Origin of the sequence: Halomonas sp. 3H, assembly GCF_024206005.1 — a bacterium.
GTDB classification, from domain to species: domain Bacteria; phylum Pseudomonadota; class Gammaproteobacteria; order Pseudomonadales; family Halomonadaceae; genus Halomonas; species Halomonas campaniensis.
Genome location: NZ_CP100360.1, coordinates 1966250 through 2414930 on the forward strand (window position 1 = coordinate 1966250; position 448681 = coordinate 2414930).

General features: G+C 68.5%; 413 protein-coding genes, 5 tRNA genes and 1 pseudogene (2 of these 419 cut by a window edge). 182 read left to right on the plus strand and 237 right to left on the minus strand.

The features are described 5' to 3' along the window. The 3 genes from pdxH to NFC98_RS09160 all read right to left on the minus strand — a co-directional run. Positions 1 to 208, minus strand: the 5' portion of a protein-coding gene (pdxH, locus tag NFC98_RS09150; RefSeq protein ID WP_254274699.1) for a pyridoxamine 5'-phosphate oxidase. 434 nt of this gene lie to the left of the window's left edge; only the first 208 of its 642 coding nucleotides appear in the window; its start codon is at positions 206 to 208; its stop codon lies beyond the left edge, outside the window. Positions 209 to 327: 119 nt separating this feature from the next. Continuing rightward, positions 328 to 675, minus strand: a complete 348-nt coding sequence (locus NFC98_RS09155) for a branched-chain amino acid transporter permease (protein ID WP_254274700.1) — start codon at positions 673 to 675, stop codon at positions 328 to 330. Then, positions 672 to 1373 carry an AzlC family ABC transporter permease gene (locus tag NFC98_RS09160; protein ID WP_254274701.1) on the minus strand — a complete coding sequence of 234 codons (702 nt, stop codon included), beginning with the start codon at positions 1371 to 1373 and terminating at the stop codon, positions 672 to 674. The genes NFC98_RS09155 and NFC98_RS09160 overlap by 4 nt, the downstream gene beginning before the upstream one ends. A gap of 123 nt (positions 1374 to 1496) precedes the next feature. Between NFC98_RS09160 and NFC98_RS09165 the strand changes: the two genes are divergently transcribed. Further along, entirely contained in the window at positions 1497 to 2180 is a 684-nt protein-coding gene (locus NFC98_RS09165; protein WP_254274702.1) for a cytochrome b/b6 domain-containing protein, read from the plus strand. A 69-nt stretch (positions 2181 to 2249) separates the two neighbouring features. Here the strand turns inward: NFC98_RS09165 and NFC98_RS09170 are convergent, their stop codons facing one another. From NFC98_RS09170 to NFC98_RS09190, 5 genes are all read right to left on the minus strand, one after another. Then, positions 2250 to 2723, minus strand: coding sequence for a cytochrome c (locus tag NFC98_RS09170; protein ID WP_254274703.1), 474 nt, complete (start codon positions 2721 to 2723; stop codon positions 2250 to 2252). A gap of 78 nt (positions 2724 to 2801) precedes the next feature. Further along, positions 2802 to 3209, minus strand: coding sequence for a DUF2069 domain-containing protein (locus NFC98_RS09175; RefSeq protein WP_254274704.1), 408 nt, complete (start codon positions 3207 to 3209; stop codon positions 2802 to 2804). Beyond that, complete coding sequence (gene wrbA, locus NFC98_RS09180) at positions 3206 to 3829, minus strand: NAD(P)H:quinone oxidoreductase (protein WP_254274705.1); 624 nt, start codon at positions 3827 to 3829, stop codon at positions 3206 to 3208. The genes NFC98_RS09175 and wrbA overlap by 4 nt, the downstream gene beginning before the upstream one ends. Positions 3830 to 3890: 61 nt before the next feature. Continuing rightward, a complete protein-coding gene (gene arsC / locus NFC98_RS09185; protein WP_254274706.1) occupies positions 3891 to 4244 on the minus strand; it encodes an arsenate reductase (glutaredoxin) in 354 nt (117 codons plus the stop codon). A gap of 73 nt (positions 4245 to 4317) precedes the next feature. Further along, on the minus strand, positions 4318 to 4761 hold the full coding sequence (locus NFC98_RS09190) for a gamma-glutamylcyclotransferase family protein (protein ID WP_254274707.1): 444 nt from the start codon (positions 4759 to 4761) through the stop codon (positions 4318 to 4320). Positions 4762 to 4906: 145 nt separating this feature from the next. Here NFC98_RS09190 and smrA point away from each other — a divergent pair, with 145 nt between their 5' ends. Beyond that, positions 4907 to 5500, plus strand: coding sequence for a DNA endonuclease SmrA (gene smrA / locus NFC98_RS09195; protein ID WP_254274708.1), 594 nt, complete (start codon positions 4907 to 4909; stop codon positions 5498 to 5500). A 169-nt stretch (positions 5501 to 5669) separates the two neighbouring features. On the opposite strand, the gene NFC98_RS09200 is transcribed toward smrA, so the two are convergent. The 4 genes from NFC98_RS09200 to metH form a co-directional block, all read right to left on the minus strand. Next, positions 5670 to 6212, minus strand: a complete 543-nt coding sequence (locus tag NFC98_RS09200; RefSeq protein WP_254274709.1) for a DUF934 domain-containing protein — start codon at positions 6210 to 6212, stop codon at positions 5670 to 5672. After that, positions 6205 to 7857, minus strand: coding sequence for a nitrite/sulfite reductase (locus tag NFC98_RS09205; protein ID WP_254274710.1), 1653 nt, complete (start codon positions 7855 to 7857; stop codon positions 6205 to 6207). The genes NFC98_RS09200 and NFC98_RS09205 overlap by 8 nt, the downstream gene beginning before the upstream one ends. Positions 7858 to 7995: 138 nt before the next feature. Then, entirely contained in the window at positions 7996 to 9324 is a 1329-nt protein-coding gene (locus tag NFC98_RS09210; protein WP_254274711.1) for an MATE family efflux transporter, read from the minus strand. Positions 9325 to 9378: 54 nt separating this feature from the next. Beyond that, positions 9379 to 13086 (minus strand): methionine synthase, encoded by a 3708-nt coding sequence (gene metH, locus NFC98_RS09215; RefSeq protein WP_254274712.1) that lies wholly within the window; start codon positions 13084 to 13086, stop codon positions 9379 to 9381. 339 nt (positions 13087 to 13425) lie between these two features. On the opposite strand from metH, the gene nfuA reads away from it, so the two are divergent. Further along, positions 13426 to 14016: a Fe-S biogenesis protein NfuA gene (gene nfuA / locus NFC98_RS09220; RefSeq protein ID WP_183330575.1), complete on the plus strand. Its 591-nt coding sequence runs from the start codon at positions 13426 to 13428 to the stop codon at positions 14014 to 14016. 39 nt (positions 14017 to 14055) lie between these two features. Here nfuA and NFC98_RS09225 read toward each other — a convergent pair whose 3' ends face one another. Further along, a complete protein-coding gene (locus NFC98_RS09225) occupies positions 14056 to 15087 on the minus strand; it encodes a DNA-binding protein (protein ID WP_254274713.1) in 1032 nt (343 codons plus the stop codon). Positions 15088 to 15371: 284 nt separating this feature from the next. Here NFC98_RS09225 and NFC98_RS09230 point away from each other — a divergent pair, with 284 nt between their 5' ends. The 4 genes from NFC98_RS09230 to NFC98_RS09245 are packed head-to-tail and all read left to right on the plus strand — an operon-like array spanning position 15372 to position 17659. After that, positions 15372 to 16499 (plus strand): site-specific integrase, encoded by a 1128-nt coding sequence (locus NFC98_RS09230; RefSeq protein ID WP_254277817.1) that lies wholly within the window; start codon positions 15372 to 15374, stop codon positions 16497 to 16499. Positions 16500 to 16523: 24 nt separating this feature from the next. After that, positions 16524 to 16820: a type II toxin-antitoxin system HigB family toxin gene (locus tag NFC98_RS09235; RefSeq protein ID WP_254274714.1), complete on the plus strand. Its 297-nt coding sequence runs from the start codon at positions 16524 to 16526 to the stop codon at positions 16818 to 16820. Beyond that, positions 16820 to 17197, plus strand: a complete 378-nt coding sequence (locus tag NFC98_RS09240) for a type II toxin-antitoxin system HigA family antitoxin (RefSeq protein WP_254274715.1) — start codon at positions 16820 to 16822, stop codon at positions 17195 to 17197. The genes NFC98_RS09235 and NFC98_RS09240 overlap by 1 nt, the downstream gene beginning before the upstream one ends. A 36-nt stretch (positions 17198 to 17233) precedes the next feature. Beyond that, positions 17234 to 17659: a SufE family protein gene (locus tag NFC98_RS09245; protein WP_254274716.1), complete on the plus strand. Its 426-nt coding sequence runs from the start codon at positions 17234 to 17236 to the stop codon at positions 17657 to 17659. Here NFC98_RS09245 and NFC98_RS09250 read toward each other — a convergent pair. The 8 genes from NFC98_RS09250 to NFC98_RS09285 form a co-directional block, all read right to left on the minus strand. Then, positions 17656 to 18036: a ribbon-helix-helix domain-containing protein gene (locus tag NFC98_RS09250; protein WP_254274717.1), complete on the minus strand. Its 381-nt coding sequence runs from the start codon at positions 18034 to 18036 to the stop codon at positions 17656 to 17658. The two genes, NFC98_RS09245 and NFC98_RS09250, sit on opposite strands and share 4 nt — an antisense overlap. Before the next feature lie 79 nt (positions 18037 to 18115). Continuing rightward, positions 18116 to 18700 carry a DJ-1/PfpI family protein gene (locus tag NFC98_RS09255; RefSeq protein ID WP_254274718.1) on the minus strand — a complete coding sequence of 195 codons (585 nt, stop codon included), beginning with the start codon at positions 18698 to 18700 and terminating at the stop codon, positions 18116 to 18118. Between the two features lie 116 nt (positions 18701 to 18816). Next, complete coding sequence (gene yidD / locus NFC98_RS09260) at positions 18817 to 19182, minus strand: membrane protein insertion efficiency factor YidD (RefSeq protein WP_254274719.1); 366 nt, start codon at positions 19180 to 19182, stop codon at positions 18817 to 18819. A 1-nt stretch (position 19183) separates the two neighbouring features. Further along, complete coding sequence (gene hisI, locus NFC98_RS09265) at positions 19184 to 19624, minus strand: phosphoribosyl-AMP cyclohydrolase (protein ID WP_254274720.1); 441 nt, start codon at positions 19622 to 19624, stop codon at positions 19184 to 19186. A gap of 45 nt (positions 19625 to 19669) precedes the next feature. Further along, entirely contained in the window at positions 19670 to 20122 is a 453-nt protein-coding gene (locus NFC98_RS09270) for a transcriptional repressor (RefSeq protein WP_254274721.1), read from the minus strand. Between the two features lie 79 nt (positions 20123 to 20201). Then, positions 20202 to 21191, minus strand: a complete 990-nt coding sequence (locus NFC98_RS09275) for an alpha-L-glutamate ligase-like protein (protein WP_254274722.1) — start codon at positions 21189 to 21191, stop codon at positions 20202 to 20204. A gap of 5 nt (positions 21192 to 21196) precedes the next feature. Beyond that, complete coding sequence (locus NFC98_RS09280) at positions 21197 to 22702, minus strand: UUP1 family membrane protein (RefSeq protein WP_254274723.1); 1506 nt, start codon at positions 22700 to 22702, stop codon at positions 21197 to 21199. Positions 22703 to 22745: 43 nt separating this feature from the next. Then, on the minus strand, positions 22746 to 23594 hold the full coding sequence (locus tag NFC98_RS09285; protein WP_254274724.1) for an ATP-dependent zinc protease: 849 nt from the start codon (positions 23592 to 23594) through the stop codon (positions 22746 to 22748). Positions 23595 to 23958: 364 nt separating this feature from the next. Here NFC98_RS09285 and NFC98_RS09290 point away from each other — a divergent pair, with 364 nt between their 5' ends. The 4 genes from NFC98_RS09290 (at position 23959) to NFC98_RS09305 (ending at position 29022) form a co-directional block, all read left to right on the plus strand. After that, on the plus strand, positions 23959 to 26385 hold the full coding sequence (locus tag NFC98_RS09290; RefSeq protein WP_254274725.1) for an outer membrane beta-barrel protein: 2427 nt from the start codon (positions 23959 to 23961) through the stop codon (positions 26383 to 26385). 201 nt (positions 26386 to 26586) lie between these two features. Further along, complete coding sequence (locus NFC98_RS09295) at positions 26587 to 27771, plus strand: hypothetical protein (protein ID WP_254274726.1); 1185 nt, start codon at positions 26587 to 26589, stop codon at positions 27769 to 27771. 73 nt (positions 27772 to 27844) lie between these two features. Continuing rightward, positions 27845 to 28309 (plus strand): hypothetical protein, encoded by a 465-nt coding sequence (locus tag NFC98_RS09300; RefSeq protein ID WP_254274727.1) that lies wholly within the window; start codon positions 27845 to 27847, stop codon positions 28307 to 28309. 119 nt (positions 28310 to 28428) lie between these two features. Then, positions 28429 to 29022 carry a DUF3833 domain-containing protein gene (locus tag NFC98_RS09305; RefSeq protein ID WP_254274728.1) on the plus strand — a complete coding sequence of 198 codons (594 nt, stop codon included), beginning with the start codon at positions 28429 to 28431 and terminating at the stop codon, positions 29020 to 29022. Between the two features lie 43 nt (positions 29023 to 29065). Here NFC98_RS09305 and NFC98_RS09310 read toward each other — a convergent pair whose 3' ends face one another. The 4 genes from NFC98_RS09310 to gorA all read right to left on the minus strand — a co-directional run bounded on the left by NFC98_RS09310 (position 29066) and on the right by gorA (position 33133). Further along, on the minus strand, positions 29066 to 29461 hold the full coding sequence (locus NFC98_RS09310; RefSeq protein WP_183330590.1) for an ectoine synthase: 396 nt from the start codon (positions 29459 to 29461) through the stop codon (positions 29066 to 29068). A gap of 90 nt (positions 29462 to 29551) precedes the next feature. Beyond that, positions 29552 to 30817 (minus strand): diaminobutyrate--2-oxoglutarate transaminase, encoded by a 1266-nt coding sequence (gene ectB, locus NFC98_RS09315; protein ID WP_254274729.1) that lies wholly within the window; start codon positions 30815 to 30817, stop codon positions 29552 to 29554. A gap of 84 nt (positions 30818 to 30901) precedes the next feature. Then, a complete protein-coding gene (gene ectA, locus NFC98_RS09320; protein ID WP_254274730.1) occupies positions 30902 to 31477 on the minus strand; it encodes a diaminobutyrate acetyltransferase in 576 nt (191 codons plus the stop codon). 276 nt (positions 31478 to 31753) lie between these two features. Further along, positions 31754 to 33133 carry a glutathione-disulfide reductase gene (gene gorA / locus NFC98_RS09325; protein ID WP_254274731.1) on the minus strand — a complete coding sequence of 460 codons (1380 nt, stop codon included), beginning with the start codon at positions 33131 to 33133 and terminating at the stop codon, positions 31754 to 31756. A 170-nt stretch (positions 33134 to 33303) separates the two neighbouring features. On the opposite strand from gorA, the gene can reads away from it, so the two are divergent. Continuing rightward, the gene (gene can, locus NFC98_RS09330) at positions 33304 to 33951 is read left to right on the plus strand and encodes a carbonate dehydratase (protein WP_254274732.1); all 648 of its coding nucleotides are present in this window, start codon (positions 33304 to 33306) and stop codon (positions 33949 to 33951) included. 3 nt (positions 33952 to 33954) lie between these two features. Here the strand turns inward: can and NFC98_RS09335 are convergent, their stop codons facing one another. Continuing rightward, positions 33955 to 34443 (minus strand): cytochrome c, encoded by a 489-nt coding sequence (locus NFC98_RS09335; RefSeq protein ID WP_254274733.1) that lies wholly within the window; start codon positions 34441 to 34443, stop codon positions 33955 to 33957. A 156-nt stretch (positions 34444 to 34599) separates the two neighbouring features. Between NFC98_RS09335 and pepQ the strand changes: the two genes are divergently transcribed. Further along, positions 34600 to 35895 (plus strand): Xaa-Pro dipeptidase, encoded by a 1296-nt coding sequence (pepQ, locus tag NFC98_RS09340; RefSeq protein ID WP_254274734.1) that lies wholly within the window; start codon positions 34600 to 34602, stop codon positions 35893 to 35895. Between the two features lie 7 nt (positions 35896 to 35902). Then, on the plus strand, positions 35903 to 36937 hold the full coding sequence (locus tag NFC98_RS09345) for a hydrolase (protein WP_254274735.1): 1035 nt from the start codon (positions 35903 to 35905) through the stop codon (positions 36935 to 36937). Here the strand turns inward: NFC98_RS09345 and msrA are convergent. From msrA to NFC98_RS09365, 4 genes are read right to left on the minus strand one after another with little or no spacing between them, the layout of a single operon-like run. Next, entirely contained in the window at positions 36918 to 37532 is a 615-nt protein-coding gene (msrA, locus tag NFC98_RS09350) for a peptide-methionine (S)-S-oxide reductase MsrA (protein ID WP_254274736.1), read from the minus strand. The two genes, NFC98_RS09345 and msrA, sit on opposite strands and share 20 nt — an antisense overlap. Positions 37533 to 37571: 39 nt before the next feature. Beyond that, a complete protein-coding gene (locus NFC98_RS09355) occupies positions 37572 to 41594 on the minus strand; it encodes a translocation/assembly module TamB domain-containing protein (protein WP_254274737.1) in 4023 nt (1340 codons plus the stop codon). Beyond that, positions 41558 to 43435, minus strand: a complete 1878-nt coding sequence (locus NFC98_RS09360; protein ID WP_302055048.1) for an autotransporter assembly complex family protein — start codon at positions 43433 to 43435, stop codon at positions 41558 to 41560. Before NFC98_RS09360 ends, NFC98_RS09355 begins: the two co-directional genes overlap by 37 nt. A 59-nt stretch (positions 43436 to 43494) precedes the next feature. Further along, a complete protein-coding gene (locus tag NFC98_RS09365; protein ID WP_254274738.1) occupies positions 43495 to 44385 on the minus strand; it encodes a hypothetical protein in 891 nt (296 codons plus the stop codon). A 248-nt stretch (positions 44386 to 44633) separates the two neighbouring features. Between NFC98_RS09365 and NFC98_RS09370 the strand changes: the two genes are divergently transcribed. Next, entirely contained in the window at positions 44634 to 45212 is a 579-nt protein-coding gene (locus NFC98_RS09370; protein ID WP_254274739.1) for a superoxide dismutase, read from the plus strand. Positions 45213 to 45319: 107 nt separating this feature from the next. Here the strand turns inward: NFC98_RS09370 and NFC98_RS09375 are convergent, their stop codons facing one another. Next, on the minus strand, positions 45320 to 46624 hold the full coding sequence (locus NFC98_RS09375) for a UDP binding domain-containing protein (RefSeq protein ID WP_254274740.1): 1305 nt from the start codon (positions 46622 to 46624) through the stop codon (positions 45320 to 45322). Positions 46625 to 46629: 5 nt separating this feature from the next. Then, on the minus strand, positions 46630 to 47520 hold the full coding sequence (gene galU, locus NFC98_RS09380; protein WP_254274741.1) for a UTP--glucose-1-phosphate uridylyltransferase GalU: 891 nt from the start codon (positions 47518 to 47520) through the stop codon (positions 46630 to 46632). A 203-nt stretch (positions 47521 to 47723) separates the two neighbouring features. Here galU and ubiG point away from each other — a divergent pair, with 203 nt between their 5' ends. The 3 genes from ubiG to NFC98_RS09395 all read left to right on the plus strand — a co-directional run bounded on the left by ubiG (position 47724) and on the right by NFC98_RS09395 (position 50061). Beyond that, the gene (ubiG, locus tag NFC98_RS09385; protein WP_254274742.1) at positions 47724 to 48449 is read left to right on the plus strand and encodes a bifunctional 2-polyprenyl-6-hydroxyphenol methylase/3-demethylubiquinol 3-O-methyltransferase UbiG; all 726 of its coding nucleotides are present in this window, start codon (positions 47724 to 47726) and stop codon (positions 48447 to 48449) included. Between the two features lie 5 nt (positions 48450 to 48454). Then, positions 48455 to 49132 carry an HAD-IA family hydrolase gene (locus tag NFC98_RS09390; RefSeq protein ID WP_254277819.1) on the plus strand — a complete coding sequence of 226 codons (678 nt, stop codon included), beginning with the start codon at positions 48455 to 48457 and terminating at the stop codon, positions 49130 to 49132. A 104-nt stretch (positions 49133 to 49236) separates the two neighbouring features. Further along, positions 49237 to 50061, plus strand: coding sequence for a hypothetical protein (locus NFC98_RS09395; RefSeq protein ID WP_254274743.1), 825 nt, complete (start codon positions 49237 to 49239; stop codon positions 50059 to 50061). On the opposite strand, the gene NFC98_RS09400 is transcribed toward NFC98_RS09395, so the two are convergent. The 14 genes from NFC98_RS09400 to NFC98_RS09465 form a co-directional block, all read right to left on the minus strand. After that, on the minus strand, positions 50056 to 50820 hold the full coding sequence (locus NFC98_RS09400; protein WP_254274744.1) for a YciK family oxidoreductase: 765 nt from the start codon (positions 50818 to 50820) through the stop codon (positions 50056 to 50058). The genes NFC98_RS09395 and NFC98_RS09400 overlap by 6 nt on opposite strands. A gap of 17 nt (positions 50821 to 50837) precedes the next feature. Continuing rightward, complete coding sequence (gene ybgF, locus NFC98_RS09405) at positions 50838 to 51614, minus strand: tol-pal system protein YbgF (RefSeq protein ID WP_254274745.1); 777 nt, start codon at positions 51612 to 51614, stop codon at positions 50838 to 50840. Positions 51615 to 51652: 38 nt separating this feature from the next. Further along, on the minus strand, positions 51653 to 52189 hold the full coding sequence (pal, locus tag NFC98_RS09410) for a peptidoglycan-associated lipoprotein Pal (protein ID WP_254274746.1): 537 nt from the start codon (positions 52187 to 52189) through the stop codon (positions 51653 to 51655). A gap of 47 nt (positions 52190 to 52236) precedes the next feature. Then, the gene (gene tolB, locus NFC98_RS09415; RefSeq protein WP_254274747.1) at positions 52237 to 53523 is read right to left on the minus strand and encodes a Tol-Pal system beta propeller repeat protein TolB; all 1287 of its coding nucleotides are present in this window, start codon (positions 53521 to 53523) and stop codon (positions 52237 to 52239) included. Further along, the gene (tolA, locus tag NFC98_RS09420; RefSeq protein WP_254274748.1) at positions 53523 to 54725 is read right to left on the minus strand and encodes a cell envelope integrity protein TolA; all 1203 of its coding nucleotides are present in this window, start codon (positions 54723 to 54725) and stop codon (positions 53523 to 53525) included. The genes tolB and tolA overlap by 1 nt, the downstream gene beginning before the upstream one ends. 9 nt (positions 54726 to 54734) lie before the next feature. After that, complete coding sequence (gene tolR / locus NFC98_RS09425) at positions 54735 to 55178, minus strand: protein TolR (protein ID WP_254274749.1); 444 nt, start codon at positions 55176 to 55178, stop codon at positions 54735 to 54737. A gap of 12 nt (positions 55179 to 55190) precedes the next feature. Next, the gene (gene tolQ / locus NFC98_RS09430) at positions 55191 to 55880 is read right to left on the minus strand and encodes a protein TolQ (RefSeq protein WP_254274750.1); all 690 of its coding nucleotides are present in this window, start codon (positions 55878 to 55880) and stop codon (positions 55191 to 55193) included. An 11-nt stretch (positions 55881 to 55891) separates the two neighbouring features. Next, positions 55892 to 56311: a tol-pal system-associated acyl-CoA thioesterase gene (gene ybgC / locus NFC98_RS09435; RefSeq protein ID WP_302055049.1), complete on the minus strand. Its 420-nt coding sequence runs from the start codon at positions 56309 to 56311 to the stop codon at positions 55892 to 55894. After that, positions 56308 to 57345, minus strand: a complete 1038-nt coding sequence (gene ruvB / locus NFC98_RS09440) for a Holliday junction branch migration DNA helicase RuvB (protein ID WP_254274751.1) — start codon at positions 57343 to 57345, stop codon at positions 56308 to 56310. Before ruvB ends, ybgC begins: the two co-directional genes overlap by 4 nt. A 48-nt stretch (positions 57346 to 57393) precedes the next feature. Continuing rightward, entirely contained in the window at positions 57394 to 58002 is a 609-nt protein-coding gene (gene ruvA, locus NFC98_RS09445; protein WP_254274752.1) for a Holliday junction branch migration protein RuvA, read from the minus strand. A gap of 143 nt (positions 58003 to 58145) precedes the next feature. Beyond that, positions 58146 to 58685 (minus strand): crossover junction endodeoxyribonuclease RuvC, encoded by a 540-nt coding sequence (gene ruvC / locus NFC98_RS09450; RefSeq protein WP_254274753.1) that lies wholly within the window; start codon positions 58683 to 58685, stop codon positions 58146 to 58148. Between the two features lie 9 nt (positions 58686 to 58694). Further along, a complete protein-coding gene (locus tag NFC98_RS09455) occupies positions 58695 to 59444 on the minus strand; it encodes a YebC/PmpR family DNA-binding transcriptional regulator (RefSeq protein ID WP_254274754.1) in 750 nt (249 codons plus the stop codon). Between the two features lie 79 nt (positions 59445 to 59523). Further along, positions 59524 to 61302 carry an aspartate--tRNA ligase gene (gene aspS, locus NFC98_RS09460; RefSeq protein WP_254274755.1) on the minus strand — a complete coding sequence of 593 codons (1779 nt, stop codon included), beginning with the start codon at positions 61300 to 61302 and terminating at the stop codon, positions 59524 to 59526. 49 nt (positions 61303 to 61351) lie between these two features. Next, entirely contained in the window at positions 61352 to 61618 is a 267-nt protein-coding gene (locus NFC98_RS09465; RefSeq protein ID WP_254274756.1) for a zinc ribbon domain-containing protein, read from the minus strand. Between the two features lie 181 nt (positions 61619 to 61799). Here NFC98_RS09465 and NFC98_RS09470 point away from each other — a divergent pair, with 181 nt between their 5' ends. Genes NFC98_RS09470 through NFC98_RS09480 form a run of 3 tightly spaced genes read left to right on the plus strand, consistent with a single transcriptional unit; the run spans position 61800 to position 64629 of the window. Further along, the gene (locus NFC98_RS09470) at positions 61800 to 62732 is read left to right on the plus strand and encodes a D-2-hydroxyacid dehydrogenase (RefSeq protein WP_254274757.1); all 933 of its coding nucleotides are present in this window, start codon (positions 61800 to 61802) and stop codon (positions 62730 to 62732) included. A gap of 14 nt (positions 62733 to 62746) precedes the next feature. Beyond that, positions 62747 to 63649 (plus strand): ribokinase, encoded by a 903-nt coding sequence (locus NFC98_RS09475; protein WP_254274758.1) that lies wholly within the window; start codon positions 62747 to 62749, stop codon positions 63647 to 63649. Between the two features lie 35 nt (positions 63650 to 63684). Continuing rightward, complete coding sequence (locus tag NFC98_RS09480) at positions 63685 to 64629, plus strand: nucleoside hydrolase (protein WP_254274759.1); 945 nt, start codon at positions 63685 to 63687, stop codon at positions 64627 to 64629. A gap of 12 nt (positions 64630 to 64641) precedes the next feature. Here NFC98_RS09480 and NFC98_RS09485 read toward each other — a convergent pair whose 3' ends face one another. Next, positions 64642 to 64914, minus strand: coding sequence for an acylphosphatase (locus NFC98_RS09485; protein ID WP_183330622.1), 273 nt, complete (start codon positions 64912 to 64914; stop codon positions 64642 to 64644). Between the two features lie 240 nt (positions 64915 to 65154). On the opposite strand from NFC98_RS09485, the gene NFC98_RS09490 reads away from it, so the two are divergent. Continuing rightward, complete coding sequence (locus NFC98_RS09490) at positions 65155 to 66198, plus strand: Glu/Leu/Phe/Val dehydrogenase (protein WP_254274760.1); 1044 nt, start codon at positions 65155 to 65157, stop codon at positions 66196 to 66198. A gap of 70 nt (positions 66199 to 66268) precedes the next feature. Here NFC98_RS09490 and NFC98_RS09495 read toward each other — a convergent pair whose 3' ends face one another. Further along, positions 66269 to 67219 carry a YihY/virulence factor BrkB family protein gene (locus NFC98_RS09495; RefSeq protein WP_254274761.1) on the minus strand — a complete coding sequence of 317 codons (951 nt, stop codon included), beginning with the start codon at positions 67217 to 67219 and terminating at the stop codon, positions 66269 to 66271. A gap of 134 nt (positions 67220 to 67353) precedes the next feature. Between NFC98_RS09495 and NFC98_RS09500 the strand changes: the two genes are divergently transcribed. Next, positions 67354 to 68448 carry a bifunctional nicotinamide-nucleotide adenylyltransferase/Nudix hydroxylase gene (locus NFC98_RS09500; RefSeq protein ID WP_254274762.1) on the plus strand — a complete coding sequence of 365 codons (1095 nt, stop codon included), beginning with the start codon at positions 67354 to 67356 and terminating at the stop codon, positions 68446 to 68448. Positions 68449 to 68462: 14 nt separating this feature from the next. Here NFC98_RS09500 and NFC98_RS09505 read toward each other — a convergent pair whose 3' ends face one another. The 7 genes from NFC98_RS09505 to NFC98_RS09535 form a co-directional block, all read right to left on the minus strand. Next, positions 68463 to 69380, minus strand: a complete 918-nt coding sequence (locus tag NFC98_RS09505; RefSeq protein WP_254274763.1) for a LysR substrate-binding domain-containing protein — start codon at positions 69378 to 69380, stop codon at positions 68463 to 68465. 65 nt (positions 69381 to 69445) lie between these two features. After that, positions 69446 to 70861 carry a cardiolipin synthase gene (gene cls / locus NFC98_RS09510; RefSeq protein WP_254274764.1) on the minus strand — a complete coding sequence of 472 codons (1416 nt, stop codon included), beginning with the start codon at positions 70859 to 70861 and terminating at the stop codon, positions 69446 to 69448. 94 nt (positions 70862 to 70955) lie between these two features. Next, a complete protein-coding gene (locus NFC98_RS09515; protein WP_183330628.1) occupies positions 70956 to 72461 on the minus strand; it encodes a fumarate hydratase in 1506 nt (501 codons plus the stop codon). Positions 72462 to 72646: 185 nt separating this feature from the next. After that, positions 72647 to 73471 carry an endonuclease VIII gene (gene nei / locus NFC98_RS09520; protein ID WP_254274765.1) on the minus strand — a complete coding sequence of 275 codons (825 nt, stop codon included), beginning with the start codon at positions 73469 to 73471 and terminating at the stop codon, positions 72647 to 72649. 179 nt (positions 73472 to 73650) lie between these two features. After that, positions 73651 to 75672 (minus strand): excinuclease ABC subunit UvrB, encoded by a 2022-nt coding sequence (gene uvrB / locus NFC98_RS09525; protein ID WP_254274766.1) that lies wholly within the window; start codon positions 75670 to 75672, stop codon positions 73651 to 73653. A 58-nt stretch (positions 75673 to 75730) separates the two neighbouring features. After that, positions 75731 to 76153 (minus strand): OsmC family protein, encoded by a 423-nt coding sequence (locus NFC98_RS09530; protein WP_254277820.1) that lies wholly within the window; start codon positions 76151 to 76153, stop codon positions 75731 to 75733. Beyond that, positions 76153 to 76350, minus strand: coding sequence for a hypothetical protein (locus tag NFC98_RS09535; RefSeq protein WP_254274767.1), 198 nt, complete (start codon positions 76348 to 76350; stop codon positions 76153 to 76155). The genes NFC98_RS09530 and NFC98_RS09535 overlap by 1 nt, the downstream gene beginning before the upstream one ends. 166 nt (positions 76351 to 76516) lie before the next feature. On the opposite strand from NFC98_RS09535, the gene NFC98_RS09540 reads away from it, so the two are divergent. After that, on the plus strand, positions 76517 to 77554 hold the full coding sequence (locus NFC98_RS09540; RefSeq protein ID WP_254274768.1) for a folate-binding protein YgfZ: 1038 nt from the start codon (positions 76517 to 76519) through the stop codon (positions 77552 to 77554). Here the strand turns inward: NFC98_RS09540 and NFC98_RS09545 are convergent, their stop codons facing one another. From NFC98_RS09545 to NFC98_RS09570, 6 genes are all read right to left on the minus strand, one after another. Then, positions 77555 to 78313: a TatD family hydrolase gene (locus NFC98_RS09545; protein ID WP_254274769.1), complete on the minus strand. Its 759-nt coding sequence runs from the start codon at positions 78311 to 78313 to the stop codon at positions 77555 to 77557. Between the two features lie 7 nt (positions 78314 to 78320). Next, entirely contained in the window at positions 78321 to 79910 is a 1590-nt protein-coding gene (locus NFC98_RS09550) for a peptide chain release factor 3 (protein ID WP_254274770.1), read from the minus strand. Positions 79911 to 80024: 114 nt separating this feature from the next. After that, positions 80025 to 80666 carry a hypothetical protein gene (locus NFC98_RS09555; RefSeq protein WP_254274771.1) on the minus strand — a complete coding sequence of 214 codons (642 nt, stop codon included), beginning with the start codon at positions 80664 to 80666 and terminating at the stop codon, positions 80025 to 80027. Further along, on the minus strand, positions 80663 to 82063 hold the full coding sequence (locus NFC98_RS09560; RefSeq protein ID WP_254274772.1) for a hypothetical protein: 1401 nt from the start codon (positions 82061 to 82063) through the stop codon (positions 80663 to 80665). The genes NFC98_RS09555 and NFC98_RS09560 overlap by 4 nt, the downstream gene beginning before the upstream one ends. After that, on the minus strand, positions 82056 to 84983 hold the full coding sequence (locus NFC98_RS09565) for a hypothetical protein (RefSeq protein WP_254274773.1): 2928 nt from the start codon (positions 84981 to 84983) through the stop codon (positions 82056 to 82058). Before NFC98_RS09565 ends, NFC98_RS09560 begins: the two co-directional genes overlap by 8 nt. Beyond that, a complete protein-coding gene (locus tag NFC98_RS09570; RefSeq protein WP_254274774.1) occupies positions 84976 to 85773 on the minus strand; it encodes a DUF2220 domain-containing protein in 798 nt (265 codons plus the stop codon). The genes NFC98_RS09565 and NFC98_RS09570 overlap by 8 nt, the downstream gene beginning before the upstream one ends. Before the next feature lie 127 nt (positions 85774 to 85900). On the opposite strand from NFC98_RS09570, the gene NFC98_RS09575 reads away from it, so the two are divergent. Continuing rightward, positions 85901 to 87175, plus strand: a complete 1275-nt coding sequence (locus NFC98_RS09575; protein WP_254274775.1) for an ATP-binding protein — start codon at positions 85901 to 85903, stop codon at positions 87173 to 87175. Positions 87176 to 87212: 37 nt separating this feature from the next. Then, positions 87213 to 87758, plus strand: a complete 546-nt coding sequence (locus NFC98_RS09580; RefSeq protein WP_254274776.1) for a response regulator transcription factor — start codon at positions 87213 to 87215, stop codon at positions 87756 to 87758. Between the two features lie 85 nt (positions 87759 to 87843). On the opposite strand, the gene NFC98_RS09585 is transcribed toward NFC98_RS09580, so the two are convergent. After that, the gene (locus tag NFC98_RS09585; RefSeq protein WP_254274777.1) at positions 87844 to 88617 is read right to left on the minus strand and encodes a 3-hydroxybutyrate dehydrogenase; all 774 of its coding nucleotides are present in this window, start codon (positions 88615 to 88617) and stop codon (positions 87844 to 87846) included. 95 nt (positions 88618 to 88712) lie between these two features. Then, positions 88713 to 89147, minus strand: a complete 435-nt coding sequence (gene hybE / locus NFC98_RS09590) for a [NiFe]-hydrogenase assembly chaperone HybE (RefSeq protein ID WP_254274778.1) — start codon at positions 89145 to 89147, stop codon at positions 88713 to 88715. A gap of 113 nt (positions 89148 to 89260) precedes the next feature. On the opposite strand from hybE, the gene NFC98_RS09595 reads away from it, so the two are divergent. The 5 genes from NFC98_RS09595 to NFC98_RS09615 all read left to right on the plus strand — a co-directional run bounded on the left by NFC98_RS09595 (position 89261) and on the right by NFC98_RS09615 (position 93735). After that, complete coding sequence (locus NFC98_RS09595) at positions 89261 to 90094, plus strand: inositol monophosphatase family protein (protein WP_254274779.1); 834 nt, start codon at positions 89261 to 89263, stop codon at positions 90092 to 90094. Positions 90095 to 90385: 291 nt separating this feature from the next. Continuing rightward, on the plus strand, positions 90386 to 90661 hold the full coding sequence (locus tag NFC98_RS09600; RefSeq protein ID WP_254274780.1) for a GrxA family glutaredoxin: 276 nt from the start codon (positions 90386 to 90388) through the stop codon (positions 90659 to 90661). 110 nt (positions 90662 to 90771) lie between these two features. Next, positions 90772 to 91746 (plus strand): bifunctional enoyl-CoA hydratase/phosphate acetyltransferase, encoded by a 975-nt coding sequence (locus NFC98_RS09605; protein ID WP_254274781.1) that lies wholly within the window; start codon positions 90772 to 90774, stop codon positions 91744 to 91746. After that, entirely contained in the window at positions 91743 to 92906 is a 1164-nt protein-coding gene (locus tag NFC98_RS09610; RefSeq protein WP_254274782.1) for an acetate/propionate family kinase, read from the plus strand. Before NFC98_RS09605 ends, NFC98_RS09610 begins: the two co-directional genes overlap by 4 nt. A 61-nt stretch (positions 92907 to 92967) precedes the next feature. Next, a complete protein-coding gene (locus tag NFC98_RS09615; RefSeq protein ID WP_254274783.1) occupies positions 92968 to 93735 on the plus strand; it encodes a DUF1338 domain-containing protein in 768 nt (255 codons plus the stop codon). A gap of 213 nt (positions 93736 to 93948) precedes the next feature. Here NFC98_RS09615 and NFC98_RS09620 read toward each other — a convergent pair whose 3' ends face one another. Further along, entirely contained in the window at positions 93949 to 94611 is a 663-nt protein-coding gene (locus NFC98_RS09620; protein ID WP_254274784.1) for a CoA transferase subunit B, read from the minus strand. A gap of 56 nt (positions 94612 to 94667) precedes the next feature. Further along, positions 94668 to 95369, minus strand: a complete 702-nt coding sequence (locus NFC98_RS09625) for a CoA transferase subunit A (RefSeq protein WP_254274785.1) — start codon at positions 95367 to 95369, stop codon at positions 94668 to 94670. A 164-nt stretch (positions 95370 to 95533) separates the two neighbouring features. Between NFC98_RS09625 and NFC98_RS09630 the strand changes: the two genes are divergently transcribed. From NFC98_RS09630 to NFC98_RS09655, 6 genes are all read left to right on the plus strand, one after another. Next, positions 95534 to 96433, plus strand: coding sequence for a LysR family transcriptional regulator (locus NFC98_RS09630; protein ID WP_254277821.1), 900 nt, complete (start codon positions 95534 to 95536; stop codon positions 96431 to 96433). Between the two features lie 92 nt (positions 96434 to 96525). Further along, positions 96526 to 97395 (plus strand): acyltransferase, encoded by an 870-nt coding sequence (locus tag NFC98_RS09635; RefSeq protein WP_254274786.1) that lies wholly within the window; start codon positions 96526 to 96528, stop codon positions 97393 to 97395. Further along, positions 97341 to 98267, plus strand: coding sequence for a LysM peptidoglycan-binding domain-containing protein (locus NFC98_RS09640; protein WP_254274787.1), 927 nt, complete (start codon positions 97341 to 97343; stop codon positions 98265 to 98267). Before NFC98_RS09635 ends, NFC98_RS09640 begins: the two co-directional genes overlap by 55 nt. 115 nt (positions 98268 to 98382) lie before the next feature. After that, positions 98383 to 99543 carry a glycosyltransferase family 1 protein gene (locus tag NFC98_RS09645; RefSeq protein ID WP_254274788.1) on the plus strand — a complete coding sequence of 387 codons (1161 nt, stop codon included), beginning with the start codon at positions 98383 to 98385 and terminating at the stop codon, positions 99541 to 99543. Continuing rightward, positions 99515 to 100057: a phosphatase PAP2 family protein gene (locus tag NFC98_RS09650; RefSeq protein WP_254274789.1), complete on the plus strand. Its 543-nt coding sequence runs from the start codon at positions 99515 to 99517 to the stop codon at positions 100055 to 100057. The genes NFC98_RS09645 and NFC98_RS09650 overlap by 29 nt, the downstream gene beginning before the upstream one ends. Before the next feature lie 38 nt (positions 100058 to 100095). Then, entirely contained in the window at positions 100096 to 100716 is a 621-nt protein-coding gene (locus NFC98_RS09655; RefSeq protein WP_254274790.1) for an alpha-ketoglutarate-dependent dioxygenase AlkB, read from the plus strand. A gap of 132 nt (positions 100717 to 100848) precedes the next feature. Here NFC98_RS09655 and gcvT read toward each other — a convergent pair whose 3' ends face one another. Both gcvT and NFC98_RS09665 read right to left on the minus strand, forming a co-directional pair. Further along, entirely contained in the window at positions 100849 to 101961 is a 1113-nt protein-coding gene (gene gcvT / locus NFC98_RS09660; protein ID WP_254274791.1) for a glycine cleavage system aminomethyltransferase GcvT, read from the minus strand. Positions 101962 to 102048: 87 nt separating this feature from the next. After that, a complete protein-coding gene (locus tag NFC98_RS09665) occupies positions 102049 to 103455 on the minus strand; it encodes a sodium:alanine symporter family protein (protein WP_254274792.1) in 1407 nt (468 codons plus the stop codon). Positions 103456 to 103975: 520 nt separating this feature from the next. On the opposite strand from NFC98_RS09665, the gene gcvH reads away from it, so the two are divergent. From gcvH to NFC98_RS09685, 4 genes are all read left to right on the plus strand, one after another. Beyond that, on the plus strand, positions 103976 to 104368 hold the full coding sequence (gcvH, locus tag NFC98_RS09670) for a glycine cleavage system protein GcvH (RefSeq protein ID WP_183330658.1): 393 nt from the start codon (positions 103976 to 103978) through the stop codon (positions 104366 to 104368). A gap of 101 nt (positions 104369 to 104469) precedes the next feature. After that, complete coding sequence (gene gcvP / locus NFC98_RS09675) at positions 104470 to 107364, plus strand: aminomethyl-transferring glycine dehydrogenase (RefSeq protein ID WP_254274793.1); 2895 nt, start codon at positions 104470 to 104472, stop codon at positions 107362 to 107364. A 197-nt stretch (positions 107365 to 107561) separates the two neighbouring features. Continuing rightward, entirely contained in the window at positions 107562 to 108785 is a 1224-nt protein-coding gene (locus NFC98_RS09680; protein ID WP_254274794.1) for a sulfite oxidase, read from the plus strand. 78 nt (positions 108786 to 108863) lie between these two features. Next, positions 108864 to 109187 (plus strand): cytochrome c, encoded by a 324-nt coding sequence (locus tag NFC98_RS09685; protein ID WP_254274795.1) that lies wholly within the window; start codon positions 108864 to 108866, stop codon positions 109185 to 109187. Between the two features lie 50 nt (positions 109188 to 109237). On the opposite strand, the gene NFC98_RS09690 is transcribed toward NFC98_RS09685, so the two are convergent. After that, a complete protein-coding gene (locus NFC98_RS09690) occupies positions 109238 to 110152 on the minus strand; it encodes a LysR family transcriptional regulator (protein ID WP_254274796.1) in 915 nt (304 codons plus the stop codon). Between the two features lie 98 nt (positions 110153 to 110250). Between NFC98_RS09690 and ppnN the strand changes: the two genes are divergently transcribed. Further along, positions 110251 to 111612, plus strand: a complete 1362-nt coding sequence (gene ppnN / locus NFC98_RS09695; protein WP_302055051.1) for a nucleotide 5'-monophosphate nucleosidase PpnN — start codon at positions 110251 to 110253, stop codon at positions 111610 to 111612. A 125-nt stretch (positions 111613 to 111737) separates the two neighbouring features. On the opposite strand, the gene NFC98_RS09700 is transcribed toward ppnN, so the two are convergent. Beyond that, positions 111738 to 112103, minus strand: coding sequence for a hypothetical protein (locus tag NFC98_RS09700; protein ID WP_254274797.1), 366 nt, complete (start codon positions 112101 to 112103; stop codon positions 111738 to 111740). A gap of 1 nt (position 112104) precedes the next feature. Further along, positions 112105 to 112569, minus strand: coding sequence for a flavodoxin (locus NFC98_RS09705; protein ID WP_254274798.1), 465 nt, complete (start codon positions 112567 to 112569; stop codon positions 112105 to 112107). 167 nt (positions 112570 to 112736) lie between these two features. On the opposite strand from NFC98_RS09705, the gene NFC98_RS09710 reads away from it, so the two are divergent. Next, positions 112737 to 112946, plus strand: coding sequence for a DUF2788 domain-containing protein (locus NFC98_RS09710; protein ID WP_183330663.1), 210 nt, complete (start codon positions 112737 to 112739; stop codon positions 112944 to 112946). An 87-nt stretch (positions 112947 to 113033) separates the two neighbouring features. Here NFC98_RS09710 and ihfA read toward each other — a convergent pair whose 3' ends face one another. The 10 genes from ihfA to cysQ all read right to left on the minus strand — a co-directional run bounded on the left by ihfA (position 113034) and on the right by cysQ (position 122624). Beyond that, the gene (gene ihfA / locus NFC98_RS09715) at positions 113034 to 113336 is read right to left on the minus strand and encodes an integration host factor subunit alpha (protein ID WP_183330664.1); all 303 of its coding nucleotides are present in this window, start codon (positions 113334 to 113336) and stop codon (positions 113034 to 113036) included. Positions 113337 to 113408: 72 nt separating this feature from the next. After that, entirely contained in the window at positions 113409 to 115790 is a 2382-nt protein-coding gene (gene pheT, locus NFC98_RS09720) for a phenylalanine--tRNA ligase subunit beta (RefSeq protein WP_254274799.1), read from the minus strand. Positions 115791 to 115824: 34 nt separating this feature from the next. Next, positions 115825 to 116844: a phenylalanine--tRNA ligase subunit alpha gene (gene pheS / locus NFC98_RS09725; RefSeq protein WP_254274800.1), complete on the minus strand. Its 1020-nt coding sequence runs from the start codon at positions 116842 to 116844 to the stop codon at positions 115825 to 115827. 121 nt (positions 116845 to 116965) lie between these two features. After that, on the minus strand, positions 116966 to 117319 hold the full coding sequence (gene rplT / locus NFC98_RS09730; protein WP_183330667.1) for a 50S ribosomal protein L20: 354 nt from the start codon (positions 117317 to 117319) through the stop codon (positions 116966 to 116968). A gap of 35 nt (positions 117320 to 117354) precedes the next feature. Beyond that, a complete protein-coding gene (rpmI, locus tag NFC98_RS09735) occupies positions 117355 to 117549 on the minus strand; it encodes a 50S ribosomal protein L35 (RefSeq protein ID WP_023006837.1) in 195 nt (64 codons plus the stop codon). Between the two features lie 87 nt (positions 117550 to 117636). After that, positions 117637 to 118176, minus strand: coding sequence for a translation initiation factor IF-3 (gene infC / locus NFC98_RS09740; RefSeq protein WP_302055108.1), 540 nt, complete (start codon positions 118174 to 118176; stop codon positions 117637 to 117639). A 33-nt stretch (positions 118177 to 118209) separates the two neighbouring features. After that, positions 118210 to 120108, minus strand: coding sequence for a threonine--tRNA ligase (gene thrS, locus NFC98_RS09745; RefSeq protein WP_254274802.1), 1899 nt, complete (start codon positions 120106 to 120108; stop codon positions 118210 to 118212). Between the two features lie 268 nt (positions 120109 to 120376). Beyond that, positions 120377 to 121033, minus strand: coding sequence for an OmpA family protein (locus NFC98_RS09750; protein WP_254274803.1), 657 nt, complete (start codon positions 121031 to 121033; stop codon positions 120377 to 120379). 253 nt (positions 121034 to 121286) lie between these two features. Beyond that, positions 121287 to 121754, minus strand: coding sequence for a DUF2489 domain-containing protein (locus NFC98_RS09755; protein WP_254274804.1), 468 nt, complete (start codon positions 121752 to 121754; stop codon positions 121287 to 121289). 81 nt (positions 121755 to 121835) lie between these two features. Next, the gene (gene cysQ, locus NFC98_RS09760; RefSeq protein WP_254274805.1) at positions 121836 to 122624 is read right to left on the minus strand and encodes a 3'(2'),5'-bisphosphate nucleotidase CysQ; all 789 of its coding nucleotides are present in this window, start codon (positions 122622 to 122624) and stop codon (positions 121836 to 121838) included. 218 nt (positions 122625 to 122842) lie between these two features. Between cysQ and NFC98_RS09765 the strand changes: the two genes are divergently transcribed. Continuing rightward, positions 122843 to 124300: a DASS family sodium-coupled anion symporter gene (locus NFC98_RS09765; RefSeq protein ID WP_254274806.1), complete on the plus strand. Its 1458-nt coding sequence runs from the start codon at positions 122843 to 122845 to the stop codon at positions 124298 to 124300. A gap of 72 nt (positions 124301 to 124372) precedes the next feature. Here NFC98_RS09765 and cyoE read toward each other — a convergent pair whose 3' ends face one another. Genes cyoE through NFC98_RS09785 form a run of 4 tightly spaced genes read right to left on the minus strand, consistent with a single transcriptional unit; the run spans position 124373 to position 127664 of the window. Next, positions 124373 to 125305 carry a heme o synthase gene (cyoE, locus tag NFC98_RS09770; protein ID WP_254274807.1) on the minus strand — a complete coding sequence of 311 codons (933 nt, stop codon included), beginning with the start codon at positions 125303 to 125305 and terminating at the stop codon, positions 124373 to 124375. Continuing rightward, on the minus strand, positions 125298 to 126356 hold the full coding sequence (locus NFC98_RS09775; protein WP_254277823.1) for a heme A synthase: 1059 nt from the start codon (positions 126354 to 126356) through the stop codon (positions 125298 to 125300). Before NFC98_RS09775 ends, cyoE begins: the two co-directional genes overlap by 8 nt. Before the next feature lie 25 nt (positions 126357 to 126381). Beyond that, positions 126382 to 126930, minus strand: coding sequence for a hypothetical protein (locus NFC98_RS09780; protein WP_254274808.1), 549 nt, complete (start codon positions 126928 to 126930; stop codon positions 126382 to 126384). Further along, positions 126927 to 127664, minus strand: coding sequence for an SURF1 family protein (locus NFC98_RS09785; protein WP_254274809.1), 738 nt, complete (start codon positions 127662 to 127664; stop codon positions 126927 to 126929). Before NFC98_RS09785 ends, NFC98_RS09780 begins: the two co-directional genes overlap by 4 nt. Before the next feature lie 10 nt (positions 127665 to 127674). Between NFC98_RS09785 and NFC98_RS09790 the strand changes: the two genes are divergently transcribed. Next, positions 127675 to 127869, plus strand: a complete 195-nt coding sequence (locus NFC98_RS09790; protein WP_254274810.1) for a DUF2909 family protein — start codon at positions 127675 to 127677, stop codon at positions 127867 to 127869. A gap of 28 nt (positions 127870 to 127897) precedes the next feature. On the opposite strand, the gene NFC98_RS09795 is transcribed toward NFC98_RS09790, so the two are convergent. The 5 genes from NFC98_RS09795 to NFC98_RS09815 form a co-directional block, all read right to left on the minus strand. Further along, positions 127898 to 128758: a cytochrome c oxidase subunit 3 gene (locus tag NFC98_RS09795; protein WP_254274811.1), complete on the minus strand. Its 861-nt coding sequence runs from the start codon at positions 128756 to 128758 to the stop codon at positions 127898 to 127900. Next, positions 128755 to 129357, minus strand: coding sequence for a cytochrome c oxidase assembly protein (locus tag NFC98_RS09800; protein WP_254274812.1), 603 nt, complete (start codon positions 129355 to 129357; stop codon positions 128755 to 128757). Before NFC98_RS09800 ends, NFC98_RS09795 begins: the two co-directional genes overlap by 4 nt. Positions 129358 to 129359: 2 nt before the next feature. Continuing rightward, positions 129360 to 130994, minus strand: coding sequence for a cytochrome c oxidase subunit I (gene ctaD, locus NFC98_RS09805; protein ID WP_183330680.1), 1635 nt, complete (start codon positions 130992 to 130994; stop codon positions 129360 to 129362). 69 nt (positions 130995 to 131063) lie between these two features. After that, entirely contained in the window at positions 131064 to 132182 is a 1119-nt protein-coding gene (gene coxB, locus NFC98_RS09810; protein WP_254274813.1) for a cytochrome c oxidase subunit II, read from the minus strand. A 192-nt stretch (positions 132183 to 132374) separates the two neighbouring features. Then, the gene (locus NFC98_RS09815) at positions 132375 to 132548 is read right to left on the minus strand and encodes a DUF2970 domain-containing protein (protein ID WP_254274814.1); all 174 of its coding nucleotides are present in this window, start codon (positions 132546 to 132548) and stop codon (positions 132375 to 132377) included. Between the two features lie 166 nt (positions 132549 to 132714). Here NFC98_RS09815 and NFC98_RS09820 point away from each other — a divergent pair, with 166 nt between their 5' ends. After that, positions 132715 to 133062, plus strand: a complete 348-nt coding sequence (locus tag NFC98_RS09820) for a hypothetical protein (protein WP_254274815.1) — start codon at positions 132715 to 132717, stop codon at positions 133060 to 133062. A gap of 68 nt (positions 133063 to 133130) precedes the next feature. Here the strand turns inward: NFC98_RS09820 and NFC98_RS09825 are convergent, their stop codons facing one another. The 3 genes from NFC98_RS09825 to NFC98_RS09835 form a co-directional block, all read right to left on the minus strand. Further along, a complete protein-coding gene (locus NFC98_RS09825) occupies positions 133131 to 133862 on the minus strand; it encodes an LrgB family protein (protein WP_254274816.1) in 732 nt (243 codons plus the stop codon). Further along, positions 133859 to 134218, minus strand: coding sequence for a CidA/LrgA family protein (locus tag NFC98_RS09830; protein ID WP_254274817.1), 360 nt, complete (start codon positions 134216 to 134218; stop codon positions 133859 to 133861). Before NFC98_RS09830 ends, NFC98_RS09825 begins: the two co-directional genes overlap by 4 nt. 68 nt (positions 134219 to 134286) lie before the next feature. After that, complete coding sequence (locus NFC98_RS09835) at positions 134287 to 135915, minus strand: BCCT family transporter (RefSeq protein ID WP_254274818.1); 1629 nt, start codon at positions 135913 to 135915, stop codon at positions 134287 to 134289. A gap of 208 nt (positions 135916 to 136123) precedes the next feature. Here NFC98_RS09835 and NFC98_RS09840 point away from each other — a divergent pair. Next, positions 136124 to 136200, plus strand: a tRNA-Pro gene (locus tag NFC98_RS09840). 434 nt (positions 136201 to 136634) lie between these two features. Here NFC98_RS09840 and NFC98_RS09845 read toward each other — a convergent pair. From NFC98_RS09845 to NFC98_RS09930, 18 genes are all read right to left on the minus strand, one after another. Then, positions 136635 to 137405 carry a hypothetical protein gene (locus NFC98_RS09845; protein ID WP_254274819.1) on the minus strand — a complete coding sequence of 257 codons (771 nt, stop codon included), beginning with the start codon at positions 137403 to 137405 and terminating at the stop codon, positions 136635 to 136637. Beyond that, positions 137405 to 138487 (minus strand): hypothetical protein, encoded by a 1083-nt coding sequence (locus tag NFC98_RS09850; RefSeq protein WP_254274820.1) that lies wholly within the window; start codon positions 138485 to 138487, stop codon positions 137405 to 137407. Before NFC98_RS09850 ends, NFC98_RS09845 begins: the two co-directional genes overlap by 1 nt. 389 nt (positions 138488 to 138876) lie before the next feature. Then, positions 138877 to 139209 (minus strand): hypothetical protein, encoded by a 333-nt coding sequence (locus NFC98_RS09855; protein WP_254274821.1) that lies wholly within the window; start codon positions 139207 to 139209, stop codon positions 138877 to 138879. A gap of 32 nt (positions 139210 to 139241) precedes the next feature. After that, positions 139242 to 141365, minus strand: coding sequence for a UvrD-helicase domain-containing protein (locus NFC98_RS09860; RefSeq protein ID WP_254274822.1), 2124 nt, complete (start codon positions 141363 to 141365; stop codon positions 139242 to 139244). A 1-nt stretch (position 141366) separates the two neighbouring features. Further along, the gene (locus NFC98_RS09865; RefSeq protein WP_254274823.1) at positions 141367 to 147903 is read right to left on the minus strand and encodes a DEAD/DEAH box helicase; all 6537 of its coding nucleotides are present in this window, start codon (positions 147901 to 147903) and stop codon (positions 141367 to 141369) included. 30 nt (positions 147904 to 147933) lie between these two features. Further along, positions 147934 to 148320 carry a type II toxin-antitoxin system VapC family toxin gene (locus NFC98_RS09870; protein ID WP_254274824.1) on the minus strand — a complete coding sequence of 129 codons (387 nt, stop codon included), beginning with the start codon at positions 148318 to 148320 and terminating at the stop codon, positions 147934 to 147936. Position 148321: 1 nt separating this feature from the next. Then, a complete protein-coding gene (locus NFC98_RS09875) occupies positions 148322 to 148561 on the minus strand; it encodes a type II toxin-antitoxin system Phd/YefM family antitoxin (protein ID WP_254274825.1) in 240 nt (79 codons plus the stop codon). Between the two features lie 354 nt (positions 148562 to 148915). Continuing rightward, positions 148916 to 151954, minus strand: a complete 3039-nt coding sequence (locus NFC98_RS09880; protein ID WP_254274826.1) for a DEAD/DEAH box helicase — start codon at positions 151952 to 151954, stop codon at positions 148916 to 148918. Next, positions 151944 to 153782 (minus strand): EH signature domain-containing protein, encoded by a 1839-nt coding sequence (locus NFC98_RS09885; RefSeq protein ID WP_254274827.1) that lies wholly within the window; start codon positions 153780 to 153782, stop codon positions 151944 to 151946. Before NFC98_RS09885 ends, NFC98_RS09880 begins: the two co-directional genes overlap by 11 nt. After that, positions 153779 to 154543: an OmpA family protein gene (locus NFC98_RS09890; RefSeq protein ID WP_254274828.1), complete on the minus strand. Its 765-nt coding sequence runs from the start codon at positions 154541 to 154543 to the stop codon at positions 153779 to 153781. Before NFC98_RS09890 ends, NFC98_RS09885 begins: the two co-directional genes overlap by 4 nt. Beyond that, positions 154543 to 156513 (minus strand): anti-phage ZorAB system protein ZorA, encoded by a 1971-nt coding sequence (zorA, locus tag NFC98_RS09895; protein ID WP_254274829.1) that lies wholly within the window; start codon positions 156511 to 156513, stop codon positions 154543 to 154545. Before zorA ends, NFC98_RS09890 begins: the two co-directional genes overlap by 1 nt. Before the next feature lie 105 nt (positions 156514 to 156618). Beyond that, on the minus strand, positions 156619 to 156987 hold the full coding sequence (locus NFC98_RS09900) for a hypothetical protein (RefSeq protein WP_254274830.1): 369 nt from the start codon (positions 156985 to 156987) through the stop codon (positions 156619 to 156621). A 16-nt stretch (positions 156988 to 157003) separates the two neighbouring features. Then, positions 157004 to 159244, minus strand: coding sequence for a DUF262 domain-containing protein (locus NFC98_RS09905; RefSeq protein WP_254274831.1), 2241 nt, complete (start codon positions 159242 to 159244; stop codon positions 157004 to 157006). A gap of 37 nt (positions 159245 to 159281) precedes the next feature. Beyond that, the gene (locus NFC98_RS09910) at positions 159282 to 159641 is read right to left on the minus strand and encodes a DUF2628 domain-containing protein (protein ID WP_254274832.1); all 360 of its coding nucleotides are present in this window, start codon (positions 159639 to 159641) and stop codon (positions 159282 to 159284) included. Positions 159642 to 159730: 89 nt separating this feature from the next. Continuing rightward, the gene (locus NFC98_RS09915) at positions 159731 to 160213 is read right to left on the minus strand and encodes a hypothetical protein (protein WP_254274833.1); all 483 of its coding nucleotides are present in this window, start codon (positions 160211 to 160213) and stop codon (positions 159731 to 159733) included. Between the two features lie 19 nt (positions 160214 to 160232). Then, complete coding sequence (locus NFC98_RS09920; protein ID WP_254274834.1) at positions 160233 to 160835, minus strand: hypothetical protein; 603 nt, start codon at positions 160833 to 160835, stop codon at positions 160233 to 160235. 1 nt (position 160836) lies between these two features. Beyond that, complete coding sequence (locus NFC98_RS09925; protein WP_254274835.1) at positions 160837 to 165846, minus strand: hypothetical protein; 5010 nt, start codon at positions 165844 to 165846, stop codon at positions 160837 to 160839. Positions 165847 to 165904: 58 nt separating this feature from the next. After that, positions 165905 to 168841: a DEAD/DEAH box helicase gene (locus tag NFC98_RS09930; protein WP_254274836.1), complete on the minus strand. Its 2937-nt coding sequence runs from the start codon at positions 168839 to 168841 to the stop codon at positions 165905 to 165907. A gap of 390 nt (positions 168842 to 169231) precedes the next feature. Here NFC98_RS09930 and NFC98_RS09935 point away from each other — a divergent pair, with 390 nt between their 5' ends. Then, complete coding sequence (locus NFC98_RS09935) at positions 169232 to 169906, plus strand: murein L,D-transpeptidase family protein (protein ID WP_254274837.1); 675 nt, start codon at positions 169232 to 169234, stop codon at positions 169904 to 169906. Between the two features lie 10 nt (positions 169907 to 169916). Here NFC98_RS09935 and NFC98_RS09940 read toward each other — a convergent pair whose 3' ends face one another. Beyond that, positions 169917 to 170384, minus strand: a complete 468-nt coding sequence (locus NFC98_RS09940) for a hypothetical protein (RefSeq protein ID WP_254274838.1) — start codon at positions 170382 to 170384, stop codon at positions 169917 to 169919. Between the two features lie 622 nt (positions 170385 to 171006). Between NFC98_RS09940 and NFC98_RS09945 the strand changes: the two genes are divergently transcribed. Continuing rightward, the gene (locus NFC98_RS09945; RefSeq protein ID WP_254274839.1) at positions 171007 to 171261 is read left to right on the plus strand and encodes a hypothetical protein; all 255 of its coding nucleotides are present in this window, start codon (positions 171007 to 171009) and stop codon (positions 171259 to 171261) included. Positions 171262 to 171264: 3 nt separating this feature from the next. Beyond that, entirely contained in the window at positions 171265 to 172224 is a 960-nt protein-coding gene (locus NFC98_RS09950) for a zinc metalloprotease HtpX (RefSeq protein ID WP_254274840.1), read from the plus strand. Between the two features lie 22 nt (positions 172225 to 172246). Here the strand turns inward: NFC98_RS09950 and NFC98_RS09955 are convergent, their stop codons facing one another. Both NFC98_RS09955 and NFC98_RS09960 read right to left on the minus strand, forming a co-directional pair. Further along, positions 172247 to 173473, minus strand: a complete 1227-nt coding sequence (locus NFC98_RS09955; RefSeq protein ID WP_254274841.1) for a DUF4236 domain-containing protein — start codon at positions 173471 to 173473, stop codon at positions 172247 to 172249. 161 nt (positions 173474 to 173634) lie between these two features. Then, complete coding sequence (locus NFC98_RS09960; protein WP_254274842.1) at positions 173635 to 174102, minus strand: hypothetical protein; 468 nt, start codon at positions 174100 to 174102, stop codon at positions 173635 to 173637. Between the two features lie 136 nt (positions 174103 to 174238). On the opposite strand from NFC98_RS09960, the gene nfo reads away from it, so the two are divergent. The 6 genes from nfo (at position 174239) to NFC98_RS09990 (ending at position 178756) form a co-directional block, all read left to right on the plus strand. After that, complete coding sequence (nfo, locus tag NFC98_RS09965) at positions 174239 to 175090, plus strand: deoxyribonuclease IV (RefSeq protein ID WP_254274843.1); 852 nt, start codon at positions 174239 to 174241, stop codon at positions 175088 to 175090. Next, positions 175087 to 175575 (plus strand): GNAT family N-acetyltransferase, encoded by a 489-nt coding sequence (locus tag NFC98_RS09970; RefSeq protein ID WP_254274844.1) that lies wholly within the window; start codon positions 175087 to 175089, stop codon positions 175573 to 175575. The genes nfo and NFC98_RS09970 overlap by 4 nt, the downstream gene beginning before the upstream one ends. A 99-nt stretch (positions 175576 to 175674) precedes the next feature. Then, entirely contained in the window at positions 175675 to 176670 is a 996-nt protein-coding gene (locus NFC98_RS09975) for a TRAP transporter substrate-binding protein (protein ID WP_254274845.1), read from the plus strand. Further along, positions 176671 to 177213 carry a TRAP transporter small permease gene (locus tag NFC98_RS09980; protein WP_254274846.1) on the plus strand — a complete coding sequence of 181 codons (543 nt, stop codon included), beginning with the start codon at positions 176671 to 176673 and terminating at the stop codon, positions 177211 to 177213. Next, entirely contained in the window at positions 177210 to 178469 is a 1260-nt protein-coding gene (locus NFC98_RS09985) for a TRAP transporter large permease (RefSeq protein WP_254274847.1), read from the plus strand. The genes NFC98_RS09980 and NFC98_RS09985 overlap by 4 nt, the downstream gene beginning before the upstream one ends. A gap of 89 nt (positions 178470 to 178558) precedes the next feature. Further along, positions 178559 to 178756 carry a hypothetical protein gene (locus NFC98_RS09990; protein ID WP_254274848.1) on the plus strand — a complete coding sequence of 66 codons (198 nt, stop codon included), beginning with the start codon at positions 178559 to 178561 and terminating at the stop codon, positions 178754 to 178756. 30 nt (positions 178757 to 178786) lie between these two features. Here NFC98_RS09990 and NFC98_RS09995 read toward each other — a convergent pair whose 3' ends face one another. The 4 genes from NFC98_RS09995 to NFC98_RS10010 all read right to left on the minus strand — a co-directional run bounded on the left by NFC98_RS09995 (position 178787) and on the right by NFC98_RS10010 (position 181567). After that, entirely contained in the window at positions 178787 to 179416 is a 630-nt protein-coding gene (locus tag NFC98_RS09995) for a DUF938 domain-containing protein (RefSeq protein ID WP_254274849.1), read from the minus strand. Between the two features lie 34 nt (positions 179417 to 179450). Further along, positions 179451 to 180512 (minus strand): 23S rRNA pseudouridine(2604) synthase RluF, encoded by a 1062-nt coding sequence (gene rluF / locus NFC98_RS10000; protein ID WP_254274850.1) that lies wholly within the window; start codon positions 180510 to 180512, stop codon positions 179451 to 179453. A gap of 151 nt (positions 180513 to 180663) precedes the next feature. Further along, complete coding sequence (locus tag NFC98_RS10005; RefSeq protein WP_254274851.1) at positions 180664 to 181080, minus strand: DUF2703 domain-containing protein; 417 nt, start codon at positions 181078 to 181080, stop codon at positions 180664 to 180666. 25 nt (positions 181081 to 181105) lie between these two features. After that, on the minus strand, positions 181106 to 181567 hold the full coding sequence (locus NFC98_RS10010) for a YchJ family protein (RefSeq protein ID WP_254274852.1): 462 nt from the start codon (positions 181565 to 181567) through the stop codon (positions 181106 to 181108). 59 nt (positions 181568 to 181626) lie between these two features. On the opposite strand from NFC98_RS10010, the gene NFC98_RS10015 reads away from it, so the two are divergent. Both NFC98_RS10015 and NFC98_RS10020 read left to right on the plus strand, forming a co-directional pair. Continuing rightward, on the plus strand, positions 181627 to 181986 hold the full coding sequence (locus NFC98_RS10015; RefSeq protein ID WP_254274853.1) for a DUF6482 family protein: 360 nt from the start codon (positions 181627 to 181629) through the stop codon (positions 181984 to 181986). 102 nt (positions 181987 to 182088) lie between these two features. Continuing rightward, positions 182089 to 184863, plus strand: coding sequence for an HAD-IC family P-type ATPase (locus tag NFC98_RS10020; RefSeq protein ID WP_254274854.1), 2775 nt, complete (start codon positions 182089 to 182091; stop codon positions 184861 to 184863). A 36-nt stretch (positions 184864 to 184899) separates the two neighbouring features. Here NFC98_RS10020 and NFC98_RS10025 read toward each other — a convergent pair whose 3' ends face one another. Both NFC98_RS10025 and hrpB read right to left on the minus strand, forming a co-directional pair. Beyond that, entirely contained in the window at positions 184900 to 186075 is a 1176-nt protein-coding gene (locus NFC98_RS10025) for a transposase (RefSeq protein ID WP_254274855.1), read from the minus strand. A gap of 135 nt (positions 186076 to 186210) precedes the next feature. Further along, positions 186211 to 188658, minus strand: a complete 2448-nt coding sequence (gene hrpB / locus NFC98_RS10030; protein ID WP_254274856.1) for an ATP-dependent helicase HrpB — start codon at positions 188656 to 188658, stop codon at positions 186211 to 186213. 86 nt (positions 188659 to 188744) lie between these two features. Here hrpB and NFC98_RS10035 point away from each other — a divergent pair, with 86 nt between their 5' ends. Both NFC98_RS10035 and arsJ read left to right on the plus strand, forming a co-directional pair. Then, complete coding sequence (locus NFC98_RS10035) at positions 188745 to 189758, plus strand: ArsJ-associated glyceraldehyde-3-phosphate dehydrogenase (protein WP_254274857.1); 1014 nt, start codon at positions 188745 to 188747, stop codon at positions 189756 to 189758. Then, a complete protein-coding gene (arsJ, locus tag NFC98_RS10040) occupies positions 189755 to 190957 on the plus strand; it encodes an organoarsenical effux MFS transporter ArsJ (RefSeq protein ID WP_254274858.1) in 1203 nt (400 codons plus the stop codon). The genes NFC98_RS10035 and arsJ overlap by 4 nt, the downstream gene beginning before the upstream one ends. 77 nt (positions 190958 to 191034) lie before the next feature. Here the strand turns inward: arsJ and NFC98_RS10045 are convergent, their stop codons facing one another. Together NFC98_RS10045 and NFC98_RS10050 are read right to left on the minus strand one after the other, a co-directional pair. Beyond that, positions 191035 to 191223, minus strand: a complete 189-nt coding sequence (locus tag NFC98_RS10045) for a hypothetical protein (protein WP_254274859.1) — start codon at positions 191221 to 191223, stop codon at positions 191035 to 191037. Between the two features lie 37 nt (positions 191224 to 191260). Continuing rightward, the gene (locus tag NFC98_RS10050) at positions 191261 to 191938 is read right to left on the minus strand and encodes a TetR/AcrR family transcriptional regulator (RefSeq protein ID WP_254274860.1); all 678 of its coding nucleotides are present in this window, start codon (positions 191936 to 191938) and stop codon (positions 191261 to 191263) included. A gap of 194 nt (positions 191939 to 192132) precedes the next feature. Between NFC98_RS10050 and xdhA the strand changes: the two genes are divergently transcribed. The 5 genes from xdhA to NFC98_RS10075 all read left to right on the plus strand — a co-directional run bounded on the left by xdhA (position 192133) and on the right by NFC98_RS10075 (position 199822). Then, on the plus strand, positions 192133 to 193620 hold the full coding sequence (xdhA, locus tag NFC98_RS10055) for a xanthine dehydrogenase small subunit (protein WP_254274861.1): 1488 nt from the start codon (positions 192133 to 192135) through the stop codon (positions 193618 to 193620). Then, entirely contained in the window at positions 193604 to 196120 is a 2517-nt protein-coding gene (gene xdhB / locus NFC98_RS10060; RefSeq protein ID WP_254274862.1) for a xanthine dehydrogenase molybdopterin binding subunit, read from the plus strand. Before xdhA ends, xdhB begins: the two co-directional genes overlap by 17 nt. After that, positions 196117 to 196992: a xanthine dehydrogenase accessory protein XdhC gene (gene xdhC, locus NFC98_RS10065; protein WP_254274863.1), complete on the plus strand. Its 876-nt coding sequence runs from the start codon at positions 196117 to 196119 to the stop codon at positions 196990 to 196992. The genes xdhB and xdhC overlap by 4 nt, the downstream gene beginning before the upstream one ends. A 13-nt stretch (positions 196993 to 197005) precedes the next feature. Then, positions 197006 to 198328 carry a guanine deaminase gene (gene guaD, locus NFC98_RS10070; RefSeq protein ID WP_254274864.1) on the plus strand — a complete coding sequence of 441 codons (1323 nt, stop codon included), beginning with the start codon at positions 197006 to 197008 and terminating at the stop codon, positions 198326 to 198328. A gap of 123 nt (positions 198329 to 198451) precedes the next feature. Then, positions 198452 to 199822, plus strand: coding sequence for an NCS2 family permease (locus tag NFC98_RS10075; RefSeq protein ID WP_254274865.1), 1371 nt, complete (start codon positions 198452 to 198454; stop codon positions 199820 to 199822). A gap of 45 nt (positions 199823 to 199867) precedes the next feature. On the opposite strand, the gene NFC98_RS10080 is transcribed toward NFC98_RS10075, so the two are convergent. Genes NFC98_RS10080 through msrP form a run of 3 tightly spaced genes read right to left on the minus strand, consistent with a single transcriptional unit; the run spans position 199868 to position 201813 of the window. Beyond that, complete coding sequence (locus NFC98_RS10080; RefSeq protein ID WP_254274866.1) at positions 199868 to 200230, minus strand: c-type cytochrome; 363 nt, start codon at positions 200228 to 200230, stop codon at positions 199868 to 199870. Further along, positions 200223 to 200831, minus strand: coding sequence for a sulfite oxidase heme-binding subunit YedZ (locus NFC98_RS10085; RefSeq protein ID WP_254274867.1), 609 nt, complete (start codon positions 200829 to 200831; stop codon positions 200223 to 200225). The genes NFC98_RS10080 and NFC98_RS10085 overlap by 8 nt, the downstream gene beginning before the upstream one ends. A gap of 16 nt (positions 200832 to 200847) precedes the next feature. Next, a complete protein-coding gene (msrP, locus tag NFC98_RS10090) occupies positions 200848 to 201813 on the minus strand; it encodes a protein-methionine-sulfoxide reductase catalytic subunit MsrP (RefSeq protein WP_254274868.1) in 966 nt (321 codons plus the stop codon). A 234-nt stretch (positions 201814 to 202047) separates the two neighbouring features. On the opposite strand from msrP, the gene NFC98_RS10095 reads away from it, so the two are divergent. Further along, entirely contained in the window at positions 202048 to 203037 is a 990-nt protein-coding gene (locus tag NFC98_RS10095) for a cytochrome-c peroxidase (protein WP_254274869.1), read from the plus strand. Positions 203038 to 203144: 107 nt separating this feature from the next. On the opposite strand, the gene NFC98_RS10100 is transcribed toward NFC98_RS10095, so the two are convergent. The 7 genes from NFC98_RS10100 to NFC98_RS10130 form a co-directional block, all read right to left on the minus strand. After that, on the minus strand, positions 203145 to 204140 hold the full coding sequence (locus NFC98_RS10100; protein WP_254274870.1) for an adenosine deaminase: 996 nt from the start codon (positions 204138 to 204140) through the stop codon (positions 203145 to 203147). Between the two features lie 66 nt (positions 204141 to 204206). Then, on the minus strand, positions 204207 to 206183 hold the full coding sequence (locus NFC98_RS10105) for a DUF4139 domain-containing protein (RefSeq protein WP_254274871.1): 1977 nt from the start codon (positions 206181 to 206183) through the stop codon (positions 204207 to 204209). A 75-nt stretch (positions 206184 to 206258) separates the two neighbouring features. After that, the gene (cydC, locus tag NFC98_RS10110; RefSeq protein ID WP_254274872.1) at positions 206259 to 208001 is read right to left on the minus strand and encodes a thiol reductant ABC exporter subunit CydC; all 1743 of its coding nucleotides are present in this window, start codon (positions 207999 to 208001) and stop codon (positions 206259 to 206261) included. Next, the gene (gene cydD, locus NFC98_RS10115) at positions 207994 to 209676 is read right to left on the minus strand and encodes a thiol reductant ABC exporter subunit CydD (protein ID WP_254274873.1); all 1683 of its coding nucleotides are present in this window, start codon (positions 209674 to 209676) and stop codon (positions 207994 to 207996) included. Before cydD ends, cydC begins: the two co-directional genes overlap by 8 nt. Positions 209677 to 209680: 4 nt before the next feature. Beyond that, complete coding sequence (cydB, locus tag NFC98_RS10120; RefSeq protein ID WP_254274874.1) at positions 209681 to 210682, minus strand: cytochrome d ubiquinol oxidase subunit II; 1002 nt, start codon at positions 210680 to 210682, stop codon at positions 209681 to 209683. A 3-nt stretch (positions 210683 to 210685) separates the two neighbouring features. Beyond that, positions 210686 to 212104 (minus strand): cytochrome ubiquinol oxidase subunit I, encoded by a 1419-nt coding sequence (locus NFC98_RS10125; RefSeq protein ID WP_254274875.1) that lies wholly within the window; start codon positions 212102 to 212104, stop codon positions 210686 to 210688. Between the two features lie 298 nt (positions 212105 to 212402). Then, positions 212403 to 213386, minus strand: a complete 984-nt coding sequence (locus NFC98_RS10130) for a calcium/sodium antiporter (RefSeq protein ID WP_254274876.1) — start codon at positions 213384 to 213386, stop codon at positions 212403 to 212405. A gap of 193 nt (positions 213387 to 213579) precedes the next feature. On the opposite strand from NFC98_RS10130, the gene NFC98_RS10135 reads away from it, so the two are divergent. The 7 genes from NFC98_RS10135 to NFC98_RS10165 all read left to right on the plus strand — a co-directional run bounded on the left by NFC98_RS10135 (position 213580) and on the right by NFC98_RS10165 (position 221167). Further along, positions 213580 to 214935, plus strand: a complete 1356-nt coding sequence (locus tag NFC98_RS10135; protein WP_254277824.1) for a paraquat-inducible protein A — start codon at positions 213580 to 213582, stop codon at positions 214933 to 214935. Further along, the gene (gene pqiB / locus NFC98_RS10140) at positions 214932 to 216611 is read left to right on the plus strand and encodes an intermembrane transport protein PqiB (protein WP_254274877.1); all 1680 of its coding nucleotides are present in this window, start codon (positions 214932 to 214934) and stop codon (positions 216609 to 216611) included. The genes NFC98_RS10135 and pqiB overlap by 4 nt, the downstream gene beginning before the upstream one ends. 33 nt (positions 216612 to 216644) lie before the next feature. Then, positions 216645 to 217247 carry a membrane integrity-associated transporter subunit PqiC gene (locus tag NFC98_RS10145; RefSeq protein WP_254274878.1) on the plus strand — a complete coding sequence of 201 codons (603 nt, stop codon included), beginning with the start codon at positions 216645 to 216647 and terminating at the stop codon, positions 217245 to 217247. A gap of 81 nt (positions 217248 to 217328) precedes the next feature. Beyond that, positions 217329 to 217856, plus strand: a complete 528-nt coding sequence (locus tag NFC98_RS10150) for a helix-hairpin-helix domain-containing protein (RefSeq protein ID WP_254274879.1) — start codon at positions 217329 to 217331, stop codon at positions 217854 to 217856. Between the two features lie 151 nt (positions 217857 to 218007). Beyond that, the gene (locus tag NFC98_RS10155) at positions 218008 to 219342 is read left to right on the plus strand and encodes a DEAD/DEAH box helicase (protein ID WP_254274880.1); all 1335 of its coding nucleotides are present in this window, start codon (positions 218008 to 218010) and stop codon (positions 219340 to 219342) included. 69 nt (positions 219343 to 219411) lie between these two features. Further along, the gene (locus NFC98_RS10160; RefSeq protein ID WP_254274881.1) at positions 219412 to 219960 is read left to right on the plus strand and encodes a hypothetical protein; all 549 of its coding nucleotides are present in this window, start codon (positions 219412 to 219414) and stop codon (positions 219958 to 219960) included. A 46-nt stretch (positions 219961 to 220006) separates the two neighbouring features. Further along, positions 220007 to 221167: an MFS transporter gene (locus tag NFC98_RS10165; protein ID WP_254277825.1), complete on the plus strand. Its 1161-nt coding sequence runs from the start codon at positions 220007 to 220009 to the stop codon at positions 221165 to 221167. A gap of 3 nt (positions 221168 to 221170) precedes the next feature. Here NFC98_RS10165 and NFC98_RS10170 read toward each other — a convergent pair whose 3' ends face one another. Then, the gene (locus tag NFC98_RS10170; protein WP_254274882.1) at positions 221171 to 221590 is read right to left on the minus strand and encodes a thioesterase family protein; all 420 of its coding nucleotides are present in this window, start codon (positions 221588 to 221590) and stop codon (positions 221171 to 221173) included. A gap of 194 nt (positions 221591 to 221784) precedes the next feature. Here NFC98_RS10170 and NFC98_RS10175 point away from each other — a divergent pair, with 194 nt between their 5' ends. The 5 genes from NFC98_RS10175 to NFC98_RS10195 all read left to right on the plus strand — a co-directional run bounded on the left by NFC98_RS10175 (position 221785) and on the right by NFC98_RS10195 (position 227828). Continuing rightward, on the plus strand, positions 221785 to 222708 hold the full coding sequence (locus NFC98_RS10175) for a recombination-associated protein RdgC (protein ID WP_254274883.1): 924 nt from the start codon (positions 221785 to 221787) through the stop codon (positions 222706 to 222708). Positions 222709 to 222713: 5 nt separating this feature from the next. Beyond that, positions 222714 to 223886, plus strand: a complete 1173-nt coding sequence (locus tag NFC98_RS10180; protein WP_254274884.1) for a 1-acyl-sn-glycerol-3-phosphate acyltransferase — start codon at positions 222714 to 222716, stop codon at positions 223884 to 223886. 18 nt (positions 223887 to 223904) lie between these two features. Next, positions 223905 to 225089, plus strand: a complete 1185-nt coding sequence (locus tag NFC98_RS10185; RefSeq protein ID WP_254274885.1) for a cation diffusion facilitator family transporter — start codon at positions 223905 to 223907, stop codon at positions 225087 to 225089. A 102-nt stretch (positions 225090 to 225191) separates the two neighbouring features. Then, positions 225192 to 225899: a transglutaminase-like cysteine peptidase gene (locus tag NFC98_RS10190; RefSeq protein WP_254274886.1), complete on the plus strand. Its 708-nt coding sequence runs from the start codon at positions 225192 to 225194 to the stop codon at positions 225897 to 225899. A gap of 9 nt (positions 225900 to 225908) precedes the next feature. Beyond that, the gene (locus NFC98_RS10195; protein WP_254274887.1) at positions 225909 to 227828 is read left to right on the plus strand and encodes an EAL domain-containing protein; all 1920 of its coding nucleotides are present in this window, start codon (positions 225909 to 225911) and stop codon (positions 227826 to 227828) included. A gap of 253 nt (positions 227829 to 228081) precedes the next feature. Here the strand turns inward: NFC98_RS10195 and NFC98_RS10200 are convergent, their stop codons facing one another. From NFC98_RS10200 to NFC98_RS10230, 7 genes are all read right to left on the minus strand, one after another. Then, positions 228082 to 228420 carry a tryptophan synthase subunit beta like protein gene (locus tag NFC98_RS10200; RefSeq protein WP_254274888.1) on the minus strand — a complete coding sequence of 113 codons (339 nt, stop codon included), beginning with the start codon at positions 228418 to 228420 and terminating at the stop codon, positions 228082 to 228084. A gap of 124 nt (positions 228421 to 228544) precedes the next feature. Further along, a complete protein-coding gene (locus NFC98_RS10205; RefSeq protein ID WP_254274889.1) occupies positions 228545 to 234235 on the minus strand; it encodes a retention module-containing protein in 5691 nt (1896 codons plus the stop codon). A gap of 202 nt (positions 234236 to 234437) precedes the next feature. After that, positions 234438 to 235922 (minus strand): retention module-containing protein, encoded by a 1485-nt coding sequence (locus NFC98_RS10210; RefSeq protein WP_254274890.1) that lies wholly within the window; start codon positions 235920 to 235922, stop codon positions 234438 to 234440. A 116-nt stretch (positions 235923 to 236038) separates the two neighbouring features. Then, positions 236039 to 236662 carry a response regulator transcription factor gene (locus NFC98_RS10215; RefSeq protein ID WP_254274891.1) on the minus strand — a complete coding sequence of 208 codons (624 nt, stop codon included), beginning with the start codon at positions 236660 to 236662 and terminating at the stop codon, positions 236039 to 236041. Next, positions 236662 to 238092, minus strand: a complete 1431-nt coding sequence (locus NFC98_RS10220) for an HlyD family type I secretion periplasmic adaptor subunit (protein ID WP_254274892.1) — start codon at positions 238090 to 238092, stop codon at positions 236662 to 236664. The genes NFC98_RS10215 and NFC98_RS10220 overlap by 1 nt, the downstream gene beginning before the upstream one ends. Continuing rightward, positions 238092 to 240263 carry a type I secretion system permease/ATPase gene (locus NFC98_RS10225; protein WP_254274893.1) on the minus strand — a complete coding sequence of 724 codons (2172 nt, stop codon included), beginning with the start codon at positions 240261 to 240263 and terminating at the stop codon, positions 238092 to 238094. Before NFC98_RS10225 ends, NFC98_RS10220 begins: the two co-directional genes overlap by 1 nt. An 80-nt stretch (positions 240264 to 240343) precedes the next feature. Then, positions 240344 to 242338 (minus strand): TolC family outer membrane protein, encoded by a 1995-nt coding sequence (locus tag NFC98_RS10230; protein ID WP_254274894.1) that lies wholly within the window; start codon positions 242336 to 242338, stop codon positions 240344 to 240346. Positions 242339 to 242743: 405 nt separating this feature from the next. Here NFC98_RS10230 and NFC98_RS10235 point away from each other — a divergent pair, with 405 nt between their 5' ends. The 4 genes from NFC98_RS10235 (at position 242744) to NFC98_RS10250 (ending at position 248596) form a co-directional block, all read left to right on the plus strand. Then, entirely contained in the window at positions 242744 to 243025 is a 282-nt protein-coding gene (locus NFC98_RS10235) for a hypothetical protein (protein WP_254274895.1), read from the plus strand. A gap of 132 nt (positions 243026 to 243157) precedes the next feature. Beyond that, positions 243158 to 244654, plus strand: coding sequence for a tRNA uracil 4-sulfurtransferase ThiI (gene thiI / locus NFC98_RS10240; protein WP_254274896.1), 1497 nt, complete (start codon positions 243158 to 243160; stop codon positions 244652 to 244654). A gap of 87 nt (positions 244655 to 244741) precedes the next feature. Next, the gene (locus NFC98_RS10245) at positions 244742 to 247912 is read left to right on the plus strand and encodes a transglycosylase domain-containing protein (protein ID WP_254274897.1); all 3171 of its coding nucleotides are present in this window, start codon (positions 244742 to 244744) and stop codon (positions 247910 to 247912) included. A gap of 54 nt (positions 247913 to 247966) precedes the next feature. Next, positions 247967 to 248596 carry a glutathione S-transferase family protein gene (locus tag NFC98_RS10250; RefSeq protein ID WP_254274898.1) on the plus strand — a complete coding sequence of 210 codons (630 nt, stop codon included), beginning with the start codon at positions 247967 to 247969 and terminating at the stop codon, positions 248594 to 248596. A gap of 110 nt (positions 248597 to 248706) precedes the next feature. On the opposite strand, the gene NFC98_RS10255 is transcribed toward NFC98_RS10250, so the two are convergent. Beyond that, the gene (locus NFC98_RS10255; RefSeq protein ID WP_183329317.1) at positions 248707 to 248976 is read right to left on the minus strand and encodes a hypothetical protein; all 270 of its coding nucleotides are present in this window, start codon (positions 248974 to 248976) and stop codon (positions 248707 to 248709) included. Positions 248977 to 249194: 218 nt separating this feature from the next. Here NFC98_RS10255 and metG point away from each other — a divergent pair, with 218 nt between their 5' ends. From metG to NFC98_RS10285, 6 genes are all read left to right on the plus strand, one after another. After that, positions 249195 to 251237 (plus strand): methionine--tRNA ligase, encoded by a 2043-nt coding sequence (gene metG / locus NFC98_RS10260; RefSeq protein ID WP_254274899.1) that lies wholly within the window; start codon positions 249195 to 249197, stop codon positions 251235 to 251237. Positions 251238 to 251244: 7 nt separating this feature from the next. Continuing rightward, complete coding sequence (locus NFC98_RS10265; protein ID WP_254274900.1) at positions 251245 to 252006, plus strand: RnfABCDGE type electron transport complex subunit B; 762 nt, start codon at positions 251245 to 251247, stop codon at positions 252004 to 252006. 234 nt (positions 252007 to 252240) lie between these two features. Beyond that, positions 252241 to 252876: an endonuclease III gene (gene nth, locus NFC98_RS10270; protein WP_254274901.1), complete on the plus strand. Its 636-nt coding sequence runs from the start codon at positions 252241 to 252243 to the stop codon at positions 252874 to 252876. Positions 252877 to 252930: 54 nt separating this feature from the next. Next, positions 252931 to 253578, plus strand: a complete 648-nt coding sequence (locus NFC98_RS10275) for an RnfABCDGE type electron transport complex subunit G (RefSeq protein ID WP_254274902.1) — start codon at positions 252931 to 252933, stop codon at positions 253576 to 253578. A 97-nt stretch (positions 253579 to 253675) separates the two neighbouring features. Beyond that, a complete protein-coding gene (locus NFC98_RS10280) occupies positions 253676 to 254752 on the plus strand; it encodes a carboxysome shell carbonic anhydrase (protein ID WP_254274903.1) in 1077 nt (358 codons plus the stop codon). After that, complete coding sequence (locus NFC98_RS10285; RefSeq protein WP_254274904.1) at positions 254752 to 255528, plus strand: YdcF family protein; 777 nt, start codon at positions 254752 to 254754, stop codon at positions 255526 to 255528. Before NFC98_RS10280 ends, NFC98_RS10285 begins: the two co-directional genes overlap by 1 nt. Before the next feature lie 37 nt (positions 255529 to 255565). On the opposite strand, the gene NFC98_RS10290 is transcribed toward NFC98_RS10285, so the two are convergent. The 3 genes from NFC98_RS10290 to NFC98_RS10300 all read right to left on the minus strand — a co-directional run bounded on the left by NFC98_RS10290 (position 255566) and on the right by NFC98_RS10300 (position 258684). Then, positions 255566 to 256573 carry an ArsA family ATPase gene (locus NFC98_RS10290; RefSeq protein ID WP_254274905.1) on the minus strand — a complete coding sequence of 336 codons (1008 nt, stop codon included), beginning with the start codon at positions 256571 to 256573 and terminating at the stop codon, positions 255566 to 255568. A gap of 114 nt (positions 256574 to 256687) precedes the next feature. Beyond that, positions 256688 to 256990, minus strand: coding sequence for a cory-CC-star protein (locus tag NFC98_RS10295; protein ID WP_254274906.1), 303 nt, complete (start codon positions 256988 to 256990; stop codon positions 256688 to 256690). 17 nt (positions 256991 to 257007) lie between these two features. Further along, complete coding sequence (locus NFC98_RS10300) at positions 257008 to 258684, minus strand: carbon starvation protein A (RefSeq protein ID WP_254274907.1); 1677 nt, start codon at positions 258682 to 258684, stop codon at positions 257008 to 257010. 217 nt (positions 258685 to 258901) lie between these two features. Here NFC98_RS10300 and NFC98_RS10305 point away from each other — a divergent pair, with 217 nt between their 5' ends. After that, on the plus strand, positions 258902 to 259186 hold the full coding sequence (locus NFC98_RS10305; RefSeq protein WP_254274908.1) for a hypothetical protein: 285 nt from the start codon (positions 258902 to 258904) through the stop codon (positions 259184 to 259186). A 3-nt stretch (positions 259187 to 259189) separates the two neighbouring features. On the opposite strand, the gene NFC98_RS10310 is transcribed toward NFC98_RS10305, so the two are convergent. Next, positions 259190 to 259867 (minus strand): glutathione S-transferase, encoded by a 678-nt coding sequence (locus NFC98_RS10310; RefSeq protein WP_254274909.1) that lies wholly within the window; start codon positions 259865 to 259867, stop codon positions 259190 to 259192. A 134-nt stretch (positions 259868 to 260001) separates the two neighbouring features. Here NFC98_RS10310 and NFC98_RS10315 point away from each other — a divergent pair, with 134 nt between their 5' ends. The 4 genes from NFC98_RS10315 to NFC98_RS10330 are packed head-to-tail and all read left to right on the plus strand — an operon-like array spanning position 260002 to position 265426. Beyond that, entirely contained in the window at positions 260002 to 260373 is a 372-nt protein-coding gene (locus NFC98_RS10315; RefSeq protein WP_254274910.1) for a response regulator transcription factor, read from the plus strand. After that, positions 260373 to 262436 carry a 3'-5' exonuclease gene (locus NFC98_RS10320; RefSeq protein WP_254274911.1) on the plus strand — a complete coding sequence of 688 codons (2064 nt, stop codon included), beginning with the start codon at positions 260373 to 260375 and terminating at the stop codon, positions 262434 to 262436. Before NFC98_RS10315 ends, NFC98_RS10320 begins: the two co-directional genes overlap by 1 nt. A 34-nt stretch (positions 262437 to 262470) precedes the next feature. After that, positions 262471 to 262668 (plus strand): hypothetical protein, encoded by a 198-nt coding sequence (locus tag NFC98_RS10325; RefSeq protein WP_183329329.1) that lies wholly within the window; start codon positions 262471 to 262473, stop codon positions 262666 to 262668. 19 nt (positions 262669 to 262687) lie between these two features. Then, positions 262688 to 265426, plus strand: a complete 2739-nt coding sequence (locus NFC98_RS10330) for a sensor histidine kinase (RefSeq protein WP_254274912.1) — start codon at positions 262688 to 262690, stop codon at positions 265424 to 265426. Between the two features lie 45 nt (positions 265427 to 265471). Here NFC98_RS10330 and NFC98_RS10335 read toward each other — a convergent pair whose 3' ends face one another. The 3 genes from NFC98_RS10335 to NFC98_RS10345 form a co-directional block, all read right to left on the minus strand. Beyond that, a complete protein-coding gene (locus tag NFC98_RS10335; RefSeq protein WP_254274913.1) occupies positions 265472 to 266599 on the minus strand; it encodes a DUF294 nucleotidyltransferase-like domain-containing protein in 1128 nt (375 codons plus the stop codon). Positions 266600 to 266750: 151 nt separating this feature from the next. Further along, positions 266751 to 267050: an HlyU family transcriptional regulator gene (locus NFC98_RS10340; protein ID WP_254274914.1), complete on the minus strand. Its 300-nt coding sequence runs from the start codon at positions 267048 to 267050 to the stop codon at positions 266751 to 266753. 78 nt (positions 267051 to 267128) lie between these two features. Further along, on the minus strand, positions 267129 to 268349 hold the full coding sequence (locus tag NFC98_RS10345) for an argininosuccinate synthase (RefSeq protein WP_254274915.1): 1221 nt from the start codon (positions 268347 to 268349) through the stop codon (positions 267129 to 267131). Positions 268350 to 268517: 168 nt separating this feature from the next. Between NFC98_RS10345 and rnt the strand changes: the two genes are divergently transcribed. Beyond that, positions 268518 to 269186 carry a ribonuclease T gene (gene rnt / locus NFC98_RS10350; RefSeq protein ID WP_183329334.1) on the plus strand — a complete coding sequence of 223 codons (669 nt, stop codon included), beginning with the start codon at positions 268518 to 268520 and terminating at the stop codon, positions 269184 to 269186. A gap of 244 nt (positions 269187 to 269430) precedes the next feature. Here the strand turns inward: rnt and NFC98_RS10355 are convergent, their stop codons facing one another. Further along, the gene (locus tag NFC98_RS10355) at positions 269431 to 269766 is read right to left on the minus strand and encodes a Grx4 family monothiol glutaredoxin (protein ID WP_183329335.1); all 336 of its coding nucleotides are present in this window, start codon (positions 269764 to 269766) and stop codon (positions 269431 to 269433) included. 152 nt (positions 269767 to 269918) lie between these two features. Here NFC98_RS10355 and argF point away from each other — a divergent pair, with 152 nt between their 5' ends. Then, entirely contained in the window at positions 269919 to 270839 is a 921-nt protein-coding gene (argF, locus tag NFC98_RS10360) for an ornithine carbamoyltransferase (RefSeq protein WP_254274916.1), read from the plus strand. A gap of 115 nt (positions 270840 to 270954) precedes the next feature. After that, the gene (locus NFC98_RS10365; RefSeq protein WP_254274917.1) at positions 270955 to 271260 is read left to right on the plus strand and encodes a hypothetical protein; all 306 of its coding nucleotides are present in this window, start codon (positions 270955 to 270957) and stop codon (positions 271258 to 271260) included. A gap of 167 nt (positions 271261 to 271427) precedes the next feature. Here NFC98_RS10365 and NFC98_RS10370 read toward each other — a convergent pair. Next, a tRNA-Ala gene (locus tag NFC98_RS10370) sits at positions 271428 to 271503 on the minus strand. A gap of 194 nt (positions 271504 to 271697) precedes the next feature. Here NFC98_RS10370 and NFC98_RS10375 point away from each other — a divergent pair. The 8 genes from NFC98_RS10375 (at position 271698) to nadB (ending at position 277919) form a co-directional block, all read left to right on the plus strand. Then, positions 271698 to 272345 carry a response regulator gene (locus NFC98_RS10375; protein ID WP_254274918.1) on the plus strand — a complete coding sequence of 216 codons (648 nt, stop codon included), beginning with the start codon at positions 271698 to 271700 and terminating at the stop codon, positions 272343 to 272345. A 10-nt stretch (positions 272346 to 272355) separates the two neighbouring features. After that, a complete protein-coding gene (uvrC, locus tag NFC98_RS10380) occupies positions 272356 to 274170 on the plus strand; it encodes an excinuclease ABC subunit UvrC (protein ID WP_254274919.1) in 1815 nt (604 codons plus the stop codon). 73 nt (positions 274171 to 274243) lie between these two features. Continuing rightward, entirely contained in the window at positions 274244 to 274792 is a 549-nt protein-coding gene (pgsA, locus tag NFC98_RS10385) for a CDP-diacylglycerol--glycerol-3-phosphate 3-phosphatidyltransferase (protein ID WP_183329340.1), read from the plus strand. A gap of 61 nt (positions 274793 to 274853) precedes the next feature. Continuing rightward, positions 274854 to 274928 (plus strand) — tRNA-Gly (locus NFC98_RS10390). Between the two features lie 35 nt (positions 274929 to 274963). After that, a tRNA-Cys gene (locus tag NFC98_RS10395) sits at positions 274964 to 275037 on the plus strand. A gap of 29 nt (positions 275038 to 275066) precedes the next feature. Further along, a tRNA-Leu gene (locus NFC98_RS10400) sits at positions 275067 to 275153 on the plus strand. A gap of 59 nt (positions 275154 to 275212) precedes the next feature. Beyond that, entirely contained in the window at positions 275213 to 276358 is a 1146-nt protein-coding gene (locus tag NFC98_RS10405; RefSeq protein WP_254274920.1) for an FUSC family protein, read from the plus strand. Continuing rightward, on the plus strand, positions 276339 to 277919 hold the full coding sequence (nadB, locus tag NFC98_RS10410; protein WP_254274921.1) for an L-aspartate oxidase: 1581 nt from the start codon (positions 276339 to 276341) through the stop codon (positions 277917 to 277919). Before NFC98_RS10405 ends, nadB begins: the two co-directional genes overlap by 20 nt. Positions 277920 to 277981: 62 nt before the next feature. Here the strand turns inward: nadB and NFC98_RS10415 are convergent, their stop codons facing one another. Both NFC98_RS10415 and NFC98_RS10420 read right to left on the minus strand, forming a co-directional pair. After that, the gene (locus tag NFC98_RS10415; protein ID WP_254274922.1) at positions 277982 to 278362 is read right to left on the minus strand and encodes a protein YgfX; all 381 of its coding nucleotides are present in this window, start codon (positions 278360 to 278362) and stop codon (positions 277982 to 277984) included. Beyond that, complete coding sequence (locus NFC98_RS10420) at positions 278343 to 278636, minus strand: succinate dehydrogenase assembly factor 2 (RefSeq protein ID WP_183329343.1); 294 nt, start codon at positions 278634 to 278636, stop codon at positions 278343 to 278345. Before NFC98_RS10420 ends, NFC98_RS10415 begins: the two co-directional genes overlap by 20 nt. 186 nt (positions 278637 to 278822) lie before the next feature. Between NFC98_RS10420 and NFC98_RS10425 the strand changes: the two genes are divergently transcribed. The 3 genes from NFC98_RS10425 to lapB are packed head-to-tail and all read left to right on the plus strand — an operon-like array spanning position 278823 to position 280668. Then, a complete protein-coding gene (locus tag NFC98_RS10425; protein ID WP_302055109.1) occupies positions 278823 to 279134 on the plus strand; it encodes an integration host factor subunit beta in 312 nt (103 codons plus the stop codon). A gap of 45 nt (positions 279135 to 279179) precedes the next feature. Then, positions 279180 to 279485 (plus strand): lipopolysaccharide assembly protein LapA domain-containing protein, encoded by a 306-nt coding sequence (locus NFC98_RS10430; RefSeq protein WP_183329345.1) that lies wholly within the window; start codon positions 279180 to 279182, stop codon positions 279483 to 279485. Between the two features lies 1 nt (position 279486). Beyond that, entirely contained in the window at positions 279487 to 280668 is a 1182-nt protein-coding gene (gene lapB / locus NFC98_RS10435) for a lipopolysaccharide assembly protein LapB (protein ID WP_254274923.1), read from the plus strand. 7 nt (positions 280669 to 280675) lie between these two features. On the opposite strand, the gene pyrF is transcribed toward lapB, so the two are convergent. Beyond that, entirely contained in the window at positions 280676 to 281371 is a 696-nt protein-coding gene (gene pyrF / locus NFC98_RS10440; protein ID WP_254274924.1) for an orotidine-5'-phosphate decarboxylase, read from the minus strand. Between the two features lie 254 nt (positions 281372 to 281625). Between pyrF and NFC98_RS10445 the strand changes: the two genes are divergently transcribed. Beyond that, positions 281626 to 281907, plus strand: coding sequence for a ComEA family DNA-binding protein (locus NFC98_RS10445; RefSeq protein WP_254274925.1), 282 nt, complete (start codon positions 281626 to 281628; stop codon positions 281905 to 281907). 66 nt (positions 281908 to 281973) lie between these two features. On the opposite strand, the gene NFC98_RS10450 is transcribed toward NFC98_RS10445, so the two are convergent. Then, on the minus strand, positions 281974 to 282735 hold the full coding sequence (locus NFC98_RS10450; RefSeq protein ID WP_254274926.1) for an SDR family oxidoreductase: 762 nt from the start codon (positions 282733 to 282735) through the stop codon (positions 281974 to 281976). A 234-nt stretch (positions 282736 to 282969) separates the two neighbouring features. Between NFC98_RS10450 and NFC98_RS10455 the strand changes: the two genes are divergently transcribed. The 4 genes from NFC98_RS10455 (at position 282970) to NFC98_RS10470 (ending at position 286612) form a co-directional block, all read left to right on the plus strand. Continuing rightward, positions 282970 to 283506 carry an FxsA family protein gene (locus tag NFC98_RS10455; RefSeq protein ID WP_254274927.1) on the plus strand — a complete coding sequence of 179 codons (537 nt, stop codon included), beginning with the start codon at positions 282970 to 282972 and terminating at the stop codon, positions 283504 to 283506. A gap of 221 nt (positions 283507 to 283727) precedes the next feature. Next, entirely contained in the window at positions 283728 to 284021 is a 294-nt protein-coding gene (locus NFC98_RS10460) for a co-chaperone GroES (RefSeq protein ID WP_183329351.1), read from the plus strand. A gap of 92 nt (positions 284022 to 284113) precedes the next feature. Beyond that, a complete protein-coding gene (groL, locus tag NFC98_RS10465; RefSeq protein ID WP_254274928.1) occupies positions 284114 to 285757 on the plus strand; it encodes a chaperonin GroEL in 1644 nt (547 codons plus the stop codon). A gap of 114 nt (positions 285758 to 285871) precedes the next feature. After that, a complete protein-coding gene (locus NFC98_RS10470) occupies positions 285872 to 286612 on the plus strand; it encodes an RNA methyltransferase (protein WP_254274929.1) in 741 nt (246 codons plus the stop codon). 51 nt (positions 286613 to 286663) lie between these two features. Here the strand turns inward: NFC98_RS10470 and NFC98_RS10475 are convergent, their stop codons facing one another. The 14 genes from NFC98_RS10475 to NFC98_RS10540 form a co-directional block, all read right to left on the minus strand. Then, entirely contained in the window at positions 286664 to 288013 is a 1350-nt protein-coding gene (locus NFC98_RS10475) for a Na+/H+ antiporter family protein (protein ID WP_254274930.1), read from the minus strand. A gap of 385 nt (positions 288014 to 288398) precedes the next feature. Then, positions 288399 to 289415: a DUF4105 domain-containing protein gene (locus NFC98_RS10480; RefSeq protein WP_302055055.1), complete on the minus strand. Its 1017-nt coding sequence runs from the start codon at positions 289413 to 289415 to the stop codon at positions 288399 to 288401. 66 nt (positions 289416 to 289481) lie between these two features. Next, the gene (locus NFC98_RS10485; protein WP_254274931.1) at positions 289482 to 290456 is read right to left on the minus strand and encodes a branched-chain amino acid transaminase; all 975 of its coding nucleotides are present in this window, start codon (positions 290454 to 290456) and stop codon (positions 289482 to 289484) included. Beyond that, a complete protein-coding gene (locus NFC98_RS10490; protein WP_254274932.1) occupies positions 290453 to 291682 on the minus strand; it encodes a class II histone deacetylase in 1230 nt (409 codons plus the stop codon). Before NFC98_RS10490 ends, NFC98_RS10485 begins: the two co-directional genes overlap by 4 nt. Next, a complete protein-coding gene (locus NFC98_RS10495; RefSeq protein ID WP_254274933.1) occupies positions 291679 to 292620 on the minus strand; it encodes an ornithine cyclodeaminase family protein in 942 nt (313 codons plus the stop codon). The genes NFC98_RS10490 and NFC98_RS10495 overlap by 4 nt, the downstream gene beginning before the upstream one ends. 1 nt (position 292621) lies before the next feature. Further along, the gene (locus tag NFC98_RS10500) at positions 292622 to 292978 is read right to left on the minus strand and encodes a RidA family protein (RefSeq protein WP_254274934.1); all 357 of its coding nucleotides are present in this window, start codon (positions 292976 to 292978) and stop codon (positions 292622 to 292624) included. Between the two features lie 51 nt (positions 292979 to 293029). Beyond that, on the minus strand, positions 293030 to 294064 hold the full coding sequence (locus tag NFC98_RS10505) for a histone deacetylase family protein (protein WP_254274935.1): 1035 nt from the start codon (positions 294062 to 294064) through the stop codon (positions 293030 to 293032). 11 nt (positions 294065 to 294075) lie between these two features. Then, complete coding sequence (locus tag NFC98_RS10510) at positions 294076 to 295353, minus strand: TRAP transporter large permease (protein ID WP_254274936.1); 1278 nt, start codon at positions 295351 to 295353, stop codon at positions 294076 to 294078. Beyond that, the gene (locus NFC98_RS10515; RefSeq protein ID WP_254274937.1) at positions 295350 to 295895 is read right to left on the minus strand and encodes a TRAP transporter small permease; all 546 of its coding nucleotides are present in this window, start codon (positions 295893 to 295895) and stop codon (positions 295350 to 295352) included. Before NFC98_RS10515 ends, NFC98_RS10510 begins: the two co-directional genes overlap by 4 nt. A gap of 66 nt (positions 295896 to 295961) precedes the next feature. Then, positions 295962 to 297029, minus strand: coding sequence for a TRAP transporter substrate-binding protein DctP (gene dctP / locus NFC98_RS10520; RefSeq protein ID WP_254274938.1), 1068 nt, complete (start codon positions 297027 to 297029; stop codon positions 295962 to 295964). Positions 297030 to 297176: 147 nt separating this feature from the next. Beyond that, a complete protein-coding gene (locus NFC98_RS10525) occupies positions 297177 to 297956 on the minus strand; it encodes an AraC family transcriptional regulator (RefSeq protein WP_254274939.1) in 780 nt (259 codons plus the stop codon). Between the two features lie 75 nt (positions 297957 to 298031). Then, the gene (locus NFC98_RS10530; protein ID WP_254274940.1) at positions 298032 to 299327 is read right to left on the minus strand and encodes a TRAP transporter large permease; all 1296 of its coding nucleotides are present in this window, start codon (positions 299325 to 299327) and stop codon (positions 298032 to 298034) included. Continuing rightward, positions 299327 to 299869, minus strand: a complete 543-nt coding sequence (locus tag NFC98_RS10535) for a TRAP transporter small permease (RefSeq protein WP_254274941.1) — start codon at positions 299867 to 299869, stop codon at positions 299327 to 299329. The genes NFC98_RS10530 and NFC98_RS10535 overlap by 1 nt, the downstream gene beginning before the upstream one ends. Positions 299870 to 299953: 84 nt before the next feature. Then, positions 299954 to 300928, minus strand: coding sequence for a TRAP transporter substrate-binding protein (locus NFC98_RS10540; RefSeq protein WP_254274942.1), 975 nt, complete (start codon positions 300926 to 300928; stop codon positions 299954 to 299956). Positions 300929 to 301207: 279 nt separating this feature from the next. On the opposite strand from NFC98_RS10540, the gene NFC98_RS10545 reads away from it, so the two are divergent. After that, positions 301208 to 301981: an SDR family NAD(P)-dependent oxidoreductase gene (locus NFC98_RS10545; RefSeq protein ID WP_254274943.1), complete on the plus strand. Its 774-nt coding sequence runs from the start codon at positions 301208 to 301210 to the stop codon at positions 301979 to 301981. Here the strand turns inward: NFC98_RS10545 and NFC98_RS10550 are convergent. Continuing rightward, positions 301956 to 302855: a LysR family transcriptional regulator gene (locus NFC98_RS10550; RefSeq protein WP_254274944.1), complete on the minus strand. Its 900-nt coding sequence runs from the start codon at positions 302853 to 302855 to the stop codon at positions 301956 to 301958. The two genes, NFC98_RS10545 and NFC98_RS10550, sit on opposite strands and share 26 nt — an antisense overlap. A 151-nt stretch (positions 302856 to 303006) precedes the next feature. On the opposite strand from NFC98_RS10550, the gene NFC98_RS10555 reads away from it, so the two are divergent. Together NFC98_RS10555 and NFC98_RS10560 are read left to right on the plus strand one after the other, a co-directional pair. Further along, positions 303007 to 304212 carry a CaiB/BaiF CoA-transferase family protein gene (locus tag NFC98_RS10555; protein WP_254274945.1) on the plus strand — a complete coding sequence of 402 codons (1206 nt, stop codon included), beginning with the start codon at positions 303007 to 303009 and terminating at the stop codon, positions 304210 to 304212. Positions 304213 to 304239: 27 nt separating this feature from the next. Next, on the plus strand, positions 304240 to 305166 hold the full coding sequence (locus NFC98_RS10560; protein ID WP_254274946.1) for a hydroxymethylglutaryl-CoA lyase: 927 nt from the start codon (positions 304240 to 304242) through the stop codon (positions 305164 to 305166). A gap of 91 nt (positions 305167 to 305257) precedes the next feature. Here NFC98_RS10560 and NFC98_RS10565 read toward each other — a convergent pair whose 3' ends face one another. Continuing rightward, a complete protein-coding gene (locus NFC98_RS10565; RefSeq protein ID WP_254274947.1) occupies positions 305258 to 305956 on the minus strand; it encodes a GntR family transcriptional regulator in 699 nt (232 codons plus the stop codon). A 168-nt stretch (positions 305957 to 306124) separates the two neighbouring features. Here NFC98_RS10565 and NFC98_RS10570 point away from each other — a divergent pair, with 168 nt between their 5' ends. From NFC98_RS10570 to NFC98_RS10605, 8 genes are all read left to right on the plus strand, one after another. Further along, positions 306125 to 307690, plus strand: coding sequence for an ABC transporter substrate-binding protein (locus NFC98_RS10570; protein WP_254274948.1), 1566 nt, complete (start codon positions 306125 to 306127; stop codon positions 307688 to 307690). A 108-nt stretch (positions 307691 to 307798) separates the two neighbouring features. Next, on the plus strand, positions 307799 to 308776 hold the full coding sequence (locus NFC98_RS10575; protein ID WP_254274949.1) for an ABC transporter permease: 978 nt from the start codon (positions 307799 to 307801) through the stop codon (positions 308774 to 308776). Further along, positions 308773 to 309609 carry an ABC transporter permease gene (locus NFC98_RS10580; RefSeq protein WP_254274950.1) on the plus strand — a complete coding sequence of 279 codons (837 nt, stop codon included), beginning with the start codon at positions 308773 to 308775 and terminating at the stop codon, positions 309607 to 309609. Before NFC98_RS10575 ends, NFC98_RS10580 begins: the two co-directional genes overlap by 4 nt. 3 nt (positions 309610 to 309612) lie before the next feature. After that, positions 309613 to 311253, plus strand: a complete 1641-nt coding sequence (locus NFC98_RS10585; protein ID WP_254274951.1) for an ABC transporter ATP-binding protein — start codon at positions 309613 to 309615, stop codon at positions 311251 to 311253. Between the two features lie 46 nt (positions 311254 to 311299). Beyond that, complete coding sequence (locus NFC98_RS10590) at positions 311300 to 312694, plus strand: FAD-binding oxidoreductase (protein ID WP_254274952.1); 1395 nt, start codon at positions 311300 to 311302, stop codon at positions 312692 to 312694. A gap of 9 nt (positions 312695 to 312703) precedes the next feature. Continuing rightward, on the plus strand, positions 312704 to 313633 hold the full coding sequence (locus tag NFC98_RS10595; RefSeq protein ID WP_254274953.1) for a DMT family transporter: 930 nt from the start codon (positions 312704 to 312706) through the stop codon (positions 313631 to 313633). After that, complete coding sequence (locus tag NFC98_RS10600; protein WP_254274954.1) at positions 313630 to 314076, plus strand: GNAT family N-acetyltransferase; 447 nt, start codon at positions 313630 to 313632, stop codon at positions 314074 to 314076. Before NFC98_RS10595 ends, NFC98_RS10600 begins: the two co-directional genes overlap by 4 nt. A gap of 33 nt (positions 314077 to 314109) precedes the next feature. Continuing rightward, positions 314110 to 315216, plus strand: coding sequence for a histidinol-phosphate transaminase (locus tag NFC98_RS10605; RefSeq protein WP_254274955.1), 1107 nt, complete (start codon positions 314110 to 314112; stop codon positions 315214 to 315216). A gap of 57 nt (positions 315217 to 315273) precedes the next feature. Here the strand turns inward: NFC98_RS10605 and NFC98_RS10610 are convergent, their stop codons facing one another. Continuing rightward, positions 315274 to 315456, minus strand: coding sequence for a hypothetical protein (locus tag NFC98_RS10610; protein ID WP_254274956.1), 183 nt, complete (start codon positions 315454 to 315456; stop codon positions 315274 to 315276). A gap of 167 nt (positions 315457 to 315623) precedes the next feature. Here NFC98_RS10610 and NFC98_RS10615 point away from each other — a divergent pair, with 167 nt between their 5' ends. From NFC98_RS10615 to NFC98_RS10620, 3 genes are all read left to right on the plus strand, one after another. After that, positions 315624 to 316832, plus strand: coding sequence for an MFS transporter (locus NFC98_RS10615; protein WP_254274957.1), 1209 nt, complete (start codon positions 315624 to 315626; stop codon positions 316830 to 316832). Next, complete coding sequence (locus tag NFC98_RS17980) at positions 316829 to 316954, plus strand: hypothetical protein (RefSeq protein ID WP_302055056.1); 126 nt, start codon at positions 316829 to 316831, stop codon at positions 316952 to 316954. Before NFC98_RS10615 ends, NFC98_RS17980 begins: the two co-directional genes overlap by 4 nt. Before the next feature lie 184 nt (positions 316955 to 317138). Then, positions 317139 to 318587: a GntP family permease gene (locus NFC98_RS10620; RefSeq protein ID WP_254274958.1), complete on the plus strand. Its 1449-nt coding sequence runs from the start codon at positions 317139 to 317141 to the stop codon at positions 318585 to 318587. Between the two features lie 47 nt (positions 318588 to 318634). Here NFC98_RS10620 and NFC98_RS10625 read toward each other — a convergent pair whose 3' ends face one another. Together NFC98_RS10625 and cysK are read right to left on the minus strand one after the other, a co-directional pair. Next, positions 318635 to 319237, minus strand: coding sequence for a carboxymuconolactone decarboxylase family protein (locus tag NFC98_RS10625; RefSeq protein ID WP_254274959.1), 603 nt, complete (start codon positions 319235 to 319237; stop codon positions 318635 to 318637). A 65-nt stretch (positions 319238 to 319302) separates the two neighbouring features. Then, positions 319303 to 320793: a cysteine synthase A gene (gene cysK / locus NFC98_RS10630; RefSeq protein WP_254274960.1), complete on the minus strand. Its 1491-nt coding sequence runs from the start codon at positions 320791 to 320793 to the stop codon at positions 319303 to 319305. Positions 320794 to 321003: 210 nt separating this feature from the next. On the opposite strand from cysK, the gene NFC98_RS10635 reads away from it, so the two are divergent. From NFC98_RS10635 to NFC98_RS10655, 5 genes are all read left to right on the plus strand, one after another. Continuing rightward, complete coding sequence (locus NFC98_RS10635; protein ID WP_254274961.1) at positions 321004 to 323304, plus strand: hypothetical protein; 2301 nt, start codon at positions 321004 to 321006, stop codon at positions 323302 to 323304. Next, complete coding sequence (locus NFC98_RS10640) at positions 323301 to 323846, plus strand: nickel-binding protein (RefSeq protein WP_254274962.1); 546 nt, start codon at positions 323301 to 323303, stop codon at positions 323844 to 323846. The genes NFC98_RS10635 and NFC98_RS10640 overlap by 4 nt, the downstream gene beginning before the upstream one ends. Positions 323847 to 323960: 114 nt before the next feature. Next, the gene (locus tag NFC98_RS10645; RefSeq protein WP_254274963.1) at positions 323961 to 324521 is read left to right on the plus strand and encodes an OsmC family protein; all 561 of its coding nucleotides are present in this window, start codon (positions 323961 to 323963) and stop codon (positions 324519 to 324521) included. Next, complete coding sequence (locus tag NFC98_RS10650; RefSeq protein ID WP_254274964.1) at positions 324518 to 325837, plus strand: NAD(P)-binding domain-containing protein; 1320 nt, start codon at positions 324518 to 324520, stop codon at positions 325835 to 325837. Before NFC98_RS10645 ends, NFC98_RS10650 begins: the two co-directional genes overlap by 4 nt. 155 nt (positions 325838 to 325992) lie before the next feature. Next, positions 325993 to 327153, plus strand: a complete 1161-nt coding sequence (locus tag NFC98_RS10655; protein WP_254274965.1) for a hypothetical protein — start codon at positions 325993 to 325995, stop codon at positions 327151 to 327153. 48 nt (positions 327154 to 327201) lie between these two features. On the opposite strand, the gene NFC98_RS10660 is transcribed toward NFC98_RS10655, so the two are convergent. After that, positions 327202 to 327579, minus strand: a complete 378-nt coding sequence (locus NFC98_RS10660; RefSeq protein WP_254274966.1) for a group 1 truncated hemoglobin — start codon at positions 327577 to 327579, stop codon at positions 327202 to 327204. Positions 327580 to 327682: 103 nt separating this feature from the next. After that, positions 327683 to 328261 (minus strand): TetR/AcrR family transcriptional regulator, encoded by a 579-nt coding sequence (locus NFC98_RS10665; RefSeq protein ID WP_254274967.1) that lies wholly within the window; start codon positions 328259 to 328261, stop codon positions 327683 to 327685. A gap of 220 nt (positions 328262 to 328481) precedes the next feature. On the opposite strand from NFC98_RS10665, the gene NFC98_RS10670 reads away from it, so the two are divergent. Continuing rightward, a complete protein-coding gene (locus tag NFC98_RS10670) occupies positions 328482 to 329042 on the plus strand; it encodes a flavin reductase family protein (RefSeq protein ID WP_254274968.1) in 561 nt (186 codons plus the stop codon). A gap of 81 nt (positions 329043 to 329123) precedes the next feature. Here NFC98_RS10670 and NFC98_RS10675 read toward each other — a convergent pair whose 3' ends face one another. Further along, positions 329124 to 330017, minus strand: a complete 894-nt coding sequence (locus NFC98_RS10675) for a helix-turn-helix transcriptional regulator (protein WP_254274969.1) — start codon at positions 330015 to 330017, stop codon at positions 329124 to 329126. Positions 330018 to 330139: 122 nt separating this feature from the next. Between NFC98_RS10675 and NFC98_RS10680 the strand changes: the two genes are divergently transcribed. From NFC98_RS10680 to NFC98_RS10690, 3 genes are read left to right on the plus strand one after another with little or no spacing between them, the layout of a single operon-like run. Continuing rightward, complete coding sequence (locus NFC98_RS10680; protein WP_254274970.1) at positions 330140 to 330844, plus strand: ABC transporter permease; 705 nt, start codon at positions 330140 to 330142, stop codon at positions 330842 to 330844. Then, entirely contained in the window at positions 330841 to 331572 is a 732-nt protein-coding gene (locus NFC98_RS10685; RefSeq protein ID WP_254274971.1) for an ATP-binding cassette domain-containing protein, read from the plus strand. The genes NFC98_RS10680 and NFC98_RS10685 overlap by 4 nt, the downstream gene beginning before the upstream one ends. Positions 331573 to 331595: 23 nt before the next feature. Next, positions 331596 to 332414, plus strand: coding sequence for a substrate-binding domain-containing protein (locus NFC98_RS10690; protein WP_254274972.1), 819 nt, complete (start codon positions 331596 to 331598; stop codon positions 332412 to 332414). Positions 332415 to 332518: 104 nt separating this feature from the next. On the opposite strand, the gene idi is transcribed toward NFC98_RS10690, so the two are convergent. The 3 genes from idi to NFC98_RS10705 all read right to left on the minus strand — a co-directional run bounded on the left by idi (position 332519) and on the right by NFC98_RS10705 (position 335460). After that, positions 332519 to 333103 (minus strand): isopentenyl-diphosphate Delta-isomerase, encoded by a 585-nt coding sequence (gene idi, locus NFC98_RS10695; RefSeq protein ID WP_254274973.1) that lies wholly within the window; start codon positions 333101 to 333103, stop codon positions 332519 to 332521. A gap of 28 nt (positions 333104 to 333131) precedes the next feature. Further along, complete coding sequence (locus NFC98_RS10700; RefSeq protein ID WP_254274974.1) at positions 333132 to 334280, minus strand: phytoene/squalene synthase family protein; 1149 nt, start codon at positions 334278 to 334280, stop codon at positions 333132 to 333134. Positions 334281 to 334473: 193 nt separating this feature from the next. Next, positions 334474 to 335460, minus strand: a complete 987-nt coding sequence (locus NFC98_RS10705; RefSeq protein ID WP_254274975.1) for a LysR family transcriptional regulator — start codon at positions 335458 to 335460, stop codon at positions 334474 to 334476. 118 nt (positions 335461 to 335578) lie between these two features. On the opposite strand from NFC98_RS10705, the gene NFC98_RS10710 reads away from it, so the two are divergent. The 6 genes from NFC98_RS10710 to NFC98_RS10735 all read left to right on the plus strand — a co-directional run bounded on the left by NFC98_RS10710 (position 335579) and on the right by NFC98_RS10735 (position 343740). Further along, positions 335579 to 336520 (plus strand): sodium-dependent bicarbonate transport family permease, encoded by a 942-nt coding sequence (locus tag NFC98_RS10710; RefSeq protein WP_254274976.1) that lies wholly within the window; start codon positions 335579 to 335581, stop codon positions 336518 to 336520. Positions 336521 to 336780: 260 nt separating this feature from the next. Then, the gene (locus NFC98_RS10715; RefSeq protein WP_254274977.1) at positions 336781 to 337950 is read left to right on the plus strand and encodes an isovaleryl-CoA dehydrogenase; all 1170 of its coding nucleotides are present in this window, start codon (positions 336781 to 336783) and stop codon (positions 337948 to 337950) included. A 124-nt stretch (positions 337951 to 338074) separates the two neighbouring features. Continuing rightward, positions 338075 to 339682 (plus strand): carboxyl transferase domain-containing protein, encoded by a 1608-nt coding sequence (locus NFC98_RS10720; RefSeq protein WP_254274978.1) that lies wholly within the window; start codon positions 338075 to 338077, stop codon positions 339680 to 339682. 15 nt (positions 339683 to 339697) lie between these two features. Further along, entirely contained in the window at positions 339698 to 340534 is an 837-nt protein-coding gene (locus tag NFC98_RS10725) for an enoyl-CoA hydratase-related protein (RefSeq protein ID WP_254274979.1), read from the plus strand. Positions 340535 to 340542: 8 nt separating this feature from the next. Next, positions 340543 to 342582 carry an acetyl/propionyl/methylcrotonyl-CoA carboxylase subunit alpha gene (locus NFC98_RS10730; protein ID WP_254274980.1) on the plus strand — a complete coding sequence of 680 codons (2040 nt, stop codon included), beginning with the start codon at positions 340543 to 340545 and terminating at the stop codon, positions 342580 to 342582. Positions 342583 to 342840: 258 nt separating this feature from the next. Further along, positions 342841 to 343740 (plus strand): hydroxymethylglutaryl-CoA lyase, encoded by a 900-nt coding sequence (locus tag NFC98_RS10735; RefSeq protein ID WP_254274981.1) that lies wholly within the window; start codon positions 342841 to 342843, stop codon positions 343738 to 343740. Between the two features lie 117 nt (positions 343741 to 343857). Here NFC98_RS10735 and NFC98_RS10740 read toward each other — a convergent pair whose 3' ends face one another. Together NFC98_RS10740 and NFC98_RS10745 are read right to left on the minus strand one after the other, a co-directional pair. Then, on the minus strand, positions 343858 to 344283 hold the full coding sequence (locus NFC98_RS10740; protein ID WP_254274982.1) for a hypothetical protein: 426 nt from the start codon (positions 344281 to 344283) through the stop codon (positions 343858 to 343860). A 163-nt stretch (positions 344284 to 344446) separates the two neighbouring features. Beyond that, a complete protein-coding gene (locus NFC98_RS10745; RefSeq protein WP_254274983.1) occupies positions 344447 to 344956 on the minus strand; it encodes a hypothetical protein in 510 nt (169 codons plus the stop codon). Between the two features lie 570 nt (positions 344957 to 345526). Between NFC98_RS10745 and NFC98_RS10750 the strand changes: the two are divergent. Further along, positions 345527 to 346580 (plus strand): annotated as a pseudogene (locus NFC98_RS10750) (IS481 family transposase). Positions 346581 to 346714: 134 nt separating this feature from the next. On the opposite strand, the gene NFC98_RS10755 reads toward NFC98_RS10750, so the two are convergent. From NFC98_RS10755 to NFC98_RS10770, 4 genes are all read right to left on the minus strand, one after another. Beyond that, entirely contained in the window at positions 346715 to 349189 is a 2475-nt protein-coding gene (locus tag NFC98_RS10755) for a P-loop NTPase fold protein (RefSeq protein WP_254274984.1), read from the minus strand. Between the two features lie 540 nt (positions 349190 to 349729). Next, on the minus strand, positions 349730 to 350230 hold the full coding sequence (locus NFC98_RS10760) for a VOC family protein (protein WP_254274985.1): 501 nt from the start codon (positions 350228 to 350230) through the stop codon (positions 349730 to 349732). Positions 350231 to 350432: 202 nt separating this feature from the next. Further along, positions 350433 to 351134 (minus strand): aspartate/glutamate racemase family protein, encoded by a 702-nt coding sequence (locus NFC98_RS10765; protein ID WP_254274986.1) that lies wholly within the window; start codon positions 351132 to 351134, stop codon positions 350433 to 350435. Between the two features lie 11 nt (positions 351135 to 351145). Further along, on the minus strand, positions 351146 to 351751 hold the full coding sequence (locus NFC98_RS10770; protein WP_254274987.1) for a LysE family translocator: 606 nt from the start codon (positions 351749 to 351751) through the stop codon (positions 351146 to 351148). A 95-nt stretch (positions 351752 to 351846) separates the two neighbouring features. On the opposite strand from NFC98_RS10770, the gene NFC98_RS10775 reads away from it, so the two are divergent. Beyond that, positions 351847 to 353244 (plus strand): PLP-dependent aminotransferase family protein, encoded by a 1398-nt coding sequence (locus NFC98_RS10775; protein WP_254274988.1) that lies wholly within the window; start codon positions 351847 to 351849, stop codon positions 353242 to 353244. A 185-nt stretch (positions 353245 to 353429) separates the two neighbouring features. Next, on the plus strand, positions 353430 to 353774 hold the full coding sequence (locus NFC98_RS10780; protein ID WP_254274989.1) for an antibiotic biosynthesis monooxygenase: 345 nt from the start codon (positions 353430 to 353432) through the stop codon (positions 353772 to 353774). Between the two features lie 70 nt (positions 353775 to 353844). On the opposite strand, the gene NFC98_RS10785 is transcribed toward NFC98_RS10780, so the two are convergent. From NFC98_RS10785 to NFC98_RS10795, 3 genes are all read right to left on the minus strand, one after another. Then, positions 353845 to 354132 (minus strand): HigA family addiction module antitoxin, encoded by a 288-nt coding sequence (locus tag NFC98_RS10785; protein ID WP_026596149.1) that lies wholly within the window; start codon positions 354130 to 354132, stop codon positions 353845 to 353847. Positions 354133 to 354196: 64 nt separating this feature from the next. Next, complete coding sequence (locus NFC98_RS10790; protein WP_254274990.1) at positions 354197 to 356419, minus strand: OsmC domain/YcaO domain-containing protein; 2223 nt, start codon at positions 356417 to 356419, stop codon at positions 354197 to 354199. Between the two features lie 100 nt (positions 356420 to 356519). Continuing rightward, entirely contained in the window at positions 356520 to 357536 is a 1017-nt protein-coding gene (locus NFC98_RS10795; protein ID WP_254274991.1) for a Tat pathway signal protein, read from the minus strand. A gap of 286 nt (positions 357537 to 357822) precedes the next feature. Here NFC98_RS10795 and NFC98_RS10800 point away from each other — a divergent pair, with 286 nt between their 5' ends. Further along, a complete protein-coding gene (locus NFC98_RS10800) occupies positions 357823 to 358314 on the plus strand; it encodes a CIA30 family protein (RefSeq protein WP_254274992.1) in 492 nt (163 codons plus the stop codon). 11 nt (positions 358315 to 358325) lie between these two features. On the opposite strand, the gene NFC98_RS10805 is transcribed toward NFC98_RS10800, so the two are convergent. From NFC98_RS10805 to NFC98_RS10820, 4 genes are all read right to left on the minus strand, one after another. After that, on the minus strand, positions 358326 to 359204 hold the full coding sequence (locus NFC98_RS10805; RefSeq protein ID WP_254274993.1) for a PhzF family phenazine biosynthesis protein: 879 nt from the start codon (positions 359202 to 359204) through the stop codon (positions 358326 to 358328). After that, complete coding sequence (locus NFC98_RS10810; RefSeq protein ID WP_254274994.1) at positions 359201 to 359449, minus strand: hypothetical protein; 249 nt, start codon at positions 359447 to 359449, stop codon at positions 359201 to 359203. The genes NFC98_RS10805 and NFC98_RS10810 overlap by 4 nt, the downstream gene beginning before the upstream one ends. A 3-nt stretch (positions 359450 to 359452) precedes the next feature. Continuing rightward, positions 359453 to 360271: a class I SAM-dependent methyltransferase gene (locus tag NFC98_RS10815; RefSeq protein WP_254274995.1), complete on the minus strand. Its 819-nt coding sequence runs from the start codon at positions 360269 to 360271 to the stop codon at positions 359453 to 359455. A 186-nt stretch (positions 360272 to 360457) separates the two neighbouring features. Next, a complete protein-coding gene (locus tag NFC98_RS10820) occupies positions 360458 to 361147 on the minus strand; it encodes a VIT family protein (protein WP_254274996.1) in 690 nt (229 codons plus the stop codon). A 122-nt stretch (positions 361148 to 361269) separates the two neighbouring features. Between NFC98_RS10820 and NFC98_RS10825 the strand changes: the two genes are divergently transcribed. Beyond that, positions 361270 to 361440: a hypothetical protein gene (locus tag NFC98_RS10825; RefSeq protein WP_254274997.1), complete on the plus strand. Its 171-nt coding sequence runs from the start codon at positions 361270 to 361272 to the stop codon at positions 361438 to 361440. On the opposite strand, the gene NFC98_RS10830 is transcribed toward NFC98_RS10825, so the two are convergent. Beyond that, a complete protein-coding gene (locus NFC98_RS10830) occupies positions 361437 to 362816 on the minus strand; it encodes a DUF2254 domain-containing protein (RefSeq protein ID WP_254274998.1) in 1380 nt (459 codons plus the stop codon). The two genes, NFC98_RS10825 and NFC98_RS10830, sit on opposite strands and share 4 nt — an antisense overlap. Before the next feature lie 544 nt (positions 362817 to 363360). Between NFC98_RS10830 and NFC98_RS10835 the strand changes: the two genes are divergently transcribed. Further along, entirely contained in the window at positions 363361 to 363513 is a 153-nt protein-coding gene (locus tag NFC98_RS10835) for a DUF3309 family protein (RefSeq protein WP_302055110.1), read from the plus strand. A gap of 508 nt (positions 363514 to 364021) precedes the next feature. Further along, entirely contained in the window at positions 364022 to 365605 is a 1584-nt protein-coding gene (locus tag NFC98_RS10840; protein WP_254274999.1) for a BCCT family transporter, read from the plus strand. A 24-nt stretch (positions 365606 to 365629) separates the two neighbouring features. Here NFC98_RS10840 and NFC98_RS10845 read toward each other — a convergent pair whose 3' ends face one another. Next, complete coding sequence (locus tag NFC98_RS10845) at positions 365630 to 367183, minus strand: glutamate synthase-related protein (RefSeq protein WP_254275000.1); 1554 nt, start codon at positions 367181 to 367183, stop codon at positions 365630 to 365632. Between the two features lie 144 nt (positions 367184 to 367327). Next, a complete protein-coding gene (locus NFC98_RS10850; protein ID WP_254275001.1) occupies positions 367328 to 368347 on the minus strand; it encodes a GlxA family transcriptional regulator in 1020 nt (339 codons plus the stop codon). A gap of 101 nt (positions 368348 to 368448) precedes the next feature. On the opposite strand from NFC98_RS10850, the gene NFC98_RS10855 reads away from it, so the two are divergent. Together NFC98_RS10855 and NFC98_RS10860 are read left to right on the plus strand one after the other, a co-directional pair. Continuing rightward, positions 368449 to 369534, plus strand: coding sequence for a class I SAM-dependent methyltransferase (locus NFC98_RS10855; protein ID WP_254275002.1), 1086 nt, complete (start codon positions 368449 to 368451; stop codon positions 369532 to 369534). Positions 369535 to 369638: 104 nt separating this feature from the next. Beyond that, positions 369639 to 370544 carry a cation diffusion facilitator family transporter gene (locus NFC98_RS10860; protein WP_254275003.1) on the plus strand — a complete coding sequence of 302 codons (906 nt, stop codon included), beginning with the start codon at positions 369639 to 369641 and terminating at the stop codon, positions 370542 to 370544. A 7-nt stretch (positions 370545 to 370551) separates the two neighbouring features. Here the strand turns inward: NFC98_RS10860 and NFC98_RS10865 are convergent, their stop codons facing one another. The 4 genes from NFC98_RS10865 to NFC98_RS10880 form a co-directional block, all read right to left on the minus strand. Next, entirely contained in the window at positions 370552 to 372195 is a 1644-nt protein-coding gene (locus NFC98_RS10865; RefSeq protein WP_254275004.1) for an MBL fold metallo-hydrolase, read from the minus strand. A gap of 222 nt (positions 372196 to 372417) precedes the next feature. Beyond that, on the minus strand, positions 372418 to 372828 hold the full coding sequence (locus NFC98_RS10870; protein WP_254275005.1) for a YciI family protein: 411 nt from the start codon (positions 372826 to 372828) through the stop codon (positions 372418 to 372420). Beyond that, a complete protein-coding gene (locus tag NFC98_RS10875; protein ID WP_254275006.1) occupies positions 372825 to 373670 on the minus strand; it encodes a YciI family protein in 846 nt (281 codons plus the stop codon). The genes NFC98_RS10870 and NFC98_RS10875 overlap by 4 nt, the downstream gene beginning before the upstream one ends. Positions 373671 to 373762: 92 nt before the next feature. After that, on the minus strand, positions 373763 to 375001 hold the full coding sequence (locus NFC98_RS10880) for an RNA polymerase sigma factor (protein ID WP_254275007.1): 1239 nt from the start codon (positions 374999 to 375001) through the stop codon (positions 373763 to 373765). A gap of 121 nt (positions 375002 to 375122) precedes the next feature. Here NFC98_RS10880 and NFC98_RS10885 point away from each other — a divergent pair, with 121 nt between their 5' ends. Further along, positions 375123 to 375557, plus strand: coding sequence for a RidA family protein (locus NFC98_RS10885; RefSeq protein WP_183329436.1), 435 nt, complete (start codon positions 375123 to 375125; stop codon positions 375555 to 375557). A 15-nt stretch (positions 375558 to 375572) separates the two neighbouring features. Here the strand turns inward: NFC98_RS10885 and NFC98_RS10890 are convergent, their stop codons facing one another. From NFC98_RS10890 to NFC98_RS10905, 4 genes are all read right to left on the minus strand, one after another. Continuing rightward, positions 375573 to 376367, minus strand: coding sequence for a DUF2182 domain-containing protein (locus NFC98_RS10890; RefSeq protein WP_254275008.1), 795 nt, complete (start codon positions 376365 to 376367; stop codon positions 375573 to 375575). Beyond that, positions 376364 to 377008 carry a DUF1326 domain-containing protein gene (locus NFC98_RS10895; RefSeq protein WP_254275009.1) on the minus strand — a complete coding sequence of 215 codons (645 nt, stop codon included), beginning with the start codon at positions 377006 to 377008 and terminating at the stop codon, positions 376364 to 376366. Before NFC98_RS10895 ends, NFC98_RS10890 begins: the two co-directional genes overlap by 4 nt. Before the next feature lie 141 nt (positions 377009 to 377149). Next, entirely contained in the window at positions 377150 to 377731 is a 582-nt protein-coding gene (locus NFC98_RS10900; RefSeq protein WP_254275010.1) for a TetR/AcrR family transcriptional regulator, read from the minus strand. Positions 377732 to 377869: 138 nt separating this feature from the next. Further along, positions 377870 to 379591, minus strand: coding sequence for a mechanosensitive ion channel family protein (locus tag NFC98_RS10905; RefSeq protein WP_254275011.1), 1722 nt, complete (start codon positions 379589 to 379591; stop codon positions 377870 to 377872). A 213-nt stretch (positions 379592 to 379804) separates the two neighbouring features. Here NFC98_RS10905 and NFC98_RS10910 point away from each other — a divergent pair, with 213 nt between their 5' ends. Continuing rightward, the gene (locus NFC98_RS10910) at positions 379805 to 380416 is read left to right on the plus strand and encodes an exopolysaccharide biosynthesis protein (RefSeq protein WP_254275012.1); all 612 of its coding nucleotides are present in this window, start codon (positions 379805 to 379807) and stop codon (positions 380414 to 380416) included. 10 nt (positions 380417 to 380426) lie between these two features. Here NFC98_RS10910 and NFC98_RS10915 read toward each other — a convergent pair whose 3' ends face one another. From NFC98_RS10915 to NFC98_RS10975, 13 genes are all read right to left on the minus strand, one after another. Then, positions 380427 to 381359 (minus strand): metal ABC transporter permease, encoded by a 933-nt coding sequence (locus tag NFC98_RS10915; RefSeq protein ID WP_254275013.1) that lies wholly within the window; start codon positions 381357 to 381359, stop codon positions 380427 to 380429. Next, positions 381356 to 382567: a metal ABC transporter permease gene (locus NFC98_RS10920; RefSeq protein WP_254275014.1), complete on the minus strand. Its 1212-nt coding sequence runs from the start codon at positions 382565 to 382567 to the stop codon at positions 381356 to 381358. Before NFC98_RS10920 ends, NFC98_RS10915 begins: the two co-directional genes overlap by 4 nt. Continuing rightward, positions 382567 to 383367, minus strand: coding sequence for a metal ABC transporter ATP-binding protein (locus NFC98_RS10925; RefSeq protein ID WP_254275015.1), 801 nt, complete (start codon positions 383365 to 383367; stop codon positions 382567 to 382569). The genes NFC98_RS10920 and NFC98_RS10925 overlap by 1 nt, the downstream gene beginning before the upstream one ends. Then, a complete protein-coding gene (locus NFC98_RS10930) occupies positions 383367 to 384374 on the minus strand; it encodes a metal ABC transporter solute-binding protein, Zn/Mn family (protein ID WP_254275016.1) in 1008 nt (335 codons plus the stop codon). Before NFC98_RS10930 ends, NFC98_RS10925 begins: the two co-directional genes overlap by 1 nt. A 136-nt stretch (positions 384375 to 384510) precedes the next feature. Next, on the minus strand, positions 384511 to 385506 hold the full coding sequence (gene gntR, locus NFC98_RS10935) for a gluconate operon transcriptional repressor GntR (RefSeq protein ID WP_254275017.1): 996 nt from the start codon (positions 385504 to 385506) through the stop codon (positions 384511 to 384513). 52 nt (positions 385507 to 385558) lie between these two features. Next, positions 385559 to 386050: a gluconokinase gene (locus tag NFC98_RS10940; protein WP_254277827.1), complete on the minus strand. Its 492-nt coding sequence runs from the start codon at positions 386048 to 386050 to the stop codon at positions 385559 to 385561. Positions 386051 to 386091: 41 nt separating this feature from the next. Continuing rightward, positions 386092 to 387375, minus strand: a complete 1284-nt coding sequence (locus tag NFC98_RS10945) for a TRAP transporter large permease (RefSeq protein WP_254275018.1) — start codon at positions 387373 to 387375, stop codon at positions 386092 to 386094. 3 nt (positions 387376 to 387378) lie between these two features. Next, on the minus strand, positions 387379 to 388008 hold the full coding sequence (locus NFC98_RS10950) for a TRAP transporter small permease (RefSeq protein ID WP_254275019.1): 630 nt from the start codon (positions 388006 to 388008) through the stop codon (positions 387379 to 387381). Positions 388009 to 388109: 101 nt separating this feature from the next. Continuing rightward, the gene (locus tag NFC98_RS10955) at positions 388110 to 389195 is read right to left on the minus strand and encodes a TRAP transporter substrate-binding protein (RefSeq protein ID WP_254275020.1); all 1086 of its coding nucleotides are present in this window, start codon (positions 389193 to 389195) and stop codon (positions 388110 to 388112) included. A 233-nt stretch (positions 389196 to 389428) separates the two neighbouring features. Next, positions 389429 to 390481, minus strand: a complete 1053-nt coding sequence (locus tag NFC98_RS10960; RefSeq protein WP_254275021.1) for a serine hydrolase — start codon at positions 390479 to 390481, stop codon at positions 389429 to 389431. Further along, positions 390481 to 391614, minus strand: a complete 1134-nt coding sequence (locus tag NFC98_RS10965) for an acyltransferase family protein (RefSeq protein ID WP_254275022.1) — start codon at positions 391612 to 391614, stop codon at positions 390481 to 390483. Before NFC98_RS10965 ends, NFC98_RS10960 begins: the two co-directional genes overlap by 1 nt. 29 nt (positions 391615 to 391643) lie before the next feature. Further along, positions 391644 to 391994 carry a hypothetical protein gene (locus NFC98_RS10970; RefSeq protein ID WP_254275023.1) on the minus strand — a complete coding sequence of 117 codons (351 nt, stop codon included), beginning with the start codon at positions 391992 to 391994 and terminating at the stop codon, positions 391644 to 391646. Between the two features lie 72 nt (positions 391995 to 392066). Further along, positions 392067 to 392495, minus strand: coding sequence for a GFA family protein (locus NFC98_RS10975; RefSeq protein WP_254275024.1), 429 nt, complete (start codon positions 392493 to 392495; stop codon positions 392067 to 392069). A 194-nt stretch (positions 392496 to 392689) separates the two neighbouring features. On the opposite strand from NFC98_RS10975, the gene NFC98_RS10980 reads away from it, so the two are divergent. From NFC98_RS10980 to NFC98_RS11010, 7 genes are all read left to right on the plus strand, one after another. Next, a complete protein-coding gene (locus NFC98_RS10980; protein ID WP_254275025.1) occupies positions 392690 to 393163 on the plus strand; it encodes an aminoacyl-tRNA deacylase in 474 nt (157 codons plus the stop codon). A 122-nt stretch (positions 393164 to 393285) separates the two neighbouring features. Further along, the gene (locus NFC98_RS10985) at positions 393286 to 394431 is read left to right on the plus strand and encodes a ChaN family lipoprotein (protein WP_254275026.1); all 1146 of its coding nucleotides are present in this window, start codon (positions 393286 to 393288) and stop codon (positions 394429 to 394431) included. After that, positions 394428 to 396479, plus strand: a complete 2052-nt coding sequence (locus tag NFC98_RS10990) for a M1 family metallopeptidase (RefSeq protein WP_254275027.1) — start codon at positions 394428 to 394430, stop codon at positions 396477 to 396479. The genes NFC98_RS10985 and NFC98_RS10990 overlap by 4 nt, the downstream gene beginning before the upstream one ends. Next, a complete protein-coding gene (locus NFC98_RS10995; RefSeq protein WP_254275028.1) occupies positions 396476 to 396868 on the plus strand; it encodes a glutaredoxin in 393 nt (130 codons plus the stop codon). The genes NFC98_RS10990 and NFC98_RS10995 overlap by 4 nt, the downstream gene beginning before the upstream one ends. A 93-nt stretch (positions 396869 to 396961) precedes the next feature. Then, positions 396962 to 398710 (plus strand): chloride channel protein, encoded by a 1749-nt coding sequence (locus NFC98_RS11000; protein WP_254277828.1) that lies wholly within the window; start codon positions 396962 to 396964, stop codon positions 398708 to 398710. Continuing rightward, entirely contained in the window at positions 398703 to 399836 is a 1134-nt protein-coding gene (locus NFC98_RS11005; protein ID WP_254275029.1) for an extracellular solute-binding protein, read from the plus strand. The genes NFC98_RS11000 and NFC98_RS11005 overlap by 8 nt, the downstream gene beginning before the upstream one ends. 107 nt (positions 399837 to 399943) lie before the next feature. Next, on the plus strand, positions 399944 to 400420 hold the full coding sequence (locus tag NFC98_RS11010) for a phosphate-starvation-inducible PsiE family protein (RefSeq protein WP_254275030.1): 477 nt from the start codon (positions 399944 to 399946) through the stop codon (positions 400418 to 400420). On the opposite strand, the gene NFC98_RS11015 is transcribed toward NFC98_RS11010, so the two are convergent. Then, positions 400389 to 401657, minus strand: a complete 1269-nt coding sequence (locus NFC98_RS11015; RefSeq protein WP_254275031.1) for a methyltransferase — start codon at positions 401655 to 401657, stop codon at positions 400389 to 400391. The genes NFC98_RS11010 and NFC98_RS11015 overlap by 32 nt on opposite strands. 140 nt (positions 401658 to 401797) lie before the next feature. Here NFC98_RS11015 and NFC98_RS11020 point away from each other — a divergent pair, with 140 nt between their 5' ends. After that, positions 401798 to 402664 carry an SDR family oxidoreductase gene (locus NFC98_RS11020; protein ID WP_254275032.1) on the plus strand — a complete coding sequence of 289 codons (867 nt, stop codon included), beginning with the start codon at positions 401798 to 401800 and terminating at the stop codon, positions 402662 to 402664. Positions 402665 to 402677: 13 nt separating this feature from the next. Here the strand turns inward: NFC98_RS11020 and NFC98_RS11025 are convergent, their stop codons facing one another. Then, entirely contained in the window at positions 402678 to 403646 is a 969-nt protein-coding gene (locus NFC98_RS11025) for a DUF523 and DUF1722 domain-containing protein (RefSeq protein ID WP_254275033.1), read from the minus strand. A 299-nt stretch (positions 403647 to 403945) separates the two neighbouring features. Here NFC98_RS11025 and NFC98_RS11030 point away from each other — a divergent pair, with 299 nt between their 5' ends. The 6 genes from NFC98_RS11030 to NFC98_RS11055 all read left to right on the plus strand — a co-directional run bounded on the left by NFC98_RS11030 (position 403946) and on the right by NFC98_RS11055 (position 410299). Further along, entirely contained in the window at positions 403946 to 407443 is a 3498-nt protein-coding gene (locus tag NFC98_RS11030; protein WP_254275034.1) for a bifunctional diguanylate cyclase/phosphodiesterase, read from the plus strand. Between the two features lie 146 nt (positions 407444 to 407589). Then, complete coding sequence (locus NFC98_RS11035) at positions 407590 to 407907, plus strand: hypothetical protein (RefSeq protein ID WP_254275035.1); 318 nt, start codon at positions 407590 to 407592, stop codon at positions 407905 to 407907. 85 nt (positions 407908 to 407992) lie between these two features. Next, a complete protein-coding gene (locus NFC98_RS11040; RefSeq protein ID WP_254275036.1) occupies positions 407993 to 408271 on the plus strand; it encodes a peptidylprolyl isomerase in 279 nt (92 codons plus the stop codon). Between the two features lie 129 nt (positions 408272 to 408400). Beyond that, a complete protein-coding gene (locus tag NFC98_RS11045) occupies positions 408401 to 408607 on the plus strand; it encodes a DUF6494 family protein (protein WP_183333356.1) in 207 nt (68 codons plus the stop codon). Further along, a complete protein-coding gene (locus NFC98_RS11050; RefSeq protein ID WP_254275037.1) occupies positions 408600 to 409541 on the plus strand; it encodes an ABC transporter ATP-binding protein in 942 nt (313 codons plus the stop codon). Before NFC98_RS11045 ends, NFC98_RS11050 begins: the two co-directional genes overlap by 8 nt. Then, positions 409538 to 410299 (plus strand): ABC transporter permease, encoded by a 762-nt coding sequence (locus NFC98_RS11055; protein WP_254275038.1) that lies wholly within the window; start codon positions 409538 to 409540, stop codon positions 410297 to 410299. The genes NFC98_RS11050 and NFC98_RS11055 overlap by 4 nt, the downstream gene beginning before the upstream one ends. A 51-nt stretch (positions 410300 to 410350) precedes the next feature. Here the strand turns inward: NFC98_RS11055 and NFC98_RS11060 are convergent, their stop codons facing one another. Beyond that, positions 410351 to 410860 (minus strand): hypothetical protein, encoded by a 510-nt coding sequence (locus NFC98_RS11060; protein ID WP_254275039.1) that lies wholly within the window; start codon positions 410858 to 410860, stop codon positions 410351 to 410353. Positions 410861 to 411025: 165 nt separating this feature from the next. Between NFC98_RS11060 and NFC98_RS11065 the strand changes: the two genes are divergently transcribed. Both NFC98_RS11065 and NFC98_RS11070 read left to right on the plus strand, forming a co-directional pair. Next, positions 411026 to 412051: a nucleoid-associated protein gene (locus NFC98_RS11065; protein ID WP_254275040.1), complete on the plus strand. Its 1026-nt coding sequence runs from the start codon at positions 411026 to 411028 to the stop codon at positions 412049 to 412051. A 265-nt stretch (positions 412052 to 412316) separates the two neighbouring features. Continuing rightward, positions 412317 to 413648: a GGDEF domain-containing protein gene (locus NFC98_RS11070; RefSeq protein WP_254275041.1), complete on the plus strand. Its 1332-nt coding sequence runs from the start codon at positions 412317 to 412319 to the stop codon at positions 413646 to 413648. Here the strand turns inward: NFC98_RS11070 and trxC are convergent. After that, on the minus strand, positions 413563 to 414000 hold the full coding sequence (trxC, locus tag NFC98_RS11075; RefSeq protein ID WP_254275042.1) for a thioredoxin TrxC: 438 nt from the start codon (positions 413998 to 414000) through the stop codon (positions 413563 to 413565). The genes NFC98_RS11070 and trxC overlap by 86 nt on opposite strands. Before the next feature lie 155 nt (positions 414001 to 414155). Here trxC and NFC98_RS11080 point away from each other — a divergent pair, with 155 nt between their 5' ends. The 3 genes from NFC98_RS11080 (at position 414156) to NFC98_RS11090 (ending at position 417557) form a co-directional block, all read left to right on the plus strand. Continuing rightward, the gene (locus NFC98_RS11080) at positions 414156 to 415949 is read left to right on the plus strand and encodes an ABC transporter transmembrane domain-containing protein (protein ID WP_254275043.1); all 1794 of its coding nucleotides are present in this window, start codon (positions 414156 to 414158) and stop codon (positions 415947 to 415949) included. An 88-nt stretch (positions 415950 to 416037) separates the two neighbouring features. After that, complete coding sequence (locus NFC98_RS11085; RefSeq protein ID WP_254275044.1) at positions 416038 to 416328, plus strand: DsrE/DsrF/TusD sulfur relay family protein; 291 nt, start codon at positions 416038 to 416040, stop codon at positions 416326 to 416328. Between the two features lie 29 nt (positions 416329 to 416357). Further along, a complete protein-coding gene (locus tag NFC98_RS11090) occupies positions 416358 to 417557 on the plus strand; it encodes an MFS transporter (RefSeq protein WP_254275045.1) in 1200 nt (399 codons plus the stop codon). Positions 417558 to 417564: 7 nt separating this feature from the next. Here NFC98_RS11090 and NFC98_RS11095 read toward each other — a convergent pair whose 3' ends face one another. Then, positions 417565 to 418224, minus strand: coding sequence for a class I SAM-dependent methyltransferase (locus tag NFC98_RS11095; protein ID WP_254275046.1), 660 nt, complete (start codon positions 418222 to 418224; stop codon positions 417565 to 417567). A 74-nt stretch (positions 418225 to 418298) separates the two neighbouring features. Between NFC98_RS11095 and NFC98_RS11100 the strand changes: the two genes are divergently transcribed. Then, positions 418299 to 419285, plus strand: a complete 987-nt coding sequence (locus tag NFC98_RS11100) for an MFS transporter (RefSeq protein ID WP_254275047.1) — start codon at positions 418299 to 418301, stop codon at positions 419283 to 419285. Then, positions 419243 to 419623 carry an MFS transporter gene (locus NFC98_RS11105; RefSeq protein WP_254277829.1) on the plus strand — a complete coding sequence of 127 codons (381 nt, stop codon included), beginning with the start codon at positions 419243 to 419245 and terminating at the stop codon, positions 419621 to 419623. The genes NFC98_RS11100 and NFC98_RS11105 overlap by 43 nt, the downstream gene beginning before the upstream one ends. Positions 419624 to 419675: 52 nt before the next feature. On the opposite strand, the gene NFC98_RS11110 is transcribed toward NFC98_RS11105, so the two are convergent. From NFC98_RS11110 to NFC98_RS11150, 9 genes are all read right to left on the minus strand, one after another. Beyond that, positions 419676 to 422060 carry a DNA polymerase II gene (locus NFC98_RS11110; RefSeq protein WP_254275048.1) on the minus strand — a complete coding sequence of 795 codons (2385 nt, stop codon included), beginning with the start codon at positions 422058 to 422060 and terminating at the stop codon, positions 419676 to 419678. 8 nt (positions 422061 to 422068) lie between these two features. Then, positions 422069 to 422371 carry a DUF1294 domain-containing protein gene (locus NFC98_RS11115; protein ID WP_254275049.1) on the minus strand — a complete coding sequence of 101 codons (303 nt, stop codon included), beginning with the start codon at positions 422369 to 422371 and terminating at the stop codon, positions 422069 to 422071. 155 nt (positions 422372 to 422526) lie between these two features. After that, positions 422527 to 422934, minus strand: coding sequence for a hypothetical protein (locus NFC98_RS11120; RefSeq protein WP_254275050.1), 408 nt, complete (start codon positions 422932 to 422934; stop codon positions 422527 to 422529). Between the two features lie 21 nt (positions 422935 to 422955). Continuing rightward, entirely contained in the window at positions 422956 to 423270 is a 315-nt protein-coding gene (locus tag NFC98_RS11125) for a cupin domain-containing protein (RefSeq protein WP_254275051.1), read from the minus strand. Then, positions 423270 to 424220 (minus strand): aldo/keto reductase, encoded by a 951-nt coding sequence (locus tag NFC98_RS11130; protein WP_254275052.1) that lies wholly within the window; start codon positions 424218 to 424220, stop codon positions 423270 to 423272. The genes NFC98_RS11125 and NFC98_RS11130 overlap by 1 nt, the downstream gene beginning before the upstream one ends. Continuing rightward, positions 424217 to 425548 (minus strand): NTP/NDP exchange transporter, encoded by a 1332-nt coding sequence (locus NFC98_RS11135; RefSeq protein ID WP_254275053.1) that lies wholly within the window; start codon positions 425546 to 425548, stop codon positions 424217 to 424219. The genes NFC98_RS11130 and NFC98_RS11135 overlap by 4 nt, the downstream gene beginning before the upstream one ends. Before the next feature lie 305 nt (positions 425549 to 425853). Then, a complete protein-coding gene (locus tag NFC98_RS11140) occupies positions 425854 to 426612 on the minus strand; it encodes a hypothetical protein (protein ID WP_254275054.1) in 759 nt (252 codons plus the stop codon). Continuing rightward, positions 426609 to 428093 carry an amidohydrolase family protein gene (locus tag NFC98_RS11145; protein WP_254275055.1) on the minus strand — a complete coding sequence of 495 codons (1485 nt, stop codon included), beginning with the start codon at positions 428091 to 428093 and terminating at the stop codon, positions 426609 to 426611. The genes NFC98_RS11140 and NFC98_RS11145 overlap by 4 nt, the downstream gene beginning before the upstream one ends. Before the next feature lie 205 nt (positions 428094 to 428298). Next, a complete protein-coding gene (locus NFC98_RS11150; protein ID WP_254275056.1) occupies positions 428299 to 431016 on the minus strand; it encodes a cation-transporting P-type ATPase in 2718 nt (905 codons plus the stop codon). Positions 431017 to 431238: 222 nt separating this feature from the next. Between NFC98_RS11150 and NFC98_RS11155 the strand changes: the two genes are divergently transcribed. The 5 genes from NFC98_RS11155 to NFC98_RS11175 all read left to right on the plus strand — a co-directional run bounded on the left by NFC98_RS11155 (position 431239) and on the right by NFC98_RS11175 (position 435903). Then, positions 431239 to 432126 (plus strand): NAD(P)-dependent oxidoreductase, encoded by an 888-nt coding sequence (locus NFC98_RS11155; RefSeq protein WP_254275057.1) that lies wholly within the window; start codon positions 431239 to 431241, stop codon positions 432124 to 432126. A gap of 76 nt (positions 432127 to 432202) precedes the next feature. Then, positions 432203 to 433057 carry a MoxR family ATPase gene (locus tag NFC98_RS11160; RefSeq protein WP_254275058.1) on the plus strand — a complete coding sequence of 285 codons (855 nt, stop codon included), beginning with the start codon at positions 432203 to 432205 and terminating at the stop codon, positions 433055 to 433057. Between the two features lie 3 nt (positions 433058 to 433060). Further along, positions 433061 to 434251: a VWA domain-containing protein gene (locus NFC98_RS11165; protein ID WP_254275059.1), complete on the plus strand. Its 1191-nt coding sequence runs from the start codon at positions 433061 to 433063 to the stop codon at positions 434249 to 434251. A gap of 255 nt (positions 434252 to 434506) precedes the next feature. Continuing rightward, the gene (locus tag NFC98_RS11170) at positions 434507 to 435148 is read left to right on the plus strand and encodes a hypothetical protein (protein ID WP_254275060.1); all 642 of its coding nucleotides are present in this window, start codon (positions 434507 to 434509) and stop codon (positions 435146 to 435148) included. Then, the gene (locus NFC98_RS11175) at positions 435145 to 435903 is read left to right on the plus strand and encodes a DUF3307 domain-containing protein (protein ID WP_254275061.1); all 759 of its coding nucleotides are present in this window, start codon (positions 435145 to 435147) and stop codon (positions 435901 to 435903) included. The genes NFC98_RS11170 and NFC98_RS11175 overlap by 4 nt, the downstream gene beginning before the upstream one ends. 22 nt (positions 435904 to 435925) lie before the next feature. Here the strand turns inward: NFC98_RS11175 and NFC98_RS11180 are convergent, their stop codons facing one another. Then, positions 435926 to 436378, minus strand: coding sequence for a hypothetical protein (locus NFC98_RS11180; protein ID WP_254275062.1), 453 nt, complete (start codon positions 436376 to 436378; stop codon positions 435926 to 435928). A gap of 245 nt (positions 436379 to 436623) precedes the next feature. On the opposite strand from NFC98_RS11180, the gene NFC98_RS11185 reads away from it, so the two are divergent. Beyond that, positions 436624 to 438345, plus strand: coding sequence for a proline--tRNA ligase (locus NFC98_RS11185; RefSeq protein ID WP_254275063.1), 1722 nt, complete (start codon positions 436624 to 436626; stop codon positions 438343 to 438345). A 13-nt stretch (positions 438346 to 438358) separates the two neighbouring features. Next, positions 438359 to 439012, plus strand: coding sequence for a transglycosylase SLT domain-containing protein (locus NFC98_RS11190; protein ID WP_367948950.1), 654 nt, complete (start codon positions 438359 to 438361; stop codon positions 439010 to 439012). Positions 439013 to 439014: 2 nt separating this feature from the next. Here NFC98_RS11190 and NFC98_RS11195 read toward each other — a convergent pair whose 3' ends face one another. From NFC98_RS11195 to rfaH, 5 genes are all read right to left on the minus strand, one after another. Beyond that, positions 439015 to 440202, minus strand: a complete 1188-nt coding sequence (locus NFC98_RS11195; protein ID WP_254275064.1) for a PqqD family protein — start codon at positions 440200 to 440202, stop codon at positions 439015 to 439017. An 8-nt stretch (positions 440203 to 440210) separates the two neighbouring features. After that, entirely contained in the window at positions 440211 to 440534 is a 324-nt protein-coding gene (locus NFC98_RS11200) for a hypothetical protein (RefSeq protein ID WP_254275065.1), read from the minus strand. Positions 440535 to 440771: 237 nt separating this feature from the next. After that, the gene (gene ccoM, locus NFC98_RS18015; RefSeq protein ID WP_367948951.1) at positions 440772 to 440885 is read right to left on the minus strand and encodes a cytochrome c oxidase subunit CcoM; all 114 of its coding nucleotides are present in this window, start codon (positions 440883 to 440885) and stop codon (positions 440772 to 440774) included. Positions 440886 to 441014: 129 nt separating this feature from the next. Further along, entirely contained in the window at positions 441015 to 441521 is a 507-nt protein-coding gene (locus NFC98_RS11205; RefSeq protein WP_254275066.1) for a peptidylprolyl isomerase, read from the minus strand. A 59-nt stretch (positions 441522 to 441580) separates the two neighbouring features. Beyond that, positions 441581 to 442117 (minus strand): transcription/translation regulatory transformer protein RfaH, encoded by a 537-nt coding sequence (gene rfaH / locus NFC98_RS11210; RefSeq protein ID WP_254275067.1) that lies wholly within the window; start codon positions 442115 to 442117, stop codon positions 441581 to 441583. 190 nt (positions 442118 to 442307) lie between these two features. Between rfaH and NFC98_RS11215 the strand changes: the two genes are divergently transcribed. Beyond that, positions 442308 to 443675 carry an MFS transporter gene (locus tag NFC98_RS11215; protein WP_254275068.1) on the plus strand — a complete coding sequence of 456 codons (1368 nt, stop codon included), beginning with the start codon at positions 442308 to 442310 and terminating at the stop codon, positions 443673 to 443675. A gap of 163 nt (positions 443676 to 443838) precedes the next feature. On the opposite strand, the gene NFC98_RS11220 is transcribed toward NFC98_RS11215, so the two are convergent. Both NFC98_RS11220 and NFC98_RS11225 read right to left on the minus strand, forming a co-directional pair. Then, positions 443839 to 445668, minus strand: coding sequence for an SEC-C metal-binding domain-containing protein (locus NFC98_RS11220; protein ID WP_254275069.1), 1830 nt, complete (start codon positions 445666 to 445668; stop codon positions 443839 to 443841). 63 nt (positions 445669 to 445731) lie between these two features. Next, positions 445732 to 446976 (minus strand): AarF/ABC1/UbiB kinase family protein, encoded by a 1245-nt coding sequence (locus NFC98_RS11225; RefSeq protein WP_254275070.1) that lies wholly within the window; start codon positions 446974 to 446976, stop codon positions 445732 to 445734. Between the two features lie 131 nt (positions 446977 to 447107). Here NFC98_RS11225 and NFC98_RS11230 point away from each other — a divergent pair, with 131 nt between their 5' ends. Then, positions 447108 to 448681, plus strand: the 5' portion of a protein-coding gene (locus NFC98_RS11230) for a DNA topoisomerase III (RefSeq protein ID WP_254275071.1). 367 nt of this gene lie beyond the right edge of the window; the window shows 1574 of its 1941 coding nt (coding positions 1-1574); it begins with the start codon at positions 447108 to 447110; its stop codon lies beyond the right edge, outside the window.

Here is a 448681-nt window from a genome sequence, read left to right on the forward strand (position 1 = left end):
CGATGCCCTTGAGCAGGACGATGCGGGCGTGGGGCCGGCCCTGGCTGTCCACCGTGGCCAGGGTCATGGCATTGCCGTCGTCGCCCTCGCTCTCCAGGCCCAGGGCAAGCCACTCGTCGAACAGCTCCATGGGGTCCTCGGTGGCCTGGGCCTCGTCCAGCTGCCCGCCCTCGTAGTCGCGTCGGATATCGGCGATATTGCGTGTCATGATGTTCTCCTCGAAGTTTGTTGCATGGTCGCCGGTCCGGGCGGCGAGCTCAACACCAGAATCGTCGTGGGCCATGGATTTGTGCGAATAAGCCGATGCCGGTCAAGCACCTCGCTTCGTCAGGGCGTCCAGCCGATCTGCACCATGGCCATGTAGGCCCCGGTGCCGGCGACGATCGAGAGCAGTGCGTGCCGACGCCAGAGGTGGAGGAGGGCCACGACCAGGGCCGCCACGACCATGGGCCAGCCGTTCGCGGCGGCGTTGAGCTGCCCCTCGGCGAGGGGGCGGAAGTCCCGCAGGGCGTAGATCACCAGGATCATCATCACCGTGGGGGGCAGGTAGCGGCCCAGGTGGAGGATCAGCGGGTGGTCGGCCTGGCGGGCCAGGGCCATGAAGGGCAGCACCCGGGTGGCGAAGGTGGCCAGGGCGCAGACCGCGATGAACAGCAGCAGGGTCGGGGTGCTCATGAGGCCATCTCCCCGTGCCGGACCTGCTGCCGACGGTAGTGGATCAGCAGGATCAGGCTGGCGGCGCCGATGGCCCCCAGCAGCAGGTGGCGATCGGGCAGCAGCAGCAGGGCGCCAAGGCCCGTGGCCAGGGCGATCACGAAGGGCAGGGCGCGGCGCAGGCGCCTGGCCTGCTCCAGGGTCAGCACGATGAACAGCGCGGTCAGGGCAAACTCGATGCCGCGGCTGTCGAATTCCAGGGTGGTGCCGATCAGCGCGCCGGCCAGCGACCCCAGCACCCACCAGGCCTGGTTGAGCAAGCTGATCCGGAACGCCAGGCCATGGTCCTGGGCGCGGTCGGCGGGCAGGGTGGTGAGCAGGGAGTAGGTCTCGTCGGTGAGCGAGAAGATCAGGTAGGGTTTGCGCCAGCCGGCACCGCGGAACCGCTTGAGCAGCGAGAGGCCGTAAAAGAGATGGCGCGAATTCAGCATCAGGGTCGCCACCGCGACCTCGACCAGCCCGGCACCGGCAGCGAGCAGCGCCACGGCCAGGAACTGGCCGGCGCCGGCATAGATCACCAGGGACATCAGCAGGGCGGCCCACCAGGCGATGCCCACCTCCACGGCGAGGATGCCGAAGGCCGCCCCGAGGGGCAGGTAGCCGAACATGACCGGCAGGGTAAGCAGGCTGGCGTCGCGCCAGGGGTGAGACGATGACAAGGGGGAGCTCCTTCTGCAGGCCATCGGCATGGGAGGGTGTCATGGAATGGGCTATGGTAAGCCAAATGTTCGGGACTGGCAGCCCGGCTCCGCAGAATCGACTGTAAATAGCAAGGAGGCGAGATGACACGACTGAAGGTCTGGGAGTTGCCGGTGCGACTCTTCCACTGGGGACTGGTCGGAGGGGTGGCGCTGGCGTTCTACACCATGAAGACCGAAGGGGCGCCCTTCGTGTTTCCGATGGATATCCATGCCCGGGCGGGCTATGTACTGCTGGGGCTGCTGCTGTTCCGCTGGCTGTGGGGGCTCGTCGGCGGGGCCCACGCGCGCTTCTCGAACTTCCTTCGCTCGCCGGCCACCCTGGTCGGCTACGCCCGCCAGCTGCTGACCGGGCGGCCTCCCGCCTACGCGGGACACAACCCGCTGGGCGGTATCATGGTGGTGGTGATGCTGCTGTCGCTCTCCTTCCAGGCGGCCAGCGGGCTCTTCCTCACCGATGACATCTTCTTCAGCGGGCCCCTCCACGGCCTGGTGGAGCGCGACACGGCCCGCACGCTGAAGAGCCTCCACCACCTCAACGCCAACCTGCTGGTGGCGCTGATCGCCGCGCACCTGCTGGCCCTGGTGGTGCATCGGCTCAAGGGGGAACGGCTGGTCGGGGCCATGATCACCGGCCGCAAGACGCTTCACGCCGTCCCCGAGGACGAGCCGGCCGAGGCGCCGGTGCCGCGCCGGGTCAGCCCCTGGGTGGCGCTGGGCGTGATCGCCCTGTCCGCGCTGCCGGTGCTCTGGCTGTGGAACGCCTAGACCCGACCGGCCAGACGCAGCAAGGCGGCCATTCGGCCGCCTTGCTGTCGGGCTGGTGAGTGCGCTGCCTCACTCGGCCCGGTAGTTGTCGTGGCAGCCCTTGCAGCTGTTGGCCACGGCACCCACCTGGCGACGCAGGGCGCCGAACTCCTCGCCATCGTCGACCATCTGCGCCAGGGTGGCGGCCTCCTGCTGGAAGGTCTCCCGGCGCTCGTGGAACCCGTCCCAGTCATCGCCGATACCGGCCAGAGCATCGGTCTCGGCGCCATGGCCGTCGCCCTGCAGGGTGCCGTCCATGAACCCCTCCCAGGGCAGGTTGGCCGCTGCCGCCAGGTTGGCGGCCTTGGTGGCGAAGACCTCCTCGTCGTAGTCGATGTTGCCCTGGGCCATGTCGCCCATCGGCCCCAGTTGCCAGGCCAGGACGCGCAGTGCCGACTGGCGATACTCGATGGCGTCCTCGGGTTCGGCAGCCTGGGCCATGACCGGCAGCATCAGCGCGGTGGAGAGGCCCAGGGCCAGGAGGGGGCGGAAGGTCACGGTCATCACGAACTCCTTTCGTTGGCTTGTCGGTTACGCGGCTTGATGTAGGTCAAGCCCCATCAAGCCTAGCACGCCACCGACTCAGTCGCCGCCGGACCGGGCGCGCAGCTGTCGGCTGCGGAAACGCGCATAGCCGGTACAGCCGGCAAACAGCGCCAGGGAGGCGAAGGCGATCAGCAGCCCCAGCAGGCCCAGGCCGGGGAGGATCGCCACGTTCACCCCGATCATGAAGTAGAGCAGGCTGACGAAGGCCAGCCAGGCGTGGCCGCGGGGGCGGCGGCCGATCAGCGACGGCAGGAAGAGCAGCAGCGGCAGCAGGAAGGCCAGTATCGGTCGCAGGTTGCCTCCCTCGACGCGCAGCAGCAGCACGCCCCAGGTCAGCATGGCGAGGGTCAGCACCAGAAAGCTGCCGAGCACCAGGCGCCGCATCCGGTCGGTGAGAGCATCGAGCCCCTGCTCGTCCTCGAGGCGTTCGAGCCAGGCCTTCATGAGTGCGACTCCTGCAGGGTGGCCAGGGCCATCGCGAGCCGGGCCAGGCGCTTGCCCTGGGCCCGCGCCAACTGGCGCTCGTGGTCATCCAGTGTCCGGTCACTGCGCTTGCCGGCGAGATGGCTGGCCCCGTAGGGGGTGCCGCCGGTGGTCGTCTCCATCAGCTCGGTCTCGCTGTAGGGCAGGCCGGCATAGACCATGCCGTGGTGCAGCAGGGGCACCAGCATGGTCAGCAGGGTGCTCTCCTGGCCGCCATGCAGGCTGGAGGTGGAGGTGAAGGCGGTGGCGGGCTTGTCAATCAGCGCCCCGCCCAGCCACAGCTCGCTGGTGGTGTCGAGGAAGTGCTTGAGAGGGGCTGCCATGTTGCCGAAGCGGGTGGGGCTGCCGATGGCCAGTCCCGCGCAGTGGCGCAGGTCATCCAGGCTGGCGTAGACCGCACCCTCGTCGGGGATCTCGGGATCGACCGCCTCGCAGGTAGGCGAGACCGGGGGCACGGTGCGCAGCCTCGCCTCGATGCCGCGGCAGGATTCGACGCCGGCGGCAAGCTGTTCGGCCATGGCACGGGTCGCGCCGTGGCGGGAATAGTAGAGGACCAGCACATAGGGAAGAGGGGCGCTCATCGGGGCTCCAGCGGCAAGGGTGAGGGCGGGTGATGGGAGGCCGGGTGATCCAGGTCGTCGATCAGCGGGAGACGACCAGGGCCAGCACCTCCTCGGGGGGCCGACCAATCACGGCACGCCGGCCGTCATCGGCGATGGGGCGTTCCATGATCCGGGGATGGGCGACGAGCGCCCTGACCACCTGCTCGGGGTCAGCGGCATCGGCGGCGAGCGCCTTCCACTCGGGCTCCTGGCGACGCACCAGGGCGGCGGTGTCGCCGTCGAGCCGGGCCATCAACACCCGCAGTTCCGGTTCGGAGAGGGGGTCGTCCAGGTAGCGCCGCACCTCGACCGCCACGCCGTGTTCCTCCAGCAGCGCCAGGGCCTGGCGGGACTTCGAGCAGCGCGGGTTGTGGTAGAGGGTGATGGCGGTCATGGGGAACTCCTGGGTCACGGCGGGGCGTCCACGGGACGGGTCGGCGGCTATTGTAGAAGGCCGCGACGCTCGCTCACAACCGCGCGCCGGCGGCGGCCTCCTCGGGCAGCCGTCGATAGACCCAGGCCTCCCGCCCGTCCGCGAGCTCGAGCCGGACCCGCTCGTAGCGGATGCCCAGGCGCTCGTAGCGATCCAGTCGGGCGAGCTCCTCGGCGCTGACCGTGATCACCTCGCCCTCGACCCGCTCGCCGGGCGCCTCCTCGAGATCCAGGCCGGTGCGTCGGAAATCCTCCAGCACCGCCGATCGCGACTCGCCGGCGCGGCCGGTGACCACCCAGCGCACCACGCCCGAGCGCAGGGTACCGTAGACGAACACCTCATGGGGGCCCTCGCCGATGGGGGCCAGCCCGTCCGGCGGGTCGTAGGTGAAGGGGCTGAGCATGGTCAGCCAGAGCCAGCCGGCCACGGCGAGCGGCAGGCCGAGCAGGGTGGTAAGCAGCAGGCGACGTCGGGTCATCGGGCCTCCGTGAGGGACGGCAGCCGCCCTATCGTGACATCCGCGGGAATCGCTGTCTGCCGTCGGCGAAGCACCCTGCCCGGTGGTGAAGTGCGCTGGGCGGCTCTGCTAGGATGGAACTCCCCTTGACGACGGGAGGTGCCCCATGACCCAGCCTGCACGCGATGATCTGGACTTCCGGGCCCTGATGGGCGATGTGGCGCCGCTATCGAGGGCCCGCAACCGGGCCGACCCCGGCCGCCGGCAGGGTGGCCCCAGCGAGGCGCAGCTGGCTCGTCGCGAGAGCGCCGCCGCCGAACAGGCGGGCCGCAACTTCCTCTCCGATGACTTCGTCGATCTCGTGCCGCCCTTCGATCCCCTGGCGTATCGCCGCGACGGCATCCAGCAGGGCGTGGTGGACCGCCTGCGCCACGGTGGCTATGCCGCCCAGGCCAGGTTGCACCTGCTGCGTCGGCCGCTGGAGGAGTGTCGTCGCGCACTGCCTCCGTTCATCCAGGAGGCCCACTCCCATGACCTGCGCTCGGTGCTGATCGTCCACGGTCGCGGCCAGGCAATCGACAGCCCGGCCAACGTGCTGCGCTCCTACCTCGCCAAGTGGCTGGCCCAGTTCGAGGAGGTGCAGGCCTTCGTCTCTGCCCAGCCCTCCGACGGCGGCCTCGGCGCCACCTGGGTGATGCTGCGCAAGAGCGACCGCGCCCGCGCGGCCAACCGCGAGCGGCAGCAGAAGCGGCGGGGATGAGCGGTCGATAGCACACGGAGGCAAGGGCGCCGGGGACAGGTCTGGAGGGGGTCTTTTTCCAGGGAAGGAAAAAGTAGCTTACAGCGAGGTATTCACAGCGCCCACGAACAGGCCTGTCGCCGGGAGAGCCCTTGCCGGGCAAGCTGACGTGCGACAGGCCTGATGATGGTCAAGCGTAGGCGGGGGCCTTCTCGCGGGCCTGCGCCCACTCCCGTTCGCGGCGCCGGAACAGCGGCTCGGGCTGGTCCACCGCCGGCTGGTAGGCGCGGCTGAAGGCGCCGAGGGCCTTCAGGGCATCCTCGACCCACTGGTCCTCGCGCAGCGACAGGGCATCGAAACCGCAGCGGGTCATGAAGTAGAGCTGGTCCACCAGCACGTCGCCGATGGCGCGGATCTCGCCGACATAGCCGTAGCGCTCCCGGAGCAGCCGGGCCAGGCTGTAGCCGCGGCCGTCGGTGAACTTCGGAAAGTCGATGGCGATCAGCGGGGCGTCGGCCAGCTCGGCGGCCAGGGTATCGGTGAGCTCGGTGTCGCTGGATAGCCAGGGGGCCTGGCCGGCACCCGCCTGCCAGGTGGCCAGCGGCACGATGGCCCGCTCCCCGCTCGTTGCGGCGTCGGCGTCGGCGTCGGCGTCGCGGACCAGGATCCAGGCGTCCGCGGCCGGCTGGCCGGCGCGGATCAGGGGGCGTGGGGTGGTGGCTTGATCAGGCATAGACCCGCTCCTTGAAGGGTTTGAGACCGATGCGGCGATAGGTGTCGAGAAAGGTCTCGCCGTCGCTGCGTTCGCCGACGTAGACCTGGAGCAGCCTGTCGATCACATCCGGGACCTTCTCGCGGCTGAACGAGGGGCCCAGAATCTTGCCCAGCGAGGCACCGTTGCCCTGGGCGCCACCCAGCGAGATCTGGTACCACTCCTCGCCCTTCTTGTCGACGCCGAGGATGCCGATCTGGCCCACGTGGTGGTGGCCGCAGGCGTTCATGCAGCCGGAGATGTTGAGCTCCAGCGGACCCAGGTCGTAGAGGAAGTCGAGGTCCTCGAAGCGCTCCTGGATGGCATGGGCCACCGGAATCGACTTGGCATTGGCCAGGCCGCAGTAGTCGCCGCCGGGGCAGCAGATCAGGTCGGCCAGGGTGCCCACGGTGGGATTGGCCAGGCCGAGGGCGTCGAGCTCCTGCCACAGCGCCTCGAGGCGATCCACGGGCACGTCCGACAGCACCAGGTTCTGCTCGTGGGTGACCCGCAGCTCGCCGAAGCTGTATTCGTCGGCCAGGTCGGCGATCTGGTGCATATGCTCCCAGGTGACGTCGCCGGGGGATTGGCCGCGCCGCTTGAGCGACAGGGTGACCGCCTTGTAGCCGGACACCTTGTGACCCTGGACATTGTTGGTCACGAAGCGGGCGAAGGCACGGTTCTCGGCCCGCAGGCGCTCGAACTCGGCAATGGCGGCCTCGGCGACCGGGCGGCGCTCGGGGTCGACGAAGTGCGCCTGCATCGCGGTGACGGTGTCGCGCGTGAGGGTCTGGGGGCCATCCTTGAGATGGGCCCACTCGGCCTCCACGCGGCGGGCGAACTCCTCGGCCCCCAGCGCCTTGACCAGGATCTTGATGCGCGCCTTGAACTTGTTGTCGCGGCGGCCGAACTGGTTGTAGACGCGCACCAGCGCCTCGAGGTAGGTCAGCAGGTGCTGCCAGGGGAGGTCCTCGCGCACCACCTCGCCGATCATCGGCGTGCGCCCCAGGCCACCGCCGGCCAGCACCGTGGCCCGGACCTCGCCGCGGTCGTTGCGCCACAGCCGCAGCCCCACATCGTGCACCTGGATCGCCGCCCGGTCCTCGGCCGCGCCGGTCACGGCGATCTTGAACTTGCGCGGCAGGTAGGCGAACTCCGGATGGAAGGTCGACCACTGGCGAATCAGCTCGCACCAGGGGCGCGGATCGACCTCCTCATCCTCGGCCACCCCGGCGAACTGGTCGGTGGTGGTGTTGCGGATGTCGTTGCCGCTGGTCTGGATGGCGTGCATCTGCACGCTGGCCAGCTCCGCGAGCATGTCCGGCACGGTCTCGAGCTTCGGCCAGTTGAGCTGCAGGTTGGTGCGGGTGGTGAAGTGGCCATAGCCGCGGTCGTAGTCGCGGGCCAGGTCGCCGAGCTTGCGCAGCTGGTAGGCGGCGAGCATGCCGTAGGGGATGGCGATGCGCAGCATGGGGGCGTGTCGCTGGACATAGAGGCCGTTCTGCACGCGCAGCGGCAGAAACTCCTCCTCGCTGAGTCGGCCGGCCAGATAGCGTTCCATCTGGCCCCGGAACTGGGCGACGCGTTCATTGACCAGGGTCTGATCGTGAGAGTCGTAGCGATACATTCAGCCGATCCTGCTGCAGTGAAAGTGGCATGGCGTAACCGCCACCATACCGACCGGCTTTTATTCTTGGAAAGAATAAATACTTATAGTTTTTATGCAAAAAGTAATTACCGGCTGGGTGCTGGGCCCGGGCCGCCGTCAGATTTTCAGCTGCTGCCAGCGGCGGCGCTGCCAGATGGCGGCGAACCAGGCCGAATTCAGGCAGCGGTAGCCGAGCTGGGCCCACCAGATGCCGAGCAGCCCCTGCTCCAGGCCCACCCCCACCCACCAGGCGAGCGGCAGGAACACCAGCCACTGCAGGCTCAGGGTGGTGGTCATTACGGTGCGGTTGGCGCCCGCACCCAGCAGGGCCTGGGCCAGCACCAGGGCCGCGGCATCGAGCACGATCATCAGCGCGGTGAGCTGCAGCGGTAGCCGGCCGAGCGCGATCAGTGCCGGGTCGTGGAGGAACAGGCCGAGCACCCGGTCCGGGAAGAGTGCCATGGGCAGGGCCAGGGCCGCGAGGCAGAGCCAGGCGAGGTGCACCACCTCCCAGCCCCAGCGGTGGGCGTCGCCGTGGGCCTCGCGCCCCAGCGCCTGGCCGACCAGACTCATGGCGGCCATGCCGAGTCCCACGCCGGGCAGGATCAGCAGCAGCGACAGGTTCACCAGCACATGGCCCACGGCCACGCTGGCGGTGCCGATCTGGCCGAGGATCCAGAACAGCACCGCGTAGCCGGCGGCGAACCACAGCTGCTGGAAGGAGTGAGGCATGGCCAGGCGCAGGGTGGTGAAGAAGGTGAGTCGCCGCGGCAGCCCGGCGAGGAAGCCGCTGGCGGAGGCGTGCCGGGCGCTGAGCGCCGCCCAGATCACCAGGCCGGCGAACAGCGACAGGCTGGTTCCCGCGCCGGCCCCGGCGGCCCCCATGGCCGGCAGCCCGAGGTGGCCGAAGATCAGGCCGATGCTGGCCAGCACGTTGATGAGGTGCATGACCAGGATGATGCGCAGGTAGATACCGGTCTGCTGGATGCCGTTCCAGTAGCCGCGGAAGCAGAAGATCATCGCCACGGCGGAGAGCGACAGCACCCGCCAGCGGAAGTACTCCACCGCCACCGCGTTCACTGCCGGGTCCTGGTTGAGCAGGGCGAGCAGGCGGGGCGCCTGCCACAGGCAGAGCAGGGTGATCGGCAGGGCGGCGATCACGGCGATCACCAGGCCCGCATTGAGCGGCATGGCACGTCGTTCCCAGTCCTCCTCACCGTGACGGCGCGCGGTCTGGGCCTGCACGCCGGAGGAGAGGCCGAACACCAGGGCGGTGATCATGAACATGGCATAGCCGCCGATGCCCACGCCGGCCAGCGGCACCTCGCCCAGCGAGCCCACCAGCGCGGCGTCGATCAGGTTGATCAGGCTCTGCGACAGCATCCCCGCGATGATCGGCAGGGCGAGGCGCAGGATCCTCTTGCGTCGGGTAAGCTCGGGCAGCATGGGCATCCGCTGGGTCGGAAATCACAGCCGCCGGCGTGTGTCGGCGGCCTGGGCTCAGGCCGGGTCGTAGGAGAGTACCGGCGACAGCCAGCGTTCCAGCTCCTCCAGGGACATCTGCTTGCGCTCGGCCATCGCTTCCACCTGATCCCGGGTGATCCTGCCCGTGGAGAAGTACTTCGACTGCGGATGGGAGAAGTACCAGCCGGCCACCGCCGCCGCCGGCCACATGGCGAAGCTCTCGGTAAGCGTCAGGCCGCTGTTGGCCTCGGCATCGAGCAGGCGGAACAGGGTGGCCTTCTCGGTATGGTCCGGGCAGGCCGGGTAGCCCGGCGCCGGACGGATGCCCTGGTACTTCTCGGCGATCAGCGCCTCGTTGTCCAGCGACTCCTCGGGCACGTACCCCCAGAACTCCTTGCGCACCCGCTCGTGCATGCGTTCGGCGAAGGCCTCGGCCAGGCGGTCGGTCAGCGCCTGTACCAGAATGGCGTTGTAGTCGTCGCCCGCCGCCTTGTACTGCTCGGCCAGTGCCTCGACCCCGTGGCCGGTGGTCACCGCGAAGCCGCCGATCCAGTCAGGCTTGCCGCTCTCCTTCGGGGCGATGAAGTCGGCCAGGCTGTAGCAGACGCCATCGCGGTTCTTGGCGGTCTGCTGGCGGATATGGTGCAGCCGTTCGACCACCTCGGTACGTGACTCGTCGGCATACACCTCGATCACGTCGTCGTCGACGCTGTTGGCCGGCCAGATGCCGATCACGCCGCGGGCCTGGACGCGCTTCTCGTCGATCAGCTTGCGCAGCATGGCCCGGGCGTCGTCGAACAGGTGGCGCGCGGCCTCGCCGACCACCTCGTCATCGAGGATCTTCGGGTACTTGCCCGAGAGCTGCCAGCTCATGAAGAAGGGGGTCCAGTCGATGCGCTCGATCAGCTCCTCGAGGTCGTAGTCGTCGAATGCCTTGAGGCCCGTGAAGGCCGGCCGCGGCGGGGTGTAGTGGGTCCAGTCGACGGTGAACTTGCGCGCCCGGGCCTCGGCGTAGCTGAGCTCGGCAGCCTTGGGGCGCCGCCGGGCGTTGCGCTCGCGCACCTTCTCGTACTCGGCACGGATCTCGGCCACGTAGGCCTCCTTGAGGCCCGGCGAGAGCAGCTTGCCGGCCACGCCCACGGCCCGAGAGGCGTCGGTGACATAGATCACCGGGTGCTCGTAGCCGGGCTCGATCTTCACCGCGGTGTGCGCCTTGGAGGTGGTGGCGCCGCCGATCATCAGCGGCAGGCTGAAGCCCTGGCGCTGCATCTCCTTGGCGACGTGGACCATCTCGTCGAGCGACGGAGTGATCAGGCCGGAGAGGCCGATGATGTCGGCATTCACCTCCCGTGCCGTCTGCAGGATCTTCTCCGCGGGCACCATGACGCCGAGGTCGATGACCTCGTAGTTGTTGCACTGCAGGACCACGCCGACGATGTTCTTGCCGATGTCGTGGACGTCGCCTTTCACCGTGGCCATGACGATCCGGCCCTTGGCCTGCTGGTTTTCCTGTTCGCTCTTCTCGGCCTCGATGTAGGGAATGAGATAGGCCACCGCCTGCTTCATCACCCGCGCCGACTTGACCACCTGGGGGAGGAACATCTTGCCGGCACCGAACAGGTCGCCGACCACGTTCATGCCATCCATCAGCGGCCCCTCGATCACCTCGATGGGTCGCTCGGCACGGCTTCGGGCTTGCTCGGTGTCCTCCTCGATGTAGGCGGTGATGCCCTTGACCAGGGCGTGCTCGATGCGCTTCTCGACCTCCCAGGAGCGCCACTCGAGGTCCTCCTTCTTCGCCGCGCCGCTGCCGTCGCCCTTGTACTTCTCGGCCAGGTCCACCAGGCGCTCGGTGCCGTCGGAGCGGCGGTTGAGCACCACGTCCTCCACCGCCTCGCGCAGCTCCTCCGGCAGGTCGTCGTAGACCGCCAGCTGGCCGGCGTTGACGATGCCCATCGACAGGCCGGCGCGGATGGCGTGGTAGAGGAACACCGAGTGGATCGCCTCGCGCACCGGGTTGTTGCCGCGGAAGGAGAACGACACGTTGGAGACCCCGCCGGAGACCATGGCGTGGGGGAGGTGCTCGCGGATCCAGCGGGTGGCCTCGATGAAGTCCACGGCGTAGTTGTCGTGCTCCTCGATACCGGTGGCGATGGCGAAGATGTTGGGGTCGAAGATGATGTCTTCCGGCGGAAAGTCCAGCTCGTCCACCAGGATCCGGTAGGCGCGCTGGCAGATTTCGGTCTTGCGGGCGAAGGTGTCGGCCTGACCCACCTCGTCGAAGGCCATGACCACCACGGCGGCACCATGGCGACGACAGATGGTGGCCTGCTCGCGGAAGGCCTCCTCACCCTCCTTCATCGAGATGGAATTGACCACTGCCTTGCCCTGCACGCACTTCAGGCCCGCCTCGATGATCTCCCACTTGGAGGAGTCGATCATGATCGGCACCCGGGCGATGTCCGGCTCGCCGGCGACCAGGTTGAGGAAGCGCACCATCGCCTCCTCGGACTCGAGCATCCCCTCGTCCATGTTGATGTCGATGATCTGGGCGCCGTTCTCCACCTGCTCCAGGGCCACCTCCAGGGCGGTGGTGTAGTCCTCCTCGACGATCAGGCGCTTGAAGCGCGCCGACCCGGTGACGTTGGTGCGCTCGCCGACGTTGACGAACAGCGAGTCGGCCCCGATGTTGAACGGCTCGAGCCCCGAGAGCCGGCAGGCCCGCGGGCGTTCGGGCACCGCGCGCGGCGCAAGGCCCTGGATGGCCCGGTGGATAGCGGCGATATGCTCGGGGGTGGAGCCGCAGCAGCCGCCGATGACGTTCACCAGGCCGCTCGCGGCGAACTCGCCGACGATGGCGGCCATCTCCTCGGGGGTCTGGTCATACTCGCCGAACTCGTTGGGCAGGCCGGCATTGGGGTGGGCGGAGACGAATGTGTCCGCCTTGGTCGCCAGCTCCTCGAGGTAGGGACGCAGCTCCTCGGCCCCCAGGGCACAGTTGAGGCCGACGGTGAGGGGGCGGGCATGGCGCACCGAGTTCCAGAACGCCTCGGTGGTCTGGCCAGAGAGGGTGCGGCCGGAGGCGTCGGTGATGGTGCCGGAGATCATCACCGGCAGGCGCTCGCCACGGGCCTCGAACAGCTCCTCCAGGGCGTAGATCGCCGCCTTGGCGTTGAGGGTGTCGAAGATGGTCTCGATGAGGATCAGGTCCGCCCCCCCCTCGATCAGCGCCTCGGCGGCCTCGAGATAGTTCTCGCGCAGCGCATCGAAGGTGACGTTGCGCCTGGCAGGGTCGTTGACGTCCGGGGAGAGCGATGCGGTGCGCGAGGTCGGCCCCAGCACGCCGGCCACGTAACGCGGCACGCCGGTCTCCTCGGCCACTGCATCGCAGACCTCGCGGGCCAGGCGTGCCGCCTCGCGGTTGAGCTCGGGGACCAGCGACTCCATGCCGTAGTCCGCCTGGGAGAGCCGGGTGCTGTTGAAGGTATTGGTCTCGACGATATCGGCCCCGGCCTCCAGGTACTCGCGGTGGATCCGCGTCACCAGGTCCGGGCAGGTCAGCACCAGCAGGTCGTTGTTGCCCTTGAGGTCGCTCGGCCAGTCGGCGAACCGCTCGCCGCGGAAGTCGTCCTCGGAGAGGCCGGCATTCTGCAGCATGGTCCCCATGCCGCCGTCGAGCATCAGGATGCGTCGGGACAGGCTGTCGGTCAGGGTGGCGGTCTGGGCGGTAGGAACGGCGGCCATGGGTCGGGTCAATCTCCAGGGTGTTCAGCGTCGGGGACTCGGCTGGCGGCGGGCTTCTTCGCGCCCTTCGGCCCCCATGCTCGGAGGGCGTGCCACCAGTGGCAGGCGGCCGCGTCACGGGAGGGCATCGGCGGCCGGATAAGCCCACCATGGTAGCAAAAGGCGACGCCTCAGGGCAGTAGGGAGCAGGGCCCGCGGCCCCTCCGCTCAAAAACCGAGCAATTCACTCGGGATTGTCTCATCGCGTCGCCTCGCTTACCATTGGGGCATGACATTCCCGGCACGCGGCCTCGAGACGTACCCCCGTTACCGCGCCGCGGCCCGACCAGCGAGAATCCCATGAGCGAACCGATCCAGATCACCGACAGTGCCCAGGACTACCTTGCCGAGCTGCTCGAGAAGCAGAACGTCGAGGGCATCGCCGTGCGCATCTTCATCACCCAGCCGGGCACTCCCTACGCGGAAACCTGCCTGGCCTACTGTCGCCCCGGCGAGGAAGAGCCCACCGACGAGCCGCTGGAACTGCCCAAGCTGCGGGTCTACCTGGACAAGAACAGCCTGCCGTTCCTCGAGGAGGCAGTGGTGGACTTCAATGCCGACCGCATGGGCGGACAGCTGACCATCAAGGCCCCCAACGCCAAGATGCCCAAGGTCAATGCCGACAGCCCGCTGGAGGATCGCGTCAACTACATCCTCTACAGCGAGATCAATCCCGGCCTCGCAGCCCACGGCGGGGAGATCAAGCTGGTCGAGCTGACCGAGGAGCAGGTAGCCGTGCTGGCCTTCGGCGGCGGCTGCCAGGGCTGCGCGGCGGTGGACCTGACCCTCAAGGAGGGCGTCGAGAAGACGCTGATGGAGCGCATCCCGGAGCTCGCCGGCATCCGCGACGTGACCGACCATACCGACACCACCAACGCCTACTACCGCTAGGGCGCGACCGGGAGGCGCCCACCTCGCGGACGCCTCCCGCTACTCCCCGACTCTCCCTGAAGGCTCCGCTGCGGCGGGGCCTTCGTCGTCTTCGTCGCGCGCCTCCCGGGCCGGCGGGGTCTGCCACAGGCAGCGGTGGAGCTGCGACTCCAGGTCACGCAGCCGCCTCGCCTGCTCCTCCAGCAGGCGCTTCTGCTCGTCGATGCGCGCCTGGAGCAGTTCCTGCTCGTGCTGGCGGGTGCGCAGCTGCTCCTCCGCCTGGCGCCGGGCCCAGTCGACCTCCCGGTGTCGCTTCTCCTCGTCGGCGAGCCGTCCCCGGGCCTCCTGGAGCTGTGCCTCGAGGCGCTCCAGCCGCCGGTCCTGCTGGGCCTCCCGGGTCGCGGCGGCCTTCTCCGCCGCCTGGCGCTCCTGTCGCGCCTCGTCGAGCAGCCCCATCAGCCGCGCTTCGGCGCTCTCGTGGCGCTGCTCCTCCTGGGCCAGGCGCTCACCGTGCCGGGTGTCGCGCTCGGCCAGCGCCTGCTGGTGCTCGCCGGCCTGCTGCTCCATCTGCTGCTGCTGCCGCGCCAGCGCCTCCTCGAGCTGCGCCTGGCGCGATGCCATCCGGCCCTCCTGCTCGAGCAGGGCTTCGCGCTCCGCTTCGCTGCGGGCGAGGGCGGCGCTGCGCTCCTCCAGGCGCTGCTCGGTACCAGCCAGGTGGGCGGCCAGCGCGGACTCCCGCTGTTCGGCATCCTCGACGCGCCGCTGCGCCTCGGCCATCTGCTCGCGCGCTTCCTCGGCGCGCCGGTCGGCCTCCTCGCGATAGTGGGCCAGCGCCTCGTTGGCGGCCTCCTGGGCCTTGTGCCACAGCGCCTCGGCCAACTCCTGCAGGGCGGCGGGCATGCCGCGCGGCGGGGGAACGTCACGGTTCGCCTCGCGACGGACGCGCCATTCCCGCATGTGGTCGCTGATGGTGGTGAAGCTGCCGGTGCCCAGCACCTCGCGCACCTTCTGCACGCTGGGCGACTCCCCGCGAGCCAGCAGGTCGTCGATCGCCCGCTGTACATCCTCGTACTGCACTCCGCTGCGCGCCATCTCGCTCTCCTTGTCCGGTCATGGCCCAGGGGCCCCATGGATGCCGGCAGCATAGCGCGGCATGCCCGGCAAGGGAAGGTTATTACATGATACGTTTTATGTAATTTACATTACGATAAATGATATAAATTCAAGATTACGCGGCTTATCTTGCTTTTCCATGGGAGTGGCAGGGATACTGGCACGCAGGAAGCAAGGAGCAAGGCGCTATGGGCAGGATGAAAGAGGAGCCAGGAGTGCACAGTGCAGGCCGTGAGCCGGTGCCGGCGGACGCCGTACCCGGCCTGGTGGAGCTTCCGACCGCCGGGCAGGGCGCCCATATCGCCGCGCGCAGTGACGCCGAGGCGGTGGCCCGGTGGCTGGTGGAGTATCGGGCCAGCCCGCGCACCCTGAGCGCCTATCGCCGCGAGGCGGAGCGCCTGCTGCTGTGGCTGGGCGAGCAGGGCCTCGGCCTTGCCGAGGTGAGGCGCGAGCACCTAGATGCCTTCGAGTCCTTCCTGGCCGACCCGATGCCGCGCCACCGCTGGGTGGGGCCGCCCCGGCCGCGTCAGGCCGCCGACTGGAAGCCGTTCCGGGGCCCGCTGTCGCCGGCCAGCCGGCGACAGAGCCTGGTGATCCTTCAGGGCCTCTTCGCCTGGCTCGTCGAGGCGGGCTGGGTGGCCCACAACCCCTTCCGTCTGATGCGGGACAAGCGTCGGCGACTGGACAACCGCCAGCCGGGCATCGAACGCTACCTGGAGCGACCGCTCTGGGTCTGGTTCTGGGCCTGGCTCAACCGGCCGGTGGAGGAGGGCGCGTCACCCCGGGTGCGCTACGAGTGGCAGCGCCGCCGCCTCATCTTCGGCTTCGCCTACCTGCTGGCCCCGCGGATCAGCGAGATGAGCGCAGCGCGCATGGGGGATTTCCATCGGCGTGAAGGCCGCTGGTGGTGGCGGGTGACGGGCAAGGGCAGCAAGGTCGCGCGGGTGCCGGTACCGCCCGACATGGCGGCCCTGCTGACGGAGTGGCGGCTCTTCCTGGGGCTCGCTGCGATGCCGCAGCCCGACGACGCCACGCCGTTGCTGCGCGCGCTGGACGGTCGGCGCAGCATCGGCGACAACCGCCTCTACCGGCTGATCCGCGAGACCTTCCGCGAGGCCGCCGAGACGCTGGAAACGGAGCAGGGGGAGGGCGGCCGCCCCGCGGCCATGCGCCTGGCTGCCGCCACTCCTCACTGGCTGCGCCATACCGCCCTGACCCACCAGGCCCAGGCCGGGGTGGAGCTGCGCTACCTGGCTGCCACCGCCCGCCACTCACGGCTGGACACCACCTCCCGCTACCTCCACGCCGAGGACGAGGCCTGGCATCGCCAGCAGTCCCGGCACGGGCTTTCCGTATCGAAGCCCCTTGACTCCCAGAATGGGAGCTCATAATGTTCTCCCAAAAAGGGAGGTCGCGTGAGAGTCATCGCGAAGCGCACGCTGCGAGAGTTCTGGGAACAGGGATTCGAGGATGCCAGGACGCCACTTACCGAGTGGCACAACATGATGTTGAAGGCGTCCTGGGCGACGCCCCAGGAGCTGAAAGCCGAGGTTCGCACGGCAAGCATCCCCAAGGCAGGGCGTGTCGTCTTCAACATCGGGGGCAACAAGTACCGAGTGATCGTCGCGATACGCTATACCCAGCAGATTGCCTGGGTGCGCTTTGTGGGTATCCATGCCCAGTACGATCAGGTTGATGCGGAGACCGTGTGATGAATATCCAGCCTATCCATGACGATGCCGATCTCGCGCGGGCCTTTGCCCGCATGGAGGAGCTCTGGGCCGCAGAGGATGGCACCCCGGAGGCCGATGAACTCGAAGTGCTCTCCATCCTTATCGAGAAGTACGAGGATGCGCACTATCCCGTAGGTCCCTCGGATCCCGTCGAGGCAATCAAGTTTCGCATGGAGCAGCAGGGCCTGACTCAGCGAGACCTCGAGCCCTATATCGGTTCGAGCGGGCGCGTGTCCGAGGTGCTTAATCGCAAGCGCAAGCTGAGTCTCAACATGATCAGGCGACTTCATGAGGGGCTGAAGATACCCTACGAGAGCCTGCTGACCGAACCCCGAGCGGACGCACACGGCACCTGACCGATATAATCGCCTCGTTCACCACAAGGAGCTCCCATGACGACCGAGACCACCGCCGAACAGGCCCAGCAGGCGCTGATCGACGAGTTCGCGATGTTCGACAACTGGATGGATCGCTACCAGTACATCATCGACATGGGCAAGGCGCTGCCCGCCTTCCCGGAGGAGTGGAAGACCGACGAGCTCAAGATCCAGGGCTGCCAGTCCAACGTCTGGATGCACCACCGCCGGGACGGCGAGGTGATCCACTTCGACGCCGTCTCCGATGCCGCCATCGTCTCCGGCCTGATCGCCGTGCTGATGCGGATCTACAACGATCGGCCCGCCGACGAGATCCGTGACACCAGCCCGCACTTCCTCGAGGACCTGGGTCTCGACAAGCACCTCTCTCCCACCCGCAGTAACGGCCTGCATGCCATGCTTAAGCGCATCCACGAGGTGGCGGAGAGCGAGGCCGCCTAGGCCTGACCCCGTGCCGCCGCCCGGGCGGCCATGCGTCTCCCGCGCTCGCGATCCAGGATCGCCTCCGCATCCAGGGCGGCGATGGGGGAGTCGGGCTCCCGCGGGACCTCGCCGGCCAGCTGCAGGGCCAGATAGCGGCCGCAGCAGACCCGCAGGAAGGAGGCGAAATTGGCGGGATCGTGACCCGCCTCGGCGCTCTCCCGGGACAGCCGGGCCACCAGCCGGCTCAGGCTGAGCCCGTCCCGCTGTCCGATCTCCTCGAGCACCTCCCAGAAGAAACGCTCCAGTCTCACGCTGGTGGAGAGACCGTCGAGTCGCATGGAGCGAGTCTGCGCCTCCCATTGGTCGGGATCGGCGCCGATGAAGAGTCTGCACATGATGCCGTCTCCTGCCTGGCGGGCCCATCGCCCGCGCGCTCATCATGAGGGCGGACGACAGGCGCCGCAAGACGGGGCCTCAGGCGTGGGCGATGCGCGTTCCCAGCACGGCCAGGAACTGGGCGATCCAGTCGGGATGGGCGGGCCAGGCGGGGGCGGTGACCAGCTTGCCATCGGTGACCGCGGCATCCACGGCGATGTCCGCGTAGCGGCCACCGGCCAGTTCCACTTCCGGGCGGCAGGCGGGGTAGGCGGAACAGGTGCGCCCCTCGAGCACTCGGGCGGCGGCCAGCAGCTGGGCACCGTGACAGATCGCCGCCACCGGCTTGTCGGCCTCGAAGAAGTGGCGCACCAGGGCGATCACCGACTCGTTCAGGCGCAGATACTCGGGGGCGCGGCCGCCGGGAATGACCAGCCCCTGGTAGGCGGCCGGGTCGACGGTGGCGAAGTCGGCATTGAGCGTGAAGCGATGACCCGGTTTTTCGGTGTAGGTCTGGTCACCCTCGAAATCATGGATGGCGGTGGCAATGCTCTCGCCCGCCTTCCTGTCGGGGCAGACGGCATCGACCCGGTGGCCCACCGCCTGCAGGGCCTGGAAGGGCACCATGATCTCATAATCCTCGACGAAGTCACCGCACAGCATCAGCAGCCGTTGACCGGACATGGCGTATCTCCTTTGTAGGGTTGTCATATAAAGGGGAGCTTACGCTGTCAGTCTGGCACAGGCATGCGACGCCAGGGTGTTAGCCGGCTACTACAGGCCGTGGGTCCTGGGGGGGCTCAGCGCCGCTCGGCGCGATCCCCGGGCTCACGCGGCCTGAACTGCTCGTCGAGCTCCGGGTCCTCGCGACACAGCGCCTCGCTGGGACCCCCGGGCACCGGGTCGATGCCGCCCTCGCAGCCCGGGTGGCAGCGCGCGATGCGCCGCGCCGCCAGCAGGCCGCCCCGGAAGGGCCCATGCACCTGGATCGCCTCCACCGTGTAGCTCGAGCAGCTCGGCCAGTAGCGACAGCGCGGCCCCAGCAGGGGGCTCAGCGTGACCTGGTAGACCTTGACCAGGGCGATCATCAGCCACCCCAGGCCGCGGCGCAGGCCGCGGCGCAGGGCGCGCAGCAGCCGGGCCAGCCAGGCGGCGAGGCAGGGCATCTCAGGTCTTGCCGTAGAGGGTGTCGGGATCGATCAGCGGGGCCGAGGTGACCCGCGCCGCGTCGCCCTCCAGGGCCACGTAGAAGCAGCTGCGCCGCCCGCTGTGACAGGCGGGGCCGGTCTGGTCCACCTGCAGCAGCAGGGTGTCGCCGTCACAGTCCAGGGACGCACCCTTCAGGTGCTGCTGCTGGCCGGAGCTCTCGCCCTTGCGCCACAGCTTGCCGCGCGAGCGCGACCAGTAGCAGACCCGCCCGGTGCGCAGGGTCTCTTCCAGCGCCTCGCGGTTCATCCAGGCCATCATCAGCACCTCGCCGCTGTCGTGCTGCTGGGCGATGGCGGGAATCAGCCCGTCATGGTTGAAGCGGATCGCCTCGAGGATCTCGCCGATCGGGCGGCGGCTGTCGCATTCGGCCCGCTCCAGGGCCTTGAAGAGTTCTTGCATGGCGGGTGTCCGGGGTTGGTCGATATCGGTGGCGCGGCGTGACGATCAGGACGCCGGCGCGGCGCCGTGGCAGGCCTCGCAGTGGCCCAGCAGCTCGATGGTCTGGCGCTCGACGCAGAAGCCCAGCTCGCGGGCGCGCCGGAACAGCTGGGCGTTCACCTCATCGAGGTGCAGCTCCTCGACCCGGCCGCAGAGCCGGCAGATCAACAGCTGGAAGCCATGGGCGTGCTCGGGGCAGGGACAGGCCACATAGGCGTTGAGCGACTCGATGCGGTGCACCAGTCCCTGATCGATGAGGAACTCCAGGGCACGGTAGACCGTCGGCGGCCGGGCGGAGGCGTGTTCCGCGGCCAGGCGGTCGAGCAGGTCATAGGCCTTCAGGCTGCCCGGCGTGTCGGCGATCATCTCCAGCACGCGGCGGCGGATCGGCGTGAAACGCACGCCGCGCTGCTGGCACTGCCGTTCGGCCTGGTGCAGCAGGGCATGGGAGTCGGTCATGGCAGCCTGCGGTGGCGAAGTGGAAGGCAACATTCTACGCACCGCCCGCGTGCCGGGCCAGTCGGCCCGTCACGCGGGCTCAGCCGGGCTCGAACGCGGTGGCGACCTCGGCACTGGTCTCGAGCTCGCTGTGTCGGGCAAAGTGCTGCTGGGCAAAGGCCACCCGCGCCTCGGGTGCCACGCCCTCCGGCTGCCGCTCGATCAGGTCGAGCCGATTGCGCAGCCCCTCGCCGTTGGCCATCTGGATCGCCAGGCCGGGACGGGCGTTGAGTTCCAGCAGCATCGGCCCCTGGTCGCGATCGAGCACCATGTCGGTGCCCAGGTAGCCGAGCCCGGTCATCTCGTAGCAGCCGGCGGCCAGCAGCAGCAGGGTGCGCCAGTCCGGAATATGCAGGCTGGCGAGCTCGTGCCCGGTATCGGGGTGGTCGTGACGGGTGCGGTCGAACTGGACGCCGCGGATGGCCGTGCCGGTGGCGATATCCAGCCCGACCCCCACGGCGCCCTGGTGGAGGTTGGCCTTGCCGTCCGATGCCGCCGTGGAGAGGCGCATCATCGCCATCACCGGGTAGCCCTTGAAGACGATGACCCGGATATCGGGCACCCCCTCGTAGGTGTACTCGGAGAGCCGTTCGTCGAAGTTGATCAGCGCCTCGATCACCGCCACGTCGGGCGAGCCGCCCAGCGAGTAGAGGCCGGAGAGGATGTTGGAGACATGGCGCTCCAGGTCGCCCAGGCCCAGGCGAGCCCCGCTGGGCTTGACGAAGGCGCCATCCTCGACGTGCTCGATGACCAGTATCCCCTTGCCGCCGCTGCCCTTGGCAGGCTTGATCACGAAGCCGTGGTGGCCGTGCAGCATGCCGCTGAGCTGCTTGACGCCGAACTGGGTGGTGACCGTACCGATCAGCGCCGGCGTGGTGATGCCGTACTCCTGGGCCAGCAGTTTGGTCTTGAGCTTGTCATCCACCAGCGGATAGAGCCGCCGGTTGTTGTAGCGGCCGATGTAGCGGATGTTGCGCCGGTTCATGCCGATGATGCCCTTGGCGCGCAGCTTGCCGGGGGAGGTCCACATGGCGCTCAATCCTCAGTGACCGGCTTGAAGCGACGCAGCTCGAGCAGCCGGTAGCCGGTGTAGTTGCCGAGCAGCAGGATCAGCGCCATCAGGATCATCTGCACCCCCAGGAAGTTGAAGGTGATGTGGCGCACCCAGGGGTTGTTCATGGCCAGGTAGGCGACCACCGCGGTGAGCAGGCTGCCACCGCCCTGGATCAGCACCTGCTTGGGCCCTTCTTCCTCCCATAGGATCGACATCCGCTCGATGGTCCAGGAGAGGATGATCATCGGGAAGAAGGTGATGGTCAGCCCCGCATTGAGGCCGAAGCGGTACGAGAGCACCGAGAAGAGCGAGATGATGGCGATGACCGTGATGATCACCGCCGTGACTCTCGCCACCAGCAGCAGGTTCAGGTAGGAGAGATAGTTGCGGATCACCAGGCCCACCGCGACGATCAGCAGGAAGCCGACCAGGCCGGTGATCAGGGTGGTCTGGATGAAGGCCAGGGCGATCAGCACGGGCATGAAGGTACCCGAGGTCTTGATGCCCACCAGCACGCGCAGGATGACCACCACCAGAGCGCCGATGGGGATCAGCAGGATGGTCTGGAACAGCGCCTGTTCCTCCAGCGGCAGGCTATGGATCGAGAAGTTGAGCAGGGTGTCCTCGGCCAGCTGGTTGCGCACCGCGGCCGCGGCGGGCTGGTTGTGGGTCAGCATCGAGAAGGTGACCCGCGAGTTGGTCCCGCCCTGGACCTCCAGCACGGCCTGGCCGGAGGACTCCCAGAGCAGCAGGTTGTCGGGCCGACCCTGCTCGCCGGTGGCCGGGTCGAACAGCGCCCAGCGCTCGCCGTCGAAGACCTGGACCCAGTTGGCCAGGGTCTGACGCCGGCGCCCGTCCTCCAGCAGCAGGCCGCTGACCTCCCGTGCGGGCACGCCGGCCTGGTTGAGCAGGCGCACCAGCAGCGGGCCACGCTCGAACTGGGTCAGCAGCAGGCGCGTGTTCTCGCCCTGGCGCTCATCGCCGAAGTCGCGGATCAGCTCCCGGGCGAAGGTGAAGGAGTCGGCGCTGCGGCTCCAGGCGCGCTCGATCACCTGGGCGGCGGCGGTGTCGTAGGGACGCTCCCAGACGATATCGCGGCGCAGCGGCGGGGGCGTGACCTCGGGCGGCCGCGAGTCCGGGGCGACCAGCAGCTGGGTGGTGTAGTAGAGCTGCTGGCTGCCGGAGGCCTCGCGGATCGACCACTGGGCGCGGCGCGCGCCGCCTTCCTCCAGGAAGGAGAGCCCGAAGCCGGGCGAGGCAGTATGTTCGGTGAGCAGCCGGAAGCCCTGCTGGTTGGACGGCAGCGCCATGTCCACCAGCACCGGTCCACCCTGGGCATTGAAGTTCACCAGCGCCTCGACCTCCCACACCTGGCGCTGTTCACCCGGCGTCCAGGGAACCTCGAGGGCGACGTGGCGATGGACGCTCAGGCCGATCCCGGCCACCAGCAGCAGGCCGACGAGCAGATAGAAGGGCAGTCGTGACATGGGTCATCCTTGCAGGGAGAGGGGGCCCGGGTGGGTCTGACACTCAGGCCTCTTCGTCATCGTCATCTCGATCATCTTCCTCGTCGAGCTCGGCTTCCTCTGCCGGGCGCCCGCCGGGGAATTCGGGGCGGTCGTGAAGGTAGGCCTCGGCCACATCGATCACGGCGATATCCATCAGGAAGCGCCTGCCGAGCAGCACCGGGTAGTTGAGGTGGCTGCGGTCGTTGAGGGTGAACTCGACCGGCTCGCGGATCGGCCCGAGGGTCATCATCAGGCTGACCACCGGCCGGGACTCCTGGCCCGCGGCCTGCAGGATGCGCACCCGGCGCTCGATGGGCGCCTCGATCCACTCGTCGCGCACCCCCTCGACCACGGAGTCGTCCTCGGCCAGGCCGAGCTTGAAGCGGACCCAGTTCTCGCCGTCGCGCTCGAAGCGGGTGATCTCGCTGGCCGATAGGGACGAGGTCTGGGCGCCGGAATCGACGCGGGCCTTCAGGTAGGTCCCGACGTCGGGCAGCCCGATCCACTCGCTGCGGCCAACCACGGCCTTGTTGGCCAACCCGAGCTCGTCGGCGGCGCACTCGCGCGTGATCACCATGGGGTCGCCGTCGGCGCGCTCCAGGCGCTCGATATCGGCCCGCAGGTGGCGCAGAAGGCTACCGACCTCGCGGACGTCGGCGCTGAGCGAGTCCTGGCCGCGGGTCTGGGCTTCGACGCTCTGGCGCGTCAGGTCACAGCGGGCCGCCAGGTCGGCCTCGAGGCGGTCGATGCGAAAATGGAAGGCATCGGGGCCGAGCACGGGTTCCGGCTCCGAGGGCTCGATGGGCAGGGCACAGCCGGCCAGCAGCAAGGCAAGGGACAGGGCTCCGGTGGGCAGCAGGCGTAGGGGCATTAGGCAAGGGCATTCCTTGAATGGGTGGCATGATGATAAGGAGTCGCCGGCAGGGTTGTCCAACGGGGGATGGCGCAAAGCGTGTCAAGAATCGCGCTTGTCGCGTAAGGGAATGTCACCGAGGCACACCCGGGCATTCCTTATTTAACATAATATACATTATGCGAACTTATGGAGTGGTCAGCTTTATCATGGGATCGCGTGAAAGCATCCCCCGCGGCATCAGGTCAATTATTGATGGATCTCACATCGGAAGTCCTGAAAGCGTGCCATGCTGCGGAATGAGTCCTGGCGTCAGCTGCCCAGCTCGTGCTGCCGGGAACTCGAGGGAACCCCCAATGACTGGACCGGCAAGGACACCCCCATGAGGCATTCAAGGCACCCCGTTCCGGCGTCGCGTTTCGCCATCCTGCCGCTGTCCCTGGCCATCGCGCTGGCCAGTGACGCCATGGCCCAGGAGTCGACCAACTGGACTCACAACGTCGGCGTCACCGTCGCCAACGAATACAACGATAACGTCTTCTACGAGCGCGAGAACCGCCGCTCCGACACCGTGACCCTCGTCTCGCCCTTTGCCGAACTGGTCGGCAGCGGCGAGCGTCACGAGGTACGCCTGCGCGGCGATGCCCAGCGCGGCAAGTACCACGAGTTCGGCAGCGAGAACTATACCGACTGGCGCCTGGCCAGCGAAGGCCGCTTCGCCTACAGCCTGGCCGGCAGCGTGTTCGGCGGCGTGTCGCTGGCGCGCGGCCACGAGGAGCGCTCCTCGCCGGATGACGTCAATGGCGAGGAGCCGACCCGCTATGACCGTGTCGGCGCCTTTGCCGGAGTCAACCACACCTTCGGCCGCATCACCGCTCGCGTAGGCGGCACCTGGGAGTCGCTGGACTTCGATAACGTGCCGGCCGCCGGCGGCACCAGCATCCTCCAGGACGACCGGGATCGCCAGATGAGCACCTTCGGCGGGCGCTTCGGCTACCGCCTCTCCGACCGCCTGGAGCCTTTCGTCCAGGCGGCAATGGATGTGCGCGACTACGACGACCCGGGCACCATCGATCGCGATTCCGAGGGCTACAATGCTGGCGCAGGGCTGATCTACCGCCCCCGCGCCGACCTCCACGCCGAGCTGATGGGCGGCTGGATGGAGCAGGACTACGACGACCCGGGCCTCGATGACATCAGCACCTTCGACGCCGGTGCCGAGCTGCGCTGGCAGCCGGAGGGCTCTCCCAACCGCCTCACCGCCCGGCTGGACCGCACTATCGAGGAGACCACCATCGAGGGGGCCTCGGGGAGCGTGCGCACCGGCATCAGCGCCCAGGCTACCACCGCCATCCGCCCTGACCTGACGCTCAGCGCCCGGGCCAGCTACAGCGACCACGACTACCGGGGCACCTCCCGCAACGACAACCTGCTGGGGCTGGGGATGGGCCTGCGCCACTACCTGAATCCGCACCTCTTCGTCGGCGTGGACTACGACTTCCTGCAGCGCGACTCCAGCGAGCCGGCCGAGGATTTCGACAACAACCGCCTGATGGTCAGCCTGGGGACCCAACTGGAGCGCGGCTACGAGGATGCCGCACTGCTGGCCGCGGCGCGCCATACCGACACCCTGGGCGGCTTCTATCTCGGCCTGCAGGGCGGGCTCGGCGAGGTGGGCACCGCCCAGGCCGGCCCTAGGGCCACCGGCCAGAACGGCACCCTGCGGGCCGATTTCCGCGATACCGGCGAGACGCTGGGGCTGTTCGGCGGCTACGCGCTGACCTTCGATGACTGGCGGCTGGCCCTGGAGCTCGAATCGGACCACGCCGGTCCCGGCTGGGAGCATGTGCGCAGCGGCGATGGCCGGGCCTTCTCGGTGGAGAAGCAGCGCGACATCGGGCTGGGCCTGCGCGTCGACCGGTTGCTGGCCGGCGGCAATGCCGTCTACGGTCGCTTCGGCCTGGTGCGGGGCCGCTTCGACGCACGCTACGCCGAAGGCGGCGAGAAGCTTCAGGACGAGGCGTGGCACGACGGTCGGCGGATCGGCGGCGGCCTCGAGGTGCCGCTGGCCACCACCCTGGGCCTGCGCATGGACTACAGCTACACCAACTACGATGACATCGACATCGGCACGGGAGACGCCCGCGACGACTTCACCTTCGAGGAGAGCCTGATGCGCCTCGGGCTGGCCTGGCACCCCTGGCGACAGGCCAGCGCACGGGCCCCGGTCGCACCGACCGCCCATGATGGCTTCTATCTCGGTGCCCATACGGGTTACGGCAGCCTGGTCACCGACCTGCGCGGCCCACGCACCGCGCCCACCGAGCTGGCCGCCGAGTTCGGCGACAGCGGCGGCCTGACCGGCCTGCATGCCGGCTACGGCAGGACCTTCGGCCGGATCTACCTGGGGGCCGAAGTCGATGCCGAGGTAAGCGACATCACCTGGAACCACGAGCGCCTCCCCAACGGCCGCACCTACTCGGTGGATCGGGAGTCGAGCCTGGGCCTGGCGCTGCGTGCCGGCTACGTCATCGACAGCGGCGCCCTCCTCTACCTGCTGGCCGGATCGGCCTGGACCGACTTCGAGACCCGCTACGCCCGTGGCCGGCAGCGGGTCCACCTGGACGAGACCGAACAGGGCTGGCGCTTCGGCGGCGGCCTCGAGGTGCCCCTCAGCGATGACCTGCACCTGCGCATGGAGCTGACCCAGACCCGCTATGACGACGTCGAGGTCGACTACGGCACCGGGGTGGATCGGCTGGAGAGCGAGGAGCGACTGATGCGCCTGGGGCTTAGCTACCGGTTCTGACAGGGCCTGGACAGCGGGCGCCTGTGACCCGGCACTGCCGACCAGGCGCCTGCGGTCAAATGCCGCATGACATATTGATATGCATCAACGCGTGGGTTCAGGGAGCGGACTATCTTCAGAATGCAGGCGCATAAACGACGATGGCTCTGCTCGTTTCAACATGACCAAGCATGTGACCATGGCGTCACTCAGGGGGTTATCATGAGCACCTTCTACAAGAAGCTTTCCCACTCCCGTCTCGCCGCACTCACGGGGGGAGCCATCCTGCCGCTGGTCGGGGCCGCCTTCATCGGCGCCGCCACCCCGGCCGAGGCGTTTCTCGTCGACCGCGCCGAGGCGCAGCAGGGGCAGGGGCAAGGCCAGGGAGCCGGACGCGACGCCCTGAACGTCGGCCGCGGCATGGGCCCGGGGGGTGCCGGCCGGGGCCAGGGCCGCTCGGTCGAATCCGACATCTTCCGCGACGCTGGCGGTCGCCCCACCGACCGTGGCGGCCGTCCGGATGATACCGGGGGCGGCGGTCCCGACAGCGGCAAGGGCGGTGACTACGGCGATATCGTGATCATCCTGCGGGCCGATGACGGCACCCCCATTCTCGACGACAACGACAATATCCAGCCCTGTCTGACGGTGGACTGCTCCGAGTACACTCAGCTGGTGGAGGCCGAGGATGGCAAGTATGAGCTACCGGAGGGGGCCATCGCCGTGGAGTTCGGCCGCCTCAACGTGGCCCGCTCGCCCTCCAGCGTGACCGATCGCGCCCTGACCGAGCTTCTCACCGCCTTCGACGGCCAGACCATCGACTCTCTGGAGTGGACCGATGAGTCCGGGCGCCTGATCACCCCCTCCGGGGCCACCATCGACTCGCCGATCGAGAACCTGGCGCTCTACGTCGCCCTGCTCGAGGCCTCCCGTGAGGACCCGGTGGATGGCGTCTACACCCTGTCCATGACCACCAATCCCCGCGGCCACGATCCCTCCGAGACCTTCAGCATGGACGTCTCCGCCGACCTGGTGATGCCGCTGCTGGCCTCCTCCTTCGCGGCGGCCTCGGACAAGTTCGGCGACCTGACCATCGACAAGGTAATGGGCATCACCGGCTTCCTGGGCCTGGAGAGCGAGCTCTCTGCCCTGGTCAGCAACCCGGACTACACCTACGACCGCCAGGACACCTATGACGGGGTAATGGTGGATATCCTCCAAGCGGTGGAGATCGAGGGCCAGACCTACTACCAGGTGGTATCGGTCAACCTCTATGATGTCGTGCCCTTCAGCGATCCGGTGATCATCGAGGACAACGGCTACGGCATCGATACCTTCACCATGCAGGCGGACGACGCGGTCAAGGTGCTGCTCTACGTGCACGACTACGCCATCGACGCTGAATAGGACGGAAAGCCACTCGGCCAACGCATATGGCGGCCCCCTTGCGGGGCCGCTCTTGTCTCGACAGGAGGCATCCATGAAAGCGCGACACTCCCCTGCCCTGCGACGGCTGCTGGTGGCCGGCCTGCTGCCACTGGCCCTGGCGGTGGGCAGTGCCCAGGGCGAAGTCTTCAGCGCCTCGCCCTCCCTCCTCGACCCTGGCCTGCTGTTGGCCAGCAGCGACCATGCCGATGGCCACGACAGCCATGGCGGCGGCCACGACCGCGGTCAGCGCGGCGGCCAGGGCCAGGGCAAGCGTCTCGGCAAGGGCGCCGGCACCGGTGAGGCCCGGGGCGGCCACTCGGTGACCGATGACATCTTCCGCGACGAGGGCTTCACCCGGGCCAACCCGGACCGCGGCGGCGGCCCGCCCGAGGGGCGCGGCGACCACGAGGACGGCGACGACCACGACCATGAGGAGGGGGATGACCACGATGGCGGCCCGCCCGAAGGACGTGGCGGTGGCCATGAGCCGGGAGAGGAGCACGACCACGAGAGCTGAGGCCGCATCTGGCCGGCACCCCTGCCCGAGCGGGAACCGGGAGCCGGCCATGTCAGGCATGGCGGCAGCGATCATGATCGCCTAGTATTCCTGTACCTTTATTTGACAAGGATACAGAAATGTACAGGAAAATGGCATGGTGGCTGGCCCTGGTGCTGCTCCTGGCGGGCTGCAGCAGCGTCGACATCGATCGCTACGCGGACACCACCCCGAGGCTCGATATCGGCGAGTACTTCGCCGGCCAGACCCGCGCCTGGGGCATGGTCCAGGACTACCGTGGCGAGGTCCAGCGGCGCTTCACCGTGGAGATCGACGGCGACTACGACGGCGACACCCTGACCCTGGACGAGCACTTCGTCTACGACGATGGCGAGACCGACCGCCGGGTCTGGACCTTCCAGCGTCAGGACGACGGCCGCTGGATGGGCCGCGCCAACGACGTCGAGGGGCCGGTGGAGGCTCGCCAGTCGGGGCACGCCTTCAACATGACCTATCGACTGCCCGTGGAGGTCTCGGGTCGCGAGATCACCTTCACCCTGGACGACTGGATGTTCCTGCAGCCCGACGACCGCCTGATCAACCGTACCGCCATGAAGAAGTTCGGCATCACCCTGGCCGAGGTCACCATCGTCTTCGAACGCCTCGGCGGAGACGCCGACTCCCACAACGCAGACACCTTCTCGGACACCAACGCAGACGCCCCCGGCACCTGAGGTGCCGGGGGCGTCATCATGCCTTGGCGTGGACCGCCGGGGCTCAGCCCTCGTCGGCCGGGGCGTAGGAGCCATCCTCGCGATGCACTTCCTTGCCGGTCAGGCCGGGCGTGAAGACGCAGGCCAGGTGCATGGTCTTGCGGGCGCGCAGCAGGTGCTCGTCATGCTGGTCGAGGATATAGATATCGCCCGGCTTGATCGGCCAGATCTTGCCGTCGGCCAGGGTCTCGACCTCACCCTCACCCTCGATGCAGTAGACCGCCTCGAAGTGGTGCTTGTAGTGGATGTGGGTCTCGGTCCCCTCGTAGATACGGGTGATGTGGAAGGAGCAGTTGCCGCCATCATCGGCCAGGCTCAGGCGGGTGCTGTCCCAGTTGCCGTTCTCGGCCTTGACCAGGCGATCGGTCTTGCGGCATTCCTCGAGATTGCGAACGATCATGGATGATCTCCAGTGGTGTCCAGGAAGGACCGGCCGCTGACGCCGGCCGGTCGGTGACCGGGGCCGCCCGGGGGCGGTCCCCTCAGACTATCAGCTCAGCGCCTGCTTGGCGCTGGCCTCGAGGATGTCCAGACCCTTGTGCAGGTCGGCATCGGGGATGGTCAGCGGGCAGAGGCACTTCACCACCTCGCCGTCCTGGCCGCTGGTCTCGATGACCAGGCCGTTCTCGAAGGCCTGGTGGGTGATCTTGTCGGCGACCTCGCCGGTGCCCACGTCGATGCCGCGCATCAGCCCGCGACCCCGCACGGAGGCCTCGATGCCCTGCTCGCGGATCCAGGCGGCGATGCCGGCGAAGCGCTCGGCAACGATCTCGCCCTTGCGCTGCACGTCGCGCTCGAACTCGTCGTTGCCCCAGTAGTGGCGCAGGGCCGCCGCGGCGGTGGTGAAGGCCAGAGCGAAGCCGCGGAAGGTGCCGTTGTACTGGCCGGGCTTCCAGGCGTCGAGTTCCGGGCGCATCAGCACCTGGGCGAAGGGCAGACCGAGGCCGGAGAGCGACTTCGAGTTCGTGACGATGTCGGGCACCACGTCGGCATGCTCGAAGCTGAAGAACTTGCCGGTGCGGCCGCAGCCGGCCTGGATGTCATCGACGATCAGCAGGATGTCATGGGCGCGGCAGATCTGCTCAAGGCGCTTGAGCCAGTCGGTGCTGCAGGCATTGATACCGCCCTCCCCCTGCACCGTCTCGACGATCACGCCGGCCGGCACGTCGAGGCCGCCGGACTTGTCGGTGAGCAGCTTCTCGAAGTAGTCCAGGGTGTCGGTACCGTCGCCCAGGTAGCCGTCATAGGGCAGGAAGGTGCCGCCCACGGTGGGCACGCCGCCGGTGGCCTCGCGGAACTTGCGGTTGCCGGTGGTGGCCAGCGCCCCCATGGTCACGCCGTGGAAGCCGTTGGTGAAGGTCACGATGTTGTGGCGACCCTTGGCATTGCGCGCCAGGCGAATCGCCGCCTCCACGGCATTGGTGCCGGTCGGTCCGGGAAACTGCACCTTGTAGTCCAGGCCGCGCGGCTTGAGGATCAGCTCCTCAAGGGTGGCCAGGTAGTCCCGCTTGGCGGCGGTCCAGAAGTCCAGGCCGTGGATGATGTTGTCCTCGGCCAGGTAGTCCAGCAGCGCCTGCTTGATCTTCGGGTTGTTGTGGCCGTAGTTCAGGGTGCCGGCGCCGGCCAGGAAGTCGATGTACTCGCGACCATTCTCATCGGTGAGGCGGGCGTTGGTGGCCTTGGTGAAGACCACCGGGAAGGAGCGGGAATAGGTGCGAACGTCGGATTCCATGCGTTCGAGGATCTGGGTCTGCATGAGCGACCTCCTGTCGGTAGGAAGTGAAGGACGAGAGGAACCGGCGGCCGGCATGACGCCGGCCGTCGACAAGACGGGAAGGAATCAGATGCGGTCGGTCTGGAAGGGACCAATGCGCACCAGGTTCTCGGGGTCGTGCTCGCCACCGAGCTGGTCGGTGGAGAAGTACTCGCGGCTGTTGAGCGGCGCCTGCCAGCGATCGGCGAGACGACGGAACAGCCCCCAGGAGGCCTGGTTGTCAGGGGTGATGGTGGTCTCGAGGTGGTGGACCTCGACCAGTTCCGGGCGAGACATCACGGCCTCGACGAGGCGCCGGGCCAGGCCGGTGCCGCGGGCCTTCTCGCCCACGGCGACCTGCCAGAGGAAGTAGGTGTCCGGGGCATTGCTCTTCACGTAGCCCGACACGAAGCCGACGATCTCCCCCTCTTCGTTGGTGGCCACCGCGCAGGTGTCGCGGAACTGGGTCGCCAGCAGCAGGTAGGCATAGGCGGAGTTCACGTCCAGCGGCGGACAGGACTTGACCAGTTCGTAGATGCCCCAGCCGTCGTCCGGGTTCGGCTTGCGGATGAACAGCGGCATGGCATCGAAGCCGACAACGGCATCGGCCACGGTCGGGCGGGCCAGGTCGGCGGAAGGCGTGAAGGGTTCGGTTGTTGTCATCTCGGCTGGTTCGCTGTAGCGAATTTGGAAGGCATTATAACAGTGGCATCCCGCATTTCAAAGCTGGGATTATTCTGCACACGCAGATCCATAACAGGAGATTATGCCAGTGCCGTGAACGGTCGCCGGAACTCTGCCTGTTGCCTGGGTGGCGCCACGAGACGCGCCCTGCCCTTCCAGAATAGCCCACTTCCGGCGTCCCGGGAGGGCGAGGCGAAAAGCCGACGGGCCGCCCCGAGGGGCGGCCCGTGATGCCGACGACAGACCCTCAGGCGCTCAGCGCCGCGTCGGAGAGCGCATGGTGACGAACTCCTCGGCCCCGGTGGGATGGATCCCCACCGTGGCGTCGAAGGCGGCCTTGGTCAGGCCGGCACGCACCGCGATGGCAATGCCCTGGATCACCTCGCCGGCCTCCTCGCCCACCATGTGGGCACCGACCACCACGTCGCTGGCATCGTCGACGATCAGCTTCATCAGGCAGCGCTCGCTGCTGCCCGACAGCGTGTGCTTCATGGGACGGAAGTCGGCGGTGTAGACGCGGATCTCACCGCACTGTTCGCGGGCCGCCTCCTCGGAGAGCCCCACGGTGCCGATGTTGGGATGGCAGAAGACGGCCGTGGCGATATTGCGGTAGTCCAGCGGTGCCGCGGGCGGGGTCTCGCCGAAGTGGTGCTGGACCATGTGCATGGCCTCAGCCAGGGCCACCGGGGTGAGCTCCGGCCCGCCGGTGACGTCGCCCAGCGCGAGGATCGAGGGCAGCGAGGTCTCGAAGCGGTCGTTGACCCGCAGGTAGCCGCCGTCGTCAAGTTCCAGGCCCAGCGCCTCCAGGCCCAGCCCCGCCAGGTGCGGCCGGCGGCCGGTGGCGGCCAGCACCGCGTCCACCTCGAGTCGCTCGCCGCTGGTCAGGGCCACCGCCAGGCCACCCTCGACTCGCTCGATGGCGGCGATGTTCTCCTCGAAGTGCAGGTTGACCCCCTTGACCGCCATCTGGTCCCGGGTGAACTCGCGCACCTCGCGATCGAAGCCGCGCAGGAACAGCTCCCCGCGGTAGACCAGGTGCGTCTCGCTGCCCAGGCCGTTGAAGATGCTGGCGAACTCCACGGCGATGTAGCCGCCGCCCAGCACCAGGAAGCGCTTGGGGAAGGTGTCGAGGTCGAACACCTCGTTGGAGGTCAGGGCCAGCTCGCTGCCGGGGAAGTCGGGCACCCAGGGCCAGCCCCCTACGGCCACCAGGATCTTCGCGGCGGTGTGTGTCTCGCCGGCCACCTCCACGGTGTGGGGGTCCACCACCCGGGCGCGACCATGAATCAGCTGGACCCCGGCCCCCTCGAGCAGGCGTCCGTAGATGCCGTTGAGACGCTTGATCTCGCCGATCTTGTTGTCGCGCAGCGTGGCCCAGTCGAACTCGGGCGCCCCCGGGAGCTGCCAGCCGAAGCCGGCGGCGTCCTCGAAGGCGTCATGGAAATGGGCGGCATAGGAGTAGAGCTTCTTGGGCACGCAGCCCACGTTGACACAGGTGCCGCCGAGGTAGCGATCCTCGGCCACGGCGACCCGGGCACCGCTGGCCGCCGCGGTGCGGGCCGCACGCACACCGCCTGAGCCGGCGCCGATGACGAAGAGGTCCCAATCATGCTGGGGGGCGAGGTTCTCGGACACGGGGGGGTCTCCTTCTGCTGTGGCCACAAGGGCCGACACGTCGTGGCCGCATCATACCAGCCGGGCCGGGGCCTCGGCAGGCGTCGATTTGACCCACCGTCGGTCAGGCGGTAAAAGGAGCCACCGGTCGCAAGACCAACTCCGTCATACCACCGGATACGCTCTCCCCGATGAACCAGGAAATCGAAGGCCTGCTGGACAACAACCGTGCCTGGGCCGCGCGGGTCAGCCAGGATGACCCCGACTTCTTTGCCCGCCTGTCGCGGCAGCAGAACCCCGCCTACCTGTGGATCGGCTGTTCCGACAGCCGGGTGCCGGCCAACCAGATCATCTCCCTGCCACCCGGCGAGGTGTTCGTGCACCGCAACGTGGCCAACCTGGTACATCCCAACGACCTCAACGCGCTGTCGGTGCTGCAGTACGCCGTCGAGGTGCTCGGCGTCCGCCACATCATGGTGGTGGGCCATTACGGCTGCGGTGGGGTGCGCGCGGCGGTCAGCGGCGGAGACAACGGCATGGTCGACATCTGGCTGCACTCGGTCCGGGAGCTCTACAGCCGCCATCGCGCCTCGCTGTCGACACTGCCCCTGGACGAGCAGGTGGACCGCATGTGCGAGCTCAATGCCCGGGACCAGGTGATGAACCTGTGCCGAACCAAGATCGTCCAGCACGCCTGGCAGCGCGGCCAGGAGCTGGCCGTCCACGGCTGGGTGTACGGACTGGCGGACGGGCGGGTGAAGGACCTGGACTGCACGGTGTCGGGCCTGGATCAGGTGGATACCCTCTACCGCATCGATCGGCTGACACCGGCCGGCTGAGGGTCAGTACCGGTAGCGACGGTGACAGCTGCGGCAGGTCAGGCTCAGGTCCGACAGCTCGCGGGTCGCCGCCGCGTAGTCCTCCGCCTCAGCGGCGGCCCGCAGCGCCTCGACGCGGGTCTCCAGGGCGTCGAATCCCTCGCTGAAGGCCTCCCACTCCTCCCAGATGCGGGCACGGGCCTCGGAGCCGCGCCCGTGGCTGCCCTCGATGAAGGCCGGACGGAGATGGTCGCCGCTGGCCCGCTCGGCCAGTTCCTCCAGCCGGGGCGCCGCCCCGCGGGCGTCGCGGTTGTTCACCAGGTCGAAGCGCAGCTGGCGCACCAGCCGCTCGATCTCCTTGAGCTCTTCCCGCCGCCAGGTCACCGCCTGGCGCGGCTCCTCGAAGGCCGGGGCGCTGCCGTTGGCCGTGGCGGCGTCCGCGGCCGGTTCGGCCAGCAGCTGCGTCATCGGCAGGCCGGCGAGCAGCAGGACGAATAAGGGACGGGTGAGCATGTCGTCGACTCCCAGGTGGTCCGGAACGCGGGGGCTCCTGCATCGCGCAGGAGGAGCGCATGATGCCAGGCCGCAAGCGGGCTGTCTTCCCCGCCCACAGGCGCGGCCGCAGGCGTTACACTCAACAAGACTCCCCATCGCATCACAGGACCCCCGATGACCGAGCTCGACCAGCAGCAGCGTGACCATCTCCGGGCGCTCGATGATGCCTATGCCCGGGTGCTGGAGGCGCAGGGGCTGGATGGCGTGCTGCTCTACAGCGGCCATCCCGCCCGGCACTTCGGCGATGACCAGCACGCCAGCTTCGCCGCCTACGGCCACTTCATCCACTGGACCGGCCAGGCCGAGCTGGCCCACTGCTGGCTGCTGATTCGGCCGGGCCAGGTGCCGGTGCTCTACCTGCATGCCCCGGCGGACTTCTGGCACCTGCCGGCGCGTCTGCCCGAGGCGCCCTGGGTCGACCACTTCCGGGTCGTGCCCCGCGACCGGCTCGACCCGCCCGCCCTGCCCCCCGGTCGCCATGCGGTACTGGGCGATGTCGCACCTGCCGACGCCAGCGCCCTGGGGGCCGAGCTCAACCCGGCGGCACTGGTCACCGCCCTGGACGAGCTGCGCGTGCGCAAGAGCGACTACGAGGCGAGCTGCCTGCGCGAGGCCAACCGTTGCGCCATGCAGGGCCACCGGGCGGCCCGCGAGGCCTTCCTGGCCGGCGGTGCCGAGCTCGATATCCAGCTCGCCTACCTGGGGGCCTCCCGCCAGCGGGAGTCCGCCCTGCCCTACGGCAATATCGTCGGGGTCAACGCCCATGGCGGCGTGCTGCACTATCAGCACTACGCCCTGGAGGCGCCGCCGCGCCGACACAGCCTGCTGGTCGACGGCGGCCACCGCCATCGCGGCTACTGCGCCGACATCACCCGCAGCTGGGTCGGCCCCGACGCCGACCCGCTGTTCGCGCCGCTGGTCGCCGGCGTCACCGCCCTGCAGCGGCGACTGATCGACTTGCTCACCCCCGGGGTGAGCTTCGTGGCACTGCATCGGCGGATGCACGAGGGCCTGGCGGAGCTGCTGGTGGCACACGGCCTGGTGACGGCCTCCCCCGAGGCGGCCCTGGCCAGCGGCATCACCCGCGCCTTCTGCCCCCATGGCCTGGGCCACCTGCTCGGCGTGCAGGTCCACGACGTGGCGGGCCGCCTCGACGGCGAGGGCCAGCCCCTGCCGCCGCCCGCCGAGCATCCGGCGCTGCGCCTGACCCGGGAACTGGAGGCGGGCATGGTGGTCACCATGGAGCCGGGGTTCTATGTCATCCCGATGCTGCTCGCGGCCCACCGCGGGCGCTCGGAGCTCGACTGGGAGCGGGTCGACCGCCTGGCCAGCCACGGCGGGATCCGCATCGAGGACAACGTCCGGGTCACCGACCGGGGCCCCGACAACCTGACGCCCCAGGACGAGTGACGCCGCCATGACCGGTCAGCTCCATCCCGCCGACTTCCGCCCGCCCCGCGGTCTGGCCAACCGCCACGTGCAGACCCTGCTGCCACGCCTGCTCCCGCGCCGCCGCCTCCCCCACCGCGTGGAGATCCTCGAGCTGCCCGACGGCGACTTCGTGGAGCTGGCCTGGGCGGACCCCGCCCCCGCCGACCCGGCGGCCCCGGTCTTCGTGCTGTTCCACGGCCTGGAGGGCTCCCTGCACTCGCCCTATGCTCGGGAGCTGCTCGCCACCGCCGCGGGCCTCGGCTGGCGGGCCGTGCTGATGCACTTCCGCGGCTGCGGCCGCCTGCCCAACCGGCTGCCCCGCGCCTACCACAGCGGCGATACCGCCGACGCCTACTGGCTGATCGGCCAGCTCGGCCATCGCTATCCTCGGGCCCTCAAGGTCGCCGCCGGCGTGTCGCTGGGCGCCAACATGCTGGTCAAGCTGGTGGCCGAACAGGGCGGCGACGGCCTCGACCTGGCCGGCGCCATCGCCATCAGCGCCCCCCTCGACCTGGCGGCCTGCGCCGAGACCCTGCACCGGGGCTTCGCGCGGGTCTACGAGCGCCACCTGCTGGCGTCCCTCAAGGCCAGGACCGCGGCCCGCCTCGACGCGCTGCCCCTGGCCCTGGACCGGGCGGCGCTGACCGCACTGGACAGCCTGCGCGACTACGACGACGCGGTGACGGCCCCGCTGCACGGCTTCGCCGGCGCCGAGGACTACTATCGACGCGCCTCGGCCGGACGGCTGATCGGCGAGCTGGAGCTGCCCACCCTGCTGCTCCACGCCGACGATGATCCCTTCATGCCCCCGGGACTCTTCGCGCGGCTGCCGTCGCCGGGTGACGCGGTGCGGGTGGAGGTGGCCCGGCACGGCGGGCACGTGGGGTTCATGGAACGCCGTGGCGGCCGCCTGCGTTCCTGGCTGGCGCGCCGAGTGGCCCGCCAGTTGGAGGACTGGTCCCGCCCGGCCGGCGGCCAGGCGTGGCCCGACCGGCGGCGGGTCAGCCGATCGGGCAGCTGACGCCGGTGCCACGCAGGCCGCAGTAGCCGCCCGGGTTCCGGTCCAGGTACTGCTGGTGGTACTCCTCGGCGTAGTAGAAGGCCGTGAGTGGCGCGATCTCGGTCGTGATGGTGCCGCCGCCGGCACGCGCCAGGGCCTGCTGGTAGGCCTCGCGGGTCCGCCGGGCCGCCTCGAGCTGGTCGTCGCCGGTGGTGAAGATCGCCGAGCGGTACTGGGAGCCCACGTCGTTGCCCTGACGGTCGCCCTGGGTGGGGTCGTGGGCCTCCCAGAACACCTGCAGCAGCCGCTCGAGGTCGATGCGCTGAGGGTCGTAGACCACCCTGACCACCTCGGCATGGCCGGTGCGCCCGGTGCAGGTCTCCTCGTAGGTGGGATGAGGGGTCACCCCGCCGGCATAGCCCACCGCCGTGACGACCACCCCGGGGAGTTGCCAGAACAGCCGTTCGGCCCCCCAGAAGCAGCCCAGGCCCAGCACGATCTCCCGCAGCCCCGCCTCGAAGGGGGGCAGCATGGAGCGGCCGTTGACCCGGTGCACGCCGCTGACGGTGATGGGGGTATCGCGCCCCGGCAGGGCGCGGGCAGGATCGAGGGTCATGGTCGTCTCCTGGTTAACGGGTTGAATATGTTAACGGGTTCATTCGTCGAGCCTGGGCGGCTTGCCCGGCCGGCTGAAGGCATAGACGAGATCCACGGCCTGGGCCGCCCCTGAGATCGCCTCCAGGTAGAGGTTCCGCCACAGGGTATAGCGTAGGGTCAGCTCGGCGATGGGCGAGAAGACCCCGACACCATAGCTGATCTTCAGGTCGTCGGTGAGCTGGCCGCTGACCACCACCTGGCTCTCCTCGCCGGTCCCCGCGGTCTCCAGGGCCAGCTCGGAGATGCCGAAGGCCTCGCCGATGGCGCCCACCGCCCCGCCGGTCTGGCCGAGGGTCAGGCCCAGCAGGGCCTGGGTCAGGGCCCCATCGGTATCGCTGTCGTCCGGGGCTCGGCCGCGCAGCAGGTAGGAGAGCGCCCGCGCCTCGTCCATGGCCGGCTCGGAGAAGACCCGCAGCTGCGGGGACTCGGCGGTGCCGGTGACGCGCAGGCCGGCGATCACCCCGTCCTGGGTCACGTTGGGGTTGCGGATCGCCTCGAAGCTCAGCAGCGGCTGGTCGGGGGGGCCGCTGAACAGCAGCTGGCCCTCGCGGATCAGCAGGTCCTGGCCGTAGGCCCGGAAGCGTCCGTCCACCAGGTTGACGTCGCCGAACAGCTGAACCGGCCCGCTCTGCTGGCGCACCTCGAGCACGCCGGACAGGCCCGACTCCAGCCCGTAGGCGGAGAGCTGCATGTCCGGGCCGAGGCGCAGCTCGATCTGGACGTCCACCGCCATGCCCGCCTCGGCCAGGGCCTGGGCGGCGCTCTCGCCGGGCTCCCCGTCCGCCACCTCGTCGGCGCGCTCGGCCTGGCGCTGCGCTCGCTCCTCGTCACGGCGGGTGATGATGATCTCGTCGGGGCTGGGCGATACCGCCGACGCCGGCAGCTCGCCGACCTCCAGGCGCGCCCAGGGAACCTGCACATTGCCGCGCACCTGCAGCCGGTCGGGACGCACGCGGATCTGCAGGTCGGGGGCCATGCGCAGTTGGCCGAAGGCCGGCAGCACGGCCAGCAGTGGCTGGTCGCGACCGTCGATGTCGACGGCGACGCGCCACTCGTCGGGGCTCGGCCAGGCGGCATCGCCGCTCAGGTCGAGACGGCCCTCCTCCGCGGCGATGAAGCCGCTGATCTGGCCCCGGTCACCGTCCAGCCGGACCTCCAGCTCGCCATCGCGCACCTCGAGGGGGACATCGGCCCCCTGCACGCGCAGGCCAGCGAGGCCGATGCGCCCCGCCAGGCCCGGCGTCTCGCGGGTCCCGGTGATCCGCACGTCGCCGGCGAGGCCACCCTCCAGAGTCTCCATGCCGGCCACCAGGGTACGGAACCGGGAGAGCTGCAGGTCGGACAGCACCAGACGACCGTCCAGGCGACCCTCGCCGGCGGGGTCGTCGATGCGCATCTCCAGGCCGACCTCCCCGGCCTCGGCCAGAACCAGCGACAGATCCACCGCGGCACTGCCCGGGTCGGCCCGGCCCGCCACCGTCAGGCGCGTGGCCGGCAGCTCCCAGGGCTGGCCGTAGGCATCGAGCCCCGCCACCTCGAGCTCGCTCTCCAGGCGCAGGTCGGCCTGCCAGACCGTTCCGCCCTGGCGCCATTCGGCTACCAGCTCGGCGTCGGTGGCCCCGTCCAGGCGCCAGTCGTCGGGTACGACCTCCGCGAGCAGCGACATCGGCAGCGCGCGAAGCGACAGCCGCGCCTGGCCGCTGTCGGCCGAGGCGTCCAGCGCCTGGTCGAGGCACAGGGCCCCGCCCTGCTCGCGGCGCAGGCAGAAGGGCTGGACCCGGGCGCTGCCGGCGACCAGGTCGGCCTCGAAGGCGAGCGCCTCGTCGAGGCGGATATCGCCGAACTCGGTATCGACCTCCAGCGGCATCAGGCGCCCGGTATAGCGCTCTCGGGCCGGGTCGAGGCCGCCCTCCAGAGCCAGCCCGGCGCGGGAGAGCGGCATGCCCCGGCCGGCCTCGGCCGACAGGGTCAGGCGGTGGTCGGAGAGGCGGCCCGCCAGGGCCAGGTCGATCTCGCTGAAGCGCTGACCGGCGGCATTCAGGCGCTCGATCTGCAGGCCCAGGTCGAGCGCCGGATCCTCCAGGCCGCTGACCCGACCGGCCAGTCGCAGCCGATCGAGGCGATGCTCGGCAAAGCGCAGGGCGTCGGCGGTGAACTCCAGGTCGAGCTGGGGCGCCTCGAGGGTGCCGGTGGCCGCGAAGTCGCCGGCCAGGGTGCCGGAGAGGTCATCGTGCAGGCTCGCCAGGGCCGGCATGTCGATCTCGCCGGCCAGGTCGAGCGCCTGCTCGCTGATCCGCCCCGCGGCCGACAGTCGGTTGTCGCCCTGCCGGAAGTCCAGGGTGTCGACCCGCCACTGCATCGCGCTGTTGCCGGCGAGGCGGGCGCGCAGGGAGAGCGGCAGCTCCTGGAGCTCGCCGTCGATGGCCAGGCGCGGCACCTCGACGGCCCAGCCCTCCCCGGACTGGGTGAAGGCGGCCTCCAGGTCACCGTCGAGGCGCCCGCTGATGCCGTCGACAAAGCGGCCCGGGTCGACGCGGTCCAGCCGCACCCGCGCCTCCACGGCCAGCTCCTCGGCCCAGTCGACCCGACCGCGGGTGGTCACCGATGCCCCGCCCAGGGTCAACGACAGCGGCGTCCAGGCGAAGTGCTCGAGGTCGCCGGTGCCGGTCAGGGCCACCCGGGTATAGGGAACCTCGGGGCCCTCCACCATCAGCGAGGCGGCGACCCGGTAGTCCAGCAGGCTGCCCTCGAGGCGCAGGGTGAGGGCCTCCACCAGCCAGGGCGCCACGGGGTCGGTCGGCTCGTCGTCAGCGTCCGGCATGGCACCGGGCAGCGGCCACTGGATCAGCTCGCTGGTGAGCGAGGCGGTGAAGGGCAGCGTCGGGTCCAGGACATCCAGGCGGGCGTCGAGGTCGGCATTGACGGGCCCGGAGAGCCCGAGGCGCACCACCAGGTCGGCGAGGCTGCCGTCCAGGGCCAGGTCGATCCGTTGCCCGGCCAGCTCGGGCAGTCGATCGGGCAGCCAGAGCGCCGCCTCGAGGCGCGCCTCGAGCGGATAGTCCTCGCGCAGCGTGACGCTGGCCGCTAGTCGCGCGTCGGCGTCGCGGTTGCTCACCGTGAGCGGCCGGATCATGATCTCGTGCCCCTGGCCCGAGAGGGTGAGCGCCAGGCGCTCGACACCGTACTCCATGGCCCCCTCGATGCGGGTGTCCTCGACCAGCAGTTCCGGCACCTCGAGGCGCAGCGGCAGCGAGATCTCGGGAAGCTCGCGGCGGGGCTGGTCGACCAGGGGAGCGGCGGCCAGGCCCTCCAGCTCGGCGGCAACTTCCGCCGGCAGCGGGGAGCGCACGGCGATCGCCGCGTCGATCGCCTCGGCGACGACCCGGGGGCCCTCGTGCTCGCCCTCGCTGAGGGCCAGCTGCGCACCCGGGGAGAGCGGTAGCAACAGCCGGGTGCCGGCCAGGCGCGTCGGCAGCAGGGTCAGGGTATCGTTCTCGGCAACGGCCCCGCTGGTGAAACTCTCCCAGCGCACCCGGGTGCCGTCGGCGAGGCTGATCTCCACGTCGATCAGGGCCAGCGCGCGGATCTCCACCGGGAACGGCAGGTGGATCTCACCAGGCGGCTCCCCCGGCTCGGCGGGCGCGTCGTCCGGCTCCCCCTCGCCCAGGCGGATCCTCGCCCCCTCCACCGCCAGGGTATCGAGGCAGAGGCGGCCGGCGAGCACACAGTCCTCCGCCCAGGCCAGTTCGAGGCGCCGCACGGCGACCCGGGCGGGGCCCGCCTCGAGGCGCAAGCCATGCAGCACCAGGCGGTCGAGGGGGGCCCCCTCGGAGGCCTCGAGGGCATAGAACCCGCGCTTGTCCCCCTGCTCCAGCAGCAGGCCGGTGCCCCAGGGGGACAGGGCCAGGCCGAGTACCAGGATGACCAGCCCCAGGAGCCAGAGCGGGAGCAGGATCAGCAGGCGAAAGAGGGCCCAGAGGAAGGTCAGAACTCTGGACCGATGGCGAAGTGAAGGCGCCACGCATTGTCCTCGTCGTCGAAGGGGTGAGCGATATCGAAGCGGATCGGCCCCACCGGGGAGATCCAGCGCACGCCGAGGCCGGCGCCGGTGTTGAGGTCGTCGGGGCCCCACTCGTCGAAGGCATCGCCGGTGTCGATGAAGGCCGCCCCCCACCAGTCGCCGGTCACCCGCCGCTGCAGCTCGGCGGTGGCGGTGAACAGCTGCTGGCCGCCGGTCAGCCGCCCCTCCTCGTTGCGCGGCGCGAGGCTTTCGTAGGCGTAGCCGCGCACGCTGCGGTCGCCGCCGGCGAAGAAGCGCAACGACGGCGGGATCTTGCCGAAGTCATCGGTCTCGATGGCGCCGAAGCCGGTGCCGGCCACCAGGCGCGTGTTCTCGCCGAACATGCGGATCCACTGGCTCTCGCCGGTGACGCGCACGAAGTCGGCATCGGAGCCCCACAGGCCGTCGGAGACCTCGAAGGCGATGCGCTGGCGGTCTCCCCAGCTCGGGAAGGTGGGATTGCGGGTGCGCGTCCGGGACCAGCGGATACCGGGATAGAGCAGCAGCACCTGCTCGGACTCACCGCCCTGGGTGAAGTCCTCGAAGGTGCTGCGCACGTAGAGGGTCTGCACCCAGCGGTTCTCGAACTCCCAGCGCCGAGCCGCCTCCAGGGTGGCCTCCAGGGAGCGGGTGTCCTCGTTGTCGCGATGGCGGAAGCCGTACTGGAACTGGTAGCGGTCGCGCAGCGGGTCCTCCAGCGGCAGGGTATAGACCCCGCTGAAGCGCTGCTCGGGCGCGGCAAGGTAGAGGTCATGATCCAGGCTGTGGCCGAAGCGGTTGATCCACGGCTGGTGCCAGGCCAAGCGGGTGCGCGGGCCCACGTCGGTGGCGTAGCCCACGCCGACCTCGAACTGGTGGCGGTCGGCCGGGGTGACGGCAATGTCGATGGGGACCACCGGCGGCCCGGTCCGCACCACCCCCGTGGCGCTGCCGATCGCGGCCGCGCTCAGCCGCGGGCCGTCTGCCTCGGTGGCCGGCGCCTGCCGGTCGGGAACATCGAGTTCCTGCCACCAGTCGAGCGGCGCCTCGTCCAGGGCGAGGCCGCGGCCCTCGACGAGCCGGGGACGCACGGTGATCGAGCCGAACCATTCGGTCTGGCCCAGGCGCTGGTTGTAGCGGGCCAGCTCGCCGGCCAGATAGGGGTCGCCCGGCGCGAATGGCAGCAGGTTGAGCAGGCGCTCCCTTTCGATATGGCTGCCGCTGATGGTGACGTCCCCGAACCGATAGCGGGGCCCGCTGTCCAGCGCCAGGTAGAGGCGCGCGCTCTCGGCGAAGGGTCGGACCTCCATGCGCCGGTCCACGAAGCGCCAGTCGAAGTAGCCACGCTCCAGGGAAAGGTTGGCCAGGCGGCCACGCAGGCGGTCATAGGGGGCATGCACGAGCGGGTCCCCCTCGGCCAGGGGAAAGGCGTCGATCGCCTCCTGGAACGGCGGGTCGCCCTCGGCATCGCCCTCGAGCCGGAACGAGAGCGTCTCGATGCGCACCCGCGGCCCGGGCTCGATGGCGAGCTCGACGTACCGGGGCGGTTCTTGCTCGTCGAGGGTCAGCTCGAGCACCGGCTCGTAGTAGCCGTAGACCCGCATCGCCTCCCGGGTCCGGCGCTGCACCTCGCCCTCCACCCGGGTCCGGCTGTACTGGGTGGCATCCAGGCCATCCAGGTAGAACGCGACGTTCTCGGCCACGTCCCCCGACACCCCCTCGAGACGCGCTTCGAGGGCCCAGGCCATGGGCGGCATGCCCAGCAGCGTCATGCCGGCACAGAGCGTCGCGGCGCCCAGGCGAGTGACCCTGTGATTGTCCATATCTCGACGCCTTCCTGTCTGCGACCCAACGGTACGACTCGGTGCGCGGCAGAGACGCCTCAAGGCCGCAGGGCCTCGAGGCGCGCGCTCAGGGCCAGCTGGGAACGGCGCAGCTCGCCGATCTCGGCCTCCAGCGCACCCAGCCGGCCGGCCAACGCCTCGAGGCGTTGGGCCTCATCATCCCGTGAGCCGCCGGCCGCTTCAACCTCTGCGGCCACCCCGGCCAGACGCGCGGCGAGTGCCTCGACGCGCTCCTCGCGGGTCCTCGCCTCCTCGGTCAGGCGCTCCTCGAGGGAGGCCTGGGCCTGCTCCAGGCGGGCCAGCGCCTCACCGCGACCGGTATCGGCCTCCAGCTCGGCCAGGCCCTCGTCGAACTCGGCGAGGCGCCGGGCATCGCGTTCACGCGCCTCCGCCAGGGCCGCGATGCGCTCCTCCAGCGCGGCACGCCCCTCCTCGCCGGCCCGCTCCAGAGCATCCAGCGAGGCGCCGGTCGCCGCCAGCATGGCCTCGCGGGTGGCGGCGGCCTCGCCGATGCGGGTGAGGCGCTCTCGCAGTCCCTCCAGGCGCTCGTCCAGATCGTCGTTCCGTTCCTCGAGCCGCTCCTCCAGGACGCCGAGATGGCCGTCAAGGGCCTCGTCGCGGCGCTCCAGCGAGGCCAGGCGGCCCTCGATCTCGTCGAGGGCCTCCCCTTCGCCCAGGGCGGTGTCGAAGCGGGCATGCACGTTGGAGAGTTCGCCACTCAGCCGGGCCAGGTCCGCCGTAAGCCGGTTGCGCTCCTGCCAGCCGTACCAACCCAGGGCACCGCCGGCGGCGACCAGTCCCAGGATCAGCAGCCACAGCGGCCAGACGCGGGGAGGCGGCGGGTGACGCAGGCGGTAGGCCGACAGGCTGCTGTCCGGATCCGGCACGATCGGTCTGGCATACCGGCGGTCATCCGGGCGCTCTGCCATGGCGAACTCCTTCTCTCGAGCGGGGGAATGGCGGCCACCGTGGTCCCGCGGGGGGCGGGAGGCGGAATTGGCGGCCCTTGAGCCGGGTGCTATGATGCCGCGGCACCCTGCACGGCGTGGCAACAGTGTAAGGTTTTTTTACCCCGGAACGCACGAAGCGGCGGCCAACGCAGCGGCGCCCTCGAGATTCGGGGAAAGGATTCCGCACTGTCACGCCGTGACTATCGTGAAGACCGAGGAGAACCTGAATGGCATTTGAACTGCCCGCCCTGCCGTATGACAAGAACGCACTCGAGCCGCACATCTCCGCCGAGACCCTCGAGTATCACTACGGCAAGCATCATCAGGCCTATGTGACCAAGCTCAACGAGCTGGTCAACGGCACCGATGACGCCAGCAAGTCCCTGGAAGAGATCATCAAATCCTCCTCCGGCGGCCTGTTCAACCAGGCGGCCCAGGTCTGGAACCACACCTTCTACTGGCACTGCCTGTCGCCCAACGGCGGCGGCGAGCCTTCCGGCTCCCTGGCTGACGCCATCAATGCCAAGTTCGGTTCCTTCGACAAGTTCAAGGAAACCTTCAATGCCAATGCCGTGGCCAACTTCGGCTCCGGCTGGACCTGGCTGATCAAGACCGATGACGGCGGCGTCGACATCGTCAACACCAGCAATGCCGACACCCCCATCGCCCATGGCCAGACCCCGCTGATGACCATCGACGTCTGGGAGCACGCCTACTACATCGACTATCGCAACGCGCGTCCCAAGTACCTCGAGAACGTCTGGAGCGTGCTGAACTGGGACTTCGTCGCCCAGAACTTCGGCTGAGTTCGCAGCGCGACAGGCGCTCAGCGACGCCCCGAGACGAGACGGCCCCGCATTGGCGGGGCCGTCTTCGTTCGCGGGGCACTGGACAGCTGGAGGTCCTGCCCGGATCAGGCAGGCAGCGGGTCGGCCCGGCGGCCGATACCGCGGTAGTGCAGCCCCTGGGCGGCCACCCACGCCGGGTCGTAGATATTGCGCCCGTCGAGCAGCAGCTTCTCGTCGAGCCTCGCCGAGAGCCTTGCCCAGTCGGGGTTCCAGTAGGCCTTCCACTCGGTCACCAGCATCAGCGCGCAGGCCCCCTCGCAGGCGACGTAGGGGTCGCCATCGAACACCTCGAGCAGCGGATGTTCGCCGACCTCGGCCAGCAGCGCCGGGATCGCCGAGGGGTCGTGCAGGCGAACCCTGACCCCCTGAGCCCACAGGGAGCGCAGCAGGGTCAGCACCGGGGCATGGTCGATGCGCGCGGTACCGGGCTTGAAGGCGGCCCCCCAGATCGCCACCGTGCGCCCCTCGAGGCGGCCGTGAAAATGCGACCAGAGCTTGCGGAACAGCGTCTCCTTCTTGTGCTCGTTGATGTCGAGCACCTGCTCCAGCAGGGCCGAACGGCGCCCGCTGGCCGACTGCACGTCCGCCAGGCGCATCAGGTCGCGGGAGAAGTTGGGGCCGCCGAAGCCGCAGCCGGGATAGAGGTACTCGTAGCCGATCCGCGAATCGGAGCCCATCCCCTGGCGCACGAACTCCACGTCGACGCCCAGGCTGTCGGCGAGGCCGGCGATCTCGTTCATGTAGCTGATGCGGGTAGCCAGCATGCCGTTGATGGCCAGCTTGGTGAGCTCGGCGGCGCGACGCGGCATGCGCTGGAACACCTCGCTGCGTCGGTTGAAGGCACGCAGCAGCTCCCTGACCCGGGCCTCGGCGCCGGCATCGTCGCAGCCCAGCAGCCAGCGCCCGGGGCGGGTGAAGGTATCCCAGGCCCGCCCCTCCTCGATCAGGTCGGGCAGGGCCACGGCGTGGCCCTGCCCCTCGAGCAGGGCCTCCAGCCGCTCGGTCTCGCCCACCGGAAAGGTGGAGTTGTTGACCAGCACCAGGTCGCCCGGCGACGCCTTCGCCAGCCGTGCGAGCAGGGGCGCGACCTCGCCGCGCTGCTCGGGGGACAGCGAGAGCCACACCACTTCCTGGTCCGCCAGGCACTCGGCCGCGGTGGCGCCCTCCTCGACCAGCCGCAGACTGCCGCTGGCCTGTGCCTCCTCCAGCTGGAGCAGCAGGCGCGGCTCGCGACGCAACCAGTCGGCCCGGGCGAGCGTGGCCCAGGGGGCGGCCGCATGGGGCAGCCAGGTGACCCGGTGCCCGACCCAGGAGAGGGCCGCCGCGGCGGTGGCGGCGGCGAGTTCACTGCCGTGGATCAGCACACGCATGACGCTCACTCCTCGCCGGCGTAGCGGGCCAGCAGTTCCCGGAAGCCTTCGCCGTAGCGGGCATGGCGGCGCCCATAGGCGAGGATCGCCTCGAGGTAGCCGAGCTGGTGTCCACAGTCATAGGTCTTGCCGCGCATCCGCCAGGCGTCCACGCCCTGCTGGCGACGCAGGGTCTCGATGGCATCGGTGAGCTGGATCTCGTTGCCGGCCCCCGGCGGCGTCTCCGCCAGCAGCGGGAAGATGCTGCCCGGCAGCGCGTAGCGGCCGATCACCGCCAGGTTGGAGGGCGCCTGCTCCACCGGCGGCTTCTCGACGACGCCGGCCAGCGGCCGTGACTCGCCGGGCCCCGGGACCTCGCCGCCGGTGTCGACGATACCGTACTTGTAGACCAGCTCGCGGGGCACTTCCTCGACCATCAGCTGGGCCCGGCCGGTCCGCTCGAAGGCGTCCAGCATGCCGGCGAGGTCGTTGCGCTCGAGGCCATCGTCATCCACCAGCACGTCGGGCAGCAGCACCGCGAAGGGCTGATCATCGCCGATCACCGGCCGCGCGCAGAGCACGGCATGGCCGAGGCCGAGGGGCTCGGACTGGCGCACGCTGATGATATTGACGTCGCCGGGCACGATGGAGCGGAGCTCCTCGAGCAGCTCGTGCTTGCCCTTCGCCTCGAGGCTCGCCTCGAGCTCGAAGTGCTTGTCGAAATGGTTCTCGATGGCGCCCTTGCTGCCATGGGTCACCAGCACGATGTCGCGGATGCCCGCCGCCACCGCCTCCTGCACCACATACTGGATCACCGGGCGGTCGACGATGGTGATCATTTCCTTGGGGATCGCCTTGGAGGCCGGCAGGCAGCGGGTGCCGAAGCCGGCCACGGGAAGCACGGCCTTGTTGATCATGGTGAAGTCCTTGTCCGGGATGTGATCGTCATCCCGCTCTCGCCCTCACTGCGATGGCGTGGGTCATGGGAAAGCCTCCCCGAGAGCGGGTAGAATGGCCATGATACCGGACGATCCTCGACCTGCCACTGTGTCGACTCGGCGACAAATCAGGTTGGGACAGCAAGTTGATTCCACGATTCCACAACGGACGGAGAGCTCAGATGGGCGCAAGTCACACGCAAGCGGGCAACGTCGATCCCGGCGAGATCGCCAAGTTCGAGGCCCTGGCCAGTCGCTGGTGGGACCCCGACAGCGAGTTCAAGCCGCTGCATGACATCAACCCCCTGCGCCTCGACTTCATCGACGCCCGTGCCGGCCTGGCCGGCAAGCGGGTGGTGGACGTGGGGTGCGGTGGTGGCCTGCTGGCCGAGGCCATGGCCCACCGTGGCGCCGAGGTCACCGGCATCGACCTCGGCGAGGCGCCGCTGGCGGTGGCCCGGCTGCATGCCGAGGAGAGCGGGGTCGAGGTCGACTATCGCCATGTCAGCGTGGAGGCGCTGGCCGAGGAAGCACCGGGCCGCTTCGATGTGGTGACCTGCCTGGAGATGCTCGAGCACGTGCCCGACCCGGCCTCGGTGGTGCGCGCCTGCGCGGCCCTGGCCAAGCCCGGCGGCCAGGTGTTCTTCTCGACCCTGAACCGCAACCCCAAGGCCTACGCCCTGGCGATCCTGGGCGCCGAATACCTGCTGCGCATGCTGCCCCGAGGCACCCATGACTACGCAAAGTTCATCCGTCCCGCCGAGCTTGCCGCCTGGTGCCGGGGGGCCGGCCTGGAGGTGCGCGAGCAGAACGGCCTGGTCTACCACCCCGTCACTCGCCGCTACCGCCTGTCGGAGCGCGACGTCTCGGTAAACTACCTGATGCACTGCCGCCGGGAGGCCCCGTGAGCGAGATCGCCGTGCGGCCCGAGGCGCTGCTCTTCGACCTCGACGGCACCCTGGTGGATACCGCCCCGGACCTGGCCCGGGCCACCAATGCGCTGCGCGCCCACCACGGCCTCGCCCCCCTGCCCTATGCGACGATCCGCGCCCAGGTCTCCAACGGCGGCAGCGCCCTGGTGACCCTGGCGCTGGACATCGCCCGGGAGGCCGAGGGCCACGACGAGGCCCGCGCCTTCCTGCTGGCGGCCTATGGCCAGGCGGTCGCCGAGGAGAGCCGGGTCTTCGCTCCCCTGGAGCAGCTGCTCGAGCGCTGGGAAGGCGCCGGCCGCCCCTGGGGCATCGTCACCAACAAGCCCCGCGCCTATGCCGAGCCGCTGGTGGCCGCCCTCGCACTCAGGCCCGGGGCGCTGATCTGCGCCGACGACCTGCCGGTGAAGAAGCCCGCGCCGGACCCGCTCTGGGAGGCCGCCCGTCGCCTGGGGGCGACACCGGCCGCCTGCTGGTATATCGGCGACCACCTGCGGGACATGCAGGCGGCGCGCGCCGCCGGCATGGCGGCCGTGGCGGTGGGTTACGGATACATCGAGGAGGGTGACGACTATCGGCGCTGGCCCGCGGACCTCTGGTTCGAGACCAGCGAGGCGCTGGTGGCCGCCATCGCCCCTGCTGAGACAGCTCCCACCCGCTGACCAGGGATTTGATCTGGTCACCCCTCCCGCCGGCCACGATACTGGTGTGGGCGGTCGCCGCTGATGGCGGTCGGCGGCATGCCCCTGGCGGAGGGGGCCAGACGATGAAGCGTTGTCCTCACTGCGCGAGCCATGGCATCTACAAGAACCGACGGTCACTTTGGCGGCGCCTGGTCAGGCTGCCCCACTCCTACCGCTGCATCGACTGCGGCACCAGCTTCTCGCGACGGGCACTCCTGGCGGCAGAATCGGCACGAGAGGGGGGGCACGCCGAGCCGGATCCGGAGAGTGCCGAGAAGGCGAGGAGGAAGTCGCTACCGGTGCCCGCCGGCCTGAAACGCCTCAGGCCTTTCGGCCTTGCCCTCGCACATCATGCCCATGACGTCGCCGGCCTGCCCGGCCGATGCGCCCTCGCGGTCAAGGGTTGCCTGCAGCGTGCCGGGCTGATGCCCATCCCCGTCTGGGTGGTCAAGCAGGTGGATGGCGACATCCTGCATCTGTGCGGCAGCGGCACCCTCTATCATCCCCGCCAGCGGTCATGGCGCGTCCTGAACGCGCTGAGGCAACACCGCTACCAGGGCGGCGTGCGCCTGGGCAGCACCGGCATCGTGCTGAACAGCCGACTCTTCGCGGCCCTGATCCCGCTCGATGAGCTGACCCTGAAGGGGCCGACACGGGGCCGCTGGCAGGGGCGCGAGTGGCGCATCGCCCGAGTTCCACAGCACCGCTGGCAGTACGAGGGGCGTCTCATGGTCCAGGCAGGGGCGAACGATGAAGGCGAACCACTGATCAGCAGCGAAGACGTCTCGCGAATCCGGGACCAGGTCGATCCGCAGGCCACACCGCCCGGCATGGCCATCTTCCAGCCGGGCAGCGGCCGCACCGGCAGCCACTCGATCCGAGGGCCGATCCGGCGGCGCGATTCATGACCGAGGCGGCTGGGCGTCGAACTTCTCGCCATTGTGGCCGCGGCTGTCGGGGCCCATCAGCCACAGGTAGGTGGGCATGATCTCCTCGGGGGTCCGCAGGGTCGCCGGATCCTCGCCGGGGTAGGCGCTCTTGCGCATCTGGGTCCGCGTGGCGCCGGGGTTGAGGCTGTTGACGCGGACATTGCCCAGGTGCTCCAGCTCGTCGGCCAGCACCTCGACGAAGCCCTCGGTGGCGAACTTGGAGACCGCATAGGCCCCCCAGTAGGCACGTCCCCTGCGCCCCACGCTGGAGGAGGTGAAGACGATCGAGGCATCGGCCGAATACTTGAGTGCCGGCAGCAGCGCCTGGGTCATCCAGATCGGGCCGTTGAGGTTGACCTGCATCACCTGCTCCCACAGCTCCGGGTTGTACTGCTCGAAGGGCGTGATGCGCCCCAGCAGACCGGCATTGTGGAGCAGCCCATCGAGGCGGCCGAACTCCCGGTCGATGGTCTCGGCCATGTCGTGGTAGTCCTTGAGGGTGGCCCCCTCGAAGTTCAGCGGGAAGATCGCCGGCTGCGGCCCCCCCGCGGCCTCGATCTCGTCGTAGACCTTCTCCAGCTTCGCGATGGTACGGCCCAGCAGGATGACCGTGGCACCATGGCGCGCGAAGGTCAGGGCCGCGGCCCTGCCGATCCCGTCGCCGGCGCCGGTGACCAGGATGTTGCGCCCCTGGAGAAGGTCGGCGGGCGCCTGGTAGTCGATCTTGCAGGTCGTCATGGATGCTCCTTGGTGGATCAGTTGCTCGACTGGCGCAGGAAGTCGTTGGCCAGGCCGGCCGCGGTGCTCTCCGGATACTCTTCGCGGACGCGCTCGAGTAGCTCGCGGCTCGCCTGAGGGTCACCCTGGCGCGCCTTCAGCAGGCCCAGCTTGTAGAGGGAGTCGGGCACCTTGCCGCTCTGGGGGAAGTCGTCGAGCACGGTACGGAAGGCCGTCTCGGCGGGCTCCAGATTGCCCTCGGCGGCGTGCAACTCGCCCAGCCAGTAGTGGGCATTGGCGGTGAGGGTATTGTCGGGGTGGTCACCCACGAAGCGCTCGAAGGCGGCAATCGCCTCGCCGAACTCGCGCGCCTGCACCCGGGCGAAGGCCTGCTGGTAGGCCGCCTGGGCGTCTGGATCGGCGCCGCTGGGCGACGGCGCCTGGACGACCTCTTGCGCGGCCTGCTCGTCGACCTGGGCGCTGCTGTCGACGCCGACGCCGGCAGGACCCGACGCCAGGCGATCCTCGAGGTCCATGTACTGCTGCCGCGTCTGGCGGCGCAGCTGTTCGAGCTGGTGGCGGAGCTCCTCGACCTGGCCACGCAGCTGGCGAATCTCCTCGTCATGCTGCTGCACCTGGTTGAAGATCACCAGGCTGCCACCCGCTTCCTCGCGGGTTTCCGTCTGCTGGTAGAAGGAGCGCGGCTGGGCAGTGAGGTCCTCGACCACCGGCTGCTGGGCAAGGGCAGGGAGCCATACGGACAGCGGGAGCACCAGGGCTCCCGCGCCGCACAGTCCTTTCAGACCGTGTTTCATGCGTGTCTCCATCGACGCGGGGGGCGTGCGACCAGGTCTCAGTAGGCGAAGACGACCCGACGGTTCTGGGCGTAGGCCTCCTCGTTCTGGCCACGCGCCGCCGGACGCTCCTCACCGTAGCTCACCACCTCGACCTGGGAGGGCGAGACGCCCTGCACGGAGAGGAAGCGCTCCACGGAACGGGCGCGACGCTCGCCGAGGGCCATGTTGTACTCGCGGGTACCGCGCTCGTCGGTGTGACCCTGCAGCACCACGCGGGCGCTGCCGTTTGAGCGCAGGTAGCGGGCATGGGCGGACAGCACCGGCTCGAACTCGCTGCGGATGCGATCGCTGTCGAACTCGAAGTAGATCGTGCGCTGCTCGGGGATCCGCCCGTCGGCCTGCTGGCCCGCGGTGCCGCCGGCACCGAGGCCCGTACCGCTGACCTGGCCGCTGCCGGCCGCGCCGCTACCCGCGGCACCACCGCTTGTGCCATCCAGGGACCCGTCCTGGGTTCCACCACTGCTGGAACAACCGGCCACGAAGGCCAGGGACAGGGCGACCGCCAGGGTCCTGGCGTAGGGCTTGAGTTGCATCGTGAGACTCCTTGCTGGGATCGAATGACACCATCATTCGTCAATGGTCAGTTCAGAAAGGGCGACCACGCGGGTTCGCGGACGTCACCCTGAGCCGAGGGCAGCCGGAAGGACGCGCGTCCATCGGCGGTAACTGCCCCCAACACCCCGCTGTTTCCCTGCTGGGTGGCGAAGATTACCATGGTCCCATTGGGTGCAACACTGGGAGATTCATCCCAGCGCGACTCGCTCAGGACCACCAGGCGACCGCTGTCGAGGTCCTGCCTGGCCACCTGGTAACCGTTGTTGCTGCGGTGGATCAGGAAGATCGACTCGCCGTCCGGCGCGAAGCGTCCGCGGGCGTTGTAGTTGCCCGTGAAGGTGAGCCGCTCCTGCTGGCCGCTGCCGAAGTCATGGCGATAGAGCTGGGGGCCGCCGCTGCGATCGGAGGTGAACAGCAGGCTGCGACCGTCCGGCGACCAGGACGGCTCGGTGTCGATGCTGGAGTTGTTGGTGAGGCGCTGGAAATCGCGTGAACCGATGTCCATCACATAGATCTCGGGCTGACCGTCCTTGGAGAGGGACATGGCCAGGCGACGACCGTCCGGCGACCAGGCCGGCGCCCCGTTGATCCCCTCGAAGGAGGTGGCGCGGGCGCGCTGGCCGGTGGCGAGGTCCTGGATATAGATGGCCGGGCGCTCGGTCTCGAAGGAGACATAGGCCAGCTTGCCCCCGTCGGGCGACCAGGCCGGCGAGAGGATCGGCTCGCGGGAGCTGAGCACCTGCTGGCTGTTGCGGCCATCGGCATCCGCCACGTAGAGGGCGAACTGCATGTCGTCGCCGACCCCCTGGGCGGTGACGTAGGCGATTCGCGTGGCGAAGGCGCCGCGGATGCCGGTCACCGCCTCGAAGATCTGGTCGCTGATGTAGTGGGCCGCGCCGCGCAGCTCTCCCTCGCTCGAGGTCACCACCTCCCCCAGCATGCGGCGCTCGCCGCTGACGTCCATCAGCTCGTACTGCAGGCGGTAGCCGTTGCCGTCCCGGCTGGCTCGCCCCACCACCAGGTAGCGCACGTCCAGCCCCCGCCAGTCGCCGTAGCGCACCTCGCCGCTCTCGCTGGGGCGGTCAAGCATCTGGCGGCGCGGCAGCGGGTCGAAGTAGCCGCTGCGCTCGAGGTTGTCATGGATCACCTGGGCGACATCTTCGGGCAGGTCGTCGCCACCGGCGAAGGGAACCACCGCAACCGGCGTGGCCCGATCGCTGCCGCGGGTGATCTCGATGGTCAGGTTGGCCTGGGCCAGGGTGCTGAAGATCAGCAGCATGGCGGTCAGCCAGGATGTCATCAGGGCTTTCATCAGCGTACATCTCCCGGTCTGAAGCGCAGATTGAATTGACGGTAGTCCCGTTGTACGGCGGCTGGCAACTGTCGCAGTTCGGCGAAGGGCGCGGCCGCCTCCACCGCCTGGATCGCCGAACGGTCGAAGGCGCTGTCGCCGCTGCTCTGGGAGATCGAGGCGGCGAAGAGCTCGCCGGAGGGGCCGAGACGCACCGCGACCTCGGCGCTGGCACCGGACGGCACGTTGGGCGGTATCACCCAGGCCTGCTCCACCGCCCGGCGCACCAGGTTGATGAAGCTGTTGGCGGCTTCTTGCCCCTGGCGGGCATTGGCCGCGGCCTCCTGCTCGCCCTCGATGGCCCGCTGCAGGGCTGCCTCGGCCTCCTCGGCGGCCCGGCGTGCGGCCTCCTCCTCGCGGCGGCGCTGCTCCTCGGCCTGGCGCTGACGCTCGGCCTCCGCCTCGGCCTGGCGCTGACGCTCGGCCTCCGCCTCGGCCTGGCGCTGACGCTCGGCCTCCGCCTCGGCCTGGCGCTGGCGTTCGGCCTCCGCCTCGGCCTGGCGCTGGCGTTCGGCCTCCGCCTCGGCCTGGCGCTGGCGTTCGGCCTCCGCCTCGGCCTGGCGCTGGCGTTCGGCTTCCGCCTCGGCCTGGCGCTGGCGTTCGGCCTCCGCTTCAGCCTGGCGCTGGCGTTCGGCCTCCGCTTCGGCCTGGCGCTGGCGTTCGGCCTCCTCCTCGCGGCGCTGGGCCTCGAGCTGCTGCTGACGTTCGGCCTCCTGCTGTTGGGCGCGACGCTCCTCGGCCTGCTGCTCGCGCAGCCGGGCCTGCTGTTCGGCCTCCTCGGCACGCCGTGCCGCCTCGGCCTCGGCGGCCTGGCGCGCCTCCTCGCGGTCTCGGGCCTCGGCCTCGCGCTGGGCCTGCTGTTCGGCCTGGCGCTGCGCTTCACTGGCCTCGGCCTCCTGTTCGGCCTGCCGTGCGGCCTCCTCCGCCTGGCGCTGCTCCTCGGCCTCCCGGGCCTGGGCACGCGCTCGCGCCTCCTCGGCCCGCTGGGCCTGGTCGGTCACCGTCTCGGTGCTGACCAGCGTCGCCTGGACGATGGAAGACGAGGTCGGTTCTGGCTCCTTGGCCGGCAGGCTGATCACGCTGAACACCACCACCCCGAGATGCAGGGCGACGGCAAGGATCGTCGGCACGCCATAGCCCACGCGCTGGTCGTGTCTGGCCATCTCGACTCCTCAGCCTTCCCCGCTGGGCGGCGGTTCCGAGATCAGGCCGACGTTGCTCACGCCAGCGATCTGCAGGGTGCTCATCAGGGTGACCACCTGGCCATAGGGGACATTGCGGTCCCCGCGCACCATGACCGGCGTGCCGGGGCGCCGCTCGAGCAGGATGATCACCCGGTCGGCGATGTCATCGAGGCTGACCGACGTCTCGTCGCCGCCGACCGACAGGAAGTACTGCCCCTCGCGATCCACCGAAACGATGATCGGCTCGCTGTCCTCCATATCGTCGATGGGCTCGGAGGTGACCTGGGGCAGGTCGACCTGCACGCCCTGGGTCAGCATGGGAGCGGTGATCATGAAGATCACCAGCAGCACCAGCATGACGTCGATGAAGGGCACGACGTTGATCTCGCCCATGGGCTTACGCCCGCCGCCGCGATTGAATGGTCCATGCATGGCAAGACTCCCTCAGGCGGCGCCGGATTCGGTCCGGCCCTGCAGGTTGCGGTGCAGGATGGAGTGGAACTCCTCGGCGAAGTCCTCGTACTTGCCCAGCAGGCGGCCGGACTCGGAAGAGAGCCGGTTGTAGAAGATTACCGCGGGGATGGCGGCAAACAGGCCCATGGCGGTGGCGATCAGCGCCTCGGCGATCCACGGCGCCACGGTGGCCAGGGTCGCCTGCTGGGCCATGGACAGGGACTGGAAGGAGCCCATGATGCCCCACACGGTGCCGAACAGGCCGATGTAGGGACTGGCCGAGGCCACGGTGGCCAGGAACACCAGGTGCAGGTTGAGTCGCTCCTCCTCCCGGGACCAGGCCACCCGCATGCTGCGCTGCACGCCGTCGAGGATCGCCTGGGGGCTGCGGGTCTTGGGCAGCAGGCGGTTGAATTCGCGGAAGCCGGCGCGGAAGACGTGTTCGGCGCCCTGGGTCTCCTGCTCGGCGGGGGTCTCGCGGTAGAGTTCGTTGAGGTCGACCCCGGACCAGAAGCGCTCCTCGAAGACCTGGTGGGCCTTGCGGGCACGCCGCATCACGAAGGTCCGCTGGAAGATCACGATCCAGGAGAGGATCGAGCCCACCGTGAGCAGCAGCATCACCAGCTGCACCACGGTGCTGGCGCTCATGATCAGGTGGGGAATGGACATGGAGTCGTTCACGGGCATCCTCGTCAGGCTTGCGGTTGGGCTGAGGGGTGTCGGGCCAGGACCTCGGCGAGCGCCGGCGGCCAGGCAACGGGTCTGAGACGCGCGGCATCGACACAGGCGATGTCGACCCTCGCCTCGCAGAGGGGTTCCCCGCGACGGGTCACCGCCTGGCCGAACTGCAGCCGGGCGCGACCGTGGGACAGGATGGCGGCGCTGACCTCGAGGCCGTCATCCAGTCGGGCGGGCTTGGCGTAGCGGCACTCCAGGCGGTGGACCACCAGCTGGATGCCGGCCTCGAACAGCTCGCGCTGGGTGATCCCCTGCGCGCGGAGCCATTCGCTGCGTGCCCGCTCCATGTACTTGAGATAGTTCACGTAGTAGACGATGCCACCGGCATCGGTGTCCTCGATGTAGACACGCACGGGCAGCTGGAAGGCGCTCACGGGCGGGTCTCCCCCGCCGCGTCGGCGACATCGTCGGTCGGGGTCAGGTCGAAGTGCCGCCACGCCTGGCGGGTCACCACCCGTCCCCGGGCCGTGCGCATCATGAGCCCCTGCTGGATCAGGTAGGGCTCGATGACGTCCTCGATGGTGTCGCGCTCCTCGCCGATCGCCGCGGCGAGGGAGTCGACCCCCACCGGGCCGCCGTCGAACTTCTCGATCATCGCCAGCAGCAGGCGGCGGTCCATGTGGTCCAGGCCGTGGTGGTCCACGTGGAGCATGTCCAGGGCCCGGTCGGCGATCTCGGCATCGATCCTCCCCGAGCCGCGCACCTCGGCGAAGTCCCGTACGCGACGCAGCAGGCGGTTGGCGATGCGCGGTGTGCCCCGGGAGCGGCGCGCCACCTCCAGCGCACCCTCGCGCTCGGCCTCGACGCCCATCAGCCGGGCGGAGCGCGCGACGATCTCGGTGAGCTCGTCGATGGCGTAGAACTCCAGGCGCTGGACGATGCCGAAGCGGTCACGCAGCGGCGAGGTCAGCAGGCCCGCCCGGGTCGTGGCACCGACCAGGGTGAAGGGCGGCAGGTCGAGCTTGATGGAGCGCGCCGCCGGCCCCTCGCCGATGACGATATCGAGCTGGAAGTCCTCCATGGCGGGGTAGAGGATCTCCTCCACCACCGGCGAGAGGCGATGGATCTCGTCGATGAACAGCACGTCGCCGGGCTGCAGGTTGGTGAGCATGGCGGCCAGGTCGCCGGCCCGCTCCAGCACCGGGCCGGAGGTGGACTTGAGCCCCACCCCCATCTCCGCGGCGATGATGTGGGCGAGCGTCGTCTTGCCGAGCCCCGGCGGCCCGAACACCAGGGTGTGGTCGAGACTCTCGTCGCGTCCGCGGGCGGCGCCGATGAAGATCTCCAGCTGCTCGCGCACCCGCGGCTGGCCGATGTAGTCGGCCAGCCGCTTCGGGCGGATCGCGCGATCGATGGGCTCCTCCCCGTCGCGCAGGTCGGCGGCGATCAGGCGATCACTTTCCAGCATGGATGTGCCTCCTGCAGGGCCGGTGCTCGGCTCGGGTCCGCATGGCCATCACCCGGCCATCCGCCGGCTCAGGGCGGCCTTGATCATCGCCTCGGTGCTGCCCTCGCCCTCCAGGCCGACGAGCATCCTGGCGGCCTCGGCGGGCTTGTACCCCAGGCTGACCAGCGCCGCCTCGGCATCCGCCAGCGGGTCCTGCTGGCCAGGCTCGGGGGCGGCGCCGGCCAGGCCCGCCAGGGCATCGCCGGACGGCTCCCAGTGGGGGAAGCGGTCGCGCATCTCGATGATCAGCCGCTCGGCGGTCTTCTTGCCGACCCCGGGCAGGCGTGTCAGCGCCTTGGCATCGTCGTCCATCACGCAGCGCATGAAGGCGGCCTCGTCCATGCCGGAGAGGATGGCGAGGGCCAGCTTGGGGCCGACCCCGTTGACCTTGATCAGGGCTCGGAACAGCGCCCGCTCCTGTTCACGCAGGAAGCCGTAGAGCAGATGGGCATCCTCGCGCACGGTGAGGTGGGTATAGAGGGCGACGGGCTCGCCGGAGCCGGGCAGAGCCACCAGAGTGTTCATCGAGGCTTCGAGCTCGTAGCCCACCCCGGCGACATCCACCACCAGCCAGGGCGGCTGCTTCTCGAGCAGGGTGCCACGCAGGCGTCCGATCATGGCGCAGTCATGTCCTTGGCATCAGTTCCATCGCGGCCTCGGCGGCCGCTGCTGACGCCACTATACTGGTCGCCCGCGCGGCTGGCCAGCCTGGGATCAAACAGCGTTCGACAATCTTGCGGCGTCGCTGTCGGGCGACAGCGTCAGGGACGAAAGTCGCGCCAGGTCCCGCCCTTGCGGCGGCTGCGATGGCCCCCGAAGCTGCCGGCGGTGACCAGGCCGCGCCGAGCATGGGCGTGGGTCAGGGCGATGGCCAGGGCATCGGCGGCATCGGCCTGGGGCGTCGCCGAGAGTCCCAGAATGGCGGTGACCATGTGCTGGACCTGGGCCTTGTCGGCACGCCCGCTGCCGGTCACCGCCTGCTTGATCTGGCGGGGGCCGTACTCGCTCACCGGCATGCCATGGTTGGCGGCACAGACGATGGCGGTGCCGCGGGCCTGGCCGAGCTTGAGGGCCGAGTCGGCGTTCTTCGACATGAACACCTGCTCGATGGCGAACTCCGCCGGGCGGTGCACGGCGATCAGCTCGCTGACCCCGGCGTAGACCTGGGCCAGCTTCTGGGCCAGGTCGTCGGCCTGGATGCGGATGCAGCCGCTGGCCACGTAGCGCGGCGTGGCGGTGGACACGTCCAGCACCCCATAGCCGGTGATCCGCGAGCCGGGATCGATGCCGAGGATCAGCATCCGGCCGGCTCACTCCATGGCATCGAGCACATCGTCGTCGAACTCCGCATTGGTGGTCACGTTCTGGACGTCGTCCAGGTCCTCGAGCATATCGATCAGGCGGATCACCTTGCGGGCCAGCTCCTCGTCCGCGATGGGGGTGGTGGTCTCGGGAAACCGGCCCAGCTCGCTGCGCTCGGGTTCGATCCCCGCCGCGATCAACGCCTCCTTGACGTCATGGTAGGCGTCGGGGGCGGTGACCACCTCCAGGGTACCGTCATCGAGGGTGACGATGTCCTCGGGCTCGGCCTCCAGGGTCGCCTCGATGACGGCTTCCTCGGTGACCCCCCCGGGCAACGCCAGGCGCCCCTGCTGGTGGAACAGGAAGGCCACCGAGCCGCTGGTGCCCAGGTTGCCCCCACACTTGTTGAAGGCATGCCGCACCTCAGAGACGGTACGGTTGCGGTTGTCGGTCAGGCACTCGACCAGGATCGCCACCCCCTCGGGCCCGTAGCCCTCGTAGACGCACTCCTCCATGGCGTCACCGTCGGCATTGCCGGCCCCGCGGTCGATGGCTCGCTGGATGGTGTCCTTGGTCATGTTGCTGCCCAGCGCCTTGTCGACGGCGGTGCGCAGCCGCGGGTTGTCGGCCGGCTCCGGCCCGCCCTGCCGGGCGGCCACGGTCAGCTCACGAATGAGCTTGGTGAAGATCTTGCCGCGCCGGGCGTCCTGGGCCGCCTTGCGGTGCTTGATATTGGCCCACTTGCTGTGGCCTGCCATCGCGTCCTCCTTGCCGAATCGGGAAGTCGAGACAGGACCGGCGCCCTGGGGCGCCGGTCTGCTGCTGCGGGGAAGCGGCTTACTCCTGCCCTTCCGCCTTGGCCTTCTGGCGCAGGCGGATATTGAGCTCGCGCAGCTGCTCCGGCCCCACCTCGCCAGGCGCATCGGTCATCAGGCAGCCGGCGCTCTGGGTCTTCGGGAAGGCGATCACCTCGCGAATGGTGCGGGCGCCGGCCATCAGCATCACCAGGCGGTCGAGGCCGAAGGCCAGGCCACCATGGGGCGGTGCGCCGTACTGCAGGGCGTCGAGCAGGAAGCCGAACTTCTCGCGGGCCTCCTCCTCGCCGATCCCGAGGATCTCGAACACGGTGGTCTGCATCGCCTGGTCGTGGATACGGATGGAGCCGCCGCCCAGCTCGGTGCCGTTGAGCACCATGTCGTAGGCCCGGGAGAGCGCCGACGCCGGGTCGGCCTTGAGCGCCTCGGGGGTGCACGACGGCGAGGTGAAGGGGTGGTGCAGCGGGCTCAGGCGGCCGTTGTCGTCGGCCTCGAACATCGGGAAGTCTACCACCCAGAGCGGCGCCCAGGGGCGGGTATAGAGGTCGAGGTCCTCGCCGAGCCTGACACGCAGCGCACCGATCGCCTCGTTGACGATGCGCGCCTTGTCGGCACCGAAGAAGATGATGTCGCCATCCTCGGCGCCCACCCGGTCGAGCAGTGCCTCGACCACGTTCTCCATGAACTTGACGATCGGCGACTGCAGCCCCTCGAGGCCGGCGGCGCGGTCGTTGACCTTGATCCAGGCCAGCCCCTTGGCGCCGTAGATGCCGACGAACTTGGTGTACTCGTCGATCTCCTTGCGCGAGAGCTTCGCCCCGCCCGGCACGCGCAGCGCGGCGACACGGCCGTCCGCGGCACTGGCCGGCCCGGAGAAGACCTTGAAGTCCACCTGCTGCATCAGATCGTCGACGTCGGTGAGCTCCAGCGGGATGCGCAGGTCCGGCTTGTCGGAGCCGTAGCGGGTCATCGCCTCGGTCCAGGTCATGCGCGGGAACTCGGGCAGTTCGACCTCGAGCACCTCCTGGAACAGCTGGCGGATCATCGCCTCGGTGATGCCCATGATGTCGTCCTCGGAGACGAAGGAGGCCTCGAGGTCGATCTGGGTGAACTCCGGCTGGCGGTCGGCGCGCAGGTCCTCGTCGCGGAAGCACTTGGCGATCTGGTAGTAGCGGTCGAAGCCGGCCACCATCAGCAGCTGCTTGAACAGCTGCGGCGACTGGGGCAGTGCGAAGAAGCTGCCCGGATGGGTGCGGCTCGGCACCAGGTAGTCCCGGGCCCCTTCCGGCGTGGCGCGGGTCAGGATCGGCGTCTCGATGTCGAGGAAGCCCTGGCCCTCCAGGAAGGCGCGCACGCTGTGGGAGATCCGCGAGCGCAGACGCAGCTTCTCGATCATCTCCGGGCGGCGCAGGTCGATGTAGCGGTGCTTGAGGCGCACCTCCTCGCCCACCTTGCCGTGCTCGTCGAGCTGGAAGGGCGGCGTGGCGGCGGTGTTGAGGACCTCCACCTCCCTGGCCAGCACCTCGATCATGCCGGTAGGCATGTTGGGGTTCTGGGTGCCTTCCGGGCGCAGCCGCACGCGGCCCTGGATGCGCAGCACGTATTCGCTGCGAGCGCGGTCGGCATTGGCGAAGGCCTCGGCGGTGTCGGGGTCGACCACGACCTGGGCGATGCCGTCGCGGTCGCGCATGTCGAGGAAGATCACGCCCCCGTGGTCACGGCGGCGGTGTACCCAGCCGCACAGGGTGACCGTCTGGTCCACCAGGGTCTCGTTCAGCTGGCCGCAATAATGGCTGCGCATGTCGTATCCTGTTCTGTTGCGTGATGAATAAACGGGCGATGGGCGGCCCTCAGGCCGCCGCGCCATCCTTCTTTGTCGATGTCTTGGCGTCGCCGGCCGGAGCGGCGGCGTCACCGGCCAGGTTCTTCCTGTCGCCGGCCTTGAAGTCGGTCTCGTACCAGCCGCCGCCGGCGAGTCGGAAGCCGGCCGCGGAGATCAGGCGGGAGAGTTCGGAGGCCTCGCAGGCGGGGCAGTCGGTCAGCGGGGCGGCGCTGAGCTTCTGCAGCTTCTCGAGACGGTGGCCGCAGGCCTTGCACTCGTATTCGTAGATGGGCATGGTTTGATCACTCCGGAAAATGACAGACCCCGGGTCTGGATGCCGCCGGCACACGCCGGCAGCCACGAAATATGCGGCCGGCCCGCAGCGATTCCAAGCCTGCCAAAGCCCGACATTATAGCGTGCCCGGCACCCTTGCGGGCAAGGCGCACCGCCCGGGCACCACAAGGAAGCCAACACGATGAAAGCCGTCATCCTCGATGCCGCCAGCCTCGGCCCCGATATCGACCTCGCCCCGATCCGTGCCCAGGTCGACACCCTCGAGGTACATCCCCAGAGCAGCACCGCCGAGGCCCGCGAGCGGCTGGCCGGCGCCCGCGTCGCCATCGTCAACAAGGTGGTACTGGACGGCGCCACCCTGGAGGCCCTTCCGGACCTGGAGCTGATCTGCGTGCTGGCCACCGGCACCAACAACATCGACATGGCCGTCGCCGAGCGCCTGGGCATCGCGGTCAGGAACGTCACCGCCTACGGCACGGCCAGCGTCGCCCAGCACACCCTGATGCTGATGCTGACCCTGGCCAACCGCCTGCCGCTCTACCAGCGCGACGTGGCCGGCGGGCGCTGGGGCGAGAGCCCCTTCTTCTGCCGCATGGACCACGGCACCCTGCAGCTGGAGGGCAAGCACCTGGTCATCGTCGGCCAGGGGGTGCTGGGCAGCCGGGTCGCCCAGCTGGCCGAGGCCTTCGGGATGCGCGTCACCTTCGCGGCTCGCCCCGGCAAGGCGGATGACCGCCGCCCCTCCCTCGCCGAGCTGGCCCCCGAGGCCGACGTCATCAGCCTGCACTGTCCGCTGAGCGACGCCACCCGCCACCTGGTCGATGCCGCGCTGCTGGCCACCCTCAGGCCCGGCGCCCTGCTCGTCAACTGTGCCCGCGGGGGCATCATCGACGAGGAGGCCGCGCTGGCCGCCCTGCGCGAGGGCCGCCTGGGCGGGCTCGGCGTCGATGTACTTCCGGTGGAGCCACCCCGTGACGGCCATCCGCTGATCGATGCCCTGGCCGAACCGCTGAACCTGATCGTCACCCCCCACAACGCCTGGATCACCCCGGAGGCACGCCAGAACGTGGTGACGCTGACCGCGGAGAACCTGCGCACCTGGCTGGCCGAGTGAGGGAGGGACAGGCCATGCTCTATAACCTCGGCTCGATCAACCTCGACCACTTCTATCGCGTCCCGCACCTGGTCGGCCCCGGCGAGACCCTCGCCAGCCATGACTACCGGGTCGGTCTCGGCGGCAAGGGGGCCAACCAGTCCCTGGCCATGGCGCGGGCCGGCGGCACCCTCTGCCACTGGGGACGACTGAGTCGCCAGGATGCCTGGGCTCGGGACACCCTGGCCCGGGCCGGCGTGGACGTCACCGGGGTGGAACTGGTGGACGAACCCAGCGGCCACGCGGTCATCCAGGTGGATGACCGGGGGGAGAACGCCATCATCCTGTTCCCCGGCGCCAACCACGGCTTCCGCGCTCCCGGCCTGGCGGCGCTCCTTGCCGGCACCGCCCCCGGCGACTGGCTGCTGCTTCAGAACGAGTGCAACGGCCTGGACCAGCTGATCCCCCTGGCGGCAGACCACGGCCTGCGCATCGCCTTCAACCCGGCACCGATGACCGAGGCGGTACTGGACCTGCGGCTGTCGCACTGCCAGCTGCTGTTCGTCAACCGTCCCGAGGCGGCCCAGCTCACCGGACAGGCCGTCACCAGCGAGGCAGAGGCGCTGCTGGATGGCCTGGCGCGCACGCTGCCGACCTGCGAGACCGTGCTGACCCTGGGCGGCGAAGGCGCCTGGTACCAGCATGGCAACCAGCGCCGCCACCAGCCGGCACTGCCGATCAGGCCGGTGGACACCACCGCCGCGGGGGACACCTTCATCGGCTACTACCTGGCGGCCCTGCAGGCCGGCCACCCGGTGGCGGAGTGCCTGCGGCGCGCCGCCACCGCGGCGGCGCTGGGCGTGCAGCGCCCCGGTGCCGCCGAGAGCATTCCCGACGGCGACGAGGTCGAGCGCGCCCTGCGCGACGGCCTCGCCTGACGCTCCCTTCCTACACCGCTTCGCGAGGAAACTTCGTGGCACACTCGATCATCTTCGATACCGACCCCGGCGTGGACGACGCCCAGGCCATCGCCATCGCCCTGCGCCACCCCGAGATCGACCTGCTGGGGATGACCACCACCTACGGCAACGTGGACGTGGAGGTCGCGACCCACAACGCCCTGCTGCTCGCCCAGCTGGCCGGCCGCGACGATGTCCCCGTCGCTCAGGGGGCCGCCGCGCCGCTGGTCAAGGAGCGCCATCCGCCCCCCGCCCATATCCATGGCGCCAACGGCCTGGGCGACATCGAGCTCCCGGCCGTCCGCGGCAAGGCCGATCCGCGCAGCGCGGCCCGGTTTATTATCGACACGGTCAACGCCCGGCCCGGCGAGGTGACCCTTGTGGCCGTGGGGCCGCTGGGCAACCTGGCCGCGGCGCTGCAGCTCGACCCGTCCATCATCGGCCGGGTCAGGCAGGTCGTCATCATGGGGGGCTCGATCCGCGAGGGGGGCAACGTGACCCCGGTGGCCGAGGCCAACATGTTCAACGACCCGGATGCCGCCGCCCGGGTCCTCACCGCCGGCTGGCCGCTGGTGCTGGTGGGGCTGGATGTCACCCACCGGTGCGTGCTGAACCCGGCCCACATGGCGCGCATCGAGGCCGGCCAGGGCGAGCTCGGGCGAGTGCTGGCGGGGAGCTACGCCTTCTACCGCGACTTCTACCGTGAGTTCCTGGGCATCGACGGCTGCTGCCCCCACGACAGCTGTGCCCTGGCCTGGCTGCTGCGTCCGGAGCTGTTCACCACGGCGCGCGGCCACCTGACGGTGGCGACCGACGGCGATGCCGAGGGGCAGACGATCTTCGCGCCGCAGGGGCGTGCCTTCATCGAGGAGCGCTGGTCGCGCACCCCGCCGGTAGAGGTCTGCCTCGAGGTCGACGGCCAGGCCGTCAGCGACTGGATCGCCGACACCCTGGCCTGACGCGCCGCAGAGCTAGACGGTGCGGAAGTCGTCCGGGTCGTGGGTCTCGATCACCTCGAGTTCCACATGGGTGACCCGGGCGTTTTCGGGCCCCTTCCAGAGCCACTCACTGACCGCCTTCACCGCGTCGGGGCCGCCACACAGCAGCACCTCCACCCGCCCGTCGGGCAGGTTCCGGGCATGGCCGGTGACGCCATGCTGCAGCGCCTTCTCCTGGGTCGCCCGGCGATACCAGACCCCCTGCACCTTGCCCGTAACCAGGGCCTTCACGCAGCACTTCTCCATGGGCTTCTCTCCCGTCTCCGTTGGCGGCCGGCAGTCGCCGGGCCGCTCGAGCTGACTTGCCACCTTTCTACCAGCCGGGCCCGGCTTCAGGCCAGCCTTCGGGGCTTCCCGTCCCCGGGGTGATGCCCTAGTCTTGTCACTATCCCCGGACGTTTCACGGCCAAAAGCCTTACGCGGCCGAGGATCGCCCTACCCGGGCACCCCAACCACAATGACAATCCTCACGAGGGAGTCTTCGCCATGCCGGTCTTCAACCACCCGGAATTCGACCATCACCAGCAGATCGTCTTCGGCAGCGACGCCGCCAGCGGCCTGCGCGCGATCATCGCCATCCACGACACCACCCGCGGCCCCGCCCTGGGCGGCCTGCGGATCTACCCCTACGCCAGCGAGGAAGCGGCGCTAACCGACGTGCTGCGGCTCTCCCGCGGCATGTCCTACAAGTCGGCGCTGGCCGACCTGCCCCTCGGCGGCGGCAAGGCGGTGATCATCGCCGACCCCCGCCGCGACAAGACGCCGGAGCTGCTGCGCGCCATGGGACGCCTGGTGGACTCCCTGGGCGGCGCCTACATCACCGCCGAGGACTCGGGTTCCAGCGAGGCGGACATGCAGGTGATCGCCGAGGTCACCGACCACGTGGGCGGGCTGCGCCGCGAGGGCGGCGAGTCCGGCGACCCCTCGCCCTTCACCGCCTGGGGCGTGTTCTGCGCGCTGAAGAGCGCCGTGCGCCACGGCCTGGGCCGCTCCGACCTGGAGGGAGTGCGCGTGGCCATCCAGGGCATCGGCCATGTCGGCGAGCACCTGGCGCGACACCTGCTTGATGCGGGGGCCCAACTGGTGCTGACCGATGTCAACCGCGAGGCGCTGGCCCACCTCGCCGAGGAGCTCGGCGCCGAGGCCGTCGATCCCGAGGCGATCTTCGACGCCGACGTGGACCTCTTCACGCCCTGTGCCCTGGGGGCTGCGCTGGATGCCGACGTCGTCGAGCGGCTCAGGGCCAGGGTGGTGTGCGGAGCGGCCAATAACCAGCTGGCGACCCCGCAGGTCGCCGAGCGCCTGCGCGAGCGCGGCATCCTCTACACGCCCGACTACGTGGCCAATGCCGGCGGTGTCATCGAGATCGCCTGGCAGCGGCGTGACGACTACGATCGCGCTGCGGTCATGGCCCATATCGAGGGCATCGAGGCGACCCTGGACGAGATCTTCGCCCGGGCGAGTCGCGAGCAGCGAAGCCCGGCGGCGGTCGCCGACGCCCTGGCGAGGGAGCGGTTCGGCCGGGGCTGAACCTTCGGCCCTTCGTCCGCGACACCCCCAGGCCGGCACCTGCCGGCCTGGGGCCTTGGCGGCGGCGCCCTCAGGAGTGGCCGCCGTCGGCATCCATCAGCTCACGCCTGACCACCACGGCGGTATTGCGCGGCACCAGCGGCCGCCCCCGCTCTTCCAGGTGGCAGCGGGTGAAGGCCGCGCCGAAGAGCAGGATCAGCGAGCTGTAGTAGACCCACAACAGGATCATCACCACCGAGCCCGCGGCCCCGTAAGTGGAGGCGGTGGCGGTGTGGGAGAGGTAGATGGCGATACCCGAGCGCCCCACGGCAAACAGCAGCGCGGTGACCACGGCGCCCACCAGCACGTCCTGCCAGCGCAGCACCACGTCGGGCAGCACCTTGAAGATGGTCGCGAAGAGCGCGGCGATCACCGCCAGCGACACCAGGAACTCGGCGCCGGTGGTCAACAGCCCCACGTAGGGCAGCAGGTTGTCGGCGGCCTGGAGCATGGCCCGGAGCATCACCCCCAGCACCAGCGACACCAGCAGGATGAAGCCGATGGAGAGCACCACGGTCAGCGACAGCAGCCGGTTCTTCACGAAGATCAGCAGGCTGTTGCTGGTGGGCCGGGCGGTGACCCCCCAGATGGTGTTGAGGGAGAACTGCATCTGGGCAAACACCGTGGTGGCACCCACCAGCAGGGCCCCGATGCCCAGCAGGCTGGGCAGCAGCCCCGACTCCTCGATGCGCGAGCTGGCCACCGCCTGCTCGATGGCCGCCGCCGCCTCGTGCCCCATGGTGTCCTGCAGCTGGGCGACGATCTGGCCCTGGGCGGCATCCTCCCCCATCACCAGGCCGATCACCGTCACCGCGATGATCACCGTCGGCGCCAGGGAGAAGAGCGTGTAGAAGGCCAGCGATCCGGCATAGCTGAAGGCGTTGCGTTCCAGCCAGAGCCGGATGGCCCCGTGGATCACGTTCCACCAGAATCGCAGCGCTTCCCTGAGCCTGGTCGGCGTGATCTCTCTGAGGTTGAGCATGAGTGTCCCCGCATCCCTGTGTGACCATCAGCATACCCGACTGTAACCGAGTGTGCCGCTTCCGGGCGCATTGCACCGGCCTGCGGCGCTGACCATAATGGGCGGCGCCTTCCCACCGCCCGCCAGGAGTGCCCATGACCGACTGCCCGGACAACGCCTCCGACGCCTGCGACTTCGACTGCCTGGTGTTCATCGGCCGCTTCCAGCCGCCCCACCTGGGCCACCTGGCGGTGATCCACGAGGCCCTCAAGCGCGCCCGCCAGGTGATCGTGATGGTCGGGTCGGCGTGGCAGGCACGTTCGCTGCGCAACCCGTGGCGCTTCGAGGAGCGCCTGCAGATGCTGCGCGGCGCCTTCGACGACGAGGACAATGCCCGGCTGGCGATCGTGCCGCTGCTCGATGCCCTCTACAACAACGACGTCTGGGTGCGCGACGTGCAGCGCAAGGTGCGCGACATCGCCAGCCCCCAGCACGCCCGCCTGCCGCGCATCGGCCTGATCGGCGCGAGCCGTGGCCAGTCGAGCTACTACCTGTCGCTGTTTCCCCAGTGGGAGTCGGTGAGCGTTCCGCTGGTGGAGGGGATCTCGGCGAGCCAGATCCGCGAGCGCCTGTTTCGCTCCGCCTCCTCCGCCGACGACTACCTGAGCACCGGCGCGTCCCACGACCTGCCCCCCGGCGTGGTGGCCGACGTGCGGGCCTTCTGCGCCGGAGACAACTATCGCCAGCTGATCGAGGAGCAGCACCTGCTCGACCAGTACCGCAGCGCCTGGGCCCAGGCGCCCTACCCGCCCATCTTCGTGACGGTGAATGCGGTGGTGGTGCAGTCGGGTCACGTGCTGCTGGTGCGCCGCACGTCCGCGCCGGGCAAGGGGCTCTTCGCCCTGCCTGGCGGCTTCATCAATCCCCATGAGCGGCTGCTGGACGCCTGCCTGCGCGAGCTCCGCGAACGGGTGCGCCTCAAGGTACCGGAGCCGGTGCTGAAGGGGTCGCTGCGCGGCCAGCGGCTGTTCGATGAGCCCCACCGCAGCTGGCGGGGCCGCACCCTGGCCGAGGCCTTCTACTTCGCGCTTCGACCGGAGCAGCAGCTGCCCCAGCTCAAGCCGGTGAAGGGGGGTGACCATGCCCGCTGGGTGGCCCTGGCCGACCTGGAGCCGGATGCCCTGTTCGAGGACCACTTCTTCATCATCCAGAACTTCCTGGGGCTGCCCGCCGACTTCGGCGGCCCCTGACGCGGCAGTGAGCGTCAGGCCTGGAGGAAGTCGCGAGGCAACTTCTGCATCTGCCGCCAGAGCTTCTCGACCCCGGGCTTGTGGACCAGCGAGCAGCGGTAGAGGCGGATCTCCAGCGGCACATCCCACTGCTCGCCGCCGGCGCGCACCAGCCGGCCCGCGTTGAGCTCCTCGCGGATGCAGAAGTCGGGAATCCACGCCATCCCCATGCCCTGCAGCACCATCCCCTTGAGCCCCTCGGCCATGGCCGTCTCGTAGACGGTCCGCAGGCGCATGCGCAGCGGATCGTTCTTGAGCAGCATGCGCACGCTGCGCCCCAGGAAGGCGCCCTGGGTATAGGCCAGGTAGGGAATCGACTCGTTGCCCTCCAGCGGGAAGCGCGGTGCACCGCCCTCGTCGGGCAGGCTGACCGGCACCATCTTGACCTGGCCGATGGAGAAGGAGGGAAACACCTCGGGGTCAAGCTGCATGCTGGCGTAGGGATCGTAGTAGGCCAGCATCAGGTCGCAGTTGCCCTCGCGGAGCACGTGGATCGCCTCCCCGACGTTCATCGCCACCAGCCGGGTCGGCAGCTCGCCGAGCCCCTGCTGCAGGCGCGAGATCCACGGGGGGTAGAAGCTGAGCGCCAGGGAGTGGGCTGCGACGATATCCAGCGCCTCGTTGGCCATGGCCAGGCCGCGCAGGTGGCCCAGGCTCTCGTTGAGCTGCTCCACCAGGTTGCGCGCCGTGACCAGGAACAGCTGCCCCTCGGGCGTCAGGTCCACCGGCGTGGTGGAGCGATCCACCAGGGTCACCCCGATGGCCTGCTCCAGGGAGCGGATCCGGCGGCTGAAGGCCGGCTGGGTGACATGGCGCTGGCGGGCCGAGGCGGAAAAGCTGCGGGTGTTGGACAGGGCGACGAAGTCTTCCAGCCACTTGGTCTCGAGGTTCACCATGACTCCCGAACGCTGAAGGGTGGGTGGCCGCCGTGGGACGGCCATCGAGGAACACTAATCTATCACTGGATGGGGGACAGCAGGTAGGCGGCACGCGAGACCAGCTTGCGCCACAGCGGCCGCGAGGTCAGCTCGTCAAGGCTGATGCGGCGGCAATTGGCGAAATCCTTCTCGAGCATCAGCCGCACCTCGGCGGCGAAACGCCGGTCCGGCAGGAAGGCAGTGATCTCGAAGTTGAGCCGGAAGGAGCGATTGTCCAGGTTCACCGTGCCGACGCTGGCCGCGGCATCGTCGATCAGCATCACCTTCTGGTGCAGGAAGCCGGGCTGGTAGCGGTACACCTTGACCCCGGCCCGCAGCATGTCGGGCAGGAAGGAGAAGGCCGACAGGAACACCAGCAGGTGGTCGGGCCGCTCGGGGATCATGATCCGCACGTCGACGCCGCGCATGGCGGCCAGGCGCAGCGCGTCCTGCACGCCCTGGTCGGGCACGAAGTAGGGGCTGGTGACCCAGAAGCGCTCCCGGGCGCTGTGGATGGCGTGCTGCACCAGCAGGCCGGCGGTATCCTGACGGTCCGCCGGCCCCGAGGGCACGATCACCACCTGATGGCACTCGTGACAGCTCACCTGGGGCGTCCAGGCGAGGTTGATCACCTCCCCGGTGGCCCAGTGCCAGTCTTCCCAGAAGGCCTCCTGCAGGCCCAGGACGCTGGGACCGGTGAGCTTCAGATGGGTATCCCGCCAGGCCCCGTGACGCCCCTGCCCGAGATACTCCACGCCCACGTTGAAGCCACCGACCCACCCCTCGCGACCATCCACCACCAGCACCTTGCGATGATTGCGGAAGTTGAGCTGGAAGCGATGCCGAAAGCCCCGCGAGGAGCGAAAGGCGCTCACCTCCATCCCGCTGCTGGCCAGTTCGCGCAGATAGCCTTCGTTGAGCTTGTGGCTGCCCACCTCGTCATAGAGGAAATAGACCCGCACACCGCGATCGGCGGCTCGCTGCAGGCGCTGCTTGAGCTCGACGCCCAGCGCATCGTTTCGCACGATGAAGAACTGGATCAGGATGTACTCCCCGGCGCGTTCGATGCCGTCGAAGAGGCTCTCGAAGGTGGCCTTGCCGTCGACCAGCAGCTCGGCACGATTGCCGCTGGTCATCGGCATCTGGGCAAGCTGCTCCACGGCCCGCACATCGGGGTCGCGGGTCTCGGCCACGAAGGGCTCCAGGGGCTCGCGATAGCGGGCCAGCACCCGACGCAGCACGGTGTCGCGCTCGCCGCGGGCCGACACATAGCCGTAGAAGCGCGGCTGGCCGAAGATCCAGTAGGCGGGCACCGCCAGGTAGGGCAGCGTGATCAGGGAGAGGATCCAGGCGACCGCGCCCTGGGAGGTCCGGCTGGAGAGCAGCGCCAGAACCGCCGACAGGATACCCAGCAGATGCACCATAAAGATCGCCAGACCGAACAGCCAGGATGTCATGGGCTCTCCCTGAAAAAACAGTGTTCTACAGCATACCCAAACGGCAGCGGCCCCGCCAGATGGCGGGGCCGCGGTAGCGCCAGAAGCGACGGGGTCATGCCCTTTCGGCGATGATCTCCTTCCACTTGGCGGGGCCTGTCTGGTGCACCGAGGTGCCCTGGCTGTCGACCGCCACGGTCACCGGCATGTCCTCCACCTCGAACTCGTAGATGGCCTCCATGCCCAGGTCCTCGAAACCCACCACCCGGGATTTCTTGATCGCCTGGGCGACCAGGTAGGCGGAGCCGCCCACGGCCATCAGGTAGACCGCCTTGTTGTCACGGATGGCCTCGATGGCGGCCGGGCCGCGCTCGGCCTTGCCGACCATCCCCAGCAGGCCGGTCTCCTCCAGCATGGTGCGGGTGAACTTGTCCATGCGGGTGGCGGTGGTGGGACCGGCCGGGCCGACCACCTCGTCACCCACCGGATCCACCGGGCCCACGTAGTAGATGAAGCGCCCCTTCATGTCCACGGGCAGCGGCTCACCCTTGGCGAGCATGTCCACCATGCGCTTGTGGGCGGCGTCGCGGCCGGTGAGCAGCTTGCCGTTGAGCAGCAGGGTGTCGCCGGGCTGCCAGGTCTGCACCTCTTCCGGCGTCACGCTGTCGAGGTTGACGCGCTTGACGTTGTCGCCCGCCTCGCGGGTGATCTCCGGCCAGTCCTCCAGCTTCGGCGCCGGCAGCGCGGCGGGGCCGGAGCCGTCCAGGGTGAAGTGGGCGTGGCGGGTGGCGGCACAGTTGGGGATGATCGCCACCGGCTTGTTGGCGGCGTGGGTCGGATAGTCCCTGACCTTGATGTCGAGCACCGTGGTCAGGCCGCCCAGGCCCTGGGCGCCGATGCCGCTCCGGTTCACCTTGTCGAACAGCTCCAGGCGCAGCTCCTCGGCGCGGTTGGCGGGGCCACGGGCCTGGAGCTCCTGGATGTCGATGGGGTCGAGCAGCGCCTCCTTGGCGATCTCCATGGCCTTCTCGGCGGTGCCGCCGATGCCGATGCCCAGCATGCCCGGCGGGCACCAGCCGGCGCCCATCTTGGGCAGCTGCTCCATCACCCAGTCGACGACATTGTCGGAGGGGTTGAGCATGGCGAACTTGGACTTGGCCTCGCTGCCGCCGCCCTTGGCCGCCACGTGTACCTCGACGGTATCGCCGGGCACGATCTTGTGGTGGATGACCGCCGGGGTGTTATCGCCGGTGTTCTTGCGGGCGCCGTCCGGATCCGCCAGCACCGAGGCACGCAGCACGTTGTCGGGCAGCTGATAGGCGCGGCGCACGCCCTCGTTGATCATGTCGTCCAGGCTCATCTCGGCGTCCCAGCGCACGTTCATGCCCACGTGCACGAAGACGGTGACGATGCCGGTGTCCTGGCAGATCGGCCGCTTGCCGAAGGCGCACATGCGTGAGTTGATCAGGATCTGGGCGATGGCGTCCTTGGCCGCGGGGTTCTCCTCGCGCTCGTAGGCCGCCGCCATGGCGTCGATGAAGTCCTTCGGGTGGTAGTAGGAGATGTACTGCAGGGCATCGGCGACGCTCTGGATCAGGTCGTCCTGGCGAATCACGGTCATCAGCAAGGGGCTCCTTGGCGTTGTCGGCTTGCCCGCTCGCGTGCCGGCTCCCTGGCCGGTGTGGCGGGCTCGAACGGCGAGCATTATACCCCACCCCGCCGGCTGTCGACATTGGTGCCGCCGAAGGTCGCAGATGGTGTCATGCAGCAAGAGAGATAACGGTATAAAGCAGAAAAGGAGGATCCTCAGGCCGGCGGCTGGCACCGGGGACAGGCGTAGAGGCGCCGGGAGGCGACCATGCCCCGCTCGATGGTCGTGCCGCAGGCGTGGCACGGCAGGCCGTCGCGCTCGAAGACGGCAAAGCGCCAGCGGCGGCGGGAGGCACCACTCCGCCGCTCGGCCGCCGCCCACTCGGGGCGGTTGGTCACCCCGGCCTGGTCGTAGGCCTGGCGGGTCACCTCGAGGATACGGCGAGCCAGCCGCTCGAGGGCCGCCTCGTCCAGGTCCATGGGCCTCACCTTGTGGTGGAGGCCGGCGAAGTAGAGGATCTCGGAGCGCAGGTAGTTGCCGATGCCGGCGAACAGCGCCTGGTCCAGCAGCAGCCCGCCCAGCCCTCGCCGCCGGAAGCGCGGCTCGACGAGTCTCGCCATGCCCTGCTCGACGCTCACGCCATGGGTCAGCAGGTCGGGGCCGAGCCGCGCCAGGAAGGGGTGCTCGCCTAGCCTGTCGCCGGGCCAGAGCGAGACGTCCGAGGCACTGTAGAGGCTCGCCGCTCTCCCCCTCGCCACCAGCCGAACCCGCAGCGAGCGGCCGGTATCCGGCTCGCGCTCGGCGTCGTGGAGCTTCCAGACGCCGTAGAGCTGGTTATGGGAATAGAGCACCCGGCCATCGTCGAAGCGGGTCAGGAGCGCCTTGCCCCAGCTGTCCACGGCGGTGACGCGCCGCCCCACCAGCGAATCCGCCTCCCGCGCCAGCTCGGGAAAGGCGAACCAGGCGTGTTCCAGCCGCCGGCCGGCCAGCTGCTCATGGACGCGGTCGGCGGCGCGGCGTATCTCGGGACCTTCAGGCATGGTGATTCCTTATCGATCTCTATACCCCCACACATCTCGATCGGGGCTTTCCCGGGGGCAAGCCTGCGGAGAGGCGCTGTAACCCCCCTCCCTGGGCGCTACCGATGTCATCCCTGGCATAGGACCTCCCCTTCGGCTTGCCCCCGGCGCCCCTCATCCTGGCGAAGCCACAAGGCTACCTACCCCAGCGCCAGCTGACGCTCCCTGAGTTCATGCAGGCGGTCGCGCAGCCGGGCGGCTTCCTCGAACTCCAGGTTCTGTGCTGCCTCGTGCATCCCGTCCTCGGTTCGCGAGATCTCCTTGAGCAGGTCCGCCGGAGACAGCTCGGCGGGGTCGTAGAGCGCCTCGCGCTCGGCCACCTTGCGCTCGCCGCGCCGCCCCTTGCCCTTCTTGCCGGGGGCCTGGGCGGCCTCGAGGATATCGGCCACCGAACGGGTCACGGTGGTCGGGGTGATGCCGTGGGCCTCGTTGTGGGCGATCTGCTTGGCGCGGCGCCGCTCGGTCTCCTCCATGGCGCGGCGCATGGAGTCGGTGACCCGGTCGCCGTAGAGGATGGCCTTGCCGTGGGCGTTGCGCGCCGCGCGGCCGATGGTCTGGATCAGCGAGCGCTCGTTGCGCAGGAAGCCCTCCTTGTCGGCGTCGAGGATCGCCACCAGCGACACCTCGGGGATATCGAGCCCCTCGCGCAGCAGGTTGATGCCCACCAGCACGTCGAACTTGCCCAGGCGCAGGTCGCGGATGATCTCCACCCGCTCCACGGTGTCGATGTCCGAGTGCAGGTAGCGCACCCGCACGTCGTGCTCGTCGAGGTACTCGGTGAGATCCTCGGCCATGCGCTTGGTCAGGGTGGTCACCAGCACCCGTTCGCCCACGTCGGCGCGCAGGCGGATCTCCGAGAGCAGGTCGTCCACCTGGGTGGTCGCCGGCCGCACCTCGAGCTCGGGGTCCAGCAGGCCGGTGGGGCGCACCACCTGCTCCACCACCTGGCCGGCGTGGTCGGCCTCGTAGGGGCCCGGGGTCGCCGAGACGAAGATCGTCTGGGGGCAGATCGCCTCCCACTCCTCGAACTTCATCGGGCGGTTGTCCAGGGCCGAGGGCAGCCGGAAACCGTACTCCACCAGGGTCTCCTTGCGGGAACGGTCGCCCTTGTACATGCCCCCCACCTGGGGAACGCTGACGTGGGATTCGTCGATGAACAGCAGCGCATCCGCCGGCAGGTAGTCGAAGAAGGTGGGCGGCGGCTCACCCGGCTGGCGCCCGGAGAGGTAGCGGGAGTAGTTCTCGATGCCGTTGCAGTAGCCCAGCTCCAGCATCATCTCGATGTCATAGAGGGTGCGCTGCTCGAGCCGCTGCGCCTCCACCAGCCGGTCGTGCTTGCGCAGCCAGTCCAGCCGCTCCACCAGTTCCGCCTTGATCGCATCGATGGCCCCCAGGATCGTCTCCCGGGGCGTGACGTAGTGGGACTTGGGGTAGATGGTCATGCGCGGCAGCTTGCCCCTGACCTCGCCGGTGAGCGGGTCGAACAGGCTGATACTGTCGATCTCGTCGTCGAACAGCTCGACGCGGACCGCCTCGTCCTCGGCGTCGGCCGGGAAGATATCGATGACGTCGCCACGCACTCGGTAGGTGCCGCGCTTGAAGTCCATGTCGTTGCGCGTGTACTGCAGCTCCGCCAGGCGGCGCAGGAACTTGCGCTGGTCGATCAGCTCCCCGCGGGTGAAGTGCAGGCGCATCTTCAGGTACTGGTCGGGGTCGCCGAGGCCGTAGATCGCCGACACCGAGACCACGATCAGCGCATCGCGCCGCTCCAGAAGCGCCTTGGTGGCCGAGAGACGCATCTGCTCGATATGGTCGTTGATGGAGGCATCCTTCTCGATGAAGGTGTCCGACGACGGCACGTAGGCCTCGGGCTGGTAGTAGTCGTAGTAGGAGACGAAGTACTCGATGGCGTTGTCGGGAAAGAACGCCTTGAACTCGCCATACAGCTGGGCCGCCAGGGTCTTGTTGGGCGCCATGACGATGGTCGGGCGCTGCAGGCGCTCGACCACATTGGCCATGGTGAAGGTCTTGCCCGACCCCGTCACCCCGAGCAGCGTCTGGTGGGCCAGCCCCGCCTCCAGCCCCTTGACCAGGCTGTCGATGGCCGTGGGCTGGTCACCGGCGGGCTGGAACTTCGAGGCGAGGCGAAAGGGCTTGCTCATGGTGACTCCGCGCTGGAGCGGACGCCACCGGGGCGTCCGCGAATCGGGCCGGCCGGGTTCAGGCCCCGGCGGCGCTGGTGGTCCGGGTGGTCACCTCCACGGTGGAGGCGGTCATCAGGCGATGGATCGGGCACTTGTGGCTGATCTCCTCCAGCCTGGCCAGCTGCTCCGGGTCCTCGATGCCGTGGAAGGTCATGACCACTTCGAGTCGGTAGGTGCCCCGGCGTTCCTCGCTGTCGTCACGGTTCACCTTGACGCTCACCCCCTCCAGGGGCCATTTCTTGCGCCGGGCGTACATCTGCGAGGTGATCGCCTTGCAGGCGCCCAGGGAGAGGTCGAAATAGTCGTGGGGGTCGGGCGCGCTGCCCTCGCCGCCATAGGCCTCGGGCACGTCCACGAAGAGGTCCTCGAAGCCGTCGAGTTCGACCCGCTGGCGGTAGATGCGGTTGCGTTCGCTGATGACCTCTATGGTCTTCTTCATCATGTGACCTCGATACCAAGTTTGAGGGATTCCACGGCCCGGATCAGGGCCTCGCGCTTCACCCTTCCCTCCACGTCGGCGCCATGCCGCCCCACCTCGACACTGTCGACGCCGTCGAGCATCATCAGCGCCGTGGTAATGCGGTTGATCTGGTCGGCGTTCTCGACGCCCTTGAAGCTCAGCGACTGGTGCGCCATGGCGATCTCCCCGGTGGCCGGCCCCTGCCGGGGCCGCTGGAACGGACAAGCGACAGCCGCCGAGTCTAGCATGGCCTCGGGGCGCCGACAGCGGTTGCAATGTCGCACGGACGCCCGCATTACGTCAGGATACCTTCATCGCACACGACGCTTGAGGAGCCCGCAGATGAATGCATGGACCACCGCCCTGGGCGGCCGGCAGGAGGCCGGGGATCGGGTCGTCTTCGACACGCCGGCACAGGCTCGCCTGGCCCTGGACAGCACCGTGATCGCCCCGCTGGCCCACCTGGGCGTACTCGACATCACCGGCTCGGGCGCCGAGGCCTTCCTCCAGGGCCAGACCAGTGCGGAGGTCGGCCTGGCCGATGGCCGCTTCGCGCCGCTGACCGCCTTCTGCACCCCCAAGGGACGCATGCTGGCCAACGCCCAACTGCTGCGCCTCGCCCCCGAGCACTACCGCCTGATCATGCATCGGGAGCTGGTGGTGCCCCTGGCCGATCACCTGAAGAAGTTTGCCGCCTTCTACAAGGTCGACTTGAGGACGCGCGACGACCTGGCGCTGATCGGCCTGATCGGCCAGGGGGCAACCGCCACCGCCGAGGTGCGTTTCGACATCGTGGCGCCCACGGTCTGGCACCATGCCGGCCAGGACGACACCCAGCTGCTCACCCACCCCGGGCCGCGCCCCCGGGTGCTGGCCTGCCTGCCCGCCGAGCAGGCACCCGCCTGCTGGGAGCGGCTCGCCGAATCGGCCAGCCCGGTGGGCAACGCCGTGTGGTGCCTGCACGACATCCAGGCCGGGATCGCCTGGCTCACCCCGGCACATCGCGACGCCCTGCTGCCGCAGATGATCAACTGGGAGGCGCTGGGCGGCATCAGCTTCAAGAAGGGCTGCTACACGGGGCAGGAGGTGGTGGCGCGGGCGCACTTCCGCGGTCAGGTGAAGAAGCGCCTGGTGCGGGCCCAGCTGGACGGGAGCGAGCTGCCCGCCCTGGCAAGCCCGGTGGAGACCGCCGACGGCAAGGCCGTGGGCGAGGTGCTGGCCGCGGAGCTCGACGCCTACGACCAGGCGGAGATCCTGGCGGTGCTGAGCACCAAGGAGGACCTGGGCCCCCTGAGCGTGGCGGGCCAGGCGCTCAAGCTGCTGAAGCTGCCCTACCCCATCGAACGGCTGGACCCGGAGAGCCTGGCGGCCAGGCGCTGATCAGAGGCCGAAGAGCCGCCTGGCGGTGGCGGTGCTCGATGCCGCCACCGCCTCCAGGGATTGGCCGCGCAACTCGGCGACCACCCGGCACACCTCCGCCACCCGCGCCGGCTCGTTGCGCTCGCCGCGGTGCCCGACCAGCGGCATATCGGGGCTGTCGGTCTCCAGCACATAGCCCTCGTCGGGCAGCGCCGCCACCGCCCGCCGCAGGCGCTGCGCCCGATCGAAGGTGACCGCTCCCCCCAGGCCGACGGCGAAGCCGAGCTCGAGAAAGGCCGTCGCCTGCTCGGGAGAGCCCGCGAAGGCGTGGATCAGCCCGCCGCCGGGCAGCGCCAGCTGGCGCAGCCGCTTGGCGACCCGGTCGTTGGCCCGCACGCAGTGGATCACCACCGGCAGGCGGCGATCCCTGGCCAGGCGCAGCTGGGCATCGAACAGCCGCCACTGGGCCTCCAGGGTGTCGGCGAAGCGGGCATCGATGCCACACTCGCCGATCGCCACCACCTCGGGATGCTCATCCAGCGCCGTCTCCAGAGCCGCCAGGTCCTGCTCGCCATGCTCGCCCATGAAGTAGGGATGCAGCCCCAGGCAGACGCTGACGTCGTCGCGCCTCCCCAGCGCCAGCACGTCGGGCCAGCGCTTGCGCGTCGTGCCCGGCACCACGACATGCGTGACGCCCACTGCCCTGGCCCTCTCGAACACCGCCTCGCGGTCGGCGTCGAAATCGGGGAAGTCCAGATGGCAGTGGGCGTCGATCAGCATGGGGGCGTCAGTGCTCCCGGGTGGGCTGGAAGCGGATCTCCGGCCAGCGCTCCTGGGTCATCTGCAGGTTGACCCGGGTGGGTGCGATGTAGGTCAGGTAGCCGCCGCCGTCGATGGCCAGGTTGGCGCTGGCCTTGCGCTTGAACTCCTCGAGCTTCTTGGCGTCGTCGCAGTAGATCCAGCGGGCGGTATTGACGTTCACCCCCTCGTAGACCGCCTCCACCTTGTACTCCTCCTTGAGGCGGTGGGCGACCACGTCGAACTGCAGGGTACCCACGGCGCCGAGGATCAGGTCGTTGTTGTCCAGCGGCATGAACACCTGGGTGGCGCCCTCCTCGGAGAGCTGCTGCAGGCCCTTCTGCAGCGCCTTCATCTTGAGCGGGTCCTTGAGGCGCACTCGCTTGAACAGCTCAGGGGCAAAGTGCGGGATGCCGGTGAAGCGCATCTCCTCGCCCTGGGTGAAGGTGTCGCCGATCTGGATGGTGCCGTGGTTGTGCAGGCCGATGATGTCGCCGGGCCAGGCCTCCTCGACCTGGGAGCGGTCCGAGGCCATGAAGGTCAACGCATCCGCGATCTTTACATCCTTCCCGATGCGCACATGGCGCATCTTCATGTTCTTCTCGTACTTGCCCGAGCAGACCCGCAGGAAGGCGATGCGGTCGCGGTGGTTGGGGTCCATGTTGGCCTGGATCTTGAACACGAAGCCGGTGAAGCGGCCGTCATCGGCCTCCACGGTGCGGGTGTCGGTCTCGCGAGGCTGGGGGGGCGGCGCATACTCGACGAAGCCGTCCATCATCTCGCGCACGCCGAAGTTGCCCATGGCGGTACCGAAGTAGACCGGGGTGAGCTCGCCGCGCAGGTAGGCGTCATGGTCGAAGGCGTGGGAGGCCCCGCGCACCAGTTCCACTTCCATGCGCAGCTCCTCGGCCTGCTCTTCGCCCAGGACCTCGTCCACCTCGGGGCTGTCGAGCCCCTCGATGCGCCGGTCGTCGGGAATGCGGCTGCCCTGTCCCTGGGTGTAGAGGTGGATGGTGTCGTTGTAGAGGTGGTAGACGCCCCGGAAGTGGCGGCCCATGCCGATCGGCCAGGTCATCGGTGCACACTGGATGTTCAGCACCGTTTCCACCTCGTCCATCACCTCGATGGGATCGCGGATGTCGCGGTCCATCTTGTTGACGAAGGTGAGGATCGGCGTGGTACGCAGGCGACACACCTCCATCAGCTTGATGGTACGCGCCTCGACGCCCTTGGCGCCGTCGATCACCATCAGCGCCGAGTCCACCGCGGTGAGGGTGCGGTAGGTGTCCTCGGAGAAGTCCTCGTGGCCCGGGGTATCGAGCAGGTTGACGATGCGTCCGCCATAGGGGAACTGCATCACCGAGGTAGTCACCGAGATGCCTCGCTCCTGCTCCATCTTCATCCAGTCGGAGGTGGCGTGGCGGTCGGCGCGCTTGCTCTTCACGGAACCGGCCATCTGGATGGCGTTCCCGAACAGCAGCATCTTCTCGGTGATGGTGGTCTTGCCCGCGTCGGGGTGCGAGATGATCGCGAAGGTGCGTCTCAGCCCGACTTCACGGGCCAGGGTAGGGTCTGACATCGATGATGGATTCGTCTTCGAGGCACCGGAAGGTGCGTGAGTGGTAGCCAATTCGGCGATGGGCGCATTCTACGCCGCTCGCGCGATGAAATGTAGGGCGCCGCCGGCGCCCGCTCAGCCCGCTTCGTCGCCCTCGCCTTGCGCCGCCTCGCGCCAGCCCTGTTCGCTGGCCTGGTATTCGCGCACCAGCTGGTGCAGGAAGGCCATCCCGGCGGAGCTCAGGAAGTAGCGCTCGGCGCCGCTGCGGAACAGGAAGTGGCGTCGGGCCAGGTACTCCATGGCCTCGGGCCATCCCTTGTCGATACGCGCCGTACGCAGGATATCCAGGTACTCCTCCTCGGCGCCCATGGCCTCGAGGTCGGCCTCGCGCAGCCCGGCATCGGGGCGACCGAGGAACTCCAGGTCGCGGCCGCTGCGGGCGAAGTAGCGGCCGATCAGCAGCAGGATCACCTGCACCCGGAGCGCGTGCTCGTCGTGCTCGTCATCCTCCTCGTCGACCAGCTCGCGCAGGTAGAAGAAGCCGCCCGACTCGTGGAAGGCGAGTTCGTAGCCCAGATGCTCGTAGAGCCGCCGGAAATGCCCCAGGTGGTTGTAGACCACGTTGTAGAGCGGATTGTCGACCAGTTCGGCGCGGTTCAGGTCCCACACCTGGCGCAGCAGCACCCGCCCCTGGGAGAACTCGCGGTAGATGGCCGCGCTGTGGGCCGGCAGCACCTCGTCGAAGCTGTCGGCAGTGCGAGCGGTGGCATCGGTCATGGGGAAGGCTCCTCTTCCAGCCGGCGACGGCGGTAGACGTAGACGTCGCCGGCCTCGCCCTCGAGCAGGCGAAAGCGGTTGGTGGTGCGGATGGCCAGTCCCTCGGGGCCGGCGTGGGCCAGGCGGTTGAGCACCGCCAGCAGGTCCGGGAAGCGATAGCCGTCGATGAAGGCATCCAGGCGACCATGCAGCTCGCGCACCAGGTCCTCGGTGGGCCGCAACTCCAGGCCGTCGATCCAGCGGAACAGCGTCTCGATGCGCCGGGCGTCGGTGCGGGCCTCGCCCAGCGAGGCCGTCAGGTCGGGTAGTGCCGGCGCCTCGGCACGGCGGCGCAGGTCGGCCAGGCGCAGCTCGATCTCCGAGAAGAGCAGCCGGTGGTAGCTGGCGGACGCCCCGAAGGCATAGGCGCGCGGCCGCAGGAAGCCCTTGAGCCCGGGGACGAAGGCGTTGCCCCGCACGAAGTCCCGGCCGCTGAGCCGGGTGACCCGCAGGTCGCGGCCGCGGGTGCGCTCGTGGAGCGCCTGCAGCCGCGCGAAGTGGTGCTCCATGGCGTTGTACTGGAGCATGCCGCGGCGGGTCTTGCGCAAGAAGTTGTCGACCTCCCGAGCCACGACCTGGATCGGCTTGTGCATGGCGTTGAGGCTCAGCGCCACGCGGAATACCTGATCGGCCCGGGACTGCTTGCCGTGGCGCTCGAAGAGACGGGTGAGCCCCTCCAGGGTGGCGAAGAGGTTGGCCCCGTCGGCCAGGCGGGTATCCGGGTTGAGGAACGCCAGGGTCGGCTTGATATGGCGCTCGTAGAGGTGCGCGATGCGCTCGAGCATCGAGCGACGATAGGCGGCGAAGCGCTCCGGCGCCCGGCTCGCCTCGCCGGAGATGTCGGCAAGGTCGCTACTGACCCCCTGCATGCGCACCACGTTCTGGCGCAGCAGGCCGATCAGCTGGCTGAGCTGGGCATTGAGCTCGTCGGCGAGCTCCGTGAAGTCCGGGTCGGCCTCACTGAAGCTCGCCCCCTCGAGGCGCCCGTGCAGGTCGCGCAGGGAGACCAGGCGAGTGCGCAGCCGGGCATCGGTGAGCTCGCGGTAGAGCGACAGGTCGCAGAGGCGGAGCAGCTCCAGCAGCGACTCGTCGAAGACCAGCCGCTTCTCCCCCTCGACCTTGTCGATGTCGCTGACCAGGTTGGCATGGAAGAGGTTGTCGCTGCTGAAGGCGCGCTGCAGGCGACGCCGCTCCTGGGCGCTGAGGTGGCGACCGTGATCCATTACCGCCTGCTGCAGGTCCAGCTCGCGCACGTGGCGCACCCCCTCGCTATCCATGCGCTGGACCAGCCCCAGCAGGATGCCGGCATGCTCCAGCAGGATCCGGGTGGTCTCGAGGGTGTTGAACCGCTTACTCATCGTCCACCTCGAGTAGCGAGGCCTGCTCCTGCCCCAGCCAGGCGGTCACCTCCCCCTCCCCGGCGAAGCCCTCCGGCCCGCCCCAGTAGACCAGGCTGCGGCGCGGCGAATAGGGGCGGGCGGTGCGCATCTGGCCCACCTCCAGGTGGCGGCCGACCTGGTAGATCAGCTCGGGGCTGGCGCTGTGGGTGGCCGCGGCGAACAGGTTGAACCCCTGCCGACCGAGGCGCTCCAGCAGCGACGGCACCTGGCTGACGTCCACGCTGGCCAGTTCGTCCAGCACCATCGGGAAGGCCAGGCCCACGCCGGGATAGAGGATGCGCCGCAGCAGGCGCTGGACCAGCTCCAGGTTGATCAGCGCGGTGGTCGAGGTGGACTGCCCCTTGGCATCGAGGCGGGTCTCGCTCTGCTTGCGGGTGCGGTAGCTGATGCCGGTGATCACCCGGTCCATGGTCAGCCGGTGGCCGCCCTGCCCCGGCGTCTCGCCGAAGAACTCGGCCACGAAGCCCTGCAGCCGCTCGTAGAAGGCGTCGGAGAGCAGCTGCCCCGAGTAGGGATCGATTGCCTCGGACTCCTCGACCAGGTTGCGGAACTTGGGGTGGCAGTGGATCTCCACCCGGATCTCGGCCAGGTCATTGATGGTGACGCCCTCGAGCTCGTCGTTGAGCCGCCGCTCGAAGCGCTGGATATGCTCGGCGTTGGCGCGCAGCGCCTGGCGGTAGCTGGCCACCGTCTCGTTGTGGCTGGCGACCTGCTCCTGGAGCAGTTCGCGATGGCGGGGCAACTCCCGGTAGAGCAGCCCGAGCTGCTCGCAGGCACCACGGATCACCGCGGCACCGGGACTCTCGTGCTGCAGCTGCCCCTCCTCGTCGGGCAGTACCCCGGCGCGCACGAAGTCCTTGAGCAGGTCGAGCACCTTGAGGCGCTGCAGGTCCAGCTCGTGGAGCGCCGCCTCGATGGCCTGCCAGCGGGTCTCGGTCAGCGACTCGGCGGCGAGGGCCTCGGCCGCCTCGATGCCGGCCAGCTGGGGACTGCGCGCCTGCAGGGCGGTGACCGACGCGCGCAGCCGCTGCAGCTCGGCCTGGCGTTCATCGATCCTGGCCAGGGCATCGCGGGCCCGCGCCAGGGAGCCCTGCAGCGCCTCGGCATCGCGACCGGCCTCGGCCAACTTGTCGCGGTGCCCCTCCAGCAGGCTTTCCTGCTCGGCGATGTCCCGGTCGGCATCCTCGAGCCGCGTCTCCGCCCCGGCGAAACGCTTGAGGGCCCGGGCCTCCTCGCGGGCGGCCTCGAGCTCGCGCCGGGCCTCCTCGATGCGCCGCGGCCGGTCGATCCCGGCATCGTCATCGGCCAGCTCGGCCAGCTGGCGTTCACAGCGGCGGCGCTCCTCCTGCAGGTGACGGCGACTCTCCAGCAGGTCCTCGGGGCTCGAGTGGCGGGCGGAAAAGCGGGTATCGAACCAGCGAAACGCCTCCGGTTCGGCCTCGAACAGCCCGGCGAAGGCGACGATCGCCGCCCGCGTGGCCTCGTCCAGCGCCTCCCCAGGGCTGGCCTGGACCAGCCGCGGCTCGACGGCCATCAGCGGAGCCACCACCGCCTCCGGCAGCTGGCGCGCCAGCTGCCACTGCTCCCCGGCGATACGCCGCGCCAGGGTCTCGAGCCGGGCATCGAGATCCTGGAGCTGGGCGGCGAGGCGGGCCCGCTGCCCCTCGGCCTGGGCGGCGTCCTGCAGCGCCGCCAGCTGCTGCGCCTGCCCCTCGATCGCCTCCTCGAGCATGGCGCGAATCTCCGCCTGGGAGCAGCCCGGGTAGCGCGACACCAGCAGCTCGCCGCGACGCCGATCCTCGTCGGCCTGTTCGCGCTGCCGCCGGGCCGCCTTGAGGGCGCCCCGGGCCTCGCCGCTGGCCTGCTCGAGCTCCTTGACGCGCTGACGAACGCCTTTCAGCGCGCCGTCCTCCCGGGCCAACGCCTCGGCGGCGTCGGCACGCTCCCGCGCCAGGCTGGCCAGGCAGCCCTCGACGCCCTCGCGGAAGGCGGCGAATTCGCCGCGCACCTCGCCGCCATGGCGGTAGGCCTCATAGGCCCGGGTCAGGCGGTCGAAGCGCGGCTGCTCGCGTTCGACGCGTTTCAGCTCGAGGTCGCGGGCCTTCAGCTCCTCGTGGCGGCGCAGGAACTGGTCGATGTCGAAGTCGAGCTCGTCGCTGGCGAACTTCTTGTCTGCCTCGACGATGCTGGCCACCGCCGCCGCCATGGCGCGATCGTCGGTGCTCATCTCGAACAGCAGCAGGATGAGGGTACGCAGCGACTCCACCTTGCGGGCATCGGCATCGGCCAGCGGGAAGACGCTGTAGCGCGAGGCGTCGGGCGACATCAGGTCGCTGGCGTAGAGCAGCCGCCTGAGCCGCGCCGGGTCGCTGGTCACGAGACTGTCCCGGGAGGCCCGCCGGGCGGCATCGATCACCCGCTCGGCGGAGAGCTCCGGCACGCGCCCGCCGATGCCGTCCGGGTCGTCGTCGACCCGCCAGAACAGCCCGCGCAGGGCCTCGTAGGGCAGGGGCACGAAGAGCCGGTCATACTCCAGGTCCCCGCGGCCGCGATAGAGCACCTGGCAGTGCACCCCGTGGGGGTTGCTGACCTCCATCACCAGGAAGCTGAAGCGGCTGGGGAAGTAGTGCTGGAAGCTCTCCTCGTTGGCGTAGAAGCCCCCCGCCCGGGCATTGCGGAAGGCGAACTTGAGCCGGCTCTTGCGAAAGTTGTTCTCCGGCAGCAGGAAGAGGCGCAGCGCGTTGAGCAGGCTGGACTTGCCCAGGTTGCCGGGTCCCAGCAGCAGCGCATGGCGATCCACCGGGATCTCCACGTAGCCGAAGCCGGCGGAGTCGACCAGCACCAGGCGGCGGATCTCGAATCGAAAGGCGTCAGTCATCCATCGGCTCCAGCAGAATCTCCTGTTCCATGAAGTGCCCCGTCTCCCGGAGGGCCCGGGCCAGACCGTGAAGCCCCAGCCGCTCGGCCAGCGCCACCGCCGCCAGGGCCCGCTCGGTATCGCCGGGGTGTCGCCGGAAGCGGTCATGCCATGCCGGCCACGCGGGCGGCTGCAGCAGGTCGGCGCGATCGCCCAGGGCGTCGCGCAGCGAAGCGAACATCCGCAGCCCGCCGAGATCGTAGTCGAAGGCGCAGAGCACCCGCTCGTAGCCGGAGAGCCAGTCGACGACCGGCCGGCGGTTGATGCGGCTGCCGCCACCCAGGATCACGTCGGCCTCCTCCGGCCCCAGCGCCAGGCCCGACCACCGGGAGGCCAGCTGGCGCATGGCCAGGGGGCGGGCAAAGTTCTGCTCGTTCTCGACGATCAGCGCGGTGCGCCTTGGCGTGAAGCCCTGCAGGACGTGCTGGCCCTGCAGCACCACCACTCCGGGCCGCGCGTCACGGAGGCCGAGATGGTGCACCAGCAGGTAGGCGGTGTCACCCGCGACGCGGTGGGAGTCCCCCTGCCGGGTCGCCTCCAGACGATCCCGCGGGCGGCGCACGCGGGCCTCGAGCACCTCCAGCTGCGCGGGCTCCCGGCAGGTCACAATCCAGCGGTCGATGGCGACCCGCTCGGTGGCAAACAGCTCCCGGTGCCGGGCCTGCCAGGGCGCCGGCAGGCGGCGCACGAAGGCCGCATAGTTGATCGGCTCGCCGCGGCGGATCGCGGCGAGATAGCGCTCGAGGCTCATGGGGGCTCCCTCCCGGCCGGCACACCGCCCTAGCCTACCAGAGCCCCGCCCGTGCGTGACCGGGGAGGCCGGCGCCTGCAGGCGCCGGATCGGTTATCATCGGGGCAGAGATCCCGACGGAGTCGCCATGCCCATCACCCAGCCCCTGCCGCTCTCCACGCCGAATCGCAACCTGGTGCGGCTGACCATCGTGCGCGGGATCACCTGGACCGGCTTCCTGGCCGCCATCATCGTCGGCGTGGAGCTGCTCGGCTTCCAGCTGGAGGTGAGCGCGGTGATCTCGGTGGTGCTGGCCATGGCGCTGATCAACCTGGCCACCTGGTGGCGCCTGGGTCGCCACTGGGCCGTCACCCATGGCGAGTACCTGGCCCACCTGCTGGCCGACGTGGCGGGCCTGACCCTGCTCTTCTACTTCACCGGCGGCTCGAGCAACCCCTTCATCACCTACTACCTGGTGCCGGTGACCATCGCCGCGGCGACCCTGCCCTGGCGCTTCGCCTGGATCATCGCCGTCACTGCCATGCTCGCCTACACCTTCCTGATGGGCTTCCACCAGCCGGTACCGCAGCTGACCCACGGCCACCGCGCGGCCCAGGCCCTCGACCTGCACGTGCTGGGCATGTGGCTGAACTTCGCCCTCTCCGCCGGCCTGGTGACCTTCTTCATCTACAAGATGGCCCATGCGCTGCGCAGCCGGGAACAGGCGCTGTCGCGCACCCGCGAGTCGGCGCTGCGCAACGAGCAGGTGCTCGCCGTGGCCACCCAGGCGGCGGGCACCGCCCATGAGCTGGGGACGCCGCTCTCGACCATGGCGGTGCTGCTCGCCGAGATGCGCGACGAGGCCGGGAACAACCCGCTGCTGCAGAAGGACCTGGAACTGCTGCGCCAGCAGGTCGACACCTGCAAGACACGCCTGCGCCAGCTGGTCGAGAGCGCCGACCGACGGCGCATGGCAGAGCCGGAGAGCTGCGACGCCGAGCTGTGGCTGGCCGGCGTGGTGCAGCGCTGGCTGGTGCTGCGCCCCGACGTCAGCCATCGCATGGAGGTGGCCGAGCGGCGCGGCCGCCCCTGGCTGTCGGTGGATACCACCCTGGACCAGGCGTTGACCAACCTGCTCAACAACGCCGCCGATGCCAACCCCGACGACATCCTCATCAGCCTCGACTGGAACGACGACGAAGTGGTGATCGACATCCGCGACCATGGCCCCGGGGTCGCGCTGGCCATCGCCGACCAGCTCGGCGAGACCTTCGTCTCCACCAAGAGCAAGGGCATGGGCATCGGCCTGTTCCTCACCCATGCCACCATCAACCGCTTCGGCGGTGGCGTCAGCCTCTACAATCACCCCGAGGGCGGGACCCTCACCGAGGTGGTGCTGCCCCGCCACCATCCCGGCAGCTGACCCGGCGTCGCCACCGCCCCGAACCCGCGAGGACACCATGCAAGAGCAAGAGACCCCTGAACGGCTACTGATCGTCGACGACGACGAGATGTTCTGCCATGTGCTGGATCGCGCCCTGAGCCGCCGCGGCTATCGGGTGCTGGTCGCCCACGATGCCGAGCAGGCCCTCACCCTGGCCCACCAGCATCGCCCCGAGCTCGCCACCCTCGACCTTAAGCTGGAGCACGAGTCCGGGCTCAAGCTGCTGCCGGAGCTGCTGGAGATCGTGCCGGAGTGCCGGGTGGTGGTGCTGACGGGCTACTCGAGCATCGCCACGGCGGTGGAGGCAATCAAGCTCGGCGCGGTGAACTACCTGTGCAAGCCGGCGGATGCCGAGGAGGTGCTGGCGGCCTTCAGCAAGGAGGGAGGCGACCCGGAGACCGAGGTGGCCGAGCAGCCGCCGTCGATCAACCGCATCGCCTGGGAGCATATCCAGAAGGTGCTCCAGGAGCACGACGGCAATATCTCGGCCACCGCCCGCGCCCTGGGGATGCACCGCCGCACCCTGCAGCGCAAGCTGCAGAAGCGGCCGGTGAGACGATAAGGAACAAGAAACAAGGAACAAGGAGCGAAGAATCAAGGGGTTCCTTGTCGCTTGCTCCTTGTGGCTTGCCGCTGGCCGAAGGCCCTTACTGCGCCGTCCAGCCCAGGTCGATGTTCCAGCTCGCGCCGGTGACCGCGCCGGCGGCGTCTGAGGCCAGGTAGGCGACCAGCTCGGCCACCTCCGAGGGTTCGATCAGGCGCTTGACGGCGGCATTCTTGAGCATGATCTTCTCGATCACCTCCTGCTCCTCCATGCCGTGCAGCTTGGCCTGGTCGGCGATCTGGTTGTCCACCAGCGGCGTCTTCACGTAGGCGGGGCAGATGGCGTTGGCGGTGATGCCCTGATCGCCGCCCTCCAGGGCTGCGGTCTTGGTGAGGCCGATCATGCCGTGCTTGGCGCTGATATAGGCCGACTTGCCCGGCGAGGCCACCTGGGCATGCACCGAGGCGATATTGATGATCCGCCCCCAGCCGTTCTCGCGCATGGAGGGCCAGACGGCCTGGCTGAGCAGGAAGGGCGCGGTCAGCATCAGGTCGATGATCTGCCGCCACTTGGCCTCGGGGAACGTCTCGATGGGCGAGACGTGCTGGATGCCGGCGTTGTTGACCAGGATATCCACCCGACCGAAGCGCTTGATCGCATCGGCCACCGCCGCCTTGCAGGCCTCGCCGTCGGTGAGGTCGGCCTGGAAGAAGGCCGCCCCGGCCCGCTCGGCGACCTCCTGGCCGGCGGGATTGAAGTCCACCGCCAGTACCTGGTGGCCCTGTTCGCGGAAGTGACGCACCACGGCCTCGCCGATGCCGCTGCTGGTACCGGTGACCAGGGCGACGCGGGGAGTGGAAGTGGCAGACGCTGTCATGGACGACTCCTTGTGGGATGGCAGAGTGGGATGGCTGAACGTAGCGATGGATGGCAACCCGTCCAGCATAAGGGCCCGGCCCGCCGGGCGCTACCTCACCGCGCCTCGTCCGGCGCCATGACACGCTCCATCAGCTGCTGGGCCAGGCGGCTGGCCGCCTCGCGGCCCGGGAGGTCGGAGAGGTCGTCGAGCAGCACGCGACGCCAGCACCAGTGGTCCGCATCGACGTGGAAGGCCTCCAGGTCATAGTGCCCGGAGGGCAGCGCGATCCGGAGACGGCTCCCGGCGGCCGGGGCCGGCAGCCCCGCAGACGCTGGCAGCCCCGCCAGCGCCAGCGACAGCGGGGTGACCAGGGCGCCGAGCAGCAGGTCGCCGTGCTCGGCGTCCCGCAGGGGCTGGAAGCAGAGGGCATCGGCCACCAGGCGGGGATTGAACTGCGGCAGCGCCTTGGCCGCCTTCAGGTGGTGGTGGGTCCACGCCTCGGCCAGCGCGCGCAGCCGGGCATACTGTTCGGGGTTCAGGGCCTGCATGGGCATCTCCCGTGGGTGGGGGCGGGCAGTATAGCGGAGCGGCACGGCCCGGGCAGCGCCTGGCCCGCCACGCTGCTAAGCTGAGGGCCTGCCCATGCCATCGAGGGAGCCCCATGACCGACGCCGAACGCCTCGAACTGGCCATCGAGATCGCCCGCGAGGCCGGCGAGATGATCGCCGACGCCCGCCGCAGCCAGACCTTCGGCCAGCGCTACAAGTCGGGCCAAGAGCTGGTCACCGACGTGGACGTGGCCGTCGACACCCATATCAGCGCGCGACTCCGCTCGACCTGTCCCGACGAGTCGCGGCTCAGCGAGGAGCTCGCGCCGGATCGCAGCGAGCTCGCCAGTGGCCAGCCGCTGTGGGTCGTCGACCCCGTCGACGGCACCGTCAACTTCGCCCACGGCCTGCGCCACGTGGCGGTCTCCATTGCCTGGGCGGTCGAGGGGCGGGTCAGGGTGGGGGTGGTGCACGCCCCCTTCCTGAGCGAGACCTTCACCGCGGTGGCCGGCCAGGGTGCCCACTGCAACGGCACGCCGATCCGCGCCAGCCGCTGCCACGACCTGTCCCACGCCCTGGTGGGCACCGGCTTCCCCTATCGCCGGGACAGCCGCCCGCCGCTGATGCGCCGCCTGGCAGGCGTCCTCGAGCGCTGCCAGGACGTGCGACGCAACGGCTCCGCCGCCCTGGACCTGTGCGACGTGGCCTGCGGCCGCCTGGATGCCTACTACGAGAGCGTCTCCCCCTGGGACTTCGCCGCGGGCTGGCTGATCGCCCGGGAGGCGGGGGCCACCACCGGGCACCTCTACCCATGTCCCGAGGGGATCCCGGAAGACCTCTATGGCGAAAACCTGCTGGTCTCGAGCCCGGCCCTGCATCGCGAACTCGGGGAGCTGCTGCGTCGTGCCGACGCCGGCGAGCTGGATGGCTCCTGGGCATCGCCGTGACGCCAGGCATCTACCCCGCCTGGCGTCCCCGACTAGGCGTCCCCGACTAGGCGTCCCCGACTAGGCGTCCCCGACTAGGCGTCCCCGACTAGGCGTCCCCGACTAGGCGTCCCCGACTAGGCGTCCCCGACGATAGGCGCCGCCAATGGCGGGACTCGAGGGCCGCTATTGGCCTTCGCCGTCGCCATCGGTCACAATGCCCCTCGTTCTGATAACCACCCCTGATTCCGAACTGGCACCCGCCTGCCGCGGCGCCATTACCCGTTCCCACCAGCGCCCAGGAGCCCGTCCATGCACGTCACTATCTTCGGTCGTCCCGGCTGCCCCTTCTGCGTCTTCGCCAACGAGCTCGCCCAGCAGCTTGAGAGCGCAGGCGCCATCGAAGGCTTCCGCTACGTCGACATCCAGGCCGAGGGCATCACCAAGGCCGACCTCGAGAAGACCATTGGCAAGCCCGTCCATACGGTGCCGCAGATCTTCGTCGACCAGACCCCGATCGGCGGCTTCACCGAATTCGACCGTTACGTGCGGGACCGGTCGCTGCTGGACACCGTCGCCGCTCGCTGACCCCCTGACGCCGCCCCGGGCGGCGGTTCGTGGTGATGCCGTCGTGGGGCGCCCCCCGACCGGGTGCGGATGCTACGCTGGGGAGGTTCCCCCACGTCACGGAGTCGCCCATGGCGCATCCCCCCACGTCACCGGCCGCCGAGGCCCACTGGCACCAGACCGGCGAGCAGCATCGTCGCCTGATCGACAGCACCCGTTCCCTCGAGGCGCTCACCACCGCGGTGGTCCACCCCTGTGACGAGCCTTCCCTGGCCGGAGCCCTGGCGGCCTGGCGGGAGGGAATCATCGTCCCTCTGCTGATCGGCCCCCGCCACCGCATCGAGGCCGCCGCCGAGGCCCTGGGGGAGTCCCTGGACGGCCTGACGCTGATCGACACCCCCCACAGCCACGCCTCCGCCGAGCGAGCGGTCGAACTGGCCGCCCAGGGCGAGGTCGAGGCGCTGATGAAGGGCTCCCTGCATACCGACGAGCTGATGTCCGCCGCGGTGGATCGCCGCACCGGGCTGCGTACCGAACGGCTGATGAGCCATGTCTATGCCCTGGACGTGCCCAGCTACCCCCGGCCCCTGCTGATCTCCGACGCCGCCCTGCATATCACCCCCGACCTGGCGGCCAAGCGCGACATCATCCAGAACGCCATCGACCTTGCCCGGGCGCTGGGCATCTCTAGACCTCGGGTAGCGCTGCTCTCGGCGGTAGAAACGGTGCGCTCCACCCTGCCCTCCACCATCGAGGCCGCGGCGCTGTGCAAGATGAGCGAGCGCGGCCAGATCCACGGCGGGGTGCTGGATGGTCCCCTGGCCATCGACAATGCCGTCTCCCTGGCGGCCGCACGGCAGAAGGGGCTGGGCTCCGAGGTGGCCGGACAGGCCGACATCCTCATCGCCCCCAACCTGGAGTCGGCCAACATGATCGCCAAGCTGCTGATCCACCTGGCCCGTGCCCAGGCCGCGGGGCTGGTGGTGGGTGCCCGGGTGCCCATCATGCTGACCAGCCGGGCCGACGACGCGGAGACACGCCTCGCCTCGGCGGCCCTGGCGATGCACCTGGCCCGGGTGACCCCGGCCCCGGACGACGCCCAGTGAGCCGCCTGCTGGTGATCAACGGCGGCTCGGCCACGCTCAAGTTCGGCCTCTATGACGACGGGCGCTGCTCCCTGCGCGGCCTGGTGGAACGGCTCGACGAGGCCCCGCGGCTCCGGCTGCTGCAGGGGAGCCTCGACGATGACGACTTCCCCGCCAGCGAGGGCGGCCACGCGGCGGTGGCCGAGGCGCTGCTGGCCTGGCTCGACCGCCGCGTCGGGCTGGCCACCCTCGACGGGATCGGCCACCGGGTGGTTCATGGCGGCACCGCGCTCGACGCGCCGGTCATGCTGGACGATGACCACCTGACATACCTGGCCGGCCTGGAACCCCTCGCACCGCTGCACCAGCCCCCCGCCCTGGCCATCATCCGTGCGCTGCGCGAGCGCCTGCCGGCCATGCCCCAGGTAGCCTGCTTCGACACCGCCTTCCACCGCACCCAGCCGCGGGTGCACCAGCTGTTTGCCCTGCCCCGCCGCCTGGCCGACGAGGGGGTGCTGCGCTACGGCTTCCACGGGCTCTCCTATGCCCATGTGGCACGGCGGCTGCCCGAGCTGGTGGGCGAGCGAGCCCGCGGGCGGGTAGTGATCGCCCATCTGGGCCAGGGCTGCAGCCTGTGTGCCCTGCAGGACGGGCGCAGCCTGACCACATCGATGGGCTTCACCGCCCTGGACGGCATGATGATGGGCAGCCGCTGCGGCAGCCTGGACCCCGGGGTGGTGCTGCACCTTCAGCAGCAGCGGGGCATGTCCGCCGAGGAGGTCGAGCGGCTACTCTACCGGGAAAGCGGTCTGCTGGGCGTCTCGGGGCTCTCCGCCGACATGCGCGACCTGCTGGCCAGCGACCACCCCCATGCCGAGGAGGCGGTGGCGCTGTTCATCGAGCGGCTGCTGCGCGAGATCGGCGCCCTGGTGGCCCTGCTCGGCGGCCTGGATGCACTGGTCTTCACCGCCGGCATCGGCGAGCACGCCGCCGAGATCCGCGCCCGCACCGCGCGGCGCCTGGCATGGCTCGGGGCAAGCCTGGACGAGGGTGCCAACCGGGAGCATGCGCCACGCTTCGACGACGGCAGCGGGCCCGCCCTGGTCGTGTTGCCCACCGACGAGGAGGCCGAGATCGCCGCCGCCACGCGTCGCTGCCTGGAAACGTCTTCCCCTCGTTGAAAGCCCCCCGGGGTGCTGTGCCTATACTTCCCGCCAGCATCATGACAAGGGAAGCGTAACGATGCAGAGGGAAGAGTTCGTCCAGCAGCTCTGGCTGGACTATGTCCACCAGCACCCCGAGGTCGGCGGGCTACGTCTGTGGCCGGTCGATGCCCCGGTCGAGTACCTGGCGCTGCTCACCCTGAACCACGGCCCGTTCGGCATGGATGCCCTGCTGCCGACCCTTGCCCACCTGGGCTATCGTCCGCGCCACCGCCACGCCATGGCCGACCGCGGGCTGCTGGTCAGCCTGCTCTCACCCCCCGACGACGGCCCCTGGCTGGTCCTCGGCGAACTGCAGCTGGGCACCCTCTCCCGGCGCCCCAGGGAGCGGCTCGAGGCGCTGGTCGCCCAGGCCCCGCGGGAGGACCAGCGCGGCCAGAACCTGCTGTGCCGCGGCCGCCCCTGGCCCATGCCCGACTGGGAGACCTACCTCGCGCTGTGCCAGGCGCATCCGCTGGCCGGCCTGCTGTCGATCAACGGGCCGCGGATGCACCACGCCGGCTTCGACTGCGGGCGTCTGGGCCAGCCCATCGCGGTGCTCGACGACCAGCTGCGGCAGGCCGGGCTCAGCGGCAGCACCGATCGCCACCACGGGATCTTCCCGGTCTCGCCCCTCCTCGACTACCGCTTCTACCCCACCTGCTCCCGGCGCCTCGCCTTCGCCCAGGGTGACGAGCATCGCGTGGAGCTCGGCGGCCTGGCACTGGTGCAGAAGGAGGTCTCGGCCAACCAGGAGCGTGCCGTGGAGCTGCTGCTGCCCCACCACACCCGCTGCGAGGTCTCCTGACCCGCCGCCCCTGTCGCTGCAGCGCCGCAGAGTCATCCACAGAATCTGTGGATAACGCTGTGCAAGAGCTCCCGTCATCCCGCCGGACCCCGCGCCCCGGCGGCGCCCGAGGCGAAACGATCAGTTTTTCGACAGCCCGAACGGCCGCGGCCCGGACACAGGGTCCGGGCCGCGGGGGTCATGCCCTGCTCGTCAAGGAGCAGGCGTCAAGGATCAGGCGTCGAAGGTCATCTCCGGGACATGGTCCGGCACGACGAGCTTGCCGGCCGTCTTCTCGACGATCTCCTCCACCGAGACACCCGGGGCGCGCTCCTTGAGGTGGAAGGCGCCGTCCTTGATCTCCAGGTAGGCCAGGTCGGTCAGCACCCGGTTGATGCAGCCGGCGCCGGTCAGCGGCAGGGTGCACTTCTCGAGCAGCTTGGATTCGCCGTGCTTGGAGGCATGGGTCATGGTGCAGATGATGTTCTCGGCGCCGGCCACCAGGTCCATGGCGCCGCCCATGCCCTTGATCAGCTTGCCGGGCACCATCCAGGAGGCGATGTTGCCCTCCTGGTCCACCTCGAAGGCGCCCAGCACCGTGAGGTCGACGTGGCCGCCGCGGATCATGGCAAAGGATTCCGCCGAGTCGAAGATCGCCGCGCCCGGGCGGGCCGTGACGGTCTGCTTGCCGGCATTGATCATGTCCGGGTCGACCTCTTCCTCGGTGGGGAAGCGACCCATGCCCAGCAGCCCGTTCTCGGACTGGAGCATGACGTCGATGCCCTCGGGGACATAGTTGGCCACCAGGGTCGGGATGCCGATGCCCAGGTTGACGTAGAAGCCGTCTTCGAGTTCGCGCGCCACGCGCTGCGCCATCTGTTCGCGAGTCAGTGCCATCTTGTTGCCTCTTGCGTTCGGGTGAGAAGCCTAGGGGTTCGTGCAGCGTCGCGCCTTCAGCCTTCGCGGACGGTGCGCTTCTCGATGCGCTTCTCGAAGGTGCCCTGGATGATGCGGTCGACGTAGATGCCGGGGGTGTGGATCTGGTCCGGTGCCAGTTCGCCCGGCTCGACGATCTCCTCGACCTCGACCACGGTGATCTTGCCGCAGGTGGCGGCCAGGGGATTGAAGTTCTGGGCGGTGTCGCGGTAGACGACGTTGCCGTAGCGATCCGCCTTCCAGCCCTTGACGATGGCGAAGTCGGCGTGGAACGCCTCCTCGAGGATGTAGTGGCGGCCGTTGAACTCGCGCACCTCCTTGCCCTCGCCGATCGGCGTGCCGTAGCCGGTGGCGGTATAGAAGGCGGGGATGCCGGCGCCACCGGCGCGCATCTTCTCGGCCAGGGTGCCCTGGGGCGTCAGGATCACATCGATCTCGCCATCCAGCATCTGGCGCTCGAACAGGGCGTTCTCGCCCACGTAGGAGGCATAGATGCGCGAAATCTGCTTGTCCTCCAGCAGCAGGCCCAGGCCGAAGCCGTCGACGCCGCAGTTGTTGGAGAGCACGGTGAGGTCCTTGACGCCGAGGCGCTTGATCTCGGCGATCAGGTTCTCCGGGATGCCGCACAGGCCGAAGCCGCCGGCGGCCACGGTCATGCCGCTCTCGATGCCGGCCATAGCCTCTTCGTAGGAGTACACGCGTTTGTCGAATCCGGACATAGTGGCGCCTCGTGTTGTTGTCGATGGATCTTGCGGGGTGAAGGATAGCGGGTCACGGGTGACACGATGGGACCTAGTGTTGTGCTTGGCCATATATTTGTTAAGTTTGTTTTTCTTATCGATTGATTTGATCAGTCTATTAATTGGACCTTGGTAGTATGTCGATGACCGTCAAGCAGCTCCGTGCCTTCCTCGCCGTGGCCCAGACACTGAGCTTCACCCAGGCCTGCGAGCGGCTGCACCTCTCCCAGCCGGCGCTGAGCCTGGCGATCAAGGGCCTCGAGGAGACCCTCGGGGGGCGGCTGCTGATCCGCAGCACGCGCAGCGTGCGCCTCACCCCCGAGGGGGAATCCCTGGTACCGCTGGCCAAGCGGCTGCTGGCCGAGTGGGACAACACCGAGGAGCTGCTGCGCCAGCGCTTCACCCTGCAGCTCGGCCGGCTGGCGGTGGCCGCCATGCCCTCCTTCGCCAGCAACCTGCTGCCCCCGGCGCTGATGGCCTTCCGGCGCCGCCACCCGCGGGTCAACGTCACGGTCCACGACGTGATCAACGAGCAGGTGATCGACATGGTCCGCAATCGCCAGGTGGAGCTGGGTATCGTCTTCGAGCCCGAGGCGACCGGCAGCCTCGGCTTCACGCCGCTGTTCATCGACCGCTTCGTCGCCGTGGTACCGGCCGACTCCCTGCTGGCCGGCCACGAGCGACTCGACTGGGCGACCCTGCTGACCCACGACTTCATCGCCCTGCAGCGCCCCTCCATGGTCAGGCGGCTGCTGGAGCAGCAGCTGCGCCGCCGCGGCATCACCCTGCCCTGCGCCTTCGAGAGCCACCAGCTGGCCACGGTGGGGCGCATGGTGGCCAGCGGTCTGGGCGTCAGCGCCGTGCCCTCGCTGTGCCGCCGCCAGATGGAGGCGCTGGGGGCGCGCTGCCTGCCCCTGGAGGCGCCGGTGATCGAGCGGGCGGTGGGCATGATCACCCACGGCGAGCTGTCGGCGGCGGCGCTGGCCCTGCGCCAGGTGCTGGTCGAGACCATCGCCCCCCCCGAGGGGAGCCGCCCGGCCTGAGCCGCGGCGCTGGGCAGCCGTGCGACGATCCTTTAGCATTGCCGCAACCACCCGACCGCGCCACCCCCGGCCCACCCCACAGGGAGAGACGCATGCCGATCCTCAAGGGGCTCGTCAGCCTCCTGCTGCTTGTCCTGACCACCGCCTTCTGGGGCATTCCGCTGATCCTGCTGACCCTGGTCAAGCTGGTCACCCCGGGGCGTCGCCTGCGCCGCCGGGTGCTCCAGGGCCTCAACTGGGTGGCGCTCAACTGGGTCGGCAGCAACCTCTGGTGGATGCGCCGCTGGCTCAAGCCCCGCCTGGCGATGACACTGCCCGAGGGGCTGTCACGGGACCAGTGGTGGCTGGTGCTCTCCAACCACCGCAGCTGGACCGACATCTTCCTGCTGTTCCTGGCGCTGCACCGGCGCATCCCCATGCCGCACTTCTTCGTCAAGCGCCAGCTGATCTGGGTGCCCATCGTCGGCCTGGCCTTCTGGGCCATGGAGTTCCCCATGCTGCGCCGCCTCAGCCGCGAGCAGCGCGAGCGCAACCCCCAGCTGGCACGCCGCGACCGGGAGGCCACCGAGCGCATGTGCCGCCACGCCCGGGAGCGCCCCATCGCCATCTACAACTTCGTCGAGGGCACCCGCTTCACCCCGGCCAAGCACGCCGCACAGGACTCCCCCTACACCCACCTGCTGCGCCCCCGGGCCGGCGGCATCGCCCAGGTGCTGAACCTGCTCGGCGACCGGCTCGGTGGTATCCTCGACGTGACGCTCCACTACGAGAATCCCGACCCCACCTTCTGGGGCTTCCTGTGCGGCCGGGAGGGGCGCGTGGCCCTCGTGGCCAGGCGCCTCGAGATTCCCGCCTGGATGCTCGACGGCGACTACGACGACCCGGACTACAAGGAACGCTTCCACTCATGGCTCAACGCCCTGTGGCAGGACAAGGACGACGCACTCTCGCACTCCTCCTGATCGCGCTGCTGCTTGCCGGCTGCGCCTCGCGCCCCGACGGAACCACCACCCGCGACACGGCCAGCGCCGCCAGCGGCTGGGTCACCGTCCAGCGTGGCGACACCCTCGGCGAGATCGCCCGGCGCGGCGAGGTCCCGCTGGAGCGCCTGCAGCGCTTCAACCCGGGGGTCGACGCCCGCCGACTGGCGGTGGGCCAGAGACTGCTGATGCCCACCCAGCAGGAGCGCGCTCCCTCCGGCGGCCCCTACCGCTACCAGGTGCGGCCCGGCGACACCTACTCCAGCATCGCCCGGCGCTTCGACACCCGGGCCTCGCGGATCCAGGCCGCCAACCCCGGCATCGAACCCACCGCCCTGAGGGTCGGCCAGGTCATCCAGGTACCCCTCTCGGGCGGCGGCGCCACGGCGAGCCGCGGAACGTCCGGGAGCGGTTCGGGCGGGAGCAGCGGAGGCTCGCCCCCTCGCGCCAGCCTGCCGGACCCCGGCGACCTGCCCGCCTCGGCCCGCAACTGGCCCTGGCCGCTGGCGGACTACCGCATCGTGCGCCGCTTCGGCAGCGACGGGCGGGGGACCCTGCAGCCGATGCTGCTGGCCACCAGCCGGGGCGCCCAGGCACGGGCGGTGGCCGACGGCGACGTGCGCTTCGCCGACAGCATGCGCCAGCTCGGCCAGGTGGTGATCGTCCACCATGCCGACAACCTGCAGAGCGTCTACGCCCTGTGCGAGCGGACGCTGGTGGCCGACGGCGACCGGGTCAGCCGCGGCACCCCGCTCTGCGAGGTGGGCTACAGCAACACCACCGAGCGCCACGACCTGCTCTTCGACCTGCGCCACGGCGGCAAGCCCATCGACCCGCGCCGCGTCCTGCGCTGATTCCGGCGCACTGTCACCGACGGGTCACGGGGGCGTCGCCGAGGCGTCATGCCGGCATGACATCCTCGACACCTGACGGGGCCCCTTCCGGGCCCGCGACAGGACGAGGAACGTCATGCGCATCTGTCTGGTGAGCGAGACATGGACGCCCGACATCAACGGGGTCGCCCACACCCTGGGCCAGCTGAGCGGCGAGCTCCACTCGCGCGGCCTTCGGCTGCAGCTGATCCGCCCCCGCCCCCTGACCCCGGCCCCGCCACGCAGCGCCGGCATGGAAGCCGAGCTCAGGGTGCGCGGGGTCTCCGTGCCCGGCTACCGGGAAGTCCGCCTGGGCCTGCCCGCCAGCCGCGCGATCCTGCAGCTGTGGCGCGAGCAGCGCCCCGACGTGGTCTACCTGGCCACCCAGGGGCCGCTGGGCTGGTCCGCCCAGCGGGTGGCGAGGCGCCTGGCCATACCGACGGTCGCCGGCTGGCACACCAACTTCGACCACTACTGCCGCGACTACGGCTTCCCCTGGCTCGCCCCGCTGGTCATCCGTCGCCTGCGCGCCTTCCACAACCGCTGTGCGGCCACCCTGGTCCCGACCCGCGACCAGGCTCGAGCCCTGGCGGCCCAGGGCTTCGACAACCTGCGCCTCATGGCGCGCGGCATCGACGGCGAACGCTTCTCCCCGGCCCATCGCGACCCCGAGCTGCGCCGCCGCTGGGGCGCCGGCGAGCATCGCCCGGTCGCCCTCCACGTGGGGCGCCTGGCCCCCGAGAAGAACCTCGACCTGCTGCGCGACACCTTCCTGGCGATGCAGGACACCCGGCCGGACCTGCGCCAGGTGATCGTCGGCGACGGGCCCGGAAGGCGCCTGCTGGAACGGGCCCTGCCCGAGGCCCACTTCACCGGCTTCATCGACCCGGAGGCGCTGGTACGCCACTACGCCAGCGCCGACCTCTTCATCTTCCCATCGCTCTCCGAGACCTGGGGCAACGTCGTGCTCGAGGCCATGGCCAGCGGGCTCGGCGTGGTGGCCTTTCGCCACGCCGCCGGCGCCGAGCTGATCGACGACGATGTCAACGGCGTTACCGCGCCCGCCGACGACCCGACGGCGTTCCGCGAGGCGGCGGTGACCCTCTGCCAGCAGCCGGCACGCACCGCCCGGCTGGGGCGTGCCGCGCGCCAGCGGGCCCTGGCCTACACCTGGCCGGCCATCACCGACGACTTTCTCGCCACCCTCGACCTCGCCCGGGAGACACCTCATGGAACCTCGCGCCCACGCCCTGCTTGAACGGCTCGACCTGGTGGAGTGGCGGCTCTGCCAGCGCATCGGCCGGCTCAACCTCTACCGCCCCTGGCTGATCCTGCTGCGCCTGGCCAGCCGGCTCGGCGACTGGCCGGCCTGGGTCGCGCTGATCCTGGCTCAGCCACTGCTGCACGTGTCCGGCGGCTGGCGAGCCCTGCTGCAGTACACCCTGACGGCCCTGGTGGCCATCGCCGTCTACCGGCTGATCAAGACCCGCCTGTGCCGGGAGCGTCCCTTCATCACCTTCGTCGGCAACGTGCGCTCCCACGAACCGGCTCGGGACCGCTACAGCTTCCCCAGCGGGCATACCATGCACGCGGTGCTGTTCCTGGCGCTGACCGCGAGCCATCTGCCCTGGCTGGCGCCCTGGCTGGTGCCGCTGGTGGTCCTGATCGCCGTCTCGCGGGTCGGCCTCGGCCTGCACTACCTGAGCGACGTGGCCGCCGGAGCCGCGCTCGGGCTGCTCTTTGCCCTGGCGAGCCTGGCCCTGGTCGGCTGAGCCTCGTGGGATCGCCCCCGCCATGGCATCCTTGGGTGATGCCGACCGACATCCTGCTGCCCGACCCGCCCCTGTGGCTCACGACTCCCCTGCTGGGAGAGCCTGCCGCTTCGGCACTGCTGCACACTCTCGATGCCGAGCTGGCCTGGCAATGCCCGACGCTGCGCCTCTATGGCCGGGAGCACCCCATCCCCCGCCGCCAGGTCTGGATGGGCGACCCCGAGGCGCGCTACCGCTACTCCGCTCGGGACTTCCATCCCGATCCCTGGCACCCCACCGTGGCCGCCCTTCGCGACCGGGTGACCGATGCCCTGGCGGCCTCCGGCACACCGGCCCGCTTCAACAGCGTGCTGCTCAACCGCTACGCCGATGGCGAGGAGCGCATGGGCTGGCACAGCGACGACGAGCCCGAGCTCGGGCACGACCCGCTGATCGCCGCCGTGTCGCTGGGGGCCGAGCGCCCGCTGCGCTTCCGCGGCAAGCCGGGCGTGGTCCGTCCCGGCGACGCGGGCCCCATATCACCCTTCAACGTCTGGCTGCCCCACGACAGCCTGCTGGTGATGGGCCCCGGCGTGCAGGGCGCCCTGCAGCACGCGCTGCTGCCGCGCAAGATCCCCGGGCTGCGCATCAGCCTGACCTTTCGCTGGGTGGGTGGCTGATCGGCTCGCTTCCAGGCCAGTGGCGGGCTAACATGCCTGCAAGGATGATAACGGTATAAAAAACCACACCCCACAACGCACAGCGGCCACCCTCGGGTGGCCGCTGTGCGTTGCCATGGTCGCCGGGCCGGCTCAGCCCCGATAGTAGCCCGGCGTCACGAAGGGCATCCGGCTCACCGTCATCGGCAGGCGCTTGCCGCGCACCTCGGCGTAGACGGTGGCCTCCACCTCGGCGTGCTCGATGGCCAGGTAGCCCATGGCCACCGGCCTGCCCACGCTGGGGCCGAAGCCGCCGGAGGTGACCACGCCGATGCCCTTGCCCTCGGCGTCAAACAGCGCGGCGCCCTCGCGCACCGGGGCGCGCCCCTCGCCCAGCAGGCCGACGCGCTTGCGCCGGTGGTCCTTCGCCTCCACCTGGTGCAGGATCAGGTCAGCGCCCGGGAAGCCGGCGGCCCGCTCGCCGCCGCGCCGCCGCGGCTTGCCGATGGCCCAGACCAGGCCGGCCTCCACCGGGGTGGTTTCGGTGTCGATGTCGTGGCCATAGAGGCAGAGCCCCGCCTCGAGGCGCAGGGAGTCCCGCGCGCCCAGGCCGACCGCCTCCACCTCGGGCTCGGCCAGCAGGCGGCGCGCCAGGGTCTCGGCCTGCCCGGCCGGCACCGAGATCTCGAAGCCATCCTCGCCGGTATAGCCGCTGCGGCTGATCCACACCGGGATGCCGTCGACCTCGAAATGGCCGTGCTGCATGAAGACCATCTCGCAGGCCGCCGGGCAGAGCCGGGCCATCACGTCACTGGCCCGGGGTCCCTGCAGCGCCAGCAGGCCACGGTCGAGCCCCTCGACCTCATGCCCCTCGGGCAGCCCCCGCCGCAGATGGGCGATGTCCTGCTCCTGGCAGGCCGCGTTGACCACCAGGTAGAGGTAGTCACCGGCGTTGACTACCATCAGGTCGTCGAGGATGCCGCCCTCCTCGCCGGTGAACAGCGCATAGCGCTGCATGCCTTCGGGAAGGCCGACGATATCCGCCGGCACCAGGGTCTCCAGCGCCTCGGCCGGGGACGGCCCCCGCAGCAGCAGCTGCCCCATGTGGGAGACATCGAACAGGCCGCAGGCGGCGCGGGTATGCTCGTGCTCCTTCTTCACGCCGAGCGGGTACTGGACCGGCATCTCGTAGCCGGCAAAGGGCACCATTCTGGCGCCCAGTTCCACGTGCAGGTCATACAGGGGCGTTCGCTTGAGTTCGCTCATCTCGTCTCCCTCGGGGGTAGCCGGGTGATGGGGCCCGACGCTCGAGAGGTGCCCCGGGGGGCACCTCTCGAGCGCGTCGGACTTGGATCAGCGCTTGTCGTGGTCGAGCTCCTCGCCCGGTAGGATCTCCTTGCCGTCGAAGTAGTCACGGGTGAGCTTGAAGACCACCGGCGACAGCAGCGCCAGGGCGATCAGGTTGGGAATCGCCATCATGGCGTTGAAGGTGTCGGCCATCAGCCAGATGAACCCCAGCTGGGCGATGGCCCCCAGCGGGATGGCCAGCACGAACAGCACCCGGTAGAGCATGATCGAGCGGGTGCCGAACAGGAACTGGAAGCACTTCTCGCCATAGAAGGACCAGCCCAGGATGGTGGTGAAGGCGAACACCGCCAGGGCCAGCGAGACGATCTGGTTGCCGAAGCCGGGCAGCGCCGCATCGAAGGAGAGCGCCGTCAGCGAGGCGCCGGCCTCGCCCTCGACCCATACCGTGGAGGTCAGGATCACCAGGGCGGTGATGGTGCAGATGACGATGGTATCGATGAAGGTCCCCAGCATGGCGATCAGGCCCTGGCGCACGGGGTTCTTGGTCCTGGCCGCGGCGTGGGCGATAGGCGCACTGCCCAGGCCCGCCTCGTTGGAGAAGATGCCGCGGGCCACGCCGAAGCGGATAGCCGCCATCACCGCGGCACCGGCGAAGCCGCCCATGGCCGCATGGGGATTGAAGGCATAGTAGAAGATCATGCTGAAGGCCTCGCCGATCTGGCCGGCATTGACGATCAGCACCAGGATGCCGGCGATCACGTAGAGGATGCCCATCACCGGGACCAGCTTGCCGGCCACCTTGGCGATGCGCTTGATCCCGCCGAGGATCACCGCGCCGGCCAGCACCATGATCACCACGCCGGTGAGCCAGTGCGGGATGCCGAAGGTGGAGTCCAGGGCGTCCGCCACGGAGTTGGACTGCACGGTGTTGCCGATGCCGAAGGCGGCCACGGCACCGAAGAAGGCGAAGGCGCCGCCCAGCCACAGCCACTTCCTGCCCAGGCCGTTCTTGATGTAGAACATCGGGCCGCCGACGTGATAGCCGGTGCTGTCGGTCTCGCGATAGCGCACGGCCAGCACCGCCTCGGCGAACTTGGTGGCCATGCCCACCAGGGCGGTAATCCACATCCAGAACACCGCCCCCGGGCCGCCCAGCGCGATGGCCGTGGCCACGCCGGCGATGTTGCCGGTACCGATGGTGGCGGAGAGCGCCGTCATCAGGGCGTTGAAGGGCGAGATCTCGCCATCGTCATCGCCCTTGGGCTTGCCGTCCGGCGCCTTCTTCGGGTCGCGGCCCTGCCACATCAGCCTGAAGCCCATGCCGAGCTTGCGGATCGGCATGAGCTTGAGGCCGATCTGCAGGTAGAGGCCCACCCCCAGCAGCAGGATGAGCATCAGCGGCCCCCAGACCACGCCGTTGATGGCACCGAATATACTGTTCAAGGTTTCCACGAGAATCTCCCTAATTCGCTTGTTGTTGTGAACTGCCGTCTCGCGGCGGACTGGACCAGACGAATCTCTCGCCACAGCCGGCACCGATCGAAGGATCAGCAGAACGAACCCGCGTAACATAGCGGATCATGCCGTCTCAGCACCAGCCTCGAGTGCGCCATACCAATCAAGCAGGGCAGAGTCATGTTTCCTATCGGAAACCGGCGGCGCCCCGGTGACGCCATCGCCTACGCCTCTGAGCGCAGAAGTCGCGGCGCGTAAGCCGGCCCCGCCCGGGCCAGCCTCCAGAAAGCGTAGTGAGCGCATCGCAACGCGTCGACTCGCCGCGCACTGCCCGGCCGACGGCAGCCTGAGGGCGCCCCCTCTCCCGCCGCGACTGGACGTCGGCCCCGCCGCGGGCCACCCTGAGGGGGCCGGCGACGCCCCGGGCACGGGGCGCCGACACCCGGAGACTCGCCAAACGCCGTCAATGGCGTTAGCATTCGCGACACCAGAAACCTTTTTCGTATAGGAAAACGTGATGAGCTCAATCCCCGCCAACCTGCGCTACGCCGAAAGTCATGAATGGGTGCTGGACAACGGTGACGGCACCGTGACCATCGGCATCACCGACCACGCCCAGGAGGCCCTCGGCGACGTGGTGTTCGTCGAGCTGCCCGAGGTGGGCCGCAGCCTCGACACGAAGGAGGAGTTCGGCGTCATCGAGTCGGTCAAGGCCGCCTCCGACCTCTATGCCCCGGTGGCCGGCGAGGTGATCGCCGTCAACGAGGCCCTCGAAGATGCGCCCGAGACCGTCAACGAGGCGCCCTACGAGGGGGGCTGGATCATGAAGGTGCGCCTCGCCGACGCCGCGCAGCTCGACGACCTGCTGGATGCCGACGGCTACCAGGCCGTGGCCCAGTCCGACGACTGAACCCGGCTCCCGCCACCGCTTCTCCCCCGGCCCCCGGCCGGGGTTCCGTCTATCGACCCGCGCCGCTGCCGATCGGCGCATCCACACGCACAGGGTGTCCCATGGCTCTCGACAATCGCCGCCTGGCCGAACTGGCCGCTCATGACGACTTCATCCAACGCCACAACGGCCCCAGCCGCGACGACGTCGCCACCATGCTGGCGCGCCTGGACATGGAGAGCCTGGACACCCTGATCGCGCGCACCGTGCCCGCGGACATTCGCCTGGGCCGCGAACTGGAGCTGGACCCGCCGCGGAGCGAGGCCGAGGCACTGGACTACCTCAAGCGCCTGGCGCGCCAGAACCGGGTCTTCAAGAGCTACATCGGCCAGGGCTACCACGGCACCCACCTACCACCGGTGATCCAGCGCAACGTGCTGGAGAACCCGGGCTGGTACACCGCCTATACCCCCTACCAGCCGGAGATCGCCCAGGGCCGCCTGGAGGGGCTGCTCAACTTCCAGCAGATGGTCATGGACCTCACCGGCATGGAGCTCGCCAACGCCTCCCTGCTGGACGAGGCGACCGCCGCCGCCGAGGCCATGGCGCTGTGCAAGCGAGCCAACAAGAAGGCGAAGAGCGACGCCTTCTTCGTCGCCGATGACGTGCTGCCCCAGACCCTCGACGTGGTGCGCACCCGCGCGGCCTACTTCGGCTTCGAGCTGATCGTCGCCCCGGCAGAGGAGCTGGCCGAGGCCGACGTCTTCGGCGCCCTGCTGCAGTACCCCGGCGAGAGCGGCCGCGTCCACGACCTGGCGCCGCTGCTCGAGACCGCCCGAGAGCGCAATATCATGACCTGCGTGGCCGCCGACATCATGGCGCTGGTGCTGCTCAAGGAGCCCGGGGCGCTGGGCGCCGACATCGTGGTCGGCAGCAGCCAGCGCTTCGGCGTGCCGATGGGCTTCGGCGGCCCCCATGCCGCCTTCTTCGCCACCACCGACAAGCTCAAGCGCTCGATCCCCGGACGCATCATCGGCGTCTCCCGGGATGTCCGCGGCGGCCAGGCGCTGCGCATGGCGATGCAGACCCGCGAGCAGCACATCCGCCGCGAGAAGGCCACCTCCAACATCTGTACCGCCCAGGCGCTGCTGGCCAATATCGCCGGCTTCTATGCCGTCTACCATGGCGCCGAGGGGCTGCGCACCATCGCCTCGCGCATCCACCGTCTGACGACCCTGCTGGCCCGGGGCCTGCAGGAGAAGGGAGTGGCCCTGGCCCATGAGAGCTGGTTCGACACCCTGCGCCTGACCGGCGTGGACGCCGGCAAGCTCCACGGCCGCGCCCTCACCCACGAAATCAACCTGCGCTACTTCGCCAACGGCGACGTGGGCGTCACCCTGGACGAGACCACCACCGCCCACGACCTGGACGTGCTGTTCGACGTGCTGCTGGGCGAGGAGCATGGCCTGTCGGTCAGCGCCCTGGACGAAGGCGCCGTGGCGGACGGGCTCGGCGGCATCCCCGCCGCCTGCCGCCGCGAGAGCGACTTCCTGACCCACCCGACCTTCACGCGCTACCGCAGCGAGACCGAGATGCTGCGCTACCTCAAGCGCCTGGAGAACAAGGACCTGTCGCTGACCCACGCGATGATCCCGCTGGGCTCCTGCACCATGAAGCTCAACGCCACCAGCGAGATGATCCCCATCACCTGGCCGGAGTTCGCCAACGTCCACCCCTTCGTGCCCCGCGATCAGGTGGCCGGCTACAAGCAGATGATCGACGAGCTGGCCGCCTTCCTGGTGGAGGTGACCGGCTATGACCACATCTCCATGCAGCCCAACTCCGGCGCCCAGGGCGAGTATGCCGGGCTGGTGGCGATCCGCCGCTACCAGGCGTCCATCGGCGAGGGGCACCGCGACGTCTGCCTGATCCCAAGCTCCGCCCACGGGACCAATCCCGCCTCTGCGGCGATGGTCTCCATGAAGGTGGTGGTGGTGGAGTGCGACGAGCACGGCAACGTGGACCTCGACGACCTGAGGGCCAAGGCCGAGCAGCACAGCGAGCGGCTCTCCGCGATCATGATCACCTACCCCTCTACCCACGGGGTCTTCGAGGAGAGCGTGCGCGAGGTGTGCGAGATCGTGCACGCCCACGGCGGCCAGGTATACGTGGACGGCGCCAACATGAACGCCCAGGTGGGCCTGACCCGCCCCGGCGATTTCGGCGGTGACGTCAGCCACCTCAACCTGCACAAGACCTTCTGCATTCCCCACGGCGGCGGCGGCCCGGGCATGGGCCCGATCGGCGTCAAGGCGCACCTGGCGCCCTTCGTCTCCAACCACGTGGTCACCCCCATCGAAGGCGTCAACGCCGACTGTGGCGCGGTCTCGGCGGCGGCCTTCGGCAGCGCCCTGATCCTGCCGATCTCCTGGGCCTACATCAAGATGATGGGGGCCCGGGGGCTGCGCGAGGCCACCGAGCTCGCCATCCTCAACGCCAACTACGTCGCCGCCCGTCTCGGCGAGCACTACCCCGTGCTCTACAAGGGGCGCAACGGCACCGTGGCCCACGAGTGCATCATCGACATCCGCCCGCTCAAGGCCGCCTCCGGCATCAGCGAGGAGGACATCGCCAAGCGCCTGATGGACTACGGCTTCCACGCCCCGACCATGTCCTTCCCGGTACCGGGCACGCTGATGATCGAGCCCACCGAGTCGGAGTCCCGCTACGAGATCGATCGCTTCTGCGACGCCATGATCGCGATCCGTGAGGAGATCAAGCGCGTCGAGGCCGGCGACTGGCCGGCCGACGACAACCCGCTGGTCCACGCCCCGCATACCATGGCCGACCTGATGGACGAGGCCTGGGCGCGCCCCTACTCCCGCGAGCTCGGCGCCTTCCCCTCCGAGGCGGTCAAGGCGGCCAAGGTCTGGCCGTCGGTGAACCGGGTCGACAACGTCTTCGGCGACCGTCAGCTGATCTGCTCCTGCCCGAGTATCGACGAGTATCGCCACTGATCGAGGCGACTGACCCGAGCGCCGGTCGCTCGACGCAAGTCCTTCAACACAGCAGGCCCCGCCATCGGCGGGGCCTGCTGCGTTGGAGGACCGGTTTGACCAATTCAGAAATGAAACTTATATAGATATGACAGGCTCGGGCGTCCCACCCGTGCCTCATCTCCGTACGACACCACAACAATCACAGGAGAGACCCCATGACCTCCCCGTCATCCTCCATGCCCCCGGAACCGACCCATACCCTGGACAACCCGGCACGCCGCACCCTGCTCAAGGGCAGCGCCGGCGCCCTGGCGGCGCTGGGCCTGATGCAGCTGACCCCGGTCGCCCGGGCGGAACAGGCCACCTCGCTGCCCGACTACGTGGCCTGGAAGCGCCAGCAGGACCTGATCGTCCACGGCCGCGAGACCATCGAGACCGAGCGCGCCGCGATCCGCAGCGGCGTGGTCACCCCCAGCCGCACGCTGTTCGTGCGCAACAACCTTCCCGCCCCGGACGCAAGCATCACCGATGACCCCGATGCCTGGGAAGTCAGCATCGAGGGCGTCCAGGAGCCACGCACCCTGACGGTCGGCGAGCTCAAGCGCATGGACGTCACCACCGTGGCCTCGGTGTTGCAGTGCTCCGGCAACGGCCGCGCCTTCTTCCCCCACGGGGCCAGCGGGACCCAGTGGTCCGTCGGCGCGGCGGGCTGCGTGGTCTGGACCGGCGTCCCTCTCAAGAGCGTGGTGGACGCCCTGGGCGGGCCGGTCGACGGCGCCCGCTACATCACCGGCACCGGTGGCGAGGAGATTCCCGAGGGGCTCGATCCCAAGGACATCATGGTCGAGCGCTCGGTGCCCATGGAGGCCATGGAGAGCGCGATCCTGGCCTGGGAGATGAACGACGAGCCCCTGGACCGCGCCCATGGCGGGCCGCTGCGGCTGGTGGTCCCGGGCTACTATGGGGTCAACAACGTCAAGTACGTCAAGCGCCTGGCCATGACCGAGGAACAGACGGATGCCAAGATCCAGGCCTCCGGCTACCGGGTGCGCGACGTCGGCGTGGGCGGCTCGCCGGACCAGCCCTCCATGTGGGACATGAACGTCAAGTCCTGGGTGACCCTGCCCCTGGACACCACCCACGAGGGCGAGAACCTGATCTACGGGGTCGCCTTCGGCGGCACCACGGCGATCGAGCGGGTCGAGGTCTCGGTGGACGGGGGCGACAGCTGGCAGGAGGCGGAGATCATCGGCCCTGACCTGGGGCCCTACGCCTGGCGCCCCTTCGTCATCAAGGCCAGTCTCTCCCCCGGCGAGCACCGCATCGTCTCACGGGCCACCGACGTGGCGGGCAACAGCCAGCCCCGTGAACGCACCGAAAACGAACGGGGCTATGGCCATAACGGCTGGGAGGATCATGGCGTCACCGTGACGGTCTGATCCCCCTCCCCATCGGGCAGCGGCCACCCGGCCGCTGCCTTCCGCATGACGCAAGTCCCTTCTGCAAGAGGAACGTCCATGGCGAAGTCCTTCGCGCCCCTGCTCGGCGTGACCGCCCTGCTCTGCCTGCCCGCCCTGGCCGACCAGGACCCGACGGCACGCGGCCAGGCCCTGTTCACCGGCGAGGCCACCCCCGCCTGCGCGATCTGTCACACCCTGGCCGCGGCCGGTACCAGCGGCCAGATCGGCCCCAACCTCGACGAGCTGGGCCCCACCGCCGACATGGTCAGGAACGCGGTCAGCCGCGGGGTCGGGGTCATGCCGGCCTACGCGGACGCCCTGTCCAGCGACGACATCGAGGCCCTGGTGACCTTCGTCACCGACGCTACCGGAGGCGACTGACCACCCCCGTCCGGGCCGCCCGTGGCGGCCCGGACACCCTCCTCCTGCCCTCATACGAACCCCGGCTGCTCGCTGTAGCCGAAAAGCGCCTGGCGGCGCTGCTCGCGGAAGTCCTCGAGCAGGCGGACATAGCGACGCGGGATCTCCATGCCGCGGCGCCTCACCAGATGCAGCGTCTCGTGGACCGCCACCGGCAGGTCCAGCTCCTTCACCTGGCGCTGCCACGGCGAGGTCTCCAGCACCAGCCGCGACACCACGGTGAACCCCAGCCCCCGGGCCACCGCGTCCAGCACCATCCCCACCTCGTTGGTGAAGCCCTGGCGGCGGAAGTGACTGATCGAGCGGAACTCCTCCGGGAAGTTGCTGCGCAGCAGGGCGCCGGCGTGGTTGAGGCCGTCGGAGTAGTTGATGAAGCCGATGCCCATGAGGTCGGCCAGGCCACTGCCCGCGAAGTCCGCGGGCACCACCAGGCAGAGCGGCTCGCGGTGCCAGGGCTCGACCTCGAGGTCCGGATGGCGGACCTGGTCGGTGACGATGCCCAGGTCGTAGCGTCCGGCCTGCACGTCCTGAGTGATCTCGTGGTTGAAGGCGAAGCTGTAGCTCACCGTGAGGCCGGGATGCATCTGCTGCTGGCCCAGCAGGAAGGGATAGAGCATCACCCCGACGCTGCCCGGCGAGGCCAGGCGGCAGTCCCCGGAGTAGAGGGAATCGGCATCCAGCGAATGGCGGAACTGCTCGTGCTCGGCGAACAGCTTCAGGGCATAGTCGTAGGCCCGTCGACCCGCCTCGGTCAGCGTGAAGCGGCGACCATGACGCTCGAGCAGCGGCTTGTCGAGGTACTGCTCGAGCTTGCGCACGTGCTGGCTCACGCCCGGCTGGGTCATCTCGAGGCGACGGGCCGTCAGCGTGAAGCTGCCGGTCTCGACCAGGGTGATGAAGGTGCGGAAGTAGAGGGCGTTGAACATGGCGTGGCACGTCGCTGGCGGTGCCCCATTCTAGCACTCCCCCCGCCCCGGGCGTGATAGCATCCCCGTAGCTATCCCCGAACGACAAGGACGCCTGAATGCCCGACACCATTTCCAGCATCATTTCGCCGGAAGGCAGCCTGGAGATCCTCTCCCAGCATGAGGTGGCGCGCCTGCACGACACCTCGAAGCGCGGCCTGCACGACCTGCTGCGCCGCTGTGCCCTGGCCGTGCTCAACTGCGGCTCGCCCACCGATGACAGCGTGGCGCTGATGGAGACCTACGCGGACTTCGACATCGAGGTGGTCCCCCAGGATCGCGGCGTGCGCCTCAAGCTCACCAATGCCCCGGCCGAGGCCTTCGTCGACGGCAAGATGATCCGCGGCATCCGCGAGCACCTCTCGGCCGTGCTGCGCGACATCGTCTACGTCTACAACGAGATCCAGGGACACCAGCGCTTCGACCTCTCCACCGCCGAGGGGACCACCAACGCGGTGTTCCACATCCTGCGCAAGGCCGGCACCCTGAAGCCGGGGCGGGATCCTAGCCTGGTGGTCTGCTGGGGGGGCCACTCGATCTCGCGGGAGGAGTACGAGTACAGCAAGGACGTGGGCTACCACCTCGGCCTGCGCGAGATGGACATCTGCACCGGCTGTGGCCCCGGGGCCATGAAGGGCCCGATGAAGGGCGCCAATGTGGCTCATGCCAAGCAGCGCCGGCGCGAGGGCCGCTACCTGGGAGTCTCGGAGCCCGGCATCATCGCCGCCGAGGCCCCCAACCCCATCGTCAACGAGCTGGTGGTGATGCCGGACATCGAGAAGCGCCTGGAGGCCTTCGTGCGCCTGGGCCACGGCATCATCGTCTTCCCCGGCGGCGTAGGCACCGCCGAGGAGATCCTCTACCTGCTCGGCATCCTGCTGCATCCCGACAATGCCGACATGGCGCTGCCGGTGATCTTCAGCGGGCCTGCCGACAGCGCCGACTACTTCCAGCGCATCGACGAGTTCCTGGCCTACACCCTGGGCGAGGAGGTCCGCCACCTCTACCGCATCATCATCGACGACCCCACCGAGGTGGCGCGCACCATGCGCAAGGGCATCGACCAGGTCGGCGACTACCGCCGCGCCCGCCAGGACGCCTTCTACTACAACTGGCGACTGACCATCGACCGCCACTTCCAGGAGCCCTTCGAGGCCACCCACGAGGCCATGGCCGGCCTGGCCCTGCATCGCCAGCAGCCGGTCCACGAGCTGGCTGCCAACCTGCGCCGCGCCTTCTCGGGCATCGTGGCCGGCAACGTCAAGGAGCAGGGCATCCGCGCCATCAAGGCCCACGGCCCCTTCCGGCTCAGCGCCGAACCGGAGCTGATGCGCCGCCTTGATGCGCTGCTGGACTCCTTCGTGGCCCAGGGTCGCATGAAGCTCTCGGGCGACTACGTGCCCTGCTATACGCTGGGGTAAAGCGCCAAGCTGCAAGCTGCAAGCTGCAAGCTGCAAGCTGCAAGCTGCAAGAAATCAGGGTTTACCAACGCAAGGAGCAAGCCAAGGGAGGCCTTGAAGCTTGCTCCTTGCGGCTTGTGGCTGGCTCAGCCAGGCACCCTGACCCACAGCCACAGCGCGTGGAGCAGCAGCCCCAGGGTGGCGCCGTGGGCGAGCAGCAGCTCCCAGCCGATGAAGTCGGTGAACAACGCGTGGTAGAGACCCATGCCCGCCAGGCCGGCCACCAGGCTCACGCCCAGGCGGCCCAGCAGCGAGGGCAGGCGTCGCCGGGCCTCGCCATCCAGCATCCGCCAGTGGACCAGCGCGACAGCCGCCACCACGGCCAGGGCCATCAGGATCAGCGAGAGCCGGGTCTCGTGGCCCCCCGCCAGGTAACGCGGCACCGTGGCCAGCATCAGCAGCACCAGCCCCAGCATCAGGCTGACGCGCTCGGGGGTCGGCTGCGCCCCCACCTCAGGCCACCTTCAGCTGCTGGGTCTCGATCCACTCCTCGACCCAGGGCAGCGCGGCATCATCGGCCATGAAGGTCTCCATGGCGTCGATCTCCAGCCGTTCGCCGAGGCGCTGGGCGCCCTGCCCCTCGAGCAGCGCGTCGAGCTGGCGGCCGGCGCCGCAGAAGGTCTCGCCGTAGGAGCTGTCGCCCAGGGCGATCAGCCCGTAGCGCAGCGAGGGCAGGCCGGGGCTCTGCTCGTCCAGGGCGCGGGCGAAGGGCAGCAGGTTGCCGGGGATGTCGCCGCTGCCGGTGGTGGAGACGCAGAACAGCGCCAGGTCGGTGCGCGACCCGGTGAGGTCCTCGAGGGCAGGGTTCTCGAAGATGGCGACCTCGTAGCCGGCCTCCTCGAACAGCGGCTTGACCTGCTCGGCAACGTCGAGGGCGCCGCCATACATGGTTCCAACGAAGATCTTCAGCATGGGCATGTCTTGGATTTACCTGAGAATAATACTCGGATACTAACACGACGCATTGCCGGACCGCATCCTTGCCAGGAGCGAGGCGGGGCATTTCGTCGCACCCGTTGCCCTGCTGGTCGCGGCAAAGACCCAGTATAATGGTCGGTCATTTCCTTCCCCTGCACGGAGGCGGCATGCAGCAGACCTTCGAGGCCTGGATCACCCCGATCATGATCGGCGGCCTGATCCTGTTCATGGCCTTCATCATCTGGGACCTGGCGAAGAAGTCCAACGCCGGTCGGTTCGGCACCATCATGCTCTTCGTGGTGCTGGGGGCCGGGATGCTGGGCTACGTCTTCAAGGTGGTGATCACCTGGCTACTGGAGAACGGCGGCGGCGTCTGACCTGGCCCCCTGATCACGCGAAACGCCACCCCGAGGGGTGGCGTTTCGCGTTGACGGGCTCATGCCGGCACAGGGTCACGGTTCCCGTCAGGGCGCCTCCCCGCGGTAGCCCTCGACCTGGCTCTTGAGCTTCTGGCCGGGACGAAAGGTGACCACCCGCCGCGCCGAGATCGGGATCTCCTCGCCGGTCTTGGGGTTACGACCAGGCCGCTCGCGCTTGTCGCGCAGGTCGAAGTTGCCGAAGCCCGACAGCTTGACCTGCTCGTTCTCGCGCAGGCAGGCGCGGATCTCCTCGAAGAAGGCCTCCACCATGGACTTGGCCTCGCGCTTGGAGAGGCCAAGTTCGGCATGCAGGTGTTCGGCCAGCTCCGCCTTGGTCAGTGCACCCATGTTCACTCCCTCGTGGTGGGGTCCGCCATGCCGACCGACCTCCACCCAGCGGAGAGCCTGGGCGTCCGGCGATCATCCGCGCAGTTCCGCCCCCAGATGCTGACGGGACTCGGCGACGATGGCATCGACCAACTGATTGATTTCCTCGTCATTCAGCGTGCGCGAAGGATGCTGCCAGGTCAAGCCCAGCGCCACGCTCTTGCGCCCCTCCGGCACGCCCTTGCCCTGGTAGACGTCGAACAGGCGACACTCGGTCAGCCATTCACCGGCCTGCCCGCGCAGCGTATCCAGCAGCGCCTGAACCGGCAGCTCCTCGTCCACCAGGAACGCCAGGTCGCGACGCACCTCGGGGTAGCGGGAAAGCGGCGTGAAGGCCGGCACGCGGCCATGGGTCAGGGCATCGAGACGCACCTCGAACAGCACGGCATCCACCTTCAGCCCCAGCTCGGCGCGCACGGCCGGGTGCAGGGTGCCGATCCAGCCGGCTTCCTCGCCGCGATGCAGCACCCTGGCGCACTGGCCGGGGTGCAGCGCCGAGTGTTCGGCCGGCTCGAAGCGCCACGCCTCGGGCTCGCCGCCCATGGCCAGCAGGCTCTCCAGGTCGCCCTTGAGGTCGAAGAAGTCGACCGGCGACTTCGCGCCGGCCCAGCCCTCGGGCTCCCGCGAGCCGCATACCAGGGCCCCGAGCATGGGCGTCTGGTGCAGGGCATCGAGATCGCCGCGGAAGGTCAGGCCGGTCTCAAACAGCCTTACCCGGGTCTGCTGGCGGTTGAGGTTGTGCTGCAGGGCACGCACCAGCCCCGGGAAGAGGCTGGCCCGCATCACCGACAGGTCGCTGGAGATCGGGTTGGCCAGCACCGGCGAGACGGCCTCGGGCAGCAGGGCCCGCTGCATCTCCGGGGCCACGAAGCTGTAGGTCACCGCCTCCTGGTAGCCCCGGGCGACCATCTGGCGACGCAGCAGCGCCAGGGGCGTGCGTGCCTCCTGATCGGGGCGCAGCGCCAGGCGGGCCGCCGGGCGACGCACCGGAAGCCGGTTGTAGCCGTGGATACGCGCCACTTCCTCGATCAGGTCTTCCTCGATGGCGATGTCGAAGCGCCAGCTCGGCGCCTGGGCCTGCCACCCCTGGTCGGTGGTCTCGACGGCCATGCCCAGCCGCTCGAGGATCTCGGCCACCTCGTCGACGGGCAACGACTTGCCCAGCGCCTGCTCGAGGCGGGCGGCCCGCAGGCGCACCTCGCGCTCCCCCGGCAGGTGCTCGGCACTGGCCACCTCGACCAGCGGCCCCGGCTCGCCGCCGGTGATCTCGAGCAGCAGCGCCGTGGCGCGCTCGGCCGCCTCGCGGGCCAGCCGCGGGTCCACCCCGCGCTCGAAGCGGTGGGAGGCGTCGGTGTGCAGGCCGTAGGAGCGCGCCTGGCCGGCCACCGCCAGCGGCGAGAAGTAGGCCGACTCCAGGAAGATGTCGCGGGTCTCACTGTTCACCCCGGAGTGCTCGCCACCCATCACGCCGGCGATGGCCAGCGGGCCGCGCTCGTCGGCGATCACCAGGGTCGCGTCGTCCAGGGTGATCTCCTTGCCGTCGAGCAGCACCAGCCGCTCGCCCTCGCGGGCCAGGCGAACCACCACGGCCCCGTGCAGGTTGGCGCGATCGAAGGCGTGCAGGGGCTGGCCGAGCTCGAGCATCACATAGTTGGTGACATCAACGACCGAGTCGATGGCGCGAATGCCGCTGCGACGCAGCCGCTCCACCATCCACAGCGGGGTCTCGGCGCCGACGTCGACGCCCTTGATCAGCCGGCCCAGATAGCGCGGACAGCGCTCGGCGTCCTCGACGCGCACCGGGAGGGTCTCGTCGTGGCTGGCCGCCACCGGGGCGATGGCCGGACCCTGTACCGGCAGCCGGTTGAGCACCCCGACCTCGCGGGCCATGCCCTTGAGGCTCAGGCAGTCACCGCGGTTGGGCGTCAGGTCCACCTCGATGGTGTGGTCGTCCAGCCCCAGCCAGTCACGGAACCCCTCGCCCACCGGCGCGGCGGCCGGCAGCTCGAGGATCCCCGGCGAGGTCTCCTCCTCCAGGCCCAGCTCGGAGGCGGAGCAGATCATCCCGCGGGACTCCTGGCCGCGCAGCTTGGCCTTCCTGATCTTGAAGTCGCCGGGCAGCACGGCGCCGACCCGCGCGAAGGGCACCTTCTGCCCCACCGCGACGTTCGGCGCGCCGCAGACCACCTGAACCGGCTCGCCCGAGCCATCGTCGACCCGGCAGACGTTCAGCTTGTCGGCGTCGGGATGGGGGACCTTCTCCACGACCTCGGCCACCACCACGCCCTCGAAGGCCGCTGCCACGGGCTCCACCGCGTCCACCTCGAGGCCGGCCATGGTGATCTGGTCGGCCAGCGCCTGGGTCGCGAGCTGCGGCGAGACCCATTCGCGCAGCCACTGTTCGGAAAATTTCATGACAAATCCTGTGTTGTGCGGGTGCGATGGACGATCAGGCGAACTGCCTGAGGAAGCGCAGGTCGTTCTCGAAGAACAGCCGCAGGTCGTTGACCCCGTAGCGCAGCATCGCCAGGCGCTCGGCGCCCATGCCGAAGGCGAACCCCTTGTAGCGCTCGGCATCGATGCCGGAGTGGCGGAACACCTCCGGGTGCACCATGCCGCAGCCCATCACCTCCAGCCAGCCGCTGTGGGAGCAGACCCGGCAGCCTTCGCCCGAGCACATCACGCACTGGATATCGACCTCGGCGGAGGGCTCGGTGAAGGGGAAATAGGACGGGCGAAAGCGGACCGAGAGGTCGTCGCGCTCGAAGAAGGCGTGCAGGAAATCCTCGATGGTGCCCTTGAGGTCGGCGAAGCTGACGTCCTCGTCGACCAGCAGCCCCTCCACCTGGTGGAACATGGGGGTGTGGGTCAGGTCGGAGTCGCTGCGATAGACCCGCCCCGGGCAGACCACGCGGATCGGCAGCTTGCCCTCCTTCATGGTCCGCACCTGCACCGGCGAGGTGTGGGTGCGCAGCAGTCGGGTGGCATCGAAGTAGAAGGTGTCCGCCATGCCCCGCGCCGGATGGTGGGCGGGGATATTGAGCGCCTCGAAGTTGTGGTAGTCGTCCTCGATCTCCGGGCCCACCGCCACGTCGTAGCCGATACGGGTGAAGAGCCCCTCGATGCGCTCGAGGGTACGGGTCACCGGGTGCAGGCCACCACTCGGCTGGCCGCGGCCCGGCAGGGTCACATCGAGGCGTTCGGCGGCGAGTCGTGACTCCAGCGCGGCCTTCTCCAGCCCCTGGCGACGGGCCTCGAGCTCCTCGAAGAGCGCCTGCTTGGCCTCGTTGATCCGTTCGCCGGCCGCCGGGCGCTCGACGGCCGGCAGCTTGCCGAGGCCCTTGAGCAGTGCGGTGATCTCGCCCTTCTTGCCGAGGTAGCGCACGCGCAGCTCGTCCAGGGCCGGGATGGTGTCGGCGGCCTGGATGGCCCGGCGGGCCTCGGTGACCAGAGTGGGAAGATGGTCCATCCGTTGCGCTCCGAATTCGATGGTCTTGAGCATAAAAAAACAGGGGAAGAGCGGCTGCTCTTCCCCTGCGACGTCAACCACCGTCCGGCCGCGGCCGGACGGTACTGCCTGACGATGTCACTTACTGGGCAGCCTTGGCCTTCTCGACGATGGCAGCGAAGGCCGCCTTCTCGTTCACGGCCAGGTCCGCCAGGACCTTGCGGTCGATCTCGATACCGGCCTTCTTGAGGCCGCCGACGAAGCGGCTGTAGGAGAGACCGTGCAGACGGGCACCGGCGTTGATGCGCTGGATCCACAGGGCGCGGAACTGACGCTTGCGCTGGCGGCGGTCGCGGTACGCATACTGGCCGGCCTTGATGACGGCCTGCTTGGCGACGCGGAACACGCGGCTGCGGGCACCGTAGTAGCCCTTGGCCTGCTTGAGAATCTTCTTGTGACGGCGACGTGCAACGACGCCACGCTTGACACGAGTCATAGCTTACTCCTGACGATGAATGGGTCTACCAAGGGTTACAGGTTGGGCAGCATCCGCTGGATGAGCGCCTTGTCGGCGTCGTGGATCTGCTTCATGCCGCGCAGATGACGCTTCCGCTTGGTGGACTTCTTGGTCAGGATGTGGCTACGGAACGACTGCTTGTGCTTGAAGCCGTTGGCCGTCTTCTTGAAGCGCTTGGCAGCGCCGCTGTTGCTCTTGATTTTCGGCATGAGTTTAACTCCGCTCGAGGTTTCTTGAGAAAACCCGGGGCCGACGGAAGGCGAGGACGCCTTCCGCCCGTTGGACTGGCCGTCGGATCACTTCTTCTTGGGGGCAATGATCATGATCATCTGGCGCCCTTCCATCTTCGGGAAGGACTCCACGGTCCCGATCTCCTCGAGATCGGCGGCGATCCGCTCCATCAGCTTGCGGCCGAGATCCTGGTGCGCCATCTCACGACCGCGGAAGCGCAGCGTGACCTTGCCCTTGTCGCCACCTTCGAGGAAGCGGATCAGGTTTTTCAGCTTGACCTGATAGTCGCCCTCGTCGGTGCCAGGCCGGAACTTGACTTCCTTGACCTGAATCTGCTTCGTCTTCTTCTTCTGCGCAGACTTCTGCTTCTTCTGCTCGAAGACGAACTTGCCGTAATCCATGATCTTGCAGACGATCGGATCGGCGTTGGAAATCTGCACGAGGTCCATTCCCGCGGCTTCGGCACGCTCCAGTGCATCACTGGTGGGCACGACGCCCAGCTGTTCGCCGTCGCTGTCGATCAGGCGAACCTGATCCTCGGTAATGCGCTCGTTCATCGGGGGGCGCTTATCCTGGACGCGCCCTCTTGGGTTGCTTCGCTTGATCGCTCAGTCTCCTTAAGACGATTGACGATGTCGTCAGCCGAGTTCGGCGTTCAGACGCTCGATGAGGTCATCGACCCGCATGGTGCCAAGATCCTCGCCGCTGCGTGTCCGCACGGCCACCGAGTCGGCCTCGACTTCCTTATCCCCTACCACGAGGAGATAGGGAACTTTCTGCAACGTATGCTCGCGGATTTTAAAGCCGATCTTCTCGTTCCTCAAGTCCGCCTTGACGCGAAGGCCGATTTTCTGCAGCCGCTGCTCGAGATCGAGGACATAGTCGCGCTGCGCATCGGTGATGTTGAGGATCACCGCCTGCTGGGGCGCCAGCCACAGCGGCATGGCCCCGGCGTAGTGCTCGATCAGAATGCCGAGGAAGCGCTCGAAGGAGCCCAGGATCGCCCGGTGCAGCATGACCGGGGTCTTGCGGGCCCCATCCTCGTCGACGAACTGGGCGCCGAGGCGACCCGGCAGGTTGAAGTCGAGCTGCAGGGTACCACACTGCCAGACCCGATTGAGACAGTCGCGCAGGGAGAACTCGATCTTGGGCCCGTAGAAGGCGCCCTCGCCCGGCTGCAGCTCCCATTCGAGCCCGGTGGCGTTCAGCGCCGCCTCGAGGCCCGCCTCGGCCCGATCCCACATCTCGGGCTCGCCGAGGAAGTCATCGGGACGGGTGGAGAGCTTGAGCTCCACGTCGTCGAAGCCGAGTTCCTTGTAGACCTTGAGGGTCAGGGCGATGAAGGCCTCGGCCTCGGCCTGGATCTGCTTCTCGGTGCAGAAGATATGGGCGTCGTCCTGGGTGAAGGCGCGCACCCGCATCAGGCCGTGCAGCGAGCCGGACGGCTCGTTGCGGTGGCAGCTGCCGAACTCGGCCAGGCGCAGCGGCAGGTCCCGGTAGCTCTTAAGCCCCTGGTTGAACACCTGCACGTGGCAGGGGCAGTTCATGGGCTTGACGGCGTACTCGCGCTTCTCGGACTCGGTGGTGAACATCAGGTCGCTGTAGTGGCCCCAGTGGCCGGACTTCTTCCACAGCGAGAGGTCCACCACCTGGGGCGTCCGGATCTCCTGGTAGCCGTTCTCGACCTGCACCCGGCGCATGTACTGCTCCAGGGCCTGGTACATGGTCCAGCCGTTGGGATGCCAGAACACCATGCCCGGCGCCTCCTCCTGGAGGTGGAAGAGGTCCATCTTCCTGGCCAGCTTGCGGTGGTCGCGCTTCTCCGCCTCCTCGAGGCGCTTGAGGTAGGCCTTGAGCTGCTTCTTGTCCGGCCAGGCGGTGCCGTAGATGCGGGTCAGCATCGGCTTGGTGGCGTCGCCGCGCCAGTAGGCGCCGGCCAGCTTGGTGAGCTTGAAGGCCTTCAGGTGCCGGGTGTTGGGCACATGGGGCCCCCGGCACATGTCGGTGTACTCTTCGTGATGATAGAGGCGGATGGTCTCGCCTTCCGGGATCTCGCGGACGATCTCCTGCTTGTAGGGCTCGTCGCGATGCAGGAAGGTGAGCATCGCCTTGTCGCGATCGACATATTCGCGGACCACATCGTAGTCCTGGTCGATCAGCTGCTTCATGCGCTTCTCGATGGCCTCGAGGTCCTCCGGGGTGACGGAGCGGCCGAAATCGATGTCGTAGTAGAAGCCGTCGTCGATGACCGGGCCGATGGCCATCTTGGCCTCGGGGTAGAGCTGCTTGACCGCATGGCCGATGAGGTGGGCGCAGGAGTGGCGAATGACTTCCAGGCCCTCGGGGTCACGGGCCGTGAGGATCGCCACCTCGGCGTCACGGTCGATGACATCGGCGGCATCCACCGGCACGCCATCGATCTTGCCGGCCACGCAGGCCTTGGCGAGGCCGGGGCCGATGCTCTCGGCGAGCTGCATCACGGTGATCGGTTCGTCGAAGGGTCTCTGGCTGCCGTCGGGCAGGGTCACGATGGGCATGAAGGAGTCCTTGTGCGCAGTGGTGGCCCATACGAAAGACCACATGTCGCGTTGAACGAGAATGAAGGGTGAAGCGCCGCCCGCTGCCGGCCTTCACGGCCCGGCGCATCGTGGCGGCGGGGGTGAGACGGCGCCGGCCTGGCACGGCGAGGCGGTACCTTACCAGAAGCGCGCGCCCTGGTGCCATCCTGCCAGCACGCAGCAGGGGCGCCCGAAGGCGCCCCTGTGCGCGAGCCGTCAGGCTCGATCGGACATCTCAGCGGCCGGCTTACTGGCTGCTGATCTCCACCCGACGGTTCATGGCACGGCCTTCGTCGGTGTCGTTGGTGGCGACCGGACGCTCCTCGCCGTAGCCCACGGTACGCATGCGACCGTTGGCGACGCCCTGGGAGACCAGGTAGTCACGCACGGACTCTGCACGACGCTCGGACAGCCCCAGGTTGTACTCGTTGGAGCCAACGGAGTCGGTGTGACCAGCGATGGTCACGCGAACCTCGGGATTGTTGTTGAGGGTGTTGGCCACCTGGTTCAGCTCGGAGGCGGCACCGGGGCGCAGCTCCGCGGAGTCGAAGGCGAAGGTGACGTCGCTCTGCAGGGTCACCGGCTCGAACTCCGGCACCGGCTCGGGCTCGGGCTCCGGCATCGGCTCGGGCTCGGCCACCGGCTCCGGAGAGCGGTCGGCACACAGCATCGCACCCAGGGCGGCACCGGCGACAGTACCGGTGGCGGCACCTTCCTCTTCATCGGAGCTGCCGCTGGTGGCGTAGCCGATGCTGCCGCCGATCAGGCCGCCAGCGATGCCGCACACCACGGGCTGCTGGTACCAGGGACGGTCCGAGGAGGGATCGGTATTGGGGGTGGCACAGCCGGCGAGGCCGACCACGAGGGCAGAACCGAGCAGCAGGCCAGTCGTAGATTTTTTCATTTTTTCAAACTCCTTGTTTGACACTGTTCCCGAGGGCGGCATCTTTCCCACCGCCCTGGTGATCCCGAACGATCGGCCGGCGCGGGTCGGCAATCCATGGCCCACGACGACGTGCGGTGGCGACACGACAAAGGCGTCCGAGTGCCCGCCACACATGGCACGCTGCCAAGCTTGCAGCACCACGCCATATCTTTCAATCGTCATCTGTTGAAGTTAGCAGAAAGGGGCCGCGGCGCCACAGCCCATCGCGATACTAGTGCAGGCTGCCCGGCCAGCCGCGGCGAAACTCCAGCGCGGCCCTGGCCGCCTCGAGTACCGCGCCACGCAGTTCATCCTCGACGACCAGACGCTCACGGTCCTCCTTGAAGCGCTCCTTTGGCGAGAGCGCCATGCGTGCGTCATGGGTATGCAGGTGGCGGGTCCGGGCATGCACCTCGCCGAAGGGGCGGAAGGCGTCGCGCTCGAGCAGGCGCGGATCGAGAATCTCCAGCAGCACCTTGCAGCGCCAGGAACCCTCCGTCACGTCGACCTGCTCCTGCAGCAGGGCCGAGGCCACCAGCTCCAGATTCTCGAGACAGTTCTCGTGGGCCCGCTGCTCCTCCTCGGCACGGAAGGCGCGGCGGCGGCGCACCTCCCGCCACAGGGTGAAGGCATAGGCGGCAAGGCCGGCGATGATCGCCAGGGCCACGCCGGACAGGATCAGTACAGTGGTCGTCGTCATCGGAGTGTCCGCGGGAAGGGAAGTGGATATCAACTGAGAACCATTCTACCCTCGCGGCGCGCTGCACCCAAACCGCGTCCCTCACGCGGGCGGCAGCCGCGAGACCCACCGACCGTCCGCGCAGGCAATGAAGTGGCCATTGACCAGGCTGGCGCCCTGGTCACAGCGCAGCGGGGCGAGCCCCTCGACCGCCAGCACCACCCCGCCGGCGCCCTCCAGCACCGCCTGCCCGGCAGCGGTGTCCCACTGGCAGGTCGGCGCGAAGCGCGGGTAGAGGTCGGCCGCCCCCTCGGCGATGCGGCAGAACTTGACCGAGCTGCCGCAGCGCACCACCTGCGCCCCGGGGATCGCCGCCACCCACTGGCGGGTCCGGGGGTCGAGGTGGGCTCGGCTGGCCAGCACGCGGGGCGGCCAGCGGGCCGCCACCCGGATGGGCTCGCAGCGCCCCCCCGACCAGCGCCAGGCCCCTCGCCCGGCACCGCCCGCCCAGCTGATCCCGACGGCCGGGGCATGCACCACCCCCAGCACGGGCCGACCCGATTCGATGAGCGCCACGTTGACCGTGAAGTCATCGAAACCGTCGACGAACTCGCGTGTGCCGTCCAGCGGGTCGATCAGCCAGAAACGCGTCCATCGGCGGCGCTCCTGCCAGGGAGTCGCCTCCCCCTCCTCGGAGAGCAGCGGCAGCTCGGAGAGCGTCCGCAGCCCCTCGACCAGGCAGCGATGGGCGGCCAGGTCCGCCGCCGTGACCGGGCTCTGGTCGGCCTTGAGTTCGACCCGAAAGGTACGCTCGCGGACGGCCAGGATCGCGCGACCGGCCTCCACGCAGAGGGCCACCAGGCTGTCGAGGCTGGGAACGGACGGGGTCATGGGCGCGGCTTCCATGGCGACAGGAGGACATTGGACGACTCTGACAAAAGATCGGGCCGACCGCCAGCCCGCCCACGAGCGGGGGCCTCGGCGTCACGAACCGGGCGCAAGCATTAGACGAAAGGCTAACTCGACGACGCTTTCCACCGGCTACAACTTAAGTAGAATGCGCCGCTTCCCCGCGTCGCCTGCGACGCCAACCTGCTGAAGGAGTCACCATGCAGACCCGCGACGACGCTCCCGACAAGGTACCGGGCCCCTCCACCGCCGGACGCATCGGCCTCTGGCTGGGGCCCCTGCTGCTGCTGGCCACCCTGCTGCTGCCCGCCCCCGAGGGGATGAGCGACACCGCCTGGGCCTGCGTGGGCATGGCGCTGCTGATGGCCAGCTGGTGGTCCACCGAGGCCATCCCGATCCCGGTCACCTCGCTGCTCCCGCTGGTGCTGGTGCCGGCGCTGGGCCTCGGCAGCATGGGCGAGGCGGCGGGCAGCTACGCCAACCCGATCATCTACCTGTTCCTGGGCGGCTTCCTGCTGGGGATCGCCATGCAGCGCTGGAACCTGCACCGCCGCCTCGCTCTGCACGTGCTGAAGCTGGTCGGTCACCAGCCGCGGCGCCAGATCGGCGGCTTCATGATCGCCACCGGCTTTCTCAGCATGTGGGTCTCCAACACCGCCACGGCGATCATGATGCTGCCCATCGGCATGTCGGTGATCGCCCTGCTGGGCGACACAGACCCCGTCGAGCTGAAGCGCTACGCGACCGCCCTGCTGCTAGCCATCGCCTACTCGGCCAGCATCGGTGGCGTCGCCACCCTGATCGGCACGCCGCCCAACGCCCTGCTGGCCGGCTACCTGGCCGAGGACCGCGGCATCGACATCGGCTTCGCCCAGTGGATGGTCATCGGCCTGCCGATCAGCGTCGCCATGATGGCCGCCGCCTGGTGGTGGCTGACCCGCCGTGGCTTCCAGCTGGAAAGCGGGGGCAGCAGCGCCGGCATGGTCCACGACGAGCTCGAGCGGATCGGCCCCATGAGCGCTGCCGAGACGCGGGTCGGCGCGATCTTCTCGCTCGCCGCCCTGGCCTGGGTGGTACGCCCGCTGCTCAACGACCTCGGGCTTGGCTGGCTCTCCGATACCGGCATCGCCATCGCCGCCGGCATCGCGCTGTTCCTGGTGCCCAGCGGGCGAGGGGACGGCGAACGCCTGATGGTCTGGGAGGAGGCACAGAAGCTGCCCTGGGGCATCCTGCTGCTGTTCGGCGGCGGCCTGGCCCTGGCCGGCACCATCACCCGCACCGGCCTCGCCGAATGGATTGCCGCCCAGCTGGGGGTGTTCGGGACCTTCCCGCTGCTGGTGATGATCGGCATCGTGGTGCTGGTGATCATCTTCCTCACCGAGGTGACCTCCAACACCGCCACCGCGGCCGCCTTCCTGCCGCTGCTGGGTGCCCTGGCCCTGTCGCTGGACATCTCGCCGCTGCTGATCACCGTGCCGGCCGCCATCGCCGCCAGCTGCGCCTTCATGATGCCCGTCGCCACACCGCCCAATGCCATCGTGTTCGGCACCGGTCACATGAAGATCCAGTCGATGATCCGTGCCGGCTTCGCCCTCAACCTGATCAGCACCGTGCTGGTGACCCTGATGGCCTACTTCCTGATCATCACCCTCTGGTGACCGGCGCCACCCCACCCGGAAGCAGGAAGCCCGGCAGTGCCGGGCTTCCTGCGTCATGGGGCACGTCGCGCGTCACAGCGTCCAGGCCACCGCGTAGTGGTCGAGCAGCAGCACCCCGAAGACGCCGAGGATGTAGCGGATCGAGAACCAGAAGGCGGCCAGCGGCGCGCGGGGATCCTGGCCGCGCCAGACCTTCCAGTTCCAGAACATGAAGCGGGCATTGAGCACCGCGACCCCCACCAGGTAGACGGCGCCGCTCATGCCGATGACGAAGGGCATCAGGGTCACCGCCACGGTGAGCCAGCCGTAGAGCCACACCTGCAGCCGGGTGAAGGCCTCGCCGTGGGTCACCGGCAGCATGGGCACGCCGGCCCGCGCGTACTCGTCACGCTTGTGCAGCGCCAGGGCCCAGAAGTGCGGTGGCGTCCAGGCGAACACGATCAGCATCAGCAACAGCGGCTCCGGGCCGAGCTGCCCGGTCACCGCCGTCCAGCCCAGCAGCGGTGGCGCCGCGCCCGCCACCCCGCCGATCACGATGTTCTGCGGCGTGGCATGCTTGAGGAAGGCGGTGTAGACCAGCGCATAGCCGATCAGCGAGCCCAGGGTCAGCCAGGCGGTCAGCGCATTGACCTGCCAGACCAGCAGCCCGATGCCCGCCACCGAGAGCAGCGTGGCCCAGGCCAGCGCCACCGAGCTCGGCATCCGCCGGGCCGCCAGCGGCCGTCGCGAGGTCCTGAGCATCATGGCATCCAGGCGACGATCCACCACGTGGTTGAAGGCCGCCGCCCCACCCGCGGCCAGGCCGATGCCGGCCAGTCCGAAGAACACCACCGCCATCGAGGGCAGCACCGGCCGCGCCAGCGCCATGCCCACCAAGGCACAGACCAGCATGACCACCACCACCCGCGGCTTGCACAGCGTCATCAGGTCACGCCACCCCCAATCCGCCGATACCAGCAGGTCGGCCCGCTCCAGTTCCGCTCGAGATGTCACAGCCTCAGACATGGGCCCACTCCTTCTCTACCGATTGTTGTTTGGTGGCCTGCGGGGCCGACTCGCGCCAGCCCCAGACGGCCAGTGCCATCATCACCACCAGGGCCACCGCGCCGGCGGTGTGCAACAGGGCCAGCCAGAGCGGCAGCCACAGCAGCACGTTGGCGATGCCGAGCCCCAGCTGCAGGGCGAACACGCCAACCAGGCCCCCCAGCCAGGGCCGCAGCCGGGCCTCGTGCCAGTGGCGAAGGGCCAGCACCAGCAGGGCCAGGCCCAGGGCCAGGGCCCCCAGCCGATGGGCGAACTGGATGGCCGCGCGGGCATCGGCATGCAGCTGGCCGTGCAGGTAGTTGGGCCCCACGCTCTGGGTCAGGTGGAACCCCTCGCTCCAGTCCATGGCGGGCCACCACTGGCCGTTGCAGGTGGGAAACCCCTGGCAGGCGATCCCCGCATAGTTGCTGGAGACCCAGCCGCCCAGCGCCAGCTGCCCCACCAGCAGCAGCATGGCCAGGGCCCACAGCGGGGTCAGCGGACGGCACGGCGCCGCCACCCCACCCAGGGTCAGCCTGCCGGCGGCGAAGCGCCGCAGCCGCAGGTGCAGCCAGAGGAACAGCAGCATCACCGAGAGTCCGCCCAGCAGGTGCAGGGTAACCACCTGGGGCCACAGCTTGAGGGTCACGGTGAAGGCCCCGAAGGCGCCCTGCAGCAGGATCACCCCGAGCAGCGCCAGGCTGACCCCCCAGGGATAGTCGGCACGCCGCCGCAGCGGCGCCCCCAGCACGACCAGGGCGATCACCAGCAGCCCCAGGGTCGAGGCCACATAGCGGTGGACCATCTCGACCCAGGCCTTGAAGCTCTCCAGCGGCGCATCCGGGGTATGCGCCAGGGCGCGGGTCTCGTCGGGCACCACCAGCCGCCCGTAGCAGCCCGGCCAGTCGGGACAGCCCAGGCCCGCGTCGACCAGGCGAGTCCAGACGCCCACCAGGATCACCCCGATGGTGAACAGCACCCCGATCAGGCTCAGGGTCAACAGCTGGCGCACCCGGCGCCGCGAATCGTTCATCGTCACCTCGCTCTCTCCCTGCAGGTCAACGCCGCGCCAGCTCGCGCTCATCCCGTCTCGTCACCTCGGGATTCATGCGCAGCAGGCGATTGATATCATCCAACACGTCGCGGGCGTCGGCATCGGCGCCATAGCCCAGCACCGGCAGTCCCTGGGGGTCGAGCACCCAGAGTCGGTCGGCCTCCCGCCAGCCGGGCGCCACCGCCCAGTGAGCCACGGCTTCGCCGGGCAGTGCCGCGGTGTCACCGCCGATGCGCAGACGGCTGACCCGCGGCGCCTCGCGGCCCAGGGCCCGGTGCAGGCGCCACCACTGGTCGGCCAGGGCCTCGCAGCGCTCGGCGCAGTCGAAGGCCAGCACCCAGTCGCCGTGAACGTGGTCGGGGACGGTCTCGGTCAGCGGCCACTCGGCCAGGGTCGGGATATCGGGCACCAGGTCGCCATGGGCGGTGCGCTCGTCGGGAATACCGATGCGCCACGACACCATGATCCAGGCCACCAGCAGCGGCAGGGCGAACAGGGCCATCAGCGCCAGCAGCTTGAGGCGCGGATGGCGGATGGAATGGGGGCGGCTCATGGGCGCGTCTCCTCGGCAGGGGCAGACAGGGAAAGGGAAGAGGATGAACGGTCGCGCCCCAGGCGCCGGCCGCCGATCAGCATCACCAGAAAGGCCGCCAGGGCCAGGCCCCACCACTGCACGGCATAGCCCAGGTGGCGGCTCGGCGGCATCACGCTGGGGGTCCACCAGGGCTCAAGGCGACCGGGGCCGCGTTCCAGGTGCAGCCAGCCCGCGTGGGCGAAGGGCAGCGACCAGGCCGCCAGCTCGATGCGCTGAAGGCGCTGCCCCTCGCGGTTGGGGCCGAACAGCGGCGCCCCCTCGCCGGCCACCTGCCAGCGCCCCTCGAGAGTGACGCGCCCGGATGGGGTCTCCACCGTCGGGGTCTCGCGTCCGGCGCCGCTGGCCAGGAAGCCACGCTGAACCAGCCAGAGCCGCCCGTCATCGCCGCGCAGCGGGGTCAGCGGGGCGACGCCATGGCGCCCTTCGAGGGTGCGGTTGTCGAGGAACAGGGTCTCATCGGCGAGGTACTCGCCGGACAGGGTCAGGCGGCTGCCGTCGGGGGGCGTCTGGCGGGGGGCCTCCAGGTGCGGGGCCGCCTCGAGCGCCGCGAGGTAGTCGCGCTTCTCATCGGCGCGCTCCCACTGCCAGCCCCCCAGGAACAGCCCCAGCGCCACGAGGGGCAACCAGAGCCCCCACCAGAGGCGTTGCCGCCACCGCCCGGGGCGGGCATGCTGGACATCATCTTGCTTCAAGGAGTTTCCCATGTTGCTGAAGGTCCTGATCGCCCTGGTCTTCCTGGGCATGGTGGCCAGCCTGGCCGCCGGTGCAGGCTTCCTGCTGCGCGACGGCAGCGCCTCCCGTCGGCTGCTCATCTCGCTCAAGGTCAGGGTCGCCCTCGCGGCCACCCTGCTCGCCCTGCTCTTCTACGGCTTCCACCTCGGCAGCCTCGGCGGCTGAGCCGGTGCGACCGGCGCCCCTCGCCGGTTCAGAACACATAGACGAAGATGAACAGCCCGATCCACACCACATCCACGAAGTGCCAGTACCAGCAGGCCGCCTCGAAGCCGAAGTGGTCATCGCCCGAGAAGTGGCCGCGCTGGATGCGAGCGAACATCACCGCCAGGATGGTGGCGCCGATGATCACGTGCAGGCCGTGGAAGCCGGTCAGCAGGAAGAAGGTCGCCCCGTAGATCCCCGCCTGAAGGGTGATGCCGTAGTGGGTGTAGGCCTCGTAGTACTCCACGCCCTGGATGACGATGAAGGTGACGCCGAGCAGCAGCGTGCCGAACAGCCAGTTGCGGGTGGTCTCGCGATGCCCCTCCTTGAGCCCCTCGTGGGCCACGGTGAGGGTGATGCTCGAGGCCACCAGGATCAGGGTGTTGACCAGCGGCAGGTGCCAGGGGCTGAGCACCTCGCGCGGCCCCTCGACCCCCTCGCCGGGCGGGTTCATCAGCGGCCAGCTGGCGGTGAAGTCGGGCCACAGCAACGCCGCCACCCCCTTGGCCCCCTCGCCGTCCAGCCAGGGCAGCGCGAAGGTGCGCACGTAGAAGAGCGCCCCGAAGAAGGCCGCGAAGAACATCACCTCAGAGAAGATGAACCAGCCCATCCCCTGGCGGAAGGAGCGGTCCATCTGGGCATCGTAGAGGCCGGCCCGCGACTCCTTCACCACGTCGCGGAACCACAGCGCCATGACCGTGAGCACCGCGGCGAGCCCGATGGCCATCACCAGGCTGCCGCGGCCATGCACCAGTACCAGGCCGGTGCCCACCATCATCACGCCGAGGGCGAGGGAGCCGAGGATCGGCCACTTGCTGGTCGCGGGTACGTAATAGCTGCCACCACTCATGCCTCATCTCCTTTGCCGGCAGTCGCCCGGGCCTGAAGCGGCGCCTTGTCGCGGGTGACCGGATACAGGGTATAGACCAGGGTCAGGGTATTGACGTCGCTCGGCAGGTCCCGGGCGACCTGGAACACCAGCGGCAGCTCCAGGCGCTCGCCGGCCGTCAGGTGCTGCTCCTCGAAGCAGAAGCAGGTCATCTTGCGCAGGTGCGGGGCGGCACTCGAGGGCGAGACACTGGGCACCGCCCTGCCCCAGCTGCCGCTGTCGCTGCGGTTGTGGAAGGCGAAGTTGACCTCGGCGCTCTGCCCGGGGTGCACGCGGATCTGGCGGGTCTCCACGTCGAGGTTCCAGGGCAGGCCGGAACCGCTGCGGGTAATGAACTGCACGGTCACCATGCGCGACTCGTCGACCTCCTCGTGGATGAGCGCCTGGGCCGAGCCGCGGGTCTTGCCGTTGATGCCCGTCACCTCGCAGAAGACGTCATAGAGCGGCACCAGCGCGAAGGCGAAGGCGAACATCCCCACCAGCGCGGCCACCGTCCTCACCACGGTGCGCCGCACGCCGGGATAGCGCTGTGAGTCATCGCGGGAAGAGAAAATGGCCATGCTCAGTGCTCATGCCGCTGGAAGGTCGGCGGCGTCTCGAAGGTGTGCAGCGGGGCCGGGCTCGGCACGCTCCACTCGAGGTCCTCGGCCCCCTCCCAGGCCTTGGCCGGCGCCTTCTCGCCGCCGCGCACGCAGAGGATCACCACCGCCACGAACACCAGCTGGGAGGCGCCGAACATGAAGGCGCCCAGGCTCGACACCAGGTTGAAGTCGGCGAACTGCAGGGCGTAGTCGGGGATGCGCCGCGGCATCCCGGCGAGCCCGGAGAAGTGCATGGGGAAGAAGGTCAGGTTGACCCCGATCACCGACAGCCAGAAGTGCCACTGGGCCAGCTTCACGTTGGGGTAGTGGCCGGTCCACTTGGGCAGCCAGTAGTAGACGCCGGCCATGATCGCGAAGACCGCCCCCGGCACCAGCACGTAGTGGAAGTGCGCCACCACGAAGTAGGTGTCGTGGTACTGGAAGTCGGCGGGGGCGATGGCCAGCATCAGGCCGGAGAAGCCGCCGATGGTGAACAGCACCACGAAGGCCAGGGCGAAGAGCATCGGCGGCTCGAAGGTGATAGAGCCGCGAAACAGGGTGGTGATCCAGTTGAATACCTTCACCCCGGTGGGCACCGCGATCAGCATGGTCGTGTACATGAAGAACAGCTCGGCCACCAGCGGCAGCCCTACCACGAACATATGGTGCGCCCAGACGAGGAACGAGAGGATGGCAATGGAGGCCGTGGCGTAGACCATGGAGGCGTAGCCGAACAGCCGCTTGCGGGCGAAGGTCGGGATGATCGCCGAGACGATACCGAACGCCGGCAGGATCATGATGTAGACCTCGGGGTGCCCGAAGAACCAGAACAGGTGCTGGAAGAGCACCGGGTCGCCGCCGCCGGCGGCATTGAAGAAGCTGGTGCCGAAGTTGATGTCCATCAGCATCATGGTGATCACCCCGGCCAGCACGGGCATCACCGCGATCAGCAGGAAGGCAGTGATCAGCCAGGTCCAGACGAACAGCGGCATGTCCATCATCCGCATCCCGGGCGCCCGCATGTTGAGGATGGTGGCGACGATGTTGATGGCACCGAGGATCGAGCTGATGCCGGCGATATGCAGAGACAGGATGAAGAAGGTGGTGGACGGCGGCGCATAGGTGGTAGAGAGCGGCGCGTAGAAGGTCCAGCCGAAGTTGGGGCCGCCGCCCGGCATCAGCAGGGTCGAGAGCAGCAGCAGGAAGGCCACCGGCAGCAGCCAGAAGCTGAAGTTGTTGAGCCGCGGCAGGGCCATGTCCGGCGCGCCGATCTGCAGCGGGATCATCCAGTTGGCCAGCCCAGTGAAGGCCGGCATGACCGCCGCGAAGACCATGATCAGGCCGTGCATGGTGGTCATCTGGTTGAAGAACTCGGGATTGACCAGCTGCAGGCCCGGCTGGAAGAGCTCGGCGCGTACCACCAGCGCGAAGATCCCGCCGATGAAGAACATGATCAGCGAGAAGATCAGGTAGAGGCTGCCGATCTCCTTGTGGTTGGTGGTGAGCAGCCAGCGCAGCAGGCCGCGGGGCGGCGCGTGGTGCGCCGATGCCTGACCGCCGGCAGCGGACGCGGTGCTCTGCTCGACGGGGTGATGCGGAGGCAGCTTGGGCGCCATCGTGAATCTCCCTGATCTGTCGTTGTTCTTGGAGAAAGGGTCGTAGGGGTGTCGAAGCCGGCGGCGGCGCTACTGCGCCAGCCGCTCGGCGACATCCGCGGGTTGGACCGCCTCTCCGGTATCGTTGCCCCAGGCATTGCGGGTCCAGGTCACCACGGCGGCGATCTCGACCGGGTTCAGGGTGCTGCGGAAGGCCGGCATCGCCGTTCCCGACACCCCGTTGATCACGGTGTCGAGATGCCACTCCAGATCGTCGATCAGCTGCTGATTGCCGGCCAGGGCCGGGAAGGCCGGCGGACTGCCCTGGCCCTCGGCCTGGTGGCAGGAGGCGCAGATGCTGCCGTAGACCCCCTCGCCGCGCTCCATCAGCTCGGCCAGCTCCCACTCGCGGTCGACCCCCATGGCCTCCTGCTCGGCGGCCTCCTTGCGCTCGGCGAGCCAGGCGTCGAAGTCATCCTCTTCCATGGCCTCCACCACGATGGGCATGAAGCCGTGGTCCATGCCGCACAGCTCGGCGCACTGGCCGCGATAGATCCCGGGCTCGTTGATGCGCACCCAGTTCTCGTTGACGAAGCCGGGAATGGTGTCCTGCTTGACGGCCAGATCCGGCACCCACCAGGAGTGGATGACATCGTCGGAGGTCATCAGGAAACGCACCTTGCGGTTGATCGGGAGTACCAGCGGCTCATCGACCTCCAGCAGATAGTGCTCGCCACGAGCCTCCGCCCCGCGGATCTGGTCGCGCGGCGTGCCCAGGTTGGAGGTGAAGGCGACATCCTCACCGAGGTACTCGTAGCGCCAGCGCCACTGCTGGCCGATGATCATGACGTCCAGCTCGGCATCCGAGGCGTCGTACATCTTCTTGAGGGTGGCGGTGGCGGGCACCGCCATGCCGACCAGGATCAGCAGCGGCACCGCGGTCCAGATCACCTCGACGGTGGTGTTCTCGTGGAAGTGGGCGGACTTGGCGCCCTTGGAACGGCGGAAGCGGAACAGGGAGTAGAACATCACCCCGAAGACCACCACGCCGATGATCACGCAGATCCAGAAGATGGTCATGTGCAGGGAGTGGATCTCGCGACTGACGTCGGTGACCCCCACCGGCATGTTCCAGCCATTGGCCATGGCCAGGGGAACCCCCAGGGCGAGCCCCAGGCTACCCGCCATCCACACGAGCAACGTGCGCATCGGCGCCTCCTCTTCACTTGTTGTTGTCGTATCGCGCCACCCGGTGAGGGCCAGGGGAAGACTGCTGCCATCATCACCGGCGAGGTGTCTTGCGCTGTGCGATTAACGCAATATTAGCCACGTCTGACATGGAGTATAGAAGGCACTGGCTGCGACACCCTGCCACACCGCGCTCCGCTGCCAACGCGGGTTTCAACGGGCGGCCTGGATGGCCACCAGCGCCACCACCCCCACCAGCAGCATCGCCATCACAATCCCCACCAGGATGAAGGCCCCGGGGCGTCCCTTCTCGAAATCCTCGCGACGCCGCTCCTCCCTCTGCACCCCGAAGAAGGCGGCCAGTACGGACTTCACCACGCTCCACATCCGGTTCTCTCCTGCTGCGGTCGAGTCGTCGCCTGTGGCTTGACCCCCATCAACCCTGGCACGAATAGAGGGGGGCAGCGGCCCATGGCTCTCCTATACTCTAGACGGTTTACAGCGATTTCCTGCAACTCGCCTCACCCCTCTCGGGGCAGCGAAGGAGCCGATCATGACGAAGAAACCGTTCGGGATGGACATGGCCAGCGCCAATCCGATGCTGGAGTGGTGGCAGCAGCAGTGGATGAAGGGCGGCAACCCCATGGCCCGCATGCAGCTGGCGTGGATGGAGAGCATGGCCGAGGCCATGCAGTTCGAGGCGCAGTTCCTCAAGGCGATCGCCGAGAGCGGGGAGCGCCTGTCGAAGTGCTTCGACGGCGAGGGTCCCACCAGCCCGGAGGAGCTGCAGGAGTGCTACCAGAAGCTGGTCAAGGAGGTCAGCGACGCCCAGATGAAGCGCATGGAACATGCCAGCCAGCTCACCCACGACTTCCGCAAGCGGATCTGGGAAGAGATCTGACGACGATCCAGGCACTGACGTGAAGCACTACCGGGCGCCCCCTTCACGGGGGCGCCTGCCGTTGCGGCTCAGCTCAACCCGAACAGGCGCGTCAGCAGCGGCAGCAGGAAGGCGGTAAGCAGGCCGGTCAGGCCCATGGCGAGGCCCGAGAAGGCCCCGGCCACCGCCCCGATGCGGGCGAACGCCTGGGCCGTGCCGAAGCCATGGGCCGACAGCCCCAGGGCGAAGCCCTGCACGGCGGGGTCGCTGACCCGCAGCAGGCGAAAGACCCAGGGAGCCAGGGCACAGCCGATGGAGCCGGTCAGCAGTACCAGCCCCGCCGCCAGGGAAGGAATGCCGCCGATCTGCTCGGCGATCCCCATGGCGATGGGCGAGGTCACCGAACGCGGCGCGAGCGACAGAAGGGTGGCCGGCTGGGCGCCCATCGCCAGGGCCACGCCCAGGGTGGTCACCACCGCGGTGACGATACCCACCAGGCAGGCGATGAGCAGCGGGCCCAGCAGGCGGCGCACCCGTTCGCGGTGGTCATAGAGGGGAATCGCCAGCGCCACGGTGGCCGGACCCAGCATGAAATGGATGAACTGCGCTCCCTCGAAGTAGGTGGCGTACTCCATGTCCACCAGCAGCAGCAGGCCGATCAGCATGGCGATGGAGAGGGTCACCGGGTGCAGCAGCGCGGTGCCGCCCAGCGCCCGGTTGATCCACACGGCCAGCGCGAAGACCACCAGCGTCGCCAGCAGCGAGAGCAGCGGGTTGCCGGAGAGGTAGACCCAGAGCTGGTCGAGGTCGGCGACATTCATGCCCGCCCCCTCCCCCGTCGCCGGTTCAGGCGGTCCAGCACCCAGACCGTCGCCACCAGGGTCAGCGCCGTGGAGACCACCAGGGTCACCAGGATCGCCCAGACGTCCATGCCGATCAGCCGGAAGTGGGCCATCAGCCCCACCCCCGCCGGCACGAACAGCAGGGTCAGGTAGCGCAGCAGGCCCTCGCCGGTCAGCCGCAGGCTGTCGGGCACCTTGCCGCGGATCATCAGCCCCACCAGCAGGATCACCATGCCGATCACCGGGCCGGGAATCGGCAGGGTCAGGCCACGCGCCAGCAGCTCACCCAGGAACTGGCAGGCCAGCAGGATACTCATCCCCATGATCAGCGGCATGTGCGCCCTCCTCTCGTCGTGTCAGGTCAGGCGGCCGCGACCCGGCTACGCCCGACCGTCGGCCGGCCTCAGTGCAGCTTGTGGACCTCGTCGTCCGACACCGGCACCGGCTCGGCACCGGCATCCTCCAGGTCGGCCCAGGGCTCGCGCGGCGCCTCGGTGCGTTCACCGGTCCGCGCGGCATAGCGCTCGCGGTGCAGCGCCTTGAGCAGGCCGGCGATCATCAGCATGATCACCACCGAGAACGGCAGCGCCGCCATGATCACCGCCGCCTGCAGGGTCTCCAGGCCACCGGCCATCAGCAGCACGGCGGTGAGCAGCCCCAGCACCACCCCCCACAAGATGCGGTGGAAGGTGGGCGGCTCGGGATCGCCCCCCGACAGGATGGTATTGATCACCAGGGTCCCGGCATTGGCGGAGGTGATCAGGTAGGTGGCGATCAGCACCACCAGCGCCAGCGACACCAGCCCGCCGGCCGGCCCGAGCTCCATCGCCTCGATGGTGGCAAACAGCGCCGTGGCCACGTCACGATCCACCGCCGCGACGATGCCGCCGACCCCGAACAGCTCATGGTAGAGCGCGGTGCCTCCGAACAGGCCGATCCACACCACGGTGATTACCGTGGGCACCAGCAGCACCCCCATGACGAACTCGCGAAAGGTGCGCCCCCGCGAGACCCGTGCGATGAACATGCCCACGAAGGGCGACCAGGCGAGCCACCAGCCCCAGAAGAACACCGTCCACTCCGCCTGCCAGCCGTCGTCCCGGGTGGCATTGGTGTGGAACGCCATGCTCATCAGGTTCTGGATGTAGTCCCCGGCGGACTCGATGGTGATGGCGATCAGGTACTGGGTCGGCCCGAACAGCAGCAGGAACACCACCACCGCGATGCTCAGCCAGAAGTTGGCCTCCGAGAGCAGCCGCACCCCGCGCTTCACCCCGGAGACCACCGAGAAGGTGGCCACCGTCATGATCACCGCGGTTACCGCCAGCTGCAGCCACACCGAGCTCTCCCACCCGAACAGCGCCCCCAGGCCGGCATTCATCTGCTGCACGCCGAGCCCCAGGGTGGTGGCGATGCCGAACACCGTGCCGAACACGGCCAGCACGTCCACCGCATCGCCCAGCCCGCCCTCCACGCGCTTGCCGAATATCGGCTGCAGCGCCGAGCGGATGGTCAGCGGCAGTTTCCAGCGATAGGCGAAGTAGGCCAGCACCAGCGCCACGAAAGAGAAGATCGCCCAGCCGTTGAGCCCCCAGTGGAAGTAGGTCAGCCGCATCGCCACCCGCGCCGCATCCGGGGTCATGCCCTCGGCGATGAAGGGGTTCTCCTGGAACTGCAGGATCGGCTGGGCCACCGCCCAGAACAGGATGCCCACCCCGGTGCCGGCGGCGAACAGCATCGACACCCAGGAGAAGAAGGTGAATTCCGGTTGCTCGAAGTCGCCGCCCAGGCGCACATTCTTGTAGCGCCCCATGCCCAGCCACACCATGAACAGCAGCAGGAAGGCCACCAGCAGGACGTAGTACCACTCGAGGAAGGGATCCAGCACCCCGCGTGCCATGGCCAGTCCCGTGGCCAGTCGCTCGGTGAAGAAGGCCCCGTAGACCAACGCCACCGCCACGATGACCACCGCCACCAGCGTGATACGCGGATTCATCCCCTTGAAGAGGCCTCGCTCTGCCTGCCCGTACATGCCGTGATCCTTCTCGCCTGGGTAAATGGGGCGGCGGCACCGCCGGAAGCCACATGATAGAGCATAGGCAGGCGGAGTTCAGGACGGACATCTTCCCAAGCAATTGAATCGAAAGTGCAAAAGGGGCTTTTCATTTGCCCGCGAACGCGCTAGTATACGCCTCGTTCTCGGGGGACAGGCCAGACGGCCAGGAAGCCGAAAACAGAGTCGGAGCGTGGCGCAGCTTGGTAGCGCGTTGCAATGGGGTTGCAAAGGTCGCAGGTTCGAATCCTGTCGCTCCGACCACTAGACACTTGACAGAACAGCCGCTTACGGATCATGCCGCGCGGCTGTTTTGCTGTGCATGGTAATAACCTTGCGAACTGTGGTAAGAAAAGTCGGCCACTGGTCACCCGCCCAACGATCCCGTGCCCGTGATCAGCCAGATGAGACAGGAGAACCTGATGAACTTCTTTTTTGGTTTTCTGCGGGTCTGTGAGGTGATCAACTGGCTGATAAGCCGGATCGCTTGCCTCTTCTTGAAAGCCTTGTTACTGACTCCACTTTGGATCATCGGATTCGTTCTTTATCAGCTGCTCTACTAGGTACTACCCCGCTTGAGAAGATCGGTACAGGCCATCTCTTCCACAAATGAAGACTCAGTGTTGTTACCTGAGTCTTCACAAGAGTGACCAGCTCGAACAGTGGCTATCGGCGATCCAAAGAGCACTTCCAAACAGTCAGCTAGCGTATGCGGCAATTTTATCCATGAGTGTTCGTCTTGCCCGATCAAGGGCATCCGGGTTCACCTTGTTGGAAAGGGCTTCTCGGGGCTTACGCTCTAGAAAATAGGCGATGCGCTCAGCGTTTGCACCCGATGGATGAGGCATTCCATCCAGCACCTGATCCTGGCTCAGCGCACCTTGATTGACAAGCAACTGGAAAACTTCAGAAACCCTTGGGCCAAGAGGCAGGAAAAGGTTATCTGGCAAGGCACGGATCTCCTCAAGGAGTGAGCTTTCGATCTGCTCACGTAATGTCGACTGTTTCAACATCGCTGGGGTGCCGTTATAGTTCTGCCCATTCACGAACACCGGATAACGAAGCACTGAGGTATAGTGAACCAAGTGCGAGTGACTCCCGAATAACTGTTCGCTATCGTGGATTCCGAGCCATGATGGAATCCCCAGATAATCCAGCATCGTTACAAGGTTGCTCCGCATGGGCCCGCTGAAACTTGCAGTCTGTTTGGCCTGAGAAAGCGCCTCTTCATGGGCGAGCCCTTCTCGCAGGCACCGGCGTGCGGCATTGAGAGCATTACGGGCCTGCTGAAGCCCGGGCGTGATACCACTGATAGTGATCCGAGCCTGACGGTTGACATACTCAAATGGAGCATAGTAGATTTCAATGTTGCCGCTACGTACAAGCCTTAGAGACTCCGGCAAATGATCCTGGCTACCTAGCGGCTGCATATGCTGAATTATATCGGCAAATTGGGAAAAATGGTTCATTATCTGACTTCCTCTACAGGACTTGGGTGAATGATGGCCAATGAGAGGTGAGCAAGGTGCTCGACCACGGCTTTTAGTACTCGGAGTGACGGCACAGTCACTTGCCAGAGCTTGGCAGGTCGCCCTCCAGGAAAACCTCGGTCATGGAAGTGGCTAGTAGATTCGTAGGTGCGGTCAGCGGGATCGACCACCCCAAGTGACAACAATCCCCTGTCCGGCTCGAAAGGCAGGGTCAGGATACACTTTCTCAGCCCCCCTGAATTGATCATTACACAGCGATTCGAACGGGGTATACGCCAGGTCGTCACACTGCCCTGAGGTTCGACATAGATCTGCTCCCAGTCGGTCATGACATCAAGCCAGACATCAGCCGTCTGCCCATTGATCGGGAGGCGATCATCGAGAAAGTGACAGGTCACAGCCCATGGGAACTGTTCTTTTCTAGACACCCATGCGATAGCGGGAAGAGCAGGGATACGCTTCAAACGATCTCGAGGAATTTCTCTTCTTGACAGAGCATTCTTAACGGTCTCCAACTTCAGGCCGGAAGCAATAGCAATTTCTTCAATGGAAAAATATTGCTCCACCTCTGGGTGGGCTGAACTGAGATCATACTCGCCCAGGAATACTCCCCTGTGACTGCCATCCTTTTCACCGCAAAGAATCCACTCGATCTTGTAGCGCAGCAGGAACACTGCCAGAAGGTGTGTCAGTGATTTATAGGATGCAGCCGCATAAAGCTCAGCGGCAATAGCACCAAACCCCACGAAAGCCCGGAAATCCAGGACGTCATCGTCGAGTAGCTCAGGGTTTTCAGGCAGAGCGACATAATCCAACACAGCGAATCGATAAAGCCTCTCCGCAATGGACGCAAATCTCTCCTCGACAATGGTACTATTAGCCCTGATATTGCTGTCTTCACGGGGGTGCCTGCCAGTATAAAGAACCGCCGGGAGATTTGAGGTCGAAAAGTTTGCAACATCCTTGATATCTTGCCGTATTTCCTGGGGGTTCAGGACCTGGCTAATGGCCTCTCCGAATGGATAGTTAATCAGCAGATCGTGGAAGTGAAAGGTTGCCATCGCAAAACTCCGTTGCCTAGTGCAGATGGCGCAATCATCTGACAAAGCGAAACAAACAGCAACAGTGATTTTCAATATCACAGGTTTCGTTTTAAGCATCCCCACGTGGATTCTGGCCAGGGGCCAAGAAAAAAATTTCCAGGGGGCTGAAGCGCCACAGCTCGCGTTTTGGCAAGGGGGATCATCGGCCCGGAGGTCGCTCTAGATCAGAGGGCAGTTGCCACAACAGGTAGGCCTGGAGCCAAAAAGTTGCGGACAATAGAGAGAAACTTTCTGTTCTGCAGCCGATCATCTTGCTCAGGATAGTTTAAAATTAAAACATAATCATAACCATTCGCCACTCACCCAACCAAGATTTGACCGCAGCACTTCATAATGAAACTAGTCATTTATTCATGTTCGGAAGCCGATGCTGTTTGATAAGGAAGCTCACGCCTAACTTCCTTCACCGACCGATGCCCAATTTTATATAAGCCGCGAACCTGCCTATCCAGTGACTGGCAGCGAACAGCATAACCCTCGTCAAAAACCTTTCTGACCATTTCTTTCTCATTAACCTCCTCACACACTTCAAGCACATTACCACCCGTACCACCCGGAGAAACTCTAAAAGCGATATTCCCGGTTCCTCTCCTCTTCATCTTAACAGGAAAGACTTCTCTCCCATTATAGAGAATAAAGGTGAAAACTTTGGAAATTCGATCCTGATGATTATTCATCATTCATTCTCCAGAATCTAAAGTGTCAATAAACGTCAAAACCACTCGCTCATCTGTCCGTAGCCGAAGACGAACGCCAGTTTGCGGGCGCGGGTCAGGCTGACGTAGAGCAGCGCGCGTTCCTCGTTCTCGCGTTGGCGGCGGGTCACGGCGTCGGCGGCGGCGTTGACCACCGGCGCCAGCGGCACCAGGCCACGGTTCGCCGAGGCCACGAAGACCGCATCGAACTCCAGACCCTTCACCCGGTGCATGGTAGCCAGGTTGAGCTCACCGTCAGGCGTGGCGGCGCTGCGGCCATCTAGCTGGTGGCAGGGCTGCCCGCGGCTCCCCAGGGCGGCCTTCAGCTCCCCCAGCTCCCGGTGGGTGCGGGCGATCACGCAGCACGCCTCGGGGGCCAGGCCGTGGTCACGGATGGCGGCCAGGATCGCCTCGGCCTGTTCGTCCATGGAATCGAAGGCGCGCACCTCCGGGGCGGGGCCATGCATCAGGGAGTGATAGAACTGCTGGGAGTCCTGGCCTCCATCCAGGTCATCCACCTCGACGCCTTCCAGGATGCTCACCGCCAGCTTGCGAGTCTCGTCGGTGGTGCGGTAGTTCACCTTGAGGCGTGCGCTGCGGCCGCGGATATCGATGCCGCACTGCCCCAGCACCACCTTGTTCTTGCCGTAGATGCGCTGATGGCCGTCCCCGACGATGAACAGATCGTTGGGGGCCGGCGGCACCAGAGCCCGCAGCAGCATGAAGGCCTGGGAACCCATGTCCTGGGCCTCGTCCACGATCACCGAGCAGAGATTCGGGCGCAGGTCCGGGTTGGCCTCCAGTAGCTCCCGGGCGTCACGGTAGACGTCGTCGGTCTCCTTCAGGTGGTTGCTGGCCAGCAGGTGGCGAAAGCGCTCGAACACCGGCCAGATCTCCACCCGCTGCTGGCGGTTGAGGCGTGTGCCCCGGCCGATACGCGAGGCGTGCTTGTAGCCGTCCAGGCTCTGGATCGACTGGGGCTGGATCACCCTCGCCCACTCCTCCTGGAAGAAGGCGAGCCCCAGATCGCTAGTGGCCGGCTTCTCCGCATAGGCCTCTTCCCAGAGGCGCTTCTGCTGCTGGGCATCCAGCAGCAGGCCGTAGTCGTAGCCCTGCTTCTTGAGGAAGCTGACCACCCAGGCGTCCAGGTTGAGCACCTCGATGCGCTCCAGCGCCTGGCGGGAGCAGATCTTGTTGAGGTTCTGGCGGATATCCGCCGCCAGATTGCGCGTAAAGGTGGTAAAGAGCACCTTGCCCTGTTCTTCACCGGACTGTGGGGCGCTGGCCACGTTCTCGGCCAGCCACTTGGCCCGGTGCATGGCCACCACCGTCTTGCCGGTGCCGGCGCCTCCCAGCACGCGCACCGGCCCGTTCTTCTTCCCTTCGGCCAGGCGCCGCTGGGCCGGGTGCAGGAAGACCCGCCACTTCTCGATGGACTGGTTGAGCACCTCCTGCAGCGCCTGCTCGTTGTCGGCCACGGTAAAGCGCGCCTGGGACTCCGGCCGCGCCAGGGCGGTCGCGTAGTCCTCGGTATCCACCGCCTCGGGGGCGGCGGGCACCACCTCGGCATAGGCCTCCTCGAAGCTGGCCCCCGCCATCAGCATGAAGAGCCCCTCGTAAGCGTCGGCGGGGATCTGCTCGCTGTGGTGGGCGCTTTCCAGGTCCGCCTCGATGGTCATGCTGCGCACCAGGGGCAGCGCCTCCTCGGGAACGCCCAGCTGCAGCAGCTGGCGGTCGCGAATGGCATCGAAGAGTCCAGGCAGCACCGGCGCAGCAGGCTGGGTGGGAGCGGCCTCCTCCCGGCGCTCCTCTACCGTGAACACCTGCAGGCTGCCGGTATTGGGGTTGATCTCCACCTTGCGCTTGGCGGCCCAGGCGTAGGCCGCCTCGTGGTGGTCCACGTAGAGCATCAGGTAGAGCTCTTCCTTCTCGGCGGCGGCGAGGATGATGCGCACATCCTGATTGGCACGGATCGAGCGCAGCTTGCCGTCCTTGAAGGCGGTCAGCTTCTCGTAGTGCAGGCCGCCGTGCTGCGGGTCCTGCTGAAAGAGCATCACCGCTTTGTTGGCCTGGCTCTGCTCGTTGGGGGTGAGCTTGAGTAGGCTGTCGAAATACTTTTCCGAGAACGCCACGCTGACCATATTAGGCTCCTTGTTCTGACTCGCTCGCAGAGTCCAATCCGTTGATAACCGCCACCAGCTCTTCCGGGTCCGTGATCACCCGCCAGCCCTTGGCCTCCAGGTGCGGCCGGATGGCCAGCTGCTCGTCGTCATCCTCAAGCAGGAAGGCAATACGCGGCGTCTCGAAGAGGAGCTCCGCCAGGCCGATGACCTCCTCGTCGTCATTGACCACGTCCTCCCCCACCTGGGGCGCCTCCGGCCAATCGACCTGCCGCCCCCGTAGCGCCTCGGCCAGCTCTGCGTCCAGATGAGCGTACCAGGCAGGCTCCGGAGACACTGCCGGCTGCTCGGCAGCCGCGGCGCGGCGCTCGGGCCAGAGCAGTCCGGCGGCGATGCCGCTGTTGCGGGACTCGAGGGTCCAGGCATACATCAGCGGGAGGAACTGCAGCAGGTTCACCGCCGCCCAGAAGCGCTGCCAGGAATAACGCGCGGCCTCCTCATTGCCACGGCGAAGCTCATAGGAGACCGACACCATGGCGCTGTCGAGATCGAAGCGTTTGACCAGCCCCTCCCCGGCCAGCAGCCGCAGCACCATGGCCGCCGCACCCTGGTCACCGGTCAGTTCCACGGCACCGGCCAGCACCACCGGCTGCGGGGTGCGGTCGGTAAAGGCCGCAGGCAGGCCGTGGAGCGAATCGATCACCTGCTGCTTCATGGCCGGATCGGCCAGGGCCCTGGCCGGCAGGCACTGCAGCACGAAGAGCAGCGCGTGCCGGGCCAGCGTCTCGGGCTGCTGATCCGCCAGGAAGCCCATCAGCAGCTCGAAGGTCACCTGGCCGAGGTGCTGGGCCGGGTTGGACACTCCGCCGAGCTTCGCCAACCCGGCGATGGCAGCATGGTGCTGCTCCGGCGAGGTCATGCCCGCCGGCAGCGGCACATCCATGGCCTTGTCGCCCATCACCTGGTTGACGTCGTACCAGTTGAGGCTCCACACCACGTAGCCCGCGTGATGCAGCGCCTGGCGCTTGAGCAGGTCATCGCTGGCCTTGTCGGCATGGAACCGGTAGCCATCCAGGAAGATCGCCACCGGGGACAGGCCGCTGCGTACCGGCCACAGCACGAAGTCAGGACGGCTGGCGAACTGCACCCCCTGGGCCAGACCCAGGTCCACCTGGGGCTCCATCTCGTAGGCCAGCTCGCCGATGGTCAGCCGGTAGCCGTGCTTGCCGCGGATCACATCCTGGGAGACCCGCACCCGCTGCTGGCCCACGCATTCATGGCCGGAGAAGCGCGCCAGCGCCTCGGGGAAGCGCGCCTCCAGCTCGCTGTCGATCCAGGGGTTGCCGGAGAGCGCGCTCAGCCCCTGCTCGTCCTGCACCCACTGGTGGCCGCCCTCCACGATCTCCTTGAGCATCTCCAGGGCCAGCGCCTTGCTGGTGCTCTCCATGCCGTAGGCGTTGCGGTACTCCAGCAGGCAGCGGTAGCAGCCGTCCATCGGTTGTGAGTCGGGAGAGCTGTTGGCGTAGCAGTCGCAGGCCTGCATCACCGCATAGGCCAGGCGGAACACCTCCTGCATATGCTCCGCCCGGCTGAGCAGCTCGTGCAGGTAGCCGGTACCGCCGGGCACCGAATCGTAGAGCACGATGAAGTGGCGCCGCTCGTCGGTCTCGCCGATGGGCTCGCTCTGGTAGGCCACCCGCAGGTGGTCCACCTTGCCGCCGAAGCGCCGCTTCAGGCCCAGCTGCAGCGCCGCCACGAAGGAGTTCACCTGCTCGTCGGTGCCGCCGCTGGAGAGCCTGGGCAGCAGGATGCGCAGCGCCTCGGAGGCGAACCGCCGATAGAGATAGAGGCAGTTCTCGATGCCGTTGTCCTGATGTAAATCGCCCTGTTTCCCATTGGGGAGCGTCTTCGTCCCCTTGGCGTAACGGCAGGACTTCAGGTGGACGGGCTCCTGCTTGCCGGCGGCGGCCGCCCGGGTCTGCACCGAGCCGCACTCCCGGCAGATCGGGAAGCCGGCGCGCTGAAGCTCCTCGCCGGCCACCTCGAAGGCCATCTCCTCCCCCTCCCGGCGGCCGAAGTTCACCTCCAGGAAGCGGGCGCTGCGGATGAACTCGAAGCCGAAGGGGCGCTCCCTGTCATCCAGCACCCAGGTGATGGTGATGTCCGAAGGGTCGAAGTCGATCAGCATCTGCTTGTTGAAGAAGACCGGCTCGCGGTCGTCGGTGCGGTCATCCAGCTGGGCGTCCCGGGCGTTGGTGAAGGCGTAGACCTGGGTCATCTTGAGCATGCTGGTGCGCGCGCTCTCGTCGCCCCAGCGGTTGGTATGGCAGCGCGGGCAGGTGCGGTCGTTGAAGCCCGCGGTGGGGTCGTCGGCCGGCGCCGAGTAGTGGCAGCGCGGGCAGAAGCGCCACTGCTGGATGTTGCGCCCCTTCGCGGTCTCCACCCGGGAGACCCTCACCTTGCGATTGCCGGCATAGAAGACCGCCTCCGGCGCCAGCTCGGTAAGTGCCGCCTGGGCCGGGCGCTGGTACTCGTACTCCCGCTTGACCAGCTCGCGCTTGATATCGCCCTGGGCACCGCCCGCCTCGGCCCCCTCACCGCCCGGCCTCTCGGTGCGGAAGATCACCGAGTGCAGGGTCGCCCCCTCCTCCGGGAAGGCGTAGTTAGGCAAGAGCCCCTCGTCGGTGAAGAAGTTGAGCGTCTCGCGCTTGTTGAGCCGGATGCGCAGGCTGCGGTAGCCCGCCACCTCCCGCTCCAGCTCGGCGATCTCCGCCTGGGTATGCTCATCCTGGGGCCGCTGGCGCAGCTTCTCCAGCTGGCGGTCCAGCTCCTTGATGGTGGTTGCCATGCGGCTGCGCTCGTCGGCCACCAGCTTGAGCCGGCCCAGCAGGTAGAGTTCCAGGCGGTCATCGATGTGCTGGGGTCCGCCGAACAGGTATTGGCGCAGCAGCTCCAGGTCGTCGCCGCCGAGCTCGGTGGCCACGTGGCCGGCGAAGCCGTCCCAGATCTCCTGCATGTTCTGCTTCATGAAGGCCAGCAGCGTATAAGGAAAGCGCTCCTCCTGGGCCTTCTCCACCGCATCCAGCACCGGCTGCATGGTCTGGGGAATCTGGTTGTCACCCCGGGCGCTGCGGGTCCAGCAGTCCATGGCGTAGGCCAGCAGCTGGCGGCGCAGCACGTGGCGCGCCTTCAGGAACACCGCCGGCGGCTCCACCGGGGTATCCAGCATGCGCCCCGGGTCGGCGTAGAAGACCAGGTCGTGGGGGCGGCCGTTGGCCACCGTCAGCACGAAGGCGTTGCCGTCGCGGCGCCCGCCCCGGCCCACCCGCTGCAGGTAGTTGGCCTGGGCCGGCGGTACCGAGCAGAGCAGCACGCTGGAGAGGTCGCCGATATCGATGCCCATCTCCAGGGTCGGAGTGGCCGAGAGCAGGTTGTACTCCCAGGGCTTCTCGCCATGGATAAAGCTGTCCTCCACGCGAATACGCTCGCTGGCGGCCAGCAGCCCGGTGTGCTCGTGGGCGATCACCCGATGGATCTCGCCATCGCGGTAGAGCCCGGCGTAGAGGGAGTCCCGCACTGGCACCGGGGTCTCGTAGGCCAGCTCCGGGCGGGCGGCGCTGAGCAGGGGCAGCCCCAGCCAGGCCTCGGCGTGGGATGCCGGCACATGCATGGGGCGGTAGCCCGGGCACTCCACCCCCTGCACCGCCGTGGTGATGCTCAGCGCCTCCGGCCGCAGGGACCACAGCCGCACGCCGCGCTCGTTGGCCTCCTCGTTCAGAAGGCCGCTGTCGCGCAAAGCCGAGAGCGCCGCCGCCAGCACCTGCTCAAGCTGCTTGCGATCCACCAGGGTCTCCGGGTTCAGGCAGGCCAGCCAGCGCTCGTACCAGGATTGCGCCGCACTGGCCTGACAGAGCACCTCGTAGCCCTCCCCCTTGGCGGTGGCCGGGTAGCGCGGCCGCGGGGAACCCGGGCCGATGGGCGGCGCATAGCTCAGAAAGCTCAGCAGGTAGGCCTTGCCGAACTTCTGGCGATAGCCGGCCAGGTCCTCAAGCCCAAGCGCCCCCTGGCCAATCAGGTGCTGCATCACCCCCAGCATGAAGCCCTCGGCCGGCCGGGCCTCGATGCGGTAGCCGAGGGTGTTGTCCACCGTCTCCGCCCAGGCGACGGCCGCCTGGCGCACCGGCTCAAGGGGCCAGGCGAGCGCCGCGATCCCCAGGCGATTGAGCGAGCGCCCCACCTGGGAGCGCCAACCCAGATCCTCCAGGGCCTGCCACAGCATCCGCTCGCGGATCAGCCTGAGCAGCGGCGCCGGCTCCTTCACCTCGCCGGACTGCTCGAAGAACTCGAAGTCGCCCCGGTAGCGCTTGTCCGGCGGCATGAATTCACGCAGGTAGTCTGACAGCGCCAGGCGCCCCTGCCCGCCTCTCTCTCGCTCCCCCTCGGCCGAGGCCAGCCACCAGGCCTCGAAGCGCGCCGGCAGTTCCAGCAGCGGAATCGGTTCGCTGCTGCCCTCCAGCAGCTGGGTCAGCGCCATGCGCACGTTGTTCTGCCAGGTGCGGGCGGCAAAGAAACCGGCACGATGGGTGGCATCCTGGACCGAGTCGCTGAAGGTGAGCAGCTTGCGGTCGTCGTTGTCGCGACTGCTGAAAAGCCGGTGGATCGCCACCGCGCTGAGGCTTGCCGCCCGGGCACCGAACACCACCAGGGCGGAGCGCGCCGAACACCAGGGGCAGTCGTGCTCGTGGATCACCTTGTTGATGCTGCCCCGCTTCACCTCCTTGAGCTGCTGGGGCTTGCTGACCCGCACCAGCGCATCGGCACCGGCCTGGCACCCCCGGCACTCGGCCGTGCTCTCCACCGGCGCGGTGGTGCCGCACTCGCGGCACACCTTGAAGTGCTCCAGCCGCATGCCCGCCGGCGACTGCGCCTCGCCCCGCTGCCAGGGCAGCAGCAACGCGGTTTCCGGCTGCTGACCGAAGAAGGCGGAATAGATCGACTGAAGCTCCGTCTCCACCACCTGATCGGTGGGGTGGCTCATCTCCATGCGGGTCAGCCAGGCGGTACCGTGGCACTCGCGGCACTGCACAAGGGGCAGGCGCACCTGGCGCTGGTCCCGGGGCGGCTTGTCGTCACCGAAGGAGAGCAGCGGCGGCAGACGGTTGGCGGCGGCATTCTCTTCCGGCACCTCAGGAGAGCCGGCAGGCACTCCGGGCTCACGCAGGGTACCCACGATGCGGCGCAGCTCCCGGGACCAGAGCTGCAGGCGCAGCTGCACGAAGGGGCGGCCCACCGCGTCTCGCGCATGGGCCATCAGCGAGAGCAGCGCGATCAGGGCGAGCTCCGGCTGGCGCTGGAAGCGACCGGGGATCTGCCCCGCCAGGCGCTCGGCCAGCTCACGAAAGGTGGGCGTACCCGGACTCAGCTTGATCTGGCGCAGCAGGTTGGCCAGCTGGCCGTGCTGCTTGAGCTCCCGGCCCAGGGCGATGCGGCCGGCATCATCCATCAGATCGCCTTCCGGTGCCTTGCTGAAGTAGAGCTCGTAGGCCTTGTGCAGGTACGCCGAGAGCCCCTGGCGCAGCGACTCTCGAAGCGCCTCCGGGCCGACCTCGGGGTTGGGCGAGAGAAAGGCGATGTTGTCGAGGAAATCAGAGTCGCCCTGGCGCCGCTCGCTGATCACCGCCTCGCGGCCGAAGGGGCTGGAGAAGATATCCGAGGCGTAGTGCAGCAGCCCCTCGACGCTCTCCTCGCCCCCCAGGGTCGCGGAGGTGCCCACACAGATCAGCTGCTCAGGCGTCATCTCGAAGCGGGCGCGCAGGCGGCGAATCAACAGCGAGAGATCGGTGCCCTGAGCGCCATCGAAGGTGTGCAGCTCGTCCACCACCAGGTAGCGCAGGGTCTCCGGCCCGTTGTGGGCCCAGAGTGGCTGGTCCTTAGGGCGCATCAGCAGGTAGTCGAGCATCTTGTAGTTGGTGAGCAGCACATCCGGCGGGTTCTGGCGCAGTACCGCCTTGTCGGTGATCACCTGCTGCGGCCCCATGGCCTGGGTACCGCGGGCATCGCCACCCACGAAGAGGCCCACGCGCAGCCCCTTGAGCGCCGGCTGGCCATGAATCACCTCGGCAAAGCGCTTGGCCTGGTCCGTGGCCAGGGCGTTCATGGGGTAGATCACGATCGCCTTGATGCCCGGCCCCGCCGCACGCTGGCAGTGGTCCAGCACCGGATAGAGGAAACACTCCGTCTTGCCCGAGCCGGTGCCGGTGGCCACCAGGGCGTTGCCCGCCGCTCCGCTGGAGACCAGCCGCCGCCACGCCTGCTCCTGGTGGGCATAGGGCGGGTGCTCGGTCTCGAAGCCAGGGAAGAAGTCCTTCGCGGCGCTGCCGGTAAGGAACGGCAGCCCCACCGAGATATAGGGCCCCTTGAGGAAGGCCTCCCCCTCCTGCTGCTCCTCCACCAGGCGGCGGAACTCGCCCTTGAACGGCGCGGTTTCGGTTTCATAGCCGGTGACGATGAATTCGCGCAGCGCCGCGGCGACTTCGCTGGCTAGCAGGCCGGGGATCATAGAGGTCCATCTCCAGTCGGTGGCGTGACATCAAACGCGACGAATCGGCCCGGGGTACCGGGCGACGAGTTCGTCGGCGGTAAGCAGCAGGAGGCCTTCCGCCTCCGCCTGAGCGACAAGGATCCTGTCGAAAGGATCCTTGTGAAGGGGTGGCAGGTGGGCAACCCCCAGGGTGTGCTGGGCGCTGATGCTCAGCTCGCTGTAGCCGTTGTCGACCAGGCCGCGCCTCAGCAGGTGGGGGTCCACGTGAAAGTCGGGGCGTTGCAGGCTGTTCTTGATCACCACTTCCCAGAGGCTCGCCGCACTGAAATAGAGGCGATTGGCATCATCGACGATCAGCTCCACCGCCTCGGGCGAGAGCTTCTCCGGCTCGGCGGCAGCCCACAGCAGTACATGGGTATCCAGCAACAGGTTCATCTCATACCCCGAACATGCTGGCGATTTCCTGCTCAGCCATGCGGTCGAAATCATCGGGCACGCGGAACTCGCCCGCCAGGAAGCCCAGCCGCCTCTGCTGCTCGGGCGCCGGGCTGTCGATGGGCGTGACGCGCACCATGGGCTTGCCAGCCTTGGCAATGATGAAGCCTTCGCCCTGCTGGGCGCGAGCAATCAGCTGCGAGAGTCGCGTCTTGGCCTCATGGATGTTGACGGATTCCACGGCACACCTCCGATCTAGTTCAACTAACTTAGCTTAGTCGAGTGGCGCTCGGTTGGCCATTTACCTCGCAGACACCCGACCAACCCCAACTGGCTGGTACCCAGCTCCCCCGGCCAGGGCCAGGGCCAGGGCCAGCAGAGCCATGGCGATACACTCCTGGACCAGCCCCCCTTCATCACCGCCCCCTCCACGGTCTACCGGCACAGCTGGAACATCGTCATGAACCCGGTGACGGCGGAGGGGCTTTACGAAGAAGTGATCGAGGAGCCCTTTGCTCTGGATACAAGGCTTGACCCACCTCCCCTGTGAGCATCGCTGCATCGTTAACGAGCTGCTTGTTGAATTGAAGCAAAATCAATCCAGGCCAAGAGATTTCATCACCTCACTCTCACTGACCACGTCTGTAGTGACAACTGCATCCTTCAACAGCAGTTTTCCACTGAGCAGCCTGTCGAGGTGGACGTCGAATGAATCAAATTCAGGATGCAAGGCGGTTGGAATATGGATGTAGACGTCTCTCTTCTGCCCAATACGGTAAACCCTGTCAGTAGCCTGTGCCTCCTTGGCAGGGTTCCAATGACGCTCCAGATGAATGACATGGTTGGCACCCACGACTGTCAGGCCAACACCAGCCGCTACCGGAGACATGATGATGATGTTAAAGCCATCAACGGATTCGAACTGCTCTATCAGCCCCTTCCTTGTCAGGCTGTCACCTTTTCTTTCTACCGCAGATGTATCCCCATTGATAATACTGACATCAAGGCCGTAAATCTTGTCTAGCCACACCTTCATGAAGCGCTGCACATTTTTAGAAAGTATAAATATAATAACTTTCTCTTGCGCTGATCTTATCTCATCAAGGACATCAAGGGTCACTTTCATCTTTGCCGACTCTGACATGATCATACGATATGAGCCAGGCTTGGAAACAAGAGATTGCAACGGTTCATTAGCTCGCGGATGAAGAGATATTGCCCTCAGCTTCTGAAGCGTCGAAAGAGCAAAGCCACGAACATCGTCTTCTTCTGCGCGACGCTTTCGATACGACTCAATCGTCTCATTGTAGGCCGAGAGCTGGGAACCATTCATGGAGCAAGACAGCTTAGGATTATAGGAAGCCCCATGGGAGGCAGTAGGCACGCCACTAAGAATGCTCTTCGAAGGCAGGGCTGATAGCTGATCCTCCTTGATACGACGCAACATGAAATCACCGGCAGCCTTGCGCAGGTCGCTCCCAACCGAACCACGAACGAAATCCTTTTCGTCCTCTTGGGCACGAAGTATCGGGGTTACCCAGCGATCCCTGAAATAGGTCCAATCCCCCAGAAGCCCTGGCTGAGCGGTATCCATCAGGCACCAGAAGTCACCCAGCGAATTTTCAACAGGTGTGCCCGTCGCTAATATCTTGATATCACTATTAAGCCCTTTTGCCGCATGGGTCTGCAGGGTGTTGGGGTTCTTGAGGTTTTGCGCCTCATCAAAGATCACCATCCCCCAGTCAACGAGGCAGAGAGAGAACTGGTAGTCACGAAGCGTTTGATAGGTGGTAATAACGAGACGCCTGTTGACATCAAGCCTCTTCACACCTGCATCAGGGCCTACGTGAAGAGCAAAGCGTATCTTGTCGGGCTCCATCTGACCCTCCTCGTCCAGGAGCTCAGATGCCTGAACGGACTCTCGCCTCTCCCCTTTCTTCTTGAATTCAGAAAGATCTCTTCCGGATTGCAATACCTTGACATCTTTAAAGGGAATGCTCTTGTAAGTCAGCGAAACCTCCTGCTCCCAATTCTCGAGTAGGCTTAGAGGAGCAACGATCAGGACAGGTTTCTCCGGAAGACCTTGCAGTTTCCTGTGAGACAGATACTCATTGATGGCAACAAGTGACATGTATGTCTTACCGAGGCCCATGTCGTCGGCCAGAAGTCCGCCTTGAATGCGCTCAAAGCTTTCAGAGTCGTCGAGAGCACTTAGCTCAATCAACCGCAACATCCAGTTAACACCCTCTTCCTGATGAGGGAAGGGTTGTCTAGCATAAGCCTCCCAGTCAGCCTGATGCTGATGGCTATGATGCTTGAGCTTTTCTAATAGTTTCTCGCCGACATCTTCGGCATCTTTTACAATGACACCGACCTGGGTTTCACTTTTCTCGGCAGAGTCTTCTGGGGCAGCTGCTGACTCCTCAGGCTTATCAAGTGAAGCCGCCACCTTGCCAAGAATACTTTCCACTTTTTCATGGTCAGATACATCAATGCTCTCTCCTTGGAAGTCAATCGTCTGTGCTCCCTGAGAGTATGCTGCATCAATCTTATCCTGAAGTTCCGAAAGCTCCTCATGGCTTTTGACAAGTTTATTGATAATCTCAGGAGGTGAAGCCGAGCTTTCGACACCGAACCAGTCGCTTTCACCTTGCCCCAGACCTCCGAAGTCCATGTGCTTGATCTTACCTACACCAAGCACCCGCACCGAGAATCCAAGGTCCAGATTAACAAGAGAGGCATCAAGAAACGCAGAAGGAGATTTGATAAAATCGGCAACACTCTCTGCAGGAATTCGGCGATTACTCATCACCTCCCTGATACCACCCATCTTCTCCTCGTCAAGTATAACAACATTGTTTTTTATTCTAATTACGCCGCCACGCTCATCCAGATCAAGCTGACCTAACCTCCCCTCTATCTCATCAAGGCCATACCCCTCACCTATACTGGGAAAAAGCTCCAGGCTGCCATCGGGCAACTGCTTTGCAATAACGCCAACATCTTCAGCCGTTTCCACATTGATTCGTTCAAAGTGGCTAAGATCAATATTCATGCCACTGCGCTTGGCTAATTGCAATGTTGCCAGAAGCAACAGATTCTCACTGCTCGTCTTTAAATTTTCGGGAAGCAGTGAATGCCTGTCAAGGGCCTGAAAGGCTTGCATCTGCGGCTGGTCGAGAAGATAGCGGTGACCAGACCCTACTTCCATCAGAGCGCCCTTGATACGACAAGGCGCCTTACTTCCACCAAGCTCTGGAAGTATCTTTACAGAGAAAGCCTTGCTGCTTGAGTGCCCATCAATGGAAACCTTGAACTCACCAGAAAAACGTGGCGGGAGCCCCAGAATTTCTGCCTGCTCATTATCAAGAGAGGCGGCAACACTAGCGTCGAGACTGAATCCATTAGGAAATCGCGAGGCAAGCTCCTGCTCCTCAAGCATACGGAGGACAACGCCCTGAAGATTAATGTTGGGCGCACCCCCACCGGAAAGAAACCTTTCAAACTCGACTTTCTCAAGGTACAGCTTGACACCATCAGCATCAAACCTAATCTCAAAGCTTTCCGGCCCGTCTTGGCGATCCGTAGTGTCAGGAAGAATCCTCCTGATGACTTGAGCAAGCTTATTCTTCATCACCCAGCACCCCGCTGTTTTTCAGCACTCTCTCGCCTTCGCCCGAGTTGATCCAGTTGAAGTTTGAGACTTGTATGCAGTACCCCTTCAGGTCCAAATGCAGCACATGATTGATAGCTTTTAATGGAAGACCCAAATGCCTGGAGATATCCCTTGCCTTGCTGTCAGGGTGCCTGTGGAGATAAAGCAATATCTGAATGGCCAGAGGTGAGAGAACACTCTGATCACGATCAGCATTTGATTGGCTTTCTTTATGATCAGTACCAACATTATTGGCAGATTCACTAGATACTCTAGATACAAACCTTTTCGCCGGCCTCACAACGGGAAGCCCAAACCTCTCCACATACCTTCTATAATCCTGCTTGCTGAGGAGGGCTTCAACATCCAGGCTAATACCGTTTTCTGACAGAAACTCAAACACCTTGTTCTGCCAAGTCGAAGGGCTATGAACAACGGCGGTATACTCGAGGCTGGGATAGTCTTTCTTGTAGGTCTTAGGCACCATTTGTGTTAATTCAAAGTGGGAAAGACTCGTCACTTCATAGCCCACATACTTACGGCTTGGCGGAGCCAGATACACCCAAAGCTTGAAGCTATGCGAGCCTTCAATCAAGTGAAAATCACCACAATCCAGATAAATAATTGCCTTGTCGGAAAGCTGCCCGTCTAGCTTTATGTAGTTTACCTTCAACTCATTCTTCAAAATCTTCCTGACTGAATACTCAGCCTTGCTGCCAAGCATCAACCTGGTACTCTTGATCATCCTGAGCCGAAACAACCCTTCCAGAAAGGTTCTTCGGGCGGGAAACATCCTCTTAAGCTCAGAATTACCAGTGGATTCACCATATTGCTCAAGGGCCTGAAGAAAGAGACGGAGATCCTGTTTGGAAAACCAGCCACGCACCTTTTCTACCCTTTGTTCACCAAGGGGGGCCCACCACTCCCGATAGCTCTTGACCCTGCTCGAGACACGCGGATCGCCGGCCAGGCTCAGCATGAAATCCTGCCAGGCTTCACTGGCCTCGGTAACACGGTCAATCAGAACCTCCAGGGCGGCGTGCCCTATACGCTTCCCTTCTCTTCCATATGGCGCTTTGGAGACGTCGTGATGCAATAGCTCATCGAAGACAGGAGACCATTCCTTTTCATCTATCTCATGAAGCTTTTCTATATAGTAATGGGCGCGACAGATATCAGCATATCGACCGCGGTCAAACTCTTTCAATCCAAACTTCGAGAATGCATCCTCTAATGCTATACCATTCTTGATGGCAAGCTTGACAAGATGCGCCGGCCCATCAATCTTTAGAATCCAGTCGCCTTGTTGCTTTACAGCCGAGATCAGGTCATCTGCAGTCATCTCTTCGCCCAGATTTTCAACCTTTTTTATCTGGTCAACAAGGAGATCCTCAAATACTTCCCTCAAGGAATCATCATTTTCCGAGGAATAGCGATCTAGTCTGTCAAATTCCTGAAAGTATAGCTGAAGCATATTGAGAAGCGGCACTCTACCTAGCCGGGGTTGCTGAGCGTCAACCATGATTTCAAGCAGCCTGGGGCTCATCAATCTCTTGAGCACGTCAGAATCATCGAGCCACAGCTGGGTGAGGGCCCGAACGGCTACCCTTTTCTTGAGCAGAGCTGGTAACACCCCGAAGTTTCGGCTCCTTACCACATCCAGTAGCTTCTCTTCAGCCTTGAGGTAGGCATCACCGCGGCCGACGTCGTCTTCAATCTTCCTTGTCGATTCGACAAGCTCAATCCACGGTTCAAGAGACGAGGACTTCCAAGTTATCTTGACAAGCTCGAGAGGTGGCAAAATCACTGCGAATCACCTACAAATGCATCCTGCACCGCTCTATAATCTTCCACGGTGGGGCGACGGATGGTAAATCGTATATCAATTCGCCGATTAGCCCTGAGCTCTTCTTCTGTCTCTTGAAACTCTGTAACAGGCCGAGTATCAGCATAGCCACTAACAGAAAATATCGGATGGCCATCCTTGTTTATCAAAGTATCCAGCCGTCGCCCATCCGGAAGAACCTCCAGCCAGTGCTGCCAGAGGGAAATGGCACGAAAAGCCGAGAGCCCCCAATTGCCCTTGCCCATCATTCCTTGGTAGGGCCGATTATCTGTATGACCTTCAACGAACACAGTGTCTAGATAATCCACCCGGTCATCTTGAAGGATTACATCAGCAAGAACATTACCAATCTGAGTTGCGGTATCCTGATACTGAGGGCCGAGATCAAATTGAGCTGTATCAAAGCCGAGAATGTCGTTCGGTATACTCAGTACCGTATCGTTCTCGCTGACCGAAACGCGTATGCCTCTCCGCTGCAGCTCCTCGGCTGCTTCATGCAATATCGTTCTTCGAACTTCTTCAGCCTGGCGCAGCATCTGAATTTCTTCGGTAAACTCCTGCTGCTGCTCCTCCAACTGCTCCCTGATTTCCATCAGCTGGACAATAAGAACGACCGACGCCAGAATAAATATTATCAGCAGTACCGACATGATGTCCGAAAAAGACATCCAGTATGGATTCTCTTCGTCTACTGGAGACTTCCCACGTCTATTAAAACTCATCAGCGACGCTCCAGATCATCCACAATACCGCTGATTGCCGTGACAGTTCTCTTCATCTGATCGGCAAACGACAGCGTATTGGTATTCCAGGCTTCCATCCTCTCGGAAACTTGCTCGCGAACCTCCTGGCTATATGTCTTAAGCCACTCTTCGGCTTGCTTCTCAATGTTTTCCACCTGCTCACTCAGTGAATCACCAAGCTGCGTAAACTCATCACGCAGCTTACGGATAAACTCGTCATTACGGCTGCCAAGCTCGCTGAAACCTTCATTGGCGAATTTCGCAGCAGAATCAAGCTGACGGGCAGCATCGCTGATGGCTTCCTGCATGCTCGCAAGTGTACGCGCGTGCTCGGAGATGCCAGAAAGCACTTCACTATTTCTGGTTGACACTTTCTCCAGGCTTTCTGTGACGGCACTGACCCTTTCATCAAGAAGCACTGTGGCCTTGTGAAGATTAGCCGACAAGGTGCCTAGCTGGGCAGAGCTATTTGTCATGTTCTGACTACTACGTTCAGCAGAACTTGCCACCTCGCTTAGCGCGGAAGATAGCTTTTCGTATTGGGACGATATACCTGTCAAGTGCTGATTTGCAGTTCTGGATGCCTCTCCAACCTGTCTCATCAACTCTTGCTGCGCATTGACAAGCTTTTCTACCAGACCACCGAACCGTTCTTCGATAGCCTTTTGCTGCTCATCAAACTGAGCTGCGCGCACCTGATCCCGTTCCTCTGCCAAGGCAACCTGGCGCTCAATCGCCGCAGCCTGATCTTCAGAAATCTTCTGAAGACTTTCTTCATGTGCTCGCTTCCGTTGCTCATCCCGCTCAGATGCCTGATGGAACTGGGTATCCATCGACTCTGTCATGCGTTCCATGAAGGATTCAAACTTCTCCGCCAGCGCAGACTGTTGCTCCATGGCTGTCTCGCGTTGCCTGTCAAGCTGCTCGGACAGCTCGCGAGATGTGGTCTCGACGTGCTCACCGCTTTTCTGTTGCTGCTCAGTTAGCTTCGTGAAGAGTTCATCCATCCTTGTACTCATTGAGCTTACTGCCTGATTCACCTCTTCAGCAGCAGTTCCAAGTGCCTTGGTTTGCTCACTCCCTGCTGTCTTCATACCCTCCATGAAGTTCGAAACAAGCTTTTCAAGGACCTCGTTTGATTGATTGCTTGCATTATCAACCAGAGCCTGTATGGCTGGTGCCATGACATTGTTAAGAGAGTCTGAGATAGCCTGCTGCATGGCCTCGCTCATTCCTGACACGGTTTCCTGAAGCCTGTCTCCAATGCGCTCGTGAAGCTCCTGAAGTGCTTCCTTGCTTGCCTGACTGGACTCAGCAATATGCATCAGAGAGTGCTCAGCTGGCATTCTTTGATAGAGAAAATCAATAGTATGCTGAAGCTTGTTGATACGCCTCAGCGCACTTCTTTCCACAAGCTTTTCGATAACATTAAGTAGCAGGCTCAGCCCAATACCCCATACTGATGTCAAAAAGGCAATAGCGGCGCCATTTATCATGCTCGCGATACCCACCCTGAGGGTATCGACATCATCAGCATCGACCTGAAGGCCTCTCAAACCAATTGTCAGGCCAATAAAGGTACCCAGCACACCGATCGCAGTCAGAAAGGTCGGTGTGGCTGCCAGCAGACGGCTTGACGTCAAGCCGTAGGCTAATGTTCTTCCATTGAAGAAATGGTCGGCGTCAAGAGTATTATAAAGCTTATCCCTATCAGGAGAGTACACCAGGCTTTCGTCAAACTCTTCCCACAGCTTTCCAGCCTTGACGCGTGAGCTTTGCGCCTTCTCCAGGATTTCCTGCCGCTTCCAGGCCAGCTCTTCCCGCGTCTGGCCTTTTATCAAACTCTCAACCAGCCTGACACTTCTACGATACTTAATATAATAGTGAGAAAGTGAAATAATGGCGATAATCATGATCGCCATCATTCCCAGCCAGAACCAGTCGCTCACCACAAGCTCCTGATACCGGGAAATATTCATGGCATGAAAATTGGGAAGAAGATGCGAAACCGAATCAATCATTCTTTACACTACCCGATAACTTTAAAAGAGAAATCACCCAATATTGATGTACAGTATCGGATTACTGCTACCCTTCTCGAACCACCCTGACACATCCATGCCCTTGTATCTATGCCTCTCGTCTTCACCAGCCACCTCCTCCACGAATTCCCAGCGACCGTCGATGTAGACGTCTTCGAGAGGCCTCGTATGGTAGGAAGTGGAACCTGCCGGGTGCCATGACAGCACCCGGTAAACCTCGCGCACGACACCGCCTGCAACTGCCAAGGCCAGCTCGACCCGCTCGCGTCGCTTGCCAATCCTCCACACCCCACGCGTCACTTCATAGAGCTCCTCATCGGAGATCCCTTCATGCCAGCTGCGGGAAATCCGTATCAGGACTGAAGGTTGGGTAATCTTCATACTGGCGAGCCCTCCTTCATGCAGTGGCTTGCTGAACCAGCTGGTGTGACAGCAGGTAGGGTGCCTGGCGTACTTCTTCCAGGTGGTAGAGGTGCCAGCCTGCCAGGGTTGGCGGAATTGGGGACGCCTTACCATGTTCGTTCCAGATGCCCACTCGGTGCTCCGGCCAGGCAAGCTCGAAGTTCCCCACGACCTCCCCTTTGGCATCCTCCACGTCCTGCCCGATGACCGGCTCGGGCAGATCCTGGTCGATGATCCACTCAACGATGGGCACGGCTTCCATATCATCCAGGTGCTGCGCCCAGGCTGGAAGCACCGCCAGGGGGTCATCGAGGACCTGCTCCGCCACATGACGCTTCAACTGGTCAACATCTTCAAAGACCTGGTAGCCGGAACGATTGGCGATCTTGATCACGTCGCCATCCTCGTTCAGCAACAGCACTGCTGGGGCGCTCAGGCCAGGCTGGATTCCATCGGGCCAGGCCAGGTCCAGAATTGCCAGGGCTTCACTGCTCTTGGAATCATCCAGCTCGAACTCGAGCTCACCGGTCGGCAGCTTGTGGCTTTCCATCCACGCCTGCAGCTCACGCAGCTGTAGCTCCTCCTCCTCGCTTTCGATACCGCCCGGGACGACACGTACCGACTCCGCGATAACCGTGGCGTCCTGGCTGTCATCGAAATGGTAGAGCTCTTCCAGAAGTCGATTGGTCGCCTCGGCGAGGAGCTCACGCCGCGCCTTCAGGAAATCGGGGTAGTGCTCGATCGCCCACAGCTCACGCTGCATCGGCACCCATTGACTTTGTAACGCATCCGGGTAGCTCTTGAGCACTTCCTCGAAATACTCCACGGGAAGGCGATTGGAGATGCTGAGATTCGAGCCCTTGGTCAGGAAGCAGAAGTTGGCGAGTGAGTTGACCTGCTTGTGGTCGTAGCCAAACTCGCGAAGCCGATGCTTGGGGAAGATGTGATGCAGCTCCAGGGATGAGTTGCTTCCCAGCATGTTCTTCTTGAGCGCAATCCCGAGCCCCCAATCCTGCGCCTCACCGGTACGGGTAAGAAGGTAGAGCAGCGAATAGAAGCGGTTACCACGGGTATGGCCGGCAAAATGGTCGGCGCGAACCTTGAGGCTGCCACGCCAGAGATGCAGCTCCTTGATCAGCGCCTGGATCCCATGTGGCTGGTTGTCGAGCAGGATGTCGAGGTCACGCGAGAGCACGCTCTCGGTCGAGCCAGAGTAGCGCCCCCAGATGGCCGAATGGATGAACCAGAAGAGCATCGCATCCAGGGTGACCTTGTCGGTGATCTTGCCGCCCTGCTCCTCGACAAAGCGCACGAGCACCGGGAAGCTGTAGTGCCCTGTGAGGACCTGTTGATGGTCCAGGCCAAGGCGGTCGCCGATCACATCCAGCAGATAGCTGATGTGCTTGATCGCCTTGTTCAGCCCGACCACGAACTGCTGGCCGTCCAGGTCGTGGATGAAGGAGAACTTGGCCTCGTTGGTGGTCAGGGTGGTGATACAGCGAAGCAGCCAGTCAAGGGAGAAGTGGAAACCCTGAGCCCGCCAGTCATCCAGGGCCTTGCGCATCCTGGCCCGTGCATCCGGCTGAGTGGAGCAGATACGTGCCAGCGCAAGGTCACCCTTGGAGAGCTTGGTCCCGCCACTGTTGACCTTGTTGAAGATCTCCACGACTACGTCCAGAGTCTTGTCCTGACCGGAGATCTGCTCCACATGGACCTCGATATCACGGACATCGCGAAGCCGGTTGAGCCGGTTATTGTACCGACTGCCCTCCTTGAAACTCAGCTCCAGGGACTCAGCCAGTCGTTCGGTCACCGACTCTGCACCGTCGATCATCAGCTGTGTCACGCTGATCCACTTTGGGTCGTTGGCCATCTTGCTGGGCATGTAGAAAGAGAACTCTTCGTTCTCCACATTGAAATAGAGGTCCATGAAGGCACGCTCGTCGCCATCGAAGAAGGCGGGTGGCCTGCCGCGCACGATGCCGTAGAGCGACGTGATGCGCTGTTGGCCATCCAGCAGCAGGTTGACCGTGCCGGCATTGAGCTGCTGGTCGCCCCTGTGCCCTACCGTCGTGGCATCGGTCGCCCAGGAGAGCAGGCTACCCACGGGATAGCGCTTGTAGAGGGAGGTCATCAGGCCGCGAACCTGGTCGCGGTTCCACACGTAGCCGCGCTGAAACTCGGGTAGCGCCGTCTGACCGTTATCGATCTGGTCGAGCAGCGTCGAAATCTTCATGGTTGTACAACTCCCTGCGTATCACTGCTTTCCATGGCTATTCATCTGCATGCCGACCCTTGAGGTACAGCGCCACGGCACCCTCGGGATTCGAGGCAGAGACGGTATCCACATGATCATAGCCACGGCTTGAAAGGTGTTTCTCGCGCCAGCGATTGCCGTTGATGCCACAGGCGACATAGATCCCGAGCGAGATCAGGGTGGCCAGGCCGCCGATAGCGGTGTCGACGGGGAACATGGCGAGCACGATCACGGCGACCAGCAGGCCGGCGCCGAGCCCCCACATCTTCTTGACGAGGGCCCAGATGGGACCGAAGAAGAAGCCTGGCCAGGACCAGCCCTGCTTGACGGCTTCGTGGCGCCCTTCAGGGTATTCAAATATTTTGAATTGCTTCATACAATCCTTGCCATTTATTTCAGGAAGAGAAAAACTCCCTGAAGAATAAAAAGCGGTCAACATTTGATCAAATATTGACCGCGGTATATTTAATTCATCCTTACGAAGCTTTCATATCCTGACTCCAGGGATCCAGTGGAAACACACCTGACGTTAGCACTGCTAACAACGCCATAGGCATTCCTTACAACCACCAAAGCGTTACCAAAAACATTCACTGTCGCTCTTGTCTCTTGGGGGCCGACTTCCCTGACAATGATGTTGATATTTCCAGACATATCTTCAAACCGCGCTCTGTAAAGACCAATATTACCGGTAGGCTCTCCACAGTCCACAACACCCATGCCGGGGTTCAATCCATAATTTGAGGAAATCAACCCCGACGCCTTGTCAACATTGTCAATAGGTATATTATTGCTTGCAAACCACTCGACCGTACTGCTCCAAACTTCATCGTAACTCTGATCAAAAACAAAGTTGTTATCAATATTTCCTTGCTGCATGTTTGAAACGCCAGCAGCTGCACAACCTGTCAGCGAAGCAATAGCAGCCAATGCGATCATTTTTTTCATTTTACCCTCTCCCTTATTATCAAAAGAAGTTTTCTGGTGAACTACTTGAGGAACCACTATCATCAAAGAACCTACCCGGACCCTGAGACACCTCATAACACTTTGAAGCCGCTCTAGACATTGCAGCCATTGAGCCACGCAAGCTGAACTCTAAAAACATTGTCTCAGCATCCTCTCTTGTTATTCTAATCCTAAGCACTTGGCCATTACGCATATCACGAGACAAAGCCTGCTTGTCAGGGATTACATAGTTCAAATACAGACCTGAATCACCTCGCTCGACCTCCATTTTCACAAGCCCATTCTGGATATCCCTGGTATCAACCCGAAAATCAGCTTGCGAATAACCAAAATCCCCCGTGGAAGAATACCTCTCCTCCATCTCAACTCGCGAGGTAAAAACAGGGGAATCGCATAGCCCCGGATAATAGTCAACAGTGAAGTTAGTATCCGAATAACTTGTTGAGTTTGCAGCTCTGAAGGTGCGCTCGTTGCCGAGGTAAAGTTCCAGCGACGCCCAATCACCATGATTGCGGTAGTCGCGCGTATTGTACGTCGCCGACCAAGCGTTGGCTGAAAAAGCGATAGTCAACAAAAAAGCTGAAATAATGTGAAATCTCATATCATGCCTCCTCCTCAAAAATCTCCCATGCCACCCGATAATCCTCTTCCCGATCCGGGCGGAAGAACGGGGCCTTGTACTCCACGGTGGTTTCCCAGGGGCCGTCGGGGAGTGTGTCGTCTTCATAGGTCTTGCGGACGACGCCTTCCTGCATCTCCTTGATGTCCTCCCAGCCAAGGGCGACGTCGTACTCGGTACGCTCAGGGGATTCGAAGGAGTAGTGGATGCCCTCCTTCAGCTCGGCGGGCTTGGCCTTGCGGGGCAGGCCGACGCCGACGAGGCCCTTGCTGGGGGTGAAGACGATGCGGCCGTTCTGGTCGTACCAAGTATCGGCCTCGTACTGGCGCATCACCGGGAACTGCACGCGGTAGATGGTGAGCAGCTCTTCCAGGGTGAGGCCAAGCGCCTGGGCGACGAGGACGTCGATCTCCACCAGGGCCTGGCGGCGGGCGTAGTCGCTGCGCAGGGCGTTATGGCGCTGCCACTCGGGGGTGAGGTTGGCGAAGAAATCCCGGGGCAAGGCGCTTTCGGGGGCATGATCGGCGGCGGCCCACTGCTGCTGGCGGTAGGAGCCTTGCCAGTTGGATTGCCAGAGTTCGGCGTAGTGTTTGGTAAGGCAGCAAAGTAGCAGACCGCGGAACCTGATACGTTCATCAGTAACCAACGGCATCAGACGAAGAACTGACTCGTATAAATCGCCCTTTCCAGTTGTTTTAAGCCAGAAATCGAAGACCAGAGATGCGCAAGCTGCGCCAAAGTCCAGCATCACAGACTGATCTTTGAAGGTGGTGGAAATAACCGGGTGAATGTGTGACACCCCTTTAGGAGCGATCATTCCAAGTAGGGTACGCTCACCTGATTGGCTAAGCTGTCTACGGCAGAACAGCCGATAATACTCCGTCACCAGCCGCTCTCGATGCTCACCCTCCTCCACCCAGGGCACACGCGGGGTACGGTCGCGGTAGGTGACAGTGTCGCAGGCGGGCACATAGTTGGTGCGCGGCAGGTAGTCATCCGGCAGGGTCTGCAGGTCGAGGGTGTCGTAGGCCTTGTTGGTCTCACACACCGCACGAGGCGTGTTGTAGAACGGATTGCCGACAAAGAAGTGGGGGCCTGAGACTACCCACTGTTCCGGGCTTTCCGGAAATTGGGTATCCCGCTTGATAGTGCCGTCTCGCTGGGCATAGGTTTCGTCAAACATCACCGTAGAGAAGTACTGCCCTTTCAGGTCGCCCAGTCGCCTGGGCTGGGCGGCAAATTTCTCCAGCACATTGGTCAGCTGCCGAGCGTGCAGAGCCGGGAGGCGGGCTTCCAGAGCATCGGTACCGGCTTCATCGTAGAGCTGGGCAAAGAGCGCCAGCTCATGCTGACCGATCTCGATGATGCGGTCGCGGTGGCCATCGAAGTTCCATTTCACCTTGACCCGGCCATCCGGCAGCTCCATTTCCTCCTTGATGCCGGGCACCTGTCCTTTACCATCATGGGCAAAGGACATGTCGACTGTGCCGGGAATAAACAGATTCGAAATGTGCTTGAACACCGGTGCTCTGAAGGGGCCATGGACGTTGATGCTGAACAGCGTCTGGTTGTGCACCTCAGCGAACAGCTTGGTCTCATTGATGAACTGGAAATGCTGGCGCAAACGCGGATAAAGCTCCCGCCGAAATCCCGCACCCTTGGGGTCATCGTAGATGCCTTCCGGGTGCAGGAAACCGCTGACGCCCTGTTCATTGGCATGAGCCCAGGCACGGGGCAGGAAGCACTTGTAGAGGTTGGTCTGCACGCCCTTGAGCTGCGGGTAGTTCTGGGTTGCGTTAAGGAACGCCTGGGAGCCTTCGGCCTCGGCCAGCTCGGCAAACCAGGCGGTTTCCAGCTCTGAGCTGCGAGCGAAGGCGGCCTCGCGCTGGTCGGTGAGCTGCTTGGCGCTGAGCTTGTGGAGCACGAAGCGGGGGTTGTGGTCGCCGAGGATGCCGCCCTCCTGCCACTCCACCTTGCGCCAGGGCGGGTTGCCCAGGGTGATGTCGAAGCCGCCGCGGGTGGCGAAGAGATCGGCGAAGGCCAGTTCCCAGTGGAAGAAGCGGTAGTGCTCGCCCAGCTCATTGGCGAGCTTGAGGGTGGCGAAGAAGGGGTTATTGAAGAGCTTCTCCAGGTTGAGCTCGCCGCGCTGGTTGCTCACCTCGCGGGCGGCGCGGGTCTCCTCGCGCAGGCTCTGCTGGGGCTCGTCAGCGGCGAAGAGGTCCTCCACCGGCTTGGCGAACAGGTCCTCGCCAGCGCCGTCTTCCACCGGGTCGCCACCGCCCAGCAGGCTCTCCTGCTCGGGGGCGAAGGCGAAGGTGCCGGCGCTGTTGAGGATGGTGTTGAGGTCGAAGAGCCACTTCTGGCGGTCGGGCAGCTGGTCGACCTTCTCCAGGGGCCAGAACCAGAGGGCGCACCAGTAGTCCATGGCGAGCTTCAGCCGCCGATAGGGCGAGGCGATGCGGGCGTGAGTATTGAAGATTCCGCTGGTGCGGATATCGTCCTTGGCCTGGGTGCTGATGTGGCGCTCCTCGCCGCCCGCCTGGCCCCACAGGGTGTAGCTGTCCTGGGTGCGCTGGCGGTCCTGGGCCAGCATCCGGGTGTGCTCGCGCCACAGGCGGTCCACGGCGTCGGAAAGGCTCTGCAGGGTGCGGATCTCGTCGTCGTCCAGCGGGGCGCAGAAGGCCTTTTTCCACGCCTTGATCGTCTGGAACGCCTCGGGGCGCAGCTGCTTGGCGACCTTGTCGCTGTAGCCGACCATGCCGGGGTCGGGGAGCAGGAAGTGGTAGATTTCGTGCGAGCGACGGCTAGCGCCGGCGTCATCGTCTGATCGCCCAGACATCTGGGCTCCTACAGGGTGGCTTAGCAGCGTTTCCGGAGGCAGGCGGCGCGGGGCCTGGTTGTACCAGTAGCCCTCCTTGGCCTGCTTCTTCAGGGCGCGCACCGGGTAGACCTCGCGGCGGGCGCCGATCAGGCTGTTGCCGGTAAAGAGCTGGTAGCCGAACCAGGGCACGCTGTGGCCGCCGGAGAGGGCGTTGAGCCACAGTGAGACCTCGGCCAGCTCCACGGCGATGGGGTTCAAGTCCACGCCGAAGACGTTGTGGTCGGCGATATGCATCTTCACCCGCTGGAGTTCCTGCTGGTACGCCTCGTGGGGGATGCGCTGGCCGAGCTCCTGCTCCTTGCGGGCGAGATACGCCTGGGCGAGCTGGTTGACCGCCTCGTTCAGGAACGCCGCGCTGCCCATGGCGGGCTCGCACACCGTCAGGTCGAGGATCTCATCGGCGCTTAGCTCGTCGGTGAGCCGCTCCTTCAGGGTGTACTTCACCAGGCTCTTGGTGAGCACCTCCGGGGTGTAGTAGCTGGCGGATTTCTCCCGGTCGCGCCCGGCCATGCGGTAGATGAACTTGCCTTTCGGGTGCACGCGCAGGGTCTTCTTGCCTTCCACGTAGTCGTAGACGCGCTCGTTCTCGTGGAACTCCTCCAGCTGCGCCCGGGTGACGAAGTAGCCGGTATCGAGCTCGTCCGGGTTGATGTTCTTGCCCTTGGGGGCGACCTCATAGAGCTCCTCGGTGGCGAAGAAGCCGCGGTAGCTGAGCAGCGCCTCGTAAACGGCGCCGAGCTGGTTGATGCCGAGCTGGGTGTAGCTGACCCGGCCGCGGCGTCTCTTTCCACGCGCAGAGGTGCTCGGGCGGGTCAGCGACATGCTCTGGATCACCCGCTGCAGGGTGGCGTTGCTGAACACCACGCGGTTGAGCAGCGGGGTCCTGGCCGGGTCGAAGAGGTGGCTGTCCAGGCCCTGCAGGGTGAAGGCGTTGGCGGTGCTCTGGTGCAGCTGGTCGCCCTGGCGGCTGGCCCGGTAGCCCTCGTAGATCAGCGCGAACATGCGCTGCAGGCTGTCGTGGAAGTAGCGCCCCTGCCGGCTCTCGTCGCTGGTCAGGCGCACCATCTCCAGGTCGCGCAGGCTCTCCAGGCTGTAGCCCTGGCGCCAGGTGTCGTCGCCCACGGGCAGGTAGCCCAGCTCCGGGCGCGCCTCGATGTAGAACAAAAAAAGGATGCGGTACATGGTGCGCAGGCACTCCCGGGAGAGCTGCTCCGGGTCCAGGGCGTTCTGGCCGCTGTAGATCCCCTCCTTGCGGCTGCGGGCCTGCTCGATCAGCTGCTCGGCGGCCTCGTTGCCCAAGAGCTCGATGGCCTGACGCAGGGCGTACTTGAGGTCGTCGGAGACGGCGAAGGCGTGCTTGTGGCTGTTCTCGTCCAGGCTGTCCAGGCGGCTCTGGCCTGGGTTTCCCTGTTGATCGACGGGCGCCAGGCTCTCGCGGTGCAGCAGCACGGCGGTGGCCTTGAGGGTGCGGTCGTCGCGGCGGCCGAGGATCTCCTCCCAATCGAAGCGCAGCATGCGGTTCTGGGACCACTTGTAGCGGTCGACGAGGATGCCCTGGCGGTCGGAGAGCAGCAGCACCCAGCGCGGCGGGCTCTCATTATGAGGCGCGGCCTGGCGCAGCACCGCCTGGTCAAGGATCTGGTACCAGCTCTGCCCCGCCAGGGCGTCGAAGTGGGGGCCTTCGCCGAAGAACTGCCGGGCGTCCAGGGTGAGCGAGAGCGGGTCCTCGCCCTCGTTTTCCGGGTCCAGGGCGCCGAGCACCCAGAGTTTGTCGCCCAGGGCGGCGAGCACCGGCAGCTCGGTATTGGCGGCCACCTCGCGGTTGTGGGGCTGCCAGGGAATGCCGAGCACGCCCATCAGCTCGCGGAAGAAGTCGCGCTGCTGGCGGATGCGTTCCACGGCGCTGCGCTCGCTCTTCAGGCGGTGGCGCAGGGCAAAGTAGCCCTGGTGGAGGTTGCGAAGGGCGCGATGGGGCGGCTCGCCCTCGGCCTCCCAGGCCTTGAGGGTCTCGGCCAGGTCGCCCTCGAACACTTCGGCCAGGTAGTGGGCGCTGAAGAATTCGTTGTCGTTGGTCAGGCCAATGAAGGTGGCGGCGGTGTCCTGAACGGCCATGTTCTCTTGCTCCTTTGCCCTGCGGCTTCCGTCGGCCGGGCGCTTTCAATCTAGCCCTTTACTCAGGGTCGCGGGTCAGCACGGCGATGATCTGGATAAAGGGGACCGGCTCGATGGTGAGGGTGTCCTCCACCCAGGTGCGGTAGTCGTCGAACACCGCCTCGATGCGGCCCAGGCGCTGCTCCCGGCGGCTGGCCTTGAAGTGCTCGGCCTGGCGGGAGCTTTCCAGCGCCATCTCCAGCTGGTGGACCTGGCGCGCCTGCAGGGCCTTGAGCTCGGCGAGCTGCCGCTCCAGCTCCGGCCGGGTGGCGGCGCTGAACTCGGCCTGGCGCTGGGCCATCTGTTCCCGGGCGGCAGCGATCACCGGCCGGCGCAGGGCCTCGAGGGGCTCCAGCGCCAGCGGCCGGGCGCGGTTGGGCAGCTTGCCGTCAAGCCCCAGGCGCGGCAGCCAGGTCTCGGCGTCGAGCACCTCGAGCACCTCGCTCTGCTCTCCGGCACCCGCCCGGCCGGGGCGGCAGCGGATGGCGAACCACTCCCAGATCACCGGGTGGGCCTTGCGGTTGGGGATCAGGCCACTGACCAGGAAGACCGCCTCGCCGGCGGGCAGGGTGTCGTTGATCGCGGGGGACTCGGGCAGGGCCAGCACCGGGGCGCTGTGGCGGGCCACCTGGGCGAGGAGCTTCTCCTCCAGCCACTGAATGGCGGGGTGCTGGGGCCAGAGGTAGTGCAGCTTGGGCCAGGCGTTCTCGTCCTGGCGACTGCGGCGGATCTCCTCGGCGAAGCGCTGCTTGTCGGCGGTGAGCACCAGGCTGCCGTGCTCCGGGCGGATCTCCGGGGGCAGGAAGCGGAAGCGGTAGTCGAGGTCGTCCGGCGGCGTCAGGGTAATGGTGGCCCGCTCGGGGTTGGCGCTGAACTCCACCTGGCGCCGCTCGCGGTTGAGCGCCTCCAGGGCCTGGCGGGCGAACTCGAAGTCGCCGGGGAAGAGGCTGTAGCGCTCCACGGTGGGCGAGTCACCCCCGTCCGGCTGGGGCGAGCCCGCTGCCTCGGGGTTGAGGAACAGCGCCAGCAGGTCGTCGCCCTCGTTGCTGTCGTCGGGCTGGTAGCGGGCGTCGAAGGCGGCGGCATCGGTGCCCTCGGCCATGGCCTCCATGGTCAGGGCCTCCTCGGCCTCCGGGTCGTGCACCTTCATGAAGGTGGCCGGGTCGCCGATGTTCTTGTAGGCCTGCTCGTCCTTCTCCTTGAGGATCTCGAGGATGCGCTGGTCGCCGCGCACCTTGGGGTTGTCGCTGCGGTTGATCAGGTAGGTGATGATGGGAGTTTCGCTCTGGCCGTAGCGGTCCACCCGGCCGTTGCGCTGCTGGAAGACCATCAGCGACCAGGGCAGGTCGAAGTGCACCAGCCGGTGCGAGAGGTAGTGCAGGTTGATGCCTTCGCTTGCCACATCGGAGCAGAGCAGCACGCGCAGCGGGGTTTCCGGCTTGCCGAAGGCCTCGACGATGGCCTGCTGTTCGATATCGCTCATGCCGCCGTGGAGGATCTGGATGGCCTCCCCCTTGAGCTTGAGGTCCACCTGCATCCGCCCCTGCAGCCAGTTCAGAGTCTCGATGCGCTCGGAGAAGATGACCAGGCGGTCCTCGGTGTCGCTCTTATTCCAGCCGAACTCGTTGCTCTTCAGCAGCGCGAGCAGCTGCTGGTACTTGCCGAAGCTCGGGGCGTCCAGGTTGCGCAGCGCCAGGCGCAGGCTCTCCAGGGCCTGGATCTCGACCTGCTCGTCGTCGCTGGGCTGGCGGGGGCTCGCCTCGCTGCCGGCGAGCTTCCTGATGCGCTGGGCCACCGAGACCTCCGCCGCCGCAGGCGAGCTGAAGATCGCCTTCTGCAGGCCGATGCGCACCAGTTGGCCGTTGCGCTCGGGCGAGTGCTCGCCGCGATAGGTGAAGGGCACGTCTAGCAGGGCCTGATAGGCGGCCTCTTCCTGGGGCGAGGCGTCCAGGACAATGTCCTTGACCACGCGCTCCTTGAATTCCTGCTGCACCTGGTCGCGGATGTCCTTCTTGAAGCGGCGGATCACCAGGCCCTTGTCGCGGAAGTCCTCCCGGGCATAGTCGTCCGGGTCGGAGATCGCCGTGGGGTCGAGCATGTTCATCAGGCTGGCAAAGGACTTCGCCTTGCCGTCGTGGGGCGTGGCGGAGAGCATGATCAGGGTATCCGAGCGCCCCGCCAGCAGCTGGGCGAGCCGGGCTCGCTGGGAGCTGGTCCCCCGCTCGGCCACGTTGTGGGCCTCATCGATGACGATGATGTCCCAGTAGGCCTCTTCCAGATGGCGGCGGTACTCGTTGTCCTGCTTGAGGGTGTCGATGGAGATGATCGACTTGTCGTAGTAGTAGAAGGGGTTGTGGTTGCCCGGAATATGGTTGCGCACCCGCTGCAGGCCGGCGGAGTCGAGCCTTGTAAGCGGGATAGTGAAGCGGTTCCACAGTTCCTTCTGGAACTGGGTCATCATGCTCTTGAGGGTGAGCACCAGGATGCGCTTGCCGCGGCCGCGGCGCATCAGCTCGGTGATCAGGATGCCGGCTTCCAGAGTCTTGCCCAGACCCACGGCGTCGGCGATCAGGATGCGCTGGCGATTCTGCTTCAGCGCCTGCAGGGCCGGGTCGAGCTGGTAGGGCACCGGGTCCATGGCCGCCTTGTGGCCCAGGTGGATGCGGGCATCCGCCGGGGTGATCTGGCGGCGCTGGGTCTCGATGAACAGCCGGCTCTTCTCGAAGCCGGGGGTCAGGTCCTGCTCGAAGCGGGTCTCTGCGGGGTCGAGCACGCGGATGGCGTCGGCGCCCTCCTCCAGCCGGGTGAGAAAGCGCGCGCTCTTGCCGCTGACCAGCTCCGAGAGGCCGTCCACGGTGAGCACATAGCCGCCGTCATCGCTGGGGTCGGCCCGGCGGACGATCCATTCGCAATCGCGGATCACCACCCGCGCACCGGGGGCGTAACGCGCCTGCATGTCTCTCGCCTGCATCCCCCCGGATTGCGCACCCTGCTCCTGCATCCCGTGCTCCTGCATACCCGCCTCCTTTACCCACGCCTCCACCTGCTTGCCACAAAGGGAAACGCGCTGGAAGCAGCGAAGAGGTTGGCAAACGGGGCCCACATCCCCTGTCACCAGCTCAAGCCGCTAAGTCCATTTGTTGCCATGGGCAGTCACCCAATCGGCTTAGGGTATCACCGGCTCGAACGGGCTCACAGTAGCCGAAGCGGGCCATGTAACATTTCTTGACCGTCCAAAGGTATGGTTGACTGAAACTGCCTGGAGGCCCTGCCAGCGGGCGTCAGGGCATGGTAGATTTCCCCACCTTCGCTCATAGACCACCTTCATCACACCATGCTGCCGTCCATGCCCATCCGTTCGCTCAAGCGCCTTGCCCTTACCCTGCTGCCCCTGCTGCCCCTGCTGCTGGCCGCCGGCCCTGCCGGCGCGTCGCTGATCGACACGGCGGAGCCACCGTCGGGCTACGTGGGTAACTCGCCGGGTCAGCACTTCCTGGATAACGTCGAGACGGGGATCAGCCTGCTGCCCGTGGAGGACGGGGTGGTCTGGCTGCATATCAGCGTGAAGGAGCGCACCCTCTCCGTGGTGCGCGGCCGGCACGTGATCCATGAGATCCCCCACTTCGCCATCGGCATCAATGGCGCAGTCAACCTGCGCACCCGTGGCAGCGCCATGACGCCGAAGGGGGAGTTCCGGGTCGAGCGGATCAACCCCAATAGTCAGTACGCCACCTTCATCGGCATCAACTACCCGAACCCGCGGGTGGCCGACCAGGCGCTGGCGGAAGGGCTTATCACCCTGGAAGAGGCCGAGCGGATTCGCCGCTACTACCAGCAGCATCGCCTCTCCTACCCCAATACCGCCCTGGGGGGCGACATCGGCATCCATGGCCTGGGCAACCGCGACCCCTTCCTGAATCGGCGTGTCGACTGGACCGAAGGCTGCCTGGCCGTCGAGAACGACCAGGTACGCCTGCTCCACTCCCTGGTTGAGATCGATACCCCGGTGTTGATCCAGTAGGCCTGCCGCTCTACCCGGCCGTGGCCCGAGTGGCTAGGTGCAGCCGCCCGGCGACCTCCTCCAGCTCCTGAACGATACCCTCCATCGCCTCGATGCGCGCGTCGAGGTACTCCTGCGCCTCGCCGTCGGTGGCGTGGCGGCTGTCCAGCTGTGCCTGGCTGGCGGCACTCTTCAGCGCAGTGGCCAGCGCGCGAAGGGTGTCGGCGCTGCGGTGGGCCTGGGCGGCGTTCTCCCGTTCGGCGTCGGCGCCGTGGCGGAAGAAGATCGGCACCACGCTGTCGTCGGCATCGAAGGCGATGGCATCACGCAGGGCGAGGATCGACGAGTCGTAGCCGCACCCGGTGCCGCTGCCATTGCCGGCGCTGTCGCGCACGAGGTGCCCGGCATGGTCAAGGATGCGCCACTCGAAGGGCTCATCTCCGTAGACCTCGATGCAGCCGGCTTCATAAGGACGGTCGATGCGGTGCTGAATGTTCATCTCGGTGGCCTCCGGACAGGCTGTGGCAACGCCAGCAGGATCGCGGCGCCGCTGGCTAACGCTCTCTCCAGCATAGGGGCAAGTGAAGGACGGGATCTTGACCTGGCCCCGGGAATCCCCGGTTAACGTGGCGATATCACACCGGATGGAACCCCGCGCCGTGCGGCGGAATGGGAGACGACGAGGCGGTACTGGCATGGCCCGTTATCAGGGCGAGCCTGGAACGCAGGACACAAACGAGAAGGGAAACAGGGGGGTACAACAGATCGGCCGTCCCTGGCCGGGCAACCTCGCCGCTCAGGGGAGGTAGGCCTCGATGGCCTCTCTCGCGGCCTGCTGTGCGATGGCGTAGGCAGCCCAGTGGCTGAGAACTTCGCTATCCAGGGCAACGGTCGGAACGTGGATGGACATGGCGTGTCTCCTCTGTATTGGCATGACCAATTAACCACGAATATCGATTTTTGTCGAGAGTCGCGACAATTTGCCACTTTTGGCGCCAAAAACGTCCTGCCGGCAAGGAGCTAGGCCGCTCCCTTGACCTGGCGCCTCGCCATCCCGGGCCCCGCCTGCGATGCTGAAGGGGAATCCTCGCCGGACGAGGGCATCATCGGAGAGCGCTGCGATGCAGGAACACGAGCGGACCCTCATCGCCCTGGACGATCTGGGGCGCGAGTACATCATCGACATGTTCGTCAGCGTGCGGGACATCAGCGACCTGGCCCATGCCGGCGCCGTCGGCGGCGGCGGCGGCGAACCCAGCTTCCGGACCCGCGAGGGGCACGCCGTCACCCATCTGGGCGGCGGGGAGTTCTCGGTGCGGTTGCCGGGGGAGGAGCAAGGGGTGACGGTGCGCACCGACGACCCGGAATTCGTCTGACCCATGCCCACGGCCGCAACGAGCCTGCTGCCCAACCGGCTGAAGAATGCCCTGCAGCACCTGCTGATCCTGGCCGGCCTGGCCCTGGTGCTCGCCGTGCCCGGCTACCTGCTGGCCGGCCTGTTCGGCGTGATCTGGTGTTTCGCGCTGGTGGCGCTGACCCTCTACCTCAGCGGCCGGGTACCCGCCCGGGTGGTGCTCGCCAACGCCAGTGCCGGGCTGCTGCGCCGCCACCAGGCGCCCGAGCTCTACCGGGTACTCGAGGCGCTCTATCGGCATGCCGGGCTGACGGCCGAACCGCTGCTCTTCTATTCACCCTCACCGGGACTGAATGCCTTCGCCGTGGGCGATCGCCATGACGGCGGCATCGCCATTACCGAGGGCCTGGTCCGCACCCTCAACCTGCGCCAGCTCAGCGGGGTGCTGGCCCACGAGGTGAGCCACCTGCGCCATGGCGACACCCGGGTGATGTCCATGGCGGCCACCATGACCCGGCTGACCATCTGGGGCGCCTTCCTGGTGCAGCTCGGCCTGGTGATGATGCTGCCGCTGGTGATGGCCGGGGAGATCGAGATGCCGTGGCGGGAGCTGCTGGTGGTCGGCCTGACCCCCACGCTGAGCACCCTGCTGCAGCTGGCCCTGTCGCGAAACCGCGAGTACACCGCAGACCTGGAGGCGGTGGCGCTGACCCACGACCCCCGCGGGCTGGCCTCGGCGCTGGCCGTGCTGGAACGCCACGACAGCCTGTGGCTGACGGCCATATTCGGCCGGCAACCTCCCGCCTGGCTGCGCTACCTGCAGACCCATCCGCCCACCCATGAACGCATCCGGCGCCTGCTGGCCCTGGACGGGACAGCGGCGGACGGCCCGGCCCCCCGGCGCGCGCCGCCGCCGGAGGCCCCGGTGGTCATCTCGCGCCCCGATGCCCAGGGCCGGCGCTACTGGATCCTGAGGCGACGCTGAAGCGCCGCCCGGCGACAGGTGGCTAGATCAGCTTGAACGGCTCGATATCGCGGAAGATGCCGGTGCGGGTCATGTCGCGACGCAGGGTGAACGCCTCGAGGGCCTGGACGGGATCCACCTCGTCGAGGCGGTCGAAGTGGATCTGCTCCCACTGGCGGCGGCTCACCTTGGCGCTGAACAGGTACTGGTCGCGCTCGCCGCCGGTGGCGGGGTCGATGACCTGGCGATACCCGGAGACCCTCGCCTCCTCCACCCGCGGCAGCCGGGCGAAGACGGCTCCCAGCACCCGGAAGGCGATGCCGTGGACGTGGTCGCGGTAGAGCTTGCGCTGGCGGGTCGCGCTGAGTCGGCGCGACGAGAGCCTGAGGCGGGTCGCGGGCAGGCGCCAGAGCCGGTCGGGCATCTCCTCCTCACCCGGCAGGTCGATGTCCACGGCGATGGTCCGGCCTGCGTCCCCCAGGTCGAAATCGACCAGCGTCTCGCGAGGCCAGTCGATCTCGGCGAGGCGCTCCGCCAGGGTCTGCTCCATGGCCGCCGGGTCTTCCCAGACGCCCTCGCTCTCGCGCTTCTGCCGGGCGAACTCGCGGGCATCGAAGTCGGCCTTCTGCCACTCCCACTGCCGGTAGGCCTCGCCATGGGCGGTGCGTCGCTGACGGTTCTGCGCCTCGTGGCGCTGGCGGGCCGGCGGCCACAGGCGGTGCCACCAGGCAGCCGCCGGGAGGACCAGCGGGGCGGGAGGGGCCTCGGGGAAGTGGCGGGCCTCGTAGCCCTGTTCGTCGGGGGACGGGGTCTGCTCGTGCAGCCGGCCCAGGCGCTCGATGTCGGCATTGAGCCTCTCGCAGTGGGCCGCAAGCTCCGCCCGCAGCGCCGGCTCGGCATGGCGGCGCAGCACCCGCACCTCATCGCGGCTCATCGGGGTGCCGTCGGCGTGGCGGTAGCGGACCTCTCCGGATGCCTCGATCTCCAGCTGCAGGGCCAGCTCGCCCCCATCGGCCAGGTGGGCCTCGAACCCGGAGGCGCCGCCGCCGGCCGCGGCCCCATCGCCCGAGGCACCGGGCGGCGAGGCGCGATCGAGCGTCTCGCGCCAGGCAAGGCCGGTACCGGGAATGCCGCCATGGGCCTGGACGCCCCGCGCCCCGACGCTCAGGCTGGCCCCCCGCGGCCCCACCGAGAGGCCCAGGCCGCGCTTGCTCAGGTTGAGCCTGACGCCCGGCGCAAGGCGAATGCGACGCTGGAAACGGAATCCCACGCTGACCTCCCCTGTCGAATGCGCTGTCCTGACCGCAGCCTAGCACGGACGGCGGTTCCGGGCCCCGGTGCCGGCCCCAGACGCAGGAGGGCGGCGCCCGTCACCGGACGCCGCCCTCCCGATCCCGGGCCAACCGCCAGTCGGCCGCCCGAGAGTCCCGCTTACTGGGCGGGCTGCTGCTGTTGCTGCATCTGCTGCTGCATCTGGCGCATCTGCTCCTGCTGCTCCTGAACGCGGCGCTCGAGCTCGTCGCGCTGCTCCTGGGTCAGGGTCGCCTGGAGGCGAGATTGCATCAGCACGCTCTCGGCGGTCATCTCGCCGGTCAGCTGGCCGAGACGCTCGGCATCCTGGCGGATGGCGGCCTCGTCGAAGTCGTGGCCGATGTTCTCCTGCAGCTGCATCTGCACCGACTGGGCGTCGGCCTGCAGCGACTGGATGCGCTCCTGGGAGTCGCTCAGCAGCGCCACCAGCTCCTGCTCCTGGCCGGCCTCCAGTTCGATCAGCTCGCCCAGCTGGGCCACCTGGTCCTGGGCGCTCGGCGGCCCGCCCTGGGGCATCTGCTGGGCCAGGGCCGGGGCCGCCAGGGCCACGGTCAGCGTTGCGGCGGCAAGGGACTTCGCGAATGACATGCAATCTCCTGATAAATCATTGGGATGTCACGACCCTAGCACGTCACCGAAGGGAATGGCACCCACCGCCCGGCGACGACTTGCGCTAGAATCGCAGGCCACCATCCGTGACAGCCAGGGAGCCATCGCGTTCAACATGAAATACCTCGGAGCCCATGTCAGTGCCGCCGGCGGCGTCGACCAGGCGGTGCTGCGCGCCGTGGAGATCGGCGCCGACGCCTTCGCGCTGTTCACCAAGAACCAGCGCCAGTGGAAGGCCAAGCCGCTGGATGACGCCACCATCGAGGCCTTCCGTACCGCCTGCCGCCGCCACGGCTTCGGCCCGGGACAGATCCTTCCCCACGACAGCTACCTGATCAACCTGGGCCATCCCCAGGCCGAGGGCCTCGCAAAGTCCCGGGCGGCCTTCCTGGACGAGATGCAGCGCTGCGAGCAGCTGGGCCTGACACTGCTCAACTTCCACCCCGGCAGCCACCTCAAGGCCATCGACGAGGCCGACTGCCTGTCGCGCATCGCCGAGTCGATCAACGAGGCGCTGAGCCGCACCCGGGGCGTGACCGCGGTGATCGAGAACACCGCCGGCCAGGGCAGCAACCTGGGCTGGCGCTTCGAGCACCTGGCCACGATCATCGAGCAGGTGGACGACCGCTCCCGCGTCGGCGTCTGCCTCGATACCTGCCACGCCTTCGCCGCCGGCTATGACCTGCGCACCGCCGAGGCCACCACCGCCACCCTGGACGAGTTCGATGCCGTGGTGGGGCTCGACTACCTGCGCGGCATGCACCTCAACGACGCCAAGAGCGAGCTCGGCAGCCGGGTCGACCGCCACCACAGCCTGGGCCAGGGCAACATCGGCCTGGCCTGCTTCACCACCCTGATGCGCGACCCGCGCATCGACGGGATCCCCATGGTGCTCGAGACCATCGACCCGTCGATCTGGGCCGAGGAGATCGCCTGGCTGCGCGCCCAGCAGGAGGCCACCCCATGATCCGCATCCGCCCCTTCCAGCCCGAGGACTGGCCGGCCCTGTGGGCCTTCATCGAACCCGTGTTCCGGGCCGGCGAGACCTACGCCGTGCCCCGCGACATCACCGAGCAGGACGCCCACCGCATGTGGATCGAGCTCCCCCGGGCGGTGCGTGTCGCCGTGGACCGGCGCGGCACGCCCCTCGGCACCTACTATCTCAAGGCCAACCAGGCCGGCCCCGGCGACCATGTGGCCAACTGCGGCTATATCGTCGCGCCGGCCGCCCGCGGCCAGGGCGTCGCCGCCCGGCTCTGCGAGGACTCCCTGGCGCTGGCCAGGGAACTCGGCTTCTCGGCCATGCAGTACAACCTGGTCGTGTCGACCAACGAGACCGCGGTGCGCCTGTGGCAGGCCCATGGCTTCGCCATCGCCGGCACCCTGGCCGGTGCCTTCCGCCATCCGGCCTTGGGCCCGGTGGATGCCCATGTGATGTACCGGCGGCTGTAAGCCGGCGCCCCGGGAACGATTGACGCTACCGACGGGCTGGGGCATGCTCGATCGCTGTTGGACACCACAAGCCGTTGACACCAATAAGGAAACAGAAAAATGAAAGGCTTCCTACGCAGCACGCTGGCACTCTCCGTCTCGCTGGCCCTGGCCACCACCGCCCAGGCCTCCGAGTTCGCCGACATGGACCCGGTCACCCTGCGCCTGGCCCACGTGGTCAACGAGCAGGACGGCTTCCATATCGCCGCGGTCAAGTTCCAGGAACTGGTCGCCGAGCGCACCGAGGGCGCGGTCAGCGTCGACATCTATCCCAACGCCTCCCTGGGCGACGAGCGCACCCTCCTCGAGGGGATGCAGATCGGCACCGTGGACATGGGGGTGATCACCAATGGCCCGGTGGCCAACTTCGTCGAGGAGATGGCCGTCTTCGAACTGCCCTTCCTCTTCCCCTCGCCGGAGGCCGCCTACGCGGTACTCGACGGCGAGATCGGCCAGGAGCTGCTCGACAAGCTGGCGGACGTCAACCTCAAGGGGCTGGCCTACGCCGAGCGCGGCTTCCGCAACCTGACCAACAGCGAGCGGCCAGTGAACTCGCCGGAGGACATGGACGGCCTGCGCATCCGCGTGATGGAGAACCCGGTCTACGTGGACACCTTCCGCGAACTGGGCGCCAACGCCATCCCCATGGCCTGGACCGAGGCGCTCACCGCCATGCAGCAGGGCACCATCGACGGCCAGGAGAACCCGGTCAACGTCATCCACTCGTTCAAGCTCAACGAGACCCAGACCTACATGACCCTCTCGCGGCACACCTATGCGCCGGCGATCTTCGTGATGGGCATGCCGGCCTGGAACCAGCTGCCGGACGCTGCCCAGGAGGTGCTGGTGCAGGCCGCCCAGGAAGCCGCCGAGCACGAGCGTCGGGTGAATGCCGAGATGGAGGCCGAGCAGCTGGCCGAGCTGCGCGCCGCCGGCATGGAGATCATCGATGACGCCGACCTCGAGGCCTTCCAGGCCGCCGTGGCGCCGGTCTACGAGACCTACGGCGAGCAGTTCGGCGACTACCTGGAGCGCATCCAGGAGGCGCTGCAGTAAGTGCGAGCCCTCCCGCGTTCCCTGCTGGGCCTGCTGCAGCGGTGTGAGCGCGCCCTCGACGCCGTCATCCAGCCCGTGGTCTTCGCGGGGATGGCGGCGTTGATCGGCGTGATCACGCTGCAGGTGGTCTCCCGGGTGCTCTTCACCGCCGTGGGCTGGACCGAGGAGGTGGCCCGCTTCCTGCTGGTGTGGATCACCTTCCTCGGCGCCACCCTGGCCTTCCAGCGCGGGCGCCACATCGCCGTGACCTTCGTGGTGGACGCCCTGCCGCTGCGCCTGCAGCAGCTGGCGCGCATCGCCGCCGTGCTGGTGGCGCTGGGCTTCACGGTGGCATTGATCGTCATCGGCCATCGCTACATGCAGGTGCAGAGCTTCCAGAAGTCCGCCTCGCTGCGCATCTCGATGACCTGGATCTACGCCGTGATCCCGCTGAGCGGGGCCCTGATGAGCTGGTACGCCCTGGTCGACCTGCTCGAGCTGCTCGTCAAGGGGCCAACGGCCGGTGACCCGGGCAGCAGCACCGCCGAGGAGCCTCCCGCATGACCGGCCTGCTGTTCGTGCTGTTCTTCGTCTTCATGCTGCTGGGGGTGCCCATCGCCCTGGCCATCGGCGCCAGCACCCTGCTGGCCCTGAATGCCCAGGGCGTGCCACTGATGGTGGTCACCCAGCAGATGTTCCAGGGCATCAACTCCTTCGCCCTGGTGGCGGTACCCATGTTCATCCTGGCCGGCGACCTGATGGCCCAGGGCAAGGTCAGCGAGAAGCTGGTGGACTTTGCCGACTCGCTGTTCGGCTTCCTCAAGGGCGGGCTGTCGATCGTCTCGGTGGGGGCCGGCATGTTCTTCGCCGCGATCTCCGGCTCGGGGGCGGCCACCACCGCCGCGGTGGGCTCGAGCCTGGTGCCGGAGCTGCGCAAGAAGGGCTACGACCCCGCCTCGGCGGCCAGCCTGATCGCCGCCAGCGGCACCATCGGGGTGGTGATCCCGCCCTCGGTGCCGATGATCATCTATGCGGTGATCGCCCAGCAGTCGGTCTCCAAGCTGTTCCTCAACGGCTTCCTGCCGGGGCTAGCCATGGGGCTTGGCCTCGCCGCCATCGCCATCGTCCAGGCCTACCGACGCAACTACCCGCGGGGCACCGCCTTCTCGCCGGCCACCATCTGGCGCACCCTGAAGAGCGCCAGTTGGGGCCTGATGACCCCGGTGATCATCCTCGGCGGCATCTTTTCGGGGGTGTTCACGCCCAGCGAAGCGGCCGTGGTGGCGGTCAACTACGCCCTGCTGGTATCGCTGTTCGTGTACCGCGACCTGCGCCTACCCGACGTCTATCGCATCCTGATCCGCTCGGCGATCACCACCTCGGTGATCATGCTGGTCATCGCCACCTCGGCGGTGCTCAGCTGGACGCTCTCCAGCTGGCAGGTGCCCGGCGCCATCGCCCAGGCGGTACTGTCGCTCTCCACCAACCCCTACGTGATCATGCTGCTGGTGGTGGCGGTGATCCTGCTCACCGGGGTGTTCATCGAGACGGCCAGCGCCCTGATCATCCTCACCCCGGTGCTGCTGCCGCTGGTGACCCAGCTCGGCATCGACCCGATCCACTTCGGGCTGATCATCGTCGTGGGGCTGGCCATCGGCATGATCACCCCGCCGGTGGCGATCAACCTCTACGTGGCCTCGTCGGTCACCCAGCTGCCGCTGGAACGCATCACCCGCGCCATCTTGCCCTACCTGCTGGGGCTGATTGCGGTGCTGCTGCTGGTGGTCTACGTGCCGATCCTGGCCGGCTGGTCCGGTTGAGCCCGGCGCGACTTGACCCGCAAACGGCCAGCCAGCAGGCTGGCCCCACTGCCCTGTGCCATGAACCTCATGCCCTCAAGGAAAGCCCCGTGATTCGATCCCGACACCTGCTGCTGCCCGCCGCCGGCCTGGCCCTCGCCCTGCTGGCCGGCTGCACCACCTACACCTTCCCCGACGGCAGCCGCGAGACCCTGTGGGGCGTACCCACCGAGGACGAGACCAAGACCCCGGAGGAGCGTCAGGCCGAACCGCTCCAGTACCGGGTGCCAGGCGAGATGCCGGAGTAAGGCCGCTTCGGGCTCAGAACTCAAGCCGATTCAGGGGTGTGACCCCAAGCGCCCGGTTTCCTCGACTTTCCTCGACACCACGCAGAGGTTGTTGGCGGGCATCTCCACCACGCGCGCCGGCGCCAGGACGTGACGAGCGGCCTCGGCGGTGACCTCCGCCAGGTCGCGGATGCCCCAGCGGGGATCCCGGCGCCTGAGGTCGGCATCGAAGGCCGCATTGCTGGGTGCCGTATGGCGCCCCTCCCGCCGGAACGGCCCGTAGAGCACCAGCACGCCGCCTGGCACCAGGCAGCCCCCCGCCCCCGCCATCAGCGCCTCGGTCGCCGCCCAGGGCGAGATATGCAGCAGGTTGATGGCCACCACGGCATCGAAGGTCCGCGACGGCCAGTCGCCTTCCACGTCAAGCGGCACCGGCTCGCGCAGGTTGGGCAGGCCCGCGGCCTCGCGCCAGGCGGCAATGGAGGCCAGGGCCCGCGGATGGGGATCGCTAGGCTGCCAGGTCCAGCCCGGCTCGGCACTCGCGAAGTGGACGGCGTGCTCGCCGCTGCCGCTGGCGATCTCCAGCACCCGCGCCCTGGCGGGCAGCACGTCCCGAAGGACCTCGAGGATCGGGCCTCGATTGCGGGCGGCGGCAGGGCTCTGCAGGCGGGAATCGGTCATGGGCGCTCCTTATGGCCGGAACTTGGCCAGGCGGCTACTTGCGGCGGCGGGGCTTGCCGGACGGGCTTCCGCCCCTGGGCCGTCCGGCCTTGCCCGGCTTGGCTCCCGCCGGCTTCGATCTGCCCCCCTTGGCGGCGGACGCAGCCTTGCCGCCTCGAGACGTCGCGGACCGGGCCTTGTCAGGCGGAGCCTTGCCGCCCGCCTTGCGCTTCGACGCCTTCCCCGAGGCGGCCTTGGCGCCCTCGCCCCGACGGCTCGCGCCGGGTTTACCCGGGGCTGACTTGCCCGAACCTGACTTGCCGGCACCCGCCCTGGCGCCATTGCCCGCCTTGCGTCGGGCAGCGCGGCGGCCGGGGGCCTGGGCCTCGGAGGAGGAGTGCTCGGTCATGGCGAGGATCGTCGACACCTCGGCGGGCGTCAGGTCCCGCCAGTCCCCCTCGGCCAGCCCCTTGAGGGTGACGTTCATGATGCGCAGCCGCTCGAGCTTGACCACCTCGTAGCCGAACACCTCGCACATGCGGCGGATCTGGCGGTTGAGCCCCTGGACCAGGGTGATGTTGAAGACGAACCTGGACTCCTTGACCACCGGGCACTTCCGGGTGACCTCGCCGAGGATCGGCACGCCACCGCCCATCCCGGCGATGAAGTCGTCGGTGATCGGCTTGTTGACGGTGACCCGGTACTCCTTCTCGTGCTGGTTGCTGGCCCGCAGGATGCGGTTGACCAGGTCGCCGTTGTTGGTCAGGAAGATCAGCCCCTGGGAGTCCTTGTCCAGCCGCCCGATGGGGAAGATGCGTGCGCCGTGGCCGACGAAGTCGACGATGTTGGCCTTCTCGCCGGGCTCGGTGGTGCTGACGATGCCCACCGGCTTGTTGAGGGCGATGAACACCAGGTCCTCTTCTTCCAGCGCCAGGGGCTCGACCACCTGGCCGTTGACCTTGACCACGCTGCCCGGGAAGACCTGGTCGCCGGGAGTGGCGCGGCGGCCGTCGATGCGCACGTTGCCCTGCTCGATGTAGCGGTCGGCCTCCCGCCGCGAGCAGATCCCGCTCTCGCTGATGTACTTGTTGATCCGTTTCGAGAGGGTCTGGGCCATGGGACGCGTCCGGGACGAGGTGAAGAGTGGGCCGATTGGCACGGCGGCATGCCGCGCAGTGTAAGGGCTGGCCCGCCCGTCGGCCAGCCTGGGGCCGGACGCTTGGCAAGGAGACACTGCCTCCGACGGGAGCCCGTGTGACGGGAGTCGCTCAGGCCGGCGCCACAGGGTCATCGCCACCGAGCCCGCTGGCCGCGGCGATGAGCGCGGCGCGCAGCAGCAGGGTCTCGGGGATGGTCTCGTAGGTCACACCCTGAACCTCGACGGTGCGGCAGGCCTCGTCCCCACAGACCGAACAGCAGCGGCTTCGACCCACCTCGGCGTCCAGCCACTCCTCCATGGGCCGCCCGGCAATCCAGATGCGGTTGGACGCCAGCGGATCGGCACGGAAGGTCGCCTCGTCCAGTTCGCGGATCTCGAGGCGAGGCGCCAGCCCGAGCGGCGCCAGCGCCGCCTCGAGGGTCTCGACGGCCTTCTCCACCTCACGCTGGGTGGCGCGGCAACGATCACAGGTCTCGCCCTTGCTGACCAGGCGCTGCCACACGATAGGAAGGGATCGTTTCATCATGGAATCTCCGTGAATGGGACTCTCGTCAGACGCCTCGTCCGCAGCAGGCCTTGAACTTGCGCCCGCTGCCGCAGGGGCAGGCCTCGTTGCGGCCGGGCCTGAGCCGGGTGACCGTGGGGCTACCGTCCAGATAGAACCAGCGACCGCTCTCGCGGCGGAAGCGTGAGCGCTCCTCCAGCGCGCCGAAGCGCCGCCCCTCGCGGAAGGTAGCGCGGAAATGCACGTGCCCGTCATCACCGTCCTCGCCGCTCTCCAGCACCTCGAGGCGCAGCCAGCGGGTGGTCGGGCCCGGGGCCAGCTCGGCCGGGCGGGTGCTCGCGTGCCAGCTCGACAGCAGGTAGTCGGTGAGGTCCAGGGCGAAGGCGCTGTAGCGCGAGCGCATCAGCGCCTCGGGGGTGGGCGCCGGCTCGCCGGCGTGGAACCGGCCGCAGCACTGGGTCAGGGACTGGCCGCTGCCGCATGGGCAGCCATCGGCGGATGACGGCATGACGACTCCTGTACAGGTCGCGATAGAATGACAGCCCATGTTCAACATCGGAGATTCCCATGATACCCCTGGATGCCCCCGCCCTGCCCGCTCGACTGACCCTGGAAGCGCTGGCCGAGCGCCTCGACCCGGAGGCGCCGCCCGTCGTGGAGGTGCAGTCGCTGGACATGGGGATCTACCTGGTCCGCCTGCACCACACCGGCGGCGAGAGCCTGCTGGTGGACGAACATGGTGAGGGACGTCGCTTCACCGGCACCCAGTGGATCAGCCGCGCCCTGGCACCGCTGGGCCTGACCCATGGCACCCTGACCTGGGCCGACGTCACCGACGAGATGGTGGGCCTTCCACAAGCCCCTCCCGTCGAGCCGGCGGCACGCCTGGCCCACGGCACCCGCGTCGCCTTCATGACCCAGGGCTGACAGGCACTTGCCGACTCTCCTTGTCCTGGATCACTGCACTGCAGCATGCTGTATGGTAGTTATCTATCCAGCAGCCCCCTGACATGTGCCGGAGGAGTAAGGATGACAGCGCCGAGACACAGCGAGCCTACCGCCTGGCATGCCCTGGGCGAAGAGGAATCCCTCGACCGGCTGGAGAGCACCCGGGACGGGCTGGACGGCGAGGAGGCCCGGCGCCGGCTGGCCGAGCACGGCCCCAACCAGTTGCAGCAGGCCGAGGCGCGTCCCTGGTGGAAACGCCTGCTGGCGCAGTTCAACAACATCCTGATGCTGGTGCTGATCGTCGCCGCCATCGCCAGCCTGGGGCTGGGTCACACCCTGGATGCGGGCGCGATCTTCGGCGTGGTGCTGATCATCGCCCTGATCGGCTTCTTCCAGGAGGGCAAGGCGGAGCAGGCCCTGGAGAGCATCCGCCAGATGCTCTCGCCCCAGGCCCAGGTGCTGCGCGACGGCAGGCGCGAGACGATCCCCGCCGAAGAGCTGGTGCCGGGTGACATCGTGCTGGTGGAGAGCGGTGACCGGGTGCCGGCGGACCTGCGGCTGCTGGAGGCTCGGCGCTTTCGCACCGAGGAGGCCTCGCTGACCGGGGAGTCCACGCCGGTGGACAAGGCCATTGATGCGGTGGTCGAGGACGCCGACCTGGGCGATCGCAGCAGCATGGCCTTCGCCAGCACCATCGTGGTCCAGGGCAACGCCCGGGGCCTGGTGGTGGAAACCGGGGCCAGCACCCAGATCGGCCGCATCTCGGAGATGCTGCGCGGCGTGGAGCAGCTCAAGACCCCGCTGCTGCGCCAGATCGACCGTGCCGGCCAGGTGCTGGCGGTCTTCATCCTCGCCGCCGCGGTGCTCACCGGGGCCTTCGGTGCCCTGGTGCACGGCCAGCCGCTGGGCGACATGTTCATGGCCGCGGTGGGCCTGGCGGTCGCCGCCATCCCCGAGGGCCTGCCGGCCATCGTCACCATCGGCCTGGCGCTGGGCGTCCAGGCCATGGCGAAGAAGAACGCCATCATCCGCCGGCTGCCCGCGGTAGAGACCCTGGGCTCCATCTCCACCATCTTCTCGGACAAGACCGGCACCCTGACCCGCAACGAGATGACCGCCCAGGCCATCTGGCTGCCCGTGGGAGAGATTCGCATCGAGGGGATCGGCTTCGCGCCCGAGGGCAACTTCCATCGCGCCAGCAACGGTGAGGCCGAGCCGGAAGCCCTGGACCTGGACCTGGACGATGACCACGCCCTGCGCCACTTCCTCAAGGTGGGGGTGTTGTGCAACGACGCCGAACTGGCCGAGGAGGAGGGTCGCTGGCGGATCCACGGCGACCCCACCGAGGGCGCCCTGGTGGTGGCCGCGGCCAAGGCCGGGCTCTCCACCGAGAAGCTGCGCGGCGACCACGATCGCCACGACGCCATCCCCTTCGAGTCCGAGCGCAAGTACATGGCGACCCTCCACGAGGTGGACGGCGAGCCGCTGCTGCTGGTCAAGGGCGCCCCGGACCGCCTGCTGGAGATGTGCCACCGGGTGCGTGACAACGGCGAAGATAGCGAACTGGACGTCGAGCTCTGGGAGGAGCGCATCCACGACCTCTCCTCCCGGGGCCTGCGGGTGCTGGCGCTGGCCGAACGGTCGATCCGGGACGTCCACGAGCTGGCCGACGAGCACGCCGAGGAGGAGCTGGTGCTGCTGGGGCTGGTGGGACTGCTCGACCCGCCCCGCGACGAGGCCATCGAGGCGGTCAAGGACTGCCTGGCCGCCGGCATCCGCCCGGTGATGATCACCGGCGATCACGCCGTCACCGCCCTGGCCATCGCCAGGGAACTCGGCTTCGCCCACACCGAGCGGGCCATCAGCGGCCGCGAGATCGAGGGGATGTCCGATGCCGAGCTCGAGGAGATCATCCTCGAGGTGGACGTCTTCGCCCGCGCCGCGCCGGAGCACAAGCTGCGGCTGGTCCAGGCGATGCAGGCCCGAGGCGGCATCTGCGCCATGACCGGCGACGGGGTCAACGACGGCCCGGCGCTGAAGCGTGCCGACGTGGGCGTGGCCATGGGCATCCAGGGCACCGAGGCCGCCAAGGAGGCCGCCGAGATGGTGCTGGCCGACGACAATTTCGCCACCATCGTCGGCGCCATCCGCGAGGGCCGCAAGGTCTACGACAACATCCGCAAGACCATCACCTTCCTGCTGCCCACCAACGGCGGCCAGGGGCTGGCCATCATGCTGGCGGTGCTGGCCGGCTCCACCCTGCCGGTGACCCCGCTGCAGGCGTTGTGGGTCAACATGGTGGTAGCGGTCACCCTGGGCCTGGCGCTGGCCTTCGAGGACGCCGAGCCGGACATCATGAGCCGCCAGCCCCGGGACCCCGACGCCTCGCTGCTGGACCTCTTCCTGCTGTGGCGGGTGGTCTTCGTCTCCGTGCTGCTGCTGGTGGGGGTGTTCGGCATGTTCGGCTGGATCCTCCAGCACGGGGGGGGCGAGATGCTGGCCCGCACCGGCGCGGTCAACATGCTGGTGATGGGCAGTGCCGCCTACCTGATCAACAGCCGCTTCCTGCTGCGCAGCACCCTCTCAGTCGAGGGGATCTTCGGCAGCCGCCCGGTATGGGGCTCCATCGCGACCATCGTGGCGCTGCAGCTGGGCTGGACCTACCTGCCCTTCATGCAGGTGATCTTCGGCAGCGAGGGGCTCGGCCTCGGCCACTGGGGGGTGATCCTGGCCGGCAGCCTGGCGATCTACCTGATCGTGGAGCTCGAGAAGCGCGTGCTGCGCGCCCGGGGCGTTCGCGGCCAGCCCACCGCCAGCCGCGGCGGGCATGACCCCAGGGAGGCCGAGTCCTCGTGACTGCTCCCCGCCCTACCGGGCGAGGCTTCCCACTTCTCAGGCAGCAGCCGGCGATGTGCCGGACTTACGCAAGCCTCCATGGGCAGAGACGGACAGCCCTTCCGCCTTCAACTGGATGATGCCTTGATGCTTGATGTTCAACGCCGCGTTGATGTCCCGGTCGTGCTGTGTGTGGCAGGCTGGGCACTCCCACGACCGGATGCTTAGTGCCATTTCATCTACCTTGTACTGGCATGCGTGGCAGGTCTTGGAGCTGGCAAACCACGGGTCAATCTTGACCAGATACTTGCCCTGCTCCCTGGCCTTGTCATCCAGCTTGGTGATCAAGCCATACCAGGACGCATCGCCGATGTGTTTGGCGAGGCGGGCGTTTTTCATCATGTTGCCGACCTTCAGCGTCTCGACGATCACCGCTTGGTTGTCGTCAACGATCTGTCGAGAAAGTTTGTGCTGGAAGTCGTGGCGGGCATTAGCGACCCGCTCATGCGCCTTGGCGACAAGTAATCGTGCCTTGGCGCGATTGGCGCTGCCCTTCTTCGTGCGGGACAACGCCTGTTGCTTGCGCTTGAGGTTTTGCTTCGCCAGCTTGAGGAAGCGAGGGTTGGCGATCTTGCGGCCGTTGGAGTCAATGGCCAGATGCGACAGCCCCATGTCGAGGCCAATCACCTTGTTACCCTCGACGGACTGGATCGGCTCGGGAGCGACCTGCTCGGTGTCAAAGAGCAACGAGGCGTAGTGCTTGCCGGAGGCGGTACGGGTCAGGGTGATGCTTTTCAGTCTACCCTCGACTTTGCGATGCATCCTGGCCCTGATCGGTCCGAGCTTGGGTACCTTGATCCAGTCGTCGCCGGCCTTGACGCCGACGCAGTGATAGCTGGACTGTTTGCCCCGCTTGCTCTTGAAGCGCGGATAGCCGGCCTTCTGCTTGGAATCGAAGAAGCGCTGGAAGGCATGATCGAGGTTCAGGCACGCCTGCTGGAGGGCCATGGAGTCCGCCTCTTTCAGCCAGCCGTACTTGCGCGATGTCTTGGCGACCGGCAGGAGCTTCTTGATGTCGTGCTTGGCGCTCAGCGACTGCCCGTGACGCTGGTAGCGATGCAATATGATGCGAAGGCCGGTGTTGTAGCAGAAACGCACCGCGCCGAACTGGCGATTCAGGAACGCCGCCTGCTCGGTCGTAGGATAGATACGTATCTTTGTGGCCTTCAGCATAGCAATCCGCCAGATACTGGATATATGCACAGCTTATGCCGACTGGCCAAATGCTGCAAACCCCGCAGTGCTATCGCACTGCCCGCTTACCTCCCCGCCCGAGTGGGCGAGGGTTCACGCGGATTTTTGCTGACGCTATTTGCGCTTGGTGCGGGCGGTAGCCTCGGCAGTCGTGGGATCCTCAGGCCAGGGATGCTTGGGGTAGCGGCCGCGCACCTCCTTGCGCACCTCCGGGTAACCGCTGGCCCAGAAGCTTGCCAGGTCCGCGGTGACCTGCAGCGGGCGGCGCGCCGGCGAGAGCAGGTGCAAGAGCACCGCCTCGCGGCCATCGGCCACCCGGGGCGAGGCCTGCCAGCCGAAGCACTCCTGGAGCTTCACCGCCAGCACCGGCGGCTTGGCCTCGAGACAGGGCGTATAGTCCACCCGATGGCTGGCGCCGCTGGGCACCGGCAGCCGCTCCGGGGCCAGCTCGTCCAGGCGGGCGCGAAGCGGCCAATCCAGGGTGTCGAGCAGCAGGCGCGCCAGGGGCAGGCGCTCCACCGCATCGAGCCGGGTGATGCCATCGAGGTGCGGGGCGAGCCAGGTCTCCATGGTCGCCAGCAACGACTCGTCGGACCAGTCGGGCCACGCCGCCTGCCCATCGGCGCCCAGTGTTCGGCGCAGCAGCGCCACCCGCCCCTGCAGCTGGGTCAGGGCCTCATCCCGGGGTAGCCCCCGGCGGCGCAGCGCCTCTAGCAGCGCCGCCCTGACCGCCTCGGCCGGCGGCTTGGCCAGGGGCCTTCGCTCCAGCACCACCGCGCCCAGGCCGCGCACCTGCTCGCCGATCAGGCGGCCCTCGGCATCGGACCACTCGAGGCTCGCCCGCCACTCGGCGCACTCGGGGTAGAGCACCTCGAGCCGCTCTCGAGAAAGCCCCACCGCGCGAAAGATACGCGCCCCGCTCGCCTCCCCGTCGAGCTCCACCGCCACCAGCAGCGCGGCATGGGCCAGGGGGTGATGCTCGGGCAGGGTCGCCAGGCCCCCGCTGGCCAGGCGGAAGCGACCCGGCGCGTCCAGACGCTGGGCGATGCGCTCCGGATAGGCCAGCGCCAGCAGCTCCCCCAGCGGCGAAAGGCTGGCCACGTCCAGGGAGACATCGGCGATGCGGGCCAGGCGCTTGGCGTCTCGCTGCCACTGGCGATGCTCACGGGGCTCGCGCAGCCGGCCCTGCAGCGCCCGCTCCAGGTCACGCTCCTCGTCCAGGCCGCGCCCCTCGAGGAGTGCCACCAAGGCGCAGGCCAGCGGCAGCGAGTCGAGCGCCCGGGCGCGCTCCAGCATCGCCGCCAAGCGCGGATGGGTGGACCAGCGCCCCGCAGCCCGCCCCAGTTCGGTGAGGTGGTTCCCGGCATCCAGCAGCCCCAGGCGATTGAGCAGGTCGCGACCGGCGGCGAGCGCCGCAGCGGGGGGCGGGGTCACCCAGGCGAGGCTATCGGGATCCGTCACGCCCCAGCGGGCCAGCTCGAAGGCCAGCGGCGCGAGATCGGCCAGGCGAATCTCCGGCTCGCCGTGGGGCACCAGCGGCTGTTCCTCGGCCCAGAGCCGCAGGCAGAGGCCGCGACCCTGGCGGCCGGCGCGGCCGCGGCGCTGGTCGGCGCTGGCACGGTTGACGCGTCGTGTCGCCAGGCGGGTCAGCCCGCTTCTCGGCTGGAACACCGGCACCCGCTCCTGGCCCGCGTCCACCACCAGGCGCACCCCGTCCACGGTGACGCTGGACTCGGCGATGGCGGTGGCCAGCACCACCCGACGGCGCCCGTCCGGGTCGGGGCGCAGGGCCCGGCGCTGGGCCTCGAGGGGCAGGCGGCCATGGAGCTCCATGACGGCAAGCTCGGGCGCCCGATGTGCCAGCTCCCGGGCCAGGCGACGGATCTCCGCCACCCCCGGGAGGATCATCAGGGCATCGCCTTCCTGCTGCTCCATCGCGTCGAGCAGCGCCCGGGCCTGCTGGGGGGCGGCCTCCTCCCGGGCGTTGAGGGCGCGGTAGCGGGTCGCCACGGGGAAGGTGCGTCCCGGGCAGTCGATCACCGGGGTGCCCTCGCCCAGCACGCCGAGCAGGGCGTCCACGTCCAGGGTCGCCGACATCACCAGCAGGCGCAGATCGTCGCGCACCGACTGGGCGTCCAGGGCCAGCGCCAGGCCGAGGTCTGCCTCCAGGCTGCGCTCGTGGAACTCGTCGAAGAGGATGCCGGCCACCCCCTCCAGCAGCGGGTCCTCCTGGAGCATGCGGGTCAGCACCCCCTGGGTGACCACCTCAAGGCGCGTGGCGGGCCCCACCCGGCTCTCGCCGCGCATCCGGTAGCCCACGGTCTCGCCCACCTTCTCTCCCAGGCATTCCGCCATGAAACCGGCGGCGAGCCGCGCCGCCACCCGCCGAGGCTCCAGCAGCAGCAGCCTGCCCTCGGCGGCCCAGGGCACCCCGAGCAGCGCCAAGGGCACCCGGGTGGTCTTGCCGGCGCCGGGCTCGGCCACCAGCAGCGCCCGGGGGTGTGCCGCCAGGGCTGCCTGGATGGCGTCGAGCCGCGCCTCGATGGGTAGTCCCGCCGTCATCGAACTGTCATCTTTCTTCATATACGATTTGCCAGATATATTGACGCTTCCCTCCATGCACCCGCGACACCCCACAGGAGATTCCCATGACGGTCAGGATCGGCATCAACGGCTTCGGCCGCATCGGCCGCCTGGCGTTGCGCGCCGGCTGGACGAACCCGGACCTCGAGTTCGTGCAGATCAACGACCCGGGCAGCGACGCCGCCACCTTCGCCCACCTGCTGCAGTTCGACTCGGTGCACGGCCAGTGGACCGGCGGCGGCGATGATATCACGGCGGACGACACCGCCCTGACGGTGGCCGGCCGGCGCATCGCCTTCACGGCGAACCACGAGATAAAGGCCACCGACTGGTCCGGCTGCGACGTGGTGATCGAGGCCTCGGGCAAGATGAAGACCACCGACACGCTCCAGGCCTACCTGGACCAGGGCGTGAAGCGTGTGGTGGTGAGTGCCCCGGTGAAGGACGAGGGCGTGCTCAACCTGGTGGTGGGGGTCAACGACCACCTCTTCGACCCCGCCGAGCACCGCATCGTCACCGCGGCCAGCTGCACCACCAACTGCCTGGCCCCGGTGGTCAAGGTGATCCACGAGGCACTCGGCATCCGCCACGGCTCCATGACCACCATCCACGACATCACCAACACCCAGGTGATCCTCGATGCCCCTCACAAGGATCTCCGGCGCGCCCGGGCCTGCGGCATGAGCCTGATCCCCACCACCACCGGCTCGGCCAAGGCGATCACCGCCATCTTCCCGGAGCTCACCGGCAAGCTGAACGGCCACGCCGTGCGCGTGCCCCTGGCCAACGCCTCGCTGACCGACATGGTCTTCGAGGTGGCGCGCGAGACCACCGAGGAGGAGGTCAACGCCCTGCTCAAGGCCGCCGCCGAAGGCCCGCTTGCCGGCATCCTCGGCTATGAGGAGCGCCCGCTGGTCTCCATCGACTATCGCACCGACCCGCGCAGTTCCATCGTCGACGCGCTCTCCACCATGGTGGTGGCCGGCACCCAGGTGAAGCTCTACGCCTGGTACGACAACGAGTATGGCTATGCCTGCCGCACCGCGGAGCTGGCCGCCAAAGTGGGCCTGGCGGGATGATCGCCCGCGTCGCCGCCCTGCCCCGGGAGATCCGCCAGTACCTGCTGGTCACCGGCAACTACTGGGCCTTCACCCTGACCGACGGCGCCCTGCGCATGCTGGTGGTGCTCTACTTCTACGGGCTGGGCTACTCGGCCCTGGAAGTGGCACTGCTGTTCCTCTTCTACGAGTTCTTCGGGGTGGTGACCAACCTGGTGGGGGGCTGGCTGGGAGCGCGCCTCGGGCTCAACCGCACCATGAACCTGGGCCTCGCCCTGCAGGTGGTGGCGCTGGCCATGCTGCTGGTGCCGGTGGCCTGGCTCTCGGTGCCCTGGGTGATGGCCGCCCAGGCGCTCTCGGGGATCGCCAAGGACCTCAACAAGATGAGCGCCAAGAGCGCCATCAAGACCCTGGTGCCGGCCGGCGACGCCGGCCATCAGTCGCTCTACCGCTGGGTGGCGCTGCTCACCGGCTCCAAGAACGCGCTCAAGGGGGTGGGCTTCTTCCTGGGGGGCCTGCTGCTGACCCTGATCGGCTTCCAGGGGGCCATACTCGCCATGGCGGTGATGCTCGCCGGGGTGCTGGCGCTGTCGCTGGCGCGCCTGGACGGCGATCTGGGCCGGGCCAAGGCCAAGCCGAAGTTTCGCGAGATGCTGTCCAAGAGCCGCGCCATCAATATCCTCTCGGCGGCTCGGATGTGCCTCTTCGGGGCCCGGGACGTCTGGTTCGTGGTGGCCCTGCCGGTCTTCCTGGCCACCCGCTTCGAGTGGGACAGCTGGCAGGTGGGGGGCTTCCTGGCGCTCTGGGTAATCGGCTACGGCGCGGTGCAGGCGGTCGCGCCGCGGATCACCGGGGGTACGGCGGGGCGCGGGGCGGCCATCGCCTGGGCCGCGGCGCTTACCGCCCTGCCGGCCCTCATCGCACTCTTTCTGGAGGTGCAGCCGCACGTCGTGCTGCTGGGGGGGCTCTTGCTGTTCGGCGCGGTCTTCGCGGTGAATTCCAGCCTTCACAGCTTCCTGATCGTGCGCATGGCGCGCTCAGACGGGGTCTCGCTGGACGTGGGCTTCTACTACATGGCCAACGCCATGGGGCGGCTGATCGGCACCCTGCTCTCCGGCTGGCTCTACCTCGCCGGTGGGCTCACCGCCACTCTGTGGGTCTCCAGCGCCCTGCTCGCCGCCACCGTGCTGATCAGCCTGGCGCTGCCGAAGGAGGCGTGACGCCTATTAAGGGAAGCGCTCTGTATTTTCCAACAGACGACGCCCATGGATGACGTCAAGCGCTTCTGGTGACCAAGCTAGCGGTCGAGCCACTTTGCCAGCTTCCGCTCGACCTGTTCTTGGCTGAGAGCTCCCTCGGCCTCAGCACGCTGACTGCCTCTCAGTACCTTTTCTACGACGTAGAGATGGTACTGGATGTCTTCCATCGTGCAGTCCTCGGGAAGGGACTCGAGCAGTTGCCGCACATCGTCCTTGGCCGTATTCATGGCTTCACCTTTTAAACATGCGCCTGGCAACACTCTATCATGCCCCGCTCCCGGGCGGTCTCACCCCACATCCCTTGAGGATCACCCGGGTGAGGAAGGCGGTGATCTGCTCCACGTCGGCATCACCGAGTTCGCCCTTGCCGGTGATGCCCAGCACCTGGGCCTCGAAGTCGGCGTAGTGCTGGGTGGCGGACCAGATCAGGAAGATCAGCCAGACCGGGTCGACGGGGTCCATCAGGCCGCGCTCTGCCCACTGCTCGAAGATCCGCGCCCGGGCCTGGACCCAGCTGCGCAGCTCGCCGCTCAGGTATTCCTGCAGGAAGGGGGCCCCGCCGAGGATCTCGGCGGCGAACAGTCGGGAGCCCTCGGGGTGGCGGCGCGACAGCTGCATCTTGCTGTGGATGAAGGCCTCGAGCACCTCGGCCGGATCATCGTCCACCGAGATATCGTCCAGCAGGGCGTTCCAGCGCATCATCATGCGCTCCAGCAGGCGCACGTAGAGGTCACGCTTGCTGCCCATGTAGTAGAGCACGTTGGACTTCGGCAGCCCGGCTTCCTCGGCGATCGCCTGCAGGCTGGCCCCGCGATAGCCGTGGCGGGCGAAGACCCGCTCCGCCGCCGCCAGGATCTCCCGCTCGTTTCGCTGGCGCGTGACGCCGTTCGCCTCGCCCTTCTCTCGCGTGCCTCTCGCCGACACCGCTTGCGGCTGCCTCATCCTTCCCCCTCTGCCCCATCATGGACCGACGTCAGGATAGTGCCCCAGCACGGTGCGGGCTGCAAACGGGCTTGCAAAGCGACAGATTCTGACCCATCCTGAAATCATCCTGACCGAATGGTCAAGAACCGGACATCCCCCTGACCGATGTCATCCGGAAGCCAACAACGAAGCCAACAAAAGAGACAAAGGCGATGATCGACTTCCATCTCAACGGGCAGCCCCGCCACTGCGAGGCGTCGCCCGACACCAGCGTGCTCGAACTGCTTCGCGAGACGCTCGGCCAGACCGGCACCAAGGAGGGGTGCGCCTCGGGTGACTGCGGTGCCTGCACCGTGGCCATCGGCGAGGCCGGCCCCGACGGCCGGGTGCGATACCACAGTGCCAACGCCTGCATCACCCCTGCCCACCAGCTCCAAGGCCGCCAACTGGTCACCGTGGAGGGGCTCGCCCGAGGCGACCGACTGCATCCCGCCCAGGCCGCCATGGTCGACTGCCATGCCAGCCAGTGCGGCTTCTGCACCCCGGGCATCGTGATGTCGCTGTTTACCCTGCATGAGGCGCAGCAGCGCTCGCCCGCACCCCTGACGCCCGAGCGACTCGAGGCGGCGCTGGGTGGCAACCTCTGCCGCTGCACCGGCTACCGTCCGATCCGCGACGCGGCGCTCTCCATGGCCGACCATGCCGAGGAACGCCCCCAGTGGCTGGACCTGGCCATCGACGCCGCCGCACCGCAGCAGGAACACGCGGCCGACGCCGCCTTCGTCCAGCCCGCCACCCTGGCCGCGCTGGTCGAGGCCCGCCGGCGCCACCCCGAGGCGCCCATCGTCGCCGGCGGCACCGACCTCTGGCTGGAGGTGACCCAGCGCCTGCAGCGTTTCGAACGCCTGGTGGACGTCACCCGGGTCGCCGAGCTCAATGCCATCGAGGCGACCACCCTGGACGATGGCCGCGAGGGCTGGTGGATCGGTGGCGCGGTCACCTACGCGCGCCTCGAACCGCTGCTCGAAGAGCACTACCCGGCCTTCGCCCACCTGCTGCACCGCCTGGGCTCCGCCCAGGTGCGCAACCGCGGCACCCTGGGCGGCAATATCGCCAACGCCTCCCCCATCGGTGACACCCCGCCGGTGCTGCTGGCGCTGGGGTCACGACTGTGGCTGGCCGGGCCCGAAGAAGGTGCTGGAGAGGCTGAGCGGGAGCTGCCCCTCGACGCCTTCTTCCTCGACTACAAGAAGACCGACCTGCGGGAGGGCGAGGTGATCCGCGCCATCTTCCTGCCCCGCCCCGAGCCCGGGCGACACCTCAGGGTCTGGAAGCTGTCCAAGCGTCGTGAGGACGATATCTCGGCGGTGCTGGGCGCCTTTTCCTGGCGCCTCGAGGAGGGCGTGCTGCGCGACGTACGCCTGGCCTTCGGCGGCATGGCGGCCACGCCGACGCGGGCCGCCGCCGCAGAGGCGGCCCTGGAGGGCAAGGCACCGGACCTGGCCGCCTTCCAGGCCGCCAGACTGGCCCTGCAGCAGGACTTCTCGCCGATGAGCGACGTGCGCGGCAGCGCCCACTACCGCAAGCTTTCCGCCGCCAACCTGCTCGAACGCCTGCGCCTGGTGCTCATGATGGAAGACCAGAGACAGTCCGACACCGCAAGCTCCCCGGAGGTGATGCTCCATGCGTACGCTCACTAATCTTTCCAAGGCGCCCGCTACCGCGCCGGCCAGGGAGCCCGACACCGCGACGGACCTCTCCGCCGATGCTGCCCGGGCCCGCCAGGCGCAGCATGACCGCATCAAGGGCGATGGCCCCCTGGCCCGGGAGACCGCTCAGGCCGCCACCCATGGCCATGCCGGCAGCGCCCGGGCCCATGAGAGCGCGGTCAAGCACGTCACCGGTCGCGCCGCCTATATCGACGACCTCAAGGCACCGGCGGACTGCCTGCACCTAGCGCTGGCCCTCTCGCCGGTGGCCCACGGCCGCCTGATCCGCCTCGACCTCGACAGGGTCCGCGCGCTGCCCGGCGTGGTGGATGCGGTGGGCTTTGATGACGTGCTCGGCCATACCGATATCGGTCCGGTGTTCCCCGGCGACCCGATCTTCGTCGAGGACGAGATCAGCTATGCCGGCCAGGTGCTCTTCGCCGTGGCCGCCGACAGCCATGCTGCCGCCCGGGACGCGGTGAAGGCGGCGCTTGCGGCCGGCGTCGTCGAGATCGACGAGCAGCCGGCGAGCCTCGACCCGGTGGCCGCCGCCGAGCGCGGCGAGTTCGTGCGCCCCACCCACGTCCAGCAGGGCGTCGACTGGAAGGCCACGCTGGTCGACGCGCCGCTGGTGGTGGAGGGCGAGCAGTTCGTCGGTGGCCAGGAGCACTTCTACCTGGAGGGCCAGGCCTGCCTGGTCACCCCCACCGAGGACGAGGGCGTGGTGGTGCACACCTCCAACCAGCACCCCAGCGAGACCCAGAAGCTGGTGGCCGAGGTACTGGGCATCCCCTTCCACGCGGTGACCGTGGAGGTGCGGCGCATGGGCGGCGGCTTCGGCGGCAAGGAGACCCAGGCCTCGCCCTGGGCCTGCATCGCCGCCCTCATCGCCCGGCGGACCGGCCGCGCGGCCAGGCTGCGCCTGCCCCGGGCCGAGGACATGCGGGTCACCGGCAAGCGCCACCCCTTCCACAACCGCTATCGGCTGGCCGTGGACGAGCGCGGCGTGATCCAGGGCGGCGAGATCACGGTGATCGGCGACTGCGGCTACTCGCCGGACCTGTCGGATGCCATCGTCGACCGTGCCATGTTCCACGCCGACAACGCCTACTCGCTGGGGGCGGCCCGGGTCACCGGCCACCGTGCGCGCACCCATACCGCCTCCAACACCGCCTTCCGCGGCTTTGGCGGCCCCCAGGGGATGATGGTGATCGAGGCGGCCATGGACGACATCGCCCGCCGGGTGGGCGAGGATCCGCTCACCGTGCGCAAGCGTAACCTCTATCGCCAGGGACGCGACATCACCCACTATGGCCAGACCGTGGAGCAGCTCGGCCTGCTGCACGAGCTGGTCGAGCGGCTGGAGGCGAACAGCGACTACTGGGCGCGGCGCGAGACGATCACCGCCTTCAACGCCAAGAGCCCCGTGATCAAGCGCGGCCTGGCACTGACCCCGGTAAAGTTCGGCATCTCCTTCACCGCCAAGCACCTCAACCAGGCCGGCGCCCTGCTCCACGTCTATACCGACGGCAGCGTGCAGATCAACCACGGTGGCACCGAGATGGGCCAGGGGCTGCACACCAAGATCTGCCAGGTGGTGGCCCGGGAGCTGTCGCTGGACATGGAGGCGGTGCGCATCACCGCCACCCGCACCGACAAGGTGCCCAACACCTCCCCCACCGCCGCCTCGAGCGGTGCGGACCTCAACGGCATGGCCGCCCGCGACGCCTGTCTGACCCTCAAGGCGCGACTCTTCGACTTCGCCGCCGAGCACTATGCCCTGGACCGCGAGGCGATGCGCCTGGAGGCGGGCCACCTGGTGGCAGGCGAAGGGGAGAGCGAGCGGCGCATCCCCTGGGGCGAGCTGGTCCAGGCGGCCTATCTCGGGCGCGTCTCGCTCTCCGAGAAGGGCTTCTACGCCACCCCGCTGATCCACTACGACCGCGGCACCGGCCAGGGCCGCCCCTTCTACTACTTCGCCTTCGGGGCCGCGGTGGCCGAGGTGAGCATCGATACCCTGAGCGGCGAGTACCAGGTGGAGCGGGTCGACATCCTGCATGACGTGGGCGACTCCCTGAACCCGGCCATCGACATCGGCCAGGTGGAGGGTGGCTTCATCCAGGGCATGGGCTGGCTGACCAGCGAGGAGCTGAAGTGGAACGAGGCCGGCCGGCTGATCTCCGACGGCCCCGCCACCTACAAGATCCCCACCTACGGCGACCTGCCGCCGGTGTTCAACGTCGAACTGATGGAGGGCCACCCCAACTCCATGGCCAGCATCTACCGCTCCAAGGCCGTCGGCGAGCCCCCCTTCATGCTGGGCATCTCGGTGTGGTCGGCGCTGCGCGACGCCCTGGCCAGCCTCGCCGACTACCGCGAGGCGCCGCGGCTCGACACCCCGGCCACGCCCGAGCGGGTGCTGCTGGCCGCCGAGGCGCTGCGCTCGCGCCACAGCGGCTGGCCGCCGGCCTTCGAGGAGCCGACGCCGTGATCCGCGCAGGCGACCATCGCCCCGAGAGCTGGCACGCCGCCCTGGACCGCCTGCAGCGCGACGGCCTGCCCCACGCCCTGGCCACCCAGGTGACCAGCGCCGGCTCCACGCCCCGGGAGCCGGGCGCGCGCATGGTGATCACCGCCGATGGCGTCTTCGACACCCTGGGCGGCGGCACCTTCGAGTACCAGGTGATCGAGGCCGCCCGGGCGCGGCTCGCCGGGAAGGATGGCAGTGCCGAGGGCGGCATGAGCCTCGAGGCCTTCTCCCTGGGCGGGCGCAGCGGCCAGTGCTGCGGCGGCTTCGTCAACGTGCTGATCGAGGTATTCCCCGGCAGTGCCACGACCCTGGCACTCTTCGGCGCCGGCCACGTGGGCACCGAGCTCGTGCGGCTGGCCGCGCCGCTGCCCTGGCGAGTGCACTGGCACGACAGCCGCCCGGGGGTCTTCCCCGACTGGGCGGCGGAGCAGCCGCGGCTGGAGTGCCGCCACGCTCCCGACCCGATCGCCGCCGTGGCCGCGCTGCCGCCGGGCGCCCATGCCCTGGTGCTGACCCACGACCACGCCGAGGATCTCGCCCTGGTGGATGCCCTGCTCGCCCGTGGCGACGTCGCCTCCCTCGGACTGATCGGCTCGACCAGCAAGTGGGCCAGCTTCCGCTCGCGGCTGGGCAAGGCCGGCCATGTCGAGGCGGCACTTGCCCGAGTGCGCTGCCCCATCGGCATGGCGGCGGGTGGCACCGGGGGGGACAAGACCCCCTACGCCATTGCGCTTGCCACCCTCGCCGAGCTCTTGCCGCTGACGGCCAGCGTCGAACGCCCCGACCAGCGCGGCCTGGATCCCGCCGAGCTGCGCCACCTGTTTACTTCATGAGCCCCTGACCACAATGACGACGAACGACTCGCGCCTGCTGCGCGCCGAACTGCTGAGCTTCGATGCCGACCCCGGCGACGAGGACACCCCCGCCCCGGGCAGCGTCACCCACCACCCGGACGGTGTCCTGTGGATCGAGAATGGACGGATCCGGGCCATCGGCGACTACGCCACCCTGGCCCCCGAGCTGCCCCCGGGCCTCGAGGTGATCGATCACCGCGGCAAACTGATCACCCCCGGCTTCATCGACAGCCACGTCCACTACGTGCAGCTGGAGATCATGGCCTCCTACGGGCGCCAACTGCTTGACTGGCTCAACGACTACACCTTCCCGGAGGAGCTCAGGTTCACCAGCCGCGAGCACGCAGACGCCCTCTCCGAGGCCTTCCTCGACGAGATGCTGCGGGTCGGCACCACCACCGCCCAGGTGTTCTGCTCGAGCCACCCGGCGTCGGTGGACGCCTTCTTCGCGGCCAGTCAGCGCCGAGGGCTCTGCATGCTGGCCGGCAAGGTGCTCATGGACCGCCACGCCCCCGAGGGGCTCACCGACGATGTCGTGGGCGGCATACGCGACAGCGAGCGACTGATCGCCGACTGGCACGGCAAGGGACGGCTCGGCTACAGCCTGACGCCGCGCTTCGCCCCCACCTCCACCCGCGCCCAGCTCGACGCTACCGGCGCCCTCCTGAGAAACGACGCGAGCCTGTGGCTGCAGAGCCACCTGGCGGAGAACACCGGCGAGCTCGACTGGGTGGCGGAACTCTTCCCGGGCAGCCGCGACTACCTCGCGGTGTACGAGCAGTCGGGCCTGGTCGGACCGCGCAGCACCTTCGCCCACGGCATCCACCTGGACCGGGAGATGCGTGCTCGCCTCGCCGAGCGCGGCGCCAACCTCGCCTTCTGCCCGAGCTCCAACCTCTTCCTGGGCAGCGGGCTCTTCGACCGCCAGGCCGCCCGGGAGATGGCACTCAACGTCACCTACGCCAGTGACGTGGGCGGCGGCACCGACCTTTCGGGACTGGCCACGCTGAAGGCCGCCTACCAGGTGGGCCAGCTGCGCGGCCAGCCGCTCACCGCCTGGCAGGGCTTCTTCGGGCTGACCCTGGGCAACGCCCGGGCGCTGTCGCTGGATGAGCGTATCGGCCGCCTGGCACCCGGCATGGACGCCGACTTCGTGGTTCTCGACCCGGCGGCCACCCCGCTACTGGCCCGGCGCACGGCGCGCTGCCGCACCCTGTCCGAGACGCTCTTCGCACTGATGATGCTGGGCGACGACCGCAGCGTGACCGAGACCTGGGCCGCGGGACGCCTGCAGCATCGCCGTACTCTCACCTGAACCCCATGGAGCGTTGACTCACCGGCCGGACGACAGACTTGTCCGACCGGTCAGTCAGCGTAGGCTCGGTACGGCCTGTTATTGACCAATTGGTCAGAAACCCACAACAACAACGGGATGCCCATGAAAACCCACGACTCCTCCCTGGCCGACGCGCCCGTGCGCGGCTCCTCCTCGACGGATCGCCACTGGCTGGATCACTACTTCGGTGTCTCGCGGCGCGGCTCGTCCCTGCGCACCGAGTTCCTCGCCGGGATCGCCACCTTCCTGGCCTCGATGTACATCATCGTGGTCAACCCGGCGATCCTGAGCGATGCCGGGATTCCCTTCTCGGCGGCACTCTCCGCCACGGTGCTGATCAGCTTCATGAGCAGCCTGGCGATGGGCCTCTACGCCCGGAACCCGATCCTCGTCGCCCCCGGCATGGGCATGAACGCGCTGTTCACCTACACCCTGGTGCACGGGGCGGGACTCTCCTGGGAAGTGGCGCTGGGGTGCGTGTTCTGGTCGGGCGTGCTGTTCGCCACCCTGGCCATGTTCAACGTGCGCAAGGCGATCATCGAGGCCATTCCGCCCTCGCTGCGCTATGCGATTACCTGCGGCATCGGGCTGTTCATCACCTTCATCGGCTTCAAGAATGCCGGCTTCATCGTCGGCAGTGACGCCACCCTGGTGACCCTGGGCAGCATGGACCCCGGCCTGATCACCTTCTTCATCGGCATGATGGCCACCGCGATCCTGGTGATCCTGCGCTTCAACGGTGCCCTGATCCTCGGCATCGCCCTGACCACCCTGCTGGCCACCCCCATGGGGCGCCTGTGGGGCGGTGACGTGGTGGTGGAGTGGAGCGGCCTGGCCGCATGGCCCGACTTCGGCGCGGTGATGCAGGTGGACATCTGGGGCGCGCTCAAGGTCGCCTACCTGCCGTTCATCTTCGTGATGCTGTTCACCAACTTCTTCGACGCCCTCTCCTGTTTCATGGCGCTGTCCGAGTCGGCGGACCTTAAGGACAAGGACGGCAACCCGCGCAACCTCAAGCGCTCCATGACGGTGGATGCCTTCGCCTCGATGATCGCCGCGCCGCTGGGCACCAGCGCGGCCCAGACCTTCATCGAATCCGGCGCCGGCGTCGCCCAGGGAGGGCGCACCGGCCTGGTGGCGGTGACCATTGCCCTGCTGTTCCTGCCCTTCCTGTTCCTGTCGCCGCTGCTGTCGCTGGTGCCGGGCATCGCCACGGCCCCCGCCCTGGTGCTGGTGGGCCTGTTCATGCTGGCGCCCATCGGCAAGATCGACTGGTCGCGCTTCGAACAGGCCTTTCCGGCCTTCCTGGCGATCATCCTGATGCCGCTGACCTACTCGATCACCCTGGGGATCGCCTTCGGCTTCCTCAGCTTCGTGCTGATCAAGCTGTGCACCGGACGCTTCCAGGACATCCGCCCGGCCATGTGGGTCTCGGCCGCGCTGAGCGTGGTGATGCTGGTCACCACCCAGTGACCAGCGGGGCCGCCAGGGACGGCGGCCCTCGCCGGCGCCGTGGGCTCAGCCCTCTTCCTGGCCCGGCGGCAGCGCGAGGATCCAGCTCACCAGGCGCTCGATGTGCTCCTCGGCAACCCGGCGATTGGGGGTCATGCGCTCCTCGCCCCAGTTGCCGCTGCCGCCGTCGCGCACCGTGGCCACCAGGCGCTCCAGCGCCTCGTCGTCGTCCCGGTAGCGCTCGGCCACGTCACGCCAGGCGGGCCCACGAAGGGTCTTGTCCAGGTCATGGCAGTTGAAGCAGCCGCTGTCCCAGGCCAGGTCGATCATTGCCTCGTCCTCCTCGACCGCATCGGCCTGGGCCGGGCCCGAAGCCAGCAAGGCGACCAGCAGGCTCGCCGCCAGACCGCTCATCGTCCCCCTACGCATCTCGCTTTCCTCCCAGCAGGGCATCCCCCACACGGAACACCGTCAGGGCCGCCAGCGCGGCGGCGAAGAGCATCGGCATGCGGTAGTCGGCCCGGGTCAGGATCCACAGGTGGGTCACGCCCAGCGCCGCCGCCACGTAGACCAGCCGATGCAGCCAGTGCCAGGCAGTGTAGCCCATGGCCTTCTGCATGCGTCGGAAGGAGGTGAGCGCCAGCGGCACCAGCAGCAGAAGCGCCGCCGCACCGTAGCGGATGTAGGGCAGGTCGACCATCTCCCGGCGGATCCAGGGCCAGTCCCAGAACTGGTCGAGGCCCATCCAGGCCAGCATGTGGGCCACCAGCCAGAAGAAGGCCCACAGGCCGATCTGGCGCCGCGCGACCATGACCCCGACCCAGCCGGTCAGGCGGAATGCCGGGCTGAAGGCAATCGTCACCAGCAGCAGGATCAGGCCGGTGCGGCCGGTGAAGTGGACCACCGCCTCGGCGGGCACCGCCCCCAGGTCGCCGAAGCACCACTGCCAGGCCAGCCACACCGCGGGCAGGCTGCCGGCCAGCAGCACCAGCAGGCGGAAGGCGGTGATTCGCTGTGACGCATCCAGCATCGGGGTTTCCCTGGAGTCAGAAGTGCTTGTTCAGGTCCATGCCGGCATAGAGCTCGGCCACCTCGTCGGCGTAACCGTTGAACATCAGCGTCTCGCGCCGACCGCTCTCGCCGATGCGCCGCTCGCGGGCCTGGGACCAGCGCGGATGGTCCACCTCGGGATTCACGTTGGCGTAGAAGCCGTACTCCTCGGGGTTCTGGTCGATCCAGGAGGTGGTGGGCGGCTCCTCGACCAGGCGGATCCTGACCACCGACTTGATGCTCTTGAAGCCGTACTTCCAGGGCACCACCAGGCGGATCGGCGCGCCGTTCTGGTTCGGCATCCTCTCGCCGTACATGCCCACCGCCATCAGGGTCAGCGGGTGCATGGCCTCGTCGATGCGCAGCGCCTCGCGGTAGGGCCACTCGATGATCGAGCGGCGCTGCCCGCGCAGGTTGTCCGGGTCGAGAATCGACTCGAAGACCACGTACTTGGCCCGGGAGGTGGGCCCGTGGCGCCTGAGCAGCTCGGCCAGGGGGAAGCCGATCCAGGGAATCACCATGGACCAGGCCTCCACGCAGCGCAGGCGATAGATGCGCTCCTCGAGGTCCTGGCCGGCGAGGATATCCTCCAGGGCGAAGGTGCCGGCCTTCTCCACCTCACCCTCGATGGCCATCGACCAGGGGTCGGTGACCAGCCGGTGGGCGTAGACCTCCGGGTCGCTCTTGCGGGTGCCGAACTCGTAGAAGTTGTTGTAGGTGGTGGCGTCCTTGACGTCGGTGAGCGCCTCGTCGCCGGCCAGCGACCGGCTCTGCAGCTCGCCCTCGAGCTGCCCGGCCAGGGTCGCCTGCCAGGCTCGGGCAGGGGGCGAGAAGAGCAGCCCCGGGGCGGCCGCCGCCGCGCCCAGCGCGGCGCCGCGTTTCAGGAAGCGCCGGCGCTGCTCGAAGAGCTCCCGGGGCGTCACCTCGGACTCGGGGATGGGGGGGTAACGGTAACGTGACATGTCGATCGTCTCAGGCCAAGGGATCGCGAGGGCTCCAGCTTCCCTGATGATACCGGGGCCGTCCAGTCGCGACCGTCAACAAAGGTCAAAAATTGATGTGGCTCAAGTCACCCCGTTATCCGACGGTTTTGCTGGGTTGATATGCATCAACCCCTGTCGCTAACTTGCAGGCATAAGGTTAAGCGGCCGTTATGAAAACCGCCGACCGAAGTCAACGCAACGAGGGGAACTGTCATGATCACCAAACGCCTGCTGGCCTCGGCCATCGCCATGGGCTCCGCCATTGCCATCGCCGCCCCGACCCTGGCCGACGATGGACTCGGCGACTATCGCGACCGCTTCGAGCCGCTGCCCCACTTCCCGCCGATCCCCGCCGACAACTCCCTGACTCCGGAGAAGGTGGAGCTCGGCAAGTTCCTGTTCTTCGAGCCGCGCATCTCCTCCAGCGGCGTGATCAGCTGCGCCACCTGCCATAACCCGGCGCTGGGCTGGGCGGACCGCATCCCGCGGGCCACCGGCCACGACGGCCAGATCGGCGAGCGCAACACCCCCACGGTGCTGAACTCCGGCTTCCTGGGCTCCCAGTTCTGGGACGGCCGTGAGCCGGACCTGGAGGGCCAGGCGCTGGGCCCGATCGAGGCCGACGTCGAGATGGCCATGGACCTGGACACCGCGCTCGAGCGCCTCACCGAGTTCGACCTCTACCACGACATGTTCGCCGAGGCCTACCCGAACGACGAGGACCCGATCAACGCCGACAACCTGGCCAAGGCCATCGCCAGCTTCGAGCGCACCCTGAACACTCCCAACTCGCCCTTCGACCGCTACCTGCGCGGCGACATGGAGGCCCTGACTGACCAGGAGAAGGACGGCATGGTGGCCTTCGTGGACAACGGCTGCATCGCCTGCCACCGCGGGCCGGCGTTGACCGACAGCCAGTTCCACCGCATCCAGGTGCCGGGCTCCAGCGACGTGGGCCGCTTCGAGGTCACCGGCGACGAGGCGGACAAGTACAAGTTCCGCACCCCGACCCTGCGCAACGTGGCCGTCACCTATCCCTACATGAACAACGGCGCCACCGAGACCCTCGAGGAATCCGTCGCCATCATGGGCAGGGAGATGCTGGGTCGCGACTTCGAGGAGCAGACCGTCGCCGACATCACCGCCTTCCTGCACACCCTGACCGGCGAGATGCCCGCCTTCGAGGTGCCGGCCCTGCCGTGACCCGAGGCCCTGCCGGAAAGGCAAGTCACAAGCAGAACCCCCGGCCCGGCCGGGGGTTCTGCTTGTGGGGTCAAGTTCTACGTTGCGGGGTCAATGCCTTGTCGGCGTCAGACGCTGTCCGCCAGCTGGCGCCGCAGTGCCAGGCGGCGCCGGTCGCTGACGAAGGCCGACTCGATGGCCGTGCCGGCCAGTTGGATGAAGATCTCCTCGGACCAGCCGAAGGCCTCGTGGCAGGCGAGATAGTTGGTGAGCAGGCCGCCGCCGAAGTAGGCCGGGTCGTCGGAATTGAGGGTGACGCGCAGCCCGGCCTCCAGCAGCTGCGGAAGGGGGTGATCCGCGAGGCGCTCCACCACCCTGAGGCGCACGTTGGAAAGCGGGCAGACGGTCAGCACCATGCCCTCGTCACGCAGCCGTGTCACCAGCTCGGGGTCCTCCAGGCAGCGCACGCCGTGGTCGATGCGGCAGACGTCGAGCAGGTCCAGTGCCTCGCGGATGTACTCCGGCGGCCCCTCCTCCCCGGCGTGGGCGACCCGCGGGATCCCCAGCCGGGCGGCCCGCTCGAACACCTCGACGAACTTGGAAGGCGGGTGGCCGCGTTCTGCGCTGTCCAGCCCCACGGCGTCGAGCATCTCCCAGTAGGGGGCGGCCTGCTCCAGCACGGCCATCGCCTCGGCGGCATCCCGATCGCGCAGGAAGGCCATGATCAGCGCCGTGGAGAGCCCCAGCTCGCGCTCGGCATGGCGCCGCGCCAGGCTGAGTCCTTCCATCACCACCGGTAGTTCGATGCCGCGCACCAGGTGGGCCTGGGGATCGAAGTGCATCTCGACATGCACCACGCCCTCGGCATGGGCGCGACGGAAGTAGTCCATGGCCAGGTCGTGGAAGTCCTCGGCGGTGCGCAGCACGCCCATGCCCTGGTAGTAGAGGTCCAGGAAGGACTGCAGGTCCTGGAAATCGTAGGCGGCACGGACCTCCTCGACCGAGGCGTAGGGCAGCGCGACCCCGTTGCGCTCGGCCAGCGCGAACATCAGCTCGGGCTCCAGCGACCCCTCGATATGCAGGTGCAGCTCGGCCTTGGGCAGACGCTTGAGGAAATCACGCATGGTTCAACTCGCTCCGGTGGTTTACCTCATCCTGATAGAGAATCGGCGAATGCGCAAAGCCTCCCCCTACAACCCACGGATGAAGGCTGCCAGGGCCTCGCGCCGATCGGCCAGCCGCGCCTCGGCCTCCTCGCGCTGCGCCTCGAGGCGAGCGATGCGTGCTTCCTGCTCTTCCAGGTCGGCCAGGTAGCGCTGTCCGGGCTCGCTGTCGAGCCCCACGGCGGCGAGGTTGTCGCGGATCCGGGCCTGATGGTCGGCCGCCCGCTCGAGGCCCCGCGCCAGCGCGTTCAGCTCGGCCTCCACCTCCGCGACGCCTCGGCGGCGTTCGATCAGGGTCGCCATGGCCTCGGCGGCCTGCGGGTCGGCGGCATCGCTCCACTGCAGCAGCAGCTCGGTGTCGGCCTGTGCCAGGGCCACGGTCTGGCTGCGGGTCAGCTCCTCGCGCGCCTCCAGCGTCGCGCTCTCCCCGGCCCCCAGGCTGACCCTGAGTCGCCGGTGGGTGGGCGTGGACTCGACCAGCGACTCGGCCTCGAACCGCCACCCGGCGCGCGCCGGGTGCTCGATCACCACCTCACGGGGGCGGCGCGCATCGCTCTGCAGGGTGTAGCGGGTGGTCACCCGCGACAGCCGGGTGGCCCTCAGGGTGCCGTCGACCAGGGTCACCCGCTCCAGCTGCTCCTCGGGCGTCGACTCGGTGTCGATGCGCACCTGGCGATCCGCCGCGAAACTCGCCAGCCGCGACTCCCCGGCGGGAATGCCCGGCAGGCTGACGTCGCCCACATGGCCCACCTCCGCCGCATAGACGGTGACGAGCCCGGGAGGCAGCCAGGTGTCGGTGGCGTTCTCCAGCCGCACCGCGGCCACCGGGTGCCGTTCGCCCCGCTCGGGCTTGAACAGCGAGAGCCGCTCGGCCGGCAGTTCGGCGTCCACATAAGGGACCGACAGGGTGCGCCCGGCCTCGAGGTCGACGGGGTCGGGCAGCGCCCAGGTGGCGGCGGTGTCACCCTGGGCTGCCGTGGCCTGGCGAAGGGGGCCGGAGAAACCACCCGTGGCATCGGCCGCCAGTGCCGCGGGGGCCGCTGACTCCCGTTCGGCCAGGGAGCGCTGGAGCCCCATGGCGCCCTCGTCGGGGCGTACCGGGGCGATGCTGTCGGCGGTGACCGGCACCTCGGTGCGCTGCGGCCAGTAGCGTTCCAGCAGGCGCTGGGTGAGGGTCACCGGCGCACCGCTGGAGAGCGTGACGGCCACCTGCTCCCAGTCGCTGCCGCTGGCGTTCTCGATCACCGCCCAGGCCTGGAGGCGGGCGGGCGCCTCGTCTTCTTCCAGCAGCAGCCGGTAGGCGGTCTTCCAGACCGGCGCGGCCACCACGTAGTAGAGCCCCACGTCACGCTCGCCCTCCCCGGCGAGCTCGATGGCGATGCGCCGCACCTCGTCGGTACGGCCGCGGCCGCTGACTTGTGCCGCCTGACGCAGGCGCTCGCGCAGGCTGGCGTCGAGGATCTCGAGGCGCGCGTCGGTGTCGAGGCGCAGGGTCATGACCACCCCCTCGTCATCCAGTACCGACAGGGTACGCTGCGCCTCCTGGCCGTCGCCGGCCGGCAGCTCGTCGACGCCCAGCAGCAATCCCTCGACGCTGCGCCCGGCCGAGGCGACGCGCACCGGCACGCCCTGAAGGGTGGCCGCCAGGCGCGGCACCGAGCCCATCTCGCCGGGGCCGAAGGGCAGCCGGCGGAAGGTCTCCTCCACGGCCGAGAGGCCGTCCAGGCGCATGCCCACCAGCCGTCCCGCCGGGTCGCGCACGACCAGGCTCTTGAGGATATCGTCCACCTGCTCCAGGGGGACCTCGAGGTGGACCACCCCGCTGCCGGAGAGCGGCGCGGCCCGCTGGTAGGCCGCCAGCCCGCCCGAGGAGAGCGTCACCGCCTCGACCCGCGACTCGGCGACCGCCGGCCCCGCCGCGCCGAGGGTCACGCCCAGCAGCAACGCCGCCGCGACCCTCGCCGCCCCCCTCTCACGCCGCCCTGTCCCGCGGAACACGCTCATGGCCACCTCCCCTGTCTCGACGCGGCGCGCGGGGGCATCAGCACCCGCACGCCAGGAACCCTTCAGCGCATCAGGCTAACAGGTATAGCGCTCGAGGCGCCCCTCCACCAGCGTCAATCGGCGCTGCACCCCGGGCGGGTCGAAGGGGCCGCCGTCGAGCTGGTGCACCAGGAAGATCACGCTGCGCCCGGCCAGCCAGGCGTCGAGCCTTAGCGCCAGCCGCGACACGGTACCGGCATCCAGGCCGGCGAAGGGCTCGTCGAGCAGCACCAGGCCGGGATCGCGCAGCCACAGCCGCGCCAGGGCCAGCCGTCGCGCCTGCCCACCGGAGAGGCGCCGCCCGCCCTCGCCGACCCGGGTGGCGAGGCCTGACGGGAGCGACATGGCCCACGCCTCGAGCTCGACCCAGGCCAGCGCCTGCCACAGCGCCTCGTCGTCGGCCTCGGGCGCGGCCAGGCGCAGGTTGGCCGCCAGGCTGTCGTCGAAGAGGTCGATCCGCTGGGTCAGCGCCGCCACCCGCTCGCGCAGGGCCGCCTCGGGCCAGGCCGACAGCGGCTGCCCGTCGAGCAGCACCTCTCCGCTCTCCGGCACCAGCTGGCGCAGCAGCAGGGCCGCCACGCTGGACTTGCCGGCCCCGGAGGCGCCGCACAGCGCCACCCGCTCGCCGGGCGCCAGGGTAAAGGAGACCTCCGCCAGCGCCGGGGTGAGCGCACCGGGGTAGCGCAGGCTGACCGAGGAGAGGGACGCCGACAGCGCCGTCGGCTGGCGGGACGGGGGCGCCGCCTCGGGCGCCTTCGCGGCCACCGGCGTCCTGGCCCGCGCCTCCAGGGCATTGAGCCGCTCCGCCGCCCCGCGGGTCGCCCCCAGCCAGGTGAAGGCGGCCGGCAGCGAGGCCAGCGCCTCGCTCATGGCCAGCATGGCCAGCGGCATCATCACCATCAGCGGGCCCGACAGCCGCCCCGCCTCGAAGGCCTGGGCGGCCAGCCACAGCGCCAGCAGCGCGCCCAGGCCCACGAAGAGCGCGGCCAGCGCGTTGCCCAGGGCCACCCGGACGCCAAGGCGCCGCTGGTCCCGGTAGAGTCGCGTCTCCACCTCTTCCAGCCGCCGACGGTGGGCCGCCAGGCTGCCATAGGCCTCCAGCTCGGCCAAGCCCTGCAGTTGCTCGACCAGCCGCGCCCGCAGCGCCTCCAGGTCGTCCACCTGGCGTCGGCTGGCCGCCATGCCCAGGCGAGCCTGGCCCAGGGTGAGCCAGCACCAGCCGGCCAGCAGCCAGGCACCACTGACCAGACCCACCGTCGGGGCCCAGATCGCCAGGAAGCCGGTCAGGGCGAGGATCGCCAGCAACCCCACCCCCGCCGGGGCCAGCAGGCGCAGGTAGAGGCTGTCCAGGGTATCGATGTCCGCGGTCAGCCGATTGAGCCAGTCGCTGGCGCGGCGTCGCGACAGGGCGTGGCCGTCAAGTTCCGCCAGCACGCCGAACAGCCGGGCGCGCAGGTCCGCCAGCAGGCGCAGCACGGTGTCGTGGTTGTAGAGGCGCTCCAGATAGCGTGACACGGTCCGCGACACCGCAAAGAAGCGGATGCCCCCGCCCGGCACATAGACATCCAGGGAGGCGGCAACGCCGGCGGCCAGCAGCAGGCCGGTCAGCCCGGTAGCGGTGATGAACCACCCCGAGAGCGCCAGCAGGCCGATCGCCGAGGCCAGGGTCAGCCCCAGCAGCGCGGCCCCGGCCTGCAGCCGACCGCGGCGGCGGTCCAGCAGGTGCAGCCAGGGACGCAGGGAGCCGATCAGGGACGCCGTGCCATGACGCTCACGCATCATTGCCCTCCTCGGTTGGGCCGGCGTCCAGCGCCAGGTGCCGGGTGGCCAGCGCCATCAGCGCCGGATGGTGGGTGGCGATCACCAGGGTGCGGCCCTCTCGGGCGAGCTCGGCCAGGGCCTCCACCACCCGGGCCTCACTCTCGGCGTCCAGGCTCGCGGTGGGCTCGTCGAGCAGCACCAGCGGCGCCCGGGAGAGAAAGACCCGGGCCAGGGCCAGGCGCTGAGCCTGGCCCCCGGAGAGCCCCACGCCGCGCTCGCCCAGCGGGGTCTCGAGCTCGTCCGGCAGCTGCAGCAACAGCTCGCCCAGGCCGGCTCGAAGCAGCGCCCGGCGCATCCGCTCGGGGCACGCCTCGGGCGCGGCCAGGCGCAGGTTGTCGGCGAGGGTGCCCTGCACCAGCAGGGGGGGCTGGTCCATCCAGGCAAAGCTCAGTCCGTCCGCCACGCAGCGTTCCCCCTCGCCCGGCCCGGCGAACCCCGCCAGCAGCTGCAGCAGGGTCGACTTGCCGGCCCCGGAGGGCCCCGTCACCACCAGAACCTCGCCCGGGGCGAGGCGCAGGCTCAGCGGCCCCAGCACTCGCCCGCGGCCCGGGTGGCTGACGCAGGCGGCCTTGAGCTCGACCAGCGCTCCCGGAGCCGCCACCGGTGCCGCCTCGACCCGCACCGGGTCCGGCGTCTCCTCGAGCAGGCCCAGCAGGCCCTCGGTGGCGCCCAGGGCGGCGGCCCGGTCATGGTAGTGCTGCGACAGGGTGCGCAGCGGCTGGAAGAACTCCGGCGCCAGCAGCAGCACCAGCAGCCCGCTGAACAGCGTCAGTTCGGGCGAGGGGCCGTAGGTGATGTAGCCGAGCAGGCCGAAGCCCACATAGATGGCCACCACGGCGATGGCCACGGCGGAGAAGAACTCGAGCACCGCCGAGGAGAGGAAGGCCACGCGCAGGGTTCGCATGCTGCGCCGGCGATAGTCGTCGGCGGCGGCATGCACCTCGCCGGTGGCGGCGGCGGTCCGGCCGAACAGCTGCAGGGTGGTGATGCCGCGCACGCGGTCGATGAAGTGCCCGGAGAGCCGGGCCACGGCGGCAAACTGGTCGCGGTTGAGCCGCTCTGCGCCCATGCCCACCAGCGCCATGAACAGCGGGATCAGCGGCGCGGCCAGCAGCAGGAAGAGCGCGGCCAGCCAGTCCAGCCACAGCACCAGCAGCAGCACCGCCAGGGGGTTGAGAACGGACAGCACGAGCTGTGGCCGGAAGCGGGCGAAGTAGCCGTCCAGCGCCTCGACCTGCTCCACCAGTTGGCTGGCCAGGGAAGCGGAGTGCCGCGACGCCAGCCTCACCGGTCCCAGCCGGGCCAGGTGGTCGAGCAGCTCGCCGCGCACGGCCCGGCGGAGCCGCAGGCTGGCGGCCTGGCCGAGGGTCTCCTGAGCGTGCAGGGCCAGAGAGCGCAGTACCAGCAGCAGGGCCATGCCGGCCAGGGCCGGCATGGCCTCCGCGAGGGGCGCCCGATCGACGACCAGGCGGCTCACCACCCAGGCCAGCAGGGCCAGCTGCCCCAGGGTCGCGATGCCGGCGAGAACGCCGGCCAGCACCGCCAGCCCCAGGCGGCGGCGTTCCCCCCTGGCCCTGTGCGCCAGCCAGCGACGGGGCGCCCTGCCGGCGCCCCCCTTTTCCTCGTGGCTCATGGGCTCAGTGATAGCCCTCGCCCACCTTGACCTTGCCGCGGAAGACCCAGTAGGTCCAGGCGGTGTAGGCCAGCACGATGGGAATCACGAACAGCACGCCGATCAACAGGAACAGCTGCGACTCCGGCGCCGAGGCGGCATCCCAGATGGTGTAGTCGGGCGGCACGATCACCGGCCACTTGCTCGCCACCAGGCCCAGGTAGGTAAAGATGAACATGCCCAGGGTGGCGATGAAAGGCTGGCCCTCGCTGCGCCGACGCACCGCGCTCCACAGCCAGACGGCACAGGCCAGTGCCAGGGCCGGCAGCACCCAGATCAGCTGGATGTGGTCGAACCAGCGCGACCAGACCGCCGGGTTGACGAAGGGCGTCCAAAGGCTGATGGCCACGAACACCGCCAGCACCGCCGCCAGCAGCGCCGGGGTGATGCGGTAGGCCCACGCCTGGACGTGCCCCTCGGACTTGAGGATCAGCCAGGTGGCGCCGAGCAGCGCATAGCCGGTCATCAGCCCCAGGCCGGTCAGCACGGTGAAGGGGGTGAGCCAGTCCAGGGCGCCCCCCACGTAGACGAAGTCCTCCACGGCGAAGCCCTGGATGTAGGCGCCCACCACGGCGCCCTGGGCGAAGGCCGCCACGGCGGAGCCCCAGCAGAAGGCCCGGTTCCACCAGTGGCGATTGCGCCGCGACTTGAAGCGGAACTCGAAGGCCACGCCGCGGAAGATCAGTCCGGCCAGCATCAGAAAGACCCCGATGTAGAGCGCCGGCAGGAACACCGAGTAGACCAGTGGGAAGGCACCCAGCAGGCCCGCACCGCCCAGCACCAGCCAGGTCTCGTTGCCGTCCCAGACCGGAGCCACGGAGTTCATCATCACGTCACGGGACTCTTCGTCCGGGGCGAAGGGGTAGAGGATCCCCAGCCCCAGGTCGAAGCCGTCCATGATCACGTACATGATCACGCCGAAGCCGATGATCACGGCCCAGATCAGTGAAAGATCGAGAAATTCCATGATTCATTTCCTCCAGGTCGGGGCCGCATCGTTCTCGAAGGTGGCATGTACCGCGGAGAGCGGGCGCTTGGGACGATGCACCTCGCCGTCGACGGTATCGCGCTCCTCCTCGGGCAGCATGCCCTGGCGGACCACCCGGGTCAGGTAGTAGACCCCGGCCCAGAACACCACGGCATAGACCGCGACGTAGCCGATCAGGGTGAACAGCGCCATGCCGCCGGTCAGCGACGGGGTCAGCCCCTCGGCGTGGGTCATGATGCCGTAGACGAGCCAGGGCGCGCGCCCCACTTCGGTGACGATCCAGCCGGCCAGCACCGCGATGAAGGGGGTCACGCTCATCAGGCGCAGGGTCTGGAGGAAGCCGCGATGCTCATAGACCCGGCCGCCGCGGCGCAGCCAGAGCCCGGCCACGGCCACCGCGATCATCAGGAAGCCGATGCCGACCATGACCCGGAAGGACCAGAAGACGATCCACACCGGCGGCTGCTCCTCGGGGGGCACCGCACTGATGCCGGGCACCTCGCCGGCCGGATCATGCGTGAGGATCAGGCTGGCCAGGCTGGGAATGCCGATCTCGAAGCGGTTGGCCTGGGCCTCCTGGTCGGGCAGCGCGAAGAGCAGCAGCGGCACGTTGCCCCGGGTCTCCCAGTTGCCCTCCATCGCGGCCACCTTGGTGGGCTGATGCTCGAGGGTGTTCAGGCCATGGAAGTCGCCGATCACCGCCTGGGTCGGGGTCAGCACCAGCAGCAGCCACAGGCACATGGAGAGCGCACGGCGGTTGGCCTCCACGTCACGACGGATCAGCAGGTACCAGGCGCTGACGCCGGCCACCACGAAGCCCCCGGTGATGAAGGAGGCCATCACCATGTGGGCAAAGCGGTACCAGAAGGAGGGGTTGAAGATCGCCTCGCTCCAGGCCACCACGTGGAAGGCGCCGTCGCGCAGTTCCACCCCGGCCGGCGTCTGCATCCAGCTGTTGGCCGAGAGGATCCAGAACGAGGAGATGAAGGTACCGACGGCTACCATGATAGCGGCAAAGAGGTGGACCCCCTGGGGCACCTTGCCGCGCCCGAAGAGCAGGACGCCGAGGAAGGCCGCCTCGAGAAAGAAGGCCGTGACCACCTCGTAGCTGAGCATGGGCCCGAGGAAGTTGGCCGAGGCCTGGGAGAAGTTGCTCCAGTTGGTGCCGAACTGGAACGACATCACGATGCCCGACACCACGCCCATGCCGAACACCACGGCAAAGACCTTGGTCCAGAACATCGCGAGGCGGTCCCAGGCGGGATTGTCGGTCTTGTAGAAGAGGCCGTGAAGCACGGCGATATAGGACGCCAGCCCGATGGTGAAAACCGGGAAGATGGCGTGAAAGGAGACCACGAAGGCGAATTGCAATCGCGACAGCAGGAGAGGATCCAGTTCCATGACGCAAGCCTCATGACGGCGATGGACTCGATTTCGTCGCAAGGGATGCGGATGCACGCTCCGGTGCGTGTTGTGCCTTCGGCAGGCCCCTGAAAGGCCCGCCGTGACGCATTCCACCTGGACACCAGTGACAGGGTCAGCCTAGCAGCCCCGGCATCGAAGGGCGCCCGGAAAACGCGCCCTAGATAACCTTTGGGACTAAGCTTATTCTGTCATTGTCATTATCCTACTATTAAGGACTCGACCTCGGGAGGAAAGTTGACCCGAGTCCGTGTGTCGCGATGTCGCAGGCGCTCGCTCAGGCCGCACCGCCGCGCAGCACCAGGTGAACCAGCCAGGCGGTATAGCCGAGGTACATGGCCAGCAGCACCGCCCCCTCCAGGCGGTTGATGCGCCCCTCGCGGCCGCGCCAGCCCAGGGCGAAGACCGCCATCAGCACGGTCATGGCGGCCATCAGGCTCCAGTCGCGCAGCAGCACCTCGGCACCGACCTGGATGGGGTGGATCACCGCGGCGAGCCCCACCACCCCCAGGGTATTGAAGAGGTTCGAACCCACCACGTTGCCCAGCACCAGGTCATGCTCGCGCCGTCGCAGGGCGCTGATCGAGGAGGCCAGCTCCGGCAGCGAGGTGCCCACCGCCACCACCGTGAGGCCGATGATCAGGTCGCTGACGCCGAACCCCTGGGCGATGGCCACCGCGCCCCATACCAGGATCCGCGAGCTGACCACCAGCAGCACCAGGCCGATGCCGGTCCAGGCCAGGCCGGCCGCCAGCGACATCGGGTGCTCCGCCAGGCTCTCCTGGGTATCGACGGCGAGGGCGTCGGCGCCCTCCCGGCGGGCACGCAGGATGCTGGTACCGATGAAGGCGGCTAGCAGGACCAGCAGCAGGGCCCCCTCCAGCCTGCCGATCACCCCGCCCCACATCAGCAGGGCGGAGAGCAGGGTCGCGCCGCCGAGGATCGGCAGCTCACGTCGCACCACGGCGGAGTGCACCGCCAGGGGGGAGATCAGCGCGACCAGGCCCAGGATCAGGCCGATGTTGGCGACGTTGGAGCCGTAGGCATTGCCCAGCGCCAGGCCGGGATTGCCCTGCCCCGCCGCCAGCGCCGAGACGACCAGCTCCGGTGCAGAGGTACCGAAGCCGATCACCAGCATGCCGATCAGCAGCGGCGAGAGCCCGAGCCGGGCCGAGGTGGAGGCCGCCCCGCCGACGAAGCGCTCCGCGCTCCAGACGAGCAGGACCAGGCCCGCCACGACGGCCACTGCAGGAAGCATCATGGGATTCCCTCGTGAACATTCAGGGGTGAATGTTTGACTATGGTGTGCCTGCCGTCAACGTGTCACACTTTCCGACACGGGCCCGGCGGCAGGACGCGGCGCAGTATACGCCTATTCCCCGGTCCCGTGGATGTCCCGAAACCAGGTGGTAGACCTCACAGTGGCCCAGCGTTCCTCTCGATTCCTCGACCGTCTGCCCTCGCTGCCCGCCGAGGCGCCACGGGTGGACCGCACCCCGCCGGAGGCGCGGGCGAGACGGCGGCTGCGCGCCTGCCGGGAGTGCGACTGGGTCGTGGCCCTGCCCCCGCTGCGCGCCGGCGAGAAGGCCGACTGCCCGCGCTGCGGCCATAGCCTGGTCAAGCGCCACTTCCGTCCGGCCCAGCGCAGCATGGCGCTGGCGCTGTCGGCGCTGCTGGCACTGGCCATGGCGCTCTCCTTTCCCTTCGTCAGCTTCACCGTGGGCGGCATCGGCAACCGGATCGAGCTCTCCCAGACCGCCACCACCCTGATCGGCTTCCACCAGCCGGTGGTGGCCATCGCGGTGATCCTGACGATCATCGTGCTGCCGGCGGTCTACCTGCTCGGGGTGATCTGGCTGCAGCTCGGCCTGCTGCGGGATGACCCGCTGCCGGCCAGCCGCACCATCGCCCGTTCGCTGGCCCAGCTCAACCCCTGGATGATGGCCGACGTCTTCATCATCGGTGCCCTGGTGAGCCTGATCAAGGTGGCGGGCATGGCCCAGATCGAGCTCGGCGCCTCCTTCTGGGCCTTCTGCGTCTTCGCCTTCCTGCTGCTGCTCACCACCCAGTCCATCGATGCCGACTGGATGTGGTTCTCGCTGGCCGGCGAGCCGCGCGCCCCGGAGGGCACTCGCACCGGTGAGACCGCCGCGCCCCAGGGCCTGGCCGGCTGCGCCACCTGCGGCCTGGTCAACCGGCTCGACCCCGGGGGACGCGGACGCTGCCGGCGCTGCGGCGAACGGCTGCGCCCGCGGCTGCCCCACAGCCTGCAGCGCACCTGGGCGCTGCTCGCCGCGGCCGCGGTGATGTACGTGCCGGCCAACGTCTACCCGATCATGACCACCACCAGCCTCGGCCAGAGCTCCCCCTCCACCATCATCGGCGGCGTGGTGGAGCTGATCCAGATGGGCTCCTGGCCGGTGGCCGCGGTGATCTTCGTCGCCAGCGTGATCGTGCCGGTAGGCAAGCTGGTCGCCCTGGCCTGGCTCTGCCTGGTGGTCAACCGCAGCAGCGAGCTCAACGCCGCGACCCGTACCCGCCTCTATCGCCTCACCGAGTTCATCGGCCGCTGGTCGATGATCGACGTCTTCGTGGTGGCAATCCTGGTGGCACTGATCCGCGCCGGCTCGCTGATGTCGATCACCCCCGGCCCCGCCGCCCTGGCCTTCGGCGCGGTAGTGGTGATCACCATGCTGGCCGCCATGACCTTCGACCCCCGGCTGATCTGGGATGACCCGCTGCCCCGCCGCTCCCGTCGCCCGGCCGGCACCCAGCCCCCTGACCGTCACCCAGAAGGAACTCCCGGATGAGCGATGCCTCGCGCGTCGACGACGCTACCGAGCGCGACCTGCACCGTGCCAAGGCCTCGCCCCAGGCACGCTTCTCGCCGATCTGGATCGTGCCCATCGTGGCGATCCTGATCGGCGCCTGGCTGGTCTACGACAACTACCGCAGCCGCGGCCCCCAGGTCACCCTGGTGATGAGCAACGCCGAGGGCATCGAGGCCGGCAGTACCCTGATCAAGACCCGCAACGTGGAGGTCGGCCGGGTCGAGCGGGTCAACCTCTCGGAGGACCTGTCCACGGCGGTGATCACCGCGCGGATGAGCCCCGACAGCGACGCCATGCTGGTCGAGGACAGCCGCTTCTGGGTGGTCAAGCCCCGGGTCGGGCGCGAGGGGATCAGCGGGCTGGGCACCGTGCTCTCCGGGGCCTTCATCCAGCTGGAGCCGGGCAGCAGCGACACCGCCTCCCGGGAGTTCGAGGTCAGCGACCAGCCCCCGGTGGCGCCGGCCGGGGCCGCCGGGCTGCGCATCAACCTGGTCAGCCAGCTCGGCAATTCGCTGCGGGTCGGCGACCCGGTCACCTACCAGGGCTACACCGTGGGCCGCGTCGAGGACGCCACCTTCGACGCCCAGACCCGCCGCATGCAGCACCGCGTGTTCATCGAGGCGCCCTACGACACGCTGGTCACCGACAGCACCCGCTTCTGGTCGGCCAGCGGCATCGACCTGCGGCTGGACTCCGAAGGGTTTCGGGTCAACGTCGAATCCTTCGAGGCGCTGCTGGGCGGCGGCGTCACCTTCGGCGTGCCCGAGGACCTTCCGCTCGGCCGTCAGGTGGAGGCCGACGTCACCTTCAACCTCTACCCCGATGAGGACAGCGCCCGCCAGGGCACCTTCAACCGCTACCTGGAGTACGTGCTGCTGGTGGACGACTCGGTCCGCGGCCTCTCCCGAGGCGCCCCCGTGGAGTTTCGCGGGGTGCGGGTCGGCACCGTGGCGGCGGTGCCCTGGAACTTCAACGCGCCCCAGCCCGAGGGCCGCTCGGGCTTCTCGATCCCGGTGCTGGTCCGCATCGAGCCCCAGCGGCTGGGCATCGAGAACCAGGAGATCCAGCTCGACGAGTGGCGCGAGCGCTTCGACCGGCTGTTCGGGCTGGGCCTGCGCGCCTCGCTGAAGAGCGGCAACCTGCTGACCGGGGCGCTGTTCGTCGACCTCAACTTCCAGCGCGACCTGGCCGACCAGCACGTGGCCGAGACCTTCGCCGAGAAGACCGTGTTCCCCACCACCTCCGGGGGCTTCGCGCTGATCGAGGCCCAGGTCACCGACCTGCTGGCCAAGCTCAACGGCCTGGAGATCGAACCGCTGCTGGCGGGGCTGGACCGCAACCTGGCCGCCTCCGAGGCGATGCTCAGCGAGGTGCGCGCGCTCTCCGCCTCGCTGCAGGGAATGCTCGAGGACCCGGCGACCCGCGAGGTGCCCGGCAACCTCAATGCCACCCTGCAGGAGCTGCAGGTCACCCTGCAGGGGCTGTCGCCCGACTCCACCGCCTACCAGGAACTGACCACGGCCGTGGGCCGCCTCGAGCGGCTGATGCGCGACCTGCAGCCGGTGGCCAGGACACTCTCCGACAACCCCCGCGCCCTGCTGTTCGACAGCCTGGACACCGAGGACCCCCAGCCGCGCGCCCCGCGCCGCGACTGACCCGGCAAGGACACCGATGAAGGAGCCACGACGATGATGGCAAGGAGAGGAGTCGGCGCCGCCCTGGCGGCCATGCTGATCACAGTGACCCTGGCGGGCTGCGCCACCCCCGGCCCGGCCCCCCAGCGCTATGCGCTGCCCGACGCCGCGGACGGAGCCGGGCCCGCGGCAGGGGCCGAGGCCGAGCACCTGCTGCTGCTGCGCCCCCCGCGGCTGGCCCACTACCTGGACGTGGAGGGCCTGGTGATGCAGGTCGACGACATCACCCTGGTGGAGGCCCGCGGCCACCAGTGGGCGGAGGCGCTGGGCCGCCAGTTGGAGCGCGGCCTGCGCGCGCGCCTGGCGGCACGCCTGCCCGATACCCGGGTGATGCTCGACGAGGTCGGCGTACGCGAGCCCGGTGCCCTCGCCCTGCGCCTGGAGCTGGACCGCTTCCAGGGCCGCCACGACGGCCTGGCCGTGATCGGCGGCCAGTGGCAGCTGCGCGACGCCGAGGGACGCCTGCTGGCCATGGCGCCCCTGCAGGTGGAGACCGAGCTCGACGACGACGGCTACCCCGCCCTGGTGCGCGCCCTGGGCCGCGGCTGGGACAGCGCGGCCGATGAGCTCGCCGAGGCGGTTCGCCGCGCGCGCTGAGCGCGGCAGGCAGAGCGACCGGAGCTGGGCTATGGTCACCTCAGGCCCCCAGGGGCACTTCCCATCGACAGGGACGACACCATGCATGACGACCTGACCCGGGAGCTCGCCGAGCGCGAGCTCCGCCACGCCATCGCCCTCGAGCTTCGCGAAATGGCCAGGCGCGCCCACCGCGCCCTGCTGATCGCCCTGGCCAGCGACACCCACGGCGAGGACGCCCTGGCCGAGCTGGAACAGGCCGACCAGGCGCTGGCCGAGCTCGACGCCCTGGCCGCCCGGCATGCCTTCGTGGCGCTGCCGATGCTTCGCGACGTGCGCCGCGGGGTCGACCGCCTGGCCTGCCAGCTCTACCAGGATGGCGCCTGCGACAGCCTCGACGAGGACGCCCACGAGGCTTTCCTCAACCGCCATGCGCGCGGGCTGACCGCCCTGGACGGGATCGGCCCGGTCACGGCCCGTCGCCTGTTCGCCCACGGCATCAGCGACCTCGACCAGTTGCGCGCGCTCGGCCCCGAGGGCCTCGACGCGATCACCGGCCTCAACGCCGCCACCCTGACCCGCATCCGCACCAGCCTCGCGGCGGACGCCCCGGCCGCGGACGGTAAGTAGCTGCACCGGCGCGCAGGTTCTGGCATAATGCAGCTCGCGGCACATCATCGAGTCCCTCCTGCCGCGCCCTGAACCCGAATTTCTCACGCCCCGGCCCGGGACTGGCCACGCGTCATTGCGTGGCGCGGCCGTGGTGTTCTGCGGAGACCGCATGACCTTTTCCGAACTCGGCCTGCGTGCCGAACTGCTCCGTGCCGTCGAGGCACAGGGCTACACCACCCCGACCCCGATCCAGCGCCAGGCCATCCCCGCCGTCCTCGAGGGCGGCGACCTGCTGGCCAGCGCCCAGACCGGCACCGGCAAGACCGCCGGCTTCACCCTGCCGATGCTCCAGCGCCTAGCCGGTGGCCCGCGCCCCGGGCGGCGCGAGGTTCGCGCCCTGGTGCTGACCCCGACCCGCGAGCTGGCCGCCCAGGTCGGCGAGAGCGTGGCCGACTACGGCCGCCACCTTACCCTGAAGAGCCACGTGATCTTCGGCGGCGTCGGCCAGCAGCCCCAGGTGGATGCCATCCGCCCGGGCCTGGATGTGCTCGTCGCCACCCCGGGTCGTCTGCTCGACCTGCAGCAGCAGAAGCATGTCGACCTCTCCAAGGTCGAGATCCTGGTGCTCGACGAAGCCGACCGCATGCTCGACATGGGCTTCATCCACGACATCAAGAAGATCCTCCGGGTGCTCCCCGAGAAGCGCCAGAACCTGCTGTTCTCGGCGACCTTCTCCGACGAGATCCAGGCGCTGGCCAACAAGCTGCTGGACCGCCCGGCGATGATCGAGGTGGCGCGTCGCAACACCACCGCGGAACTCGTCGACCAGGCGATCTACCGCGTGGATCGCGAGAAGAAGCGTGAGCTGCTCGCCCACCTGATCACCGAACATGACTGGCACCAGGTGCTGGTCTTCACTCGCACCAAGCACGGCGCCAACCGCCTGGCCGAGCAGCTGAGCAAGCAGGACATCCCGGCCATGGCGATCCATGGCAACAAGAGCCAGTCGGCCCGCACCAAGGCCCTGGCCGCCTTCAAGACCGGCGACCTGCAGGTGCTGGTGGCCACCGATATCGCGGCCCGCGGCCTCGACATCAGCGAGCTGCCCCACGTGGTCAACTTCGAGCTGCCCAACGTGGCCGAGGACTATGTCCACCGCATCGGCCGCACCGGCCGCGCCGGCAGCGAGGGCCAGGCCGTATCGCTGGTCTGCGTGGACGAGCACGGCCTGCTCAAGGGGATCGAGCGGCTGATCAAGCGCGACCTGGAGAAGCGCATCGAGCCCGGCTTCGAGCCCGACCCCAATGCCAAGCCCGAGCCCATCGAGAACGGCCGCAACCGGCGCGGCGGTGGCGGTGGCCGGGGTGGCCAGCGCCAGGAAGGCCAGCGGCGTGGCGGCCAGTCCGCGCGCGGCGGCAACGCCGCCGGCCAGCGCACCGGGGGCGACGAGGCACGCGCCCCTCGCCGCCGGCGGCGTGGCGGCCAGGGCTCGCGTCAGGCCTGACCGGCTGGCGGGGTAGTTCGGAATATGCGAATGTAGCCCGCTCCTATCGACGAGTGATGCGACACCACCATGTTGAAGCGACTGCTGGGCAAGACGCCCATCGACGTCTGGGTGATCAAGCAGGTCGACACCGACCTGCTCCACCTGTGTGGACGCGCCACCCTGGAGGCGAAGCCGAGCCGCAAGGCGGTACTGGCGGCGCTTGAGGGCGGTCACTTCTCGGGCCCCGTGAAGATGGCCACCGGCGGCGTGGTGCTGAATGCCCGCCTGTTTGCCGTCCTGGTGCCCGTCGAGGCGCTGCAGCTGCTGCCCGATGGCCAGGCCCGCTGGCAGGGACGCGACTGGAGCATTGCCCAGGTACCGCAGCGCTGCTGGACCTTCCAGGGCCGGCTCACCGTCCAGCCGAACCCCGCCGCAGGACCCCACGCCCTGGTGAGCAGCGAGGATGTCACCGACATCCGCCAGCGGGTGGAGGGAACCACGCCCCGGCGACCGGGCGAAGTGGTCTTCCGGGCCGAGAACGCCAACGAGGACGACCCGCTGCTGGCGCCGAAGCACGACCCCTCCCGGGGCCCGCGGCTCGGGGCCGGCCGGGAGTGGCGACGTGACGGCGACTGAGACTCCGCGAGCCGACCGTCGCGCGCTGCTCGTCTTCATCGGCCTGATGGTGCTGGTGGGGCTCAACCTGCGCCCCGCCCTCTCCAGCCTGGCCCCGGTGCTGACCCGCATCCAGCAGGACATGGGACTCTCGGCCCTGTCCATCGGGGCCCTCACCACCCTGCCGGTGCTCTGCCTCGGCCTCTTCGCCCCCCTGGCGCCCTGGCTGGCCAAGCGCCTGGGCCCCGAGAACACCCTCTCCGCCGCCCTGCTGCTGCTGGCCGGCGGTCTCCTGCTGCGCGGCATTCCTGCCACCCCGGCGCTGTTCATCGGCACCCTGATGGTCGGGGCGGCGATCGGCATTGCCGGCACCCTGCTCCCGGCCCTGGTCAAGCGCGAGCTGCCCGCCGGTGCGGACCTGATGACCGGCGTCTACACCATGGCGCTCTGCCTGGGGGGCGCCCTGGGCGCCGGGCTGAGCATTCCCCTGGCCGACGCCCTCGGTGGCTGGTCCTCCGGGCTGGCCAGCTGGTCCGCCCTGGCGGCCCTGGGCCTGGTGGCCTGGCTGACCCTGATGCCGCGCCATGACGGCGCCACCGCGCTGCCGGGCGGCGGCGGTTCCACCCGCGAACTGCTCGGCCAGCCGCTGGCCTGGCAGGTGATGCTGTTCATGGGCAGCCAGTCGTCGCTGGCCTACATCGTCTTCGGCTGGCTGCCCACCCTGCTGGTGGCGCGGGGCTACAGCGAGGCCGAGGCCGGCTGGATGATGGGGGCCTCGGTGATGGTGCAGCTGATCTCCGCGCTGTCGGCCCCCTGGCTGGCCAGGCTGGGCCGCGACCAGCGGCCGGCCCTGCTGATCGTGCTGGGCTGCGTCGGCGCGGGCTTCTGGCTGCTGCTGCAGGCTTCGGCGGCCTGGCGCTGGCCCGGGGTGGTGCTACTGGGACTGGGCCAGGGCGGCGGCTTCAGCCTGGCATTGACGCTGATCGTGCTGCGCACCGGCAACTCACGGCTGGCCGGCAAGCTGTCGGGAATCGCCCAGGGCGGGGGCTATACCCTGGCCGCCATGGGCCCGCTGGGCATCGGTGTGATGCTGCAGTTCGGGGTCGGCCTGCCCAGCGTCACCCTGGTGCTGCTGGGCATCGTCGCCACCAGCATGGGCTTCGCCCTGTTCGCTGGCCGCAATCGCCGGCTGGAGGTCGACGCGACAGGGCGCCTCGTCACCCGCTAGGCGCTAGGGAAGTACCAGCGGGGCCAGCAGGTCGCGCACCTCGCCCTCGATGGGGATCGCCTGATTGGCGGCCACGTCGAGCAGCACGAAGGTCAGGGTGGCGTCGCTGACCAGGGCGCCATCCCTGACGCGCCGGATCTCCTGGCGCATCCTGGCGCTGCGGGTGCCCAACTCGGCCAGCCGTGTCAGCACCTCGAGGTCATCGCCGGCCACCGCCGCATCGCGATAGTCGATGTTGAGGTTGACGGCCACGAAGGCCACGTCGCCTCGCTGCAGACGGCTTGCCGCCTCCGGGCGATCATCGAAGTAGCCCCAGCGCCCCTCCTCGAGGAACTCGAGATAGCGGGCGTTGTTGACGTGGCCGTAGCCGTCCAGGTGGTAGCCGCGCACGCGCAGGGTGGTGCGGGAGATGCGGGAGTCCATGCCATGCCTCCTTGTCGTGTGAGGGCCCGATTCTAGCCAGCCGACCGCCTGGCAATCAAACGATCGTTTCACCCCGAAATAGATCCCGCTGCCGATTGCCGTCTCGCCGGCACGCCAATGGAAGGGGCCGACACGCTGGTACGCCCGCCCCCCTTCGGGGATAATGGCGGTCCTTTTCGCTCGGGAAATGCTTCATGTGGTTCAAGCACTTGCACCTGTATCGCCTGCACGACGCACCGCAGCTGGACGCGGCCACCCTCGAGGAGGCCCTGGCCGAACACGCCGCTCGCCCCCTGGGCAGCCGTGATCCGCGCCGGATGGGCTGGACCGCCCCCGCCGGCCGCGCCGGCACCGCGCGGCTGCATGACCTGCAGGGCCAGCGGCTGATCAGCGCCCTGCGCCAGGAGCGCCTGCTGCCCGCCGCCGTGGTGCGCGAGGAGGTGGAAGAGCGCGCCGCCGAGGTGGAGGCGCGCGAAGGTCGCAAGCTGCGCCGCCAGGAGAAGATCACCCTGAAGGAGCAGGTGGTCGAGGAGCTGCTGCCCCGCGCCTTCGTGCGCAGCCAGAAGATCGACCTGTGGTGGGACACCCGCCGCGGGCTGATCGGCATTAACGCCAGCTCCCGCACCCGCGCCGAGGAGGTGCTGGACCTGCTGCGCGAGACCCTGGGCAGCCTCAAGGTCACGCCGCTGGCCAGCCAGACCCTGCCGGTCCGCGCCATGACCCAGTGGCTCACCGACCCCGGCTCGCGGCCCGCCGACCTGGTGCTGGGCGACCAGGTAGAGCTCAAGGCCAAGGGCGATGACGGCGTGCTGCGCGCCCGTCAGGTGGACCTGGACAGCGACGAGATCCAGCGGCTGCTGGAGAGCGGCCGCCAGGCCAGCAAGCTGGCCCTGGAACTCGAGGGACGGCTAAGCTTCGTGCTGCATGATGACCTGGCCCTGAAGTCCCTGCGCTTCGGCGACGCCCTGATCGAGGAGGCCAACCAGTCCGATGATGGCGACGACGCCCTCGTGCGGCTGGAGACCGATTTCGTGCTGATGGCCCAGGCCCTGGGCGAGAGCATCGAGCGCCTGATCGCCTGGCTGGGCGGTGAGGCCGGTACCGCGAGCAACGTGTGAGTTCCATGATCGAGAAACGACCCGACGCCTCCTCCACGGATCCCTGGGCGGAGATCCGCCCCTATCAGGATGACGAGGTCGCCGAGGTGCTGTCGCGCCTGGCCCACGACCCCGAGCTGCTGGACGCCCTGACCCGCTTCCGCCTGCCGCGGCTGTCGCGGTTCATGCCCAGCCTGTCGCGCACCCTGGCCAGCCTGGCGATCCGCCGCGAGGTGCGCGGCGTGGCCAGCGTCCACGACTTCCAGATGCGCATCGCCCACTACATGGAGCGGATGATCCGCACCACCACCGACGACTTCCGTGCCGACGGCCTGGAGGCGCTGGATGACGACACCGCCTACCTGTTCATCGGCAACCACCGCGACATTTCCCTGGACCCGGCCTTCGTCAACTATGCGCTCTACCTGGCCGGCCGGGCGACGGTGCGCATCGCCATCGGCGACAACCTGCTCAAGAAGCCCTATGTCACCGACCTGATGCGCCTCAACAAGAGCTTCATCGTGCCGCGCAGCGCCCGCGGCAAGCGCGCCATGCTGGCGGCCTACCAGCGGCTCTCCGGCTATATCCGCCACTCCATCACCGAGGACAACCACTCGATCTGGATGGCCCAGCGCGAGGGGCGCGCCAAGGATGGCATCGACCGCACCGACCCGGCCATCATCAAGATGATGACCATGTCGCGCCGCGCCGAGGACCGCGAGGTCGGCGTCGGCGAGGCCATCCGCGAGCTGCGCCTGGTGCCGGTGTCGATCAGCTACGAGTATGACCCCTGCGACGTGCAGAAGGCCCGTGAGCTCCACGCCCTGCATACCAGCGGCAACTACGAGAAGGGCCAGTTCGAGGACATCCAGTCCATCGTGGCGGGCATCACCGGCCACAAGGGCCGCGTCCGGCTGACGTTCGGCACGCCGCTGGCCGCCGACTTCGACGGCGCCGAGGCAGTGGCCGCCGAGATCGACCGCCAGGTGCTGGCCGGCTACCACCTCTTCCCCAGCCACTACCTGGCCCTGGAGGCCCTGGGCGATGCCCCGGAGCTGGTGGACCTGACCGGCGTCACCGACGCGGACCGCGCCCGTTTCCGGGCCCGGCTCCAGCAGGTACCGGCCGAACTGCGCGACTGGTGGCTGGCCCAGTACGCCAACCCGGTACGCAACAAGGCCGGACGGATCGGCGACTGACCCCACGACGAGGGCACCATGGGCCACTCCCACGCACACCAGCATCTCCCCCCGGACCGCGGCGCCCAGACCCGCGAGGCCCACAAGGTCACCCTGATCGGGGCGCTGGTCGACTTCGTGGTGGGCGTGGCCAAGATGGTCGCCGGCTTCATGGTCGGTTCGGCGGCCCTGGTGGCCGACGGCATCCACTCCTTCTCCGACATCCTCACCGATGTCTTCGTGCTGGCCGCCACCCACTTCGGCCGCCAGGCACCCGACAGCAACCACCCCTATGGCCACGGCCGCATCGAGACCCTGGCCACCCTGTGGCTGGGCAGCGTGCTGATCTTCGTGGCCGGGGGCATCGCCTGGGCCAGCGTGACGCGACTGATTGCGGGCGAGCCGATTCCCGCGCCCGGCCTCTGGGCCATCGGCATCGCCGTGATCGCCCTGGGGGCCAAGGAGTGGATCTTCCGCTACACCCTGCGCGTAGCCAGGCGAGTCAACTCCCGGCTGCTGGAGGCCAACGCCTGGCACTCCCGCTCCGATGCCCTCTCCACCGTGGTGGTGCTGGTCGGCCTGGTCGCCGCCCAGTTCGGCGCCGGCTGGATGGACGCGGTGGCCGCGGTCATCGTCGGCGTGATGGTCGGGCAGGTCGGAGGCCGGCTGCTGTGGGAGTCGAGCCAGGAGCTCATCGATACCGCCCTGCCCGGGGAGGAGCGCCGCGAGATGCAGGCGGTGGCCGAGCGGGTGCCCGGGGTCCGGGGGGTGCACGACCTGCGCACCCGCACCCTGGGCAGCCAGGCCCTGCTCGACCTGCACATCGTGGTGCCGCCGCGGGTGACGGTCTCCGAGGCCCACGAGATCGGCAACGCCGTGACCCGCCGGCTGCGCGAGGCCTTCCCCCGCCTGTCCGACGTCACCTTCCATATCGATCCCGAGGACGACTCGGGGGAGACGGAGCACAGCCTGCGCCCCGGCCTGCCGCTGCGCGGCGACGTGGAGGGGATGCTCGACGAGACCTGGCGCAACGTGCGCGTCTGGCATGCCCGCGTCGCCCTGGACCTGCACTACCTGGACAACCAGGTGGATGTCTCGATCTTCGTCAACGCACTGCCGCCTGGCCAGAGCCTGGACGAGGCCGCCGACGAGCTGCGCCGGGCCGCCCTGGCGCTTGGTTGGGTCGGCCGGCTACGCGTCTGGCAGGGGCCCGGCAAGGGATGAGCCCCTGATCTCTTCTCAGGAAGAGTGAGCGTCATAGGACATTCGCATTAGGCAGCGCCTGCGCCTAGAATTCAGCAAACGCCGATCTATCCGAGTTCCCGGATGCCACGACCGCCACCGCATCAACCCGTGTCGCCCGGCCGCCGCCGTTTCCTGGTGGGGCTGGGCGGCCTGCTGCTGGCGACCGGGCTGGGGCTGCGCCCGGGCCTCGTCGATGCCAACCTCGATCCCTCGCGCCTTCGCCAGAGCATGCAGCGCCGCTACGGCCAGGGCGGCCTCGCCGTGCTGGAGGAGTGGTTCGCGCTGCTCGACCGCCTGCGTGGCGCCGACCTGCAGACCCGGCTGCGCGAGGTCAACGCCTTCTTCAATCGCCGCGTGCGCTGGGTGGACGACATCGACAACTGGGGCCACGAGGACTTCTGGGCGACCCCCCTGGAGACCATGGGCCAGGGCCAGGGCGACTGCGAGGACTACTCCATCGCCAAGTATGTGACCCTGAAGCAGCTTGGCGTGCCCGGCCAGCAGCTGCGCATGATCTACGTGCGCGCGCGCATCGGCCGCAGCCAGATCACCCAGGCCCACATGGTGCTGGGCTACTACGAGACCCCCGGCGCCGAGCCGCTGATCCTCGACAACCTGGTGCCCTCGATCACGCCGGCCTCGCAGCGCACCGACCTCGACCCGCTGTTCAGCTTCAACAGCCAGGGCCTCTGGGCGGGGGGCAGCGAACAGTCCCGCGCCGACCCGCTGGCCCGGCTGTCGCGGTGGCGCAGCGTGATCGAGCGCATGCGCGAACAGGGATTCATCTAGGAGACGACCATGTCGCTAATCAAGCAGCTCTGGCTGACCATCGTGGTACTGCTGTTGCTGGCCTTCGGCGGCAGCCTGTTCATCGGCGTGAGCACCAGCCGCCACTACATCGAACAGGAAGTGCAGATCAAGAACGCCGACAACGCCAACGCCCTGGCGCTGTCGATGAGCCAGCTCGACAAGGACCCGGTGACCATCGGCCTGCTGATGGCGGCCCAGTTCGACACCGGCCACTACCGGCTGATCGAGCTGCGCGACCCCGAGGGCGAGATCATCGATCTGCGCGAGGGCAGCGAGCGGGTGGAGGATGTGCCCGGCTGGTTCGTCGACCTGGTGCGCTTCGAGGTCCCGCCCGGCCGCGCGGTGATCCAGGACGGCTGGCGGCAGTACGGCACCCTGGCCCTGCAGAGCCAGCACAGCTTCGCCTACCAGTCGCTGTGGCAGAGCACCCTGGCGCTGCTCGGCTGGTTCGCCCTGGCCGGGGCGATCAGCCTGCTGCTGGCCGCCTGGATCGTGCGCACCATCCGCCGGCCGCTGAAGGCGGTGGTCCAGCAGGCCCGGGATATCGGTGACCGGCGCTTCACCACCTCCGAGGAGCCCCGTACCCGCGAGCTCAAGGAGGTGGTCCAGGCCATGAACCAGCTCTCCGGCAGCGTGCGCGACATGCTGGGGCGCGAGAGCGAACGGCTCGACCAGCTGCGCCGCCGGCTGCAGCATGATGCCGTGACCGGCGTGCTCAACCGCGAGGCCTTCCTCGGCCAGCTGCGCAACGGGCTGGAGAGCAGCGGCCGCCAGGCCAGTGGCACCCTGGCGCTGGTGCGCCTGGCGCGGCTGGGCGAGATCAGCGAGCAGCTCGGCCACGCCGATACCGATGCCCTGCTCAAGTCCCTGGCCGACAGCCTCGACCAGCTGGGCAAGGTGCGCGGCGACGGCGTGGCCGGCCGGCTGGGCGGCGGCGACTTCGCCCTGCTGCTGCCCGGCAACCTCGACCCTGCGACGGTCGGCCGCGACATCACCCAGCGCCTCCAGCTCCTGAAGCAGGAGGAGTCACGCATGAGCCTGGGCCTGCCCTCGGCGCTGATCGCCTACTCCCAGGGCGATCGGGCCAACGCGCTGATGGCCAGCCTCGACGGGGCGCTGGCCACCGCCGAGAACCGTGGCGACCTCGCCCAGCTGATCGCCGAGGGCCCCGAGCGCCTGCCGCTGTTCACCAGCCACGCGGAGTGGCGCCGGGCCCTGGAGGACGCCATGCAGACCGGTGTCTACCTGGGCCGCTTCCCGGTGCTGGACGGCCAGGGCCGCCTGCTGCACCTGGAGTGCCCGTCACGGCTGCGCCTCAAGGGCGAGTGGCGAAACGCCGGGGTGTTCATGCCGTGGATCTCGCGGCTGGAGCTCGACGCGGCGCTGGACATGGCGGTGGCCCGGGCCACCCTCAAGGAAATCGCCCGCCACGGCAAGCCGCTGGGCATCAACCTCTCGCCGGCCTCGGTGCGCAACGCCCGCTTCGTGCTGGACCTGCGCGCGCTGATGCACAGCCAGCGGGAGGCCGCCGCCAAGCTGTGGCTCGAAGTGCCCGAGTCCATGGTCATCCACGACCTGGAGAGCTTCCGCAGCCTGTGCCGCGAGCTGCAGCCCTTCGGCTGCCGGCTGGGCCTGGAGCACGTCGGCCGCGAGTTCCGGCGCATCTCCGACCTTCAGGACCTGGGCCTGGCCTACCTCAAGATCGACGCTTCCCTGGTGCGCGGCGTGGACGCAAGCCCCGAGCAGCAGACCATCCTGCGCGGCATGGCCACACTCTGCCACTCCATCGGCATCCTGGCGATCGCCGAAGGCGTCGACAGCCTGCAGGAGTCGGAGCTGCTCTATGAACTCGGCATGGACGGCGTCACCGGGCCCGGCGTTCGCCAGCACGACCGCCCCGGCGGCTGAGAACCAGCCTCCACGACGAGAAGCGCCGCCTGGCCAGCAGCCAGGCGGCGCAGTTTCGGGTAGTGAGCTTGGTAGGCGGGAGACTGCGTCTTGCGACGGGAGGCCGAAGGCCTACCGGGTAGCCATGGCACACACAAATGACATAAAACGGGTTGGCAGTCGGAGAGCCACCAAGGGTTTAGGCTACTGGTGGGAGCTGGGCTCCGCCCGGCGATTGGCGCCGCAGGCGCCCTGGCGGAGGGCATCCACCCTCTCAGATCACCCCGCCCTCCTCGTCCTCGCCACTCACCAGGCGCAGGCCATTCAGGCGCCGGCGCAACGACTGGCGCTCCATCACCTTCTGCTGGGCGGGCTCGGGCAGGTCGGTGAAGCTGATCACCCCCTTGTCCATCAGCACCTCGATGACGTCCTCCAGCACCCGCACGAAGGCGAGATCCGAGGCCTGGAAGTGCGCCTGCCCCTTTCCCGTCTCGCCCTCCATCAGGAAGGCCAGCAGCTCCGGCGAATCCGCCGCCAGGAACTCCCGGCAGTCCGGCGTCGCCTCGCGACTGACCAGTTCGATGCGACCGTCGTCGTCGCGCTTGATGTACATGGATGACGCTCCTCGGGATCCTTTAGCTCCATGCTAGCCCAGGCGGGTCGGCCGTGCATGGAGATGGTATTACTGAATGAGAAGCGCCCGGCGTTGCCGGGCGCTTGGTGGGAGTGGAAAGGAATTACTCGATATCGAGCTGGCCTGATTCAATCAAGGATTGAAGGAACTGGCCGGAATCCATTTCCCCCATATCCACATTGCTCAGGACAATGACCTGGTCAGCACCGCTGATGGAGCCCTCTTCGACGCTCAATTCTCCGGCCGCACTGATATGCAGGATGGTATTGTCTCCATCCTCCACGGCATGCACGTAGCTGGAGAGGTCATCAGCGGACTCCATGTCCTGCAGGAGGTCAGAGAGTACGAGTTTGTCAGCTCCGTCACCATCGAGAGTAAAGTCGGTGACGGTGTCAGTAGCCACGCTGCCATCGGCGCCCTGGTCACCCAGGTGCCAGACGAAGACGTTGTTGCCGCCGCCACCGGTCAGCTCGTCGTCGCCCGCTCCACCGATGATGGTGTCGTTGCCCTCGCCACCGGTGATGGTGTCGTCGCCGGCACCGCCGTAGAGAATATCATCACCAATACCGCCGATAAGCTCATTATCGCTTTCGTCGCCAACCAGGATAACACCGTCAAGGTCCCCAGATGCATCCAGTATTTGGCCAGGCTCGGCATAGAAATCAATAACACCATCTTGCGTATCACCGTCACCATCAACGGCTTCAAAACCAACGTCGAATGGTAGACCCTCATCGATCAACTCAACGATCTGGGAGACACCGAAACCGGTAATCTGAGTACCACCACCTTGATTATGGAGAACGATCGAATCAAGGAAAAGTCCACTAGGCGCATCAAAAGTGAAAGTCTGGTCGATCAAGTCGCCTTGTAAGAAGCTACCAGCAACCTCCGTGCCATCGGAATAAGTCACGACATAGTCCATTGCAATTCCTGAAGTTGCAGAGAACTCGATGCTTGCAGAGGAGAAGAGGTCGGCACCACCACTGCTGCCGTCTAGGTCAAAATCAAAAGTAACATATTCACCATTGCTGAACGTAGGCGTACCGACACCAAAACCACTAGCATTGGAATTTATTTGGTCCGCATTCCCCCCCTGACCACCAATACCAGATATCTCGACGGCCCAAAGGGTATCAGTGCTCAACTCACGAGACAGAGTACCATCTTCCAGAATATAGACATTCGGCTCCGGGCCACCAGCATCGGAAAAATCACCAGCAGTGAAGTCCCGGATCTCTGTCGTCACCAGATCGATAGGCTGGAACTGCTCATAAACGTAACTGCCGTCAGGATTCCCGACTATCTGGAAGACATCGATTCGGTCCTCACCTTCTCCTACATATGCCAGCAGCGTGTTAGTGCCCACACCTTCATATTCAAGCGAAACACCTTCATATGAAAGACCAGTCGGCGCTTGCGTCCAAATGAGTTGCGCGCCTTCCTGATCTGCGCCCATCTGAACAGCAGTCCCTTCGAATGAGAAGCCGGCACTGTTCTGGAAGATAACATTTCGGATATCAGGTACAGGCTCATCATCAAAAATATTGATGGTCAGGGTGTTGGTCTGGGTGTTACCGAACTCATCGGTGGTGGTGTATTCGATGACGTCGGTGACCTCACCCTCGCTGTGATCCGCCGGGGCGGTCAGCGTGTAGCTGTAGCTGCCGTTGGCATTGATCACATAGGTGCCGTTATCGGTGCTGCCGCTGGCGGCCACCGCACTCCAGCCCTCGGCCAGGTCGAGATCCCCGCTGGCGGTGATGGTCTGGTCACCCACGTCGGTGCCGCCGTCCAGGCCGGCCTCGTACACGGTGGCACTGGTGTCGATCGGCTCGACGCTGCCGTCGACCACGCCCACGGTCAGCGTGGCGGTGGCCTGGTCACCGTCGGCGTCCTCAATGGTGTAAGTGAAGACGTCGCTGCCGGTGGCATTGGCGTTGGCCACATAGCTGAAGCTGCCGTCGGCATTCAGCGTCAGCGTGCCGTGGCTGCCCTCGATCGCGGTGCCGACATTACCGCTGACGGCTTCGCCGTCGCTGTCGCCCAGGGCGACGCCGACCACGGCGCCCCCTTCGGCGCGGCTGTCGGCGCCCAGCTGGTCGTTGTCCTTGACGTTGCCTTCGGCGGTGTCGCCGCTGGTCAGGTCCTCGACCACGTCGGCCACCGCGACAGGCGCGTCGTCGACGATGGTCACCGTCAGGGTGTTGGTCTGGGTGTTACCGAACTCATCGGTGGTGGTGTACTCGATGACGTCGGTGACCTCACCCTCACTGTGATCCGCCGGGGCGGTCAGCGTGTAGCTGTAGCTGCCGTTGGCATTGATCACGTAGCTGCCATTGGCGGTGGTGCCGTTGGTGGCCACCGCACTCCAGCCCTCGGCCAGGTCGAGATCCCCGCTGGCGGTGATGGTCTGGTCACCCACGTCGGTGCCGCCGTCCAGGCCGGCCTCGTACACGGTGGCACTGGTGTCGATCGGCTCGACGCTGCCGTCGACCACGCCCACGGTCAGCGTGGCGGTGGCCTGGTCACCGTCGGCGTCCTCAATGGTGTAAGTGAAGACGTCGCTGCCGGTGGCATTGGCGTTGGCCACATAGCTGAAGCTGCCGTCGGCATTCAGCGTCAGCGTGCCGTGGCTGCCCTCGATCGCGGTGCCGACATTACCGCTGACGGCTTCGCCGTCGCTGTCGCCCAGGGCGACGCCGACCACGGCGCCCCCTTCGGCGCGGCTGTCGGCGCCCAGCTGGTCGTTGTCCTTGACGTTGCCTTCGGCGGTGTCGCCGCTGGTCAGGTCCTCGACCACGTCGGCCACCGCGACAGGCGCGTCGTCGACGATGGTCACCGTCAGGGTGTTGGTCTGGGTGTTACCGAACTCATCGGTGGTGGTGTACTCGATGACGTCGGTGACCTCACCCTCACTGTGATCCGCCGGGGCGGTCAGCGTGTAGCTGTAGCTGCCGTTGGCATTGATCACATAGGTGCCGTTATCGGTGCTGCCGCTGGCGGCCACCGCACTCCAGCCCTCGGCCAGGTCGAGATCCCCGCTGGCGGTGATGGTCTGGTCACCCACGTCGGTGCCGCCGTCCAGGCCGGCCTCGTACACGGTGGCACTGGTGTCGATCGGCTCGACGCTGCCGTCGACCACGCCCACGGTCAGCGTGGCGGTGGCCTGGTCACCGTCGGCGTCCTCAATGGTGTAAGTGAAGACGTCGCTGCCGGTGGCATTGGCGTTGGCCACATAGCTGAAGCTGCCGTCGGCATTCAGCGTCAGCGTGCCGTGGCTGCCCTCGATCGCGGTGCCGACATTACCGCTGACGGCTTCGCCGTCGCTGTCGCCCAGGGCGACGCCGACCACGGCGCCCCCTTCGGCGCGGCTGTCGGCGCCCAGCTGGTCGTTGTCCTTGACGTTGCCTTCGGCGGTGTCGCCGCTGGTCAGGTCCTCGACCACGTCGGCCACCGCGACAGGCGCGTCGTCGACGATGGTCACCGTCAGGGTGTTGGTCTGGGTGTTACCGAACTCATCGGTGGTGGTGTACTCGATGACGTCGGTGACCTCACCCTCACTGTGATCCGCCGGGGCGGTCAGCGTGTAGCTGTAGCTGCCGTTGGCATTGATCACGTAGCTGCCATTGGCGGTGGTGCCGTTGGTGGCCACCGCACTCCAGCCCTCGGCCAGGTCGAGATCCCCGCTGGCGGTGATGGTCTGGTCACCCACGTCGGTGCCGCCGTCCAGGCCGGCCTCGTACACGGTGGCACTGGTGTCGATCGGCTCGACGGTGCCGTCGACCACATTTATCGTGAGAGTTGCCGTTGCTTGATTGCCATCACCGTCTTCGATGGTGTAGGTGAATACATCTACCCCAGAGGAAGTTTCAGAAGGCGGTACGGGCAGAGGGTTTAGATCTGGATTATCACCAAAATCAGGATTAAGAATCAGCTCAGAACTGGTATTAACTTGTTCAAAACCAGGCTCCTGACCAATGTTCACATTCGGATTGGCCACGTAGCTGAAGCTACCATCGGCATTCAGCGTCAGGGTGCCGTAGCTGCCCTCGATCGCGATGCCCACGTTACCGCTGACGGCGTCGCCGCCGCTGTCGCCCAGGGCAACGCCGACCACGGCGCCCCCTTCGGCGCGGCTGTCGGCGCCCAGCTGGTCGTTGTCCTTGACGTTGCCTTCGGCGGTGTCGCCGCTGGTCAGGCCCTCAACCACGTCGGCCACCGCCACCGGGGCGTCGTCGACAATGGTCACCGTCAGGGTGTTGGTCTGGGTGTTACCGAACTCATCGGTGGTGGTGTACTCGATGACATCGGTGACCTCACCCTCGCTGTGATCCGCCGGGGCGGTCAGCGTGTAGCTGTAGCTGCCGTTGGCATTGATCACGTAGCTGCCATTGGCGGTGGTGCCGTTGGTGGCCACCGCACTCCAGCCCTCGGCCAGGCCGAGATCCCCCGTGGCGGTGATGGTCTGGTCACCCACGTCGGTGCCGCCGTCCAGGCCGGCCTCGTACACGGTGGCACTGGTGTCGATCGGCTCGACGGTGCCGTCGACCACGCCCACGGTCAGCGTGGTAGTGGCCTGGTCGCCGTCGGCGTCCTCAATGGTGTAGGTGAAGACGTCGCTGCCGGTGGCATTGGCGTTGGCCACATAGCTGAAGCTGCCATCGGCGTTCAGCGTCAGGGTGCCGTAGTCACCTTCGAGCGACTCGCCCACCGTGCCCTGGGTCTCACCAAAGGCCACACTGACGACCGCTCCCCCTTCGGCGCGGCTGTCGGCGCCCAACTGGTCGTTGTCCTTGACGTTGCCTTCGGCGGTGTCGCCGCTGGTCAGGTCGTCGACCGCGTCGGCTACCGCTACCGGCGCGTCATCCAGCACCGCAACGGTCAGGTTAGCCGTGGCGGCGTCGCCATCGGTGTCTACCACAGTGACCGCGAAGACCTGATCGAGTGAGCTGTCGTCACCGGGCGCGGAATGGTCCTTGGCGCCGTTCAGGGTGTAGCTGTACTCGACGGTGTAGGTGCCGTCGCCGTTGTCGGTGTAGCCGGTGATCGCCAGCACGTTGCCGGCCTCGGTGGTGATGCTGGGCAGGCTCTGCAGCACGCCATTCTGGACGATGAAGGCGCCGCCCACGCTCAGGGTGGCGATGCCGTCCGGCGCGCTGACGTTGAAGCTGCCGGCCTGCACCAAGGCACCAGCATCGGGATTCGAACCGTTGGCCAGGTTGGCCTCGTCAACGGTCAAGTCCGCGCCGTCGAGGGTCAGACCGCTGATGCTGACGCCAAAGTCTTCCTCCTCTTCGGCTTCTGCCACGGCCAGCAGCGCGGGCTCATCTTCCGGAAACTCGCCCGCCCCGAGCTGCCCCATGCCGAAGTCGAAGTTCAGCGGCGAGACCTGCTCGGCGATACGCCCCAGCATCACGAAGCTGTGGCCGCCATCCGCGCCGCCACCCGGGCCGGCACCGGCCGCGGTGGCGTCGAGGTCGGCGAGCAGGTCGCCTTCGCCCTCGTCGATGGCCGCCAGCAGCGCCTCGAGATCCTCATCCAGGGCGCTAGCCTCCTCGGCGTCCACCGCCTGTTCCGGATCCAGCTCCGGCGTCATGGCGACCTGCTGGCCACCCTCGATGACGGTGGGATCCAGGGCGTCGCCGAAGTCGAGCTCCACCCGGCCATTGTCCGAGGTGACGAGGACTTCGCCCTCCTGCAGGGTGTCACCCACGCGGAGCTCGCGGAGGTTGCCGTCGGCGTCGCGCGCCCAGGCCTGGCCGGTGATGGCAGTAACGGTAGCGATGGTCATGATCAGACTCCCTGCATGAGGAACTTGCTGTTATTCGGACGAGACGGCATAGCGCCGACGGTTACCTTGAAAGTAGGCGGGGAAACGGACGCCGAGTATTGGACCGATGGACAGGTCAGGCATCAGATTGACGCCCATCAAGAAAAGGCATTACTCCCATGCCGGTCCAGGCGACCCCTGACACCGGCACGGGGGGCGGGTGTCACTCGATATCGAGTTCCTCGTCGTCCAGCAGCTGCTGCAGGATGTCGTCGTGATAGGCGACCCCCTCCAGCAGGAACACCTGGTCGGCCGCCTCCAGGTCGCCATCGCCGAACACCCCGTCACCGCTGACATGCAGCAGGGTATTGCCCGCCTCGTCGGCAGTGGCCTGCAGGAAGTCCTCCAGGGAGTCGCTGTCGCCATCCCACTCCTGGAGCAGGTCGCGCAGGTCCAGCGAGCCATCCTCTCCGAGGCGATAGAGGGTCGGGCCGTCATCGTCAGCGGTGTCGGCGGGCTCCTCCTCACCCAGGCTCCAGTCGAGGGTCTCGGCATCGGGTTCCTCGAGGGCTCCCACCTCGATCTCGCTGTCGACCACCAGAGATACCGGCCTAACGGCGAAGGCGCTCTCGTCGCCGCTGCTGCCTGGCCCGGTGCTGCCGCCCAGGAAGGCGATATAGCTGAAGGCCTCGTCATGGTCGATGGTCACCAGGCCATCCTGCATCTCCAGTTCCTCGAGGCTGCCCTCGAAGAACCTGACGCCGTCCGCATCGTAGAGATGGTAGGTGGCGCCATGGATCGGCCCCGCCAGCTCGAAGGTGGCCAGGTCGGCAGGCGCCGCCATCTCGAAGAGGATCGCCTCGCCGAACTCGATCGCCTCGGGGTCGTCGCTGGCGGCGGCATGGTCCACGGCGTAGAAGCCGTCATCCCCCAGGGCCACGAAGGCACTCTGGTGGGGCACGTCCTTCAGGCTGTCCACCGTGGAGAGCGTCCCTGCGCCCTGCCCGACCGTATGCGCGGTGGCCGCCAGGATGACCGGCTCTTCCGGCTCTTCCGGCTCTTCCGGCTCTTCCGGCTCTTCCGGCTCTTCCGGCTCTTCCGGCTCTTCCGGTTCTTCCGGTTCTTCCGGTTCTTCCGGTTCTTCCGGTTCTTCCGGTTCTTCCGGTTCCGGCTCGACGGGTGCCTCGCCACCAGGAACGGCGGGCGGCTCCGCCGCGGGCGCCGCGGCCTCATCGCCCGGCAGGGCCTCGCGCGTCTCGGGGAGCTCGCGCTCGCCTGCCTGGTCGAATGCGTAGTTCAGCGGCTCCACGTTCTCGACGATCCGCGGCAGGCGCACGAAGTCATGGCCGCCATCCTCGCCGCCGGCACCGGGGCCGGCCGCGGCCGGGTCCAGCACCGCCAGCAGGTCAACTTCGGGCTGCTCCAGGGCAGCCAGCAGGGCGTCGAGCTCTTCGTCGCCCCGGGGGCTGTCGGCTTCGGCACCGGCCAGCGCTTCGAACACCGACGGCTCCATCTCGACGACACGCCCGGCACCGATAGCCATCGTCTCGGGAGCGTCGACCACATCCAGCACGGCGCGGCTGTTGGTGCCGGTGACCAGGAACTCGCCCGGCTGCAGGACATCGCCGATGCGCAATTCACGCAGCGCACCGTCGGCGGTGCGGGCCCAGGCCTGGCCATTCAGGGAAATCAGGGTTGCGATGCTCATGGCGGGGTCCTCCCGAGCTGACGGCGATCGAGACGAAATATGAACGACCGCTTCATGAAAAAGCATGGGTCCTATCGGTCAAAAAACCCACTGTCCTGATGGACATAACGCACCGGTCATTGACCTGGATCAGCCAGGCTGATGCTCTGATGAGAAAGCCGCAGGACCAGTTGCATCCGGTCGCGGATGCCGAGCTTGCGGAACACGGCACCGAGATGGGCCTTGACGGTCCGCTCGGTGATGTCGAGCCGCCGCGCGACCTCCTTGTTGCTCTCGCCGCGCGCCACGGCCAGCGCTACGGCGCGCTCCCGCTCGGTCAGCTCGGCCAGGACGTCATCCTGCAGACGCGCCTCGCCGCCCAGGGCCTGGAAGGTGCCGCCCACCACCCGGGCCAGCAGTTCCGGCGGCACCCAGATGCCTTGATGCGTAGTCACCAGCTCCACCTGGCGAAACAGCTCCGGCGGCGAGAGGGCGTGGACATAGCCCCGCGCGCCGGCATCCAGGGCCTGGAAGGCCTCCCGCGAGGAAGGCAGGTAACTCATCACCACCAGGGTGGCCCCCTGGCGCCTCAGCCCGGCGACAAGCTCGAGCCAGCCCGGCAGGTTGCTCATCACCCAGGCCAGGTCGCCGGCCCTGACCCGCGCACGCGCCTGGTCGGGCCCGACCCGAACCGCTCCCGCGAAGGCCTCCTGCCACCGGGGTACCTCATCGCGTCCACTGCAGACGAAGACATTCGTCATCATCGTTCTCCCATGGAATCACTCCATGCCCGCAGCACGGGCTTGAGCATGAACTGCATCACGGTGCGCTTGCCGGTCATGATGTCCACCTGGGCGGTCATGCCGGGGATCACCGACAGCTGCTGGTTGACCTCCTCGCCATCCAGCGCCCGCACGCGCACCAGGTAGAAGGTATTGTCGTTGTCGTCGGTGATGGTGTCGGCGCTGATATGGTCGAGCTCGGCCTCGAGGCCACCGTAGATGGCGAAGTCGTAGGCGGTGAGCTTGATCGTCGCCGGCTGTCCCGGCCTCAGGAAGGCGATGTCCTGAGGCGCGATCCGGGCCTCGACCAGCAGCTGGTCGTCGCTGGGCACGATCTCCACCACCTCCTGGCCCTGCTGGGCCACCCCGCCGATGGTATTGATGTTGAGCCGCTGCACCACGCCGGTCACCGGCGAGCGCACCTCGGCGAGGCGCACCCGGTCCTGAAGCCCGGCGCTGGACTCGTCCAGGGCATTGAGGTCTCCCAGGGTCTGGGCCAGGTCGTTGCGCCAGTCGCTGCGGCGTTCGATGCCCAGCTCGCGCAGCTGGGTCCTGGCTTCCTCGACGGCGGCTTCCAGCCGCGACACCGCGGCGGCCGCCTGGTCACGTTCGCCGGTGGCCCGGGACACCTCGCGTTGCAGGCGCAGGATGTCCACCTCGGACACGGCACCGGACTGCAGCAACGGCCGGGTCAGGTTGAGTTCCTGACCGGCCATGTTGGCCTCGCGCTGGGCGGTATCGCGACGGGCCTGGGCCTCGCGAAGCTCCTCCTCGCGCTGGCGGATACGGTCCTGCAGGATGTTCTCCTGCTCGCGCAGCTCCTCGCGGCGGCTCTCGTAGACCTCGCGCTCCTGGGCGACGATGCCAGGCGCCTCGGCGCGCAGCGCCTCCGAAGGGTCGAACGGCGTCTCGGTGATCAGGGCGCGCAGCCGCTCGGCGCGCGCCTCAAGCGACAGCGCCTGGGCGCGGTTCTCGCGGAAGGTGGCGACGAAGCGGGTCGGGTCGATGCGCATCAGCACCTGGCCGGCCTCGACGAGCTGCCCCTCGCGCACCAGGATCTCCTGCACCACGCCACCGTCGAAGGTCTGCACGCGCTGCAGCTGGCTCGAGGGGATCACCCGCCCGGCGCCCCTCGTTACCTCGTCGATGGCCGCAAAGTAGGACCAGACCAGCAGCGCCGTCACGGCCAGCAGCACCGTGTAGAGGAAGGCCCGGGCCCGCAGGGGATCCTGCTGCATGCGCGCCCAGTCGGCGTCGCTGGCCCAGTCGCGGTTGAGGTGCGCGCTGGTCACCCGGCGCGAGAAGAGCCGATCCATGAAGGGGCGAAACGGCTTGCCACCGGTCTCGGAGAAACGCCCGATTGCTTCGAAGCCGCGCTGTTCGGCGCTCTTGCCCTGTTTCGTCGCCATCAGCCGGCCCTCCCGATCTGGCCCTTCCGCAGGGCCTCGACCACCTTGTCGCGGGGACCGTCGGCCACCACCTTGCCGGCGTCGATGACGATGATGCGATCCACCAGCGACAGCAGCGAGGTGCGATGGGTCACGACGATCACGGTCTTGCCGTGGGCATACTCCTTGAGGTTGGCCTTGAAGGCCTCCTCGCTGGCATGGTCCATGGAGCTCGTGGGCTCGTCGAGCAGCAGGATCCTCGGGTCGTGGACCAGTGCGCGAGCGATGGCCACCGCCTGGCGCTGGCCGCCGGACAGCGCCTGGCCCCGCTCCCCGACCTGGAGATCGACCCCCTGGGGATGAGTGTTGACCAGCCCGTCCAGCCCGCTGAGCTGGATGGCTCGCAGCAGGGCCTCGTCCTCGACCCCCTCGCTGCCGCCCCCGGCGACGATGTTGTCACGCAGGGTGCCGAAGAACAGGCTGACGTCCTGGGGCACGTAGCCGATCTGGCGGCGCAGCTCAATGGGGTCGACCTGGCGGATATCCACCCCGTCGACCAGCACGGACCCGGCCGTGGGCTGGTAGAGCCCGAGGATCAGCTTGTTGAGCGTGGTCTTGCCGCAGCCGACCCGGCCCAGCAGGGCTACCTTCTCGCCCGGCTCGATCGTCAGGGAGACGTCACGCAGCGCCTCGCGCTCCTCCTCCGGGTAGCGCAGGGTGACCTTGTCGAAGCGGATCTCGCCGCGCAGCGTTGGACGGCTGACGAATGCCTTGCCCTCCGGGCGCTCCACCGGGCGCTCCATCACGCCGTTGAGGGCCTGCAGCGCGGTGGAGGACTGGTGGTACTGCGCCAGCAGGGCGGCGGCCTGGCTGACCGGGGCCATGGCCCGCGACGACAGCAGGTAGGCCGCGATCAGCCCGCCCTGGGTCAGGTCCCCCTCGATGATCAGGTAGACCCCGATGATGATCACGCAGACCGCCACGCTGTGCTGGGCCCACAGCGCCACGCTGGAGACCGAGGAGCTGACCAGGCGCAGCTGGGCCGCGGTGCGCGACAGGAACGCCGAGGCCTTCTCCCAGGTGCCCTGGATGCGGCTCTCGGCACGCAGGGTCTTGACCGTCTCGAGCTGGGAGACCGACTCCACCAGGGTCGAGTTGCGCTGGGCGCTGACCCGCCAGGTGGTCTCGGAGAGCTCATGCAGCTTGCCCTGGGCCGCCAGGGCATAGAGCAGCACGAAGAGGATGCCCACCAGCACCGGCAGCACCAGGGGCGGGCCGATCAGCGCGATGATCGCGGCGAACATCAGCACGAAGGGCAGGTCCACCAGCGCCACCACCGTGGCCGAGCCGATGAACGCGCGCACCGACTCGTAGGACTGCAGCGTCGCGGCAAAGGAGCCGGTGGACGCCGGTTTCGCCTCCATGCGCAGCCCCAGCACCCGGGCCATCAGGGTCGATGAGAGCTTGACGTCGGCGCGGCTCGCGGCCAGGTCGACGAAGGCGTTACGCATCAGGCGCAGCGCCAGGTCGAAACAGAGCACCACGAAGATGCCTGCCGCCAGCACCCAGAGCGTCTCGGTGGCATGGTTCGGTACCACCCGGTCATAGACGTTGAGCACGAACAGCGGCATCGCCACGGCAAACAGGTTGATCATCACCGAGCCGGCGATGACGTCGCGATAGAGCTTGCGATTCTCGCGGATCACGCCCCAGAACCAGTGGCGCGAGCGCTGCTTCTTGACCTCCGGGCCGCGGGCATCGAAATGGAAGCGCGGCCGGACGTAGATCGCCTGGCCGCTGTAGCTGGCCTGCAGGCCGTCGAGGCTCACCTCGGTGGCGGCCTCGCCCAGTTCCGGGAATATCACCTTGGCCCGGCGGGCCTTGAGGTCCAGCGCCACCAGCACGCAGGCGCGGCCCGGCTCCAGCAGCAGCACGGCGGGAAACAGCGCCGGGTTGAGCTGCACGAGGCGGCTCTTGACGATGCGCGCGGTGAGACCGGCGCGGGAAGCCGCACGGGGGAAGACGCCCGGCGTCAGGCGCCCCTCCTCCAGGGGCAGTCCGGCGGTCAGCGACTCGGCGGTCACCGCATGGTCATGCAGGGTGGCCAGGGTCTGCAGGCATTCGAGCAGTTCGTCGCGAACGACCGGACGTGCCGGGCCTTCTGACGGGTCCAGGGGTTCTCGCTGGCTCACGGACACCTCTATAAGTGGAGACGCCCCGCCGGCGATGGCCGACGGGGCTGATGGCAGACGCTCACGGATGAGGCGTCATCCTAGCGTAAGGCGAGTTGCCCCGCCTGCAGCGAGACATAGGCGTCCACCTCGGCATAGAGGTTCACCGCCGCGGGCTCGGCCCAGGCGAGGGACACCGGGTCGGCGCCCGCAGCAAGCGCCTGGGGCTGGGCCTGGATCGGCCGGAAGCCCAGGTCGAGGTTCTCGCCGACTCGTTCCAGGGTCACCTCGACGCGGCGGTTCTGGCGACGCCCCTCGACGGTGCCGTTGGTCGCCACCGGCTGGCGGGAGCCGAAACCGCGGGTCTGGATCAGCTCCCGGTCGACGCCCTGGCTCGCCAGGTACTCGGCCACGCTGTCGGCGCGGCGCTGGGAGAGCGGGTCATTGATGGCGTCGCTGCCGGTGCTGTCGGCATGGCCGGCGATATAGACCCGGGAGAGATCGGTGCGGTTGCGGATCTGCGCGGCCAGTTCCGATAGCTCGCCGCGCGCCTGGCCGGAGAGCTCGGCGCTGTTGATGGCGAAGAGGGCATCGGCCGACAGGGTGATGTCCGGCGCACGGGCCGGAGCCTCGATCCCCCCGGTGAAGTCGGCCAGGGTGAAGCCCATGGGGCCGTCGGCCGGACAGATCACCTCGGGATTGATCTCCACCCCGTCGCTGCCCATCTCGGCCAGGGTCGGCATGTCGTCACGTACCACGCCGAGGCTCTGCATCAGCTGCCCCATGGCGGCCAGGGTGCGGGCATCGGCGAGCGCCACGTCGTACTCGGCATTGACGTAGGCGCGGCTGGCCTCGAAGTACTCGTTCTCGCTATCCAGCACGTCGAGCAGGGTGCGCTGGCCGATGTCGAACTGCTGCTGGTAGGCGCCACGCACGCGATCGATGGACTGGCGATGCTCGTTGAGGTAGCGGAGCTGCTCACGCAGGCGGCGGGTGTCGTTGTAGGCGATCTGGGTGGTCTGGCGGATGTTGTGGCAGACCACCTCACGCTGGTTGACCGACTGCTCGACGCGGTCGCTGGCGGCGCGGAAGGAGGCCAGGTCGCTGCCGCCGCGATAGAGGTTCATGCTGGCCACCAGCTCGATGCTGTGGCGATCGCGCTGCCCCAGCGGGTCGAAGTTGCCGTCGCTGCTGTCGTAGGTGCCGGCGCGACCGCGCAGGTCGAGCCGCGGCTGGAAGGCCGCGCGGGTGCCGGCCTGCTCGGCACGGCTCGCCTCGATGTTCTCGATGGCGGCATGGAACTCCGGGTTGCCCTGGAAGGCCAGGTTGACGGCTTCCGCCACCGAGGGCGGCAGGCGGGTGTCCAGTTCGGGCGCCGGTGCCAGGTTCTCGGCCGGCAGGTTGCCGACGATGCGCTGGTAGCGGGCGGTGACATCGTGCAGGTTGGAGGCCTCGGTCATCAGGTTGGACTCGGCCAGGGCCAGGCGACCGCTGATCTGCTCCAGGTCGACGCCGCGGCCGGCGCCGGACTGCACCCGGTCCTCGATCTGGTTGAAGACGCGCAGGTGGTCGGCATAGTTGTCCTGGGCCAGGCCCACCAGCTCCCGATAGCGACGCACGTCCAGGTAGGCGCGGGCCGCCTCCAGGGCGACGTTCTCGCTGGCCCCGAGCAGCTCGTAATAGCTCACCAGCTTGGCCCGATCCAGTCGCTCCACTTCGCTGCGGGTGGCGAAGCCGTCATAGATCATCTGGGTCAGGGTCAGCTCGGCGAAGGTCGTCTCGTAACTGCCGCGGCCGTCCGATTCCCGATCCTCACGGCCGATGCCGGCCGCCACGTCGACGCTGGGCAGGTAGTTGCCGCGAGCCACGCCCACGTCGTTGCCGGCGGCGCGCAGGCCGTTCCAGGCGGCGTGCACCTCGGGATTGGTCGCGAGCGCCTGGCGCACGACCTGCTGCAGGTCGGCGGAGCCAGGCGATGCCAGGCCCGCCGGCAGGCTCTGGGCCACGGCGGCGGTCAGCGGCAGCATAGCCAGCGCCCCGCCAACGACGGCGGCGCCAGCCAGGCGGGTGAGGGTGTGATCGGTTGCGCGTTTCATGGTAGTTCCCTTATGCATGATCCCGGGCCGATCCACTTGGCTCGTCACCCGGCAGGACGTGAATGATGGCTATTCGGGTCGCATCCCTGCAGGCCACAGCCGCACCGGATGGCGCATCCTTTCCCGTTCTCCTTGATCTGCCACGAAGCATCTCGGTCGAAAGACCGGGATTGAGGAAGGTGGCAGATAGCACTCAAGGCTGATTTTTTTAATATTTGTAAAATAGCGTAACTCAGCTTCGCATTTTGTCCAGCATCATGTCACTCGTTCAAGCACAATCTCGTCTCCACTTGATGTAAGCCAGGGATTACGTGACAACGCCTTCGCGCCGCGCCCTCTCTCCCGTCCCACCAAACGTGCTATCGTCACGCGGCATCGACACGGCTGCATGACAAGGAGAACGCCATGTCCTCATCGGAAATCCAGAAGACCCGGGTCATCAACGAGCTGCGCGGTTTCATCAAGAAGCTCCTGCAGGACCCGAAGATCCTCGAGCAGTCGCTGGAGATCGCCCGCCAGCGGCTGCCCGAGGGCCGCAACCGCGAGGTGATGGCGCGGATCGCCAACGAGATCTCGGAGACCACCAGCGTGCATATCCCGGAGGATCCGGCGGAGCACTCCGAGGCGGACCGCCTCTTCCTGGAGCTCCTCAAGGAGGTGGTCGACGAGGAGCAGGCCCTCTACTGAGTCCGGGGCGCCGCTTCCCCGGCATCTTCCCAGCGCCCGGCCATCGCCGGGCGCGTTTCGTTCCGGCACGCCCCGGCCCCTCTGGTATAATGGTAACCATCTGTTTCACAAGACCTTTACAGAAAACTTGCCATGTACTACCTGCTCAAGCTCTTTCCGGAGATCACCATCAAGTCGCGCTCGGTGCGGCGCCACATGACCCGCTGCCTGGCGGCCAACGTGCGCAACACCCTGAAGCCCCTGGACAGGCGGGTAACGGTAAGGGATGGCTGGGATGCGCTGCATGTCACCCTGCCCGACGGTGCCGACGAGGCCCTCGCCAACGAGGTGGAGGCGCGGCTGACCCGCATCCCGGGGATTCACGAGATCCAGGCGGTCAGCGAGACGCGCTTCACCAGCCTCGATCAGATCGCCGAGGCCATGGTCCCGCCCTGGCAGGCGCTGATTGCCGGGCGCCGCTTCCGGGTCTCGGCCAAGCGCCGCGGCGAGCATGGCTTCACCTCGGCCGACATGGAACGCCGGATCGGCGCCCGGCTGCTGGCCGCCGCCCCCGACGCCCGGGTCGACCTGACCGCCCCGGAGGTCGACGTTCCCGTCCAGGTGGTCGACGACCGGCTGCGGCTGATCCAGCGCCGCCTGTCGGGCCCGGGCGGCTATCCCCTGGGGCTGCAGGGCCAGGCGCTGGCGCTGATCTCCGGCGGCTACGACTCCCCGGTGGCCGCCTGGCGCATGATGCGCCGCGGCATCAAGACCCACTTCCTGTTCTTCAACCTGGGCGGGCCGGCCCACGAGGCCGGCGTGCGCGAGGTGACCCACCACCTCTGGGAGCGCTACGGCCTCTCGCACCGGGTGAAATTCATCTCCGTGCCCTTCGAGCCGGTCGTCGGCGAGATCCTGCGCCGGGTCCCCGATGGCCTGATGGGGGTGGTCCTGAAGCGGATGATGGTGCGGGCCGCCTCGCGGATCGCCCGGCGGGCGAGGATTCCGGCCCTGGTGACCGGCGACGCCATCGCCCAGGTCTCGAGCCAGACGCTGACCAACCTGTCGCTGATCGACGAGGCCAGCGACCTGCCGGTGCTGCGCCCGCTGCTCACCGAGGACAAGCAGGCAATCATCGACCAGGCCCGCACCCTCGACACTGCCCGCTTCGCCGAGGCGATGCCGGAATACTGCGGCGTCATCTCGCGACGCCCCCACACCCGGGCGCGTCGCCACCAGCTCGAGGCCGCCGAGGCCGACTTCGACTTCGCCATCCTCGATGCCGCCATCGCGGCCGCCGAGACCACCCTCTCCCACCGGCTCGCCGCTCCCGACATGGCGCAGCCCGCGCCGCGACCGGCCACGGTCCCGACGGTGGACTCCCCCGGCGAGCTGGTGGCGGCCGAGGATGTCAGCGTGATCGACATCCGGCCGCCCCACGAGCGGGAGGCCTCGCCCCTGGCGCTGCCCGGCGTGCCGAGCCTGGCGATCCCCTTCTACGAGCTCCAGCAGCGGGCCGATGACCTGCCGGAGGACCGGCGCTACCTGCTCTACTGCGACCAGGGAGTCATGAGCCGGATGCAGGCCCTGCACCTGCATGACCGCGGCCTGACCCACTTCGGCATCTATCGGGACGCCTCCCCCCGATAGCGATTTCCTCCTTCGCTTCCGCCCGCCTCGGTCTACGCTTACAGGAAGATACCTTCTGTTACCGAAGGCGAGAGGGAGGAGACGCGCATGGAGCGGCGCGAACCATCATGGCATCGACCTCCGGCATCCGATGAGCCGCTGCTGTCGCCCGGCTGGCCGCCCCCGCCGGGCAACGTCGCGCCGAAGAGGGCGACGCCCGCCCGACGCCGGCATCGCTGGGGCCTCTGGCTGCTGGTCGTTACCCTGCCGGTGGCGGTGAGCCTGGCCACCCTGCTGGTGGCCGAGGCACGCACCTCGCGCTTCCAGGCCCAAGAGCTCTCGCGCTATGCCGGCACCCTCACCTGGACCCTGGCCCCCGGGCGCAGCGACCGCCTGCTGACACCGTCCCACGGTCCCTTCGACGAGCGGCTGGGCTACACCCGCCTGCCCGGCTTCGAGGAACGCCTGGTCTCCCGCGGCTACGCCATCGAGCGCCAGGCGCGCTTCTCCCCGGCGCTATTGGACTTCGCCCAGCGGGGGTTCTTCCCGCCCTACCGGGAGAAGACCCGGGCCGGCCTGAGCCTGGCGGAGTGTCGCAGCGACTCGCTCTACACCTTCCGCCACCCCCAGCGCTACTACCCGCACTTCGACGCGGTACCGCCGCTGGTACTGGACATGCTGCTGTTCATCGAAAACCGCGAACTGCTGGATGCCAGCGCCCCCCATGCCAACCCGGCCGTGGACTGGCCGCGCTTCGCCCGTGCCGCCCTCTCCCAGGTGGGCCAGGCCCTTGACATGCCCGGCCAGTCCGCCGGCGGCAGCACCCTGGCCACCCAGATCGAGAAGTATCGCCACTCCCCGGGCGGCCTGACCGCCGCCCCCATGGAGAAGCTGCGCCAGATGGTCTCGGCCAGCGTGCGCGGCTACCGCCAGGGGCCCGAGACCCTCACCGCCCGCCAGGACGTGGCGCTGGACTACCTCAACACGGTGCCGCTGTCGGCCGCACCGGGCTACGGCGAGGTCCACGGCCTGGGCGATGGCCTGCATGTCTGGTTCGCGGCCGACTTCGATGAGGTGAACCGGCTGCTGGTCCCGGGTTTCAACGCGGCGGTCGAGCCTCAGCGCCACGGGCTGGCCCTGCGCCAGGTGCTCGCGCTGATGATCGCCCAGCGTCGCCCCTCCTGGTACCTGAACCGGGGCCGCGACAGCCTGGAACGCCTCACCGACAGCTACCTGCGCCTGCTCGGTGACGAGGGCCTCCTGCCGGTCGCCCTGCAGCAGGCCGCCCTCGACCAGCGCCTCGCCTTCCGGGACTTCGGCCAGTCACCCCTGCATACCCGCCTGGCCGTGGACAAGGGGGTGCAGATGCCGCGCAGCCGCCTCGCCGGCATGCTGGGCGTCTCCCTCCACGAGCTGGATCGCCTGGACCTGTCGGCCCGCACCACCCTGCAGGGCGACCTGCAGCGACAGGTCACCGACTACCTGCACCGGCTGGCCGACCCCGCGTTCGCCGGCGAGATCGGCCTGTTCGGCGACCGCCTGCTCTCGCCGGAGAAGACCGGCGAGGTGCGCTACAGCTTCACCCTCTTCGAGCGCGGCGAGGAGGGATTCCGGGTCCGCGTGCAGACCGACAACGGCGGCCAGCCTTTCGACCTCAACGAGGGCAGCAAGCTCGAGCTCGGCTCCACCGCCAAGCTGCGAGTGCTGGCCACCTACCTGGAGGTGATCGCCGAACTGCACGGCCGCCATGCCGGCCAGCCGCAGGAAACGCTGCGCTCGCTCGAGGTGGATCGCCAGGACACCCTGACCCGCTGGGTCCTGGACCGGCTGGCCGCCGCCCCCGACCTGCCCCTGCACGACCTTCTCGCGGCCGCCATGCAGCGCCGCTACTCTGCCAGCCCCCACGAGGCCTTCTTCACCGGCGGGGGGCGCCATACCTTCAGCAACTTCCGCCGCGAGGACAACGGCCGCCAGCCGACCCTCGAGGAGGCCATGCGCGAGTCGCTCAACCTGCCCTTCGTCCGGCTGCTGCGCGACCTGGTCCAGTACAGCGTCCATCGCAGCGAGGACCGTCGGCAGCTGCTGGAGGACGACGGCGACCCTCGCCGGCTCGACTACCTGCAGAGCTTCGCCGACCGCGAGGGGCGGGTCTTCCTGCAGCGTTTCTGGCGCAAGTACCGCCACCTGGAGAGCGACGACCGCCTGGAGGCCTTCCTCGGCGGGCTGCGGATCACCTCGACCCGCCTGGCCGCCGTTCACCGCTACCTCTTCCCCGAGGCCACCCCGGAGGCGTTCGCCACCTTCCTGGCCGAGCGCCTGCCCGGCGAGGCCCTCTCTCACGGGCGGCTGGAGGAGCTCTACCGGCGCTACGCCCCGGAGAATCACTCGCTCTCCGACCAGGGTTACATCGCCCGGGTCCATCCCCTGGAGCTGTGGCTGGTCGGCTACCTGCTCGACCGGCCGGAGGCCGGCTATGCCGACGCCGAGGCCGCCAGCCGCGACGAGCGCCAGGAGGTCTACGGGTGGCTGTTTAAGACCCGCCATCGCAGCGCGCGGGACGTGCGGATTCGCACAATGCTCGAGGTGGAGGCCTTCCTCGACATCCACCAGCGCTGGCAACGGCTGGGCTATCCCTTCGACCACCTGGTGCCGTCGCTGGCCACGGCGCTGGGCAGCTCCGGCGACCGTCCCGCCGCGCTGGCCGAGCTGGTGGGGATCATCCTCAACGACGGGGTCCGTCATCCCACCCTGCGCATCGACGAAGTGCATTTCGCCGCGGGCACTCCCTACGAGACACGCTACGTCCCGGATGGCGGCCGGGCGCGCCAGGTGATGGCGCCCGAGGTGGCCGCCGTGCTGCGTGACACCCTGTCCCAGGTGGTGGAGGGGGGCACGGCACGGCGCCTGCAGAGCAGCTTCAGCCTCGACGAGACGACCCCGCTGGTGCTGGGTGGCAAGACCGGCACCGGCAACAACCGCTTCGAGACGGTGACCCGCGGCGGCCAGGTGCTCCACTCCGAAGCGCGCAACCGCACCGCCACCTTCGTGTTCTACCTGGGGGACGACCACTTCGGCACCCTGACCGCCTATGTGGCCGGCAGCGAGTCGGACCGCTTCCGCTTCACCTCCGCACTGCCCGTGCAGGTGCTCAAGGGCATGGAGCCGATCCTGCGCCCCTTCCTGGCCCCCGGCGCGCGCAGCGGCTGCCTGCCCCCCGCCCAGGGTGACTGGCTGATGGCGGCCGGCGCCGTCGGCGGTGACAGTCCGGCGAGCCTGTGAGAGGCTCGATGGCGGGGATTCCCCATTGCCTCACCGGACACGCGAGGAGCTGACATGATCAACCTCTGGACGTGGAGCACGCCCAACGGCCGCAAGGTCTCCATCCTGCTCGAGGAGCTCGGCCTGCCCTATCGGGCCCATGCCGTGGATATCACCCGGGGTGAGCAGCAGGCGCCCGAGTTCCTCGCGGTCAGCCCCAACGGCAAGATCCCGGCCATCCGTGACCCGGAGTCCGGCATGGCGCTGATGGAGTCCGGCGCGATCCTGATCTACCTGGCGGAAAAGGCCGGCCGGCTGCTGCCCACGGAGCCCACGGCGCGCTACCGGACCCTGGAGTGGCTGATGTGGCAGATGGGCGGGCTCGGGCCGATGCTCGGCCAGGCCCACCATTTCCTCCACTTCCATCCCGGCAAGGCCCCCTATGCCGAGGAGCGCTACCACCAGGAGGCCCGGCGCCTCTACGGCGTCCTGGAGCGCCGGCTGGCCGACCGGGACTACCTCGCCGGGGACTACTCCATCGCCGACATCGGCTGCTGGCCCTGGGTCTCGCGCTTCGAATGGCAGAGGATCGACCTGGCGGACTATCCCGGCGTCAGGCGCTGGTACCTGGCGATCGCCGCCCGGCCCGCCGTCCAGCGCGGCTACCACTGTCCGACCCGGGTCAACGATATCCCGCTGCCGTGAACAAGGGGATCGTCCACGGTGAAGCGCCCGGCAGCCAGGCTGCCGGGCGCTTCACTCGCGTGACATGACGGAACGTGGCGGCCGGCGTTGCACCGGGCGCCAGGCCGGTATCAGTTGCAGGGCACGACCTTGCGGGCTGTGTCCTTGGCCCACAGGCTCTGGCCGTCGGGCGTGGTGCCATGGGCGTTCCAGGTCTCGGTGACCTCGACGCAGTAGGAGCCGAGGTCCTCGACCCGCTTCTCGGGATCGGCGGGGCGGTCGTCGCCGATGCGCATGATGTCTGGGTTGGAGCTGGAGTAGTTCGGCGAGATAGCGTTGCCGGCACAGCCGGCCAGCAGGGCAGCGGCCACCATCAGGGGCAGGGTGTGGCGAAGTCGCATGGGTCATCCTCCATGAAGGGTCAGTCGTTCTGAACGGTTCCATGGATGCGTGACGCGAAGGTGATGAGAGCCGGCGAACCATCGATCCGTGTGGCCACCGTCAAACCATTTTAACCGACCCGGCGGGGGCAAGCCAATCGCTCGGCGACACGGGTGCAGCCCGGGCCCAAGACGGCTACAATCGAGGGTCTGATTTTCTTGGGAATTCCAGAGCCGACATGTCGAACACCGCACGCCACCCGCGCCAGATCCTGGTCACCAGCGCCCTGCCCTATGCCAACGGCTCGATCCACCTCGGCCACCTGCTGGAATACATCCAGACCGATATCTGGGTGCGATTCCAGAAGAGCCGCGGCCACGAGTGCCACTACGTGTGCGCCGACGACGCCCACGGCACCGCCATCATGCTGCGAGCCGAGCAGGAGGGCATCAGCTCGGAGGCGCTGATCGACCGGGTCTCCCGGGAGCACCAGGCGGACTTCGCCACCTTCGGCGTGGCCTTCGACAACTACCACTCCACCCACTCCGAAGAGAACCGCTACTTCAGCGAGCTGATCTACACCCGCCTGCGCGACGCCGGTCATATCGCCACCCGGGACATCGAGCAGATGTACGACCCGGTGAAGGGCCTGTTCCTGGCCGACCGCTTCATCAAGGGCACCTGCCCCAAGTGCGGGGCGGACGACCAGTACGGCGACAACTGCGAGGCGTGCGGCGCCACCTATACGCCGGCGGAACTGATCGACCCGGTCTCGGCCATCTCCGGGGCGACTCCGGAAGTGCGCAGCTCCACCCACTACTTCTTCAAGCTGCCCGACTTCGCCGACTTCCTCCACGGCTGGATCAGCGACGGCCATGTCCAGCCGCAGATCCGCAACAAGCTGATGGAGTGGTTCGAGGCCGGCTTCAACGAGTGGGACATCTCCCGCGATGCGCCCTACTTCGGCTTCGAGATCCCCGACGCCCCGGGCAAGTACTTCTATGTCTGGCTCGACGCGCCGATCGGCTACCTGGCCAGCTTCAAGAACCTCTGCGAGCGCACGGGCATCGACTTCGACAGCTACTGGAAGAAGGACAGCGACGCCGAGGTCTACCACTTCATCGGCAAGGACATCGTCTACTTCCACGCCCTGTTCTGGCCGGCGATGCTGCATGGCGCCGACTTCCGCACCCCTACGGCGGTCAACTGCCACGGCTTCGTCACCGTCAACGGCGCCAAGATGTCCAAGTCCCGCGGCACCTTCATCAAGGCCGCCACCTACGCGGACCACCTCAACCCCGAGTACCTGCGCTACTACTTCGCCGCCAAGCTCACCTCGCGGGTGGATGACCTGGACCTCAACCTCGAGGACTTCGCCGCCCGGGTCAACAGCGACCTGGTCGGCAAGGTGGTCAACATCGCCAGCCGCTGCGCGGGGTTCGTCAAGAAGCTGGGCAGCGGCCGGCTCTCCGCCCACTGCGCGGAGCCCGAGCTCGTCGCCCGCTTCATCGGTGCCGGCGATGCCATCGCCGAGCAGTTCGAGGCCCGCGAGTTCGGCCGCGCCATGCGCCTGGTGATGGAACTGGCCGACGAGGCCAACACCTACATCGCCGAGGCCGAGCCCTGGGTGCTGGCCAAGCAGGCGGGCCGCGAGCAGGAGGTGCTCGACATCTGCTCGGTGGGCATCAACCTGTTCCGCCAGCTGATGGTCTACCTGGCCCCGGTGGTGCCCGCCATGGCCGAGGGCGCCCGCGAGTTCCTGAAGCTCGACAGCCTCGACTGGCATAGCCGCCACGCGGTGCTGCTGGACCACGAGATCGCCAAGTTCAAGCCGCTGATGACCCGCGTGGAGCGGGAGAAGATCGATGCCATGATGGCGGCATCCAAGGAGGACCTGGTGGAAGAACAGAAGCTCAAGGAGACCCCAAGGGGCCCCTTGGCCGACGCGCCCATCGCCCCCGAGATCGGCTTCGACGACTTCATCAAGGTGGACCTGCGCATCGCGCGGATCGCCAAGGCGGAGTACGTCGAGGGCGCCGACAAGCTGCTCAAGCTGACCCTGGACCTGGGCGGCGAGACCCGCACGGTGTTCTCCGGCATCCGCGCCGCCTATGCCCCCGAGGCGCTGGAGGGCCGGCTCACCGTGATGGTCGCCAACCTGGCCCCGCGCAAGATGCGCTTCGGCCTCTCCGAGGGCATGGTGCTCGCCTCGGCCAACGACGAGGGCATCTACCTGCTCTCGCCCGATGCCGGCGCCGAGCCCGGCCAGCGGGTGACCTGAGGTCGCCGTGAGCCGACGCGAGCGGATCGCGGCCATCGACGCCCTGCTGCCCCAGACCCAGTGCGGCAAGTGCGGCTTCGATGGCTGCCTGCCCTATGCCGAGGCCATCGCCGACGGCGAGCCGATCAACCGCTGCCCGCCGGGCGGCGAGCCCACCCTCGAGCGCCTCGCCACGCTGACCGGCCAGCCGCGCGCCCCCCTGGCGGAGCCCCCCCAGTCGCCGCTGGCCGCGGTGATCCGCGAGGCCGAGTGCATCGGCTGCACCAAGTGCATCCAGGCCTGCCCGGTGGACGCCATCCTCGGTGCGGCCAAGCGCATGCACACGGTGATCACCGATGAGTGCACCGGCTGCGAGCTGTGCGTGGCGCCCTGCCCGGTGGACTGCATCGACCTGGTCCCCCACCCTGCCTGGCAGGCGGCGGAAAGCGAGACCGAGCGCGACGCCTACCTCGCCCGGCGCGCCGAGCTGGGCCGCCTACGTCACCGTGCACGCCAGGCGCGCCTGGCCCGGGAGGCCCGCGAGAAGCGCCTGGAGCGCCAGAAACGGCTGCTGCAGCAGCGCGGACGCCAGGAAACCGCGGGACCGCCGGGCGTGCGGCAGCGGCAGATGGCCGCCAGGGCCGCCGAGCAGGCCGTGAAGCGGGTGCGCCAGCAGCTGGAAAGCGCCCGGCGCCGTGGCGACGCCGAGGCCGAGGCCACCGCCCGCGCCCAGCTCCCCGAGGCCGAGCGGCTGCTGGCCGAGGCCAGAAGCGCGCTGGACAAGAGCTAGTCAAGCTGGTCCCTGTCCGAAAAGCACGCGCCAAAGCCAGTCAAACCCAAAAACCGGACCCGCGGATTTACTGCCAAGGGTAGGGGCGCCGGGGACAGGTCGAAGAGGAGGTCCTACGCCAGGGATGGCGTCGGTAGTGTACAGGGATGTATTCACAGCGCCTCCTCGCAGACCTGTCGCCGGGAAAGCCCCGGATAGTGCTGCAACGCCGCCTTTCCATTGCTACGGACTTCCATGAACGCCCAGAAACGCTTTGAAATCTTCGCGCGGCTGCGCGACCACAACCCCGAACCCACCACCGAGCTGAACTGGACCAGCCCCTTCGAGCTGCTCGCGGCGGTGCTGCTCTCCGCTCAGGCCACCGACGTGGGCGTCAACAAGGCGACGGCCAGGCTCTTCCCGGTGGCCAACACGCCCGAGGCGATCATCGACCTGGGGATCGACGGGCTCAAGGAACACATCAGGACCATCGGCCTCTTCAACACCAAGGCCGAGAACCTGATGAAGACCTGCCACCTGCTTGTGGAGCAGCACGGCGGCGAGGTGCCGAAGACCCGCGCGGCCCTGGAAGCGCTCCCCGGCGTAGGCCGCAAGACCGCCAACGTCATCCTCAACACCGCCTTCGGCCAGCCCACCATCGCCGTGGACACCCATATCTTCCGGGTCGCCAATCGCACCGGGCTCGCCAGGGGCAAGGACGTGGTCGAGGTCGAGAAGAAGCTGCTGCGCCACGTGCCGAAGGAGTTTCGCCAGGACGCCCACCACTGGCTGATCCTCCACGGCCGCTACACCTGCCTGGCGCGCAAGCCGCGCTGCGGCAGCTGCGTGATCGAGGACCTCTGCGAGTTCAAGGAGAAGGTCGAACTCTGAGCGCGGAGAGGCGATAGTGGGAGTGTCCCGCACGCCGCCGAGGAGACACCCCCGATGCCCGTGTCAGCCACCCGCAGGAAACCGGCCCGCCGCCGCCCGGTCCGCCTCGCCATCCCGCTGCTGGTGCTCTGTGGTCTCGGCGCCTCCCCCGGGCAGGCCGAGGACGCCGCCACGCTCGACAGCCCCTACCGGGAAGTGACCGAGGTCGCCCCGCCCGGCTACGACAACGACCTCCTTGGGGACACGCTCTGCCTGCCCGCCGAGCGCCGCATGGGCCACCCGACCCCCTTCGAGGCCTGGCGGGCGCGCACCGCGACCGGCAGCCACGAGGAGCGGATCATCGGCGTGGTGCTGCCGGTGGTAACCGGCCGCGGCTATCACGGCGATATCTCACTGGTGGTCGGCATCGACGCCGAGGGGGCCATCACCGGCGCCCGGGTCACCGAACATCACGAGACCCCGGGACTCGGGGATGCCATCGAGACGCGCCGCAGCGGCTGGATCCGCCAGTTCGACGGCCGCTCTCTGGACGACCCCGCCGGCGGCTGGGCACTGCAGGGGGACGGCGGCGAGTTCGACGGGCTCAGCGGCGCCACGGTCACGGCCCGGGCGGTGGTTAGCGCGGTGCATCAGGCGCTCTGCTACTTCGACGTGCACCGGGAGCGGCTGCTCGCCCCTGACGCGGAGCGCGCCGCCCCCTGAGGCCGGGGCCTCACCGGCAGCCGCGGCTTTGCATCGGCGTCCCGCCTGGTGGACGATAGAGCCCACAACAAGACCATAACGCCACCCGAGCCGGCCCATGCGAATTCACGACCGTCCAATCCAGGAGCGCATCGAGGCGCTGCTGGCCCTCTCGCGGGAGCATGCCGCGACCTACTGCAGCCCCTCGGCATCCCTCTCCCGGGAGCGCTACCTGGCCCGCCACCCCACCCGCATCCTGGCCATGAAGTGCATGGACGGGCGCTTACACCTGCCCCATGCCACCCGCACGCCGCTGGGCATCATCACCCCCTTCCGCAACCTGGGCGGGATCTTCGACCTGGGCTGGCCCTATCTGGGGGAGATCCTCACCGACGCCGTGGGCCAGGCGATACGCGCCGGCAACGGGGTGCTGCTGGTGATCACCTACCACTTCTCTCGGGGCAGCAAGGCGCGAGGCTGCGCCGGCTTCGACTGTGACCACCGGGCCGCCCTGGCCCACGCCCGACAGATCCAGGCCCAGGCGGAGCGGCTGTTCGGGCGCGACCGTCGCAACGTCTACCCGCTGGTCTGCGGGTTCGAGACCGACAGCGACGCCCTGATCGTCCACGGCGAGGACGACGCCACCCTGGACATTGGCACCCTGGCAGAGGATGCCACCCCGAGCCTCGAGCGGCGCCTGGCCTCGCTCTGCCCGGACATGGCCGCGGACATCCGTCGCGACCTGCTGCCGCTGCTCGCCGGCAACCTGGCCCACGTCGCCGCACTGCGGGGCGTGGCCCGCGACCTCGACATCGAGCACCGCGAGTGGGTGATCTGCGTCGGCCGAGGCTTCGACTTCCTCCACCTGCCCAACACCGCCCTGATCATCGGCCCCTACGGCCCCGACCTGGCCGAGCCCATCGGTACCGCCGCCGACATCATCGATGACAACATGGCCGCCGGGCGCATTCCCGACGACGGCTTCATGCTGCTCGCCTCAACGCCCTACCAGGCGGTCGGGGTCGACCGCGCCCGCGCCGAGCTGAAGTCGCGCTTCCTGGCCGACTTCGCCGCCCGGGTGATCCAGCGCCAGCATCCGCGCCTGGCCGAACGCATGCGCAGCCACACCGCCGTGGTGCACTGGCCGACCCGCCGCCTGGAACGGCTCGACGGCAGCACAGGAGGTCCGACCTGATGGAATGGCTCAAGTACCTGCTGCTGCCGCCGCTGGTGAACGTTCTGCTGATCCTGGCGGGGCTGCTGCTGGGCGCACGCCGGCTGTTCGGGGGGCTGCTGCTGACCCTGGGGCTGGCCAGCCTGCTGCTGCTCGCCACCCCCTGGGCCAGCCACGCCCTGCGCCAGGGCCTGGAGCCGCCCCCCCTGCCGGGCCCGACGGCGCTGCGCGGCGCCCAGGCCATCGTGATCCTGGGCGGTGGCCGCGACCATGTCGCCCCGGAGTTCGGCTGGGGCGACGCCCCCGCCAATGCCACCTGGCGGCGACTGGCCTATGGCGCCCACCTGCATCGCGAGAGCGGCCTGCCTATCCTGGTCAGCGGCGGCCGCGTCCACGACGAGCACAGCGCCGAGGCCAGCCTGATGGCCGCGGCGCTGCGCGAGGTGTTCGATGTGCCGGTGCGCTGGATGGAGGGCGAGAGCCGCCGCACGGCGGAGAACGCCCGGTTCAGTGCCGCCATGCTGGGGGCCGCCGGCATCGAGCGGGTGGCGCTGGTCTCCCAGGCCTGGCACCTGCCCCGTGCCGGGGCGGAGTTCGAGCGGGCCGGGCTGACGGTGACCCTCGCCCCCACCGAGTTCGCCAGTGCCCCGCCCGCGGGGCTCCACGGCTGGATTCCCCGCGCCTATCACCTCAACGAAAGCACCCGGGCCCTGCACGAGTGGCTGGGGCGCGCCGTGCTGAAGGTCCGTACCCGCCTGCTGGAGCGCCATCGCGGCGGCGCCGCAGAAGAGGCATAGCCGGCAACGGCACGCGCCCTGGTATCGCGACGCCTCGCTAGAAGCCCTCGCCCTCGAGGCGATCGGCCAGCCCCTCGAGGATCTCGAGCCCCTGGACATCGGTGGGCAGCCAGGGGAGCCGCGGTCGCGGCAGGTGGCCAAGCTCGTCGTCGATGCGCGCCAGGTAGGTCGCTTCCTGCTCGCGGCGGGCGCGCAGGAAGTCGCCGTCGGCCTCCTCGGGGATCACCCGGTTCACCAGGGTGCCGGCCACCGGGATATGCACCTCCTCCAGGGACTGCACGGCACGGACGGTCTCGAGGATCGGCAGGCGTTCGGGAGTCATCACGAACAGGAAGCCCGTCTCCTCGGCGTTCTCGATGCGCCGCCGCGCCCGGTGGAAGAGACGCCGCCGCTCGATGAGGGTGCGCGCCACGTCCCGGGTGCGCTCGTCGAGGTCGGCCAGCGGGTCCTCCTCCGGATCGTCGAGGGGCGAGGCCAGGTCGCGGCCACGCCGGGGCGTCAGGTGCGAGAGCACCTTGCCCAGTTCCTCCGACTTGCGGTTGTGGGCCAGCAGGCCGTCGGTCCAGGCGGCCATGGCTTCGGGCAGGGTCAACAGCCGCAGGGTGTGGCCGGTGGGCGCGGTATCGATGATGATCAGGTCCCAGGGCGCCGCGTCATCGGTGACCAGCCGCGACAACCGCTCCAGCAGGGCCGCTTCCTGGGTGCCCGGGGACTGCCGGGTCAGCCGCATCTGCCGTTCGAGCTCCTTCATCATCTCCGGGGCCGCGTAGCGACGCATCTGCTCGGTGACCCGCGCCAGATGGGCCTCCACCTCGGCGTCCGGGTCGATCTCCATGGCGTCCAGATTGGGCAGCAGCCGACGCGGCGTATCCCCCAGCTCCCGGTCGAAGACATCGCCCAGGCTATGGGCCGGGTCGGTGGAGACCACCAGCACCCGCCGGTCCCGCCGCGCCGCCAGCACCGCCAGGGCCGCCGACACCGTGGTCTTGCCGACCCCGCCCTTGCCGCCCACCCACAGCAGGCGCTTTTCGAGTAGCTCTTTCATATGAGATTCCTTGCTTCTCAAGCTGCAAGCCACGAGGCTGCCCCCCCCCGCATCGCACCCGGCAAGGGTTTCCTTGTCGCTTGCTCCTTGTAGCTTGTTACTGCCCGAAGGGCCTCAGCAGCACTTGAAATGATCCAGCGGCGAGCGCTCCATACCCATCCGTTTGTGCCAGTCGTGGAAGCGCTCCAGCAGCAGGGGCTGCAGCTCCAGGGTGTAGTAGGCCGCCGGGTTGGGTACGCCCATCATCTCCGAGAACACCAGCAGCATGAAGAGGTCGTCCTCGTCTCGCCGGGCGCGGGCGATGGCGCCCCGGTAGCGGGAGGAGTAGACCTCCTCCGCGAAGAAACGGGCCTGGCTTAGCCAGGCCCGAATCCGTTCGAGACGAGGATCACGACCGCGGTCATGATCGTCGTTCATGGGTCACACTCCCGTTGTCACTTCTGCTCGGCGGCCATCTCGGCGCGCGAGCGCTTGAGGGCCGAGGCACACTCCATGGCCACCATGATGGCCGCGACCAGCACCACGATGTCCAGTACCAGCAGGAAGTAGTTGCCCTGCTCGAAGAAGCTGCGCAGCTGGATCAGCAGCGCGGCGATGGTCATCACCAGCAGGAAGCAGAGCGGCACCAGGGTATACATCATCGGACGGCGCAGGCGCACCAGCATCACCGTGATGACCAGCAGGGTCAGGCCGGCCAGCAGCTGGTTGGTGGTGCCGAACAGCGGCCAGATGATCAGGCCGCCGGAGCCGTCGGCACCGCCGGCACCGAAGGCCAGCAGCAGGCAGCTGCCCACGGCCAGCAGGGTGGCGATGGCCGGCTTCTTCATCCAGGCCTGGTTATAGATCTCGCCCCACTCCTGGAAGATGTAGCGCTGCAGGCGCAGGCCGGTGTCCATGGTGGTGCCGGCGAACAGCGCCGCCATCACGGTGAGCAGGGTCGCCGCGGTGGTCTCGGGCAGGCCGATGCCGTTGTGGATGATGAAGGCGCCACCCTCCACGAAGGCGTTGACGCCGCCCTGGCCGAAGCTGGTGTACATCGCCTCCCAGTCGGCCAGGGTGGCGAAGCCGGCGGTGGCCGCGAGGATGGCGGCCAGGGCCAGCATGCCCTCGCCGATGGCGCCGAAGTAGCCGACGAAGCGGGCGTCGGTTTCCTTGTTGAGCTGCTTGGAGGTGGTACCGGAGGAGACCAGGCCGTGGAAGCCGGAGATGGCGCCGCAGGCGATGGTCACGAACAGCAGCGGCAGCAGCGACGGCGTGCCGGCAGGCACATTGTCGTTGAAGGCCGGGGCGACCAGGCTCGGGTTCATCAGCACGATGGCACCGTAGAGCACGATCAGGCCGATGAACAGCTGAAGGCCGTTGATGTAGTCGCGTGGCTGCAGCAGCACCCACACCGGCAGCAGCGAGGCGATGGCGGCGTAGGCGAAGAGGATCAGGATCCACACCGCGTTACCGGAGAGGCCGGCCACCTCGGCGGGCATCTGCAGCGGCACCGAGGGCCCGATGCCGATCAGCGCATAGAGGCAGACCACGCCGATGATGGAGACCATGGGGAGGCTCAGCATGCGGCGGTAGATCAGCTGGCCGATGACCAGGGCCACCAGGATGGCGCCCCACACCGGCACCACGGCGCTGGAGAAGTTCATCATCAGCCCGGCGATCACCACGGCGAACACCGCGTTGACCATCAGCAGCACCAGGAAGATGACGATCATGAAGATGCTGCGGGCGCGCTTGCCCACCACGTCGCCGGTCAGGGCGCCGACGGACTTGGCCTTGTTGCGCACGCTGGACCAGATGGCACCGAAGTCATGCACGCCGGCGAAGAAGATGGTGCCGAACACCACCCACAGGAAGGCCGGCAGCCAGCCCCAGATCACCGCAATGGCCGGCCCCACGATGGGCGCGGCCCCGGCGACCGAGGTGAAGTGGTGGCCCCACAGCACGAAGCGGTTGGTGGGCACGAAGTCGACGCCATCCTCGTACTCGTGGGCGGGCGTCTTGAAGTCGGGATCCAGTCGGTAGATCTTCTCGGCGATGAACTTCGAGTACAGGAAGTACCCGGCCGCCATCGCGGCAAGACCCAGGACCAGTAGGACGATGGCACTCATTCGACACTCCTTGGCGGGAGGGGATCGGCGGATGGGAAGGCGAAATTGCGTCGCCTGCTAAGCAAACAGGTGCCAATGGTCTTACCTTGTGACCGGCAAGTCCATCGGCATGCCCTGATATGAGCACCAGTTGCAACCAAAGTCGTAGAGTCATGGCCACCTGCCGGGCCCTAGGCTGGCGTGACCCTCACCTCACGACCCGGAGCGAACCGAGACGATGCAAGCGCTGATCCTTCCCCTGGCCATGGCGGCTGCCTTCGGCGCCTTCGTCGGCACCCTCTACCGCCTGTCACGGCGCCCGGGCCATGAGCGCCCCCTGCTGTTCACCCTGGTGGGCCTGGTCGCCGGCATCACCGGCTTCCTGCTCCACCAGCTGCTGGTCTGGGTGACCGGCGCCCCGGCCTGGCTGCTGCCGCTGCTGGTGGTGTTCCAGGTGTGGCTCTGGCTGGGCCCGCTGGGTCCCGCCTCGCGCCGCCCCCGCCAGGACCACCCGGGGCGCTGAGGCTCAGCCGAGGCTGAACTCTCCGACCCGGTCGACCGCCCGCCGATAGGCCTCGCGTTCGCGGCAGGCCCCGAGGAATGCCGCCAGCCGCGGGTGCTCATCGAGGCCGCCACCGGCCTCCAGCGCCAGCACCGGGAAGCTCATCTGGATGTCGGCGGCGCTGAAGGCCTCGCCGGCGAACCAGGGGCTCGCCTCGAGCGCCGCTTCCCAGTAGTCCATCAGCTGGCGGACCTGGGGCCCCAGGTACTGCTGCTCCACGCCGCGGGCGAACAGCCGCCCCAGCGGCCTGGCCAGCGCCGGAACCGGCGGCTGGCCGAGCCGGGAGAGGACCAGGCGCATCACCAGCGGCGGCATCGCCGACCCCTCCGCATGGTGCAGCCAGAAGCGGTAGCGCTCGTGGGCCTCGCTGCCCGCGGGCGGGGCCAGCCGGTCGTCCCGGTCATGGTGCGCCACCAGGTAGTCGATGATCGCGCCCGACTCGGCAATCGCCCGGCCGCCGCGCCCCTCGTCGGTGATCACCGGGGACTTGCCGAGGGGGTGGACCGCCCGCAGCGAGGCCGGGGCCAGCAGGGTCGCCGGATCCCGCCGGTAGGTGACGATCTCGTGGTCGACCCCGAGCTCCTCCAGCAGCCAGGCGATGCGCTGCGAGCGCGAGTTCTCCAGGTGGTGCAGCTTGATCATCTCGTGCTCCCGTCGATTCCATGAACCCCGCACCCTAGCACGCCCATCTCGCGCCGTGTCCTGCCAAGGTCGCCTTTGCCGGGGTCGTGGCGCCCACTAGACTGACCCTCAACAACGAATAACAGGAGGTCACCATGGCCAAGGTGCTGGTGGTGGACGATGAGGCCAATATCGTCCTGTCGCTGGAGTTTCTGATGCAGCAGGCCGGCTTCGAGGTGGTCACCGCCGAGGATGGCGAGACGGCCCTGGAGCGTGTCGCCGAGGGCGCGCCGGACCTGGTGCTGCTCGACATCAGCCTGCCGGGGATCAGCGGCTTCGACGTGCTCGAGCGGCTGCGGGCCGACCCCGACCACGCCAGGTTGCCGATCATCATGCTCACGGCCCACGGCCGCGAAGTGGAGCGCGAGAAGGGCATGGCGCTGGGCGCCGACGACTACATCACCAAGCCCTTCTCCACCCAGGCCCTGGTCGACAAGGTCAAGACGCTGCTCGCCGAGGTCTCCTGATGGCAAGACGCCTGTCCGGCCTGCCGCGCCGTCAGCGGCTGATCGGCCTCTGGCTGCTGCTCAGCGGGGTCAGCATCTTCGGGGGAGCGACCTTCGCCCTGTGGCTCGACAGCCTGTTCCATCCCGAGGGGCTGGCCAGGGTGGTGCTCTGGCTGGGCTGCTTCTCCGGTGGCGGCACCATCTTCCTGGTCGGCCTGCTGCTAGAGCGCCAGCTCTTCACCCCGCTGCGCCACCTGCAGGTGCAGCTGGCCCGCCTGGTGGCCAACCCCGATGCCCGGGACGACTACCCCCCCGAGGGCTGGCTGCGGGGCCTCGGCCCCGACCTGGTGCGCGTCCGCGAGGCCTGGCGCACCGACCGGGGCCGGCTGGCCACCGCCCACGCCGAGGGGGCGCGCAGCGCCGCGCGCATCCGCCAGGAGCTCGAGACCCTGCTGCAGGTGCTGGACACCCCCCTGCTGCTCTGCGACCACCACCGCCGGGTGCTGCTCTTCAACCAGGCCGCCGAGGCGCTCTTCGAGGGGCATCACGGCCTGGGACTCGGCAAGCGGCTCGAGACCCTGCTGCCGGCGAGCAGCCTGCAAGATGCCCTGGCCCAGCTCCCCGCCGACGGCACACCCCGGGAGGTGCTGGTGCCCAGCGACGAGCGCTGGCTGCGCGCGGTGCTGCGGCGGGTGCCGAGCAGTAACGGCGAGACCCTGCTGACCCTGACCGACACCACCGCCGCCTGGACCAGCGAGATGGGCGCCCGCGCCGAGCTCCTCGACAGCCTGCCGCGCCTGCGCCGCCACACCGCCAGCCTGGCCAGCGCCGCCGACGCCCTCACCTCACTGGGGGGCGCCACCGGCGACATGCGCCAGCGCCTCGAGGCGGTGATCGACGAGGAGAGCCAGTCGCTGGGGCAGGACATCGAGCAGCTGGGCCAGCTGGTGGAGCGCATGCAGCACGAGGGCGAGCGGCTGGTGCCGCTGTGGTCCAACGATCTCTGGGAGGCGCTCAACGAGCGCGGTAGCGATGCGGCCTGCCGCGTGGTGCCCATCGGCATGCCGGCCTGGGTCAAGGGCGATGCCACGGCGCTGCTGGTGCTGCTCGGCTCGCTGCTGGGGGAGCTGCGAGATCATGCCGGCGACCAGGAGCTGGAAGGCGAGATCTGCCTGGGTAACCGGCGGGTCTACCTCGACCTGGTATGGCGAGGCGCCCCTCTGGGCGAAGGCCAGCTCGCCGAGTGGCAGCAGGTTCACCTCGAGGACCTGCCCCTGGCGCCGCGGGTCGCCGACGTGCTGCGCCAGCACGCCAGCGACGTCTGGAGCCTGGCCGATGCCGACGGCGAGCACGCCCGTCTGCGCCTGCCGCTGCCGGCCACCGAGCGGGTCGGGGCCCCGCGCCCGCGGACCCCGCCGCGGCCCGAGTTCCACGACTTCGGCATCGCCGACCTGCCGGCCCCCGATGCCGAGCTCGCCGCCCGCCCGCTGCGCTCGCTGGAGGTGGTCGCCTTCGATACCGAGACCACCGGCCTGGAGCTGCGCCGCGGCGATACCGTGATCAGCGTCGGCGCCTGCCGGGTGGTCAATGCCCGCCTGCTGGCCAGCGACATCTTCGACGTGCGTGTCGACCCCGGGCGCCCGATCCCGCCGGCCAGCACGGCGATCCACGGCATCACCGACGACGACGTGGCCGGTGCCCCGCCGCTGCCGGTGGTGCTGCCACGCTTCCGCGACTACGTGGGCGACGCCGTGATCCTGGCCCACAACGCCGCCTTCGACCTGCTCGCCCTGCAGCCGCCCGGCGCCGGGGTCGCCCTGGACATGCCGGTGCTCGACACCCTGCTGATCTCCCGGGCCCTGGATGCCAGCCTGGATGGCCACGACCTGGACAGCCTGGCCGACCGCTACGGGCTGAGCTTCCCGCCCGGTACGCGGCACACCGCCCTGGGCGACGCCAGGGTCACCGCCGAGCTGTGGCTGGCGCTGCTGCCCCGCCTGGAGGCCCGGGGCATCGAGACCCTGGAGCAGGCGCTGGCCCTGCAGACCAGCGCCCTGGACAAGGAGGATGCCTGCGCCTCATGACGCCCCCGAGCCGCCAACGGCCGGCCCCCCGGCCATGAACACACCGCGTCTCAAGGAGCGCCTGATCGCCCTGACGGTGCTCGCCACGCTGCTCTTCGCGCCGCCGCTGATGCTGGTCTTCGACCGGCCGGCGGAGGCGGGCCTCTCCTGGCTGCCGCTCTACCTGTTCCTGGCCTGGGTGCTGGTGATCGCCCTGGCGGCCTGGCTGCTCGAACACCGGTCGGGAGACTAGCCATGCGCGAGACGAGCCGATGAGAACCGATGCCGTGGTCCTCTCGGTGGCCTTCGGCTACCTGGCGCTGCTGTTCGTGATCGCCGCCTGGGGCGATCGCCGCGCCGAGCAGGGGCGCTCGCTGATCGGCTCCCCCACGGTCTATGCCCTCTCCATCGCGGTCTACTGCACCGCCTGGACCTTCTACGGCAGCGTCGGCCGCGCCGCGCAGTTCGGGCCCAGCTTCCTGCTCATCTACCTGGGCCCGACCCTGGCGATGCTGATGGCGCCGCTGCTGATCCGCAAGATGGTGCGCATCGCCAGCGCCCAGCGCATCACCTCCATCGCCGACTTCATCAGCGCCCGCTACGGCAAGAGCTCGAGCCTGGGCGCCCTGGTGGCGGTGATCGCACTGATCGGCATCACCCCCTACATCGCGCTGCAGCTCAAGGCGATCACCGTCAGCCATGCGGTGCTGGTCAACTACCCCGAGGCCGCGGAGATGAGCCTCGCCGACGAAAGCTTCTGGGTCGACAAGTCGTTCTGGGTGGCGCTGGTGCTGGCGGTCTTCATCATCCTCTTCGGCACCCGCCACCTGGACGCCAGCGAGCGCCACGAGGGCATGGTCGCGGCCATCGCCTTCGAGTCGCTGGTGAAGCTGCTGGCCTTCCTCAGCGTCGGCGTGTTCACCGTCTTCGTGCTGTTCCACGGGCCCGGCGACCTCTTTGCTCGGGTCGCGGACAGCCCCGCCCTGGTCGGCGCGCTGGGCCTGGAGGCCGTGCCAGGCGGCGCCAGCGGCTGGGTCGGCATGCTGGTGCTGGCGTTCCTGGCCTTCATCACCCTGCCCCGCCAGTTCCAGGTGCTGGTGGTCGAGAACGTCGACGAGCGCCACCTGAAGCGGGCCAGCTGGCTCTTCCCGCTCTACCTGCTGGCCATCAACCTCTTCGTGATCCCCATCGCCATGGCCGGCATGCTGCTGCTGGGCGGCGACGCCGACCCGGACAGCTTCGTGCTGACGCTACCGCTCTCGGCCGGCCTGGAGGGACTGCCGCTGCTGGTGTTCATCGGCGGGCTCTCGGCGGCCACCAGCATGGTCATCGTCGAGACCATCGCGCTGTCCACCATGGTCAGCAACCAGCTGGTGATGCCACTGCTGCTGCGCTCCCGGCACCTGCACCTGAGCACCCGGGGCGAGCTGGCCGGCTGGCTGCTGGGCATCCGCCGGGTGGCCATCGTGCTGATCCTGCTGATGGGGTACCTCTACCATGCGCTGATCGGCGACTCCTACAGCCTGGTGACCATCGGCCTGGTCTCCTTTGCCGCCGCCTGCCAGTTCGCGCCGGCCATGCTGATCGGCATGTACTGGCGGGGCGCCCACCGTCGCGGTGCCGCCGTGGGGCTTATCGCCGGCACCCTGGTGTGGGCCTGGACGCTGCTGATACCGGGCTTCGCCCAGTCGGGCTGGCTGGACGCCGGCTTCCTGGAGCAAGGGCCCTGGGGCATCGGTTGGCTGCGCCCCTATGCGCTGTTCGGCCTGGAGGGCTGGGACATCTACACCCATGCCCTGCTGTGGAGCCTGGTGGCCAACGTCGGCCTGCTGGTGGGCATCTCGCTGTTCTCCCGCCAGACGCCCCTGGAGCAGACCCAGGCCGCGCTGTTCACCGAGGCCATGCACCCCGGCCTGATGGAGACCTCGCTGTGGCACGGCCAGACCACCCGCGGCGAGCTGCGCGCGCTGCTCGACCGCTACCTGGGGGCCAATGCCACGGCCCGGGCCTTCGCGGGCTTCGCCGACGACCCCGACAACGACGACCTGCCGGCGCCGCCGGCGCTGATCGCCCGCGCCGAACAGGCGCTCTCCGGGGCCCTGGGCAACGCCTCCGCGCGGGTGCTGATCAACTCGGTGGTGCGCGGCGAGGCCCTCGACCTGGAGGCGATCCTCAGCATCCTCGACACCACCTCCGAGACCCTGGAGGTCAACCGTCGGCTGGAGCAGAAGTCGCGGGAGCTGGCGCGCACCAGCGAGGAGCTGCGCGCCGCCAACGAGCGGCTGCGGGAGCTGGACCGCCTCAAGGACGAGTTCGTGGCGATGGTCAGCCACGAGCTGCGCACGCCGCTGACCTCGATCCGCGCCTTCGCCGAGATCCTGCGCGACAGCCAGGAGCTGCCCGACGAGAAGCGGGTGCACTTCCTCAACGTGGTGGTGCTCGAGAGCCAGCGGCTGTCGCGACTGATCGAGGAGATCCTCGACCTGGCCCGCCTGGAGAGCGGCCGCCTGACCCTCAACCCCCAGCGCCTCGACCTGGTGGCCCTGGCGCGCCACAGCGTGGACGCCGTGCACCGCCTGCAGGAGGACCGCGGGGTGGCCCTCGAGGTGCAGATCGACGTCGACGAGGCGCCGGTGGTGGGCGACCCGGACCGCCTCGAGCAGGTGATCATCAACTTGCTCGACAATGCCGGAAAGTTCGCCGACCACGACGCGCCGAAGGTGCTGCTGCGCCTGGCGCGCCACAAGAACCACTATCGCCTGGCGGTGGAGGACAACGGCCCCGGCATCGCCATGGAGGAGCGCGAGCGGGTGTTCGAGAAGTTCCACCAGATCCAGCGTCCCGGCGAGAGCCCGGAGAAGACCCGCGGCCGCCCGCGGGGCAGCGGCCTGGGGCTGCCGATCAGCCGCGGCATCGTCGCCCATCTGGGCGGCCGGCTGTGGGTCGAGGACGCCTCCCGCCTGGGCGGCGCCTGCCTGACCATGGAGCTGCCGGAGGCGCCGCCGGCGTAGGTCGCATTCCGCCCACCACTCGATTTCCACGGAGTGCAGTGGCGACTACAGGCGGCGCGCCCACTTCTGCAGGGCCCGGATCTGCTGCAGGTCGTGGCGCAGCAGCAGCCGCTGGTCCTCGCCCAGACGGGACACATCCACCCAGCCATCCGCGCGGCGCCCCTCCCGAAGGCCGCTCAACTGCTCGTCCAGCAGCAGGCCCTGCAGGCGCTCCAGCGCGGCGATCAGCGACCGGGCGTGGGCCGCCGGCAGGGCCTCCTTGACCACCAGGTCGGTCAAGCGCGCCCGGGTATCGCTGGCGGCCACGCCATGACGCAGCGAGAGCAGCCGCACGACATTGACCAGCGGCAGCACGGCCTGGCGCTTGAGGTTGAGGGCACGATCATGGGGGGCCCCCTCGTCGTCACCCGCCAGTCGGCCGAAACGATCCAGGGCCACCGGCAGTTCGTCGAGCAGCGCGGCCATCTCGTCGAGGAAGAGCCCGGCACTGGGCATCAGGCGCGCGACCCGGTCGGCCAGGGCCTCGGCCAGCGCGGGCTCGCCATGGACCGGATGGAAGTCGAGCAGGATATTGGCCTGCTGCACGCGCTTGACCCGTCGGTCGGCGGTCCAGATCGCCAGCTGTTCGCCCCACTCCGAGAGCCGCTTGCGCCACATCGGCCAGCGCGCCATCACGTGACCGCTGCACAGCGGGATCCCCGCCTCGTCCAGGCGCTCGGTGAAGCGCTCGCCCAGCGCCTGGAAGTAGCCGTCGATCTCGGTGTGGCGTGCGTCGGGATAGTCGGCGATGACCATGGCATTGTCCTGGTCCGGCCCCAGCAGGCTCTCGTGGCGACCGCCCGAGCCCAGCACCAGCACGCAGTAGGCCACCGGCGGCGTCCCCCAGCCCTGCCCCTGCATCTCGCTGAGCGAGAGCTGGATAGCCCGCCGGTAGAGCCACGCGTTGTGGTCGCTGATCAGCTGGCTGATCCGCCAGGCCGGCAGGTCGAGACGGATCAGCGCCTCGGCCAGCCGCGGCTGCCAGGCGTGGGCTCGGGCCAGCTCGGGCTCGGGGCCCAGCTCGATCAGGGCATCGCGCAGCGGGCCAAGCAGCGGCGGCAGGCGGCCGGGGTCGGGCAGGAGGTCATCGGCGAAGAGCCTTCGCCAGGACGAGGCACGGTGGAGCAGGCGCATGGCGGTTCCGTGTCGGCGGCTTGCGGGAGTCATGGGATCCCAGTGTAACCAGCGACACGGGACGGGACACTTGGGCCAAGGGCGAAGGGCCCGCCCTGCAACGACGACGGCGCCCCGTGGGGCGCCGTCGCGAACGGGCAAGGGCAGCGGCTCAGCGCGGTGCGAACATGTCGTCGCCCACCTCGTCGATGAAGCGCTGGGCCTTGCTGACCATCAGCTCGTCACAGGCCTCGCGACCGGGCACCATGTCGGAGCGCTCGAAGCGGTGCGCCTGCTCCTCTCCGTTGGCCCCCGGCTTGCGGATCCAGCCGCTGACGCGGTACTGGCCGCCCTGGTCGGCGGGCTCCGAGACGATCAGGTAGCCCTTGTACTCGACCGGCTCGGCGGCCGCGGCGTTGCCGGGCCGGGCGTCGCCGCCGCCGAACAGGCCGGATAACAGCTTCTTGAACATGGGTCTCTCCCGGGTCATCGCGCTCGGGGCAGGACGCCGGCCTGGGCCGGCGTCCGGGAGCGCGGTTCGAGGCGCCGCTCAGTCCTGCTTGCGGCCCTTGCCGGCGGCGATGCGCAGGCGCAGAGCGTTGAGCTTGATGAAGCCCTCGGCATCCTTCTGGTCGTAGGCGCCGGCATCGTCCTCGAAGGTGGCGATGGACTCGTCGAACAGCGACTGGTCGGACTTGCGGCCGGCCACAGTGGCGTTGCCCTTGTAGAGCTTCATGCGCACCACCCCGGAGACGTTCTTCTGGGTCTCGTCGATGGCCGCCTGCAGCATGCGGCGCTCCGGGCTCCACCAGTAGCCGTTGTAGATCACCTCGGCGTACTTGGGCATCAGCTCGTCCTTGAGGTGGGCCTCCTCGCGGTCCAGGGTGATCGACTCGATGGCGCGGTGGGCGCGCAGCATGATGGTCCCGCCGGGGGTCTCGTAGCAGCCCCGGGACTTCATGCCGACGTAGCGATTCTCGACGATGTCGAGGCGGCCGATGCCGTTGTCGCCGCCCAGCTTGTTGAGGGTCTCGAGCACCTCGTGGGGCCGCATCGGCGTGCCGTCGATGGCCACGATGTCGCCCTTCTCATAGGTCAGCTCCACGTAGGTGGGCGTATCCGGGGCGGCCTCGGGCGAGACACTCCAGCGCCACATGTCCTCCTCGGCCTCGGCCCAGGGGTCCTCGAGGAGGCCGCCCTCATAGGAGATATGCAGCAGGTTGGCGTCCATGGAGTACGGCGACTTCTTCTTGCTCTTGGAGAAGTCGACCGGGATCTCGTGCTTCTCGCAATAGGCCATCAGCTTCTCGCGGGAGGTGAGGTCCCACTCGCGCCAGGGGGCGATCACCTTGACGCCCGGCTTGAGGGCATAGGCACCCAGCTCAAAGCGGACCTGGTCGTTGCCCTTGCCGGTGGCGCCGTGGGAGATGGCGTCGGCACCGGTCTGGTTGGCGATCTCGATCAGGCGACGGGCGATCAGCGGGCGCGCGATGGAGGTGCCGAGCAGGTACTCGCCCTCGTAGATGGTATTGGCGCGGAACATCGGGTAGACATAGTCGCGCACGAACTCCTCGCGGAGATCCTCGATGTAGATCTCCTTGACGCCCAGGGCCTGGGCCTTGGCGCGGGCCGGCTCGACCTCCTCGCCCTGGCCGATGTCGGCGGTGAAGGTCACGACCTCGCAGTTGTAGGTCTCCTGCAACCACTTGACGATAACGGAGGTGTCCAGGCCGCCGGAATAGGCGAGCACGACCTTCTTGACATCGGACATTCGGGGGCTCCTTGTGATGAACGTCTTGAGGGGGGCAAGTATAGCGCGGCAGACGCCGAGCGAATACCGGCCGCGGGACGTCCCGAAACCAAGCTGCTAGACTTGCGCGGATTCGAGGCCGCGCCTTCGGGAGGTGGTCGACACAGGAGTCCGATCGAGGAGAGGTGCATGAGCGAGGCGATCGCCCGCGAACTGATGGCGCAGCGATTCCGCAGCTTCCTGCCGGTGGTGGTAGACCTGGAAACCGGCGGCTTCGATGCCGCCCGCGACGCGATACTGGAGATCGCCGCGGTGACCCTGACCATGGACGCCGAGGGCAACCTGCTGCCGGAGGCCACCTATGCCTTCCATGTCAGGCCCTTCGAGGGAGCCAACGTCGAGCAGTCGGCGCTGGACTTCACCGGCATCCGACTCGACGACCCGCTGCGCCAGCAGGTGGCCCTCGGCGAGTCGGAGGCGCTCAACGAGATCTTCCGCCCGGTGCGCAAGGCGATCAAGGCCCACGGCTGCACCCGAGCGGTGCTGGTCGGCCACAACTCGGCCTTCGACCACGGCTTCCTCAACGCGGCGGTCACCCGCTGCGGCATCAAGCGCAACCCCTTCCACCCCTTCTCCAGCTTCGATACCGCCTCCCTGGCGGGCCTGGTCTACGGCCAGACGGTGCTGGCCCGGGCGTGTCGCGCCGCCGGCATCGAGTTCGACAACAGCGAGGCCCACTCCGCGCGCTATGACACCGAGCGCACCGCCGAGCTGTTCTGCGCCATGGTCAACCGCTACAAGGAACTGGGCGGCTGGGCCCAGGCCCAGCGCGAGCAGGGGATGGACGAGCAGCCGTAAGCACCGAGCGCCGAGCGCCGAGCGCCGAGCGCCGAGCGCCGAGCGCCGAGCGCCGAGCGCCGAGCGCCGAGCAGGATGATACCCCCTCCATCCCAGGCGTGAACGAAGAAACCCCGTCAGTTCAACACCGACGGGGTTTCTCGTTTTTCGCCTCGACGCTTGCTGCCCGTTGCCTTGCAGCAGGGCGCTAGGCGCTTGTAGCTGGGCGCTGCCCGAAGGGCGCTAGGCGCTACCCGAAGGGCGCTCAGGCGTCGTCCTTGTGCTTCGCCGCGGTCTCCTTGATCAGCTTCTCGAGCTCGCCGCTCTGGTGCATCTCGACCACGATATCGCAGCCGCCGACCAACTCGCCCTCTACCCACAGCTGGGGGAAGGTGGGCCAATTGGCGACCTTGGGCAGCTCGGCGCGGATGTCCGGGTTGTCCAGCACGTTGACGAAGGCGAACCGCTCGCCGCAGGCCATCAGCGCCTGGACGGTCTGGGCGGAGAAGCCGCACTGGGGCAGCTGCGGCGTGCCCTTCATGTAGATCAGGATGGGATTCTCGCTGATCTGGCGCTGGATGTTCTCGACGGTGGTGCTCATGACGTCTCCTTTTCTCGTTGGACCGGGACCGACGAGCAATACCCGAGTACGCCGGTCGGCCTTGTGGATGGGAGCCATTCTACTGATGCCGGGCGCGTTGCGCATCCCCCGGCGGCTGGCTAGGATGGTCGTTTTTCCCGTGGAGCGACCCCATGGCCACCCGCCATTTCCTGACCCTGCTCGATCTCAGTCCGGAAGAGCTGCGCTACCTCATCCAGCGCGCCATCACCATCAAGAACGGCCTGAAGACCCACGGGCCGACCTATACCCCCTTCGCCAACCGGACCCTGGCGATGATCTTCGAGAAATCCTCGACCCGCACCCGCGTCTCCTTCGAGACCGCCATGGCCCAGTTCGGTGGCCACGCGCTGTTCCTCTCCTCCCGCGACACCCAGCTGGGCCGCGGCGAGCCGATCGGCGATACCGCCCGGGTGCTCTCGGAGATGGTCGACGCGGTGATGATCCGCACCTTCTCCCACGAGGGGCTGGAAGCGTTCGCCGCCGCCAGCACGGTCCCGGTGATCAACGCCCTGACCGATGACTACCACCCCTGCCAGCTGCTCGCCGACGTGATGACCTGGACCGAGCTGCGCGGCAGCGTCAAGGACCGCACCGCGGTGTGGATCGGCGACGGCAACAACATGTGCCACTCCTGGATCAACGCCGCCCGCCAGTTCGACTTCCGGCTGCGCGTCTGCTGCCCCAAGGGCTACGAGCCGCGCCAGGACATCCTGGCGGCCGCCGGCGACCGGGTCACCCTGCTGCACGACCCGGCCGAGGCGGTGGTGGACGCCGACCTGGTCACCACCGACGTCTGGGCCTCCATGGGCCAGGAGGAGGAGCAGGCCAGGCGCGAGGCCGACTTCGCCGGCTTCCAGGTCACCGAGGCCCTGCTCGACCGCGCCAGGCCCGACGCCCTCTTCCTCCATTGCCTGCCCGCCCACCGCGGCGAGGAGATCAGCGAGACCCTGCTCGACGACCCCCGCGCCGTGGTCTGGCAGGAGGCCGGCAACCGCCTGCACGCCCAGAAGGCACTGATCGAGTTCCTGCTGCTGGGCCGCGTCGAGGGCTGAGGCGTCCTCTCGAGGGGTGTCGACCTCGGCACCCTCTCTTAGACTTTCGTTGCGTTCGACCTTGGTGGTATACTGCACCGCAATACACTCCAGCGTGTAAGAGGAATTGCGGCTCATGATGATCGACACCTCCCCTACCGCCGGCATGCAGCGCAGCCTGCGCCAGTGTCTCTCGAGCATGGCGGCCCTGCTCTACCATCACGGCCACGTGCTCGAGACCGTCTCGATCCCCCATCGCGGCCTCGACCGCAATGACGTGGCGACCCTCTCCAGCGCCTCCAGCGAGTGGCAGACCTGCCAGAAGGTGCTGGTCAACAGCGATGCCGCCTCCTGGAACGAGCACAACCGGCTGGTGCTCACGCCCCTGGGCCGCGAGCTGCTCTTCGACATGTTCGGCGAAGGCGCCGCCGACTGCGCCTGACCCACACGGCTGACACCGCCTTGCTCATCGGCCCCGCCCGGCCCTGCCGCGGCGGGGCCGATGCGTTGCGGGCCCGGACTCGTCCACGGATCAGCCATCGCCCCGGCGAGCGCGCACGAAAAAGCCGCCTGGCGGATGCGCCAAGCGGCTGATTCGAGATGTCTTGTTGGTGGAGCCTAGCGGGATCGAACCGCTGACCTCAACACTGCCAGTGTTGCGCTCTCCCAGCTGAGCTAAGGCCCCACGCTGTCTCGCCTTGCGAGAACGAGGGGAATGATACGCAGCCCGCCTGGCATCGTCAACCCCCTGCCAGGAAGATCGTCCCGATCCCCAAGTAGACTTTCCAGCCAATGCCGAGTTGTGCCACTCTTTGACATGAGAGCCGAAACTCACCCCAGTCTCAATCCGACCACCCCAGACGTTCAGGAGCCGCTGCCTTGATCCGGGTACTGATAGCCGATGACCATCACCTGGTAAGGACCAGCATCGCCCACCTGCTGAATGCCGAAGCGGATATCAGCGTGGTCGGCGAGGCCGCCAATGGCGAGGACGCCATCGCCGAGACCCGGCGCCTGGAGCCGGACGTGGTGCTGATGGACATCCGCATGCCCGGCATCGGCGGCCTGGAGGCCACCCGCAAGATCCACCGCACCATGCCCGGCACCCGCGTGCTGGTGCTGACCGCCTGGCTCGAGGAGACCTTCGCCCAGCGCCTGCTGGATGCCGGGGCCTACGGCTTCCTCGGCAAGGGCTCCCAGCACGACGAGATGGTCACCGCCATCCGCGGCGTCTTCGCGGGACAGCGCTACGTCAGCCCGGAGATCGCTCAGCGGCTGGTGCTGTCGCGCATCGATGCCCCGGACAACCCCTTCGACCAGCTCTCCCAGCGCGAGATGCAGGTCGCCATGATGATCGTCAACTGCCAGAAGGTCGCCGACATCTCCGACCGGCTGTTCCTCAGCCCCAAGACGGTCAACACCTATCGTTACCGGATCTTCGACAAGCTCGGCGTGCATACCGACGTGGAGCTGACCCACCTGGGGCTGCGGCACGGGCTGGTGGAAGGCTTTGCCAGCGTCGAGTGACCCGCACGCCATGAGTTTCGACCACCGCCGCTTCCTGGGCGCCGTCAGCGAGGCTCCCGGCGTCTACCGCATGCTGGACGACCGAGGCGACACCCTCTACGTCGGCAAGGCGCGCCGCCTGAAGGCACGCCTGGCCAGCTACTTTCGCGGCGCGCTCAACACCAAGACCCAGGCCCTGGTGGCCCGCATTGCCGACATCCAGGTCACGGTGACCAACAGCGAGACCGAGGCGCTGCTGCTGGAACAGACCCTGATCAAGGAGCTGCGCCCGCCTTACAACATCCTGCTGCGTGACGACAAGTCCTACCCCTTCGTGTTCGTCACCGACCGCCATCCCTTCCCGGCGCTGGAGTACAAGCGCGCCCGGCAGCGCCGCGACGACGGCCGCTATCTGGGCCCCTACCCCAGCAGCCTGGCGGTGCGCGAGAGCCTGTCGCTGATGCAGAAGATCTTCCGCATCCGCAACTGCGAGGACAGCGTCTTCGCCCACCGCACCCGCCCCTGCCTGCAGTACCAGATCCAGCGTTGCAGCGCCCCCTGTGTCGGCCTGATCGGCGAGGCGGACTACCGCCGCGACCTCGAGCATGCCGTGCAGTGCCTGGAGGGCAGGAGCGAGCAGGTGACCAGCGAGCTGACCGAGGCGATGGAGGCCGCCAGCCGCGAACTCGCCTTCGAGGAGGCAGCCCGGCTGCGCGACCAGATCCAGCAGCTGCGCCAGCTGCAGCAGCGCCAGTTCGTCGATACCGGCGACGGCGATGCCGACGTCTTCGCCCTGGCCAGCCGCCCGGGCACGCTGTGCATCTCGGTGCTCAGCGTCCGCCAGGGGCGGCTGCTGGGCGCCCGCCACCACACGCCGGCCAACGGGCTCGACCTGGCGCCGGAAGCGCTGCTCGGCGAGTTCGTCAGCCAGTACTACCTGGGCCAGGCCCGGGAGATCCCCCGGGAGGTGATCACCAGCCACCCCCTGCCCGATGCCGCGCTGATCGGCCGGGCACTCAGCGAGCGCGCCGGCCGGCGCGTGCGCCTCACCGACCAGGTCCGAGGCCACCGCGCCCAGTGGCGGGAACTGGCGCGCACCAACGCCGAGCAGCAGCTGGCCGGCCAGCTGGCCAACCAGGCGCAGCTCACCCGGCGCTTCGAGGCACTGCGCGACGCCCTGGGGCTCGAGGCCACGCCGCGCCGGCTGGAGTGCTTCGACATCAGCCACAGCCACGGCGAGGCCACCGTGGCCTCCTGCGTGGTGTTCGACGAGAACGGCCCCCGCAAGTCCGACTATCGGCGCTTCAACATCGAGGGGGTGGCGGCCGGCGACGACTACGCGGCCATGCGCCAGGCGCTGGTCCGGCGCTTCCGGCGCCTGGCCGATGGCGAGGGCGAGCGCCCCGACGTGTTGATCGTCGACGGCGGCAAGGGACAGCTCAACCTGGCCCGAGAGGTGTTCGAGGAGCTCGGGGTCAGCGGCATCGGGCTGCTGGGGGTCGCCAAGGGCACCACGCGCAAGGCGGGGCTCGAGACGCTGTTCCTTGAGACCGTGGACCGCACCCTCGACCTGGACGGCACCTCCCCGGCCCTGCACCTGGTCCAGCATATCCGCGACGAATCCCACCGCTTCGCCATCACCGGCCACCGCACCCGGCGCGACAAGGCCAGGCGCACCTCCACCCTGGAGGGCATCCCCGGCGTCGGCCCCCGGCGGCGGCGCGAGCTGCTGCGCTTCTTCGGCGGCCTGCAGGGAGTGAAGCAGGCCAGCCGCGAGGAACTGGCGCGCGTCCCCGGCATCAGCGCCACCCTCGCCGAGGCGATTCATCGCGCCCTGCATGGATGACGAGCGCCAAGGCGGATAGAATGTCCGGGCGCCCCGGCACCACCCCACCGACCGGCAAGGACTGCGTCACGCGATGAACATCCCGAATCTCCTCACCCTGGCCCGTATTGCCTTCATTCCACTGCTGGTGGTGCTCTTCTACCTGCCCTTCGCCTGGAGCATGCCCCTGGCCGCCGCGCTGTTCGCCCTGGCGTCGATCACCGACTGGCTGGATGGCTATCTGGCCCGCCGCTGGAACCAGGCGACCCCCTTCGGCGCCTTTCTCGACCCGGTGGCGGACAAGCTGATGGTCGCCGTGGCCCTGGCACTGCTGATCGAGCGCTACGAGGCGATCTGGCTGACCCTGCCGGCGCTGGTGATCATCGGCCGCGAGATCGTCATCTCGGCGCTGCGCGAGTGGATGGCGGAGATGGGCAAGCGCGGCAAGGTGGCGGTCTCCTGGATCGGCAAGGTCAAGACCACCCTGCAGATGGTGGCGATCTTCCTGCTGCTGGCCTTCGCCCCTGGCACGCCGATCGCCGCGCTGGCCGTGGCCACCCTCTACGTGGCCGCCGTGCTGACGCTCTGGTCGATGTTCCTCTACCTGCGTGCCGCCTGGCCGCACCTCAGCGACTCGATGTAGGCCGGGATGCAAAAGCGTTTGACAGTCACCGACTTATCCGTATAATTCGCTCTCGAGTCAGGCGGGAATAGCTCAGTGGTAGAGCACAACCTTGCCAAGGTTGGGGTCGCGAGTTCGAATCTCGTTTCCCGCTCCATCATCCCTCCCGGGGATGACATCACGACTCGATGAGGCTGGATGGCAGAGTGGTTATGCAGCGGACTGCAACTCCGTGTACGCCGGTTCGATTCCGACTCCAGCCTCCATTTCCCGCTTTCCTGCTCGACACCGTGCCGCCCGGATGGCGAAATTGGTAGACGCAAGGGACTTAAAATCCCTCGGTGGCGACACCGTGCCGGTTCGAGCCCGGCTCCGGGCACCAGTCTCCCCACGCTTCGCCTGGACCGACCGCCTCACGGCGCATCGACGGGGCACCCGATCATGAAGCTGCCGCCCCTGCGCGACCCCTTCTTCACCTACCGTTTCCGGCGCAGGCTGCATGTCGTTCGCGTGCTGCTGGCACTGACGATCACCTTCGTCATCATCCGCATCTTCGAGATTCCCCACTCCAGCTGGGCGCTGGTCAGCACCGTCATGGTGATGGGCAACCTGCCGCATATCGGCGGCGTGCTCGACAAGGGGCGCCAGCGGCTGCTCGGCACCCTGCTCGGCGCGGGGTCGGGCCTCGTGCTGATCCTGCTGCCCCCGGGCCTGCCCCTGCTGGTTCCGGCCGGCAGCCTCGCCGCCATCGGCATCGCCACCTGGCTGACCTTCGGCAGCCGCCACGGCTACAGCGGCCTGATGTTCGCCATCAGCCTGTTGCTGGTGGTCGGCGACGGCAGCCATGACCTGGGCATCGGCCTGTGGCGAGCCTTCGATGTGCTGCTGGGCACCCTGGTGGGCATCATCGTGACCGTGCTGGTGCTGCCCCAGAAGGCCACCGACATGATGCGCTTCATGCTGGCCGAGAACCTCGACCGCATGGCGCGCCTCTTCCACGCCCATACCACCGCCGCCGCCTCGCTGGACGTCGACACCCGCGCCCTGCTCAAGGCCACCAGCGCCTCGCTGGTCAAGCAGCGCGGCCTGGTCGATGCGATCCATCGCGAGCGACGACTGCGCCGGGACGAGCTGGATGACATCATCTCCCTGCAGCGCCGCATGCTCTCGACCATCGAGCTGCTGCTCGAGACCCACTGGACGACCCGGGCGGGCCATGACCGCATCGAAGCCATGACCGGCCTGCGCGAGGAGCAGCACCGGCTCGCCCGGGAGCTCGGCACCCTGGCCTTCCAGGTCCGGACCGGGCAGCCCATCGAGGTCGAGATAAACCCCTTCGACCTCCAGCGCCATGCCGAGCTGGCCTCCAGCGCACGCAGCGACGAGGGTCGCGTGCTGTTCAGCCCCAGCGGCTACCTGTGGCTGAACCGCGAACTGGCCCGCCTGACCGATGACCTCGTGACCCGCCTGGGCGGCCTGAACCGCCTGCCCAGCAGCCGCCTGCGACGCGCCTCGGGGCGCCGCTGGGCACGACGGGAGTCCGCCCTGAACGACAGAGGAGCGCAAGATGACCCACGGCAACCATGATGTGCTGATCATCGGCGGCGGCGTCGCCGGGCTTGTGCTGGCCCTGGAGATCGCCGACCGGCGCCGGGTCACCCTGCTGCGGCCGGCCAGCGACGATTCGGGCGCCAGCCGCTGGGCACAGGGCGGCATCGCCGCCGTGCTCTCCCCCCAGGACGACGTCGAGGCCCACGTGGCCGATACCCTGGTGGCCGGCGACGGCCTGTGCGACGAGCGTGCGGTGCGCTTCACCGTGGAGCAGGGCCCCGCCGCCATCGAGTGGCTGCTCTCCCTGGGGGTGCCCTTCACCCCGGACACCAGCCCCGGGGCGGGCTATCCCTACCACCTGACCCGCGAGGGAGGCCACGGCGCGCGGCGCATCATCCATGCCGCCGACGCCACGGGGCGGGCGGTGATGGAGACCCTCAAGCAACACGTGGCCGACCATCCGTCGATCACCCTGCACACCGAACTGACCGCCATCGGCCTGATCGGCGACGTCGGCGGGGCCTGCCGTGGGGCACTCTGCCTGGACGAGCAGGGCCGCCTCCACGAGCTGCTCGCCGCCGATACCGTGCTCGCCACCGGCGGCGCCAGCGGGCTCTACCGCCACACCACCAGCCCCCAGCCGGCCAGCGGCGAGGGCATGATGATGGCGGCCGAGCTGGGCGCCGAGCTGATGAACCTGGAGTTCCAGCAGTTCCACCCCACCTGCCTCTATGATCCCGAGGGCCCTCCCTTCCTGATCAGCGAGGCGGTGCGCGGCGAGGGCGGGCAGCTGCTCAACATCCATGGCCACCGCTTCATGCCGGCCCTGGACCCCCGCGCCGAGCTGGCCCCCCGGGACATCGTCGCCCGCGCCATCGACGCCGAGATGCAGCGCACCGGCAGCGACCACGTGCTGCTCGACATCCGCCACCTGGGCGAGGCCGAGATCCGCCATCACTTCCCCACCATTCACGCCCACTGCGCCGGACGCGGACTGGATATCACCCGGGTGCCGATCCCGGTGGTCCCGGCGGCACACTACAGCTGCGGCGGGGTGGCCACCGGCCTGGACGGCGCCACTCGCGTGCCAGGACTGCACGCCGTCGGCGAGGTGGCCTGCACGGGCCTGCACGGTGCCAACCGCATGGCCAGCAACTCGCTGCTGGAGTGCCTGGTCTTCGCCCGCAGCTGCGCCCGGGCGCTGGCCCGGCCGGCGGCCCCGGCCACCGCTGCCCTGCGCCCCCTGGCGGCCGGCGGCCGGCCGCTGCCGCCCGGCCTGGTCGGCGAACAGCGCGAGGCGATGCGCCAGTGGATGAGTGCCCGAGTGGCCATCGTCCGCCACGATGCCGGCCTGGCCGAGGCCGCCGAGGCGCTCGCCGACCAGCAGCGTCGTCTGGCGCCCCTGGTCGCCGCGAGCCCCCCCGACGTCGAGCTCGCCAGCCTGTGGCACGCCCTGCGCCTGGCGCGGCTCACCGTGGCCAGCGCACAGGCGCGCCGGGAATCCCGCGGCCTGCACTACAACCCCGACTGCCCCGTCCATGGCGATCCCGCACCGCAGCCATCACGGATTCACCTGGTGGACCTGGCAACGCCATAGCCCCGGCCAGCGAGAACCGCCTTCGCGAAAGGCACCGCCGACGCGCGGCCCGGTCGGGCCGCTCAGGCCAGGGCGACCAGCACCCGTCGCAGGCCCCGCAGGGAGGCGGCATCGCCGCTATCGGGCCATAGCCAGAGCCGGCGGCCGTCGAGGCGCAGGCCGATCAACCAGGGCCCCAGGTAGTCGCAGCGCAGGGTCACCTCCTGCCAGCCGCCGCCCGACGCGGCACTCCGCCAGCTCCAGCGCAGCCCGCCGCCAGGCCGGGGCACGCCCCGGAGCTCGCCCCGCGGCCGCCTGCGGGCGACCCACACGACAACGCCGGCGAGCACCAGGGTCACGAGGACCGCGATGCCCGCCGGCGCATGGAGGACGACCGGGGCGACCACTGCCGCCGCCAGCAGCCCATGAACCCACAGCGCGAGTCTAGACGGGACGATGCCCAACGCTATCGGCACTTTCGGCATGCTCGATGATCAGCTGGACGATGCGGCGGCGGGCCGGCGCTTCCGGCCATTCCCGACGCATCAGCCACACGAAGAGGTCCTGGTCCTCCTCGTCGATCAGCTCCCGGAAGGCCGCCTGGTCGGCCTCGTCCAGCGTGTCGTAGCGCTGCTCGAGGAAGGGCACCAGCAGCAGGTCCAGCTCCCACATCCCGCGCCGGGAGTGCCAGTAGAGACGCTTGCGCTGGGCGGCTTCGGTGGTGGATGGCTCGTTCAACGTCGACCTCGACAGTGCGGATGGATGTGGCACCAGTATACCCGAGCCCCCCTGCCGCGGCAGCCTGCGGCGCCCGGAATCGACCGTCTCTCTGCCTATGGTCGTAGCTCGTTGTTTTATCACGACTTGCACAGTATGCTTTGAGAAAACAACAACGCGGGGTGGTACTTCCCGGTTGCGAGCCGCATACGGAGAACGTCGATGACCAAGTCCGAGTTGATCGAGCAGATCGCAATGCGACAGCCGGAGCTGTCGATCAAGGAAGTCGAAGCGGCCGTCAGGCTGATCCTCGATGACATCACCGACACCCTCTCGGAAGGGGGACGGGTCGAGATCCGCGGCTTCGGCAGCTTCTCGCTGCACTACCGGGAACCCCGCGTGGGCCGCAACCCCAAGACCGGCGAACCTGTCGCCCTCGAGGGCAAGTTCGTGCCACACTTCAAGCCCGGCAAGGAGCTGCGCGAACAGGTGGACGCCAGCCGCGCCCTCGGTTACTGAGCACCTCTCAATGCCACAACGACATTCACCACAGGGGACAAGCGCATGCGTTGGCTCAAAGGCCTGATCCTGGCCATCATCCTGCTGGCGGTCCTGCTGGTCGGCATCCTGTTTGCCGTCAATAACCAGCAGGCCCTGCCGCTCAACCTGATCTGGATCGAGCTGCCTGCCGCCTCGCTCTCGGTCTGGCTGCTGGCCTCGCTGGCCGTCGGCGTGCTGATGGGCATGCTGGCCATGAGCGGCGTCTATCTGCGCCTGCGCACCCTGCTGACTCGCGCCCAGCGCCACAACCAGCAGCAGCGCAAGGAGCTCGACCGCCTGCGTGTCCAGGAGCTGAAGGAACTCCCCTAGAATGCCCGACGTCCTGCTGCTGACCCTGTTGTTGGCAGCGGTCGCCATCGGCTGGTGGCTCGGCCGCCGCGAACGCAGGAAGGCCGAGGATCCCGCCCCCTCCTCCGGGCTGGCGCGGGACTACTTCGTTGGCCTGAACTACCTGCTCAACGACCAGCAGGACCGCGCCATCGAGACCTTCGTGGCCGCCCTCGAGGTCAACAGCGAGACCATCGACACCCACATCACCCTCGGCAACCTGTTCCGCGCGCGGGGCGAGGCCGACCGGGCGGTGAAGATCCACCAGAACCTGCTGGCGCGCCCCACCCTCAGCGGGACCCAGGGCGATCGGGTCCAGCTGGAGCTCTCCCGCGACTTCCTCAAGCTCGGCCTGCTCGACCGCGCCGAACGCCTGCTGCAGACCCTGGTACGCGACACCCAGGACGACGAGCTCCGCCTGGAGGCCAAACGTCTTCTGGTCGACCTGCTGGAGCGCGAGGGGGAGTGGCAGCAGGCCCTGAGCGTCGCCCAGCCCCAGCTGGTGCGCCACAGCGAGGAGATGCGGCGTGCTGCTGCCCACTGGCTCTGCCAGTTGGCGGAACAGGAGCGCTTCGAGGCGAGCCCGGGCCTGGCGCGCAAGCACCTGCGCCAGGCCTTGAACACCGACCCGCGCTGCGTGCGCGCCAACCTGCTGCTGGCCGGGCTGGAGCACGATACCGGCCACTACCGCCAGGAGATCCGCCTGCTGTCACGCATCCCGGACCAGGACCCGGCTTTCACCCCAACCCTGCTCGACCCCCTGGCCCATGCCTACCGCCTGCTCGACGACGAGGAGGGGTTGATCCACCACCTGCGGCAGCTGCTCGAACGTACCCCCTACACCAGCGTGATCATCCTGCTGGCCGAGACCCTTCGACAGCGCGAGGGCCCCGCCGCCGCCATCGCGCTGGTCAGGGAGCAGCTCGCCCGCGAATCGAGCCTGGGGGCGCTGGACTACCTGATGGACCTCTACCGGCAGGATGACGAGGGCGAATCACTCGAGCGCCTCGAGCTGCTCCAGCAGCACACCCGCACCCTGCTGAAAGCCCTGCCGAGGCACCGCTGCCGGCGCTGCGGCTTTGCCGGCGAACAGCTCCACTGGCAGTGCCCGCGCTGCCGCAGCTGGGGCACTACCAAGCCAATCACCGGCATCGAGGGGGAGTAGCCCCGCCTCAGGCCAGCTCCGCCTCGATGGCCGCCAGCGCCGCCATGGGGTCCTCGGCCTGGGTCACCGGACGCCCCACCACCAGGTGGGTGCTGCCCGCTGCCATGGCATCCCGAGGCGCCATGATGCGCCGCTGGTCGCCGGCCGCCGCGAAGCTCGGGCGGATGCCCGGGGTCACCTTGAGAAAGTCGGTCCCGCACAGCGCTCGCAGGCGTGCCGCCTCCTGGGCCGAGCAGACCACCCCGTCCATGCCGCTGTCCCGCGCCAGGCTGGCCAGGCGCTCCACCTGCTCGGCCGGTGTCGCCGAGACCCCCACCTCGGCCAGGTCCTCTGCCTCCAGGCTGGTCAGCACGGTCACCGCGATCAGCCGGGTCGACAGCCCGTGCTTGGCGAGGCGCTCGCGCGCCGCCTCCATCATGCGGCGCCCGCCGCCGGCATGGACATTGACCATCCATGCACCCTGCTCGGCCGCCGCCTGCACCGCCCCCGCCACGGTGTTGGGAATGTCGTGGAACTTGAGGTCGAGGAACACTTCGAAGCCGCGCCCGTGCAGGGCCTCGAGCACGTCGGGCCCGCTGCGGGTGAACAGCTCCTTGCCCACCTTGAGCCGGCAGCGGGCCGGGTCGAGCTGGTCGGCCATGCACAGCGCGGCATCCAGCGAGGCGTAGTCGAGGGCAATGATCAGGGGGGAAGCGGTAGGCACGGGCCGGTCTCCTGGCAAGTCACGAAGATGACGGCAGTATATCAGCGTTACACCACGGGCGATGTCGGCCTGAGCCGACACCAGCCGCAGGGTTTCGACTCGGAGTGCCGGCGTCAACCGCCAGGGGCTGAAGTAGGCTCGGGATGACGCGCAATGACCACTGGGGCCGACACTGCCCGGGAGCGAGGCGCACTAGCTTGAAGGGGGCACCACACCGGTGCACCAGGAGTGAGTCGTCACAGGAGAACTACCCCATGAAAACAACCCTGCAGGGAACCCTCGCCGCAACGCTTTTCGCGCTGATGCTGATGCTCTCCCCGCTGGCCGCCACGGCCCAGGAGGTCGCACCGATCGACGTCAATACCGCGGACGCTGAACTGCTCGCCGAACTGCCAGGCATCGGGCCCGCCAAGGCCACGGCGATCATCGAGGATCGCGAAGCCAACGGCCCCTTCGAGAATGCCGACGACCTCACGCGGGTCAGCGGCATCGGCGAAGGGACGGTGGCCAACCTTCAGGATCAGGTGACCTTCTGAACCAGAGGATCCGAGGAGAGAGGCCTCGGCGGTCGGTGGCTGACGCCACCGGCCGCCGGAGCCCGTTCACAGCCGCAGGCCGCCGTCGCACTCGATCACCCGCCCGGTGAAATAGGCGTTCTGCATGATGAAGGCGACGCTCTGGGCGATGTCCTCGGGCTGCCCCAGGCGACGCAGGGGCACGCCGGAGGTCAGCTTGTCGAGCATGTCCTGGCGCATCGAGGCGGTCATGTCGGTCTCGATGAAGCCCGGCGCCACTGCCCCCACCCGAATGCCGTAGCGTGCCAGCTCCTTTGCCCAGGTGGTGGTCAGGGCCACCACGGCAGCCTTGGCCGCGGCATAGTTGCTCTGCCCCATGTTGCCGGCACGAGAGATGCTGGAGATATTGACGATCACCCCCTCGTTGCCCGCCTCGATCATCTGACTGGCCGCCTCGCGGCCGCACAGGAAGACGCCGGTCAGGTTGACGTCGATCACCGCCTGCCACTGCGCCAGCGACATGGTCTTCTCGACGCGCCCCTCCTTCGCCTTGACCAGCAGGGCATCGCGCAGGATGCCGGCGTTGTTGACCAGGCCGCTCACCGGGCCCAGCGAGGCGGCGATATCGCCGAAGGCCTGCTTCACCGAGGCCTCGTCGGCCACGTTGGTCACGAAGGCGCGCGACTCGATGCCCGCCTCGTGAAGGGCGGAGACGGCCTGGTCCAGGGCCGCGGCGTCGGTGTCCAGCAGCGCCAGCCGGGCGCCGTGGCTGCCCAGCAGCTGTGCCATGGCCAGGCCCAGGCCGCGGGCTCCGCCGGTAATCGCGATCACGGCATTGTCGAGCTTCATCGTCTGTCCTCCGGGGGTTTAGGGGGCGACTGCCTCCGGCGCATGGGCCAGGACAGGCATTGACGCTCGATGCAGGAGCGTACAATAACGGTAGCAGATTTTGTGCACTGCACAACAACTTTTCACCGCTGGAAATATATTCCATATGCAATCGGCTGGCGACCTCCCTCGTCAACGCTTGATTTCCGCGCCACCGCCCCCACCTCCAGCGGAACTGTCACCCGCGGAGTGCCCATGCCCTTTCTTCTTGCCTTTACCCTCTTCGCCCTTCTCGATTTCGTCATCCTGTTCTCGGTGGGCAGCCACATCGGCCTGCTCACCACCCTGCTGCTGGTGCTGGCCACCGGGTTCATCGGCCTGCACCTGATCCGACGCGAGGGCGCCGCCACCTTCGCCCGTGCCCGGGCGCGTCTGGAGCGCGGCGAGGTGCCCTCCGGTGAACTGCTCACCGGTGCGGCGCTGATCTTCGGTGGCGCCCTGCTGATGGCGCCAGGCTTCGTCTCCGATGCCCTGGGCTTCCTGTGCCTGATCCCCGACGCCAGGCGGCTGCTGGGCAAGCTGCTCGCCCGGCTCGGGGTGCGTGCCCAGGGCGTCCACGTGCGCGGTGGAGGCTTTGCGCACGGCACGCGTCACGGGGCCGATGCCGACTGGCAGCAGGCCGCCGGTGACGCTCGGCCCGGCAATTCGCAGGGCGGCGCCTCGGCCCGTGAGGGCGAGCCCGATGGCCCGATCGAGGGAGAGTTCATCTCCCGCGACGAGCCACGTCGCTGAGCCGGGCCATCCGGGCGAAAAAATTTTTCCACGGCCCCTTGAAAGCCCCGGTGCGGGCCCCACTTATCGGACAGCAACAGGCTTCGGTGCGGGACAGGCGTCCTGCACCATCGACAAGGAAGGCGCCAGTCGCCTCCACCTCGCAGCCACGCTGCGAGGCGATGATGAAACTGCCGTGGCAGCCTGCCCCGGCCTGACAAACCATCAGGAGAACGTGAGCAATGAACATCCGTCCCTTGCACGATCGCGTCGTCATCCGTCGCGTTGAGGAAGAACAGAAAACCGCTGGCGGCATCGTGCTTCCGGGCAACGCCCAGGAAAAACCGACACGTGGCGAGGTTCTCGCCGTCGGTAACGGCCGGATTCTCGAGAACGGCGACGTCCGCCCCCTGGACGTCAAGGTCGGTGACACCGTGATCTTCAAGGATGGTTTCGGCGTCGAGAAGCAGAAGATCGACGGCGAGGAAGTCCTGATCATGAGCGAGTCCGACATCCTGGCCGTGGTCGAGGGCTGAGGCCCAGCCGTCCAGTAACCTGCTCAAGACACGACGTTCACGTCTGACGTTCAAGCAACTGACGCTCAAGTCACAACAGGAAGATTTCGAAAATGGCAGCGAAACAAGTCAAGTTCTCCGATGACGCCCGCAAGCGCATGGCGCGCGGTGTCGACCTCCTGGCCAACGCCGTCAAGACCACCCTGGGCCCGAAGGGTCGCAACGTGGTGATCGAGAAGTCCTTCGGTGCACCGACCGTCACCAAGGACGGCGTCTCCGTGGCCAAGGAGATCGAGCTCAAGGACAAGTTCGAGAACATGGGCGCCCAGATGGTCAAGGAAGTCGCTTCCAAGACCTCCGACGTCGCCGGTGACGGCACCACCACCGCCACCGTGCTGGCCCAGTCCATCGTCAACGAGGGTCTCAAGGGCGTCATCGCCGGCATGAACCCGATGGACCTCAAGCGCGGCATCGACCAGGCCGTCATCGCCGCCGTCAAGGAGATCGAGGCCCTGTCCGTGCCCTGCACCGACACCAAGGCCATCGCCCAGGTCGGCACCATCTCCGCCAACGGCGACAAGCGCATCGGCGAGATCATCGCCGAGGCCATGGAGAAGGTCGGCAAGGAAGGCGTCATCACCGTCGACGAGGGCCGTGGCTTCGAGGACGAGCTGGAAGTCGTGGAAGGCATGCAGTTCGACCGCGGCTACCTGTCGCCCTACTTCGTGACCAACCAGGACACCATGCAGGTCGAGCTGGAAGACCCGTACATCCTGCTGGTCGACAAGAAGATCTCCAACATCCGCGAGCTGCTGCCGGTGCTGGAAGCCGTCGCCAAGGCGGGCAAGCCGCTGGCCATCATCGCCGAGGACATCGAGGGCGAGGCGCTGGCCACCCTGGTGGTCAACACCATGCGCGGCATCGTCAAGGTCGCGGCCGCCAAGGCACCGGGCTTCGGTGACCGTCGCAAGGCCATGCTGCAGGACATCGCCATCCTGACCAACGGCACCGTGATCTCCGAGGAAGTGGGTCTGACCCTCGAGCAGGCCAACCTGGACCACCTGGGCACCGCCAAGCGCGTGACCATGTCCAAGGAGAACACCACCATCATCGACGGCGCCGGTGAAGAAGGCGACATCGAGGCTCGCGTCAGCCAGATCCGTGCCCAGATCGAGGAGACCTCCTCCGACTACGATCGCGAGAAGCTCCAGGAGCGCGTCGCCAAGCTGGCCGGCGGTGTCGCCGTGATCCGCGTCGGTGCCGCCACCGAGGTCGAGATGAAGGAGAAGAAGGCCCGCGTCGAGGACGCCCTGCACTCCACTCGCGCCGCGGTCGAGGAAGGCGTGGTGCCTGGCGGCGGTACCGCCCTGGTGCGCGTGCTGACCAAGATCAAGGACCTCAAGGGCGACAACGAGGACCAGACCCACGGCATCGCCATCGCCCTGCGCGCCATGGAGTCCCCGCTGCGCCAGATCGTCACCAACGCCGGTCAGGAGGCGTCCGTCATCCTGAACCAGGTGAAGGCAGGCGAAGGGAACTTCGGCTACAACGCCCAGACCGGCGAGTTCGGCGACCTGTTCGAGATGGGCGTGCTGGACCCGGCCAAGGTGACCCGCAGCGCGCTGCAGTCCGCCGGCTCCGTGGCTGGCCTGATGATCACCACCGAGTGCATGATCGCCGACGATCCGGACGAGAAGGACGCCGCGCCGGACATGGGTGGCATGGGTGGCATGGGAGGCATGGGCGGCATGATGTGATCACGCCCCCTGCCCCAGGCACCGCCTGAGACAGACCCCGCCGGCGCGAGCCGGCGGGGTTTTTGTTTTAAGATACTCACCCTCCGCTCATCACCGGACCCCAGCCGCCTGCCCATGCTCTCGAATATCCGCATCGTCCTCGTCCAGACCTACCACCCCGGCAATATCGGCGCCTCGGCCCGGGCCATGAAGACCATGGGCCTGACCGACCTGGTGCTGGTCAATCCGCGCCGGTTCCCCGACCCCGAGGCGACCCGGCTCGCCGCCGGCGCGGAGGACCTGGTGGAGCGTGCCCGGGTGGTGGGCTCGCTGGCGGAGGCGGTGGCAGACTGCGTACAGGTGGTGGGCGCCAGTGCCCGGCTGCGCAGCCTGCCGCTGCCCCACTTCGACGAGCCTGATGCCATGGCCCGGGAGCTGGTGGAGCACGCCGCCACGGACCCGGTCGCCCTGGTGTTCGGCCGCGAGCGCTCCGGCCTCACCAACGACGAGATCCGCCTCTGCAGCCATCAGGTGAGCATCCCGGCCAATCCCGAATACGGCATCCTCAACCTCTCCCAGGCGGTGCAGGTGCTGGCCTACGAGACGTTCAAGGCGTGGCGCCGGCGCCCGCAGAGCGGCTACCGTCCGGTGCGGCCCGAGGCCGAGCGCTTTCCCCGTCGCGAGCAGCTCGACCATTTCCACGACCACCTCACCCGGGTGATGCACGCGAGCGGCTTCCTCACCCAGCCCCACGCCCGGACCGAGGCCCAGCTGCAGGCGCTCTTCGCCCGCGCCCAGCCGTCGAGAAAGGAGCTCTCGCTGCTGCGGGGGCTGCTTTCCTCGGTGGAGCAGCACCTGCCAGACAGAAAGGAATAGAAGAACGGCGGCCACAGGGGCCGCCGTTCAGTTTCACGGACGCCGTCGCGCTCAGAACAGCATCGCCGCCGCCCAGCCGAAGGCGATCAGCGGGATGTTGTAGTGCAGGAAGGTGGGCACCACGCTGTCCCAGATGTGGTCGTGCTGGCGATCCACGTTGAGCCCCGAGGTGGGGCCGAGGGTGGAGTCCGAGGCCGGCGAGCCGGCGTCGCCCAAGGCCGCGGCGGTGCCGACCAGGGCCACCGTGGCCAGCGGCGAGAAGCCGAACTGCACCGCCAGCGGCACGAAGATCGCCGCGATGATCGGGATGGTCGAGAACGACGAACCGATGCCCAGGGTGATGAAGAGCCCCACCAGCAGCATGATCAACGCCGCCAGGCCACGGTTGTCGCCGATGATGTCGAAGCTCGACTGCACCAGGGAGTCGATCTCCCCGGTGGCGTTCATCACTGCCGCGAAGCCGGAAGCGGAGATCATGATGAAGCCGATCAGCGCCATCATGCGCATGCCGCTGGTGAAGAGGTCGTCGGCCTCGCGCCACTTGAAGATTCCCCCCACCGAGAGCAGCGCGAAGCCCACCAGCCCCCCCAGCACCATGGAGCCGGTCCAGAGCTGGATGCCCAGCGCGGCGACGATGGCCACCCCCGACATCACCAGCCCCAGGGTGTGGGGCTCATGCCCCTCGGGGTGATGGTGCGGGACGTTGGTGGTGGCCACGTCCAGGGCCTGGTACTCACGCGGCTTGCGATAGCTGACCAGCAGCGCCACCGCGAGGCCCAGCGCCATGCCGCCCACCGGCACCGCCATGGCCAGGGGCACCATGCCGCGGGTGATCTCGAGCCCCAGCCCTTCGCCGGCACGGTTGAGGTTGGCCAGCAGGATGTCGTTGAGGAAGATCGCCCCGAAGCCCACCGGCAGCAGCATGTAGGGAGCGGTCAGCCCGAAGGTCAGCGCACAGGCCACCGCCCGGCGATCCAGGCGCAGCTGGTTCATCACCTTGAGCAGCGGCGGGATCAGGATCGGGATGAAGGCGATATGCACCGGGATCAGGTTCTGGGAAGAGATCGACACCAGCAGCACCGCGGTGAGCAGCAGGGTCTTCACCGTGGCCTGGCGGGCCGCCGAGGCCTCCTGCCCCAGCAGGCTGATGAGCCGGCGCGCCAGCAGGTCCGGCAACCCCGAGCGCGAGATCGCCACCGCGAAGGCGCCCAGGGTCGCATAGGCCAGCGCCACCTGGGCGCCGCCGCCGACGCCCTCGTTGAAGGCGGAAAGCGTCGCCTCGATGGAGAGCCCGCCCACCAGGCCGCCCACCAGGGCCCCCACCACCAGGGCGAAGACCACCGAGACCCGGGCCAGCGACAGGCCCACCATCACCAGCACCGCAAGAATGACTGCATTCATGTCCAGAGTTCCGAAGAAGTGAAAGGGGAAGTGCGGAAAATCCGGCGGATTCTACCAGAACCTGGCCGTCCGTCCGACCGCTCGTGGCACCCGGCGGCGCCCTCTCCTTCGGGGCCCCACCTCAGAGTGGTGGCCGGCGCTCACCGCGGCAGCGCTGTCATCGAACCATCATCGAAGGGTCTCGCCACCGTCATCAACGGCGGCGATAAAGGAGTGCAGTGGGGCAAGGCAAGGGATACTGCACCACGGCGCCAGGGACGCGACGGTACAGGGCGTACCAGAGGGAGGCCTCGGGTGACGCGCGGGGCCAGGCATCGGGATGGTGCCCAGGGAGGATCGAGACATCGCCACGGCGGCCACGCCGTGGCGTTTTCATGGGCGGCCCTCAGCCGGCGTCGGTCCACCCCGGCACGCCGTCGCGAATACGCCGGGAGAAATCCGGGGCCTCGTGGGCCAGGCGGGCCCGCTCGGTGATGTCGCCGAGCCGCTTGAGCTCCCGCAGGGAGTAGCCCGGCACGAAGCCGCCGTGGTCATGCACATAGCCCGGCAGCAGCCCGGTGAACAGCAGGCGGTGGTCCATCGGCAGCCCTTCGATGATCCGGCGCATCATGCCGAACACCAGGGTGGTGCAGTTGGCGGTGATGGTATGGTAGAAGCGCGGCGCCGCCTGGAGGCGGTTGGCCTCCTCCACCAGCGCCATCAGCAGGTCGCGCCGGTCGGCCGCGTTGAGCAGCACCCGATAGAGGGTCACGCTCTCCCCCCGCACGTTGCTGCGCAGGCGCACCGCGTCCCGCTCGTCGGCGGCGATGATCGCCAGCTCGTACTGCTTGAAGAAGCCGCCGATCTCCGAGAACGCCTCCTGGCGCTCGCGCCGGACCTCGACCGAGAAGGCCACGAAGTCGTGCCGACCAGTCTCGGGATCCAGGAAGCCGAAGGAGACCAGCACGTGGGCGATGCCGGGTCGGCCCCAGCCCGAGACGAACAGGTCCACGCTGTCGAGGGCACGCAGGTCATATGTCCGCCGCTCCCAGGCGATCCGCGCCCGGTCCGGAGTCTGCCAGTCGAAGTCACGGACATGGTGCAGCGTCAGGCGGTGGGCCGCCACCTCCCCGGTGGCCAGGTGCGCCACGTCATCGGCCCAGTCGAGCGCCGCGGCCGGCGCCAGGCGGCGCCACCAGGCCAGCAGCGCCACCAGTTGCACGGCCATGCCGGCCACCGGCGCCAGCCGCGCGCCCTGCCACAGCAGCAGGCCCCAGAGTCCGCCCGACGCCAGCCAGCCCAGCACGGCCAGCCAGCGCAGGCCGCGCGGGACGGGCAGGCGGTGGCCCAGGGCCAGCCCACCCCACAGCGTGGCAAGCAGGACCGACGTCAGCAGCGTGCCCGCCAGCAGCGAATCGATCATGGCGTCCCTTCCCGGCCGGATCGTCGCAGGCTAGCACGGCGGACGGGCCCGGCCTTCAACGCGGGCTCAGCCGCCCGCCGGCGTCAACCAGTCGCGGAAGGCCTCGAGCTCCCCGTCGAGGTCGCCACGGGCCACCCGGCGATAGAGCCGCTGCAGCCGGGCGGTCACGGAGTCCGCGGAAATGGGCTCACCCACCGCCGGTGCCCCGGCACGCCCCCCGATGTGCCGGCCGTCCAGTTCGCGCAGCGGCAGGACCTCGGCCGCGGTGCCGGTGACGAAGGCCTCGTCGGCGGTGTAGAGCTCGTCGCGGGTGATGCGCCGCTCCCGCACCTCGATGCCGAGCACCTCCCGGGCCAGCCGGATCACGCTGTCGCGGGTGATGCCCTGCAGACAGGAGGTCACCTCGGGGGTATGCAGCACGCCGTCGCGCAGCAGGAAGACATTGGCCGCCGACGCCTCGGCCACGTAGCCCTCCGGGTCGAGCATGATCGTCTCGTCGAAGCCCGCCTTGACCGCCGTGTTCAGCGCCAGCATGGAGTTGACGTAATGGCCATTGGTCTTGGCCCGGCACAGGCTGATGTTCACATGGTGCCGGGCCCAGGAGGCGGTCAGCGCGCGCAGGCCGAGCGATGCCGCTTCTGCCGAGATGTAGTCGCCGAGATCCCAGGCGGCGATCATCACGTGCACCGAGAGCCCCCGGGCGCGCAGCCCCAGCCCCTCCGAGCCGAAGAACACCGTGGGTTTCAGGTAGGCATTGGTCAGGGCGTTACGGGCCAGGCACTCGCGCTGGGCCTCGACCAGCGCCGCTTCGTCGAACGGCAGCGGCATGTCCAGGGCCCAGGCACTGTCGGCCAGCCGCCGGGTATGCTCGGCCACCCGGAACAGGTGGCTGCCATGGGGCCCCGCATAGGCGCGCACCCCCTCGAAGCAACCCATGCCGTAGTGCAGGGTATGGGTCAGCGCATGGACCCGGGCCTCGCGCCACGGCAGCCATTCGCCGTCCATCCAGATCCAGCCGTCGCGATCATCGAGAGGGGTCATGGTCCAGGGTTCCTTGTCGGGGAGTTCGTTGCTGGAGAGTTCGTTGCTGAAGAGTTCGTTGCGGGAGAGCATGTTGCCGGAGAGAGCCGGCCGGCGGCGGCCCAGGCCTGGCGCCAGCCGTCGATCAGCTCACGCTGGTGGGGCTGCAGGGCCTGGTAGGCCCAGGCGGCGATCTCGTCGTTCTGGGGATCCGGCACGCGGATCTCGCTGCCGGCGAGGGTCTGGATCACCGCGTGCCCGCACAGCGGCACATAGCCCTCCGAGTAGCCCCCCTCGTGGACCATCACCAGCCGCCCCCCGCAGGCGCGTTCGGCCAGCGCCATGAGCTGTGCCGTCATGCCGGCGAAGGCTTCGCTGTTGAGCAGCATCTTGCCCAGCGGGTCCTTGGCGCAGGCGTCATAACCGCAGGCCACCACGATCAGCTCGGGGCCGAAGGCCTCGATGGCCGGCAGCACCAGCTCGGTCATGGCGTGGTCGTAGGCGCCGATCCCGCAGCCCGGCGGCAGCGGCAGGTTGAGATTGGTGCCGAGGCCCGGCCCCTCGCCCTGCTCCTCGAAGGTGCCGGTGTCCAGCGGGTAGTTGCCCGCCTGGTGGAGTGAGACGGTGAAGACGTCGGGATCCGCGTAGAAGGCCGCCTGCTGGCCGTTGCCGTGGTGCACGTCCCAGTCGAGGATCGCCACGCGGCCCACCTGCCCGAGCGACCGGGCCCGCTGCACCGCGACCGGAATGTTGCCCAGCAGGCAGAAGCCACGGCCTCGGTCGGCCTCGGCATGGTGGCCCGGCGGGCGACACAGCGAATAGGCGCGGGCAAGTTCGCCGGTGGCCACCGCCTCCACCGCGGCGCAGGCCAGCCCCGCGGACTGGCGCGCGGCCGCCAGGCTGCCCGGCGTGTAGGGGGCACAGTCGCCGCCATCGCCGCCGCGGGCGCGATCGCCCGCCGCCAGGGCGTCCAGGTAGCGGGCGGTGTGGAACCGCTCGAGATCCTCGCGGCTGGCCGGCGGCGGCTTGCGCACCGCCAGCGCATCGATCAGCCCCGAGACCTCCAGCAGGTTCTTCAGCCGCCGCTTGCTCTCGGGGCTCTCCGAGGCCGGCTGCGGCTGCAGGAACTCGCCGGGCGCCGAGAACACGCCGATGGCGCCGGGGTCGTGCCAGAAGCAGCGCTCGTGCCAGTAGAATCCGACCGCCGGGGCGCCGGCGGCCGATCCCCGATGCCGTACCGCACTCATCCATGGGACTCCTGCTGCTCCCACACCTCGATGGCGGCCGCCAGGTCTTCCAGCGACGCCCCCACCGACTTGAACAGGGTGATCGCCTGGTCCGAGGAGCGTCCGGGCACCTCGCCGTTGAGCAGCTCGGCCAGCTCCCCGCGGATCTCGTCGAACGCGAAGGCGCCCTCGTCGGCGGCCTGGAGCAGGTCCCCCGCCTCGCCCCTCGCCCCGGCATGGGTGTCCACGTAGACCTCGCTGCGGGCGAGGCATTCGCCATCGGTCTCCCGCATGGAGGGCCGGAAGGCCCCGATCAGGTCCAGGTGGGTGCCGGGGGCGAGCCAGGCCCCGCGGATCAGCGGCTCGGTGGAGAGCGTCACGCAGCTGATCAGGTCCGCCTCGCGGCTGGCGGCCTCCAGGTCGGTGACGGCCGCCGCATCGAAGCGGTCGGCATACTCGGCGGCGAGGCGCCGGGCCTTCTCCGGGTTGCGCCCCCAGATCCGCACCCGGCGGATGGGCCGCACCGCGGCATGGGCCTCGATCACCATGGGGGCCAGCTTGCCGGTGCCCACCACCAGAAGGCTCGCGGCATCCTCCCGGGCCAGCTCGCGGGCCGCCAGGGCCGAGGCCGCGGCGGTGCGTCGCCGGGTCAGCTCGCTGCCGTCGATGCAGGCCAGGGGGCGCCCGTGGGCGCCCTCGCTCAGCAGGTAGACGCCGGCAATGGCGGGCAGGCCGTGCTCGGCGTTCTGGGGGAAGACGTTGACCATCTTCACCCCGATGTAGCCCTCACGCTCCCAGGCCGGCATGAGCAGCATGGTCGCCTCGCCGTCGGGCCGGTGCATGGCATGGTGGTGGCGCGGCGGCGACTCGACCCCCTCGCGGAAGGTCACCGCAAGGCGCTCGACCAGGGCCTGCCAGGGCAGCGAGGCCGCGACTTGCTCGGCCGTGATGATGCGCATGTCAGGCCTCCGGAAGCGCCGCGGTGACCATGATCTCGACCTTCCACTCGGACTTGGCCAGCTTCGCCTCGATGGCGGCGCGCACCGGCGGACGGCCCGGCACCACCCAGGCGTCCCAGGCGGCGTTCATCTGGTCGAACTCGGCCATGCTGGTGACCCAGATCTGGGCGGCGATCAGGTGCTCCTTGGAGGTCCCCGCCTTGGCCAGCAGGTCATCGATGCGCGCCAGCACCTGCTCGGTCTGGCCGCGCATGTCGGCACTGGCGTCCCCGGGCACCTGGCCCGCCAGGTAGACGGTGCCGTTGTGGATGGTGATCTGGCTCATGCGGGCATTGCTGTCGTGATGGGTAACGGTCATGGCGTATCTCTCGCTTGCGGGGTGCCGGGACGGCACCGGTCGGGGCTGCGCTCAGGCAGCGGTGTAGCCGCCCATGAAGGCGGCCAGGTTACGGCTCAGGTGCTCGGTGGGGTAGCCCCCCTCCTGGACCAGCACCGTGGGCAGGTCGATGGCGGCCAGGCGGCGCCCCACCTCGGTGAAGTCGGTGGTCTCCAGGGCCATGCCGGCCAGCGGATCGTCGCGGTGGGCGTCCAGGCCCAGGGCCACCACCAGGGCATCGGGACGGAAGGCCTCGAGCCGCTCGATCAGGCGCTCCAGGGTCTCGAGGAAGACCGCCCCGTCGCTGCCCAGCGGCAGCGGCAGGTTGACGTTGGCGCCGGCCCCGTCACCCTCGCCCTGCTCGTCGGCGCCGCCCCAGAAGAAGGGGTAGAAGTCCGCCGGGTCGACGTGCAGCGACCCAGTCCAGACGTCGCCGCGTCCATAGAAGAGGTCCTGGGTGCCGTTGCCGTGGTGCAGGTCCACGTCGAGGATCGCCACCCGGGCATGCTGCTCGCGCAGCACCGTGGCGGCCAGGCCCGAGTTGTTGAGGAAACAGAAGCCGCCCGCCCGCTCCGGCCCGGCATGGTGCCCCGGCGGGCGGCACAGCGCATAGGCGTGACGGTCGCCGGCCAGCACCGCGTCGGCCGCCGCCTCCGCGGTGGCCGCGCTGGCCAGGATGCCGGTGAAGCTGTCGGCGGTCATCGGGCAGGCCATGTCATGCATGTGCCAGCCCACCAGCCCCACCGGATGGCGGGGGTAGTGGTGGCCGCCGCCGCAGGGATGCACGTTGGGCGCTACCACCTCGGCGGCATCGGGCAGCGCCCGCCAGCGCGCATGGATGGTCTCGAGGAACGCCAGGTAGCGGGGCGAGTGGATGCGCGCCAGGCGCTCCCGCAGCCGCGGGCTGTCGGGCTCGGTGGGAGCGGTCAGCGACAGGCCGATGTCGGCAAGCCCGCGGGAGAGCAGCTCGGCCCGCACCGGCCCCTCGGGGGAATCCACCGGTCGGCCGCGCAGCAGGAAGGTGGGCGGCGCATGGCGCTCCTGGTCGGGGTGATAGAAGAGCTTCATCTCGGGTGTCCTTAGCGCAGCAGCGAGGGGATCCAGGTGGAGAGGGCCGGGAAGGTGACCAGCAGCAGAATCACCACGACGAAGGCCACATAGAACGGCAGCGAGGCGATGATCGCCCGTTCGAAGGGCACGTTGGCGATGCGCGCCGCCGTCATCAAGGTCATGCCCACCGGTGGCGTCACGTTGGAGATGTTGAGCACCACGATCATCAGGATGGCGAAGTGCAGAGGATCCACGCCCAGCTGGATCATCGCCGGCACCAGCACCGGGGCCACCACCACCAGCGCCGGCAGCACGTCCATCACCGTGCCGATCAGGATCAGCAGCACGCAGACCAGCAAGAGCTGCAGGAAGGTCGAGTCGCTGAAGGTGGTGATCAGGCCGGCGGCGTCCCGGGCGATCCCGGAGCGGGTCACGAACCAGCCCAGCACCGCCGAGGTCGCGAGAAGGAAGAACACCACCCCGGAGAAGCGCACCGTCACCACCAGGGCATTCCAGATCTTGCGCCAGGTGAGGGTACGGTAGAAAACGACACCGATGACGATGGCATAGACAGCGGCGAAACCCGACGCCTCGGTGATGGTGGTCAGCCCCGAAAGGATGCCGCCGAGAATGATCAGCGGCACGATCATCGCCGGCAGCGCCACCAGGAAGGCCAGGGCTGCCACCTTGAGCGGCGTGGGGGCCTGCTTGGGGTAGCCCCGTTTCCAGGCCAGGAAGAAACTCACCGCGAGCAGCGCCAGGGCCATCAGCAGGCCGGGGATGATCCCCCCGGCGAACAGGTCGATCACCGAGATGTCGCGCAGCAGGGTCGCGTAGACCACCATCACCACGCTGGGCGGAATGATCGGGCCGATGATCGACGAGCAGGCGGTGATCGCCGCGGCATACTCGGCGTCGTAGCCCTGTTTCTTCATCTCGGGAATCATGATCTTGCCGATCGCCACGGTATCGGTGATGGCGGCCCCGGTGAGGCCGGCGAAGAACACCGACACCGAGATGTTGACGTGGGAGAGCGCGCCGCGCAGCCGCCCGAACAGGGCGTTGTTGAAGGCGATCAGCTTCTGGGTCAGGCCGCCCTGGTTCATCAGCTCGGCGGTGAAGATGAAATAGGGCACGGCGATCAGCAGGAAGCCGGAGACGCCGGAGAACATGCGGTCGGCGATGATGCCGAGCATGCGCTCGCCGCCCATGGCATAGCCGCCGGCGAGGCCGGAGAGGGCCATCACCACCGCGACGGGGGCACCGATCAGCAGCAGGACGAGGAAGGCGAGGATCGCAGGCGTCATGGGCGGTTCTCTCCGTCGGTGGACTCGATGAGCTCGTCGATCAGCTCCCGCTCGTCGATGAAGTGCTCCAGCAGGTCGAAGCCCTGCACCAGGTGGAGCAGGATGATGGCGCCACTGACAGGCACCACGATGGCGGTGAACTTGCCGTGGACGCGAATCTGGTCGGAAACCATGTAGACCTGGCGGGTGCCCTGGAAGTAGTCCCAGCCGTACCAGAGCAGCAGGACACCGAACAGCCCGATGACCAGCAGGCAGAGCACCGCGGCCACCACGGTCAGCAGGCGTGGCAGGCTCCGCACCAGCAGGGTCATGGCCACGTGTTCGCCGTAGCGCAGCGAGATGGTCATGGAGAGGAAGCCGATCCACGGCAGGAAGAGCCGCGCCAGGGAGTAGGTCCAGCTCAGGGTATTGCCGGTGGCCAGCTTGTAGACGAAGGCCGTGAAGGAGATGCCCAGCATGGCCAGCACGCAGGCGATGCAGGTCACGATCGCCACCTGGTTGACGATGTCACTCAGGCGGCGAAGGGGCTGCAGGAGGGTCATGGTGTCACCTCGGGCAGGCGCCCGGCCGCGGTGCGGCCGGGCGCAGGACGATGAAGGCCTGGGTGATCAGCGCCCGTAGGTGGCGACGTCCGACTCGGCCACCTCGACCCGGACGCGCTCGACCTCCTCCAGGAAGGCATCCACGCGGTCGCCGTCGAGGCCGAAGTCGTTGACGATCCAGTCGCGCCAGGCGGGGGTAGCGATCTCGGACATCCGCGCCCGCTCCTCGGGGGGCATGATGTAGCACTCCTGGAAGGTCTCGCAGGACTCCTCCCAGCTGGCGGTGGCCAGTGCCCCGGACATGCCGTGGCCGATGGCGATGGCCTCGCGGGCCGAGGTGACGATGGCCTCCTGCTGAGACTCGGTGAGGCCCTGGAACCACTCCTCGCTGACCAGCCAGGCGGCGCTGTTGTACACGTGGCCGGTGAGGGTGGTGTAGTCGGTCACCTCGTGGAAGTTGAAGGTGGTGTTGAGCACCGGGGCGTTGAACTGCCCGTCGGCCAGGCCGGTCTCCAGGGCGGTGATCACCTCGCCCCAGGGCAGCGGGGTCGCCGAGGCGCCCAGCGCGCGCATGATGGCCACGTGCCCCGGGTTCTCCTCGGTGCGGATGTTGAGCCCCTCGAGGTCATCGACGGTGCGGATCAGCCGCTCGTTGTTGGTGAAGGCCACGAAGCCGCCGCCGTCGTCGAAGGTGCCCAGGTAGCGCATGTCGGTCTGTTCGATGGTGCCGGACATGAAGTCGGCGAACCACTCGCCGTCGAAGAAGGCCCAGGCCTGGCGCCAATTATCGAAGATGAAGGGCGCGGTCATCATCTGGTAGTCGGGGTAGTAGGAGGACATCGCCCCGGTGGTGATGATGGTGGACTGCAGGGTGCGACCGCCCTGCACCTCCCGCGCCGTTTCCACCTCGGAGCCCAGCTGGCTGTTACCGAAGATCGAGACCGTTACCTCGCCGTCGGTGCGGGTCTCCACCAGGTTCTTGAAGTGCACCAGGGCCGGATACACCTCGTTGTTGCTCATGTTCTCGGGAAGGATGGTGGCGATGGCCATCTCCTCGGCCTGGGCCTGGGCGGCCGTCATGGCCAGCGGGAGTGCTGCGAGGGCGAACAGCCCGGTAAGGGATCTCATGCGCATGATGCCTGCCTCTTGTGCGTTGTTCGTTGCATGGCTCGGGGAACGACAGTGCCGCAGGCACTGCCCTGCCTCAGAGCCTAGGACGAACGGGACGAGGCTGCTTGCCCCCGGCTGCGGAGCCTTTGCCCGGGAATGCGCCGGGGCCGGTCAGGGGGCGCGGCGATCCGCCGAGGGGGTGGTGCCGAAGTGGCGCCGGTAGGCCCGCGAGAAGCTGCCCTGATCGCGGAAACCGACCAGCGAGGCCACATGGCCCAGGCTCAGGTCGCTGTGGCAGACCAGCGTCCGGGCATGGCGCAGCCGCCGCTGCTGCACGTAGGCCTGGGGCGTGAGGCCGGTCATCTCGCGAAAGCGGCTGTGGAAGTGCCCCACGCTCAGCGCACAGAGCGCCGCCAGCTGCTCGACGCGGATCTCGTCGGCCAGGTGGCGGTCCACCCAGGCCTCGAGCCGGACCAGGTCGAGGCGCTCGCAGGGGCGCCGCGCCAGGGGGAAGGCGCCATCCGCGGCCAGCGGCTCGCTCTCCAGGTGGAGGTGGATGGCCCGCAGCAGCAGCGCGGCGATCTCGCTGTGCAGCGCCGGGCACTGCTCGAGCTGCTGCATCAGGCTGCCCGCCAGCCGGTGGAGCTGCGGCGGCACGCTGAAGAAGCGCGGCCCCTCGAAGAGGCGCTCGATGCGATCGGCGTCACGCAGGGCGGCGAGGCTGCCGCGGGGGATGTCGAGGACCAGGGTGCGGTTGCGGCCATCGCCCAGGTACTCGTGTCGGCTGGAGGTGGGGATGAGGCAGCCGCGGCTGGCGGTGATCCGCCCGCCCTCGCCGTCCACCGCCAGCTCGGTGACCCCGCAGGTGGCCAGGATCAGCTGGTGGAAGTCGTGGGCGTGGTCCACGTGTTCGCGGTCGAGGGTGGTGGCGCGCAGGTCGAGATGGGGCATGGGCGTCGGGTCGTGGCAGTGGCCATGACCCATTACCATGGTCTCAGCCCCCGTTGAAGGCAAGCGACCCGCACCTCAGTAGCCCATCAGGTCCGGCAGCCAGGTGGCCACCGGCGGCACGGCGATCAGGATCAGGATGGTGGCCAGGATCGGCAGCAGGAACGGCAGCACCGCCATCACCACCTGGCCATAGCGCAGCCGGGTGATGCCCACCATCAGGAACAGCACGTTGCCGAAGGGGGGCGTGATGACTCCCACCGACAGGGTGATCACCATCACGATGCCGAAGTGGATCGGGTCCAGGCCGGCGGCCAGGGCCGCCGGGACCACGATGGGGGTGAAGATCAGGATGCTCTCCACCACCGACATGAAGCAGCCGATCAGCAGGAAGAACAGCGCGAAGGCCAGCAGCAAGAAGACGGTGGGCATGTCGATGCCCGCCACCTGCCCCGCCAGCGCCTGGGGAATGCCGATGCGCACCAGGATCCAGCCGTAGAAGCTCGAGACCGCGATGATCAGCAGGATCGCCACGCTGAACATCAGGGTGCGGCGGAAAGAGAGATACAACGCCTTGAGGCTCAGGTCGCGATAGACCAGCCCGCCCAGCACGATGGCATAGAGCGAGGCGACCGCGCCGGCTTCGGTGGGAGTGAAGAACCCCGTCCAGATCCCGCCGACGATGATCGCCGGCATCATCAGCGGCAGCACCGCGCGACGCCCGGTGCGCAACACCTCACGCCCGTCGAAGGGCACCGGCGCGGGCATGGCGACGCGCCCGCCGGCGCCCAGCCCCACGGTCATGCCCATCAGCAGCAGCGCCATCAGCAGGCCCGGGATGACCCCGGCCATGAACAGCGCGCCGATGCTGACGTTGGCCAGCCAGCCGTAGACCACCAGGGCGATACTGGGCGGCAGGATCGGGCCGATCACGCTGGAGGCGGCGGTGATCCCGGCCGAGTAGCCCAGGTCGTAGCCGCGCTCCTTCATGGCCTTGATCTCGATGCTGCCGAGGCCGGCGGCATCAGCCACGGCGGTGCCGGACATGGTGGCGAAGATCGAGCTCGCCACCACGTTGGCATGACCCAGGCCGCCCCGGGTGAAGCCTACCAGGGCCGTGGCGAAGTCGAAGATCCGGGTGGTGGTCGAGCCGGTGTTCATGATGTTGGCGGCGAGGATGAACAGCGGGATCGCCAGCAGCGTGAAGTTGTTGAGCGTCTGCACCATGCGCAGCGACATCAGCTCCACCGGCAGCCCGCCGGTTCCGGTCACCGCCAGGGCGACGAAGGAGGTGATGCCGATGGCCACCACCACCGGCAGGCCGATGATCATCAGCACCAGCAGCCCGCCCACGAAGATCGCGAGTTCCAGCATCAGGAAGCCTCCCCGCCGCTGCCGCCCACCGCCTGCCAGGGCACCCTGCCACGCAGGACCTGCCAGGCGGAGAGCAGCGTCATGCCGGCGAAGCCGACGAAGATGCCGTAGTAGAGGTAGCTGAAGCTGATGCCCAGCGACACGGTACGGTTGTTGGCGCTCATGTCGGACATGATCCATGCGCCCCAGGCCGCCAGGGCGAAGAAGCCGCAGGAGAGCAGCGCCGTGAGCCGGTACTGCAGCGCCAGCGCCAGCGGCGGCAGCCGGTGGCTGAACAGGTCCACCAGCAGGTGCTCACCGCGCACCCAGGCCGAGAGCGAGCCGAAGCCCACCGCATAGATCGCCAGCAGCGTGGCCACCTCCTCGGTCCAGGGCATGCCCAGGTCCAGCAGGTCGCGGGCCACCACCGCCGCCACGATCAGCAGCAGCACGCCGGCCAGCAGCAGCACCCCCAGCAGGTCACAGACCAGTGTCACGGCCCTGAGCAGCCGGCAGGCCAGCCGGTCGACGGCCCCACGGGGTAACGCGCGCTCTTGCCTCACGGAAACATCCTCTCGTCCCTCACGGCTCGGCGGCGCCCGCTGGGCGCCGCCGAGATCGTCGAATCAACCCATCAGGCCCTGGCGTCATTCACCGCCCAGGGCATCGTCCATCACGCCATCGGCCATCTCGGCGAGGATCCGCTCGATGGCCGGCATGGCCGCCTCGCGGAAGGCCGCCACGTCGGGCTCGATGATGGTCATGCCCTCCTTCTGCAGCTCCTCGAGGTAGAACTCGTCGAGTTCGCGCTCGCGCTCGGTGCCGTGCTGGCGCGCCACCTCGATGGCCTCGCTGATCAGCGCCTGGTCATCGGCCTCCAGGCCGTCCCACCAGCGCTTGCTGGCCACCCAGTTCCACGGGAACATCACGTGGCTGGTCAGGATGATGTGGTCCTGGACCTCCCACAGCCGGCGGGTATAGGGCGAGGAGAGGGAGTTCTCGTGGCCGTCGACCTGGCCGGTCTGCATGGCCAGGTAGATCTCCGGCGCCGGCACGTTGACCACCTGGGCGCCGATCTCCTCCCACACCTGCAACCACACCGGCAGTGAGGGCAGCCGCAGGCGGAAGCCCTGCAGGTCCTCCGGCGAGTGGATCGCCTTGTTGGCGGTCATGTGCCGCGGGCCGCGGTGCTGGGTGCCGAAGTACTTGATGCCGCCCTTCTCCTCGGCGATCTCCACCAGCCGCTGGCCGGAGGGACTCTCCATGTAGGCGTCCACCTCTTCCCAGGTGGAGAAGACGAAGGGCACGGTGATGGCGTCATACTCCGGCGCGTACTGCTGGCGCCAGTTGCCGCCGGTGATGGAGAGCTGGGTCTGGCCCAGGTTGAGCAGTTCGAGCACGGCGTTCTCCCCGCCCAGCGAGCCGGCCAGGAAGGGGCGGACGTTGAAGCGGCCCGGGGCCTGCTCCTCGAGATACTCGGCGAAGCGCTCGACGGCGGCGCTCTCGGAGCCGCCTTCGCTCATGGTGTTGTTGACCTGGATCTCGATGGTGCTGGCCAGCGCGAAGGGGGCGGCCGCGGCCAGGCCCAGGCTGGCGAGGGTGGCAAGTAGCGTCTTGCGCATGTGACGTTCTCCCGGCGGTATTGTCGTTATGGGGGTGCCGCCACGCGGAAGGCGGCTCCGGCACCCTGATCTTGGGACAAGCCTCGTCCCGGCTCAAATCGAGGTTGGAGAAGGCAGGCTTCGTGAATCACGATGTCAGAAGATAGCGCGATCTCGCGCGGGCTGTCGGCGGACACCTTGCCCGTTACGACCAAAGGAGGATATCCCGGCGACTATTCCCGAGCCCCCAATGCGAAGTATCCATCGCCTGACGCCACACGACTGCCTGGAGGGTTCATCATGCACGAAGCCAGCCCCGTTGCCTTCATCACCGGCGCCACCTCGGGCATCGGCGAGGCCTGTGCCCACCGCTTCGCCGAGGCCGGCTGGTCGCTGGTGCTGACCGGGCGACGCCGCGAGCGGCTCGAGGCCCTGCAGCAGGCGCTCGGCGAGCGCGTGCCGGTGCATGTCGCTCCCTTCGACGTCGGCGACCCTGACGCCGCGGCCCGCGCCATCGATGCCCTGCCCGCCTCCTTCGCCGCCGTGCGGCTGCTGGTCAACAGCGCCGGCCTGGCCCTGGGCAAGGGGCCGGCCCAGGAGGCCGAGCTCGCCGACTGGCACCGCATGATCGACACCAACATCACGGGCCTGGTCAACGTGACGCGCCTGCTGCTGCCGCGGCTCATCGCCACCGGCCCCGGGGCAACGGTGATCAACATCGGCTCCATCGCCGGTCACACCCCCTACCCCGGCGGCCACGTCTACGGCGCCACCAAGGCCTTCGTCGAGCAGTTCAGCTACAACCTGCGCTGCGATGTCAGCGCCGCGGGGGTGCGCGTGACCGACCTGGCCCCGGGCATGACCGAGAGCGAATTCACCCTGGTGCGCATGAAGGGCGACGCCTCGGTGGTCGGCGACTACTACCGCGGCACCCGGGCGCTGCAGCCCCGCGACGTGGCCGAGCAGGCCCTGCACATCGCCGAGCTGCCGCCCCACGTCAACATCACCCGGCTGGAGATCGCCCCGCTCTGCCAGCAGTGGTCGCCCTTCACGGTGCTTCGCGACGACGGATGAGATGGTCGACCAGGTGGCGAGCCGTCACCGGCAACGTCTCGTAGCGGCGCATGCCGATCACCAGCTCTCGCCAGGCCCAGTCGTCAGCCAGCGGGATGCTGCACAGCGCCAGGTCGCGCAGGTCGCGGTAGATGGTGCGCTGGGGGAGCACGCCGACCCCCATGCCGTGGTGGATCATCCGGCAGATGGCGTCGAAGCTGCGCACCTGGATGCGCATGCGCAGCGTCCGGCCGGCGCGGCTGGCCTGCTCGTGGAGCAGCGACTGCAGCGAGGCGTCCTGCTGCAGGCCGACGAAGTCGTACTCGGTGGCCTCGTGGAGGCACAGCGACTCACGCCCCGCCAGGGGATGGTCGCGGGGCGTCACCAGCACCAGCCGGTCGCTGCGATAGGGCATCACCTGGAGGTCCTGGGCGGGCACGTGGCCGGCGAAGATCCCCAGGTCGGCCAGGCCGTCGCGCACCGCCGCGATCACCTCGCTGCTGACCCGCTCCTGCAGGTCCAGCTTGATCTGCGGGTAGTCCCGCGAGAAGTCGCTCAGGTCGCGGGGCAGGAAGGCGATGATCGCCGAGGTATTGGAGTGGATGCGCACGTGGCCGCGGATGCCCTCGCCGTACTCGCTGAGCTCGGCGTGGAGGCGCTCGACGTCCTCCAGGATGCGCCGCGCATGGTGCAGGAAGGCCTGACCGGCCGGCGTCAGCTGCACGCCCCGGGAGCGTCGGTAGAGCAGCGGCGTGCCGACCAGCGCCTCGAGGTCGCTGATGCGCTTGCTTACCGCCGCCAGCGCCAGGTGCTCACGCTCGGCCGCCGCGGTCAGGCGCCCCTCGTCGGCCACGGTGACGAACAGCTTCAGGGTCAGGAAATCGAAACGGCGCATGGGGCCCCCGGGTGAAGGGATCGACGGACGATATCGCGGCACTATACCCGCAGGTTCGTTATCCACGAAACCAAGCTTGTCGATTGCCTAATGGCAGGCCGCCGGCTCCATGCCCCATGATAGGCCGAAGACCGCACAAGGAGTCTCCCCCATGACGACCCCGGAAACACGTCAGCTCCCTCTGGCCGGGCTGAAGGTGATCGAGCTGGGCCAGCTGATCGCCGGCCCCTTCGCCACCAAGCTGCTGGGCGAGTTCGGCGCCGACGTGATCAAGATCGAGCCGCCGGGCACCGGCGATCCCCTTCGCAAATGGCGAATGATCGAGGACGGCACCTCGCTCTGGTGGCATGTCCAGACCCGTAACAAGCGCTCCGTCTCGCTGGACCTGCGCACCGCCGAGGGCCAGGACCTGGTCCGGCGGCTGGCCGCCGATGCCGACGTGCTGGTCGAGAACTTCCGCCCCGGCACCCTGGAGCAGTGGGGGCTGGGCTACGCGGCGCTGTCGGCCGCCAACCCCGGGCTGATCATGGTGCGCGTCTCCGGCTACGGCCAGACCGGCCCCTACCGCGACAAGCCGGGCTTCGGGGTGATCGGCGAGGCCATGGGCGGCCTGCGCTACCTGACCGGCCAGCCAGGCGAGCCCTCCGTGCGCGTCGGCGTCAGCATCGGCGACTCCCTCTCCGCGCTCTATGCGGTGATCGGCACCCTGCTCGCCCTCCAGGAGCGGCAGCGCAGCGGGCAGGGCCAGGAGATCGACGTGGCCCTCTATGAGTCGGTGTTCGCCATGATGGAGAGCCTGCTGCCGGAGTACGACGCCAGCGGCCAGGTCCGCGAGCCCAGCGGCAGCGCCCTGCCCGGCATCACGCCCTCCAATGCCTATCGCACCCGGGACGGCGACTACGTGCTGATCGCCGGCAACGGCGACAGCATCTTCAAGCGCCTTATGCGCGTGATCGGCCGCCCCGAGCTGGCCGAGGACCCCGAACTGGCCCACAACGACGGCCGCACCCGCCGCGCCGCGGAGATCGACGCCGCCATCGAGGCGTGGAGCCGCCAGCACGGCCGCGACGAGATCCTCGCCGCCCTGGACGAGGCCCGGGTGCCGGCCGGCTACCCCTACACCGCCGCCGACATCGTCCATGACCCCCACTACCTCGCCCGGGAGATGATCCAGTCGTTCACCCGGCCGGACGGACGGCCGCTGAAGGTGCCCGGGGTGCTGCCCAAGCTCAGCGCCACCCCCGGGCGCCTCGGCCAGGGCGGGCCCGCCCTCGGCGCCCATACCGAGGAGGTGCTCGACGAGCTGGGCATCGACGAGACGACCCGCGCCAAGCTGCGCGACGCCGGCATCATCTGACCCCCCGACCGACCCAGGATTTCCATCATGACCCAGCTGCAGTTCAACGAGGTGGCCCCTCGCGACGGTTTCCAGATCGAGGCGACCTTCGTGCCCACCGCGGCGAAGATCCGCCTGATCGACGCCCTCTCCGCCACCGGCCTGACCCGCATCGAGGCCACCTCCTTCGTGTCGCCCAAGGCGGTCCCGGCGCTGGCCGACGCCGCCGAGGTGGTGGCCGGCATCAGGCGCCGCCCGGGGGTGGGCATCACCGTGCTGGTGCCCAACGTCAAGGGCGCCGAGCGGGCGCTGGCCGCCGGCGTCGACGAGATCAACCTGGTGATGTCGGCCAGCGACTCCCACGGCCTGACCAACCTGCGCATGACACCGACGCAGTCCCTCGAGCAGTTCGCCGCCATCGTCGAGGCGGTGCGCGCCCAACCACAGGGCCGGGAGCTCTTCATCAATGCCTCGCTCTCCACCAGCTTCGGCTGCCCCTTCGAGGGCGCAGTGCCCGAGGCCCGGGTGCTCGACCTGGTGGAACGCCAGCTGGCGCTGGGCGTGCAGGCGGTGACCCTCTGCGACACCACCGGCATGGCCAACCCGGCCCAGGTGGCCCGCCTCTGCGAGGCGGCGCAGGCACGCTTCCCGGGCATCCCCTTCACCCTGCACTTCCACAACACCCGCGGCATGGGGCTGGCCAATGCCCTGGCCGCCTGGCAGGCCGGCATCACGCGCTTCGACGCCTCCCTGGGCGGGCTCGGCGGCTGTCCCTATGCCCCGGGGGCCACGGGCAACGTCTGCACCGAGGACCTGGTGCACATGTTCGAGCAGATGGGGGTGGCGACCGGCGTCGACCTGGACGGCCTGCTGGCCGCCTCGGCCACCCTGCCCGAGCTGGTGGGGCACGAGACCCCGGGGCAGGTGGTGAAGGCGGGCAAGGCCGACCGGCGCTATCCCATGCCGGCCCGCTGATACCGGCGCCCATGCCGGCCCGCCGATACCGGCGCCCATGCCGGCCGGCACCACCGCGCCCCAAGCGTGGCCCGGTCGTTCGCCGCCGGCCTCAGTGGGTCGCGGTCGGCACGCGCGACTCGCCGACCCCGCGCACGACATAGTCCCGCGCCACGCCGATGTGGTAATCGATCGCCTCCCGGCAGCGCGCCGGATCGCCGCTGGCCAGCGCGTCCAGCAGCAGGTGGTGGCAGTCGGCGATGGTGTCCGGGTCCTCGTGGGTCTTGGTGATCAGGGTGATGCACAGGCGCAGCTCGTGGGCCAGGTCGTCGAAGCCCTTGAGCAGCCGGCGGTTGCCCACCGCGGCGATCATCATGCGGTGGAACGCCAGGTCCTCCTCGATGCGCCGGCTCTCGCTGCCGCTCGCCGCGGCCTCGCAGAGCACCTCGACCTGGCGGTGTAGGGCCCGAAGGGTCTCGGCCGAGCAGGCGTGGGCCAGGTGCTCCATGGCGTGGCGCTCCAGGCAGAGCCTCAGGTCGAAGATGTCCTCGAGCTCGCCCGCGTCCAGGGCCCGCACGAAGAACCCGCGGCGCGGCTGTGACACCAGCAGCCCCCGGCTCTCCAGCAGCCTGGCGGCCTCGCGGATCGGGGCCCGGCTGACCCCCAGCGCACGGGCCAGCCCCACCTCCGAGAGCCGCTCCCCGGGGATGAAGCGCCCGGCGATGATCGCCTCGGTGAGGTGATCGGCCACCTGGTCGACCAGGTTGGGCGACCGGATCGCCCGGAAACCCTCGCTCTGCGACTCGGACATCCCTGCACCACCCCTCGGACTTTGACCCAGACTGCGCTCATTATGGCCGACACTGCGGAGTTGTCGACCGTCGATTGCCGACTGTCGACAGTTTGCCGAGGCGCTGCTAGGTTCATTCAGGTGGCTTCTCGTACCGAACAACAACCGCAACAATCGGGGGACAGCACCATGAAGACTCCACTGGCCATCGCCATCGCCGCGGCGGCACTCTCCACCACGGCCCTCTCCACGGCGGCCCTGGCCGACGAACCTAAGACGGGCGGTACCCTCAACACCATCATCCAGCCCGAGCCGCCCGGCCTGGTGCTGGGCATGATCCAGAACGCCCCGACGCGCACCGTGGCCGGTAACATCTACGAGGGGCTGCTGCGCTACACCACGGACCTCGAGCCGATTCCCCAGCTGGCCGAGTCCTGGGAGACGAGCGACGACGGCCTGACCTGGACCTTCCACCTGCGCGAGGGGGTCACCTGGCACGATGGCGAGCCCTTCACCGCCGCCGACGTGGTGTTCTCCGCCGACGTCTTCCACCGCGAGCTCAACCCCAGCGCCCGAGCGGTGCTGCAGCACGTCGCCTCCATCGAGGCCACCGACGACCACACCGTGGTCTTCACCCTCGAGGAGCCCTTCGGTCCCTTCCTGATCTCCTTCGAGGCCGGCACCTTCACCATGGTGCCCAAGCACATCTACGAGGGCACCGACTTCCGCGACAACGAGGCCAACAACCACCCCATCGGCACCGGCCCCTTCAAGTTCGACAACTGGGACCGCGGCACCGTGATCCAGCTGGTGCGCAACGACGACTACTACGAGGAGGGGCTGCCCTACCTCGACGGCGTCAACTGGCACATCATCCCCGACGGCGCCTCCCGCGCGGTGGCCTTCGAGAACGGCACCGTGGACGTGCTGCCCAACGGCACCATCGAGAACTTCGATATCCCGCGCATCTCGGCCATGGACAACGTCTGCATCACCGACGAGGGCCACGAGTACTTCAGCCCCTTCGCCATGCTGTGGATGAACAACCGCGAAGGGCCTACCGCCGACAAGCGCTTCCGCCAGGCGGTGATGTACGCCATGGACCGCGAGTTCGCCCGCGACGTGCTGTGGAACGGCCTGGGCAACGTGCCGCTCTCCTCCTTCGGCTCCAACGCCCGCTTCCAGCACGACGGTCTCGAGCCCTACGATCACGACCCGGAGCGCGCCCGGGAGCTGCTCGAGGAGATGGGCTACGACGGCGAGGAGGTCCGCCTGCTGCCGCTGCCCTACGGCGAGACCTGGACCCGCTGGGCCGAGGCCGTGCAGCAGAACCTGCGCGAAGTGGGGGTCAACGTGCGCACCCAGGCCACCGACGTGGGCGGCTGGAACCAGCGCCTCTCCGACTGGGACTACGACCTGGCCTTCACCTTCCTCTACCAGTACGGCGACCCGGCGCTGGGTATCTCGCGTACCTACCTCTCCAGCAACATCGAGAAGGGCTCGCCCTGGAACAACGTCGAGGGCTACGAGAACGAGCGCGTCGACGAGCTGTTCAACGCCGCCGCCACCGCCTTCCCCGACGAGGAGCGCGAGGCCCTCTACCACGAGGTCCAGGAGATCCTCCACGAGGATGTCCCGGTGGGCTGGCTGCTCGAGCTCGGCTTTCCGACCCTCTACCGCTGCGACGTCAAGGACCTGATCAACTCCAGCGTCGGGGTCAACGAGGGCTTCCGCGACGCCTGGCTCGACCGGTAAGGGACCTGCCGGCCGCCGCTGGCGGCCGGCACCCCCGCACCCGACCAGGCTCCACTGACGACGCGGGGCGGCTCGCCGAGCCGCCCCATCCCCCGCCGAGGGAACCCCATGCTCTATGCCAGACTGATCCTGTCACGGCTCGCCAAGGCCGTGGTCGTGCTGTTCCTGATCGTGATCTTCAACTTCTTCCTGATCCAGATGGCGCCGGGCGATCCCGCCGCCATCCTGGCCGGCGAGGCCGGCGCCACCGACGAGGAGTTCCTGCGCCAGCTGCGCGAGCGCTTCGGCCTCGACCAGCCGCTCCACGTGCAGCTGTGGCGCTACGTCTCGGGCATCGCCATGCTCGACTTCGGCTGGTCCTATCGCCAGCAGATGCCGGTGCTGGACCTGATCCTGGCCCGCCTCCCCGCCACCCTGCTGCTCACCGGCACCGCCTTCGTGCTGTCCCTGGCGCTGGGCATCGTCGCCGGCTCCCTGGCCGCCGCCCGCGTCAAGAAGCCCTCCGGCTCGCTGATCATGGCGCTGGCCCTGGTCTTCTATGCCACCCCGCTGTTCTGGGTCGCGCTGATGGCGGTGGTGCTGTTCTCGGTCTACCTGGACTGGCTGCCGGCCTACGGCATGGTCACGGTGGGCGCCGGCCACACGGGGCTGGCGCTGGTGCTGGACGTCGGCAAGCACCTGATCCTCCCCGCCACCACCCTGGCGCTGTTCTTCATGGCCATCTACACACGCATGACCCGCGCCTCGATGCTCGAGGCCAGCCAGCAGGACTACGTCAAGACCGCCCGCGCCAAGGGGCTCTCGCCCGGCGTCATCCAGCGACGGCATATCCTGCGCAATGCCCTGTTGCCGATCATCACCCTGGCGGGCCTGCAGGCCGGCCAGATGGTCGGCGGCGCCATCCTCACCGAGACGGTGTTCGCCTGGCCCGGCATCGGCCGGCTGATGTACGAGGCGCTCATGCAGCGCGACTACAACCTGCTGCTCGGCATCTTCTTCTTCTCGGCCGCCCTGGTGATCGTCTTCAACATCATCACCGACCTGGTCTATCGCCTGGCCGACCCGCGCATCAAGGAGGGGTCATGAGCTTCTTCGCCCGCTTTGCCCAGAACCGCGGCGCCCTGATCGGGCTGATCATCCTGGTGGCGATCATCCTGATGGCCATCCTGGCCCCGGTGCTCTATCCCGAGTCGCCCTGGCGCATGGTGCAGCGCCCCTTCCTGGCGCCCATGGAGGTGGAGGGCTTCTGGCTCGGCACCGACACCATGGGCCGCAACGTGGCCGCCGGGCTGATGCACGGCGCCTGGGTCTCGCTGCTGATCGGCCTGGTCTCCACCGTGGTGGCGCTGGCCATCGGCGTGCCGCTGGGGGCGGTGGCCGGCTACTACGGCGGCCTGATCGACGACGCCCTGATGCGCTTCACCGAGTTCTTCCAGACCATTCCCAACTTCGCCCTGGCCATCGTGCTGGTGGCGATCATGCAGCCCAGCGTCACCTCCATCGTGCTGGCCATCGCGCTGGTCAGCTGGCCGCCGGTGGCGCGCCTGGTGCGCGCCGAGTTCATGTCGCTGCGCCATCGCGAGTATGTGGAGGCGGCGCGCCTGGTGGGCCAGACCAACCGCACCATCATCCTGCGCCAGATCCTGCCCAACACCCTGTCGCCGATCATCGTGCTCGCCTCGCTGATGGTGGCCACGGCCATCCTGCTGGAGTCCGCCCTCTCCTTCCTGGGACTGGGCGACCCCAACGTGATGTCCTGGGGCTACATGATCGGCGCGGCGCGCACGGTGATCCGCCAGGCCTGGTGGCTGAGCTTCTTCCCGGGGCTGGCGATCCTGCTCACCGTGCTGGCCCTCAACCTGGTGGGCGAAGGCCTCGACGACGCCCTGAACCCGAAGCTCGCCCGCGAGCGCTCGTGAGGAATGCCCATGACAGCCACTGACACCACCTCACCCGCACCGGTACTGAGCCTGCGAAACCTGACCATCGCCCTGCCCGCGGGGGCCGACCGCGATCACGCCGTGGAGGACGTCAGCTATGACGTCGCCCGCGGCGAGATCCTCTGCGTGGTGGGCGAGTCGGGCTCGGGCAAGTCCATGGCCGCCAACGCCATCATGGGCCTGCTGCCCAAGGGGGTGCGCCCGGTGGGCGGCCAGGCGCTGTTCGACGGCCAGGACCTGCTCAGCCTCACCGAGAAGCAGCACCGCCAGCTGCGCGGGCTGCGCATCGGCATGATCTTCCAGGAGCCGATGACCGCCCTGAACCCGCTGATGCGGGTGGGCGCCCAGATCGCCGAGGTCTTCGAGGCCCACGGCCGGCTGACCAGCCGGGAACGCCAGGAACAGGCGCTGGCCCTGCTCACCGAGGTAGGCATTCCCCAGCCCGAAAAGGCGATCCGCGCCTACCCCTTCCAGCTCTCCGGCGGCCAGCGCCAGCGGGTGATGATCGCCATGGCCCTGGCGCTGGAACCGGAGCTGCTGATCGCCGACGAGCCCACCACCGCGCTGGACGTCACCACCCAGGCCCAGATCCTCGAGCTGATCCGCGACCTCCAGGCCCGCCGGGGCATGTCGGTGATGTTCATCACCCACGACTTCGGCGTGGTCGCCGAGGTCGCCAACCGGGTCTGCGTGATGCGCCACGGGCGGATCGTCGAGCTCGGCGACGCCGAGACGGTGCTCAAGCATCCCCGCCATGCCTACACACGGGCGCTGATCGAGGCGATTCCCAGCGACGTGATCCCCGAGGCCCGCGGGGCCGAGACCGATACCGCCCTGCTCGAGGTGACGGGGCTCAACAAGGTGTTCCGCTCCAGGGGCGGTCTCTTCAAGCCGGCCCGGGAGGTGCATGCCCTGCAGGACGTCTCCTTCTCGCTGGTCAAGGGCGAGACCATCGGCATCGTCGGCGAATCGGGCTCCGGCAAGTCGACCCTGGGCCGCTGCATCGTACGTCTGGAGCGCCCGGACAGCGGCCACCTGAGCCTCTCAGGCACCGACTTCATGCACCTCAAGGGCGAGGCACTGCGCCGCGAGCGCCACCGGGTGCAGATGATCTTCCAGGACCCCTACGCCTCGCTGAACCCCCGCACCCGGGTGGGAATGGCCATCGCCCAGGGCCCCATCGCCAACGACGTTCCGAAGGCCAAGGCGCTGGCCCGGGCCGACGAGCTGCTGGAACTGGTCGGGCTCGGCGGCACCGCCGACCGCTTCCCCCACGAGTTCTCCGGCGGCCAGCGCCAGCGCATCGGCATCGCCCGGGCGCTGGCCCTAGACCCCGAGCTGATCGTCGCCGACGAGGCGGTCTCGGCCCTGGACGTGTCGATCCAGGCCCAGATCCTCGAGCTGCTCGAGGAGCTCAAGCAGAAGCTGTCGCTGTCGCTGCTCTTCATCACCCACGACCTGCGGGTTGCGGCCCAGATCTGCGACCGCATCATCGTCATGCAGCACGGCCGCATCGTCGAGCAGGGCCCGGCTCGCGATGTCTTCCTGGCCCCGCAGGCGGCCTACACCCGCGAGCTGCTCGACGCCATCCCCGGCCGCGAGCACGAGCTCGCCGATGCCTGACAGGCTCACCCACAACAGGCTCACCCACAAGGAGACCAGGGAACGAATGGATGCCCTGCTGAAGGAGATCGCCGAGCGGATCGGCCCGGCCAACGTGCTGGTGGGCGACGACGTGGCGGCGCGCCGGGTCGACTGGCTCACCGGCGCACCCTGCCGTGCCGGCGCCATCGTCCGACCCGGCTCAACAGACGAGCTGGCCGCGGTGATGCGCGCCTGCCATGCGGCCCGCCAGCCGGTGGTCACCCACGGCGGCCTGACCGGGCTGGTCCACGGCGCCGAGGCCGCCCCGGAGGAGCTGGCCATCTCGCTGGAGCGCATGAGTGCCATCGAGGAGGTCGATCCGGTGGGAGGCACCCTGACCGCCCAGGCCGGCGCCCCGCTGCAGCGGGTCCAGGAGGCGGCCGAGGCGGTCGGCCTGCAGTTCCCCCTCGATCTGGGCGCCCGCGGCAGCTGCACCATCGGCGGCAACATCGCCACCAATGCCGGCGGCATCCGCGTGATCCGCTACGGCATGATGCGCCAGCAGGTGCTGGGGCTGGAGGCCGTGCTCGCCGACGGCCGCGTGATCAGCTCCATGAACCACATGCTCAAGAACAACGCCGGCTTCGACCTCAAGCAGCTGTTCATCGGCAGCGAGGGCACCCTGGGCATCGTCACCCGGGCGGTGCTGCGCCTGCAGCCCCCCACCCCGGACGTGCAGACGGCGCTGGTGGCCTGCCCGAGCTTCACCGCGCTGACCGGGCTGCTCGGGCACATGGGGCGGGCGCTGGGCGGCAGCCTGGCGGCCTTCGAGGCCATGTGGCAGAGCCACTATCGCCTGCTCACCGAGGAGAGCGGCCGACACCCGCCACCGCTGGCGACCGACGCCCCCTTCTACGTGATCCTGGAGTCCCTGGGCACCGACCCGGTTGCCCACGCCGCCCAGTTCTCCCGGGCCCTGGAGGAAGCCCTCGAGGCGGCGCTGATCGACGACGCCGTGATCGCCCAGTCGGCCCAGCAGCGCCAGGGCATCTGGGCCATCCGCGAGGACATCGAGGGGCTGATCCAGGCCCTCTCGCCGCTCTTCACCTTCGACGTGAGCCTGCCGATCCCCGCCATGGAGCGCTACGTGACGGACCTCGAGGCGGCGCTGCACCGGCGCTGGCCCGAGGGCCGGCTGGTGACCTTCGGCCATCTGGGCGACGGCAACCTGCACCTGTCGGTGGGCGTCGGCGACAAGGCGCCGGCGACCCGAACAGCGGTGGAATCGCTCGTCTACACCCCGCTGGCCGAACTGGGCGGCTCGGTCTCCGCCGAGCACGGCATCGGGCTGGAGAAGCGCGACTACCTGGCGATCTCCCGCACCCCGGAGGAGATCGCGCTGATGGGCACCCTCAAGCAGGCGCTGGACCCGCTGGGGCTGCTCAATCGCCACAAGGTGCTGCCCCACGGGGCAGGCTGAGCCGACGGCATGCGCCTGTTGGCACAGCGCTTCCGGCTGACGACCGAGGCGCGCCCGCTGCTCGGGTCCGCGGCGCTGATCGCGGCCATCGGGCTGTTCTGGGGCGGCAACTGGCCCGCCGTGCGCTTCATCCTGATGGACCTGCCGCCCTTCACCCTGCGGGCGATCGGCTTCACGACGGGGGCACTCCTGCTGCTGGCCTGGGCCCGCTGGCGGCGCCTGCCGCTGGGCGTATCGGCCGAGGAGTGGCCGTGGCTTATCGCCACCGGGCTGTTCACGATCCTCGGCTTCAACCTGGCCACGGCCTTCGCCCAGCTCAGGATGCCTACCTCCCAGGCCGCGATCATCGCCTTCACCATGCCCTGCTGGGCCCTCTTGCTGGGGTGGTGGCTGCTCGGCCAGCGCATCACCGGGCGCCAGTGGCTGGGGCTGGCCTGCGGCCAGGCGGGGCTGCTGGTGCTGCTGGGCCCCGCGGCCCTGGCCGGCGGCTCCCGGGGGCTGACGGGGCCGGCGATCATGCTTGGCGCGGCACTCTCCTGGGCGCTGGGCACGGTACTGATCAAGAAGCGCGGCGTCTGGCAGAGCCACGCGGTGGTGATCACCGGCTGGCAGTTCGTGATCTGCGCGATACCCATGGTCGTGATGATGGTGGCCTGGGAGTCACCGCCACCGCCGGCCGCCTGGCAGCAGAGCACCTGGCTGGCCCTGGGCTACCATCTGCTCTTCTCGATCACCCTGGCCCAGATGCTCTGGTTCATGAACGTCAACCGGCTGACCATCGCCCAGGCCACCATCTCGACCCTGATCATCCCGACCGTCGGCGTCACGAGTGCGATCCTGCTGCTCGGCGAGCCATTGAGCGCCAAGGTCTTTCTTGCCCTGCTGCTGACCCTGGCCGCCGTGGCCATCGTCATGCTCAACCGGAGAGCCCCGTCATGACCCTCACCCTCGCCTCACCGACCGCCGCCGATCGCGCCGACTGGGAGCGCCTCTATCACGGCTATGCCGAGTACTACGGCATGCCCATGGACGCCGCGATCCTTGATACCGTATGGGGATGGATCCAGTCGCCGGACGAGCCCTTCCACGGCCGACTGGCGCGCAACGCGGACGGCGAGGCCGTCGGCCTGATGCACTTCCGCCCCATGCCCTCACCGCTGCGGGGCACCCGCATCGGGTTCCTGGACGACCTGTTCGTCGACCCGGCCCATCGCGGCAGCGGCGCCGTGGACGCGATGCTCGATGCCCTGCGCGAGGAGGCCCGCCGCCGGGGCTGGCCCTTCGTGCGCTGGATCACCAAGGAAGCCAACTACCGGGCGCGGGGCGTCTACGATCGCCACGCCACCCGCACCGACTGGCTGACCTATCAGCTCGAACCCTGACACCCTTCGACGACCACCGACCGGGAGTTTTTCATGCCGCGATTCCCCGACCACCTGACCGGTGACGGCCCCGACAACCCCTTTCCCGGGGTACGCGTGCTGGAGCGCCGCCTGGGCCGCGAGATCCCCCACCAGCTGGGCTCCAACGAGGGGCTCGACATGCCCCACCGCGCCCTGCGCGAGCGCTTCGGCGACGCCATGGCCGCCCACGTCTACAGCTACGGCGACAGCGAGGCGCTGGGCATCCGCCGGCGCCTGGCCGAGCAGAAGGGCATTCCCCTGGACGCCATGCTGGTGGACGCCGGTGCCGACAGCCTGATCGCCCTGGCGCTGCGCGCCGTGGCCGAGCCCGGCCTGCCGGTGGTCAGCACCACCGGCACCTACCCCACCTTCGGCTACTTCGCCCGCGGCCAGGGCTGCCGGCTGGTGGAGGTGCCCTACGACGAGGGTCCCGGCCGCCTGGCGCCTGACCTGGAGGCCCTGGCCCGAGCCGCCCATGACCATCAGGCAAGGCTGGTCTACCTGGCCAACCCCGACAACCCGGGTGGCCACCTGCATGGCGACGACGCCGTGATGGCACTGCGCGAAGCCCTGCCCGACGACTGCTGGCTGCTGCTGGACGAGGCCTACCACGACTTCCGCGAGGATGCCGCCGGCGAGTTCGGCCGCCGGGTGCTGCCCGGGGTGATCCGCCTGCGCACCCTCTCCAAGGCCCACGGCCTGGCGGGGCTGCGGGTGGGCTACGCCATCGCCGAGCCGGCGACGCTTGCGGTGATGATGAAGGTGAGGATCCACTATGCGGTGTCGACGCTGACCCAGGCCGCCGCCGAGGCAGTGCTCGACGCCCCCGACGAGGTGGACGCCCACGTGGCCGCGGTGCGCGAGCGACGCGAACGGCTGGCGGCGCATTTCCGCGCCCTGGGCGCCGACGTGCTGCCCAGCGCCACCAACTTCGTGGGCATTCGCCTGGCCGATGCCGACCTGGCCGGTCGGGTCCACCAGGCCCTGCTCGACGAGGGCAAGCTGATCGCCCGCCCCGCCGACCCGGCGCTGGGCCACGTGCTGCGCATCACCGCCGTGGCGGACGCCCTGGTGCCGGGACGGCTCGCCACCCTGGAGCAGGCCCTGGCCGGACGCTGAGCGTGACCGCACCGCCCGCGGGCGGTGCGGCAGGGGGATGGGCTGGCGCGACGGGCCTCAGCAGCGGCCCTTCTTGGCCTGCCCCGGCGGGCAGAAATGGCCGCCGCGCGAGTAGCCGCCCCGGTCGTCATCGATGACGATCAGCGGCTCGGACTTGATGCGGGCGGGGGTGTAGCTGCAGCCGGCCATGACCAGGCTGGCGGCGACCAGCACGAGGGGAAACCACAGGCGCCGTGACATGGGACCTCCTTGTTGTCGTCGGGGATTTTCCGGCGCCCATTCTAGCCAAGGGGCCACCAGGCTCCCATGTGGCGCGTCGGCGACAAGCGCGTCTCCATATGGAGACAGTAGCCAACTCGATGGCAAGCGGCGATAGTTGGAGCCATTAGTCTGCAAACGGGATTCCCATGGACAGCGTACGTCGCCACGCCCTTCTCATCATCGTGCTCGGCGGCCTGGTGGTCACCCTGGCCATGGGCCTGCGCCACGGCTTTGGGCTGTTCCTCGAACCCATGAGCTCGGAGCTGGGCTGGGGCCGCGGCGTGTTCGCCTTCGCGCTGGCGCTGCAGAACCTGCTCTGGGGGCTCTCCCAGCCCTTCGCCGGCGCCATCGCCGACCGCTACGGGGCCGCCCGGGTGGTGGTCGCCGGCGGCGCCCTCTATGCGCTGGGCCTGCTGTTCATGGGGCTCTCGGAGTCGGCGCTGGGCATGACCCTCTCCGCCGGCGTGCTGATCGGCCTGGGGCTCTCCGGCACCACCTTCTCGGTGATCCTCGGCGCCGTGGGTCGCGCCGTGGCGCCGGAGAAGCGCAGCATGGCCATGGGCATCGTCAGCGCCGCCGGCTCCTTCGGCCAGTTCGCCATGCTGCCCGGCACCCTGGGGCTGCTGGGGTGGCTGGGCTGGTCGGCGGCACTGCTGGCGATGGGCGCCATCGCCGCGCTGATGCTGCCCCTGGGGGCCATGCTGCGCGATCGCCCGTCGGCCAAGGCCGCCAGCGACATCAGCCTCGGCGCCGCACTCAACGAGGCCGCCGGCCACCGCGGCTTCTGGCTGCTCTGCCTGGGCTTCTTCGTGTGCGGCTTCCAGGTGGTGTTCATCGGCGTGCACCTGCCCGGCTACCTGTTCGACAGCGGCATCGCCGTGCAGGTGGGCAGCACCGTGCTGGCCCTGGTCGGCCTGTTCAACATCTTCGGCACCTACGCCGCCGGGTGGCTGGGCGGGCGGTTCTCCAAGCCGCGACTGCTCACCTGGCTCTACCTGATCCGCGGCGGGGTGATCACCCTGTTCCTGGTCGCTCCCCTCAGCCCCGGAAGCGCCTACCTGTTCGGCATCGCCATGGGCCTGCTGTGGCTCTCCACGGTGCCGCTGACCAACGGCATCGTCGCCTCGGTGTTCGGCGTCCAGCACCTCTCCATGCTGGGCGGCATCGTCTTCCTCTTCCACCAGCTCGGCTCCTTCATGGGCGTCTGGCTGGGGGGCTACCTCTACGACCTCCACGGCGACTACGCTGTGGTGTGGAACATCGCCATCCTGCTCTCGGTGGTGGCCGCCGCCCTGCACTGGTTCATCAGCGAGCGGCCGGTCGACCGCCCCGCGCCCATGGAGGCCCAGGCATGAGCCGCTCACGTCTGCTGCCGATCGCCGCCGCCCTGCTCACCGCCGCGGCCCTCGCCCTGGTGTGGTGGGGCTGGCATCACCTCGACGCCGCCCAGCTGCTGCTGGGCAGCCGGCTCTGCTGACGGACACCGCTGACCGGCTGCGCTGACCGGCGGCGCTGAAGCCCACGCTGACATCCACCCGGCGGGAGACAACCGCCACCTCCCTGCCTATACTGCACTGCAGCATTCACGGACGAGCAGGAGCAGGCATGACACTCAATTCCCCCCCACGGATCGAACCGGCAGCCGACCGGGGAGACGCCCGATGATCGGTATCCTGGCGATCGTCGTGGCGTTGCTGCTGTTGATGGTCCTGGCCTACCGCGGACTCAGCCTGCTGATCCTCGCCCCGATGCTGGCCGCTCTGGTGGCGCTGGTCTCGGTCGACACCCCGCTGCTGGCCAGCTACACCCAGGTCTTCATGGGCGCCGCCAGCGACTTCATTCTCCGCTACTTCCCGCTTTTCCTGCTGGGGGCGGTATTCGGCAAGCTGATGGAGGATTCGGGCAGCGCCGAGGTGCTGGCCAGCGCCATCGTGAAGCGACTGGGCGACGCCCGCGCCATCCTGGCGGTGGTGCTGGCCTGTGCGGTGATGACCTATGGCGGCGTCTCGCTGTTCGTGGTGGCCTTCGCGGTCTACCCGATCGCCGCGGCGCTGTTTCGCCAGGCCAACCTGCCCAAGCGGCTGATCCCCGGCACCATCGCCCTCGGCGCCTTCACCTTCACCATGACCGCGCTGCCGGGCACGCCGGCGATCCAGAACGCCATTCCCATGCCCTACTTCGGCACCTCGCCGTTTGCCGCGCCGGGCCTCGGCATCCTCACCGGCCTGGTCGTGCTGGGGCTGGGACAGGCCTGGCTGAACCGTCGGGCGCGTCAGGCACGGCTGGCCGGCGAAGGCTACGGCGAGCACCAGGACAATGCGCCGCCCGCCGGCCACCTTCGGGAGCGCGCGGCGGGCGAAGGCTTCGACCTGGCCGAGGTGACGCCGCAAGCTTCGCTTCGCGATCTGCCCCCCTTGCCCCTGGCACTGCTGCCCATCGTGCTGGTCATCGCCCTGAACCTGCTGTTCACCGCGGTGGTGATCCCGTCCATGGACACCGGGTATCTCGCCGAGCCGGCCTATGGCGCGACCGGCATCGAGGCGGTGCGCGGGGTCTGGTCGGTGATCGCCGCCCTGGTGATCGCCATCGGGGTGATCATCCTTACCAACCTCAGCCGCCTCGAGGCGCTCACCACCACCCTGGACAGCGGTGCCAATGCCTCGCTGCTGCCGATCTTCAATACCGCCAGCCTGGTCGGCTTCGGCTCGGTAATCGCCTCGCTCGCGGCCTTCGAGGCGATCAGCCTCTGGGTGACCTCGGTAGGCGGCGACAACCCGCTGATCTCCCTGGCCATTGCGGTCAACCTGCTGGCCGGCATGACCGGCTCGGCCTCCGGCGGCATGAGCATCGCCCTGGCCACGCTGGGAGACACCTACCTGGCCATGGGCCAGGCCGCCGGCATCGCCCCCGAGCTGATGCACCGGGTCACGGCCGTCGCCACCGGCGGGCTGGATGCCCTGCCCCATAACGGCGCGGTGATCACGCTGCTCTCCATCTGCGGCCTGACCCACCGCCAGGCCTACCTGGATATTGCGGTGGTCGCCGTGGGGGTCCCGATCCTCTCGCTGGTGCTGCTGATCACCCTGGGCACCCTGGTCGGTTCGTTCTGAGGCAGGAGATCCGTTGACCGCCGACCAGGCGGCCGGTGCCCAGGGCCCTATCCCAATGCGAATGCCGGTCTGGCCACCGGCCGCCCCACGGTCAGCGCCTCGCCCAGCGGGGCGGGCAGCTCGCGATAGGCGGCGTCCGGCTCGACCCCTAGACCATCGAGCACCTTGGTGAAGAAGGCCCGCCCCGCCACCACCGCCACCAGGTCGAAGATCTCGGCGTCGGCCAGGCCCGTCTGCCGCAGTCGCGCGACGTCATCGCCGGTGACCCGGCTGGCATCGCCCGCCACCCGGCGCGCGAACGCCAGCAGCTCCCGCTCCGCCGCGTCGAGGCCGCCAGGCTCGCCACCTTGGGCGATCGTCGCCACCGTCTCGTCATCGAGCCACTGGCCCAGCGCCTTGCCATGGGCCAGGGCGCAGTAGCTGTTGCCGAGCACGCTGGCGGCGGCCAGGGTGGCCAGCTCGAAGCGCCGCGGCGCGACGTGCCGGCGGATGCTGGCCAGCAGCGCCGCCCAGGCCGCCATCACCTCGGGGCGATGGCTGAAGGCCCGGGCATAGTTGGGCAGGTAGCCGAAATGCGCCTCCTGGCGCCGGTACATCTCCTGGACCGCCTCGTCGGCCTGCTCGGGCGGGATGGTGTGGATGAAGGTCATGGCATGCACTCCTGTGAGAGGGTCGCCGGCCCGGGCCCGCCGGGTCGGCGTGGTTGGAGGGCCGCCTATGCCGTTTCGGCCCGGGGGTGCAGCCAGCGGGGCAGCAGCTCGTCGGGGTCGAAGGCGGCATCGGCGCGGACGCGGATGCCACAGGCCGCCAGGCGCTCGGTCAGCGAGCCATCCCGCCACGCCTCGAACAGCTCGCTGCAGCCGCCGACCAGGCGCCCGCCGACGAAGATCTGCGGGATGGTGGTCGCCCCGGTGCGCGCCGCCAGCACCGGTCGCACCCGACCGCCGATGTCGTCGGCCTGGCAGGCCACCGAATCGAGATCCACGCTGTTCACCTCGACGCCGAGCCGGGCGAAGAGCTTGCGGGCCGACCAGCAGAACTCGCACCACTCCAGGGCGAACATCACCACCGGCGCCGAGGCGATCGCCTGGTCGACGAAGGCCACGGCCTCGGCATCCGCCGTTCCCCCGGCGGGGGCGCCCGCCGCGGGCCGCGGTGCCGGGCGAGCATCGAAGCGATACCCCGGCGTGGAGCGCGACAGGGCCAGCTCCTCGTCGTCCATCTCGTCGCCGATGCTCTCGAAGAGCGGGGTCGAGAGGTAGCGCTCGCCGGTGTCGGGCAGCATGCAGACGATGCGGCTGCCGGGCGGCGAGCGCCGCGCCACCGCCAGCGCCGCCGCCAGGGTGGCGCCGCTGGAGATCCCGGCGAAGATGCCTTCCTGACGCGCCAGCTCCCGGGCGAGGCGCAGCGCCTCGGCCCCGGCCACCGGCATCACCTCGTCGACCAGGCCGGCCGACACGGCCTGCTCGGTCAGCGGCGAGATGAAGTCCGGACTCCAGCCCTGCATCAGGTGGGGACGAAAGCCGGGATGGCTGGCCGTCGCCCCATCGCGGCCGCGGGGCTGGGCCAGGCCGCTGCCCAGCATCGGGGCATTGTCCGGCTCGGCCACCACGATCCGCGTCGCCGGGTCGGCATCCTTCAGCACCCGGGCCACGCCCTGCAGGGTCCCGCCGGTACCGAACCCGGAGACCCAGGCATGCAGCGGCTCGCCCGCGAGGTCGTCGAGGATCTCCCGGGCCGTGGTGCGCCGATGCACCTCGGCGTTGGCCGGGTTCTCGAACTGGCGGCACAGGTAGTAGCCGTGGGTCTCGGCCAGTTCGATGGCCTTGGCCAGCATGCCGCTGCCCTTCTCCGCCGCCGGGGTGAGCACCACCCGGGCGCCGAGGAAGCGCAGCAGCCGGCGGCGCTCGACGCTGAAGTTCTCGGCCATGGTCACCACCAGCGGGTAGCCCTTGCGGGCGCAGACCATGGCCAGCCCGATGCCGGTATTGCCGCTGGTGGCCTCGATCACCGTCTGGCCGGGGCGCAGCTCGCCGCGGCGCTCGGCCGCCTCGATCACGGCCAGCGCCATGCGGTCCTTGACCGAGCCCATGGGGTTGAAGGCCTCCACCTTGGCATAGAGGTGGATGTCCGGCGGGGCGAGCCGGGCGAGCCGCACCAGCGGCGTGCCGCCGATGGTCTCGAGGATGCTGTCGTGGCGTGCCATGGAGTCTCTCCTGCGCTTGTTGTCTGGGAGGGGGTACCCACCAAGCATCGCCAGGTGCCGGGAGAGCGGGCGTGGAAGCCAGCGTGGTTTTTGCGCCTCGCTCCCGGCGCACCAGCGTGGAAAAAGCGAGAGTGAGGTCGGAGAGGCGGCGGCGGGCGGGCTATACTGAATAGGTTGTCACTGGCGTGGCGCTGCCACCCGGGGCGAGTGATGAACGCGCTGACCCTCAACCTGCTGGGCGATCTCGAACTGCGTCGGGACGGCCAGCCTGTGGCGCTCCCCCCCTCGCGCAAGACCCGCGCCCTGCTCGCCTACCTCGCCCTGCACGCCCGCCCCTTCAGCCGCGAACACCTCTGCGACCTCTTCTGGGAGCTGCCCGACGACCCGCGCGGGTCGCTGCGCTGGAGCCTGTCGAAGCTGCGGCGGCTGGTGGACACCCCGGAACGGTGCCGGCTCATCGCCGACCGGCTCTCCGTCGGCCTGGATGTCGCCGACGTGGACATCGACGTGCTGTGGCTGCAGCGCCTGGTGGCCGGGGAGCTGGACGGGGCCGACACCGCCAGCCTCGAGGCCGCTGCCGTGCGCTATCGCGGCCCCCTGCTGGAAGGCCTCGACCTGCCCAACTTCCATGACTTCCACAGCTGGTGCCTGGCCGAGCGGGAGCGCGCCATGCGCGCCCAGGCGCGGTTGCTGAGCACCCTGGTGGAGCGCCTCCGGGACCAGCCGGAGCGGGCCCTGCCCCACGCCCAGGCGCTGGTCAGGCTCACCCCCTTCGACGAGACGGCGCGCGCCCGGCTGGTCGGCCTGCTGCAGACGCTGCGCCGCCCGCGAGAGGCCGAGCAGCAGTACCGGCTCGGCCTGCGGCTGCTCGGGGAGGCCGGCATTCCGGTCACCGGGGCGCTGCCACGGGCCCGCCGGGCAAGGATCGAGCCCCCCTCCCCAGCGGACGGCCCCGGCGCGCCGGAGGGCGCACTTGAGAGCGCGCCGCCCGTGCCGACCGCTCCCGGCGAGGCAGGCGTGGAGGCGCGGCTCGCCGGGCTCGACCCGGATGCCCTGGAGGTCATTCGCTGGGCCGCCGTTCTCGCCCCCGAGATCGAGGTCGCCGCCCTGGGCCGCTACACGGGCCTGGCCAGCGGTCGCATCGGTGCCGCCCTGGAGGCGGCCGAACGGTGCGGGCTGCTGGCCATCGGCGAAGGGGGCCTCGGCTTCGGCGACCCCACGCTGGCCGAGGCGGTCTATGCGACCCTCTCGCCGACGCGGCGGCAGATGATGCATCGCCGGGTCGCCGACAGCCTTACGCTGGCGGCAGTCTGCGACCTCGACCACGCCGCCACCCTCGTCCGGCACGCCGAACGCAGCGGTGATCCCGACCTCGCCGCCGCCGCCCTGGTCGGTGCCGGGCGGCTATGCCTGCGCTTCTTCGCCAACGACGAGGCCCGGCGCCTCGCCGACCGCGGGCTCGCCCTGGCCGAGCGCCTCCCCGGCGTGCGGCGGGTCTGCCTGCTGCTGGAGCTGCACGAGATCCTGATCAGTGCCGCCCCCCTGGCCGACTGGGAAGCTACCGCCACGGCGGTGGTGACCCTGGCCGAGCAGGCCCTGGAGCACGGTGCCCTGGCCCACGCCAGGCTGGGCTACCACCTGGCCAGCCACATCCTCTGGGCGCACGGCCAGTGGACCGATGCCCGCGAGGCGGCCCTCCAGTCGGAACGCGTGACGCGCTGCGCCGACGACGCCGAGCAGGTGATTGCCATGGCCGAGACCGCCCGCTGCCTGGCCATGCTCGAGCGCGACCTGGACCAGGCCCGCGCCCGGCTGGCCGATGCCCGGGGGCTGGCGAGCCGCTGCCACATGCGCCCCCCGGCCCTGCCCATGGCCGAAGGGCTGCTGGCCTGGCACGCGGGGCGCCAGGCCGAGGCGGAATCGGCCCTCAAGGAGGCCCGCACCCAGTGCAAGGCCAGCGGGGACCGGCTCGGAGAGTTCCAGGCCAACGAGGCGCTGATGATGATGGCCATCGAGCACGTACAGCCCGCCCAGGCGCTCTCGCGCTGCCGGGCTCTGCTGCTGCTGGGCGAACGCCTCCGCGACGGCAGCGAGGCGCCCTTCGCCCAGGCCGCCCTGGGCCTCTGCCGTCTGGTCACGGACGACGACCCCGCCCCCCTCTGCGATGCCCTCGGCGCCCTGCGCGATGCCGACGCCAGGCATCGCCTGGCCTGGGTGCTGAACCGCGCCGCGCTGCACCACCTGGAGCGCGGCCACCCCGGCGAGGCGCACTCGGCCGCCGCGGAGGCCCTGACGCACGCCCTGGCCCTGGAACGGCGCAGCGAGCAGCTGCTGGCCCACGGGGTGCTGGCTGCCGCCAGCCGGGCGCTGGGCGACCTGCCCGACGCCGACCGCCACGCCCGGGCGGCCGCCGGCCTGCTGCACCCGCCGGCGGGCGACTGGGCCCGCCGACGCGTCGCCGCCCTGCTGGCCACCGCCGAGGCCAGGGGCGACGCGGAGGGGGCGCCATGATCGACCTGTTCCTCGAGCGACAGCTGCCGACGCCGGTCACCCCCGACCTAGTCAGGCAGCTGACCCTGGAGGCCGGCGCCTGCCTGGACCTCCACCGGGTCCAGTGGCAGGGCAGCCTGCTGGCCCGGGATGGCCACCGCCTGGTCTGCCACTTCCGGGCGCGGGATACCGAGTCGGCGCGTATCGGGCTGCGCCAGGCCGGCGCCGAGGTCGAGCGGCTCTGGGCCGGCACGCTCCACGACGCCCCGGGCGAGGACCCGCTGGCGACGAACGTGCTGGTGGAGCGCACCTTCCCCGCGCCGGTCACCCTGGCGGCGATCCAGGCCATCGAGGATGCCGGGGCGGCCTGCCTGCAGAACCACCGGGTGTGCTTCGTGCGTACCTGCTTCGCCCTGGACCGGCGACGGATGCTCTGTCTCTACCGGTCGCCGGATGCCGAATCGGTGCGCCTCGCCCAGCGCCTGGCGGGCATGCCGCTGGAGCGGGTCTGGGCCTTCCGGCACGTCAGGCCTCTCCCGGAAAATTCCACTGCCGCCCGCTGAAAAACCACGGCGCCTCCCACGCTGGGTCCCACGCGCTCCTCGCACCCTGCCTCTCGAGACCCGCGGCACGCCGCCGTCGGGCTCGACCACAACGACAAGACGAGGAGAGACCCCATGCAAACCGCTACCCAGGCCATCGACAACGGCGTCAACGTCACCGCCCTGCTCGGCGCCCGCGAGGCCCTGGCCCAGGCCCCGGCGGCCGCCCGCTTCACCTGGCGCGCCCACTGCGACTGGGTGATGGGCACCCACAGCCGGGTCGCCGTGGAGGAGTTCCACGGCCTCGGCGAGACGCAGCAGCATCGCCAGCGCTTCACCTTCGACGTGGACCACCCCGAGGTCTTCGCCGCCGAGGACCACGGCCCCACCCCGGTGGAGTACGTGCTGGTGGGACTGGCCGGCTGCCTCACTGCCGGCATCGCCGCCGTCGCCCAGCACCGCGGCATCCAGCTGCGCTCGATCCGGGCCAGCGTGGAGGGCCAGATGGACATCCAGGGCATCCTGGGCATGGACCCCGAGGTGAGAAACGGCTTCGACGACATCCGGGTGGTCTACGAGATCGACGCCGACGCCAGCCGCGCGGAGATCGAGGCGCTGGTCGCCCAGTCCCAGAAACGCTCGGCGGTCTATGACCTGCTCACCAACCCCACCCACGTGATGGTGAGCGTGAAATGATCCCGGGGCGCCCGCGCCCGCTGCATCGCCCGGCCCGCGCCGTGACCGTCCTGGTCATCGGCGCGGGACACGCCGGGCTCGCCATGGGCCATCACCTGGCGCAGCGTGGCATCGACCATGTGATCCTGGAGCGGGGCGAGGTGGCCAACGCCTGGCGCAGGGAGCGCTGGGATTCGCTGCGCCTGCTCACCCCCAACTGGCAGTGCCGGCTGCCCGGCCAGCCCTACCCGGGTCCCGACCCGGAGGGCTTCATGGGCATGCCGGCGCTGATCGACCTGCTGGAGGGCTACGCCCGGCGGCTGGCCTCGCCGATCCACACCGGCACCCGAGTGACGGCAGTGCGCGCCACGGACGGCGGCTACCGGGTGGAGACCGACCGGGGGACCTGGCGCTGCCGGGCGCTGGTGATCGCCACCGGCGCCACCCAGCTGCCGGTGGTGCCCGCCCTGGCCGAGGCCCTGCCGCCCTGGATTGAGAGCCTCACCCCGCTGGCCTATCGCCACCCGGCGCAGCTGCCGCCCGGCGGGGTGCTGGTGGTGGGCGCCGCGGCCACCGGTGTGCAGCTGGCCGACGAGCTCCAGCGCAGCGGCCGCCAGGTGACCCTCGCGGTGGGCGAGCACCTGCGCCTGCCGCGCCGCTATCGGGGACGCGACATCCAGTGGTGGCTGGAGCAGGCCGGCCTGCTCGACCAGCGCTTCGACGAGGTGGAGGAGATCGCCCGGGCGCGGCGCGCCCCCTCCCCCCAGCTGGTGGGCGGCCCTTCCCCCCGCGACCTGGACCTCAATGCCCTGAGCGAACGTGGCGTGCGCCTGGTGGGGCGACTGGCGGGCCTCTCCGGCTCCCGGCTGCAGTTCGCCGGCTCCCTGGCCATGCACTGCAGCGCGGCGGACCTCAAGCTCGCCCGGCTGCTCGACAACCTGGACGCCTGGGCGCTGGCCCACGGCCGGCACGACGCCCTGCCCGCCCCCGAGCGTCCGGCCCCTACCCGGCTGCCGGCGCGTCCCTGCCTGGGCCTCGACCTGGCCGCCGGCGAGATCAAGACGGTGCTCTGGGCCACCGGCTTTCGTCCCGACCTCTCCTGGCTGCAGGTACCGGTGTTCGATGCCAGGGGGCGGCTGCGCCACTACGGCGGCGTGGTGGCTCCCGGGCTCTACGCCATGGGCCTGCCGTTCCTGCGGCGGCGCAAGTCCGGGGCCATCCACGGCGCCGATGACGACGCCCGGGAGCTCGCCGATCACCTGGCCGTCTGGCTAGCGGGGGCGTCGACCGGCGTCCGGGCGCCTCGCCGGCGGGAGCCCGCCCTGCCCACCCCCTGATGTCCTACCCACCGCACCGCGATGCGCGCAAGGAAGCGCGCCGCTCCCGCCATGGCGACTAGGCTGTAAGGGGGCCGAGACAAGGCTCGCCACCACCCTGTACCGCGGGACCGGCGAGGCGTCGTCGGGACGCGGCGCCCGCCAGGAGGAGTCGCTTGCGCGAAGACCACACACCCCACCGCCGCCGGCGGGGCCCGCTGGGGCTGCTGCCGGGCCTGTTGCTCGGCCTGCTGCTGACCGGCTGCAGTGCGCTGGAGCGCCAGCACGAGGCCCTGCTGGTGCTCGGCGACCTGGCCGCCGGCGAGGGACCGAGCCGGCTGAAGCAGCGCGTCCCGTCACCCGACCGCGAGGGGCTGACCTACGCGGTGGAGGGGCGTGACTATGTGGCGGACCTCTACCACCCGCCATCCCCCCGCCGCGGGACCCTGGTCCTGGTGCATGGCCTCACCGACGCGGGCCGACGGGATCCGCGCCTGATGGATTTCGCCCGCACCCTGGCGCGGGCCGGTTTCACGGTGCTGGTGCCGGAGCTGGACGGCCTGCGCGACTTCTCGGTGGGCCTGCGGGAGGTGGAAGGCATCGCCGATGCCGTTCGCCACGCCACCGAGACGCTGCCCATGGCCGGGGAGGGCCCGGCGCTCGCCGCCATCAGCTTCGCCACCGGGCCGGCGCTGCTGGCCGCCATGCAGCCGGACATCGCCCATCGGGTCCGCTTCGTCATCGCCGTGGGCGGCTACTACGACCTCACCGACATGCTGCGCTACGCCACCACCGGGGAGGATCGCGGCGGCGCCGGCCTCCGCGCACCGCCGCCCCAGCGCGACCTGCGCTGGGCCATGCTGCAGAGCCAGCTGCATACCCTGGAGGATGCCGAGGATCGGCAGCGCCTGGCGGCCCTGGCGCGACGCCGGCTGGCGGGCGACGAGGGCCCCGCCCCCGAGCTGGCCGATCTGGGGGAGCAGGGGCGGGCACTCCTTGCGCTGGTGGTCAATCGCGACCCGGCCCGGGTCGAGTCACTGCTCGCGGCCCTGCCCCCCTCGCTGCGCGACGCGTTCGACGCCCTGGATCTCGCCGCCCGCGATCTCGATGCCCTGGCGGCGAGGCTGGTGCTGGTTCACGGACCCGACGACCGGGTAATCCCGGTCAGCCACTCGCGGCGGCTGCGCGCGGCCCTCCCCGCCGGCCAGGCGCGGCTCTTCGAGGCCGGGGGACTCGGCCACGTGGAGGTCTCCTCCCACTGGCGAGACGCCTGGACGCTATGGCGGGCGATCCATCATGTACTCAGGCTGGGGGAGAGCGGGGGAAAGGGCCGCTGACCGGCGCCCGGCGCCGCTTGGCACCGGGCTTCGGCCAGGGGCCTGTGGCTACAGGTGCAGGATCTCCTCCTTGAGCGAGTAGGTGATGCCCAGCATCTCCTGGCGGGTCTGCTCATCCACCCCGTGGCGCTCCAGCACCCGCTGGATATCGTCCATGACGGCCAGGTACTCAGCCTCGTTGACGTTCATGCCTCGGTGGGCCTCCGGCATGCTCCTGCCACGATACTCCGCGGGTCCGCCGCTGCCGGCGGAGAGGAAGTCGCGAAGATGGCCCTTCAACTCCTCGAAGTGGACCGGATCGTCCCTGGCGGGCAGGTAGCGGGCTTGCACCGTCGGGTTCCGCATATGGGCCTCGACGATATCATCGACCAGGGCGGCAATCCCGCTCTCGCCACCCAGCCGTTGGTAAAGTGTTGCACTGCACATATCACACCTCCCGAGCCGGATATCCGACTCATACCGCTGATATTGCGAACCGGTAGAGCCCGGCCGCGGATAGACCCGTCGGTTCGGAGGCGACACGCTGGAATCATGACCGGGAGACCGCCGAGAAATAGAAGTCGAGCATCGTCTCCAGGGGCTCGGGATCTCCGCGCAGGCGACTGCGCAGCGCGGCTCCTTCCCAGCAGTCCACCAGCAGGTCGGCCAGTGCCCCGGGATCGCGATCGGGCGGCAGTTCCCCCCGGCGACGCGCTTCCTCCAGGCAGGTGGCGAGATGTGCGGCAATGACCTGGAAGCACTCCTCGATCCTGTGCCGAAACACCTCATTCACCCCGGAGAGCTCCTGTCCGACGCCGCCAAGCAGGCACCCCAGGTTACCTTCCTGGCGATACTTGTCTCGCGACAGTTCGAAGAAGCGACGCACCCGATCCAGTGGCGATAGCGCAGGATCGCCGAGGGAGAGTTCCAGCCCTTTATGGACATCGGCCATGTAGCGATCGATGACCTGCAGGGCGAAGTCCTCCTTGCTCCTGAAGTGATGGTAGAAGGAGCCCTTCGGCGTCTGCGTCTCCTGAAGCAGCGCCTGGATTCCCAGGTCGTTATAGCCGTGCTGCAGAAGCATGCCGAGCCCCGTTTCCAGCAGTCGCTCCTTGGTACCCTGTTTCATTGGCGCTCCATATAGACCGACCGGTCTACTCTGAATCATGGCTCACTCCTCACGAGCGTCAAATGAAATCCTGACAGGGTGTTCCGCCCAGAAACAGGCATCCGATTCATGTCCCATCCGCGCGGACAACGCCGGCCTCACCATCTAGGCTAACCACACCACTCGAGGCACATGGCCTCACTCACCGAGTATTCGGCCGCTATTGAGGAGACCTCCCGACATGCCCCACGCATCTGACAAGGTCAACTTCCCCGTCGAGAAGGCTCGTCGCTACCTGGAACCCGGCCCCATCGTCCTGGTCTCGTCTGCTCACAACGACCAGCGCAATATCATGACGATGGGGTGGCACAGCATCATGGCATTTTCCCCGTCACTGGTCGGTTGCCTGATCTCGGCCGGCAGCCATAGCTTCGAGCTGGTACGACAAAGCGGCGAGTGCGTGATCAACCTACCGACGACCGCGCTGACCGATGAGGTAATCGGTATCGGCAACACCAGCGGCGCCGTGACCGACAAGTTCGAGCGCTTCGGCCTCACCGCCGGCCCGGCACAGCAGGTGGGGGCGCCGCTGATCCGTGAGTGTCACGCCCACTTCGAATGCCGACTGTTCGATGACAGCCTCGTCGACCGCTACAACTTCTTCATCTGGGAAGTGATAACGGCGCAGGTGGCAGAGACACCGATACATCCGCAAACCCTGCACTACACGGGCGACGGTGTGTTCATGGTGTCCGGCGAAGTGATCGACCGGCGTAGCCAGTTCCTGCCGGAAATGCTGTGACAGCCTGGCCTTGTGACCCTGTTCGGCAGATGTGGACGACAAGGAAACGGCCCTGGTCGGATCCAGCACAGGGCAGAACACTCACGCGTTGAAGACCACCCGGCCCAGCTCATCGAGGTCATAGCCTCCCAGGGCCTCGGCGCGCTCGCGGAAGCGCGGCTCCCGGGCGAAGGCCAGCAGCTGCTGGATCGGCGGCTCGAAGTAGCTGCGCCGCCGCAGGGCCAGGTCGAAGGCCTCCTCGTGGAGCGGCACGAAGGCGAGCCCCTGGCGGCGCGCGGCCGCCTCGACGCCGAGCCCGGCATCGGCCTCGCCCTGGCGGATCGACAGGGCGAGGTCGTCCTCGGAAAGCGAGGGGTGGCCGGCCAGGGTCAGGCGCTCGACGCCGATCTCCTCCCGCGCCAGCAGCAGGCCCAGCAGGCGCGCCGCGCCCGCATCGGGCTGGCGGTGGGCGACCCGCACCGCCGGCCGTGCCAGGTCGGCGAGCCGCCGGATGCCCAGGGGGTTGTCCGGCGCCAGCAGCAGCCCCTGGCGGCGGCGCGCCCAGCGCACCATCACCAGGTCGCGCATGCCGCCCAGGCCCAGCCTCGCCGGCTCGTTGTAGCGCCCGCTCTCCGGGTCCAGCAGGTGCAGGCCGGCCAGCATGGCGTCGCCGTCCAGCAGCCGCCGGACCCCGTCGCCGCTGCCGTGGCAGAGCAGCGCCAGCCCGGAGCCGCTCTCGCGCACGGCCCACTCCAGCAGCGGGTCCTGGCTCCCCGCCAGGACGCTCGGCACGGACCGGCGGCTCGCCTGGTCCCCCTCCAGGTGGCTCATCAACCACAGGTCGAGGCTCTGGCGGGGAAACAGCAGCTTGCCGGTGATCCGCACACAGGGGATCTCGCCCTGGCGCACCAGGTCGTAGACCTTGCGCTCCTTGAGCCGCAGGTAGTCGGCCACCTCGGCAGTGGTCAGGTAGGCGTGGGTCGCGGGTGTCTCCATGGGCCCTCTCCGGTCTCGGCGGTGCCGACGCTCTTATCCTGCACAAGACTGCATGGATTCCATCGTTGGATGCGCGACCTCGCCTCAACGCACAAGATGCCACGAGAGAACAGGAGAACGCGATGCCCAGCGACGCCAACGCCTTCCAGACCGCCCTGGCCCTGATCCTGGGCATGGACCCGGTGCTGCTCAGCATCGTCGCGCTCTCCGTGCAGGTCTCGCTGAGCGCGGTGCTCATCGCCGCGCTGCTCGCCCTGCCGCTGGGGGCGGCGCTGGCCCTGTGGCGCTTCCCCGGCCGCGGCGTCATCATCGTCACGCTCAACGCCCTGATGGGCCTGCCGCCCGTGGTGGCGGGGCTCACCGTCTACCTGCTGCTCTCCCGGGCCGGCCCCCTGGGCCCCCTCGGCCTGCTCTTCACCCCCACCGCCATGGTCATCGCCCAGGTGATCCTGATCCTGCCGATCATCGCTGCCCTGACCCGCCAGCAGATCGAGGAGCTCCACGGCGAGTACCGCGACCAGCTGCGCTCGCTGGGGGTCTCCCGCCCCCGCATGATGCCTACCCTGCTCTGGGACGCCCGCTTCTCGTTGATCACCGTGATCCTCGCCGGCTTCGGCCGCGCCAGCGCCGAGGTGGGGGCGGTGATGATCGTAGGCGGCAACATCGACGGCGTCACCCGGGTGATGACCACCGCCATCGTGCTGGAGACCAGCAAGGGCAACCTGCCGCTGGCCCTGGGCCTCGGCCTGGTGCTGCTGGGACTGGTGCTGCTGGTCAACGCCGCCGCCCACCTGGTCGGCGAGACGGCGCGGAGGCGGCTGGGATGAACGACATGCTCCGCCCCCACGCCGCCACCGCCGGGATCGCCCCGCTGGCTTTCGACGCCGTCACGGTCACCCATCGCGACCAGACCCTGCTGCAGCCGACGGACCTGCGGCTGGCGAGCTGCCACCGCACCCTGGTGATGGGCCCCAACGGCGCCGGCAAGAGCCTGCTGCTGCGCCTGGCCCACGGCCTGCTGGCCCCCAGCGCGGGCCGGGTGAGCTGGGAGGGGACCACGCCGCGCCAGGCCATGGTCTTCCAGCGCCCGGTGCTGCTGAAGCGCTCGGCCATCGACAACCTCACCTATGCCCTGGCCGTCAGCGGGACGCCCCGCCAGGAACGGCGCGATCGGGCCCGGGAGGCGCTCGCTCGCTTCGGTCTAGCGCCCCTGGAGAAGCGCCCGGCCCGGGTGCTCTCCGGCGGCGAGCAGCAGCGCCTGGCCCTGGCCCGGGCCTGGCTGACCCGCCCCGAGGTGCTGTTCCTCGACGAGCCCACCTCGGCGCTGGACCCGGCGGCGATCCGTGCCGTGGAGGAGGCCGTGCTGGACTTCCACCGCCGCGGCACGCGCATCGTGATGACCACCCACGACCTGAACCAGGCGAAGCGCCTGGCCGACGACGTCGTGCTGCTCTACGGGGGGCGCCTGATCGAGCACACCCCGGCGGAGCGCTTCTTCAACCAGCCCCGTACCCCGGAAGGCCAGGCCTTCCTGCGCGGCGAGCTGGTCTGGTAGCCCCGCCCGACGAGGATGACAGCATGCCCCCACGCCCCTTCGCCACGCTCGCCCTGACCCTGGCGGCCCTCTCCGGCACCGGCCTGGCCCAGGCCAGCGACGACTACATCGTGCTGGCCTCCACCACCTCCACCGAGGCCTCGGGCCTGTTCGACGCCATCATCCCGCGGTTCACCTCGGCCACCGGCATCGAGGTGCGCGTGGTGGCCGTGGGCACCGGCCAGGCCTTCGAGATCGCCCGCCGCGGCGACGCCGACGCCCTGCTGGTCCACGACACCGCCGGTGAGGAGACGTTTATTGCGGAGGGCTACGGCACCGAGCGCGCCGACGTCATGGTTAACGACTTCGTGCTGATCGGCCCCGCCGGGGACCCCGCCGGCGTCGGCGAGGCGGAGAGCATCGGCGAGGCCCTGGCGCGGATCGCCGAGGTCGAGGCCCCCTTCGCCTCCCGGGGCGACGACAGCGGCACCCACCGCGCCGAACAGCGGCTGTGGGAGGCCACCGGCATCGAACCAGGCGGCGCCTGGTACCGCGAGCTGGGCAGCGGCATGGGCCCGACGCTGAACACCGCCGCCGCCATGGACGCCTACGTGATGAGCGACCGCGCCACCTGGGTCGCCTTCGAGAATCGCCAGGACCTCACCCTGCTCTTCGAGGGCGACGAGGCGCTCTTCAACCCCTACGGCAGCCTGCTCATCGACCCCGAGCGCCACCCCCACCTGAAGCACGACCTGGCCGGGCAGTGGCACCACTGGCTGCTCTCCGAGGAGGGCCAGCGAGCCATCGCCGACTTCACCGTCAATGGCCAGCCGCTGTTCTTCCCGAACGCCCGGGCCGACTGATCCGAGGATGACATCGCCTCATCCGCCGACCCGCAGGTGCCCGGCCACGCCCGGTCACACTAGGCCCGGCCGGGCCGTCAAGGGGCCGTGATCGGCCGTCGCGCCTATCGGGTATAGGTCTCGAGCTGAGCCGCAAACTCGCCGCGTAATCGCGCCCACTCCATCTTGAACCAGGGCGTAAAGTGTTCCGGATGAGCGGCCAACTCGGCATCGAGCCTGGCGGGTGATATCCAGCGCCAGTCGGCAATTTCCTGACGGTTGGGGCGCGGCTCCTCGTCACTGGTCCCCAGGTAGACCCAGCAGAGCTCATGCTCGGCGCCGCTCGAGTCGTACTGGGCCTGGTAGCGGAACTTGTAGAGGAAGGCGAGCTGCGCCTCGATGCCGACCTCCTGCCACAGTCGCCGGTGGATCGCCTCCTCCATGGGCTCGCCGCGGCGTGGATGACTGCAGCAGCTGTTGGACCAGTAGCGCGACCACAGCCGCTTGCCTTCCGCCCGCTGCTGCAGAAGCAGCTCCCCCTGTTGATTGAAGACGAACAGCGAGAAGGCGCGATGCAGCACACCGCTTCCTTCGTGACACCTGGCCTTGTCCAGATGCCCCAGCTCCCGGTCCTCGTCATCGACCAGGATCAGCTCCTCGTCATCGAAGGAAACGGTCTCGTCGCGCTCGCCTGAGCCTGTACTGATCAAGGGGTCACCTCCATCGCCATATCACTGTCTACTCCTTGCCGTTGCCTGACCGAAGGCCAGGACATCCTGCAGCAAAGCCCTCACCACCGGAGGGCTCGGCAGCCCATGCGCTCAGTGCCTGGGGCGAGCCCGAAAGCGGGCTGAGCGGCAACCCCCGGGTCACACCGCCAAACAGCAGCCTGAGCGTCCCATCATGACGTGCCGCCAGGCGGGTACTCGCGATGGCGGCCTTGACCGTGCGACGTGACACCTTGACCTCCCGCCCCGTGCAATAGGTCGGCCGGGCCGCTATCCGCCGGAGGGTGAGCACGGCCAGGCCGATGGCCCATAGGCAGAACCGCCGGATCCCCGCTTCTTCCGCGGGAACCATCAGGGTGTAGCGAAAGGCATTGCGCAGATGGGCATGCGCGACACCGACCAGGTAGCGCAGTGCCGCGGCGAACGCCGGATCACTGCGCCCCGGCGCCAGGCTCGCCACGTCCACGCCGAGCTCTCGAAACTCCCGGCGCGGCAGCCAGCAGACGCCACGTTGCCGATCGTCCCAGAGGTCCTTGAGGATATTGGTGAGCTGCAGACCCTCTCCGAACGAAGGCGCCAGGGCCAGCAGCTCGGCGCGCTTCTCACGCATGGCGCCGGAGTGCTCGCAGAACAGCTCGGTGAGCATCTCGCCCACGACGCCTGCCACGTGGTAGCAATAGCGGTCCACCTCGCCCAGGTCCGCCAGGCCCTCCAGGCTGGCACTGTCCTGGTAGTGGCTCATGCCCCGGCACATGATGCTCACACACTTGACCAGCGCCTGCTGCTGGGGCGCATCGAGACTGTGGGTGCAGCGGACGACCAGTGGCGTATTGGCCATCAACTCTCGCTCATCCGGCGACGTGGCCGGCGAGAGCAGCGGCGTGACCTGCGTGGCGAAATCCCAGGCCTTCGCCTCCCCTCTCAGCACCGCCAGGAACCGTTCCTGCAGGAGGGCCTTCTGAACCGCGGAAAGCGCGGGCTCGTCCTCCAGGGTGTCGGCAATGCGGCAGAGCAGGTAGGCATTGGTCACGACCTTGCGCAGGTCGGCCGGAAGCTGGGGGATGGTGAAGGCAAAGGTGCGTGACACCGCGCCGAGGACCTTGCCCTGATAGGCTTCTGCCTCTGCAATTCCGGAAGCCGTCGAGAGGACCTGGGCCATGGCAGAACACCCGTTGATGTGTGGCAGTTGACCGAGGCCGGTCATCTCTCCCAGCCTGACGTGAAAGCAGGCAGGCTGGCTGGAAACGCAGGCTATCACGCGTGCTTCGGGAGGGTAACGACGCCCAGCCAACGCCAGGGACGCCAGCCGCCACCGCCAACCGCTCCAGCCGGGGTCAGACTCTTAATTTCCCTTAAGGGTCTGACCCCGGGGCGGCGCCCCCCGCGGCGGCGTCGAGCCGCCGCAGCAGGTCATCGAGCGCGTTGCTGAGGAAACGCGGCTCCACGCACTCGCCCAGGTGCCCCTCGGCGAAGCGCAGGAATCCCAGCGCCGCATGGGAGAGTCGCCGGTCGCGGCGCACGATGAACTGCCAGTGGCTCTCGATGGGCAGTCCCGCCACCGGCAGGATTACCAGGTCCGGGTGCTCCGGCGGCAGCACGTGCTCGGAGAGCACGGCCAGCCCCATGCCCGCCGCCACGCCCACCCGGATCGCCTCGTTGCTGGCCATCTGCAGGGTCGGGCCCAGGGTCAGCCCCTGCTCCTGGAGCCAGCTCTCGAACAGCATGCGGGTGGCCGAGCCCGGCTCGCGCAGCAGGAAGCGCTCACCCAGCAGCTCATTCATGGCGATGCGCTCGCGCCCGGCCAGGGGATGGCCCCGCGGGGCCACCGCCACCAGCGGGTTGCGCAGGAAGCGCCCGGCCAGGGCGTGGGCAAGCGACGGCGGGTGGCTGAAGACGTAGAGGTCATCCTCCTGGCGCTCGAAGCGGGTGAGCATCTGGCGCCGGTTGCCGAAATGCACCGTGACGTCGACCTCCGGGAAGGCCTGGCTGTAGGGGCCAAGCAGCCGCGGCAGCACGTACTGGGCGGTATTGACCAGGGCGATGGAGAAGCGCCCTCGCTCGCCGCCACGCAGCGCCGAGAGGTAGTCGTCCAGGTCGGCGAAGCGCCCCAGCACCTCGCGGCTGGCGCGGTAGAGTTCGCCGCCCGCCTCGGTGGGGACCTGCCGCCCCTGGCGGGTCTCCAGCAGCGGCTCGCCCAGGGTCTCCGCCAGGCGCTTGAGCTGCAGCGAGACGGTGGGCTGGGTCAGGTGGAGCTGCCGCGCCGCCTCGCTGATCGACCCGCTGCGGACCACCGCCACATAGACCTGCAGCAGCCGGAAGGTGAGGTGTCGAATGTTCATGGCGACCCCGGGATATAGATGATCATCTATACTGCATTGCAAGCAACACAATTGGTATCAATACCATCGACTCCGCACAATCCCTGGCGTTTCCTGACCCCGACCGTGAGAGTCCCCCATGCCCGATATCGTGGTGATGTTCTTCCTGCTCGGCCTGGTGGCCGGCGTGCTGAAGTCGGACCTGACCATCCCCAAGGCCGCCTACGACACCCTGAGCCTGCTGCTGATGCTGACCATCGGCCTCAAGGGCGGCATGTCGCTCTACGGCAACCTCGGCTGGTCGCTCGTGCCGGAGCTGGTCGCCGTCGCCGCGCTGGGTGCGCTGATCCCGCTGGCCCTGATGCCGGTGCTGCGTCGCCTGGTGCGCCTCAACGCCGCCGACAGCGCCAGCATCGCCGCCCACTACGGCTCGGTGAGCGCCGGCACCTTCGCCGTGGCCCTGGCCTTCGCCGAGGGGCGCGGCCTGCCCATCGGCGCCGAGGTCACCCTGTACCTGGTGATGATGGAGCTGCCGGCGATCATGGTCGCCATCGCCCTCTACCGCCGCCATGCGGGCAAGGCCGCCGGGGAAGCGATGCAGGGGATCTGGCACGAGACGCTGACCAACCGCGGGGTGATCCTGCTGGCCGGCGGCGCAGTGATCGGTGCCATGTACGGCCCCCAGGAGGGCGCCAACGTCACCGAGCTCTTCACCAGCGCCTTCCACGCCGTGCTCGCCCTCTTCCTGCTGCAGATGGGCCTGACCGCCGCGGACACCCTGCGCCCCATTCCCTGGTTCCACTGGCGGCTGCTCACCTTCGCCCTGGTCGCTCCGCCGGTGCTGTCGCTGGCCGGCCTGGCCGTCGGCCTGGCCCTCGGCCTGCCCGCCGGCTCGCTCTTGATCCTCACCGCACTGGCCGCCAGCGCCTCCTATATCGCCGCCCCGGCCGCCATGCGCACCGCCATTCCCCAGGCCAATATCGGCCTGGCGATGCTGGCCGCCCTGGGCTTCACCTTCCCGCTCAACGTGATCCTGGGCATCCCCCTCTACCACCAGCTGATCACCTGGCTGGCCGCCTAGCCGTGTAACCCCGCCTGGCCCGTCCCGGGGCAGCCCTCGCGGCTGCCCCGCTGCCGTTAACGCCCTGTCATCTCCCCTCGCCCGTCGGCCGCCGATTCGACATTCGTCGAAGCCGGGATAGGCTGCACTTTACGTTAACGTCAACCTGACCTAGTCTTGTGCCATTACGGTTTCACCACCCGACGCGACCCGTCGTGCGCGCCCCCCTCCCGCCACGGAGCCGGAGCGCCACGACTCCCGACAAGAACGGAGCCCCGCTCATGCATACGCCCTTCAAGCCCCTCGACTTCGGCCTCGACGACGAACTGAACATGCTGCGCGACCAGGTGAACGCCTTCGCCCGCGACGAGATCGCCCCGCGCGCCGCCGAGATCGACGAGAAGAACGAGTTCCCCAACGACCTCTGGCAGAAGTTCGGCGACATGGGCCTGCTCGGCATCACCGTCTCCGAGGAGGATGGCGGCACCGGCATGGGCTACCTGGCGCACTGTATCGCCATGGAGGAGATCTCCCGGGCCAGCGCCTCCGTGGGCCTCTCCTACGGCGCCCACTCCAACCTCTGCGTCAACCAGCTCAAGATCAACGCCAGCCCCGAGCAGAAGGCCAAGTACCTGCCCAAGCTGATGACCGGCGAGCACGTCGGCGCGCTGGCCATGTCCGAGCCGGGCGCCGGTTCCGACGTGGTCTCCATGAAGCTGCGCGCCGAGAAGCGCGGCGACCGCTACGTGCTCAACGGCAACAAGATGTGGATCACCAACGGCCCCGACGCCGACGTGCTGGTGGTCTACGCCAAGACCGACCCGGAGGCGGGCTCCAAGGGCATCACCGCCTTCATCATCGAGAAGGGCATGCCCGGCTTCTCCACCGCCCAGAAGCTCGACAAGCTCGGCATGCGCGGCTCCAACACCTGCGAGCTGGTGTTCCAGGACTGCGAGGTGCCGGAAGAGAACGTGCTGGGCGACGTGGGCAAGGGCGTGCGCGTGCTGATGAGCGGCCTCGACTACGAGCGCACCGTGCTGGCCGCCGGCCCCATCGGCATCATGCAGGCCGCCATGGACATCGTGGTGCCCTACATCCACGAGCGTAAGCAGTTCAACCAGTCCATCGGCGAGTTCCAGCTGGTGCAGGGCAAGGTGGCCGACATGTACACCACCCTGAACGCCTGCCGCGCCTACCTCTATGCCGTGGCCGCCGGCTGCGACCGCGGTCAGACCTCCCGCAAGGACGCCGCTGGCGTGATCCTCTACTGCGCGGAGAAGGCCACCCAGGTCGCCCTGGACGCCATCCAGCTGCTGGGCGGCAACGGCTACATCAACGAGTACCCCACCGGGCGCCTGCTGCGCGACGCCAAGCTCTACGAGATCGGCGCCGGCACCAGCGAGATCCGCCGCATGCTGATCGGCCGCGAGCTGTTCAACGAATCTGCCTGATGCGCGGCCTCTCACCGTAGGAGCCTTGCTGGCAAGGCGATGGCAATGTTGCCCAATCGCGCTGCAAGCAGCGCTCCTACCATTCGCCTGTGAGGCGTTGGTACAAGACTTCAAGGGATCCAAGATGAGCATCCTGCAGACCCAGATCAATCCGCGCAGCGACGGCTTCCAGGCCAACGAGGCGTCGATGCGTGCCGAGGTGATGAAGCTTCGCGAGCTGACCGCGGCCATCGCCCAGGGCGGCGGCGAGAAGGCCCGCGCCCGTCACGAGTCCCGCGGCAAGCTGTTCGTGCGCGACCGCATCGACCACCTGATCGACGAGGGCTCGCCCTTCCTCGAGTTCTCGGCCCTGGCCGCCTTTGATGTCTACGACTCGGCGATCCCCGCCGCCGGCGTGGTAACCGGCATCGGCCGCGTCTCGGGCGTCGAGTGCGTGATCGTCGCCAACGACGCCACCGTCAAGGGCGGCACCTACTTCCCGCTCACCGTGAAGAAGCACATCCGCGCCCAGGAGATCGCCCGCAAGCACCGCCTGCCGTGCATCTACCTGGTCGACTCCGGCGGCGCCTTCCTGCCCCGCCAGGACGAGGTCTTCCCCGACCGCGACCACTTCGGCCGCATCTTCTACAACCAGGCGACGCTGTCCGCCGAGGGGATCCCGCAGATCGCCGTGGTCATGGGCTCCTGCACCGCGGGCGGCGCCTACGTGCCGGCCATGGCCGACGAGTCGATCATCGTCCGCGAGCAGGGCACCATCTTCCTGGGCGGCCCTCCCCTGGTGAAGGCCGCCACCGGCGAGAGCATCAGCGCCGAGGACCTGGGCGGCGCCGACGTCCACGCCAAGATCAGCGGCGTGGCCGACCACTACGCCGAGAACGACGCCCACGCCCTGCAGCTGGCCCGGGCCAGCGTGTCGCGGCTCAACTGGCAGAAGCGCGGCCAGCTCAGGATGCAGGCGCCCAAACCGCCCAAGCTCGACCCCAGCGAGATCTACGGCATCGTCGGCACCGACCTCAAGAAGCCCTACGACGTGCGCGAGGTGATCGCCCGCATCGTCGACGACTCCGACTTCGACGAGTTCAAGCGCTACTACGGCGACACCCTGGTGACCGGCTTCGCGCATATCCACGGCTACCCGGTGGGTATCGTCGCCAACAACGGCGTGCTGTTCTCCGAGAGCGCCGTCAAGGGCGCGCACTTCATCGAGCTCTGCGCCCAGCGCAAGATCCCGCTGATCTTCCTGCAGAACATTACCGGCTTTATGGTGGGCTCCAAGTACGAGCACGAGGGCATCGCCAAGCACGGCGCCAAGCTGGTGACCGCGGTGGCCTGTGCCCGCGTGCCCAAGTTCACCGTGCTGATCGGCGGCAGCTTCGGCGCCGGCAACTACGGCATGTGCGGCCGCGCCTACGATCCCAACCTGCTGTTCATGTGGCCGAATGCCAGAATTTCCGTCATGGGGGGTGAACAAGCCGCCGGCGTGCTGGCCCAGGTCAAGCGCGAGCAGATCGAGCGCGAGGGCGCCGAGTGGACGAAGGAGCAGGAAGAGGCCTTCAAGCAGCCCACCCGCGAGCAGTACGAGCACCAGGGCCACCCCTACTACGCCAGCGCCCGGCTGTGGGACGACGGGGTCATCGACCCGGCCCAGACCCGCGACGTGCTGGGCCTGTCGCTGGCCGCGGCGATGAATGCCGAGGTCGAAGAGACCAAGTTCGGCGTGTTCCGGATGTAAGGGAGGATGGCACCCATGGCAACGCAACAGACCTACTCCCGGCTGGAGCTCGACGACCGCGGCATCGCCTGGCTGACGCTGGAGCGCCCCGAGGTCCACAACGCCTTCGACGACAGCCTGATCGCCGAGCTCAACGCCCACCTGGAGCGGCTGCACGTGGCCGCCGGCCACGGCGAGGTGCGCGCGGTGGTGCTGGGCTCCGAGGGCAAGAGCTTCTCGGCCGGGGCCGACCTCGGCTGGATGAAGCGCATGGTCGAGTACGACTTCGATGGCAACCTGGCCGATTCGCGCAAGCTCGCCGCCCTGATGCACGGGCTCGACACCCTGCCCTGCCCCACCCTCTGCCGCGTGCAGGGGGCCGCCTTCGGCGGCGCCGTGGGCCTGGCCGCCTGCTGCGACATCGTCGTCGCCTCCGAGAAGGCGAAGTTCTGCCTCTCCGAGGTGAAGATCGGCCTGTCGCCGGCGGTGATCAGCCCCTACGTCCAGCGTGCCCTGGGGGAGCGCCAGATGCGCCGCTACGCGCTGACCGCCGAGGTGATGGACGCCACCACCGCCCTGGCGCTGGGCCTGGTGCATCGCCTCGCCGCCCATGACGAGCTCGACGCCGCCGTGGAGGCGATGCTCGACATCCTGCTGGCCGGCTCGCCCCAGGCCCAGCGCGCCACCAAGGCGCTGCTCGCCGAGGTGGCCCGGGAACCCGACAGCAAGGCCACCCGGGAGCACACCTGCCGGGTGATCAGCGAGCTGCGCGTCAGCGCCGAGGGCCAGGAGGGCCTGGCCAGCTTCTTCGAGAAGCGCCGCCCCGCCTGGACAAACGATAGCGACAAGACCGCCACGGAGCCTCGCTCATGAGCCCTGACATGACCAAATTCGATACCCTGCTGGTCGCCAACCGCGGCGAGATCGCCTGCCGGGTGATGCGTACAGCGCGCGCCATGGGCCTGCGCACCGTGGCCGTCTACTCCGACGCCGACGCCAACGCCCGCCACGTGCGCGAGGCCGACGAGGCCGTGCGCCTGGGCCCCGCCGCCGCCCGCGACAGCTACCTCAAGGTCGAGGCGGTGATCGAGGCGGCGCGCCGCACCGGCGCCGGCGCCATCCACCCCGGCTACGGCTTCCTCTCCGAGAATGGCCCCTTCGTGGACGCCCTGGAGCAGGCCGGCATCATCTTCGTCGGCCCGCCCGCCTCGGCCATCGCCGCCATGGGCGACAAGTCCGCCGCCAAGGCGCGCATGGCCCACGCCGGCGTCCCCCTGGTGCCGGGCTACCACGGCGACGACCAGGATGACGCCCTGCTCAAGGCCGAGGCCGACAAGATCGGCTACCCGGTACTGCTCAAGGCCAGCGCCGGCGGCGGCGGCAAGGGCATGCGCGTGGTCGAGTCCGCCGCGGGCTTCCAGGCCGCCCTGGACGGCTGCCGCCGCGAGTCCCAGGCCGCCTTCGGCGACCAGCGCATGCTGATCGAGAAGTACCTGACCCAGCCGCGCCACGTGGAGGTCCAGGTGTTCTGCGACCGCCACGGCAACGGCGTCTATCTGTTCGAGCGCGACTGCTCCGTGCAGCGCCGCCACCAGAAGGTGCTGGAGGAGGCCCCGGCCCCGGGCATGACCGACGCGCTGCGCCGCGAGATGGGCGAGGCGGCCGTGCGCGCCGCCAAGGAGATCGGCTACGTGGGCGCCGGCACCGTGGAGTTCCTGCTGGATGCGGACGGCTCCTTCTTCTTCATGGAGATGAACACCCGCCTGCAGGTGGAGCACCCGGTCACCGAGATGATCACCGGCCAGGACCTGGTCGAGTGGCAGCTGCGCGTGGCCATGGGCGAGCGGCTGCCGCTGGCCCAGGACGAGCTGACCATCACCGGCCACAGCTTCGAGGCGCGCCTCTACGCCGAGGACCCGGAGCAGGACTTCCTGCCCGCCACCGGCCGCCTGGACCGCTTCGCCCTGGACCTGGAAGGCGCCGGCCTGGACGCAAACAAGGTGCGCCTGGACAGCGGCGTGGAGAGCGGCGACGTGGTCTCCATGCACTACGACCCGATGCTCGCCAAGCTGATCGTCCACGGTGCCGACCGCGACCAGGCCCTGGCCACTCTCAACCGCGCCCTGGCCGCCCTGGACGTGCAGGGGGTGGTCACCAACCGCGCCTTCCTGCAGCGCCTGGCCACCCACCCCGCCTTCAAGGCCTGCGAACTCGACACCCGCTTCATCGAGAAGCACGAGGCGACCCTCTTCGCCACTCAGGAGGTCACCACCGAGGCCTACGCCGCCGCGGCGCTGATCGGCCTCAAGCAGCTGGCCCGCGAGTGCGAGAGCGACTCCCCCTGGGACCGCCACGACGGCTTCCGCCTCAATGCGCCCCACACCATCCGCCTCGCGCTGTGCGCCACCGGCCACGACCTGACCCGCGCCCAGGCGCCGGACGCCGATGACGTGGTGATCGTGGAAGGCACCCGGGAGACCGACGCCGACCCCTGGCACCTGACCATCGGCGACACCACCCTCACCGCCCGCCTGCAGCACCTGGAAGGCGACGCCGTGGCGGTCACCCTGGATGGCCACCGCCGCCGCCTGCAGGCCCGCCTGGGCGACAACGGCGTGGTGGTGATGGCCGACCCGAGCGGCGAGACCCGCCTGTTCTGGCGGCGTATCGACGCCATCGATCACGGCCAGCACGAGGCGGAGTCCACCCTCACCGCCCCCATGCACGGCACCGTGGTGGCGCTGCTGGTGGAGCCGGGCCAGAAGGTGGAGAAGGGCATGCCGCTGATGGTCATGGAAGCCATGAAGATGGAGCACACCATGTCCGCCCCCGCCGATGGCCACGTGGCGAGCTTCCACTTCGCCGCCGGCGACACCGTGGGCCAGGGCGACGTGCTGCTCGAATTCGCCCCGGAGGAGTAATCCGGGATTCGCGGCTGCGCTGCCCTTCGTAGGAGCGCTGCTCGCAGCGCGAAAGGAGGCCGCAGGCCTCCCCTGTCGCTGCCCTTCGTAGGAGCGCTGCTCGCAGCGCGATAGGAGACCGCAGGCCTCCCCTGCCAGAGACGGGCACCATAGCGGGCCATACGTCTCGGCAGGGGCCGGCCAGCAACGCACGCAGAATCTGCCAACACCCTGGCCCGGGCTCCCCCAACCAGGCCAATAAAGGATTGGAGACAACAGATGGCATTCCCCCAACACGTCCGCCTGGTCGAGGTCGGCCCCCGCGACGGCCTGCAGAACGAGCCCGAGCCGATCAGTACCGCCACGAAGCTGGAGCTGATCGACCGCCTGGGCGCGGCCGGTCTCAGCTACATCGAGGCGGCCAGCTTCGTCTCGCCCAAGTGGGTGCCGCAGATGGCCGACCACCGCGAGGTGATGACCGGCCTCAGCCGCCGCGATGGCATCACCTACGCGGCGCTGACCCCCAACCTCAAGGGGCTGGAAGCGGCCCTGGAGTGCGGCGTCGAGGAGGTGGCGGTGTTCGGCGCCGCCTCCGAGGCCTTCTCCCAGAAGAACATCAACTGCTCCGTGGCCGAGTCCCTGGCACGCTTCGAGCCGGTGCTGGAACGCGCCCGGGCCGCCGGCGTGCGGGTGCGTGGCTACGTCTCCTGCGTGCTGGGCTGCCCCTACGAGGGCGAGATTGCCCCCGCCAAGGTGGCCGAGGTGTCCAAGGCCCTCTATGAGATGGGCTGCTACGAGGTGTCCCTGGGCGACACCATCGGCACCGGCACCCCCCTCAAGGCCAAGCGCATGCTCGAGGCCGTCAGCGACGAGGTGCCCATGGCCCATCTCGCCGCCCACTTCCACGACACCTACGGCCAGGCGCTGGCCAACCTCTACGCGGTGCTGGAGGAAGGCATCAGTGTGGTGGACAGCTCCGTGGCCGGCCTCGGCGGCTGCCCCTACGCCAAGGGCGCCTCCGGTAACGTGGCAAGCGAAGACGTGGTCTACCTGCTCAACGGGCTGGGCATCGAGACCGGCATCGACCTCGACGCCCTGGCCGCCACCGGCACCTGGATCACCCAAGCCATCGGCCGGCCCAACCGCTCCAAGGTGGGGGTGGCGCTCGCCGCCAGGTAATCGCAACGCCAACAAGCAAAAGCCCCGAGCCAGGTGACTGACTCGGGGCTTCTCATCTCGCTGGTTATGTCCGCGTTGACACCCGCAGAACACCACACCTTACCAGGCCGGTGGTGGCTAGATTGACGCGTACTCATTCGGGTGGTTGAGCTCCCGTTTTTTCCTCGGGAAAGCGTCGTAAATCTCCCGGTGCCGGCTCAACCCGTACTCGTCGGCGCGACTCTCATAGGCCGCGACCCACTCAATCAAGTTCTCGAGATTGTCATCCTGCTCCTCTTTCGAGCTGAACTTCTCCGGCTCCCAGGGCCGTGCGCGGCAATGCGCGATACACACATCGACCCCCGGGTTAAGAAAGATAAGCTCTTCACAATTTCCCAAGATCGCTTCGATAATATCCGCGTAGCAACCCTCGATGATCCAGCTCTCATTATCGGCCATGAAACGCCTCACATCCGCAATGCTATCCGAGAGCGGGCGCCTCTCCGCCCCATCCTGAAACGCCACCTCGTCCAGGGACAGGCGAGCAGCAGCCTGCTTGGACATGATTTTCCTGGCGAGCGTGCTTTTGCCGGAACCAGCATTACCCAGAAGTATTGTTCTCAAAGTGACTCGCACTCCTGATGCCGCGCACAACGGCGCTATTTCAAGGAAAGCCGAAGGTGATTATCAAGCAGTTTTTCCGCGTGAAGAAATTTGTTGGTCGCCATTATCTCTCAATCCAGCCGAGCGCTTCAGCCGAGTGCATTACCTGACTAGCATTTCCTCTTCTAACCGCCTGCTCCATCTTCTCAAGCGGCTTATTTGGCAACGAACTGCCCTTATTCGACAACTCAATAAGTAACACGCTCACTCCCCAACCTTTAAATTCTGGGTACAAATAGAATGCATTAATATTTGTGAAAAACATTGGGCTTTCTTGTTTCAAAAGAATTGCGTTCCCCGCAATTCGTTCTCGAACTTCCAATTCGATTCGTTCAACAAAGGCGGCCTCCGACTTCCTTTCTTGAATCTCGGCCTCGAAGTACGCATGCATCCATATGAAAAAAGGAATCACGAATGCCGTTGCGAGAAACCTACTTCTAGTAGATTCAAACAAGTTTTCGTGCCAAGACTTACTCTCATCACTCTGAGATGCCAGCTCAGATCTTACTTCTTGACGAAACAGCTCTTCCAGTCGAATGTGATATTTGTCTTCATCAGTTAACATTTTTTCCATACCCCACTTTCCCAACTGGCCGAGACATGTCGAAGCCATTATTTGTTTGAATAATCTCGTACAAGACACCGTCTCTCTTATCTAGCGCATATGTGACCCCATCAATTTCGACGATTTGAAAATTCAAAGGGGAATTAGTGCTCAGCCCGTTCCCCGTGGGGGCAGTTGAACACCCAGCAACAACCAGAACTAGGAATATAATTGTAAAGATCTTCATTTTATCACCCAACTCACCTCTTACGCCCAACGCTCGCGTAATGGGCGCAAGCTTGCGAGCGAAGGGAGCGAAGGGAGCGAATTTAATGGAGTTTTTATGCGTGCTTTAACTACTTAGGACAAACAACAAATTCCAGTTTATTTCCGTCAGAGTCACGGACGTAGGCTGCATAAAATCCCTCTGCATCTTGCGCCTGTATCCTGGCTCATCTTCCACACATCCCCCTTGCTTCATGTGTGATGTGATGGTACTCACCTGACAGTCGGCCACTGAAACCGAAGTGGCCATAGCGATCCCCGTGGGTTATAGAGCGAGTGTCTGACGCTCGGCTGTAACACCATGAGGAAACGACTATGAACACCGAAGAAAAGGTAGCACGCCGGAAGCTCAGTCTCCTAGAACTGCCCAGGGATCTGCAGAACGTCAGCAAGGCCTGCAAGGTCATGGGGTATTGCCGGCAGCAGTTCTATGAGATCCGTCGCAACTATCAAACCTTCGGCTCCGAGGGGCTGATCGACAAGCTCCCAGGGCCGCGGGGACCGCACCCCAATCGCGTCAGCGAAGAAATCGAAACCGCCATTCTTGAACACAGACTGGCCTTCCCCACCCACGGCCCTGTGCAAGTCGCACAAGAGATGGCCCCTACATGGTATTCAGGTCAGCTCTACCGGTGTCAGGGGTGTATGGGGGCGCCATGACCTGCTGACGCGTCATGAGCGCCTCCTGCGGCTCGAGCGGGCCACACGCGAGCAGATGATCGAGCTGACTGATGATCAGGTACGTCTTCTGGAGCGTTTCAGTCCGGAGTTCCGCGAACGCCATATCGAGGTTCACCACACCGGCGAACTGGTTGCCGTCGACACCTTCTTCGTCGGCACGCTCAAAGGGGTCGGCAAGGTCTATCTGCAGTCTGTCATCGATTGCTTCAGCCGCTATGTCTGGGGCCGCCTGTACACCAACAAATTGCCTGTCACAGCAGTCCACGTGCTCAACAACGACGTGCTGCCCTTCTTCGAGGCTCACAACGCCAAGGTCAGCACGGTGCTCAGCGACAACGGCCGGGAATTCTGCGGACGCAAGGGCCAGCATCCGTATGAACTGTTCCTTCAGCTCGAAGAGATCGAGCACCGCACCACCAAGGTTCGGCGGCCACAAAGCAATGGGTTCGTCGAACGGCTGCACCGCACACTGTTGGACGAGCACTTCCGCGTTCAGGGGCGTACCAAGTGGTACGAGGCCCTGGAAAAGATGCAGATGGACCTGGATGACCACCTCGTCATCTACAACACCGAGCGCCCCCACCAAGGGCGCAATATGAAAGGGATGACACCCTATGTCGCCTTCAAGAAGGGGTTCCCCAAATCAACGAAGAAGGAACCCAGGAAAACGGCAGAAAATACTGCTTGACTATAGGGAGCCCGCGGGTCTTGTGTCAGGTGAATACTGTCTCTGTACATATCGCTTGAATTCAGGATTCATAGCAACTTTTAATTGAACACTAACCGCATACTCATGCATATTAGCCATAGTAGGCTACTGCGTCATCTTTCCCTTCTTTTACCATTTTCTCCATAGAGATTATTTGCTGATCTAACAGCTTTTTCAAGATTTCTATCAAGAGTTTCCTCCATTTCTATCAATGGATTACCGAGCCAATTCGAGTCTAATGCTCGTCTCACAGACTCATCATAGAGCGGCTTATACTGCTCTTTCATATGATTATAAAAAGTCTTTGCCCTAGTAGCTCTTAGCTTAATCCTTTGCACAATATTTCTCTCGTCAGAAATCTCTCTCGAGAGCTCTTTAAGCTCCTCCCAGTAGCTTCTTCCTGGTATAAATGTATCCATTAGCACATTTTCAATAAACGTAAAATCGCCAATCAAATTTCTCACAACATGGCCCCCAAGACGGCTAGAAAAAAAACTACTACTTATGTCTGCAGGCCCATAGGATCGGGTGTGAGCAAAACGGATATCACAAAGCCCAGAAAGAACTTCAAGCGTATCTGATTCGGAAAAACCTATTGCATTCAGATTCTCTCTTATGACAGGCCCTTCAATATAGGCTTCACCGTCTTCACTCCCCTTCTTGACCAAGGCTGAAAGGACATACAGCCTAAGCAACTCTCCATTACTTCTCCCTATTCTAGAGTCAAAAGGATTCCCTATGACAGAGTATTTTTCAGAATATACAGATTGGTTTCCTAGCAAAATTGACTTAAATGCCTCTTGTTTAGGCAGCACATATCTGCCGTCTTTCCGATAGTTCCTAATAGCTTTAGCGGGGTCTGTATAACCTCTAGCCAGAAACTCTCGCGTCATTCTTAGCGCCAACCTCACATCATTATTTGCCAACACATCAATCCGCTCACCCACTTCTGTACCAAGAACGGAGCTTTTGACAATATCAATAAATACGGATAGATCTGAGACCTTAAACAAAGCACCATTTCTAGCTGTAAACTCTCCTTCTTTACCCTTTAAAAGCTGTCCAGTGAGGAAAAATCTTCTAGAAATAACTGCAGAAATCTCAGGTGGCTCAATATGAACAGGGTCGAAATCAAAAGCATCAAATGTCGGAGAGTTGCGATGGTTGACGTATGTAGACTCACGCATAGCTATTATTAAATTTACTCTCAACCTGCTTGCCAAAGCTATTGCGTCTGAAAATATAGATGATTGAACTTCTTCACTTTCAAACTGATCAACATTATCGATTGTTAGAAATAATGGCGCCTTAGTCGCACCGTAAGCAACCACTTTATCAACATAAGGAAAAATGGCTTTATAATCATTCATAATCATTTCAGCCACTTTTCTATCAAAACCCTCTTCATCCTGAGCAACCAAGAACATAGGCCCTGACCGAAGTGCCTCGATTTCATCTTTATATGCAGGCCCTATAGATCTTTTGTAATCCTTAAAATAATCATCCTTTTTTAAATAATCAAAGACTTCCTTATAAATAAATTCAAGAGGAGACTCACTTTGAGAAAAATCTCTAAAATCAATATTCACCCAGTGCGGATAAGCTTTACCAGGATCCTTCCTGAAATACTCTTCTGCAGAAACTCTCCTGGTATATTGCAAGAATGTCGTCTTTCCTGTGCCAACAGACCCAAGAACTAGCATGGCTAGGGGACGGCTTGCTTGTACAGCAGAACTAATAGACTCAACAAGGGCTCTTGATTCTTTTTTCCTCATTGGCCTTTTTGGCTTAGAAGAAAATAGCGGCTCTCGCTTTTGCAAATGCATTTTAATTCTATTGTCAAATTTTTGGCGATCCGCATTTTTTACATAACACTTTTCGAGTAAATCAGTATCCGCATGGACAATAGACTCTGAAAAGGCAGTTGTCACTTCGTTTTCTATGAGTGGAAAAATCGGGTTTGGATCTTTATTTACTGGGCCGGAAAAAAACTTATTCAACCTCCTTTCTTCAAACTGATCTTCATTCCTCCCCAACAGTTCAACTGCCAGATTGCCTTCGATGACACCTTCTCTAGAAAGCAATCTTTCAAAATAAGATAGATCTTCACCTAGAAGTGTAGAAAGAGAATCGAAAATTATGGCTCTTGAGTCTGAAAAAGAAACTTGATCTGTTCTAACTCCTGGAAAAACGATCCACTGGTCACCATTGGTAACAACTGCAAAAGGGATAGACTGTTTTCTGCAATACTCTCGTGCTTGCTTAATAGCCTCTCCAGTTCTCCCTTCCATAAGGCGGCCTGTAAGAGGAGCCCTTCGCTTATCAGGAACAGTGTCAAACGTCACACCGACTCTTTTTGCCTCCACTAATATCGCAGTATCAGCCGTTCTAATAATATAATCAGCGAAAGTCGTATTGCCATCTTCAGACACTCGCTCTTCATATGAAATATCATCTAGAGTCCAGCCAAGGATTTTCTCCAGAACCTCATCAATCACCTTCTTCCTAGTTTCAGCTTCATTAGCACATGACAGAGATAGGTGAGAGTATCTTTGTATTATTTCCCTTGCATTTTTAACACTTCCCATGTCAGGACTCCTTCAACAAATCGAAGCGACTCGTTCTCTCTTAGCGCTAAAAGTAAAAAAAAACATCTTGGCTGCTCAATACGAGCCGATCGCCCCGCAAGCAACTTGCGACCAGTCGGGGAAAGACCCCAATTTTTGCTGGTGTGCGACATCCCGCCGGCATGGGACGCCGTGAGATGGCATCGCCAATAAATCGCGCTCTTACCTACATGGGTTTCAATAACTGAGAAGTTATCCAGGCACGCTACCGCCCCTACCCGGCAAGCCGTGATGGCATCCTGCCATCCCTGCGCTGCGTGTGGTGGCATATCGCCTGGCCGTCTAAGCGGCCTTGGCCATTCAGCGTATGCGACAAAACCGATGGTTGCCACACCACGATTGGTCGCAGGTGAGGCTCAACGGGTGTCGGGACTCATGCCGGCCGCCGAAGCATCACGGCGGCCAAACGCAAGGCCCCCGAGCCAGGTGAGTGACTCGGGAGCCTTGCTTGGGGGCCAACGCTCAGCGGCGGCGCACAGCACGATTTGCGGCATGCTGCTGTCAGACCGGAGGCTTCTCGCCACGGACCGCCGCTTCGATCACGGCGATGTCGATTTTCCTCATCGTCATCATGGCATCGAAGGCCCGCTTGGCGGCGGCGCGATCGGGGCTGGTGTAGGCCCTGGTCAGCGCGATGGGGGTAATCTGCCAGGATATGCCCCACTTGTCCTTGCACCAGCCGCACTCGCTCTCCTGGCCGCCATTGCCGACGATCGCCTTCCAGTAGCGGTCGGTCTCGGCCTGGTCCTGGGTAGCCACCTGGAACGAGAATGCCTCGTTGTGCTGGATGCCTGGCCCACCGTTAAGCCCCAGGCAGGGAATGCCCATCACGGTGAACTCGACGGTCAAGACGTCCCCCTGCTTACCCGCCGGGTAGTCTCCCGGTGCGCGATGGACCGCACCGACGGAGGAATTGGGAAAGGTGCTGGCATAGAACCTCGCCGCCTCCTCGGCATCGCGCTCGTACCACAGGCAAATCGTGTTCTTGGCAATCGTCGTCATGGTTTCCTCCCTCATGGCTGCAGGTCGAGTATTGCCCGGTGGCTTTCCTCCAGGCACAGGGCCACGGCCAAGTGGCCGACGCCGATTCACCCTGGTGCGCTACCGGGGCATCTCACCCTCTAGTCGCGCGACGACGGCCCAGATCGACAGCCGGCGAGAATTTTCCATGCAGGCCGATCCGACGGGTCTTGGCCGGTATGTGCTATGAATCCGGGGTCGCAAGCGCCTCCTCCACCGCCTGCTCGGCGTGGATGGCGGTGGTGTCGAAGAGGGGCACATCCGTATCGTCGTCCTGGATCAGCAGCCCGATCTCCGTGCAGCCGAGAATGACGCCCTGGGCGCCCTGCCCGGCCAGCGAGTCGACGATCTCAAGGTAGGCGGCTCTGGAGTCCGCGCGGATCTCGCCGAGGCAGAGCTCGTCATAGATAACGGCGTGCACCCGCTCGCGCTGCGCGGCATCGGGAACCAGCACCTCGATGCCCTGCGCCTCCAGGCGCTCCCGATAGAAGGCCTGCTCCATGGTGAAGCGAGTGCCGAGCAGCCCCACCCGGGTCACGCCCTGCCGGTGCAGCGCCTTGGCGGTGGCATCGGCGAGATGCAGCAGGGGAATGTCCACGGCCTGCTCGAGCTGCGGAGCGACCTTGTGCATGGTGTTGGTGCACAGCACCAGGAAGTCGGCGCCGGCCGCCGCCAGGGAGCGGGCCGCCGCGCCAAGGATCTTTGCCGTGGCCGCCCAGTCGCCGCGGCGCTGCAGCGCCTCGATCTCGGCGAAGTCCACGCTGTAGAGCACCAGCCGGGCGGAGTGCAGCCCGCCCAGCCTCGCCTTCACCCCCTGGTTGATGAGCCGGTAGTAGGTCTGGGTCGATTCCCAGCTCATCCCGCCGATCAGCCCTATCGTCTTCATCTCCCCTCCTCTTACCCCAGGATAAAGATCACGCAGGCGGCGGTGAGCGCCCCCATCACGCCGTTGAAGATCCGCCAGGCGCGGGGCGTGTCGAGCCAGCGGCCGATGGCCATGCCGAAGCCCGCCCAGAGCGCGATGCAGGGCAGCGCCACCAGCTCGGCGAAGCCGGCCAGCAGCAGGGCGTTGACCAGGGTATTGCCCTCGCCGGGCAGGAAGCCTGCCATCAGCGCCAGCCCCATCACCCAGGCCTTGGGGTTGGCGAACTGGAAGGCCGCCGCCTGCCAGAAGCTTAGCGGTCGCCCCTCACCGCGCCGACGCAGGTCCGGCGGCGGTGCGGTGGCGATGCGCCAGGCCAGATAGAGCAGGTAGCCGCTGCCCACCACCCGCAGGATCGTCTGCACCAGCGGGTAGCGCTCGAAGAGCAGCCCCAGCCCCAGGGCGATGCCGGCAAACAGCAGGAAGCAGCCCCCCAGGATGCCGAGCATGTGCGGCAGGGTCCGCAGGAAGCCGAAGTTGGCCCCGGAGGCGGTGAGCATCACGTTGTTGGGGCCCGGGGTGATGGTCATGGAGATCATGTAGAGGGCCGCCGGCCCCAGGAATGCCACCGCTTCCAGCATATTGCACCCATACAATTCAGGGGTTATTGTCGATACAGCCTGTGAATTTTCAGCTTAATGGGCACAATCCTGGCGTCAAAGGTTTTATTGTCACCATGACAATCTGGACACCCCAGCTCGCCGAGTCGGGCCCCCGCTACCGCGCCATCGCCGAATCGATCGCCCGGGCCATCCAGGTCGGCGAGCTGCCCCCGGGCCGCCAGCTGCCGCCCCAGCGCCACCTGGCCGATGCCCTGGGCGTCACCGTGGGCACGGTGTCGCGCGCCTATGCCGAGGCCGAGCGTCAGGGCTGGGTCTTGGCCCGGGTGGGCAGCGGCACCTATGTGCGCGGCGCCGAGCAGACGAACGCCTCCCCCTTCCTGGCCTCCGCCTCGGCGGAGGACGACGGCCTGGTCGACCTCAGCCTGAGCCTGCCGCCGCCCCATGCGCTGCGCGCCTCGCTGCTGGGCCAGGCGCTGGCCGGGATCGCCGAGGATCGCACGGCGCTGGAGCGCGCCGTGGCCTATCAGCCGGAACGCGGCCTGGCGGGGCACCGCGAGCGCCTCGCCGCCTGGATGACCCGCCTGGGCATGCCGGTCTCGCCGGAGGCGCTGGTGATCACCCAGGGAGGCCAGCACGGCATCGACCTGACGCTGCGGGCGCTGACGCGCCCCGGCGAGCGGATCGCCGCCGACGCCCTCACCTACCCCGGGCTGATCGGCGCCGCCCGCCAGGCGCACCTCAAGACGCTGGCGGTGCCCCTGGACGACGCCGGCATGGATGTGGAGGCCCTGGCACGGCTGTGTGCCCAGCAGCCGCCGCGGCTGGTCTACGTCACGCCGGACCAGAACAACCCCACCGGCGCGGTGCTGAGCGAGGACCGGCGCGAGCGCCTGGCGACGCTGGCCCGGCAGCACGAGTTCTGGATCCTGGAAGATGGAGTGCAGTACCTGCCGGAGGCCGAGCGCGGCACCCCGCTCTACCGGCTGGCCCCGGAGCGCACCCTGTTCGCCTTCAGCTCCGCCAAGGTGCTGGCGGGCGGGCTGCGCATCGGCGCCCTGCGGGTGCCGGAGGCGTTGCAGGAGCCGCTGGGCGCGGCGGTGCGCGCCCAGAGCTGGATGGTCCCGCCGCTGATGGTGGAGGCCGTCTGCCGCTGCGTGGAGAGCGCCGATGCCGAGCGGCTGCTGGCCTGGCAGATCGAGGAACAGGCCGAGCGCCAGCGCCTGGCCCGCCGGTGGCTGGGGGAGTACGCCCCGACCGGGCGGCCCCACGGCAACAACCTCTGGCTGTCGCTGCCGGAGGGGCTGCGCGCCGCCGAGCTGCTCGCCGCCCTGGAGGAGCGCGGCGTGCGCCTGACCGGCCCGGAGCCCTTCTGCGTGGGCAGCGAGCCGGCGCCCCAGGCGGTGCGGCTCTGCCTGGGCGGGGCCCGCTCGCGGGAAGCGCTGGCCCAGGCATTGAAGGCAGTGAAGGAGACCCTGCAGGCGCCCCCGCCGATCCCCTGGCGCACGCTTTGACCGCCGCCGGATGCCCCCGGCGCGAGCCCGATCATGGCAGCACCCAAACGCCAGCCCCCCGAGCTGGGTGAGTGACTCGGGGGCCATGTGGGGTTACGTTCAGTGGGAGTGCCCGCCAGGGGCCGCGTCGGTATCGCCGCCTCGCGCGTCCTGGCGCAATGTGCGTTCGTTCACCAGGAGCCGCCATGATTGCCGTCATCTTCGAAGTCGTACCCCACCCCGACCAGCGCGACCACTATCTCGACATCGCCGCCGGCCTGCGCCCGCTGCTGGAGGAGATCGATGGCTTCATCTCCATCGAACGCTTCGAGAGCCTGGCCCAGCCGGGCAAGCTGCTCTCGCTCTCCTTCTGGCGCGACGAGGAAGCCATCGCCGAATGGCGACGGGTGGAGCGCCACCGCGCCGCCCAGGCCAAGGGCCGCGAGACAGTCTTCGCCGACTACCGCCTGCGCGTAGCCGGGGTGCTCCGCGACTACGGCATGCACGACCGCGAGCAGGCCCCCGAGGACAGCCGCGCGCGGCACGACTGAGCACTAGGCTGACCCACCGGGCGGTGATAGGCGTGCTGGGAGGTCTCAGGGATTCGGAGTGGGCTGAACGTCAGGCCGCCACCAGCTTCTTCACCTTGAGCTCTTTGCGATGCTGTTCGGCGTGCCAAAGCTCATACTGGGACTGCTGGTTCAGCCAGCTCTCTGCCGAGGTATCGAAGGCGATGGAGAGGCGAATCGCCATCTCGGGGCTGATACCCGCCTTGCCGTTCAGCACGGCGCTCAGCGTTTTTCGGCTCACGCCCAATGCCTCTGCCGCCGCAGTAACGGAAAGTCCCAGCGGCTCAAGGCAGAGCTCTCGCAGTACCTCGCCAGGATGAGGGGGATTGTGCATCAGCATGGGCGGTACCTCAGTGGTAGTCCTCGTAGTTCATCATCCCGGCACCACCATAGTCGACCCGAGCTCAGGCCGGGGCGCGCATCCCGGCCCGGGCAGCGCGTGCCGCGTGCAGCTTCCGGTAGCTCTCGATCAGCCGCTGGTGCTTCTCCAGCCCCTCCAGGGCCATGCTGGTGGGGGTCAGGCCGTGGAAGCGCACCGTGCCCTGCACCGAGCCGATCACCGCCTCCATGGTTTCCTCGCCGAACATGCGGCCGAGGTTGTAGCGGAAGTCGTCGAGTGCCAGCTCGTCGTCAAGCACGATCTCCAGCACCGCCTGCACCGCGCGGTAGAAGAGGTTGCGCTCCACGGTGTTGTCGTTGAACTGCAGGAACATCTCGACCCGCTCCAGGGCCTCCTCGTGCTGGGCAAGCGCCAGGTTGATCAGCAGCTTCAGTTCGAGGATGGTCAGCTGGCCCCACACGGTGTTCTCGTCGAACTCGATGCCGATCAGGGTGATGATGTCCATCTGCTCGTCGAGCTGGCTCTCCTCCAGGCGCTCCAGCAGGCCGGCAAGCTCGTCATCACTCAGGCGATGGAGATTGAGGATATCCCCGCGGTAGTCCAGCGCCATGTTGGTGTTGTCCCACACCAGGTCCTCCACCGGGTAGACCTCCGAGTAGCCCGGCACCAGGATGCGGCACACCGGCGCGCCCAGCTCCTCATGGATGGCCATGTAGGCCTCCAGCCCCATCTCCTCGAGGATGCCGAACAGCGCCGCGGCCTCCTCCTGGGTGCTGTGAGAGCCGCTGCCGGAGAAGTCCCACTCGCTGAACGCGACATCCGCCTTGCTGCTGAAGAAGCGCCAGGAGACCAGCCCCGAGGAGTCGATGAAGTGCTCGACGAAGTTGTTGGGCTCGGCCACCGCCTGAGAGTTGAAGGTGGGCGGCGGGAAGTCGTTCAGGCCCTCGAAGCTGCGCCCCTGCAGCAGCTCGGTGAGGCTGCGCTCCAGCGCCACGTGGAAGCTCGGGTGGGCGCCGAAGGAGGCGAAGACGCCGCCGGTGCGGGGGTTCATCAGGGTGACGCACATCACCGGGAACTGGCCGCCAAGCGAGGCATCCTTGACCAGCACCGGGAAGCCCTGGGCCTCCAGCGCCTCGATGCCCTCGACGATCTCGGGGTAGCGCGCAAGCACCTCGGCCGGCACGTCGGGCAGCGCGAGCTCCTCCTCGAGGATCTGGCGCTTCACGGCCCGCTCGAAGATCTCCGAGAGGCACTGCACCTGGGCCTCGGCCAGGGTGTTGCCGGCGCTCATGCCGTTGCTGAGGTAGAGGTTCTCGATCAGGTTCGAGGGGAAGTAGACCGTCTCGCCGTCGGACTGGCGCACGAAGGGCAACGAGACGATGCCGCGGTCGACCCGGCCGGAGTTGGTGTCGATCAGGTGTGAGCCGCACAGCTCGCCGTCCGGGTCGTAGATGGCCCGGCAGTGCTCGTCGAGGATCTCCGCGGGGAGCGCGTCATTGGGTCCCGGCGGGAACCACTTCTCGTCGGGGTAGTGGACGAACTCGCTGTCCGCGATCGCCTCGCCGAAGAACTGGTCGTTGTAGAAGAAGTTGCAGGAGAGGCGCTCGATGAACTCGCCCAGCGCCGAGCAGAGCGCGCTCTCCTTGGTGGCGCCCTTGCCGTTGGTGAAGCACATCGGCGAGGCGGCGTCGCGGATATGCAGCGACCAGACGTGGGGCACGATGTTGCGCCAGGAGGCGATCTCGATCTTCATGCCGAGCTCGGCCAGCATCGCCGACATGTTGGCGATGGTCTGCTCCAGCGGCAGGTCCTTGCCCTCGATCCAGGTGCCCTGCTCGGCGCCCTCCGCCCCCTTGGGCACGCCCATCAGCAGCGCCTGGGCGTCCTCGTCGATGTTCTCTACCACCTCGACATCGAACTCGGGGCCCTCCTGCACCACCTTCTTCACGGTGCAGCGGTCGATGGAGCGCAGGATGCCCTGGCGGTCCTTCTCGGAGATGTCCTCGGGAAGCTCCACCTGGATCTTGAAGATCTGCTTGTAGCGGTTCTCCGGGTCGACGATGTTGTTCTGCGACAGCCGGATGTTCTCGGTGGGGATGTCCCGGGCGTTGCAGTAGACCTTGACGAAGTAGGCCGCGCACATCGCCGACGACGCCAGGAAGTAGTCGAAGGGGCCCGGCGCCGAGCCGTCGCCCTTGTAGCGGATGGGCTGGTCGGAGATGACCGTGAAGTCGTCGAACTTGGCCTCCAGGCGGAGGTTGTCGAGATAGTTGACCTTGATTTCCATGGGGCACCGGGGGAGTTGGCGTGGCAGCGGGGGCGGAAAACCCGCCATTATCCAGCTTTTCCCGCCGGGCGTCATGGCAGGGTTACAAAATGGTACCGCCTCAGCCCACCACGGCCGCCACCGGCCGGCGCAGCGAGCGGGGCATGGCCGGGCCCCGGCCGAAGCGCACCACCAGGTCGGGGCGGCCAACGGCCAGCCCCAGCGCCCGGGCGAACGCGGGGCGCACGCTCGCCTCCTCCACCGGCTGGTTGACGAAGGCGTTGCGGATGCCCAGCGTCGTGGCCTGCAGGGCAAAGCGCTGGTAGCAGCGGCCAGCCTCGACCCAGTGTGCCCGGTCATCCTTCGCCGACACGAACACCGCCAGCCCGGCTGAGCTGCGCACCTGGCGAGCCACCTTGGCATTCTCCGCCTTCGGCCGCAGCATGGCGCGCATCAGCAGCTTGCCGAGCCAGCGCGGCGCCTGGGGATTGCCGGTCGCCCGGCCGCTCAGGCCATCGCCCTTCTCCACGGCCTCGGCGTCGTTGAAGCGGATCCACGCCGCAAGCTCACGGCGGAAGGCGGGGGTCTCCAGTTGCCGCGCATTGGCCTCGAGGATGAACCCCAGCGCCCGTTCGATGGCGTCACGTTCGGTGAGCAGCAGCAGCGAGACACCCTTCCCGCTGCCAGCCGCCTGCAGCAGCGCCAGTTCGTCGGCGGCAAGCGGCGTGCCGTCGTAGTCGCCGCGGGTGCACTGGCGCGCGACGATGGCCTCGAACAGCGGCAACGCCTCGGCCTCGCCGGGCGTCAGGGCGACCCGGATCTCGCCGTCGCCCTCGGGCCGGAACTCGGCCGCGGCGGCGAGCCCCAGCGCCCGGGCGGCCAGGCAGAGGTTCTCGGTGGCACAGCCCAGCGAGACATAGAGATGGTGATCGTCCGGATCCACCACCGGCGTGCGCCGGGTCAGGTCGGGCAGGATGCGAATGGCGCCCGCCTCCACCCGGAAGCGCCAGCACTGGGTGTTGTGGCCCGAGGGGGCGAGCGTCGCGTAGCGGATCAGCGTCCGCATCCGCTCGGCTTCGCCATGCGGCGGCACCGTTTCCGACGCCCAGGTGTGCTTCACCGCCTCGTCATAGTTCATGGCGCCCTCGCGATGGCTGGCCGATACCGACACTCAGTATTGCCCAGGATTCGGCCGTCGCCAGTCGAGAAGACAGTACGCGACATGACCGGCATGCTGGACAAGGACACGACGAGGACACGTAATGAGGCAATGGCAACGGGCCTTCCGAATCATCGCCGCTGCCGGCGTCGCGGCCGTGATTGGCATGGCGGTCGCCGATGGTCACGCCCGCGAACAGCAGATCAGCGTGACGGCACAGGTCGAACGCGAGACGACGGCTGACGAGATGCGACAAGGAGCGCCCATGACCTACCTGATCGACTTCCAGGCCCCCGGCGAGGCCAGCCGCTGGCGCGCCATCAACGACGGCGTGATGGGGGGCATCTCCCGGGGCGGCCTGCGCGTGGAGGACGGCATCGGCGTCTTCAGCGGCGAGACGTCGCTGGCCAACAACGGCGGCTTCGCCTCGGTGCGCCGCGACCCCGAGGCCTTCGACCTCGGCAGCGCGGCGGGCATGGCGCTACGGGTGCGCGGCGACGGCCGCGCCTACCAGCTGCGCCTCTACAACGACCAGCTACCACGGGGCGCCGCCTGGCGGGCGAGCTTCCAGCCGCCCGCCGGCGAGTGGCAGCGCGTTGAGTTCTCCTGGCACGACTTCGAGGCGGTGTTTCGCGGCCGACTGCTGGCGGACATTCCGCCTATCGATCCCGCAGGGATTGTTCAAGTGGGGCTGATGATCGTCGACCGCCAGGCGGGGCCCTTTCGCCTGGAAGTGGCGTGGCTCGCGACGCCGTGATGCACGCCCGGCTAGACCTCGACGCGCAGGGTCGACATGGCACGGGCCGAGCCACCGGCCATGAGGCGGGAAACCTTCCCGTCGGCAATTTCCAGCTCGACCTTGATGACGCTGGGTGACGGGGGCTGCATCAGCCAGCCCTGTTCAATCAGCATCTCCCGCTCCGCCACCCCGAGACGGTCGTGGAGAAAACAGGCCAGGGGGCCCGCCGCCATGCCGGTCGCCGCCTCCTCCGCTATGCCGAACCGGGGGGCGAACATGCGTGCCCCGGCTTGGCGGCCCTTCACCCGGGTATCCGTCGAGAAGACGTAGTAGCCGATGAGGTCCAGCTCATCACTGATCGACTCGACCAGGGAAAGGCGTGGCCTCAGCTCGGTGACCGCCCTCTCGTCGGGCATGGGAACGAGCAGGAAGGCGTTGCCCGTGTTCACCACGCAGGGCGCGCCGACGCCCAGCGACTCGCCATTCCCCAGGCCCAGGGATGCCAGGATCCGGCCGCCAAGCTCGGACGCCATCTCGATGGAGGTGTAGGTCGGGGCGCGCTGCTCCATGAAGGCCATGCCATCCGCGACGAGGATATCCCGGTTGCCATCCACCGTTTCCTTGGAATGGCGGCCCTCGCCAATGATTCCGAGCTGTCGCAACAGGGAGAAAGTGGCTACCGTCGCGTGCCCGCAGTGGGCGATCTGTCGCGTTGGCGTGAAGAATTCGAGCTTGATGGTTGCCGTATCCGACGCCGAGACGAAGGCGGTCTCGGACAGGCCAACCTGCCGAGCCACCTTGAGCTTCTGTGCGGCGGTCAGCGCATTGGCATCGACCACGACACCGGCCGGATTGCCCCCCGTGCTGCCGTCGATGAAGGCGTTGACTACCTGGACATCGATGTTCATGCACTCTCCGAGCGAGGAATAGGGATTGGTCCGCGGTTACAACATGACATCGCCCGCATCTGCGGGCCTACCCACAGCACCATCATGACCATCCACACCAGGAAGAGGACCACCAGCCCGGCCAGCACCAGCGCCACCAGGCGCGGCAGGCCGAACGCCCCCTTCTGCCGAGGCCCCCGCAGCATAACCACCCCGGCTCCCACCAGTAGCGCCACCATCACCATCAGCCCGATGCTCGTCGTCATGGCCTATGCCCGAGTGGCAACGGTCAGCAGGTAGCGGTTCTCGACCACCGCCGTGCCATCCGTCGCGCGATTGTAGCGGCTGAACACCTCGTGCAGGTCGCTGCGAAAGCGTTCACGCCGCTGCTCGCCTGCCGCATCGGAGGCCCGAATCGCGGGGCCGAAGTAGCGCAGGAACACCTCCACCGCATGGTCGACGGAGCGGTAGTACTGCAGGGCGATGCGTTCCTCGCTCTCGATGGTGCGCGTGCCGGCGCCGAGCAGCGTATCGAGGCCGGCCGCGGTGCCCCAGCGCAGGGGCGGATGAAGGCCAGGTGGCGGCGGCATGTACCTGGCATTGGTGGCGAAGAAATCACCGCTCCAGCCATTCGGCATAGGCGTGGCCAGGCCGATCCGGCCACCAGGTCGGCAGACGCGCAGCATCTCGTGCGCGGCGCGGTCCTGGTCCGGGGCGAACTGCACTCCGTAGACGGAGAGCACCGCATCGAAGTGGGCATCCGGGAACGGCAGCGCCTGGGCGTCGGCCACCCGGAAGTCCACCTCGAACCCCTCGGCGGCGGCTCGCTGCCTGGCCCGCTCGATCAACGCCGGCACGTAGTCGATGCCGCTCACCTCGCAGTAGCGCCGTGCGGCGACCAGGGCGGCGGTACCGCTGCCGCAGGCGATATCCAGCACGCGCTCGCCCCCGTGAGGGCCCACCGCGGCGCACAGCGCCTCAGCCATGACCACGTTCTGGCGGGCGATCTCGTGGAAATCGCCGCTGGCCCATACCTCCTGCTGCCGTGCGGTCACGGCCTGATAGTCGACCTCCGGTTTTTCGCTCATGCTTCCCCCCTGGCCCGCCCCCCAGGCGGACATCGTGGCCATGTTTCCCTACAGCGTAATCCGCCGCCGGCTCCTCGCCAGTCGGGAGGGCGACGCAAGGGGGCAACTCCTGCCTGACGGTGGTCAGCGTGGGGCGGTCTGCACAAGGGGAATGGCCTCGGGGTGTTCAGCGGTAGCCATGACCGATCACCCTGCCACCCCGAAGAGCGCCCCTACGCCGGCGGTCAGCGCCATTGCCAAGGCACCCCAGAAGGTGACGCGGGAGGCGGCTGCGATCCGAGGGGCACCGCCGGCCTGGGCTGACAGGGAACCCAGCAACGCAAGAAACACCAGGGAACTGCCCGAGACCGCCCACATGAGCATGGAACCCGGAAACAGCAAGACGACCAACAACGGCAGCACCGCGCCGAGGGAGAAGGTGCCGGCAGAAGCCAGAGCGGCCTGGACGGGACGCGCCGTCAGAGTTTCGGAGATGCCCAGCTCATCCCGTGCGTGGGCACCCAGGGCATCATGCTGCATCAATTGGCTAGCCACAGTGCTCGCCAATGCCGGGTCCAGCCCGCGCTGGACGTAGATCGCCGTGAGCTCCGCCCGTTCCTGTTCGGGGCTGGATGCCAACTCATCACGCTCCCTCGCAAGGTCGGCGCGCTCGGTATCGGACTGCGAGCTGACCGACACGTACTCGCCAGCGGCCATCGACATGGCGCCGGCCACGAAGCCGGCCACACCCGCCACCAGGATGCCCCGGACATCGGCCCCGGCAGCGGCAACGCCCAGCACCAGGCTGGCAGTGGAGACGATGCCGTCATTGGCGCCAAGCACGGCCGCACGCAGCCAGCCTACCCGGTGCGTTCTGTGTGTCTCGAGGTGTCTCATGGGAAGCATCCCCTTGGCTGCTGAAGAAGAGAGTGGCAGGAAGACATACCGCCCGCCAGGCCTGTTGCAGTTGGTCTTGGCGTGGGGTACCGGAGGGAAGGAGGCCGAAGAGGAGCTTCTGAATGAACCGTCGTGAAAGCCCTCCCAGCCCTGATTCTGGGTATCGCCGCCATCGTAGCGGCGTCATCAACCAGACGCTGACGGTGCGCAGCACGGTGATCGGGCGCATCCGCGACACCGCCCAGGCATTGGGTGAGCTGCCGCCGACAGGACCGCCGGGGCGTTTCGGCTAGAGGTGGCGTGGTTCGGGGTGCCTTGACGGGCCTGGAGAGACATCCCTGCTTCCACTGCACAGCTGCATCGCCGTCCGGTAGCGTTCTTCCGCCACCCGGAGGTCCTCGGTTTCCCGCAGCCCCTCGCGGGCCCCTCGGACGATCATCTCGGCATGCCGCAGCAGGGCCGCTCGATCCTCGGCACGATGCGTGAATCGAGCGACCACCGCTATCGTCTCCAGCAGGCGTATCGTCACCGCAGCATTGCATCGAGCCTGCTGCCGGATCTGGTTGAACGCCACACCGGTGACCTCGGGAAACGTCGCCGACAGGGCAATCACCCTCAACCGCCCCTGACTGTCATGCCGATAGGGCGACGGCTTCTGGCGGATGGCCAACCGACTCAGCGCTGAGGCCAGGTGGTCGATGCAGGTGATGGCCGTGAAGGGGTCGTTGACCCCGGTCGACAGGGCCCGCAGGGCGATCTCCACGAGCTGGGTCACGGCAAACTCGATGTCCTGGCCCGAGGCGCGCTGGTTCCCCAGGGCGAAGGCGGCGTTGGCCCGCGCCACCGGAATGTCGGCCACCCGCTCGCCGGGCCAGACCCGCATCAGCGGACAACCGGCGACGACGTAGTGGCCGGGGATTCGCTCCAGCCGTATCACCACATCCTGCTGAACCGCCAGGGCCAGCAGGGCCTCGGTGTCGATGAACTGGAGGTAGCCGTCCGCATTCGCGGGGATCGAGCGCGACTGCCGCTCAAAGGCGTCGAGGAATTCCGCATCGGGGGGCGCCCTCGACGCCTCGGGTGCTCCCTGTCCGATATGTTCCGGAAACAGGCGGCCGGTCGCGGCAATCAGCTCCTTGCTGACGCGCGCCACGATCTCGTTGGCCTGCATCGATACGGACACGTGATGGATGAAATAGATCAACACGCCCACGCTAGCGACGGCAAGGAAGACACCGAGGGCCACCGACACGTTAGGCACGAAGGCCACTTCTTCCTCTCGCCGGATGGTCAACAGGACCAGCAGGCAGTAGAGAAAGGTGGCGACGAAGGTGCCCAGCACGACCTGGGTCGTGGTGTCGCGCAGGAAGTTGCGCAGCAGGCGGGGGCCCAGCTGTGAGGTGACCAGCGACAGGGCCACCAGCGTCATGGAGAACACCACCCCGGCAATGGTGATCATGGAGCCGGCGATGACTCCCAGCACGGCACTGGCCCCCTCCGCGCCGCCGGTGAACGTCCAGTCCCAGGCGTGCCACAGCCAATTCGTTACCGTCCTGTCCAGGGCGACGCTGAAGAAGGCCAGCAACACCGCGACGATGGCCATGAGGGTGGGGATGAACCAGAGGCTGGAACGGGTACGATCCCAATACCTGAAGATGAGTGTTTTCACGATGATGACGTCTCGGGTCGTCAGCTGTTCGACATGGCCGGATGCTGGCGTCAGGTCGCAGTGCTGGCAAGGGCCCCTTCGCAAGGGGGAGGCCCATCCATGATAGTCCCGATTCCCCCCGTCGTGGCGAGGTCCCGAGGCACCTTCTGGCCGGGTCGATGCCGGGAGACTCGGGCAGAAACTCTGGTGCCATCTTCTGAGGGCCATCCTCCTTATCCCGAATGCAATGACTTGCCTCATTCTGACTATCTTATGCAGCTAATGCGTGGAGTATCAGGGATTTTCTACCGATGCGTGCCGTCCCGCTGCGAATAGGGAGAAGGCGGCGCGATGTGGGTGCAGGCACAAGGACGACGGCCTTTTCATGGTCTACTGTCAATGAAGGACCCGGCCCCTGGCTTCGAACAATCAGGGATCATGGTCCGATGCGTAATGGCTGCTTTCGAATGGGGACGAGGGGCATCAGTGTGGACGATGCATGCTGGCATGCCGGCACAAGGTCCGGGCTGCTCCGACACTCGTAGCTGGGAGACATGACATGTCAATCGGAACAATTCTTCTGATCGTTGTAATTCTGCTCCTGATCGGTGTTATACCTGCCTGGCCACACAGCCGGGGGTGGGGATACGGTCCCAGCGGGGGGCTAGGCCTGGTGCTGATCATCCTTCTCGTCCTGTTGTTGATGGGAAAGATCTAGCCCCTCAGCCACCGCAAGGGAGGCACGAGTGACCCGAAGTCAGCCGGCGCCTTTCCATCACCCACGAGCGGAAACAAGCCGTGGAAACCACGGCTTGCTTCCGCAGGGAATGTCCTGAAAGAGCGGCACTCACCGATCGGTGCCACGTACAAAAGCACGGGGGTATAGCCGCGGCCGTATCAGGGCGGCCGCCTCTATCATCGCTGACGGTAAGCGTCTGCCGCGGCGAAATGTGCCAGTGGGTCGGCATGGGCCTTCACGAAGGCGGGACGGGCCGCCTCGACCGAGTTGAGCGCGGCAAGCCGCCAGGTCACCACCTCGTTGCGGCCTCGGGGAGCGTCAGGCATCAGCCTGGCATGCGGTCGGCCAGGCAGAACAGGATCGTACTGCTCTCGAAGAGGGCCTCACGCCCCGCTTTAGACTTAGGTCTAAGGTTGTTAGAATGCCATCGCTCTAGTCGGCGCCATGCCTCATCGGCGCCTACACCCCTCGCAACTAGGGCATCCCCATGTCTTCCCAGACCTCCCCCTCCGCCGCCGGGGCCTCGGCACTGTCACGCCTCGGCGACCCCATCGTGCTGTTGCTCACGGTCGGCTTCATCGTCGCCTTCGTCGGCCTGTCGCTCTTCGACATCGACCTGGTCGCCGACAGCATCAGCGCCGGCTTCGCCTGGACGGCGGCCACGCTGGGCACCTACTTCCAGCTCCTGCTGCTGCTGACCTTCCTGGTCGCCATCGGCGTGGCCATCTCACCGGCGGCCGGCGCCCGGGTCGGCAACCTGAAGAGCCCGCAGATCGGCACCTTCAAGTGGCTGTCGATGATCATGTGCACCCTGCTGGCCGGGGGCGGTGTCTTCTTCGCCGCGGGCGAGCCGGTCTATCACTTCGTGGTGACCCCGCCGGCCTTCGACACCGAGGCGGGCACCGCCGAGGCCGTGGCCGGTGCCCTGGCCCAGTCGTTCATGCACTGGGGCTTTCTGGCCTGGGCGGTGCTGGGCTCGCTCTCCGCCATCGTGCTGGCCCATGCCCACTACGTGAAGGGGCAGCCCTTGCAGCCGCGCACCCTGCTCTATCCGGTGTTCGGTGAGCGCGTCATGAAGGGTGGGCTGGGCAGCGTGGTGGACGCCTGCTGCGTGATCGCGGTGGTCGCGGGCACCGTCGGCCCTATCGGCTTCCTTGCCACCCAGGTGAGCTTCGGCCTGCACGAGCTGTTCGGCGTCGGCCAGGGCTACGCCACCCAGCTCGGCATCCTGGTGCTGCTGGCGGGGGTCTACGTCACCTCGGCGATGACCGGCGTCCACAAGGGCATCCAGATCCTGTCGCGCTTCAACGTCTTCCTGGCGCTGGCCATCGCCGCGGTGATCCTGCTCGCCGGCCCCACCCTGTTCCTGGTCAACGCCTTCAGCCAAGGCTTCGGCGAGTACCTGTCTTCCTTCTTCACCATGGCGACCATGAGCGCCGAGACCGCCCCGGCCTGGTGGATGCAGTGGTGGACGGTGTTCTTCTTCGCCTGGTTCATCGGCTACGCGCCGCTGATGGCGATCTTCGTGGCGCGCATCTCGCGGGGCCGCACCATCCGCGAGATGATCCTGGCCGTGGCGGTGATGGCCCCGGTGGCCACCGCCATCTGGTTCACCCTGCTGGGAGGCTCCGGCATCCACTACCAGCTGACCGGCGCGATCGACCTCAGTGATGCGCTGAACAACTTCCAGTTCGACGTGGCGACACTGACCGTGGCCCAGGCGCTGCCGGGCGGGCCCGTGATGGCGCTGGCCATCCTGCTGCTGACCAGCATCTTCGTCGCCACCACCGGCGACTCCATGAGCTACGCCATCGCCGTGGTGTGCACCGGTCACGACGCCCCCAATCGCCTGGTGCGTGCCTTCTGGGGCATCGCCATGGCGCTGATGGCGGGCATCCTGCTCTACATGGGCGCGGGACAGATCGGCGCGCTGCAGCAGTTCATCGTGATCACCGCGATCCCGGTCTCGCTGATCCTGCTGCCCACGCTATGGAGCGGCCCTCGCGCCGCCTACGCCCTGGCGCGGGAGCAGGGCATCATCGCCTCGGCCGAGAGCGCAGTGCAGCGTTGACGCCGATGGCAGGCTTCTCACGGCTCACTGCCCGGGGTCCATCACCCCCGCGTAGCGCACGCCGCTGAGCAGCGCCATCTCGCGCTTCCAGGTGGCCAGGTCGTCGGGATTGAGGCCGGCCAGGCTGTCGTGGCCGCAGGCGCGGGCCATCACCTGCATCAGCGCCGTCGAGGCGCGCAGGAAGCGCTCGAGCTGGGCGGCGGACTTCTCGACGTCGAGGCGCTGGCGCAGGTCGCCGCGCTGGGTCGCGATCCCCGCCGGGCAGTTGTTGGTGTGGCAGATGCGCGCCGCCACGCAGCCGATGGACTGCATGGCGCTGTTGGCGATGGCCACGCCGTCGGCGCCCAGCGCCAGGGCCTTGACGAAGTCGATGGGCAGGCGCAGGCCGCCGGTCACGATCAGGGTCACCCGGCCGCTGGCGCCCTGGGCGTCCAGGTGGCGCCTGGCCCGGGCCAGGGCCGGAATGGTCGGCACGCTGATATGGTCGCGGAACATGGTGGGGGCCGCGCCGGTGCCGCCACCGCGGCCGTCGAGGATCAGGTAGTCGGCGCCGGCGTCCAGGGCAAACTGGATGTCGCGCTCGACATGGTTGGCGCTGAGCTTGAAGCCCACGGGAATGCCGCCGGTGACCTCGCGCACGCGATCGGCGAAGTGGCGGAAGTCCGCCACGCTGTGCAGGTCCTCGAAGGTGGCCGGCGAGACCGCGGGCTGGCCCTCCTCGAGGCCGCGCACCTCGGCGATCTTGCCCGTCACCTTGTTGCCCGGCAGGTGGCCGCCGGTGCCGGTCTTGGCGCCCTGGCCGCCCTTGAAGTGGAAGGCCTGCACCTTCTCGAGCAGGCGCTCCTCATAGCCGAACCTGGCGCTGGCGAGCTCGTAGAAGTAGCGCGAGTTCTCGGCCTGCTCCTCGGGCAGCATGCCGCCCTCGCCGGAGCAGATCCCGGTGCCGGCGCGCTCGGCGCCGCGGGCGAGCGCCACCTTGGCCTCCTCGGAGAGCGCACCGAAGCTCATGTCGGAGACCAGCAGCGGCATCTCCAGGGTCAGCGGCTTCTTGGCCTCGGGACCCACCACCAGGCGGGTGGCCACCTCGGCGTCGTCGAGCAGCGGCTGGGTGGCCAGCTGCGCCACCATCAGCTGCAGGTCGTCCCAGCTCGGCAGGGAGTGGCGCGGCACGCCCATGGCGGCGACCGGCCCGTGGTGGCCCACGCCGTCGAGCCCCTCCCGGGCCAGCTGGTGGATGAACTCGACGGTGGGCTCCTCCTCGGTGGCCTCGGCCTTCGGGGCCCGTTCCTTGCCGCCCTCGTCCTCGGACGCCGGCGCCTCCTGGCCCACCTGGTCGCTGGCGAACCGCTTGTGGGTGCCGTCGCAGTAAGGGGCGTCACCGGTCTGCTTGCACTGGCACAGGTACGCCTCGCCGTCCTTGTCGGCGGTGAACATCTGCGGCGTGAAGCCGGTGCCCTTGTGCGAGCCGTCGCAGAAGGGCTGGTCCCGGGAGCGGCCGCAGCGGCAGAAGGCGTACTCCTTGCCCTGCTCCAGGGTGACCTTCTTGGGCTTGTTGTCGGCGATGACCGGCTGGCTCATGGCAGGCTCCTGCATCCGTTGGAAGGTGGCATCGCCGTCAGTCTGGAAGAGCGAGGCAGCCCCCGCCAGTGGCGAGGCGGGCGCTGGGTAAACGCAGCGGGCCGGCCTCGCCATCCCGGGCCCGCCTCGGCTCCTGCGCGCGGCTCACTCAAGCCGCAGCCGCATGCCGCGAAAGCGCCGGCGGTAATGGCTGGGGGTCAGGCCGACGCGGCGGCGGAACAGGGCCCGGAAGAAGCTCGGGTCGGCGTAGCCGACCTGCTCGGCTACCTCGTCGATGGGTGCCTCGCCGCTCTCCAGCATCTGCTTGGCCTCCTCCAGGCGCAGGGTGTGCACATAGTCCATGGGCGTCATGCCGGTGGCCTGCCGGAAGCGGCGCTTGAAGGAGCGCTCGGTCAGGCCGCTCTGCTCCACCATGCCGGCCACCGGGGAGTGGGTGTCGTAGTGCTGTGCCACCCACACCTGGCAGCGGGCGATCACCGCGTCCTCGGCCTGCCGGGCGCTGGACAGCGCGGCATAGGGCTGCTGCCCCTCCCCGTGCCAGTCGATCAGGTAGACCCGCGCCAGGTGCATCGCCTCGTCGATGCCCACCAGGCGCGCCACCAGGAACAGCGCCAGGTCCATCCAGGTGGTGCCGCCGCCGGCCATGATCAGCCGCTCCCCCTCCCCGCTCACCACCAGCGCGCGGTGGGCGTGCACCTCCACGCCGGGGTAGCGTCGCGCCAGCACGTCGCAGTAGGCCCAGTGGGTGGTGGCGGCCTGCCCCTCGAGCAGCCCCGCCTCGGCCAGCAGCAGCGCGCCGGTGCAGGCGGCGGCGACCATCACGTCGCGGGCGTGGGCCGCGCGCAGCCAGGCGACCTCGGTCGCATAGCGCCCGGCCAGGGGCTCCTCGGGGGCCACCAGCAGGTCGGGGATGCAGATGGCCAGGGGCTCGGAAATCGCGTCAAGGGCGGCATCGGGCTGGATCCAGGCGCCGTTGGCGGTGCGAAAGCCACGCCCGTCCCGGGAGACGATGCAGGGGTGCAGCAGCGAGGGGCGGTGGCGGCCATGCACCAGCAGCTCCCAGTCGCGGCCGGCGGCGCCGAACAGGTCGAACATGCCGTAGAGGGTGGAGGCGGTGGTCTCGGGCACCGCGAGAAGTGCGATGGTGGCGGCGGGTTCGCTCATGGCAGGAAACCCCCGGTTGCGGCGCGAAGCGCCTGCGTGTCGGCGATGCCGCGGCCCTATGCTGGTCGCGTCACTCCCCACAACGACAAGAGGACCCGATCATGTGTGACATCGCCATACCCCATGCCCACAAGGCTAGCACCGACGACTTCGAGTCGCGCCTGGTTTCGGCACTCAACGAGGGCGGGCTGCTGCTGCTCACCTCCCTCGGCCATCGCACCGGCCTGTTCGAGGCCCTGGCCGGCGCCGAGCCGGTGACGCCGGAGTCCCTGGCCGAGCGGGCCGGCCTCCAGGAGCGCTACGTGCGCGAGTGGCTCGGCGGCATGGTGGCCGGGCGGGTCATCGAGACCGACCCGGCGGCCGGCACCTACTGGCTGCCGGCCGAACATGCCGCGCTGCTCACCGATGCCGGCCCGGCCAACCTGGCGGTCTATGCCCAGTTCATCTCGCTGCTGGGCGGCGTCGAGGACGACGTGGTGCGCTGCTTCCGCGAGGGCGGCGGCGTCCCCTACTCGCGCTATCCGCGCTTCCAGGAGGTGATGGCCAGCGACAGCGGCCAGACCGTGCTGCCGGCGCTGTTCGACGCCATCCTGCCGCTCGCCCCGGAGCTCCCCGAGCGGCTCGAGGCCGGCATCCGCGTGCTGGACTGCGCTTGCGGGCGCGGCCGGGCGCTGCTGGCCATGGCCGAGCGCTACCCGGCGAGCCGCTTCGTCGGCTACGACCTCTCGGCGGAGGCGATCGACTGGGGGCGTGAACAGGCCGCGGCGGCGGGGCTCGACAACCTCAGCTTCGAGGTCCGCGACCTGAGCGACTTCGACGCCACCGCCGAGCCCGGCGCCTTCGAGCTGGTCACCACCTTCGACGGCATCCACGACCAGGGCCAGCCGCGCCGGCTGCTCAAGGGCATCCACCGCAGCCTGACGCCGGACGGCGTCTACCTGGTGCAGGACATCCACGCCTCGAGCCACCACCACCTGGACCGGGAGCACCCGCTGGGCGCGATGCTCTACGCGGTCTCGGTGAGCCACTGCATGACGGTATCGCTCGCCCAGGGCGGCGAGGGACTCGGCACCATGTGGGGCCGCGAGCGGGCGCTCTCCTACCTGGAGGAGGCGGGCTTCCGCGACATCCGGGTGCAGCAGCTCGAGCACGACATCCAGAACGACTACTTCGTCTGCCGGCCCTGAGCCTGCCCTCCCCCCGTGCATCATCCCGACCGCCGGGCGAGGTCCCCTCGCCCGGCCCTGGCGGCTCGGCTAGACTGGAAGGCTTTCCGGATCCGAGACCCGTCATGCAGGCCACCCTCGAGCAGCGCGCCCTCAAGCTCTCCATCGTCGTGACCCTGATGGTCTCCAGCCTGGGGGTCACCTTCGGCCTGCTGTCCGGGTCCCAGTCGATCCTCTTCGACGGCGTCTTCTCCACCATCGATGCGGCCATGTCGGGCCTGGCGCTGCTGGTGGCCCGGCTCGCCGTGCGCGAGGCCAGCGAGCGCTTCCAGCACGGCTACTGGCACCTGGAGCCGCTGGTCGCCGCCCTCAACGGCAGCATCCTGATGCTGCTCTGCTTCTACGCCTTCCTCAACGCCGTGCAGGGGCTGATGGAGGGCGGGCGCGTGCTCGATTTCGACCTCGCCATCGTCTACGCGGGGGTGGTGGCCATCGTCTGCTTCGCCATGGTGGCCTACCAGAAGCGCATCAATCGGCGGGCCGACTCCGAGTTCGTGCGCATCGACATGCAGGGCTGGCTGATGGCCGCGCTGATCACCACCGCGCTGCTGGCCGCCTTCGCGATCGCCCTGGGACTGGAGGGCACGGCCCACGCCCACCTCACCCCCTACGTGGATTCGCTGCTGCTGATGCTGCTCACGCTCTGCTTCATGCCGGTGCCGATCGGCATCGTCAGGCGCGCCATGAAGGAGGTGTTCCTGATCGCCCCCAGCGAGGTCGACCGCGAGGTGCATGCCGCCATGGTGCCGGTGATGGCCCGCGAGGGGCTGCTCAACTACTACAGCCATGTGGCCAAGGCCGGCCGCGGACACTTCATCGAGATCCATATCGTCACCACCCCCGAGTTCGGCGCGGGCCAGGGCATCGCCGTGCTCGACGAGATCCGCGAAGAGATCAGCACCGGGCTCTCCATTCCGCCGGCACGGCGCTGGTTCACCGTGGCATTTACTGCCGACGAGCGCTGGGCGTAGGCCTGGCTCACCCCTCCCGCGAAACCCACTCTCCCGAGCGCTGCTCGGCGCGCCCTTCCTTCTCCAGCTTGAGCAGGTGGGCCAGCGCCGAGCGGGCCGCCACCCCGAGGCGCGACTCCGGCACGTCATCGTAGGCGTGGTGGGTCAGCGCCTCGAGGCTCGCCGGCCCGTGGCGGGCCAGGGCCCGGCGCACCTTGTGCTCCCGGGCCAGGCGGTGGGTGATCAGGAAGTCCAGGGCGGCGTGGGCCTCGCCGATCAGGAAGCCGTGGCCCGGCGCGATGGCGTCGAAGGACACCTCCCCCAGGGCATGCAGGGACGCCAGGTAGGCGGCCATGTCGCCATCCGGCGGATTGATCACCACCGTGGAGCCCTGCATCACCTGGTCGCCCGAGAACAGCAGCCGCGCCGGCTCCAGCAGGTAGCAGAGGTGGTTGGAGGCGTGGCCCGGAGTGTGCAGCACCCGCAGCGGCCCCGCGGGCGTCTCGAGGCGCTCACCGTGGCGGGGCCGGTGGTCCGGCGCGAAGGTGGCGTCCTGGCTGGCCCCGGCCGGCGGCGGCAGCCCCACCAGCCGGGCACCGGTGCGCGCCTTGAGCCAGGCCGCCCCGGGGGAATGGTCGATATGAGTGTGGGTCACCAGCACCCGGGAGAGCCGCCCGCCGGCCAGCGCCAGCAGCCGCTCCAGGTGGTCGGGATTTTCCGGCCCCGGATCGATCACCAGGTGATCCTGGCCATCGCCCAGCAGGTAGCTGTTGGTGCCGGGGCCGGTCATCACCCCCGGGTTGGGGGCGGTCACCCGGGTCACCCCCGGGGCCAGCGTCACCGCCCGGCCCGGGACGATCTCGGCGCTGGCGGTGCCCTGGCGGTGCGGGTCCAGGCGGCACACTTCGGCGTAGGCCGGCGAATCCGGCTCCACCTGCCAGGCGCCGCCCGCCTTGCGGGCCGGCCAGGGGCGGCTGGGGCGCGGCGTCGGCGGGTTGGCATGGGCATGGCGCAGCAGCGCCTCGGCGGTGGTGAAGTCGGCCAGCAGCCGCAGGGTGCGCAGGGTGGGATAGCCCAGCGAGAGCCGGCCATGGCGATGGGCGCCCAGGGCCTCGGCGGGGGTCAGCCAGGCGTGGGCGATGGTCTCGCTGCCGTCGTGGCTGGCCTGCTGGCTCGGCGGCGCCAGGGCCACGAAGAAACGCGTATCGAAACGCCGGGGAGCGCCACGAGGCGTGACCCAGCGGCCCAGGTAGGCCAGGCGGTCCAGCGGCAAGGCGAGGCCGTGCCGCTCGCAGAGCGCCTGGAAGCTTACCTCCTCACAGCGCAACGCCTCGCGCCCCTCGGTCAGGATCGGGTGCTCCCCCGGCAGCGGCTGCCCCTGGCCGTCCACGGCCAGCAGCAGGCCCGCCTCCTCCAGGCACTCGCGCAGGGCGGCGATCATGTAGTCGGCGCCGCCCTCGTCGAGGCTCAGGGTCTGGCTGATGGCGGCATCATCGCGGCCACGGGCGCAGGCCCGCACATCGGGGTCGCGGGGGTCCACGGCGCCGCCGGGAAAGACGTAGTAGCCGGGCAGGAAGGCCGCCCGCCAGGTGCGCTGGAGCAGCAGGACCTCGAGACCCCGGTCGCTGTCGCGCACCAGGGCGAGGGTCGCGGCAGGACGGATCGCGGTCATGCGCGGTCCGGGGCCGGGTCGGCCGGTGGGAAGTCGGGGGGCTGGGTCATCACGGGGGTCCTGGTGGTGATGGGCGTCACCCCCAGCAATACCACGCCGGCCGCCCCCGGCCAATCGGCCCATGGCAGGGGGCGTCGCCGCCCCCCCTACTTGTCCACCACCACCTCGAAGCCGCCGTAGATCAGCCGCTTGCCGTCAAAGGGCATGGGGTGGGGGTATCGTTCATGGGATCTCTCCTCCGGTCGGGGGCCGCGACGGGGTGGTCTCGGTCGCCGGGTCACGGGGCGGAAGCTCGCGGATCGGCCGCACCTCGACGGTGCCGAAGCGCGCCGGCGGAATGCGTTCGGCGAGGCGCAGCGCCTCGTTGAAGTCGCGGGCCTCGAGCAGGTAGAAGCCGGCCAGCTGCTCCTTGGTCTCGGCGAAGGGGCCATCGGTGACCAGCGGCTCGCCGTCGCGCAGCCGCACGCTGACCGCGCTCTCCACCGGCTGCAGGGCCTGGCCGCCGAGGAAATGGCCCTGCTCGGTGAGCCGCTCCACCCCGGCCACGCACTCCTGGTTGAGGTCGTGCCACTCCTGGTCGGTCATGGCGGCGATCAGGCTCTCCTGGTAGTAGACCAGCGCGGCGTACTTCATGATGCACCTCCCGTCTCCTGCGCCGGGCAGCGGCCGGTGCGGCAGGCGATCATCCAGGGCACGCCGAAGCGGTCGGTGAGCATGCCGAAGCGCTGGGCCCAGAAGGTCTCGGCGAAGGGCATGGTGACCTCCCCGCCCTCGGCGAACCGCCGGAACACCTCGGCGGCCTGGGCCTCGTCCTCGTATTCCAGGTGCACCCGGGCGCCCTGGGGAGCCCGGTAGCATTCCCCCTGCATGTCCGCCCCCATCAACCGGCGGCCGCGAAGGTTGAGCGAGGCGTGGATGATGCGGTCGTGCCAGGCCGCGGGGACCTCCTCGGCGGCCGGGGTCTCCCCGTAGGGAATCAGCGCCTCCAGGTGGCCCCCGGTGACGTCGGCGTAGAAGCCCATCGCCTCCCGGCAGGTGCCGGGAAAGGTCAGGTGCAGGTTGAGCTCGTCGGGCAGCCGCGCCTGGCGGCGATGCTGCTCGAGGCCGGCGCTCGGCGCGAAATCCTCGAAGGTGTAGTAGCGGCGCAGTTCGAGGGTCACGCTGCCCTCGCTGTCCTCGGGGGGCCACTGCCGTGCCCAGCGGATCGCCTCCTCCAGGGAATCGACCTCGAGCACGCTGTAGCCGGCCAGCAGCTCCTCGCTGGGCGTGAAGGGGCCGGCGATCACCCGGGGCTCGCCGTCACGAAGGACCAGGCGACAGCCCTCCCGGCTCGGTCTCAGCCCATCGCCGGAGACCATCACCCCGGCCCGGAGCATCCGTTCGTTGTAGTCGGCCATGGCGGCCAGCACGCGCGGGTCGGGCTGCGGGTCAGATTCGGTCCGGGCATCGGCCTTGCGCATCAGCATGTAACGCATTCCATCTTCCTCCGTTGTGGCTTACCCCTTCGAGTCGTGCCGGCTCGGCGGAAATCGACAGCCGCCAGGCGTTTTTTTGCATCCGCACCGCGTCAGCGCTCAAGCTCGGCCAGGCGGCGTTCAAGGTAGCGCCGCTCGGGGCCCTGGCTACACAGCGCAAGGGCCCGCCGGTAGGCGGGGCGCGCCTCGTCTCGCCGGCCGGCGCGGCGCAGCAGGTCGGCCCGGGCGGCATGGAAGAGGTGGAAGTCGGCCAGGGCGGCGTCATTCCCCAGCGTCGCCAGCTGGCGCAGGCCCGCCTCCGGGGTATCGCGCATGGCCACCGCCACTGCGTGGTTGAGGGCCACCACCGGCGAGGGCTGGCAGCGCTGGAGCGCCGCGTAGAGCCGCACGATGCGCGACCAGTCGGTGGCCTCCGCCCGGGGCGCCTCGGCGTGCACCGCGGCGATGGAGGCCTGCAGGGTGTAGGGGCCGATGGGAGTGAGCGCGAGCCCCCGGGCCAGGCAGGCCAGGCCCTGGTCGATGCGCTCCCGGTCCCAGCGCCGCCGATCCTGGGCCTCCAGGGGGATCAGTTCGCCATCGTCGCCCTGGCGGGCGGCCCGGCGGGCATCGTGCAGCAGCATCAGCGCCAGCAGGCCGAAGGCCTCGCCCCGGGGCAGCAGCTCGACCAGCGCACGGGCGGTGCGTATCGCCTCCTCGGCCAGGCTGACGTCGAGCAGCGCCTCGCCGTCGCTGCGCGAGTAGCCCTCGTTGAACACCAGGTAGAGCACCCGCAGCACGCCGGCCAGGCGCTCCGGCAGGGCAGAGGACTGGGGCACCTGGTAGGGTAGGCCCAGCTCGCGCAGGCGGCGCTTGGCCCGCACGATGCGCTGGGCCAGGGTGGCGGGCCTGGCCAGCAGGGCCGCCGCCACCTGCTCGGTGGTCAGGCCGCACATCTCGCGCAGGGTGAGCGCCACCCGGTCCGCCATGGCCAGCGCCGGGTGGCAGCAGGTGAAGAGCAGGCGCAGCATGTCGTCCTGGATCGTCACGGCATCGAGGGCATCGAGCCCGAGCGGCAGGGCCTCATCCTCCAGGGGGGCCTGCTGACGGGCGTGGCGGCGGGCCACCTGGTGCCGCCGGATCTGGTCGATGTTGCGCCGCTGGCCGACGCGGACCAGCCAGGCGACCGGGTGCTCGGGCACGCCCTCCCCGGGCCACTGCTGCATCGCAGTGGCGAAGGCCTCCTGCATCGCCTCCTCGGCGAGGTCGAAGTCACCGGTCAGTCGGATCAGGGTGGCCAGCACCCTGGGAGAGTGCTGCCGGTAGAGCCGCCCGACCTCCTGTTCCATGTCCATGGGGGATCACTGCCGCCTGAGCACCCCTTCAGGATAGTCGGCGAGGGAAACGCTTACTGCCACAGGCCAGGGGGATGAGCGGCTATAGTGACGACATCACCCTTCCGCCTCAGGGGGCCCCATGCTCAGGTTCCGCAACGACCCCACCCTGCCCGCCCCGCTCTTCCCGGGCAGCCACATGGTGATCGACGACGACTACGTCTTCCTGTCGGGGCTCACCGCCGTGGACATCCAGGGCGGCGAGACGGTCATCGGCAACACCGCGGAGGAGACCCGCCTGGTGATGCGTCGCATCCAGCGCATGCTGGTTTCCGCCGGCTGCGACATGACCGACGTGGTGAGGGTCGACGTGCATATCACCGACCTCGACGAGATTCGCAAGATGGATGCGGCCTACGCCGAGTTCTTCGATGCCTGCCGCTACCCGGCTCGCACCTGCACCCAGTCGCCGCGCATCTACGGTGGCGCCCGGGTAGAGATCACCGTGATGGCGCGACGCCCCGCCGAGAGCCGGGACGCCACGCCAGCCTCGGAGGCGGATCCGGAGCGCTCCTGAACCTGGGCCCGCCCCTCAATGCAGGGCATGGGGGACCATGGGGTCCGGCCAGCCTGCCGGGTCCACCATCACCAGCAGCCCCAGCAGGATCAGCGCCGCCCCGACCGGGCGCACCAGGCGAGCGCCGTGGCGCCCGACCTTCTCGTAGAGCATCAGCGCCGCGAGCGGCGCCATCCAGGCCAGGTTGGCGATCCCCACCACGAACATCACCAGCATCAGCGCCCAGCAGCAGCCAAGGCAGAAGGCCCCGTGGCGCAGCCCCAGGTCGAAGCCGCCGGCCACGCCCCGCCGATAATGGTTGAGCAGGAAGGCGCGGGGCGCCCGGCACTTGTCCAGGCAGCGCGCCTTGAGGGCCGAGAACTGGAAGGCCCCGGCGAGCACCAGCACGCCACCGGCCAGCCACTCGGGCCGCAGGTGCAGCCAGGGCCAGTGGGCCCCAAGCCCCTCCAGCAGCGCCATGGTGAGCAGCGCCGCCAGGCCGAAGGCGGTCCACACTGCCAGATAGCCGGAAAGGAAGCTGGCCCGGGCCAGGCGCGGATGGGGCTGCCCCGCCGCTACCTGGCGATAGAGCCCGACCATGGGCAGCGTCGTGGGCAGCATCATCGCCGCGATGTGCACCTGCCAGGCCACCAGGAAGAGCGCCAGGCTGGCCCACAGCGCCATGCCGTCCGCCACCAGCCGATGGTGGTGCACCCACTGCACCTGGCCGGTCAGCTCGGCGGCGATGGCCAGCAGCCAGGCCGCCAGGATGACCCCGGCGAGCAGCGGTGCGCGCCCCCAGGCGGGGCGCGCGGCGGTGACGGCGCTCATGGCCGATGCTCCATCATCCAGCGGGTCTGGATGGTGTTGTGTCCGTCGAAGGACCACTCCATGCCGTGCTGCGGCAGGGTCACCCGATAGCGCAGCGACTTGCCGAGATAGGCCGGCGCCCCCTTCACCGTGGTGAAGGCGCTGTCGTGCAGCGTCGCGGCGGTGCCATCCGGCGAGACCCGGATGGGGGCGAAGGACGCCTCGAGCATCCCCTCGGCCTCCAGCCGCCCCTCGGCCTCGCGGGCCTCGTGGATGATCGGCACACGCTCGACGGCGACCAGTTCGCCGACCAGGCTTGCCAGGTCGGCCAGCGGTCCGCCGAGCTTGCCACCGAAGGCATCCAGCAGGGCCTCGACCTGCTCATCCTCGGCGCGACTGTCGATCAGCAGCACCGAGCGCCAGCCGCCGGCCAGGGCGTTGCCCGGGATATGGGCGACGTTCACCAGGGTCAGGCCGGAGACATCGACGCCCCGGGCCTCCCCCCTCTCCAGGTGGAAGGCGATCAGCCCGAAGCACTCGCCCCCGTCCGGGTCCTCCCCGATGAAGCAGGGGCAGGAGACCGCACAGGAGCAGATCTCCAGCATGGTGCCGTCCAGGTGATAGCCCGCCGTGGTTGTTGCGGTTGCCGTTGTCGTGTTCATGTTGCACCTCCACCAGCGCAGGATTGGGTTGCCCGCGTGGCAAGATGTCGTGAGCGATCACGGCACCGGCCACGCCGGGGCACTCTCGCTCCACAGGCCGCCTCAGTGCGGCCAGCTCCCTGGCAACCCGGGGTCGCTTCGTCACGAAGCGCGGGTCGCCGCCGAGAAGTAGAAGTCCAGCATCCGATCGAGGGGTGCCGGATCCCGTGACAGGCGGCTGCGTAGGGCAGCGCCTTCCCAGCAGTTGAGCAGCAGGTTGGCCAGTGCCCGGGGATCGGCCTCGCGGGGCAGTTCGCCCTGCTGCTGCGCCTCCTCAAGGCAGGCGGCGAGCCGACGGGTCACCTCGCCGAAGCAGGACTCGATCCTGGCCGCGAAGGTGTCACTCACGCCGGAGAGCTCCTGCCCCAGGCCGCCCAGCATGCAGCCCAGATAGCCATCCTGGCGGTACTTCTCCCGGGTCAGCTCGAAGAAGCGGCGCGCCCGCTCCAGCGGGGTCAGCGACAGGTCCCCCAGCGAGGCATCGAGCCCCCGATGCACCTCCTCCATGTAGCGGTCGATGACCTGCAGGGCGAAGTCCTCCTTGCTGGTGAAGGAGTGATAGAAGGACCCCTTCGGGGTGTGGGTCTGCTTGAGCAGTGCCTGGATGCCCAGGTCGTGGTAGCCGTGCCGCAGCAGCAGGGTAAGCCCCGCCTCGAGCAGGCGATCCCGCGTGGTCGTCGTCATTCGCCCTCCATTAGACCGACCGGTCTACTCTCAAGATAGGACGCGACCGGGCGCTGTCAAGGCGTCCGTCATGCCCGCGGAAAGCGATAGCCGCCGACATCCGGGGAGGCGGGCGGTCCGCCCCGGGTCGTGCCGGGCTCATGGCTCCCTGTCGGTGTTGTCTTCCACCCTGGCCGGGCGGGTCACGGTGCGGGCGTCGGGTCCCGCGCCCCTGGCCACGTCGTGGTGGCTGAGGACCACCACCTCCCTGGGCCACCACTCCGGGTGGTGGTCGCGGATGTAGGCGACCAGCTTCTCGCGGACACGGGCCTCCGCCTCCCAGGCGCAGAAGGGTTCCGAGCCCATCAGGTAGAAGGAGACCTCCAGGGAGGTCTCGGTCTGGCCGGTCACGAAACAGGCCAGCTGGTCATGCTCGATGACTCCCGCGTCTTCCCGGGCGAAGGCCTGGAACCGCTCTCGCAGGCAGCCGATGTCGGCGCTCAGGTGCAGGTGGAGCACCAGCCTGCGGTACTGCTTGGCCTCCTTGGCCGAGAGGTTCTGGAAGGGCTGGGAGACGAAGTACTTGACCGGCACGATCACACGGCGCTCGTCCCAGGTGCGCAACCGGATGAAGGTATAGAAGATGCCCTCCACGTAGCACCACTCGTCCTCGAACACCACGAGATCGCCGATCCGCACGGGCTTGGCCAGCGACACCTGGAAGGAGGAGAGGATATTGCCCAGGACCGCCTGGCCGGCGATGCCCACCAGCACCGTCAGGACACTGGCCGAGGCCAGCAGCGACAGACCCAGGGTCCCGAAGAGCTCGATCTGGGCCAGGATATAGACCGTCACGGCGATCACCGTCACCAGGATGATGCCGCGCCGCAGGGCATACAGCGAAGTGAGCAGCTTGCGCTCGTCGCGGTGCTTGGAGTCGTCGATCTCGCCCACCAGGCGCCGGGTCATCCGCAGCAGGAAGGTGTCCACCAGGCGCAGGGCCACCAGCCCCAGGCCCCAGGCCAGGATGACGATCAGCAGCACACGGAAGCTGGCCGTGGCCGCCCCCGAGAAGGAGACCACATAGTCCAGCAGGGTCTGGGCCATCAGCGACATGGCGATGAAGGCCAGCGGGACCCGGACGTTGGCGGTGAAGCTGCGGGGCATGCCTCCCGGCAGCCAGCGCGACACCACGCCCACCATGACGAAGACGCCCCAGCCCAGCAGCCCGATCACCACCAGGAAGAGCGGGATGGCGACCCACTCCCAGAGCTTGAGCATGCCGTAGGTCGTGTTGAAGCGATCCGGGATATGCTGCTCCAGCCAGGAGGGACCGTACTCCTCGTAGAGCAGGCCCACCGCCGAGATGGATTCCGGGGTGATCAGCCAGACCGCCTCGTCTTCCCCTACCCGGTAGCGACCCAGCCGGATGTCGTAGGTCTCCCCCTTGGCGTCCAGGGACACCAGGGGGAGATTGCGCCGCGGCTGGCCCGCCCGAGGGTGCTGTCCGGTGGCATCCTCGACCAGCGCATCCCGTCGTGCAGGCAGCTTGGAGACGTTGAGCCACTCGCCACGCCGAAGCACCTCGCTCAGCTGCCTGGCCAGCTCGCCTCCCCGGTCGGCCTGCTCCTCGGGGGTCAGGTCCGAGAGGTTGAGCAGGTGCGCCGCCTTCGCGAACTCGCCCTCCTCCGTCAGGGCCATGAAGCTGCGTACTGCCTCTCGCGGCGTCACCCGCCGGACCTCGTCGGGAGCCTGACCGAGCCCGGCGTTCAGTTCATCCGTGGAAAACCAGAACCGCCCGTCGTCCTCCTCGATCTGCGCGAGGCTCAGGGGGGAGGCCAGTGCCAGTGCCAGCAGGATCCATGCGGCGAGTGTCTTCATGTCTCTGGGCAGCCATCGAAGGGGCCCCGCGCAGCCGGGCCATGGGGGGAAAGGGGTTGCCCCGGCATGCCGCCATCGGCAGCATGTCGGTGTCGACTCCTATCCAAGTACACCTCATGGCGGGATGCAACGCCCGTGACTGCCGCACGGGACGGGCCGCCGCCCCTTCCTAGTACCCACTCTCACCGCCTTCACCCCTGACCAGGAGCCCGGATGTCAGCCACCCCGCAGGGACGCGCCCCCCACGGCCCAAGCGGCCTCGAGACACTGCTGGCGGCCCTCGAGGCGATCGAGTCGCCATCGGACAAGGTAACCTTCGAGGCGATCCTGGAGGCGATCGGCCGGCGCTCCTTCGGCCCGCTGCTGCTGCTGGCCGGCGTGGTCACCCTGATGCCGGTGATCGGTGATATTCCCGGTGCCCCGTCACTGATGGCCTGCTTCACGCTGCTGGTGAGCCTCCAGCTGCTGATGGGGCGCCGTACCTTCTGGCTTCCGGGCTGGCTGCGCCGTCGCTGGGTCTCGCGCACGGCACTCCACAAGGGGCTCGGCTACCTGCATCGCCCGGCCAGGGGGGTGGACCGCCTGCTCCATCAGCGGCTGGTCTTCCTGACCGGACGACGAGGGACCCAGGCCAGCGCCCTGGCCTGCCTGCTGGTGGCGACGAGCATGCCGCCCATGGAGCTGGTGCCCTTCTCCGCCAACGTCGCCGGACTGACACTGACGCTGTTCGGGCTGGGGCTGATGGCGCGAGATGGGCTGCTGGCGCTGTTCGGCTTCCTCCTGGCGGGAGCGAGCCTGGCGGTGGTGGGCGGCGCGTTCCTCTAGGAGCCCGTGGTTAGGAGCCTGTGGTGGCGGCGCCGGTGCGCTGACGCCGGGGGCCGGCCAGGCAGGCCGCGAGCAGGATCAGGCCCGCCACGGTGGCGATCATCCCGGCGGCACTCACCGAGACATCGAAGCCGAAGCCGAGCCAGCCGAGCCCATGGCCGGCCAGCAGGTAACCCAGCACCGCCGAGACCACCGCGAAGAGCTGGCTCCAGGCGATCTGTCGGCCGAGCCGGTTGGTCATCAGCCGTGCCGCGGCGGCGGGGCAGATGAACATGGCGATGACGATGATCGAGCCCACCGCCTCGAAGGCAGCGATGGCGGCGATGGCGACCAGGGTCACCAGCAGCAGATCGACCAGGGCCGGATGCGCCCTCACGCTGGCGGCGAAGTCGGGATCGAAGCTGCCGACCACCAGATGACGGCGGAAGACCACCAGGAAGGCCACCACCAGCAGGCCCACCCAGGCGGCGCGCCCCAGCTGGGGCGGCAGGTCGGCCAGGGCCACCGGGTCGACCAGGGCCGCGGGCCCGGTGCCGTCGAACCAGATCAGGCTCTCCAGGTTGCCGTAGAGGGCATGCTCCACGTCCAGGTGCACCCCGCTGGCGCCGTGCCACTCCAGCAGCAGCACCCCCAGGGCGAACAGGCTGGTGAACACCACGCCCATGGCGGCGCTGGCCTCCACTCGCCCGAGGCGGCGGATCAGCTCGATCATCACCACCGTGACCAGTGCCGAGACCCCGGCGCCGAGCATCATCGCCGTGGAGGCGAGCGTGCCGGTGAGCACGAAGCTGACCACGATGCCGGGCAACGCCACGTGGCTGATGGCGTCGCCGATCAGGCTCTGGCGGCGCAGCACCAGGAAGTTGCCGAGCAGCGCACAGGTCATCGAGATGATCACCGCCACGGTCAGGGGCACCAGGCTGAACATCATGAAATCGCTCATGGATGCATCTCCCGGCGGCCCATCAGCTGCGCCTCCAGTGCCATGATCGCGTCCGCCGAGAGCACCTGGGCAATGGGCGTGAGCCCGGCGTGCTCGCGATGCAGGGCGTCGTCGGGGTAGCGTTCGCGGTAGAGCGCCCAGAGCCGCTCCTCGTGCTCGGCGTCGCGCGCCGCGGCCTGGCCCGGCGGCGTGGCCACCCCGTCGCGGCGGATGTAGCCGCGGCGGCGCAGCAGCGACAGCGTCAGGCCGTCGAAGATCGGTTCGTCGCGCCCCAGGGCCAGCAGCCCCTGGCGCAGGTGGACGCGCTGCCGGAAACGCCGGTAGGCGAGCAGCGAGGCCAGCACGCCACGGCGCGGCGAGAACAGGAAGGAGGCCAGGAACAGCGCAAAGGCGCAGAGCACGATCAGCGGCCCGGTGGGCAGCCCCTCGCTGACGCTGGAGAGGGTCACCCCGAGATAGCCCGCCAGCGTCCCGAGCAGCGCCGCCAGGGCGACCATGGCCATCGGCTGGTCGGTCCAGAAGCGGGCCGCCACCGGCGGGATGATCGTCAGGGCCACGATCAGGATCAGCCCGGTGACCTTCATCCCCACCACCACCACGGCCATCAGCAGCAGCAGCAGCAGCAGGTCGACCCGCCAGGTGTTCACCCCCTGGGTGCGGGCGAAGTCGGCGTCGAAGCAGACCATCAGGAAGTCGCGGCGCATCACCAGCACCGCCGCCAGCAGCCCCAGGGCACAGGCCGCGATCAGCTGGGCCTCCGAGGCCAGCATCCCGGCCGTGGCCCCGACCAGGTAGCCGGTCAGGCCCGACTGGCCGGTCACCCGCATGGACTGGATGACGGTGATCAGCACCACGCCGAAGGCGAAGAAGGTGGAGAGCACCGCGCCGATGGCGGCGTCCTCGCCGAGCCGGGTACGGGCGCTGATTGCCTGCACCGCCCAGAGGCCCAGCGCCGCGCTGGCGGCGGCCCCGAGCAGCAGCGCCGGCAGCAGGCGGCCGTCCCCGGTGACCAGGCCCACGAGGATGAAGGCCAGCGCCAGGCCGGGCAGGGTCGAGTGGCTGATGGCATCGCTGACCAGTGCCCGCTTGCGCAGCAGCACGAAGGTGCCGACCATGCCGGCGGCGGCGGCCAGCAGCATCGACCCGAGGGTCACCACGCTGGTGTTGTAGCCGAGGCTGAAGGTCAGCGCATGCCACCAGGTCTCCATCAGCGCCCCCCGGACTCGGCGGCGGCGGGGCCGACCAGCCGCGCCAGCTGCACCGGGCTCAGGCGACCGCCGTAGGTCGCCTGCAGGTGGCGCTCGACGAACACCTCCGCCACCGGGCCCGCGGCGATGCGCCGGACGTTGAGCAGCAGCACGTGGTCGAAGTAGTCGCGCACGGTGGAAAGGTCATGGTGCACGCAGAGCAGCGTGCGTCCCTCGTCGCGCAACGACTTGAGCACCTCGACGATGGCGGTCTCGGTGGCCGCATCCACCCCGGCGAAGGGCTCGTCGAGGATGGTCAGGTCGGCCTCCTGGACCAGCGCCCGGGCCAGGAACACCCGCTGCTGCTGGCCGCCGGAGAGCTGGCCGATCTGGCGGTCGGCGAAGGCCTCCATGCCGACCCGCCCCAGGCTCTCCATGGCCCGGCGCCGGTGGTCCCGCCCGCTGAACTGCCACCAGCGCAGGTCGCGGAAGAGCCCCATGGCCACCACGTCGATGACCCGGGCGGGAAAGTCCCAGTCGACGCTGTTGCGCTGGGGCACGAAGGCCACGTGCCGCGACATCTGTTCGATCGGCCGGCCGAAGACGCGCACCTCGCCGGTGAGCCGGCGGGTGATGCCCAGTGCCGCCTTGAGCAGGCTCGACTTGCCCGCCCCGTTGGGGCCGACGATGGCGGTCATGCTGCCGGGCGGCACCACGAAGTCCACGGAGTGCACCACCGGGCGGTGGTCGTAGCTGACGGTCAGCCCCTGGATGGCAAGCGGGCTGGCGATGACCTCCCTGGCGAGGCGCGGATCGGGCATCAGGGCTGCTCCTCGAGACGGGTGAGGCGACCGAGCCGGCCGCCCACGGGGGCCTCCCCGCCCAGGGCGCGGGCGATCAGGGTGACGTTGTGGTCGAGCATGCCCAGCCAGGTGCCCTCGTAGCTGTCGGCCGGGCCCATGGCGTCGGAGAACAGCTCGCCGCCGATGCGCACCTCGTGCCCCCTCGCCTCGGCACCCTCGACCAGCGCCCGCACGTTGCGGTCGGAGACCGAGGTCTCGATGAACAGGGCCGCGATCTCCCGCTCCACCAGCAGCTCCACCAGCGACTCGATGCGCGCCAGGCCGGCCTCGCTCTCGGTGGAGAAGCCCTGGATGCCCAGCACCTCGAAGCCGTAGGCGTCCCCGAAGTAGCCGAAGGCGTCATGGGCGGTGACCAGCACCCGGGACGCCGCCGGCACGCTCTCGAGCACCTCGCGGGCGTAGGCATCGAGCGCCTCGAGCTCCTCCAGGTAGGCATCGGTGCGAGCCGCGAAGGCCTCGGCGTGCTCGGGGGCCAGCTCGCTCAGCGCGTCGCGGATGGCCTCCACGGCGAAGCGCCAGCGGCTCGGGTCCATCCACACGTGGGGGTCGGGCTGGTCGGGATACTCCTCGTCTGCCAGGCGCGCCTCGCGGGGCACCGCCTCCCCCACCGCGATCACCGGGCTGCGCTCGGCCAGGCGCGCGAGGAAGGATTCAAGCTGCACCTCCAGGTAGAGGCCGTTCCAGAACACGGCGTCGGCGCGGGTCATGGCGGTGATGTCGCCGCGGGTCTGGCGATAGAGGTGGGGGTCGACCCCCGGCCCCATCAGGCCGCGCACCTCGACGTGATCTCCCCCCACCTCGCGCAGCACATCGGCCACCATGCCGGTGGTGGCGACCAGTTGCAGCCGGCGACCCTCCTCGGCCAGCACCGGAGAAACCGGCAGCAGAGAGACCGGCAGCAGAGAGACCAGCAGCAGAGAGACCAGCAGGATGGACAGGCAGGCGACTCGACGAAACAGCGACACTCGGCACTCCTTGTACGGACTCCCCGGCGGGACGGGAGCGTGGCGGCGGGAGGGGTTCCCGCCTTTGACCCAGCCTATAGGGTACCGCGTCAGGCGCCCGATGCTAATTGGCTGCGCCTACCTGGCCCATAGGGGGTCAGAGCGTCCCGCCGACCTCGATGCGATAGCCGAGGTCGATCCGTCGCTCGCCGGGCGCCTCGCCGCGGATGCGCGACAGCAGTTCGGCGGCGGCCCGCCGGCCGATCGCTTCCCGCGGGGTGAGCACGCTGGCCAGCCGCGGCGCCATCACCTGGCCGACATCGTGGCCATGGAAGCCGGCGATGGCGATCTCCTCGGGCACGGCCACGCCGCGGCGCAGGCACTCGAAGTAGGCGCCCACGGCCACGTCGTCGTTGGTGCAGAAGATACCATCGCACTCGGGGTAGTCGGTGAGGATCTCCGCCATCAGTGCCGCCCCCACGCTGTAGGAGGAGCGCTGGGTGCGCTGGAGGGTCAGCGGGGTCAGTCCGTGCGCCTCCATGGCCTGGCGAAAGCCCTGCTCGCGCTGCCGGGTCCGTTCGTCGAGGCGCACCGCCAGGTAGAGGATCCGGCGCCGGCCGCGGCGGATCATCGTCTCGGTCATCTCGCGGGCCGCGGCCACGTTGTCGTACCCCACCGCCTGATGCAGCGGAGGCGTGAGCGAGTCCATGATCTGCACGGTGGGAATGCCGGCGGTCTCCAACATGCGGCGGCTGCGCGTGGTGTGGTGGCTGTCGGAGAGGATCACTCCGTCGACGTTGTAGGAGAGCAGCGAGGCCAGGCTGCCCTCCTCGCGTTCCCGGCTGTAGCCGTAGTGGGAGAGCATCAGATGGTAGCCGGCCGGCTCGGTCATCGCCTCGATGCCGACCAGCACATCGGCGAACACCTGGTTGGTCAGCGAGGGGACCAGCACCCCGATGGAGTGGCTGGTGGAGCGGGAGAGCAGGTCCGGCGCGCGGTTGGGAATGTAGCCGACCTGCTCCGCCGCCGCGAAGATGCGCTCCCGCAGCGCCTCTGAGACCGTCGCAGGATCCCGCAGGCAGCGGCTGACGGTCATCTTGGTGGCGCCGACCCGGTCGGCGATGTCCTGGAGCGTGGGGCGTCGTTTCTTCACGGAGCAGCGCAGTCCCTGGCTGGTGTCGAGGGGGGCGTGAACGGACCGGGCATCATGCCTCACGCCCGGTCGTTCGCCAACGGAGGAAGGCCTCGACCAGCGCCTCCGGCGAGTGGCCGACATCCAGCGTCAGCGCCTCGTCGGCAGCGGGGGGCTCCAGGGTCGCGAGCTGGCTGTCGAGCATGGTGTCACCCTTGAAGAAGTGCCCTTCCCGACTCGCCAGCCGCTCGCGCAGCTGCTCGCGACTGCCGCTCAGGAAGAGGATGGCCAGCCCCGGGTCACCCTGGCGCAGGATGTCCCGGTAGCGACGCTTGAGCGCCGAGCAGCCGATGACCACCGAGGCTTGACGCCGGCGATAGTCGGCAAAGCAGCCCGCCAGGGTCTCGAGCCAGCCCTGTCGGTCGTCATCGGTGAGGGGGATACCGCGAGCCATCTTGTCGATGCTGGACGCCGAATGGTGGTCGTCGCCATCGATGTAGTCGGCCCCCAGCCGCGCCGCCAGCAGGCGGCCGACATGGGACTTGCCCGAGCCGGACACTCCCATCACCAGGATACGCTGTGCCGTCGTCACATCCCGCCCCTTGTTCAGTTGCCGCGCACGGCGGCCAGATCGGGCAGCCAGGTGACGATGCCCGGGAAGGCGATCAGGATCACCAGCACCACCAGCAGCGTCGCGTAGTAGGGCAGCATCGCCCGGACCAGCGCCTCCATGGAGACCTTGCCCACGCCGCAGCCCACGTACAGGCAGGTGCCCACCGGCGGCGTCAGCAGGCCGATGCCGAGAATGAACGCCATCAGCACGCCGAAGTAGACCGGGTCGACCCCCACCGAGGTGACGATCGGCGTGAGCATCGGCGCCATGATCACCATGGCCGGGGTCAGGTCCATCACGAAGCCCACCAGCAGCAGCAGGCCGGCGACGATCAGCAGCAGCAGGAAGGGTTCCTGGGTGATTGCCTGCACCTGGCGCACCAGGGTCTGGGGCACCATGTTGATGGTCAGGAACCAGGCGATCACCGTGGCGAAGGCCAGCAGCAGCAGCACCATGCCGGTCAGTCGGGCGGTGCGGATCAGCATCCCCCACAGCGCCCGCAGCGGGAACTCGCGATAGACCACCAGCGAGATGAACAGCGAGTAGAGCAGCGCGGCCACGGCCGCCTCGGTGGCGGTGAACACCCCGCCGATGATCCCGCCGATGACGATCACCGGCAGCACCAGGGCCAGCCAGGCGGCCTTGAAGGCCTGCCAGAGCACATCGAGGCGAAATTTCCGGGTCTGCCCGGCGTGCTGGACGGTGGCGATGATGAAGGTGGTGACCATCAGGCCGGCACCGATCAGCAGCCCCGGGACGATGCCGGCGATGAACAGGCGACTGATCGAGGTCTCGGTGACGATGCCGAACAGGATCAGCGGGATCGACGGCGGGATGATGATGCCGATCACCGAGGAGACGGTGTTGATGGCGGTGGCGTTGGCCGCCGTGTAGCCCTGCTGCTTCATGGAGGGGATCATCATCGCGCCGGTGGCCGCGGTATCGGCCACCGCGGAGCCACTGATGCCGCCGAAGAACATCGAGCCGGTGATCGCCACCTGGCCGAGGCCGCCGCGCACGAAGCCCACCAGGGCCCCGGCCAGGTCCATCAGCCGGCGGGCGATACCGCCGTGGCTCATCACCTCCCCCACCAGGATGAAGAACGGGATGGCCAGCAGCGGGAAGCTGTTGACGCCGCGGATCGACTGCTCGATGAGGATCGACAGCGGGATATCGGAGAGCACGGCCATGACCACGGCGGCCACGCCCAGGCCGAAGGCGATCGGCAGGCCGAGCGCCAGCGAGGCAAACAGGATGCCCAGGAAGATCCACAGCATGGTCTAGCGACCTCCTTGGTGGTCCGGCGAGGCCGGGTGGCGGATCTGGGCCAGGCTCTGCCAGGCGCGCCACAGCGCCACGGCCAGGATGAAGGCGGCGCAGAGCACCAGCGAGAGGTTGATCAGGTTCCACGGCACGCCCAGCAGGGCCGTGCGGCCGGTGGAGCGGGACATCACCACGTAGCCGCCCCACAGCACCACGCCCATCAGGCCGGCGATGATCAGGTGCTGCAGCAGGTAGAGCGTGTGGGCGGCGCGGGGCCGCAGGCGGCGCACCAGGAAGTCGACGGCGATGTGCTCGTAGCGGGCGAAGGCCGCCGCGGCCCCGATGAAGATCAGCCAGATGAACAGCATGCGCGCCAGCTCGTCGGCCCAGGGCAGCGAGTGGTTGAGCAGCGAACGGCCGACCACGTTGGCCGAGACCGCCACGATCAGCGCCACCAGCAGGGCGGCGATCAGCTGCTCCATCGCCAGGGTCACCCAGCGGAACAGCGCCGGCCCGCGGCGGGTCTCGGTGTCGATCTCCAGCGGCGCCCGGTTGGGGTCGTCGAGGTAGGCACCCGCCTCGTCGATGGCCGCCTGGATATCGCGTGCCTCGTGGGGGCGCGGTGCCGATGAGGAAGGGGAAGGCATGGGGCTACTCCGGGGGGCCGGGACAGGCGTCAGGCCTGGGATCCCGGCCGGTCAGTTCGCTCCCGGCCCGCCGGACGGCGGGCCGGGAAGGTCGACGCGGATCAGTCGTTCATCACCGACTCGACGATCGCCTGGATGTCATTGATCAGCTCCTCGCCGATGCGCGGGGCCCACTCCTCGTAGACCGGCTGCACGGCCTCCTGGAAGGCGGCGATCTGCTCGTCATCGAGACGGGTGATCTGCATGCCGCGCTCCTCGAGCTGCTCGCGGGACCAGTCGTCATACTCGGTGGCCAGCTGGATCTCGTACTCGGCGGACTGGCGGGCGGCCTCCTGGACCAGTGCCTGGTACTCGGGCGCCAGGCGGTCCCAGGTGCGCTCGGACATCATCATGATGAACGGCGTGTAGACGTGGCGGGTCTCGGAGCCGTAGTCCTGCACCTCGTGGAAGTTGGAAGTGAGGATGGTGCTCCAGGGGTTCTCCTGGCCGTCGACCACGCCCTGCTCCATGGCCGAGAACAGCTCGCCGAAGGCCATCGGCGTGGGGTTGGCGCCCAGCGTCTGCCAGATCGCCAGGTGCACCGGGTTCTCCATGGTGCGCACGGTCAGGCCACGCACGTCCAGGCCGGCCACGTCCTCCGGGGAGGTCACCGGGCGAGCGCTGTTGGAGAGCTGGCGATAGCCGTTCTCGGAGAAGGTCAGCGCCTTGATGCCGGTGCCGTCGAAGGCATCCAGCATGGACTGGGCCACGTCGCTCTGCATCACCGCGACGGCGGCCTCGCGGGTGGGCAGCAGGAAGGGCAGGTCGAAGGCCGCCAGCTCCGGGACATAGGTCACCGCCGGCGAGCTCGAGGGGTAGCTCAGGTCCAGGGTGCCGGTCTGCAGCATCTCCATCATCTGCACGTCGTCACCCAGCTGGCTGTTGGGGAAGATGTTGACGGTGATGCGGCCCTCGGTGCGCTGGCTGAGGATCTCGCCGAAGTACTGGCTGGAGAGGTACTGGGGGGAGGTCTCGGCCAGGCCGATACCCATGCGGAGGGTATGGCTGCCGTGGTCGCCGACCACCTCGCCGTCGATGGCGGGCGGGTCGGAGAGGTCGGGTGACTGGGCCTGGGCCGCGAGGGCGACGCCCAGGGTCAGGCTGGCCACACCGGCCAGGGTGAGCGTGCTGCGCCGGATAAGCATCATGGCGTGAATCTCCAGTGGCTGTTGTTGGTTGTCGGTGGACTGGATGGGAGGGCAGACCGTCCCGGCGGATCAGGATGTCATCCTGGCATCCGCCCGAGATGTTACCGGTAAATGTTACCGGTAACTCCTTCGTGAAGGCTAGGTCTCGCTCCGAAGGCTGTCAACGTGAAAGCGGCATCGAAAGACTAGACCTTGGTAGGGGCTTCATGGGGAGAGGCGGGCCAGGGCCCGGTTCATTCCACGGAGCCGAACACGCCCGATTCGCGGATCGCCCGACCGACCTCGCGCAGGACCCGCTCCGCGGGTTCGACCTCGCGCTCGCCGCGGGTGCAGGCGACCACCACCACCCGGCGCTCGGCGGCACCTTCGCCGTGGAAGGCGATGCCGGCATCGCAGCTGCGGCGATGCTGGGTCCCGGTCTTGTGGGCGAAGCGGATCCCGGGGCCCAGGCCCGCCTTGAGGCGTGCCTCGCCGCTGGTGGTCCTGGCCATGATCGCCAGCAGCTCGGCGGTGGCCGCGGGACCCAGCGCCCTGCCCTCGCCGATGGCCGCCAGCAGCTCGCCGAAGGCATCCAGGCGCCCGGCGTTCAAGCCGCTGGCGTAGTAGGCGTCAAAGGCGGCATCGAGACTCGGCAGGGCGAAGCGCTCCTCCGGCACCCCGAGCCGTCGGGCCAGGGCCTCAAGGCGTGACTCGTCCGCCTCGGCCCGGCGCAGGGCGATGAAGTCCATTCCGCCCAGGGCTCGGGCGGCGGGATGCAGCCGCCCGTAGGCCTCGCGTCGCACCTCGATCAGGGACGTGATGGGCCCCAGGCTGCCGGGGTCGGCCACCAGCGACCGGGCGCGCCGATTGACCGCGTCGAGGCCCAGCCGTGCGATCACAAGGTCGGTGGCGGTGTTGTCGCTTACGGTGAGCATCGGCTCCAGCAGCTCGCCCAGGGTCAGGGTCGTCCCGGGCTCCTCCCAGTTGGTGGGGCCGGCACCGTCCACGTAATCCCGCTCGCGCAGTACCAGCGGCTCGTCCAGGGCGAGCTCGCCCGCCTCGATGCGAGCCAGCAGCTCCACCGCCACCGGCACCTTGACCAGCGAGGCCAGGTACCAGGCCTCGTCGTCGCGCCAGCCGAACCGACGCGCCTCGTCCAGCGGCCGCACATGCACGCCCAGTTCGCCGTCGAACCCGGCCTCCAGGACCGCCAGCCGCGCCTCGAGCCGTGCCGGCCAGCCCGGCATCTCTCCGGCCGAAGCGGGCCAGGCCAGGGTCACCAGCAGCAGCAGGGCAAACCGGCGCATCAGCGACGCTCCCGCAGCCAGCCGGTCAGGGCGATCCAGCCGGCGGTGGCCAGCACCAGGGCCAGGCCGATACCCAGCACCTGCGGGTAGGCATAGACCTGCCAGGCCTCCAGCAGGAAGCGGAAGACCCCGAAGATCACCACGATGTGGAAGATGAAGGCCTTGAGGGCATCGGAGCCGATCACGGTGATCGGCCGCAGGGCCGCGGCGGCCGGCTCGCCCCCGAGCAGGCAGAGCGCCAGGATCACCAGGGCACCGCCCAGGCTGAACAGCATGAAGGGCAGTTCCGGCGGATGCTTGCCCTGGTTCCAGGCCACGGCCATCAGGGCGTCGTAGGGCTCGCGCTCCGCCGCCCCCAGCGCCAGGGCGAGGAAGGCCAGCAGCATCAGTCCGCCCGCCGCGGCCAGCCCCAGCACCAGGCGCCGACGCGCCACCGGCTGCCAGTAGCCGCGCAGCGTCGCCTCGCCGATCAGCAGGCCGACCATCACCAGGGGGAGCCGCGAGAGCTGGCCCCAGGCGTAGTGGTCGTCGTCCTCGACCAGGATCGCCTTGAGCGGTTCGATGCCCCAGAAACTGGCATGGCGCTCCAGCCACCCGGCGACCAGGGCGATGGCCACGGGCAGGACCAGCCGGGACCAGAGCGGCAGCCGACGCCACAGCGGCAGTACCCAGGGCAGCCACAGCAGGGCGATGGCATAGAAGCCCAGGATCTCGACCCAGATCGGGAAGCGTTGATAGAGCAGGGTGTCGAGGATGTCCTCGGGGGCGTAGCGCGGCAGCATCTCGACCACCGTCAGCACCTTGTACCAGAACAGTACCTCCACCCCGCGCAGGATCAGCTTGAGCCGGCGCTGCGGCCAGCCCGGCTCCCCGGCGCGGGGCAGGAAGGCCACCGCCAGGGCGATGCCGAAGACCACGATGAACAGCGACGAGGAGAACTTGGTGAGCAGGTGGATCGGCACCATGCCCCAGTCGGGCACCTGGCGAATGCCGAGCAGCCCGCTCACGGTGTGGCTCAGGATCATCAGCGCGATGGCGATGCCGCGGGCCAGGTCGATGGCCTCGATGCGCCCCTGTCCGGTGGGCAGCCGCGGCCGCTCGACGAGCCCCGCCTTGATTCCCTTCCCTGGCATGGATCTCTCCTCTCCGGCAGTGGCGGCCGTCAGTCGCGGTCCGAAAGGCGGGTGACGCGCTCCAGCGTCAGGCGGCGCCCCTCGCTGGGCGAGAACGCGAAGACCCCCTCGACCCTGACCGCCTCCCCCAGGTGGGGGGCGATCTCGTCGTGGGGAAAGATCTCCACCCGGTGCAGGTCCTCGTCCTCGATCCAGTAGTGCAGCGGCTCCTCGAAGTGGCGTACCACTCCCTGGGTGGCCACCCGGCGGCCGTCGTGGGCGGCCGGCTCGTTGGCCAGCACCGGCAGCGGCACCTCGACCAGGTCCGGCTCGCCACCGCAGCCGCCGAGCAAGAGCAGCAGGATCAGGAGCAGAGAGCGATTCGGCAGGCGATGCATCATCCGGGACCTCAGGGGGAAAAGACAGGGTGCAGGGCGGCACGGCCTCCCGCCGCGCCGGCCCTTGCTGGTCCCCTATTCTGGCAGAGTCTCCCCACTGCCTCCCATCTCCGCTGGCACGTCGCGCAGCTTGGGCAGGCCATCGGCCACCCTCAGCACCGCTTCCTGGTAGTGAACATGCAGCGCCGGCTCGAAGGGCAGATCAGGCAGCAGCGCCGCATAGATATCGATCAGCCCCAGCTCCGGGTGCTCGGTCAGCACGTGGCCGCCGCAGGAACGGCACCACTTGCGCAGGCTGTTGGGGGTCTTCTGGTAGCTTCCCAGCTGTTCGACTCCCTGGGTGACGCGCACCGCATCGGGCGACCAGAGGCTGAAGGCATTGACCGGCCCGGCCGACCAGTGTCGACAGGACGCACAGTGACAATACCCCATTGCCACCGGTGTGCCGGTGGCCTCCACCGCGACGGCGCCGCAGAAGCAGGTGCCGCGATACTGCTGGCTCATGCTACACCTCCCGGATCGTCTCGACCCTTACCTGGTGGAAATGTCGGCATCCCGACAATTTTCAGTCTAGAGCCCCGTTCGGCCCGCTGCGCGACGGCAACCGGGCTATCCTCAGGGAAGGGACACGACCGTTCAGCCGGAAGGGAGGCAGCCACCGCCAGTACTCGGCCCCAGCGGCCGAAGGAGAGTGTGTCATGACCATGCCGATGACCCTCAGGGAGTACCTCAGGTCCTGCGACATCGACTTCGAGGAGCTTCCCCACCCCCGCGAGACGATCACCAGCCGCATCGCCGAGAAGTCGCATGTCTCCGGCGACCGCATGGCCAAGGCGGTCATGCTGCACAGCGACTCCGGCTACCGCCTCGCCGTGGTGCCCAGCAGCTGCGACGCCGACCTCGAACAGCTGGCCAGGCTGTTCGACGAGCACAAGGTCGAGCTCGCCTCCGAACAGCAGATCATGGAGCACTTCCGGGACTGCGACGCCGGTGCGACCAGCCCGGTCGGCCAGGCCTACGGGCTCCAGGTCTACGTGGACGACATGCTGCTGCACCAGCCCGACATCTACTTCGATGCCGGTGACCACGAGACCCTCGTGCACATGAGCGGACGGGAGTTCGACCGCCTGATGCACGACAGCCCCCACGGGCGCTTCAGTCGCCACTACTGAGCCTGGCGCGCCCTGCTTCCCCCCCGGGCCGCGATCCGCGTTGATCGCGGCCCTTTCCTGCCGCCCCCCCGACTGCGCTATCGTAGCGGCCAGCGCCTCGTCGTCCCTCGTCAGGAGATCCCATGCCGCGTCGTCGCCCTCCCCTTGCCGCCCCGCTCTTCGCCCTGGCCCTGTTCGGCCTTCCCGCGGCCGCCCCGGCCGACGAGTGTCCCGCCCCCGGCGAGTGGCAGCGCGACGGAGAGGCGATCGCCGGCGATACCCTGATGGGCGAACTGGCCGCCAGCCGGGTGGTGCTGCTGGGCGAGCAGCACGAACGCCTGGCCCACCACCGCTGGCAGCTGCACACCCTGGCCGCCCTGCACGCCCATCACTCGCGCATGGTGATCGGCCTGGAGATGCTGCCCCGGGAGGCCCAGCCGGCACTGGACGCCTGGGTGACGGGCGAGCTGGACGAGGCCGAGTTCCTCGCGGCGAGCGGCTGGCAGGAGGCCTGGGGCTACGACCCCGAGCTCTACCTGCCGATCCTGCATTTCGCCCGCATGCACCGCCTCCCGCTGGTGGCGCTGAACGTCACCCCGGCCCTGCGCGGTCGGCTGGTCGAGGCGGGCTGGGAGGCGGTGCCGGCGGCAGAGCGCCACGCCATCACCCCGCCGGCACCCGCCAGCGAGGCCTATCGCGAGGCGCTGGGCGAGGTCTACGCCCGCCATCCCAGCGAGGGCGAGCACGAGGCGGGCCTGACGCGCTTCGTCGCGGCCCAGCTCGTCTGGGACCGGGCCATGGCCGTCGGCCTCGCCGAGGCCACGGCTCCCGACACCCTGGTGGTGGGCCTGATGGGCCAGGGACACCTGACCTTCGGCCACGGCGTGCCCCACCAGCTCGACGACCTGGGCATCCGCGACCATCGCACCCTGCTGCCCTGGAGCCTGGAGGAGGGCTGCACGCCGCCGGAGGGCGTCGCCGATGCCCTCTTCACCCTCGGCGACGAGCGCGGCTTCGAGCCGCCCGAGCCCCAGCGGCTGGGCGTGCTGATCGCGGCCCACGAGGCGGGCCTGCAGGTGATGGAGGTGGTCCCCGACAGCCTCGCCGAATCGCTCGGCCTCGAGGCGGGTGACGTGATCACCGCCGCCGCGGGCCGACCGCTCCAGGCGCCGGCCGACCTCACCGCCCTGGTGCGCCGCCAGACGCCCGGCACCCTGCTGCCGCTCACCCTGCAGCGCAACGGCGCCACCGAAGAGCGGCTGGTCCGTTTCCCGGTCGCGACGCCATGAGCCGGCCCGCCCGCGCCCTGGCGGCCGGGCTGCTCGCCCTGCTGGGGCTGGCGGCAGCGGGGATGGCCTGGGCTGGCACGCCACAGGACCCCGCCGCCCGCACCCTGTGGATACGGCTCGACCCGACCACCCGCCAGCTGGAGGGCGAGCTGCGCCAGGCCCTGCCGGCGGGCGGCCGTTTCCGGCTGCTGGAGGGGCTCACGATGACCGAGGCCCGCCGCGGCGACCGGGACCTCGCGCTCACCCGAGACGCCGAGGGGCGCTGGCGGCTCCCGCCGGGTGGCAAGGAGACCGTGACGCTGCGCTGGCAAGGCACCCTGCCCGAGGCCGGTGAACACGACCGCCATCGCCTGGCCGTCGAGGGCACCCTGCTGCCGACCCGGGCCGGCTGGTACCCCCACCTGGCCGATGCGGCCGGCCCCCTGTGGCTGACGATCCGGGTGCCGGAGGGGCAACGGGCCGCGGCCGGCGGCTCGCTGCAGGAGGAGGCGCTGGTCGACGACGAGTGGCAGGCCCGCTTCCACCATCCCCGTGCCCGCGAGGTGGAGGTGGCCGCCGGGCCCTGGCGGCTGCGCGAACGCGAGGTCGAGGGCGTGCGGCTGCGCACCCTGTTCCCGGAGGCGCTGGACGCGGCCTTCGCCGAGACCTACCTGGACCACGCCACCGAGCACCTGGCTCTCTTCCAGGCCCGGCTGGGCCCGCTGCCCACCGGCAGCTTCTCCATCGCCGCCACGCCGGCGCCGGTGGGCCTGGCCTTTCCGGGCTTCACCCTGCTCGGCGAGCGCGTCATCCCGCTGCCCTTCATTCCCGACACCTCCCTGCCCCATGAACTGATGCACGCCTGGTGGGGGGCCGGCGTCGGGGTCGATTACCCGAGCGGCAACTGGGCCGAGGCCCTCACCACCTACCTGGCCGACTATGCCCTGGCCGAACGGCGAGGCGAGGCCGAGGCGATGCGTCGCCGCTGGCTGGCCGACCTGGCTGCCCTGCCCTCCGGCGAGGAGATCCCCCTGGTCGACTTCCGCGGCGGCCCCGACCCGGCCGGTCGCCTGATCGGCTACCAGCACGGTGCGATGCTCTTCCACATGTTGCGCCAGCGGATAGGCAACGACGCCTTCGACCGCGGCCTGCGCCAGCTGGCCGAGTCCTGGATGCACCGCACCGCCGACTGGGCGGCGCTGATCGAGGCCTTCGGCGAGGCCGCCGGCGAACCCGCGGAAGACCTCGTCACTCCCTGGCTCACCCGGCCCGGCCGCCCGTCGCTGCACCTGGCGTCGGTGCGGGTGGAGCCCCGCGACGACGGCTACTGGCTGAGCGGCGAGCTGCACCAGCGCGGCGCCCACGCCCCCTGGCCGATGGCCGTGCCGCTGGTGGTGGAGACCGAGGCGGGCCCGGTCCGGCTCATCCAGCATATGGAGGGGACCCAACAATCCTTCGGCATACCGCTGGCCTCGCGCCCGCGGGCCCTGGAGGTGGATCCCCACGCGGACCTGCTGCGCCACCCCGGCGCCATGCCGGCCATCCTGCGCCAGCTCACCCTGGACCCGGCCACCCGGGTGCTGGCCCTGGACGAGGCCCTGGACGAGGCCCTGGGCCCGCTGGCCCATCGGGTGCTGGGGCGCGAGGCCGAGGCGCTCGAGGCGTCCGCCGCTCCCCGGGGCGACGCGGACGAGCCGCTGCTGGTGATCGGGACCACCGGGGCCCTGCGGGCGTGGCGCGAGGCCAGCGGCCTCCCCGAGCCGCCCCGCTCGCTGGAAACCGCCGGGCGGGCACGCTTCTGGATGGCGCCGGACCGGCGGATCGGCCTTCTCGGCGGTGACGATGCCGACGCCCTGGCCCGGCTGGCCGGCGTCCTTCGTCACCATGGCCAGCGCAGCTACGTGGTGCAGGGCGAGGGCGGCGAGACCCTGGAAGCGGGCACCTGGGCAGTCGAGGAGAACCCGCTGCGCCTCGAGTTCCCCGCTGGGCGAGGGGATGGCCAGGCGCGGCCTGCGCAGGCATCATGGGCGCCCCTGTCCAACGACTCCGAGGTCCATCGCTGCCGATGAGAATCCTGATTCGCACCTTCTTCCGTGGCCTGCGCCTGGTGCTGGCGCCGGTCGTGCTGATCGCCGAGAAGCTCTCCACTCCCCAGGCCATCGAACGCTCCGAGGAGGAGCAGGCCCGGGTCGACGAGGCCTGCCAGTCCCTGGCGCTCTACCAGTTCCGTACCTGTCCGTTCTGCGTCAAGGTGCGCAAGGAGATCGCCCGCCTGGGGCTGAAGATCGAGGTCCGCGACGCCCAGCTCCACCCGGAACATCGCCGCGAGCTGGCCGAGGGCGGCGGCCGGATCAAGGTGCCCTGCCTGAGGATCGCCCAGGACGACGGCAGCGAGGAGTGGCTCTACGAGTCCGACGCCATCAACGCCTGGCTGCATCGCCGCTTCGGCAAGGGCTGAGCGCCTCCCCGGGGCGGGCCCCTGCCGTTATCCGGCCGCCGCGCGTGCCGATCCAGGGTGGACCGCAGGTGAACTGACACCTACACCTTGGATATGGAGATCCCATCGGCGACCATCGGCCGCGGCCCCCTGCCGGTGCTGCGCTTCCTGGGGCTGGTGTTGCTGGGCGCCGCCGTCGGCGGCGTGGCGGCGCTGTTCGCCGCCGGCTTCGTGCGGGGTGTGCTGTGGCTCAACGAGCTGCTGCTGATCTCCCCCCGCAGCCGGATGATGTTCGCTCTCCCCGAGCTGCTGGTCCTGACCACGATTGCCGTGCCGGCCGTCGGCGGGCTGATCGTCGGCTACCTGCATCGCACCATTCCCGAGCAACGCCCCCACACCCCCGCCGACGCCATCGCCGCCGTGCAGACCCGCCGCGGCAGGCTGCCGGCCCGCGCCGGAGGCATCACTGCGCTGAGCGCCCTGATCTCCTTGGGCACCGGTGCCTCCGTGGGGCAGTACGGCCCGCTGGTGCATCTGGGTGCCACCCTGGGGTCGCTGGGCGCACGGCTGATGCGCCTGGGCCGCTCGGATGACAACATCACCATCGCCTGCGGGGTGGCCGCGGCCATCGCCACCGCCTTCAATGCCCCGCTGGCGGGCATCGTCTTCGCCCACGAGGTGGTGCTGCGGCACTATGCCCTGCGCGCCTTCGCGCCCATCGCCGCCGCCGCGATCGTCGGCCATGTGATCGCCACCCAGGCGCTGGCCCAGGGAGCGCTCTTCCACGTGGCCGACACGGCGGTCCCGCGGGCCTGGGAGTTCGGTCTCTTCGTGGCGATCGGCGGACTCGGCGCGCTCGTCGCCGGCGCCTACATGCACGCCATCCTCGGCGTAGGCCGCCTTGCCGCCAGGCTGCCGCTGCGGCCCGAGTGGCGTCCCGCCCTGGCCGGCGCACTGCTCGGCACGATGGCACTCTGGGTCCCCGACATCCTCGGAATCGGCCAGGAGGCGCTACGCTTCGCCACCATCGCCGGGGCCTTCGGCGGCGGAGAGCTGCTGGTGGTGCTGCTGCTCAAGATCGCCGCCACCGCCCTCTGCCTCGGCATGGGCTTCAGCGGCGGCGTGTTCAGTCCCGCCCTGGTGATCGGCACCCTGTTCGGCGCGCTGTGCGGCACCCTGGTGGCCAACCTGGCCGGCGCCGCCCAGGAGAGCTTCATCTTCTATGCGGTATGCGGCATGGTCGCCGTCACTGCACCGGTGATCGGCGCACCGCTGACCAGCCTGCTGATCGTCTTCGAACTGACCGGCAACTACGCCCTGACGACCGCCGCCCTGGCCAGCGTGACCCTGGCCAGCCCCATCGCGGCCCAGCTGTTCGGCCGCTCGCTGTTCGACATCCAGCTGCGTGATCGTGGCCTGGACCTCTCTTCGGGACGCGGCCGCGCCCTGCTGATGGAGACCCCGGTGGTGGACTACCTGACCCGGGACTGCGTCACCCTCGCCCCCGACGCCTCCCTGGACGACGCCATCGCCGCGCTGGCACGGGAACGACACGGCGAGGCCTTCCTGGTGGACGCCCGGGGTCGCTACCACGGCTGTGTGGCGCTGGCCGACCTCGAGGCGGCCCGGCAGGAGCACGGCAGCCGGTACCGGGCGGGCGACTGCGTGGCCCCCGAGCGGCCGGTCCTGCGCCCCGACTCCTCCCTCTGGGAGGCCATGGCACTGCTGGAGGAGGTGACCGGCGAGGCCCTGGCGGTGGTGGACGAGGGCGTCTTCCGGGGCGTGGTCTACGAGGTTCACATCGCCCACGCCTACCTTCACCAGAGCGACGCGCTGCGCCGCGAGGAACACGGCCATGGCTAGCCGCCTGCTCGCCGCACTGCTGATGATGGTCGCCCTGGGCCCGGCCGCCGTCGCCGAGCCGCTGCGGGTGCTGAGCTGGGGGGGCGCCTACGAACGGGCCCAGCGCGACGCCCTGTTCGCGCCCTTCACCGAGCGGACAGGGATCGCCATCGAGGTGGACCGCTATGACGGCGGCCTCGCCGGGCTGCGCCGCGCCGTGACAGCCGGCGAGGCCCCCTGGGACGTGATCGACATGACCCGGAGCCAGGCCATGGCCGCCTGCCGGGAGGGCCTGCTGCAGCCACTGCCGCACGGGCTGCCGGCACCGGCACCGGACGGCACCCCCGCCGAGCGGGACTTCCTGCCCGGCGCCATCGGCGATTGCGCGCTCACCCACTCGCTGTTCGCCACGGTCGTGGCCTATCGACCCGACGCCTTTCCCGGGCAGCGTCCCACCCGCATCGCCGACCTCTTCGACCAGCAGCGATTTCCCGGCCCCAGGGCCCTGCAGCTCACCCCGGCGGTCAACCTGGAGTGGGCGCTGCTCTCCTACGGCGTCCCCCGGGAAGAGCTCTACCGGCTGCTCAGCACGCCGCGCGGCCTTAGGCTGGCCCTCGAGCGGCTGGGCGAGCTCGAGGAGACGCGCTGGTGGGAAGCCGGCGACGAGCCGCCACGCCTGCTGAGCCAGGGCGAGGTGGTGATGGCCTCGGGCTACAATGGCCGCTTCTTCGATGCCATGGTCAACCAGGGCGCCGCCATCGAGATCCTCTGGGATGGCCAGGTTCAGGAGCACGAGACATGGGCCATTCCTCGCCATGCCCGGGATCCGGAGACGGCGCGGGCCTTCATCCGCTTCGCCACTACCACCGAGCGGCTCGCCGACCTGGCGCGGCATATCCCTTACGGCCCGGCGCGCCACTCGGCGGCCATGCGGGTGAGCACCCACCCGCCGAGCGGGGTGGACATGCGGCTTCACATTCCCACCCACCCACTCAATGCCACCCGGGCCATCGAAAAGGACGAGACCTGGTATGCCCGGACCCTGGCGCGCATGGACGAGTACTTTGACGACTGGCTCAAGGGCCAGCCGTCCGAGAGCGACGGGGACTCAGCGCCTCGCCGCGGGGCATCGACAGGGACCCCCTGAGGTCGAATGCTGGCGCCGGGAAGTGGCTTACCTTAAGTTACAGCTACCGGGTGCATGGCGCTCGTGACGCCCGGCCAAGCCTCCCTCCCTGACAGGAAACGCCGACCATGGACAAGGACCCGCCTCCCCCTCCCGTCCAGCCCCAGCTGGTCCATGACGAGCTGCCGAAGGAGCACGAGGACCCGCTGATTCGTCACCTGCACGTGGTCATCCGCTACGCGGTGAAGCTGCTGGCGATGCTGATGGTGCTGGTGATCCTGTGGGGGGTGTTCGACGTCGTCTACGTGCTCTACAGCAAGTTCATGACGCCGCCCTACTTCATCTTCGAAGTCAGCGACATCTTCGTCATCTTCGGCGCCTTCATGGTGGTGCTGATCGCCATCGAGATCTTCATCAACATCCGCCTCTACCTGGGCACCAACATCCTGCCGATCCGCCTGGTCATCGCCACGGCGCTGATGGCGATCGCGCGGAAGGTCATCATCCTGGATATCGACACCATCTCGGCCGAGCACCTGTTCGCCATTGCCGCGGTGGTGATCGCCCTGGGCGTCACCCACTGGCTGGTGGGCAAGCAGGGCTGACAGGCGGCAAGCCCGCCGGGGCTCGGCCCGCGGCGGGACGCCGGGCCCGCAGCAGCAGGTTACGCGGGGTCAGCTCGCGGTCACAGAAGGTCCCCAGCTCCGCCGAGAACCCGGCCTCCATGAGCAGGCAGAGGCGATCCAGCGCCAGCCACACCTCCAGGGGCCGGCGGAACAGGTGGCGCACCAGCTCCAGGCGCGCCACCTCGGCCCGGCGTCGCCACCCCGCCGCCTCGAGCCGTGCCCAGTCGACGCCCGGGGGCAGCGCCACGTCCTTGCGCCCCGCGGCCCAGCGACAGAAGCCCTCGAAGGTCGCCGGCATCCGGCCGTAGGCCAGGCTCGGCACCGGCAGGTACTCGTCCACCCCGCGCAGCTCGCGCTGCAGCCGATCGAAGCCGAGCCGCCAGGCGCCGGCCCGCTCGCGGCTGCGCTGCACGTGGCGCGGGGCGGTGACGGTCTCCTGAACGGCAAGCGACAGGTCGTCCCGGGAGAGCGTCAGGCCATGGGATTCGGCCAGGGCTCGCCCCTGCCGGGAGAGCGGCCGATAGACCGGCTCGGCCGTGCGCTGGTAGCAGCAGGGCGCCAGGGTCACGGCGCTGCCGGCTGCCGCGGCGAGCTCCAGCAGGCGCACGTGAAGGTCGCCGCAGGCGTGCAGCGCCGCCACATGGGTGCGGGGCGACAGCCAGCCAGCGGCGTCCTCGTCCATCACGTCCTGGACCGCCATCCGCACCGCCGCGTCCTGGCGAGCGGCCAGCTCCCGGCCCTGCTCGCAGAGGGCCGGCTGCCACTCCAGGGCGGTCACCTCCACGCCATGCCAGCGCGCCAGGCTCCTGGCCAGGTGACCCTTGCCGGCGCACCACTCCATCAGCGTCTCGCCCGGGGCAAGCCGCAGCCGCGGCAGGAAGGCCTCGATCTGCTGCCACTTGCGTCCGCCCACGTGCTGGCTCCAGGGTTCGGGCAGCGACACGGCATCGGGGGAGAGGCGCGGCAGCGCCACCAGCTCGGCCAGGGCGTCCACGGGGAGCCAGGGGGCCAACGGCGAGGCGTCGAAGGGGTCTGCCTGTAGCCGGGACAGCCCCGCGTCATCGAGGGCCAGCAGGGCCGCGTGCAACCGGGGATGCGCCTCGGCCCAGGGCACGGGAGCGTGCTGGAACGGCAGCGGGCGCCACAGCGGCTGCCACTCGGCCAGCCGCTCGGTCAGGCGGTGAAGGCGCTGGGCGGGGCTCAGGGAATCGGGCATGGCGTCGCGCTCTCGGCAGGAGGGAGCATTGTAGGGGCTTCGCGTTCGGCTTGCATGGACGCCCGCCAGGCGACAGAGTTCGGGGTTGCGCCGCGTTCCCGACGGCCCGCCCTCGATCCCATTGCCCGGAGCCCCCTGCGATGCCCGACCCTTCCGAGACCCCTGCCCGCAGCGTGCTGGTCACCGGCTGTTCCAGCGGCATCGGCCACGCCGCCGCCCACGGCCTGGCCCGACGCGGCTGGCGGGTATTCGCCACCGCCCGCCACGAGGCGGACCTGGCGCGGCTGCGCGACGAGGGCCTGACCGCCCTGCCCCTGGAGCTGAACGACAGTGGGTCGATCAACGCCTGCGTCAAGTCGGTGCTGGCCGAGACCGGGGGGCGACTCGACGCGCTGTTCAACAATGCCGCCTACGGCCAGCCCGGGGCCGTGGAGGACCTCTCCCGCGAAGTGCTGCGCGCCCAGCTGGAGACCAACCTGCTCGGCACCCACGAGCTGACCTGCCGGGTGCTGCCGGTGATGCGGCGCCAGGGCGGCGGGCGGATCGTGCAGAACAGCTCGGTGCTGGGGTTCGCCGCCCTGCCCTACCGTGGCGCCTACGTCTGCTCCAAGTTCGCCCTGGAGGGGCTGACCGATACCCTGCGCCTGGAGCTGGCCGGTACCGGCATCCACGTCAGCCTGATCGAGCCGGGCCCCATCGCCAGCCGCTTCCGCGAGAACGCCTACCGCGCCTTCAAGGCGCATATCGACGTCGCGGGCAGCGCCCACGCCGACACCTATCGCGCCGTCGAGGCGCGGCTGGCCGGCCGCAACGATGGCGGCCGCTTCACCCTCGGGCCCGAGGCCGTGGTCGACCGGCTGGTGCATGCCCTGGAGAGCCCGCGCCCCAGGGCGCGCTACTACGTGACCCTGCCCACCCACCTGTTCGGCACCCTGAAGCGGCTGCTGGCCACCCGCGCGCTGGACCGGGTGCTGCTGCGCTCGACCCGCGGCGAGCGGCAGCCCTGACCCCGGCGGGCCCTCAGATGGCGTTGCGCAGGCCCAGCTCGTAGGGGTGCGGGTCCAGGTAGGTCTGGCCGCGGATATAGTCCGATCCGTGGCGCTTGAGGTAGTGGTCGAGCAGGCGGATCGGCACGGCCAGCGGCACGTGGCCCAGGCGATAGTCCTCGATGGCCGCCAGCAGATCCTGGCGGGTCTCGCCGTCCAGGGCCTCCCTGAGGAAGCCGAAGACGTGCATCAGCGCATTGGCATGGGTCTTGCGGGTGGCGGGCCGGCCCAGCGCCGCCATGAAGCGGCGCAGGTAGTGACCCATCACCGCGTCCAGGGGCCGCCGGCTCGATTCGGCCAGGTAGCGTCCCAGCTCGCGGTAGGTCTCCACGTGATGGGCCATCAACAGGTACTTCTGGCGGCTATGGAACTGCAGCAGCTCGTGGTAGCTGGGGTTGGCCTCGACCCGGCGCTTCCAGTCGTCGTAGGCGTAGACCCGGGTGATGAAGTTCTCGCGCAGCACAGCGTCGTTCATGCGCGCCTCCTCCTCCAGCGGCAGCTCGGGGAAGTGGTGACGCAGCTCGCGCACGAAGGCCCCGGCGTCCGAGTGGCTGGGCATGCCGTTCTCGCGGTAGACCTTGACCCGCTCCAGGCCGCAGCTCGGCGAGCCCTTCATCAGGATGAAGCCGCGCAGGTGTCGGTGGCGGGCGATGAAGTCGCGCCTGACCTCGGCCAGGCGCTCGGTGACATCGAGACTCGGATCAACGGTCCCCACCACCCGGGGCGCTTCCCCCGGGGCACCGACCAGCCGGATCGGCTCGCGGGGCACGCCGAGCCCGGCTTCCAGCTCGGGGCAGAAGGGCTCGAAGGCGAAGCGCTCGGCGAGCACCTCCAGGCAGTAGCGTGAGCGTTTGTGGCCCCCGTTGTAGCGCACCTGCTCGCCCATCAGGCAGGCGCTGATGCCGACGGGTATCGCGTCCCGGCTCGCCGCTTGCTCGGTCATTCTCGCGATCTCCTCTGCTCGCGTGGCGTGGGTGTGCCGACCTGCCGGCCGGGGCCGCCCCATTCTGGCACAGCCGCGGGGCGACACCACCCCCGGGCAGCGACCCGCCGAGCGGCAGACCGCCGGGCGTGGCACCATGCCACGGCAGCGACCCTAGGCGGCTCCGGTTGACACGGCGTAAGGAATGCCCCTGCCGCACTTGCCAAGTCGAGAAAAGCCACGCAGCATGGCCGCGCGGTTTCACCATGGCTGAACAGCTGAAACGGACAACAAGAGTACAAAGGGACCGAGACCCGCCCATGGGACCCAGTCATCGCGATCTGTCGATCCAGGCCTGCCTGCTGATCCTGCTCGCCGGCAGCCTGCTGATGGGGCTTGCCGGGCTGCTCATCGAGCTTTTCCCCCGCTTCCCCCTGCCCCCACAGTGGCGGCTTAGCTTCGACGGCTCACTCACCGTGCTGCTGATCGGCGGCGGACTCACCGCCCTGGTGCGCGACCACCGCCCGGGGCGGCTGGCGTGCGTGGTGGCAATGCTGCTGTTCGGCGGCTACAACCTGGCCCACAACCTGCTGGCCGGACCGGACGACGGCGGGCTCTCCTGGCTGACCGGCCACCCTCGCCTGGCCACCACGCCGGCCCTGCTGTTGCTGCTGCTCGCCTTCTGCTGCCTGGCCGGCCTGCACAGCCGGACCTGTCGCCGGATGCGCCGCCTGGTCGCCCTGCTGGCCATCGGCCTTGGCCTGATTGGCGTCATCGGCCACCTCTCGCCCGAGGCCGGGGTGGTGCGGACCGCGGTCAGCGACGACTTCACCCTGCTCGGCGGGCTCTTCGCCATGGCGCTGGGGGTAGGGCTGCTGCTGATCGCTCGGCGCAGCGACGGGCCGGTACTCGACCTGCACCGCGCCGCGGTGGCGGTCGGAGTCGTCGGCATCTCGCTGAGCATCGGCGTCTGGTTCCTGGGCAGCTGGACCCAGCACCATGCCCGCGTGGCCGAGGCCGACAAGCTGGTCGGCAACCTGACCGCCAACATGGAGCAGATCGCCGACTCGCGCAGCCAGCTGATCCGGCGCATGGTCAGCCGCTGGCAGGCCGGTGACGGCCTGCCCGAGCCTGCCGTGCGCCAGGAGGAGGCCCGCAGCTACTTCGCAGACGTACCGAGCCTCCAGGCGCTGGCCTTCGTGGATGGCGAGACGCAGACGCGCTGGCGCCGGGGGCGCGACCCCGAGGCGCTGCTGTGGCTGATGGACCAGCTGGTCTCGCCGCAGACCCTCGGCTGGCTGCGGCGCACCCAGGCCCGCGCCCACGACATGGCCTGGCACTTTCCCGACCCCGACCGCCCCCAACTGGCGCTGGTCGCCGTCGCCACCCCGGACAACCCGCGGCAGACCATGCTGGGAGTGATCGACCTGGCGGTGCTGATCCAGCGGGAATCGCGCCTGGATACCGGCAGCTTCCGGGTGGACTTTTCCCGGGAGGGCCGACCGCTGGCTACCCTGGCGGCCGACAGCGGTGAGGAGGAGGTCGCCTCGCGCCCCTTCGCCTCGGACACGGCCCGGCTGCCCAACGGACCCGGCGTGACCGTGTCGGCCCTGTCGGGGCCGATCTCGCTGGCCTCCCTGCAGGGCATGCTGCCGATCGCCGTGGGCCTGCTCGGCCTGCTCTTCTCCTACCAGCTGATCATCGGCCGCTCCCTGGTGGCCTTCCGCGGCGAGCAGGCACGGGCACTGCGGCTCAGCGAGCAGCGCTTCCGCTCGCTGTTCACCCAGAACCCCGATGCGGTGTTCGCCCTGGACACCGAGGGCACCTACCGCAGCATCAATCCGGTCACCGAGGCGATCACCGGTGCCCGGGAAGAGGAGCTGCTCGGCCGCCACTTCCATGCCGTCATCACCGAGACGGTCTCCCCGCCCGGCGACGTCCAGGAGCTCGAGGCGGCCTTCCGCAGTGCCTCGGCCGGCCGCCCCCACGCCTTCGCCATGCGCTACCGCCGGCACGACGGCCCCCAGCAGCACCTGGAGGTCTCCTTCCTGCCGATCATGGTCAATGACCGGGTCGACGGGGTGTTCGGCATTGCCAAGGACGTCAGCCGGCGGGTCGAGGCCGAGGAGCGCCTGCGCATCCTGGAGCGCAGCCTGGAAGCCAGCAGCAACGCCGTGGTGATCAGCGATGCCCGCCAGCCGGGGTTCCCGGCCATCTACGTCAACCCGGCCTTCTCCCGCATCACCGGCTACCTGGCCCAGGAGGTGCTGGGCAGGACCCCGAGCTTCCTGAGCGGCCCCGACACCGACCACCGGGACGTCGAGCGCATCCGACAGGCCCTGACCCGGGGCGAGAGCCTGTCGATCACCCTGCGCTCCTACCGCCGCGACGGCACGCCCTTCTGGAACCAGCTGTTCCTCTCGCCGGTGCGCGATGCCGACCAGCATGTCACCCACTTCGTGGGCATCATGAGCGACATCTCCGAACACAAGGAGCAGGAGAACCAGCTCGCCTACCAGGCCACCCACGACGTGCTGACCGGCCTGGCCAACCGGGCGCTGTTCGGCGACCACCTGGCCCATGACGTGGCCCTGGCACGGCGCAACGGACAGACCCTCGCCGTGCTGTTCATCGACCTGGACGAGTTCAAGCCGATCAACGACACCCTGGGCCACAAGGTCGGCGACAAGCTGCTGGTCAGCGTGGCCCGGCGCCTCGCCCGGGGCCTGCGCCCCACCGATACCCTGGCGCGCTTCGGCGGCGACGAGTTCGTGCTGCTGCTGCCGGACCTCGCCCACGCCGACGACGCCCAGGAGGTCGCCGAGCGGCTGCTGCTGGAGCTGACCCGCCCCCACAAGGTGGCAGGCCATGAGCTGCACATCTCCGCCAGCATCGGCATCGCCGTGAACGACGATGACCAGGAGGACCCCGAGAAGCTGCTGCAGCATGCCGACATGGCCATGTACAAGGCCAAGCAGCAGGGGCGCAACGCCTTCCAGGTCTACACCGGCGACCTCGACAGCAAGCTCTCCCAGCGGGTGACGCTGCGCAACGAGCTCCAGGAGGCGATCGACCGCGACCAGCTGGTGCTCCACTACCAGCCGCTGCTCGATGCCCACGGCCGGGTCGACGGGCTCGAGGCCCTGGTGCGCTGGCGCCACCCCACCAAGGGGTTCATCTCTCCCGCCGAGTTCATCCCCGTCTCCGAGGAGACCGGCCAGATCATCCCCCTCAGCCGCTGGGTGATGGAGCGCGCCTGCCGCGATGCCCTGGGACTGGTGCACGACGGCCTGCTGAAGGGACGCATGGCCATCAACCTCTCCCCCATGCAGTTCCACCGCCCCAGCTTCCTCGCCACCCTGCGTGGCGTGCTGGAGGAGACCCGGCTACCGACCCGCCACCTGGAGCTGGAGCTGACCGAGGGCATCCTGATGAAGGACACCGACGGCGCCATCGACATCCTCAATGCCCTGGCCGGCATGGGCATCAGCACCGCCATCGACGACTTCGGCACCGGCTTCTCGAGCCTCGGCTACCTGCGCACCCTGCCGATCGACAAGATCAAGATCGACCGCAGCTTCGTGAAGGATGTCACCGCCAGCGACAAGGACGCCGCCATCTGCCAGGGAGTGATCACCCTGGCCCGCGAGCTCGACCTCGCGGTGGTGGCCGAGGGCATCGAGACTCGCGATCAGTTCGAGTACCTGAAGGCGCATGGCTGCGAGGTCTTCCAGGGCTTCCTGTTCGCCCGGCCCATGCCACTCGAGGCGCTGACCGAGTGGCTCAGGGCCCACCGCCAGGGCCAGCGCTCCACCTGATGGCTGGACCGGCGAGCGGGCCGGCCGGTGCCTCGCCGGCGGCGGCCTGCCCGACCACAGGGCTCACGGGCGCTCCTCCCGGCGGGCGCACCTGTGGTATAACCCGCCTCGCAACGGACACAAACGGCTGACCCAGGGAGGATGCCATGGGCCGTCTCTTCTCGCTGATCGTGATCGCGGGCCTGCTCTACGGCGGGCTCTACTTCTACTACGGCGTTTCCGTTAAGCAGGCCATCGAGCAGCAGCTCGATGCCCGGGGCCTCACGGCGCTGGAGGTGGAGCGCGTGGACTACGGCCTGCTCGCCCCGGCCAGCACCGATACCCAGGTCTCCGCCACGGTCCTCTACCGTGGCGCCGAGGCCACCCTGGACATCCGCGTGATCGGTCATCCGATCTTCTCGGACGAGATCCGCCTGGAGCTCGACGGCCTCCAGGCCCTGCGGCTGACCATCGGCGGTGGCTGAAACCTGCCGACGTGACGTGCTAATCTCGCCGATGCATCGCCGGCAGGCTTGCCGGCCCCATGAGCCAATCGTTCAGGAGACTCCCATGGCCAGGGCAACCGCGCGTCATATTCTGGTGGACAGCAAGGAAAAGTGTGAGGCCCTCAAGGCCGAGATCGAGGATGGCCGCGACTTCGCCGAGGTCGCCCGCGAGAACTCCACCTGCCCCTCCGGCCGCCAGGGCGGCGACCTGGGCAGCTTCGGCCCGGGCCAGATGGTCCGCGAGTTCGACGAGGTGGTGTTCTCCGGCGAGCTGAACAAGGTCCACGGCCCGGTGAAGACCCAGTTCGGCTACCACCTGCTGGAGATCACCAGCCGCAGCTGATCGCCCTTCGCGCCGATCCAGGCCGCGCCGGGTAACCCGGCGCGGCTTTTTTCTTGTACAACCCCTGTATCATTCGGCGAGTCGCGCTAGGATGGTGGGCATCATCGACCACGCCAGGAGACGCACAGGATGAACGACGAGGCCTTTCAGAAGAGTATCCGCAAGCTGCTCAAGACCGTGGGCGTCACCACCCAGCAGGAGATCGAGAAGGCGGTGCAGCTGGCGCTGGAGGAGGGTCGCCTGAAAGGGGACGAGGCGCTGCCGGCCAGCGTCAGGGTGCAGATCACCGCCCTCGACCTCAACCTCACCTTCGAGGAGGACATCACCCTTGAGTAACGCACCGGTCATTGCCGTCGAGCGACTCTCGAAGGCCTATGCCGGTGGCTTCGAGGCGCTCAAGGAGGTGAGCCTGACGATCCGGCGTGGCGAGATCTTCGCCCTGCTCGGCCCCAACGGGGCGGGCAAGACCACCCTGATCAGCGTGATCTGCGGCCTGGTGAATGCCACCGCCGGCCGGGTGCTGGTGGACGGCCACGACAACGTGCGCGAGTTCCGTGCCGCCCGGGAACGCATCGGCCTGGTGCCCCAGGAGCTCACCAACGAGGCCTTCGTCACGGTGTGGGACACGGTGAGCTTCAGCCGCGGACTGTTCGGCAAGGGCAAGGACCCGGCCCATGTCGAGAAGGTGCTGCGCTCGCTGTCGCTGTGGGACAAGCGCCACAACCGCCTGATCACCCTCTCCGGCGGCATGAAGCGCCGGGTGCTGATCGCCAAGGCGCTGGCCCACGAGCCGGAGATCCTGTTCCTCGACGAGCCCACCGCCGGGGTCGACGTGGAGCTGCGCCGCGACATGTGGGAGGTGGTGCGCCAGCTGCGCGACAGCGGCGTGACCATCATCCTCACCACCCACTACATCGAGGAGGCCGAGGAGATGGCCGACCGCATCGGGGTGATTCGCCGCGGCGAGCTGGTGCTGGTGGAGGAGAAGCACGCGCTGATGCGCAAACTGGGCAGCAAGGAGCTGACGCTGCACCTGCGCGAGCCGCTGGAGACGGTACCCGGCTCTCTCGCCCGCCATGAGCTGGCCCTGGCCGAGGAGGGCCACGCGCTGGTCTACACCTACGATGCCAACGTGCCGGGCGAGGACCAGGCCGGCATCGCCGAGCTGCTCGCCGACCTGGAGGAGGCCGGCATCGGCTTCAAGGACCTGCACACCCGGCAGAGCTCCCTGGAGGAGATCTTCGTCAGCCTGGTCAGGGAGACCACATGAACCTTCAGTCAGTGAAGACCCTCTATCTCGCCGAGATGGCCCGCAGCCTGCGCACCGTGCTGCAGAGCATCGTCTCGCCGGTGATCTCCACCTCGCTCTACTTCGTGGTGTTCGGCGCGGCCATCGGCACGCGGATCAGCGAGGTGAACGGCGTAAGCTACGGTGCCTTCATCGTGCCCGGCCTGATCATGCTGATGCTGCTGACCCAGAGCGTCTCCAACGCCTCCTTCGGGATCTTCTTCCCGCGCTTCTCGGGCTCGATCTACGAGATCCTCTCGGCGCCGATCTCCTACTGGGAAATCGTGATCGGCTACGTGGGCGCGGCGGCCACCAAGTCGGTGGTGCTGGGGCTGATCGTGCTGGCCACCGCGCGGCTGTTCGTGCCCTACTCCATCGCGCATCCGCTGATGATGGTGCTGTTCCTGCTGCTCACCGCAGTGACCTTCAGCCTGCTGGGGTTCATCATCGGCATCTGGGCCGACGGCTTCGAGAAGCTGCAGCTGGTGCCGCTGCTGGTGATCACCCCGCTCACCTTCCTGGGCGGCACCTTCTACTCCATCGACATGCTGCCCCCCTTCTGGCAGACGGTGACCCTGGCCAACCCGGTGGTCTACCTGGTGAGCGGCTTTCGATGGAGCTTCTACGGCATCAGCGATGTCAGCCCGGTGGTCAGCCTGGGCATGATCCTGCTGTTCCTGGCCGTGGCGCTGATGGTGGTGGAGCGGATCTTCCGCACGGGATACCGGCTCAAGCCCTGACGCGCACGGGCCGCCATCGTCCGCGGCCCGTGCGTTGTCCATGACGGGCGGCTACTCCTCCCGAGCCAGCACCACATCGAAGGTGACGTCGATCTCCATGACGTTGTTATGGTCATGCTCCGTCATCATCGACTCCACATAGGCCAGCGAAGTGGCCACGCGCCCCTTGACCCGGCCGTTTTCGCCATCGATTTCCAGCTCCTCGATCTCGATGGGCACCTCCTCCTCCGTGCCATAGTGGGGTGTCAGGCCGCTCTCGTGAAAATAGGTCACGGAGGCTTCACTGGGTGCCCCCTGCATCACCATGAAGTTGATGCTCAGCGTGCCCTGGGTCTCGTAGCGCTCCTCGCGATGCCCCTGCACGGTCACGTTGACCATGCCCGGCATCAACTCGGAAAAATTGGCGGTGGACATGTCTCCTTCGCTGAGCACATGCCACTCTTGCGGCTCGCCGTCCAGGGTACCGCTGATCTCGTTGGCCATGACCGACGCGGCAAGGGGGAGGGCTATGGCTGCCATCAGACAGGAGAGGCCATGCGTCAGGCGGGAAATCGTCATCATCTCTACTCCCTGTGCGTTAGAAAGATCGTTCCATCCATAGCAGCGTAGCGTATCCCGATGGCACGCAAGGCCCCCTGGCGAACCTGCGCCGGAAAAAGCCTGCCTATCGACGTGTTTCACCAACCGGTATCATGCGCCCCCTCGACCACTCTAGCGGGAGGCCCCATGCCGATCCTCAACGCCATCGTTCATCGCATCGAGAAGCCCGGTGACGCCCAGGCCAGGCTGGTCGCCGCCGAGGCGACGCTCCCCCCGTCAGCCACCCTGGATGCCCTGCTGGAAGGACTCAACAAGGCCTACCACGGCAAGGCCAAGGCGTGGGGCCACTTCCGTGATGCTGAGGGGGCCGACCCGGGTAGCGAGCCGGCCTCGCCGCTGGCCGGGGAGCTGGCCGGGGAGCTGGCCGACTACCTGGCCGATGGCCGCGACTTCGCTACCCTCACCCGCACCATCGCCGAGCGCCTGAGCGACCTGGTGGAGGCCCACCTGCCGGTGGGCGGTGACCTGGTGGTGCTGGAGACCCGCTTCGGTGACGGACACTTCCTGACCCTGGCGCTGCTCCACCACCGGGAGGGGTTTGCGGTGAACGAAGGCCTAGCGGTGGTGCCGGCCCGTCAGCTCAACCTGGCCCAGATGAGCCTGGCGGCAAGAATCGACCTGGCCCAGTGGCGGGCCGGCGACTCGCGACAGTACCTCTCCTGGACCCGTGACCGGGGCGGCAAGGCCCTGGCCGAGGGCTTCGCCACCCTGCTCGGCGCCGTGGAGGGGGTCGATGCCTCCGGCGAGACCCGCACCCTGCTCAAGGCGTTCAGCGATTATGTCGAGAAGGAGGACCTGCCCGAGGAGGCGAGCCGCGAGAAGACCGATGCCCTGATCGGCTACGCCAGCGACCAGGCCAGCCGCGGCGAGCCGATGACGCTGGAGGAGCTCTCGGAGGTGCTCGACGAACAGCAGCCCAGGGCCTTCTATGACCACATTCGTCATGCCGACTACGGCCTCTCCCCAGAGATCCCGCCTGACCGCAAGACCCTCAACCAGTTTCGCCGCTTCACCGGTCGCGCCGGGGGGGTGTCGATCAGCTTCGACTCCCACCTGCTGGGTTCCAGCGTGGAGTATGACGAAGCCACCGACAGGCTGATCATCAAGCAGGTGCCCAAGCAGTTGAAAGAACAGCTCAAAGGAAAGAACTGATCCAAAGAGGATGAGAGAAATAGCACTAATAGACTGATTATTAAGGCCAACCTGATGATGTAAGCATTGGCTTACAGGAAATGTACGCCAGGTGGGACAGTATCTTGAAGCCTCTGGCATACCACCCGATTCGGGGCCAAGCTAGCTCGGTACTTCACCATTATTGCCTGGCCGGACGGGTCTGGCCGGCAGCAGGGAATCTCCACGACGCGCAGGGGAGCTCCAGGCTGACCACAGCCTGGTGGATGCTTCAAGGATGTCCGGTATGAGAGCCGAACCACGGGATGGGCAGGAGCTGAACTGGCAGGCCGAGTTTCGCAATTCGGCGATGGAGGCCCTGTTCCTGCGCACCCTGATGTCCTACCATGCCTGCCAGCTACGCGTGGCGCTGATCGTGATCGCCGGCCTCTTCCTGGCCTTCTCCCTGGCGGATTTCGCCGTGCTCGGGCCCGGCCGGCCGTTCATGGCACTGGTGGGCATGAGACTCACGGTGGTACTGGCCTGCCTGCTGCTGGCCCTGGCCGTATGGCGCCGGCCGGCGGTGGCGCACTGGCCCCTTCCCATCAACCTCGTCTGCCTGATCGGCCTCTCCGGCCTGCTGTTGACCGTTCCCCTGCGGCCCGACAGCGTTGGCATCCATGTCGCCTCGATGGTGGCAGCCAGCATGGCGCTCTACCTGTTCGTGCCCAACCGCCTCCAGTGGATGCTGGCCGCCAATGCCTATCTCTTCCTGGGCTTCCTGATCGCCGTCAGGCTCTGGGCGCCGCTGCCGCCCGGGCTGCTGTTGACCAGCCTGCTTCTGCTCGGCTTCGTCAACCTGCTCGGCTGGATGACCATCACACGCATCAAGCGACTCAAGCGCGAGCAGTTTGCCCTGCTGCTCGAGGAACGCTCGGCGAATCGCCGCCTCAAGGAGGAGATCCGCGAGCGTCAGGAGCTTGAAGCACGGCTGCGTCACATGGCCTGCACCGATGGCCTGACCGGCATTGCCAACCGTCGCCATTTCTTCGAACTGGCCGAACAGGAGCTTCGGCGCGCCCGCCGCGACGGGACGCCACTGGCGCTGTGCATGGTCGACGTGGACCTCTTCAAGCGGCTCAACGACCGCCACGGCCATGCGGTGGGCGACCTGGTGCTGTCCACCGTGGCCGGCTGCTGCCAGGCGGTGCTGCGGGATTCCGACGTGCTCGGCCGCTATGGCGGCGAGGAGTTCGTGATCGCCCTGCCGCTGGCTGACCTCGGCACGGCCGCCGCCATCGCCGAACGGCTGCGTGAGAAGGTCAGCTCCCTGAAGCTGCCAATGCTCGGCGAAGCGACGCCGTTGTCCGTCACCGTGGGCATCAGCCGGATCGAGGAGGGCGAGTCGCGACTGGACCCTGCCCTGCTGCGCGCCGACCGGGCCCTCTACGAGGGCAAGGCACGCGGCCGCAACTGCGTGGTGGTGGCCAGCCGGCCGGCGCCGGACAGCGGTGCCCCGGAGGAACGGCCGCTGTGGGCCTCCGGCAACTTGACTAGGCCAGATAAGGACGCAACCACTCACGCAGCTGCGGGCCTTGCAGCACTCCCGGCTGACGAGCCAACTCCTGGCCATTCCTGAACACGATCAGGGTGGGAATGCTGCGGATGCCGAAGCGCCCGGCCAGGGCCTGTTCCGACTCGGTATCGAGCTTGGCAAATCGCAGGTGGGGCTCCATCTCACGGGCCGCCTCGGCGAAGATCGGCGCCATCATCTTGCAGGGCCCACACCAGGCGGCCCAGAAGTCCACCACCACCGGCAGCTCGCTGCGCTCCACCAGGGCGCGGAAGTTGGCCTCGGTCAGCTCGACCGGCTCGCCGGTGAACAGCGAACGCTTGCACTTGCCGCACCGAGGAGCGTCGTTCAGGCGCGCCTGACCGACGCGGTTGATGGCGCCACAGTTCTGGCAACCAAGGGTCAGGGAGTCGGACATGGGAATCTCCGGATCGGGTTGTTGGAACTCGAATATGGCGCCAGCCCTCTCCCCCTTCAAGCGGCATCGCGTCGCGCCCCCGCCGCCCTTCATGCAGCCGGGCCACAGGCCTGCTATCGTCGCCACACCCCCTTCCGCTCTCGATGAGGCTCGTGATGCCGTCACGCCCCGACCCGCGGGTGCTGCTGCGCCTGCTGGGCCTGCTGGCCCCCTACCGATGGCGACTGGCCCTGGCGGCCCTGGCCCTGCTGGCGGCCTCGGGCAGCGTGCTGCTGCTCGGCCAGGGGCTTCGCCTGGTAATCGACCGCGGTTTCATGGCCGCCGACAGCGCCGCCCTCGGCCATGCGCTCACGCTGATGCTTGCCGTGGTGGCGGTGCTGGCCATGGCCTCGGCGCTGCGCTACTACCTGGTGACCTGGATCGGCGAGCGGCTGGCCGCCGACCTGCGCCGCCGGGTCTTCGACCATCTGCTGACCCTGGAGCCCGGCTTCTTCGAGAGCGCCCAGGCGTCCGGCCAGGCCGCCGGGGAGATCGTATCAAGGCTCACCGCCGATACCAGCGTGCTGCAGAGCCTGTTCGGTTCCTCGGTCTCGCTGGCCCTGCGCAACCTGCTGATGCTGATCGGTGCCGTGGCCCTGATGCTGGTGACCCAGCCCTGGCTCTCCGCGCTGGTGCTGCTGGGCATTCCCGCCACGGTGCTGCCGATCCTGTGGTTCGGGCGGCGAGTGCGGCGGCTATCGCGTACCAGCCAGGATCGCGTAGCGGAACTCGGGCGCTATGCCGACGAGGCGCTGACCGGCATCCGCACGGTCCAGGCCTTCACCCACGAGGCCATCGACCGCCGCGACTATGCGTCCCGGGTCGAGGAGGCCTTCATCAGCGCCGTGGCCCGCACCCGCCAGCGCGCCTGGCTGACCGGCATCGCCATGCTGGCGGTGTTCGCGGCGGTGGGCATCATGCTGTGGCAGGGCGGCCAGGCGGTGCTGGCCGGCACCATGACCGCCGGCGAGCTCTCGGCCTTCGTCTTCTATGCGGTGCTGGCGGCCGGCGCCGTGGCAACCCTGGCCGAGGTGGCCGGCGACGTGCAGCGCGCGGCGGGCGCCGCCGAGCGACTGCTGGAACTGGTGGATGCCCGGCCGGCCATCGCGCCGCCGGCGCACCCGGTGCCGCTGCCCGAGCCGCTGGCCGGCGAGCTGCGCTTCGAGGGGGTGAGCTTTACCTACCCGGGCCGGGAGACCCCGGCGCTGGCGGGCCTCGACCTGATCCTCCAGCCGGGTGAGCGGGTGGCGCTGGTGGGACCCTCCGGGGCCGGCAAGAGCACACTGCTCGCCCTGCTGCTCCGCTTCCATGACCCCGACGCCGGCACCCTGCGCCTGGACGGCGTCGACCTGCGCGAGCTGGATCCCCGCGAGCTGCGCTCGGCCCTGGGGCTGGTGGCCCAGGAGCCGGTGCTCTTCACCGGCAGCGTGGCCGAGAACCTGCGCTATGGCGACCCCGACGCCGACCTGGACAGCCTGCACAAGGCGGCCCGGGATGCCAATGCCCTGACCTTCATCGAGGCCCTGCCCGACGGCTTCGATACTCCCCTGGGGCCGGGCGGCGTGCAGCTCTCCGGCGGCCAGCGACAGCGCCTGGCGATCGCCCGGGCGCTGCTAAAGAACCCGCGGGTGCTGCTGCTGGACGAGGCCACCAGCGCCCTGGATGCCGAGAGCGAGCGGCTGGTGCAGCAGGCCCTGGACCGGCTGATGGTGGGTCGCACGAGCCTGGTGATCGCCCACCGCCTGGCCACGGTGGTGGCCGCCGACCGCCTGCTGGTGCTGGACGAGGGGCGGCTGGTGGCTGCCGGTCGCCACGCCGAGCTGATGGCATCGAGCCCGCTCTATCGCCACCTGGCCGAACTGCAGTTCGGGCGGCATGCCGGCCCTGCGGTCGCGGGCACCCCCATGTGAATGCCGTGTAGAGGCGTCACGCAACGGGCAGGCCGGCCGCCTTCCACTCCGGGTAGCCTTCCTCCAAGCGCCTGACGCGATAGCCGAGTTGTCGAAGGCGCTGACCCGCTTCGTGGGACAGCGCGAGCACGAGGTGACGGTCTTCCTGATGGGCGATGCCGCCTCCGGCGCCAAGGCCGGGCAGAAGACACCGGACGGCTTCTACAACGCCGAGCGCATGGTCAAGCGCGTCACCACCAAGAGCAACGTGCTGTTGTGTGGTACCTGCATGGATGCCAGGGGCATTACCGAGGAAGAGGTGGTGAAGGGCGCCGAGCGCAGCACCATGGACGCCCTGGCCGAGGCCACCGAACTGGCCGACAAGGTCATGGTGTTCTGATCCCTTCCTTGACGAGGAGCGATATGCCCATGGAACCGGCACGCCGGGAAAAGCAGAACGTGGTCATTCTGGTGATCAGCCAGATGCTGTTCATGGTGGCGTCGATCACCGTGATGACGCTGAGTGGGGTGGTGGGCCAGCACCTGAGCCCCGACCCGGGACTCGCCACCCTGCCCATCGCCATGATGATGCTGGGCACCGTGGCCTCTACCCTGCCGGCCTCGCTCTACATGAAGCGGGTGGGCCGGCGGCGCGGCTTCATCACCGGGGCGAGCCTGGGCGGCGTGGTCGGCGGCCTGCTGAGCTTCGCTGCCATCGCGCTGGGGTCGTTCTGGCTGTTCTGCGCCGGCAACCTCATGCTGGGGCTCTACCAGGGCTTCGCCATGTACTACCGCTTCGCCGCCGCCGACGCGGCCAGCCCCGCCTTCCGCAGCCGGGCGATTTCCTTCGTGATGGCCGGCGGCGTGGCCGCCGCCTTCCTGGGCCCCTGGAACGCCAGCGCCGCCACCGACCTGGTCGCCGCCGTGCCGGACGGTGGCCCCTATCTGGTGATCGCCATCCTCGCCCTGCTGGCCATCGGCCTGCTCAGCCAGCTTCGGATACCCCCCAGCGGTGAGCCGCAGCCCGGCGAGGCGTCCCGCCCCATGGCGACCATTGCCGCCCGGCCGAGCTTCCGGGTGGCGGTACTCGCCGGCGCGGTAGGCTACGCCATCATGGTGCTGGTGATGACCGCCACCCCGCTGGCCATGCGCGCCCGGGGCTTCGAGATGAGCCAGGTCGCCCTCATCATGCAGTGGCACGTGCTGGGCATGTTCGCGCCCTCCTTCTTCACCGGTGGCCTGATCGCCCGCTTCGGCGTGCCGCGTATCCTGCTGGCGGGCACCCTGCTGCTCACAGGCACGGTGGTGGTAGCCAATCTCGGCGCCAGCCTCGCGCATTTCTGGGTGGCGCTGGTGCTGCTGGGCATCGGCTGGAACTTCCTCTTCGTGGGCGGCAGCGCCCTGCTCTCCACCGTTCACAGCGAAGCCGAGCGCGGCAAGGTCCAGGGCGTGAACGACCTGATCATCTTCTCGCTGGTGGCACTGGGCTCACTGATGGCCGGTGCGATGCTGCATCACCTGGGCTGGGAGGCCCTGAACCTGGCCATGCTGCCGGCCATCCTGCTGGTGATGCTGGCCACGTTGTGGCTCGGCCTGGTGGCCAAGCCGCAAGAAGCAGGCTCTTCCTGATGAGCCGCTAAGAGGCCGCTGGATCGGCCAGTTCCGCCACCACCAGCAGGAAGGCACCGCCATGCAGCCATGTCGGCTCCCAACTCTCAAAATGCCTGGCCAGCCTACCGCCATCCGGCAGCCAGATGGCGCTGCTGACGCTGACACCGGTGACCGGCAGGCCGTCGAACAGTGCCCGCGCTTCCCGCGCCGTGTGCCAGCGCGCGCCCCGATAGGCGCCCTGGCCGCCACGCCGCCCCTTCTGCCACCACAGCAGGCTATGCCGATTCAGCAGCCCCAGCACCACGCGCCGCCGCGCCACCCTGACCATCTCCCTGACGGCCAGGCGCTCATCCGCGACGAAGCACAGGGCAGTGATCGACATGACCCGGTCGAAACGATGATCGGGAAAGGGCAGTCGCTGGGCATCCCCCACGACCCAGCGACGCCTGCCATCATCACGCTGCCGCGCATAGGCCACCCACCGGAGCTCGATGTCCAGTCCGACCACAGGGCCATGCTGCTCGCCCGCCAGGCCGCGGGTGAAATAGCCCGTGCCGCAGCCGACGTCCAGCAGCGCATTGCCGGGCTCCAGGGCGAGCGCCCGCTTTACCAGACCGAGCTCACGGCCGCCGATCCATCGCCCGCGTGGCGTTTCGTACCAGGCATCGTACCTCTCGGCGTCCACGTCGATATCTCCCTGTTCATTCCCTGTTCAGCATAAACGCGGAGCCGAGAGTGCTCGCGTTCCAGGAGGACCAGATGGCATCCCCCGATTCATCACACGATCATTACCGCCACGGCATCCGCGAGAACCTTCACCAGTTCACTCATCAGCTGGGCCAGGTCTTCCTGGTCGGCCTGACCATTGGCATGATGCGCACCGTGGTGCCGGCTCTAGCGGAATCCGAGTTCGGCGTCGCCGAGGGCTCCTTCATGATGCTGACGGCCTTCGTCGTCGCCTTCGGCTTCGTCAAGGGCACCCTCAACTTCGTGGCGGGTCGGCTGGCCGAGCGCATCGGGCGCAAGAAGGTACTGCTCCTCGGCTGGCTATCGGCCATCCCGATCCCCTTCATGGTGCTGTACGCCCCCTCCTGGGGCTGGATCGTCGCCGCCACCGTGTTGCTGGGCATCAACCAGGGGCTCTGCTGGTCCATGACCCAGACCGCCAAGATGGATATCACCCGGGCCGACGAGCGCGGCTTCACCATGGGCATGAACGAGTTCTCGGGATACGTGGGGGTCGCCTTGGCAGGCATCGTCACCGGCTACCTGGCCATGGGGCTCGGTCCGCGCCTGGGACTCTTCGTGTTCGGTGTCGCGGTGATCGCCCTGGCCATCGTGCTGACCCTGACGTCGATTCGCGAGACTCACGGCTGGGCAAAAGCGGAGAGCGCCCGTCACGCCAGCGGCAATCACGACGGCCCCCGGGCGCGGATTTTCCCGGGCGTCCCGAATGCTCCCACCACCGGCGAGATGTTTGCGCTGATGAGCTGGCGCGACCGGCGCATGGCGGCCTTCAGCCAGGCGGGATTGGTGGAGAAGTTCGTGGACGCCCTGGTGTGGGTCTTCTACCCGGTGTTCCTCTACCAGCAGGGGCTGGGACTCGGCGCCATCGGCTGGATCGTGGGCATCTACGGCTTCGTCTGGGGGGCTCCCAGTTCGTCACCGGCCGGCTGTCGGATCATATCGGCCGCCTCAGGCCCATCGTCTGGGGCATGTGGATCTGCGGCAGCGGCGTGGCCCTGACGCTGCTCGGCAGCGGCGTGGTCTGGTGGTCCTTCGCAGCCGCCGTCACCGGCTTCGGCATGGCGCTGCTCTACCCCAACCTGAGCGCGGCGGTGGCGGATATCTCCCACCCCAGCTGGCGCAGCTCCGCCATCGGCATCTATCGCTTCTGGCGCGATCTGGGCTACGGCATCGGCGCCCTGGGATTCGGCCTGGTGGCCCACCTCACCGGCGCCGTGACCGCCGGCTTCTGGTTCGTGGCCATCGCCATGCTCCTCTCGGGCGCCCTGGTCATGCTCTGGGGCGAGGAGACCCATCCGCGGCTCAACCCCCAGCCGGGCTCCCTGGACCGCCCCTGAGGGGACGGCAGCCCTCGCCACCCGCGTTGTTGGTATTCACGGCGTTCCAAGCTCAGAAAAGCCCCAGCTGGCGGTCGACCAGGGTGGCGAAGTCGTCGCCCACGAAGGGCAGGATGGCGTCGGCCACCGGCTGGAGCTGGCGGGTCAGGTAGTGGTCGGTATCGATGGGCGAGAAGTGGGCCTCCAGGGGCTCGGGGCCGGCCAGGGTCATCACGTAGCGGATCCAGCCGCCGTGCTGGTATTGCCGCGGCCGGCCCAGGCGGTCATTCTCCGCATCGGCCAGCCTGGCCGCCCGCACGTGGGGCGGCACGTTGCGGCGATAGTCGTCGAGGCGCCGGCGCAGCCGCTTGCGATAGACCAGCCGCTCGTCGCACTCCCCCGACCGGGCGCGTGCCAGGAAGGCCTGCACGTAGCCGCGCACGTACTCCCGCCAGGGCTCGCCGGTGAAGACCCGCCGGTAAAGCTCCTGCTGGAACACCTTGGCGAGCTCCGTCCAGTCGGTACGCACCGTCTCGAGCCCCTTGAAGACCAGCCGCTCCTGGCCATCCGCGTCCCGCACCAGCCCCGCGTAGCGCTTCTTGCTGCCCGCCTCGGCGCCGCGGATGGTGGGCATCAGGAAGCGCCGGTAGTGGGTCTCGAACTGCAGCTCCAGGGCGCTCTCCAGGGCATACTCCTCGGCCAGGTGCTCGCGCCACCAGGCGTTGACCCCGGCCACCAGCCGCCGGCCGATCGCTGCCGCCTCCTCTTCCTCGCAGGGGCGGCCCAGCCAGACGAAGGTGGAGTCGGTGTCACCGTAGATAACGGTAACTCCTTCCATCTCGATCAGCTCGCGGGTGCGGTGCATGATGGCGTGGCCGCGCATGGTGATCGAGGAGGCGAGGCGCGCATCGAAGAAGCGGCAGCCCCTGGAGCCCAGCACGCCGTAGAAGCTGTTCATGATGATCTTCAGCGCCTGGGAAAGCGGCGCATTGCCGGCACGCTTGGCGGCCTCGCGCCCGGCCCAGACCCCCTCGACGATGGCCGGCAGGGCATGCTTGGTGCGCGAGAAGTGCGCGCCGCGAAAGCCCGGCACCGAGGCGGCGTCCGAGGGATCCGCGAGCCCTTCCACCAGCCCCGCCGGGTCGATCAGGAAGCTGCGGATGATCGAGGGGTAGAGGCTCTTGAAGTCGAGCACCAGCACCGAGTCGTAGAGGCCGGGACGGGAGTCCATGACGAAGCCGCCGGGGCTCTCGGCGTCCTCTCCCTCGCCGAGGCTCGGCGCCACCAGGCCCAGGCGATGAAGTCGCGGCAGGTAGAGGTGGGTGAAGGCCGCCACCGAGCCGCCGCTGCGGTCGGCGGGGAGGCCGGTCACCGCGGCCCGCTCGAGCAGGAAGTCCAGCAGCTCCGCCTTTGCGAAGATCCGCGTGACCAGCTCGCAGTCCCGGAGGTTGTAGCGGGCCAGCGACGGCTTGTCCTCGGCGAACATGCGCAGGATCTCGTCCAGGCGCTGGTAGGGGTTGTCGATCGCCTTGCCCTCGCCGAGCAGCGTCCGGGCCACGTTCTCCAGGCTGAAGGAGGGGAAGTGCCAGGTGGCCGAGCGCAGCGCCTCGATGCCGTCGATGATCAGCCGCCCTGGGGCCGAGGCGAAGAAGTGGTTGGGCGGGTGGCCATGGGCGCGCCACTCCAGCTCGGTGGCCCCTCGCCCCAGGCGCAGTGGCACCCCGAGCCGTTCGGCATGGTCGCGCAGCACCCGCAGGTCGAACTGCACCAGGTTCCAGCCGATGATGGCGTCGGGGTCATGCTCGGCGAACCAGGCGTTGAGGCGCCGGAGCAGCTCGGCGCGGCTTGCGCAGTACTCGAGCGCGAAATCGAGTTCGCCCTCCCCGCCGCTGGCCGACCCCAGCATGAAAACGACGCGCTGGCCGCCCCCCTCCAGGGCGATGGAGTAGAGTTCCCCCCGGCCGCTGGTCTCGATATCCAGCGATACCGTGCGCAGCCGTGGGCGGTAGGCCGGGGCCGGGCGCAGGCGCGCCTCCACCAGGCCGCCCTTCCCGTCCGGCGTTCCGGTCACCGCCACCGGCGCGGTGATAAAGCGCTCCATCAGGTAGCGCTCCGGCGGGCGGATATCGGCCTCGTGGAGCATGATCCCGGCCTCGCCCAGGCGCCGCTCGAGCCGGAGCAGCTGCCGGTACTGTTCGCAGTAGAGCCCGACCACCGGGCGGCGATGGAAGTCGCGAAGTTCGAGCTCGCGCAGGGTGACACCCGGCTCACCGACCAGCAAAGCCTCGGCGGCCTTGCGCTGCTCGACGGGCAGGAAGGCCACCGCGGGCTGCACCGGCAGGCGCACCCGAAGCGGCCCCTCGTCGGTGGCCAGCCACAGGGTGACCTCGGTGCCCCGGGGCGTATCTTCCCAGTGGCGGGTCAGGATAAAGCCGCGCCGGGCCTCGCCATGGTTCATCAACTGCCCTACTCCAGCCCCGCCAGCCGGCGCAGGCCCGCCGCGGCCTCTGCCGTGGCCAGCCACGCCACCAGCGTGACATTGAGCGCCATGCAGCCCCAGAGGACAGCGCCGAAGGGCTGCTTGCGGGTCTTGTGGCGGAAGGCGCGACGGGCCAGCAGTGCCCCCGGCCAGCCCCCCGCCAGGGCGACCAGGTGCAGGGTCGACTCGCGGATGCGGCGGCGATCGCGACGCGCCGCGGCCTTGTCGATGCCATAGAGGAGCACGGCCACCAGGCTCGCCGGCAGGTAGAGCGCCATCAACAGCAGCATGGGAGGGCCCTCTGGACGTGGCGCCGCCACGAGGGCTTCACCCGCGGCCGAGGATCCTGGCGCAGGCGGAGCGAATGGGGCCTATGTGGCATGGTGCCTGTCTCCCTATCGGCGGTCATGACGGCCGCCATTGTCCTATACGACAGGACCGGGCACTACTGCCCGGTCAGCACCTCGAGCACGCGCCGTGTTCCCTCCCGGTTGCGCCGCTGCTGGTCACGATACTCGTCGGTGTCGATCTCGGGCCAGCGCTCGCCGCGGCGCTTCACCACCGGCAGGCCCGGCTCGCCGTGGTGCCAGAGCCGGTGGGGCACCTCCACCTCCCGGACCCCGCCACCGTCCAGGTCGACATGCCACACATGGTGGTAATCCCTGGAGCGACGGTGGGTCCCCGGCTCGCCCAGGCGCAGCAGCCGGGGGCTGCGGGTCGTCTCGATCAGGGTGCCGCTCCAGGCCTGGCGAGCCTCCCGGGCCGGCGCCAGCCACAGCTGCCAGGCCGCCACCGGCAGGGCCAGGGCGAGCAGCAGCAGGATGCGTCGAAGCGTGCGTGGGACCTTCTCCATGGTAGCCTCCCTGGTACCGGGTCAGTCGTAGTGCACCGCCAGCCAGACGGTCGCCTCGTCGGGGTTGGTCCAGGCGACCCGGTGCCGTCGGTGGGCGGGAATCAGCAGGTGGTCTCCCGGTCCGAGCGTTACCTCCTCGCCCTCCTCGAAGGCGACCACGCCGCGCCCCTGGAGCACCAGCACCCACTCGTGGCGCGGCTGGTCGTACCAGCCACTCTCCGGCGACGCATGGCCCCGGGAGACGATACGCTCCACCGTCACCGACTCGGCGCTGACAAGTTCCTCGAAGCGCTCCTCGGGCAGGCGGTCGGGGATCCCCTCGAACAGGTTGCCCATCACGACAGCCCCTCGACATGGGCGATCATGCGCCGGCGCATCGCCTCGTCCGGCAGCGCGCCCCGGGCACCCCCCATGTTGTCGGTCATGTGTCGGGCGCGGCTGGTGGCCGGCGTGGCCACGGTCACCGCCGGGTGGCTGATCACGAACTTGAGGAAGAACTGCGCCCAGGAACGGGCATCGAACTCGGCGGCCCAGGCCGGCACCTCATGGCCACGCACCCGCTCCCAGAGCCGGGTGCGCCCGAAGGGGGCATAGACCAGTACGCCGATGCCGCGATCCCGGGCCAGGGGCAGGATGCGCTCCTCCATGACGCGGTTGTCGATGGCGTAATCGATGCCAACGGTGTCCAGGGGCTCACGCTCCATGATCCGCTCGAGCGCCTCGTACTGTTGCTCGAAGGTGGTGGTCACCCCGATATGGCGCACCCTCCCCTCCTCGCGCAGCGCCTTGAGCAGGCCAAGCTGGGTCGGCACGTCGCCCAGGTTGTGCACCTGGATCAGGTCCAGCGGGGTCTTGCCGAGGCGCCGGAAGGAGGTCTCGATCTGCTCGCGGGCCGCCTCGGGATCGGCGCTGCCGCCGCCGCGCCCGGCCACGTTGACCTTGGTGGCCCAGAAGAGCGTCTCGCTGATGCCGAGTTCGGCGGCCAGCTCGCCGGCCACCGCCTCGGAGGCGCCGTAGCCCGGGGCGGTGTCAAAGACCCGCCCGCCCTCATCGACCAGCGTCTGCAGCACCTCGCGCAGGGCAGCGTCATCCTCGCTTCTCGCCACGCTGGCGAAGGTGGCCGAGCTGCCAAGCCCCACTGCCGGAACGCGCACGCCGGTGGAGGGGATCGCCCGGGTGATCATTTCCCCGCGAGCCGGCTGGGCGAGAAGGCCCGTGGAGAGTGGCAGGGTGGCGGCGGCCCCGGCCGCCAGGCAGAGCTTGAGGGACTCGCGTCGTGTGATCATGGGGATCTCCCTTGCGTATCGAGGGTCGTGGGTGACACGCCTGTCTCGCCGGCGATGCGCGCCTGGGTGCGGCCCAGCCACAGCGCCAGGGCGGCCCAGGCGAGCGCCAGGGGGACCGCCACGCTGGCCACTGCGGCCAGGCCCATGCCGAGCCGGCCGAGGGCCCCCTCCACCTGGGCGCCCACCACGTCGCCGGCGCGATAGACGAAGGTGTCGATGGCGGCCTTGGCCTTGTACTTCTCCTCCCGGCTGGTGACGGTGTAGAGGGTCTCCCGGGCCGGACGCATCAGGGCGCGCTGCACCGCCCGGAAGGCCGCCTCGAAGGCGATCAGGGCGGCCAGGGAGCCCACCATCGCCAGACCGATGAAGCCGAGCAGGGTCGTCATCGGCAGCAGCGCCAGGGTGAAGGCCACCCCGAGACGCTTCATCAGGTGGCCCGCCACCACCGCCTGCATCACCAGGGTGGCCACCTGGGTGATCAGGTCGATGCGCGCGAACCAGGCGGTGCGCAGGTCCAGGTCATCGCCCAGGGCGGCCACCATCTGCAGCCGCGTGAAGTAGAGAAAGGTGGCCATGATGGCGAGTATCACCACATAGGCGGCGATGCCCATGAGGTAGCGTGACCGCGCCAGGGCGCTCAGCCCGGACCAGGCGCTCCCGCCGATCCGCTCACGCTCGTCCACCATCGGGGCATCCGCCTCGCCTGCGACTTCCCGAGGCCGATGAGGCTGGCAGAGGGCCACACCGAAAGCGGCCCCCAGCGCCAGCAGCAGGAAGCCGATGGACACCGGCAGCAGTGCCGGGGTCCCCAGCGGCTCGACCAGCCGACTCGCCAGCCAGGGGCCGAAGATCGCCCCGCAGGTGCCGCCCACCGCAATCAGGCCGAAGAAGCGCTTGCCCTGGGCCAGCGAAAAGCGGTCGGCCATCAGCGCCCAGAAGAGCATGGTGACGAAGAGGTTGAAGACGCTGAACCAGACGTAGAAGACCTGGCCGGAGGCCACACCGAGTGCCGCCGGGGTCAGGGTCATCAGCAGGTAGAAGGCACCGAGGCTGGTGGCGAAGAAGAGGTAGGTGGCGGCGATGAAGCGCAGCCGTGGCAGACGGCTGACCAGCAGGCCGAACAGCGGATTGACCAGCAGCGTCACCAGGGCGGTGCCCATGAACAGCCAGCGCACCGCCTCGATGCCGCCGCGCAGCCCCAGGGCTTCCCGGGCCGGGCGCAGCACCATCAGGGCGGTGAGCACGCAGAAGAAGAACAGCACCGCCAGCACTACGGGCAGGCGTTCGTCCGGACGTACATTGAAGAGGCGCTGCAGGGTCGAGGTCATGGCCGGTCATCCAGGGGGCGCTGCCTTGACCATAGCAGCCCTGTCGGACAGGCATAAAAAAGGCCCCCCGAAGGGGACCAGGTGGAGCACGCCAGCTCACTCGGTGAATCGCCACTCTGCCTCGGCGATCATGTCTTTCTTATTGCGAAGATCAGGCCACAAATCTGTAAGGATATTTAAATACAATAGGTTAGGAAATAATCGCGATGCGGGACCTCTCCTGCATCCGGCGACAGCCATGCGGCACTGCACCATCGGTGCGCCTTCCGGGCGCCGAATGCGCCATGGCGAAGCGGGCATCCGGGTCAGAAGCGCCAGGTGGCCCCCAGCAGGGGTCCGCTCATCGACACGTCCAGGCGGGTTCCTGACGCGTCACGATCCACCGCCAGGTGGCGATAGCCCGCGGAAAGATGCAGGGTCTCGCTCACCGCCAGGTTGGCGGTGGCCACCAGCTGCCAGGTGCTGTCGGACCCGACACCGAAGCCGCCGACATCGGCGTGCAGCAATGTCGACCAGGCCGGGCTCCAGGCCGAACGCAGCCGCGCGGCGAGGACCGGGTCGACCCAGCGCTCGGTGTCACGGGCCGCGAGCCCCAGAGCCGGCACGCCCACCTCCGCCTCGATGCGCCAGGCCCGCGCCCCCGCCAGCAGGTCCAGCCGATGCTCGGGCTCGCTGACCACCTGGTAGCCCGCCAGCGCCGTCACCGAGCGCTGGCGAAGCCTGCCCTCGACGACGATGCCGGGAGCCAGCGCGCTTTCCTGGCTCAGCGAGGCCCAGGTGAGGTCCCCCAGCAGCACCCAGCGATCGTGCCGGGCGCTGCCGGTCAGGAAGAAGGCCCCCTCCAGATCATCCAGTACCTCGCCGAAGGAGCGCGAGGTGCTGACCGTGGGGGCTCCCGCCAGGGGGCGTACGTCCCCCGACAGGCCTGCCATCCAGGCGTAGGGGGTCAGCTGGAAGCGCCAGCCGTCCGTCTCGGCATGCGCCTGGGACGCCAGGCCGGGGGTCGCGAGCCAAAGCGCGGCGAGCCCCAGGGCCAGGAGCCGTGGAAGCGGCCGGGCCTTCATGAGCCTTCTCCCAGGCGCTCCTTGTGGATGCGACCGCCCTTCATGATCAGCCGCAGGTTGCGCTCCGGGTCGTGCAGGAAATCGAGGTCGCGGCTCGGGTCGCCGTCCACCACCAGCAGGTCCGCCAGGGCGCCGGGCTCGATACGCCCCAGCGCGCCGGGATAGGGGTTGCGGGGGCCGCTGAGAGCGAGCAGCTCACCGTTGCGCCCGGTGGCCATGGCCAGCACCGTCAGCGGGTCGTAGAAGCGGGTGAGCTTGGCCAGGTGGCGCAGCTGGTTCGGCGTGTTCTGCGGGCTGAAGAGGATATCGGTGCCCCAGGCCGTCCTGACATCGAACCGCTGGGCCATCTCGTAGGCGCGCACCGTGCCCTCGGCCACCTGGCGCTGGGACTCGCGGCGCGCAGCATCGGGATAGACGTTGGCATCCTCGTCCTGCAGGAAGGGCTGCAGGCTCCACCAGGCGCCCTCCCCGGCCATCATGCGCACGCTCTCCTCGTCGGCCAGCTGGCCATGCTCGATGGAGCGCACTCCGGCGCGCAGGGCGCGCTGGATCCCCCGCGGCGTGTAGACATGCACCATCACGTAGGTGCCCCAGTCCTCGGCGGCCTCCACCGCGGCGCGCAGCTCGCGCTCGGTGAACTGGGTGCTGTCCAGCGGATCGTAGCTGGAGGCGACCCCGCCGCCGGCCATCAGCTTGATCTGGGAGGCGCCGAGCATCAGCTGCTCGCGGGTGCGCCGCAGCACCTCGGCCTCGCCGTCGGCGATCGCCGCCACCCCCTGGCGCTCCTGCTCGCTGAGCGGCGTGGCGCTGCCGCGGGGCACCTCGTGGCGCAGTCGAAAATCGCCGTGGCCCGAGGTCTGGGAGATCATGGCGCCGGCGGGAAAGATCCGGGGACCGGCCACGATGCCCTCGTCGATGGCGCGCTTGAGCGCGAAGGAGGGCCCGCCCACGTCGCGCACGCTGGTCACCCCGCGCATCAGGGTGCGCTCCGCCTCCCGAGCCGCCACCAGGTGCACGTAGCCCACATCGGCGGTCATCGCCGCCACCTGGTTGATGGCGGCCAGGGTGGTGTGCCAGTGGGCATCGATCAGCCCGGGCATCAGCACCCGCCCGCCGCAGTCGATCACCTCGGCCCCCTCGGGGTCGGCGTCACCGGGCAGGAGGGCCGCGATGCGCCCCTCCTCCACCCGCACCGCCACGTCATCGCGCAGCGGCGAGCCGCTGCCGTCGAACAGCCTGAGGTGGGTCAGCAGCAGCGGTCCCTTGCGCTCCCGAGGCTTCTCCGCCACCGCGGAGGGGGCGTGCAGGCCGGCGAACAGCGCCATGACGGCGGCCGTACCGCCCAGGAAGTGGCGGCGACTGATCTCCGCCATCATGCGCTCATGGAAACGCTGAAGCAGCGGCGAGCCGCAGCTGCAGGCGCCGTGGCCATGGCGGGCCGAGTGCGCCATCGGGGGCGAAGGGGGAGTGGTAGGCGGCATGGGCAAGTCCTTGTGTCGATGGCGCCTGCGGGCCGGGTCTTCCGCAGGGCGTTGCAGGTCAGCACGATGAACCCGAGGAGAAGCGTCGCACGGCTTGAGTTGAGCAACATCAAGCCAGGCTCCTCACCTCCTTGTCATGCCATGAAAATAGCCCGGAACCCGGGCCGGCGCCATGGGCGATACCTCCTTCGCCGGCCTCACCCCTTCACCCTCCGGGAGTGCCACGCTGGCGCCACCTGAAGAGGGCCTTTTCCAGTTCCACCAGCGCGAAGAGAATGACGCCGAAGGCCAGGATGCTGGCCCACTCCTTCGCGCCCAGGGGGGCGGTGCCGAACAGGAGCTGCAGCGGCGGCGCGTAGGTGAAGAGCGCCTGCAGCACCACCAGCACGCCCACCGCCACCAGCACCGCCCGGCTGCCCAGCAGGCCGGCGCGGTTCCAGGCGGGCTCGAGGATGTAGCGGCTGTTGAAGAGGTAGGCGATCTCGCCCATCACCAGGGCATTGATGGCCACGGTGCGGGCGAGTTCGATCTCCACGCCCTGCCGCTCCATCCACAGGAAGTGGCTAAAGGTCCCGGCCAGCAGCAGCAGCGAGACGAAGCCCGCGCGCCAGACCAGGAAGCCCGAGAGGATCGGCGCGCCAGGGTCGCGCGGGCGTCGGCGCATGACCCCGGGCTCAGCGGGCTCGAAGGCCAGGGCCAGGCTCAGGGTCACGGCGGTGACCATGTTCACCCACAGCACCTGGGCCGGCAGCAGTGGCAGGGTCAGCCCCAGCAGCACGGCGGCCATGATGGTCAGCGCCTCGCCGCCGCTGGTGGGCAGGATGTAGAGGATCGCCTTGCGCAGGTTGTCGTAGACGGTGCGGCCCTCCTCCACCGCATGGGCGATGGAGGCGAAGTTGTCGTCGGCCAGCACCATGGCGGCTGCCTCCCGGGCCGCCTCCGAGCCCTTGATCCCCATGGCGACGCCGACGTCGGCTCGCTTGAGGGCCGGGGCGTCGTTGACGCCGTCGCCGGTCATGGCTACCACCTGGCCGCCCGCCTGCAGGGCGCGCACCAGGCGCAGCTTGTGTTCCGGCGTGGCGCGGGCAAAGACGTCCACCTCACGCACCAGGGCCGTCAGCTCCTCGTCGGAGAGCGGCTCCAGGGCATGCCCCGGGACGACCCCGCCCGCGGTGCGGATGCCGAGCTCGTCGGCGATGGCCCTTGCGGTCACCGCATGGTCACCGGTGATCATCTTGACCACGATGCCGGCCTGCTGGCACTGCCTCACCGCGGCGATCGCCTCCTCCCGGGGCGGGTCGATGATCCCGCATACCGCCACCAGGGTCAGGCCACCCGCCTCGACGTCGGGGAAGGCCAGTGTTCGTCGGTCTTCCTCCATGGGCTTGAGGGCCACGGCCAGCAGCCGCTGACCCCGGGCGGCGATGGCGTCCATGCGCTGCTCCCAGCGCGGCCGGTCGAGGGGGCGGTCGCCATCGCGGGTGCGCTCGCGGTCGCAGACGGCCAGCACCCGCTCGGGGGCGCCCTTGAGGAAGAGCAGGCGCTGGCCTCCCTCGTGATGGTGGTGAAGGGTGACCATGAACTTGTAGAGGGATTCGAAGGGGATCACGTCATCGCGGGGATAGTGTCGGGCGACCTCCCGGGCATCCAGGCCCGCCTTTAGCCCGGCGACCACCAGCGCGCCCTCGGTGGGGTCGCCCTCCAGGTGCCAGCCACCGTCCCGCCGCTGGAGCTCGGCATCGTTGCACAGCAGGATGGCCCGCAGCGCTTCGGCCAGCACCGGGTGCTGCTCGAGCGCCACCTCCTCGCCGGCATGGTGGATGCCGCCATGGGGCGCGTAGCCCACGCCGCTGACCTCGTAGCTCTCCTCGGCGGTGAGCAGGGTCTTCACGGTCATCTCGTTGCGGGTCAGGGTGCCGGTCTTGTCGGTGCAGATGGTGGTGACCGAGCCCAGGGTCTCCACCGCCGGCAGGCGGCGGATGATGGCGTTGCGCACCGCCATGCGCTGCACGCCGATGGCCAGGGTGATGGTCATGATCGCCGGCAGGCCCTCGGGAATGGCCGCCACCGCCAGGCTCACGGCCGCCAGGAAGGTCTCCAGCAGGTCGTAGTGGCGCCCCCAGTAGCCGAAGGCGAAGGTCATGCCCGCCAGCACCACGATGGCCCCCGACAGCCAGCGCCCGAAGGCGGCGATTTCGCGCAGCAGCGGCGTCGTCAGGGTCTCCACCTCGCCGAGCAGCGTGGAGATGCGCCCGATCTCGGTAGCCGCGCCGGTGCCCACCACCACACCACGCCCCTGCCCGAAGGCGACCAGGGTGCCGGAGAAGGCCATGCCGCGGCGGTCGCCCAGGTCGGCATCGGCATCCACGGCACCGGTCTGCTTGTCCACGGCCACCGATTCGCCGGTGAGCATCGCCTCGTCGATACGCAGGTTGTGGCAGCGCAGCAGCCGCAGGTCGGCGGGCACCCGGTCCCCGGCCTGCAGGAGCACCAGATCGCCCGGCACCAGTTGCTCGGCAGGTACGGTGCGCCGCTGGCCGTCACGCAGCACCAGCGCCTTGGGGGAGAGCATGCCGCGGATCGCCTCCAGGGCCTGCTCCGCCTTGCCCTCCTGGAGGAAGCCGACGACGGCATTGATCACCACCACGCCGAGGATCACCCCGGTGTCGACCCAGTGCTGCAGCAGGGCCGTGCCCAGCGCGGCGACCAGCAGCACATAGATGAGCACGTTGTGAAACTGGCGCAGGAAACGCCGCAGCGGACCGCTGCGCGGCGGTGCCGGCAGGCGATTCTCGCCGTGGCGCGCCAGCCGTTCGACCACCTGCTCGCCGCTCAGGCCCTGCTCGGAGACCGCCAGTTCGGCAAGCACCTCGGCGGGCTCCCGGCTATGCCAGGGAGTGGCGCTGGACGATGTACCTCTCATGCCGAGGCCCCCCGCGGCGCCTCGTGGGGCCCATCCGGCTTCGTCCCGCAACGCGGCTGCTTCATGGTGTCTGTCGCCTCCTGCCACCCTCTCCGGGCCTGCCCTCGCCCTCGGCTCCCTTCGCTTTTCGCACACTCCCATCCGGCCAGACAAGCCGGCTTGCCGAAAAACCCCGCCTTCGCGCATGCTGCTTCCTGCCAGCCACTCGCCAGGAGAGATCCCATGACCCACCCCCGCCTCGGCTTCATCGGTATCGGCCTGATGGGCGACCCCATGACCCGCCGCCTGCTCGGCGCCGGCTTCGATGTGACCGTATGGAACCGTACGCCGGCCAAGGTCGAGGCGCTGGGCCGGGCCGGTGCCCGAGGGGCCGGCTCGATCGGCGAGCTGGTGGCGAGCGTGGACCTGGTGATGCTCTGCCTGGCCAATACCGAGGTGGTGGAGAGCGTGGTGTTCGGCGAGGGCGGCGTGGCGGAGCACGCACGCCCGGGCCAGACACTGATCGACTTCTCCAGCAGCGACCCGGCGGCCACCCGCGACTTCGCCCGTCGGCTCGAGGCGCAGTGCGGCATGGGCTGGATCGACTGCCCGGTCTCCGGCGGCGTGGCCGGCGCCGAGGCCGGCAGCCTGGTGATGATGGCCGGCGGCGAGGCGGCCGATATCGACGCCATCCGCCCACTATTGGCACCGCTCGCCACCCGGGTCACCCACATGGGCCCGGTGGGCGCGGGTCAGGTCACCAAGGTGTGCAACCAGATGGTGGTGGGCTGCCAGGCCGCGGTGCTCGCCGAGATGGTGGCCCTCGCCGAGGCCAGCGGCGTGGAGGCCACCCGGCTCGTCGAGGCGCTCTCCAGGGGCTTCGCGGACTCGAAGCCCTTCCAGATTCTCACCCCGCGCATGGCGGCGAGCGACTTCGCCGACCCGCCCTGGCACCTGCGCACCCTGCTCAAGGACCTGGACATGGCGGTGGCCCAGAGCCGCCGCAGCGGCAGCGCCACGCCCATGAGCGGCCTCGCCGCCCAGCTGATGCGCGCCCACGCCACCCGCGGCTACGCCGAGCACGACCCGGCTATCCTGGTGGAGGCCTACCGACCGACGCAGCGGGAGTGATTTGTCGCCGTCACCGCCCTTCCGTACACTTGTTCGAATATCCCCATTCCTGACGATCTGTCGAGGCACACACTCCATGGCGTTTGATTCCACTTCCACCTACGTGGCCACCGAGGCCCTGAAGCAGGCGGTCAACGCCGCCGTGACTCTGGAGCGCCCGCTGCTGATCAAGGGCGAGCCAGGCACCGGCAAGACGCTGCTGGCCGAGGAGCTGGCGGCCTCCCTGGGCACGCGGCTGATCACCTGGCACATCAAGTCCTCCACCAAGGCCGCCCAGGGGCTCTACGAGTACGACGCGGTGAGCCGCCTGCGGGACTCCCAGCTGGGGGTCGAGGGCGTGGAGAACGTCGCCAACTACATCAGGCCCGGCAAGCTCTGGGAGGCCTTCACCGCCGACGAGCGGGTGGTGCTGCTGATCGACGAGATCGACAAGGCGGACATCGAATTTCCCAACGACCTGCTCCAGGAGCTGGATCGCATGGAATTCCATGTCTACGAGACTGGGGAAACCATTGCCGCCCGCCACCGGCCGATCATCGTGATCACCTCCAACAACGAGAAGGAGCTGCCCGACGCCTTCCTGCGCCGCTGCTTCTTCCACTACATCGAGTTCCCCGACCGCGAGACCATGCAGGCCATCGTCGACGTGCACTTCCCCGAGATCGCCACGACGCTGGTGGGCGAGGCCCTGGAGGTGTTCTTCGACCTGCGCCAGGCGCCGGGGCTCAGGAAGAAGCCCTCCACCTCGGAGCTGGTGGACTGGCTGAAGCTGCTGATGAGCGACGAGCTGGCCCGGGAGGCGCTCTACCAGCGCGACCCGGTGAAGGCGATCCCGCCGCTTGCCGGGGCGCTGGTGAAGAATGAGCAGGATACGCAGCTGCTGGAGCGACTCGCCTTCATGCTCCGCCGCCAGGGCAACCAGAGGCGCTGATCGATGTTCATCGGCCTGTTCGAGACCCTGAAGCGTGCCGGGGTGCCGGTATCGCTGCGCGAGCTGCTCGACCTGCACGCGGTGGTGGAGCGTGGCGTGGTGTTCGCCGACATGGAGGCCTTCTACCGGCTGGCGCGCACCGTGATGGTCAAGGATGAGCGCCACTTCGACCGCTTCGATCGCGCCTTCGCCGCCTGGTTCGAGGGGCTCGAGAACCTGGATGCCGCCATCGAGGCGCTGATTCCCGATGACTGGCTGCGTCGGGAGTTCGAGAAGCAACTTTCCGAGGAGGAGAAGGCGCAGATCGAATCCCTGGGCGGGCTAGAGAAACTGATCGAGACCTTCAAGCAGCGTCTCGAGGAGCAGAAGGAGCGCCACGCCGGCGGCAACAAGTGGATCGGCACCGGCGGCACCAGTCCCTTCGGCGCCTACGGCTACAACCCCGAGGGCATCCGCATCGGCCAGGAGGGCTCCCGCCATCGCCGGGCGGTGAAGGTGTGGGACGAGCGGCGCTTCCGCGACTATGACGACTCCCTGGAACTGGGCACCCGCAACATCAAGATGGCGCTGCGCCGGCTGAGGAAGTTCGCCCGCCAGGGGGCGGCGGAGGAGTTCGACGTCGACGCCACCATCCGTGAGACCGCTCGCGATGCCGGCCTGCTCAACGTGCAGATGCGCCCGGAGCGCCACAACGCGGTAAAGGTGCTGCTGCTGCTCGACGTGGGCGGCTCCATGGACGACCACATCCGCACCTGCGAGGAGCTCTTCTCGGCGGCGCGCTCGGAGTTCAAGCATCTGGAGGCCTACTACTTCCATAACTGCCTCTACGAGGGGCTGTGGCGCAGCAATTCTCAAGACCAGGCCAGGCGCCTCAATGAGCGCATCCCGACGATGGACATACTGCATACCTATGGCGATGACTACCAGGTGGTGATCGTCGGCGACGCCGCCATGTCTCCGTACGAGATCACCCACCCCGGCGGCAGCGTCGAGCACTTCAACGACGAGGCCGGCGCGGTGTGGCTACAACGCCTGACGGACAAGTTCCCGCGCCTGGCCTGGCTCAACCCCATGCCGCACCGCGCCTGGGACACCACCCACTCCACCCGGCTGATCCGCCAGCTGATCGACGACCGGATGTACCCCATGACCCTGGAGGGGCTTGAGAGCGCCATGCGGGAGCTGGCGAGGTAGCCTTGGGAACCGGAAGCCGGCAGACAACAATAACCTTTCATGGTTATTTAATGGAAAAATAACCCTAAAAGGCTATCATTAAGGAAGCGCTGAACAAATCGACGAGCGAGATGAAGCGCAAGGCGCCCGGAGCACAGGAACCGGAGCATATGGGGTATATGTGAGGATTCCGCGCACCGCGCAACGCAGCGATTCGCTCGCGCAGGCATTTGTGCAGTGTTTCCTTGACGCATCCTCCCGGCCTGCGAGACCAAAATGCCCCGTACCCTGGCGGTCATCACCGGCGATATCATCGACTCACGCCGCATCCAGCCGGCCGAGGCGCTCTCTCGTGCGCTGGACGCCGCACTCGAGGGACTCACCGAGCGCTTCGGGGCCTGCACGTCCCGCTATCGCGGCGACGGCTTCCAGCTGGCCCTGGCCCCGCAGCATGCCATGGAGGCGGCCGTGCTGCTGCGGGCCTCGCTGATCCGCCACTCGAGCCGCGAGCAGCGGTGGGACGCCCGGCTGGCCGTGGCGGTCGGCCCGGCCGATGGCTGGACCCCCCAACAGGGCATCGCCGAGGCCAGCGCGCCTCCATTCGTTGCCTCGGGACTGGCGCTGGATGCCCTGCCGGAAGACCAGCACCTGGTGCTGAACCCGGGAGCCCCCCCGTCAGGCTGCCTGGCCCTGCTGGTCCGCTACCTGGACGAGATGATCGAGGGGTGGACGCCAGCGGCGGCAGAGGTGGTGGCCCAGATGCTGTGCCATGCTGATTCGCAGCAGGCGCTGGCGAATCGCCTGGGTATCAGCCAGCCCGCCGTCCACAAGCGCCTGCGCACTGCTCGCTGGCCGCTCCTGCAGGAGACCCTGGCCTACCTGCGCCACCGCCTCACGGACGAGGAGCCCGCCCCATGATCCAGCCCGAATCCCTGCTTCTTGGCCTGTGGCTGGCCCACCTGGCGGCAGACTTCCTGCTGCAGCCGAGGGGCTGGGTCGAGGAGCGCTATCGCCTGCGGCAGCGTTCACCCCGGCTGGCACTGCATGCGCTGCTCCACGGCCTGCTGGCCGGCGGGGTGCTGGCGATCGCCGCGACTCGGGAGACCGGCCACGGGCCCGGGACGGTGCTGCTCGCGGCACTGGCGGTGGCAATGAGCCACTGGCTGATCGACCTGGCCAAGGCCGCCCTCCCGGCCCGGCAGCTGCGCTGGTTCCTGATCGACCAGGCCCTCCACCTGCTGGTGCTGGCCCTGATCTGGCTGGCCTGGATCGGCAGCACCCAGCCGGTGGCCGCCCTGCTGCACTGGCTGGCGACACCGGAGGTGCTGGGGGTGGCTACCGCCTACCTGCTGGTATCACGGCCGCTGGCCATCGCGATCGCCCTGGTGATGCAGCGCTGGAGCCAGCAGCTCGAGAACACCGGCACCCTGGCCCAGGCCGGGGCGCGCATCGGGATGCTCGAGCGCTTCCTGGTGCTGACGCTGGTCCTGCTCGACCAGCTGACCGCCGTGGGTTTCCTGCTGGCGGCCAAGTCGGTGCTGCGCTTCGGCGACCTGCGCGAGGCCCAGGACCGCAAGCTGACCGAATACGTGCTGCTGGGCACCCTGCTCAGCGTCTCCACGACCCTGGCGCTGGGCCTGCTGCTGCGCCTGGTGCTGTTCGGCCAGCCGTGACCCGGCGGCCAGGGCCGCGGGGTCAGGCGCCATCGCCGAACGCCGTGCCCAGCCGCTCGGCGTCGTCGATGCCGGCCATGCGCACCAGGGCCAGCGCCTCGTCCAGGCTCGCAACCTCCTCGACCATCATCAGCTCGCTGTCCAGGCTCACCGCCTTGCCGGTCTTCTCGGAGAGCAGCCGCTCCAGGGAAGCGACGTCCATGCCCTCCTCCAGCCGCATGGCATCCACGCCGGCGGCGTTGTGGCCACTGGGCAGGTAGATGGTGCCGTTGGAGAAGTCGACCGCATAGGCGACCACCCCCGGGACGATGAAGAACAGCAGGCCCACGCCGTTGGCGATGGCCACCACCGGATCGATGCGCCCGCCCAGCTGGCCCTTGCGCTCGGGGTGGAAGACAGTGCCACAGCCCACCAGGGCGGTAATCGACACGCCGACGAGCAGGCCAGTCAGGCCGCGACGAAGGAAAGGGGACATGCAGGGATCTCCATGGCATCCGGAACGGCGGCACCGGCGGTACGCATCGCGGGCCGGCAGCGCGGGAAAAGGCGCCATGAGTCTACCACAGGCCCGCGGGGCGCCCAGCGCGCCCCGCGCCGCCAGGGCGACGGCCATTTCACGGTCGCCTTTTGCCGCGCCTGGCGCTTGGCCGTACAATGCGCCAACTGCCGCCCACGCTGGCGGCCCGACCCGTTTGACGAGCCCGAGGAAACGCCGGACCCATGCGCGCCACTCAACTGTTGATCGCCACCCTCAAGGAAACCCCCGCCGACGCCGAGGTCATCAGCCACCAGCTGATGCTGCGTTCGGGCATGATCCGCCGCCTCACCTCCGGGCTCTACACCTGGCTGCCGCTGGGCCTTCGCACCCTGCGCAAGGTCGAGCGCATCGTCCGCGAGGAGATGGATCGCGCCGGCGCCCAGGAGGTGCTGATGCCGGCGGTACAGCCCGCCGAGCTGTGGCAGGAATCCGGCCGCTGGGAGCAGTACGGTCCCGAGCTGCTGCGCCTCAAGGATCGCCACCAGCGCGACTACTGCGTCGGCCCGACCCACGAGGAGGTGATCACCGACCTGGTGCGCAAGGAGATCGCCAGCTACAAGCAGCTGCCGGCCAACTTCTACCAGATCCAGACCAAGTTCCGCGACGAGATCCGCCCTCGCTTCGGGGTGATGCGCTCCCGCGAGTTCATCATGAAGGATGCCTACTCCTTCCACGTCGACGAGGCCTCGCTCCAGGAGACCTACCAGGTGATGTATGACGCCTACACGCGCATCTTCACCCGCCTGGGGCTCGACTTCCGCCCGGTGATCGCCGACAACGGCGCCATCGGCGGCACCGGCTCCCACGAGTTCCACGTGCTGGCCGACTCGGGCGAGGACGACATCGTCTTCTCCACCGAGTCCGACTATGCCGCCAACATGGAGAAGGCCGACGCCCTGCCGGCCCCCCTGGGCAGCCACCCCGAGCGCCCGGCCCCGGCCGAGGCGCTGCGCCTGGTGGACACGCCGGATGCCCGCACCATCGCGGCCCTGGTGGAGCAGCACGGCCTGCCCATCGAGAAGACCGTCAAGACGCTGATGGTCCATGCCGCCGAGGGCGGCCTGATCGCCCTGCTGGTGCGCGGCGACCACGAGCTCAACGAGGTGAAGGCCGAGAACCTGCCCCAGGTGGCCGCCCCGCTGACCATGGCCAGCGAGGAGGAGATCCGCGCGGCGGTGGGCGCCGGCCCCGGTTCGCTGGGCCCGGTGGGTCTCGAGATGCCGCTGATCATCGACCGCAGCGTGGCGCTGATGAGCGACTTCGGCGCCGGCGCCAACGTCGACGGCAAGCACTACTTCGGCATCAACTGGGAGCGCGACGTGGCGCTGCCCGAGGTGTACGACATCCGCAACGCGGTGGAAGGCGACCCCTCGCCGGATGGCCACGGCACCCTCTCCATCAAGCGCGGCATCGAGGTGGGCCACGTCTTCCAGCTGGGCCGCAAGTACAGCGAGGCGATGAACGCCACCGTGCTCGGCGACGAGGGTCGCGCCATCCACCCGTGGATGGGCTGCTATGGTATCGGGGTGACCCGCGTCGTGGCCGCCGCCATCGAGCAGAACCACGACGACGCCGGCATCATCTGGCCCGACGCCATCGCACCCTTCCAGATTGCCCTGGTGCCGATGAATGCCCACAAGTCACAGCGGGTACGCGAGGAGTCCGAGAAGCTCTACGCCGAGCTGACCGATGCCGGCTTCGAGGTGCTGCTGGACGACCGAGACCTGCGCCCGGGGGCCAAGTTCGCCGACCATGAGCTGATGGGCCTGCCCCATCGCCTGGTGGTCGGGGATCGCGGCCTGGACAAGGGGGAACTGGAATACAAGGGACGCCGTGACAGTGATGCCACCATGGTACCGGCCGAGCAGATCCTCGACTTCCTGCGCGAGCGCATCAAGGCCTGAGGCTCGTCGCCACATGATCCCCGTCGCCGCCGGCCTGGTGGCGACGTGGCTGGCCGCCACAACGGCGGCGGCCAGCGATGATACCTTCCTGGCCGCCCTGGAGGCCGACCGGCGCGCGCTGGTGGTCCAGGCGCTACCGGCAACTCCCGCCACGCTGCGCACGACACTCGACGACAGCCTCGCCGCTCCTCGCGATCCCGCCCAGATCTGGGCCGCCCGCCAGTGGCACAACGCCATGGAGCCGGCGCTGGCGCGCTTCGTCCAGGACCCGGCGCTGCGCACCGAGCTGCTCCAGCGGATCTATCTGGAGGCCCGCCTGGCCGGCCTGCCGCCGGCGCTGGTGCTGGCGGTGATCCAGGTGGAGAGTGCCTTCCGCGCCGACGCGGTCTCTTCCGCCGGGGCCGTGGGGCTGATGCAGATCATGCCGTTCTGGATCCGCGAACTGGGCCTGCCCGCCGACGACCTCAAGGACCCGTGGCGCAACCTGCGCTATGGCACCACCATCCTGGCTCACTACCTGGCGGTGGAGCGCGGCGACTTCACCCGCGCCCTGGCACGCTACAACGGCAGCCTGGGCAAGACCTGGTATCCCGAGCGGGTGATGCGCGCCTGGCAGCGCCACTGGCGGGAGCCGACAGGCGCCGGCCGCGCCACCGTCCAGCGCTGACGTCAGGCGGCCTCGATCAGCCTCGACTCGGCGAGCCGGCCCAGCAGGCCGAGCACGTCGGGCAGGATGCGCTCGGCCGACCGGTCCCCGTAGAGCTCGGCCAGCAGCTCGGCGAGGATGTCGGCCGACAGGACCTCCCGGGCCAGCAGCAGCCAGACGGCCCGCCCGCTGGCATTGAGGCGGTGGATGGCACCGCTGGGCCGGTGGATCAGGAAGAGCTCGTCGTCCAGCGGATACTCCTGCACCTCGCCCGCCGGCCGCCACGGCTGCCGCGGCGAGATAGCCTGCGCCGCCGCCGGCATGGGGCGATGGCCGGCCAGCGAGGCCAGGGCGGCCTCGCCCTTCTCCGGTGGCGCGGCCACCCGCGCCGCCAGGCAGCGCGCCGCGGCCAGCGGCTCCGAATAGCGCAGCAGCAGGCAGGGCAGGCTGGCCATGAGGGGCAGGAAGCGCGCCATCAGCGCCTCGCTGGGCGCGCCATGGGCGAAGTTCTGGCAGAGCAGTTGCAGCAGCCCCTCGCCCGGGGCCAGCGGCAGGAGCTCGGGGGCCGTCAGCCCCGCCTCCCGCTCGAGCAGCACCAGCGTGCCCAGCGGGGCCTCCTCCCCGTGGGTCGCGAGCGCCGCCTCGGGCAGGGCAAGGTAGCGGTAGCGCTCATCCGCGGGGCCGGCATGCTCGTCGGCATGGGCGACCAGGGCGGGGTCCAGGCTCGCCGGCAGCGGCAGGCGCAGCCGCGGGGCGATGCCCAGCGCCCGTCCGCGACCCTCCGGCGTCAGGGCCAGGACATCGTCGCCGAATACGCGCAGGCCGGCCGCCGCGAAGGCCGCCGTCAGGGTGCTCTTGCCGGCGCGGTGCGAATCGGGAAAGACCACCAGGCGGCCCGCCACCTCGGCAGAGCCGCAGTGCAGGCCGATGCTGTCGGGGTGCCGGTCGAAGTACTCACCGACCAGGTCGGCGATCAGGCTGCAGGCGGCCTCGACGGCGGTGGCCAGGAAGAGCCCCTCGGGCAGGGCCGGCGAGGTCTGCCAGTATCCCTCGCCATGACGGCGCAGGCGGATCGCCGGGACGGGCCCGGCAGCCTCGACGACCCGGGCGGGCCACCCCGGCATCGCCGCCTGCAGGGCGCCCAGCACCTCGGAGCAGCCGAACAGCCGCAGCGCCCGGCCGAGGCCGGGCAGGCAGAGGTCCTGACCCACGGCCGCCGTCACCAGCGGCTGGGGGTGACGGAGATCACCAGGCGAACGCCCGGGCGGTCATCCTCACGGCGGTGGTAGACATCGCGTCGGTCGCGGCGATACCCCCCGCTGGGTCGAGAGTAGCTCGGCCGGCTGAAGCTGGGGCGCGAATAGCTGGGACGCGAGTAGCTCGGCCGGGAGCGCCCGGCGCCATGCTGGGCCTGGGCCTGGCCGAGGCTGAACAGGGTCGGGGCCACATAGGCGCCGGCGATGCCCAGTCCCAGGCTGGCCAGCAACCGGCGACGGCTCTGACGCTTCTGCGAGTCGGGGCCTTCGGGATCACGATGGGTCATGGGACGTCTCCGAGGTTGTCGAACGGCGTTCATGATAGACGGCCCACTGGACAGGCTCCAGGCGCCGGCCAACGTTGCGCGGAGCCTGCACATTCATGCCCGCGCCGTCGGCGCCTGCCGACAGGCGAGAGCCGAAAGCCGAAAGCCGAAAGCCAGGCGAAAAAAAGCCGACCCATGTGGGTCGGCTACCGGGGGGATGACTCCCCCCTCCCCTGACGACTCGTGACGACGGCTGGATCAGTGCTTCTTCTTGCGGTGATCGCGAACGATGAATGCGATCCAGCCCCCGAGAAATGCGACCATCATCGCGACGGTAACCAGTCCAAAGATTACGGCATCATCCCAATACATGGTGGTGTCCTCCCGTCTCGATCTGTTGAGAGGACTGTAGCCCGGAAGCGTCGGGGGATTTCTGACCTGAATCAAGTTTGTCGCCGCGCCCGACGGTGGCCCGCGGCGGCAATTGATCCAGGTCACTTTTCACAGCACCTTCTTGTCTTCCACGCTGCCGGGGTCGGTATCCGGCGGCAGCGGATGGCCCTTGGCGAGCTCCGCCCGGGTGGCATCGCGGACGCCGAGCACCTGGAGCCGGTAGCGCAGGGTGTGCCCCGCCAGGGGGTGGTTGGTGTCGATCAGCACGCGGTCGTCGTGCACCTCGACCACGGTGACGACCTGCGGCCCGGCCTCACCCGGCGTCTGGAAGCGCATGCCGGGCGCCAGGTCATCCACCGGAAAGGCGCCGCGCCCCACCTCGCGGACCAGCGCCTCGTTGCGCAGCCCGTAGGCCTCGGCGGGCATCAGCGTCACGCTGAGCTCGGCCCCCTCGGCCTGGCCGTCCAGGGCGCGCTCCAGCCCCTCGACGATATTGTGGTGGCCATGCAGGTACTCCATGGGCTGCTGACGAGCCCGGGAGTCGTCGAGCACCTGGCCGTCGGCGTCGCTGAGCACATAGTGAAGGGTCACGACCCGCTGGGGGGCGATCGTCATGGAACTCTCCTCGAAGCGGTAATGGGGGCAGGGCCGGCCCTGCCTGAAAGGGGAAGCCCTCAGCGCCGGCGCAGCTGGGAGACAGGCATCTCCAGTCGCTGCTGGCGGTGCAGCAGATCGAGCAGCACGATGGCCCGCTCCTGCCCCTTGTGAGTGGCGAAGACGGCCTGCAGGTCCTTGAAGGGCCCCTCGGTGATCTCGACGGCCTCGCCGGCCCGGAAGTAGAGGTTGACGGTGGCATCCTGGCGGTCGCTGCCGTGCTCGCGCAGGGTGGCCACCAGGGCGTCGTCCACCGCCACGGGCATGTCGCCGAAGCCGACCAGCTTCAGCACGCCGCGGGTCGAGCGGATCGGCCGCCAGTTGCTGACCAGGCGATCGAGGCGGATGAACAGGTAGTAGGGGAAGAGCGGTTCGCTGACCCACTCCAGCTTGCCGCGGCGCTTCTTCTGCACCTCGAGGACCGGGTGGAACACCTCGTAACCCTGGTTGGCGAGGTGGTCGGCCGCGCGGAACGACTCTCCTCCCTTGCACTGGATCACGTACCAGCGGGGAACGGCATCATCACCGGACTCCAGGCTCTCATCGACGCTGTTCATGGGTCTCCTGTCGGGTGGCTGGACACTGGTATCACCGCCGGGGCTCTGCAACAATCGCCCCATGCCGGGGTCGGCAGTTCAGGGGCCGGACGGCAGGATTCCCGGCTGTCGATCCTCCAGTCTACCATCGATGGTGACCGCCTGGGATGGCCCGCTGCCATCGCTCATGGCCCGCAAGGAGTGCTCCCGAATGCCCACCCCCACCCCTCACCGCAGCTGGCGGGATGCCCTGGCGATCTACCTGCGCGCGCCGGTGATCACCATGCTGTTCCTGGGGTTCTCTGCCGGCCTGCCCTTCTTGCTGGTGTTCTCCACCCTGTCGGCCTGGCTGCGCAGCGACGGGGTCGAGGTGGCGGCCATCGGCTTCTTCTCGTGGATCGGCATCCTCTACTCGATCAAGTTCTTCTGGGCGCCAGTGGTGGACCGCCTGGCCCTGCCGCTGCTGACCCGCGCCCTGGGGCAGCGCCGCGGCTGGATGCTGCTGGCCCAGGCGCTGATCGCCGCCGGGCTGGTCGGCCTGGCCAGCCTGGAGCCGCGCGGCAACCTGCCGCTGGTGGCGCTCTTCGCCCTGCTGGTGGCCTTCGGCTCGGCGACCCAGGACATCGCCATCGATGCCTTCCGCATCGAGTCGGCGCCTGACGATATCCAGGCGGCCATGGCCTCCACCTACATCATCGGGTACCGCGGCGGCCTGCTGGCCGCCGGCGCCGGCGCCCTCTACGTGGCGTCGTGGATCTCCTGGGAAGCAGCCTACCTGACCATGGCGGCCCTGGTGGGCATCGGGGTGATCACCGTGCTGGTTCGTCCCGAGCCGGAGCGCCTGTCGCTCAACACCCAGCTGATCCACGAGCCGCGGGTGCGGGCCTTCCTGCGTGCCAGCCGCGGCAAGCCGCGCCAGCTGCGACGGCTGGGCGCGTGGCTGATCGGGGCAGTGGTCTGCCCCTTCACCGACTTCTTCACCCGTCACCGGCGCAAGGCACTGTGGCTGCTGCTGTTCGTGGCGGTGTTCCGCATCAGTGACCTGGCCATGGCGTCCATGGCCAACCCGCTCTACATCGACCTGGGCTTCACGCTGGCCACTATCGCCAACGTGACCAACGTCTTCGGCATCGCCATGAGCGTCGGCGGGGGGATCCTGGGGGGACTGCTGGTGGCGCGCTACGGCATCGGGCCGATCCTGGTGCTGGGCGCGGCGGCCGCCACCCTCACCAACCTGCTGTTCGCCGCCCTGGCGCTGGCCGGCCAGAGCCTGCCGATGCTGGTCATGGCGATCGTCGGCGACAACCTGGCCAACGGCCTGGCCAGCGCGGTGTTCATCGCCTTCCTCTCCAGCCTGACCTCCCGGGCCTACACGGCGACTCAGTATGCGCTGTTCTCCTCGCTGATGACGCTGCCCGGCAAGTTCCTGAGCGGCTTCGGCGGGCTGGTGGTCGCGGCCGAGGGCTACGCCACCTTCTTCGTGATCGCCACGGCCCTGGGCCTGCCGGCCATCGCCCTGGCGATCTGGATCAGCCGCGACAGGGAGCTGGTGCCGCCGCCGGCCCCGCGCGCCGCCTGAGGCTCAGTCCTCGAAGCGGTCGCGCAGCCAGTCGAGCGCGCCGGGACAGGGTGCCGCCGCCGGCCCCGCGCGCTGCCTGAGGCTCAGTCCTCGAAGCGGTCGCGCAGCCAGTCGAGCGCGCCGGGACAGGGTGCCGCCGCCGGCCCCGCGCGCTGCCTGAGGCTCAGTCCTCGAAGCGGTCGCGCAGCCAGTCGAGCGCGCCGGGGGTGGCGCGCCACTGGTCGCGCATCAGCGTCCGGTACTGCCACGCCTCGGCCCGGGAGCCTGGCTCGGCGATGCCATCCGCGCCGGTATGTACCGGTCGAGGATTCTCGGCACACAGCATGTCCAGGGCGTGGGCGTTGTGGCGCTGCGCCGCGGCCAGCGCCTCGGCGGCCTCCTCCCGCCGCGCCAGCCGGAACAGGGCCAGGGCGCGCCCCATGAGCAGGCCCAGCGGCGGCGGCTCGGCGGCATCCGCTGTCACCTGCTGCTCGCTCACCGCCAGGGCCTCGCTGTCGCGACCGTCGCGCAGCAGCTGGTCGAGTACCAGTTCGCGCAACCCCAGGCTGTCGTGGTCGTCCAGTGCCAGCAGGCGCTCGGCGAGCTGTCGCGAGCGCTGGCGCGCGCCGCGCTCCATGCCCACCACCAGCGCCAGGCCGGTGCGCAGCAGCACGGCGTTGTCGGCATCGTCCCAGGCCAGAGTGCCCGGCCCCTCGGCGGCCACCTGCTCGAGCCAGCGCTCCAGCCGGTCGGCCAGCGGGGCGAACAGGCTCGGCGCCATCCACGGCAGGCTGCCGAAGCGGCTGGTCAGGGCCAGAGTCAGTGACTGCACGACCCGCGGCGCGTCCAGCCATTCGGGGTGGGCACAGAGCTCGCCCAGCCAGCCGGCCGCTTCGGGCCAGGGATCATCCTCGAGCCCCATGGGTGAGTCGGCCGCCACCGCTACCTGGAAGTGCTGCTGCCAGACGGCGAACAGGGTGTCCTCGCGGGCCGTGGTGCGGTACTCCAGGCGGTCATCGTCGGTCCGGCGGATGGCCAGCTTCGGCGCCGTGGGCAGCGCCTCGAAGAGGGCCTGGAGGGAGGCCAGCGGACCGGCCAGGTCCTCCTCGGCATTCAGCAGCTGGTCGGCCAGGGTGGCGCCGGGGTTCTCGGCCAGGTCAGCCAGGAACTGCAGCTGGTCCGGCTCCAGGTCCCCCTGGCGAGCGAGCCGGCGGAACCAGAAGCGCGCCCGCTCGGCGGCCTCCTGCTCGTGGCCCTCGTGGAGCAGCAGCATGGCCTCGATGTAGGCCAGGGTCGGCGAGTCCGGCAGGGCCTGCTGGGCGCGCACGAAGGCGGCCCGAGCGCTGTCCAGGTCGTCGTTGTCCAGGTGCATCAGGCACAGCCGCTCCAGTGCCACCCCGCGCAGGAACAGCGGGCCGCGCTCGAGCACGGCGTCGAGCAGCGCCTCGCGCTTGCGATGGAAGCCGCGCTCCTGATAGAGGTCGATGAGGATCTCGAAGGCCGGCTCGGCCTGCTCCGGCAGCCGCGACCAGTCGGCGCGCTCGAACAGTGATTCGAGGATCTGCTGGGCGCGACCGCGCTGCCCGGTCTCGGCGGCGATCAACCCTGCCTCCAGCAGCGCCTGGGCCGGCGCTCGGCCGCTCTCCAGGGCCGCCTTGAGGGCGTCACCCTTCCACTCGCGCAGCGACAGCATCCACATCAGGTGGGCGGGCACCGGACCGGGCAGGGTCACGGCTCCGCAGCACTGCTTGGTCTTGCGGCCGGAGTCGCACCAGCAGGGCTCGTTGCGTCCCGGCCGGGCCAGGGGTTCGCTGGCGAAGCCGAGTCGGGCCAGGGGGGTCTGCGACCAGAGCTCAGGCGCCAGCGCCTGGGCCAGCGGCAGGTTGCCCCCCACCAGAGAGGGGCCCTCCTCGCGGGCCCAGGCCATCAGCGTCGGATAGCGCTCGTCCTTGCGAATGGCCGCCAGGGCGCCCGAGGCAAACCCCAGCAGCTGTTCCACCCATACTGCCAGCATCCCAGTCTCCACGGTCCCGAAAACGGCACAGTCTACCAGCCCACCGGGACGCTGGGCAGACGTTCACTTCCCCGCCCACTCCAGAAGCGGCCGGGTGCGGGCGTGCATGTCGAGCCGCGCGCCCAGGCGCACCAGGTTCCAGTAGTGGCCGTTGAGGGTGCGCGACAGCAGCAGGGTGTCGGCCGGCGGCTGGAGGCGGTCCATGGCGGCCCAGACCTTGGGGGTCAGGTCGCGCAGCCGGCGGTGGACGCGCACGTCGCCGAAGTCCTGCTCGCCGGGGGCAAACAGCGGCGCCACTGCCTCAGCGGATTCCCGATAGAGCGAGAGTGGCGCGCCCTGCCCCTGGCGCCCGCCCAGCCTGAGCAGCGCCTCGTCCATCGCCATGGGGTCCCTCGCCAGGGTCGCCTCGAGCAGCTGCATCATCGCCCTGAGGCGGACCTCGGGCACCGGGATCACCGCGCCGAGGTCGTAGATGACCAGCTGCCCCCGCTCGTTCACGGCGAAGTTGCCGGCGTGGGGGTCGGCATGCAGCTCACCGTGGGTGAACAGCTCCTCGGTGATCCAGTCGGCCAGGGTCTCCGCCACGCCCTGGCGTGTGGCGTCATCGCCCGCTTCCAGCTCGCGCAGCGGCGTACCCGGCTCGTAGCGCATGGCCAGGACCCTGGGACCGGAGAGCCCGGGCAGCGGCTCGGGAATCACCAGCCGTTCGAGATGGGCGTAGCGCGCCCGATAGCGCGCCAGGGCCTCGGCCTCGGCGTGGTAATCGAGCTCGCCGCGCAGGCTGGCGGCCAGCTCCTCGAAGAGCGCATCGAGCCGCGCCTGGGGCACCTTGAACCAGCGACCCAGGCGCATCAGCCGACGCACCTGGGTGAGGTCGCTCTCCAGCACCTCGGCGAGCCCCGGGTACTGCACCTTGAGCACCAGGGTCTCGCCGTCGCGGGTCACGGCACGGTGCACCTGCCCCATGGAGGCGCTGGCGAAGGGACGCTCCTCGATCTCGCGGAAGCGGTCGGCCAGGTCGCCGTACTGCTCGACCAGGCTGACCCGGATGCTCGCCCAGGGCATGGGCTCGGCCTGGCGCTGAAGGCGGGCGAGCTCCTCGGCCAGGTCGGGCGGCAGCAGGTCGTCCCACTGGGACATGATCTGGGCCAGCTTCATCGCCGGGCCCTTGAGCTCGGAGAGCCCCTCGAACAGCGCCTCGCCCAGGGCACGCCAGTCGGCCTGGCCGCCCAGCCGGGTACGGATCAGGGCGCCACCGGTCCGCGCCCCCAGGCCCAGCAGGCGCCGGGTTCTGCCTCGCTCGCGCATCGCATCGCTCCGCTGGTAGGTGGATGCCAACAATGATACAAGAATTGTACATCGATAGAGTCAGGTTACACCTGGCAGGCGCGCCAGGATACTGGAAGAATATCCATGAAACCCGCTACCGAGCCGTGCCCATGCGACTGATCATCGCCGAGAAACCCAGCCTGGCCCGGGCCATCGCCGAGGCCCTGCCCGGTGCGGCGCGCCGCGATGACGGTGCCCTGGTAGTCGGCGACACCACCGTCACCTGGTGCCTGGGCCACCTGCTCGAGCAGGCGCCGCCGGACGCCTATGACCCGGCCCTGAAGCAGTGGCGCCTCGATCATCTGCCGATCCTGCCGGCCGAGTGGAAGCTGATGCCCCGTCCCAAGGCCCGCGGCCAGTTGGCGGTGATTCGCCGGCTGCTCAAGGGCGCCCGGGAGGTGGTCCATGCCGGCGACCCCGACCGCGAGGGCCAGCTGCTGGTGCAGGAGGTGATCGAGCACCTGGGCTGGAAGGGGCCGGTATCGCGGCTGCTGGTCAGCGACCTCAATCGTCCGGCGGTGCAGCGTGCCCTGGCGCGCCTGGAGGACAACGCCCGCTACCAGCCGCTGTTTCGCGCCGCGGAGTCCCGGGCCCGGGCCGACTGGCTCTACGGCATCAACCTGACCCGCGCCTGGACCCTGATCGGCCGCCAGGCGGGCCACGACGGCGTGCTCTCGGTGGGCCGGGTGCAGACCCCGGTGCTGGGGCTGGTGGTCCGCCGCGACGCCGAGATCCGCGACTTCGTGCCCAGGCCCTTCTTCGTGCTGTGGGCGGACCTCGAGGTGCCGGGCGGCCGGCTGCGCGCCTGGTGGCAGCCCGGCGAGACGCATCCGCTGGACGAGCAGGGGCGGCTGCTCGCGCGCCCGCCCGCCGCCGACCTCGCCGAGCGGCTGCCCGGCGCCGAGGGGCGCCTGGCCCGCCTCGAGAGCCGCGACAGGCGTCAGCCCGCCCCGCTCCCCTACTCGCTCTCGGCGCTGCAGGTGGATGCCGCCCGGCGCTTCGGGCTCTCCGCCAAGGCGGTGCTGGACATCTGCCAGCGCCTCTACGAGCGCCACAAGCTGATCACCTATCCGCGCTCGGACTGCCGGTATCTGCCCGAGGAGCACTTCGCCTCGGCACGGGCCACCCTGGAGGGCGCCTGCCGCACGGACCCGACGCTGCGAGGCTGGCTGGCCGGGGCGGACTTCTCGCGGCGCTCCCGGGCCTGGAACGACAAGCAGGTGGGCGCCCACCACGCCCTCTCGCCCACCGGCAAGCCCGCCGAGCCGTCACGTCTCGACAAGGCCGAGGCCGACGTCTTCCGGCTGATCGCTCGCAACGTGCTGGCCCAGTTCTATCCGCCCCTCGTCACCCGCGAGGTCAAGGCGGAGTTCGCCATCGCCGGCGAGGCCTTCCGTGCCAGCGGCCAGGAGATCCTCGAGCCCGGCTGGAAGCCGCTGTTCACCACGCGGGAGGAGGTCCCGCCACTGCCCCCGCTCACCGAGGGCGAGACCTGCCGGGTGAGGGAGGCCGGCGTCGAGGATCGCGAGACCCGCCCGCCGGAGCCCTTCACCGATGCCAGCCTGATCAAGGCGATGATGAATATCGGGCGCTACGTCGAGGACCCGGCGGTGCGCCGCACCCTGCGCGAGCACGATGGCCTGGGCACCGAGGCGACGCGAGCCGGCATCATCGAGACGCTGGT

What these genes read in the sequence shown, in the direction of transcription:
- NFC98_RS11140 (WP_254275054.1), bottom strand. Translation starts at nt 426,612, where the DNA reads ATGAAGGCCCGGCCGCTTCCACGGCTCCTGGCCCTGGGGCTCGCCGCG.
- arsC (WP_254274706.1), bottom strand. Translation starts at nt 4,244, where the DNA reads ATGACCGCCATCACCCTCTACCACAACCCGCGCTGCTCGAAGTCCCGC.
- NFC98_RS09550 (WP_254274770.1), bottom strand. Translation starts at nt 79,910, where the DNA reads ATGTCAGACCCTACCCTGGCCCGTGAAGTCGGGCTGAGACGCACCTTC.
- NFC98_RS09690 (WP_254274796.1), bottom strand. Translation starts at nt 110,152, where the DNA reads ATGTTCAACGCCCTCTACTTCCGCACCTTCATCACCCTGGTCGAGACC.
- NFC98_RS10865 (WP_254275004.1), bottom strand. Translation starts at nt 372,195, where the DNA reads ATGACCGCGATCCGTCCTGCCGCGACCCTCGCCCTGGTGCGCGACAGC.
- NFC98_RS09880 (WP_254274826.1), bottom strand. Translation starts at nt 151,954, where the DNA reads ATGAAGAATAAGCTTGCTCAAGTCATCAGGAGGATTCTTCCTGACACT.
- NFC98_RS10340 (WP_254274914.1), bottom strand. Translation starts at nt 267,050, where the DNA reads ATGTTCAAGAAGCTGTTATCCGGCCTGTTCGGCGGCGGCGACGCCCGG.
- NFC98_RS09565 (WP_254274773.1), bottom strand. Translation starts at nt 84,983, where the DNA reads ATGACTGACGCCTTTCGATTCGAGATCCGCCGCCTGGTGCTGGTCGAC.
- NFC98_RS10125 (WP_254274875.1), bottom strand. Translation starts at nt 212,104, where the DNA reads ATGGAACTGGATCCTCTCCTGCTGTCGCGATTGCAATTCGCCTTCGTG.
- NFC98_RS09245 (WP_254274716.1), top strand. Translation starts at nt 17,234, where the DNA reads ATGACGACCGAGACCACCGCCGAACAGGCCCAGCAGGCGCTGATCGAC.
- NFC98_RS09300 (WP_254274727.1), top strand. Translation starts at nt 27,845, where the DNA reads ATGAAAGCGCGACACTCCCCTGCCCTGCGACGGCTGCTGGTGGCCGGC.
- metH (WP_254274712.1), bottom strand. Translation starts at nt 13,086, where the DNA reads ATGGCCGCCGTTCCTACCGCCCAGACCGCCACCCTGACCGACAGCCTG.
- gcvH (WP_183330658.1), top strand. Translation starts at nt 103,976, where the DNA reads ATGAGCTCAATCCCCGCCAACCTGCGCTACGCCGAAAGTCATGAATGG.
- NFC98_RS09575 (WP_254274775.1), top strand. Translation starts at nt 85,901, where the DNA reads ATGCCCATCACCCAGCCCCTGCCGCTCTCCACGCCGAATCGCAACCTG.
- NFC98_RS09645 (WP_254274788.1), top strand. Translation starts at nt 98,383, where the DNA reads ATGCGCATCTGTCTGGTGAGCGAGACATGGACGCCCGACATCAACGGG.
- NFC98_RS09600 (WP_254274780.1), top strand. Translation starts at nt 90,386, where the DNA reads ATGCACGTCACTATCTTCGGTCGTCCCGGCTGCCCCTTCTGCGTCTTC.
- NFC98_RS10635 (WP_254274961.1), top strand. Translation starts at nt 321,004, where the DNA reads ATGAACGCGCTGACCCTCAACCTGCTGGGCGATCTCGAACTGCGTCGG.
- NFC98_RS11030 (WP_254275034.1), top strand. Translation starts at nt 403,946, where the DNA reads ATGGGACCCAGTCATCGCGATCTGTCGATCCAGGCCTGCCTGCTGATC.
- nth (WP_254274901.1), top strand. Translation starts at nt 252,241, where the DNA reads ATGAACGCCCAGAAACGCTTTGAAATCTTCGCGCGGCTGCGCGACCAC.
- NFC98_RS10525 (WP_254274939.1), bottom strand. Translation starts at nt 297,956, where the DNA reads ATGCCCCATCTCGACCTGCGCGCCACCACCCTCGACCGCGAACACGTG.
- NFC98_RS10795 (WP_254274991.1), bottom strand. Translation starts at nt 357,536, where the DNA reads ATGAACTATGACGAGGCGGTGAAGCACACCTGGGCGTCGGAAACGGTG.
- NFC98_RS09530 (WP_254277820.1), bottom strand. Translation starts at nt 76,153, where the DNA reads ATGAAGAAGACCATAGAGGTCATCAGCGAACGCAACCGCATCTACCGC.
- trxC (WP_254275042.1), bottom strand. Translation starts at nt 414,000, where the DNA reads ATGTCCGACTCCCTGACCCTTGGTTGCCAGAACTGTGGCGCCATCAAC.
- ruvC (WP_254274753.1), bottom strand. Translation starts at nt 58,685, where the DNA reads ATGCTGATCCTCGGCATCGATCCCGGCTCGCGGATCACCGGCTATGGG.
- pgsA (WP_183329340.1), top strand. Translation starts at nt 274,244, where the DNA reads ATGAACATCCCGAATCTCCTCACCCTGGCCCGTATTGCCTTCATTCCA.
- NFC98_RS09585 (WP_254274777.1), bottom strand. Translation starts at nt 88,617, where the DNA reads ATGACAGCGTCTGCCACTTCCACTCCCCGCGTCGCCCTGGTCACCGGT.
- NFC98_RS10195 (WP_254274887.1), top strand. Translation starts at nt 225,909, where the DNA reads ATGTCGCTAATCAAGCAGCTCTGGCTGACCATCGTGGTACTGCTGTTG.
- NFC98_RS11190 (WP_367948950.1), top strand. Translation starts at nt 438,359, where the DNA reads ATGATCCCCGTCGCCGCCGGCCTGGTGGCGACGTGGCTGGCCGCCACA.
- NFC98_RS09995 (WP_254274849.1), bottom strand. Translation starts at nt 179,416, where the DNA reads ATGACCGATTCCCGCCTGCAGAGCCCTGCCGCCGCCCGCAATCGAGGC.
- NFC98_RS10730 (WP_254274980.1), top strand. Translation starts at nt 340,543, where the DNA reads ATGACCAAATTCGATACCCTGCTGGTCGCCAACCGCGGCGAGATCGCC.
- NFC98_RS10960 (WP_254275021.1), bottom strand. Translation starts at nt 390,481, where the DNA reads ATGCGCCGGTTTGCCCTGCTGCTGCTGGTGACCCTGGCCTGGCCCGCT.
- NFC98_RS10845 (WP_254275000.1), bottom strand. Translation starts at nt 367,183, where the DNA reads ATGAGCCAGCCGGTCATCGCCGACAACAAGCCCAAGAAGGTCACCCTG.
- NFC98_RS10725 (WP_254274979.1), top strand. Translation starts at nt 339,698, where the DNA reads ATGGCAACGCAACAGACCTACTCCCGGCTGGAGCTCGACGACCGCGGC.
- NFC98_RS10275 (WP_254274902.1), top strand. Translation starts at nt 252,931, where the DNA reads ATGCCCGTGTCAGCCACCCGCAGGAAACCGGCCCGCCGCCGCCCGGTC.
- NFC98_RS09960 (WP_254274842.1), bottom strand. Translation starts at nt 174,102, where the DNA reads ATGTCATTCGCGAAGTCCCTTGCCGCCGCAACGCTGACCGTGGCCCTG.
- NFC98_RS09945 (WP_254274839.1), top strand. Translation starts at nt 171,007, where the DNA reads ATGCAGGAACACGAGCGGACCCTCATCGCCCTGGACGATCTGGGGCGC.
- NFC98_RS10005 (WP_254274851.1), bottom strand. Translation starts at nt 181,080, where the DNA reads ATGATGAAACGATCCCTTCCTATCGTGTGGCAGCGCCTGGTCAGCAAG.
- NFC98_RS09275 (WP_254274722.1), bottom strand. Translation starts at nt 21,191, where the DNA reads ATGTGGACCTCCCCCGGCAAGCTGCGCGCCAAGGGCATCATCGGCATG.
- cydD (WP_254274873.1), bottom strand. Translation starts at nt 209,676, where the DNA reads ATGAGCCACGAGGAAAAGGGGGGCGCCGGCAGGGCGCCCCGTCGCTGG.
- NFC98_RS10450 (WP_254274926.1), bottom strand. Translation starts at nt 282,735, where the DNA reads ATGAAGCTCGACAATGCCGTGATCGCGATTACCGGCGGAGCCCGCGGC.
- NFC98_RS09930 (WP_254274836.1), bottom strand. Translation starts at nt 168,841, where the DNA reads ATGCAGGCGCGTTACGCCCCCGGTGCGCGGGTGGTGATCCGCGATTGC.
- NFC98_RS11180 (WP_254275062.1), bottom strand. Translation starts at nt 436,378, where the DNA reads ATGTCCCCTTTCCTTCGTCGCGGCCTGACTGGCCTGCTCGTCGGCGTG.
- NFC98_RS10685 (WP_254274971.1), top strand. Translation starts at nt 330,841, where the DNA reads ATGAACGACATGCTCCGCCCCCACGCCGCCACCGCCGGGATCGCCCCG.
- NFC98_RS10610 (WP_254274956.1), bottom strand. Translation starts at nt 315,456, where the DNA reads ATGTCACGGCGCCTGTGGTTTCCCCTCGTGCTGGTCGCCGCCAGCCTG.
- NFC98_RS09870 (WP_254274824.1), bottom strand. Translation starts at nt 148,320, where the DNA reads ATGAACCTGTTGCTGGATACCCATGTACTGCTGTGGGCTGCCGCCGAG.
- thrS (WP_254274802.1), bottom strand. Translation starts at nt 120,108, where the DNA reads ATGCCCATCGTGACCCTGCCCGACGGCAGCCAGAGACCCTTCGACGAA.
- NFC98_RS10185 (WP_254274885.1), top strand. Translation starts at nt 223,905, where the DNA reads ATGGGCCACTCCCACGCACACCAGCATCTCCCCCCGGACCGCGGCGCC.
- metG (WP_254274899.1), top strand. Translation starts at nt 249,195, where the DNA reads ATGTCGAACACCGCACGCCACCCGCGCCAGATCCTGGTCACCAGCGCC.
- hrpB (WP_254274856.1), bottom strand. Translation starts at nt 188,658, where the DNA reads ATGACGGCGGGACTACCCATCGAGGCGCGGCTCGACGCCATCCAGGCA.
- NFC98_RS09830 (WP_254274817.1), bottom strand. Translation starts at nt 134,218, where the DNA reads ATGCCGCTGATCATGGGGATGAGTATCCTGCTGGCCTGCCAGTTCCTG.
- pqiB (WP_254274877.1), top strand. Translation starts at nt 214,932, where the DNA reads ATGAGCGATGCCTCGCGCGTCGACGACGCTACCGAGCGCGACCTGCAC.
- NFC98_RS09850 (WP_254274820.1), bottom strand. Translation starts at nt 138,487, where the DNA reads ATGGCAACCTTTCACTTCCACGATCTGCTGATTAACTATCCATTCGGA.
- NFC98_RS09170 (WP_254274703.1), bottom strand. Translation starts at nt 2,723, where the DNA reads ATGACCGTGACCTTCCGCCCCCTCCTGGCCCTGGGCCTCTCCACCGCG.
- NFC98_RS10855 (WP_254275002.1), top strand. Translation starts at nt 368,449, where the DNA reads ATGTGTGACATCGCCATACCCCATGCCCACAAGGCTAGCACCGACGAC.
- NFC98_RS09900 (WP_254274830.1), bottom strand. Translation starts at nt 156,987, where the DNA reads ATGAAGATTACCCAACCTTCAGTCCTGATACGGATTTCCCGCAGCTGG.
- NFC98_RS10035 (WP_254274857.1), top strand. Translation starts at nt 188,745, where the DNA reads ATGACGGTCAGGATCGGCATCAACGGCTTCGGCCGCATCGGCCGCCTG.
- NFC98_RS10745 (WP_254274983.1), bottom strand. Translation starts at nt 344,956, where the DNA reads ATGGAAAAAATGTTAACTGATGAAGACAAATATCACATTCGACTGGAA.
- NFC98_RS11115 (WP_254275049.1), bottom strand. Translation starts at nt 422,371, where the DNA reads ATGCTGCTGTTGATGGCGCTCTACCTGCCGGCGAGCCTGGTGGCCGTG.
- NFC98_RS10145 (WP_254274878.1), top strand. Translation starts at nt 216,645, where the DNA reads ATGATGGCAAGGAGAGGAGTCGGCGCCGCCCTGGCGGCCATGCTGATC.
- NFC98_RS10540 (WP_254274942.1), bottom strand. Translation starts at nt 300,928, where the DNA reads ATGCGCAAGACGCTACTTGCCACCCTCGCCAGCCTGGGCCTGGCCGCG.
- NFC98_RS09570 (WP_254274774.1), bottom strand. Translation starts at nt 85,773, where the DNA reads ATGAGCCTCGAGCGCTATCTCGCCGCGATCCGCCGCGGCGAGCCGATC.
- NFC98_RS09775 (WP_254277823.1), bottom strand. Translation starts at nt 126,356, where the DNA reads ATGAACGATTCGCGGCGCCGGGTGCGCCAGCTGTTGACCCTGAGCCTG.
- NFC98_RS10680 (WP_254274970.1), top strand. Translation starts at nt 330,140, where the DNA reads ATGCCCAGCGACGCCAACGCCTTCCAGACCGCCCTGGCCCTGATCCTG.
- NFC98_RS09910 (WP_254274832.1), bottom strand. Translation starts at nt 159,641, where the DNA reads ATGAAGCAATTCAAAATATTTGAATACCCTGAAGGGCGCCACGAAGCC.
- NFC98_RS11005 (WP_254275029.1), top strand. Translation starts at nt 398,703, where the DNA reads ATGGCTAGCCGCCTGCTCGCCGCACTGCTGATGATGGTCGCCCTGGGC.
- NFC98_RS10690 (WP_254274972.1), top strand. Translation starts at nt 331,596, where the DNA reads ATGCCCCCACGCCCCTTCGCCACGCTCGCCCTGACCCTGGCGGCCCTC.
- NFC98_RS10105 (WP_254274871.1), bottom strand. Translation starts at nt 206,183, where the DNA reads ATGAGCGTGTTCCGCGGGACAGGGCGGCGTGAGAGGGGGGCGGCGAGG.
- NFC98_RS10600 (WP_254274954.1), top strand. Translation starts at nt 313,630, where the DNA reads ATGACCCTCACCCTCGCCTCACCGACCGCCGCCGATCGCGCCGACTGG.
- pepQ (WP_254274734.1), top strand. Translation starts at nt 34,600, where the DNA reads ATGACCGAGCTCGACCAGCAGCAGCGTGACCATCTCCGGGCGCTCGAT.
- cls (WP_254274764.1), bottom strand. Translation starts at nt 70,861, where the DNA reads ATGACATCCTGGCTGTTCGGTCTGGCGATCTTTATGGTGCATCTGCTG.
- NFC98_RS10920 (WP_254275014.1), bottom strand. Translation starts at nt 382,567, where the DNA reads ATGGAGACCTGGTGGCATGCGCTGACCTTCAGCCTCGGCTACAACACC.
- NFC98_RS09635 (WP_254274786.1), top strand. Translation starts at nt 96,526, where the DNA reads ATGCCGATCCTCAAGGGGCTCGTCAGCCTCCTGCTGCTTGTCCTGACC.
- hisI (WP_254274720.1), bottom strand. Translation starts at nt 19,624, where the DNA reads ATGCAAGAACTCTTCAAGGCCCTGGAGCGGGCCGAATGCGACAGCCGC.
- can (WP_254274732.1), top strand. Translation starts at nt 33,304, where the DNA reads ATGAACCAGGAAATCGAAGGCCTGCTGGACAACAACCGTGCCTGGGCC.
- NFC98_RS09935 (WP_254274837.1), top strand. Translation starts at nt 169,232, where the DNA reads ATGCCCATCCGTTCGCTCAAGCGCCTTGCCCTTACCCTGCTGCCCCTG.
- NFC98_RS09255 (WP_254274718.1), bottom strand. Translation starts at nt 18,700, where the DNA reads ATGTCCGGTCAACGGCTGCTGATGCTGTGCGGTGACTTCGTCGAGGAT.
- NFC98_RS09225 (WP_254274713.1), bottom strand. Translation starts at nt 15,087, where the DNA reads ATGGCGCGCAGCGGAGTGCAGTACGAGGATGTACAGCGGGCGATCGAC.
- xdhB (WP_254274862.1), top strand. Translation starts at nt 193,604, where the DNA reads ATGCGTACGCTCACTAATCTTTCCAAGGCGCCCGCTACCGCGCCGGCC.
- NFC98_RS11110 (WP_254275048.1), bottom strand. Translation starts at nt 422,060, where the DNA reads ATGAACCATGGCGAGGCCCGGCGCGGCTTTATCCTGACCCGCCACTGG.
- NFC98_RS11175 (WP_254275061.1), top strand. Translation starts at nt 435,145, where the DNA reads ATGATCCAGCCCGAATCCCTGCTTCTTGGCCTGTGGCTGGCCCACCTG.
- NFC98_RS10675 (WP_254274969.1), bottom strand. Translation starts at nt 330,017, where the DNA reads ATGGAGACACCCGCGACCCACGCCTACCTGACCACTGCCGAGGTGGCC.
- uvrC (WP_254274919.1), top strand. Translation starts at nt 272,356, where the DNA reads ATGAGTTTCGACCACCGCCGCTTCCTGGGCGCCGTCAGCGAGGCTCCC.
- NFC98_RS10720 (WP_254274978.1), top strand. Translation starts at nt 338,075, where the DNA reads ATGAGCATCCTGCAGACCCAGATCAATCCGCGCAGCGACGGCTTCCAG.
- gcvP (WP_254274793.1), top strand. Translation starts at nt 104,470, where the DNA reads ATGGCTCTCGACAATCGCCGCCTGGCCGAACTGGCCGCTCATGACGAC.
- hybE (WP_254274778.1), bottom strand. Translation starts at nt 89,147, where the DNA reads ATGCAGGCCCTGAACCCCGAACAGTATGCCCGGCTGCGCGCGCTGGCC.
- NFC98_RS10250 (WP_254274898.1), top strand. Translation starts at nt 247,967, where the DNA reads ATGATCAACCTCTGGACGTGGAGCACGCCCAACGGCCGCAAGGTCTCC.
- NFC98_RS10640 (WP_254274962.1), top strand. Translation starts at nt 323,301, where the DNA reads ATGATCGACCTGTTCCTCGAGCGACAGCTGCCGACGCCGGTCACCCCC.
- NFC98_RS11055 (WP_254275038.1), top strand. Translation starts at nt 409,538, where the DNA reads ATGAACCTTCAGTCAGTGAAGACCCTCTATCTCGCCGAGATGGCCCGC.
- NFC98_RS09655 (WP_254274790.1), top strand. Translation starts at nt 100,096, where the DNA reads ATGCCGACCGACATCCTGCTGCCCGACCCGCCCCTGTGGCTCACGACT.
- NFC98_RS11125 (WP_254275051.1), bottom strand. Translation starts at nt 423,270, where the DNA reads ATGGGCAACCTGTTCGAGGGGATCCCCGACCGCCTGCCCGAGGAGCGC.
- NFC98_RS10245 (WP_254274897.1), top strand. Translation starts at nt 244,742, where the DNA reads ATGGAGCGGCGCGAACCATCATGGCATCGACCTCCGGCATCCGATGAG.
- NFC98_RS09950 (WP_254274840.1), top strand. Translation starts at nt 171,265, where the DNA reads ATGCCCACGGCCGCAACGAGCCTGCTGCCCAACCGGCTGAAGAATGCC.
- NFC98_RS10475 (WP_254274930.1), bottom strand. Translation starts at nt 288,013, where the DNA reads ATGAATGCAGTCATTCTTGCGGTGCTGGTGATGGTGGGCCTGTCGCTG.
- NFC98_RS09535 (WP_254274767.1), bottom strand. Translation starts at nt 76,350, where the DNA reads ATGGCGCACCAGTCGCTGAGCTTCAAGGGCGTCGAGAACGCCGACCAG.
- NFC98_RS10755 (WP_254274984.1), bottom strand. Translation starts at nt 349,189, where the DNA reads ATGGGAAGTGTTAAAAATGCAAGGGAAATAATACAAAGATACTCTCAC.
- NFC98_RS11165 (WP_254275059.1), top strand. Translation starts at nt 433,061, where the DNA reads ATGTTCATCGGCCTGTTCGAGACCCTGAAGCGTGCCGGGGTGCCGGTA.
- NFC98_RS10010 (WP_254274852.1), bottom strand. Translation starts at nt 181,567, where the DNA reads ATGCCGTCATCCGCCGATGGCTGCCCATGCGGCAGCGGCCAGTCCCTG.
- NFC98_RS10740 (WP_254274982.1), bottom strand. Translation starts at nt 344,283, where the DNA reads ATGTCCAAGCAGGCTGCTGCTCGCCTGTCCCTGGACGAGGTGGCGTTT.
- ihfA (WP_183330664.1), bottom strand. Translation starts at nt 113,336, where the DNA reads ATGGGTGCACTGACCAAGGCGGAGCTGGCCGAACACCTGCATGCCGAA.
- NFC98_RS09490 (WP_254274760.1), top strand. Translation starts at nt 65,155, where the DNA reads ATGCCGGTCTTCAACCACCCGGAATTCGACCATCACCAGCAGATCGTC.
- NFC98_RS10210 (WP_254274890.1), bottom strand. Translation starts at nt 235,922, where the DNA reads ATGAGCATCGCAACCCTGATTTCCCTGAATGGCCAGGCCTGGGCCCGC.
- NFC98_RS10780 (WP_254274989.1), top strand. Translation starts at nt 353,430, where the DNA reads ATGATTGCCGTCATCTTCGAAGTCGTACCCCACCCCGACCAGCGCGAC.
- NFC98_RS10205 (WP_254274889.1), bottom strand. Translation starts at nt 234,235, where the DNA reads ATGACCATCGCTACCGTTACTGCCATCACCGGCCAGGCCTGGGCGCGC.
- NFC98_RS09580 (WP_254274776.1), top strand. Translation starts at nt 87,213, where the DNA reads ATGCAAGAGCAAGAGACCCCTGAACGGCTACTGATCGTCGACGACGAC.
- ppnN (WP_302055051.1), top strand. Translation starts at nt 110,251, where the DNA reads ATGCCCGACACCATTTCCAGCATCATTTCGCCGGAAGGCAGCCTGGAG.
- NFC98_RS09970 (WP_254274844.1), top strand. Translation starts at nt 175,087, where the DNA reads ATGATCCGCATCCGCCCCTTCCAGCCCGAGGACTGGCCGGCCCTGTGG.
- NFC98_RS09310 (WP_183330590.1), bottom strand. Translation starts at nt 29,461, where the DNA reads ATGATCGTTCGCAATCTCGAGGAATGCCGCAAGACCGATCGCCTGGTC.
- NFC98_RS10505 (WP_254274935.1), bottom strand. Translation starts at nt 294,064, where the DNA reads ATGAAGCTCTTCTATCACCCCGACCAGGAGCGCCATGCGCCGCCCACC.
- NFC98_RS09395 (WP_254274743.1), top strand. Translation starts at nt 49,237, where the DNA reads ATGAAGCGTTGTCCTCACTGCGCGAGCCATGGCATCTACAAGAACCGA.
- NFC98_RS09800 (WP_254274812.1), bottom strand. Translation starts at nt 129,357, where the DNA reads ATGGCCATTTTCTCTTCCCGCGATGACTCACAGCGCTATCCCGGCGTG.
- nfuA (WP_183330575.1), top strand. Translation starts at nt 13,426, where the DNA reads ATGAGCGAACCGATCCAGATCACCGACAGTGCCCAGGACTACCTTGCC.
- NFC98_RS09295 (WP_254274726.1), top strand. Translation starts at nt 26,587, where the DNA reads ATGAGCACCTTCTACAAGAAGCTTTCCCACTCCCGTCTCGCCGCACTC.
- NFC98_RS10825 (WP_254274997.1), top strand. Translation starts at nt 361,270, where the DNA reads ATGAACCGTCGTGAAAGCCCTCCCAGCCCTGATTCTGGGTATCGCCGC.
- pal (WP_254274746.1), bottom strand. Translation starts at nt 52,189, where the DNA reads ATGCAACTCAAGCCCTACGCCAGGACCCTGGCGGTCGCCCTGTCCCTG.
- NFC98_RS10455 (WP_254274927.1), top strand. Translation starts at nt 282,970, where the DNA reads ATGCCCTTTCTTCTTGCCTTTACCCTCTTCGCCCTTCTCGATTTCGTC.
- NFC98_RS09865 (WP_254274823.1), bottom strand. Translation starts at nt 147,903, where the DNA reads ATGATCCCCGGCCTGCTAGCCAGCGAAGTCGCCGCGGCGCTGCGCGAA.
- NFC98_RS09280 (WP_254274723.1), bottom strand. Translation starts at nt 22,702, where the DNA reads ATGTCACGACTGCCCTTCTATCTGCTCGTCGGCCTGCTGCTGGTGGCC.
- NFC98_RS09165 (WP_254274702.1), top strand. Translation starts at nt 1,497, where the DNA reads ATGACACGACTGAAGGTCTGGGAGTTGCCGGTGCGACTCTTCCACTGG.
- cysK (WP_254274960.1), bottom strand. Translation starts at nt 320,793, where the DNA reads ATGGCACGCCACGACAGCATCCTCGAGACCATCGGCGGCACGCCGCTG.
- NFC98_RS09680 (WP_254274794.1), top strand. Translation starts at nt 107,562, where the DNA reads ATGACCTCCCCGTCATCCTCCATGCCCCCGGAACCGACCCATACCCTG.
- NFC98_RS10215 (WP_254274891.1), bottom strand. Translation starts at nt 236,662, where the DNA reads ATGACGAATGTCTTCGTCTGCAGTGGACGCGATGAGGTACCCCGGTGG.
- NFC98_RS10285 (WP_254274904.1), top strand. Translation starts at nt 254,752, where the DNA reads ATGGAATGGCTCAAGTACCTGCTGCTGCCGCCGCTGGTGAACGTTCTG.
- ubiG (WP_254274742.1), top strand. Translation starts at nt 47,724, where the DNA reads ATGGGCGCAAGTCACACGCAAGCGGGCAACGTCGATCCCGGCGAGATC.
- NFC98_RS09710 (WP_183330663.1), top strand. Translation starts at nt 112,737, where the DNA reads ATGCAGCAGACCTTCGAGGCCTGGATCACCCCGATCATGATCGGCGGC.
- NFC98_RS09285 (WP_254274724.1), bottom strand. Translation starts at nt 23,594, where the DNA reads ATGCCCCTACGCCTGCTGCCCACCGGAGCCCTGTCCCTTGCCTTGCTG.
- NFC98_RS10840 (WP_254274999.1), top strand. Translation starts at nt 364,022, where the DNA reads ATGTCTTCCCAGACCTCCCCCTCCGCCGCCGGGGCCTCGGCACTGTCA.
- NFC98_RS09705 (WP_254274798.1), bottom strand. Translation starts at nt 112,569, where the DNA reads ATGCCCATGCTGAAGATCTTCGTTGGAACCATGTATGGCGGCGCCCTC.
- NFC98_RS10705 (WP_254274975.1), bottom strand. Translation starts at nt 335,460, where the DNA reads ATGAACATTCGACACCTCACCTTCCGGCTGCTGCAGGTCTATGTGGCG.
- NFC98_RS09190 (WP_254274707.1), bottom strand. Translation starts at nt 4,761, where the DNA reads ATGACCCGACGTCGCCTGCTGCTTACCACCCTGCTCGGCCTGCCGCTC.
- cyoE (WP_254274807.1), bottom strand. Translation starts at nt 125,305, where the DNA reads ATGTCTGAGGCTGTGACATCTCGAGCGGAACTGGAGCGGGCCGACCTG.
- gcvT (WP_254274791.1), bottom strand. Translation starts at nt 101,961, where the DNA reads ATGAGCGAACTCAAGCGAACGCCCCTGTATGACCTGCACGTGGAACTG.
- NFC98_RS09985 (WP_254274847.1), top strand. Translation starts at nt 177,210, where the DNA reads ATGACCGGCCTGCTGTTCGTGCTGTTCTTCGTCTTCATGCTGCTGGGG.
- NFC98_RS10085 (WP_254274867.1), bottom strand. Translation starts at nt 200,831, where the DNA reads ATGCTGGATGCGTCACAGCGAATCACCGCCTTCCGCCTGCTGGTGCTG.
- NFC98_RS10790 (WP_254274990.1), bottom strand. Translation starts at nt 356,419, where the DNA reads ATGGAAATCAAGGTCAACTATCTCGACAACCTCCGCCTGGAGGCCAAG.
- NFC98_RS11185 (WP_254275063.1), top strand. Translation starts at nt 436,624, where the DNA reads ATGCGCGCCACTCAACTGTTGATCGCCACCCTCAAGGAAACCCCCGCC.
- NFC98_RS10290 (WP_254274905.1), bottom strand. Translation starts at nt 256,573, where the DNA reads ATGAAAGAGCTACTCGAAAAGCGCCTGCTGTGGGTGGGCGGCAAGGGC.
- lapB (WP_254274923.1), top strand. Translation starts at nt 279,487, where the DNA reads ATGCCCGACGTCCTGCTGCTGACCCTGTTGTTGGCAGCGGTCGCCATC.
- NFC98_RS10015 (WP_254274853.1), top strand. Translation starts at nt 181,627, where the DNA reads ATGATACCCCTGGATGCCCCCGCCCTGCCCGCTCGACTGACCCTGGAA.
- NFC98_RS09620 (WP_254274784.1), bottom strand. Translation starts at nt 94,611, where the DNA reads ATGGCACTGACTCGCGAACAGATGGCGCAGCGCGTGGCGCGCGAACTC.
- NFC98_RS10665 (WP_254274967.1), bottom strand. Translation starts at nt 328,261, where the DNA reads ATGAAACAGGGTACCAAGGAGCGACTGCTGGAAACGGGGCTCGGCATG.
- NFC98_RS10095 (WP_254274869.1), top strand. Translation starts at nt 202,048, where the DNA reads ATGATCACCAAACGCCTGCTGGCCTCGGCCATCGCCATGGGCTCCGCC.
- NFC98_RS09360 (WP_302055048.1), bottom strand. Translation starts at nt 43,435, where the DNA reads ATGGACAATCACAGGGTCACTCGCCTGGGCGCCGCGACGCTCTGTGCC.
- NFC98_RS10025 (WP_254274855.1), bottom strand. Translation starts at nt 186,075, where the DNA reads ATGCTGAAGGCCACAAAGATACGTATCTATCCTACGACCGAGCAGGCG.
- NFC98_RS10585 (WP_254274951.1), top strand. Translation starts at nt 309,613, where the DNA reads ATGCCCATGACAGCCACTGACACCACCTCACCCGCACCGGTACTGAGC.
- NFC98_RS11135 (WP_254275053.1), bottom strand. Translation starts at nt 425,548, where the DNA reads ATGACCTCGACCCTGCAGCGCCTCTTCAATGTACGTCCGGACGAACGC.
- NFC98_RS10190 (WP_254274886.1), top strand. Translation starts at nt 225,192, where the DNA reads ATGCCACGACCGCCACCGCATCAACCCGTGTCGCCCGGCCGCCGCCGT.
- NFC98_RS09905 (WP_254274831.1), bottom strand. Translation starts at nt 159,244, where the DNA reads ATGAAGATTTCGACGCTGCTCGACCAGATCGATAACGGTCAGACGGCG.
- ccoM (WP_367948951.1), bottom strand. Translation starts at nt 440,885, where the DNA reads ATGTATTGGGATGATGCCGTAATCTTTGGACTGGTTACCGTCGCGATG.
- NFC98_RS09795 (WP_254274811.1), bottom strand. Translation starts at nt 128,758, where the DNA reads ATGAGTGGTGGCAGCTATTACGTACCCGCGACCAGCAAGTGGCCGATC.
- NFC98_RS10495 (WP_254274933.1), bottom strand. Translation starts at nt 292,620, where the DNA reads ATGCGCATCATCACGGCCGAGCAAGTCGCGGCCTCGCTGCCCTGGCAG.
- NFC98_RS10130 (WP_254274876.1), bottom strand. Translation starts at nt 213,386, where the DNA reads ATGATGCTTCCTGCAGTGGCCGTCGTGGCGGGCCTGGTCCTGCTCGTC.
- NFC98_RS10305 (WP_254274908.1), top strand. Translation starts at nt 258,902, where the DNA reads ATGCAAGCGCTGATCCTTCCCCTGGCCATGGCGGCTGCCTTCGGCGCC.
- NFC98_RS09615 (WP_254274783.1), top strand. Translation starts at nt 92,968, where the DNA reads ATGCAGAGGGAAGAGTTCGTCCAGCAGCTCTGGCTGGACTATGTCCAC.
- galU (WP_254274741.1), bottom strand. Translation starts at nt 47,520, where the DNA reads ATGATCAACAAGGCCGTGCTTCCCGTGGCCGGCTTCGGCACCCGCTGC.
- NFC98_RS10220 (WP_254274892.1), bottom strand. Translation starts at nt 238,092, where the DNA reads ATGGCGACGAAACAGGGCAAGAGCGCCGAACAGCGCGGCTTCGAAGCA.
- NFC98_RS10560 (WP_254274946.1), top strand. Translation starts at nt 304,240, where the DNA reads ATGACCCAGCTGCAGTTCAACGAGGTGGCCCCTCGCGACGGTTTCCAG.
- NFC98_RS10915 (WP_254275013.1), bottom strand. Translation starts at nt 381,359, where the DNA reads ATGAGCGATTTCATGATGTTCAGCCTGGTGCCCCTGACCGTGGCGGTG.
- NFC98_RS09640 (WP_254274787.1), top strand. Translation starts at nt 97,341, where the DNA reads ATGGCTCAACGCCCTGTGGCAGGACAAGGACGACGCACTCTCGCACTC.
- NFC98_RS09790 (WP_254274810.1), top strand. Translation starts at nt 127,675, where the DNA reads ATGTTGCTGAAGGTCCTGATCGCCCTGGTCTTCCTGGGCATGGTGGCC.
- NFC98_RS10770 (WP_254274987.1), bottom strand. Translation starts at nt 351,751, where the DNA reads ATGCTGGAAGCGGTGGCATTCCTGGGGCCGGCGGCCCTCTACATGATC.
- smrA (WP_254274708.1), top strand. Translation starts at nt 4,907, where the DNA reads ATGACCCAGCCTGCACGCGATGATCTGGACTTCCGGGCCCTGATGGGC.
- NFC98_RS10975 (WP_254275024.1), bottom strand. Translation starts at nt 392,495, where the DNA reads ATGAGCCAGCAGTATCGCGGCACCTGCTTCTGCGGCGCCGTCGCGGTG.
- NFC98_RS09475 (WP_254274758.1), top strand. Translation starts at nt 62,747, where the DNA reads ATGCTCTATAACCTCGGCTCGATCAACCTCGACCACTTCTATCGCGTC.
- NFC98_RS10320 (WP_254274911.1), top strand. Translation starts at nt 260,373, where the DNA reads ATGGCAAGACGCCTGTCCGGCCTGCCGCGCCGTCAGCGGCTGATCGGC.
- NFC98_RS10295 (WP_254274906.1), bottom strand. Translation starts at nt 256,990, where the DNA reads ATGAACGACGATCATGACCGCGGTCGTGATCCTCGTCTCGAACGGATT.
- NFC98_RS10945 (WP_254275018.1), bottom strand. Translation starts at nt 387,375, where the DNA reads ATGCTGTGGATCTTCCTGGGCATCCTGTTTGCCTCGCTGGCGCTCGGC.
- NFC98_RS10020 (WP_254274854.1), top strand. Translation starts at nt 182,089, where the DNA reads ATGACAGCGCCGAGACACAGCGAGCCTACCGCCTGGCATGCCCTGGGC.
- groL (WP_254274928.1), top strand. Translation starts at nt 284,114, where the DNA reads ATGGCAGCGAAACAAGTCAAGTTCTCCGATGACGCCCGCAAGCGCATG.
- NFC98_RS09365 (WP_254274738.1), bottom strand. Translation starts at nt 44,385, where the DNA reads ATGGCAGAGCGCCCGGATGACCGCCGGTATGCCAGACCGATCGTGCCG.
- NFC98_RS09455 (WP_254274754.1), bottom strand. Translation starts at nt 59,444, where the DNA reads ATGGCAGGCCACAGCAAGTGGGCCAATATCAAGCACCGCAAGGCGGCC.
- NFC98_RS11215 (WP_254275068.1), top strand. Translation starts at nt 442,308, where the DNA reads ATGCCCACCCCCACCCCTCACCGCAGCTGGCGGGATGCCCTGGCGATC.
- NFC98_RS10820 (WP_254274996.1), bottom strand. Translation starts at nt 361,147, where the DNA reads ATGAGACACCTCGAGACACACAGAACGCACCGGGTAGGCTGGCTGCGT.
- NFC98_RS10160 (WP_254274881.1), top strand. Translation starts at nt 219,412, where the DNA reads ATGTTGAAGCGACTGCTGGGCAAGACGCCCATCGACGTCTGGGTGATC.
- uvrB (WP_254274766.1), bottom strand. Translation starts at nt 75,672, where the DNA reads ATGAGCAAGCCCTTTCGCCTCGCCTCGAAGTTCCAGCCCGCCGGTGAC.
- NFC98_RS10650 (WP_254274964.1), top strand. Translation starts at nt 324,518, where the DNA reads ATGATCCCGGGGCGCCCGCGCCCGCTGCATCGCCCGGCCCGCGCCGTG.
- ctaD (WP_183330680.1), bottom strand. Translation starts at nt 130,994, where the DNA reads ATGGCGCCCAAGCTGCCTCCGCATCACCCCGTCGAGCAGAGCACCGCG.
- NFC98_RS11225 (WP_254275070.1), bottom strand. Translation starts at nt 446,976, where the DNA reads ATGCGCGAGCGAGGCAGAACCCGGCGCCTGCTGGGCCTGGGGGCGCGG.
- NFC98_RS10940 (WP_254277827.1), bottom strand. Translation starts at nt 386,050, where the DNA reads ATGGGAGTGTCCGGCTCGGGCAAGTCCCATGTCGGCCGCCTGCTGGCG.
- NFC98_RS10615 (WP_254274957.1), top strand. Translation starts at nt 315,624, where the DNA reads ATGGACAGCGTACGTCGCCACGCCCTTCTCATCATCGTGCTCGGCGGC.
- NFC98_RS10570 (WP_254274948.1), top strand. Translation starts at nt 306,125, where the DNA reads ATGAAGACTCCACTGGCCATCGCCATCGCCGCGGCGGCACTCTCCACC.
- NFC98_RS09200 (WP_254274709.1), bottom strand. Translation starts at nt 6,212, where the DNA reads ATGCCTGATCAAGCCACCACCCCACGCCCCCTGATCCGCGCCGGCCAG.
- NFC98_RS10710 (WP_254274976.1), top strand. Translation starts at nt 335,579, where the DNA reads ATGCCCGATATCGTGGTGATGTTCTTCCTGCTCGGCCTGGTGGCCGGC.
- NFC98_RS10885 (WP_183329436.1), top strand. Translation starts at nt 375,123, where the DNA reads ATGCTCAGGTTCCGCAACGACCCCACCCTGCCCGCCCCGCTCTTCCCG.
- NFC98_RS11120 (WP_254275050.1), bottom strand. Translation starts at nt 422,934, where the DNA reads ATGGAGAAGGTCCCACGCACGCTTCGACGCATCCTGCTGCTGCTCGCC.
- NFC98_RS10765 (WP_254274986.1), bottom strand. Translation starts at nt 351,134, where the DNA reads ATGAAGACGATAGGGCTGATCGGCGGGATGAGCTGGGAATCGACCCAG.
- NFC98_RS09940 (WP_254274838.1), bottom strand. Translation starts at nt 170,384, where the DNA reads ATGAACATTCAGCACCGCATCGACCGTCCTTATGAAGCCGGCTGCATC.
- NFC98_RS11010 (WP_254275030.1), top strand. Translation starts at nt 399,944, where the DNA reads ATGGACAAGGACCCGCCTCCCCCTCCCGTCCAGCCCCAGCTGGTCCAT.
- NFC98_RS10970 (WP_254275023.1), bottom strand. Translation starts at nt 391,994, where the DNA reads ATGATGCATCGCCTGCCGAATCGCTCTCTGCTCCTGATCCTGCTGCTC.
- NFC98_RS10365 (WP_254274917.1), top strand. Translation starts at nt 270,955, where the DNA reads ATGATGATCGACACCTCCCCTACCGCCGGCATGCAGCGCAGCCTGCGC.
- NFC98_RS10280 (WP_254274903.1), top strand. Translation starts at nt 253,676, where the DNA reads ATGCGAATTCACGACCGTCCAATCCAGGAGCGCATCGAGGCGCTGCTG.
- NFC98_RS11025 (WP_254275033.1), bottom strand. Translation starts at nt 403,646, where the DNA reads ATGACCGAGCAAGCGGCGAGCCGGGACGCGATACCCGTCGGCATCAGC.
- NFC98_RS10625 (WP_254274959.1), bottom strand. Translation starts at nt 319,237, where the DNA reads ATGACCTTCATCCACACCATCCCGCCCGAGCAGGCCGACGAGGCGGTC.
- NFC98_RS09465 (WP_254274756.1), bottom strand. Translation starts at nt 61,618, where the DNA reads ATGCCCATCTACGAATACGAGTGCAAGGCCTGCGGCCACCGTCTCGAG.
- rpmI (WP_023006837.1), bottom strand. Translation starts at nt 117,549, where the DNA reads ATGCCGAAAATCAAGAGCAACAGCGGCGCTGCCAAGCGCTTCAAGAAG.
- NFC98_RS09975 (WP_254274845.1), top strand. Translation starts at nt 175,675, where the DNA reads ATGAAAGGCTTCCTACGCAGCACGCTGGCACTCTCCGTCTCGCTGGCC.
- NFC98_RS09685 (WP_254274795.1), top strand. Translation starts at nt 108,864, where the DNA reads ATGGCGAAGTCCTTCGCGCCCCTGCTCGGCGTGACCGCCCTGCTCTGC.
- NFC98_RS09335 (WP_254274733.1), bottom strand. Translation starts at nt 34,443, where the DNA reads ATGCTCACCCGTCCCTTATTCGTCCTGCTGCTCGCCGGCCTGCCGATG.
- NFC98_RS10815 (WP_254274995.1), bottom strand. Translation starts at nt 360,271, where the DNA reads ATGAGCGAAAAACCGGAGGTCGACTATCAGGCCGTGACCGCACGGCAG.
- NFC98_RS09370 (WP_254274739.1), top strand. Translation starts at nt 44,634, where the DNA reads ATGGCATTTGAACTGCCCGCCCTGCCGTATGACAAGAACGCACTCGAG.
- NFC98_RS10175 (WP_254274883.1), top strand. Translation starts at nt 221,785, where the DNA reads ATGTGGTTCAAGCACTTGCACCTGTATCGCCTGCACGACGCACCGCAG.
- NFC98_RS11130 (WP_254275052.1), bottom strand. Translation starts at nt 424,220, where the DNA reads ATGATCACACGACGCGAGTCCCTCAAGCTCTGCCTGGCGGCCGGGGCC.
- NFC98_RS11040 (WP_254275036.1), top strand. Translation starts at nt 407,993, where the DNA reads ATGGCCAGGGCAACCGCGCGTCATATTCTGGTGGACAGCAAGGAAAAG.
- NFC98_RS09155 (WP_254274700.1), bottom strand. Translation starts at nt 675, where the DNA reads ATGAGCACCCCGACCCTGCTGCTGTTCATCGCGGTCTGCGCCCTGGCC.
- NFC98_RS10895 (WP_254275009.1), bottom strand. Translation starts at nt 377,008, where the DNA reads ATGAACACGACAACGGCAACCGCAACAACCACGGCGGGCTATCACCTG.
- NFC98_RS10045 (WP_254274859.1), bottom strand. Translation starts at nt 191,223, where the DNA reads ATGAATACGGCCAAGGACGATGTGCGGCAACTGCTCGAGTCCCTTCCC.
- nfo (WP_254274843.1), top strand. Translation starts at nt 174,239, where the DNA reads ATGAAATACCTCGGAGCCCATGTCAGTGCCGCCGGCGGCGTCGACCAG.
- NFC98_RS10985 (WP_254275026.1), top strand. Translation starts at nt 393,286, where the DNA reads ATGCCGCGTCGTCGCCCTCCCCTTGCCGCCCCGCTCTTCGCCCTGGCC.
- NFC98_RS10230 (WP_254274894.1), bottom strand. Translation starts at nt 242,338, where the DNA reads ATGAAACGCGCAACCGATCACACCCTCACCCGCCTGGCTGGCGCCGCC.
- xdhA (WP_254274861.1), top strand. Translation starts at nt 192,133, where the DNA reads ATGATCGACTTCCATCTCAACGGGCAGCCCCGCCACTGCGAGGCGTCG.
- tolR (WP_254274749.1), bottom strand. Translation starts at nt 55,178, where the DNA reads ATGCATGGACCATTCAATCGCGGCGGCGGGCGTAAGCCCATGGGCGAG.
- dctP (WP_254274938.1), bottom strand. Translation starts at nt 297,029, where the DNA reads ATGCGCATGAGATCCCTTACCGGGCTGTTCGCCCTCGCAGCACTCCCG.
- NFC98_RS10715 (WP_254274977.1), top strand. Translation starts at nt 336,781, where the DNA reads ATGCATACGCCCTTCAAGCCCCTCGACTTCGGCCTCGACGACGAACTG.
- NFC98_RS09860 (WP_254274822.1), bottom strand. Translation starts at nt 141,365, where the DNA reads ATGGTCAGCGTGGCGTTCTCGGAAAAGTATTTCGACAGCCTACTCAAG.
- NFC98_RS10080 (WP_254274866.1), bottom strand. Translation starts at nt 200,230, where the DNA reads ATGCGTAGGGGGACGATGAGCGGTCTGGCGGCGAGCCTGCTGGTCGCC.
- ruvB (WP_254274751.1), bottom strand. Translation starts at nt 57,345, where the DNA reads ATGCTGGAAAGTGATCGCCTGATCGCCGCCGACCTGCGCGACGGGGAG.
- NFC98_RS11170 (WP_254275060.1), top strand. Translation starts at nt 434,507, where the DNA reads ATGCCCCGTACCCTGGCGGTCATCACCGGCGATATCATCGACTCACGC.
- NFC98_RS09845 (WP_254274819.1), bottom strand. Translation starts at nt 137,405, where the DNA reads ATGAACCATTTTTCCCAATTTGCCGATATAATTCAGCATATGCAGCCG.
- NFC98_RS10255 (WP_183329317.1), bottom strand. Translation starts at nt 248,976, where the DNA reads ATGCGACTTCGCCACACCCTGCCCCTGATGGTGGCCGCTGCCCTGCTG.
- NFC98_RS10430 (WP_183329345.1), top strand. Translation starts at nt 279,180, where the DNA reads ATGCGTTGGCTCAAAGGCCTGATCCTGGCCATCATCCTGCTGGCGGTC.
- NFC98_RS09250 (WP_254274717.1), bottom strand. Translation starts at nt 18,036, where the DNA reads ATGTGCAGACTCTTCATCGGCGCCGATCCCGACCAATGGGAGGCGCAG.
- NFC98_RS11020 (WP_254275032.1), top strand. Translation starts at nt 401,798, where the DNA reads ATGCCCGACCCTTCCGAGACCCCTGCCCGCAGCGTGCTGGTCACCGGC.
- NFC98_RS09780 (WP_254274808.1), bottom strand. Translation starts at nt 126,930, where the DNA reads ATGAGCCGCCCCCATTCCATCCGCCATCCGCGCCTCAAGCTGCTGGCG.
- wrbA (WP_254274705.1), bottom strand. Translation starts at nt 3,829, where the DNA reads ATGAGCGCCCCTCTTCCCTATGTGCTGGTCCTCTACTATTCCCGCCAC.
- argF (WP_254274916.1), top strand. Translation starts at nt 269,919, where the DNA reads ATGGCCACCCGCCATTTCCTGACCCTGCTCGATCTCAGTCCGGAAGAG.
- NFC98_RS10880 (WP_254275007.1), bottom strand. Translation starts at nt 375,001, where the DNA reads ATGGACATGGAACAGGAGGTCGGGCGGCTCTACCGGCAGCACTCTCCC.
- NFC98_RS10875 (WP_254275006.1), bottom strand. Translation starts at nt 373,670, where the DNA reads ATGCGTTACATGCTGATGCGCAAGGCCGATGCCCGGACCGAATCTGAC.
- NFC98_RS10870 (WP_254275005.1), bottom strand. Translation starts at nt 372,828, where the DNA reads ATGAAGTACGCCGCGCTGGTCTACTACCAGGAGAGCCTGATCGCCGCC.
- NFC98_RS10325 (WP_183329329.1), top strand. Translation starts at nt 262,471, where the DNA reads ATGAACACACCGCGTCTCAAGGAGCGCCTGATCGCCCTGACGGTGCTC.
- NFC98_RS10170 (WP_254274882.1), bottom strand. Translation starts at nt 221,590, where the DNA reads ATGGACTCCCGCATCTCCCGCACCACCCTGCGCGTGCGCGGCTACCAC.
- NFC98_RS17980 (WP_302055056.1), top strand. Translation starts at nt 316,829, where the DNA reads ATGAGCCGCTCACGTCTGCTGCCGATCGCCGCCGCCCTGCTCACCGCC.
- NFC98_RS10965 (WP_254275022.1), bottom strand. Translation starts at nt 391,614, where the DNA reads ATGCCAGGGAAGGGAATCAAGGCGGGGCTCGTCGAGCGGCCGCGGCTG.
- NFC98_RS09890 (WP_254274828.1), bottom strand. Translation starts at nt 154,543, where the DNA reads ATGAGTTTTAATAGACGTGGGAAGTCTCCAGTAGACGAAGAGAATCCA.
- NFC98_RS09835 (WP_254274818.1), bottom strand. Translation starts at nt 135,915, where the DNA reads ATGTACGGGCAGGCAGAGCGAGGCCTCTTCAAGGGGATGAATCCGCGT.
- aspS (WP_254274755.1), bottom strand. Translation starts at nt 61,302, where the DNA reads ATGCGCAGCCATTATTGCGGCCAGCTGAACGAGACCCTGGTGGACCAG.
- NFC98_RS09765 (WP_254274806.1), top strand. Translation starts at nt 122,843, where the DNA reads ATGCAGACCCGCGACGACGCTCCCGACAAGGTACCGGGCCCCTCCACC.
- NFC98_RS09820 (WP_254274815.1), top strand. Translation starts at nt 132,715, where the DNA reads ATGACGAAGAAACCGTTCGGGATGGACATGGCCAGCGCCAATCCGATG.
- NFC98_RS09605 (WP_254274781.1), top strand. Translation starts at nt 90,772, where the DNA reads ATGGCGCATCCCCCCACGTCACCGGCCGCCGAGGCCCACTGGCACCAG.
- NFC98_RS10995 (WP_254275028.1), top strand. Translation starts at nt 396,476, where the DNA reads ATGAGAATCCTGATTCGCACCTTCTTCCGTGGCCTGCGCCTGGTGCTG.
- NFC98_RS10180 (WP_254274884.1), top strand. Translation starts at nt 222,714, where the DNA reads ATGATCGAGAAACGACCCGACGCCTCCTCCACGGATCCCTGGGCGGAG.
- ectB (WP_254274729.1), bottom strand. Translation starts at nt 30,817, where the DNA reads ATGCAGACCCAGATCCTCGAACGCATGGAATCCGACGTTCGCACCTAT.
- NFC98_RS10575 (WP_254274949.1), top strand. Translation starts at nt 307,799, where the DNA reads ATGCTCTATGCCAGACTGATCCTGTCACGGCTCGCCAAGGCCGTGGTC.
- NFC98_RS10315 (WP_254274910.1), top strand. Translation starts at nt 260,002, where the DNA reads ATGGCCAAGGTGCTGGTGGTGGACGATGAGGCCAATATCGTCCTGTCG.
- NFC98_RS10660 (WP_254274966.1), bottom strand. Translation starts at nt 327,579, where the DNA reads ATGTGCAGTGCAACACTTTACCAACGGCTGGGTGGCGAGAGCGGGATT.
- NFC98_RS10550 (WP_254274944.1), bottom strand. Translation starts at nt 302,855, where the DNA reads ATGCGCCGTTTCGATTTCCTGACCCTGAAGCTGTTCGTCACCGTGGCC.
- NFC98_RS09500 (WP_254274762.1), top strand. Translation starts at nt 67,354, where the DNA reads ATGACCGACTGCCCGGACAACGCCTCCGACGCCTGCGACTTCGACTGC.
- NFC98_RS10980 (WP_254275025.1), top strand. Translation starts at nt 392,690, where the DNA reads ATGACCATGCCGATGACCCTCAGGGAGTACCTCAGGTCCTGCGACATC.
- NFC98_RS10810 (WP_254274994.1), bottom strand. Translation starts at nt 359,449, where the DNA reads ATGACGACGAGCATCGGGCTGATGGTGATGGTGGCGCTACTGGTGGGA.
- NFC98_RS09825 (WP_254274816.1), bottom strand. Translation starts at nt 133,862, where the DNA reads ATGAATGTCGCCGACCTCGACCAGCTCTGGGTCTACCTCTCCGGCAAC.
- NFC98_RS09595 (WP_254274779.1), top strand. Translation starts at nt 89,261, where the DNA reads ATGACCGACGCCGAACGCCTCGAACTGGCCATCGAGATCGCCCGCGAG.
- NFC98_RS10480 (WP_302055055.1), bottom strand. Translation starts at nt 289,415, where the DNA reads ATGATCGATTCGCTGCTGGCGGGCACGCTGCTGACGTCGGTCCTGCTT.
- thiI (WP_254274896.1), top strand. Translation starts at nt 243,158, where the DNA reads ATGTACTACCTGCTCAAGCTCTTTCCGGAGATCACCATCAAGTCGCGC.
- NFC98_RS09815 (WP_254274814.1), bottom strand. Translation starts at nt 132,548, where the DNA reads ATGTGGAGCGTGGTGAAGTCCGTACTGGCCGCCTTCTTCGGGGTGCAG.
- NFC98_RS10850 (WP_254275001.1), bottom strand. Translation starts at nt 368,347, where the DNA reads ATGAGCGAACCCGCCGCCACCATCGCACTTCTCGCGGTGCCCGAGACC.
- NFC98_RS10905 (WP_254275011.1), bottom strand. Translation starts at nt 379,591, where the DNA reads ATGAAGACACTCGCCGCATGGATCCTGCTGGCACTGGCACTGGCCTCC.
- NFC98_RS09515 (WP_183330628.1), bottom strand. Translation starts at nt 72,461, where the DNA reads ATGACCGTGATTCGCCAGGACGACCTGATCCAGAGCGTCGCCGATGCC.
- NFC98_RS10485 (WP_254274931.1), bottom strand. Translation starts at nt 290,456, where the DNA reads ATGACCCCTCTCGATGATCGCGACGGCTGGATCTGGATGGACGGCGAA.
- NFC98_RS10100 (WP_254274870.1), bottom strand. Translation starts at nt 204,140, where the DNA reads ATGCGTGATTTCCTCAAGCGTCTGCCCAAGGCCGAGCTGCACCTGCAT.
- NFC98_RS10500 (WP_254274934.1), bottom strand. Translation starts at nt 292,978, where the DNA reads ATGACCGTTACCCATCACGACAGCAATGCCCGCATGAGCCAGATCACC.
- NFC98_RS10470 (WP_254274929.1), top strand. Translation starts at nt 285,872, where the DNA reads ATGCTCTCGAATATCCGCATCGTCCTCGTCCAGACCTACCACCCCGGC.
- NFC98_RS10670 (WP_254274968.1), top strand. Translation starts at nt 328,482, where the DNA reads ATGCCCCACGCATCTGACAAGGTCAACTTCCCCGTCGAGAAGGCTCGT.
- ruvA (WP_254274752.1), bottom strand. Translation starts at nt 58,002, where the DNA reads ATGATCGGACGCCTGCGTGGCACCCTGCTCGAGAAGCAGCCGCCCTGG.
- NFC98_RS09400 (WP_254274744.1), bottom strand. Translation starts at nt 50,820, where the DNA reads ATGACGACCTGCAAGATCGACTACCAGGCGCCCGCCGACCTTCTCCAG.
- yidD (WP_254274719.1), bottom strand. Translation starts at nt 19,182, where the DNA reads ATGCCCTGCCTCGCCGCCTGGCTGGCCCGGCTGCTGCGCGCCCTGCGC.
- NFC98_RS10150 (WP_254274879.1), top strand. Translation starts at nt 217,329, where the DNA reads ATGCATGACGACCTGACCCGGGAGCTCGCCGAGCGCGAGCTCCGCCAC.
- nei (WP_254274765.1), bottom strand. Translation starts at nt 73,471, where the DNA reads ATGCCTGAAGGTCCCGAGATACGCCGCGCCGCCGACCGCGTCCATGAG.
- cydC (WP_254274872.1), bottom strand. Translation starts at nt 208,001, where the DNA reads ATGCGTGAGCGTCATGGCACGGCGTCCCTGATCGGCTCCCTGCGTCCC.
- NFC98_RS09555 (WP_254274771.1), bottom strand. Translation starts at nt 80,666, where the DNA reads ATGACCGATGCCACCGCTCGCACTGCCGACAGCTTCGACGAGGTGCTG.
- tolA (WP_254274748.1), bottom strand. Translation starts at nt 54,725, where the DNA reads ATGGCCAGACACGACCAGCGCGTGGGCTATGGCGTGCCGACGATCCTT.
- NFC98_RS10955 (WP_254275020.1), bottom strand. Translation starts at nt 389,195, where the DNA reads ATGATGCTTATCCGGCGCAGCACGCTCACCCTGGCCGGTGTGGCCAGC.
- NFC98_RS11220 (WP_254275069.1), bottom strand. Translation starts at nt 445,668, where the DNA reads ATGCTGGCAGTATGGGTGGAACAGCTGCTGGGGTTTGCCTCGGGCGCC.
- NFC98_RS10910 (WP_254275012.1), top strand. Translation starts at nt 379,805, where the DNA reads ATGTCAGCCACCCCGCAGGGACGCGCCCCCCACGGCCCAAGCGGCCTC.
- NFC98_RS09485 (WP_183330622.1), bottom strand. Translation starts at nt 64,914, where the DNA reads ATGGAGAAGTGCTGCGTGAAGGCCCTGGTTACGGGCAAGGTGCAGGGG.
- pheS (WP_254274800.1), bottom strand. Translation starts at nt 116,844, where the DNA reads ATGGACCATCTTCCCACTCTGGTCACCGAGGCCCGCCGGGCCATCCAG.
- NFC98_RS09205 (WP_254274710.1), bottom strand. Translation starts at nt 7,857, where the DNA reads ATGTATCGCTACGACTCTCACGATCAGACCCTGGTCAATGAACGCGTC.
- NFC98_RS09175 (WP_254274704.1), bottom strand. Translation starts at nt 3,209, where the DNA reads ATGAAGGCCTGGCTCGAACGCCTCGAGGACGAGCAGGGGCTCGATGCT.
- NFC98_RS11145 (WP_254275055.1), bottom strand. Translation starts at nt 428,093, where the DNA reads ATGCCGCCTACCACTCCCCCTTCGCCCCCGATGGCGCACTCGGCCCGC.
- NFC98_RS09545 (WP_254274769.1), bottom strand. Translation starts at nt 78,313, where the DNA reads ATGCTGATCGACGCCCACTGCCATCTGGACTTCCCCGATTTCGACGCC.
- NFC98_RS10530 (WP_254274940.1), bottom strand. Translation starts at nt 299,327, where the DNA reads ATGCTGGAACTCGCGATCTTCGTGGGCGGGCTGCTGGTGCTGATGATC.
- NFC98_RS10565 (WP_254274947.1), bottom strand. Translation starts at nt 305,956, where the DNA reads ATGTCCGAGTCGCAGAGCGAGGGTTTCCGGGCGATCCGGTCGCCCAAC.
- pheT (WP_254274799.1), bottom strand. Translation starts at nt 115,790, where the DNA reads ATGAAATTTTCCGAACAGTGGCTGCGCGAATGGGTCTCGCCGCAGCTC.
- rluF (WP_254274850.1), bottom strand. Translation starts at nt 180,512, where the DNA reads ATGGCCCAGACCCTCTCGAAACGGATCAACAAGTACATCAGCGAGAGC.
- NFC98_RS11155 (WP_254275057.1), top strand. Translation starts at nt 431,239, where the DNA reads ATGACCCACCCCCGCCTCGGCTTCATCGGTATCGGCCTGATGGGCGAC.
- ybgF (WP_254274745.1), bottom strand. Translation starts at nt 51,614, where the DNA reads ATGAAACACGGTCTGAAAGGACTGTGCGGCGCGGGAGCCCTGGTGCTC.
- NFC98_RS10300 (WP_254274907.1), bottom strand. Translation starts at nt 258,684, where the DNA reads ATGAGTGCCATCGTCCTACTGGTCCTGGGTCTTGCCGCGATGGCGGCC.
- NFC98_RS10075 (WP_254274865.1), top strand. Translation starts at nt 198,452, where the DNA reads ATGAAAACCCACGACTCCTCCCTGGCCGACGCGCCCGTGCGCGGCTCC.
- NFC98_RS10595 (WP_254274953.1), top strand. Translation starts at nt 312,704, where the DNA reads ATGCGCCTGTTGGCACAGCGCTTCCGGCTGACGACCGAGGCGCGCCCG.
- NFC98_RS11015 (WP_254275031.1), bottom strand. Translation starts at nt 401,657, where the DNA reads ATGCCCGATTCCCTGAGCCCCGCCCAGCGCCTTCACCGCCTGACCGAG.
- NFC98_RS10735 (WP_254274981.1), top strand. Translation starts at nt 342,841, where the DNA reads ATGGCATTCCCCCAACACGTCCGCCTGGTCGAGGTCGGCCCCCGCGAC.
- NFC98_RS10580 (WP_254274950.1), top strand. Translation starts at nt 308,773, where the DNA reads ATGAGCTTCTTCGCCCGCTTTGCCCAGAACCGCGGCGCCCTGATCGGG.
- NFC98_RS09625 (WP_254274785.1), bottom strand. Translation starts at nt 95,369, where the DNA reads ATGTCCGGATTCGACAAACGCGTGTACTCCTACGAAGAGGCTATGGCC.
- NFC98_RS10235 (WP_254274895.1), top strand. Translation starts at nt 242,744, where the DNA reads ATGTCCTCATCGGAAATCCAGAAGACCCGGGTCATCAACGAGCTGCGC.
- NFC98_RS09270 (WP_254274721.1), bottom strand. Translation starts at nt 20,122, where the DNA reads ATGACCGACTCCCATGCCCTGCTGCACCAGGCCGAACGGCAGTGCCAG.
- coxB (WP_254274813.1), bottom strand. Translation starts at nt 132,182, where the DNA reads ATGCGCACGTTGCTCGTGTGGATGGCGGGTAGCCTGGGGCTCGCCCTG.
- NFC98_RS10925 (WP_254275015.1), bottom strand. Translation starts at nt 383,367, where the DNA reads ATGCCCGATCCGCGCCTCGCCAGGGAGGTCATCGCCAGCCCGCTTGCC.
- NFC98_RS09210 (WP_254274711.1), bottom strand. Translation starts at nt 9,324, where the DNA reads ATGCTGCCCGAGCTTACCCGACGCAAGAGGATCCTGCGCCTCGCCCTG.
- NFC98_RS10775 (WP_254274988.1), top strand. Translation starts at nt 351,847, where the DNA reads ATGACAATCTGGACACCCCAGCTCGCCGAGTCGGGCCCCCGCTACCGC.
- NFC98_RS11045 (WP_183333356.1), top strand. Translation starts at nt 408,401, where the DNA reads ATGAACGACGAGGCCTTTCAGAAGAGTATCCGCAAGCTGCTCAAGACC.
- NFC98_RS10760 (WP_254274985.1), bottom strand. Translation starts at nt 350,230, where the DNA reads ATGACGACGATTGCCAAGAACACGATTTGCCTGTGGTACGAGCGCGAT.
- NFC98_RS11205 (WP_254275066.1), bottom strand. Translation starts at nt 441,521, where the DNA reads ATGACGATCGCCCCCCAGCGGGTCGTGACCCTTCACTATGTGCTCAGC.
- NFC98_RS11090 (WP_254275045.1), top strand. Translation starts at nt 416,358, where the DNA reads ATGGAACCGGCACGCCGGGAAAAGCAGAACGTGGTCATTCTGGTGATC.
- NFC98_RS10545 (WP_254274943.1), top strand. Translation starts at nt 301,208, where the DNA reads ATGCACGAAGCCAGCCCCGTTGCCTTCATCACCGGCGCCACCTCGGGC.
- NFC98_RS10890 (WP_254275008.1), bottom strand. Translation starts at nt 376,367, where the DNA reads ATGAGCGCCGTCACCGCCGCGCGCCCCGCCTGGGGGCGCGCACCGCTG.
- NFC98_RS11070 (WP_254275041.1), top strand. Translation starts at nt 412,317, where the DNA reads ATGAGAGCCGAACCACGGGATGGGCAGGAGCTGAACTGGCAGGCCGAG.
- NFC98_RS09630 (WP_254277821.1), top strand. Translation starts at nt 95,534, where the DNA reads ATGACCGTCAAGCAGCTCCGTGCCTTCCTCGCCGTGGCCCAGACACTG.
- NFC98_RS10800 (WP_254274992.1), top strand. Translation starts at nt 357,823, where the DNA reads ATGACCTACCTGATCGACTTCCAGGCCCCCGGCGAGGCCAGCCGCTGG.
- NFC98_RS09495 (WP_254274761.1), bottom strand. Translation starts at nt 67,219, where the DNA reads ATGCTCAACCTCAGAGAGATCACGCCGACCAGGCTCAGGGAAGCGCTG.
- arsJ (WP_254274858.1), top strand. Translation starts at nt 189,755, where the DNA reads ATGATCGCCCGCGTCGCCGCCCTGCCCCGGGAGATCCGCCAGTACCTG.
- NFC98_RS09915 (WP_254274833.1), bottom strand. Translation starts at nt 160,213, where the DNA reads ATGAAAAAAATGATCGCATTGGCTGCTATTGCTTCGCTGACAGGTTGT.
- NFC98_RS10355 (WP_183329335.1), bottom strand. Translation starts at nt 269,766, where the DNA reads ATGAGCACCACCGTCGAGAACATCCAGCGCCAGATCAGCGAGAATCCC.
- msrP (WP_254274868.1), bottom strand. Translation starts at nt 201,813, where the DNA reads ATGTCACGTTACCGTTACCCCCCCATCCCCGAGTCCGAGGTGACGCCC.
- NFC98_RS10155 (WP_254274880.1), top strand. Translation starts at nt 218,008, where the DNA reads ATGACCTTTTCCGAACTCGGCCTGCGTGCCGAACTGCTCCGTGCCGTC.
- NFC98_RS09925 (WP_254274835.1), bottom strand. Translation starts at nt 165,846, where the DNA reads ATGGCCGTTCAGGACACCGCCGCCACCTTCATTGGCCTGACCAACGAC.
- NFC98_RS09650 (WP_254274789.1), top strand. Translation starts at nt 99,515, where the DNA reads ATGGAACCTCGCGCCCACGCCCTGCTTGAACGGCTCGACCTGGTGGAG.
- nadB (WP_254274921.1), top strand. Translation starts at nt 276,339, where the DNA reads ATGACCCACGGCAACCATGATGTGCTGATCATCGGCGGCGGCGTCGCC.
- NFC98_RS11160 (WP_254275058.1), top strand. Translation starts at nt 432,203, where the DNA reads ATGGCGTTTGATTCCACTTCCACCTACGTGGCCACCGAGGCCCTGAAG.
- guaD (WP_254274864.1), top strand. Translation starts at nt 197,006, where the DNA reads ATGACGACGAACGACTCGCGCCTGCTGCGCGCCGAACTGCTGAGCTTC.
- NFC98_RS09755 (WP_254274804.1), bottom strand. Translation starts at nt 121,754, where the DNA reads ATGACGACGACCACTGTACTGATCCTGTCCGGCGTGGCCCTGGCGATC.
- NFC98_RS10445 (WP_254274925.1), top strand. Translation starts at nt 281,626, where the DNA reads ATGAAAACAACCCTGCAGGGAACCCTCGCCGCAACGCTTTTCGCGCTG.
- NFC98_RS10590 (WP_254274952.1), top strand. Translation starts at nt 311,300, where the DNA reads ATGGATGCCCTGCTGAAGGAGATCGCCGAGCGGATCGGCCCGGCCAAC.
- NFC98_RS10335 (WP_254274913.1), bottom strand. Translation starts at nt 266,599, where the DNA reads ATGCGCCTGCTCCACCGTGCCTCGTCCTGGCGAAGGCTCTTCGCCGAT.
- NFC98_RS10510 (WP_254274936.1), bottom strand. Translation starts at nt 295,353, where the DNA reads ATGACGCCTGCGATCCTCGCCTTCCTCGTCCTGCTGCTGATCGGTGCC.
- NFC98_RS11035 (WP_254275035.1), top strand. Translation starts at nt 407,590, where the DNA reads ATGGGCCGTCTCTTCTCGCTGATCGTGATCGCGGGCCTGCTCTACGGC.
- NFC98_RS10950 (WP_254275019.1), bottom strand. Translation starts at nt 388,008, where the DNA reads ATGCCTTCCCCTTCCTCATCGGCACCGCGCCCCCACGAGGCACGCGAT.
- NFC98_RS10700 (WP_254274974.1), bottom strand. Translation starts at nt 334,280, where the DNA reads ATGGCCCAGGTCCTCTCGACGGCTTCCGGAATTGCAGAGGCAGAAGCC.
- NFC98_RS11080 (WP_254275043.1), top strand. Translation starts at nt 414,156, where the DNA reads ATGCCGTCACGCCCCGACCCGCGGGTGCTGCTGCGCCTGCTGGGCCTG.
- NFC98_RS11065 (WP_254275040.1), top strand. Translation starts at nt 411,026, where the DNA reads ATGCCGATCCTCAACGCCATCGTTCATCGCATCGAGAAGCCCGGTGAC.
- NFC98_RS10555 (WP_254274945.1), top strand. Translation starts at nt 303,007, where the DNA reads ATGACGACCCCGGAAACACGTCAGCTCCCTCTGGCCGGGCTGAAGGTG.
- NFC98_RS09750 (WP_254274803.1), bottom strand. Translation starts at nt 121,033, where the DNA reads ATGAAAAAATCTACGACTGGCCTGCTGCTCGGTTCTGCCCTCGTGGTC.
- NFC98_RS10860 (WP_254275003.1), top strand. Translation starts at nt 369,639, where the DNA reads ATGCAGGCCACCCTCGAGCAGCGCGCCCTCAAGCTCTCCATCGTCGTG.
- NFC98_RS10990 (WP_254275027.1), top strand. Translation starts at nt 394,428, where the DNA reads ATGAGCCGGCCCGCCCGCGCCCTGGCGGCCGGGCTGCTCGCCCTGCTG.
- cydB (WP_254274874.1), bottom strand. Translation starts at nt 210,682, where the DNA reads ATGGAATTTCTCGATCTTTCACTGATCTGGGCCGTGATCATCGGCTTC.
- NFC98_RS10605 (WP_254274955.1), top strand. Translation starts at nt 314,110, where the DNA reads ATGCCGCGATTCCCCGACCACCTGACCGGTGACGGCCCCGACAACCCC.
- rnt (WP_183329334.1), top strand. Translation starts at nt 268,518, where the DNA reads ATGAGCGAGGCGATCGCCCGCGAACTGATGGCGCAGCGATTCCGCAGC.
- rfaH (WP_254275067.1), bottom strand. Translation starts at nt 442,117, where the DNA reads ATGAACAGCGTCGATGAGAGCCTGGAGTCCGGTGATGATGCCGTTCCC.
- NFC98_RS11150 (WP_254275056.1), bottom strand. Translation starts at nt 431,016, where the DNA reads ATGAGAGGTACATCGTCCAGCGCCACTCCCTGGCATAGCCGGGAGCCC.
- NFC98_RS11060 (WP_254275039.1), bottom strand. Translation starts at nt 410,860, where the DNA reads ATGATGACGATTTCCCGCCTGACGCATGGCCTCTCCTGTCTGATGGCA.
- NFC98_RS10345 (WP_254274915.1), bottom strand. Translation starts at nt 268,349, where the DNA reads ATGTCCGATGTCAAGAAGGTCGTGCTCGCCTATTCCGGCGGCCTGGAC.
- NFC98_RS10405 (WP_254274920.1), top strand. Translation starts at nt 275,213, where the DNA reads ATGAAGCTGCCGCCCCTGCGCGACCCCTTCTTCACCTACCGTTTCCGG.
- msrA (WP_254274736.1), bottom strand. Translation starts at nt 37,532, where the DNA reads ATGACCCTCGATCCTGCCCGCGCCCTGCCGGGGCGCGATACCCCCATC.
- ectA (WP_254274730.1), bottom strand. Translation starts at nt 31,477, where the DNA reads ATGACAACAACCGAACCCTTCACGCCTTCCGCCGACCTGGCCCGCCCG.
- NFC98_RS09920 (WP_254274834.1), bottom strand. Translation starts at nt 160,835, where the DNA reads ATGAGATTTCACATTATTTCAGCTTTTTTGTTGACTATCGCTTTTTCA.
- rplT (WP_183330667.1), bottom strand. Translation starts at nt 117,319, where the DNA reads ATGACTCGTGTCAAGCGTGGCGTCGTTGCACGTCGCCGTCACAAGAAG.
- NFC98_RS10200 (WP_254274888.1), bottom strand. Translation starts at nt 228,420, where the DNA reads ATGTACATCAAGCGCGACGACGACGGTCGCATCGAACTGGTCAGTCGC.
- NFC98_RS09305 (WP_254274728.1), top strand. Translation starts at nt 28,429, where the DNA reads ATGTACAGGAAAATGGCATGGTGGCTGGCCCTGGTGCTGCTCCTGGCG.
- NFC98_RS10785 (WP_026596149.1), bottom strand. Translation starts at nt 354,132, where the DNA reads ATGCTGATGCACAATCCCCCTCATCCTGGCGAGGTACTGCGAGAGCTC.
- NFC98_RS10330 (WP_254274912.1), top strand. Translation starts at nt 262,688, where the DNA reads ATGAGAACCGATGCCGTGGTCCTCTCGGTGGCCTTCGGCTACCTGGCG.
- NFC98_RS11000 (WP_254277828.1), top strand. Translation starts at nt 396,962, where the DNA reads ATGGAGATCCCATCGGCGACCATCGGCCGCGGCCCCCTGCCGGTGCTG.
- NFC98_RS09240 (WP_254274715.1), top strand. Translation starts at nt 16,820, where the DNA reads ATGAATATCCAGCCTATCCATGACGATGCCGATCTCGCGCGGGCCTTT.
- cysQ (WP_254274805.1), bottom strand. Translation starts at nt 122,624, where the DNA reads ATGACCCCGTCCGTTCCCAGCCTCGACAGCCTGGTGGCCCTCTGCGTG.
- NFC98_RS10460 (WP_183329351.1), top strand. Translation starts at nt 283,728, where the DNA reads ATGAACATCCGTCCCTTGCACGATCGCGTCGTCATCCGTCGCGTTGAG.
- NFC98_RS10900 (WP_254275010.1), bottom strand. Translation starts at nt 377,731, where the DNA reads ATGACGACGACCACGCGGGATCGCCTGCTCGAGGCGGGGCTTACCCTG.
- NFC98_RS10490 (WP_254274932.1), bottom strand. Translation starts at nt 291,682, where the DNA reads ATGAGTGCGGTACGGCATCGGGGATCGGCCGCCGGCGCCCCGGCGGTC.
- NFC98_RS09375 (WP_254274740.1), bottom strand. Translation starts at nt 46,624, where the DNA reads ATGCGTGTGCTGATCCACGGCAGTGAACTCGCCGCCGCCACCGCCGCG.
- NFC98_RS10050 (WP_254274860.1), bottom strand. Translation starts at nt 191,938, where the DNA reads ATGAGGCAGCCGCAAGCGGTGTCGGCGAGAGGCACGCGAGAGAAGGGC.
- NFC98_RS11100 (WP_254275047.1), top strand. Translation starts at nt 418,299, where the DNA reads ATGGCATCCCCCGATTCATCACACGATCATTACCGCCACGGCATCCGC.
- NFC98_RS10620 (WP_254274958.1), top strand. Translation starts at nt 317,139, where the DNA reads ATGATCGGTATCCTGGCGATCGTCGTGGCGTTGCTGCTGTTGATGGTC.
- NFC98_RS09345 (WP_254274735.1), top strand. Translation starts at nt 35,903, where the DNA reads ATGACCGGTCAGCTCCATCCCGCCGACTTCCGCCCGCCCCGCGGTCTG.
- NFC98_RS09855 (WP_254274821.1), bottom strand. Translation starts at nt 139,209, where the DNA reads ATGATGAATAATCATCAGGATCGAATTTCCAAAGTTTTCACCTTTATT.
- NFC98_RS10310 (WP_254274909.1), bottom strand. Translation starts at nt 259,867, where the DNA reads ATGATCAAGCTGCACCACCTGGAGAACTCGCGCTCGCAGCGCATCGCC.
- NFC98_RS10645 (WP_254274963.1), top strand. Translation starts at nt 323,961, where the DNA reads ATGCAAACCGCTACCCAGGCCATCGACAACGGCGTCAACGTCACCGCC.
- NFC98_RS09470 (WP_254274757.1), top strand. Translation starts at nt 61,800, where the DNA reads ATGAAAGCCGTCATCCTCGATGCCGCCAGCCTCGGCCCCGATATCGAC.
- NFC98_RS10805 (WP_254274993.1), bottom strand. Translation starts at nt 359,204, where the DNA reads ATGAACATCGATGTCCAGGTAGTCAACGCCTTCATCGACGGCAGCACG.
- NFC98_RS09290 (WP_254274725.1), top strand. Translation starts at nt 23,959, where the DNA reads ATGAGGCATTCAAGGCACCCCGTTCCGGCGTCGCGTTTCGCCATCCTG.
- NFC98_RS10515 (WP_254274937.1), bottom strand. Translation starts at nt 295,895, where the DNA reads ATGACCCTCCTGCAGCCCCTTCGCCGCCTGAGTGACATCGTCAACCAG.
- tolB (WP_254274747.1), bottom strand. Translation starts at nt 53,523, where the DNA reads ATGAAAGCCCTGATGACATCCTGGCTGACCGCCATGCTGCTGATCTTC.
- NFC98_RS09560 (WP_254274772.1), bottom strand. Translation starts at nt 82,063, where the DNA reads ATGAGTAAGCGGTTCAACACCCTCGAGACCACCCGGATCCTGCTGGAG.
- NFC98_RS10165 (WP_254277825.1), top strand. Translation starts at nt 220,007, where the DNA reads ATGGTGCTGGTGGGGCTCAACCTGCGCCCCGCCCTCTCCAGCCTGGCC.
- NFC98_RS11200 (WP_254275065.1), bottom strand. Translation starts at nt 440,534, where the DNA reads ATGACCCATCGTGATCCCGAAGGCCCCGACTCGCAGAAGCGTCAGAGC.
- NFC98_RS09540 (WP_254274768.1), top strand. Translation starts at nt 76,517, where the DNA reads ATGAATGCATGGACCACCGCCCTGGGCGGCCGGCAGGAGGCCGGGGAT.